Below are 371,305 nucleotides of genomic sequence, written 5' to 3'. Positions count from 1 at the left end.
GAGGTGGAGTCGGTGTTGTGTCGGTGTCCGGGGGTGTCGGGTGCGGTGGTGGGGGTGGTCGATGGTCCGGTGGGGTCGGTGTTGGTGGGGTGGGTTGTTGCCGAGTCTGGGGTGGTGTTGGTGGAGTCGGTGGTGCGTGCGTTCGTGGGGTCGGTGTTGGTGGGGTTCATGGTTCCGCGGGTGGTGGTGTTGGAGCGGTTTCCGTTGTCGGTGTCGGGGAAGGTGGATCGGTCGGGGTTGCCGGTGCCGGTGTTCGGGGTGTCGGGTGTGGGTGGTGTGTCGGGGGTTGTGGGTGTGGTGGTGTCGGTGTTCGAGTCGGTGTTGGGTGTGTCGGGTGTGGGTGTGGGTGATGATTTTTTCGTGGTGGGTGGCGATTCGCTGGCCGCAACACGAGTCGCAGAACAACTTTCGGATCGGCTCGGGAGTCCTGTCCCCGTGCAGTGGGTTTTCCTTTCCCCCACCCCTGCCGGCCTCGCCCGGATGATCGAGGTACCCGACTCGGCCTCGCTCGCCGAGTCGGAACCCGAATCGGAGCCCTCGATCCTCGACGTCTTGGTGTCGCTTCATGCGTCGGCACGCGGAGAGCCACTCTTCTGCATTCATCCCGCGGGTGGGCTGGCACTCGGCTACGCGGGATTGAGTCGCTACCTCCAGTCGGATCGACCTGTCTACGGCCTCCAACTCCCTCTTCTGGGCGGGGGGCCGCGCTACCACTCCGTCGACACGCTTGCCCGCCGATATGCATCGGAGGTACGGAAGGTGAGGCCCTACGGTCCCTACCACCTGCTGGGGTGGTCGTTCGGTGGACTGATCGCGCACGCCGTCGCCGGCCAATTGGCGCCGGCCACGGTGACCGTCACCATGCTCGACAGCTATCCGCCCGGCGACGAAGAGTCCGACCGCGGTGTCGACGAACGTCCCGAAGAATGGCTTCGAGGGCTCGGGCTCGACCTCGACCGCGAATCGGGTGAGACGGACAGTGACCGTCTGGTGTCGTTCGTCCAGCGCGTGTTTCACCTGGGGATCGGTGCGGCGCGATCACTTGTCGGTCGCCTCGGTGAAGGACTGGCCGATTCCAATCTCATGGCCCGTGACTTCGTGCCCGCAGCGTTCGAGGGAGACGTGCTGTTCTTCGCCGCGGAAGGTTCTGCCGGTATACCCGGCGCCGACCCGAACGCCTGGCGTTCGGCGATCACGGGGAACATCGACGTGCATTACGTTCCGGGTGATCATCTGGGCATGACCAGTGCGGAGGCGTTCGCCGTGATCGGACCGGTACTGGATGCATACCTGGATGCCCGGCACCGGAATCGATAGGGCCTCACGCCCCGATCGCACCACCGATGACCGGCCACGAGTCGCGGAGTTCGGTTTCGAACAACCCCCACGAATGTGTTCCCTGGGGCAGGTAGCGGAACGTGGCCGGGATCCCGAGTGACGCCAGTCTGCGCTCGAATGCGTGGGTGCACACGTTCGTGACCATCTCGACGACGCTGCCCCCGATGGTCTGCGGAACGACGAGCGCCGGATTGTGATCGTCGATGGGGCCGGGAATCCCGTTGCCACTGGAGACGAACACAGCAGTTCCACGCAGACGTTCGGCATTGAGCATAGGGTCGTGCTTGCGCCACAGGGGAGCGGTGATCGGACCCCACATGTTGGCGGCGTTCCCGCCGCCTCGGAGTTCCACCATGGACCGCACCATGGCCTGTCCGATGATGCCGCTCGTCTGTGCACAGCCACTGTAGGAGCCGACCGCACGAAACGTTCCAGGCGATTGGATGGCCAGGTCGAGCACCGAACTTCCTGCCATGGAAACGCCGCCGATCGCATTGACACCGGTGGTAGCGAGCTTGCCGTCGATCGCAGCGGGAAGCTCGCGAGTCAGGTACGTCTGCCACTGATTGCGTCCCAGAACCGGATCGTCGGCGATCCAGTCGGTGTACATGCTGTACTCGCCGCCTACCGGCATCACCACGTTGACGTGCTTGTCGTCGAAGAACTCGCGAACGTTCGTGTTGTTGAACCACGAGATGCCGTCCGTACCCCCGCCGATACCGGTGAGCAGATAGAAGGTCGGTGCGGGTCCGCCTCCTGCTGGAGTGATCACGTCGTTGGCGATCCACCGTCCCATCGAGGGCGAATACACATCGATGCGAAGAGTCCGCGAATCCGCGGTGGCCGTGGGCGTCGCCACCAGCGCCCACACGAGCGACAACACCATCAGAGCAGGAATTGTCAGAAATCGAACGTTAGACCGCCCATGACGCATGGTGACCCCTGATTGCTCGGCGTGGTTTCAGCGTAGACCCGGTAACGGCGAGCTCGAAGCACTTTCGGTGTCAGTATGGAAGCGTGACCTCACCGGAGAGGCCGGACGAAAGGTTCACGCTCGCAAGCGAGCGCACCTTCCTGGCGTGGATGCGCAGTTCCCTGGCCCTGCTGGCGGGCGGTATCGCGATGATGCATCTGGTTCCGGAGTTCAGTACCAGTTGGGTCCGCACCGCGCTCGGACTCGCGTTGATTGCGCTCGCAGCCGCTGCGGCGTTGGTCGGGATGCGCCGATGGCGGCAAGTGGAGAAGGCGCTCAACGAGGGCTCGCCGATGCCGCGGCCCCACGAAATGTGGCTCTTCTCGGTGAGTCTGATCGCGGTCGCTGCGGGTGCGGGTATCGCCAGCATCGTCGCTGCGTTCTAGTGTGCAGGCAGTAGACGGGACAGACGGAGAAGGAGCACACGTGTCGCAGGAACTGAAGCTCGGATACAAGGCCTCGGCGGAGCAGTTCGGTCCGCGGGAACTGGTGGAGCTGGGTGTGCTCGCGGAGGCACACGGGATGGATTCGGCCACGGTGTCCGATCATTTCCAGCCGTGGCGCCACGAGGGAGGACACGCGCCGTTCTCGATCGCCTGGATGACGGCTGTCGGTGAGCGTACGGAGCGGCTGCAGTTGGGAACATCGGTGATGACGCCGACCTTCCGTTACAACCCTGCCGTCGTGGCGCAGGCGTTCGCGACGATGGGATGCCTGTACCCGGGCCGCGTGATGGTGGGTGTCGGAACCGGTGAGGCACTCAACGAGATCGCAACAGGGTTCGACGGACCCTGGCCGGAGTTCAAGGAACGCTTCGCCCGGCTGCGTGAATCGGTGCGGCTCATGCGTGAGCTGTGGCTGGGTGACCGGGTCGATTTCGAGGGCGAGTACTACACGACGCGCGGTGCCTCGATCTACGACGTCCCCGAAGGCGGTATTCCCGTGTACATCGCGGCGGGTGGTCCCGTCGTCGCCAGATACGCCGGCCGCGCCGGAGACGGCTTCATCTGCACGTCCGGCAAGGGGATGGAGCTGTACAACGACAAGCTGATGCCCGCCGTCGCCGAGGGAGCGGCCAAGGCAGAGCGGGACGTCGCCGAAGTCGACAAGATGATCGAGATCAAGATCTCCTACGACACCGATCCGGACAAGGCGTTGGAGAACACCAGGTTCTGGGCGCCGCTGTCGCTGACCCCGGAGCAGAAGCACAGCATCGAAGATCCGATCGAGATGGAGAAGGCTGCCGACGCGTTGCCGATCGAGCAGGTCGCGAAGCGGTGGATCGTTGCGTCCGATCCGGATCAGGCCGTCGACATGATCAAGCCGTACCTCGATGCCGGTCTCAACCACCTCGTGTTCCACGCACCCGGCCACGACCAGCGTCGATTCCTCGACCTCTTCGAGCGCGATCTGGGACCGCGGCTCCGCCGCCTGTGAGTGGTTGACGAGCCTGGGGACTCGTCAACCACTCACAGGCGCGAAGCGCATATAGGGTGATGACATGCCCGCCACATCCGTGAACGCAGCCGTGTCGAGTGTGTACATCGCCTCTCCCGAGGGCGATACCGGTAAGTCGACCGTCGCGCTGGGTGTCCTGCAGATGCTGTGCGCATCCGCCGCCCGGGTAGGCGTGTTTCGGCCCATCGCCCGCTCGACGGAGGAACCCGACTACATCCTCGAACTCCTCCTCGAACACACCACCGCAGATCTGACCTACGAACAGTGTGTCGGCGTGACATACGAACGAGTCCACAACGACCCGGAGGGCGCACTCGGCGACATCGTCGCGAAGTATCACGACGTGGCGCACGAGTGCGACGCCGTGGTGATCGTGGGTAGCGACTACACCGACGTCGGAAGCCCCAGCGAACTCGGCTACAACGCGAGGATCGCGGTGAATCTCGGGGCACCGGTCTTGCTCGCTCTGCGCGGCGCACGGCGAACACCGAACGAGGTCGCGCAGCTCGCCCAGATGTGCGCCGCCGAACTGTCCGCTCATCATGCCCATCTGCTGGCCATCGTCGCCAACCGGTGCGAGCCGGACGAACTCGAGAAGGTGACGGCCGCACTGGGCGAGATGCCGGTTCCGGCATGGAGTCTGCCCGAGATCCCGCTGCTCGTTGCGCCCACCATGATGGAGTTGCTCGAGGCCGTCGACGGCTCCCTCTACAGCGGTGACGCCGAGTTGCTCCACCGCGAAGGATTGTCCGTGATGGTCGGCGGTATGACCGTCGAACATATTCTGGAACGGCTCACGGACGGTGTGGTCGTCATCGCTCCTGGTGATCGATCGGACGTGCTTCTGGCGCTGGTCAATGCGCACGAGGCGGAGGGCTTCCCGTCACTGGCGGGCATCATCATGAACGGTGGGCTCGAACCGCATTCTGCGATCGCCGATCTGATGGCCGGCTTGAAACCCCGACTGCCCATTCTCGCCACGAAACTGGGCACGTTCGATACGGCCAGTGCCGCAGCGCAAACCCGTGGCCGGGTCGCGGTCGGTTCGCAGCGGAAGGTCGACACCGCGCTCAGCCTCATGGAGCAACGCGTGGACGGCTCCGAACTGTTGGGCCGGCTCGAGCTCGAGATTCCGTCCGTCGTCACACCCCAGATGTTCGAGTACCAGCTGATCGACCGGGCCCGGGCGGACCGCAAGCACATCGTGTTGCCGGAAGGAGACGACGATCGCATCCTGCGAGCAGCCGGACGTCTCCTGCAACGGCGGGTCGCAGATCTGACTTTGCTCGGTGACGAGGCGAAGATTCGTCGTCGCGCTGCGGAGCTGGGTGTCGATCTGTCTGCGGCTGCGGTACTCGATCCTCGTGAATCGGAGCATGCCGATACGTTCGCGGAGGAGTACGTGAGGCTGCGCAAGCACAAGGGCATGACCGTCGAACGTGCTCGCGAGACGATGCTCGACATCTCCTACTTCGGGACCATGATGGTGCACCTGGGAATTGCCGACGGGATGGTCTCCGGGGCCGCGCACACCACGGCCCATACCATCCGCCCGTCGTTCGAGATCATCAAGACGAAACCGGACGTTTCCACGGTGTCGAGTATCTTCCTGATGTGTCTCGCGGATCGTGTATTGGCGTACGGTGACTGCGCGGTGGTTCCCGATCCGACCGACGAACAACTCGCAGACATCGCCATTTCATCGGCGCAGACTGCCGCCCAGTTCGGCGTCGAACCACGGATCGCGATGCTGTCGTACTCGACGGGAGATTCGGGCAGCGGTGCAGACGTCGACAAGGTTCGGTCGGCAACGGCACTGGTGCGTGATCGCCGATCGGACTTGCTGGTGGATGGTCCCATCCAGTACGACGCCGCGGTGGAGCAGAGCGTTGCCGACAAAAAGATGCCGGACTCGGAAGTGGCCGGTAAGGCAACGGTGTTCGTCTTTCCCGACCTGAACACGGGCAACAACACTTACAAGGCTGTTCAGCGCAGCGCCGGCGCGGTTGCCGTCGGACCGGTTCTGCAGGGGTTGAACAAGCCGGTCAACGACCTCTCGCGTGGGGCATTGGTGCAAGACATCGTGAACACGGTGGCCATCACCGCAATTCAGGCACAGGGAGTGAACCAGGCACGGGGAGTGAAGCAGTGACCGACGCTACCGACGGAACAGTCCTCGTCATCAACTCTGGTTCGTCCTCGATCAAGTTTCAGTTCGTTCGTCCCGGCGACGGGCACACGGCCGGGTCCGGGCTGATCGAGCGAATCGGAGAGCCCGAGGGGCGAATCGTCTTCCACCACAGTGGTGGCGACATCGAGCGCACGTTGACGATCGTCGACCATCGTGCCGGCCTGAAAATGCTGTCGGACATCGTGGCCGAAGTCGGTAGGCCGTTGCGTGAATCGGGCATTATCGCGGTTGGACACCGGATCGTGCACGGCGGCAAGGTGTTCTACGAGCCGACATTGATCGACGACGCGGTGGTGTGCGAGATCGACCGCTTGTCGTCGCTGGCCCCGTTGCACAATCCTCCCAACGTGATCGGGCTCGAGGTTGCTCGGGAAGAACTGCCCGACATCCCTCACGTCGCTGTCTTCGATACTGCGTTCTTCCACTCGCTGCCGGCCGCAGCTGCCACGTACGCCATCGATCGGGAAGTGGCGAAAGAACACGACATCCGGAGGTACGGATTCCACGGCACCTCGCACGAGTACGTGTGCGGGCGTGCTGCCGCATTCCTGGACGGGGATCCTGCCGAGCTGAACCAGATCGTGTTGCACCTGGGCAACGGGGCCTCGGCATCGGCCGTCAAGGGTGGTGCGGCCATCGACACGTCCATGGGGCTTACTCCCTTGGAAGGGTTGGTGATGGGAACCCGGTCCGGCGATATCGACCCCGGCGTCGTGTTTCACCTGCGCCGCAGCGGAGGCCTCGACGTCGATGAGATCGACAATCTCCTCAACCGGCAGTCCGGTCTCCTCGGCCTGTCCGGGGTGAACGATTTCCGGGCATTGTTGAACCTGGTCGACAAGGGCGACGAGGATGCGAAGCTCGCCTACGACGTGTACGTCCATCGGCTGCGTCGCTACATCGGCGCGTACCTGGTGGAACTCGGTGGAGTGGATGTCATCACGTTCACCGGCGGTGTCGGAGAGAACAACGCCGATGTTCGTCGTGACAGCCTGGCCGGTCTCGGAAGGCTGGGAATCGTGGTGGACGAGGCCAGGAACACGGAGAAGAATCGCGACGAGCGCCGCATCTCCTCGGATCGATCGGACGTGGCGGTTCTCGTGATACCGACCGACGAAGAGCTTGCCATCGCCCGGGCGGCCGCAGAGTTCGTGTGACGATCCCGTATGGGGTCACAAGTCAGAGAAGGCTTTTCGGTCGGATAGCGTTCGCGAGATCGACGAGCGTGTAACGGTGAGTGCGCTCGGGTGCGCTGCGGGCCAATGCACGCAGCCCGGACTCGGTGCCTTTGCGGAGTCCACGCTCGGTGAACGGCACACCGAGGATCGGCTCGCGGTCCTCGGATGCGGCATGGCCGGATCGCACCCAGTCCAGTGCCGTTCCGAGGACCAGTGTTCGTATCTGCAGGACCCGACCCTCCTCGGGCGGTAGCGATTCGACCCTGGTGGCTGCGTCGCGCAGCGCGGGTTCGCCGATCTCGTTGATCGCGCGTCCGGACAACAGCGTGAGCACACTCGACATTCGGGCGGTGGTGAAGTGACGAGACGATGTCGGCACCTGATCGAGTGCCGTCAGGGCGTCGCTGATCGTGCCACGTTCGGTGAGCATGCGTGCCAGGCCGAATGCGGCACTGACGTTGTTGCGGTCGGTGCGCCACACCGTCCGGTAGTAGCGTTCGGCAAAGTCGCGCCACTGCTCCGGGTCCGGGCTCTCCCAATGCCGCAGGACCAGTTCCGCAGTGGCGGCCAGCGCAAGCTTCGGTGCCGCCTCGCCGGGCATCGCGGCCAGTACGGCTTCGAAGCTTGTGAAGGCGTTTTCGTATTCCTCGTCGATCAGGCTGGCAAGCCCGGCGTACCAATCGATACGCCAACTCGAGCCGAGTTCGGATTCGAGCTTGTTCAACAGCGCCTTTGCCTCGACCGAATCTCCCAGGTCCAGGTGGGCTTTCACCTCGGCGAGCGTCAACTCGCGGGTAAAGGACGTGTCGATGTTGCCGACGATCCGTTCGATTCCGTTCTCCCGTGCGTGCCGAATGGCATCGAGGGTCTGGTGCGGCGCGCTGTGCACCGTGGCGGCGAGCAACTGCGCATTCGGGTCGGCGGGATCGATGAGCGGGACCGGAAGGGCCGCAACCACAGAGGCGCCGCACAGGTTCGTGTCGCGTTCGAGGCCGTCGACGTAGACGTCGGTTTGCTCCACCGACTCGTCTGTTCCGAAGGTGGTTCTCTGCCTGCTGAATGCGGTGGACAGGCCGGGGTGTTCGGCACCGGTCTGCATGGACAGTATTTCGCGTAGCACCCCGAGGAGTTGCCCGGTCAGTTCCTCGGCGGACTCGAACCGGCACTTCGGGTCCGGGTTCGTCGCGCGCAGCAGCAGTCGGTGGAAGAACTCGTGCTCTGCCAGCAGTGGTGCCTCCTCGGGCTCGGGAAGCCCGTCGCGCAGACGGCCGTTGGTGGTGGCCATGTCCATCGTGAGGACGGCGAGTGTACGACCGACGGTGAAGATGTCGGAGGTCACCGTGGGCCCGGTCTCCATGATTTCCGGTGCCTGGTAACCAGGGGTGCCGTACAGGTACCCGTAGTCCTCGATGCCGGCGACGGCACCCAGATCGATGAGTTCGAGCGAGTCCTCGGTGACCATCACGTTGTCGGGTTTGAGGTCGTTGTACACCAGCCCGGTCGAGTGCAGGTAGCCGAGCGCGGGCAGGATCTCCAGAACGTACGCGATCGCTTGTTCGACGGGAAGTCGTTGCGGAAGTGGATATCCCGCCAGTACGTCCCGCAGTGAGTTACCGCCGACGTACTCCATCACGATGTACCCCATCGGAGTGCCGTCCGGCAGCGGATGCTCCACGAAATTGAAGATCTTCACGATACTCGGATGCGTGACCTCGGCCAGGAACTGGCGTTCGGCCACTACGACCGCTTGCGCTTCCGCGTCCCCGGCGTGCAACAGGCCCTTGAGTACCACCCAACGGTCACTCACGTTGCGGTCGATGGCGAGGTAGATCCAGCCGAGCCCGCCGTGAGCGATGCAACCCTGAACCTCGTACTGCCCACCCACCAGGTCGCCGGGCGACAGTGCCGGACGGAAGTCGAACTCGACGCCACATTTCTCACAGGCGCCGTGGTCGATCCCCTTCGCCGTGGCACCGGTCCGCCCGACCGGATGACTGCACTTCCAGCAGAACCGTTTACGCTCGGCGACGGTGGGGTCGTCCATCACCGCGGAGGCCGGGTCGACCGTCGAGACCATCGGCACCTCGACCAGCCCTCCACCGATCCGCAGGCGTCGACCGGTTCGCGCGACCGACGAACGCGTCGAGCGACCGGAACTTGCGGTGGAAGGATGCGTGGCGTCGGACTTGCGCTGCGCAGCCTGCGTCGTCTCGGGGCGGTGTACTGCTTGTGTCTTCTCCGGGCGGTGTACTGCCTGGGTTGCTTCGGGCCGCTGCGCCGCCTGGGTGGTTTGATCGTCTTCGTTGTCGGCCATGAGTCAGTCCTTGTAGACGGCGGTCGGAGGCCGTTCGGTGTCGCCGAGTACGGACAGCCACCGGTCGTAGAGTCTCTGCCATGTTCCGTCGTGGCGAATGCGTTCGAGTGTTGCGTTGACGAATCGCACGAGGTCGTCGCGGCCTTTGGTGATACCGATACCGTACGGCTCGGTCCCGATGCTTTCGCCGACGATCTCGAGATAGGGATCCTGCGACGCGAGACCGGCGAGGATGGTGTCGTCGGTGCTGACGGCATCGACCTGCCGCTGCTGGAGGACTACGAGACAGTCGGCCCACATGGGCACGGTCACGATGGTGGCCTCCGGCACCAGTTTCTGCAGACGGCTGAGCGAGGTGGTGCCACGTGCGACGCAGATCCGTTTGTCGGCAAGGTCGTCGAGGCCGGCGATCTCGGCGTCCTTCACCACCAGAATCCGTTGGTGTGCTTCGAGGTACTCGGTGGAGAACGCGACCTGTTCGCGGCGGTCACAGGTCATGGACATGGTCTTGACGACGATGTCCACCGTCCCTTTCTTCAGTGCCTCTATGCGGTTCGCGGAGGTGAGGATGCGGATGTCGACGCGGTCGGGGTCGCCGAACAGGTCACGCGCGACCTCCCGGGCGATGTCGACATCGAATCCTGTGACGGTTCCGGTTGCGGGGTCACGAAAACTCATCAGGTTGCTGCCGGTGTCGAGTCCGACGATCAACCGTCCACGCGCCCGGATGTTCTCGACGTTGGGCATGGCGGCGGGGTCGGTGCCCGGTGGGAACGGCCGCAGACTCGCGACGGGGTTGCCACAGTCCGGTTCTGGCGAAGTCGCACCGACCTGCGCGGGGTCGGGCGCGATACTTGCCCCGGACGGCAACGGCGGCTCCGTGTAGGCCAAGTCCGGAGCCTCGACCTGGATCGTCTCGGGTTCGCCGCAGGCGCCGACCAGAAGAGCGAGCGCGGCGATGGCCACGGCCGCGCGCTTGCGTGCCCTGGTCATGCGTGCCCTGGTCATGCGTGCCCTGGTCATGCGTGCCCTGGTCTTGCGTGCCCTGGTCACTGGTACTCCCGAAGTCGCGGCCACAAACCGACGATGATTCCACCGAACGCGATGACGGACAGCACCAGCGCACCAGGTCCGAGTGCCGTGAGTACGTCCGAGGCGCTCGAGAGCCGAGACCGGAGTTCGTTACGGGCCTCGACGATACCCTCGGTGAGTGCGTCGTCGAGTGCGGTGAACTGGGCCGTGGATCTGTCCGGTCCTGGTCCGACGGTGATGTCGGCTGCCGTCTCGAATTCTCCGGCATCGAATGCGGTCTTCATGTCGGCGTGGGAATCGGACCACTGCCTCCACGACGCGATTGCCCGTTCGACTTCGTCCTGGGACACATCGGTGTCGCTGTTCGCGTACTCGCCGAGTGTGAAGGTGAGGTGTTCTGCCTTGTCCCGGTAGGCCTCGTCGTAGTCCCCGACGGAGTCACGACGCACCAGTTTCAGTGTTTCCTCGGCACGAGCTTGCTGAGACAGGATGCGGGCCGTCGTCAGTTCGTGAAGTGGTTCGGTCCCGCCGTGCAGGGCCCGTCGCACGTCCATGGACGAGAGCAGTCCCGTACCGAGCAGCCATACCAACAACACTCCCATGGCGGCCGACCCGAGGATGAGGCCCACGTTGAGTGTTCGACGAGTTCGCCGCGCCATCAGGACCTGAGCGACGACGAGGGCGACCAGTGCCGCGAGGAGTAGCGCGATGGCCGCCCACGGTGGCTGGACGAATTCCCGCTGCGTATCGGCGACGTTCTCGGCCTGACGCGCATACAAGTTCTGTGCCATCGGCAGCAGCCCGGTCTGCATCAGCGTCGAGGCCTCGGTGAGATAGGAGGCGCCGACGGGGTGCCCACTGCGGTTGTTGGCACGTGCCGTCTCGATCAGACCCGTGTACACCGTGAAGTCGGTCGCGATCGACGCCAGGAGTCGGCGGCTGCCGGTGTCGCCGTCGGCAAGTCCGGCTGCCGCATACACCAACTCGGCGGATGCGACGCCCACCGCCTGGGTGTACTTGTCACGCACCGCCTGCGGTTCGATGCCGCCGGAGATGAAGGCAGTCGTGGCTGCGGCGTCGGCGACGGAAAATGCGCCGTAGAGGTTCTGGGCCGAGTCCGCCAGCGGCTCGGTCTCCGCCAGCAAGGTGTCGAGGGTGGACTGTCTGCTGTTCACGGATGCCGAGGTCACGATGCCGGCAGCCAGTGTGAGTACGACGAGAAGCGCCCCCAACGCGGTCAGCCGGGCCGGAGTCGAGAGCAGGAACTGGCGTAATTCCTGTCTGCGGGCCATGCGGGGGTCGGACGACTTCTCAGCGGCAGCATCCCCACCGTGCGGTTCGATGGACGGGGCTTCACGGAGCATCGCAATGTCACCCCCTCTCGTTGGGCCTACTCACCCGAGGAGCATATAAGTAGGGTCGCTCATCGAAGCGAACTATGTCGTTCCCTGCTATGTCGTTCCCTGTCGAGATCGGTCCCTGTCGAGATCCGCGAGGTCGGCTAGGGTGTGGGCACTGCAGGGTGATCGAACCGACAGGGGTAGTCGATGCGCGGTGACGGTGACGGTTGGGCGGTCAGCCCGGACGGAACTCGCCATTGGGGCAAACATGGGGCCGCAGGTCTACTGCTGCGCGCTCCGGCTGCGGACGGTACCCCCACGGTGCTGTTGCAGCATCGGGCGGCGTGGAGTCATCAGGGCGGTACCTGGGCGCTGCCGGGCGGTGCGCGCGACTCTCACGAGAGCACCACCCACGCAGCGGTGCGCGAGGCCGAGGAGGAAGCCGGCATCGAGGGCGATGCGATCGTCGTGCGTGCCGAGGTGGTGACCATGACGGTGGACGGCGGGTGGACCTACACAACCGTGATCGCCGATGCCGACAGTCAACTCGAAACGGTGCCCAACGGTGAGAGCACCGAACTGCGGTGGGTTCGGGAAGATCATGTCACGTCGTTGCCCCTGCATCCCGGGTTCGCCGACGCCTGGGCGCGGTTGCAGCAGGCGATGCTGAGCATTCCACGGGAATCCGGCGTCGATCGCTGATCGCCCCCTGCGTTGGTCAGGTCGGTCGGTTATCCCGTTCGCCTGAGACGCGGAGTCTCTCGCTGAGTGACCTGGCCGCCTCTCGAGGGTCCGATGCCGCGGTGATGGCACGGACCACGACGATGCGGGTGGCGCCGGCGTCGAGGATTTCGGGTAGGCGCGCCTCGTCGATACCGCCGATCGCGAACCACGGACGATTCGGCGCGGCGGCGGAGGTGGAACGTACGAGGTCGAGTCCTGCGGCGCTGCGTCCGGGCTTGGTGGGTGTCGCCCATACGGGGCCGGTGCAGAAGTAGTCGATGCTCTCCTCGATTGCAGCGAGCCCGGCCTGCGCCCGGTTGTGGGTGGACCTGCCGATGATCACGTCGGGTCCGACGATGTCGCGGGCGTACGGAACCGGAAGGTCTCCCTGGCCGAGATGGAGCACGTCGGCACCGGCGGCGTGAGCCATGTCGGCACGATCGTTGACGGCGACGAGTGCGCCGTGCCGATGCGCCGCCTCGGTCAGCACCGACAACGCGATCAACTCGTCCTTCACGTCCATCGGACCGAACTGCTGCTCGCCGGCCGAACCCTTGTCCCGCAGCTGAATGATGTCGACGCCACCGGCCAGTGCGGCTTCGGCGAACTGCGCCAGATCACCCTTCTCGCGGCGGGCATCCGTGCACAGGTACAACCGGGACGCTGCGAGGCGGGCACGGCGGTCGATGTCGTTGCTGCGGTGTGTGGGGGTCACGGCCATGACGGTAACCTTCGAAGAAGAACAGTTGTCACGGGAGTCCCTGGATCGCGGGGCTGAGAGGGGTCGACGCCGGCCCGACCGTCGAACCTGACCCGGATCATGCCGGCGCAGGAAGTCTAGGAGGAATTGTGGCGCGCTCGTTGTCCGTCGTGGGTGGCGGGGTCATCGGCCTGTCCGTTGCATGGCGGGCAGCACGGCAAGGGTGGTCGGTCCGTCTGTACGACGCGGCGAGCGGTTCCGGTGCGTCGTGGGTGGCGGGCGGAATGCTCGCCCCGCTGTCGGAGGGCTGGCCAGGTGAGGAGCATGTGCTCGGTCTCGGCGGCGCTTCGCTGGAGCGGTGGCCCGACTTCGGAGAGGAACTCGAGGCCGGAGCCGACGTATCGCTGTTCACCTCCTCCAGTTCGTTGACTGTTGCGCTCGACGGTGCGGATGCCGAGGATCTGCGCACCATCGCCGATTGGGTGGGCACGCAGGGGTACGACGTGGACATCGTCGATCGGGCGAGAATCCGGGATCTCGAGCCGGTGTTGGGGCCCAAGGTGCGGCTGGGGCTGCTGGCCCGCTCCGAACTGGCGGTCGACAATCGCCTGCTTCTCGTTGCCCTCCGAGAGAACGCTCGGGCGGCCGGCGTGGAATTCACGGAAGAGAACGTCCACGATCTCGACGACCTCACCACGGATCAGGTAGTGCTGGCGGCAGGGTTGGCGGCACCAAGGCTGTGGCCGGGACTGCCCGTGCGGGCGGTGAAGGGGGAGATCCTCAGATTGGGTACCAGGCCGGGTGTGACGCCTGCGCCGACCCGTACGATTCGAGGCACCGTTCACGGCCGTCCCGCATACCTGGTGCCGCGTGCGAACGGGATCGTGTTGGGTGCCACCCAATACGAAACCGGCGAGGACACTCAGGTCACAGTGGGAGGAGTCCGTGACCTCATAGCGGATGCCGAGGCGCTGATGCCGGCGATCGGTGAGTACGAACTGAAAGAAGCGGCAGCAGGTCTACGACCGATGACTCCGGACAACTTGCCACTGATCGGCCGATTGTCCGATCGTGTTGTAGTGGCTGCAGGACACGGACGAAACGGCATCCTGCTGACACCGGTCACCGCTGACGCGGTGGTGGCGTTGTTGGACGGGAGCACACTCGAGGAGGCCGAGTGTGCGAACTCCGAACGATTCCGGAACGTAGTGAGGAAGCGATGAACGAACAGAATGTGGGACGAGTCGGCGGCATGACCATCCCCATCGGGATCAGCGTCAACGGCACGGACCACGAGTTGACCGAGCCCACGACGGTGCTCGAGCTGCTCGAGCGATTGGACCTGCCGACGAAGGGCGTGGCGGTTGCGATCAACGGTGAGGTCTTCTCACGTGCCCGTTGGTCGGAAACCGTCGGTCGTGGCTGGGAGATCGAAGTTCTCACGGCGGTGCAGGGTGGGTGACACCGCGACCGGTGACCCCGGCAAGTTCACGATTGCAGACCGGGTTTTCGACTCCCGGCTCGTCATGGGCACCGGGGGCGCCGTCAATCTTGCCGTCCTCGAGGAAGCGCTCGTTGCTTCCGGCACCGAGCTGACCACTGTGGCGATGCGTCGGGTCGATGCGACCGGTCGAACGGGAGTACTGGATCTGCTGCGGCGCCTCGGCATCGCTCTGCTTCCCAACACGGCGGGATGCCGTGGCGCCGCCGAAGCTGTTCTCACCGCACAGCTCGCACGCGAAGCTCTCGAGACGAACTGGGTGAAACTCGAGGTCATCGCGGACGAGCGGACGCTGCTGCCCGACGCGATCGAGCTCGTCCGCGCGGCCGAACAGCTCGTCGACGATGGGTTCGTGGTGTTGCCGTACACCACCGACGACCCGGTTCTGGCTCGCCGCCTGGAGGACGTCGGGTGCGCGGCGGTCATGCCGCTCGGTTCGCCGATCGGCACCGGCCTGGGCATCTCGAATCCGCACAACATCGAGATGATCGTGGAGGGCGCGGAGGTTCCCGTCATCCTCGATGCGGGGATCGGCACCGCGAGCGATGCGGCTCAGGCGATGGAACTGGGATGCGACGCAGTTCTCCTTGCTACCGCAGTCACTCGTGCCAACGACCCGGAGATGATGGCTTCGGCGATGCGCGGGGCGGTCGCTGCCGGGTACCAGGCTCGTCACGCGGGCCGCATACCCAAGCGGTTCTGGGCGCAGGCCTCGTCCTAGGGGGTTTTCGGGGGATCCTCGGGGGCACTGTTCGGGGTGACTGTGGTACCGCAGGACTACTAGTGAACAGCCCCACGGCCGATGCGCGGGCCCCGCATCCTTGGCATCCTTGTCGGCATGATCGAAGTCAACGGATTGACCAAGACCTTCGGGCAGACGAAGGCCGTGGAAGACCTGACGTTCACCGTGAAGCCAGGCATCGTCACCGGCTTCCTCGGGCCGAACGGTGCGGGTAAATCGACAACCATGCGGATGATTCTGGGGTTGGACAGGCCGACCGCCGGAACCGCACTGATCGACGGTAAGCACTATCGCGAATTGCAACAGCCTCTGCGGACGGTGGGTGCGCTTCTCGATGCCAAGTGGGTTCATCCCAATCGGTCCGCACGCGCTCATCTTCAGTGGATGGCGGCCGCCAACTCGATCCCGAAGAGCCGGGTCGACGAGGTGCTGCATCTCGTCGGGTTGACCGACGTCGCGGGCAAGAAGGCCGGCGGCTTCTCTCTCGGCATGTCCCAGCGTCTCGGTCTTGCCGGTGCTCTGCTCGGTGACCCCAAGGTGCTGCTGTTCGACGAACCGGTCAACGGGCTCGATCCGGAGGGCATCGTCTGGATTCGCAAGTTCATGCAGCGTCTCGCTGCGGAGGGCCGCACGGTTCTCGTGTCCAGCCACCTGCTGTCGGAGATGGCCCTGACCGCCGAGCACCTCGTCGTCATCGGGCGTGGCCACCTCAAGGCGGACACCTCGGTGAAGGAATTCGTCGACATGGCCTCCGAGTCCACGGTCCGGGTACGCAGTCCACAACTCGACGCACTGCGTAGCGCACTCACCTCGCAAGGACTGACCGTTCGCGACGAAGGATCCGGCGACGTACCCGCCCTGCTCGTGCTGAATTCCAGCACCGAGGCGATCGGCGCGATCGCGGGAGCCCAGGGCGTCGTCCTGCACGAGTTGTCGTCGCAGCGGGGGTCGCTCGAGGACGCATTCATGAAGTTGACAGGAGACGACGTGCAGTACCACGCCGAAGGCGTCGAAGATGTGATGAGGGGAGCCCTCTGATGGCTGTTCTGGCTGCAGAACGAATCAAGTTGACCACTACTCGGTCGCCGTGGTGGTGCACCGCCATCATCATCGTGCTGGGGCTCGGTCTCGCTGCGGTGATCGGGTGGTCTGCGAAGCTGGGCCTCGAGTCGTACCAGGAACAGATCGCCGCCGGGGAGGATCCGGGATTCGATCCCTTCCTGCCGACACTCGCGGATGCCGTGGGCGGCGTGTCCGGCTTCGGCGTGCTCGTGCTGATGATCCTTGCCGCACTGGCCGTGACCAGTGAATACCGTTTCGGAGTCATACGGACGACGTTCCAGGCGATCCCCAACCGGGCGTCGGTACTCGTCGCCAAGGCCGGTCTGATCGGTGTGGGTGGCGCGCTCTTGACCCTTGCGCTCACGTTCGGCGCATATGCGATCGCCAAGATGACCGCAGGTGACGAGGCGGGCGCAGCGCTCACCCTGTCCGGTAGCGACGCCTGGCGTGCGATCTACGGTGTACCGATCTTCGCCTTGTTGTGTGTGGTGCTGGCGGTCGGTGTCGGTGCCCTCGTGCGGCAGTCGGCCGCCGCGATCGCGCTGCTGCTGTTGTGGCCACTGCTGATCGAGAGCCTGTTCGGCCTGTTCGGTGAGATCGGCCGGAACGTGCAACCGTTCCTGCCCTTCGCCAACGCGAACCAGTTCCTCGGGGTGCCGCAGGGAATCGACTTCCATTGGGGTCCATGGGGCAGCCTCGTGTACTTCACGGTCTTCGTCGCGGTCGTGTTCGGTGAGGCAATCGTGGCTGTGAACACCCGCGACGCCTGACGAACACGCCCGGGACACCCCGGGCCACTGCAGGCGACTACAGTACTTTCGTCCTCCCGCCCTGTGCAGACGTACGTCGGGAGGTCTGCACAGGGCAGTGCGGGAAGACGAAAGCCGGTGGCCGGTGCGAAAACCATTCGCACCGGCCACCGGTGTCTTGCGTTAGTCTCGGCCGATGCGATTACGGGGAGTCTTCACGGTCGGTGTGGCAGGAGCGCTTGCTCTCGCAGGATGTTCGTCCGGTGACGACGAGACGCCGGTGCCGGTCGACGCACACGTGCTGGCGGAGTCGGTCACGATCGATTCGGTGGTGGACCACCTCGAGAAGCTCGAAGAGATTGCGGCGGACAACGACGGAAACCGGGCAGCCGGCACTTCCGGCTACGCCGCCAGCGTCGACTACGTCGCGCAGACCCTGCGTGAGAGCGGGTTCGATGTCGAGACGCCCGAATTCGAGTACCACTCCTTCGATGTGAAGTCGGAGCAGTTACGCGCTGACGGCCAGGACATCGAGGTGCAGGCACTTGCGTACTCGCCCTCGACAGGCCCGGACGGAATCACCGCACCCGTCGTGGCGGTACCCGCAGACGAGACCCCCGGCTGCGAGGTCACCGACTACGACGGACTGGACGTCACCGGCGCCGTGGTGGTCGTGGATCGTGGCGTGTGTCCATTCGCGGACAAGCAGAAGGCCGCAGCCGAGCGCGGAGCCGCCGCCGCTGTTGTCGTGAACAACGAAGAAGGGCCCTTGGTCGGAGGGACGCTCGGCACCCCCGACGCGGGCGAGATACCCGTCGCCGGCGTGAGCAAGGACGATGGCGCGGACCTCGTCGCTGCCGACGAAGTGACGCTCACGCTCGAAACCGAAACGACGACCTCGACGGGCCGCAACGTCATCGCGCAGACCACCACCGGATCCACCGACGACGTGGTCATGGTGGGCGCCCACCTCGACAGCGTGCCGGACGGCCCCGGCATCAACGACAACGGAACAGGTGTCGCCGCCACGCTCGAGACGGCGTCGCAGCTCGGCGGCAGCCCGAACGTGCACAATGCCGTCCGGTTCGCATTCTGGGGCGCAGAGGAACTGGGACTGCGTGGTTCGACGGCGTATGTCGAAAGTCTGACCCCGGAGCAGAAGTCGGACATCGCCCTGTACCTGAATTTCGACATGCTGGGATCGGAGAACCCTGGCTACCTCGCCTACGACGGTGACGACTCGGATGCGTTCGGTGCGGGCCCGGGACCGAAGGGTTCGGCCGGTATCGAACGCACCTTCGTCGACTACTTCGAGAGTGTGGGCGTCGAAGTCGACGGTACCGACTTCGACGGACGCTCCGATTACGGCCCGTTCATTGCGGCGCAGATCCCGGCAGGTGGCGTGTTCAGTGGGGCAGACGGACAGAAGACCGCCGAACAGGCGCAGGACTGGGGTGGCACCCCGAATGTCGCGTACGACCGGAACTACCACAGCGCGGACGACACTCTCGCCAACATCGATCGGGAAGCGCTGGCCCAGAATTCGGCGGCAGTCGCCTACGCGGTGGGCGTGTATGCGCAGGATCTGGATGGCCCGAATGGCGTGCCTACCGGGACGGAACGCGAGAAGGCCCGCGCTGGACAATGAAGCGCGAACCGCGCGGGGCAATGAAGCGCGAACCGCGCGGGGCAATGAATCGTGTGACGCTGCGTTACGCTCACGCTCGTGAGTGATGATCCGATCGACTCCAGCCAGGCTCCTCGCGCGCATTCGGGTCGCTCGGTTTCGGCGTGGTTGTCGGCGATGAACGGGCACCGGCCATTGGTCGACGGGCTTCGCCGGGTGCGTCGCGTTCTACCCGGAGACCCGGCGTTCGGTGATCCCCTGTCCACAGCGGGGCCGGGGAGTGCACGGGCGTTGGCGCGCATTGCCGATCGGGCGCAGGGCGATCAACCCGGGGCTTCGCGTGAGGTGAGCCTCGGCGCTCTCCAGGTGTGGCAGGCATTGCTGGAACGGGCCGGGCAGGGTCGCGGAACTTCCGAGGTCACCATCGTGTTCACGGACCTCGTCGGATTCTCGAGTTGGGCACTTCCAGCCGGAGACTCCGCCACGCTCGGCCTGTTGCGCCGAGTCTCGTCTGTCGTCGAAACACCGATGTACGACCGCGGTGGGAACGTCGTCAAACGTATGGGTGACGGCATCATGGCCGTCTTTCCGAGCGCCGATCGTGCGGTGGAATCGGTGTTCGTCGCACGTGCCGCCTTGGCGGAGGTCGAGGTCGACGGGTACCGCCCCCGTATGAGGGTGGGACTACACACCGGTTTGCCACGCAGGATAGGCGCCGACTGGCTGGGCGTGGACGTGAACATCGCGGCTCGAATCATGGCGCTCGGCGGTGATGGCAAGGTGATGGCCTCCTCTGCCACGCTCAGTGCGTTGCAGCCGGGAACCCTCGAGACGCTGGGGATCACGACGAAGCCGTGGCGAAGGGCGTTCTTCGCGCCGCAACCTAGCGGAGTCCCCGAAGATCTGGGCATCTGGCGGTTGCGGGCGGAGACCGGAAGCTGATCTGCGGCCGCTTCCTCACTCCTCAGGTTCGGTTCCAGACTCCCAAGGGTGCGGTCAACAGTCCGGCGGGCGATATCACCAGTTGATTCCTTGTTGCGCCGACCCCGATTTCGTAGATGTCCTTGCCGTCGAGGTGATTGCGGACGAAAGTGCCGAGCTCTGCGTTCTCTTCCGCCCAGGGCTGTGCAGTTCGCAGGTCGAGGGCCCCTTCGAGGGTGCGTGGGTGCTCGTCCAATCCGGGGCCGCGGGGGATCAGCCGGAGTGCGTCGGTGGTGTGCATTTCGATGTCGTATGTCCGCCCGCTCGGTGCGGTCAGGACCACGTCGTGAGTTGTCTGCGCCCAGTCGAAGTGCTCGACCAGCGCGGTCCACCCACCAGGCAGTGGGCCCGAGTAGGAGAGCTCGCTGGCCGGTGCCAGCGTCAACGACGACTGATCGGCGGAGGGGTCGGCCTCGGTCAGGATCGGCTGCTTCAGAGGCTGTCCCGTCGGCGTGAATTCCCAGGACGAAGCGCTCAGTCCCTTGTGCCAGTAGCCTGTCCGGCCGTCGCGGCGTCCTTCGACGCGCAGTTCGCGGTCCTCCACTGCCGGTCCGGTGACGTTGATGGAGATGCGGGAGGTGATCTCGCCGGGGATCTTGACCTGGTGCTGCCAGTCCGGTCCGGGGAGTGAGACCCCGGTGAAGCGCGGGTCGAATCGTTCCTGAAGTTGGGTGGGCGCTTGCGGCGCCGGTGTCTGTTCCTGCCAGGTGTAGCGGTGCGGAATGTGGTTGGCGCCGGCCAGGTCCAGGTCGTACTTGCGGGTGTAGATGTCGCCGTAGCGGTTCATCACCATGTTGACCGAGCCGGCGGAGGAGATGGAGTTCGAGATGAATCGCCCGTCCAACGGCCCACCGATTTCGTAGCTGTAATCGGCGGGCAGCCACGGGTCTTGGTAGACGATGCGGGAGCCGTCACCCGTCAGGCTCACCACCTGCACCAATCCTGCCGTCAGTGGGTGCTGGTTTCCCTCGGCGTCGACGAAACTGTCCGAGACCCGGTGGCTGAGGGCCCACTTGCCCGGTTCCTGGGCACCGTCGGGGACTGTCATTCCCGGCCACAGCCAGATCGGCCCCCCGAACGAGCGGGTCCAGTTCCACACCATCGGACCCGAGAGCACGTTGTCGAGGGAGTAGATCCACCCGTTCCCGTCCAAGGCAACGACCATGTTCCCGTCGACCGAAATGGCGGCGATGTGCCCATCGAGGCAGCCGGGGGTGTTCACCGTGCGCCACGGACCGTCGGAACCGCGCGGGCGGGTGTAGAGAGAACCGTCACTGAGCGCGAATTCGGCGTAACTGTTGAATCCCTGCGCGCCATCGCGCAGGTGCATGTCCGCCGGCAGATCGAGCCCGGCGGGTGCAGGAGCGAGGTCCTCGAACTCGGAGAGCCCCTTCACGCTCGGAAGCGGGGTGACCAGACCGGGTAGCGGCGGAATGAGCTGGTTCGTCCCGATCGGGGGAACACAGTCGAGTGGACGCGATTCCGACGCGCCAGCAGGCGCCGCACCTTGGGTGCAGGCGATGCCGATTGCGACGCACACCGCGTACAACGACGTGCGAGTGAACCGGTTGTTCATGCGTTCCATGTCCCCTCCGAGGTTGCTCGGGCAGTAATGTACCTCAACTGGTCAATCCAGTTGATCAGTTTGTTCGAGCCGGTAGTGTCCGGTGCCATGGAAGCCGTCCCCATTGCCCGAGCCACAGTCAGTGACGGCGTCTTCGCGCAGCTCGCAGACGGAATATTGGCGGGGAAGGTCCGCCCTGGTGACCAATTGTCGTCGGAGCGCGACCTAGCGGAATCCTTCCGCGTCAACAGGCACGCCGTCCGCGAGGCACTCAAACGACTACAGCAGTCCGGCCTGGTGCGCGTCGCGCACGGCAGCAAACCCATGGTCCTCGACTGGCGCACCCACGCCGGTATGGACACCCTCTCGATGGTCGCCCGCTCCGGTGCGCTGCCTGCCCCGCACCTGATGCGGGACATCATGGTTATGCGGCGCACGGTTGCCGCAGACGCGGCACGCCTGTGTGCGCTCGAAGCGGACGAATCGCAAATCGAGGAGATCCGCGATGCCGCCGAGCGCTATGCGGCGCCCGACGACAGCACCATCGCGGAGGTGGATCTGGAGTTCTGGCAAGCGGTGTTCGCCGGATCGGGCAACGTGGCCTATCAGCTCGCCCAGAACACACTCGTGACCGGCTACACCGATATCGGGTGGGACACCCTCGCCGAACTCGGCATTCATGCTGCGGAGTACGACGATCCACAAGGCCATATCGACCTCGCGGGGCGAATCGCCGCACGCGACAACACAGGCGCCTACGAACTCGCCCACGAGGTGCTGGGGCGGGCTGTCGCCGCGGTGACCGCCGCAGAAGGGCTGGGCGCTCGATGACCGATTCCGCCGGAGCAGCACTCGAACACTTGCGGGACAGCTCGCAGTTCCAGTGGTACGTGATTCCGCTGCTACTGATGGTGCTGTACGTGTACAGCGTCGAGGTCGAGCGACGGAACTGGAGCCTGGTGCTCGGTGGGCTCGCGTTCTGGGGTATGGACTGGTTCAACGAAATCTGGAACTCTGCGGTGTTCCATGCGACCGGTAGGGCTCCGGTCTGGGGCGCTCCCGGAGACTCCGCGTATCAAATCCTCATCGGGCTGAACATCGAAATCAGCTTCATGTTCGCGATCATGGGCATCGTGGCGATCAAGATATTGCCCGCCGACAAAGACTTGCGCATTCTCGGGGTCAACAACCGAGTCGTGTTCGCATGTGTCGGCGCGGGACTCGCCGTGGGAATCGAGATCCTGCTCAATCAGATGGGCGTCCTGACCTGGGAATGGTCCTGGTGGAGTGCGGGCATGCCGATATTGATCTTCTTGGTCGGCTACCTGCCGTTCTTCGCCGCCGCGTATCTGGTGCACGACATGACCAAGCTGCGCCACCAGATCACCGCCGTGTCGATCATCTTCGGAGTCGACGCGACAGCGCTCGTCGTTCTCGGATCGGTGGGATGGCTCTGACGGCTCAGAAGCGGTCCAGCCCAGCGTTCGTTGGAACAAAGTGGTGCAGCGTTGGAACAAAGTTCAGTGCAGCCGCCAGAACGGTGACACCGGGCCGTGCCCCGCACCGAGGTCGTACGACGACTCGAGACATTTCGTGACCCACTCCTTGCCGAACGCGACGGCGTCCGGCACCGTGTGCCCGTTGGCCAGAGCGCAGGCGATGGCAGCAGCCAGGGTGTCGCCGCCGCCGTGATCGTTTCCGGTGGGGATACGGGGGCTGGTGAACTCGAGGAACGTGTCGCCGTCGAACAGCAGGTCGGTGCTGGTCGACGACGTGCGCAGGTGCCCGCCCTTCACGATCGACCACCGTGCACCCAATGCATGCAGGGCTTCGGCGGCCCGCCGGGCGCTCGCATCGTCGACCACATCTATGCCCGTGATGAGACGCACCTCGTCGAGGTTCGGGGTGACCACCGTGGCGATGGGGATCAGGGTGTTGCGGACTGCGTCGAGAGCTTGCGCATGCAGCAACGGGTCGCCGTGCATGGACGCGCACACCGGATCCACGACGAGAGGCACCGGTTGGTCCCGTCCGATTCCGACCTCGGTGCACACATCGGCGACCGCTTCGATGATGGCCGTGGACGCCAGCATCCCGGTCTTCGCAGCCCCCACCCCGATGTCGCCGACGACACTGCGGACCTGCGCGGCGACCACGTCGGGCGGAACTTCGTGGAAGCCGCTGACGCCGACCGAGTTCTGCACGGTCACCGCCGCTACGGCGACACACGCATGGACGCCGCAGAGGGCCATGGTGCGTGAATCCGCCTGAATACCGGCGCCACCGCCGGAGTCGGTTCCAGCGATGGTGAGAGCCCGTACCGGGGTTTGTCCGTCGGGGGTCAGTGGCAGCACGTTCACAGCGTGAGACCCTACCGACCTCGCCCTTCGCTCCCGTGCGTGGTCTGCGAGTCCCGAGACTCGCAAAGCGCTCACAGGGCCAAGGCCCTGACAATGCAGCGCCCCATCTGTATAAAAGAGTGTTGTGGATCACATTTCGATTACGACGCGCGCAGGAGGTCCGATGCTCGACTCGGCGTACGTCGATGTCACCGACAACCGTGATCAGAACCGGTTCGAACTCCGGCTCAGTGGTGATTTGGTGGGCATCATCGGATACTTCGACATGGGTGACGCCCCCGTTCAGGGGTGCCCGGTGATCTCCTTCATGCACACGGTGATCGTCGAAGATTTCGGGCATCGCGGTTTGGCCGCGGTCTTGGTCGGCCGTGCCCTCGAACTGGCCCGCGAGTACGGATGGAAGGTCAAACCCGTGTGCACCTACGTTCAACGATTCCTTGCGAGTAATCGGGACTATCGAGACGTCGTCGTTCCACTGCCGCGTCCCGCCGGTTCGCGTTGAGGCCCAGTCGGATTTTCGAAGGTGTGACGATTCGGCTGCAAGCTGAAACGTTTCGGTGGCGCGGACGTGGAGATGCTGGTTCCATGAGTGATATGGAACACATTTCGAACAGTGCTGGTCCGTCGGGAAGTCAGGCGGCAACAGAACTTCTCGTTGTCGACAACCCCGCCCACGAGCGCTTCGATCTGTGGCTCGGCGACGAGCTCATCGGCATTCTCGGGTACCGCGACGAGGACGATATCCCTGGGTTCACAGCGAAGCCGGGTGAGGCCGTCGCTTTCATGCACACCGTCGTGAAAGAAGAGCACGGAGGCAGGGGAATGGCCGCGATCCTCGTCCGTGAGGGTCTTGCGGCCGCCCGCGTGAAGGGATGGCGGGTGCGCCCCATCTGTACGTACGTGCAGCGCTACCTCGCCGCGCATCCGGAGGAGAACGACCTGCTCGTCTCCGACTGAAGGTAGCAGGCCATCCCGCTGATCACTCGCCGATATCGACGATGACCGGCGCGTGGTCGCTGGCCCCCTTGCCCTTGCGTTCGTCCCGATCGATCGACGCCTTGTCTACGCGCGCGGCCAGGGCAGGTGACGCCAGCGCGTAGTCGATGCGCATGCCCTGCCTCTTGGGGAACCGGAGCTGCGTGTAGTCCCAGTAGGTGTATACACCGGGCCCCGGGGTGTGAGGACGAACGACGTCTGTGAACCCGGCCTTTTCGAACACCGCGAACGCGTCGCGTTCGGGCTGGGACGTGTGCGTCTTGCCGTCGAAGAACGACGGATCCCACACGTCTTCGTCGGTGGGGGCAACGTTCCAGTCGCCGACGAGCGCGATCTGCGCGTCCGCGTCGCTCTTCAGCCAGCCCTCGGCGTCGTCTCGAAGCCTGGCGAGCCACTCGAGCTTGTATGTGTAGTGCGGGTCGTCGAGAGCACGTCCGTTCGGGACGTACAGACTCCAGATGCGCACCCCGTTGCAGGTGGCACCGATCGCACGGGCCTCACGAATCTGCTCGGCCTCGGGGTCTTTGTGGAACCCGGGTTGGTCGGCGAAGCCGATCTGCACGTCGTCGAGGCCGACACGTGACGCGATGGCGACGCCGTTCCACTGACTGAGGCCCACGTGCGCGACCTCGTAGCCCAACTCGCTGAACCGCTCGAACGGAAACTGCTCGTCTTTGCATTTGGTTTCCTGCATGGCGAGCACATCGGTGTCGGTTTTCTGCAACCAGTCGATGATCCGATCGGTACGGGCACGGACGGAGTTGACGTTCCAAGTAGCAATTCGCACGAATCCAGACTATCCGGCGCCACCGACATTCTCGGTGGCGTACCGGTATCGGTGGTGATCGATGAATCCGAGGGAGCGGTACATCGCTCGGGCGCCTTCGTTTTCTGCGGCAACCTGCAGGTAGGCGTGGGTAGCGCCCTTGTCTCGCCCCCACTTGACGACGTCGCCACAGATCAGCGTCCCGATACCGTGCCGGCGGTGTTCCTCGGCAACTTCCACCGCGGTGAGCCCGACCCAGATCCGGCCGTCGTACGCTGGGGTGATGGAGCCGCGAGCCACCGCGATCAGGGTGGAGTCCTGTGATCCGATGCGTGCGAACGCCACCTTTCCCCCGCGAACGGCAGTGAGAACCTCCACCGCGAAATCGGGCAGTGCATTGCCGCGGTAGCGGTACAACGCCAGCCAATCCGGGTCGGGCCGGGAGTCGATGGCGGCAACCGGGTCGCCCTCGGGAAGCACGAGGTTGTCGATGTCGGCCGCCATCACGATCACGTCGTCGCTGATGTTCCAGCCTTCCGGCACGGCACTCAGACGATCCGGCAGCAGCAGGCGCAATGGCCGGTCCCGGTCCGCGTACCAGGTGCGCAGTCGCTCGACCGTGGGACCGTCGAGCGGGGCGACGGTCCCGGGTTCACCCAGTGGAGTCGCAGAGTTGGCGCGGCCGGTGAAACCGTGGCCGTATCGGCACAGCCAGCCGTCCACCCATTCGAACTCGACCCCCGGCCAGCCGTCGGCGGACACGAGCTCGAGGTGCCTGATCTCGCTGGTGCGGATCGGCCGAGGAGTCAACGCCTTCATGGCCACCACCCGATCCATGGGGATCTCGACAGTGTTGCCGTCGGCCGTACGCACGGACACGGACCTCTCGGTCTTGTCCAGCCATCCGATGACGTCGGTCATCGGATGAGTCGAGCCCGGTGGCAGGCGATACCGGACAACCACCCGGCTGCCCGGTGGAATGTCCGTCGTCATGCTCGCCCGGTGTCAGTCGTCATCTTCGTCGTGACCGAACGGGTCCTCGACGGTTCCCGGCATCCAGCTCAGGCCCGGCACGCCCCAGCCTGCGCGTTTGATCGTCTTCTTCGCGGCGCGGGCATTCCGCCCGATCAGCATGTCGACGTACAGGAAACCGTCTAGATGACCGACCTCGTGCTGGAGCATGCGGGCGAAGAATCCGTGGCCTTCGATCTCGATTGCGCTGCCGTCGGCGTCCGTGCCCGTGACCTTCGCCCAGTCGGCGCGTCCGGTAGGGAACTGCTCGCCGGGGACCGAGAGGCAGCCCTCGATGTCGTCTTCGGGGTCCGGCATCGTCTCGGGCCGTTCGGACGTCTCGAGGACCGGGTTGACCACGACGCCACGCCGCCGGTGGGTGTTGCCGTTCTCGTCGGCATCGGGGCAGTCGTAGACGAACAGCCGTTTCGCCACACCCACCTGGTTGCCGGCGAGGCCGACACCGTTGGCTGCGTCCATGGTTTCGTACATGTCCGCGATCAATTGGGCGAGTTCCGTGGGCGATTCGGTCACAGCTTCGGTGGGGGCGTGCAGGACCGGGTCGCCGACGATCCGAATGGGAAGGATGGCCATGACCGTCGAGGATATCGGCCGCGGCACGCCAGTGCTGTTGTGACCCCTATCCGGCCGCATCGTGGTTGAATGGTTACCGAAGCACATTGGTGTAATTCGTTCCCGGTCGGCCACGCGATCGGGGAGTCGGGGGTACGTGGTTTCGCTGAATGCGAGCGAAAGTTAGCAGTCGAGGAGTGACATGGACGGCGCAACAGCGCGTAGCCAGAACCAGTCAGACAACAACGACGTCGCCGGCAGCAGCGGAAACGCCGCAGGAATGCCCAATGCTGCCGGTATGCACGAGGCTGCCGGTATGCACGAGGCCGGCGTCGACGGACTCACCCGCCGCGAACACGACATCCTCTCCTTCGAGCGCCAGTGGTGGAAGTACGCCGGAGCGAAAGAAGAGGCCATCAAAGAACTCTTCGACATGTCGGCAACACGCTATTACCAAGTGCTCAACGCGCTGGTGGACCGACCGGAGTCCCTCGCAGCGGACCCGATGCTGGTCAAGCGGCTGCGCCGGTTGCGCGCGAGTCGACAGAAAGCCCGCGCGGCACGCCGTCTCGGATTCGAAGTCACGTAGGCGTTGTTCGCCTCTCGAACCGCCTGCTGACCCACGACAGTTAAGGTCGTCCAGGTGAGCACTCAGAAACCCGCATCGTCCGGTCCGCCGCTGCGCGCACTTGCCATGGTGCTGATTGCTCTTGCGATTCTGTTCGCAGGGCTGGGATTCGCATCCATGGGCAAGGCCGATTCCCAGGAGACCGCATCGTCGTCGGTCACCACGTCGGCCGCTGCGGCTCCCACGACCACGAACTACGCGTCGGCGCCGACTCCAGGTTCCGCTGCGAACAATGCGTACGCGAACAACTCGACCACGACCGACGAGACCGCGACCACGACCGAGACGAGCGCGGCCGCCACCACTTCCTTGAGTGAGGCCGACAAGACCGCAGTAGCCGTGCGGGTTCTCAACAACAGCAGTGTCACCGGTCTTGCGGGAGATACTGCCTCCGAGCTCACCAGTTCCGGATGGACCGTGACGGCAACGGGCAATTACGGCGCGACCACGGTCCCGTCGTCCACCGTCTATTACGGCACAGGCGACACCGAGGAACAGGCGGCAAAAGAGATCGCCACCGAACTCGGGATCACTGCGCAGCCCCGGATTCCCGCAATATCCGACTATTCGCCGGGGGTCATCGTCATCATGACGGCAACGGGCTGAGACCGGCGCGGCGCGGCGGTTCGGCCGTCGTTATGATCATGTGTACTTCCTCGCCACCTCAAAGGAGCGGTTTCGATGTCGAGTTCCACTCGTCGCATGTCCTGGCGTGTCGTCACCCCGGTAGTCGCGCTTGCTGCACTGGGTATGACCGCATGCAGCAACAGTGAGGAGCCGAGCGACTTGCCCGGCACCACACCTCCCGTGTGGACGGGTGCCGCAGATCCCGAGGCACACGGCGCGCAGGGCGGACACGGCGCGCAGGGGCAGGAAGCAGAAGGGCACGGCACCGAGGCCGAAACCGAGGGTGCCGGGCTGACTTCCACGCTCGAGGATGCATCCGGTGCCGAGGTCGGCACCGCCACCTTCACCGAGTCCGACGGCGACGTGAGGATCGAGCTCACCGCGCAGGGGCTCACTCCCGGTTTCCACGGATTCCACATTCACTCCGTAGCCAAGTGCGAGCCCAACTCGGTGGCACCGTCGGGCGGCGAACCAGGCGACTTCAAGTCGGCAGGCGGACACTTCCAGGTCGAAGGACACCAGGGGCATCCGGCAAGCGGTGATCTCACCAGTGTCATGGTGACCGGCGACGGATCGGCACACCTTGTGACCACCACGGACGCATTCACACTCGACGATCTCCGCAATGGTGGCGAGGGTACGTCCGTGATGATCCACGAGGGCGCGGACAACTTCGGCAACATCCCGACCCGCTACGCCCCGGCTCCCGACGAGGAGACCTTGAGCACCGGTGACGCCGGCGGCCGCGTCGCCTGCGGTGTCATCGCCGGAAGCTGATCCCAGAGCAACTTGTAGATCGAACCACACCACTTCGTGGTGTGGTTTGATCGGCATGTGGTAGTTCACTTCCCGGGTTCGCCCCGGCCGACACTGGGTGTCGAGTGGGAGATCGCGCTCGTCGATCGGGACACCCGCGATCTGTCCAATACTGCTGCAGAGGTCTTCGATGCGGTGGCGAAGCTCGCGGGCGACGAGACCCCGCGGATCACGAAAGAACTGCTACGCAACACCGTCGAACTCGTCACCGGTATTCATTCCACGGTCGGCGAGGCGATGGGCGATCTCGACGAATCGCTGGGTCTGCTGCGGAGAGCGGCGAATCGGCTCGGCGTCGAGCTGATCTGCGCCGGCACCCACCCCTTCGCACAGTGGTCCAGTCAATTGGTCACGAGAACACCGGATTACGACGAGCTGATCGAGCGCACCCAATGGTGGGGTCGTCAGATGCTGATCTGGGGAGTTCACGTCCACGTGGGTGTGTCGTCGCCGCGCAAGGTGTTTCCCATACTCAACGCGCTGTTGCAGCGCTACCCGCACCTGTTGGCCCTGTCGGCTTCGTCGCCCATGTGGGCCGGGGTCGACACCGGGTATGCCAGCAATCGCGCGCTGATGTTTCAGCAACTCCCCACCGCAGGGTTGCCGTACCAGTTTCCCAATTGGGACCAGTACGAACGATTCATCGCGGATCAATTGAAGACCGGTGTGATCACCAAGGTCGGCGGCATGCACTGGGACATTCGTCCGGCCCCGCAGTGGGGGACCATCGAGGTGCGCGTGTTCGACGGGATCTCTTCACGGACGGAGTTGAGTGCGCTCGTCGCTCTGGTGCATTGCCTGATCGTCGATCTGGATCGGCGGTTCGAGGCGGGCGAGAACCTGCCGAACATGCAGCCGTGGCACGTCAAGGAGAACAAATGGCGGGCCGCGCGGTATGGCCTGGACGCGGAGATCATCCTCGACGAGCATGCCAACGAATGTCTCGTCACCGACGATCTGTCGGATCTGCTCGACCGATTGCATCCCACTGCCGTCCGGCTGGGTTGCGTCGACGAGCTCGCGTCCGTCGCGGACATTCCGCGTCGGGGCGCGTCGTATCAGCGACAACGGAGAGTGGCGGAAGAGAGCGGTGGAGATTTGGCCGCAGTAGTCGATTCACTGGTTCGAGAACTCGGGACGTAATCGAAGAACCCCAGGCGTCCGTGTTATGCGAACGAGACAACAGGCTGCGTTCCGCTGCGCAAATGTTACACATTATGGGGTGTTCAACGGCTCCGAACCGTACCGGTCGGTGCGATCATTCGAATGGTGGTATCGAGCTAAACGTCGAATCGTCAACCAGATGACGGAGTCGCATCGTGAACAGATCGTGTATCCCACTCGCGGCAGGAATGGTTTCGATCTCCCTGCTTTCCGGTGTACTTGTGCCTGCCGTATCAAGAGCGGATCCCCTGCTGCCCGGACTGCCTGCCATTCCGGAATCGCCACAAAGTTTCATAGATTCCCTGGCGCCCCCACCCGAACCCGGAACCGGGTACGAGCCAGTTTCACCGGCGGCAGAGCTACCGCCAGGCAAGGCCAAGGACGCTGGACTCGAAGCGTATTACTCCACAATCCTCCCCTCCGACATCGGCGACCCGTTCTTCGATCATTACCCAGACGATCTGTCTCGACTCGACCCGGGCACCATCATCACTCGCCGCGACATCACGGCAACTGCAGCGCCCTTCGTGGGGGCTGGGGTGGCCCGCGTCGACCAGTTGAAGTTCCGAAGCGAAGACGGCATGGGTCGCCCCACGTTCGGTACCGCGTCGTTGATCGTGCCGTCGACCGAATGGGAAGGCGAAGGTGACCGGCCGGTCGTTGTGAACAACACGCCGATCGACTCGTTGGGCCGTAAGTGCACGCCCGGATACACGATGGCGCACGGCATCTCACTCACGACGAATCCGGTGGATTACATCCCTCCGGTGACCGCGCTCGCCGCGCAACGCGGATACGCGGTGCTGGTTCCGGACCACCAGGGCCCGCGCATGGCATACGCGGCACCGCGGGTCGCCGGCCATATCGTTCTCGACTCGCTGCGCGCGGTCCGGTCTCTGGGCGGCGAGTTCGACACCAGTCCGATAGGGATGACTGGTTATTCGGGTGGTGCCATCGCCACCAATGGTGCAGCAAAATTGATCGACAGCTACGCACCAGAATTGAAAGGGTTCGTGAAGGGCGCGGCGTTGGGAGGCACCCCGCTCGACTACGAGGTGTTGTCCTCGAGTATGTCGGGCGTACTCAATCTTGCGAAGGGGTTGCTGGTTGCCGCGGGATTCGGAGTTGCTCGCGAGAATCCCGATATCCTCACCAAGGTCAACAATCCCACCTTGCAAGTTGCCCCCATATTCAAAGACCTGTGCACCATTCCGCTTGCGATGCTCGGCGGGTTGACGATTCCGGTGGATTTCCTGTCCAACATGGAGAATCCGTTCCAGTCGGAATTCGCGCATGAAATATACGATAGAACCCGTATGGCGGATGTTCCGTACGGGGCGCCGCTCTACGTGTACAACGGTGCACAGGAATTCTGGGTTCCATCGGTGATGGCGACCGATCTCTACGCAGAACAATGCGCACTCGGCACACCGTCGGTGTTGCGCCTGCCGATCGGCGAACATTTCATCGCCGCGTTGAGCGGTTTTCCCGAGGCGATGCAGTGGTTGGATCAACGACTGCAGGGAGTGCCGGCGCCGAACGAGTGCGGATGACGTAGGACACGCTCCGCTCGGGGGTGATCCACTCACCGTTCACCAGGTGTTTACTATTGTCCGGTGCTGATCGACAGGGTGGCCGAACCTCGACCGGGTGGGGGGCGCATCGGGCGTACGGTCCTGCTGGTCGGCGGCGGCGCGATCGTCTTGATTCTGGTCGCTCTACAGGTCTTTGCCACGATTCGTGGCTTCCAAGGACCGCTCGAGAGTCTCCTGCGTGATTACGTCGCCACACCGAAGTCCGCCTCCGTCTCCTGGGCCGGCCTCGCGTTGGCCATGGTGGGATTTCGGGTTCGCGAGCGGGTCGTCGCGTTGTCCGCCGCAGCCGCAATCGACATCGTGGTGGCTGTGGTTCGCTACGGCGCGGGAGGTCCGCTGACGGTCGGAAACGGCGCCACATGGGTGCTCACCGCAGTCGGCGTGTACGCGGCCTGGCAACTGAGTGGCGAGCGGCGCCGCGACGCGCTCATCGGCGTCGGACTCGGTGCCCTGCTCATCATTGCCACCAAGTTCGGCGACGCATGGTTGCAGATCACGATCATGGCCGGCCCGGCCGTGCTGGACGAGTACGTGCAACTCGCGGACCATGCGCTCGGCAATCCGTCCTGGTATTTCGGTCAGTTCGTCGATGCCCTCGGACCGGCGGGGTACGCCGTGCTGCACTGGGTGTACATCGAACTGCCCGTTGCGGCGATCGCGGTCGCCTTCTATCAGTTGCGCAATGGCTGGCCGTCACACCACCTGGTGCGCACCTTCCTGCTGATCGGACTGATCGGCCCCGCGTTCTACATTCTGTTTCCCGTGGTCGGTCCCATCTTTGCGTTCGGTACCGAGGGGCAAGGGTTCCAGATCGGCAACTATTGGCCGACCACCGTCCCGGTCCTCGACTTGTCGCCGAATCCTCTCGACTTCGACGCGGTGAGCCCGCGCAACTGCATGCCGAGTCTGCACACCGCCTGGGCTCTGGCGTTGTTCATTCATTCACGTAGAGCGCACTGGGCAGTACGTGCCGGCGGTACGTTTTGGTTGCTGTGCACCCTCACGGCGACGCTGGGGTTCGGCTACCACTACGGCGTCGATCTCGTCGCCGGTGCGGTACTGACTCTGACACTCGAATCCGCTCTGCGCGATCCCGAACGCGGATGGGGCTGGTTCCGGATCCGACTCGTCGCCGGCGGTGCGCTAGCGATGGCTGCCTTGCTGCTGAGCTACCGGTACCTCGCAGTGCCGATGGCGACGTCCCCCGAGATTGCGGGTCCCCTGACGTTGGGTGTGCTGGCCACCATGGCCCTGGCGTTCTACGCCACCTTCTTCGCCCGGCCGGGCACGCAGTTGGCGCTCTGGGGTGGTCGAGATTCCCCCGCGACGCCCGTCAGCGACGACGTTCGGAGTCTTCCCATTCGCTGATCATGTCGAGCCCGTCCTGACTGCGCTGCTCCCGGTACACCACGCGTCCCACCCGGTGAGCGATGACCGAGGCGGTGAACAGCGTGAAGATGCAGGCGAGAATCAGCATCCAGATGTCGACATTGCCGCGCAGGATCACCACCGCCCCGGCCAATACCAGGAGCAGCCCGATCACCTGGGGTTTGGTCGCGGCGTGCATACGGCGAAGAGTGTCCGGGAACCGGACGATACCCACTGCGGCGGTGAGGGCGAGCAAGGATCCGGACAGCATGAGAACGGATCCGAGGACGTCGAGCATGGTACTCATTTGTCACTCACCCTGAATCGTGCAACAGCCACGGAGCCGATGAAGCTCACGAGGGACAAGGCCACGATCGACGGAACGATCGTGGTGTCACCGCTGTAGGCGGCCCACACCGCCAGACCACACATGGCAACGGCGATCAAGGTGTCGAGCGCGACGAGGCGATCCAACGACCCGGGCCCGTCCAGCAGTCGGTATGTGGTCAATATGGCGGCTACAGCGAGGATGATGCCGGTCACCGCCGCGACGGTTGCTATCACTTCGTCTCCTCCGGCAGTGCGGGGCCCTCGTCCATGGGTTCCGACGAATGCCACGGGCTCGGCTTCCAATCGGCGTCACGCTCGAAGGAGGCGACGAAAAGCCGCTCCAACTGGGCAATCGTCTCGTAGAAGTGGTTGACCGCCTTCTCGGACCCGACGTCGAGGACGTGGATATACGCGATGCGCCGGGGTTGATCGATCTCGAGCACCATGGTTCCGGGAATGAGGTTGATGACATCTACGCACAGGGTCAGGACGAGGTCCGATTTGAAGTTCAGGTGATACCGAAGGACTCCGGTGACCGGTGGTGGACTCGGGCGGATGGCGAGCCAGGCAACCTGCAGGCTCGATTGCGCCGCATACCACATAGCCAGGCCGGTCAGCTGAATCAGTGAGAACAGGTGAATTCGCCCCTCGACCGGAACCTTCGGAAGTGGCAACAAGACCATGATGAGTGTGCCCACGGCGAGGCCACCGACGATGTTGGCGATACTGATGTTTCCCCACAGCAGCACCCACACCGTGGTCAGCCATGCGAGAAGACCCAGTTGACGTAGTGCGCCGCGGTTCATCGGGGACCCTCCGCTACTCCGCCGACTCCGGCGTCCTCACCGAGAACGGCCTCGATGTAGGTCGAACGATCACGGAGATCGTGGGCTGCGCGGTCGCTGATGTCGATGAACGGGCCGGCGAACACCGTCATCGCCAATCCGACCACGACCAACGCCACCGTGGGGACCAGCATGAGTACCGGTATCCGGCCCACGTCTTCGCGGTCGTCGAACGCGATGTCTGCTTCGGACTCGTCGAGCAGTGCGGACGGACCGACGTCGGCCAGGTCGCCCTCGGGGGCATCGGCTCGCGCTCGCCAGAATGCCTTCGTCCACACTCGGGCGACGGCATACAAGGTCAGCAGGCTGGTGACGATACCGCCGGCCACCAGTACCCAGGCGAGCACGCTCGCTTCGGCGGCACCGGCCTGAACGAGCGCAACCTTCCCGATGAACCCGGAGAACGGTGGGATTCCGCCGAGGTTGAGAGCGGGGACGAGGAAGACGATCGCGAGGACGGGACTTGCGGCGGCCAGCCCGCCGAGGCGTCGCAGCGACGCCGAACCGGCCTGACGTTCGATGAGTCCGACGACCAGAAACAGCGTGGTCTGCACCAGAATGTGGTGCGCGACGTAGTAGATCGCGCCGGCCAGGCCGGCCTGAGTGGACAGTGCCACACCGAACACCATGTAGCCGATGTGGCTGACCAGAGTGAAGGACAGCAGACGCTTGATGTCGGTCTGGGCGATGGCGCCGAATATGCCCACCAGCATCGTCAGTAAACCGCATACCATCAGGACGGTGTCGAGTTCGCCACGCGGGAACAGCAGTGTGTGTGCCCGGATGATCGCGTAGATACCGACCTTCGTCAGAAGGCCGGCGAACACCGCGGTGACGGGTGCAGGGGCCGTCGGGTAGGAGTCGGGAAGCCAGGTCGACAGCGGAAACACCGCAGCCTTGATACCGAACGCGACGAGGAGGACACCGAAGATCGCGGTGCGGGTTCCCGACGGGATCGAATCGAGGCGCAGCGCCATGTCCGCGAGGTTCAGGGTTCCGGTCGCGGCGTAGGCGAAGGCGATGCCGGCCAGGAAGATCAGGGACGAGACCATCGACACCATCACGTACGACACGCCTGCTCGGACCCGGTCGGCGCTGGACCCGAGGGTGAGCAACACGAAGCTCGCCGCGAGGAGCACCTCGAACCCGACATAGAGATTGAAGAGGTCACCGGCGAGGAACGCGTACGAGATTCCTGCTGTCAGAGCCAGATACGTGGGCACGAAGATCGAGACGGGCTGGGCCTCACCGCCGTCGTGAATACCCTGACCGACGGCGTATGCCATGACGGCCAGCAGCACGATCGACGACACCACGAGCATGATGGCAGCGAGCCGATCGACGACGATGGTGATACCGATCGGCGACTCCCAACCGCCGACCTGCATCGCGGTCGCGCCGTGCTCGTCGGCCAGTGCGAGCAGCGTCGCCGACACCGCTACGACCGCGAACAGTGCGGCGAGCGTGATGTAGCGCTGAATGCGTGGCTGACGCCCCAGGATCAGTGTGGCGGCGGCTGCAAGCAGCGGGATCAGGACCGGCAGGGGAGCGAGGACCGTGATGAGGTCACTGGACAGTGTCATTTCTTCGGTCCCCCTTTCTCCGTGATCTCGTCCGTGATCTCGTCCGTGTCGTCGTCGAAGTCGCCGTCGTGGAGGTCTTCGTACACCTCGAGGTCTTCGAGGTTCTCCAACTGGTCGATCGGGATCGGATTGCCGTGCTTGTCGAATGCGTCACCGCTGAAACTCGGTGCACCGGTGACGGGGTCGTCGGAACGGTCGCGGTCCGGGGCGTCCGCAGCGGAACGTCGCCGCAGGACCTTGATGTCCTCGGGGTCGTTCTGAACCACGTCTGCGGTGGTGATCTTGAACGAGCGGTAGGCAAGCGCGAGGACGAAGCTCGCGATACCCATGGTGATCACGATGGCCGTGAGGATCATGGCCTGGGCCAGTGGATCGGCCATCTCGTCGTGCACCGAATCACGGCCGACGATCGGCGGGTTTCCGTCCTCGCCGCCGGAGGTGAGAATCAACAGATTGACTCCGTTGCCGAACAGCAGCAGACCCAGCAACATGCGGGTGATGCTGCGTTCGATCAGCAGATAGACGCCTGCCGAGATCAGAACGCCGATCACGATCAATATGCCGAGGTTTGCGCTCATCGCTGCCCCACCTCACTCGCCATCTCGACCTGGGCGTCGAGTCTTGCGCCCAGACTGCGAAGGACGTCGAGTACCAGGCCGACCACGATCAGGTACACACCGAGGTCGAAGAACAACGACGTGACGAGTTTGATGTCGCCCAGCAGTGGCAACGTGACTTCGAGTACCGCGGACGACAGTGCGGGTGCACCCAGGAACAGCGAGACCAGGGCCGTGCCGGCCGCGAAGGTGAGACCGAGTCCGAGGATCTTGCCCGCATCGATGGGGACCGTCTCGCCGAGTTCGTACCGGCCGCCGGCCAGGTAGCGCAGCACCAGCGCCAGACCTGCGGTGAGGCCGCCGGCAAAACCACCGCCGGGGGCATTGTGTCCGGAGAAGAAGAAGTACACCGACAGCACCATGATCACGGGGAACAGGAACCTGGTGGTCACCTCGAGGACCAGTGATCGATGCTGAGGATCGATCAGATCGCCGCCCAGCAGCCAGGTGGTGGTGTCGGAACCGGAGTCGCTGGTGGTGCCGGGGGCATCGGCGACCCGCGGGGCGGTGCCGAACCGACGGGTGCGGAACACCAGGCTGGCGACGCCGGTGGCGGCAACCAGCAGCACCGAGATCTCACCGAGGGTGTCCCAGGCACGAATATCGACGAGGAGCACGTTGACGACGTTCTTGCCGTTTCCGATCTCGTACGCGGCTTCCGGGAGCCGCAGGTGGATGGGCACCGAATTGCGGGCGTTGATCGCGTAGGCGGCGATCGTGGTGATGGTGGTGCCCACGGCGACGGCCAGTGCGGCACGCGGGAGCTTGAATCCGATGGCCTTCGATTCGTCCACCTCTGCGGGCAGCTTGCGAAGAACCAGGACGAACACCACGAGGGTCACGGTCTCGACCAGGAACTGAGTCAGCGCGAGATCCGGCGCACCGTGCAGCGCGAAGAGAACACCGAGGCCGTAACCGGTCAGACCGACCAGGATCACGGCGGCGAGGCGGTTGCGCATCACGGTGGCTGCCAACGCGGTGCACACCATGATGGCGCCGATGGTCAACTGCAGTGACGTGTCCCAGATCCGGATTTCCGGCCGGGTGGTGGTGCCGATAACCAGGAGCACCATCGGGACGATCACAAGGGTCGCAAGAATTGTCGTCTGGGTCAGGGGCAGGGAGCCGCGCTGGGTGGCGCCCGTCAACCGCATCGAGATGGTGTCCATCGCTCGCAACGTGGCGTCGTACATGCGGTCCGCGTTGCCGAGCGGTGATCTCTCGAACTTCAGCCGCGCAACGACGGTCTGTGCGGCGAAGAGCGCGGTACCGGCCGCGAACACCAGCAAGGTCAGCAGAAGGGGTGCGTTGACGCCGTGCCACAGGCCGAGGTGGTAGTCGGAGCCTTCGCCTGCCGGAAGCGTCGTGGTGTACGGGGTGAGCAGTTTCTCGAGTTGCGGTGACGCAATGCCTGCGACCAGTCCGAGAGCAGCCAGGAATGCGGGGGCGGCGAGGAACAGGGCACCGGGCGTCTTCATGCCGGCAACCGCGGGACTGGGGCGCTGAAGTTGTTTGCGGCCGAACGCGCCCCACATGAACCGCACACTGTACGTCAGGGTCAGGATCGAGCCGACCACGATGGCCGCAACCGTGGCGATCGACGCCCAGTCGTCGAGCGGCTGCGCGTGAAGGACGGACTCGAGTGCGGCTTCCTTGCCCACGAAGCCGATCAACGGTGGGATACCCGCCATACTCGCGGCTGCTGTCGCTGCGATGATCGCGAGACCGGGGGCTTTGTGGCGCAGGTGTGCGAGCTTGCGAATGTCGCGGGTTCCCGTGGTCTTGTCGATGACGCCGACCACCATGAACAGTGTCGCCTTGAACATGGCGTGTGCGACGACCATCGTCATCCCGGCGAGTGCCGCGTCTCGGGTACCGATTCCGACGAGCACCATGATGAAGCCGAGCTGACTCACCGTGCCGAAGGCGAGGACCAGTTTGAGGTCGTATGCGCGCAGCGCCCGCCAACCGGACAGAATCATCGTGATCAGTCCGAGCACGATGATCGTGTATCGCCACACGCTCGTATCGGCGAATCCGGGAGCCAGACGTGCGACCAGGTAGACGCCGGCCTTCACCATCGCCGCCGCGTGCAGGTAGGCGCTGACCGGTGTCGGCGCGGCCATGGCGCCGGGCAGCCAGAAGTGCAGTGGGACGATTGCGGATTTGGACAGTGCGCCGACGAGGATCAGGGCTATCGCGACGCCGGTGAGCCATCCGGTCGGGGGAGCCTCGAGCAACTCGGATAGTTGATAGGTGCCGCCGACCTGCCCGAGGATGATGACACCGACCAGCATGGCGAGTCCGCCCGCCGTCGTGACCAGGAGTGCCTGGGTTGCGGCGCGTCGACTCGATGCGCGCTCCGCATAGTGCCCGACCAGCAGGAACGACAGGACGGTGGTCAGTTCCCAGAAGGTGTAGAGAATCAGCAGGTTGTCGCTGACGACCAGGCCGAACATTGCTCCGGCGAATGCGACCATTTCGGCCGCGAAGATGCCGAGGCGGGGTTCGTCGTCTGTGAAGTATCGGGCGCAGTAGACGAGGATGAGCGCGCCGATACCGAGGACCAGGACGGACATGATCGCGGCGAGGGGATCGAACCAGAGGTCGATGTCCATCGACATGCCTGGAACCCAGGTGATGTGTACGGTGACTTCTTCACCCCAGTGCGCGATGACCCATCCGAGACTGACCAGTGGGACGAGCGACAGCGGGTAGAAGGCGTTGCGACCGAATTTGCGCACGACCAGAGGCGCCGAAACAGCGGCTACTGCATGAGCAATCAAGATCGCAAGCAAAGGCACTCCGTCGGAGTTCGGGGCGGCGGGGTGTCGGTACGGATGTACCGAGACGCGTGTAGACCTTTCGCTTGGCTAGCGAGATTGGGCTACGAATCCATAGTACTGGGTAACTATTCGGTACCGAGAACCGCCGCAAACCGGACGAACGTAACGGAACCGTTATATGTGCGCCGGATCACTCGACGATTCCTGCTTCCCTTCTGCTCATAGCTGCGCCGCGCAAGCGGACGCTCTATGTTGAACCGCGTGACCGCCCAGATTCACACCGCCGCGTTCGCGTATATCCGTGACCGGCGGCTCCTGCAGACTCGATCCGCCGGTAAGTCGGCGTTCTACATGGCCGGCGGAAAGATCGACCGGGGCGAATCACCGGAGGATGCACTGCACCGCGAGGTCCGCGAGGAACTGGACGCGGCCATCGTCGCCTCGAGCGTCGCGCAACTCGGCGTGTTCGAGGCTCCCGCGTACGGTCACCCACCGGGGACCGCCCTGCACATGACGTGTTTCACGGGTGAACTCACCAGCGAACCGAAGCCGACCAGTGAGATCGCCGAGTTGAGGTATTTCACTGTCGCCGAATATGCGGACATGCCGGACGTGGCTCCCGGGTCGATGATGGTGTTCCGCCGGTTGCAGACCCTCGGACTGGTGGACTGAGCGTGATCTTCGGCGCGGGCACGCTCGACGCCATCCGGTCCGGTACGGCCGCCCTCGTGTTCGGGCGCTGGAGCACTCGGCCTCACGGAGTCTCTGGAGGTGGGGTATCGGCTGAGTCCTCGGGGTGTGGCTCTGCTGCAGTTGTTGTGACCGGACGTGGCTGGAGTCGTGCCACGACGAGCCCGCACACCAGCACAGTCGCGCACATGGCCGCCCCCGTCAGCCGGGCGGGAGTCGGCGAGGACATTGCAGTCAACTCGAAGGGCATCGAGTCGCTGACGGTGACGACCCGGCTGAGCGGAATTGTCGTTGCTGCCGCGAACACCAGGGAACCGAACGGCAGAGCCAGGCCCAGCGCGGCTGTCGGAGCCCGACGCGGGATACAACCTCCCATGGTCAGGCCCACCCCCAGCCCCAGAACTGCCAGCCGTACCAGCAGGAACAGGCCGTCGTCACCGAATGTGGGTGCGATGGTCGACACGAGCGGTACAGCAGCAACAACCGCAATACCCAGAACGGTCTGTCGTCTCCCGGACAGGTGTGCTCGCGTGGGCAGGAGCATTCCCACAGCCACCGCCACCACGCCGACCGTGAGTGAGATCCACGGATGCATGGTCACGATCGGGTCGCGGAGGTCGTTGATGACGGTGATGGCTCCCGCCGCGATCGCGGTGGTGGCGAGAACGAATACCCCGTCGGTGCCGGGAAGTGAGCGCGCCACGATCACGGTGACGGCGAGGACGACGACCAGTGACACCGCGACCACCGTCGCGATCCGAGACCCCCTACCGAATTCCTGATCCACGATCCAGGCACCGAGGGCACGGTTCGTGAGTGCCAGTGCGAGCGATCCACCGAGTGCTACCAGAATCGTCGCCTGTTCGAGTGGTTGCGTTCGGACGTTCTTGGTCGCGACGACGGCTGCGGCGACGGACGACACAAGCGCGGCCGCGAGGAGAACCCACGACGGTTCGCCGATCGCCGAGGTGCTCATGCTTGCCGGTTCGAGGTACTCGGTGTCGCCCCGCGCCGGGGTCGCGATGCCGGCGAGAACGTATGCCGCCGTCACACCCAGAACCAGTGCGACCTGGCGTGTTCGGAACCCCCAGGCCAGGGCCACCGATGCGCCGAGCAGGATGCCTGCCGTAGCGGTCTTCGCGAAGTGCAGGGCGATCAGGGTGTCGATCGTGTCGATCTCCGACACGATCGCGTGGGCCGCCGCGAGGAGGGCGACACACAGCGCTGCCAGCACCGAGGCCGTGCGACGTGAACCGGAACGCTGCAGCCCTGCTAGTGCGATCACCGCCAACACCACTCCGACCACCACGCCCGTCGGCTGACTCGACAGCCAACGATCGAGTTCACGATCGGACGCATATACCGCCCACGAGCGACTGCGCGGGTTGGTGAGCACGAAGGCGGCGAGTGCGCCCGACAACAGAACCGCCGCTGCCGATAACGTTTCATGCACGGCCAGAGGTCGATAATGGTCGGTGCCGCATGCGTTCACAACACAGAGGTTAGTTGACCTCACCGACGCCAGGAGGTTTCGAATGACTGTGACGAAGGACAAATCGCTGCAGGACAAGGCGAATACGCTGCTCGAGCTGCATCAGCCCGGAAACCCAGTGGTGCTTCCGACGGTATGGGACGGGTGGTCCGCGACACTCGCGGCGGGTGTCGGCTTCGAGGGCCTCACCGTCGGCAGTCACCCGGTGTCCGATTCGATCGGCAAACCGGACAACGAGGGAATCACCTTCGAGGAACTGCTCCGCCGTGTATCGGAGATCACCGCGGCCGTGGACGTACCGGTGTCCGTCGACATCGAAGGCGGGTACGGTCTCGAGCCTGCGCGCCTGATCGAAGGCCTTGTCGGTGTGGGGGCCGTGGGCCTCAACATCGAGGACACGGTCCACAGCGAGAACGGACGCTTGCGGCAGGCGCAGGAACATGCCGACTTCGTGGGCGGTCTACGGCAGGCCGCCGATGCCACCGGCGTACACGTGGTGGTCAATGCGCGCACCGATCTGTTCGTCAAACAGGTTGGCGATCAAGCGGACCGCGTCGACCGTGCCATTGCCCGCCTGAAGCTGGCCGCCGGCGCCGGTGCGGACGTGCTGTACCCGGTGGGCCGTCACGACGACGAAACACTGCGGCGTCTCACCTCGGAGCTGCCGCTTCCGGTCAACGCCATCGCCCTGCCCGACCAGGACGACCCCGCCAGTTTCGGACCACTCGGGGTGGGGCGGATCAGCTTCGGCCCGTTCCTGCAGGGTGTGTTGTCCGCGCGGACCCAGGAGCTGCTGGGGCGCTGGAAGTAGCGGGCACCCCGGGCGGTTCGAGAGTCAGCGACCGTCCGCGTAGGCCTGGAGGTGCGCCACTTGCTCGGGATCGAGCGAGGGGCGCACTGTTTCCCGCGCGGAGGCGACGTCGGCTGCGGTGACGTCGGCTGCGTCGATGCTTCGGCGCATGGCGGCGAGTGCCGCTTCGCGCAGGAGTGCCGAGCAGTCTGCAGCCGAGTAACCGTCGAGTTCGACCGCGAGTTCGGCGAGGTCGACGTCGTCGGCGAGGGGGACGGACTTACCGGACGCGCGCAGTATTTCCCGGCGGGCATCCGCGTCCGGTGGGGGCACGAAGACGAGTCGTTCCAGGCGTCCGGGACGAAGCAGCGCCGGGTCGATGAGGTCCGGGCGGTTGGTGGCGCCGAGTACGACCACATCGCGTAGCGGCTCCACACCGTCCAGCTCCGTCAGCAGAGCCGCCACCACGCGGTCTCCGACGCCGGAATCGGAACTCTGACCCCGGCGTGGTGCCAGTGCGTCGACTTCGTCGAGGAAGATCAGTGAAGGGGCCGAATCACGTGCACGCTGAAACAACTCACGCACGGCCTTCTCGGACGCTCCCACCCACTTGTCCATCAGTTCGGCGCCCTTCACGGCGTGAACGCTGAGCTGGCCGGAACTGGCGAGCGCGCGAACGAGATAGGTCTTACCGCAGCCGGGAGGGCCATAGAGCAACACTCCGCGCGGCGGCTCCACCCCGAGTCTGGCGAAGGAGTCGGGGTGCTGCAACGGCCACAACACGGCCTCGGTCAACGCCTGTTTCACCCCGACCATGTCGCCCACATCGTCGAGTGTCACGCTGCCGATCGCGAGTTCCTCGGTGCCTGACCGTGACAGCGGCCGAATCACATCCAGGGCGCCGACGAGGTCCGCTTGTTCGATGCTCGGATCGGCTGCAGACGTACCGGCGCGGGAGGCGGCACGCAGGGCGGCCTCCCGACACAACGCGGCCAGGTCTGCGACGACGAAACCTGGGGTTCGCGAGGCGATCTCGTCGAGATGAATATCGGTGGTGGGAACTTTGCGCAGGAGTAGGTCGAGCAGCGCGCGTCTGGTCGAGGCGTCGGGCAGCGTGAGAGCGAGTTCGCGGTCGCACAGGTCCTGTCCCCGCAACCGGGTGTCCAGGGATTCCGGGTGCGCCGAGGTGGCGACGAACGCAACGCCCGGTGTGTCGACAGCCTTGCGGAGTTCTTCGGTGATCAATGCGGACACAGGTTCCGTCGCCGCAGGCAGGAGGGCATCGATATCCGTGATCAGCAGTACCCCGCCGCGCCGGACGCGTTCGACGGCACTGGACACCCGTTGCAGCCGGGCGTCGGATTCGAGGGCACCGGCACCGGGGCCGTCGACCTCGACGAGGCTGCGGTCGGCGAGGACGGATCTCGCGAACGTGGCTTTCCCGACGCCTGCGGGTCCCGTCACCAGGACTCCGAGATGCGCGGATGCGCCGAGGGTGGCCAGCAGTTCCGGTTCGTCGAGCGCGAGGCGAAGCCATTCCTTCAGCTTGGCGACGTGGCTTTGCGCTCCGACGAGGTTCTCGGTGGGGATCGAGGGTGTGTCGGGCGTCGACGGTGTGGTGGCCGGCGAAGACGCGGACACCGGCGCTGTAGTGGTGGGTACTGGGGTCGCGGCAGTGGCGGCGCCTGCCCACCCGACGGCCGAATTGGGTTGCACACTGACCGGGCCATCCGCCGGGTCGACAGCGGTGACGGTGAGGAGTTCGGTGGTCCAGGAGACCCCGAACGTGCGGGAGAGAGCCTGTGACGTGGATGCGGTGCTGGTGCCCGGGCCCAGGTCTCGTGGAAGCAGTGACACGGTGTCGCCGATGGTCAACACTTTGCCGAGGAGGGCCTGGCGCAGGGTGCTCTCCGAAATGGATCCCGTTGCCATGGTCGAACCGCGCAGCGTTACGGACCGCGCCCCGTACACGGTCACGGGCAGGGCGACGACGGTGGCGTTCTCGCCGAGTCCGACATTGGACAGCGTCACGTCGTCCAGCAGGATCGTGCCGGTCGGTGTGCCGGTGGGTGCTGCGGCGGCGACGGCGGCGGTGCGGCGTCCGCCGACGAGAGCGACCGCATCCCACTCCCGCAGGCCGAGCGCGGCCAGGGCCTCGGGGTGCAACCGGACAACACCGCGGCGGGTGTCGGAAGCCGACGTGTTGAGACGGACAGTGAGCGCCAGTTCGGGTGTGGTCACGCAGTCGAGACTACGTTTCCGGTGCGTTCCGTGTTTCCTGGTGCGGCCTGTGTTTTCTGCGTGGTCGGGTGCTTTCGGCTGCGCAGACCACTCATGATGTTCAGGGGTTCGCGAGGGCGAGCGACCAATGGTTTGCTCAGCGGGCTGCGCAACAGGATCTCGACGAGGGCGACGGATACGACGAGTACGGCAACCGTCAGGCAGGCGCTTCGGGCAAGTGTCGATTCGGGGAAGGCCGAGTACAGCCAGCGCGGCAGTCCGGCTTTGTGGAGGAGGTCGATCACCAGTGGGTGTATCGCGAACACCCCGAACGCGCGGTGGGACCCCAGATCGACGATCCGTCCGACGACACCCCGCCCGCCCCCACGGCGGTCGTTCCAGGCGGCGGCGATGAGGTAAAGAACGGCGATCGCTCCCAGGTGCCACGGAAGCGATGCCGGACTCAACGGAGAGGCCGCGATGTGCGGAACGTCGTCGGGTCCGGTGATGTAAAGGTAGAAGCCGATGCTGAATGCGGCCCCGAGCGCGCTCACGACGACGATCTGCAGTACGTGAGATCGGACCCAGCCGTCGATCCGGTCGAAGTGGAACGCGAACAGCGCCCCGGCTGCGGCGAAGAACGCGTAGGCGGGAAGCGTCTTCCAGGCGTGATCGTCGATCACGGCCGGCACACCGACCTGAGGATCGGTGAACACGATCGCGCACCACACCGTCGTCTGCAGAACACCAGAGGCGGCGAAGAGTTTGCCGTGGTGACCTTCCGTCTTGCGGACAAGTAGTCGGATCAGTGGAAACAGCAGGTAGATCTGCATGGAGATGAGCAGGAAGTACAGGTGGTACTTCGCATCACCCCGAAGTATGGACAGTGCGCTTTCGCGGGCGAGTTCGCCGATCCCGGGAATGGGGTCGTCCGAAAGCATCCACGCGTTCGCCACGACGTATATGGCGGACCACAGCAGGTAGGGGAGCACGATCGTGCTGAATCTGGCGCGCCAGAAGTTGCGGGGATTCAGGTCGCGCTTGACGTACCCGAGGCACAGAACGAAGAGGGTGACGAACACGAACCCGTAGCGCGTGTAGTGCATCAGCATCGACAGGAACGACATCTGCCGGTGGATGTCGTCTTCGAAGTTGATGGTGCCGACGGTGTGCACCATCACGACGCAGCTGAACAGCAGGACCCGCATGAAATCGATGCTGTAGTTGCGCTTGCGCGCCCCGGCTGCCGCAGCTCGGGGTGCGCTACCGGAGTGTGGTGCCACCGGCACCGGCTGCTCACGCACGGACATGCGACCCTTCCGACCGCACGCAGGCGAGTGCTGGTCTACCTGAACGCCCTGAGACGATACGGCAAATCGGAGGGAAACTCCCAATGTCCCAGCTACTGTGGTTACCGGTACGTAATGCGGGTCTACTTCGCCCGTGGCCTGCGCAAACCGAGACGCGCAGCGGAACGGGCACCCGGTCGGCCACCGGTGTTCGGCTGCCGGCGAATGGCTCGTCGCTCGGCCGGCTTGATGTCCCACGTCTCGGGTCTGGCCGCCACCCATCGCTGTGAACGCACGGCAAACGGGATGTGCAACAGATACATGGCGACGAGGGCGATCAGAAGAATGTACGGGTAGGTCACCAACGCGGCGGCGCACAGGGCGACCAGGACGAGCAGCCCGGCGGCCATTCTGGGCGGCACCGACACCGTCTTCATGGCCAGCGTGGGAATCCTGCTCACGATGAGCATGGCCGAGAAGAGCGTCCACGCGACCACGAGCACATCGTTCTGCCACCAGCCGTCACCCCATTGGGCCGAGGCGGCGAGGGGAAGCAGAGCGACCAGTGCTCCCGCAGGTGCCGGCACACCGACGAAGTATTCGCCGGTGTAACCGGGAGCGTCGTCGTCGTCCATGAGGGTGTTGAACCGTGCCAGGCGCAGGACGATGCTGACCGCGTAGATCAGAGCCACGATCCAGCCGAACTGTTGGCCGTCGAGAAGTGCGACGTACAGCACGAGCGCAGGAGCGACACCGAACGAAATCGCGTCGGCCAACGAGTCCAGTTCGGCGCCGATCTTGCTGGTGGCGTCGAGCATGCGAGCGATCCGCCCGTCGAGCGAGTCGAGGACGGCAGCCGCACCGACCATGGCGAGAGCGACGCCGAAATTACCGTCGAGGGCGAACTTCACGGCGGACAAGCCACTGCACAGCGCCAGGATGGTGATGGCACTCGGCAGCAGTCGGATCGCCTGCGTCCTCGTCTTGCGCGGTTTCACGGTGCCGCTCACGGCAGCGCAGCAATAACGGTTTCGGCGCCGATCGTGCGCTGGCCACGCTCGACGAGCAGCTTCGTGCCGTGCGGGAAGTAGGTGTCGACGCGAGACCCGAAACGAATGAGGCCGTAGGTATCGCCGATGGGCAGTGTGTCGCCGACCTTGGCGTCGCACACGATGCGCCGGGCCAGCAGGCCCGCAATCTGAACGACCGCCACGTACTGGCCGTCCGCGGTCTCGAGCAGCATGCTGTTGCGCTCGTTCTTGTCGCTGGCATCGGGGAGGTCTGCGGACAGGAACTGTCCGGGCTTGTGGATGACGCCGCGTACCGCGCCGCCCACTGGGCTTCGCTGCACGTGCACGTCGAGGACGGACAGGAAGATGCTCACCCGGGGGACCGGCTCCGAACCCAGGTGCAGTTCGGCGGGCGGGACAGCCGAATCGACGAGAGCGACCTCGCCGTCGGCGGGGGCAACTGCCACGCCTTGCCGGTTCGGCGGAACCCGGCGCGGGTGGCGGAAGAACGTCGCGCAGGCGCCGGCTGAAAGGAGTCCGGCGCGGCGAATCCACTTGCGTTTACGACCCGCCGCAGCAACACCGAGGGGGACGAGAACGAACGGCAGACCTGCAGGGTGAAGTGGGGGAATCGCCGCACGAACAAGATCGACGACGTGCCCGACTCCGGTGGTCTGCGGCGTTCCTGCGGATGTGGGCTTACGGGCCACGGGCTCCTCTAACTGTCACGGTGGGTCGAGCGTTCCCGCGATGCGGGTTTCCATAGATTACGCGAGCGATACCCGTGACGGTGAGCCCGGAGTCACGGTGACTGGGCGCCGAGAGTCAGCGAGCGCCTTCGGCCTCGGACTTGATGCGCCGCAGGGTCGAGTTCATCCCCTCGTGGACTTCCTGGTCGAACGCGTCGGTTCCGCCCATCGCCTTGTCGACCAGGATCTGTGAAATCTTGGCAACTCCGTTCGGTGCTTCGCGCCGCTCGGTGACCCGAGTGCCCGAAGCGGTGGGCTCGAGTTCGTACGACCAGATGGTGCGGTTGTCGAGAATGCGGAACGCGATGGACTTGTTCGGCTCGAACCGGATCACCTTGGCTCTGGTGGGCCACACGAGCAGGCCCTTTTTGTTGACGTTGATGGTTTTGCTTCCCATGCGGACTGGTCCGCCGAGTACGCGCATCATGCGGCACTGGGGGCTCCACTCGCCCATGCGCTTCAGGTCGGAGACGATTGTCCAGACGTCGCTCGGTGCGGCGTCGATGTCGATGGTCGCTTCGAGCGTGCGGGCCACGTGGTCCTCCGTGAGGTCGGTGTGATCGTCACAGGTGTACCTGTGACGGGTAGTCACAATAATGTTGGCAGTGTAGCCGATGCTCCGCTAAACGAGTCGGGTCGCTGCTCAACGCAGCGGATCGAAGTGTCTCATCACCGCGGGAACCGGTCCACCGGAGATCGATTGGGCGAGCATTCGTCCGGTCAGGGGTCCGAGGGCGATTCCCCACATTCCGTGACCGCCCGCAACGTGGACGCGTGGTGAGCTGGTCCGGCCGATCAGAGGGAGTCCGTTCGTCGTACAGGGCCGCGAACCGACCCACTCCTCGCGCCGGGCCGCCCAGTCGATTCCACGGAGCATCGGTGCCGTTGCGTCGACGATCGCCGTGATGCGCCGAGGGTCGAGCGGGGCGTCCGGGCTGCGGAATTCCATCATCCCGGCAACACGGAACCGGTCGTGCAAGGGAGTGCACGCAACACGCTGTGCGGGGAAGTAGAGGGGGTTCTTGGGCATCTGCTCGGGGCGCACGGTGAAGCTGTAGCCGCGGCCCGCCTGGACGCGTGCCCGAACTCCGAACGGCCGAGCCAGGGTATTCAGTCGTGCGCCACTGGCGATGACGACGGCGTCGGCGGTCTCGACACGACCGTCGGTGGCGACCACCCGCACGTGATCCGGCGTGCCGTCGTCGATCGTTGCGGCTTCGAAACCCGAGACGATCTCGCCGCCACGGGAGCGCACCGATGCGGCCAGCGATTCCACGAAGCGTGGTGGGTCGATGAACCGCTGGTGGTGAACCCGCAGCCCTGACTGCACCACGTCTCCGAGGGCGGGTTCGAGCGTGTGTACGGCGTCCGCGTCGAGGCGCTCGAACTCCACCGCCGCACCCAGGGCGGTGGAGCTGCGGAACTCGTCGATCAACGTTTCACGCTCCCGGGCGGAGGCGAACGCGGCCAACAGTGGGTCTGCGAGGCGAGTCGGCTCGTGAACCCCACCGTCGGTCAGCTCGTCGTAGGCGCTCAGTGATTCCCGATTGACCTCCGCGAACACCGACATCGCGGCCCGCCATTTCACGGTGGTGCAGTGCCGGGCGAAGCCGACGAGAAATCGGATCAACTTCGGATCAGTGGTGAGCGGAACATAGACCGGTGACGCAGGATCGAACAGCGCCTTGACGCCGTATTTCAGGACCGCCGGGTCGGGCAGTGGCAGGGTCAGTGCCGGTGCCAGCCAGCCCGCGTTGCCCCACGAGGCGTCCGCAGCAACCCCGACACGGTCCACGACCGTGACGTCGACTCCTCGTGCCTGCAGGAACCACGCGGTGGACAAGCCGACCATGCCGGCGCCGACGACCACCACTCGTTCAGGCGGCTGACGAATAGCCATGACTCCATCATCGGCCCGGAAGATGCGGTGCGTCTAGGAATGACCGGATGCGACGTAGTGGTAGTCGTCGAGGGGGAACGAGCCGGCTTCACGAAAGGCGTTGACCGTCGAGGTGGGGCGCAGGATTGCGGCCTCTCCGTGTTGGTTGAAGTAGTAGCTGCGCGAGCTCTGGCAGCTGCCGCGATAGAACACCGAATCGTCCAGCAACTCCGTCACCCGGTCCAGGAATGCGGTGTTCGCACGTTCGGTGACTTCGAAGGTGTCGGCGCTGCGCCGCTGCACTTCACGCAACAGTCGTGTCAGGTGCTTCATCTGCGATTCGATGGTGGTGAAGTACGAGAGTCCGCTGTACGAATACGGGCTCGACAGGGTCAAGAAGTTGGGGAAGTGCGGAACGGCCACGCCCTCGTAGGCCTGGAAACGGTTGTCTCGCCACCATTGGCCCAGGTTTCGTCCTTCCCGGCCGATGATGTCGATCGCCGGGAAGTTCACGTCCCACAGGTTGAATCCGGTGGCGAGTACGAGTGAATCCATTTCGGTTTTGTGGCCGTCGACGGTCACGATTCCGTTCGGCTCGATGCGCTCGATCGTGTGGGTCTCGAGGTGCACGTTCGGGCGGTTGAACACGCGGAAGTAGGCGTTCGAGAAGGTGGGGCGTTTGCATCCGAAGTCGTAGTCGGGGGTGAGTTTGCGGCGCACGTCGCGTGAGCGGACCTGCAATCGCAGAAACGCCCGCGAGGCCAGTGCGGCCGCCCTGTTGAGGAACTTGGCCTGGCGGTAGTGCAGTACCGCGCTGACCATCAACAGCTCGAGGATGCTGGTGTTCACGGCCCGGGCGACACGTTGGGTGAACGGCATCCGGGCGAACAGATGTTGCACCGCGGGCGGAATCGGCAGGTCCAGTTTCGGGACCACCCAGATCGGTGTCCGCTGGTACACGGTGAGTTCGGCCGCACGGTTCGCGAGTTCCGGAACCAGCTGCACCGCGGTGGCGCCGGTGCCGATGATGCCCACCCGACGGCCGTCGGGCCGATAGTCCGGGTCCCAGGCCGTGGTGTGGATGACGTCGCCGGCGAAGGAGTCGATTCCGGGGATGTCGGGCCTCTGTGGCTGCGACAGGAAGCCGGTCGCAGCCAGTAGATATCGGGCGGTGACCGAATCGGAGCCCTCGATGGTGACCACCCAGTGGTGGTTGTCCTCGTCCCAGTGGGCGGCCTTCACGACCGTGTCGAAGCGCATCCGTCTCTGCAGGTCGTACTTGTCGGCTACGTGATGCGCGTAGCGGAACAGCTCCTCACCTGGGGCGAAAAGGCGCGACCAGTGGGGGTTCGGTTCGAAGGAGTACGAGTACGTCACCGACGCAATGTCCACGGCGAGGCCGGGATAGCGGTTGACGTGCCACGTTCCGCCCAGATCGTTCTCGCGTTCGAGCATCACGAAGTTGCTCAGCCCCAAGCGGTCGAGAGCGATTGCGGCACCCATACCGCCGAACCCTGCGCCGACGATCACGGCGTCGTATTGCGGTGACACTCGAAAGCCTCCCGATGGTTTCGCTGTGACGGGGTTTCGCTGTGACGGAATCGTATGTCATAGAATGACACATCATTCCGTTTGTGAAGACCGTATCATCATGTCCGTGACGAATACCCTTTCGCGTGCCGAACGCAAACGCGCAGAACTGCGGCGTGACATCATCGATGCCTCGTTCGCCTGCTTCGCCGAACAGGGCTATCACGGCACCGGCATTGCGGATATCGCGGCACGACTCGGCATCGGTCACGGCACGTTCTACCGCTACTTCCAGAACAAGCGCGACATCATCGACCACGTACTGGACGATCTGGTCGCACGAATCGTGGGCTCGCTCGAGACCGAGAATGCGCCGGACGCCGCAGACACGCTGGACGAGTATCGAGGCCAAGTCGAACGCATCGGGGAGGCGCTGACCGGGATTTTTCTTGACGACCCACGTATTCCGCGTCTGCTGCTGTTCGAAGCGACCGGTATCGACGACGATCTGACCCAGCGTCTCTTCGGGCTGCTCGATATGTCGGCGGGGCTCACTTGCGCCTACCTGCGACACGGTGTCGATCAGGGTTTTCTCCGGTCAGATCTGGACACGGACGGCACGGCGCAGGCGATCAACGGCATGATTCTCGCCGGCGTCGTTCACGGCGTCCGCGGGCATGAGAAAGAGGAGATCGATCGGCTCGGTGCCGCCATCCGGCGACTCATGTTCGACGGGATCCGGTCGGCCGACTGAAGCGCCGGCCCGAGCGGAAGCAGGGTGGGCTGCTAACGCGACTTCACTGCTCGTTCGGCGAACGTCGTGAGGAAATCGCGCAGTTCAGCCGCTTCCTTCTCGGTGTGGGCGTCGTCTCCGAGGAAGAGTCGAGTCAGTTGCGGCATCGCGGTCGACCAGGCGCCTATGCCGATCAGGGTGAGGAGCGTGCGTCCAGCGTCCTTCTCGGTCATCCCGGATTGTTCGGCGAACGTCGTCCTCACGCTGGCATACCACTCTCTTCGGTCCGGGTTGCCGGCCACGAGGCCATCTCGGTGGTGCAGTGCTTCGAACATCAGGAGGCGCAGCAACGACGGGTCGGAGTGGTGGTAGTCGAACACTCTGCCGACGTAGTCCGCGACTTCGCCGTCGGCGGGCTGCACAGCGGCGGCCAATCGGGATATCGCGTCCGTCAATACGGCGTCGAACAGGCCTTCCTTGTTGCCGAAGTGCCCGTAGATGCGTTCTTTGTTGCAGCCCGCACTGGCCGCGATGCGGTCGACGCGGGCCCCGGCGATGCCGTATTCGGCGAATTCCGTATGGGCGGCCTCCAATAGGAGTCGCTTCGTTCGCGCGGAGTCCCTTGCCACGGCAGTCCTTCCAGTGCCTCGTAGTAGGTGTTCACTCTATCGTAATCAATCATCCAACCGGTTGGTTGGACAAACGAGAGTCTTCGTGTCAGTATTCCAACCATGCAGTTGGTAATGGCTCGACGAGAAGGGGAATCGTTGTGACCGAGCAGGTTTCAGCGCCGCCTGTGGTGTCCACGCACGTGCGCGCGTTCATCACCTGGGTGGCGGTATATCCGACGATCACCGTCGCGCTGATCGCACTTCAGCCATGGATCGGTGGGCTCGCAGTACCCCTGCAGACGTTCGTTCTGACCGTGCTCGTCGTGCCCCTTGCAGCGTACGGGCTCGTTCCACCGCTGATGCGGATCGCCGTTGCAGCGCAACCGAGAAGGAAGAGTTGATGAGTACCACTCCGAAAATCGTCATCGCATACACCTCGGGACGCGAGCACACGACTGCCTTGGCTCACGCGGTACGGGACGGTGCCACCGATCGTGGCGCCGATGTCACAGTGATCCGCGTCGACGAAATAACCGATGCGGGGTGGTCAGCGCTCGATGACGCCGACGCAATCGTTTTCGGCTCCCCGACCTACATGGGCACGGCGTCCGGCGCATTCCATGCTTTCGCAGAGTCGACGAGCCCGCGGTGGTTGAAGGCGGTCTGGCGCGACAAACTCGGCGCGGGATTCACCAACGCCGCCTGCAAGGCGGGTGACAAGCACTCCACGCTCGCTTACTTCACGACTCTTGCTGCGCAGCACCAAATGAACTGGATCAATCTCGGTCTCCATCCGGGGTGGCACACCAGTACGGAGAGCGAGAACGACCTCAACCGGCTCGGCTACTTCAACGGTGCGGCCGCGACTACGCCGGCCGACCTTCTCGCTGACCAGGTCCACAAGGCAGACATCGCCACAGCCGAGTTCCTCGGTCGGCGAGTCGCCGAACACACCTCGATCGTCCTGGCGGGCCGCATCGCGCTCGGTCTCTGAACCGTCGAGCATTCTCTCGAAAGGAACATCATGACCATTTCCACCAACGACATCGTCGACGCATTCTTCACCCATTTCGGTGCCGGCGACACCGAGGCGCTGCTGAATCTGTTCGCCGACGAGGTCGATTTCCGCGTCAATGGTGCCGCGAACATCCCCTGGGCGGGAATACGATCCAACAAGACGGAGATCGGCGAGTTCTTCGGGGTCTTTCCCGAGGTCCTCACGGCACCGGACGAGTTCGAACTCACGGGTCGGGTAGTCCAGGACTCGGACGCCGCCGTGTTCGCACGCTGCATCTTCGGTGTGAAGGCCACCGGCAAGAAGTTCGAGAACGCGTACGCACTGCACTTCACGATCGCCGACGACAAGATCGTCCGCTACCACATGTACGAAGACAGCCACGCCATCGCGCAGGCCTTCGCCGAAGCCTGAGCCGAAACCGGCTGGATCGTGGGATGCAGCGGTGCTTCGGTGAAGGCTACAAACATCGGCAACCCAACCGATGTCACCCCGGTTCGCCCGAGTCGAACGGGTGTGACATCGGTCGGGTTGGGCTCGGCGGGTTGACCAGTGCGGAAGTCGACCTGATCGTGGCCGAAGAACTGCACCTGCCCGAACTCTCCAGTTAGGCTCGAACGATGGGGCAGGATGCGCGACCCCCGGTGGACGGTGTGTTGTTCGACATCGACGGTGTTCTGGTCACGTCTTGGCAGCCGATCCCCGGGGCTGCTGCTGCGGTCGAGGATGTCCGTCGACGCGGATTGCGTCGTGCGTTCCTGACCAACACCACGTCCCGCACGTGCGAAGGCATTGCTTCCGGATTGCAGGAGGCAGGGTTCGATGTGGGGGCGGACGAGATCGTCACCGCGACCAGGCTCACCGCCGAATATCTGCAGAGCACCTATCCAGGTGAGAGGGTGTGGGTGCTCGGAAGTGACGACGCATCCGCGGACTTCGCCGGAATCGAACTGGACGAGGAGAACCCGCAGGTGATCGTTCTCGGTGGTGCCGGTCCGGAGTTCACCCACCGTGCACTCAGCCGGGTGGTCGAGTTGATGTTCGACGGGATTCCCGCGGTGGCCATGCACCGCGGTGCCATGTGGGCGACGGCCGACGGGCTGCGGATCGACACCGGCAGCTATCTCCCAGGAATCGAAGAAGTCACCGGAGTGCGGATCGCCTCCGTCGGGAAGCCGGCACTCACCGCGTTCCTCACCGCGGCAGAGCTGGCGGGCAGTGAGCCGGACCGGACGGTGATGGTCGGAGACGATCTCGTCGGTGACGTGATCGCCGCGCAGAGGGTCGGACTGACGGGCGTACTCGTGCGAACCGGCAAGTTTCGCGAACAGGTTCTGGCGTTGTCGGCGGACCGTCCGGACCACGTGTGTGACTCCGTCGCGAACCTCCCGGAACTGTTGGACGGACTTGGCGTGACCTAGATCGCACAACGGTCCGCGAGTGCGGGTACTGTCGCGGCGGAATCCATCAGTTTTCTCTGTTCCAGAAGGAGCGTCCATGCCCTCTGTTCTCCCATCCGCTGCGACTTCGTCCTCGTTGTCCCGTTTGCGATCGATGTCCGGATTGGGTCGCCGACTGATGCGTGCGGGTGCCGCCGCCGCAGTGGGTGTCGGTGTTGCGGCAGGCGTTTCGCTCGCAGGCTCGGGTGTCGCATCGGCCGCCCCCGTGCAGTGTGTCTCGCCCCCGGCCGCCAACGACATCCAGGTTTCGGGCACCGCGAGCTGTGGAGCCAAGGCAACCGAAGCCGGGCTGGCCCGCGCCGGAGCCATGGACAGCGGAACGGCAGTGAGTGTCGCCAAGGGTGCCGGGGTCACCACCACCTACGCCACCGGATTCGGTACCTCGCTCGGTGCGACGGAAGGCAACGGACAGGCATACGCGGTGACCGTCGGCGGCGGCATCGCGCGCGCCGGTGCGGGGGCGGGGCAGACCAACATTGCGATCGCCGGGTACGGCTCCGGGGCGACCTCCGATGCCAACGGCGTCGACTGCATGGGTGCGCTCTCCTTCGCCATCAACCTGAACACCGGTCAGAGTTGCTTCATGCGCTGACGCGTCGTGAGTGGTTGACGAGTCTCTGGGCTCGTCGACCACTCACATGGGCGCAGCCCCATCTCCTTGCACTCACCACCTGTGAGTGCTAAAAATGCAGTTGGCACTCTCGAACCGTGAGTGCCAGGTCGGGACGGTGAGGCTGGGATTCATCGACACCCCTGGTCGTCCGTCGCGGGCACCGAGCTCGGCCACAGGCGTTAATGAGGCGGCCCGGCACGCGGTCGCCTTGTGTGTCACCCCCAATCCGGAGGATCACTTCGCAATGGCCAAGATCATCGCGTTCGACGAAGAGGCCCGTCGCGGCCTCGAGCGTGGCCTGAACAGCCTCGCCGACGCAGTCAAGGTGACGTTGGGCCCCAAGGGTCGCAACGTCGTGCTCGAGAAGAAGTGGGGCGCCCCCACGATCACCAACGATGGTGTATCCATCGCCAAGGAGATCGAACTCGAGGACCCCTACGAGAAGATCGGTGCCGAGCTCGTCAAGGAGGTCGCCAAGAAGACGGACGACGTCGCTGGCGACGGCACCACCACAGCTACCGTCCTCGCTCAGGCACTGGTTCGTGAAGGCCTGCGCAACGTCGCAGCCGGCGCCAACCCGCTCGGCCTGAAGCGCGGCATCGAGAAGGCCGTCGAGGCCGTCACTGCCAGCCTGCTCGACACCGCCAAGGAGATCGACACCAAGGAGCAGATCGCTGCTACCGCCGGTATCTCCGCAGGCGACCTGTCCATCGGTGAGCTCATCGCCGAGGCCATGGACAAGGTCGGCAAGGAAGGTGTCATCACGGTCGAAGAGGCCCAGACATTCGGCCTGAGCCTCGAGCTCACCGAAGGTATGCGCTTCGACAAGGGCTACATCTCGGCGTACTTCGCCACCGACGCCGAGCGTCAGGAGACCGTTCTCGAGGACCCGTACATCCTCCTCGTGAGCTCCAAGATCTCCACGGTCAAGGACCTCCTGCCGCTGCTGGAGAAGGTCATCCAGTCCGGCAAGCCGCTGGCCATCATCGCCGAGGACGTCGAGGGTGAGGCGCTGTCGACCCTGGTCGTCAACAAGCTCAAGGGCACCTTCAAGTCGGTTGCCGTCAAGGCTCCCGGCTTCGGTGACCGTCGCAAGGCTCAGCTCGCCGACATCGCCATCCTCACCGGTGGCGAGGTCATCAGCGAAGAGGTCGGCCTCTCCCTGGAGACCGCCGGACTCGAGCTGCTCGGACAGGCACGCAAGATCGTCATCACCAAGGACGAGACCACCATCGTCGAGGGCGCGGGCGATTCCGACTCCATCGCCGGTCGTGTCAGCCAGATCCGTGCCGAGATCGAGAACAGCGATTCCGACTACGACCGCGAGAAGCTACAGGAGCGCCTGGCCAAGCTGGCCGGTGGCGTTGCAGTCATCAAGGCCGGAGCTGCCACCGAGGTGGAGCTCAAGGAACGCAAGCACCGCATCGAAGACGCTGTGCGCAACGCCAAGGCTGCTGTCGAAGAGGGCATCGTCGCCGGTGGTGGCGTGGCCCTGCTGCAGGCAGCGCCCGCTCTCGAGGCTCTGAAGCTCGAGGGTGACGAGTCGACCGGTGCGGCCATCGTTCGCTTCGCACTCGAGGCGCCGCTCAAGCAGATCGCCTTCAACGCCGGCCTCGAGCCCGGCGTGGTTGCCGAGAAGGTCCGCAACCTGCCTGCTGGTCACGGCCTGAACGCTGCGACCAACGAGTACGGCGACCTCCTCGAAGCCGGCATCAACGACCCGGTCAAGGTCACCCGCTCGGCGCTGCAGAACGCAGCCTCGATCGCGGCTCTGTTCCTCACCACCGAGGCCGTCGTCGCCGACAAGCCGGAGAAGGCCGGAGCGCCCATGGGCGACCCGACCGGCGGCATGGGCGGCATGGACTTCTAGTCCGTCCCGCGAGCTCCACAGATCCGAGAAGCCCGGAACACCGCACAGGTGTTCCGGGCTTCTTCGTGTCGAACGACAGTGTCACCATGACGTCGGTCACGAAGCCCGAGCAGTGATCAGGCAGTTCATTCAAATGCCACCTCGAGCTACCTATCGGTCATCTCGGGGCGGCAACGTTTCGACTCGGCACGCAAGGGCATGCCGCACGAAACATTTGGAGGATTTCATGGGTTCCATCAGCACCATCATCAGCCTTGTCGAGCTCTTCCAGCTCGTTGCTCCGCTCCTCGAAACCGCGAGCTGATCCGGCGAGGTCGATGCCCGAGCCGGCGACTCTCGCAGTCGCGGAATCACCGGCTTCCTGGTTCGCCGAGTCACTCGGGCATCAACATCCAGGCCGCAAGATAGACGAGCGCTGCGGTGCCGGCGGTCGCGAAGGTGGCGATCACCATGCCGATGCGGACGAGATTGACGTCGATGCCGAAGTATTCGGCGATTCCGCCACAGACGCCGGAGATCATTCTCTGATCGCGTGAGCGGACGAACGGGCGTGGGTCTTCCTTCTCGAATGTCATGGAAACAGTCTCGCGGCCGGTGCGCGCGACGTCATCGGGGAAACCCCTGATTTCCAGCCCTGATTCACGTCGAGACGGCGCCGACGGCAAGTGGTGAACAGTTGGCGTCGCGCCCGTTCGTCCCCGTTGAATTCTGTAGTAATTCACAGTGTAATACGGGCGATGCAGTCACGTTTTTTCTCATATCACTACATATCGGTCGAATAACAGCAACAATACGGGGGTGTCCCAACCAGGGGTGCAAGTGAATGAGTAGGGGAGAGGGCAGGTTCGTCAGTAGCGCGGTCGGGGACGCCCAATTGCCGAGGCATGGCGATCACTCTTTCCTGTGTGCGGATAACCGCAGTTCGTGGGTGGATGGGTCCTATTCGCACGGTGAACTCGCGCGAGCTATTCGGCGGCGCGTGAACAGTGATATCTCAATCGAACGAAGGAGAAACCATGTCTGAAGCGTTGCTCGGTATCGTCGAGGTCATCGCCGGCATCATCGAATTCATCTCCGGCTCGCTCGAGTCGGACGCGCCGGTGTAGGTCGGCGGCACGAGGGGCAATTTTTGCTCCCCTTTCGATCCGGGGGCCGGTAGCGCATGACACAATGTGTGCTCCGGTCCCCGGGTCGTCCGTTATGTCTGAGATGTCACTAAGGAGCACGATGGTCCACCGCTTTGCTGTCGGGCGATTCGCCGCAGCCTTTGCCGTTCTGCTGATGGTCAGCGGCGCGGGCGTGTCAGCGGTGGCCACCGCCGCGCCCGCCACGAATGCGACGGGGTCGTACCTCGCCGGTACGAACGAGATCGACGATCGGCAGATGTCGATGGAGGTCTACTCGCCGTCGATGGACAAGAACATCCCGCTGCGCGTCATCACGCCCGCAGACACGAGCGCGCCACGGCCGACGCTGTATCTGCTCAACGGTGCCGGCGGGGGTGAAGATGCAGCCACCTGGCAACGCAAGACGGACATCGTCGACTTCTTCGCGGACAAGAACGTCAACGTCGTGACCCCGATGGAGGGCGCGTTCAGCTACTACACCGACTGGCTGAACCCGGACCCCGAACTCGGCGTCAACATGTGGACAACGTTCCTGACCGAGGAACTTCCCCCGGTCGTCGACTCGGCCCTGGGGACGAACGGTGTCAACGCCATTGCAGGAATTTCGATGGCGGGCGGCTCGGTCCTCTCGCTCGCGGAGTGGGCTCCCGATCTGTACGAGGGTGTCGCCGCATACAGCGGTTGCGCACAGACGAGCACCGATCCGGGCCGCACCTACGTGAGAATGGTCGTCGAATCGCGAGGCGGCGGAGACACGGTCAACATGTGGGGCGAAGAGGGTAATCCGGCGTGGACCGCAAACGATCCCACGCTCAACGCGGAGAAGCTACGCGGTATGGACATCTACGTCAGCAGCGGTACAGGATTCCCCGGTCAGTACGACACATTGGACGGCCCCGGCATCGAGGGTGATGTCGAGACGTTTGCGAATCAGATCATCCTCGGTTCGGTCATCGAGGCCGCAACCAATCAGTGCACCCACGTGCTCGCAGGCGAATTGAAGCGACTCGGCATTCCGGCCACCTTCGACTTCCGTCCGGTCGGGACGCACTCCTGGTCGTACTGGGAGGACGATCTCCACAAGTCGTGGCCGATGTTGGCCGGCTCGCTGGGCATCTAGTCCCGCACTTCCGCACGAAGACGTCGAGCATAGCGACTCGGCGGGCATAGGCTGAGCGGGTGGAAACCGTAACCATCCAGATGCCCGACGGGACGGCTACGCCCGTGCGGTTGTTCGTAGGCCCCGATGCGGCTCCTGCTGTGGTCATATTTCCTGGCCTCGGCATTCCCGCCGGCTACTACGAGTTGTTCGCGCAGGCCCTGTGCACGCAAGGATTCAATGTTGCGATCGGCGAACTACGTGGGCAGGGCGACAGCCGCCCTCGGCCCAGTGCATCGAGTGCGTACGGCTATCACGAACTCGTCTCGGTCGATTTCCCAGCGATATTCGAGGTGGTGCGTGAACGATTCCCCGCGTCCACTCCGTACGTCCTGGGGCACAGCATGGGTGGACAACTGGGAATCATGTACGCCGCCCGGGTGCGTGGCCGGCTCGGTGGCCTGATCCTCGTAGCCTCTGGATCGCCGTATTACCGCGGGTTCTCCGGGATGGGTTCGCCCGGCTTGCTGCTCGGTAGTGCGGCCATGTCGATCACCGCGAACATCGCCGGATTCTGGCCGGGAGACAAACTCGACATCGGAGGTTTCGGCCGCCAGTCGAAGGTCCTGATCTCCGACTGGTCCCGGTTCGCCCGCACCGGCCGAATCGAACCGGAAGGCGCGGACATCGACTACGACGAACGGATTTCCCGGTTGAAGCTGCCGGTGTTGTCCATCTCCGTCGAGGGAGACGAGTTGGCGCCCCGGAGTTCAGCCAAGAGGCTGGTGAGCAAGATGCCGCATGCGGACCTGACCATTTGGCACCAGGAACAGCCGTTGGGACACAACGGGTGGATCCGCAATCCGACCGGCACCATCGATCGCGTCACCGAGTGGTTGCACGACCGTTGATGCGGTGTGGTTGCACGACCGTTGATGCGGTGTGATCACAGCCCCAGTTTCTGCGCGAGGAACGTGTAGGTGAGCGCCGATTTGAACGAGGCCTGCTTGTTGTCCGCGGCACCGCCGTGTCCGCCCTCGATGTTCTCGTAGTACCAGACCTCGTGACCTTGTTCTTCCAGCAGAGCGGTCATCTTTCGGGCATGTCCGGGATGAACGCGGTCGTCGCGGGTCGATGTGGTGATCAGGATCGGCGGGTAGGCGCCCTTCGGATCGGTGTTCTGGTACGGCGAGTACTTGCCGAGAAAATCCCAGTCGTCAGGATTGTCGGGGTCGCCGTATTCGGCGACCCAGGATGCACCCGCCAGCAGTAGGTGATACCGCTTCATGTCGAGTAGCGGCACCGCGCAGACGATCGCACCGAACAGTTCCGGGTAGCGGGTGAGCATGACGCCCATCAGGAGTCCGCCGTTGCTGCCGCCGTGGATTCCGAGTTGCTCGGCAGTGGTGATCCCGCGGGCGACGACGTCTTTCGCTACCGCGGCGAAGTCCTCGTATACCTTGTGGCGATTCTCGCGGATCGCCTTTGTGTGCCATTCGGGGCCGTATTCGCCACCGCCGCGGATGTTGGCGAGCACGTACGCGCCGCCGCGTTCGAGCCAGCCGAGGCCGGTGACGGCGCTGTAACCGGGCACCATCGAGTTCTCGAAGCCGCCGTACCCGTACTGCAAGGTGGGGCACGGGCCCTCGACGTCGTCACGCTTGACCACGAAGTAGGGGATCTTCGTGCCGTCATCCGACACCGCAAAGTACTGGGTGGTCGAGATGCTCTCGGCGTCGAAGAACGAGGGGGCTTGCTTGACCGCTTCGAGCGGCGCGCCGACGGTGCCGTGCAGAAGAGTCGCGGGTGTGGTGAAGCCGCTGGAATTGACGAAGAATTCGTCGCCGTTGCGCGAATCGGTGGAGATGATGCCGCTGCTGGTCAGCGGCGGCACACCCGTGAGCGGTGACTGCTGCCAGCCGTCCGCGCCAGGCGTCAGGACGTGCAGGTCGGTCTGGACATCACGCAGTGTCACCAGCAGAAGATGATTCTGCGTCCACGTTGCCTGTTCGAGGGAAGTGTGGGCATCGGGCGTGAACAGGGCAGTGAGTTCACGTTTGCCGTCCAGGAAGTCCCGGTAGTCGGTGACGAGGAGAGACCCGGCGGGATGCACGGTGCCGTCGACGTCCCAGTCCGAGCGCGGCCGGATCGTCAGCCAGTCGTGGTGGACGCCCATTCCGGCATCGTCGGGGACGTCGATCTTCGTGAGCGAACCGTCGGCGTTCAGTTCGAAGCGCTCGCTGTTGTAGAAGTCGGTGCTGCGGCTGACGAAGTGCCGTTCGTAGCCGGGGCTGTCGGAATAGGACGCGCCCGCCGACACGTCGGAGACCTCGCCTTCGAATACCGTCACGGCGTCCTCGAGGGAGGTGCCGCGCGTCCACCGCTTGGCGATCCGCGGGTAGCCGGATTCGGTCATCGAGCCCTCGCCGAAGTCGGTATCGACGTAGACGGTGTCCTCGTCGATCCAACTCATCCCGCTTTTGGCTTCGGGAAGTTCGAATGCGTCCGGTCCGGTAATGAACGTGCGGGTTTCCATGTCGAACTCGCGGACGACCGTTGCGTCGGCGCCGCCACGGGAGAGTTCGAGCAGTGCGCGGGTCTGCGACGGCCGCAGCACTGTGGCACCGGCCCACACCCAGTTCTCGCCCTCTTCCTCGGCGAGGGCGTCGACGTCGAGCAGCACGTCCCATTCGGGATTCTCGGTGCGATACTGCTCGCGGGTGGTGCGCCGCCAGATACCGCGAACATGCTCGGCGTCGCGCCAGAAGTTGTAGAGATGCTCACCGCGAATCCCGGCGTAGGGGATGCGGGCATCGGTGTCGAGAACCCCGAGAATCCGATCTTCCAGGGCGGCGAACTCCGTGCCTTCCGTGTACTCGCCGACGGTGCGGGCATTGCGTTCGCGCACCCAGTCGAGCGATGCGTCGGCGGTCACGTCTTCGAGCCAGAGGAAGGGGTCGGTCATGGGGCCATTCTTACAGGCCGCGCAAACTCGTTCGGCGGGCAAACTCGTTCGAGGCAAACCAGGCGATCGCACCGACGAGCGGGACGATCCACACGAACAGTGCCCACATCAGCTTCCTGGGGATCGTCTCCGACGATTCGGCAATCGCGAGAGTGATGCCCATCAACACGGACAGCCACAGGATGAGGCCGACAACTGCGAGTCCGGCCAGGAGGAGGAACTGTCCGAATCCGGGCATGCAGTCCATGTCGCTCTTCGCGCAGTCACTGAGGCCGGCTTCGGCGAGTGGAACCCAGTCCATGAATTGAGGGTACCGAGCGGCTACCGATGAGTAGGACGACCAGCTCGAGACAACGATTCCAGACGGGACTACCCTCGATAATCGTGACCTCACACTATGACGTCGTTGTCCTCGGAGCCGGTCCCGGCGGGTACGTCGCTGCTATCCGCGCGGCACAGCTGGGATTGAGCACCGCCATCATCGAGCAGAAGTATTGGGGTGGTGTGTGCCTGAACGTCGGCTGCATCCCCTCCAAGGCACTTCTCCGCAATGCCGAGCTTGCGCATCTCTTCACCAAAGAGGCCAAGCTGTTCGGTATCTCGGGTGAAGCGTCCTTCGACTTCGGCGCAGCCTACGACCGCAGCCGCAAGGTCGCGGACGGGCGCGTCAAAGGCATTCACTTCTTGATGAAGAAGAACAAGATCCCCGAGTACGACGGCAAGGGGACGTTCACCGACGCCAACACCATCGAGGTGGAGCTCAGTAAGGGCGGCACGGAGACGGTCACGTTCGACAACGCGATCATCGCGACCGGCAGCACCACCAAGCTGCTCCCGGGCACGGAGTTGAGCAAGAACGTCGTCACCTACGAAGAGCAGATCATGACTCGGGACCTGCCCGGTTCGATCCTCATCGTCGGCGCCGGTGCCATCGGCATGGAGTTCGGCTACGTCCTGAAGAACTACGGGGTCGATGTCACCATCGTCGAGTTCCTCGATCGCGCGCTTCCGAACGAAGATGCCGATGTCTCGAAGGAAATCGCGAAGCAGTACAAGAAGCTCGGCGTGAAGATCATGACCGGTGCCGCCGTACAGACGATCGACGACGACGGCTCGAAGGTGACCGTCGCGATCAAGAACAACAAGTCGGGTGAGACCGAGACGGTCACCGTCGACAAGGTCATGCAGTCGGTCGGTTTCGCGCCCCGCGTCGAGGGCTACGGCCTCGAGAACACCGGTGTCGAGCTCACCCGCGGCGCCATCGGTATCACCGACACGATGCAGACCAACGTGCCCCACATCTACGCGATCGGTGACGTGACGGCGAAGCTTCAGCTGGCCCACGTGGCCGAGGCGCAGGCCGTCGTCGCCGCCGAGACCATCGGTGGCGCGGAGACTTTGCCGATCGACGACTACCGGATGATGCCGCGGGCGACGTTCTGCCAGCCGCAGGTCGCGAGCTTCGGTCTGACCGAGCAGCAGGCCAAGGACGACGGGCACGACATCAAGGTCGCGACGTTCCCGTTCGCAGCCAACGGCAAAGCACACGGGCTCGGCGACTCCACCGGATTCGTCAAGCTGATCGCGGACACCAAGTACGGTGAGCTGCTCGGTGGGCACCTCATCGGACCGGACGTGTCCGAGCTGCTGCCCGAGCTGACTCTCGCGCAGAAGTGGGACCTCACGGTCAACGAGCTGGCCCGTAACGTCCACACGCATCCCACGCTCAGTGAAGCGTTGCAGGAGGCAATTCACGGACTCGCGGGGCACATGATCAACTTCTGAATCCTCCGCTCGGGACGATCCCCGCTCGGATGTACCGGCTCAGCCCGTGACGACAAGACCGTCGTCACGGGCTGAGGCCGTTTCAGCGCAGGAGTGTCAACATCACGACGGAGTCTGCGTTGGCGACGAGTTTGTGCACGATGCCGGTGTCGACGTGCACGGCGGTACCGGGCACGAGGGAGACGGTTCGCTCGGCCGTGCTGAACGAGACGTCACCGCTGGTGGTTTGCACCAGGATCGGCGCCGGTGCGCGGTGGTCCTTCATGACCTGCCCTGCAGTGAAGCCGATCCGGATCACGGTGGCGCCTGCGCCCGACGCGAGCTTGTCGAGTCGTGGTGCGTCGCCGTCCCGCGCGTACAGGTGTGCGAGCCCCTCGATCACCGTCATCTCGCCGACGGATGTTTCTGCTGCACTCATCAGGCGACCTTCTTCGTCGCGATGATCTCGATCGCGACGAGGTGCTTCTTGTACTTCGTGAACGTCGAACGCATCTGCAGCACTCGTGCTCGTGCATCGGAGTCCCGGATGACGTTGCCGACGAACTTCACTGTGCCGAGCAGGCCTTCGTCGGCGAGAATGCGCTGGGGTTCGAGCAGCGCCATCGGCGCGAATCCCACGGTCTCCACCTCGAAGCCGGCGTCGACGAACAGTTGTCGCCATTCTGCGGCTGTGAGTGGGCGTGCGTTTACCTTGATGGACCGGGCCAGTGACTTGCGGATGTCGGTCTTGACGGCGTCGTCGACGTCGTCGGGATCGATGGCGAGTTCGTGGATGGCGTAGCGGCCGCCGGGCCTCAGTACGCGGAAGGCTTCCTGCAGTATTTCGGCTTTGTGTTTGTCGGTCTGCATGGTGAGCATGGCTTCACCCACGACGACATCCGCGGTCGCGGCGTCGAGTCCGGTCTTCGAGGCCTCACCGCTCACGACCTCGCCCACGCCGTTGATGACCTTGCGGGTCAATTCTGCTGCACTCGCGTCGGATTCGACGCCCACGTAGCTCTTCGGTACGTACTCGAGAATGTTCTGCGCGGTCCGGCCGAGACCGGGTGCGAACTCGACTACGTCGACACCGTTCAGTTTCGCGTCCGAGAGCATCCGCTCGGTCAGTTCCTTACCACCGGGCCGGAGGACGCGCTTGCCGAGACGTGCGAGCAGCCAGTGTCCGGGAAGGTGGGCTGCATCTCGGTCGGCCAATGGCAATGCATCGCCGGTGTCGTGCTTCTCGTTCATGAGCGTGCCCTCTTTCGCTGTGCATCCTATTTAAAGGAATAATGTACGGTAAATTCCCATGGTAGTGAATACGTCGGTGACCTCGTGTGCGGTCATGATCACACCGGCACCCTCGGCGGCCGCCCGGCCCAGCGCGACACCGACCGTTTTCGCGGAGGCCGAATCCAGGTGGGCGAACGGCTCATCGGCAAACACCACCGACGGCCGCGCGAACAGTGCGCGCGCGAGCGCCGCGCGCCGCTGCATCCCACCCGACAAGCGGAAGGGTTGCTGGTGCGCGACATCGGTCAGCCCGACCTCGTCGAGCGCGCGATCGACGTCCGGGTTCGATGCCGACGACCACACCCCCCGGCCCGCGGCACCGAGTTGGACGTTCCTGCCCACCGATATCCACGGGAGTAGCCGCGCTTCCTGGAAGAGCATGCCCTGCCGCTCGATGCGGCGAGTGACAGTGCCCGACGAAGGCTCGAGCAACCCCGCGCCGGCGTGCAGCACTGTGGTTTTACCCAGCCCGGATTCGCCCAGTATCACCAAGATCTCGCCTGCGTCCAGCCGGAGCGAGACATCCTGCACGATCGCCCTGTCACCGCGATACAGGCTCACCCTGTCGAACTCGATCAAAGGATCTCCGTGAATCGTCATCTTCTCCCCTCGAGGGTCAGTCCAATGGTCGTGGCATTGTCGGTAGCGGCCGCTCTTCTCACCGCGTGTAGCACAGCCGAGGACACGACGGCCTGCGGCACCGGCGCCGCCGGCACCGACGCCCGGTCGGGCCTGCCGGAGTCGCTGAACGTCGGTGTCGCCAACAACGTGGCCATGGCGGCGCCGCTGACCGATGTGGCCTCGCTCGGCGTCGAGACCACGGCTACGAGCACCGCAAGTACTCCGGAAGAGTTGCGCACCAACTTCATTGCCGGCCGTTACGACCTCGCGGCCATGCCGATCAACATTGCCGCGAACCTGTGTGCGCAGGGCATCGACCTCGTCCTCGTCGGCACGGTGAGCGGCAACATCGTGTACTTGATGGGGCCGGACGGCACCACGCTCGACGATCTGCGTGGGCAGACCGTGCACATCCCGTTCGAGAACGACATCATCGATCTGGTCACCCGGCAGATACTCGACAATGCCGGAATGACCTATCAGGGCGACGACGCGGACGTCACGCTCGAGTACCACCCCACCCCACTCGACATCGCGACCGGCCTCACCTCCGGATCGATGCGCTACGCGATCCTTCCGGAACACCTCGCGACGGTCGTCGCGGGAGCGGCCGACGGCATCGTCAAGGCCCAGAGCGTGCAGGACGTCTGGACGCATCGGACCGAGGCGTCGACACTTCCGTTCGCAGGGTTCGTGCTGCGTGGCGAAATCGCGCGCCAGTACCCCGATCTCGTCGAGGCATTGCAGGCGAACCTGCTCGGTTCCGTCATCGACGTCGTGTCCGACCCGCAGCGAGGTGCGAGCGAGATCGCCGATGTGGTGCCTATTCCCACCGAGGTTGTCGGTCGGGTCCTGCCAGGTCTGCGCCCGACGTACCTTCCCGCTGCCGAGGGGCGCGCCGACACCGAAGTGCTCTACGAATCGCTCATGAACACGGTGCCCGAATCGATCGGCGGCGAACTGCCTGCCGCCGGCTTCTATGCGGGTGGCCGAGGGTAGTGAACGGATCGCCGCTGCGGGGTCGGTCGCCACGGTACGTCCTCGGCGCCGTCGTGTTCGTACTCGCCTTATTGGGCGCCTGGCACTGGTTGGCATCGGGTCAATCCCCGGCCGTGATGCCCAGCCCGGCACAGACGTTCGCGGCCCTGTGGGAGATCCTGGTCGACGGTTCGCTCGCGACCGAGCTGGCGGTCACGCTCGGGCGCGCGGGCACCGCGACGATGCTCGCGCTCGGTGTCGGAATCCTGTTCGGGTGGGCGGCCACGGTCTCTGCGTTCGTCGACGGGGTGCTTGCACCCTTGCGCGCGATCTTGCAGGGTCTGCCGCCGATCGTGTTGATCGTGTGCCTCGTGCTGTGGATGGGTAGCGACCCGTCCATCACGATCATCGTGTGTGCGACCGTGATGGTGCCGATCATCGCCGCGGCCACGACGTCGGCTCTGCAGTCGATCGATCCGCATCTGATAGAGCTCGGCACCGGCCTGCAGTTGAGCCGCACGCGTCGGTTGGCGTTCATCGTCGCACCGTCGATACTTCCACCGATCGTGGCGGCGACGGGAGCTGTCGCGTGCGGTTCGGTGCGAGTCGCGGTGATGGCCGAGTTGTTGTCGGCGCCGGACGGTGTGGGTGCGGCCATCGCACAGACACGGACTCTGTTGCAGACACCGAAGCTGTTCGCCTGGACGCTCGCGATCATCACGTGCGCGCTGCTTGTGGACCTGGCTATTCGCGTCGTGGTCAAGAGGTGGACCTCCCTGTTCGCACCGAGCGACCGTGCCGCTACCGCACGTACCCGGAAGGACATGCGAATCCGTTGAACGACGCCACATCGCACACACTGCGTGCCGACAGCTTCCATGCTCCGTCGGTGAAGACGAAGGTCAGACGCAGCGGCGTCTCCGGTCCGGGTGCGCCAGCGAAGGTCACCTGCAGGCGACCCGATGCGCTCGTTCCGTCGAAGTCGATCGGATCGACGACGCGAGGCCGGACGACCTGCAGCATGGCCCCTGCGCGGGCGCCGATCTGTTCGAGGACCGCCCCGGCCTCCTGGCCGCGTTCGACGTGCGACTGGCGGAACGAAAGGGAACGGGACGGATCGACCGCCGCGTGCAAGGTGCTGGTCAGCTGCGCCGCGCTCGGCGCCGGGACGGATGGCGCCGACGCAGCGGGGGCCGGCGCGGTGGGTGCCGGAGCCTCCACAGGGGCGCCCGGGCCTGCTGGGGCAGGTGCCTGTGCGGCCGGCGGGGTCCCGCCGGTGGGGGCAGGGGCCTCGGGTTCGATGCCCTCCGGCGCCGCGCCCTCCTCTGCGGGAGGTACCGGTTCCGGGGCGGGAAGTGCTGCCGCGCCGCGGTCGGCGGCGAGGGACTGTAGCGCGGCGAGAATTGCCGCATCCGATGGCGCGGCGGACGCGACCTGGCGGTCCTGTCCGCGCACGTCGATGGCAATGACGACCGCCGCCACGGCGACGACGACGGAGGCGAGCGCGGTTAGAGTGAGAGCAAGGGTGACCACAGTTCCGGGTCCAGTGCGGCCCGGTCGTAACGTGGTCGGTGTATCGGTCGTCTCCATGACGACGACTATAGAGGAGTTTTCTCCTTTTAATAAGGTGACCCTCGCCTAAGGGTCTCACAGCGCGACAGGGGAGTGTGTTGACACGTCGGGTGAAGCAACGGGAACGGATCCGCACATTGCTGCGCGAATCCGCTGGCCCCCTCGACGCACACAGCCTCGCCGAGGCCCTCGACCTGCACGTCACCACGGTCCGATTTCACCTCACCGGGCTGATGGACGAAGGGCTCGTCAGAACCCAGGCGCTCGCCGCCGAGAAGGTGGGTCGCCCGCGACTGGGATACATCGCGGTCAAAGAGCCCTCCTACGCGGACCTCGTCGCACTCTTCGCATCACGCATCGGCGGCAACACCGCCGAACGCGAACTCCGTGCATTCGAGGTCGGTGCCGAGTGGGTGGGCATGCTCACCCTCGCTCCCACATCCACGACGGATGCAGGGGCACTCGTCATCGACGCCCTCGAACAGTTGGGCTTCGAAACGAAATCGGCCACGAACGCATTCGGCACTCATAGCATCACACTGTGCACGTGCCCACTGGCCGCGATCGCCCGCAGCAACCCTGAAGTGGTTCGGGGCATTCAGCGCGGCCTCATTCAACGGGTTCTCGACGACCACGCCGCAGCCCTCGGGGCCGATTATGCGGTCGACGTATTGCCCGACCTCGAAGCCGGGAATTGTCTCGTCGAACTCGTCCTCAATCCGTCGCGGCACCGGGGGGAGGCAGTCACAGCCCGCGTCGACGCCGGCATCACCACAGGCTGATCCGGCTCCCCGACCGATTTCACGTGTGTCGAGGTTCCTGCTTCAGACGAGGGGTCTCGTGAATCATCCGGAGTCAACGGAAGATGCCTCCGGTTCACCGGCGTCCCGGCCCACCGACTCCGACGAAGTGCGCGGCTTCAGTTGCGGTGTCATGATCTCGACACGCTGATGAGTGCGTCCGGACAACCGCTCCCGAAGGAGTGCGACGGCCAGTCGGCCCATTCGATTGCGTGGTTGGTCGATGCTCGTGAGGGTCGGCCGCATCACCGACGCGATGGCGGAGTTGTTGTAGCCGACAAGCGCGAGGTCGCCGGGAACACGGAGTCCGGCATCGATGGCGGCGCCGAGAATGCCGATCGCCGTCTCGTCTGTGGACACGAACAGTGCGGTGGGGCGATGTGATCGCGGCTCGTTCAGCACGGCGTCCACGACGCGCCGGGCGAAGGCCGGATCGAGGCGAACCGACCCGGTCGCCGTCCAGCGGTAGGGGAACCCGAGGTCGGTCATGGTGTCCTCGTATGCGCATCCTCGAGCGCGGACGGCGGCACGAGTCGACGTCGCGACGAACCCGATGCGGCGATGGCCGGCCCGAGCGAGATGCTCGACGGCGAGGCGGCCCCCGAGTTCGTCGTCGTTACGGACGACGTCGACGAGGTCTCCGGCATCGCCAGGCCGCCCCACCACGATCACCGGTCGCTTTCGCGCAGCGGAATCCAGTTGTGCACGCCGAACGCGGGAGGACACCACGATCAGTCCGTCGACACCCAGCCGGAGCATCCGATCCACACCACGTTCGAGCTGCCCGGAATCCCGGCGACCGTGCGCAAGAAGCACTCCGTACCCCGATTCGGCCACTTCGTCCTCCACGCCGGTGACGACGTCGATGTTGTAGGCGCTGGAGACGTCCGTGGCCACGACCCCGATCAACTGGGTGCGTCCACTGACGAGTGAGCGTGCCCAGGTGTTGGAGATGTATCCGAGGTCGTCGGCAACCCGCAGGATCCGGTCGCGGGACGTCTCGCTGACCCCCGGCTTCCCGGACAGGGCCAGCGACACCAGCGATTTCGACACCCCCGCTGCACGGGCGATGTCGACGATGGTCGGGCGGAGGGAACCGGTGTCGGGTGGCGGCACGTCTTCTCTTCTACCACGGTTCGGTGTCCGTTCCGGATCTGCGGCAAGCACCTCGACCGAGCCGTGACTGGAACGTTCCCGATCTTCACATCTGGAACGTTCCAGTCGTTCATCTGTGCGCCACCTCCAGGTCAGAACCAATCCTTACCGTCAGCCGCATCGACACACCCGATCGCCGGAAGGCCCCTGCATTCATGACCCCGATTCTCCCTGCAGCACCTGCTGACACGGCCCCGAAGCCGTCGGCGCTGCTGCACGCGCCGCACGCTCTGCTCCTCGACTTCGGTGGCGTCGTCTTCGAGACCTCGAAGCGTCCCGGAGGCAAACAGGAACTGGCGTGCCTGTACGGGGGCCTACTGGAGCGAGCGGGCTTCGAGATTCCCCACGAGCGGCTACTCGCGTCCGTCGAAGCCGGTTTGACCGCGCTGAAGCACTGGAAAAATGCCTCGAGTCGCCGATTGGAACCCAACGAACTGACTCACCGGCAGGTGATCACCGACTTCATGGTCTCCGACCTGCCGGAAGGACCCCGCGAGTTCCTGGCTTCCCGCGCCCACGAACTGGTCCGGGCGCAGAACCGAATGATCTCGGACCACCACCTACGCCCGGGTGTACCGGAACTTCTGTCCCGGTGCCGACGGCAGGGGATACAGGTGGGCATCGTCTCCAACGCCCATTCGGGTGCCTCACACCGGGAGATCCTGGCCGAACACCGCCTGGCCGATGCGTTCGGTGTGCAGATCTACTCCGACGAGGTCGGTATCCGCAAGCCGCACCCGGACATGCTGACACTCGCCGCGGACGCCCTGGGTGTGGATACAGGTGAGTGCTGGTATGTCGGCGACACACAGGATCGCGACGTCGTGGCGGGGCGCCGCGCCGGAGCCGGAGCCGTCGTCGTCACCCGATGCCATCACACCGACTTCCCGCCGTTCGCCGTACACGACCGGGCCGACGCTGTGCTGGACACACCCGCACAACTGCTGGAGATCCTCGACAATTCCGGTCCCCGAACCGCACGCTCGGGGACCGGGCGTCCACAGCGTGTGACGGCAAATTCGGGCGCTGCGTTGCTGATCGACCACGGCGGCGTGATCTCCCGCGCCGAACCCGACCCCGAAGCACTTGCCGGGTTCATCCACAGGTTGGCCTCCCTCATCGGTCCCGATGTGGGAGAGGAATCCTCCGCCGACGTCGCCGAGCAGATCCTGCGGCGGGCACTCGCGGCGAACCGACGTCGGAAGGCGGACCAGACCGGGTACACGGAGATCGACCCCGTGACGTTCTGGGCCCGGTTCGGCGGTGCGGGGCAGTCGGCACGAACCATTGCACTGCTGCGTTCGGAAGCGTCGGAACTCATGGCGGCGTGGGGATCGGCCAAGTCCCGTCGCACGATGCGCCGCGGCGTCGACGAACTCCTCGAATGGTGTGTCGCGCACCAGCACCGGGTGGTGGTGGTCTCCAATACCGTCTCCGGCGACTCGGTGCGGGCGCAGCTGGACCGTCACGGTCTGACCGACCTGGTGACCGCGGTGGTCGCCTCCGACGAATTCGGCACACGCAAACCCGACCCCGGCATCATCCGGGCCGGACTCGCGATCGCCCGCGCTGACCCCGCGCGCACCTGGTTCCTCGGCGACAAACCGGTCAACGACGCCGCCGGCGCGGCCGCGTGCGGCATCGCGCATCGCGTACTCGTGCGCGGCGGTAGCAGCGACGAACACGCACTGCAACACGCCCTCACCGAGGGGGTGGCCACCGCCGTCGTCACCGAACCGGGTGACGCACTGTCTCTGATCACCGCCCATTCCTGACCGCCATTTCCAGTACCTCGACCAGACAGGAGCAGTCATGTTCACCGACTACCAGCGTGCCGGAACCGTGCGCGGGCCCAGCGGCGTCGGCCGATTCGAGCTGAACCCACCGCAGAAACTCATGATCTTCGTGCTGTCGATGGCCATGTTCGGACTGTCGAACATCCTCCTCGAGATCATCCCCGACGTGACGATCGGCCCCGTGGACTTCTCGGTGGCCTACTTCGTGTTCATCCCTCTGACCCTGGCGGCGCTGCTCAGCCCGTTCTGGGTCGCCCTGGGCGCCCCGCTCGGTGAGATCGTCTTCACCGATCTGCTCATGGGCGACTTCTCCGGGCTGAGCGAGGTCGAGGGATACCTTCAGATGTTCCTGGCGATCTTCATCGCCGGGTCGGTGATCCGCAACCCCAACAACCGGATCCAGATCGCCACGGGAGCGATCCTGCTGGTTTTCATCGACAAACTACTCTCCGCGGTGGTGGACCTCAGCAAGGTCTGGATCGGTGTGGAAGACGCCGAGTTCGTCGAGGGACTACCCGAATCCATGCTGCTTCTCGAAGGAATCGGGTTCGGCACCGACCTGATCATCTCCGGGATCCTGTTCGGGGCGATACCCGCGATGTGGCTCGTCCCGGCCCTGCACGGGCGTATCGAACCGTTGATGGGCCTGCGCCCGCGAGTGCCGGGCGAGCCCTTCCCCGGCCAGGCGCCCCGCTCCGGCCTGTTCGTCGGTGCCGCGATACTCATGTCGATCGCGTCGTTCTTCTTCGCCTTCCTCGAGGCGTGGGATGTGGGCATCGGCTCGTTCGAACCCGACTTCGTCGACCAGTACGGGGTCGGCTTTCTGTGGATCTCGGTGGCGGCACTACTGATTGTCCTCACCCTGGCCATCGTGTTCTTCCGCGCCGCGCAGAAGAAAGCCGCGCACAGCGACGACCACGCCTCCACCACGTCCGGTGGCATCACGGATCCCGGGGCCCGCCCGTGACCGTCGACCCCGTCATCCGTCTCCAGGACGTCTCCTTCCGCTATCCGGGCACCACACAGGACACCTTGCGGAACGTGAACCTGAGCATCGCGGCCGGAGACTTCGTGAGCATCGTCGGTGGCAACGGCTCGGCCAAGACCACCCTGTGCAAGACCTTCAACGGTCTCGTTCCCCACTACTGGTCCGGCGAATTCGCCGGAACGGCCGAGGTCTGCGGAATCGACACCTACACCGCGACCGTCGCCGAATTGTCCAGCCGTGTGGGATACGTCTACCAGGACTTCACGAACCAGCTGGTGCGGCCCACCGTGCGCGACGAGATCTCTTTCGCACCGATCAATTTCGGGCTCGCCGACCACGCCGAACGCACCGCCGAAGCAATGGAGATGCTCCGCGTCACCGAGCTGGCCGACCGGTACGTCTGGCAACTCTCGGGCGGTCAGGCACATCTGACCGCGTTGGCGTCGGTGCTGGCCATGCGCCCGGAGATCATCGTCGTGGACGAACCGGTGGCCGAAGTGGACCCTGCTCGAGCCCTGGAGATCTACCAGCGCCTCGAAGTCCTCAACGAGCAGTACGGCATCACCGTCGTCACCATCGAGCATCACGCCGAGTTCATCGCGCGCTTCGCCCGCTCGGTGATTCTGATGGACCAGGGCAGCCCGGTGTGGCACCTTCCGACTCAGGAGGCCGTCAATCGCTCTGCCGAACTCGCCGAGCACGGAATCCCCGCACCCCAGGTCGTTCAGGCTGCTCAGTCGCTCGGGCACCTCCATGCACCGCGCACGGTCGCCGCCGCAGCGGAACTTCTCGGGCCCGCACCCCACGCCGGCGTGCCTCACCCACCGACACCTGCCCGGCCGGCACCCGAGCCCACCGCGCAGCCCGAGACCACCGCGCAGCCCGACATCGTCGCCCGCACCGACCGGGTTCGGCACAGCTACCGAACCGTGACCGCCGGGCTCCAGACGGTGCTCGACGGAATCGATCTCACCACCAGGCGCAGCGACCGCATCGCCCTCGTCGGCGGCAACGGCTCCGGCAAGACCACCCTGCTGAAGCTGCTGGCCGGGGTCATGGTTCCCCGCGAAGGCACGGTCACGGTCGACGGAATCGATACCCGCACCCGCTCGGCGTCCCGGCTCGCCGACCATGTCGCCTACCTGTGGCAGCACCCCCAGCAGATGTTCCTGCGGGAATCCATCCGCTCCGACATCGCGCTCTTCCCCCGGGGACGCGGCGCCGCGGACTGGGCCGAACTCGTCGACCGGACACTGGACAAAGTCCGTCTCACCGACTTCGCCGACCGCGACGGCCGCACGCTGTCGGGAGGTCAGCAGCGCCGCGCCACCCTGGCCATCGGTCTGGCCATGCGCCCGACGCTACTGCTCCTGGACGAGCCCACCGCGTCCCTCGACATCGCCAGCCGCGACGCGGTGATCGCCATGCTCGACGAACTCTCCGACACGATCGCCGCCTCCGTCGTCGCCACCCACGACATGACCCTGGTCGCCGAATGGGCCAACCGTGTCGTCGTGCTGAGCCACGGCACCGTCGCCGCCGACCTGTCACCTCGAGAACTGTTCGACCGACCCGATCTGCTCACCGACGCCAACCTCGTCCCTCCGCAGATCACCGAGCTGGGACGGGCGGTCGGGATGGCGCCCGCACCCCTGAGCGTCGCGGAGTTCACCGCCCGATTCGCCGCGCCGGCCGGTGCCCTCGTCAACCAAGGAGCCCACTGATGGCACGGAAGCAACGTGACGTCCTCAGCGTGGAGTGGGTCAAACTCGAACTCATCCGCGCCGCCTACGCCACCCGCGGTGGACTCTTTTCCTCCATGGACCCCCGCGCGGTGCTGGGCTGGTATCTGATTCTCGCGATCGCACCCTGGTTCACCCACAACCTCACCGTCCTGGCGATCTTCTTCGTCATGGGCGCGGCCGCTGTCGTCCTCGCCCGAGTCGGGCCGCTTCTCCTGAGCCTGTTCGTGTTCGGGCTGCTCATGGAAACGGTCTACATCGTCTTGGCCGCCCTCATGTTCGGAGGGAACTTCGACACCGTCCTCGCTCTGACCGAGTTCACCCTCAAACTCGGCGCGATCTCCATGGCCTCCATGGCCGCGTTCGTCTCCCTGGACCCCGAGAAGCTCTCCGACGCACTACTGTCGCTGAAAGCCCCACCCCTGCTGGCCTTCGCCGTCAGCTACGGATACCGCATGCTCCCGATCCTCGTCGAGGAGTTCAACACCGTCTTCGACAATTATCGCCTGCGCTCCGCGCCTCCGCGCAACGCCGGCCCGCTGCGTGTCCGGCACCTCACCCACTGGGTGAAGATGGTCGTGTTGTCCTTCTACCCGATTTTTCTCAACACGGCGCAATCCGTGCGCACCACCGTCGAAGCACTCGAAACCCGCGGCTTCACCTACGCGACGATCGATCGGCGAGGCCGCGACATCCGCCTCGCCTACCTGAAGATCACCCCGCGTGATCTCACCGTCATCGTGGTCACCCTCGCCCTCACCGCCGCGGCCTTCTGGGCCGGAAGCACCTGGCCTCTGTACCGGCACGACCTTCTTTCGTGACCGGTCTCGAACACAGGAAGACGGGCGTGCCGACCGGCCCGGGCCCGTCAGAAGTCTCGGTCGAGTCGCAGAGCACCGATGGTCGTGGCCAACCCGTCGTACTGGGTGATCAGGAGAACGATCTCGATCATGCGGCGGTCGTCGTAGTGGGCGGCGAGGGCGCCCCACGCTGCGTCGGTGAGGTCTTTCGTCGTGACCAGTTCGTCCACTGCGGTCAGGAGTGCGCGATGTTTGTCGCTCCAATGCGGAGCGTCGGGGCCTTCGAGAATTCGGTCCAGGACTTCGGCTGTGATGCCGGCGCGCCGACCCAGCCGTTCGTGGTGGTCCATCTCGTACTGGCATTCGCGCAGGTGAGCCACGCGAATGATCACCAGTTCCGCCTCGTACCGGGAGAGTCTCCCACCGGGCATGAGCTTGCCCGAGTAGTGCAACCATCCTCGGAACAGTCCGCCGGTGCGGCCGAGTGTGCTGAAGAGATGAGCGTCGCGTGCTCCCGATGCCTTCGACAACACGCGCCATACGACCCAGTTGACCGGGCCGAGTTCCTTCAATCGTCCGGGCGGTATTCGGGGTGCCTGCGATGGTGTTCGAGATGTCACGGTGCCTCCTGCGTCCAGTACCCATAATCGCGGTACGTGCGCGAGCATACGTAACGTGGGTCACGCCCCGAGTCGCATCGCCGTATAGATTCGTTCGGGGCGTGCACTTCACGCCATGGACCGCGATCACGCCAGGAGTCGGGAATGTCAGCGAACGCAGATGTCATCGTCGTCGGAGCCGGGTTGGCCGGTTTGGTGGCCACCCACGAGTTGGCGAAAGCCGGCAAGCGTGTGCTTGTCGTCGATCAGGAGAACGAGGCCAACCTCGGAGGGCAGGCATTCTGGTCACTCGGCGGGCTGTTCCTCGTGGATTCGCCGGAGCAGCGACGCATGGGCATCAAGGATTCGCACGAACTCGCAATTCAGGACTGGATGGGCTCGGCCGGATTCGACCGTGAGCGTGACGATCATTGGGGAAGGCAGTGGGCGCAGGCGTACGTCGAGTTCGCGGCAGGTGAGAAGCGTTCGTACCTTTCCGAACTCGGTCTGAAGTTGATGCCGAACGTGGGCTGGGCAGAACGTGGTTCCGGTCTGGCCAACGGTCACGGCAACTCTGTGCCCCGTTTCCATATCGCCTGGGGGACAGGCCCCGAGGTGGTGCGGGTGTTCCGGGAACCGGTACTGCGTGCCGTAGCCGATGGTCTCGTGACGTTCGCGTACCGGCATCAGGTGGACGAGCTGATCGTGGAAGACGGTGCAGCAGTGGGTGTTCGCGGGACGGTCCTCGAACCGTCGACCGAGGAGCGTGGAGTTGCCTCGTCACGCACCGCCATCGGTGAGTTCGATCTCCGCGCCCGGGCGGTAGTCGTCACGTCGGGCGGAATCGGTGCGAATCAGGAACTCGTGCGGAAGAACTGGCCTGTCGAACGAATGGGGCCCATGCCCGAAAACATGATCTGCGGCGTGCCCGCGCATGTCGACGGACGCATGCTCGGCATCACCGAGAATGCCGGCGGCAACATCGTCAACCGGGACCGCATGTGGCACTACACCGAGGGCATCAAGAACTGGGATCCGATCTGGCCGAACCACGGCATCCGCATCATCCCAGGCCCGTCGTCGTTGTGGCTCGATGCCACCGGCCGTCGGATGCCGGTGCCTGCGTTCCCCGGATTCGATTCCCTCGGAACACTCGAACACATTGCACGGTCGGGTCACGACTACACGTGGTTCATTCTGACCCAGGCCATCATCGAGAAGGAATTCGCGCTCTCTGGCTCGGAACAGAACCCGGACATGACCGGAAAAGACTTCAAACTGCTACTGCAGCGGGTGAAGAAGGGCGCGACCGGCCCCGTCGAAGCATTCAAGGACAACGGCGAGGACTTCGTGGTGCGCGACAACCTGCGCGACCTCGTGGACGGCATGAACGCCATCGCGCCCGGCCCGCAACTGGACTACGAGCAGGTGGAGAAGGAAGTGGCTGCGCGTGATCGTGAACTCGACAACGCGTACACCAAGGACATGCAGATCATGTCGATTCGCAATGCGCAGAATTTCCTGCCGGACAAAGTGACCCGAGTCGGGAAGCTGCACAAGCTGCAAGACCCGAAATTCGGCCCGATGATTGCCGTGCGTCTGAATTTGTTGACCCGCAAGACGTTGGGCGGTCTCGAGACCAACCTCGATTCACAGGTGATGCGTCCCGACGGCAGTACATTCGACGGTTTGTATGCGGCCGGCGAGGTCGCCGGATTCGGCGGCGGTGGCGTCCACGGCTACAACGCGCTGGAAGGCACCTTCCTCGGTGGGTGCATCTTCTCGGGACGAGCAGCGGGACGGGCACTCGGGCGTTCGCTGTAGCACCCGTCCCTGCCGGTCAGGGGTTCGGCAGTTCCTTGACCGCGGCTTCGTCGATCTCGGGCAGGTCGAGGGGCTCGCCGAACCCCTGATACCGAATGACCTGATTTCCGTCGGACTCCTTGAGGATCCTGCCGGATTCGTCCACCCAATAGTCTTTGGTATCCGGGATCATCGACGCCATCATGTCGATCGCCTGCTCCGTCATCTCGGGAGTAGCGCCCTCGGACCCTTGCCCGGCCGACATGCTCTCCAAGGACCTTTCGGCGAACGCCCGCGTGTCCAACGTCGCGACGAAGTGTGTGGTGTCGACACCGTCCACCTGTTCGGTTCCGGCGTCCTTCACATCCTGTGCGAGGTCGAGGAACGACCGTGCGTACTCGGGATCCATGGTCTGTGTCAGCTTCGGAGCCATCTGCGATTCGCTTGCCGGCATCCGGTACCACTGGTCGCCCTCAGCGAACGGGGTGTCTTCGGCGAATCGGACCAGGATCTCGTCACCGCGCATGAGCATGGTGGATGCCACGCCGGTCATGGGGTTCTTCGGCATCTCGGTGTACATGATGCCGTTCGCATGATCCATCAGTGCAGTGCGCTCGACGCCATCGGTGGTGGTCGTGATCGTCACAGTGCCATCCGCCAAGGTGAATTCCACCGCGGCCGCCAGCCGCTCCGCGGGGGTATCGGCTTCGGCGTAGGCAGAGTTCGTGCCGGTTGCGCTGGTCGAATCGTCGCCGCCGAACACGGCGAACCCGGCGCCCGCAGCAACTACGGCCGCCACGAGGACTCCACCGACGATCAATCGCCCACGCTTGGGCGTCGGTGCTGGTGGCGGGGGCTCGCTCGGGTTTTCTTGGATCGGCGGGTCTTGGGTTGGTTGCATGGGATCGTCCCCCTGTGTCGTCGAACGGGCATCTACCGGATTGGCTGCGCAACGATAGCGGACGCATCGGTCACACAGTCCGGTGACCTTGCTTACAGCGAGTAGTCGGTGCGTGCTATCGAATCACGTAAGGCGACACCGAACTTCGGTGCTCGCTGATGTCGAGATCCTTGCCCAGCGGAGGGAAGGCGCGTTGTGGGCAGTTGAGTCTTTCGCACACCCGGCAGCCTGCACCGATGGGCGTTCCCGGGTTCGACTCGTCGAGGTCGAGACCGTCGCCGTAGACGAGGCGGTGGGCATGGCGGATTTCGCACCCGAGCCCGATGGCGAAGGTCTTGCCCGGCTGGCCGTACCGAGCTGCTCGACGTTCGACGGTGCGCGCGACCCACAGGTAGCGGCGGCCGTCGGGCATCTGCGCGATCTGGTTCATGATCTTGCCCGGGTACGCGAAGGTTTCGTACACATTCCACAGCGGGCAGGTGCCCCCACTGGTGGAGAAGTGGAACCCGGTCGCGGACTGTCGTTTCGACATGTTTCCGGCGCGGTCGACGCGCACGAACATGAACGGTACCCCGCGCAGCTTGGGGCGCTGCAGCGTCGAGAGTCGGTGACACACGGTTTCGTAACTCACCGAGTAGAAGGCAGACAGGCGCTCGATGTCGTAACGGAAGTCTTCGGCGACGTCGTGGAACTGGCCGTAGGGGAGCACCGTCGCCGCGGCGAAGTAGTTGGCCAGGCCGAGTCGCGCGAGTGCCAACGACGAATCGCTCGTGAAGTTGCCTTCCGCAACCAACTTGTCGATCAGCTCACCGTGCTCGAGATACGCCAGTTCGGTGGCGAACTTGAACACCTGCTGTCCCCCCGACAGGTGCGGCGCAATGTCGAGCACTCTCGTCTCGGGGTCGTACCGGTGCAGGACGCCCTCTCCGAGGTCGATGCGGGTCTGGATCTGCACATCGTGGACCGATTGGAGCCGCCGGGCGACTTCGCCGGCCACATCACCGCGGTGGAACCGCATCCGAGCAGTCAACTCTTCGGCTGCCGTGTCCAGTTCGTGCAGGTAGTTCTGCCGCTGATAGAAGTAGTCGCGCACCTCCTCGTGGGGCATGGTGATCGCGCCGCTACCGCTGCCGTCGCTGAAGCGGTCCTCCGTCGCCGCTGCCAACTGCGCCGTGGTGTTTCGGAACCGGCGATGCATGTTGACCATCGCCTTCGCCAGGCCGGGGTGAGTGGACACCATCTCCGCGATTTCCTGGGCGTCGGCCTCGATTCCCATCTCCTGGTCGAGGGCGACCTCTCGCATCTCGGCGATCAGGCGGGTGTCGTCCTGGGACGAGAAGAAGGTGGTGTCGACCCCGAACACCTCGCTGATACGCAGCAACACCGGCACCGTCAGCGGCCGTACGTCGTGCTCGATCTGATTGAGGTAGCTGGCCGAGATCTCCAGCGTCTTCGCGAGAGCGGCCTGGCTCATCCCGCGTTCGGTCCGCAGTTGGCGAAGCCGGGCACCCACGAAGGTCTTCGACATTTCTCCAGGCTACGAGTGGGTTGTGGCATTCGCAACGAATCATTTGCAGGATTAGCCACGGGAAAGCGGGAGTGGCTGCACACAAATCCGGTTTGCGGACGGCATCCCGTATGCGAGATCGATTTGTGTGCACTCAGTCCCGTTGGGAGCGCCGCTACACTGCCGCCATGTCCAAGCTGAGAGTCGCGTGGTGGGCGCTTGCTGCCGGTGCCCTTGCCATCGCGTTGTCGGCCCTTGGTTCGCCCATATCGAACGTATCGTTGTCGTGCGCAAAGATCGGCGAGTTCAGCAACGATGACGCCCCTGCGCGCTTGCAGTGCGATGATCCGCTGATCGAATGGGTGGGCGTGTGGCCGTTCGTCTGGCTCGGGCTGCTGTTGGTGACGCCGCCCGTTGTAGCGGCACTCGCGATGCGGTTGTGGGTGTCCTGGATGACGGTCGCCGCCTTCGCTGCTCTGTCCGTCACTGGGCTCGTGAATTGGGCGGCGGGATTCTGGGGCAAGTTGCTCTTCGCTATGCCGCTGGCGGTCGTTGCATCGGTCATCGCCATGGTGCAGTACGCCCGGACTCGGGCACGCAGATCGGGGGCTCCTGCGACGAGGTGATTGTGCTCACAGAGCGCCGTGCGGGAGGTGTGAGGCCGATCCGATCGAATCGGAATCCGGGCGACGAAAATGATGACTGTTCAAGCAGTGGGTGTGGGTTGCTAACCCCGAGGTAGATAGCCACATGCGGTCGTTGGGCCGGTCCCGAAAGCGCATCCCGAGCATTTGCTTGGTTCGGAAGAACATTTGCAAACTTAGCAAGGTGGATTCAAAAGCTAGCCAAGGTTGGCATTAGCAACAGGTAGACGGCACTTTTTGGTTGTGCCATTCTCAGGAAGTACATCCGAAAGGCCTGGCAACGATGTGAAGCAGTACATCCGTACCGGAGCCAGCAATCTAGAGAGTGGAGTCTTGATGTCGACCACCGGCACCCCTAAGACCGCAGCTGAAATCCAGCAGGATTGGGACACCAACCCGCGCTGGAAGGGCGTTACCCGCAACTACACCGCTGAGCAGGTTGTGAAGCTCCAGGGCAGCGTCGTCGAGGAGGCAACCCTCGCCCGCCGTGGCTCCGAGATCCTCTGGGACCTCGTGAACAACGAGGACTACATCAACTCGCTCGGTGCCCTCACCGGTAACCAGGCCGTCCAGCAGGTCCGCGCGGGCCTCAAGGCCATCTACCTGTCCGGTTGGCAGGTCGCCGGTGACGCCAACCTCTCCGGTCACACCTACCCGGACCAGAGCCTCTACCCGGCAAACTCCGTTCCGCAGGTCGTTCGCCGCATCAACAACGCTCTCCTGCGCGCCGACGAGGTCGCCAAGGTCGAGGGCGACACCTCGGTCGAGAACTGGGTCGCACCGATCGTCGCCGACGGTGAGGCCGGCTTCGGTGGCGCGCTCAACGTCTACGAGCTGCAGAAGGCCATGATCGCTTCCGGTGTCGCCGGTTCGCACTGGGAGGACCAGCTCGCGTCGGAGAAGAAGTGCGGACACCTCGGTGGCAAGGTGCTCATCCCCACGCAGCAGCACATCCGCACCCTGACCTCGGCTCGCCTCGCGGCTGACGTCGCGGACGTGCCGACCGTCGTCATTGCTCGTACCGATGCCGAGGCCGCGACGCTCATCACGTCCGATGTGGACGAGCGCGACCGTGAATTCCTCGACGGCACCCGCACGGCCGAGGGCTTCTACGGAGTCAAGAACGGCATCGAGCCCTGCATTGCGCGCGCCAAGGCCTACGCTCCGTACTCCGACCTCATCTGGATGGAGACCGGCGTGCCGGACCTCGAGGTCGCCAAGAAGTTCGCCGAGTCGGTTCGCAGCGAGTTCCCGGACCAGCTGCTGGCCTACAACTGCTCGCCGTCCTTCAACTGGAAGGCGCACCTGGACGACGCGACCATCGCGAAGTTCCAGCGCGAGCTCGGCGCGATGGGCTTCAAGTTCCAGTTCATCACCCTGGCCGGCTTCCACTCGCTCAACTACGGCATGTTCGATCTGGCACACGGCTACGCTCGCGAGGGCATGACCGCGTTCGTCGACCTGCAGCAGCGTGAGTTCAAGGCTGCCGAGGAGCGTGGCTTCACCGCCATCAAGCACCAGCGTGAAGTTGGCGCCGGCTACTTCGACAGCATCGCCACCACGGTCGACCCCAACACGTCCACCGCGGCGCTGAAGGGCTCCACCGAAGAGGGCCAGTTCCACTAGGAACTCCTGCTTCTCGAGTTCTACCTCGCGGGAGTGGTCCTACCAGGGCCACTCCCGCGGGTCGATGACCCCCCACTCAACGAAAGGCAGCTGACGTGAGCAGTGAAAAGATTCAGCGCGTCGGCGTGATCGGCGCCGGGATCATGGGTGCCGGAATCGCCGAAGTGTGCGCCCGCGCACATGTCGACGTCCTGGTGTTCGAGCAGACCCGTGAGCTCGCCGCAGCCGGACGCTCGCGCATCCTCCGTTCTCTCGATCGTGGTGTGAGCAGTGGCAAGATCACCGAGCGTGAGCGTGAGCAGGCGGCCTGGCGCCTGCGTTTCACCTCCGACCTCGGCGATTTCGCCGACCGGCAGTTCGTTGTCGAGGCGGTCGTCGAGGACGAGAAGATCAAGAGCGAGATCTTCACCGAGCTCGACCAGATCGTCACCGATCCCGACGCCGTGCTGGCTTCCAACACGTCGTCGATCCCGATCATGAAGCTCGGTATCGCCACCAAGCGGCCCGAACGCGTCATCGGCATGCACTTTTTCAACCCGGTGCCGGTCCTGCCGCTCGTCGAGCTCGTCACCACACTCAAGACCAGTGCCACCGTCAACGAGCGCGCCGAGAAGTTCGCCGGCGACGTCCTCGGCAAGCAGGTGGTCCGCTCCGCCGACCGTTCCGGGTTCGTCGTCAACGCTCTCCTCGTGCCGTACCTGCTCTCGGCCATTCGCATGGTCGAGTCGGGCTTCGCGACGAAAGAAGACATCGACAAGGCCACCGTGCTGGGCCTCGCGCACCCGATGGGTCCGCTGGCGCTGACCGACCTCGTCGGACTCGACACCGTCAAGTCCATTGCGGACTCGATGTACGACGAGTTCAAGGAACCCCTGTACTCCGCCCCGCCGCTGCTTCTTCGTATGGTCGAGGCAGGATTGACCGGTAAGAAGTCGGGTGCCGGCTTCTACGAGTACGGAGAGAACGGTCGCGCCACCAAGAAGGCAAGCTAGGTTGATAGATCGCCCTGTGCGCCTTTCGCGGCCCCGGTAGTTCATGCCGGCGGAAGTGGGAGGCGCACAGGTGGTTCTGGGTAGTACCGGCGGTTTTGGGAAATTGAGTGTGAGCGCAGAAAGGTAGACCGGATGTCCAACTCGGCAACATACGGCTCCAGCGTCCTGGGGTATCCGCGAATCGGACCCCACCGAGAGCTCAAGCGTGCGCTCGAGGCCTACTGGCATGGCACCTCCGACAAGGAGTCCCTCCTCGAAGTTGCGAAAGACCTGCAGGAAGAGACGTGGAGCGAACTCGCCGCCACGGGCCTCACCCAGGTGCCCGGCAACACTTTCTCCTTCTACGACCACGTCCTGGACAACGCCTTGCTGTTCGGCGCCGTCCCCGAACGGTTCAAGCCGCTCGAGGATGAACTGGACGAGCTCGACTTCTACTTCACATTGGCGCGTGGGCGCCCCGATTTCCCGCCGCTCGAGCTGGTTCGGTTCTTCGGCACCAACTACCACTACCGGCAGCCCGAACTGGACGAGAACACCACGTTCTCGCTCAGGTCCGAGACGGTGCTCGACGAATTCGAGCGGGCCAAGGCTCGTGGGATCGAGCTGCGACCGGTGGTGCTCGGACCGGTGTCGTTGCTCTTGCTGTCGAAGATCGGGCCGACATCCCAGCACGAGGGCTTCTCGACGCTCGATCTGCTCGACCGTTTGATCCCCGAGTACGAGCGGCTGTTCGAGCAACTCGCGCAGGCCGGCGCCACGTGTGTTCAGCTCGACGAGCCGTCCTTCACCGAGGACCGCAGCCCCGAGGAGCTCGACGCGCTCAGGCGCGCTTACGAGACGCTCTCTCACGCCCCGATGCGCCCCCGCCTACTGGTGACCGGCCCGTACGGGTGGCTCGGTGACGCACTGCCGATCCTTGCTGCCACGAAGGTCGAGGCACTCGGCTTGGACCTGGTCAGCGGCAAGGTCAGCCCGGACGATCTGGCGAAGATCCCCGGTATCAAGCGCAAGCGCCTCTACGCCGGCGTCGTCAACGGCCGCAACGTGTGGCGCGTCGACCGGTACGTGACCCTCACATACCTGAACGCGCTCAAGGACGTGGTGCCGGACCTGGTGGTCTCGACGTCCACGTCCCTGCTGCACGTGCCGTACGACGTGCTGTCCGAGTACGACATTCCCGGCGACGTGGCGGACCGTCTGGCGTTCGCGAAGCAGAAGGTCGGCGAGGTGGTTTCCCTCGCGAAGGCGCTCACCGAGGGCCCGTCCGAGAAGTGGCGCAAGAAGCCGACTTCGGTGCATTTCAAGCTCAAGCACGCCGTGCGCGCGCGGGTCAACGCGGTGCAGCCGTCCGATCGCGAACGCGCCCCTTACGAGGAGCGGCGGGTCGCTCAGCAGGCTCGGCTGAACCTGCCCCCCGTTCCCGCGACGACGCTGGGTTCGTTCCCGCAGACCGACGCGATTCGCCAGGCCCGGTACGAGCTCGGGCAGGGCCGCATGGAGTGGGAGGACTACTACAAGCGGATCCAGGCCGAGATCGAGTCGACGATCCGGTTGCAGGAAGACATCGGGCTCGACGTCCTCGTGCACGGTGAGCACGAGCGCAACGACATGATCCAGTACTTCGCGGAACTGCTCGAGGGCTACGCGTTCACACACAACGGTTGGGTGCAGGCCTACGGTTCGCGCTGCACTCGCCCGCCGATCCTCTATGGTGACGTCGTTCGGCCGAAGCCGATGACGGTCGAGTGGATCACGTATGCGCAGTCGCTGACGGACAAGCCGGTGAAGGCGATGTTGACCGGTCCGGTCACGATGATCGCGCGTTCGTTCGTCCGGCAGGATCAGCCGCTGTACGAGACCGCAGAGCAGTTGGCGCTGGTGGTTCGTGACGAGATCGCGGATCTCGAGGCAGCTGGAATCGCGATCATTCAGGTGGACGAGCCGTCCATCCGTGAGTTGCTGCCTCTGCGTGAGGACGGCCGTGAGGCCTATCTCGGATGGGCGGTCGACGCCTTCCGTCTGGCAACCGGTGGTGCGAAGCCCGAGACGCAGATTCACACACACCTCAACTACTCCGGGCGCTCGTCCGTCGTGGACGCGATCGAGCGACTCGACGCCGACGTCACGGCGATCGTCGCCACGCGATCGATCGATTGGGTGCTCGACGCGATCAAGGAGCGGACACTGACGCACGGTGTCGGCCCGGGCGTGTACGAAAGTCGTTCTGCCCGGATTCCGGACATCGACGAGCTGGATGGGTTGTTGACCGAGGCTGCCAAGTCCGTTCCGTTGGAGAGGCTGTGGGCGAACCCGGACGGTGGTCTGAAAACCCGTCACTACTGGCAGCTCGAGCCGTCGCTGCGAAATCTGGTGGCGGCCGCACGGCGTCTTCGCAGGCGCGCGGCGAAGGAGGCGTAGCCGGACGGGGTACATCCCCCCGCAACCCGGGATCAGGGTTTGTCGAGTTGGTCGCGCAGCAGGGTCAGGGTCTTCGCAAGAAGTCGTGACACGTGCATCTGTGAGATGCCGACCTGCTGCGCGATCTGCGTCTGCGTCATGTTTCCGAAGAATCGGAGCAGTAGAACCGTCCGCTCGCGCGGGGGGAGCGAATCGAGTAGCGGCTTCAACGTCTCGTGATTGTCGACGTCTTCGATGGCGGCGTCGTAGTCGCCGAGTGTGTCCAGCATGGACAGCTCGCCCGGCCGGTCCGGGGCGGTGTTGTCGACCGAAACGGTCTGGTACGCGTTGCCGGCGAGAAGCCCCTGTGCGACGTCTTCCGGGGAAACCTCGAGGGCTGTGGCGAGTTCGCTCACGGTGGGAGCCCGACCGAGGCTCTGCGACAATTCGGCCACGGTGTGACCGAGCGCGAGATGAAGCTCTTTCATTCTCCGGGGTACGCGGACCGCCCAACTGGCATCTCGAAAGTAACGGCGGACCTCGCCCATGATGGTGGGAACCGCAAACGACACGAAGTCGGATCCGCGCGTGATGTCGAACCGGTCGACGGCATTGACCAACCCCAGCCGGGCGACCTGGACGAGGTCGTCGTGGACCTCTCCTCGTCCGTCGAATCGGCGAGCGATGTGTTCTGCGAGGGGGAGACAGCGGGTGACGATTGCGTCGCGCTTCCTGCCGCGACACGGATCGTTCGGATCGAAGGTGGCCAGTTCTTCGAACATCGCCTTGACATCTCGATACTCGTCCGGCCACCGAGTTCGAGCACCGTCACCCCCTGCGGATGTCACGAAGTGGAGCCGTTCGCTCTCACGAACTCGATGGTGGTGACGAACCCGCCGTCGACGCGGGGTTCTCGTGTCATATCGATGGAATCTGTCAGGGCATTGAGCACGTGCCAACCGAAGGAGCTGCCTCGACTGTCGTCGCTCGGGGATGTGGTGGTCGACACTGCGACGTGGAGAGAGTTGTTCAAGTATTGAAGCCGACACATCAGAACGGCCTCGGGTGTCGCACGAACTATGAGATATGTGCACGCTTCGTCCATTGCCAGCTTGACGTCGGCGATGGAATCGAGATCGAAGTCCTCGTGGATGGCGACGGCCGCGGCAAGTGCGCGAAGCACCGACAGCTGATCTGGTGTCGCGCGAATGCGAAGCTCGACAACGGGGTGGGCGTAGTCCTGGTCGGGTTCGATTGTCTTGACGTTTGCCATGAGTGCTCCGGCTCGGTCGGCGTGGTGCTCAGGTGGGCATACCGGGAATCAGGGTAGCGATCCCGCGTGCCAGTCGTGGGCAAAATGACAAGCACGGAATCCGGTTACCCCCTCTTGGGGCGATGCCAAACCTATCGGCGCGACATTCGTTGGTACTGAATTGACTCTGACCTGCATCGAAACAAGACATTTGCTTGTGGCGCAGGTCACAAAAGCGTAGCCTCGACGGCGAGGTTGATCACACGACCGGTCGGGGAAACTGTGCGACGGCCAAGAATGTGCACGGCATTGCTCGGGAGGAGCGATCGCAGCCGTCGAAGCCGTTGATCGAGTCTCGAGATGGGTTGGGCTATGACTGTTGTCCCGGGGTTACCCGAATGTTCGAAGGCGAAATACGCCAATGCCACATTCGGCGCGCAGCAGATCAATTCGCGCGTGGTCGTTCTCGAAGTGGGTGGCGAGATCGACCTCTTCAGTGCACCCGAGTTCGGCGCGTGGGTGCGCCGATCCGGAGCGCCGGCCAGTTGCATGATCATCGACATGTCGCGGGTCGAGTTTTTCGGAACTGCGGGTTTGCCGATCCTGCACGCGGTGAACAGTGAGAAGGTCGCTCTGGGTGACGCGTGGGCCATGATCTGTGGTCGGCCTGTAATACGTTTGCTGCGTGCGGCCGGGCTGGACGAGGTGTTCCCCTGCTATCCGTCCGTGCAGGGCGCGCTCGGTTCGTGGAACATCCGAACCGCCTGAGAACCCTCGCGCCGAAAAGGGAGCCGTGGCGTCGGCAGGTCCTCTCGAACAGATCCACCGTGGTCCAGGCCGATCCGATTCAGGGCATTCCGGCGCGTGTTCAGGGCATTCCGGCGCGTGCGGTGCGTGGGGGTGCGGCGACGCACCAACTGTAGGCGCTCAGCGTGTCCACGGCGACGCGGTCCCACGAGTATCTGGCTCGGGCTCTGTCGGCGCCCGCGACGCCGAAACCCGCTCTGCGCACCTCGTCGTCGAACAGTTGGCGGATGGTGTCGGCAAGGCGCACGGGGTTGCGGGAGGACACCAGATACCCGGTGATCCCGTCGACGACGGTGTCACGCATGCCACCCGTCGCGGCGGCGACCACCGGTGTGCCGCACGCCATTGCCTCGAGCGGGATGAGGCCGATCGGTTCGTACCAGGGGAGACTGACCACGGCGTCTGCAGATCGCAACAGTGCGGGCAGCTTCTCCGGCGATACCTTCCCGATGATGTGCAGTCGGTCTCGGACCCCGAGTTCGTCCGCACGCGCATACAACCGGCGAGCCTGAGCGTGTGCTGCGACGTCCGCGGCCGGCGGTCCGCCGCCGATCACGAGTTCGGTGTGCGGCAGGTGTACCAGTGCATCGATCGCGGTCTCGTAGCCCTCGTTGGGGGTGAGGCTCCCGACCATGACGAGCCTATGTGCCATGGTCCGTTGCTCGGCAGGACCTTCGGGTGTGAACCGGGAGACGTCTACCCCGCACGGTACGACGGAAGTACGCGAACGTGGCAACCCCTGGTGGGCCAGCTCGAACACTTCCTCCGTACTCGTTGCAACGACGCGGGTGGCACCGCGTGCGATCAACTGTTCGAGGTGAATTCGGTTGGCTGAACCCGCGGTCGTACCGACGTTGAAGCGGTGTTCCATAACGCCCAGAGCATGAAACGTCTGCACGGTGGGCACGGCGAGAATCTTGGCCGCCAACTGCGTCGCGATGCCGGACATCCAGAAATGGGCGTGCACGATATCGGGGCGCGCCACTTCCCATTCGGCCTCGAGAAAACTTCCGAAACCGCCCATGAGAGGTAGGGTTTCGTCGGCGGGAAGGTACGACGGCGGTCCGACGGGAACATTGACGACGGTGTAGCCGTCTGCGGACACCAGGCGTTCGGGTGCGTCTTCCCGGTCTCGTCTCGTGTAGACCGTGACGTTGTTACCCGCTCGAGCGAGTGCGGCCGACAGTTCCGCGACGTGGCGGCTCTGTTCGTCGAATCCGCACTCGCCCTCTCGGGTCAGCGGATTCGCATGTTCGGACACCATCGAGATGGTGAGTGGTTTGACGGTGCCAGGGGAAGCGCTTCGCGGCGCGTCGACTCCGCACGTGCTCGATCTCGGCTTGTGTCTCGGCGTCGTCATGCGGTGGGGATTCCCTCGCATCCGGTTTGTAAACCGGTCGACCTCGTGAGCGCCTTCTGGCCGCCGTGCCCCGGTGCCGGTTTCCGTCGACCTTGTCGCGCTGTGAAGGCGGGCGTAGCGTCGTGTCAAAGCTCCATGGAGGCTGTATCCGTGGAGTCCCGCGGAGATCACATCCCCGACGCTCCGCGGAGGTCGCATTGCTGAAAGGTGAGGTGAGTGGCGATGAAGCTCAATCTCTTCATTTCATGGATGGGGTACGGATTGATTCTGGTCGCGGTGGTCTCCCTGGGACTGTTCCTCGTTGCGGCAGGGTCCGGCTACGGCGGTTGGGCCGTGATCGCGGGATCGGTCGGTGTGGTTGCTGCGGCGACCGCGATGGCCACCGTCGGCGGCGTGGCCTACCACGATCACAAGGTTCATCGAGAAACTCCGCACCTTTTCTGACGAACCACCTGCTGCTTACATCACGGTGTCAGGATGCGGCAAGGCGCCGCTTTTCTTTCTCGATGTCGAAGTCGGCAGGAGGCCAGTCGAGGTCGAGTCGCTCGAAGGCGTCGATCAGCAGTTCGGTCACCGCGATTCTGCTGTACCACTTTCGATCGGACGGCACGACATACCACGGTGCGTAATCGGTGTTGGTGCGGTCGAGCATGGCCTGGTACGCGCTCCGGTATTCGGGCCACCGCTTCCTCGCGGTCACGTCACCGGGGCTGTACTTCCAGTACTTGTCCGGGCGGTTCAGTCGCTTCTGCAACCGCCGCTTCTGCTCGTCGAGCGATACGAACATCGCGACCTTGACGATGGTGGTGCCGCGGTTCACCAGCTCTTTTTCGAACGTGTTGATCTCGGTGTAGCGACCCTCCCAAACCTTCTTGGGAACCAGGTCGTCGACTCGGGCAACCAGTACGTCTTCGTAATGCGAGCGGTCGAAGACGCCGAGTTGCCCGGCGCGGGGGAGTGCCTTTTCGATCCGCCACAAGAAGTGGTGGCGCTTCTCGTTCGCGGTGGGAACTCCGAACGCCGTGTGATCGACTCCTTGCGGGTCGACGTGACCGATGACGTGGCGCACCATTCCGCCTTTGCCGGAGGTGTCCATTCCTTGCAGAACAAGCAGAACCGACCGGGTGTCGCCTGATCGTCCGTTGGCGTACAAAAGCTCCTGGAGTTCGGCGAGGGCCGCACCGCGCTCGCCGAGTTGTCTCTTGCCGTCGGCCTTCTTGCCGACGAAACCGGGGGTGCCGTTTCGGTCGAGGTCGGCGATGGGTGAGTCGGGATCGGCACGCAGGAGCTCCCGGGCAGGTGCGGTCCAGAGCTGTTCCGGGTGCTCGTCCATGACGTCAGCCGGGATTCTCGGTGTCCGGGTCGTCCGGGGTGAGGGGATGTGGGAGGGAATGGAACCGGACAGGAGAGGCCTTCACCGACGCGATACCCGAGATGCCACCCCAGATCATCATCGTGAGGTAGCTGATCAGGTCGTCGGATGTCATCGAACGGTTGGATATCCACCAGTGTGTGGCCAGCTGAACGCTGCCGACGATGCCGTACGCCCACGGCACCGATCCGCCGGAGTCCATGTCCATCCGGCGCAGGCGTTCCCCGAGGACGGTCGACAGGAGTTCGGCGATCATCCGTTCGGAGTCGGCGACCACGTCCTGACCGGCCCCCGAGCCGTTTGCCATCACATACAGGTAGAGCTCGGGATCCGCGGACACGGTTTCGACATACGCGCGGATGGTGGCCTCGGCGAGCTCGTACTCGTCGAGATCGCCGCCGATCGCTGCGTAGATCCGTGGGGCGAGAATGGTCTCGACGTAGCGCACCATGGTCGCGTTGGTGAGGTCACTCTTGTCGGCGAAGTAGCGATACAGAACGGTTTTGGAGACACCGATCTCGGAGGCGATCTCGTCCATGCCGATGTCACGTCCGCGTAGCCGGATGGCGGAAATGGTGCCGTCGACCAGTTCTTCGCGCCGCGCGATCTTGTGCTCACGCCATCGCCGCTTGCGGCCGTCGGGCTTTTCCGCTTTGTCCGATTTCTCGGGCTTCGTCATCGACTCGGTCACCTGTAGTCCCACGGTCCTTCTGTTGTCTGTCGGCAGTGCGGGGTGCCCGCCTACGTTCAACCTTGATCTCGTTTCACCCTAATGCGCAAAGTCGATGACGGTGTCATGTCACAGTCACGGCGGGGTCATCGGTTCGTTCGGCAGAATGGTGAGCGTGTCTCAATTGACTCTCTCTGCATTCGACGACGACGTGAAGCGTCGCGACCTTCGCAAGATGAAGACCGTGGCAACGGGTTTTCTCGTGTTCGCGACGGTCGTCTATCTGCTGTGCCGTTGGCAGGAGTCCCGCGGTGCGGGTGAATGGGTCGGCTATGTGCGTGCCGCGTCCGAGGCAGGGATGGTCGGTGCGCTCGCAGATTGGTTCGCGGTCACCGCGCTGTTTCGGCATCCGCTGGGACTGCCGATTCCGCACACCGCCATCATCAAGCGGAAGAAAGACCAGTTGGGCGCGAGCCTCGGCAGCTTTGTCAGCGACAACTTTCTGGCACCCGAGGTCGTTTCGGAAAAGGTGCAGTCGGCACAGATTCCGTTGCGGGTCGGCACCTGGATGGCGCATCCGAACAACGCGGCACGGGTGGCGGCGGAAACGTCGACGATCCTGCGGGGGATCGTGGAGGTGCTACGTGACGAGGACGTGCAGCAGATCATCGACGGCACGCTGGTGCGGCGGCTCGCGGAACCCCAGTGGGGACCACCGATCGGCCACGTCCTGGAGGAGTTGCTGCGTGACAATCGACAGCTACCGATCCTCGACCTGTTGGCTGAGCGCGCGCACCAGTGGGCGTTGGGGAGTCAGGACACGATCGATCGTGTGATCAGTCGCGATTCGCCCACGTGGTCGCCCAAGTTCGTCGATGCGATGCTCGGCGAGAAGATTCATCGTGAACTCGTCGAGTTCACCTGGAAGGTCCGCTCCAATCCGCACCACGAGGTGCGCGAGGCAGCCAACCGGTTCCTGGTCGAGTTCGCCGAGGACCTCCAGAACGATCCCGAGACAATGGCAAAGGCCGAAAAGATCAAGGCCGAGATCATGGGGCGCGAGGAGGTGACCGGGCTCGCCGCCGCCACGTGGAAGGTCGCGAAACGACTCATCCTCGAATCCGTCGACGATCCTGACAGCACGTTGCGTACCAAGGTTGCGGAGAACGCCATGCGCATCGGCGAGCGCTTGCGCGACGACGCAGAGATGCGGGCGAAGGTCGACCGATGGGTGCTCGCCGGGGCCGAATACGTGGTGGTGCATTACGCGGACGAGGTCACCGGGCTCATCTCCGACACGGTCGAGCGCTGGGACGCGGAAGAGGCCAGCCGCAAGATCGAACTTCAGGTGGGGCGGGATCTGCAGTTCATTCGCATCAACGGCACGGTCGTGGGTTCGCTTGCCGGGCTCTTCATCTACACCGTGTCGGACCTGCTGTTCGGCTGACGTTCGCGCACTGTTCGCCGGGTGCTAGCAAGGGTGCTTGCAATTGTTAGCACCCTTGGTTATTCTTGTGTCATCCCACACACTCGGAAGGCTGATGTGACTGACGATCGAAACGGTGCCGGCGATCTCGCTGCGCGAGTTGTCGGATCGGCAGCTCAGGACATCGGCGGATTCATTCGCGCCCAGCGTGAGGCGGCGCAGGTGTCGATGCGGCAACTTGCCGCGCTGGCCGGTGTCAGCAATCCGTACCTCAGTCAGATCGAACGTGGGTTGCGTAAGCCTTCCGCGGAAGTGCTCGCGCAGATCGCCAAGGGTCTCCGGGTGTCCTCGGAGGTCTTGTACGTCCAGGCGGGTTATCTCGAGGAGCGCGCGCACGGACCTGTCCGCGACGCACTGCTTGCGGACACCGCTGTCACCGAGCGGCAGAAGCAGGTGCTGCTCGAGATCTACGAATCGTTCTGTCGTGAGAACGATCCGGCCCGAACAGATGAACCAGAAGATGTGTCACGCGCACAAGGCGGTGCGGTCGACACCTCGACCTCAGACATTCAGATCGAACAGGAGAACACCGATGACTGACCAGAAGACCATCGACAACGTCCGTACCTCTCTTTATGCTGCAGTCGGCGCAGGCGACGCCGTCGTTCAGGCCGTCGCCGACATCGTGGCGCAGGCACGTGAGCGCGCCGAGTCCACCCAGGGTGACGTCAACGAGCGCGTCGACGAGGCTCGTGAGCGTTTCGAGAGCCTCCAGAGTGAGGTTTTCGAGGGCGTCGAGGGTCTGCGTGACCGTCTCTCCGGTCTGCCGTCCGAGCTGCCCGAGGAGCTTGCCGAGTTGCGTGAGAAGTTCACGCCCGAGGAGCTGCGCAAGGTTGCCGAGGCATACCTGAAGGTTGCTTCCGACCTCTACGCCTCGCTGGCCGAGCGCGGCGAAGGTGCCGTCGAACGCATCCGCAAGCAGCCTGCCGTGGAAGAGGGCATCGGCCGCGCGGAGTCTGCTTTCGGTGACGCCGTCGAGCTGACCGAGGACGCACTCGGCACCGTTGCACGTCAGACGCGTTCCGTCGGCGAGCAGGCAGCGAAGTTCGCAGGTCGCGCAGCGGGCCGGATTCAGGACACCGCTGACGAGGTCGGCGAAAGCGTCTCCGAGGCCGGCGACGACGCAGCAAAGGCCGTCACCACGGCCGGTGAGAATGCCGACGCTGCTTCCAAGAGTGCCGCCGCCTCGGTGAGCAACGCTCGCAGCACGGCTGCGAAGAAGGCCCCCGCCAAGGCTCCGGCCAAGAAGGCTCCGGCCAAGAAGGCTCCCGCGAAGAAGGCTCCGGCCAAGAAGGCTTGATTCGTCAGCGAACACCTTTCGCGAATCACGACGGCGGTCCCGCACATCGAGTGTGGGGCCGCCGTCGTCGTTCTCGTAGGATGGCAGTTGTGATTCATGTCGACGGGATCGTTCAAACCATTCTGTTCATCATCCAGGTAGTGGCCCTGGGTGGCGCGGCGTATGCGCTCTTTCATGCGTTCCGTCAGCGCAAGGACGCCTTCACCGCCGTCGACAAGCTGAGCAAGCCGATCTGGTTGTCCATCCTCGGTGTTGCGTTTCTGGTGCTCCTGTTCTTCACCGGGCTGCACCTGCTCGGGATCGCGGCGATCATCGCGGTGTGCGTGTATCTGGTCGACGTGCGCCCTCGGGTGGACGACATTCAGCGCGGTCCTCGCTGGTAGTACTCGACCGGAACGATCGATGGGAGTTTCGGTGCGAAAATGATGACAATGGACATTGTGACAATGCTATTGTGATGGTGAGTCGGACCGAGGAGGTTGCTCGCCATGTCCACAGCTCACGATTCGCGCCTGGCCCGAGTCGGCGATCGTCAGGAAACCGCGACGCGGTTGCTTGCCTCGTCGGCTCGCAAGTCCTACGACCCGCTCGTCGAGATCGACTGGGCAGCGCCCATCCCGAACGAGATGTACGGCATGACTCCCGAATGGAGCAGTCTGTACGGCACCGCGATGTGGGAGTCGATGACGCACGAGCAACGCGTCACACTCACCAAACACGAGGCCGCGAGCATTGCGGGCACCGGAATCTGGTTCGAGATGATCCTCATGCAGATGCTGCTGCGCGACATCTACTCGCACGACCCTTCGACGCCCCACGTCCAGTTCGCGCTCACCGAGATTGCCGACGAATGCCGACACTCCACGATGTTCGCCCGCTCCGCGCAACGATTCGGCATTCCCTCGTACCGGCCGAAAAGGTGGATACGGGAGGCGTCACGAGTCTTCAAGGCAACCGCTACCGGCTCGCTCGCGTACGGTGGCACCCTCTTCGCCGAAGAGATTCTCGACATGATGCAGCGTGATTTCATGCGAGACCACCGGATCCAGCCGCTCACCCGTACGGTCAGCAAGATTCACGTGGTCGAAGAAGCCCGGCACATCAGGTTCGCCCGCGAGGAAACGGTGCGGCGAGTGCGCAACGCGTCGTGGTTCACCAAGGCGCGCGTGCGTTTGGTGCTCGGAGTCACCGCCTATTTCATCGTGACCAGTCTGGTCAACAAGCAGGTCTACGCTGCGGCAGGGCTCGACGTGGATGCGGCGGTGGCGGCCGCGAAATCCAACCAGCACTACCACGACAAGATTCGTGAGGGCTGCGCCAGGACGGTGGCATTCCTGGACGAGGTCGGCCTCGTGGGCGGTCCGTCGACCCGGTTGATGCGACGGGCGCACATCCTCTGATGGCCGAGTACCGAATCGACGATCTCGCACGAGCATCTGGTGTGAGTGTTCGCAACGTTCGTGTCTATCAGGACCGGGGACTCTTGCCGCCACCACGCAAGGTGGGGCGCACCGGCTGGTACGACGAAGCGCATCTGTCGCGTCTCGATCTCATCGGACGGATGCTGGATCGTGGTTACACGTTCGCCACCATCAGCGAACTGCTCACCGCCGCCCACTACGGGCTCGATGTGCGCGACATCCTCGACACCGAGGATCCCAGTGACCGTTGGAGAGCGCATCGGCGCAGGGCACGACTCACGCTGAACGACTTGCGTGACAAGTTCGGCGATCAGACGACCGACGACAACATCGCCCGCAGTGAGGAACTCGGGATGATCGTGCGGGACGGCGACGAGTTCACGGTCCCCAACCCCAAGTTGATGGAGGCTGCGAAGGTCCTGGCCGACGCTCACATTCCATTGGCCGATCTCCTCGAACAGACCGCTGCCGTGCGGCGGGGCCTGTCGGACGTAGCGGCTCGGTTCGTGTCCGTGGTGGCAGACCACTACCTGGCGGGCGAGGGTGAGGAGCTGGACATCGACGAGAGCACCGTGTCGGAGGCGGCCGCTCTCGTGAACAAGATTCGCCCTCTGGCGCACGATGCTGTGAACACACTGTTCGCCGAGGCCATGGAAGTGGAGATCGCGAAAGCACTCGAGAAGGCCGCAGCTCAATTGGCCAGCGGCTCATCAGACTCTCAGGCCAGCTGAGTGTCATGGGAAGAAGAGGTTTCGATGTTCGGTAGTTCGAAGACGTCCAAGCGCCGTGCGGTGTATGCGGCGCTGGGAGTTGGAGCAGTGGCGGGGGCGGCCGGGTTCGCGCTCAGCCGTCGGAACCGGCAGGCGGTGACACTGTCCACGGATCTCGCGCCGAACGCATTGCTCGCCGAACCCACTGCACCGCTCACGACGAGCGAGGTCGTCACCGATGACGGGACCGTCCTGCACGTCCGTACGTACGGCCGCGAGGACGGCGAGCCGATCGTTCTCGTCCACGGCTGGTCGTGCTCGATCGAATACTGGTATCCGCAGATCAACGCCCTGGCCGACAAGTATCGTGTCATCGCGTACGACCTCCGGGGGCATGGTCGCAGCACCGTGGGAACCGAGTCGATGAAGACCGAGTTGCTGGGTAGCGACCTGGACGCAGTCCTTCGCGCCACGGTGCACGACGGTGAGAAGGCCGTGGTGGTGGGGCACAGTATGGGCGGGATGAGCATCATGGCCTGGGCGCAGGCGTATCCCGACCACGTGGAGCGGTTCGCGAAGGCCGTCATGCTCGCAAGTACGGCTACGGACCGCCTGATCCCCGAGGCCACGGTGATCCCGTTGCCGCGTCGTTTTCCGCGGATCCCCGTGCCGGTCGGGCGCGCGCTGATCGGTGCCGCCGTCCCCATCCACGCAACGCCGATCACCACTCGTGCCATCCAATATGCCACGATGTCACCGAACTCCACAGCGGCTGAGGTCGCCTTCTGCGAGAAGATTCTTCGCGAATGTCCTCCCCGTACCCGCGGCGGATGGGGAATCGCGCTCAGCACCTTGGATGTTCAGGACGGGTTGGCAAAACTGACCGTCCCCACAACAGTTTTGGTGGGCTCGGTGGACAAGCTGACACCGCAGAGTCACTCCCGCAAACTCGCGCGCACCCTCGACGACGCCGACAACCTTCAGCGGTTGATCGTGCTGCCGAGCGTGGGTCACATGAGCACCATCGAAGATCCGGACTCGGTGAACGTGGAGATCACGAGACTGGCTTCTCTGTAACACCGAGCGGTTCGCGGCTCTGGATCCGAGCCTGGATCAGCTGAACACGACGGTTTTCCGCCCGTGCACGAGAATGCGGTCCTCGAGGTGCCAGCGGAGCCCACGGGAGAGGACCAGCTTCTCGATGTCGCGTCCCTGTCGAACCATGTCGGTCACCGCATCGGCATGGTCGACACGGATCACGTCCTGCTCGATGATCGGACCCGCGTCGAGTTCTGCGGTCACGTAGTGGCATGTGGCGCCGATCAGTTTCACGCCGCGGGTGAATGCTTGGTGGTATGGACGAGCGCCGACGAACGACGGCAGGAAGCTGTGGTGAATATTGATCGCCCGGCCTGCCCAGTGCTCGCACAACTGTGCAGGGAGCACCTGCATGAAACGGGCGAGAACGACCGCGTGCGGATCGTGGGCGTCGACGAGTTCGCGCACTCGATCGAACGACGGACCGCGTTGTGCGGGGTCTTTCGAGAACGGCACGTGGTGGAAGTCGATGCCGTGCCGCCGGGTGACGTCCTCGAGGTCGGGATGATTGCCGATGACGGCCGCGATCTCGGCGGGGAGCTCGCCACCGGCTGCGCGCCCGAGCAGGTCGTGCAGGCAGTGCCCCTCTTTGCTGACCAGGAGAACCACTCGCTTCGGTTCACGCGTGTCGTGCAGCGACCATTCGGTGTCCGGGCCGAGCTCGGCCGCAACGCCTGCAAATCTCGCGCGCAGTTCGTCGACGCTCATGCTCACGGAGGATGCACGTACGGCCTGCCTGGTGAAGAACCAGCCGCTGTCCGCGTCCGCGTGATAGGCCGCCTCGACGATCCAGCCGCCCACCTCGGTGAGGAAGGCGGAGATGCGGGCGACGATACCGGTTTGGTCGCGGCAGCCCAGGGAGATGACGAATCGGTGATCGTCGGTGGCAGAAGCGGTCATGCACGCATTCTCTCAGTACCCGGAGTCTCGGCGCCCGTACGGTCCACTACTCACCTGATCGAGCACGCCAAGCCGACGTCGCCAGCAACGCCGAGGTCGGCGTCCAGATGGTCCGCTCGGGGAAGGACGGTGAGAGTCCGTTGACGACAGTGGCGCCGCCCATGACACCGACGACACCGGTGAGAAGCCTCCGGCGGGAGCGGCTCGACGATGTGCGAGGTCGTGATCGGGGGCGTTTCAGGAGGGGCTTGGGGTGCCGAATCCCCGCACCACTGCGGTGGCGACGAGGGTACCGGCGTCGATCGTATGGACCGCGCGTTCCGCCAGAAGATCCAGAAATCGGACGCGGATTGCATCGACCTGCGCACTGTCGAGGCCGGTCAGGACCGACCGTAGCGCCCCTCCGAGGACGAGATTCCAGGCGAACTCGGGTGTGGCGGGTACGAGGTTGGACAGCTCGTGTACCTGCACCGCGCCCGTTCCGGCGGTGATCAGCCACTCGCGCAAGCCGTCCGGGGTGTCGATCGCCGCCCGCGCGTCGCGGCTTGCGCTCGCGTCCGTATCCGCGTCGGCGTGTGTCGGGTTATGGACATCGGCCACGGCCGTCATGAACGCATCACGAAACTCGTCCAATGCACCCCTGCGCCACACGGTGACGCCGACGCGTCCGCCGGGCCGGACCAAGCTGACGAGGCGCCCGAAGTCCTCGTCCATGTGGGGGAGGAGAAAGACCCCGTACGAGCAGGCGAGTACGTCGTATCCGCTCTCGTGCACATCCGATGGTGCCTCCCAGGTGGTGGCGTCGGCCTTCACGAAATCGATGTTTTGCAGCCCGCGGTCGGAGGCCACGAGACGACCGCGTTCGAGTAGTTCGTCGGACAGATCGATCGCGTGAACCCGGCCGGACGGGCCCACCGCTGCCGCGGCGGGTAGCGCCGAGGCACCCGATCCGCAGCAGACGTCGAGTATCTTCTCGCCCGGCGCGACATGCAGCTGATGGGTCAAGGCATGCGCGGCAGGAGACCAGATGGTTGCGGTGAGCCGGTCGAATTCCACTCTCGCCTCGTCGAACACCCTGCCTATTCCGCCCGCTTCGTCGCTGTCCATGCTCAGAGGTTAGTCCGGAACCGGGTTCGGTCGCCTCGTTCATGTGCAGCTCGGTCGGTTGTGCGAAGCTGTCCACCATGTCTGACACCGCGCTCACCCGTGCCCAGGTAGCTGCCATGGTCGATCACACCCTGCTCAAGCCCGAAGCCACCCCGACCGACGTCGCTGTTTTGGTGGAAGAAGCTCGATCACTCGGTGTGCTGGCGGTGTGCGTGTCGCCGTCGATGCTGCCCGTCACCGCCGAGGGGCTGGTGACTGCGGCGGTGGTCGGCTTCCCGTCGGGTAAGCATCATTCGCTGGTGAAGGCCAGCGAAGCGCGCCTCGCCGTGCAGCAGGGTGCGCAGGAGATCGACATGGTCATCGATGTCGGTGCCGCGGTGGCGGGCGATTTCAACGCGGTTCTCGCGGACGTCATCACCGTGCGTGAAGCGATCGGGGACGCCACGGTCCTGAAGGTGATCCTCGAGACCGCCGCGCTGTCGGAGGAATCGATCGTCGGAGCATGTCGGGCCGCGGAGCAAGGCGGTGCCCAGTTCGTGAAGACGTCAACCGGGTTCCATCCTGCGGGCGGCGCGACGGTCGACGCTGTGAAGCTGCTGTCCGAGACCGTCGGGGGACGGATCGGAGTCAAGGCAAGCGGTGGCATCCGGACGACGAACTCGGCACTCGACATGATTGCGGCCGGAGCGACCAGGCTCGGGCTTTCCGGCAGCAGGGCCGTGCTCGAAGGGTTGCAATAGCAGGAGCGGGGAGAGGGTTCATGCGTGCAGATTTCCTCGAAAGTTCTGGCCCAACTTTCGGGTGACGCACCCGGTCCCGCACACGACGCCGTCCTCGGTATCGACACCCGTTACCACCTCGGTTTGCGCCGATCCTCGCCCCGGCCGGCATTCGGTTCGCCGGACGGCCGTGCCTTCGGAACCCCGGGCGCAGGCGGTCGACCGGGTTTGCGGACACGACAACGGGCATCGGATTCGGTTGCACCATGAACCGGCTCAGTCTTGCGCTCGAGGACGACATTCGCACTCGGAAGCTCGAGTGAGCGGTGTTCTCGATCTTGGGTTGATCCTCGCTGCGGGAGATCGTCGGGTCTGGCCCACGTTCTCGAGACACGGAATTCTCGAACCTCGGTGCCGCAAACTATACGTCTATCCCGCACTAGACGGTGATGTCTAGTGCGGGATAGACTGGGTTTTCGACGAAGCGGCGAACTCTGATCAGAGTCATCGCCGGAGAGGCAAAGCGTCAGGGCGTCGACCGATGTCATCTACAGGCAGGCCGCGGAGAAGCTGGGGAAGGACGGGTGGAAGTGATGCGCTACACAGCCAATGCAAGCCGAGACGGCCGGTTCTGGCTCGTCCATATCCCTGAGATCGATCAGTGGACTCAGGCGCGGTCCCTGAAAGAGATCCGCGAGATGGCCGTCGATCTCGTTCATCTCATGACCGATGTTTCGGTCCAGTCGATCGAGCTGGACGTACACCTCGAGATGCCCGAAGGGGTGCAGTCGCATCTGCGGCGGTCCGCGGAACTGCGTGAGCAGGCCGCTGCCGCTAACCATGAAGCAGCCGAAGAATCCCGCAAGGCGGCCCGCGAACTCAAAGAGCAGGGCATGTCGGTGCGCGACATCGGTCAACTACTCGAAGTGTCGTTCCAGCGCGCACACCAACTCGTGAGCTCCTAGGAACCGCCGGTCGAGTGCGACGGAGTCGACGTCAGCTCAGACGAGCACGCCGCAGCTTCCCTCCAGCTCCTGCTGCTGACTGGGGTCCTGGGCGGGCATGGTGTAGGAACCACCCTCGAGTGCGATGTCGATGGCCTCGTCTGTGACGGTGACGGAGGTCGGCGCCATCCCCAGCGGGTACGTCTGCAGGCTGTCGGTCAGAGTCCGGACGATCCCGTCGACCAAGTCCGTGGGGAGTCCGAAGCCGAGAATCTCGGCCCCTACGGTTTCGACATTGACGGTTCCGCCTGCCGCGGTCGGCTTGACAGTCATCTCGGCGAGTCCGGCCGGGCCGACGGAGAACGTCAGGGTGCCGGCGTTCGAATCTGCTTCCACGCCGCTGATCAGGCCGCCGAACGCTTGCTCCTGCAACGTGGCGAGTATGCCTTCCGTCGTCCAGTGAACGTCGGCCTGTGAGCTTCCGATGGTGCCACTGCTCTCGGCGGTTCGCTCGAGTCGGATGTCGTCGACGCGGGCGTGGACTTCCATTTGCCGGGCAGGCCCGAACGACGAGTCGTCACTGTCGATGGTGATGTACGGGACCTCGTTGTCGAGGGACTGGAGAAGAACCGGCTTCCACGCCAACCCGACATCGACCTGGGATCCGAGCTGCGTCTCGAACTGTTGGGCCATGCACGACTTCACCTGATGGCGTACGAACAACTCGGCGGCGATCAGCGCCACCACGAGAGCGGCTACGACGATCATCACGATCAGGAGAACTCGATTGCGTCCGGGTGATGTTTTCGTTCGGGCAGACATTCCACGAATTGTTCCTGAGAACTATGAACAAAATCTGTGAATGGGGGATGGGCAGGTAAGTATCTGCACAAAATGTGATGCATGACACAATTGCGTCGTAATGTGGGGACATGACGGGTTGGACGGGCGCACGCGCCGACAGCGGCGATTCTGGTGCGGAACAGTCTTTGCATGAGCTGGCTGCCGCACAAGCCGGCTTCTTCACGGCAGCGCAGGCACTGCAGGTCGGGTACTCCACCGAGATGTTGGGTACTCAGGTCGTCCGCGGGTCCTGGATCAAGGTCGAGCGCGACCTGTTTCGGGCGGCGGATGCTCCGCACACCGATTTCGAGGCATTCGCCAAATGGTGCACATGGTTCGGAACCGCAGCGGCGGTATCCCACCAGAGTGCGGCAGAACTGCACGGACTCGGGCATCTGTACCCGCGGTTCATTCACTTCTCGACCGTGATGGCGCCGCCCACTCCCACCCGGGAGTTGGCGTTGCACCGACGATCGGTGGGGTCACAGGACTGCGAAACGATCGGCCCCCTGCGTATCACCACGCCACAGCGCACAGCGCTCGATCTGGCGGCGGGCGGCATCTCGCAGGAGCTGCTCGACGAGGTTGTGGCCGACGGCGTCGCGATCGGGCGACTCGATGCTCATGCACTTCACGAAGAGAGTTCGACGTGTGGGGCGCCGGTGGCACAGCGCATCGAACGCGCGCTCGCTACATGTAGATGAGATCAGCGGGAGTTCGGTGCCACCACGTTCCACGGCACCGTCAGGAGGCAATCGCGCAACGGCCTGCGCTGAATCCGAACCGGCAGGCCCTGCGATTTCAGCATTTCCAGGGTGGCTCGCCATCGAACGCGCGGTCCGAACGAACCGTGTGGTGCTGCAACTGCCCACGCCCGATCCACATGGGCGAGAAGTTCGTGAATCGGTTCACCGGGCACGTTGCGGTGGATGAGGGCTTTGGGTAAGCGCTCCGCGAGGTCGGATGGACGCTCGGACGCGAACGGGTCCCACGCCAAGGTGAGTGAAAGCGGACGCTGGTCGTCGAGCAACACCCACGTGCAGCGGCGCCCCAATTCGTCGCAGGTGCCTTCCACGATCAGCCCGCCCGGTGCGAGACCGGACTGCAGACGCGCCCAAGCCGGAGCGACAGCCTCCTCGGGATACTGGCGTAGCACGTTGAACGCCCGCACCAGCACCGGTCGCAGCCCCGCCATTTCGAACCCGCCACGCGCGAAGCTGACGCCGTCACGCCCCGGTGCGACGCGAGTCGGATCGATCTCGAGTCCGATCACACGCCGGTCGCTGCGGACGGCCTGCAACCTGGACGCCATTTCGAATGTCGTGTTCGGGCGCGCGCCGTAGCCGAGATCGACCACCAGTGGATCGGCGGCCCGTTGCAGGGCTCTGCGTACGAGGCGATCGTGCACCATCCAACGGTCACATCGTCGAAGCCGGTTGATTCCGGTCGTGCCGCGAGTGATGATGCCGTCGGGTTTGGTGGGGGACCGTTGCGGCCATTGTGGAGACAGTTGCGACCGCTGTGGAGACAGTTGCGACCGCTGTGGAGACAGTGGAGTCCGGGTCGCAACGACCGTGCTCACTGGTTCATGACTGTTCGGAGAGCCATGTGTCCGTGATTTCGGCCTCGGCGCGGAACAGGTCGATGAGGTTCACGAGCATCAACTGCTCGAGTTTGCTGCCGACGAAAGGTAGGTACACCTTCGCCTCCGACGACGTACGGAACGTGCACCCGGTATCGGTGGTGAACAGTTCCATCGTTCCGGTGAGGCTGCCGGGGCCTGCCGGAATCGACGCCTCGTACTTGGCCGTCGTCGGCTCACCGAAAGCGGTGTAGCTCTCCTTGCGAGTGATGACCATGTCCTTCTTGATCACGGTTTGCGCGATCTCCGGCAGTTCGGAGCGCGGCAGGATGTGATGCAGGACGACTTCGATGCCGGCCTCCGACACATCCAACGACTCGACATGGTTCTCGGAGTACTTGCGCATCTCCTCGATCCGCGCGTCCCAGTAATCGCGGTTGCTGAAGGCGCCGTACACCTGTTCGGCGGTGTACTTGTAGCGGGCTGAATAGTCGATACGGCGAGCCATGATCGGCAAGGTTACCGGCTCGGCGCCTCATCGCGAATCCGTGCTGGTGTTTTCAGCGCGCGAGCCAACTCCGGGTGAACTCCCGTTCCCGCTCGATGAGCTCCATTACCTGCTCGGCGATGGCGGATTCGATCTTGCCGCCGACCAATGGAATCTTCACGACGACTTCGGCTGCGACGTCGACTCTGGCGCCCTCGGCGTGAGCAGAAAGCTTCTGCGTACCGCTGATCTTCGCGGGAGCGTCCTGGACCTCGGCAGCGAAGGTTCCGGTCGCTTCGTCGGCATTGAGCCCTGCCCAGGTCTCGGAGCGCTTGATGAAGAGATCGCCCGGACGGATTTTCGTGACCACACCGGGAAGGTGCTCGGCGGCAATGGCCTGCGTCATACGAACCGCCACCGTTCCGTCGCCGACGGTCACCTCGTCGAGAGTCGCACCATCTCCGCCCACCTCGGCAATTCGGTCGCGCCAGTACTGCTCGGACGTGAGTGCGGAGTGCACCTGTGCGGCGGGAAACGGGTAGGTCGCAGAATGCTCGATGCGTCGGGTCACGACGGGCACGTTACCGTTTGCGGTTGTGTGGGATGTGAGCATCAGTAGTCAACTCGTCGATTCGGGCGCTTTCGTGTCCGCGGAGATCGACCTTTCGGGTTTCACCACTCTGCGTCTGGGTGGTCCGGCCACACTCTTCGCCGAATGTCCCACGACGCAGGTCCTGATCGACGTCATGCGCCTGCTGGACGCTGCGCGCATCCCGACGCTCGTCCTTGCCGGTGGGTCGAATCTGGTGATCGGCGATGCGGGGTTCGACGGGGTCGTGGTACGTGTGAGCAACACCATAGTCACGCTGGACGCCGGTACGGTGCGAGTCGAGGCCGGCGCGGTATGGGACGAGGTGGTTGCGCAGACCGTCGCAACGGAACTCGGCGGGCTCGAATGTCTGTCCGGGATTCCCGGGTCGGCCGGTGCGACGCCGGTCCAGAACGTCGGTGCCTACGGTGTCGAGATCGGGTCGATGATCGAGCGCGTTCAGTTGCTCGATCGCGTGACCGGTGAGGTGCGGTGGGTCGATCCGCCGGAACTGGGTTTCGGGTACCGCACCAGTGTCCTCAAACACTCCTCGGATGCGTTGGTGCTGGCAACGGAACTGGCGCTGCATACCGACGGGCTCAGTAGCCCGATCCGGTATCGCGAACTCGCGTCGGCGCTCGGCGTGGACGAGGGCGCTCGGGTGCCGTCCGCGCACGTCCGGGACACCGTGCTCGACCTCCGCAAGGGCAAGGGCATGGTGCTCGATCCCGTCGATCACGACACCTGGAGTGCCGGATCGTTCTTCACCAACCCGGTGCTCTCCGACGAGTCGTTGCCGGCGGTGCTGTCGGCGATCGAAGCGAGGCTCGGTGATGTGGCGGTGCCGCGATACCCGGCCGAGAACGGCAGCAAGCTCTCTGCGGGCTGGCTCATCGAGCGCGCCGGATTCTCGAAGGGGTATCCGGGTCCCGAGGCCCCCGCGCGCTTGTCGACGAAGCACACGCTGGCCGTCACCAACCGCGGGTCTGCGACTGCGGAAGGTTTGCTGACTCTGGCACGAACGGTGCGGGACGGCGTCGAAGGTGCATTCGGTGTCCGACTCGAACCGGAGCCGGTCATGGTCAACTGCTCGATCTGAGTGGTTCGTCAGCACAGGTAACGTGTTGACTGTGCATGAACTGACTGAACGTCATCGTCGATCACGAGTGATCGCGATGGTCACTGCACTGCTTGCCGTGGCGGTGCTGGTGGTCGGCTGCTCGGGTCGATCCGGTTCGGCGCCCACGCCCCCCGCCGAACCTGTGGTGTCGGTGACCACGAACCCGGAATCCGGTGCCACCGATGTGAGCCCGATCGCTCCGATCACCGCCACCGCATCGAAAGGCACGTTCACCGACATCTCACTGGTGAACGAGGCGGGCGACAACGTGGAAGCGACTCTGTCACCGGACCGGACGGTCTTCACCGCAGCGGAACCGCTCGGTTACGGCGCAACCTACACCTGGCACGGAACCGCGGTCGGGGCCGATGGCAAGCCGGTTGTCATCGAGAGCGAATTCACCACCCTCGAGCCCGCCGCGATTCGCGCGGCGCACCTCAACATCGGTGACGGCCAAGAAGTCGGTATCGCGGCTCCGATCATCGTGAAGTTCGACGGGCACGTCGAGAACAAGGCGGCGGCCGAGAAAGCGATGACCGTGACCACCGACCCACCCACGACCGGATCGTGGGCATGGCTGCCCGACGACCACGGCTCCCGCGCACACTGGCGCCCCCGGAACTACTGGGCGCCCGGAACCGGTGTTCACCTCGACGCGAAGCTCTACGGGCTCGAACTCGGTGACGGGGTTTACGGCCGCTCGGATCTGACACTGAACTTCCACATCGGGCGCAGTCAGATCGTGAAGGCTCATGTCCCCAGTCACCGGATGCAGGTGGTGCGCGGTGGCGAAACGGTGATGGACATCCCGGTCAGCTACGGCGAGGGCAACGAGGCACGCAACGTCACCCGCAGCGGCATTCATGTGGTGACGGAGAAGTTCGAGGACATTCTGATGTCCAACCCGCCGTACTACGAGAACGTGCGCGAACGGTTCGCGGTTCGGATTTCCAACAACGGCGAGTTCATCCACGCGAATCCGGCGACGATCGGGGTTCAGGGTGCGTCGAACGTCACGAACGGGTGCATCAACCTGTCACTCGAAGACGCGCAGCAGTACTTCGGTATCGCCATGTACGGCGATCCGGTCGAGGTGAGCGGAACGTCGATCGCACTCTCCGCTGCGGACGGCGACATCTACGACTGGGCGATCGACTGGCCAACCTGGCAGTCGATGTAGGCGCTTCGCGTCGGTGAGTGGTGTTGGTCTGCCGTGGGGGGCCAACCAACCACAGGCGGGGCCGATGGGCGTGGGCCAACGGTGTTTGTGTTGGTGGGGGCTGGGGGGGTGTGTGTGGTTTGCGAGTCCGTGGACTCGCAAACCACTCACCGACGGAGCCTATGGAAGCGTCCGGCCTCGGCCTGATCCCGGGGTTTCACGATGATCTGATCGAGATTCACGTGCGGCGGACGCGACGCGACGAACCCGATGATCTCGGCGACGTCTTCCGCGACGAGCGGGGTGATGCCCTCGTACACCTCGTCGGCACGTTCCTGGTCACCCTCGAAGCGAACGAGCGAGAACTCGGTTTCCACGGCGCCCGGTGCGATTTCCGTGAGTCGCACCGGCTTACCGAGCAACTCGCCACGAAGAGTGCGGTGCAATACGGCCTGCGCGTGCTTGGCGGAGGTGTAGCCGGACCCGTTGTCGTACGCGGAGAACGCAGCCACCGAGGTGACTGTGACGACGAGGCCGTCGCCGGAGTCGATCAGCTTGGGAAGCAGCGCTTTGGTGACCCGGAGCGTGCCCAGCACGTTGGTCTCCCACATCCACCGCCAGTCGTCGAGGTCGGCGTCCATGACGGTCGCAAGTCCCTTGGCGCCGCCGGCGTTGTTGACCAGCAGGTCCACCCTCGGCAGTACGGAGGTGAACGCTTCGACCGAATCCTCGTCCGTGACATCGAGTTCGAGCGCGGTGCCCCCGATGTCCTCGGCGATCTTCTGTAGGCGGTCGACGCGACGCGCACCCAGAATCACGTGATATCCCTGCGCGGCAAGGGTGCGGGCAGTGGCTTCACCGATGCCGGAGCTGGCGCCGGTGACGACGGCAGTGGGGCGGTCCTGCGAGCTGGTCATACCTCGATCCTAAAACCCTCCCCCTGTGCGTGGTTAACGAGTGTCTGGACTCGTCAACCACGCACAGGGGGTGTCACCCAGGTAGCCGGGCCCCAGCCGGCGAGAACCGCCCACCCAACCACAAAACCCCCCCCCCGGGGGGTGTTTAAACCCTCCGCCGGTCCTCCACCCCCCCCCACAGGGGGTGTCACCCAGTTCGCCGGGCCCGAGCCGGCGAGAACCGCACTCCATGCGCCCCGGCCACATTGTCGGAGACTGTGCGGCGTGCGGAACGCAGAACGCCCGCGGTTGTGGCGTTACCCTGAACGGATGAGTGATGCCACGGCAGCGTCTGCGAGAGGCGCTGGAATCGGTTGTGCGGTAGCAGGTTTCTTCGCTTCGGCGTGGTTCGGGTGGGGGATGGCCGAACCGACACCCACAGTGCTGACATGGGTGTTGCAGATCGGTGCAATCCTGGGGCTCACCGTGGCAGTAGGTGGAATGGTGCTGGCCCTTCGGAGTCCGGCCGGCAGCGACCCGATGTCCGACCCGGCGGTGCGCCGCACGTATTGGATCATCGTCGGGCTGGAATTCGGTCTCATTGCGGTCGGCTCGCTTGTTCTCGGAGCCGTCGGTATGGGCGAATGGGCGCCGGTCTGGGTGTGTGCGGCGGTGGGCGTGCACTTCGTACCGCTGGCATCGATACTTCAGGCCGACCCGTTGAAGTTTGTCGGCACGGCGTTGGTCCTCGTTGGCGGTCTGGCACTGATCGTGGGGTTTACCACCGGAGTGGCGCCCAGCACGGTCACCGGTGCAGGAGCGGGTCTGGTGCTGCTCGCGTCGGGCGCGGCGGGACTCGTCGCGGTGATGCCGCAGATCAGGCGCGCCGAGTCTCGAACAAGTTGAGCTTGTAGGTGGTGACCGGCGGCGCCCACCCGAATGCCTTCGTCAGGTAACGGTACTTTCGCGGCCACGTGCGGGCCACCGTGGGTTGTGGCGTCGCGAACGTCCGCGATTCGCGCAATCGAAGGCCGAACTGCTCGAGCGTGCTGGGATCCTCACAGGTCCATTGCATGCGCGCGGACACAGCCTTGAAGACGGGATTGCGGTCCTGGTTGTTCATCATCGCAGGACCACCTGTGTCCACCGCGAACTCGCTGCCTGGGAACGTGTCGGCGAACTGCTGCAATACCGCATGGACGCGTTCTGCCGGAAAATACAGCAGCACCGCCTCGCTCAGCAGGAAGACCGGTCCCGAACGTTCCCGAATCTGTTCGTACCAATCGGTGTCGAAAATGGAACCGGCGATCATCGTGTAACGGTCGTCGTCAGCGAAGAACTTGCGGCGCAGCGCCATGGTGTCGGCAACGTCGAGATCGAACCAACGGACGCAGCCGTTGTCCAGGCGATCGAAACGCGTCGACAACCCGCACCCGAGATCGGCGACCGTGCCGTCTGGATGCCGACGCAGGAATCGGCGTACGTACTCATCGAAGATCGAGGCCCTCAGGACCGAGCCGGGCAATGCCGGTCCGCGGAACTGTCCGAAGTCGTAGTCGATCGCGTCGACCAATTCGATCGCCTTGCGGTCACCGAGAATGGTCCGACGGTGTCGCGCGTCCTGCGCACGCCCGTACAGCGGAATCAGCAGAGTTTCCTGTATGTCGCCCAACGACACCGGTTCGACCATCCCACCAGAGTAACTTAGGTTTGCCTAATGTGTCTGGCTCACAGTGGCAGCGATGTTTCTGCGAACCCGTCCGGGGCGCCGCGCCGCCGGAACCATTCCTGACCGAACATGGCCTGCAACTGTTCTTCCGGCATCTGGAGAAACGGCCCGAAATCCCCGACCTGGGTGGCGTGGGCCTGCATGGCTTCGCGTTTCGCCGTGATGGAGCTGCGCACGTCCACGACGGTGGTGATCTCGGAATCGGGCAACCCGAAGCTGTCGAGCTCGGGCGGAGCTGCGTCGGCCGACCATTCGGGATTCGAGGCCATCAGCCGTTTGATGTGATCGCGGCTCACCGCTGCCTCGTAGACGTGATCGATGCCCGCCAACTCCGCGCCACGCACGCCGACCTGATGAACCTGCACGTGATCAGGGTGGCCGTAGCCGCCGTTGGGGTCGTAGATCGTGATGACGTCCGCGGACTCGTCGATCAGTACCTCCGCGAGGCGGCGCGCGGCATCATCGACGTCAGCGTTGCAGAAGGCGTCCGGGTTCTGGTTCTCGGCGGTACCCGCCATACCCGAATCCGCATAGTGCAGTTGCACTACGCGATGCGCACCGAGGGCGCTGATCGAGGCTTCCAGTTCGCGTCGGCGACGGGACGCCAACGTTTCTCCCTCTGCCAATAGGCCGTCGGGAAACTCGCCGAGTGCGCCGTCGGTGGCCGTCACCACCACCACGCGATGGCCGGAATCGGCAGCCTGACGCATCACCCCGCCCGTGGTGAACACTTCGTCGTCGGGATGGGCGTGGAAGCACACCAGCACACTCATGCCGCAATTTTGGCACGCGCCTCTATCGTGGCGGCATGACTGTTCGCGAAGCCGTCGGCGTCGACGGGACGTCCATTGTCTACTCGGCCCAGGGGCGAGAGGACGCGCGTCCGCTGGTGCTGCTGCACGGCTGGGCGCAGTCGTCGAAATGCTGGGGTGAGCAGGTACTCGCAGACCTCGCAGATCGCTACCGGGTGATCGCCGTGGATCTGCGTGGTCACGGACACTCCGCTGCACCGGCGACCGGATACGCGGATTCGGCGAATTGGGCGGGCGATGTGAACGCCGTGCTAGCGGCGGAGAACATTTCCGGTGGCGCGGTACTGCTCGGCTGGTCGTACGGTGGCCTCGTCATCGCGGACTACCTCGCCGAGTACGGCACCGGAGCCGTCGACGGCATCGTCCTCGTCGGTGCCATCACCAGCATCGGGCGCGGTGAACGGGGCGGCACGGTCGGCAGCGCCATGCGCGCGGCCATTCCCGGTGCCATGGCGGAAGATCCAAGGACCGCAATAAAGGCACTCGGCGCGTTCGGGACAGCTCTCACCGGGCCGGTGGACGGCAGTTTCGTGGAGGGCAGTTTCGTGGAGGGCAGTTTCGTGGAGGGCAAGGGCGTGCAGTCGCAGGCGCTGTTCGGTGCGAGTCTGGCGACCCCGCCACGGGTGCGCGCCGCGCTGTTCGACCGCGTCGCGAGCAACGACGACGTCCTGCGATCCCTAGACATACCCGCACTCGTGCTGCATGGCACCGAGGACACCGTCGTCGACGTTGCGGCCGGCCGTCACGCCGCCGAGTTGATTCCCAAAGCGCAGACATCGTTCTGGGACGGCGCGAACCACGGACTGTTCGTGGAGGACCCCGACAGGTTCGTACGTGAGGTCTGCGGCTTCGTCGACAACCTCGGTTAGAGGAGACTCGAACGGAGGGGGCAGTATGGAGGTGTGACACCCACGCACACCGCCTTACCCAGAAGGGTGGCCGTCCTGTCGGTCCACACCTCGCCCCTGGCTCAGCCGGGCACCGGGGATGCGGGCGGAATGAACGTCTACGTGCTGCAGAGCGCGATCGAAATGGCACGACGCGGAGTCGAGGTCGAGATCTTCACCCGCGCGACATCCTCGTCGGACGCGCCGGTTCGGCAGGCTGCGCCGGGCGTGCTCGTTCGTAACGTCGTCGCGGGTCCGTTCGAGGGTCTCGACAAGCAGGACCTGCCCACGCAACTGTGCGCGTTCGTGGCCGGCGTACTCCGTGAAGAGGCGCGCCACGCACCCGGGTACTACGACCTCGTCCACTCGCATTACTGGCTTTCGGGGCAGGTCGGGTGGCTGGCACGCGATCGTTGGCGGGTGCCGCTCGTGCACACCGCACACACCCTGGCGGCCGTGAAGAATCTGTCACTGGCAGACGGAGACACCCCGGAGCCGGCCGCGCGGCAGATCGGTGAACAGCAAGTGGTCGAGGAAGCGGACCGACTCGTCGCCAATACCGCCGACGAAGCAGACCATCTCGTTCAGCTGTACGGGGCCGATTCACGTCGGGTGGACGTCGTCGCCCCCGGTGCCGATCTCTCCCGCTATCGGCCCGGCGATCGGGCCGCGGCACGCGCAAAACTGGGTCTGGACCCGCGCGAGACGGTGGTGACGTTCGTCGGCCGCATCCAGCCACTCAAGGCGCCCGACGTCCTGTTGCGCGGCGCCGCGCAACTGCTGTCCCGCGACCCGGGGTTGCCGTTGCGGATCCTCGTCGTCGGTGGCCCGTCGGGGACGGGGCTGGCCCGTCCGGACTCGCTCATCGAGCTCGCCTCCACTCTCGGGATCGCGGCTCGGGTGACCTTTCTTCCTCCGCAGGCGCCCGAGCATCTCGTGGACGTGTATCGGGCGTCCGACCTTGTGGCCGTGCCGAGCTACTCGGAGTCGTTCGGATTGGTGGCAATCGAGGCGCAGGCCTGCGGAACCCCGGTGCTGGCGGCGAACGTGGGGGGCCTCGGGGTGGCCGTCCGCGACGACGAGACGGGGCTGTTGGTGGACGGTCACCGGATCGACGACTGGGCGTCCGCCCTGGGTTCGCTGGTCGCGGATCCGGGCCGGTTGACGCAGATGGCCGACCGGGCGCCCCGGCACGCCGCGGATTTCTCGTGGGAGCACACGGCGGACGGTCTGCTCGACAGTTATCGCAAGGCCACGATCGACTACAACAGCAGTAGCCACAACGACGGCGGCGCCTCGAGTGGAGAATTCGCTCAGCGTCGTGGACGCGGACGGTGGACGCTGCGCCGAACGTCAGGAGTGCGGGCATGAGCGAGACAACCGGTGACGCGGCAGCCACGATCGAGGCCGCGCTGACCGAACGGGAACTCGAGTTCACCAGGAAGGATTCGACTCATTTTCTTGTCGAACTGCCCGGTGAGAACAAGCTGAAGACCACGGTGCTGCTCACTTTGGGCAAGCACGGTGTGCGCATCGAGGCGTTCGTCTGCCGGAAGGCGGACGAGAATTTCGAGGGCGTTTACAAGTATCTGCTGCGGCGCAATCGGCGTCTGTACGGGGTGGCCTACACGATCGACAAGATCGGCGACATCTATCTGGTGGGGCGGATGTCGGAGCAGTCGGTGACAGGGGAGGAGCTCGACCGGATCCTCGGGCAGATCCTCGAGGCCGCGGATGGCGATTTCAACACACTCCTCGAATTGGGCTTCGCCAGTTCGATCAAACGTGAGTGGGAATGGCGTGTTTCGCGGGGTGAATCGTTGGCGAATCTGAAGCCGTTCGAGCACATGATCGAAGACTGACTGCCGGGTCGCGTACGGTCGGCGCGGCGCAGGGTTTTCATATTCTGTGGTGACGATCACACCATAGTGTATGTTACTAGTTGTCACACACAGTGTTTCGTGCACAGTGTTGTAGACCCGCCGCCACACCACGAGGAGAAGCCCGTGAGCTTCAAGAGTCCGTACCCGGATGTCGAAATCCCCAACGTCAGTGTCTTCGAGTTCCTGTTCGGGAAGGTCGAGGACGGCGACCTGGAACGGCCGGCTCTCGTCGACGGCGCATCGGGCGCAGTCACCGACTACCGGACACTGATCGCGCAGATCAACGGTGTAGCCGGTGCGCTGGCCGCGCGTGGCATCACGGTCGGTGACGTCGTTGCCCTCCACTCGCCGAACGTGCCCGCGTTCGCGTCCGTCTTCCACGGCATCCTGCGTGCCGGTGCCACTGCCACCACGATCAACGCCCTGTACAACGCAGACGACATCGCCAAGCAGCTGACCGATTCCAAGGCCAAGTTCGTCTTCACCGTGTCCCCGTTGCTGGCGCAGGCCGAGGCAGCGGCGTCCCAGGTCGGGATCGCGGCCGACAACGTGGTGGTGCTCGACGGAGCCGAGGGACACCCCTCGTTGAAGGATCTGCTGGTCCAGGGTGCGTCCGCCCCGGACGTGACGATCGACCCCGCCACGCACTTGGCGGTGCTGCCGTACTCCTCCGGCACGACGGGCCGACCGAAAGGCGTGATGCTCACCCACCGGAATCTGGTCGCGAACGTCTGTCAGATCAATCCACGCATGGGGATCACACCGGACGACGTCCTGCTCGCGGTGCTTCCGTTTTTTCACATCTATGGCATGACAGTGCTCCTCAACGCCGCGCTGGCCAACCGTTCGAGCCTGGTGACGATGCCGAAGTTCGATCTGGTGGAGTTCCTCGGAAACGTTTCGGAGAAGAAGTGCACGTACGTGTTCATCGCACCGCCGGTGGCGGTCGCGCTGGCCAAGCACCCGCTGGTCGCCGAGTACGACCTGTCGAGCGTGCACACCATCTTCTCCGGGGCGGCGCCGCTCGACGCCGAACTGGGGCATGCGGTGGCCAGGCGGATCGGATGCCGGGTGTTGCAGGGCTACGGGATGAGCGAGATGAGCCCGGTCAGCCATGTTATTCCGTTCGATCGTGAAGACATCGCACTCGACTCGGTCGGTCACACCATCGCGAACATGGAATGCAAACTCGTCGATCCGGCCACCGACGAAGAGATCGGCTACCCGGCGGAGGGGGTCAGCGCACAGGGCGAATTGTGGTGCAAGGGCCCGAACGTGATGGCGGGCTACCTCGGAAACGAGCAGGCAACTGCCGACACCCTGAACCCGGACGGGTATCTGCGCACCGGTGACATCGCCACGGTCGATGCCGACGGGGTGGTCACCATCGTGGACAGGCTCAAGGAACTCATCAAGTACAAGGGTTACCAGGTACCGCCCGCCGAACTCGAGGCGCTGCTGCTGACTCATCCGCAGATCACCGACGCCGCCGTCATCGGTGTGCTCGACGACGAGGGCGAAGAAGTGCCCAAGGCGTTCGTCGTGCGCGGGCAAGATGCCGAACTCGACGAGCAGCAGGTGATCGACTTCGTCGCCGAACGGGTCTCGCCGCACAAGAAGGTGCGTAAGGTGGCGTTCATCGACACCGTGCCCAAATCGGCGGCCGGAAAGATCCTCCGCAAGGACTTGCGCGCGCCGCAGACGCAGGGCTGATCGCTCACGGGTTCCGGTGCTCGTGCCAGGATGAACGGCATGAGTACCGGAACCCTTGTGCTGCTCCGTCACGGCGAGAGCGAATGGAATGCGCTGAACCTGTTCACCGGTTGGGTGGACGTGCACCTCACGGACAAGGGCGTCGCAGAAGGCAAGCGGGCGGGCGAGTTGCTCGTCGAACACGACCTGCTGCCCGACGTCCTCTACACTTCACTGCTGCGGCGTGCGATCAGCACCGCAAACATCGCCCTCGACGCTGCGGATCGGCACTGGATCCCGGTGATCCGCGACTGGCGCCTCAACGAGCGTCACTACGGTGCCCTGCAGGGCAAGAACAAGGCGCAGACCAAGGAGCAGTACGGCGACGACCAGTTCATGCTGTGGCGTCGCAGCTACGACACCCCGCCGCCCCCGATCGAGGCCGGCAGCGAATACAGCCAGGACGCGGAACCGCGATACGCGAATCTCGACGAGGTGCCGCTCACCGAATGTCTCCTCGACGTCGTGAAGCGCCTCATCCCGTACTGGGAAGAGACGATCTCCAAGGATCTGCTCGCCGGTAAGACGGTGCTGGTCGCCGCGCACGGCAACTCGTTGCGTGCCCTCGTCAAGCACCTCGACGGCGTCTCCGACGACGAGATCGCCGGTCTCAACATCCCCACCGGCATCCCGCTGCGTTACGACCTGGACGAGAACCTGCGGCCCGTCAACCCGGGCGGTACCTACCTCGACCCCGAAGCAGCGGCCGCAGGCGCCGCCGCGGTCGCGAACCAGGGCGGAAAGTAAGTTGCTCGGGCTCACCCGGGCCGAGTGCCCGGGTGAGTTCGGCGAACAGCAGGTGAACGCACGTCCAACACTGTGCGGTGTGCGCGTGACGTGCACGGAAATTGCGGAACCCTACGTAGGCCACGGGTTTTGTCTACGTACGATTCAAGCGTGAGTGTTGTTCAGGCAGTCCTTCTCGCTGCCACCGTCGGCTTCGCCGGTTATCTGGTCGGCGGCGTTCTCGTGCCGATGATCACCACCCGGTACGAGGAGCGTCGGAAGGCGCAGACCGGCCTCACGATGTCGCAAGTCCTCGACCTCATCATCCTCGCGTCGGAGAGCGGAATCGCCGTCGTCGACCAGCATCACGACGTGGTTCTCGCCAACCCACGCGCCGAGCAGTTGGGTTTGGTTCGCAATCGGCAGATCGAGGAGCGTGCCTGGGCGGCCGCCCAGCGGGTACTCGATACAGGCACCCCCGAAGAGCTGGATCTCACCAGCAAGACACCACAACGCGGCCGCGACAACATCGCTGTCCGCGTGACCGCGCGATTGCTGAGCGAAGAGGATCACAACTTCGTGGTCCTCTTCGCGGACGACGATTCCGAGCAGGTCCGGATGGAGGCGACCCGTCGCGATTTCGTCGCGAACGTAAGCCACGAGCTCAAGACTCCCGTCGGCGCGATGGGGCTCCTCGCCGAGGCGCTCCTCGAGTCCGCGGACGACCCCGACTCGGTTCGTCATTTCGGTGAACGTCTACAGAGCGAATCCGTCCGGCTCGGACGCATGGTGACCGAGTTGATCGCGCTCTCGCGCCTGCAAGGTGCGGAGAAGCTGCCCGCCCTCGACGTCGTCGATGTCGATGATGTGGTCGTCGAGGCGCTGAAACGCTGCAAGGTCAGCGCCGAGGCAGCAAACATCACCATCACCACCGATCATTCGAGTGGGCACCACGTGCTCGGCGACCGAACGCTGCTCGTCACCGCACTGTCCAACCTGATCCAGAACGCCATCGCATACTCGCCGGAAGGCACGCCGGTCACGATCAGCCGGTCCGTGCGAGACGGTGACGTGGCGATCGCCGTCACCGATCGTGGCGAGGGGATCGCGAAGGCGGACCAACAGCGAGTGTTCGAACGATTCTTCCGCGTCGACAAGGCGCGCGCACGAGCCACCGGAGGCACCGGCCTCGGACTCGCGATCGTCAAACACGTCGCGGCAAACCACAACGGGTCCATCGATCTGTGGAGTAAGCCCGGAACGGGTTCGACGTTCACGTTGCGGATCCCCGCACACGTCGAGAAACCGGACATCGATACTCACGGTGTTCGCGCCGTCGGGAAGCGAGAAACTGGCATGGAGGCCAAACGATGACAAGTGTGCTGATCGTGGAGGACGAAGAATCGCTGGCCGACCCGCTGGCGTTTCTGCTGCGCAAGGAAGGCTTCGAAGCGACCATCGTCGGCGACGGGCCGTCCGCACTGGCCGAGTTCGACCGGGTCGGCGCAGACATCGTCTTGCTCGACCTCATGCTGCCTGGCATGAGCGGAACGGATGTTTGCAAGCAGTTGCGCAGCCGCTCGGGGGTGCCGGTGATCATGGTGACCGCGCGTGACAGTGAAATCGACAAGGTTGTCGGCCTCGAACTCGGCGCGGACGATTACGTCACCAAGCCGTACTCGGCGCGCGAACTGATCGCCCGCATCCGTGCCGTATTGCGGCGGGGCATCGACACCGATCTCGACGGGGTGGTCGGCGACGGCGTCCTGGAGGCAGGACACGTGCGTATGGATGTCGAACGCCACGTCGTGCAGGTGGGCGGCGAAGCGGTCACCCTTCCACTCAAGGAGTTCGATCTGCTCGAATACCTGCTCCGCAATTCGGGCCGGGTGCTTACCCGCGGTCAGCTCATCGATCGGGTGTGGGGGGCCGACTACGTCGGTGACACCAAAACCCTCGACGTGCACGTCAAGCGGCTGCGATCGAAAATCGAGGCGGACCCGGCCAAGCCGGAACACCTCGTCACCGTGCGCGGATTGGGGTACAAGCTCGAAGCGTAGGGAGCTCCGCCCCCTGTGAGTGGTTGACGAGTGTGGGGGCTCGTCGGCCGCGCACGGGCCTTGTGCCCCCACCGAGGCGGTCGGTTTACCGAAGGCCGATCGCGGTTACTCGGGTGCGGGAACGTCGTCGATGGATGGCGATGTGACTCGAGTCGAACGCTCACCGGAAAGAAGAGCGGGAAGAGGAGAGTGATGAGCACAGATTTCGTCGGCAACACAGGTCTCGCCGACAACGCCGTGCGTGTCGTGGTTGTCGGCGCTGGTTTCGCTGGGTTCGAAGCGGCCAGGCAGATCACTCGCAAGGCCACCAAGTCGAACACGAACGTGGCGGTCACGATGGTGTCGACCGATGACTTCATGCTGTACACACCGCTGCTCCCCGAAGTGGCCGGTGGGTTGCTCGATGCACGGTTCGTGGCGGTGCCGCTGAATCAGACTCTTCCAGGAATACGCGTGATCGCGGGGCGGGTGGAGTCGGTCGATCTCGCCGGCAAAAGCATCCAGTACGTCGGTCGAGGTGGTGACAGCGCGACTGTGCAGTGGGACCGGTTGGTGCTCACGCCTGGTTCGGTCACCCGGTTGTTCGACATTCCGGGGCTGCGGGAACACGCTCTCGGTCTCAAGTCCACGACCGAAGCCCTGTATCTGCGCGATCACCTCCTGCGCGAACTCGAACTCTCCTCCCAGACGGAGGATGCCGACCTGACTGAGCAGCACCGTACTTTCGTGATCGTCGGGGCTTCATACGCCGGAACCGAACTGGTCTCGCAGATGCGTGCACTGGCCGACGAGGTCGCCGAGAAACGTCACTTCGATCCGTCGTCGGTCCGTTTCGTACTCCTCGATGTTGCGAAGCAGGTGATGCCGGAAGTCGGCGACAAACTCAGCCGCAAAGTGCTCGACGTGCTTCGACAGCGAGGTGTCGGGGTGCGGCTCGAGACGAGCCTCGAATCGGTGGCCGCCGATCATGTCGTGCTCACCGACGGGACGACGGTGCCGACTCGTACGGTGGTCTGGGCCGCTGGGGTCACGGCGAACCCATTGATCGCCACGTTGGGACTGCCCACCGAGAAGGGCCGGTTGACGGTGGGCGCCGATCTCGCGGTCGACGGCCACCCTGATGTCTTCGCCGCCGGCGATGCAGCCGCGGTTCCTGATCTGACCGAACCCGACTCGGTGACCCCGCCGACCGCACAGCATGCGATTCGACAAGGAAAAGCCCTGGCCCGCAACGTACTGGCCAGTGTCGGCAGCGGAACCGCGAAACCGTACAAGCATTCCAACCTGGGTCTCGTCGTCGACCTCGGGCCGGGGTTCGCCGTCGCGAATCCGGTGGGGGTACACCTGTCCGGATTGCCGGCGAAAGCTGTCACCCGCGGGTACCACCTGCTCTCACTGCCGCGCGGTGTGAATCGATGGGCTGTGGCGATGGGATACCTCACCGACGTTTTCGCCGACCGCTCACTCATCTCGCTCGGCACGGTCACGGGCGACGAAGCCAAGTTCTACGCGCAGGGAAGGTAGGTAGATCGGTCGCGAGCCGATTCCGGTGCGCACAGAGGTTCGGGGCTACGTGCTCGACGAGTGTCCAGGAGTAGCACTCTTCAACCGCCGTCGAGTATGAGTTCGGCGGTTTGTTCGGGCAGGTCCCAGTGTGGGAAGTGACCGCACTTGTCGAACCAGTGCAGTTCCGCTTCCGGAAAGCGTTGCAGTGCGCGCATCGCCTGACCCGGCACTGTCACGCGATCTTGCCGACCCCATCCGATGACAACCCTCCCTCGTTGGGCGCCCCGCGTGATGCCCTCTTGATCCGGTCCATGTGCGAGCGCCTCGAAAGCCGGCCAGATGCTGCGTGCCGCCTTGAAGCCTTGGAGTTCGTGGAGAACGAGGTCGGGATCCAGGGACCACGGCGCGGCAGAAAACTGCAATAGCAGGGCTGTTCGTCCCGCCGCCGATGATGTCAACGCGGGTAGCGCTGGTTGGATGTTGCGAACGAGGCCAACCGAGGCGCCCACTGACACGGCGAACACCCGCTTCTGGAATTTGCTCCAGAAGCCGCCGGGATCGAGAGCGATTGCCGTTCCGGTGTGACCGCGCCGGACCATTTCCAGAACCATGCGCGCTCCCATTGAACTGCCGACGACGTCGACGTCGCCGAGGTTGTGGACTGCAATGAAGCTTTCGACGGCGTCGGTGAGAGTCGAGATGTCGATTCTGCCGGGTATCGGTGGGCTTTTTCCGAATCCCGGTAGGTCGATCGCGATCACCTCGCGGTGGACGGCGAGAGCAGGTATCACCGGACTCCAGTTTTCGATGCTGGACCCCAATCCGTGGATCAGCAGCAACGGCTTCCCGCTGCCCGTGCGGAGATGGTTCATCGACTCAGCTTCGACAGCGCTCACGGTCGTCTCCTTTCACGACTACGGTGTGCGCGTACCCATACCGCTGAGGTCGAAACGAGTGTTTCGTCGCCTCTCGGACCCGGTTACGCCACTGTTCGAGAGACCAGGCTGATGTGCCGGCGGACGATTTCTCGGACGAGGATCAGAACTGACCGGTGCGCGTCGGGGTGCGCGAAGTGGATCGGATGCAGTGATTCTTGACACTTCTACTCAATCACGTCTAGTTTCTTGGTCGGCGAACCGCGCCGACCCGAACCCCCCGAACAAGGAGAACCGAGTGTCCGTCAGCCCACACTCTCGTCGGACGCTCGGAAAAGTCGGGACGGCATGGCGCCGCAGCGTCGCCGCACGGCTGAGGCGAGCCACCGCCATCGCCACCGTTGCCTGCGCCGGTGCGGCAACCGTCACAGGGCTGACCGCGGCGCCGGCCTCGGCAGCACCGGTCGACGACTTCTACCTTCCGCCCGCACAATTCGACGAGACCAGGGGCGCGGTGATCAAGTCCGACCCGTTGGATGTTTTCGCACTGCCGCCGACCGGGGACGGCGCATGGCCGGTGCAAGCCCAACGGATCATGTACACCTCCCGCACCCAGGACGGAGTTCCCGTTGCCGTGTCCGGAACCTACGTCGAAACGTCGGCGCCGTGGACCGGTCCGGGTGAGCGTCCGACGGTGATCGTCGCGCCGGGAACGATCGGCCAGGGCGATCAGTGCGCACCCTCGGTGGCGTTCGCGAACGGGTTGTACGCGCAGGTTGCCCCGACACCATCGATGTCGGTCAACCAGGAATCCGCCTCCACGGCATTATGGACCTCGCGGGGCGCCCGTGTGTTCGTGACCGATTACATCGGCCTCGGCACACCCGGAATCCACACCTACGTCAACCGGCGCGAGGAGGCCCACGCTGTTCTCGATGCCGCGCGTGCTGCGAACACGTTGTCCGGCACCGGAACCGACACACCCCTGCTGTTCTGGGGATACTCGCAAGGTGGTGGCGCCACCGCGGCCGCTGCGGAGTTGCAGCCCAGCTACGCACCCGAACTCAACCTGCAGGGCGTGTGGGCGGGAGCGCCGACCGCCGACCTCAACGCCGTCCTCGCCAAGGTCGACGGGACGCTCATCGGCGGCGCCATCGGTTTCGCATTGAACGGGCTCGTGGCCCGCTACCCCGAACTCGAACCCCTGATCGATCAGGTGGCCAGCGAACAGGGGCAAGCCGTTCTGCAAGAACTGAAAACGGCGTGCATCGGCGATGTCATCTTGACGAGACCGTTCCTGCGCACCAACACCCTCACCGTCGACGGGCGCAGCCTGAACGAGTGGCTGGCAGAAATGCCGGAAGCGCGGGCGGCCCTGGACGATCAGCGCATCGGCCGCCTCACCCCGACTGCCCCGGTCGTCATCACCCACGGGATCAACGACGACAGCGTCCCCTACGGGCAGGGACGACAGCTGGCCGAAGACTGGTGCGCCAACGGCGCCTCGGTACGGTTCATCACCAACCACCTGCCCCCGATCGCACCGGGAACGACAATTCCGAATCACTTCGGGCCGCAGATCATCGACGGATATCTCTCCGACACCGTGGCCAACCATCTCGTCGATCAGCTCGGCGACAAGCCCGCAACGGGATGCTCGTTCGCCTGATCGCGCAGCGGTTACGGGGCGACCTCGAGTCCGCGCTGGCCGGCGACCTCGGCAAGTACGGAGTCGAAGGTCGCCAGGGTGGATCGGGTGGTGAGGGCGGTGTCGAGTGCGCAGCAATCGGGAAGTTTCAGTCCCGATTCGGCGCGTAGATTCGCGAGCCGAAGTGACTCGCCTGGTTGGGGATCGGCCACCTGGATACCGATCATCAGAATGTCGTCGAGCATCTCCTGGCTGCGGCCGAGTCTGGCTCCACCGACAAGTACCTCGGCGAGGTTCAGTGAATGGATGACGACTGTGTCGTCGACGGACTTTGTCAGTAGCGCGGTCGCCACATCGTGGTGTGTGTCGCGGGCGGATAGATGTGCAATCAGCACGCTCGCGTCGAGTGTGATCACTCGGGCCAGTCCTGCCGGAGTCGGGCAAGGAAGTTGTCGTCGAAAGCATCGGCGTATTTGCCGGCGCTCGAATCGATTGCGGCCCGTTTGGCCGCTTCACGGTCCGCGGATTCGAGTGCGTCACTGCCGGAGCGGATCAGCCGCAGCAGCAGCTTGGAACGTGGTTCGGTAGGCCACACGCTTGCCGCGACTTTCAGCGCGTGCGCGACCGCGGGAGTCTCGGTGATCTGATAGCGCGGCCGGGCGGTGGGCATGACCGAAGTGTACCACCTGTCCGTAGTGGTGGTACACCGTCGCGATGCGTCATCGCGACGTACTTCGATCGCCGATTCCGAATCCTGTCGGGCGGATTCACCTCGAACTACGAAATCAGTCTCTACCGTCGTCCCAGTTTCTTCGCGATCGCCCGTCGCTGCTGCTCCGCGTACTTGGTCACACCCTTGGTCATCCCCGTCGAATGCGGGGTCGCGATGGTCGACGCCAGCGAGAACCGGAACCCATGCGAGGCGACCGGGCGGTGGTGCGAGAACGTGTCGAAGCCGTGCTTGCCGTGGTAAGAACCCATCCCGGACTGTCCGACGCCGCCGAACGGCAGGTGATGCATCGCGTTGACCAGGCCGAAGTCGTTGCGGTTCACGCTGCCCGACCGGGTGCGGTCGAAGAAGCGGCGAAACTCGTGGTCGTCGTCGCCGTACCAGTAGCTGCTCAGCGGGCTCGGGCGCTGCGCGAGGTAGTCGATCACTTCGGCGATGTCGCGGTAGGCGTGCACTGCCAGGACGGGGCCGAAGATTTCCTCGTCGGCCAGGTCCATGTCGTCGGTGATGCCGGTGACGACGGTCGGGGCGATCTTGCGGGACGACGCATCCGGGAGATCCTCACCCGCAGGCGCGGCGGTCCGGACGGTGGCGCCCTTGGCGGTGGCGTCGTCGAGCAGCGCGAGGATGCGGCGGTACGCCTTGTCGTCGATGACCGAAATGTACTGGTCGTTGCCGGTGATCTGCGGGTAGCGGTCGCGCCAGCTCCCCAACAGCGCATCGACGAACTGCTCGACCGACTCCTCGGGCACGAACACCAGATCCGGGCACAGGCAGGCTTGCCCGCTGTTGACCATGCGGGCCGCGCCGATCCTCTTTGCCGACGTGGCGAGATCGGCGGTGCGGGCCACGATCGCCGGGTTCTTGCCCCCCAACTCGAGTGTGACGGGGGTGAGATTGTCGGCGGCCGCGCGCTGGATCTGCTTGCCGGTCTCGGTGGACCCGGTGAAGAACAATTGGTCGAACGGCAGCGCGGCGAACTCCGCACCGGAGGCCACATCCTTGGTGACGACCACCAATTCGTCGTCGGAGAAGTACTGCGAGGCAAGGTCGGCCAACACCTGCGTCATCCGAGGTGTTGCGGACGACGGCCGCAGCATCACCCGGTTTCCTGCCGCGAGAGCGGCAGCTGCCGGCTGCGCGACAAGCTGCAGCGGGAAGTTCCAGGGACCCATGATCCCGACTACGCCGAGCGGCACCGAATGCGTTTCCATGGTGACGCCGAAGAGCTTCGCCAACGGCTGCGGACGCTCGGGGCGCATCCACTTCTCGAGGTTCTTCCGCATGTAGGCCATTTCGTTCAGGCCACTGATCACGTCTGCGACCAGGGAGAACGAGGCCGGGCGGGTGCCGTAGTCGAGACTGAGGGCCTCGCACAGTTCCTCACGTCCGTCCAGCAGCATTGCCGCGAGCCGCGCGATCCGGTCCCGCCGCGTCGCCGCATCCGGCGGTCCGTCGGCGACGAACGCGTCGCGTTGGCGGGTGAACAACTTTTCCAGATCGTCGGTGCTCATGCGACCAGACTAGAACGTGTTCCCGTTTTGCGCTGCGACTGCATCGGATCACGCCCGCATGCCCATCCCTGACCACTGCGTTTACGGTTCGGCGGTGACGCCACATCTTGCGGTGTCACCCCGCGTCGGTACACTCCCGGAAGCGAGATCAGACGGGGGTGTAATGGACGGCGGAGCTGATCGTTGCGGCATGCTGTTGGGGGAGATCGATGCGTTCTACCAGGGGTTCGGGCAATCATCCGCGCTCACCGAGGCGTTTCGCGAGGCGGTGTTGTTCGTCCCGTTGACGGATGACGAGCGGGTGCCGACCTGTGAGGTCGAGGGTATCGATTGGGTGTGCGCGTTCACCAGTGAGTACGAGTACGCCGAGTATGTGGTGGCGCGCGGTGACCGGGGCGTGCAGCACAGGTTTCACACGGTGTTCGGGTGGCGGATCGTGGATGATCTGATTCCCACACTTTCACGTCCGACGGGGGTGGTGGTGAACATTTGCGGCGCGGCTCCGATGGCATTCCCGCCCGCCGTGGACGAGGGGGCGTGATGGGTGAGCTGGCGGTGGACCCGCAGGTGTTGGTTCAGGCGGCGCAGGGCATTACGGCGGTCATCGATGTCCTGTCCGAATTGGGGATCGGTGAGACGGCATCCTCGGGTCGCGGATTCTCACTGTTGGCGCTCTCCCCGTTGGAGGCGGGTGACCAGGGGGTGCAGAAGAGTCTCGAGGAGTTCGCGGAGCGCTGGTCGTGGGGTGTGCGTCATCTGGTGCAGGCCGGCAACTCGATCGCGGAGACGCTGGATCTGGCTGCGGGCCGCTACTACATCATGGAGCAGGAGACGTCGGATGCGCTCAAGACGGTGTGGACTCATATGGCGGGCAATCCGCATCTGAGTAGTGAGGAGATCGCCGCCCGCACGTGGGAGCAGACCCTGGCCGACAACCCGGTCAACCACGTGCGCAACGCCGATTACAGTGCGGAATCCTTCGCGGAGTCGGCGGAGGCGATACAGGCGAACAACGCTGTCATCGCTGAGGTGGGGCCGCAAGCGTTGGCGAATGTGTCGCCGGTGATCGCCGATGTTGCCGGGGTGGACGCGGAGCGCGGATTCAACACCGGTGCGGCCGAACAGGCCGCGAACATCACTGCCGCGCAGGGGGAACACTGATGGGGTTCGGGTGGGACGATGTGATCGGCGGGCTCGACAAGGCGGGGGAGTTCGTCGAGGACGCCGTCGAGAGCGGTGCCGAGGCTGCCGGGCAGGCAGTCGACTCCGGTCTCGATGCGGCATCGGGTGTGGCACGTGATCTCGGGGCGGACACGGTGGCCGAGGCGCTCGACGACGTCGGCGACGAGGTGGCCAGCTTCACCGGCGGCGCTGTCGACGAACGTGAACTCGGGCAGACCGATCAACCGGACGAGCTGATTCTCGGTGACCCGGCCGTCATCACCGAGGCCACCACCGCGTTGACGGAGCTGTCCACCGGCATTTCCTCGACCGGTGACGCGTTGCGCACGGTCGATGCCGCCGAGTGGTCGGGGGAGGCGGCCGACGGGTTCAACGAGGTCTTCGACAAGCAGCCGGGTCTGTGGCACGACGCCGCGGATGCGATGACCGCGGCGGGGCAGAGTTTGACCACGTGGAGTCACACCGTCGAGGCCGCTCAGGGCAAGGCGGCCGACGCCATCGCCATGTGGCAGCAGGCCGAGCAAGAGGAGGCGTCGAAGAAGGCTGCGTACAACGCGCTCAGCAGTGAACAACGTGGGAATACGACGCTTGTCGACACGTGGACGGCGATGTACGCCGAGGCGCGGGACATTCTGCGTGGTGCACGGATCGAGCGGGACAATGCTGCTGGGCAGGTGGCCGGTGCCCTCGATCAGGCGACCGCGTCGGCGCCCACCGAACCGCCGTTCACCGAGCGTTGGGCGGCCAATCTTTCCGACCTCGACGCCATCGCGGACCATGCCAGTTTGAGTTTCACCACGGGTTTGGTGACCGGGCTGACGGGCATCGTGCAGTTCGCTCGTCAGGTGAACCCGGCGGATGTGTACAACCTAACCCATCCGGCCGAGTATCAGACCGCCATGTCCGACCTCAAGACCGGACTGGTGGTGGCCGCCGCCGATCCGGGCGCGATGGTGTCGGCGATGGTCGACGATGCCCGGAAGAATCCGTTCGAGTTCCTCGGCAGCCTCACCGGTGATGCGGCGCTGACGCTGGCCACCGGTGGTGCGGGTGGTGGTGTCGCGGCGGCCCGTGCGGGGATGCGGGTGGCGGACATGGCCGGAGATTTGGGCGATGTTTCGCGAATGAGCGACACGGTGTCGGACCTGGGGCGAGACCTTCCCACACCCGAGATGCCGAAGGTGGACGCGCCGCGAGTCGACGCACCCACACCCGATGCCCCACGCGTCGACACAACACCGGAATCCGCGCCGAGCACCCAGCCGACCGGTGTCGAGGCGGGCCACCCGCGAACGCCGGAAACGGTGTCGGACACGGCGCCGGGCACCCACCCGACTGCCCCCGAAGCCGACACCGACGGGGCGCAGCAACCGAACCCGGGCAGCGAAGCCCCGAACACCGACGACACGGTTGCTTCACACCCAGACCCAGACCCGGACCCGGACCCGGACCCGGACGCCGAGCAGGATGCCTCGCCGTCCCCTGAGTCGGATTCCGACCCGGCCCCGGACAGTACCGACGGCGATCCAACCGGGCCGGATGTCGACACCCCTGAACCCGGCAGTCCCGATACCGGTGAGAATCCGGGGCAGCAAGAGTGGGCCGACGCCGACTCGGGTGTGCGCGAGGCCGCCGACGAGGCGGGGTGCGATGTCAACCAGACGAGCAACCAGATTTGTGAGGGCGGCGACCCGGTCGACGTCGCGACCGGTGAGTTCCTGCTTCCGGAAACGGATCTGACGCTACCGGGTGTGTTGCCGTTGACGTTCGGGCGTCGGCACCGGTCGGGGTATCGGTTCGGTCGCTGGTTCGGACCGAGTTGGTCGACGACGATCGACATGCGCATCGTGGTCGAGGAGTCGGGGGTGACCCTGCTCGCCGAGGACGGGGTGATGCTCACCTACGCCCACCCACGGGCCGGCACCCCGGTACTCCCGGATTCGGGGCAGGGGTGGCCGCTGGCGCGCACCGACACCGGCGGCTACCGGGTCCACAACCCGGACCGGAACCTCACCTGGCATTTCGCGCCGAAACCCGAACTGGGCGGGCTCGATACGGCGCTGGGAAATCTGTCGATCAGTGCGATCACCGACCGGCACCGCAACCGCATCCGTTTCCATTACGACGCGGACGGGGCGCCGACGGAGATCTCGCATTCGGGTGGGTACCGGGTTTTGCTCGACATCGCGGGAGGGCGCATCACCGGCCTGTCCGTGATGGACGGTGAGCAACGCACCCCGGTCCGCCGATTCGCATACGAGGCCGGGCATCTGGCCGCTGTCACCAACGGGGTGGGCGGTGTCACCCGCTACGCCTACGACGACTCCGGACGCATGCTGTCCTGGCTCGACGACAACGGCAACCAGATGTGCAACACCTACGACGATGACGGTCGTGTCACCGTGCAACGTGGCACCGCCGGGATCATGGACTGCCGGTTCGATTACGAGGCGACCGCGGACGGCGCGGGACGAACCACCATCGTCACCGGTTCGACCGGTGCGTCCACCGCGCACGGCTTCGACAACGACCTGCGACTGCGAGATGTGGTGGACCCGGAGGGTTGCCACACCCACACCGACTACAATTCGCGGCGCGAACCGCTGCGCGTGGTCACCCCCGATGGGGCACTCACCCGATACCTGTACACCGAGGACGGGGACGTCGCGCGGATCATCCGCCCTGATGGCAACGCCATCAGCATCGACTATGCCGGCCCGAATCGTCCTTCGACCATTACCGGCGCGGACGGGACCGTCACCGGTCAGGAATGGGACAAAACCGGCAACCTTGTGGCCGTGACGGATGCTGCCGGTGCCCGCACCCAGTACAGCTACCACCCGAACGGGACGGTGGCGTCGGTGACCGGTCCGACCGGGGCCACCACCTTCATCGAATGCGACGACGCCGGCCTGCCCGTGTCGATCACCGATCCGCGTAGCGCCGTGACCCGCATCGTGCGGGACGGTTTCGGTAGACCGGAAGCGGTGATCGACCCCACCGGCGCGGTCACCGGTTACCGCTGGTCTGCGGACGGGCAGCTCCTTGCCCGCACCCATCCGGACGGGGCCGGCGAGTCATGGGTCTACGACGGGGAAGGAAACCTCCTGACCCACACCGATACCGGCGGCGCTGTCACCAGTTACGAATACGGCGACTTCGACCTGCTGGCTTCACGCACCGACCCGGACGGCAGCGTCACCTCGTATCTGTGGGACACCGAGCGACGATTGATCGCGGTCACCAACCCGCTCGGCGCCACCTGGTCGTACCGGTACGACGGTGCCGGGCGCCTCGTTTCGGAGACCGATTTCAACGGGGCCACCACCACATACGACCACGACAGGGCTGGGCGGGTGGCATCGGTGACCCCGGCCACCGGGGTGACTCGGCACAACACCTACGACATTCTCGGCCGGCTCACCGGCATTCACGCCGATTCCGGTGAACATCTGGAATTCGGTCACGACCTGGCCGGGCGTGTCACGAGTGCGGACACCAGTCACGGTGAGAACCGCATCCACACAGTTGGGTTCGACTACACCGCTACCGGGCAACTCGCCGCCCAGACCGTCGACGACCAACCCGCCATGCGATTCGAACACGATTTCGCGGGCCGCCGCAGCCGACGCCTGTCACCGACCGGCGGGGATACAGCGTGGCAATGGGATCCGGCAGGGCAACTGTCCGCGCTCACCACCGACGGGCACCGGCTCACCTTCGACCACGATCCGCGTGGGGTGTTGAACGGCTGGCGGATCGGCGAGCTCGACGTTCGGCGAAACCACACCACCCGTGGACAGTTGGTCACCCAAACGGTGACCGCGCACCCGGCGTCGTCGCTGAACTTCGACTTCGATACCCCCAGCCGGCCGCCGCAGATCATGCGCGACGATGCGTACGCATACCGGGCGGACGGCTACCTCACCAATCACACGACCACCTCGGATGCGGTCGCCGTCGCTGATCGGGTGCTGCGCCGCGATTACAGCGTCGATCCCGCGGGCCGTATCACCACGGTCTCGCACAACGGCACCCCCACCGAGCGGTTCGGCTACGACCGCCTTGGCAACATCACCAACAGCACCGTCACCGACAATGCTGACGTCTCGGATCGGCGGGAATACCGGGGGAACTTGCTGATCCGTGATGGTCGCACCCGGTTCCACTATGACGAGGCCGGGCGGCTGATTCGCAAAACCACCACCCGGCTCTCCCATGCCCCGGACGTCTGGCATTACCGGTACAACGCGTTCGATCAACTCGTTGACGTCACCACCCCGGACGGGCAGCGCTGGCGCTACACGTACGACGCGCTGGGCCGGCGCACCACCAAAACGCGTGTGGACGAGGGCGGTGATGTTGCCGAGTTGACCCGTTACACCTGGGATGGGACCACACTCGTCGAACAAACAGGCGCCGACACCACCATGCGGTGGAACTACCAACCCGGTTCGCACACCCCGATCACGCAGGCCACCAACCAAGCCGAGATCGACACCGAGTTCTATGCCATCATCACCGACCTCGTCGGCACCCCCGTCCAGCTGATCGAACCGGATGCCGCCGAATCGGCCGGAACCGCCACCACCGACCTGTGGGGGAACACCACCTGGCAGGGCGTGGACACGCCGCTGCGTTTCCCCGGGCAGTACCACGACACCGAAACCGGGCTGCATTACAACCTGCACCGCTACTACAACCCCGCCACCGCCCGCTACACCACCCAAGACCCGCTTGGTCTCGCACCGGCCGCGAACCCGAATACCTACCCCCACAACCCCACCGGCTGGACGGACCCACTTGGGCTCGTACCAGATGCTTGTGAGGAGGTGAGTCGAAATGCTGCCCTCAATCAAGCAAAGCAAGATGCCGGTATTCCGCGGACACAGCACCCATTCTTGACGCAAATGGAGCGAATGACCGACATGAACGGTAGATCCATTCTAGGGCAGGACGGGCAGGCTATATACACGCGTGAATATTATTATCATTCGATAGATTCGGATGTAATTTCTCAAACCGGTAGTGACGTAATCATCATTCAGGATCACGGTGCTGGACACCAATTCGGACAAGGAGGGGTGGGCGACCAAGGGCCACATTTCAATGTTCGGCCGGAATCGAACCCGAGGACTGGGCATGTTCCAGGAACCAGGGATCATTATGAATTCAGGAGATAGTGTGAGCTGGTTAGACATCCTCGATAATCGAGAGCGAATTAAATCAATATACGGACTTAGCGTTCCATCGCTTTCTGGGGTGGGACTCCATGGGATAACACTCAACAGAGAGGCGGCTTCTGCTCGGATTCGATTTGATCTCGCCGGCTTCCCGGAAGATCCCCCAAAAAAATGGTTGCATACTGCGGTGAATACGGTTCAGGTGGAACTGTATATAACGGACATTGACATGATAAAAATCAGCGGTTGGGGCACGACAATGACGGTTGACCTTGCGATTTCGTCGCTGCCCGACGGCAGGGTCAAATTGACGTGTGAATCCGTGCCGTCTGTAATTCTCACTGCGGGTGCGATCTATGTTTCCAAGGTCAGCGCGTATCAAGATGGCAGCATAGATTGAATCGAATCATGGAGAAGTTAACTCGATCCCAACTGATCGAACTCGTGGAAAGAATTTCAAATCCAAACTCGAACGATACCGATAGAAGTCGCGAACGATGGATGCAGAAGCTTCAAGAATCAGTTCCTGACCCCAAGATAAGTGACTATATATTCTGGGATGAAACGGGGATGACTCCCGAAGAGGTTGTGGACAAGGCTCTTTCATGCGCCATTTTTATGTTGTGATTGGATGTTTAATCTCGATTCGGAAATGCTTCGTGGTCGGAAGGATTCGGTATAGTTCGGAAAGTTGAGGGGCAAATGGGCCCTCCTGATCGGAAAGGTCCGGAAAGCTAATGATGGTTAACCTCGAGCGCGACCAACTTGTCGCCCTGGTTGCGCACCTTTTGAATGCCCCGCCTGACGCAACAGACGACGATATTCAGAACTGGGTCCGCCAAGTTGAGACCTCGGTTCCAGACCCAAACGTAAGTGGTTACATATTCTGGGATTACGCTGGCGAAACCCCCGATCAGATCGTCGATAAGGCTCTATCATACCAACCGTTCGCATTGTAATGCGCCGTCTATGTCGGGGTACCGCCGGAGAATCCAGGCCCTGCGTATGTCTAATTTGATGTTCTTTCTTCGTCACTGTGGTCGGCTTGTGAACCCGCATCATGCACTCCCGATCGGGAAGAGCCAGTATCGCCCTTGCTTCGAGATGACCGTGTCGGTGAACTTCAAGCTGGCTCCTCATGTTGCTATCTGAACAGTTTTCGAAGTATCCGCCAGGGAGGTTGGATCGCCCCCTCGCGTCCGGCGCCGTCATTTCGGGGCGAGGCTGCACAGGGCCAGGCCGAGAACACGCGGCAGATCCCCGGCGTCGTAGCCTGTTTCGGATTCACACGCCCTGCTGGAAATCAGGTGGTTGGACATGGCCAGCCCATGCAGGATCACCCAGAGGAGTGGACCGACATCCCGAGCGTCGGCGGCGATGAGGGTTTTCGTTCGTTGCGCCTCGAGGACAAGGTCGTTGAAGTAGGTGGAGAAGTCGGCGGCAGTCTCCTCGAGCACCTGACTCGGTGAGAACGTGTAGTCGCCACCGAACTCGAGTCGGTAGTGGTTCGGGTAGTCCCAAGCGACACGGACATACGCGAGGCAGGCGCGAAACAGCGGCGTGGAGATCGTCGACGGTTCCGCGATTGCACGTTGCATTTCATGTTTCAGGTGCGTCAGATTCTCTGCCGCGACCGCGCTGAGCAGGTCGTCCTTGTCTCGAAAGTGGCGGTACGGGGCGGTCCGTGACACATCGGCCATGGCGCCCACTGCGCGGAGAGTGACGTGTGCTGGCCCGCCCTGCGCCAAGAGTTCGCTGGCCGCAGCGAGTAGGGCGTGGCGAGTGTCCTGGGTTCGCACGGGCATTCACGCAGAATAGGCGAGGTTGACGTAGTCAACAAGCCGCTGCTACGTTGACGGCGTCAACATCGAGATCGGAGGTCTGATGACAACGACAGTATCGGCGCGATTCCTCGACTTGCTGCACTCTGATGTTGCGGCCTGGAACGACATGCGGGCGTCGGGCGACTGGGGGTCGATCGGTCTCGTCGACGTCGATCTGGCCGGAGCGAATCTGTCAGGTGTGAACCTGTCGGGCGTCGATCTCACGGGCGCAGACTTGTCGGGAGCGAACCTCACGGATGCGACCCTGGTGGGCGCTGATCTCACGTCCGCCGAGCTCGTCGGTACCGATCTGGTACGGGCAAACCTCACCGGAGTGGCCGCTCACGATGTCAATCTCACCGGCGCGTACCTCACGCGGGCTTGCCTGCGAGATGGCGACCTGACGATGGCCTATCTGACGTCGACGTTCCTCAGAGGCGCGGATCTCGGCGGAGCGGACCTCTCCGGTGCGTACATGACCGGCGCATACCTCGCCGACGCCGACCTGACTGGGGTTAACCTGACCAGTGCCTACCTGGGCAAAGCCAATCTGACTGGGGCATGCGTCGACACTGCAAACCTGGACGGTGCCGACCTCACCGAGATCATCATGCCGGACGGCACCTCATAATCGGACGACCGCTCATCGATCCTCACTGCTTCGGCGGAGCTGTTCGGCGATCGCGGGAACATCGTCCAGTTCACCGGTCGAGATGGCGATGACCAAGTCGTAGGCCTCGTCGTTGGACAGGGTGAGCCTGCGCCCGTTGACACCGAGGAATGCGAGCGTGGCAGCGAGACAGAGTCGCTTGTTGCCGTCGATGAGAGCATGGTTGCGGGCGAGGGAATGCATCAAGGCGGCTGCCTTCTCCTCGAGGCGGGGGTAGGCGTCGGCGCCGAGCACCGTGGTCTTCGGACGTGCCAACGCTGCTTCCAGCAGACCGTGGTCGCGTACGGGAACCACTCCATCGAGCGTCCGTTCTGCCACGTGGATCAACTCAGGCATGGTCAAGTAGATCACTGACCGAGACGCTCCAGTGCCTCCGCGTAACGAGGCAGCTCCTCATCGAGCACCTGGTCGAGTAACTCGGCTCTGCTGTGGTTCTCCACGTACTCGCGCACCGCTGCTCGCGCAACATCTTGCATCGACCGGTTCTCGCGCTCTGCACGAGCGCGCAACGCCGCTGCTTCGTCGTCGGACAGGCGTAAAGTCATAGGCACACCATCACGGTATCACCAGTGATACCGTGATGGTATCTGCATCCTGTGCATGGATAGTGCCCGCCGGGCGGGCACTATCCAAACAGTTCTCGAATGTCCTCCGCCGACAATGTCGCGTTGAACGCGCCGCCCTCGTCCACCACGGAGGCGAACAGTTCCGATTTGCGGGTTTGCAGCGCCATCACCTTCTCCTCGATGGTGTCCTTGGCGATCAGGCGGTACACCATCACATTCCGGGTTTGCCCGATGCGGTGGGTGCGGTCCACGGCCTGCGCTTCCGACGCCGGGTTCCACCACGGGTCTAGCAGGAAGCAGTAGTCGGCCTCGGTGAGGTTGAGTCCGAACCCGCCCGCCTTGAGGCTGATCAAAAACACCGGGGCATCCCCGGCCTTCCACTGGTCCAGCACCTTCGCCCGGTTGCGGGTGCTGCCGTCGAGGTAGGTGTAGCTGATGCCGTCTGCATCCAGGCGCGTGCGCACCCGGTCCAGGAACCCGGTGAACTGGCTGAACACCAACGCCCGGTGCCCGCCCTCGATGACATCTTCCAACTGCTCGAGCAGTGCGTCGACCTTCGCCGAACCCACGCCCGCGTGCTTGTCGTCGATCAGCGACGCATCCAGGCTCAACCGACGCAGCAGCGTCAACGACTGCAAGATGGTGAACCGGTTCGCGTCCACATCGGCCACCAAGCCGAGGATCTTCTGCCGCTCCCGTTGCAGGTGGGTGTCATAGAGCTTGCGGTGTCGTGGCGCCAACTCCACCTCGAGCACCTGCTCTTGCTTGTCCGGCAGGTCTGTGGCCACCTGTTCCTTGGTGCGCCGCAACACCAACGGCCGAATCCGGCGGCGTAGCTGCCCGAGCAGTTCACTGTCGCCGCCGTTCTCGATCGGCTTGCGGTAGAAGTCCTGAAACTTCGTCGGATTCGGAAACAATCCGGGTGCGGTGATCGACAGCAGCGACCACAACTCCATCAGGTTGTTCTCCATCGGGGTACCGGTGATCGCGACCTTCGTCGGCGCCTCGATCCGCCGCATACACTGGTACGCCTTCGACCGATGATTCTTCACGAACTGAGCCTCGTCGAGCAGCAACATCGACCACGGCCGGCCCCGGTACTCCTCGTCGTCGAGTCGCGCCAGAGTGTACGAGGTGACCACCACATCCGCGCCCTCGATCGACGCCGAAAGCGGCGCACCGCGTTTCGACGAAGTCTGTGACACCGCAACCACGTTCAGGTGCGGGGCGAACCGTGCCGCCTCCGACGCCCAGTTCGCCACCACCGACGTCGGCGCCACGATCAGCACCGGCGGGGCGGACGGTCTCTTGGCGCGCGCCTGGCAGATCAGAGCCAACGACTGCATGGTTTTGCCGAGACCCATATCGTCGGCGAGGATGCCGCCGAGACCGTTCGACCACAGAAAGGTGAGCCAACGAAACCCGTCCAACTGGTACGGGCGCAGCGTGGCCTCGAGCTTCTTGGGTACCCGTGTCTTGGTCATGGTCGAGACGTCCAGCAGCCCCTGCACCTGTTTGCGCCACTGCGCGGCTTGCCGCTCGACGACGCCCAGTGCGGCCAACTCTTCCCAGAGTGATACCTGAAAGCGACTCAGCCGCAAACGGTCCGGATCCTGCTCGTGCAGCCCGCGGGCCTCGGCGATCAGGTCCCGAAGCCGCTGCAACTCCGGCTTGTCCAACGACAGGTACGCACCGTCGTCGAGCATCAGGTGAGAGTCGCCGGCATTCAGGGCCGAGAACACATCCCGGAACGGCACCGGCCGATCCTCCACCCGGAGGTTGACCGACAGGTCGAACCAGTCGCCGTCCTCGGTGGCGTCGGTGCCCACCCCGATCTGTAGGGTGTCACCCGCGTCGCGGTAGTCGGCGGGGGAGCCCTGAACCCGGACCTCGACGTCGACGCGATCATGCAGCAGCGGTACCAGTTCGGTGGTCAGCCGTGCGGTGTCCAGGCCCTCCAGTGTCACCCGGGGCAGCAGTGCGTCGTCCGGTCCGCGTAACCCGTACTTTTCGAGCGGCACGTCCAGCCCGGCAAGCGCCGACCGTTCGCCTTCCATATCGCGGAACGGCTGGTCCGCGCTCGGTGCCAGCTCCACCTCGTACTCGGCGTCGCCGATCGTGTAGCGGAAACGCCAATGCACATCGGCCCGGTGCCTCGGCAGGTAGGCGACGTCCAGCAGCAGGGCTGGGCCGGTGATGATCGGCGCGGTGAACGAATCGGAAACCGAACGGACAGTCGCCGACCGCTGCAGCCGGGGATAGTAGGTGGCCGCAAAACGATCCGCCTCGCCCGCGGGCACGGCGACCGAGGCGTTGCCGACAATGAGGTCCTGCATCGCCGGTGGGGTCTCGCCGGTCAGGCGAGCGATGCGGAACGGCCACCGCGAATCCGTCGCCGCGTTCAGGTCGTCGGGACGCAGGTACATCACCCCGTGCGCGTCCGCGCCGACGAAGCCCAGCACGACCACCGGTATGTCGGAATCGTCGGTGCGGACAGTCGGTGTGACCTCTAGGCCACCGTCGGACTTGTCGATGTCCACACACAGCTCTGCAGTTCCCGGCCGGGGTATGGGCCCGGCCCGATTACCGGGGTAGACCAGCTCGACGCCGGCCTGCCCGATCTCGTCGAGCAGCACCCACAATCTGGGGCTGGCGATCGTGGTCAAGTCGATGTCTTTATCGGATCCGTACATATAGGTACGACGGCTGCTCGCTTGGTGCATCGTGTACAGCTCGCGCAGTAGTTTCCGATGCCGATCGTTCACCTCGGGCATGTAATCGAGGTTGGACCAGTACATGTTGGCGTTGACCCAGCCGACCTTGCCGGGCCGGACCAGGCGGGCTGTCAGCCGCCAGAACTGCGACCGCGTGCCCTGTGTGAGCGTCAGCTGCACAGCCAGCGGAATCCCGTTCGACTGGGTGTCGTCGCGGTGGCCGAGGGCGGCGTCGAGCACGTCCTCCCAAGACGGAGCGGCGGCCGGTTCGGCCGGAGGAAGCTCGAGCAACGTGATCGTCAACGCCACCGTGTGCTTGCAGTTCATTCCTACCGGACAGCTGCACGTGCCGAGATCGAACTCGAGCCGGTCGGTGCCGGGCTTGAACGTCACCTCCGTGTGGTAGATGTCGGTGCCATCGACCAAGCCGACCAGCATCCCCTCGTCCGGAAACCACTCCAACTCGAGTACCGACTCGTTGTGGGCGTAGCGGACGCCGCGGTCGTAGGTGACCCGACCGACCGCCCGGGTCAGAGCGGAGATCGCATGGTTACGGTCGGCGGGCGAGAACATGGCGTACACGGTAGTCGGCGGGTCGGATGCGCGGTCGGCGCCGGTGCATTAGCGTGCGAGCCGATGAGAATCGGCAGAACGACACTCGTGGCGACCTGTACCGTGCTCGTGCTGGCGGGCTGCGCCGACAGCAACACCGACCGCCTGGACGACGAGACACCCTCCGCCGTTCCGCCGGAGACCTCGCAGTCGCCGACCACTTCCACCCAGGAGGCGCCGACGACCGCTGCTCAGGAATCGCCCTTCGGGCCCATCCTCGAGGGAATGCCGCCGATCCCGGATCCGGACAACATCTACGCCGCCCGCGACACGCTCAGTGACGTGGTCGAGGACGACCGGCACCTGGTGTACGTGCCGAACAGCGAAAGCGACACCGTCTCGGTGATCGACCCGCAACAGATGAAGGTGATCGACACCTTCCCGGTCGGCCGAGAACCCCAGCACGTGGTGCCCTCCTACGACCTGAAAACGCTGTACGTGAACTCGGACATGCCGTTGCACGCCGGATCTCTCACCCCTATCGATCCCGACACGGGCCAACCGGGCGAACGAATCCCGGTCAAGGACCCGTACAACCTGTACTTCACCCCGGACGGCAAGTTCGCGATCGTGGTGTCCGAGGCCTTTCGCGAGCTCAACTTCTACGACCCGCACACCTGGGAGTTGCGGAACACACTGAAGGTTCCCGCATGCGAGGGCATCAACCACATGGATTTCACCGCCGACGGAAAACGTGCGCTGGTCAGCTGCGAATTCGAAGGCCGCATGGCTGTGGTGGACATCGCAGAACAATCGTTGATCAAGACCATCGACCTGCCTCGCGGTCGTGACGGTATGCCGCAGGACGTCAAGCTCTCGCCCGACGGGAAGACCTTCTACGTCGCCGACATGATGGCCGACGGCATCTACACCTTCGATGCGCAGAACATGGAGCTGACCGGGTACATCCCTACCGGCAAGGGTGCGCACGGCGTCTACATCAAGCGCGGCGGGCAGCAGATGATCGTCACCAACCGCGGTGAGGGCACCATCTCGATTCTCGACCTGAACACGAAGAAGATTGTCGACACTTGGCAACTGCCGCCCGGTGCCAGCCCGGACATGGGCAACTTCAACGCCGACGGCAGCGTCTTCTGGGTCTCTGCCCGCTACGACGGCGTCGTGTACGCGATCGACACCGACGACGGTTCGACGATTGCCACCATCCCAGTGGGCGCCGGGCCGCACGGGCTCACGGTATGGCCGCAGCCGGGCCGCTACTCCACCGGACACACCGGCGTCATGCGCTGACGTTCGAACGGGGCCGCACACAACAAGATTCTCGTAGGCTGAGGTGTCGAGGACCTCGAGTTCGGGGAGGTGGGCGATGGTCGAGGATCGCGCGGGACTGGTGGTTGCCGGTGCAGGTGCGCGCGGTGCCTACGAGGCCGGTGCACTGTCGGTGCTGCTGCCATGGATGGGCCGTACCGGTGGGATCCCGAAAGTGCTGATCGGCACCAGTGCCGGCGCGCTGAACGTGGTCGGACTCGGGGGCATGGCTCACCTTCCGCCGGATCAGGCGGCCGAAGCGTTGATCGACACCTGGTCTGCTGTGCAGCTGCGGGACGTGTTCGGACTGATCAGCGGGATCGGAACGGGCCTGGGCTATCTCGGTCAGCTCGCAGGGCTGGCCGTTCGTCTGCCGAGCCTGCTCGACACCGAACGGCTACGCAGCAGGCTGACCGAATGGCTGCCGCTACAGACACTGCACGAGAACATCGACGCCGGGCGCGTGGACGCGGTGGCCGTGGCCACCACCTCGACGGTCACCGGTGGGACGGTGGTGTTCGTCGAGAAGAACGAATCGATTCGATTGCCGGCCGACGACGTTGCGCGCAACATCACCTACGTCGAGACCCGATTGACCGTCGAGCACGTGATGGCCTCCGCGGCGGTGCCGCTGCTGTTTCGTCCCATCCGGATCACCGAGCCCGCCCGCTGGAACGGATGGTATGTCGACGGCGGACTGCGGTTGAACACCCCGCTCGCACCGGTGCTGGCATTCGGCTGCACCCGTCTCGGCGTGGTCGCCACGCAACCGATGACCTCGAGCACGTCGCCGCCACCGCGTTCGCACCACCGGTCGGGCCGCGAGCGGACCACCGATGCGGTCGAGCCAGATGTCTATGCGGTGGCTGCGCTCGCCCTGCGAGTGCTCATGGCCGACCGCATGATCGAGGACCTTCACCGCCTCGACGAGCGGAATGCGGCGTGTGCACCGGGAGGCCGAGCCGTCGAGGTGGCCTTCGCTGGACCCACGGCGACCCAGCGCGGAGACATCTCTGCGCTGGCCGAGCGCGAGTTCGAACGCCGTTACGGCGGTGTCGGCGCGCTGCGGAACCCGTCGATGTGGATACTCGAGCGGCTCATCGGCGGCGATCCCGACGATCACGGGAACCTGCTCAGCTACCTGTTCTTCGACCCTGCCTTCACGAAGGCCGTCACCGAACTCGGCCGTACCCACGCCCACGACCGACTTCGGGAGTCAGACGGCGGACTGTGAGGCGGCGGCACGGGCACCGAGGTCGGCAAGCGACAGCTGGTGCCGCGGCGGTCGGTCGAGGATCATCGCGGAGTCGATGTGCCGCCGGTCGCCGACGTGGAGCAGCTCGCCCGAACGCATCGCCCGCCAGTCGACGTCCTCGTCCATGGGCTCACTCGCGACAATCACCGCGCCCTGGCTACACAGTGGGCCCGAGCGCGCACGGATCCGGCCGGAAGGGCTGGCGTGGTCGAGATGGCGGACGCCGTGTGGGCCACCGGCGACGCGAGGAAGTACGAACAATTCGTGGGTGTCGGGATAGCGCAGCGCCCACATCTCGGTGCCGGTGGTGACGATCAGATTCAATGAGAACACTGGAACCGCCTCCGCCACCCAACGCACAGCCGCGGTGATTCCGGCACCGACGTCGCCGCCGCAGGCGTCGATCTGTTTGGTAATCAGCGCGAACAGTCGCTCGGAGTCCGTGTCGCCCTTCACCAACTCCCGGTACGCACCGAGTTCGGCGTCCAGGCGTGGCAAGTCGGCGATCACGCCGTTGTGCGCGAACAGTCGACCCCGTTGTTCGAACGGGTGCGTGTTTCGTGGGTGCACCATGCCGGTGGACGCGTAGCGGATGTGCGCGAGGAAGGTGATCGATTCGCGCTCCTTCGCCTCTTCGGCGAACTCACGGTCGGCGAAGGCGGCCAGCGGTTGCTTCTCGACCAGCGCAGCCCCGTCCGGTGTGTAGGTGCCCAAACCGGTACCGTCCGGCTCCCGGCGACTTTGCTGCGCAATGCTGTCCGGCGCTTCCAACAGCCAGAATGTGGCATGAACTCGCCTGGGAGCAGCCGACAGGCCGAACACTCGACACATGACGCGCACGTCCTTTCCGGTGGACCGGCTGACATTCATTGTGTCTCAGCGGAGCAGCCTTCGGGGTCGACTTGCGCCGGGAGTCATGCGCTGATCAACGCAATTCGGATGCCAGGCTGATGCGATCGGCGATGGAACGAACGTCGTCGAGCTCACCGACGGAAACAGCGACGACGAGGTCGTATGCCTGATCGTCGGAAGAGGTCAGCCTGCGGCCGTTGACACCCAGGAAAGTGATGGTCGCTGTGAGGGCGAGTCGCTCGATGCCATCGACGAGGGAATGTTTCGCGCGAGGGAATGCAGCAATGCTGCAGTCTTCGCCTCGAGACTGGCGTAAGCGTCGGTGTGTCGAACACGGTGGTCTGCGGCCGGGTTGACGCTGCTACCAGCAGTCCGTCGTCACGTACGAGGACTTCACCCCCGAGCATCCGCTCTGCGATGTGGATCAACTCAGGCATGGTCTGGTAGATCGCTGGCCGAGCCGCTCCAAAGCCTCGGCGTAGCGCGGCAACTCCGTGTCGAGAACCTCGTCGAGCATCTCCGCCCCGCTGTGGTTCTCCACGTACTCACGCACTGCCGCTCCGGCAACATCGTGCATCGATCGGTTCTCACGTTTGGGTTCAGCGTGCCGCGCAGGTGAAGCGGACCTCGAGCTTGGCGGTGCGAGTGCCGTCGTCCTCGGTGACCTGCGAGATGATGCGGTAATTGTCGCCGTCGACGGTGATCTGCGCGTCGCGGCGATTCTCGCTGGTGGCCTCCCACTCGGTGCCACCGGTCTCGAGCGTGAGGTCATCGAGTATCGGCGGATCGGTCGTGACGAGTTCCACGTCGAGGTCGCCGCCGGTGGAGTCGCTGCCCGCGTCGAACTCGAGTTGCGGCCGTCCGTCGTCGGTGCCCCACACGCACCGTGTGGGCTCGAATGTGGCGTCGACGGGCTGGTCGTTCAGCTCAACCATTGGCACCGCACCGGCGGCGGCACCGGGCGGCATCTCGGTGTTCATGCTCGTCGTCTCAGTGTTCATGCTCGTCGTCTCGGTGTTCATGCTCGTCGTCTCGGTGTCGGAACCCGGCGTCACGGTTCGCGTGTCGCCATCCGCCGTCGCACTCGTCGTCGGTGTCGCAGAATCATCCGAAGTGGAGCAGGCTGCGGCGCCGAAAATCAGCAGACCCGCCGCGAGGGCGGCGGCGGGGGTCGTCGTGGACTTGCCCATACATCGACTCTACCAACGCAGGGCCACCCGCACGTCGTTATTCATACCGGCGCACGGCTACCGGGAATACGCTGGAAGGGTACAACTTGTCACGCCGCCCTCGAATCGAACGCCATGAGTAGTCGTCCACCCAGCGATGCGACGGTTGCCGGTGGACCGCCCACGGAACTCGGTGCCACCACCGACCGCGCCGGTGGGTCGGCGCCGGAATTCGTGGTCGACAGTGGAACCGACCGACTGCTCGCGCACTGGGAATCCACTGGCTCGCCATCGGAGCTGGCCAACTACCTGCCGGACACCGATGCAATCCGACGGGCCGCTCTCGTCGAATTGATCAAGGTTGACCTCGATTACCGCTGGCTGCACTCCGGGCAGCCGAAGCGCATCGCCGACTACTGCCGTGAGTTCCCGGAACTGCTGGCCGAGGCGTTGCCTTCCGAGTTGGTCTACGAGGAGTACCGGGTACGACGGGAAAGCGGAGAGAACGTCGAACCGGGCGCCTACATGGCGGAGTTCCCGGAGCAGGCCTCCCGGTTCGAAGCTCTACTCGAACAGGACCGGCGCATCTGCGACGGCACACTCACCGACCTCGCTGCCGCCGCGGAATTGGGAGCCGGGCAACGGCTCGACGATTTCGACCTCGCCGACGAAATCGGGCGCGGCGCGTTCGCCCGCGTGTTTCTCGCGCGGCAGAGGTCGATGCAGCGGTGGGTGGCGCTGAAGGTGTCCCGTGACGTGGGGAACGAGCCGCAGACCCTCGCCCAGCTCGACCATCCCTACATCGTGCGCGTGTTCGACCAGCGAATACTGGAGGAGCGGCAACTGCGGGTACTCTTCATGGAATACGTAGCCGGCGGCACCCTGCTCGACGTGGTGCGCCGGGTTCGCGACATCGCCCCCGCGAACAGATCAGGGCGCCTATTGCTCGACGCAGTCGATCAGGCTCTGACCGACGGCAAGATCATGGTCACGACCGATACGGCGCAGCGCGAGGAGATCGCGGCCCTGTCCTGGCCCGAGACCGTCGCCTGGATCGGACTGCGACTTGCCGAGGCATTGCAGTATGCGAGCGATCACGGAGTGCTGCACCGGGACATCAAACCCGCGAACGTTCTGCTCGCCGCCGACGGCACTCCCAAACTGGCCGACTTCAATGTCAGTTCCAGTGACACGGTTCGCGTCCGTGGGGGAGCAGGATTTCTCGGCGGTTCTATCGCATACATGTCGCCCGAACAGCTCGAGGCGGTCGATTCGGACTCGTCGCGAACCGCGGGTGACCTCGATACCCGCAGTGACATCTACGCGCTCGGGGTGATGCTGTGGGAATTGCTGACCGGCAGCCGCCCGTTCGACGACCCGGCCACCACCGACGGATCACCGCCCACCCCGGCGGCATTGCTTGCGGCGCGCAATCGGGGCATCGACCCCGCCCACACGCTGCCGGACTGTCCCGCCGCGCTGCGCCGCATTCTGGTGAAATCGCTCGCACCCGACCGTGCGAAACGCTGGTCGGACGGACGCAAGCTGGCTCGGCAGTTCGCCCTGTGCCTGGACCCGCGGGCACGCGAACTGGTCTACCCACCGTCGGAGCGTTGGCGGTCGCGGATGTGGCGGTGGTCGGTACCCCTCGTGCTCCTGGCGATCGGCGTACCGAACCTGGTGGCGTCCTGGTACAACTACCGCTTCAACAAGATTCTGATCATCTCGCATCTGGACGCCCCAGTACAGCAGCATCTGCAGCAGGTGCACTTGTTGGTCGGAATCGTAGCGTTCACGACGGGGGCTGCCCTGATTCTGTATTGGTGTCGGTTTGCGTTCACGGTTCCGCGAGGTTTGAACAACGGTCGCACCTACGGCGCCGCCTCGCTGCAGAAGGCCCGTAGTGCTGCGCTCGGCCTCGGCAACCGCGCCGTCACCGTCAGCTTCTGCCTCTGGCTGGTCGCCGCCATCGTCTATCCGATTGCGTTGGAGCTCATCGCCGGCGGTGTGCCGGGCGGCACTTTTCCGCGGCTGACCGCATCGCTGGCGGTATGCGGTGCGGTGGCACTCGCGTACCCCTACTTCATTCTCACGTTCTTCTCCGTCCGATGCCTGTTTCCGATCCTGCTGTCGCGAGGCGAGTTGCGTGGCGAGGACGGTCGGCGAATCCGATCCCTGGCCCGCACCCTGACGCGCTATCTCGCCCTCGCCGCCGCCGTACCGCTGGTCGGTATTGCCGGACTCAGCTTCGGAGGTGACGCCACCATCGCCGGGGTTCGGGTGCTGTGTGTGGTCGGGATCGTCGCGTTCGTCGTCATCTACCAGCTGTTCCGGCGCATCGAGGCAGATATGCGCGCTCTCGAACGAGTGGTGCGACTCGAGGTTCCCGGTACACCCGGGACCGACAAAGCTGTCAGAGCGTGAACCGGTCGGCGAGCATTCCCAGCTTCGGGTTCTTGCGATGTTCACCCGGGCTGTCGTAGACGACGAGCAGTTCAGGTTCTTCTGCAGTGCCCAGGAGCGCGATGCCCTCGGCGTGGTCCTCGCCCTTGCCGTAAGGAAGCTCGAGTTCCGCGGTGAGGCGGTCGCCCCGCACGACCTGCTGCTCGTCGGCGGCTGCCGCGTCATGCCACCGGAATACCGTCACCGGCCCATCCAGGTCCATGGTCGGCCCGGCGAGTACCAGAATGTCGTCGCCTTGTTTGCACAGGTCTCGCACCCCCAGACCGCCGAGATCGAAGATGTGTTTGCGATAGCGTGCCCCGTTCTCGAAGCGTCGGGCTTTGAGTCGATCGGGATGTTTCCGCGCGGGGGTCAGGCGCATCTCGATGACGATGGCCCAACCGCGCAGCACCGGACCCCGCAGCCCGACGAAGACACGGTCACCGAACGCGGCGATACCTTCGACGTCGAATCCATTGTCTTTGCTGGGTATCGACAGGAACGGACTCAAGTGGTGATCGCGCTTCAGCAAATCGGTCAGACTGTCGGAGCGGCCACCGAGCATGGCCGCACATTCGATGTTGCCTTCGATTTCTCTCTCGCGCGCCAGCGTGGGAACACCGTCCACGTCGACAACAGGAATGCGCAGCAGCACGTGACGATTCGCCTCGGATTTCACCGTGCCCAGGCGAGCGAATGCCTTCTCGCCGTCATGGCGTTCCTTGACGCGGGAGCGTTTGAGGCTGTGCGAGCCGACTGCCCACAGGTAATGACCGTCCCGTGCCAGCCCCTCCAAGTCGGCCTCCTCGCTGTCCTCGCCGGACGGCAGCGACACCAGGTCGGAGAGACGGAAGGAGGCCTCGTCGTCGTAGGTCAGCCCATGCTCACCCGGCTGGCGGATGAGCCGCTCGATGGTGGTGCTCTCGTCACCGGCCACCCACAGGACGTCCCCGTCGGTGCGGATCGCGGACAGGTTCGTGTGGGTTTCGGTGGCCTTCGTCTCGGTCGAGAAATGAAGGCGGGCATGGCGCTGAGCAGACATGGATCCGAGGATAGGCGCCGTCCGCCGCCTGTGAGTGGTTGACGAGTGTGGGGACTCGTCAACCACTCACATGGATGGTGTCGCCGCTCGGGCAGAAGTGAACCCCTAGTGCCAGTCGAGCTCGGCGTCGGCCAACAACGTCTCCGGAATCTCGGCGCCGCGTGTGCCGGGGGCGACGATCTTCTCGCCGGACTCGATCGCCGCCCGCCGGATCAGATCGACATCGCTCTCGCCCGGAGCATACGAGCGTACTGCGTGAACGATCGGGCGACGATGTTGCCGAAATCGGTCGACGAGTTCCGCCATGGCGTCGAGACGATCCTTGGTCCCAGGTATCGCAGAAGGGCCGAAGGTGTAATCGTTCTGCACATCGATCATCACCAGTGCCGCCCGTTCCCAGTCGGGCGAGGTGTAGTCAGCCACCCTGCGCCTGCGTGGTCGCCGGGTGCACAGCGATCAGCCCGAGACCAGCCCGCCGTTTGCAGAGTTTGGCCAGTTCTTCGTACGCCGGTTTGCCGAGCAGCTCGGTCAGTTCGGGTGCATACGACTGCCATACCTGCTTTTCGCCGACGTGCGCGTCGGGGGAGCCGGAGCAGTACCAGTCCAAGTCTTCGCCGCCTTCACCCCAACCTCGCCGGTCGTACTCGGTGACGGTGGTTCGCAGAATCTGTTCGCCGTCCGGCCGGTCCACCCACTCCTGGGTGCGGCGAATCGGGAGTTGCCAGCACACATCCGGCTTCACCTCGAGTGGTTCGATTCCCCGGTCGAGGGCCATCGAGTGCAATGCGCATCCCACACCGCCTTCGAACCCTGGGCGGTTGAGGAAGATGCAGGCCCCCTTGTAGCGCCTGGTTCGTAGGGCGGGCTCGTCGTCGAGGTCGTCTTCCTCGAGGTAGCCCTTCTTTCCAAGCCCCTTCTCCATGAACTGCCATTTCTCCGGTGTGAGCAGCTTCACGGATTCGTTCAATTTCTCGAGGTCTTCCTCGTCCGAGAGGAATGCGCCGTGCGAGCAGCAGCCGTCGTCGGGGCGATCGCCGATGATGCCCTGACACGCCGGGGTGCCGAATACGCAGGTCCAGTGGGACAACAGCCAGGTCATGTCCGCAGCCACCAGGTGCTCGGGGTTCGCCGGATCCAGAAACTCCACCCATTCTCGAGGGAAATCGAGGGGCACTTCAGGGGTGGGCGTCATCTTGTGAGACCGGTCTGTCCTACCTGCTGTCACAAGGCCCGACGGTAGACCCAGTACCGTGTTCATGTGCGACTTGGGGTACTCGATGTCGGAAGCAACACCGTCCATCTACTCGTTGTGGACGCCCACCGGGGCGGCCACCCCACACCCATGAGTTCGACGAAGGAAACCCTGCGCCTCGCGGAAAACACGAACGACGCAGGTGACATCACCTCGTCAGGTTCGGATCGACTCGTGTCCACCGTGCGCGATTTTTCGGCAATCGCCGAGAAATCCGGCTGCGGTGAGCTCATGGCGTTTGCCACGTCAGCTGTTCGTGATGCCAACAACTCGGAGGACGTACTCGCTCGGGTGCGCAACGAGACAGGCGTGAACCTCGAGGTGCTCTCCGGTGTCGACGAGGCCCGTCTGACGTTCCTGGCGGTGCGCCGCTGGTTCGGCTGGAGTGCGGGCCGCATCCTGAACCTCGACATCGGTGGTGGATCACTCGAGCTGACGTCGGGCGGGGACGAGGACCCGGACGTGGCGTTCTCACTGCAACTCGGTGCCGGCCGACTCACCAGAGATTGGCTCGAGGCCGATCCGCCCGGCAAGCGTCGTGTGGCCGTTCTCCGTGACTGGCTCGAAGCGGAACTGTCCGCGCCTGCCAAGGAAGTTCTTGCTGCCGGGAAATGGGACAGATCTGTCGCCACCTCCAAGACGTTCCGTTCGCTCGCTCGCCTTACCGGTGCCGCGCCTTCCGGCGCAGGTCCGCGCGTGAGACGCACCCTCACCGCTAGCGGTCTTCGGCAACTCATCGCCTTCATATCCAGAATGACCGCGTCGGACCGTGCAGAATTGGAAGGTGTCAGCTCCGATCGATCACAGCAGATCGTGGCCGGGGCGCTGGTGGCAGAAGCCAGCATGCGAGCGCTCAGGGTGGACGAACTCGAAATATGTCCGTGGGCACTTCGTGAAGGGCTGATTCTGCGGAAGCTCGATACCGAAATGGGCGGTGAATTGATGGTGAGGGCCCGATGACCGACAAGCCCGAGGATACGGGGCAGATTTCTGTCGCCGAACTGCTCAAACGAAATGGCGGACAGATGGAGTCCCGCGGCGGACGTCGTCGCCGGGGAGCCAAGGGCGGAATCTCCGTTGCGGAATTGACGGGGGAGATCCCGGTGATTCGGGACGAGAGCGCTAACCGCAATCTGGTCGAGCCACCGGCCCCTACCTCCTCTGCCGCACCCAGTGCTCCGTCGGAACCAGTCACCCCGCCCGCAGCCCCCGTCGAAACACCGTCACCGGTGACGCTTCCGCCGACTCCTGCGGCTCCATCAGTTCCTTCCTCCGCGCCCGTTTCTGCGAGTCGGGACGAGGTACGTTCGCCGGCAGCTGAGTCCGGTCCGGCAACCGAATCCTGGGGTGGGTTCCTGGGCGGTGGATCGCCGGTGTCGTCCAAGTCTTCGTCGTCCGGGCCTGCCTCGTCCCGGCCGGCGGCATCGGTGCCGGCGTACGAGTACGACGACTTCGATGACGAGGACGACGACGAGCCCATTGCGAGTCGTCCTCAGTACCGCAGTGGAGGCGCATCTGCGTCGTCCAGGTCTGCGTCGTCCGGGTCTGCGGCATCGGTGCCGGCGTACGAGTACGACGACTTCGATGACGAGGACGACGACGAGCCCATTGCGAGTCGTCCCCAGTTTCGGGCCCGCACTTCCGGGCGTTCTGCGGGTGCCGCGACACCCGCCTCACGTGACCAGGCGGGCTCGAGGGCGTCCGACTCGGCGCAATCCGACCGTTCTCCGCAGGCCGAGCGCTCCCCTCAGCGTCCAGTACAGCCTGAGCCCTCGCTCCTGTCCGGTTCGGGGCCGGGCCGTGATCTGATCCACCGGGGCCGCGCGTCAGAGCAGCCGTCGAGGGCGACCTCACCGGCGCCGGACGAAACAGATGCGGAGAAGACCGAGATCACCACCGCTTCCGAACGTCATGCGGCGTCTCCTTTCGGCAGGGCAGCGTCCCGGGCGGCGGCGAAGGCCGAGGCTGCTCGCAACAAACTGTCGCTGCGTGATCTCCTGGCAGCGTTGCGGACGAAGTCGGATGAGCAGGACGAGGACGACGAGCCGATGGTGGCTCCGTCGACGACAGTGGTCGGTTCTGCCGCGATGACACGTGCCGCGGGCGCCGACCAGGTCGACGACGAGGACGTTCGCACCACACGCGGCCCAGCGGAAGAAGGGCCGGCGAAAAACACTGCGCCCGACAAGGCCGCCGATCACGCCGAGGACGATCGCGGTGATCGGCAACCGGACGATTCGGAGTACGGCGACTCGGAACAGGACTCGCCCAGTTCCGTTCAGGAATGGGCCGTGCTGATCGGGCAAGGTGTCGTCGCCGTCATTGCCGGTGCACTGATGTTCAAGGGCTTCGAGAAACTGTGGGACTCGCTGCCGTGGGTGGCGCTGATTCTTGCGGTGCTCGTGATCGTCGGTCTGGTCGCGATGGTCCGGATCCTGCGTCGTACCGACGACATCACCAGTTTTGTGATAGCGGTGGTCGTGGGCATGATCGTGACGCTGGGTCCGCTCGCTTTCATGCTTGCATCGGGTTGACCAGCACATGATCGGGGGCAGTGATGCGAACAGCGGGGACGCGAGCCGCGGTGCGGGCATGAGTGCGGGTCGGCCTGCGAAGGTCTTGGTCGGTTTGTCGACAGCCTCGGTGTATCCCGAGAACACCGAGGCGGCGTTCCGGTATGCAGCCGAGGTGGGTTACGACGGTGTCGAGCTCATGGTGTGGGCCGAATCGGTGAGTCAGGACATCGGTGCCGTACGTGCCCTCGTACGGAAGTACGCGGTGCCGGTTCAGGCGGTCCACACACCGTGCCTACTGATCTCGCAGCGAGTGTGGGGTTCGGACCCTACCGCCAAATTGGAGCGTTCGGTACGCACGGCCGAAGCGCTCGGGGCAACCACGGTCGTGGTTCATCCACCGTTCCGGTGGCAGCGGCGGTACGCAGACGGGTTCGCTGATCAGGTCGCCGACGTCGAATCGCGCAGCGACGTGATCGTGGCCGTGGAGAACATGTTCCCGATGCGCGCCGACGGCGTCTTCGGAAGCAAGGAACGGTCTGCTGCGCGGTTGCGGCGACGAGGTGGACCCGGGCCCGCGCTCTCGGCCTTCAGTCCGTCCTACGACCCGACCGACTGCGGACACGACCACTACACGCTCGATCTGTCGCACACGGCTACTGCCGGAATGGATGCGATGAAGCTGGCGAAGCGGATGGGCAGCGGTCTGACACATGTGCATCTTGCGGATGGCCGTGGTGCATCGATGGACGAACACCTCGTGCCGGGTGAAGGAAATCAGCCGTGCGTCGAAGTGTGCCGCCATCTGATGGACTCGGGCTTCGCCGGGCAGGCGGTGGTCGAGATCAACACGCAGAATGCACGGACCCGACGGGAGCGGTCGGCGATGCTCACGCAGGCTCTTGCGTTCGCGAGGGAGAACCTCACAGATCGCCCGTCGTCTCGCGGATGACGTACTCGCCACCCATTGGATAGTATGGCTATCGAGTATTGGTTCGAGGAGGTGTCATGCGGGTTTCCGAATTGGTCGCGCGCAGCGGCGTTCCGTTGGCCACGGTGAAGTACTACCTACGTGAGGGTCTGCTGATGCCGGGCGCGGCCACCAGTGCCACCCAGGCCACGTACGGAGAGGAGCACCTCGATCGGCTCGCATTGATCAAGGCATTCTCCAATGCAGGCCTCGCGATCCCCCGGATACGGACGATCCTGCGCCTGATCGAAAAACCTGACGAGTCTCGCTTCGAGCTGCTCGGAAAAGTGATCGCGCAGTTGCCGCCGTACGTGTCCGACGCAGAGGACGGCGAGCAACGCGACTATCCGCGTGCCCGTCGAGTCCTCGAGCAGTTGGGGCAGGTGTACGACCCCCGTTTCGTTGCAGTCGCTCAACTCGAACGCGCGCTCGAGGCTGCGGAGGCAGCAGGAATCCCGTTGGACGACGAACGTCTGTCCGTCTATGGGGAGCACATTCACGGCATTGCGGAAGCCGACATTCGCATGATGCCGACCGGTGCCGCAGAGCCCCAGGCTCGGTACGCAGTACTCGGAACGGTCCTGTACGAACCGATCATTGCCGCCCTGCGGCGCCTCGCGCACCAGGACCTCACCGCCAAGATCTTCTTCCGGAACACCGAAAACCCCGATCGACAGGATCCACCGTGACGACCAGCCCCTTCCGCGACTTGAATGCCCTCACCGCAGCCGACCCGAACCGCTTTCGAGCGACCATCGACCCCATCTGGACGATCGGGCCGAAGGTGCACGGTGGCTCGATGATGGCGTTGTGCGCTGCAGCGGCCCGGCAGACTTTCCGTGACTCCGACGGCGGCCGCAGCGAAGTCCAGCCGCTCGCCGTGAGCGCCAACTATCTGGCTGCCCCGGACCCGGGCGAGGTGACGCTGTCGACGCAGGTGCGCAAGCTCGGCAAACAGGTGTCGTTCGTCGACGTCGAACTGGCACAGGGTGACCGCGTCGCCGTGCGCGCCGCGGTGACTCTCGGCGTGCCCGACACCGGCGCCCCCGTTCACACGGAAGACCTCGAGCTCGCGGGCCTGCCCGTGGAACCTCCCGCCGACGCGGTCACGCTGACGCCGGACCACCCGATGGGGCAGATCGTCCACGTGGCTCAGGGATGTGACATGCGTGTCGACGCCACGTCCGCACACTTCCTGACCGGCAGTCAGGGCGAGCCCGAGATCCGCATGTGGGCGCGGCCCCGGCCGGAGGACGAGAACGACCCGGACACCGCGGCCCTGTTCGCGATCATGACCGGCGACATCTGCGCACCCGTCACGATGAATCGTGGACTGTTCGGGTGGGCGCCCACGGTGCAGCTCACCACGTACCTGCGCAGGCAACCCGCCCCCGGATGGTTGCGGGTGATGGCGCGTAGCTCGGTGCTCGGCGGAACATGGTTCGAAGAGGACCACACCGTTCTCGATTCGACCGGCTCCGTCGTTGTCCAGAGTCGTCAGCTCGCCATGATCCCCCGCTGAGCGAGCGCAGCGGCCCGTGGCAGGCTGTCCACCATGACGAGAATTGCAGTTATCGGTGGTGGCCGAATCGGTGAAGCACTGATTTCGGGACTGTTGCAGGCAAACCATGCGGTGAGGGACCTGGTGGTTGCCGAACAGCATCCGGGGCGAGCTGACGAACTGGCCGCCGAGTACTCGGTAAGAGTCACCGATACCGCCGACGCCGCCGAAGGCGCCGATGTCATCGTGATAGCAGTCAAGCCCGCCGATGTGGAGTCGGCGCTGGCCGATGTCTCGAAGGCGGATCTCGACGGTGAGCGCGAGCAGATGATCGTGTCGCTGGTCGCGGGCCTGCCCACCGGGTTCTACGAGACTCGGCTGCCTGCGGGATTCCCGGTCGTGCGCGTAATGCCGAATACGCCGATGCTGGTGGGCGAGGGCGTCAGTGTTCTTGCGCCGGGACGCCACGTGAAGTCCGACCATCTCGACGCTGTGCGCGGCATCCTCGGCTCCGTCGGCAAGGTCGTCACTGTCAAGGAATCCCAGATCGACGCCGTCACTGCAGTATCAGGTTCGGGGCCTGCCTACTTCTTCCTGGTCGCCGAGGCGATGATCGACGCCGGAGTCGAGATGGGACTGCCTCGCGCCACCGCCTCGCAGTTGGTCGCACAGACGATGGTGGGCGCCGGAGCCATGCTCGACCGCTCCGGAGAGAGCGCAACCGAACTTCGTGCGGCTGTGACTTCACCGGGTGGGACAACCGCCGCGGCCGTGCGTGCGCTCGAATCGAATGGTCTCCGACGTGCATTTTTCGATGCTCTCGAGGCCGCCAAGCAACGTTCCGAAGAGCTCGGTGCCACATCCGAATGAATATTCGATTGCCCACACCCGTCGCAGTAACCCCATAGGTCCCGCTAAACTCGGGTCAGCACGTGCGTGTCTGTTCCGCCGGAGGGGAAGCCGGCGGCGCGGACGTGCCGGAGGTATGTGGTTGATGACGTCTGCAAAGAAGCCGTCGAAGGGTGCTCTCTCCGACGGACAACCGGCCGTGGCCGGAACACAATTTCTCACGGTCGCCGAAGTGGCGACCCTGATGAGAGTTTCGAAGATGACCGTGTACCGGTTGGTGCACAGTGGCGAACTGCCCGCGGTACGCGTGGGACGCTCGTTCCGTGTGCACGCCAAGGCGGTCCACGACTATCTCGAAACCTCGTACTTCGACGCCGGCTGACACAGCGACGCGAAGTGGCGAACCCTCGGTTTCTCCCGAGTGGGCTCGCACCGGTACGATGGGTGACTGTCGTACCAGCCGGCTGGTGTCGTAAGGCGCCGAGCTTGTTGAAGCGAGCCCGGGCGCCAGCAGTAGGCGCAGGCGTGCGCGAATGGCGTGCGCAGGAACGCTAGAGAAGAACGTGAGGGACACCCGCTATGGGTTCAGTGATCAAGAAGCGCCGCAAGCGCATGTCGAAGAAGAAGCACCGCAAACTGCTTCGTCGTACCCGAGTTCAGCGTAGGAAATTGGGTAAGTGATCCGATTCTCGGATCCCGACGCCGTAATGCCCGTCACCCTTTGTGGTGGCGGGCATTCGTCGTTTACGGGCAACGGAAGCGACGTGTGGGAGGCGTCACAGTCGACCTCGTCGTATGGTTGACGCAACTGACAACGAATTCGGGGGTGTTGCAGGCTGTGGGCGACGAAACTGGTCGGGCGCACGTGGGCGTTCCGCGTGTGGTCATGGTGACGGGAGCGAGTCGATTCCTCGGGGGCTTTCTCGTGACGCGCTTGGCGCAGGATCCGAGGATCGAGCGCGTGATCGGTGTGGACACGACTGCCCCGAGCAAGGACATGTTGCGGCGTATGGGGCGTGCCGAATTCGTTCGCGCAGACATACGGAATCCTCTGCTCGGCAAGGTGATCCGTAACGCCGAAGTCGACACGGTCGTGCACGCGTCGACATTGACGCGCGCACCCAAGTCCGGCAGTCGCGCCACCATGAAGGACATGAACGTGATCGGCGCGATGCAATTGTTCGCGTTGTGCCAGAAGGCACCGAGCGTGCGGAAGGTCGTCCTCCGTTCGACGGCGGGCGTGTACGGCTCCACGTCGAAGGACCCCGCGAAATTCACCGAGGAGATGGGCGCACGTCGTCGGCCGACGGGTGCGTACGCGCGGGACTGCATCGAAATCGAGGGTTACCTGCGAGGTCTGGGCCGTCGGCGCCCCGATGTCGATGTTTCGATATTGCGTCTCGCGCCGGTCGTCGGTGCGGGGCTCAATGCGACGGTGGCCCGGTACATCACCTCGCCTGTCGTGCCGACGATCTTCGGCCGCGACGCCCGGCTGCAGTTCCTTCATGAAGAAGACGCCCTGAGCGCCCTCGAACGGGCGACGGTGGGTGGTCCACCCGGCACCTACAACGTCGCCGGCGACGGCGTGATCATGCTGTCGCAGGCCATTCGTCGCGCCGGGCGTATCGAGGTGCCGATGTCCACCCCACTGTTTCGCAGTGCCGGACGCGCGATGATGGGGCCGGTTGTGCGTTCGTTCGCGGCGGAGCAGCTCGAGTACTTTCAGTTCGGATGTGCGCTCGATACGACGCGAATGAGATCCGAGCTCGGGTTCGAGCCCAGATGGACCACGATGCAGACATTCGACGATTTCTTGAAAGTCTCCGGGATCATGCCGATCATGACACCGGACTGGGTCGACTCTGCCGAGCGCGCGCTGCTTTCTCTTGCCGGAGCACCGCAGAAGGGGGCAAGGTGAACAGAATGGCGAAGGTCATTCCGTTGCATGGGGAACTCGGTCGTGGCGGTGACATGCACGGGCGTCGGGGGAGTGAGAATCGGCATCCTTCGGGGCTCGTAGAACCCCCGCCCGTGGCGGACACGGAACTAGGCGGGACCAGCGCAATATCGAGATTGCCGCAGCCGAGTGTGGAGGAGACGGTCGTCGACTCGGTACGGGCAGGGCTCGCGGATCAGATCACAGATGGTGCCGATTTCGTGCGGAAACGGCTGGCCGGAGACTACTTCGTCGACGACTTCGGGTTCGATCCGCATTTCGCGGAGAACGTGGCACTGCCGATGTTGCGGCCCCTGTTCGAGAAGTGGTTCCGCGTCGACGTGGTGGGGATCGAAAACCTCCCTGTCGACGGAGCTGCCCTCGTTGTGGCCAATCACGCGGGTGTGGTGCCGATCGACGGTCTCATGACGTCGGTCGCCGTCCACGATCGTCATCCGGCGAATCGACACCTACGGATGTTGGCGGCGGACTTGGTGTTCGAGCTACCGGTTGTCTGTGACCTGGCGCGCAAGGCCGGGCACACGTTGGCGTGCACCCCGGATGCGGAGCGGCTGCTGTCGGACGGTGAGCTGGTGGCAGTGTTCCCCGAAGGGTTCAAGGGGATCGGGAAGCCGTTCAGCGAGCGCTACAAGTTGCAGCGTTTCGGACGTGGAGGGTTCGTGTCGGCCGCCATGCGAACCGGCGCGCCCATCATTCCGTGCTCGATCGTCGGGTCGGAGGAGATCTACCCGAAGATCGCAGACCTGACTCCGCTGGCCAGGCTGCTCGGCATGCCCTACTTTCCGATCACCCCACTGTTCCCGCACTTCGGGCCACTCGGCATGATTCCGTTGCCGTCGAAGTGGACGATCGAGTTCGGCACGCCCATCGTCACCGATACCTACGATGCGGCGGCCGCCGAGGACCCGATGGAACTATTCGAGGTCACCGATCACGTGCGCGAGACCATTCAGCAGACGCTGTACCGGACACTGGCGCGCAGGCGCAACGTCTTCCTGGGCTGACGGTTCGCAGGGGAGCAGTGCGGTGATCTCGCGGAGAGCGGGGCGGTGATCTCGCGGCGCGAACTCAGCCTTGGTGCTCGCGGCGCCGTGCCACGGCTGCCGCCAAAGCACCGCCCGCAGCACCCAGTGCGAGCGCGCTCGGTACGCCGATCTTCGCGGCCTTGCGGCCCGTGCGGAAGTCACGGATTTCCCATCCACGATTCTTGGCGACTTCCCGTAGGTCGGCGTCCGGGTTGACCGCGACGGCCGTACCCACGAGCGACAGCATCGGAACATCGTTGTGGCTGTCCGAGTAGGCAGCGCACCTTCTCAGATCGAGGCCTTCACGGACTGCCAGAGCGCGGACTGCGTGCGCCTTACCGAGCCCGTGCAGGATGTCGCCGACAAGTCGCCCGGTGAAGAAGCCGTCCTTGCTCTCGGCGACTGTGCCGAGGGCACCCGTGAATCCCAATCGTTTGGCGATGACCTGGGCCAGTTCGACCGGTGTGGCGGTCACGAGCCACACCTGTTGCCCGGCATCGAGGTGCATTTGAGCGAGAGCACGAGTACCGGGCCAGATCTTGTCGGCGATCACTTCGTCGTAGATTTCCTCGCCGAGACGGGCCAGTTCCTCGGTGGAGCGCCCGGCAACGAACGACAGCGCCTTCTCACGGCCCGATGACACGTCGTTGCTGCTCTCCTTGCCCGTCACGCGGAACTTGACCTGCTTCCAGGCGAAATCCAGAAGGTCGGAGCTCTGTAGGTACTTACGGGCCGCCAGCCCGCGAGCGAAATGGATGATCGACGCACCCTGCACCATCGTGTTGTCGACGTCGAAGAATGCGGCGGCTGTCAGATCGAGCGGGACGTCGGGGGTCTCGCCTTCCTGCAGTTCGACACTCCCGTCGTCCTGCAGTGCGAGCGCTGCGTCCGCACTCGCCTCGCCGGCGAGGTTGGCCCGGACCTCGGCTTCGCTGGGACCGAGCGGATTTCTGAAATGCCGGCGACCCGGAAGGATGATCCCTGCAAGCCCAGCGCCGAACCCCGCTCCGTCCGGTAGTGATCGCGATGGCACTCGCACCTCCCGTTGTTGCGGCCCCGCTTTTCACATAGCAGCCTATCCTCTGGAAACGGGACGCAACCGCTGGACGCCGCGAGCGCTGGGCGTGTGTGACCTTCATCTCGGGCAAAATTGGTTCCCGTGGGCATGCGGACGGCCACCGCACCCGACCGGGGTCGGGTAGAACTGCTCGCCACAGACGAATGGAGTGTGGGTACGGCAATGACCGAGAGCAACCACGAGGTGACCCTCCTCGTCCGGGAAGGATGCGGCGCGTGTGTGTCCGTCCGCGAGCAACTGCAATCGTTGTGTGGCGAGTTCGGGCTGGACGTGACGTGCATCGACGTCGACGAGGCGGCCGGTCGGGACCCGGAGTTGCGCGCCGAATTCGGGGATCGACTGCCTGTCGTTCTGCTCGATGGAAGAGAGCACAGTTACTGGGACGTCGACGAGGAACGACTTCGGAAGGATTTACGCAAGTAAGCCGACCCTAAAACGAGGATCGGGTGATGTTCCGCAGGTGGGAGCACATCTGGCGGGTCCGAAGCAACTTTGTGCATGGGTTCACAAGCAGTTACCGTGGTGTGAACATTGCCCCGGAGCATCGTGAAGATCGGCGTGTGTGCTGATCGGACGAGGAGCCTACGACGTGACCGAACAGCACCCGACGCACGGGCGAACTCTCGCCGGCGTCACCGGCGCTGAGGGGCTGTCGGCGGCCACGCCGGAGTTGCGCGACATCCCCCAGGCTACGGTCACCCGTTTGGCGGCTTACCTGCGGGTCCTGGGTCTGCTCGTGGATCAGGGCACACACATCGTTTCCAGCGAGGAACTGGCGGCCGCTTCCGGGGTGGGATCGGCCAAGCTGCGCAAAGACCTGTCGTTCCTCGGGCCGAACGGGGTGCGTGGGGTCGGATACGACGTCAGCCGCCTCCGCGGACGCATCGAGCAGACGCTCGGTCTCGACCGCGGCCACAAGGTGGTGCTCGTCGGCGCCGGAAACCTGGGTCAGGCCCTCGCCGGATACGGCGGTTTCGGGCGGCGTGGTTTCGAGATGGTCGGCCTGTTCGACGTCGATCCCGCTGTCGCCGGAACGCGGGTGGGCGATCTGGACGTCCGCCACCTCGACGAACTCGACGAGGCGTGCCGTGAACTCGAAGCCACCATCGGTGTGATTGCCACCCCGGACGACGCTGCGCAGGAAGTCTGCGACCGACTCGTCGGCGCCGGGCTCGATTGCATCCTCAGCTTTTCGGCCACGTCCCTCGACGTGCCGGAGCACGTCGAGTCGCGTCGCGTCGATCTCGCTGTCGAGATGCAGGTTCTCTCGTTCAACAGCGCACGCAACACCGGTCATGTCACGGCCGCGTCCCCTTCTCTCGATCAAGCCGAGTCGCGCCCCCCGGTTCGCATCGGTCATGCCGCACACCTCCCGTCCGCCGCAAAAAGAAACGGATCAGTGATTGCCCCGTGAGTGTTCTGCTTGTCGGGATCTCGCACCGCAGCGCCCCCGTACCCGTGCTCGAGCGGGTTGCCGTTGCCGATACCGACCGTCCGAAACTGACGGACAAGCTGATGGCCTCCGAACTCGTCTCCGAGGCGATGATCATCTCCACCTGTAACCGCATCGAAGTTTATGCGGTTGTGGACGCGTTCCACGGCGCACTGTCCGAGATCGGTGAACTCCTAGCCGACCATTCCGGGCTCGACGTTGCCGAACTCCATCGTCATGCGTACGTCCGCTACAGCGAGGCAGCAGTCGAGCACCTGTTCGCCGTGGCGAGCGGCTTGGACTCGATGGTCGTCGGAGAACAGCAGATCCTCGGTCAGATTCGTGCCGCCTATGCCGCTGCGGACACGCAGCAGGCCGCGGGCCGCACCCTCCATGAACTTGCGCAGCAGGCGCTTCGCGTCGGCAAGCGTGTCCATACCGAAACAGGAATCGACTCTGCGGGTTCGTCCGTCGTGTCGGTGGCTCTCGACCGTGCCGGAACGTTGGTCGACGGCCTCGCCGGACGGACCGCGGTGGTGGTCGGAGCAGGCGCGATGGGCGGGCTGGCAGTTGCGCATCTCAGTCGCGCCGGCATTGCGCGAATTCTGGTGGTCAACCGCACCCTCGAGCGTGCCCAGCATCTCGCGGACACGGCGCGCTCGAACGGGGTCGACGCCCAGGCTCACGATCTCGATGCACTGCCCGAGACACTGGCGCAGGCGGACGTGCTGGTCACGTGTACCGGAGCGGTCGGAACCGTCGTCACACTCGCGGACACGCACCGTGCCCTGGCAAAGGCCGATCGCGTTGCCGGCCGCCAACTCGCGATTTGCGACCTCGGCTTGCCGCGCGACGTGGAACCCGCGGTGGCCGGACTCCCGGACGTGACCGTCCTCGACATGGAGTCGCTCCAGCGCGATCCTGCCGCCGGTGCCGCCGCCTCCGACGAGAACGCTGCGCGGGGAATCGTTGCCGACGAACTGTCCGGCTACCTCGCCGGGCAACGTCAGGCCGAGGTCACCCCGACCGTCACCGCACTGCGGCAGCGGGCTGCCGATGTGGTCGAGGCGGAGCTTCTCCGGTTGGACTCACGACTGCCCAACCTGGACAATCCCGAACGTGACGAGGTGGCGCGCACGGTTCGCCGCGTCGTCGACAAACTTCTGCATGCCCCGACGGTTCGGGTGAAGCAGTTGGCCGTGACCCCGGGCGGGGATTCCTATGCCGCAGCCCTGCGTGAGCTGTTCGAACTCAGCCCAGGCACGGCCGAAGCTGTCGCGAAACCGTCCGAGCTGAGCGCGTCGGGTCTGGCCCAGTTCGGTCTCGGCGTCGCCGACGGACTGGTGGCGGGGGAAGATCCCCGCGCACGGCGATTCACGGCCGGCGATGGTGCAGCCGTGCGAAGTGAGACCGGCGGTGCAGCCGTGCGAAGCGAGGCCGACGATGCAGAAAAGGAGTCCCGATGAGCGTAGTGGGAACCCGAACCCTGCGGATCGGTACGCGAGGAAGCATCCTCGCCACCACACAAGCTGCGACGGTGCGTGACGCGTTGATCGCGGCGGGCCACGATGCCGAGTTGACGATCATCTCGACCAAGGGTGACCAGTCAACTGATCCTGTCGAGAAGATCGGTGTCGGTGTTTTCACCGCAGAGCTGCGTGAGGCCCTGCTCGACGGTCGTGTCGACGTGGCCGTGCATTCGTACAAAGATCTGCCCACCGCCCAGGACGAGCGCTTCGTGATTCCGGCGGTTCCGCCGCGGGAAGACCCGCGCGACGCGCTTGTTGCCCGGGACGGGATGGTGCTCGGTGAGTTGCCGCCCGGATCGAAGGTCGGCACCTCGGCGCCCCGGCGGGTGTCGCAGCTGCGTGCTCTGGGGCTCGGCCTCGAGATCCTTCCGCTGCGAGGAAACCTGCAGCGGAGGCTCGGCAAGGTCGATTCCGGTGAGCTCGACGGCGTGATTCTCGCCCGGGCGGGTCTGTCGCGCATCGGCCGCCTCGATCTGGTGACCGAATCGATCGAACCCGTGCAGATGCTGCCCGCTCCCGCGCAGGGTGCGCTGGCCGTCGAATGCCTTTCCGAAGACACTGCCCTCGCGGCCGTCCTCGCGGAGTTCGACGATGCCCCCACCCGTGCCGCCGTCACCGCGGAACGTGCATTGCTCGCCGAGCTCGAGGCCGGGTGCACGGCGCCGGTAGGGGCCATCGCCGAGGTCGTCGAATCACTCGACGACGACGGCCGCGTCTTCGACGAGGTGTCCCTACGCGGCTGCGCTGCTGCCGTCGACGGGTCCGATGTGATTCGTGCGAGCGCTGTCGGATCACCCGACCGCGCCGACGAACTGGGCAGATCCGTTGCCCGTGAACTTCTCGAACGAGGCGCCCGCGACCTGATGAACGTGACCGAGGGTGGTGATGCCGATGTTTGACGAGCGATGTCCGAAGACGAGCGAGCCTGCCGGCCGGCCACCAGGTCGGCCTGCCTACACCCTGTACCGATCTCGACACATGAGCACACTGGAGAATTACCGATGAGCCGAGTCCGCAAGAACGCCCCCGGACGGATCCTGGTCGTAGGATCCGGCCCCGGTGACCCGGCCCTTCTCACGGTGCATGCGCGCAACATCCTCGCCGCAGCGCGTCTGGCCTTCACCGACCCGGACGTCGACAAGGGAGTCACCGCCCTCGTCGGCACCGATCACGGTGTGGACGCCGAGACCGGCGAGTCGATCGCCGAGGTTCGCCCCGCACTGGGCGAGCCGTCCGAGGTCGCCAAGACTCTCGTCACCGAGGCGAAGAACGGCCACAATGTGGTGCGGCTGGTATCGGGGGATCCGCTGACCACCGATTCGGTGATCGCCGAGGTCACCGCCATTGCCCGCACTCAGGTGCAGTTCGAGATCATTCCCGGGCTCCCGTCGTCGTCGGCCGTGCCCTCGTACGCGGGTATGGCACTGGGCTCCGGCCACACGGAAGCGGACGTGCGCGGCGAGGTCGACTGGTCGGCACTCGCGGCAGCGCCGGGACCGCTCGTTCTGCATGCCACGTCCGCCCATTTGGCGGAGACGGCAAGTGCGCTGGTCGAACACGGCTTGGCGCCGCAGACCCCGGCCGCGATCACGGTGAACGGAACCACCCGCCAGCAGCGCACCGTCGAGGCCACGCTCGCCACGCTCAACGACGCAGGCTCGGAACTGGTCGGTTCTCTCGTCGTCACCGTCGGCAAGGTGGTCTCGCACCGCAACAAGATGTCCTGGTGGGAATCGCGCGCACTGTACGGATGGAAGGTCCTGGTGCCGCGCACCAAGGATCAGGCCGGCGACATGAGCGACCGCCTCGTCACTCACGGTGCGATCCCGATGGAAGTTCCGACGATCGCGGTCGAGCCGCCGCGCAGTCCAGCCCAGATGGAGCGGTCCGTGAAGGGACTCGTCGACGGTCGCTACCAGTGGGTGGTGTTCACCTCCACCAACGCGGTGCGGGCAGTCTGGGAGAAGTTCGAGGAGTTCGGTCTCGACGCTCGCGCATTCTCGGGCGTGAAGATCGCCTGCGTCGGCGAAGCAACCGCCGACAAGGTGCGTTCTTTCGGAATCACTCCCGAGTTGGTGCCGGTTGGTGAGCAGTCCAGCCAGGGTCTGCTGGCGGAGTTCGCGCCGTATGACGACGTGTTCGATCCGGTCAACCGCGTCCTGCTGCCGCGCGCCGACATCGCAACCGAAACGCTCGCCGAGGGGCTTCGTGAGCGCGGCTGGGAGATCGACGACGTCACCGCGTACCGCACGGTCCGCGCAGCGCCGCCGCCGGCCGAGACCCGCGAAATGATCAAGACCGGCGGATTCGACGCGGTGTGCTTCACGTCGTCGTCCACCGTCCGGAACCTGGTCGGTATCGCCGGAAAGCCGCATGCGCGCACCCTGATCGCCTGCATCGGTCCGAAGACGGCCGAGACCGCGGCGGAGTTCGGGCTGCGGGTCGACGTTCAGCCGGAGACCGCTCAGGTCGGGCCGCTCGTCGAGGCCCTCGCTGAGCACGCTGCACGACTGCGGGCCGAGGGTGCGCTGCCGCCTCCGCGCAAGAAGTCCCGCGCCCGCCGATAGGCGCCCCGCGCCTGTGAGTGGTTAGCGAGTCCAGAGGCTCGTGGGCCACTCACAGGCCAGACGAAGGAGGGCCTCCCTCGTGTTTCCGACCTACCGACCACGACGGTTGCGGCGCACGCCGGCATTACGACGCCTGGTTGCGGAGACCTCCCTCGAACCACGGCATCTCGTGCTGCCGATGTTCGTTGCCGACGGTATCGATTCACCTCGGGAGATTTCGTCGATGCCGGGCGTGTTCCAGCACACACTGGATTCGCTTCGTGGTGCTGCCACCGACGCTGTAGCAGCCGGGGTCGGTGGTCTGATGCTGTTCGGTGTGCCCCGCCCGGAAGACAAGGATGCCGAAGGTTCCGGGGCCACGGACCCGAACGGAATCCTCAACCGTGGTTTGCGTGCCCTGGCATCCGAACTCGGCGACTCCACCGTGTTGATGGCGGATACCTGCCTCGACGAGTTCACCGACCACGGCCATTGCGGTCTCCTCGACGCGGCCGGCAACGTCGACAACGATTCCACTCTCGCCCGGTATGTGGACATGGCAGTGGCACAGGCGGAGGCGGGAGCCCATTTGCTCGGCCCGAGCGGAATGATGGACGGTCAGGTCGGCGCCATCCGTGACGCGCTGGATTCCACTGGTTTCGAGGACGTCGGGCAGATCGCGTACTCGGCCAAATACGCGTCCGCGTTCTACGGGCCGTTCCGTGAGGCCGTCGGATCGTCGCTGAAGGGGGACCGGCGCACCTATCAGCAGGATGCAGCGAACCGGCGAGAGTCGGTTCGCGAGGTGGAGCTCGACGTGGCCGAGGGTGCAGACCTCGTGATGGTGAAGCCGGCCATGTCGTTCCTCGACGTGCTCCGCGAGACCGCGGACACCTCCCCGGTTCCCGTCGCCGCCTATCAGATCTCGGGGGAGTACTCGATGATCACGGCGGCCGCACAGAACGGATGGATCGACCGGGACGCCGCGATCCTCGAATCGCTGACGAGCATTCGCAGGGCCGGTGCGGACGTCGTGCTCACTTACTGGGCGGCCGAGGTCACCGAATGGCTGTGACGGCGCCCACTCGTCGGTTCCCGCTACGGTTGGCTCCATGAACGACCAGTGGCCTCCGTACGGTCAGCAGCCGCCCCATCAGCAGCCGTATCCGCAGCCGCCGGACGGCCAGTACTCGTTCCCACCCGAGGACGAGCGGCAGCGGCCGGTGCCCCAGGACGTCGGCACCGCGTCACAGTTGTGGTGGGTCGTTGCCGCGCTGGGCTTGCTCCAGTTCTTCGTCTCCATACCCGTCATCTGGGGCGACAAGGATACGTTCATCGATCAGTTGATGAACGATCCGAGCGTTGCGGAATTGGAGGGCGAATTCACCCGGGAGACCGCCGAGACCGTTCTGATGGTCGGGCTCGGTCTGATTGCAGTATTGGTGCTGGTCCTCACCGCGGTCTTCGTGTTGTTCGTCCACTTCATGCGCAAGGGAAAGAACTGGGCGCGTGTGGTACTCACCTTTTTCGGGACGATTCTGGTGGTCCTTACGGTGCCGATTCTGTTCGGCTTCGGTGCCAGAGAGGGTGCGACCGCGGTGGTGCTCGGTGGAGTGCAGGTCCTGCAGGCGGTGATCATCGTCGGCGCGATCGTGTTGATGCAGCGACGAGAATCGAGCAACTATTTCCGGAAGGCGCCCCCAGATGCCGAATGAACCCGCACCTCTTCTGTCGCTAACCGACACAGGAACCCCGGACGCATCGGAAGATCCAGGGGGCAGTATCGTGAACCACGTCACAGTGTAGGTAGTCCGACACCGGAGGTTGTTCGCCGATGCGCGCCGAAGATCGTTTTCATGCAGTTCCCGACGTGGCGCATCGCACTGAGCGTAGGGAGGCGCTTTTCTACCTCGTCATTGCTGCGCTTGTATTGGTGACTTTGGCCCTCGTGATCGTCCCCGGCATGTTGGTCGGCGCCTGATCCGGACTGGCATTCGGCCGCGGCGATGCCTCAGTATGTACGGCGTGCCCGAACCCGCCGCGCCGAAATCCGCCGTACTCACCCCCCTGCCACGGACATCACCCCCGCCACGGACTTCACCGGTAAGCACCAGTGCCCGTCCACGCACGGTGAACGTCGCATTCTGGGTGTGGGCTCTCGCAGCGGCGCTGCTCATCCTCATCGGACTCATCGCCGTCACTACTCCCGCTGCCGGTCTGCGCGAACAATTGACTGGGTACTCGGCGCTCGATTCGGCCGTCCTGACCGTCAGGATCTCGGGTTGGCTCGCGGTGCTCGCCGGTACCGGAATCGGACTCACCGTCTCTGCCGTCCGGGAAGGAAGTAGTCGTGCACGCGCTGTCGCGGCGGTCCTCTCGGTGGCCTATTCGGCGATCCAGATGGTCCTCGTTTTCGTCGGACTCAACACGGTCTTCGCGATGACGGTGCCATTGCTGTTGCTGGTGGCAACCGTTCTCGTGTTCAGGCGCGAAGGCCACGTCTGGTTCGTCCGATGAGCGACGAGGGTAACAACGACACCACACCATTCCTCTTCGAAGAGCCGGGTGCCCGCTGGCGAGTGGTCGCATACGGGCCGGCGTTCTGCGTGCTGGCCTTGATCATCGAATTGTTCACAGGGCCGGTGGTCCACTGGTTCGCACTCTCGCTGTTCGCCGTGATTCTGACGGGTTTCGTGTACCTCCAAGTGGTCGCGGCACGAACCCACGCGAGTGTGTACCTGACCGAGACGACCCTGCAGCAGGGCACGGAGGAAGTGGCGCTCGACGAGGTCGCGGCAGTGCTTCCCGAGGCGGATCCCGACGACTACGACTACGAGGACTGGGAGTCTGCGCGGGCGCTCGGTGAGCTCACGAACGTGCCCCGACGACGGACGGGAATCGGCTTGCGCCTGGTAGGCGGCGGCCTCGTCCGTGCCTGGGCGAAGGATGTGGACACGTTGCGTCACCATCTCGAGCGGCTGGTCGGTGTAGAGGACCGCGATATCGAGGATTTCGAGGTCGAAGAATGCGACGCCGATCTGGATGAGGATGCGGGCTGGGACGACGAGGATTCCCAGCGATGAGGGGGTGGGTACGTCCCGGCACCGAACTGCTGGTCGCGCTGGCGGCGCTCGCACTGGCCGTCGTGTGCTGGAACGCGGGTACCGACACCGCGCCGTACCGCGCCGTGGAGGAAGGTGCCCCACCCTTCGAGGTGACGACGTACTCGGGGTCGTGGATTGCCGGTGCTGCGGCGCTGGTCGCGCTTGCGGGCATCCTGATCGTCGATGCGATTCGTCTCCGGCGCCTCACCCCTGTGAGTGGTTGACGAGTCCAGAGACTCGCTCGCCACTCACAGGCGAAGCCTAACGGGGGACGGTCGCCATTCGTACCGCGTCAGTTCCCGGACCGTCGAGCATGGCCGAACCGAGTAGTCCCTCCGGAATGCCGAAGCCGTCGACGAGTGTCTCTGCGTGTGGACGCAATGAACGGCACCGCTCATTGATGCCGCGCAGCACGGCCTTGGCGCGCTCCACCGACAGGTGACGGTGTTCCATGAACCACGCCTTGTCCTCGTCGATGACCGATAGGGCGTACAAATCGCACAGGTCGTTGAGCAGTTCTTTCGCGGTCTCGTCTTCGCACGAGTCGATACCGGCGACGAATGCCTCGAGAACGACCCGGTCGATGTGGGCCTGCGCAGCGCGCAACACGTGATCCTGAACGAAGTTGAACGCGTCGAACGGGTCGTCCTCGCGCTTCTGTGCCCCCTGCAGGCGACGGGCAGCCGTGGCGAGCAGGTAGTCCTCGCGATCCTCGAACATCTGCACCTGGGTGCCACGGTTGAAGAGGCTGCCGTCCTCTTCGTTGTCCTGACGGGTGTCGACGATGGTCTGCAGAATCTGCTGCGCCGCGGTGCGTTTCTTCACCACGTCCGAGACCGTGGTGGCGGCAAAGCGCATCCAGTCGACGGGGTTCATTCCCTGTACCTCGTCTGCGTACGAGGTGAGCAACTCCTTCGCCACGAGTTGCGTGAGGACGTGATTGTCGCCTTCGAAGGTCGTGAACACATCGGTGTCGGCCTTGAGAGACGTCAACCGGTTCTCGGTCATATAGCCGGCACCGCCGCACGCTTCGCGGGCTTCCTGGATTGCGCGCGTCGCATGCCAGGTGTTGGCGGCCTTGAGACCGGCAGCGCGGCTCTCGAGTTCGCGCTGCTCCTGTGGGTCGGCATCGGGGTCGATCTGGATGTCGTGCATCGTCGACACGAGTTCGTTCTGTGCGAACTGCAGCGCATAGGACCGCGCGATCAGCGGCAACAGGCGACGTTGGTGGACGAGATAGTCCATGAGCAGGACTTCGTCGTCACTCTTCGGTGCGTTGAACTGTCGGCGCTGCAGACCGTATTTGGTGGCGATGGTGATTCCCACCCGTGCAGCAGCGCCGGCCGAACCGCCGACGGTGACGCGCCCGCGTACGAGGGTGCCGAGCATCGTGAAGAATCGCTTGTTCGGGTTCTCTATCGGCGACGAGTACGTGCCGTCCTCGGCCACGTCGGCGTACCGGTTCAGCAGGTCGCCGCGGGGGATACGAACCTGATCGAACATGATGCGCCCGTTGTCCACTCCGGGCAGACCACCTTTGTAGCCACAGTCGGAGGTGCTGACTCCGGGAAGGTCGTTGCCCTCGGCGTCGCGAATGGGGACGACGAAACAGTGGACACCCTTCGACTCCCGTTCTTCGCCGGGTCCTGCGGTGATCAACTGGGCGAACACAGACGCCACCGTGGCGTGCTGTGCGGCACCACCGATGTAGTCCTTGCGGGAGGACGGTGTGGGCGAGTGGATCACGAACTCGCCGGTGGCCGGATCGTAGGTGGCGGTGGTTTCGAGTTCCTGGACGTCGCTGCCGTGCCCCGTTTCGGTCATGGCGAAGCAGCCGAGCAGGTCGAGGTCGATGAGCCGTTTGACGTACGCCTCGTGGTGCGGCTTGGTCCCGAGGTTCTCGACAGCGCCACCGAACAGTCCCCACTGGACTCCCGCCTTCACCATCAGGGACAGGTCGGACATCGCGAGCATCTCGATGCTCACGACGGCGGAACCGGCATCACCTGTGCCACCATGATCTTCGGCGAATCCGTCAGCGGCGTACCCCATGCTCGCCAGGATGCGCATCTGTTCGAGTGCCTTGGCCCGCGCTTCCGCGAGGTCGTGGGTGTAGTGGGGCGCGAAGCGTGGATCGGTCAATTCCGACCGCACGCGTTCGCGTACTTTTTTCCAGCGTCCGTCGAGTGTGTTTCTCAAGTGGTCAGCAGTGGAGGCCATGCCATCGACCATAGCGACAGAAAATCCGGGTTGCCGTCCGAACAAGTCGGAAGTGCAACCATTCGTCTCAGACCGACCGGCGCAACTCGGCTAGTAGGGGCGTCGCCAAATTGCCCCGCCCACCAACGTGAATATCCGTCAACCCTTGCCAGGCGGCTGCCTCGCGCAGTACTGGGACGAGTCGCTCAGCGGTGTCATTCGGTGCACCGGCTTCCTGCCAGGCGGACTGCACTCGCAGGATTCCCTCTTGTCGGCAGCTTTTGAGGTCGACGCGGCCGACCACCTGGTCATCCAGGAGAACCGGCAACGAGTAGTACCCGAACTTCCGCTTGTGAGCGGGCGTGTAGATCTCGATCCGGTAATGGAAGTCGAAGAGGCGCTCGGTGCGGGGCCGGAACCACACCACCGGATCGAACGGGGACAGTAGCGCGGCCGCGTCGATGCGACGAGGCCGCCGCGCCCGGTGATGGACCCAGGCCGGGATGTCCCGTCCGTTCGATTCCCAACCGGGTACGCGAACCGGCCGGAGAATCCCCTCGTCTTCGAGGTCACGGATCGCGCCGCGAACCTGTGCCCGTTTCATGCGGTAGTAGTCGGCCAGATCAGCCTCGGTAGCGATACCCAGCGCCGAGGCGGCATGCGCCACCAGCCGGCGGATCGATTCGTCTTCGGGAAGATCCACCATGCCATCGCCGAAGGCATGCTCGGGTAGCGCATAGACCCGCTCGAAACGAACCCGTTCCGTGCACACGACCTGTCCGGTGCGCCACATCGACTCCAAGGCGAGCTTGACGTCCGACCACCCCCACCAACTGCCGCGCGAACGGTTGGCGTCGTGTTCGATGACACCGGCGCGTAGCGGGCCCTGCTCGCGGAGCGCGGCGAGTAGCCAGTCCGCGAGATCCCGGTGGGTCGACAGCCACGAATCGGGCTGCGCCGATTGATGTAGATAGGCGCGCCGACGGAACCCGAACAGTGGCCAGCTCTCTCGAGGGACGAACGCGGCCTGATGTGCCCAGTACTCGACGAAGCGGCCGTTCCTGCCATGTGCGAGTCGGTCGAGGGCGGTGCGTTCGTAGCTGCCGAGTCGGCTGAGCCCGGGGAGATAGTGGCTGCGTTCGAAGACGTTGACAGAGTCGATCTGCAGCAACCCGATGCGCTTGACCATCGTCCGCAGTGCCCGGGCGCCGGGTGTGGTGTCCGAACGCGGGTTCGTGAAGCCCTGTGCTGCCAGCGCGATACGCCGCGCAAGGGCAGGAGACACGGTGTCGGTCATGATGGTGCGACGCTAACAACCGGCACCGACACCTACGGGGGTGATCGCCGCCGACAGGTGATCCTGGCCACCGACTACACCCTGTAGTTGGCAAATCGAGCAGAACTGGGACACTGGAAGCCGTGACTGTGTCTTCCCGTGACCCCGAAGTGTCCACCGCATCGTCTGCGCAGCTCTTCGAGCGGGCTGAAAGGGTCATTCCCGGCGGCGTCAACTCGCCTGTTCGCGCGTTCGGATCGGTCGGCGGAACACCGCGATTCATCGAGCGGGCCTCCGGCTACACGCTCACGGACGTCGATGGCAACGATTACGTCGACCTCATCTGTTCCTGGGGGCCGATGATCCTCGGCCATTCGCACCCCGCAGTCGTGGAAGCAGTGCGGGAGGCCGCGGCAACAGGGTTGTCGTTCGGCGCACCCACCGCCGGGGAAATCGACCTCGCCGCCGAGATCGTCGGCCGCGTCGCCCCGGTCGAACAGGTTCGCCTCGTCAACTCCGGTACCGAAGCCACCATGAGCGCAGTCCGCCTCGCGCGCGGTTTCACGGGCCGCACCAAAATCATCAAGTTCGCGGGCTGCTACCACGGTCACGTCGACGCACTTCTCGCCGACGCAGGCTCAGGACTTGCGACCTTCGGGCTGCCGACGTCGCCCGGAGTGACCGGTGCCCAGGCAGAGGACACCATAGTCGTCCCCTACAACGATCTCGATGCAGTCACGAAGGTGTTCGAAGCGAACGCCGGCGAGATCGCCTGTGTCATCACCGAGGCCGCTGCCGGAAACATGGGCGCGATCGCCCCGGTGCCCGGGTTCAACGAGGGTCTGCGCACCCTCACCCGTGGGCACGGCGCCCTGCTGATCATGGACGAGGTGATGACCGGATTCCGGGCCAGCTCGTCCGGATGGTTCGGTGTCGACGGCGTAGCCGGAGACCTCTACACCTTCGGCAAGGTGATGAGCGGTGGTCTGCCGGCTGCCGCATTCGGTGGCCGCGCCGACGTCATGAATCACCTCGCGCCCGCAGGCCCGGTCTACCAGGCCGGCACGTTGTCGGGTAATCCCGTCGCGGTCGCGGCGGGGCTAGCGAGCCTGCGCGCCGCAGACCACAGCGTGTACGAGGCCCTCGAGCGCAACGCCGATACCTTGACGGGTCTGCTCACCGACGCACTGACGGCGGAAGGTGTCGCGCATCGGGTGCAGCGCGCGGGCACCCTGCTCAGCGTATTCTTCAGCGACGAACCCGTCACCGATTACGCTGGGGCCAAGAAGGCGGAGACCTTCCGTTTCCCTGCGTTCTTTCATGCACTTCTCGCGCGGGGGGTCTACCCGCCGCCGAGCGCTTTCGAGGCATGGTTCGTCTCGTCCGCGCTCGACGACCGCGCCTTCTCGATCATCGCCGATGCGCTGCCGGCCGCTGCGAAGGCCGCCGCGGCTGCACAGCCCTGACGAACCGGCCGTGACGGGTCTCAACGCCCCGCACCTACCGGCCCCCACCCCCAACGCCCCGCACCTACCGACCCCCACCCGAGGAACCGCACAGTGACCGTCGCCGATCACCCCGACAATTCGAATACGCGCACGATCGTCCATGTGCTCCGGCACGGAGAAGTGCACAACCCTCGGGGCATCCTCTACGGCCGTCTCCCCGGATTCCGTCTCTCGGTCACCGGTGAGGCCCAGGCCCGCGCGGTCGCGGCGACACTGGCCGACCACGACATCACCTGCGTGGTGGCGTCCCCGTTGCAACGCGCCCAGGAGACGGCTGCGCCCCTCGCCGAGCAGCACGGACTCGAGATCGCCACCGACGAGAATCTCATCGAGGCGGGAAACGAGTTCGAGGGCCTGCGGGTGTCGGTGGGCGACGGCGCGCTGTCGCGTCCGCGGCACTGGTGGAAACTGCGTGACCCGTTCACGCCGTCGTGGGGTGAGCCGTACCTGCAGATCGCGCACCGCATGTTGGCTGCGGTCAACAACGCACGGATCGCCGCTGCCGGACACGAGGCCGTCGTCGTGAGCCATCAGCTTCCGGTGTGGACGCTGCGCCGCTTCCTGCAGGGAGAGCGGTTGTGGCACGACCCACGGAACCGTCAGTGCGGGCTGGCCTCCCTGACGTCGCTGGTCTACGAGGGCGACACCCTGGTCGACATCGTCTACTCCGAGCCCGCCGGTGCATCCGATCCGAGGGTGTCAGGAGCATGAGACGAGGTCTCCGGGGATCGAGGCGGGGGCGTTTCGCCGGACTGCTGGCGACCATCTGTGTCGGCGCGCTGACGCTGTCGGCGTGTGCCACCGGTACGGACGCCGTGGCCCAGGGCGGAACCTTCGAATTCGTTTCGCCGGGTGGACAGACCGAGATCTTCTACGACCCGCCCGCCGACCGCGGAAAGGTCGGCAACATCACCGGGCCGGCCCTGATGCGAGAAGGCGAGACCATCTCCCTCGACGATTTCGCGGGCGACGTCGTGGTCCTCAACGTGTGGGGGCAGTGGTGTGGACCGTGTCGCGGCGAGACCGACGACCTCGAAGCGGTGTACGAGAAGACCAAGGACCAGGGCGTCACCTTCCTCGGCCTCAACGTGCGCGATTTCCACCAAGCCGAAGCGCAGGACTTCGTCATAGACAACGGGGTGACATACCCGTCCATCTACGACCCGGCGATGCGAACCTTGATGTCGGTCGGAAAGAACTACCCGACCACGGTGATTCCGACCACCATCGTGTTGGACCGTGAGCACCGGGTGGCCGCTGTCTTCTTGAAGGCGCTCCTCGAGGAAGACCTCCTGCCTGTGGTCGAGCGAGTGGCCGCGGAACAGTCGGACCCACGATGACCGACGTGACATTCCTGGCCGGAGTGGGTGAGACCTTCGCATCCACCGCGTCATCCGGCCCACTGATCCTGGCACTCGGGGCGTGTGTGCTGGCCGGACTCGTGTCGTTCGCCTCGCCGTGCGTCGTTCCTCTGGTGCCCGGGTACCTGTCGTACCTTGCGGGAGTCGTCGGCGCCGACACACCGGCGGTGACCCCGGAGGAGGCGGCGGTTCGGGTGCGAACACGCAATGACGGACGTTTGCGCGTCGCGGGTGCCGCCGCTCTGTTCGTTGCCGGGTTCACAGTGGTGTTCGTCCTTGCCACCGCATCGGTGTTCGGGGCTATTTCGGTGCTCGCGATCAACCGTGAGGTGTTGATGCGGGTCGGCGGTGTGGTCACCATCGCGATGGGCCTCGTGTTCGTCGGATTGGTTCCCGCGCTGCAGAAGGACACCCGTTTCCAGCCGCGCCGGGTGTCGAGCCTCGCCGGAGCCCCCATGCTGGGTGCCGTGTTCGCCCTGGGCTGGACGCCCTGCCTCGGCCCCACGCTGGCGGGAGTCATCGCGCTCGCTGCCGGAACCGAAGGTGCGACCGCAGCCCGCGGGGTGGCCCTGATCGTGGCGTACTGCGTCGGCCTCGGCGTCCCGTTCGTGGTGTTGGCGCTCGGCTCGGCCCGTGCCCTCAACGGTGTCGGATGGTTACGGCGCAATGCTCGAACAATTCAGATCGTCGGCGGCACCATGCTGGTGCTGGTCGGTATCGCGCTGGTCACCGGCGCGTGGGACCAGTTCGTCGGCTGGGTCCGTGATGCATTCGTCTCGGAGGTGACGTTGCCGATATGACCGACACGAAGTCCGACACGGACCGACCCGATTCTTCTTCGCCGGTACCGCGGCAATCGATCTTCGGCCGGGCCTTCGCTCTGGTCCGCAACACGTGGCGTGGACTGACCTCGATGCGTACCGCGTTGGTGCTGCTGTTCTTGCTGGCACTGGCCGCCGTTCCCGGTGCATTGCTGCCACAGCGCAACCTCAACGAGGGTAAGGTCGCCGAGTACATCGAGGCGCGCCCCACGCTCGGTCCGTGGATGGACAGGCTCGAACTGTTCGACGTCTTCGGAAGCTTCTGGTTCACCGCGATCTACGTGTTGCTGTTCATCTCGCTGGTCGGATGCATTCTGCCGCGCTGCGTGGACCACGCGAAGGCGCTACGGACCAGACCCGTGCAGGCGCCGAGGAATCTGGCCAGGCTCCCGCACCATCACGAATCCCAGGTCGACGAGAGCCCCGACGAAGTTGCTGCCCGTGTCCGGGCGCAGTTGAAGGGATGGCGGCTGACCACGCGTACTGCCGTCGACGCGAATCGTCCCGTACACGACGGCGAGATCACGGTCTCCGCAGAGAAGGGGTATCTGCGTGAGGCGGGAAACCTGGTGTTTCACCTGTCGCTCGTGGCCCTCCTGGTGGCCATCGCAGTGGGCAAACTGTTCGGCTACGAGGGAAGCGTGATCATCGTGGCCAACGGCGGACCTGGCATCTGCACCACCTCGCCGGCTGTGTTCGACTCGTTCTCGGCCGGCAACACTCAGGACGGTACGGGCATGGTGCCCATGTGCATTCAGGTGAAGGATTTCGAAGCCGACTATCTGGACAGCGGTCAGGCGGTGATGTTCACGTCGAACATCAGGTACCAGGCCGGAAACGACTTCGAGACGGGCACGTGGCGCGACGAAACTCTGAAGGTCAATCACCCACTGCGTCTGGACGGTGCGCGCGTGTATCTGCAGGGCCACGGGTACGCGCCGACGTTCACCGTCACCTTCCCGAACGGCGAGACCCGTACCGAGACGGTGCAGTGGCGTCCCGATGACGCAACCACGTTCCTGAGCAGTGGCGCAATGCGCATCGATCCTCCGGGTGGCATGTACCCGGACGAGGTCGACCGTCGCAAGAACCAGATCGCCATCGAGGGCTTGTTCGCGCCGACCGCCTCGTTCCACGGGAGTCTGTTGTCGTCCAGCTATCCGGCGATGAACGACCCTGCCGTCGCCATCGACATCTACAAGGGCGACACCGGTTTGGACACCGGCTACCCGCAGTCCTTGTTCTCGCTCAACACAGAGCTCATAAATCAGGGCCGACTCGTGAAGCAGGATCGGGTGAACCTGCGGCCAGGCGAGAGCGCCACCCTCGATGACGGCACGAAGGTGACGTTCGACGGCGCCGAAGAATTCGTCAACCTTCAGGTGTCACACGACCCGGCGCAGCAGTGGGTGCTGGTCAGTGCGTTGACGATGATGGCAGGGCTGCTCGTGTCGCTCATCGTCAAGCGTCGACGGGTGTGGGCGCGTATATACCCCGCGGACGGACCCGACGGCGGACCACGACGTACGGTAGTAGAGCTTGGCGGACTCGCCCGGACCGATCAGGCGGGTTGGGGCGACGAGTTCGACCGACTCACTTCCCGCCTTCTGGGGGACGACCCGAAGCCTGACGCGCAGGAGAGCCAACGATGAACGGTAACGAGACACTCGCGAAGTACAGCGACTGGGCATTCGAATCGGCGTTTGCCGTGCTGGTCCTCGCCCTGGTGCTGCTCATCGTGCAGTACGCCTCGAAGCGGGCGCGGTCCGTCCAGGAAAGGGAACTCGTCACCGCAGGCGGTTCGCCGCCGGCGACCGATGCCTCCGTTCCCGGGCGGGTGATCGATCAGCCGAAGAAGTCACTCGGTGACCGCTTCGGCGGCATGGGTGCCTCGGTTCTCGTCGTCGGTGTCGTATTGATCTTCGTATCGATCGTGCTCCGCGGATTCGCCACCGGTCGGTTCCCGCTCGGGAACATGTACGAGTTCGTCACCATGGCCTGTGGGGCCGCGCTGGTGGTAGCCCTGGTCTTCTTGTGGAAGCCGGCGTACCGATCCATGTGGGCATTCGTGCTCGTGCCTGTTCTGATCCTGATGTTCTTGGCCGGCACGGTGCTGTACGCGGACGCCGCGCCGGTCGTTCCGGCGTTGCGTTCGTACTGGCTGCCGATTCACGTGACGATCGTCAGTGTCGGCTCCGGTGTGTTCTTGGTGGCCGGTGTCGCCAGCCTCCTGTTCCTGTTGCGCATGCGGTACCCGGACGGCGCCGAGGGTAAAGGGGTCTTTGCTCGTATCGCGGAGCGGTTGCCGGACGGCCGGACGTTGGATCGGTTGGCCTACAAGACCACCATCATCGGATTCCCGCTGTTCGGCGCAGGTGTGATTCTGGGGGCGATCTGGGCTGAAGCGGCGTGGGGCAGATTCTGGGGTTGGGACCCCAAGGAAACCGTGTCGTTCATCGCCTGGGTGATCTACGCGGCGTACCTCCACGCCCGCGCGACCTCGGGTTGGCGCGATACGAGGGCCGCTTGGATCAACGTGGCGGGCTTCGTGGCGATGCTGTTCAACCTGTTCATCATCAACATGGTCGTGTCAGGTCTGCATTCGTACGCGGGCCTGAACTGAGGCAGGCTCTGCCGGTTCGGTTCCCGATCAATCGGTCGGGGGCGAATCAGGTCCGTCGGCTTTGCGACGGTGAACTTCGCGGTCGATGCGCCACAGGAACTCCGGGTCGTCGTCGGGGCCCATGCTTCGCTGGGGCAGGGTTGCGGTGCGGCGAGATCCGTAGCTCTTCCAGAGCAGGACCGCAACTATGACGAGACCGATGATGATGAGTAGGTACAGCACCGCGCACCTCCTGGTGGCGCTCGAGGATAGCCGGTATTCCCTCAAGGGTAGCCGCACCTCTGAGGGACACGACTGCGGCGGGCATCCGAGGATGCCCGCCGCAGTCGTGTGAAGCTGTGGCAACAAGCTGAAGCCGTTGTCTCAGCCCCGCCCGGTGGCCTCGGTGGAGAGAGAGTCGAGCAACTTCATGACCTCTGCTTCGCGGAACCTGCGATGTCCGCCCGGCGTGCGTAGCGAACCCAGACGACCGGCATGCGCCCATCGGGTGACGGTCTTGGGGTCCACATGGAACAGGGTGGCAACCTGGCCAGGGGTCATGAGGGGCTCTGCGGCCTCGCTGTAGGTGGGTGCGCTCATCGACGTTCCTCCACTGTTGGGTCCGCGCCGTGTATCGGCACTGATACTGCTGTGAGTGCCATAGTTGCATCCAGACCTCCGGGTACTCGAACGATTACCAGTTGGTAAAGGGGAGGTAATAGACAAATCGGATAAGTCGGGACGTTCGCCGAACCAACGGGTGTGGGTAATCTGGGGTGCGTGAGCGAGTCATCCGAGAAGTCATCAGCCAACAACCCCAGCGACGGATCTGCATCGAACGACGGTGCACCCGTGCGGGTGACCAAGGGGGAGCTGGCACGCGATGTGGTGCTCTACTCGGTGGCCAGGCTGCTGCTCGTTCTCGTGATCGCCGCGATCATCATCGGTGGCGGCAGATTGTTCGACGTCGACGTTCCCTTGCTCGTGGCGGCGATCTTCGCCGTGTTGATCGCCCTGCCTCTGTCGTTGCTGCTGTTCTCGAAGCTGCGGGTCCGCGTGAACAAGGGCATCGCCACATTCGACGAGCAGCGTCGCGCCGACCAGGCGGAGCTTCGCGCAAAACTGCGCGGTGAGGACGGAACCTGATGCCGGACGTCGACATCGACCGTCGCGGCACCCGTGAGTGGGTGGACAATGCGGTCCGGTTGATCGAGGCCGACGCGCAGCGCAGCGCGGACACGCACTTGTTGCGCTACCCCCTGCCCACCTCGTGGAACGTGCAGCTCTACCTCAAGGACGAGTCGACGCACATCACGGGCAGCCTCAAGCACCGCCTGGCACGGTCGTTGTTCCTCTACGCGATCTGCAATGGCTGGGTCACCGAGGGCACCACCGTCATCGAGGCATCGTCCGGCTCCACCGCTGTCAGCGAGGCGTACTTTGCCCATCTGCTCGGCCTGGAGTTCGTGGCGGTCATGCCCGCGAGCACGAGTCCGGCGAAGATCGCGCTGATCGAGGCGCAGGGCGGCAAGTGTCACTTCGTCACCGACCCCTCGTCCATCTACGCGCAGTCGCACCGGTTGGCCGTCGACACCGGCGGCCACTACATGGATCAGTTCACGCACGCCGAGCGGGCCACGGATTGGCGGGGCAACAACAACATCGCCGAATCGATGTTCACTCAATTGCAGCGAGAACTGCACCCGATTCCGGAGTGGGTCGTCGTCGGTGCGGGAACTGGTGGCACCAGCGCCACCATCGGACGGTACCTGCGCTACCAGAAGATGGACACCGGTCTGTGCGTCGTCGATCCGGAAAACTCGGTCTTCTTCGACGGATGGGCGAAGGGTGACCCGCTCGTGAAGGGGCAGCGCGGTTCTCGGATCGAGGGAATCGGCCGTCCCCGTATCGAACCGTCCTTCGTCGGCCAGGTGGTGGACCGCATGATCAAGGTTCCGGACGCGGGCTCCATTGCCGCAGCCCGGCATGCCAGCGCGGTGCTGGGCCGCAAGGTCGGCGGGTCGACGGGGACCAACCTGTGGGGTGCCTTCGGCCTGATCGCCGAGATGTTCGCAGCCGGCCGCAGCGGCAGCGTCGTGACGTTGCTGTGCGACGGCGGCGAGCGGTACTCGAACACCTACTACGACGACGCGTGGGTGGCCGAGGAGGGCATAGACCTCACCGGGCCTGCCGTGGTGCTCGACGAGTTCTCACGCACCGGAGCCTGGACTGCGAGCTAGCCCCGTGCGACGGCTCGGCGCATCGTGACGCGGGGCCAGGCGTCCAGTCCGTATCGGGCTTCGCGTTCCCGAACTCTGGCCAGTCCCGGGGTGATCTCGGAATCGGCAAGGCGCCTGAAGCCGAGGCGCTCGTAGTACGGCGCATTCCACGGAACGTTCGCGAACGTGGTGAGCGTGAGTGCAGGTAGCTGTTGTGCGTTCGCCCAGGTGTCGATTTCGCCGATGAGACGCGCCCCGAGTCCGCGACGAGCGTGGGCTGGGTGTACTGACACCTGTTCGATATGGGCGGCAGCGTCCACCACCTCCATCAGCGCGTACGCGACGGGGTGGTCGTCATCGTCGGTGGCGACCCAGATGTGCGCCGGTGTGAGGTATTTCTCGAGGTCGTCGATGGTCGGTGGGGGATCGTCGGCGATCGCGGACATGCCGATGTCGCGAAAGGGTGCGCCTGCGGCGACTTCGATCTCTTGCAGCCTGGATAGGTCCGTGGAGGTTGCCAGTCGGATCACAGGTCATTCATACCCGGGTTTCGGGCCTGGACCAACAACCTACGGTGCCGTAGGTTGTGTACGTTGGCGAGTAGACGTCGAGGATCGGGGTTGATCATGGACCGGCCTGAGGTGGCGCTGGACAACAGCGATGAGGTGTACGCCTACTACCGCAACCACCAACAGAATCGTGGCCTGGCCAGGGCTGCGTACGCGCTGTTGAGTGCGAAGTATCGGCCGCGGGTCACGTACGCGGAGGGTGCGGAACGTGCCCTGCGTGACGTGCTTCGGTCCGACGCCGTACTCGTCATCGCGGCCAACCATCTCAGCCAGAGCGACCAGTACACCCTGGCCGCCACTGCCTGGCGAACACCGCTCCGTCGGGTCATCGGACGCACCCGTGTGCTGGCGAAGGACGAGGTGTTCGCACCGGATCGTCGCCGCCGCGAAGTCGACATCATGGGCGGTATTCCAGTGTTCCGCAGCAAGAACCACGGCCTACGCGCCGTCGCGGATGCCGGCCGGCGGATGATGGATGTCTCCGCTGAAAGGCTTTGTCGAGGAGACAATCTGGCGATATTCCCGGAAGGGACGTGCAACTACGACGACCCTGCCGTGGTGCAGCATGTGAACAGCGGAATCGGTCACATCGTCAGTCGTGCGACAAAGGGCGGTGCAAAAGTTGCATTGCTGTCCATCGGCATCTCGTACGGACCGAATCCGGCGGCGGGAGAACCTGATGTGAAGTCGGCCAGCGTGTTTCTCCCCGAACCCGTCTTCGATCTACCGCGCAAGCCGATAGAAATCTCGCGCCTCGTGCACACGGATCTCCAGAAGGCCGTAGACGGCGCGCACGCCGCTTACTGAGGCGTTCCCGAGGCCTCCTTGTTGCACGAATGGGGCGTTCGTCCGTTCTGACGGCACGAATGTTCCATTCGTCCCGCGGCGATCTCGGCACGAACACGCAGACCCGGCCCGTGTCAATGTGTGTTGACACGAAATGACCGTCAACGTAGATTGACGGTATGTCCGAAGCAACCACGCTCGCAGCGGCCGCAGGCAGTCCCGATCCCGGTGAGGGCCTGAAAGCCGTTCGGGCACTGCGCCGCCTACTCGAACGGCTCGAGGCGCTCCAGGTGGACAACGCCCGCAAGCAGGGGTGGTCGTGGCAGGCGATCGCCGATTCCCTCGAAGTCAGCCGGCAGGCCGTGCACCAGAAGCACAACAAGAGAGGCAGGTAGCCCCATGTTCGAACGGTTCACGAAAGATTCCCGCGCAGTCGTCGTCGATGCGCAAGCGCAGGCGCGCACCGCGAAGTCGGCGCACATCGGAACCGAGCACCTGGTTCTGGGGATTCTTTCCAGGGCAGGTGGTCCCGCCAAAGACGTGCTGGAAGAGTCAGGTGTCACCGCAGCAGGGGCTGCAAGGCAGATCGCGGAACGTAGCGAGGTGCTCAGCGACGTCGATGCGGAGGCGCTCGGCTCGATCGGCATCGACCTCGACGAGGTTCGACGCACCGTCGAAGAGGCGTTCGGTGAAGGTGCGCTCGATCCGCAGGCACAACCCCGGAAGACGGGATGGCTCGCCCGCAAAACGGGGCACATTCCCTTCACCAAGGACGCGAAGAAGGCCCTCGAACTCGCTCTTCGTGAAGCCGTCGCGCGCAAGGACGACTTCATCGGCACCGAGCACGTACTGCTCGGCATTCTCCGCGCTGCGAACGGCGTTACGCGGGACGTGCTGGAGGTCGAGGTACGGGTCTCGGAAATCCGGCGCCGACTGCTTGTCGAACTCGACAGGGCAGCCTGACCTCAACCTTCGCCAATGTCGTCGCGGTGTGTCAACATTCACGGATGACATTCCTGGTACGTCTGGTCATCAACGCCTTCGCGATCTGGCTCGCAGCTCAGTGGATCAAGGGCATCGACATCTCCAGCTCCGGCAACGGAACCGGCTGGGACATCGTTGTTCTGCTCGGGATCGCGCTGGTGTTCACGGCGGTGAACTTCTTCGTGAAGCCACTGGTGAAGTTGCTGTCGCTGCCATTGCTCATCGTGACGCTGGGTCTGTTCACCCTGGTGATCAACGCACTGATGTTGATGCTGACGGCATGGATCAGCTCGCAGACCGACTACGGCATGACCGTCGACGGATTCTGGACGGCGTTGTGGGGCGGCCTCATCATTGCGATCGTCAACTTCGTACTCAGTATTTTCGTTCCGGATCGCGACTGATCCGGAACAGTTCCGTACGGCCCCGGTCAAGCAAGAGCGAGGGCAACTCCGGTTGCCGCCGCCCACACCAGCATCGCCAAACCTGAATCTCGCAGGGCGGGTATCAGGCCCAATCCGAGTTCGCCCTTGCGGACGGGGGCGTTGGCCCGCACGGCGAACGGGACCGCGAGGAGTGCCAGCAGTGCCCACGGGGTTCTGAGAACGAGGATTGCGGTCATCACGAACGGTGCCGCGAGCAACGCGAGATGCACGGTACGGGTGCGTGCGTCGCCCAACCTCACCGCAAGAGTGAGCTTTCCGGATTCGGTGTCGGTGGGGATGTCGCGCAGGTTGTTCGCCACCAGCACGGCGCTCGAGAACGAGCCGACCGCAACGGCTGCGGCCAGACCCGCCCAGTCGACACTCTCCGCCTGCACGAACTGTGTGCCCAGGACGGCGATCAGGCCGAAGAACACGAACACGGCGATCTCGCCGAATCCGCTGTACCCGTACGGCTTCTTGCCTCCGGTGTAGAACCAGGCTCCGACGATGCAGAAGGCGCCGATCGCCACCAACCACCATGCGGTCACCGCGGCGAGGACCAGGCCGGCAACAGCAGCAACGGTGAAGCATCCGATCGCGGCGTTCTTCACTGTGGCCGGGGGCGCCAGCTTCGACCCGACGAGCCGTAGCGGTCCGACGCGTTCGTCGTCGGTGCCGCGGATGCCGTCGGAATAGTCGTTCGCGAAGTTCACCCCTACGATCAGTGCGAGCGAGACGACCAGCGCCAGCAACGCCTTCCACCAGACTGCCCCGTCCAGCGACGCCGCCGCACCGGTGCCGACCAGTACCGGTGCGATCGCGTTCGGCAGTGTGCGTGGTCGCGCGCCTTCGATCCATTCAGAAACCGTTGCCATGGGTCGATCTTTGCACTGAGAGGGGAATCTGCCTGCATCCGCGCGGACCTGCCATCCGTCCTGGCGCTGAGTCATGCGTCGGCCGACCCTGGCATCGGCAGTTCGTAGGTGATCAGACGAGAGCTGTTGGCGACTACGGCGATTGACGACGCATTGTGCAGGATCGCAGCGAGAACCGGAGACAGCGCGCCAACCGCACTGACCAGCAATCCGATCGCGTTGACCGCAATTGCCATGCTGTAGTTCTGTTGGATCACCGTCACCGTGTGGCCACCGAGATCGCGCACATCCAAAAGTCTGCGCAGGTCGTCGCTGGCAAGGGCTACATCCGCGGTTTCGACGGCGACATCCGTTCCGGCCAAGCCCATGGCGAAGCCGATGTCAGCTGCGGCGAGCGCCGGTGCATCGTTGGTACCATCGCCCACCATGGCAACCGTGTGCCCCTCATTTTGGAGCGCACGGACCACGGCCAGCTTGTCTTCCGGCATGACCTCGGCCTGCCATTCGTCGATGTCCAACTCGGTAGCGACGGCTGCGGCGGTAACAGGATGATCGCCGGTCAGCATCACGATTCGGGCCAGTCCATCGGCCCGAAGGCACGCGAGGACGTCGAGGGCCTCGGGGCGCACCTCGTCGCGGAGACTGATCAAACCCACCAGCGCACCGTCAACGGCGAGCAAGAGGGGGGTTTCGGCGCGGCGTTGCAGTCCGGATACCCACGCAGCTGCCTCCGCTGAAACGGGCACGCTCTCGTCCCGGAGCCAACCCTCGCTGCCCAAGAGCAACGTTCGCCCGTCTGCCCAGGTTCGCATGCCGAGCCCGACGAGCACTTCGCACTGCTCGTGCGGGGGGATGGTGATGTGGCGCTCCTCGGTGGACCGGATGACTGCTTGCGCGAGGGGGTGCCGGGAGTGAATCTCGGAGCTCGCCGCGTAAGCGAGGACCTCCTCGAGGGTCCAGCCCTCGTCGAACGTCACCACATTGGTGACGATGGGACGCCCGACCGTGAGGGTGCCGGTCTTGTCGAACACGATCGCATCGACGCGGCCGGCCTGCTCGAGGTGTGAGCCACCCTTGATCAAGATTCCGCGCCTGGCACCGTTTCCGATGGCCGCGCTGATCGCCGTCGGGGTCGACAAACCGACCGCACACGGGCAAGCGATGAGCAGCATGGTCATGGCGCGCCGGACGTCGCCAGTCAGAAAGAGCGTCAGCGTGGCGAGAGTGAACGAAGCTGGTACGAATCGTCGGGAGAAGTTTTCGCCGACGGTCTGTATGGGGGCACGGTGTTCCTGCGCCTGCTCGACCTGCGAGATGATGCGCCCGATCGTGGTCTCTTTGCCCACCGCCGTGGCCCGGACGACCAATCGTCCGCGGATCAGCGCCGTCCCCGCATGCACGGTGTGGTCGACGGAGGTGGCGACCGGCAGCGTTTCCCCCGTTATGGCGGACTGGTCCACGATCGCCTCGCCGTCGACCACCGTTCCGTCGACCGGAATGGCGACATGATCGTGCACTACTACCTCGTCGCCGACCCTGAGCGAATCGATTTCCGACTGGACCTCGGTACCGTCGGGCAGTCGAATCCATGCCGTGTCCTGTGTCCCCTGAAGAAGATCCGAGATCGCGCGCCTGGTCCTGCGCAGGGTCAGCTCCTGCAGGTACTCGCCGATGTTGAGCAGCCACAGAACGGTCAGAGCTACCACGTTTTCGCGAAGCACGAGACTGGCGACGGTTGCCGTCGACACCAATGCATCCGTACCTGCTGTCCTTCTTCCTGCCATGGACCTGACGGCTCCACGGAGGAAGGGGTACCCGGTGAAGATCGTGGCCCCGGTGGCGAACAGTCGGCTCGTCGGTCCGAGCAGCGGCGCGCGTCTGAGCCCGTAGCGGCGCACACCGAGCAGGAAGAGGGCTGCACCACCAATGGCCATCCGCACGATGTCGGCGTTTCCCACATCTGCAGAGCGGGGCGGCCGGTCGGGCACCGACGCCCACGCTGTCAGCGCACCGGTCTCGATCGCCTGGCGCAGTTCGTTCTTGTCGAACCTGTGCTGTGAATACCAGACCACCACGGACCCGGTCCGGGGATAGGCGTGTACGGCGCGCACACCGGAAAGCGTCGAGACTGCGTCTTCGACGGCCACAGCACGGCCGTCGCTGGCGCGCAGCCACCGAACCCGTATCCGGATGCGTCCTGCCGAATCCGAAACGACGACCAGGTCGCTTGTAGCCGACTCGACGCTCATGTCAGTGTTGGTGACCGTGACCGACATCGGGTTCGGCTGGCGGCGGAACGTCCTCACCGATCCGGCCCCTGGCCTCGGCCACCACGTCGGAGATTTTCAAGCGCGCCGACTCCGCGCCTTCCTCGGCTTTCCGAGTGCCCCGGAGACCCCACGCTGTGACCGTAACCGCTGCGTCGTGGATCGGGGCTTTCGCGACAATTTTGCGGGCGCCGTTGTAGGCGGCAACTCCGACGACGCCGGTGACGACGGTGGAAGCGGCCTTGGCGAGAACTAGGTGAAGGGCCATGTCCCATTTTCGCATCTCCGGGAAGCCCAGCACATCGGAACAGAGAGAGTCGATAGTCGATTGCCCAGTCGCGGTACTCACCGGACTTGTCTGTCGGCCGCCGCACCCCCCGCCTGTCGGAAGCGGGCCGTGAGTGCCCGCCGGTCGACCTTGCCCGGTCCGCGCAGTGGGAGAGCGTCGACGACATGCAGTTCGCGGGGTGCCGCAGTCGCGTCGAGAGCACGGCTCACGAATACACGCAGTTGATCGAGCGTCGGAGGTTCCTCCCCGACGATCACGGCCACCACCCGCTGGCCGAGTCGCTCGTCGGGCACGCCGATCACCGCGCATTCGCGAACGTCGGGATGCTCCGATATCGCCGCTTCCACGACTTGCGGGACGACCGTGAGCCCGCCCGTCGAGATGGCTTCGTCGAGACGACCAGTGATGCGCAGAGTCCCGTCCGTGACGGTTCCGGCATCGTCGGTGCGAAACCACCCGGGCTCGGCGAAAGCCGGGTGGTCCGGGATTCCTCGATATCCGTGAGCGACAACGGGTCCGCCGAGGAGAACGCGGCCGCCCTCGACACGCACCCGTACGCCGTCCAGCGGCACCCCGTCGTACACGCAGCCTCCGCAGGTTTCGCTCATTCCGTAGGTGCGAACGACGGTGATGCCCACTTCTGTGGCTCGGGCGAGAACCGGTACCGGTGTCGCGGCGCCGCCGAGCAGTACCGCGTCCAGCGATGCGAGGGCCGCGGCCGCATCCGGGTGGTCGAGTGCTTTCACGAGCTGGGTAGGCACCAGCGACGTGTACTTCCGTGGCCCGGTCATCGACGCGATCGCGGGTATCAAATCCACAGGGTCGAAGCCGCTGGACACGTCCAGGATCACCGGGTCGGTGCCCGCCAGCATGCTGCGCAGCAACACTTGCAGGCCGGCAATGTGATGCGGCGGCAACGCCAGCAACCACGAACCTGGGCCACCGAGACGTGAATGGGTGGCGTTTCCGCTCGCCCGCAAGGCAGCGGCGGGAAGCATCGCACCCTTCGGTGTCCCGGTGGTTCCGGATGTTGCAACAACGAGTGAGATATCTGGGTCGATGGGCTCGTCCGGTCCGAGTGCATCGGTGAGGCGCAGAGTTTCGCGGTGGTCGTCGCGCGGCACGGGAAGAAACGCGGGTCCGTCGTCCTCGAGCGTCGCTGCCAAGCTGGGCAGGACAGCGGCGGCACCCGGTCCGGCCGGGATGGGGAGCAGGCGTAGCGGGCGCGTCATGAATTCAGGGTTTCACGAGTCGTGGCGGGGATCAGACAGGGGATCAGAGAAGGGGCCAACCACCTCGAGCGAGGCGGGCACTGACACGGCCCACGTCCGTCTCGAGCGGCATCTCGTGGGTGACCTTGGTGATCAGTACTGCGATGTCCGCTTTTTCGATCGGCAGGTCACCCGCCTCGACGAGCACGTCGGCCACGGCGTCGACCTGGTCTTCGGACAGTCGACGGGCGAGCAGCGCAAACAGTGGAATGTAGTCGTGCTCGGGCACACCGTCGGGATAACCGGCTCGCAGCCAGCCGACGATGGAGGCGAGTAACGGAGGAAGACTCAACGCATCACTCCAGTTCGCGCGGCGCTTCCTCGTCGTGGGCAACGGGCCAGCCCCCGGCAGCGAGGCGCTCGGTGACGCGGGCGAGATCCTCGTCGGTCGGCTCCTCGTGGATGACGCCGGAAATGAGATTCCTGATGCGGGTGTAATCGATCTGGCGTTCGGGATGCTCCTGGGAAGTCGCAGCGGACAGTGCGACGACTTCTTCGATTTCCTCCGGCGTGAGGCGGCGACGCAGCACGGCAAGTATGGCGAAATGGTCTTTCGCCGGTATGCCCTCCGGGTACCCGGCACGGAGCCACTCCAGGACGGAACGGAGCGAGTACTTGGACATCAACCGTCCTCTTTCTGCGATGGGGCGGACTTCATGCCGCTCAGAAGACCTTGATTCCGAAGGTGCTGGCCAGGAAGTCTTCGGTGAGTAGCAGTATTCCACTGGCGACAGCGACGACAATGATGGCGAAGCACAAGGTCGCGCCGATCTTGCCGACGAGGGTGGACCCGCCCGGCCCCGAACCTGCGGCCGATGAGCGTAGTCCCAGGGCGAAGAGCGCGGGCAGTCCCGCTCCGAACAGCAGTCCTACGGCAACGACCTGCCACAGGGAATCGAGGGTGTCGGTCAGAAGTGTCATCCCTGGCTCCCGTCGGTGATGGTGGTCGGTGTGTTCTCGGACGTGCGATCGCTCGCGTCCCACTCCGCATTGACGTTGCCGGAATCGACCGGTTGCCTACGCGCCCGGAGGTACATGAAGGTGGCGAGCCCGATGAGTGCGCCGAACACGACCAGGACGCCGGGCAGTCCACCGATGACGTGGGCGACAGCCCAGCAGATTGCGCCTGCGATACCCGCGGACGGCAGTGTGATCAGCCACGCCACTGCCATGCGGCCGGCCACACTCCAGCGAACCTCCGCGCCTTTGCGTCCCAGCCCACTACCGAGGATCGAACCGGTGGCCACATGTGTGGTGGACAGCGGCAGACCGAAGTGGCTCGACGTGAGGATGATTGCTGCGGAGGACGATTCTGCAGCCATGCCTTGCGGGGATGCGATCTCGACGAGTCCCTTGCCGAGGGTGCGGATGATGCGCCAACCCCCCAGGTAGGTGCCCAGTGCGATGGCCACGGCGCAGCTGAGCTTCACCCAGAACGGCATCTCCGTATCGGGGGAGATGCTGCCGTAAGCGACGAGGGCAAGAAAAATGACGCCCATGGTCTTCTGGGCGTCATTGGTGCCGTGCGCGAGGGAGACGAGGGATGCGGAGCCGATCTGGCCGATCCGGAATCCCTTCTGCCGGGACTCCTCGGGGACGTTCGAGGAAAGGCGGTAGACCAGCCAGGTTCCTACGCCGGCGACCAGTGCAGCGACGACCGGAGCGAGGACGGCGGGTACGAGGATGTTCCCGATCACGCCGTCCCACTGGACGCCGCTCACGCCGATCCCCGCGATGGCGGATCCGATGAGGCCACCGAACAGGGCGTGCGAGGAACTGGACGGCAACCCGAAAAGCCAGGTCGCGAGATTCCAGAGGATGCCGCCGACGAGACCGGCGAAAACGATCAGGAGTAGCGCGTCATTACCGACGGAATCGAGGTTGACCACACCTTTCGCTACCGTTGCTGCGACTTCGACGGACAGGAAGGCGCCGACGAGGTTCAATGACGCTGACAGCGCGACCGCCACCTTCGGTCGCAGTGCTCCCGTCGCGATCGACGTCGCCATCGCGTTGCCGGTGTCGTGAAATCCGTTCGTGAAGTCGAATCCGAGTGCCGTGACGACGACGACGAGGAGAACGATGAGCTCAGCGGTCACCCCGTAAATGTACAGCTCGTGTCCAACCGATGAACGAACCGTGCTGCCCGGGGTGCAACCCTCGTTCTACTCGGTTTCCGGTGCCCGCGAATCGAGCCGAATGGGGTGGTCGTAGGGGATCTCGACGAGCACGATCTGCACACCGTCCGGGTCTGTGATCCACATCTCGTGCAGACCCCACGGTTCCTGACGGGCTTCTCTCGCGATCTGAACACCGGCCAGCACCAGTCCGGTCTGAACGGCCGTCAGGTCCCGCACCTGCAGCCACAGTGCACCGTCGAAACTGGTCGAATCGCCGCGGCCGCCGTGTGCTGCGATTTCGATCAGACCCTGCCCAGCGAAGAAGACCGTGCCGCCGGGGTACTCGCGAGCCGTCGCCAATCCGAGAGTTTCCCGGTAGAAGGCCAGGGTTTTCGAGTAGTCCTTCGGCCGCAGAATAGTTCTGCTGCTGAGGATTTCCACGTCTCTCAATCTCCTTCACTCGGTCTGGCTTCGTGGCCGGGCCGCCCGTGGGTGCGCCGAGCCTCCTTCATATCTGCCTCGAACAGGTGGCGCTTGCCCTCGGCGAGTTCGTCGCGCAGTGCCCGTTCGTGGTCGCGGAATTGTGCCCAGTACCCGTCGTCGAACTCCTCGATGATTTGGAACGTCCACCGGCCGTCAACCACGTTTCGTCCCACAAGGTCGTGTTCCAAGCGGTCTGCCTGCGCGTTGTGTCCCGCCGAGCGCAGATGCGCGACCACCGCGTCCAGTTGCAGATCCGCATGCCCGATCAGTTGGTGGAAGGAGTAGAGGTGCCCCCGAGCCCGCTCGACTGTCTCGAGGGCTTCGGACAACCTGCCCAAAGCAAGAACCGTCTGGTCGGACACTCCCTCGGGTCGGCGGTGGCGGGATGCGGGTACCTCACGGTGCCCTTCCGGTACGTGCATCTCAAGTCCTTGGTCGCCGTCGGTTTGTCAGGAAGCCGACCACCCAGCCGAGTACGAATATTGCGAGGAGGACGAACCACAGTGGGGACGTGAGCTTCATCCAGAACAAGTTGATGGAAGTGGAATCGCGGTTCTGAACGACGAACACCACCAGCAAGGTGGTCAGAATCAGCGCAGTCCATTGGCCAGATGACACAAGGGCGAGACGGTGGCGGATCGAATTCTTCGTTGTGCTCATCGTGTTCTCCTCGTTCGGAGTTCTTGGCGTGAGTCTATGTGGGTGAAGGCGGTTCGGGGGCAAAGCGTTCATACAGCGTGGCGATCCCCTTCGCCTGTGAGTGGTTAACGACTCTCCAGACTCGCTAATCGCTCACAGGGGAAGTGGTGATGTGGTCGTGCAACCTGACAACCGCGGATATCGGTCGGTGATGCCCGGACACCAGGCTGATGCTGCGATCGGGTGCATCGACGAGTGGGACGCTCACGAGGTCGGGTTGCGGCGTTTCCGCGTCAGGCAGGAGAGCCACACCCATACCGTGTGCTACCAACGAGCGCAGGGTGTCGAACTCGGTGATCTCGAATGCGACCTTGGGGGTGAACCCGGCCTCGGCGCACCAGGAGTCGGTGACATGCCGTAGGTGGTAGTTGTGCGGATTCGCGACGAACGCCTCGTCGGCCAAGTCGGCGCCCTCTACCGATTTCCTCGACGCCAATCGGTGCTCGCGGGATACCACCAGATGGATGCGTTGTCGTCCGATCACCGTGAACGGAAGGTCGTCGGGCGGGGGAATCATGACGGCCAGGTCCAGGCGTCCCTCCCGGATTTGCCCGGCCAGCGCCTCACCGTGTGCCTGGACGAGTTGTAGCCGCACTCTGGGCGCACGACGGTGGAAGTCGGCGAGCAGGGACGGGACGCTGACCGGTCCCAACGTCAGTGGGAATCCGAAGCGCACGAGACCGCCTTCCGGGTCGGCGTGCTCGCGTGCGGCGGCCACGGCGTGATCCAGGTCCCGCATGGGTCCACGTATGTGATCGAACAGGTCGCGACCCTGCGTGGTGAGCGCGATTCCCCTGCCCACCGGCTGAAACAGAGCGACACCGAGGGTCTTCTCGACGGTTCGCAAGCGTCTGCTCAGCGACGATTGCGGTACTCCGAGCAATTCCGCGGCGCGGGTGACGTGGCCTTCTTCGGCAGCGGCAAGGAAGGCGGCCATCAGGGGCGCGAGCGACGCAGCTTCACGACCATCCAACTCATCCATATTCGGATCGTAATAGCAGCAGTTTCACGTTGGACGGATTGATACGGGCGGGGTGACCATGCAACTCCACAACGAAAGGGGTTGCCGTGGTCGGGAAGAAGGCTTCAGTGCCGGAACAGCCGGAGCATTCAGGTGAGTTGGTCGACGTCGTTCTGGTCGGCGGCGGAATCATGTCGGCGACGTTGGGTGCTCTGCTCGCCAAGCTGCAGCCGGAGTGGTCGATCGCCGTTTACGAACGTCTGGGTGAACCGGCTGCCGAGAGCTCCAATTCGTGGAACAACGCGGGGACCGGTCATTCGGGGTTGTGCGAGCTGAACTACATGCCCGACCCGAGTGATGCGACCAAGGTCGTGGACGTTGCGCGCCGGTTCGACCTTTCGCAGGGGTTTTGGCGCTCGATGGTCCCGCCGAGGGCGCACGCGGAATGCATCTCGTCGACCCCACACATGGATGTCGTGTTCGGCGCCCGCGACGTCGCCTACCTCCGTGAGCGGTTTGCGACCCTGAAGACTCTTTCACCCTTCACAGCGATGGAGTACACCGAAGACCCAGACACGATTGCGAAATGGGCACCGCTGCTGATGCAGGGGCGAACCTCCGGCGAGCCCATTGCCGCGAGTCGGCATCCGGGCGGTACGGACGTCGATTTCGGCGCGTTGTCGCGGCTCCTCATGGAAACGATGACGCAGGCGCGGATTCGGATGCGCCACGAAGTGCGACACCTCGACCGCATCAGCGGCGGACACTGGCAGGTACGTGGCGTCGATCTCGCCACCGGTGACGCATTCGAAGTGCGTGCTCGATTTGTTTTCGTCGGCGCCGGCGGATACGCGTTGAAACTTCTTCAGAAGGCGGGGGTTCCGGAGGTTCGTGGGTACGCGGTCTTTCCGTTCGGCGCACAGTTCTTCCGGACCCGGAATCCACATGTTGTCGCGCAGCACGAATCGAAGGTGTACAGCCAGGCTGCTCTCGGTGCACCGCCGATGTCGGTTCCGCACCTCGACAGAAGAGTGGTGGACGGCCGTGAGTCGTTGATGTTCGGCCCGTACGCGACCTTCAGCACGAAGTTGCTCCGGAAGGGGCGGTGGACAGATCTGTTCACGACTCTTCGGCCTCGGAATGTTCCTGTGCTGCTGGCAGTTGGTATACAGAATCGGTCACTGGTCCGCTATTTGCTCGCGCAGCTTGTGGCTTCGCGCCGGCGCAAGTTCGCCGAACTGCAGCGGTTCTGTCCCACTGCAGATCCGGCGGATTGGGAGCTGATTCAGGCAGGTCAACGTGCACAGCTCGTGAAGCCCGATCGCCGCAGGGTTGGCGTTCTGACACTCGGTACGGAGCTGGTGGTCGGTGGCGAGGGAACCATCGCGGGATTGCTCGGAGCGTCCCCGGGAGCCTCGACCGCACCGTCGATCATGGTCGAGTTGCTTGCGGAGTGTTTTCCCGATCGCATCGACGGATGGACGCCGGAGCTGCGCAGGCTCATGCCCCTGAGCGGTTGACGACCCTCCGGACTCGCAATTCACTCACAGGTGCCGACTGCACGATCCCCGTCCCGACCAGCCTGGTCCGTATCGAGGTGATCCGCCGCGTGGCCGAGTCCCGATGAGGGTGTGAGCTGCGAAGACGTTTCCCTAGAAGTACCAGGGATACGGTCGCCAGTCGGGGGCGCGCTTTTCGAGGAACGAATCGCGGCCCTCGACGGCCTCGTCGGTCATGTAGGCCATGCGGGTGGCCTCGCCGGCGAACAACTGCTGTCCCGTCAGGCCGTCGTCCTGGAGGTTGAATGCGAACTTGAGCATTCGCTGCGCCTGCGGTGACTTGCCGTTGATCTTGGTGCCCCACTCGATGGCGACGTCTTCGAGTTCCGCGTGGTCGACGACCTTGTTGACCGCGCCCATCTGATGCATCTCTTCGGCGGTGTAGGTGTCGCCGAGGAAGAAGATTTCGCGAGCGAACTTCTGTCCGACCATCTTGGCCAGGTAGGCGCTGCCGTACCCGCCGTCGAAGCTGCCCACGTCCGCATCGGTCTGCTTGAACCGGGCGTGTTCCCGGCTTGCCAACGTGAGGTCGCAGACGACGTGCAGGCTGTGTCCGCCGCCCGCAGCCCAGCCGTTGACGAGGCAGATGACCACTTTCGGCATGAATCGGATGAGGCGCTGCACCTCGAGGATGTGCAGGCGACCTGCACGTGCGCGGTCGACGGTGTCCGCGGTTTCTCCGTCCGCGTACTGGTAACCACTACGTCCACGGATTCGCTGGTCGCCCCCCGAGCAGAACGCCCAACCATCGTCCTTGGGGCTGGGGCCGTTGCCGGTGAGCAGCACGGCGCCGACGTCCGACAGCATGCGTGCGTGGTCGAGAACCTCGTACAACTCGTCCACCGTGTGCGGGCGGAACGCATTGCGAACCTCGGGCCTGTCGAAGGCCACGCGCACGATGCCCTCCGTGATGTGTCGGTGGTACGTGATGTCGGTCAGATTCTCGAAACCGGGTACGGGGCGCCAGAGCTCTGCATTGAAGGTCACCCGTCCGAGAATAGGGCCTGAACGAGGTTCGTGAACAACGTCTCGCTCTCGATCCGACCGTCGTGGTTTAGTGCAGGTATGAGTGAGTACACAGCCGACGCGGTGGACGCCAACGGGCAGGGCGATCCGGATTACGAACATCACGGCGGATTCCCCAAGTTCGAAGCGGCAGATCCGGGCCCGGACTGGCCGCGGTTCGTGGAGGCGATGCGAAACCTGCAGGACCTGGCCGTATCCGTCGACCCGCCGAAGGATGTGTTGGCGCACGCGGCCGACCGAGTCGAAGAGTTGGTCGATCTGCTGAAGCCGCACGTGGTGCCCGAAGGCGAGTCACCTTCCGGGCGTGTCATTGCGCTTCCCGGCCGGGGCAGCTTGCTCATGTTGCCGTGGACAGTCGAGGAGTTCGGCCCGGACGGGGTGAAGAGCAGGGGGGTGTTTCGACGGTTCCATCTCGGTGGCAACGGTGCGGCACACGGCGGCACCTTGCCGTTGCTGTTCGACGACCTGATGGGCATGATCGTGCACGCCTACGGGCGCCCGATCAGTCGCACCGCGTATCTACACGTCAACTACCGCGCGGTGACTCCGTTGAATACGGAACTCACGGTCGAGGGGGCCGTGGATCGGGTCGAGGGGCGCAAGACATTCGTCACAGCCCGACTTCTGCAGGGCGACACGTTGCTTGCCGATTGCGAAGCGTTGATGGTGCAGTTACTTCCCGGCCAACAGTGAAGCTGCCCTCGCTCGACGAACTGGTGCAGTCCGCCGTTGTGGTCGGTCTGCCCATGCGCGTGAGATTTCGGGGGATCACGACGCGAGAAGCGTTGCTGCTCCACGGTCCTGCCGGGTGGGGGGAGTTCGCACCGTTTCCGGAGTATGCGGACGACGAGGCCGCGAACTGGCTTGCCGCCGGAATCGAGGCCGCGTGGATGGGACCACCTGCGCCGTTGCGTGACACCGTGCCCATCAACGCGACGGTCCCGGCGATCGACCCCTCGCGCGTACCCGAGGTGCTGGACCGGTTCGACGGCGCCCGCACGGCGAAAGTCAAAGTGGCTGAACGCGGTCAGGGACCGGATGACGACATTGCTCGCGTTGCCGCGGTACGCGAAGCGATCCCGAACGTGCGGGTCGACGCGAACGGTGGCTGGTCTGTGGACGAAGCTGTTCACGTGTTGTCCGCGCTCACCTCGGACGGACCCCTCGAGTACGCGGAGCAGCCGTGCGTGACCGTGGACGAGCTCGTCGAGGTACGTCGCCGCCTGCCGAACGTACGTATTGCCGCCGACGAAAGCATCAGGCGCGCCGAGGATCCGATGAGAGTGGTCCGTGCCGGGGGTGCGGATGTCGCGGTGGTGAAGGTGGCGCCACTCGGCGGTATGCGTGCGCTGCTGACCCTGGCGACCGAACTGTCCGAGCACGGTGTGCCTGTGGTGGTGTCGAGCGCGCTGGACACTGCGGTGGGCATCTCGGCGGGGCTGGCGACAGCGGCGGCACTGCCCGACCTCGAATTCGCTTGCGGCCTTGGGACCGGAGGGCTTTTCGTCACGGATGTTGCCGATCCGCGCGCCTTTCGGGACGGCGAGTTCGTGGTGTCGACCCTGGAGCCGGACGCGGACCGTCTCGGGGAATTGGCGGTGAGCGTCGATCGAGCAAACTGGTGGTTCGAGCGCATGCGGCGGTGCCACGAACTGCTGGGGGCTCGAAGCGGCTCACTTTTCGTATAGTGTCTGCCGCGGAACAGATCGATAGGTCAAACGGAGGCATTGAAAGTGGTTGCAGCTCTGAAAGAATCCCTGCTCGGTGAGGCGCAGGCTCCTGACGTCGTCAAGGACGTGCAGGCTCTGATCGACGCAGAGGTGGGGGACAAGACCGGCGCTTCCGGCTTGGCACTCAAGGGCGGCTACGCGGCTGTGAACAAGGTCGGCCCGTCCGTCGTTCCGGACGCCATCGAAGGCCTTCTGCCCGCGTTCGTCGAGAAGCTCGAGTCGTACTGGCAGGACTTCTCCACCGCCGGTGGTGGATCGTTCTCCGAGTACCTGGTCGCCCGCGGCGAAGACGTGTCCAACTCGCTCCTCGGTGTCACGGATGCGCGTATCGAGGGCAGCGATCGTGCTGCTGTGAAGAAGGTGTATTCGTCGCTGCGCGCGTCTGCGCAGAAGCATGTGATCGAGGCGCTGCCGCGTCTCGGCGACCTGGTGCAGAAGTACGCAGCCTGACGCACAGCTCACGCGAAGGGGCGCCGACGGTCGACTCGTCGGCGCCCCTTCGTCATACATGGGGGATGGTCAGGCGGACGCGCGCCCGAACTTCCAGTACCCGGTGAACGAGATGTGCGACTTCGGGACTTTGCGGTCGTTGACCAGATGTCGCCGGAGGGAGGTGGCCAATTCGCTTTCGCCCGCGACGAACGCGTAGCACGCTCCGGACGGCAGGTCGGCGTTCTTGACGGTGTCGAGTGCCAGGGTGCCCGGCCGGGCGTCGGCATCCTTGCGAATCAGCCAGTGGACGTTGACTCCCTCGCCGATGTCCGAAATCTCCTGCACATCTTCGGGATCGGCTACCTCGAGGAAGACCTCGGCGCGCAGATGCGCAGGAGCCGAGTTCAGGATTCCCACGATCGCGGGTAAGGCGCTCTCCTCGCCGACGAGCAGTTGCCAGTCGGCATCGGCAGCGGGGTTGTAGATGAGTCCCTCGTCCAAGATGGCAACCTCGTCGCCGGCTGCGGCCTTGGTGGCCCACGCGGAAGCCGGGCCTTGGTCACCATGCGCCGCGAAGTCGATGTCGATCTCGGTGCTGTCGCCGAACACTCCCGAGCCTGCCGTACGCAACTCGCGGATGGTGTAGTTGCGCACGTTCGGGCGGGAGTCCTTGGACATCAGCTTCCACTGCGCGTACCAGAAATTGCTGGCACTGGTCGGCAACCTCAGCTCGTCCTGTCCCGGCTGGGGGAAGAACATCCTGAACCACTGGTCGTAACCCATCGGGGCGACCGAATCGAGCTCTTCGCCGGCGATGGTGACGCGGATGAAGTTCGGACTGATTTGTTTGGCAGCAACCACGCGTGCCGACGCGATCTGGCGATTGTCTGGCTTGACGAACTTGCTCATGGCGGCGTGGGCTCCCCTGATCGATTGCGATGGTCAGGTAAGCCTAACCATTTGGCTGCTTTCGTGGTGAGGCGGTTGGGCCGATCTGATGCGGACGACCAGGTCGCTCGGCGGACTCTTCGGCGGATCTGACAGTCTTGGAGATGTGAATCCGTCCACCGCACAAGCCACCGCAGTCGTAGACGAACTCATTCGCGGCGGCGTTCGTGAAGTAGTGCTGTGCCCGGGCTCGCGGAATGCGCCGCTGGCGTTTGCTCTGGAGGCCGCCGACCGCGAAGGCCGGCTTCGTCTGCACATGCGTATCGACGAGCGCACCGCCGGATTCCTCGCAATCGGTCTCGCCGTCGCTGGCCATCGGCCGGTTCCGGTGGTCATGACGTCGGGAACCGCGGTCGCCAACCTCGGCCCGGCAGTACTCGAGGCCAACTATGCGCGCCAGCCCCTGATCGTGCTCAGTGCCAACCGGCCGTACGAGATGCTCGGTACCGGGGCGAACCAGACGGTCGAGCAGCTCGGCCTGTTCGGTACCCAGGTACGCGCCACCATCAGTCTCGGGCTGGCCGAGGACGACGCCGGTCAGAACAGCCAGTGGCGATCGGCGGTGTGCCGCGTCCTCGCGGCGGCGCGGGGCACCCGATCCGGTAATGCCGGCCCCGTTCATTTCGATATTCCGCTGCGCGAGCCCTTGGTGCCGGACGTCCACGCCCAGGGACCGGTGCCGGACGGGCGGCCCAGGGGAGCAGCCTGGACGACCACCCAGCACGCTACCCTGGACGTGCCGGTGGACATCGACATCACCCCCGACACCCTGGTGATTTCCGGCCACGGTTCCGCTTTGCGTCCCGAACTGGCCGGAATGCCGACGGTCGCCGAGCCGACGGCGCCGTTGCACGGCATCCCCGTGCACCCACTTGCCATCGCCCAGCTGAAGCCGCGTCAAGCGATCGTCACGGGACGGCCCACACTGCATCGCCCCGTCTCGAAGCTGCTGGCCGATCCGGCCGTCGACGTATACGCGCTGACCACCGGCCCGCGCTGGCCCGACGTGTCCGGCAACGTGCTCGCCACCGGGACGCGGGCAGTCGTGAGTGGCGTCGCCGACCCCGACTGGGTGGCACGCTGCCGCACGCTGTCCGAACACGCGGACAAGGCCGTTCGGGGACAACTCGCCGCTCACACGGAAGCGACCGGAATGCACGTCGCCGCCGCGGTGACCGACGCGCTCGGCCCCGGTGACCAGCTGTTGCTCGGCGCATCCAACCCGGTGCGCGACGCAGCGCTGGTCAGCTATCCGTCGCCGAAGGTTCGAGTGCTGTCCAACCGTGGTGTCGCAGGGATCGACGGCACGGTGTCGGCTGCCGTCGGCGCGGCCATGGCTTACGAAGACGGGCGCACGGTTGCCCTCCTCGGTGACCTCACCTTCCTGCACGACGCGTCCGGCCTGCTCATCGGTACCGGAGAACCGAGGCCCCGCGACCTGACCATCGTGGTCGCGAACGACGACGGCGGCGGGATCTTCGAACTGCTCGAGCAGGGTGACCCTCAGTACGCGGGCGTCTTCGAGCGGGTGTTCGGAACACCCCACGGCATGAATCTCGCGGCACTGTGCGCTGCCTACCGGATCGAACATCATGCGGTGGACCTGGACGGGCTGACCGAGAAGTTGGCCGAATCCGCTGACGGCATCAGGGTGCTCGAGGTTGCCACGCAACGGTCCGGGCTTCGCGAACTCCACGCGGCAGTGCGGGCGCACCTGTGAGCCCACAGGTGTTCCGCCGGATCGAGCACGGTGTCGCGATCGCGGCCATTCTGATCTCAGTGCTGTCCGTGCTGCTGGTGATCGGCGCATGGCGCAACGATCAGACGATCGAGTCCGACATGGGGACCGCCACCGCCGAAGTGCTCTCCGCCGGTTCCTTGCGATCCGCGATCTCCTTCGTCACACCCGACGGGGTGATGCACAACCCGGAACTCGGCGTTCTGTACCCGACAAAGCTCACCGTGGGGCAGCACATCAACGTCGAGTACGCGCGGAGCGAGCCGGACCTGGTGCGTGTGGCGGGCCGCGATGCCAGCGTGGCCGTGATTCCCGCAGGGTCGGTGATCGCCGTGACCTGGCTACTCGCCGGTCCATTGATCTGGTATCTGCGTCGCCGTGCCGGTGCGGATGCGGAGCCGGAGGTTTCCTCGAAGTTCGCCTCGACGTAACTGCACACTCGCCGCCGTGATTCGCGGCGCTGTCACGCTGAGGGTCGTGAGAGTAGCCATCGTCGCGGAGTCGTTCCTGCCGAACATGAACGGGGTTGCCAACTCGGTGCTCCGGATTCTCGAACACTTGGGCCGCACCGGGCACGACGCGATGCTCGTCGCACCCGACACCGTCGCCGGCCTGCCTCCCGCGCCTCGCGAACACAACGGTGTTCCGATCCACCGTGTGCCCGCCGTCATGGTTCCCAAGGTCAGCTCGTTGCCGGTCGGTCTCCCACAGCCGGGACTCACCGCGCAGCTACGTGCCTTCGCGCCGGACGTCGTGCATCTCGCATCACCGTTCCTGCTCGGTGCGGGCGGGCTCGGCGGCGCCCATCGTCTCGGTCTTCCGACCGTCGCGGTCTACCAGACGGACGTGGCCGGATTCGCCGAAAGCTACGGTCTCGGGCTTACGAGCCGCGCCGCGTGGGCGTGGACCCGCCGGCTGCACAAAGGCTGCACCCGAACGCTGGCGCCGTCGACGTCCGCGGTCGACGCGTTGGCTACGCACGGCATCCCGCGCGTTCACAAATGGGCACGAGGCGTCGAGATCGCGCGTTTCGCTCCGTCGCGTCGAAGCGAGGCGTTGCGTGAGAACTGGCTGCTGCGTGAGAACGGGCAGCAGGGCCACGACAAACTTGTGGTGGGATTCGTCGGCCGGCTTGCGCCCGAGAAGCATGTGGAACGGCTGGCCGTCTTGTCTGCAGACCCCCGGATTCAACTCGTGATCGTCGGTGACGGACCGGACCGAGGTGCACTCCAGGCGTTGATGCCGGGCGCAGTGTTCACCGGCCAACTCGGTGGTATCGAACTGGCGCAGGCCTACGCCAGTCTTGATGTGTTCGTGCATCCCGGCGAGCACGAGACCTTCTGTCAGGCCGTGCAGGAAGCTCTGTCCAGTGGCGTTCCGGTCATCGGTCCGGACGCGGGCGGCCCGCGGGACCTCGTCGCACATTGCCGCAACGGCTACCTGTTGCCGGTCGACCGATTCGCCGAACTACTCCCGAGCGCGGTCGACGCACTCGTCAGCCGGCGGATGCGCGCCCGATTCGGGGAAGCGGCGAGACAATCCGTCCTGCACCGAACCTGGCCCGCCATCTGCGACGAACTCGTGCAGCACTACGTCGACGTCGCCCGAACGCCGGGCCTGCGGGAAGGCCATGCGGCCTGAGCGGCTGTATCGGGCACAGCGGTTGGTAGCGTTTCGGTCGTGGCAACTACACACGGTTCACGGGCTTCCCTCGAGAAGGACCCGCACGAGGTCGCGTCCATGTTCGACGGGGTGGCCGAGCGCTACGACCTCACCAACACCGTTCTGTCGTTCGGGCAGGATCGCAGCTGGCGGAAGGCAACACGGTCCGCATTGGGGTTGAAGCCGGGGGAGCGGGTGCTCGATCTGGCGGCCGGGACCGGGGTATCCACCGTGGAACTCGGGCGTTCCGGTGCCTGGTGTGTGGCCACCGACTTCTCCAAGGGAATGTTGAAGGCCGGTGCGAGCCGCCGAGTGCCGATGGTGGCCGGTGACGCCATGCATCTGCCGTATGCGGACGCCGTGTTCGATGCCGCGACCATCTCGTTCGGATTGCGCAATGTGTCCGACTTCGATGCCGGGCTTCGGGAGATCGCCCGAGTCACCAAGCCTGGTGGACGTCTCGTCGTGAGCGAGTTCTCGACACCCGTGTTCGGGCCGTTCCGCACGGTCTACATGGAGTATCTGATGAAGGCGCTGCCTCGGGTGGCTCGGGCGGTCAGCAGCAACCCCGACGCCTACGTGTATCTCGCCGAGTCGATCCGGGCGTGGCCGACCCAGGAGCAGTTGGCACGCCGGATCGAGGCCGCCGGCTGGAGCAACGTCAAGTGGCGGAATCTCACCGGCGGAATCGTGGCTCTGCACCGCGCCACCCGGTAGGCGGCTTCGCCGCCTGTGCGTGGCCAACGAGTCCAGCGACTCGCAAACCACTCACAGGGCGCGGAGCGGCCTTACCTGAACATCGGCCGGGAATCGACCTTCCGTGACGCGGCCCCCGACGCCCGCCACGCCCGCGCCGTAAGGTCGGTGTCCTCGTCCGTGACGAGATTTCCCATAACCCGGACTGCGATGGACATCAGTGCGCGCGAGCGCATCGCGACGGGACCGGACATCGGCAGCACACGCGGCACCGTCAACAGTCCGGCGAGACGACGGGCCACCGAGAAGGCGCGTCCGTAATGATCACGCAGAATCGTCGGCCACACGTGCGTCAGATCGTCCTCGTCCAGAATGTCCGCCATCAGTCGGCCACCCTCGAGCCCGTAGTCGATGCCCTCGCCGTTGAGTGGATTCACGCATGCGGCAGCGTCGCCTATCACGGCCCAATTGCGTCCGGCCACGTTCGACACCGCGCCGCCCATCGGCAGCAGCGCCGACGCCACGTCGCGCAGTTCCGATTCCCACTGCCAATCGTCGAGGCGTTGGGTGCGATACAGATCCAGCAGCGGACGCAGCGCGCCGGGTGCGGGCCGTTTCGATGTCGCCAACGTGCCGACACCGATGTTTACGTCCCCGGTGCCGAGCGGAAACACCCAACCGTAGCCGGCCTGCAGTGTTCCAGCGCCGTCGCGCAGTTCGAGGTGAGAAGTGATCCACGGGTCCTCGCTACGAGGAGTCGCGATGTACGCGCGGGCAGCAACCCCGTATGCAGTGTCCCGATGCCACTCGCGGCCGAGCTTCTTGCCGAGTGTGGACCGCACCCCGTCGGCGACGATCAACTTTTCGCACCGCACGGTTCGTTCTCCGTCGGCGGTCCGGAATCGAACGCCGTGCACCCGGTCACCGCGGTACTCCACGTCGACGGCCTTCGCGCCCTGGGCCATGTCGGCGCCGGACGAGACGGCGGCGGCTCTGATTCGGTCGTCGAGTTCGGTCCGCGGCACCGCGCTGCCCACCGTTGGAAATGAGCCAGCGGGCCACTCGAGTTCGAGTTCCTGGCCGAAGCCACTCAGCCGTAACCCTCGGTTGGCGACCTTCGAGCGGACCCACCGACCGAGACCGAGACGGTCCAATTCGGCGACGGCGCGCGGAGTGAGTCCGTCACCACACGTCTTGTCGCGCGGAAACACCGCGGCGTCGGCAAGCACGGTCGGCCGACCGGTGCGCGCGGCCCACGCGGCAGCCGACGAACCAGCAGGTCCGGCACCGATCACGAGCACATCGGTCGATTCGGGCAACGGTGCCTGGACAAGGAAGCGATCATCTACGGCCACGTCCATATCCTGTCAGGAGCGCCGAACGCGTGTCGTCCGCTGGGTCGATCGGCGCGCGAGCGGCTAGGTTCACTACGGTATGAACCGAGCCGTCACTGACGACAGGAATGGGTACTGACACCGTGAGCACTGAGGGCACCGAACCGGTGGGCACCGAGGGCACCGAACCGCGCCCGCCGGCGGGCACAGCGCGCCCCACAGCAGGCGTGAGCGCAGACACCGTGGTTGCTGGGATCGAACTGGGGGATCCCCAGCTCGCCGCAGCTGTTCGTGACGGCCTGAAGCAGGTCGAGGACCTACTGATCGGCGAGCTTTCCGACGGTGAAGATTTCCTGACCGAAGCAGCGCTCCACCTGGCCAGGGCCGGCGGTAAGCGGTTCCGTCCGCTCTTCACCCTCCTGACTGCACAGTTGGGCGCGAAGCCGAACGATCCGTCTGTGATCACGGCGGCCACAGTGGTCGAACTCGTTCACCTCGCCACGCTCTACCACGACGACGTGATGGACGAGGCGACCATGCGTCGCGGTGCGCCCAGCGCCAACGCGCGGTGGGGGAACAGTGTGGCGATCCTCGCCGGGGACTACCTGTTCGCGCATGCGTCGCGGCTGGTGTCGACACTCGGCCCGGACGCCGTCGAGATCATCGCCGAAACGTTCGCCGAACTTGTCACCGGCCAGATGCGCGAGACCATCGGGGTCAAGCAGGAACAAGATCCCGTCGAGCACTACCTCCGGGTCGTGTGGGAAAAGACCGGATCGCTCATCGCCGCCTGCGGCCGTTTCGGCGGCACGTTCTCGGGGGCGGACGCAGAGCACGTCGAGCGTCTCGAGCGGCTCGGCGACGCAGTCGGTATCGCCTTCCAGATCTCGGACGACATCATCGACATCTCGTCGGTTGCAGTCCAGTCCGGTAAGACCCCCGGCACCGACCTTCGGGAAGGCGTCCACACTCTTCCCGTGCTGTATGCGTTTCGTGAGGAAGGCGCAGACGCAGACCGGTTGCGTGAACTTCTCGACGGGCCGGTGACGGACGACGCCGAAGTCGCCGAGGCTCTGGCACTCCTCGAACGCTCCGAGGGCATGGCGGCCGCGAAGGCGACGCTGGGCGAGTACGCGGACAGTGCTCGCGCCCAACTCGCGGAACTGCCGGCAGGACCGGCCAACGATGCGCTGTCGAAGCTGGTGGACTACACGATCGCGCGCGTCGGCTGAGTCGAACAGTATTCGACTGCCCGAGCCGTAAAGTTGCTGTCCGAGCCGTAACGTGACGGGTGGGGGAACTCGTTCGCCCAGGTTCTTCGTTTCACAAGGCGGGGGACTAGTAGGAAGGGCAACACGTGCGCGGATACGCAAACGGGGCGAAGACGCTGGTCCTGTTGGTCGGAATGTCGGCGCTGATCGTCTTCATCGGGTCACTGTTCGGCAGGACCGCGTTGCTGCTCTCCGTGGTTCTCGCCGTGGGAATGAACGGTTACGCGTACTTCAACAGCGACAAGTTGGCGCTCAAAGCCATGCACGCTCGACCGATCACGGAAGTGCAGGCCCCTGTCATCTATCGCATCGTGCGTGAACTGGCCACCACTGCCCATCAGCCGATGCCGCGTCTGTACATCAGCCCGACCCAGGCGCCGAACGCGTTCGCAACCGGACGCAACCCACGTAACGCGGCGGTGTGCTGTACCAGTGGAATCCTCGAATTACTCGACGAACGTGAGCTGCGTGCAGTCCTCGGCCACGAACTCTCCCACGTGTACAACCGGGACATACTGATTTCGTCGGTTGCCGGTGCGATGGCCGCCATCGTGTCCGGGCTCGCGAACTTCGCCATGTACGCGAGCATGTTCGGGGGGCGCAACCAGGGCACCAACCCGATCGCGCTGCTCCTCGTGTCGCTTCTCGGGCCTATCGCGGCGGGCATCGTGAAGATGGCGGTGTCTCGTTCGCGGGAGTTTCAGGCGGATCAATCGGGTGCCGAACTCACCGGCGACCCTCTTGCCCTTGCATCGGCGCTCAGGAAACTCGAGCGGGGTACCCAGGCTGCGCCGTTGCCTCCTGAGCCGAAACTCACAGCGCAGTCGCATCTGATGATCGCGAATCCGTTCCGGGTGGGGGAGAAGATGAGCCGTCTGTTCTCCACCCACCCACCTATGAAAGAGCGGATCGAGCGGCTCGAACGCATGGCCGGCCGGTAGGGGCTTCGCCCCTGTGAGTGCTCGGGGAGTCTCTGGACTCGTCAACCACGCACAGGGGCTTGCCTTTACCTGTAGTTGACGAACTGCAGGGCGATGCCGAAGTCCTCACCCTTGAGCAGTGAGATGACGGCCTGGAGGTCGTCACGCTTCTTGCTGCTGACGCGCAGCTCCTCGCCCTGTATTTGCGCCTTTACGCCCTTGGGGCCCTCGTCGCGGATCTTCTTCGAGATCTTCTTGGCGTTCTCCGTGCTGATGCCTTGCACAAGGTTGCCGGACAGTTTGAAGACCTTTCCGGATTGTGCAGGATCGCCCGCGTCGAACGCTTTGAGGGAGATGTCCCGCCGGATCAGCTTTTCTTTGAACACCTCGAGAGCGGCTTTCAGTCGCTCCTCGGTGTCGGCGGTCAAGGTGATCGATTCCTCACCCGACCAGTCGATCGACGCACCTGTGTTGCGGAAGTCGTACCGGGTCGAAAGTTCCTTGCCTGCCTGATGCAGAGCGTTGTCCACCTCCTGCCGATCGACTTTGCTCACGACGTCGAAGGACGAATCAGCCACGTCACACTCCTGGTCTGGTCTCGTTGTTCCCGCCCCGGATCCCCGGTCGGGCGCCCGGCCTTGCACGGTGGGGCACATCGACGCTATCGGGTCGAGGGCCGCCTGTATCCACCCGGTTTGCAAAACGGGGGCACATTCGTTGTATTCTTCTCTTCGCAGCGAGGCGCTGCTTCCACTGGAGGCGCGTCCCGTGCAACGGCAGATTGCCCGAGCGGCCAATGGGAGCGGACTGTAAATCCGTCGGCTTTTGCCTACGTAGGTTCGAATCCTACATCTGCCACACACAGAACCCCGGTGAACTTCGGTTCGCCGGGGTTCTGTCGTACGAGATACGGTTCCGCTGCCTGTGAGTGGGTGACGAGTCCAGAGACTCCTCAACCGCTCACAGGTAGGTTTGGAACGCCACTCACCTGCAGGTTTGGTAGTCGGCGGAAACTCTGTGTAATCTCGTCAAGGCTTCAGCGCGCAGCGATGTGCACATGAAGTACGCCCCCTTAGCTCAGTCGGCAGAGCGTTTCCATGGTAAGGAAAAGGTCAACGGTTCGATTCCGTTAGGGGGCTCGCTGGATTGTGGTGGAGCGCCCAGTGCGCGACACTCGACACCGAGGCGGTGTAGCTCAGTTGGTAGAGCAAACGACTCATAATCGTTGCGTCGCCGGTTCAAGTCCGGTCACCGCTACACAGTATGTATGAACCACCCTGATTGACCGCGATCAGAATTACCCGAAAGAAGGCATCCCGTGGCCTCGACCGACGTTCGGCCCAAGATCACCTTGGCCTGCGAGGTATGCAAGCATCGCAACTACATCACGAAGAAGAATCGGCGTAACGACCCCGATCGTCTCGAGATCAAGAAGTTCTGCCCGAACTGCGGAACTCACCAGTCGCACCGCGAATCCAAGTAACACGAACCTGGGTTTGCGTGGTCGACACGAAGAGGGCGCCGCGCGCACCTCTTCGTGTCGTGCTTCCAGGGGATTGAGAAGGGTTCCATCGCGTGACTGACATCGACGAATCTAAGGCTGTTCCGGACGCGTCGGTAGACCCGGCTGCGCATGCAAAGGCCATGGTCGGCCATCACTACCGGGTCGACGATTTCTACGAGGTCGGACGCGAGAAGGTTCGTGACTACGCTCGTGCGGTCCAGGATTTTCATCCTGCCCACTGGAGCGAAGACGCCGCCAAGGGACTCGGCTACGACGGATTGGTCGCGCCACTGACCTTCATCTCGATGGTCGGCCTCATTGCGCAGCGCAAGCTGTTCGACGACATCGTCACCGGCTACGACCTCAGCCAGATCATGCAGGCCGACCAGATACTCGAGTTCGCCAAGCCTGTCCAGGTGGGCGACCGCCTCGTATGCGACGTGTACCTCGACTCGTTCCGGCAGATGGCCGGTAGCGACCTGATCGTCACCAAGAACATCGTCACCGATCAGAACGACGAACTGGTCATGACCACCTACACCACGCTAGTGGCACGCAGTGGTGGTGCGGTCGACGACAGTTGGATGGACGCCGTCAAGGAGGTGGTCATGCATGGAGTCGCTACGTAAGTTCGCTGACGTGGCGGTCGGGCAGCAGCTACCCGGGCGGACGGTCAAGCTCACTCGTGGAGACCTGGTCAACTATGCCGGTGTGTCGGGTGACGCGAACCCGATCCACTGGAGCGACGAGGTCGTGAAGCTGGCGGGCCTCGACAACGTGGTCGCGCACGGCATGCTGTCCATGGGTCTCGGGGCCGGCTTCGTCACCTCTTGGCTCGGCGATCCTGGCGCGGTGACCACCTACAATGTTCGTTTCACCAGTCCTGTGTACGTCGACGCACACAAGGCTGCAACTGTCGAGTTCACCGGCAAGGTGAAGTCCGTCGACGAAGAAAGCAAGACTGCAGTGGTCGCAATTGTGGCAAAGTCCGAAGGGAAGAAGATCTTCGGTCGCGCCACGGCAACGGTTCGTCTGGCCTGAGCCAGGCGGATTGGGTTAGTTCCGGGGCTTCAAGTACACTGAGATTTCTGGGATTACTCAGCGCTGCGCGCTGCCCTACGGTGCTGTTCGGCCGAGGAGGGTAGCGCGTGTGTTATGTAATCGCAGAGTGGTTGGTCCATCGGGTTCGCGAGAACTGAACGGGCCAGCCGAAGGGGCGTAGCTCAACTGGCAGAGCAGCGGTCTCCAAAACCGCAGGTTGCAGGTTCAAGTCCTGTCGCCCCTGCCCCCGGATGCCAGCGACTGAGAGGAACGATGTGAGCGAGGAGCGCGACAAGCGCGACGGCGACACTTCAGGGTCCACGAGCCCGAGGGGTGCCGGCGACACCGACGCTGCCGCAGACACGCGTTCCACTGCGCCGACGGGGAAGCCCAGCGGTAAGCGCTCGGCTCGTCGAAAGCGTGAAGACGGCGTCGTCGCAACATCCGTGAAAACGTCGCCGAAGCCGGTGAAGGCTTCCGCGAAGGATTCCAAGGATCAGGCGAAGAAGCCGAACATCTTCAAGCGTCTTCGCCGGTTCATCCGCGAGGTCATCGCCGAACTTCGTAAGGTGATCTGGCCGAACCGTAAGCAATTGATCACCTACACCATTGTCGTGTTGGTGTTCGTGACCTTCATGACGGCGTTCATCTTCGGTATCGACTTGGCGGTCGGGCAAGGCGTCACCTGGTTGTTCGGCTGACAAACTCCGCCCGCGGGCGGATTCGCGATGTATGTGAGTGACGAGAGGAAGCGAGTGCCCCAGTGAGCACCCCCGAGAACGACACGAATGAGTCCGTGGCTGACGATGCCTCGGTCGACGAGCGTGTCTCTGCCGAGGCGGCAGCCGACGTGGATGTCGAGGCTGCAGGTGAGGGCACCGAGGCTGCAACCGCGACGACCGAAGCGCCGGCAGAACCTGCCGAGGCATCGAGCGAATCCGAGGAAGCAGTCGACCCCGTCGCCGAGATGAAGGCCGCGCTGCGTCGCGCACCTGGTGACTGGTACGTCATCCACTCCTATGCGGGTTACGAGAACAAGGTGAAGACCAACCTCGAAACTCGTGTTCAGAACCTCGACGTCGGCGACTACATCTTCCAGGTGGAGGTTCCGCTCGAAGAGGTCACCGAGATCAAGAACGGTCAGCGCAAGCAGGTCAACCGCAAGGTGCTGCCCGGCTACATCCTCGTCCGCATGGAGCTCAACGACGAGTCGTGGGGCGCGGTCCGCAACACTCCGGGTGTCACCGGGTTCGTCGGAGCCACCTCGCGTCCTTCGCCCCTGACTCTCAACGAGGTCATCAAGTTCCTGCTTCCGCAGCAGGAGGCCAAGAAGCAGCAGGCTGCTGCTGCCGCGGATTCCGCGTCCACCGAAACCGGTGCCGAAGCTGCGGCCAAGCCGCTCATCGAGGTCGACTTCGAGGTCGGTGAGTCGGTCACAGTGATGGACGGCCCGTTCGCCACGCTCCCCGCGAGCATCAGCGAGGTCAACGCCGAGCAGCAGAAGCTCAAGGTGCTCGTCTCGATCTTCGGTCGTGAGACTCCGGTCGAGCTGTCGTTCACGCAGGTCTCGAAGATTTAGCCGCGAGATTCTGCTCACAAACTTGCAATGCAGTACGCAAGAAACACACCCGCAAGAAACTAGGAACTGAGATGCCCCCCAAGAAGAAGAAGCTCGCCGGGCTCATCAAGCTTCAGATCCAGGCTGGTCAGGCCAACCCTGCACCGCCCGTGGGTCCCGCGCTTGGTCAGCACGGCGTGAACATCATGGAATTCTGCAAGGCCTACAACGCTGCGACCGAGTCGCAGCGAGGCAATGTGGTTCCCGTCGAGATCTCGGTCTACGAGGATCGTTCGTTCGACTTCAAGCTGAAGACCCCTCCGGCCGCCAAGCTGCTGCTCAAGGCTGCAGGCGTGCAGAAGGGCTCCGGCGAGCCGCACAAGAACAAGGTTGCTTCCGTGACCATGGATCAGGTGCGCGAGATCGCGAAGACCAAGGCAGAAGACCTCAACGCGAACGACATCGACCAGGCGGCGAAGATCATCGCCGGCACTGCGCGTTCGATGGGAATCACCGTCGAGGGCTGAGGCCTTTCTCGACACGATCGCGTGGGAGGGCCGGCCAGGCCCGAAACCACAACTGAACCATTCACCCGGTAGCGGGTGAGACGTAAGGACAGAAGACATGGCAAAGCGCAGCAAGGCATACCTCGCCGCCGCTGAGAAGATCGACGCCGACAAGCTCTACAGCCCACTGCAGGCTACGAAGCTGGCGAAGGAAACGTCGTCGAGCAAGATGGATGCGACCGTCGAGGTTGCGGTCCGTCTGGGCGTCGACCCCCGCAAGGCGGACCAGATGGTGCGCGGCACCGTCAACCTCCCGCACGGCACCGGTAAGACGGCTCGCGTCGTCGTGTTCGCCGTGGGCGAGAAGGCTGCCGAAGCGGAGGCTGCCGGAGCGGACGCTGTCGGTTCCGAAGATCTGATCGAGCGCATCAAGGGCGGTTGGACCGACTTCGACGCCGCGATCGCCACCCCTGACCAGATGGCCAAGGTCGGCCGCATCGCCCGCGTCCTCGGACCGCGTGGCCTCATGCCGAACCCGAAGACAGGTACCGTCACCGCGGACGTCACCAAGGCTGTCAACGACATCAAGGGCGGCAAGATCAACTTCCGCGTCGACAAGCAGGCCAACCTGCACTTCGTGATCGGTAAGGCGTCGTTCGACGACGCCAAGCTGGTCGAGAACTACGGCGCAGCCCTGGACGAGATCCTGCGTGCGAAGCCGTCGTCGGCGAAGGGCCGCTACGTGAAGAAGGTCACGGTTTCGACCACCACCGGACCGGGCATCCCGGTGGACCCGAACCGTACCCGCAACCTCACCGAGGATGCAGACGCGTAACCACTACGCTACGGACAGCAAACGGCCGGGACGCACGTCGTCCCGGCCGTTTTGCATGGTTCGCCTGCCCGCGGCAGCTCCCGGCGCAGTGCCAATGGATCAGGATTTGGGCGACGGGTAAGCAGTGCGGTACTCTGTCTTCCGAAGTTCGAGTAGCTATTCGGACTTCACCCCAATTCATGTTCTACCCAAGACCGTTGGTGATCGAGCCCGCAAGGTTCGGTTGAAAGTCCGGGAATGTCCGGCGGCCCACGCAGGAGGACGAGGTAATGGGGGATGCTCGCCGACAGTGGTATGACCGCTTTCGTCAGTTTCCTTTCACGCCCCGTGTGCCCTGCACCGGGGCGTTTTGCATGTCGTGGACTGTGTACTCCGGATTCCCGTAGTGCGCAGCGGTTCCGAAGTGGGATAACGACGCTCATGAGAGGAGGCGAAGTATGGCAAAGCCCGAGAAGGTTTCCGCAGTGGCGGAGATCACCGAGCAGTTCAAGGGTTCGACCGCCGCTGTGATCACGGAATACCGTGGTCTGTCGGTGGGCGACATCTCGACACTGCGACGTGCACTGGGAGAAGGTGCCACCTACTCCGTCGCCAAGAACACCCTCGTCAAGCGTGCCGCCGTAGAGGCGGGCGTCGAGGGCCTTGATGACCTTTTCGTCGGTCCGACCGCCATTGCATTCATCGAGGGCGAGCCGGTCGACGCTGCGAAGGCTCTGAAGAACTTCGCCAAGGACAACAAGGCGCTCGTCATCAAGGGCGGCTACATGGACGGCGCTCCGCTGTCCGTGGACCAGGTCAACAAGATCGCGGACCTCGAGTCCCGCGAGGTCCTGTTGGCCAAGCTCGCCGGCGCGATGAAGGGCAACTTGGCAAAGGCTGCAGGCCTGTTCAATGCTCCCGCTTCGCAGGTGGCCCGTCTGGCCGCTGCGCTGCAGGAGAAGAAGGCCGCCGAGGGTGGAGCAGAAGCTCCCGCCGAGGCTGCCGCAGAAAGCTGATCCGCACCCGCGCATCACTGCTACAACCCCGCCCGGTCGCGGATCAGCGACATGGGACTTACAGGAAGGACCGCCACAATGGCGAAGCTCAGCACCGAAGAGTTGTTGGACCAGTTCAAGGAGCTCACCCTCCTCGAGCTCTCGGAGTTCGTTAAGGCATTCGAGGAGACCTTCGAGGTCACCGCTGCTGCCCCGGTTGCCGTTGCGGCTGCTGGCGCCCCCGCTGCCGGTGGCGAGGCTGCTGTCGAGGAGCAGGACGAGTTCGACGTCGTCCTCGAGTCGGCCGGAGACAAGAAGATCCAGGTCATCAAGGTTGTCCGTGAGGTCGTCTCCGGTCTCGGCCTGAAGGAAGCCAAGGACCTCGTCGAGGGCGCTCCGAAGGCTCTCCTGGAGAAGGTCGACAAGGAAGCTGCCGACGCAGCCAAGGAGAAGCTCGAGGGTGCCGGCGCCAAGGTGTCCGTCAAGTAGGACGGTTCGAGCGCTGCCTGTCGAGGCAAGCAACGAGAAGCGGTCGTTCCCCAGATGGGGGACGACCGCTTCTTTGGTCCCGGCGTGGTGAATTTCGGCTCGAGCTGAACTATCGACCAGGACACTGAGGCGAAAAATGCCAGGTCAGATACCTATTGTCCGGATTGTGGTGACGAGATTGATTTATGTTCTTACTCCCGAGTAGCATTTCCTGTCGTTGGTACCACTCCGATGGGATAGAGTGACCCGACCCACAAGGGTGATCGCATCGGAAGTCGCGGAGGTAGATGGTGGGAGTCGAAGTTGCAGTAGAAGGACTGACCAAGTCCTTCGGCTCGCAGAGAATTTGGCAGGACGTGTCGCTGACACTTCCGGCGGGTGAGGTCAGTGCGCTGCTCGGACCGTCGGGTACGGGTAAGTCGGTGTTCCTGAAGTCGCTGATCGGTCTTCTTCGTCCAGAAGAGGGTTCGATCGTGATCGACGGCACCAACATTCTCGAGTGCTCGAGCAAGGAGCTCTACGAGATTCGGAAGCTGTTCGGCGTTCTGTTCCAGGACGGTGCACTCTTCGGCTCGATGAACCTGTACGACAATGTCGCCTTCCCGCTTCGTGAGCACACGAAGAAGTCCGAGTCGGACATTCGCAAGATCGTGATGGAGAAGCTCGAGCTGACCGGTCTGATCGGTGCAGAAGAAAAGCTCCCCGGTGAGATCTCCGGCGGTATGCGTAAGCGCGCCGGCCTTGCGCGTGCCTTGGTGCTCGATCCCAAGATCATCCTGGTGGACGAGCCCGACTCAGGTCTCGACCCGGTTCGTACCACCTACATTTCGCAGACGTTGATCGATATCAACGCCGAAATCGACGCGACGATTCTGATCGTGTCCCACAACATCAACTTGGCCCGCACGGTGCCGGACAACATCGGCATGCTCTTCCGCCGTGAGCTCGTCATGTTCGGACCTCGCGAGGTTCTGCTCACCAGCGACGAGCCGGTGGTCAAGCAGTTCCTCAACGGCACCATGATCGGCCCCATCGGCATGTCCGAGGAGAAGGACGAGGCCCAGATGGCACAGGAGCAGGCGATGGTCGACGCCGGCCACCACGCAGGTGGTGTCGACGACGTCGAGGGCATCGTCCCGCAGATGAAGGCGACTCCCGGAATGCCGTTCCGGCAGGCCGTGGCTCGTCGGCAGGAACGAGTTCGCCACATCATGCACACGCTTCCCGAGAACGCTCAGATCGCCATCCAGGAGAGCCTGGACGACGAGTCGACCACTCAGGTGATCCCCGTGTACACCGACGAGGGCTACGAGGCCACCTCGTACGAGCGCGGATAACCGGCGCATGGGGGAGACAACCAAAACGTTGCTGAAGCCTGTCAATGGAGCGTTGACGCAGGCTGGGAACATCGTCGATCTGTTTGTCGAGATCGTCCGACAGACGTTCCGGCGCCCGTTCCAGTTCCGGGAGTTCATCGAGCAGGCCTGGTTCATTGCATCCGTCACCATTCTGCCGACGGCGTTGGTGGCCATCCCGTTCGGTGCGGTTGTTTCGCTCCAGACCGGTTCCCTGATCAAGCAACTCGGTGCGGAGTCGTTCACCGGCGCCGCCAGCGTTCTTGCCGTTGTTCAGCAGGGCGCCCCGTTGGTGACGGCACTACTCGTTGCCGGCGCCGCGGGTTCCGCTGTGACTGCCGACCTCGGATCGAGGACCATTCGCGAGGAGATCGACGCGATGGAGGTCCTCGGTATCAACCCGGTCCAACGCCTCGTGGTTCCACGCGTGCTTGCGATGGTGCTCATCGCCGTCCTGCTCAACGGCTTGGTGTCGGTGGTCGGCATCACGGGTGGCTACTTCTTCAACGTGGTTCTTCAAGACGGTACCCCCGGCGCCTATCTCGCTTCGTTCTCTGCGTTCGCTCAGCTTCCCGATATCTGGATCGGTGAGATCAAAGCTGCGGTGTTCGGATTGATCGCTGGTGTGATCGCCGCCTACCAGGGTCTTCACCCAAAGGGGGGACCGAAGGGTGTTGGTGACGCGGTGAATCAAGCTGTCGTCATCACGTTCTTGCTGCTGTTCTTTGCGAACCTGATTTTGACCATGGTGTACCTGCAGGTCGTACCGGCGAAGGGATCATGACCCGATGACAATCGCGAAAGGCCGCGGCGATCGAACGGTCACGACCCTCAAGAAGGTTGGAAAGGCACCTCTCGGTGCACTGGACAACGCCGGAACGCAGATGTCTTTCTACGCCCGCTCCATTGCGTGGATACCGCACACGCTTGTGCACTACCGCAAGGAAGTGCTGCGGCTGCTCGCCGAGGTGACGTTCGGTTCCGGCGCTCTCGCCGTCATCGGCGGCACCATCGGCGTGATCGCAATGATGTCGGGCTTCACCGGTGTCGTCGTCGGCATGCAGGGCTTCGCGGCTCTCGAGCAGCTGGGCACCTCGGTTCTCACCGGGTTCCTGTCGGCGTACATCAACACCCGTGAGATCGCGCCGATCGTGGCAGCGCTCGCTCTGTCTGCAACAGTGGGTTGTGGTTTCACTGCGCAGCTCGGTGCAATGCGTATTTCGGAAGAGATCGACGCGCTCGAAGTCATGGCGGTGCCCAGTGTGCCGTTCCTGGTCACCACACGCATGATCGCCGGCTTCGTCGCCATCATTCCGCTCTACATCGTCGGACTCCTCGCGGCCTACTTGGCTTCTCGGGTGATCAGTACGACGTTCAACGGTCAATCGCCGGGTTCGTACGATCACTATTTCAGTCTGTTCCTACCGCCCGAGGATGTGCTGTATTCGTTCGCGAAAGTGTTGATATTCGCGTTCATTCTCATCCTGATCCACTGCTACTACGGATACCACGCATCGGGTGGTCCGGCAGGTGTCGGTGTTGCCGTGGGTAGGGCAGTGCGTACCGCGATCGTCACGATCGCCGTCCTCGACTTCTTTCTCAGCCTCGCCATCTGGGGCACGACGACGACAGTGAGGGTGGCGGGATGAACGAGACTGCATCGGTTCTGCGTCGCCGACTTCTGGGGATCACCTTCTTCGTCGTGCTCGCGCTGTTTCTGTTCGTGACGATCGGCATGTTCAACAAGATCTTCACGAAGGTGGTGAAGGTCGAACTCATCACCGATTCGGTCGGAAACTCACTGTCGCTCAACGCCGACGTGAAGGTGCGCGGCATGATTGTCGGAGAGGTACGCAACAGCACCCCCCAGGACGGCGCTGTTTCGGTGGAGCTGGCGATCGAACCGGACCAGGCCGAGCTGATTCCGTCGAACGTGACGGCTCGATTGCTTCCGAAGACTCTGTTCGGAGAGCGGTACGTATCGCTGATCATTCCGGAGGGTGAAACCACCGGCGAAGGTCCCGACTCGTTGGAGGCGGGCGACACGATCATGCAGGACCGCAGTGGAAACGCAGTGGAGATCGGTGACGTCCTCGACGGCTTGCTGCCGCTCCTGAAGGCCATTCCGCCACAGGACCTGGCCAATACCCTCGGTGCCTTGTCGCAGGGCCTCAGCGGTCGCGGCGAGGAGTTGGGGCTGACCATCGATCGGTTGGAGCAGATCTTCAGTGGTATCAACACCGAGATGCCGAATCTGCAGGAAGGTATTCGTGGGCTCGCGGACTTCTCGCAGACCTACGCAGATGCCGCACCACAGCTGATCAACGCGCTCGACAATCTGACGATCACCGGAAACACGGTGGTGGAGAAGCAGGATGACCTGTCCGCTCTGTTGACCTCTCTGACCGGCACGTCTGCCACCACGGCTGATCTGCTGGAGGCGAATGCGGACTCGATCATCACCATCGCGGCCGATTCCCGTGAGGCGCTTCAGATCTTGGCGCGCTACTCGCCGACCTTCCCTTGCACGTTCAAGGGGTTCGCAGACGCACTACCTGCGGCAAGTGAAGTCATATCGGCGGACGATCCGTACCCGGGTATTCGCGCGAACGTGCAGTTCACGAACCCGAAGGGTCGATACTTGCCCAACCAGGACGAACCCCGTCTCTTCGACAACCGTGGCCCGGCCTGTTACGGCAAGTACAAGGAGCCGGGTAAACCGTTCCCGCAGTATCCGGGAGGGTCGTCCTACAACGACGGCTCATACCAGGTTCCCACTCGTAATCCCGGCTCGACCGAGCCGCTGGACATCTTCCCGCCGCCGCCGGGCGTTCCCAATGTGGTGCCGCCGTGGGAGGGCATGGACGTCGCTCCGGCGAGTACGTCCTCGGCAAGCGCGGCAGCGCCGGCCAGCTACGCCGGTTCCAAGATCGAGCAGGACACTTTGGACGTCGTGTACGGGGAGGCCAACGGCATCGCTCCGGAGGACGTGCCGAGTTGGACAACAAAGGTGGGCGCACCGGCTTTGAGGGGAGCAGAGGTGAGTTTCAAGTGAGGGGATTGACGGCGCCGCTCGTCAAACTGATCATCTTCGCAGTTGTGACGATCATTGCGACGGCTCTGCTCGCGGCTTCCATCGCCAATCTCGGCGGCGGGGGTGGAACCAGGTTCAATGCGATCTTCTCGGACGTCACGTCGCTCAACGAGGGGGACGACGTCAGGATCGCGGGCGTGCGTGTCGGCCAGGTCGAGAGCATCGAGATCGTCAACGACAGCCAGGCGAAGGTCGGTTTCTCGATTGCCGATCGTGATTGGCTGCCGGGCAGTGCGACCGCGACGATCCGCTTCCGGAACCTGGTGGGTCAGCGCTACATCGCGCTGGAACAGGGAGACGGAAAGCAGGGGGAGAAGCTCGAGGAAGGCGAAACCATTCCGATCGAGCGAACGCAGCCTGCGGTCAACCTCACGACATTGTTCAATGGGTTCCGCCCGCTGTTCCAAACGCTGAGTGCAGAAGACGTCAACAAGCTGTCCTTCCAGATCATCCAGGTGTTCCAGGGGGAGTCGGGCACCATCGACGATCTTGTCCGCACCACGGCGAGTCTGACCAATACGCTTGCCGACAAGGATGCTGTGATCGGGAGCGTGATCGACAACCTCAACTCGGTCCTGGCCACCGTCAACGAGCGTGAGGACAACCTGGACTCGCTGATCACCAACACGCAACAGTTGGTGACCGGGCTGTCCAACGAGCGAGGCGTTATCGGCTCGGCGGTGGAGTCTCTCGCCGGTCTGACCGACGCGACATCGGATCTGCTCGAACCGACGCGTCCGTCGATCCAGGGTTCGATCTCGGCACTGAACGAGGTTGCGGGGACTCTGAACCGGAACCGGGACGTCGTCGACAGCACGCTCGAGACGCTTCCCGTCAAGCTGGAGTCACTGGGTCGTGTGGCGAGTTACGGTTCCTGGTTCCAGTACTACTTGTGCGGTATCGACGTCGTGGCCGGTCCGGGCACGTCGCCCTATCTCAATCTTCCGACGGGTCTTCCGACCGTGAACCAGCCGCTGTACACCAACTCGGCGAAACGGTGCACGCAGGAAGGGATGCAGGAGTTGCAGCAACGATGAGAAAGAAGCGCAGCCCGGCATTCGCGGGCGGACTCGGCATCATGATCGTGCTCCTGGCGACGGTGTCCGCATTCTTCATCGACTCGCTACCCTTCGTGGGCGCGGGGGCGACGTACAGTGCGGAGTTCTCGGAAGCCGCCGGTCTCCAGTCGGACGACGAAGTTCGTATCGCGGGTGTCAAGGTGGGCAAGGTGACCTCCGTCGATCTCGAAGGTGATCGGGTGGTGGCCGAATTTCAGGTCAAGGACGCCTGGGTGGGCGACCACTCCTCTGCTTCCATCCAGATCAAGACCATCCTGGGGCAGAAGTACCTTGCTCTCGAACCGCGTGGCACCGAACCACTCGACCCGGACACCCGGATTCCGCTGGAACGGACCACAGCGCCGTACGACGTGATCGAAGCGTTCTCCAGTGCTGCGAAGACCGTCAACGAGATCGACACGGATCAGTTGGCGCAGAGCATGGAAACGCTGTCGGAGGCGTTCTCGGGAACCCCCGACGACATCCGGGCGTCTTTGGATGGAATCAGCAGGCTGTCGGAAACCATCGCCAGTCGTGATGCGGAGTTGCGCAAGCTGTTCGAAGCCACCGGCAGGACGTCGCAGGTGCTTGCCGATCGACACGAGGAGTTCACGAAGCTGATCAGTGACGCGGGTCTGCTCCTGGAGGAGTTGAACTTTCGTCAGCAAGCGATCTCTCAGTTGCTGACCGGCACACAGCGCTTGTCGCAGCAGTTGACCGGGTTGGTTCACGAGAACGAGGAACAGATCGGCCCTGCCCTCGAACAACTCAACGGCGTTGTCCAGATTCTGCGTGAGAACAACGAGAATCTCGAGAAGGCATCGAAGCTGTACGAGCCCTTCCTTCGTGTCTTCACCAACGTTGTCGGTAACGGACGCTGGTTCGATCAGGTCGTCGTGAACTTGCTGCCTCCGGGTCTGCCCGACATTCCGGGGAACCGGCCGCCGATGCGTACCTTGGGAGGTAACTGATGAGTGCCGCAGAAAGCGGGTCGGGCCGAGCAGCGCGCGGCCGTGTGGCCGTGATTTCCGTCATCGTCGTTCTGGTTCTCGTTGTGGCAGGCGCATTGTGGTGGTTGTTCACGAGCGCTGGAACCACCAAGATCACCGCATACTTCGACAAGTCGGTGGGAATCTACGACGGCTCCGACGTTCGCGTGCTCGGCATCAAGGTTGGCACGGTGGACTCTGTCGAGCCCCAGGGCGACGTCGTGAAAGTCGAAATGAGCGTGGACCGGGGCATCGATATTCCTGCCGATGCCAAGGCAGCGCAGGTCACCCCTTCGGTCGTCTCCGATCGGTACATTCAGTTGGCACCGGCGTACTCGGGTGGGGAGAAGATGGCCGATGGCGCGGTGATCGACGAGAGTCGCACCGCCACACCTGTCGAGGTCGACGAGTTGTACGCCAGCATCGACAAACTCACTGCTGCGTTGGGTCCAGAAGGTGCCAACAAAGAAGGCGCACTCACGGAGTTCGTGAAGACCGGTGCCGAGAATCTCGAAGGCAACGGTGAGGCGCTCGGACGGAGCATCGAGAACCTCTCCGACGCCGCGCGAACCCTCAACGAGAACCGTGGCAACATCTTCGAGACGGTGGATAATCTGGAAGTATTCGTTGGGGCACTGGCCGCCAACGACCAGCAGGTGCGCACGTTCAACACCCAGCTTGCAGATCTGTCCGGATTCCTTGCAGGCGAGCGCGAGAATCTCGGCAAGGCCCTGAACCAGTTGGCGATCGCCCTCGGAGACGTCGCGAGATTCGTTGGCGACAACCGTGAATCGCTTGCGAAGAACATCAACGATCTCGTGCCCATCACCCAGACGTTGGCGGACAATCGAAGGTCCATCATCAACGGACTGACACTGGCACCTCTCGCCCTGAGCAACCTGGCGAACTCATACGACGCGGAGGCTGGCGTGCTGGCATCCAGACTTGCCTTCCCGGATCTGCAGGATCCGGCGGGTGCGGTCTGCAAGCTCCTGGATCTGGGCAACCTCGTTCCCGGTGATCCGCGGTTCGAGCAGTTGGGCGACCAGATGCAACCCTTGCTCGACCAGTGTGGACGTGTGACAACGCAGATCACCGAGGGACTGAAGACACCGACGACGAATCTGCCGTTCGGAATCATGAGCAACGAAAACATCCAGCGCCGTGTGGTGCCGGGGACCGTTCCTGGTAACCCGTCACCACGACTCGACCTCGCTGAAGAGGGGGAATGACGATGAAGAGGTCAATCCTTGTCGCCGCCGGTGCTTGCATTGTCGCCCTGACAGTCACGTCGTGCTCGTCGGACGGGATCTACGGCATTCCGCTGCCGGGCGGTGCAGAACTCGGTGACAACCCGATGCGGCTCACCATCGAGTTCGATGACGTGCTGGACCTCGTTCCGCAATCTGCGGTCAAGGTGGACGGTGTTCCGGTCGGCCGGGTCGAGAAGATCACGGTAGGCCCGGGCGGTTGGAACGCCGACGTGGAGGTTTTGGTCAACTCGTCGGCCGATCTGCCGGCGAATGCGCTTGCCGCAGTGGAACAGACCAACCTGTTGGGTGCGAAGTTCATCCAGCTTTCCGCACCCGAGGGTGACCAGGTCGCCGAACGTCTGGAGAGCGGAGACACGATCCCGCTCGCCCAGACTCGGGAGGCAACCGAAATCGAGCAGGTGCTCGGTGCGATGTCGCTTCTTCTCAACGGTGGCGGTGTCGGCCAGTTGCAGCCGATCATCCATGAATTGAGCACCGCACTCGACGGCCGTGAGGGTCGCGTGCGATCACTGCTCGAGCAAGCGAACACCTTGATCGCGGGGTTGAACGAGCAGCGCGACGACATCACCCGAGCACTCGATGGTCTGGACACGTTGACCCTGCGCGTCAAGGATCAGAACGACAAGGTCGCGAAGGTCCTCGATGAGCTTCCGATCGCGACCGAGGTGCTCAACGAGCAGCGTCCTCAGCTGACGGCGATGCTCGCCCAACTCGACAGGCTCGGCGCGGTGGGCACCAACGTCGTCAACGAGTCCAAGGACGATCTGATCAAGGATCTGATCGCGCTGCGGCCGGTCTTGCAAAACCTTGCGAATTCAGGCGACGACTTTCCGAAGTCGCTTGCGCTACTGCTCACGAACCCTTTCCCCGACGGGGTGGAGCAGGTCGTGCTCGGCGGCTCGGCCAACCTGTTCTTGACGGTCGATATGCAGATCGGTGAGACCCTCGAAGGGTTGGGCGTGGGTCAAGGCGATCCGGTCTACGTTCCACCGAAATACGGCAACCACACGCCGAACGTGGACCCGTCCAACCCGTACTACAACGGAAACGGACCCGCTGCCGGCTGGCCGACTATCTCGTTGCTGCCGCTTCCGCCGATTCGGACCGTGGGGTCGCCGATTCCGGGACTCCCCGAGGTTCCCGGACTGCCCGAAATGCCTGGACTCCCTGAGATTCCTGGCCTTCCAGATCCTGCCAAGCCCCCGTCGAACCCGATCGAGGGCATGATCCAAGACCTCATCCCAGGGGGCGGCGAATGAGATCCAGAGTCGTCAAGTTCCAGCTGGTCGCGTTCGTCGTGGTCGCTGTACTCGGCCTCACGTATGTCGGCGCCAAGTATGTGCGATTGGACAACTTGCTCGGCTTCGGCCAGTACAGTGTCGAGGCGCAGTTCACGGATGGTGGCGGAATCTTCACCAATGCCGAGGTCACGTACCGGGGAGTCCCGGTGGGACGAGTCGGTGAGATGTCACTGACCGCAGATGGTTTGAACGTCGAACTCAAGCTCGACTCCGGTGGTCCGGACATTCCGGCTTCGGCGGAGGCAGTTGTCGCGAATCGTTCGGCGATCGGTGAACAGTACGTCGATCTTCGACCCGACACGGATCAGGGGCCGTTCCTCGAGGACGGTTCGGTCATCACCAACGACCACACGGATATCCCGATACCGGTTAATGAGGTCCTGATGAGCGTGGACGGTCTCGTGAAGTCCGTTCCGGTCGAGGATTTGCGAGTGGTGATCGAGGAACTCGGAACAGCGTTCGACGGCAAGGGGGACAGCCTCAAGCAGCTCGCGGACTCCCTGTCCACGCTCACCCAGTCGGGTGTCGAACACCTTCCGCAGACCTTGTCGCTCATCCGCGACAGTCGGACGGTACTCGACACGCAGTCGGAGCAGTCGTCGGCGATCCGTGAGTTCAGTGCCGGCCTGGAAGCAGTGACCGCTCAGTTGCGGACGAGTGATCCGGACATTCGGTTGTTGATCGACAACGGCAACCCCGCGAGCAATGAACTCGGGCAACTCGTCGCGGACGCCGGCCCGGGTCTGACGACAGATCTGACGAACCTGGCCGCATTCGGAAGGACGTTGGCTCCGCAGGCAATTGCGCTGCAACCGTTCCTCATCTTCCTGCCCGGACTTGCGGCGGGTGCCTCGACGATCGCGCCGGGCGATGGAACGGTGCACCAGGGCATCGTGCTGGAGACCAACCGTCCGCCGCCGTGCACGATCGGATACGAGGGAACGTACGAGATCCTCGAGGAGATGAAGCGCCAGGATCCGAACTTCGACGACACACAGCAGAATTTCCCGTTCAACACGGAAGCGTCGTGTGACGTCCCGCAGGGCAGTGTCACCGGTGTGCGTAGTGCGAGTCGCATCGAGCTGGCGGACCCGGCCATCCCGCAGCCGTGGGACAACAAGCCGAAGGTCGATCCGGACAAGCTGAACTTGAATCCGATCGCCACGCAGTTGGCGCCGCTGCTCGGGGTCACGCCCAAGTAGCAACGTCTACGCAGGTCGATCGCTGCCTCGCGGCGCGATCAGCAGGGCCGAAACGAACAATCAGTAGGGTGTATCGGTGTGACTCGAATTACCAAGACCCCGACTTCGGCTCAGCCGGGATCGGGCACGAGCAAGAAGCTGACCGCCGCCTTCGTCGCCGTACTGGCGTTGGTGGTGGCAGCAGTAGTGGCTGCCGGGTGGTTCGGCTATCACTGGGCGCATGCCCTCGTGGTGGACCGCTCGACTGCACAGATGCGTGATGATGCGCTGTTCGGGGCCGAGCAGGCCGCGATCAACCTCAACACGGCTGACGCGGCCAACCTCGAAGAGTCCCTGGAGAACATGCGTTCGTCCATCACCGGCGAAGCCATGACCAAGAGCCTCGACGACACGATCGCCGGTATCACCGAACAAACGAAGAACACGAAGGCAACTCAGCAAGCGGAGTTGGCTCAGGGAACGCTCCTCGAACTCGACAAGGACAACGAAACCGCGAAGGCATTGGTTGCGCTCGAGGTGCGGTACGAATGGCCCGACAGGTACGAGGTCAACATCGTGACCATGCGTTTGACCGTCGAGAATGTCGACGGTGTGTGGAAGGCCTCTGCTGTGCAGCCGGTCGGTCCGCGCGTTCCGATCGAGCGTGGACCGATGCCGGGCGCGGCTCCCACCCCGGCTCCGGGCGAGGCCCCCGCCGAACCTGCACCGGCGGAGCCTGCCCCTGAAGAACAGCCGGCAGAGCCTGCGCCGGTCCCGGACAACGGCGGTCAGTAGCCGCACAGCGGATTTCAGACCGTTTACGGCGTCCGGCGACCGGATTCGCGACGCTGTGCAACGAAAGAGTGGTGAGAAGTGCCTCCGAAGCGCAAGAACAACGTGCCGAGCGGCACCCCGAAGGGTCGGCGACCGAAGATTGCCGGAACTCGTGGGCGGACGACCGATTCGGTCAAGGCGAATGAGCCGGTCACACCAGGCCATACAGCGTCGGAGTCGACGCCGACGGCGCCCGAGCCGACGAAGGTCGATACTGCAAAGAGCCAGGTTGCACAGTCCGAGCCTGCACAGTCCGAGCCTGCACAGTCCGAGACGGCGGCATCCGATCAGGGCATCCTCGGCCAGGGACCGTCGGCCGAATCGTCGGCCCCGAAACCGGGTCAGGCGGAAGCGGATGCGGGCAAGCCTGCGGGCGAAGCATCGGACAAAGAGACGGCGCCCAAGAAGGTCGCGAACACGCTCCCGCGTCTGGGTGCTCGGCCACAGTCGACAGAAGCGCACTCCGACGCTGCCCAGAAGGACGAACACGGCAGCGGTAAGGACAAGGGTAAGAACGGCCTGACCTGGAAACTGGTCGCGGTTCTCGGTGTGGTGGCCGTCGTCCTCGGCGTGTTCGCGGCCGTTGCCGCCTTCACACCGTTCGCACGGTTCGACAACACGGCGTGGATCGATTCAACGACCACCGCTGAGGTGGCCGCTGCTGCGACCGAGGCCGCCGAGGCCACGTTCAGCTACGGATTCGAGACGATCGAAGAAGACTTCGACCGCGCACGAACGTTCATGAACGACGAGATGCGCGCGGAGTTCGATCAAACGGCGGAGACCACGAAGACCGCCGTAGAGCAGACCAAGACTGCCACCCAGGCAGATATCACCGATATCGGTGTCAGCATGCTCGACGGTGATCGAGCGACCTTGCTCGCGTTCATGAACGTCAGCTCCACCAACGAGGGCACGGCCCAGGGGAGTACCTCCGGTTCGCTCGTGATCGACATGGAGCGAATCGACGGCAAGTGGGTACTCGCCGGGATCAGGGACGCCTGAGCCTTCCACCGTCAGCTTGCCGGCGGTCAGAGTGCGGAGTCAGCTTGCTGCGCGGGTCCTGTCGGCCCGCGCAGCAACCGTGGTATCAGGAAGTTTGAACATCACGTTTGCGACGATGTTCTTTCCCAGAGTGGTCCGCCCCAGAACCTTGGCGCCGAATGCCTCGTAGTACGGGATGTTGCCGTCCTTACAGACACCGATGACGGGTACGGATTCGGCGTCTGCCTTGCTCAGGAAGGATCGGAAGAGAGCTTCACCGACTCCGCGTTTCTGTAGACCGGGTTCACAACCGAGATAGACGATGAACTGATGGGGCACGCCGGGAGCGATTTTCGCGAACTTCGCATCCAGACCGATCCCGGCCGTCACGCGCGTTCGCATCGCCCACAACAGTTCCAGCCCGGAGGCGAATGTGTGCCACGGAGTTCGGCGGTAACGGGGGCCGTGCCACAAGCACACGCCGACCACTTTGCCATCCGCGAGGGCAACCTCCGCGCAGTCCTGAGGGATGAAGCGGCGCTTGATGAGTACGGACATCATGCGCACTTGCCTGCCCTTGGTTCGGTCGTCGGGGAACAGAACGTCCCCCACCGGGTCGTCGTGGCGAAAGGCGCGACCGAGCACCTCTGCCATCGCCGGAATGTCCTGTGGCAGCGCCGGTCGTACTGTGACGTCGAGGTCGGCTGACATGGTGAGCCCCTGTCTGTGATCTGGGTTGGTTTTCGGGCGATATGGTTCAGATCGTGGCAATGACCTCGCGAAGCAGTGCGATCGTGTGCTCGAGTTGCTCGTTGGTGTGGGCAGTGTTGAGGAAGAACCGCAGGCGCTCTTCCCCTTCGGGCACCGACGGGTAGACGATCGCGTTGACATTGATTCCGGCCTGCAACATCTTCGCGGAGCAGGTGATGGCTTTGCTGCCGAGGATGATCGGAACGATCGGTGTGCCCTGAGATATTCCGGTGTCGAAGCCGGCCTCCTGTGCGAGGCGGCTCAGCGTTGCGCCGTTCTCTTGCAAGCTGGTGACACGTTCTGGTTCCTCGTCGAGGATGCGCAACGACTCGAGAGCCGCTGCGATGGCCGATGGCGCTGGACCGGTGGCATACAAGCTGAGTCCGGGTGCTGTGTATTTGAACGCCTGGACGAGGTCGTGGCTGCCCGCGACGAATCCGCCGACACTGCCCATTGCCTTGGACAGGGTGCCCATCCAGACGTCGACCGCATCACCCGGAAGGTCGAACAGTTCACGGACACCCTTGCCGGTCTTTCCGAGTACACCGAACGAGTGCGCCTCGTCGATCATGATCGAACACCGGTGTTTACGTGCCACCTCGATGATGTCGGGTAGGCGTGGAATGTCGCCGTCCATGCTGTAGTGGCCTTCGATGATCACCATCGCGCGACCGAACGAGTGACGTGACATCGAGAGGATCGCGTCGAGCGACGCCGGATCGTTGTGCCGGAAGTTCAGCCGCCGGCATCCTGCCCACTGTGTTCCCGAGAGCACGCTGCTGTGCACCAGCGAATCGCAGACGGCGAGATCGCTGTTGCCGAGCAGGAATCCGACGGTGGCGGCGTTGGTGAGGTACCCGCTTGCCGTGACGATGGCATCGTCCACGCCGTAGAGACCCGCTAGATGGGTTTCGATTTCGCCGTACAGAGGAATCTCACCGGAGACTATTCGGGCCGCAGACACCGAGGTGCCGTACGTGTCGATGGCGGACTTGGCGGCTTCACGCACCCGCGGCTCCACTGCCATACCCAGGTAGCTGAAACTACCGAAGTTCGGTATGTCCTCGTCGAAGTACCGAACCGTGGACCCGTTGGTGTCCTGATGCGGAAGGTAGAACGGGTTCGGGAGATCGACGGCCTCGAACACTGTGTCCAGGTTTCCGAACGTCGATTTCGCTTCGATGACACCGCGGTGTTCGGTGAATGTGGGATCGAAGTCTTCTGCTTCGCCACCGGTACCCGACCCGGCGCCCACCGCCGCGGCAGCGGGCGCGGGCGCGTTCCGAATGCGTCCTGAATCCCGCGCGGTATCGGCTGAATTGTGTTGCCGCGACGAACCGGCCGACCGGGCGAGAAGCCGGCGCGCGATCTCTCTGGAGTCGGTGGTCACGTCACTCCACCGCCTCGGCGAGTGCGGCCGCCTCGTCCGACTCCTCCGCGGCCGCAGGTGTAGGTGCGGGCGCGGGCGGCGTTGCGGGCGCCGCCTGCCGTCCGCGCTCGGACAGCTGGGCAGCGATTTTGGTGCCCACATCGGACAGGCCGAGGCCACGTCCGAGTTCGAGTGCGGAGATGTCCATGCCCAGCGTCTTACCCGCGCGGGCAGCGAACTCGACGGCCATCAGCGAGTCCATCCCGAGGTCGGGTAGCGGCGTCACGATGTCGACCGAATCGGCAGGCACGCCCATCACGACCGCGAGCTGTTCGGCGAGAATGTACGTGAGCACTTCGCCGCGTTGTTCTTCGGGCAGCGCGAGAATCTCGGCCTGGAGCTCGGAGGCGCCCGAAGCTCCGTCACCTGCGGCCAGGACGTGCTCGGCGAACCGCGGGCTTCTCGTGTTGGGTTGATTGGTGACCGTCCACTGCTTCCAGTCGACGTCCATCAGTGCCACGTGCGGAAGCGACAGGGTGAGGCATTCGCGCATGTACAGCGTTGCGGCATCCATGTCGATCGGGGTGAACCCCAGCAGGGCGAGGAACCGCACCACCTCCTCCGATGCCTCGGCCATGCCGCCCCCGGCCATGGAGCCCCAGCTGATGGTGAGCGAGGGTTTGCCCTTTGAGCGGCGCGTCCAGGTGAGCGCGTCGAGGACGGAGTTCGCCGCAGAGTACGCGATCTGCGGTGTACCACCCGTCAGAGCGCTGACCGAGGAGAACAGAACGAACAGCGACAGATCGGCCCCGCTTGCCGCTACTGCCCGATCGAGGTTGAGGGCGCCGGAGACCTTGGGGGCGAACACCTCGTCAAGCGATTCTGCGGTGATCTGGTGGATCGCAAGGTTGTTGACGATGCCCGCGGTGTGGAACACACCTCGCAGCGGATGAGGTCCGTCCTGTGCGCGCTGTACTGCGCCGCGCACCTGCTCGTAGTCGGCAACGTCCACGCGCTCGGTGACGACCTGGACCCCGGCTGCAGTGAACTCCGCAACTTGGGCCTTGGCTTGCTCGGAGGTTGCGCCGCTGCGGCCGACGAGAATCAGGTGTCGAGCTCCTTCGGAAACGAGCCATCGAGCGGTAGCGAGTCCGAATGCGCCGAATCCGCCCGTCACCAGGTAGGACGATTGGGGTTCGATGGCGACGCGAGGGATGGCAGGACGGACCGGAGGGGCCGGGTCGTCCATCGTCAGTACCACTCGGCCGTTCTGTGAACCCCGAACCACGGCCTCGAACGCCTTGTCCAGATCGGCCGGCGAGAACTTTTCGTACGGCAGGCTCGCGTAGGTTCCGTCTGCCAGAGCCTCGTTGACTCCCTTCATCACCGAGCGCACCACGTGTGGACGCTTGGCGAGCATCCGATCCACGTCGACCGCAAAGTACGAGAGGTTGCGGTCGAACGGCTTCAGCTCGAGAATGCCACCGCCGTAGATGTCGGCCTTTCCGACCTCGACGATGCGAGCGAATTCCGCTGCCACGCGAAAGTTCTGTTGAACGATTTCGCCGGGCGCCGAGTTGAGGATCACGTCTACACCCTCACCGGCGGTGAGTTCCAATACTTCCTCCACGAAGTTCAGGGAACGCGAGTTCAGTGCATGATCGGCCCCTGCATCGAGGACCTGCCGCCGGCGAGACTCGGTTCCGGCCGTAGCGATGACCGTGGCCCCGTAGCGTTTGGCGACCTGAACAGCGGCCCGGCCGACACCGCCGGCAGCACCGTGGATGAGCACGGTTTCGCCCTTCTCCAGACGCGCCGAGCGCACCAGCCCGATCTCCGCGGTCATGAACGGCAGCGTCGAACTGCAGTGTTCCGAAACGGAGCCCTTCGGTACCGGCATCGTTGCACCCTCGTCCGCGCCGATGGTGATGTATCGGCCGATCATGTTGCGCGCACATACGGCCACCTGGTCGCCGGGCGAGAGATGATCGACACCGGTACCGATCCGACTGACGATTCCGGCTCCCTCCATTCCGATCGAGGTGTCGAAGTACGTCCCGGCGAGATCCTTTTCGGTGAGCAGGCCCATCACCTTGAGTGGGTCCTTGTAGTTGAGCCCGACGGTCTTCATCTCGACCTCGATCTCGCCGTGCCCGGGTGCAATGCGCTCGGTTGCACGCAGGCCCAGGTCCGAGATCAGCTTCGACTTCGGCACCTCGAGTGCGAACGATTCCTCGGGGTCGGTGACCACGCGGGCCTCGCGTCGGTCGTCGAGGTGATCGGTCAGACTGCGACGCAGTCGCAGCACCCAACGAGCACCTTGCCGGAGGCAGACCTCGTCGAGGACTTCGTCGTTGTAGGCGCCGTCGCCGAAGACTTCCGCCGTGAGTTCGCCGATGGTGGTTTCGGGTTCGGTGTCGACGTACCGCCACTGGGCTGCGGCCTGTTCGTTGAGTAGGGACCGTCGTGCACCGGTGAGAGCGGCGTGCGCCGCAGTAGCGCCGTCTACGTCGCTGGGGAGGCAGAAACCGCGTTCGGCCACGACGACTGCCCGGACTGCGATCCCGGGTTCGGTGGCCGTGTCGGTGTCGTCCTCGCGGTGGATGACGAGATGGATTGCCTTGGCAACGGACACGGCGGCGAGCACGTTCTGCACCGCATCGAAGTCGCGGCCGAGTACGACGACGACGCGGGCGGTGTTCGTCCGGTGCTCCACGTGGGCGTGCTCGATGGTCGACGACAGGCGCCGCGCCAGTTCCGGGTCGGCCGGATCGGTGACAGTGGTCAGCTCCGAACGCGGATGAGCATCCGCGAGTTGGCGAGCCCTCGGTGATGCCTCGGTACCGACCGAGACCACGAGTGCGAACTCGTCGTCGGCGATTTCCGCGGTGGCGAGGTTGTCCCGGAGTTCCCATTCGGGCTCGTAGAAGACGCGGTCCAGGCGCGAATGCAGCGGGGCAGGGGGAGCGATCGGACGGAACTCCACTCCGGACATGTCGACGACGACGTTCCTGTCCTGGTCGATGATGGAGATGTCGGCGATGAACGGGGTGAGGCTGCATCGACGCACGATCACCCGGGCCGCCGCGGGCAGCGGCCCGTGTCGCCTGATCGACGCCACGCTCGCCGGCACCGTCGCCCCCTGTCCGGTGGAGCCGGACGCGATGAGGGCTGCTGCGCATTGGAGTGCCGTGTCCACGACGGCGGGGTGCGCGAGGTGGTTGCCGGTCTCGGCTACGGAGGAGTCGATGTCCGCAACCACGACACCGTCGCCGACCTTGGCCTCCCGGATTCCCCGGAAGGCCGGTCCGTACGCGAGACCCGCTGCGGCGAGCCCGATGTACAGATCTTCACCCGCGATCGTCAGGAATCCCTCGGTGTCGACGGTCTCGGCCGAGACGGGGTCGAGCGTGCCCTGGCGCAGTCGGCCGGTGGCGTGCACCGTCCAGTTGGGCGACGTTGCCTGCCGAGACCGGATCGTGAAGCGACGGGTCGACTCTTCCACGGACAGGCGTACGACCGGAATGTCGTGCTCGTCGAGGACGAGGGGCACCACGAAATCCACGGATTCGAGTGAGACCGTCTGGTTTCCGGTCCGTGCCGCCACGGCACTGAGTGCGGCGTCGATGTAAGCGGCACCGGGGAGGACCACGTGACCGTTGACGACGTGATCGGGCAGCCACCCCAGTCTTCCGGCCGACAACTGTACTTCCCATTCGTCGGCGGCAGAGTCGGTTCGTTCACCGAGCATCGAGTAGGTGCCGGGGACACCCAACCGGTCGCGAGTGATCGCCTCGTCCTCGGTCCAGAGCCGGGTGCGTTGCCACGGGTACGCGGGCAGTGGCACGTGGGCGGTGGGGATATCCGCGGGTCGGCCGGGAGCACGGGACGAATCGAGTGCCCCGTGCGCGTACAGGTTGCCCAGCGCGCGAAGCATCGACGCGTGATCGTCTTCGCCCCGCACCAGCGTTGCGATCGACGTGCCGTTCTCTCCGGCGCGGACGAGGATTTCGCGAATGTTGCCACCGAGGACGGGATGCGGGCCGATCTCCAGGAAGAGTCGGTGACCGCGGTCGATCAGGGAGTGGACGGTGTCGGCGAACCGGACGGGTTCGCGGACGTTGTCGCACCAGTACTGCGGCCCCCAGGACGCATCGGTGACCTGTCCGCCGGTGACTGTCGAGAACAGCGGCAACGCGGGGATGTTGGGCGACAGAGATGCCAGGGAGTCTCGCACCTCGTCGAGAATCGGGTTCATCAGGTGGCTGTGGTACGGAACTTCCACCTTCAGGGTGCGTGCGAAAATACCTGCCGCGGTGAACTGTTCCTGCCAGCGTGCGATTGCAGCATCGTCCCCGGCAAGAGTGACTGCCGTCGGGCTGTTGATCGCCGCGATCGAGATCGAGGCGCCGTCCGGGTCGCCGTCGAGCCACGTGGTGGCGTCTTCGGCGGACAGGCCGACAGCGAGCATGCCGCCGGTGCCGGCGGTGGTGGCCTGCAACCGTGAGCGGTGGAAGCTCACCAGAAGAGCGTCCTGCAACGACAGCGCACCCGAGACGTATGCGGCGGTGACTTCGCCGACACTGTGGCCGAGCACGGTGTGCGGGCGTACTCCGACGGCGTCGAGTTCCGCGACCAGCGCGGCCTGGAGGAGGAAGTTCGCAGGCTGCGCGAACTCGGTGCGCGGAATGCGTGAATCGTCTTCTTCGCGGAGCAGTTCCTCGATGATCGACCATCCGGAGATCCTCACGAATTCGGCGTCTATCTCGCGTGCCGTGTTCGCGAACACGCTCTCGGCGGAGAGCAGTTTCCGACCCATGGCCCACCATTGCGGACCCATGCCACTGAACACGAAGACCGGCTGCGCCGCCTGGTCCGCCATTGCTCGGGTGGTGGCGCTTCCCGCGCCCTCCGCGAACTCGCTCAGCTGGGTGACGAGATCCTCGGCGTCGGTGTAGGGGAATGCGATGCGTGCCGGGTGGTGCGCCCGACGTGACCACGCGGCCGAGACGAACGTATCCAGATTCTCGGTGGGGAATTCGGTGAGGGCTTTCGCGGTGCGCGCAGCCAGCACACGTGCTGCCGCGTCGTTGCGAGCGGACAGCGGGAACAGTGACAGGGCAGGTTCGGTCGGTACTGCACCGGCCGCAACGGCGGGCGCCTCGGTCATGACGACGTGGGCGTTGGTGCCGCCGTACCCGAATCCGTTGACCGCGACTGCGGCACGGGCGCTGTGGTTGGTGATCGGTTCCGATTCGGTCGGTACGCGAAGGTTCAGGTCGTCGAACGGGATCTCCGGGTTGAGGGTGTCCAACCATCCCTGTGGTGCAACCGTGCGGTGGTGCAGGGTCAGAGCAGCCTTGATCACGCTTGCCACGCCGGCAGCGGCCTCTGTGTGGCCGATGGACGCCTTGATCGAGCCGACCACCAGCGGATCACGGCGGCCTTCCACGGCTCCGTACGCGCCACCGAGGGCTGCCAGTTCCAGCGGGTCGCCGATGGAGGTTCCGGTTCCGTGGGCCTCCACATACGACACCTCGTGCGGAGCGACGCCCGCTTCTGCGGCGACACGTTCGGCAAGACTTTGCTGCGATACGGGGTTCGGGACGGTGATGGCGAGGGTGCGGCCGTCCTGGTTGGAGCCGGTGCCACGCACCACCGAATAGATTCGGTCACCGTCGGCCTGCGCAGCGGCGAGCGGCTTCAACAGGACCATGCCTGCGCCTTCACCGCGGCCGTAGCCGTCGGCGGACGCGTCGAAGGTTTTGCTGCGACCGTCAGCTGCGAGGAAGCGGCCCTTGCACATGGAGATGAAGGTTTCCGGCTGCAGCATCGTGTTGACACCGCCGACCAGTGCCATGTCGCATTCGCCCCGTGTGATGGCCTGTGCTGCTTCGTGGAACGCCACCAGCGAGGACGAACACGCGGTGTCGATGGTCATGCTCGGTCCCTGCAGATCGAACGCGTAGGAAATGCGGTTCGACAGCAGAGTGAAGGACGAACTGGTCGGTGTGTGCATGTTGATCGACGCGCGGGCCGGGGCGGCGACGCGCGGATACGCGGAGTCGTTGGTGAACCCGCCGATGTACACGCCAACGCTGCGCCCGCCCACGCGGCCGGCCATACCGGCGTCGTCGAGTGCCTCCCACGCGGTTTCGAGCAACAGCCGTTGCTGCGGGTCCATGATGGACGCTTCACGGGGCGAGATCCCGAAGAATTCGGGATCGAAGTCCCACAACGGATGAGTGAGGAACCCACCCTTGCGCGTGTACATACGGCCTGGCGCGTCCGGGTCGGGGTCGTAGAACTTTTCGAGGCTCCACCGGTCTTCGGGGACTTCGACTATGCCGTCGCCCTTGTTCATCAAGAACTGCCAGAAGCTGGCCGGGTCCTCGATCCCTCCCGGAAAGCGGCAGCCGATACCGACGATTGCAACCTCAACCATGTTTTCCCCTCGGTGATCTTGTTCGACATCTGATCTGGATCGAGAACTGGGTAGTTACCGTGCGTGTACTTTGTCCGGTGCGTCAATGTCGTCGGGTGCTGCCGGACGAGGACGGGCGAATATCGCGGGGGCCCACCAGTTGGCGTCACCCATCAACTTCATGAGTGCGGGCACGAGTGCCATGCGGACGATGGTGGCGTCGATGACGAGGGCGATGATCATTCCGATGCCGACGAAGCGCATCATCGCGAGATCCGAAATCGCGAACGCTCCCGTGACGACGAGAAGCAACAGTGCCGCGGCTGTGATGATGCGTCCGGTCCGGCCCGCGCCCTCCAGGATGGCGGCCTCGTTGGACGCTCCGCGTTCTTTCGCCTCGAGCATCCTCGACATGAGGAATATCTCGTAGTCGGTGGACAACCCGAAGATCAACGCGAGAATGACGATGACCATGGTCGCCAGTAACGGTCCGGGTCCGACCCCGAAGAGACCCGAGCCGTGTCCTTCCTGGAACAGCCAGGTCAGAATCCCGAACGTGGCCGACAGGCTGACCGTCGCCATGAGTACCGCCTTGATGGGCAGCACCACCGACCGGAATGCGACGAACAGAATGACGAGGGTGGCGGCGACCATGATCGCGATCATGAGAGGGATAGTCGCGGCGATGGCGTCCAGGCCGTCCGCGGACAACGCGGTGATTCCGCCGAGCAACAGTTCGGTGCCGTCGGGGGCGGTGAGTTCGCGTAGTCCGTCTACCGCGACGTAGGCACCTTCGGTGCGGTCGGGGCTGTCGAAAATGGCCTTCACGACCGCGAATTCGGGGGTATCGGCCATGACGAATGCCGCTGCGACCCCGTCGACGGCATTGGCTGCTTCCGCGACCGAGGCCGCCTCGGCAGGTGGTGGTGCCACCCCGTCTCGCCCGCGAACCAGGATCGTCGCCCCGTTGTTGGCCAACGGGAAATCGGATTGTGTCTGCTCGACCACCACCCGCGTCGGATTGTCGGCGGGAAGGCCGTTCGCGCTGAGATCGCCCAGCTCGGTGCCGATTGCGGGCACGCTTGCCACCGCGAGGGCGGCGAGAATGAGCGTTGCAGTCACCGCCGGTCTGCGCATCACTCGTCTGGCGACGCCGGTCCAGAGTGCGAAGGATCGCTCTTCTCTGCGGCGGATGCGGTCCGGGTGGCGGCTCCATGAATCGATGCGCGGTCCGAGGATGGCAAGTGCGGCGGGCAGCGCCGTCATGGAGACGATCGCAGCGACCGCAACGGCCCCGATCCCGCCGTAACCGAAGGAACGGACGAATGCTTGTGGGAAGGCCAGTAGTCCGAGAAAACCGCAGACGAGAAGCAGTGACGAATACCGGATGGTACGCCCCGCCGTTGCGACGGTCCGTTCCACCGCACCACGGGTGTCCCGGCCGGCGCGTAGCTCCTCCCGGAATCGGCTGACGATGAACAAGCTGTAGTCCACCGCCATGCCGAGACCGACGAGTGTCGCGATGTTCACGGCGAACGAACTGACCTCGGTGAAGTACGACAGCAGGTGTAGCCAGGCGAGGGCGCCGAATGCCGAGAGTCCGCCGATCACCAACGGCATCGACGCGGCGACGACGCCACCGAAGAAGACCAGCAGCAAGATCATCAGCAGTGGGAACGACAGCGATTCGGCCAGTACGAGGTCCTTTTTCGACTGATCGTTGTAGGCGGCCTCGATGACACTGTATCCGCCGAACTCGGTGTCGATCTCGTCGAAGGTCATGAGTTCCTGCATCTTCGGAACCAGGTCCAGTCGGGCGTTCTCGTCACCGGCGAGTGCGAACACGGCCAGGGCAGCGGACCCGTCGGTGGAACGCAGGACTTGCTGCGCGAAGGTCGGCGCAGTCCAGTAGGTCAGCGGCGGTCCGGCCAGCCACTGCGCGTCCACTCGGTTCAGACGCTGCGAGACCTCACCCTCGATCTCGTCGATGGTCCGGCCATCGGTAGGTCGGAAGGTGACGGTCAGGTCTGCCGAATTGCGCCCGACGGTCTCCTCCATCAAGCGATCGACTTGCGCGGATTCGCTACCGGGGTCGTTGTAACCGCCGAGGCTGAGCCGATCGAACACGCCGAGGCCGAACAGGCCGCTCAGAAACACGGCGATCAGGCTGACGGCGAGCACCGCCCGCCGTCGGGACACGACGAACGAGCCCCATCCGCTCATGTCTTCCTCTCGAATCGTGCGTTCGACAGCGTGATTCATCGCGTCGATCGGTATCGGGCAATCGGATTCAGGTGGTCGGCGCAGTGGGATCCGACAGGTGAAACGGTGGTCGACTGCGGCCGATGATGCGATACCTGTCCCAGACGTCGGGTTCGCCGACGCTGGCGGGTGCAGAGCCTGTGGCCGTGCGGATCGTGGCTGTTGCCTTGCGTCCGTTCAGGTGTTCGGACAACCGAGCGTTCTCGGCTGTGCGCCCGTACCAGCGGTAGATCCCGTCTATCGGTTGTGGATGTCCGTGGAGTGTCACTTCGACATCGATTGTCAAGCAGTCGAATTCGATCGTCGCCGCGCCGTGGTAACCGTCATCGGCATCTGCGGCGAGTTCGTTCACCCGGTTGTTCATACGTCATCCCATGCAAGTTGTTGAAATCTGAATGATGTTCGAGCAAAACGTATTTGGACCGTTCGTGAACGGACCGCGAAGCTTGTGCGTTCGGTCACTTCGGGGAACCGTAGTGGTATACGTTACTGCTGTCCAGTGAATCGGATCTACGGTACCGACAACGTCGGATGAACGAATGAAAACCATTACGCCAGGGGGAGTTTCGTGACAAAGACCGATGGTGAGACGAGTTCCGGCGCATCCGTCACGGCTGCGGTCGGCGGGGTCGCCGACCGTGACAGAGTTGCGGGCCGGCTCCTGAAATCTTCTGCGGAGAAGTTCTTCGATCCGATCGTGGACATCGATTGGGACGCCCCGTTCGAAGAGGGGAAGGTGTGGCTCCCGGAGCATCGAACGTCGTTGTACGGAACGGCCTTGTGGGAGAGGCTGACGGCCGAACAACGAACCGAGCTGGGCAGGCAGGAGCTGGCCAGCATTCTGAGTTTCGCGATCTATGCGGAGTGCTGGGTCGGCCTGATGTTCCTGCGCAGTGTCACCGAGGGTGGGCTCATGGACAAGCGTTCTCAGTACGCGCTCACCGAGACGGCGGAGGAAGCGCGCCACTCCATCATGTTCGCGCGCCTGCTGTCCAAGATGGGTGTGGAGCACTACCGCCAGCCGAAGTGGCGACTGTATCTGCTGCGCTTCATCTCGTTCGTTCCGCTCGGTCCGTTTGCCTACGGTTCGGTGATGCTCATCGAGGAGATCCTCGACCGGGCTCAGCGTGAGTCCATGAACGATCCGGACATCCAGCCGCACGTGCGTCAGATGATGCGGCTTCACGTGATGGAAGAGGCTCGTCACATCGCGTTCGCGCGCGACGAGGTGCGGCGCGGGATGGAATCGCGGGGACGATTTCGACGGGCACCGCACCGCATGTGTCTGGCGTTGTTGGCTTTGCTGGTGTTCCCGTTGCTGGTACCGGGTTCCGTCTACAAGTCGGTCGGGATCGGGCCGCTGCGGGGCATGCGGGCGGCCAGGCGCGGGCCGCACTACAAGACGAACGTTCAGTACTACTGCGAGCCGATGGCCCGCTTCTTCGTCGACGTCGGTATGTACGAAGGATTCCTCACGAAGAAGTTGTGGCGTATGACCAAAGGCATGCCCGATGACCTCGTGTAGGAGTCGTGCCCGATGACCTCGTCCAGACAGTCAGGGGAGAAGAAAGTGATGTCGAATGATTCATCGGCCGCTGTGCGGGAAGGCGCCGCAGGCGTCGCTGTGCGATTCGCGGACGCGTGGCTGGGTGCATGGAACTCGGGCGACCCTGACCGGGTGCTCGATCTGATGACGCCCGATTGTGAGTACACCGACAGTGGCTGGCCGACGGTCATGCGCGATCATGACGAGGCACGGGCCTTCATCGAACACATGTTGGTTGCATTCCCGGATGTGCATTTCGAACGCGATGGTGGCGTGATGGTGGACCCCGACGGCCGGCGTGCGTCGTTCGCGTGGGAGATGACGGCCACACACACCGGCGTGATCGAGCCTCCGGGGCTTGCGCCGACCGGCAAGCGCATCTGCGTTCGCGGATTCGACGTACAGGAGTACGACGGGGTCAAGGTGTCCGCTGTGTGGATCGGATGGGACATGGCCGACCTGCAACGCCAGTTGGGTGTGATGCCGCCGATGCACAGCAGGGCCGAGCGCATGATGGCCAAGATGAGTGGGACCAAGAAGCTGTTCGGACTTCTCGGCCGTTAGGTGCCGTGTGTGATTCGTGCCGTGTGATTCACCGACGAAACGCCGTGCGGAATCTTGACGGCGGGGGCGTTTGGGGTCACTCTGTTCCGTGAACTTGCGCGGACAGGCGCATCGCGGCACCGGGGCAGGCGCTGTTCGGATACCCGACTCGACATCTCTCGAGATTGGGTGTACTTTTGGACGTTGCGCTGGCTGCCTCCTGTCCACCCTTCGTTTGCATAGCTGTGAGATACGTTCTCCTCAGTCTTTGTGGCGAGTTTCGTTCGGGTTGTGACCAGCGAAATTCGAAGCAGATACAGCGGCGGTCGCAACAGCAAGAGCGGCCCGCGTGAGGTGCTGGAAGGACGCATCTTGGCAGTCTCTAGCCAGACCAAGGCAGTTTCCGGAATCCCCGGAGCCCCGAAGAGGGTTTCGTTCGCGAAGATTCGCGAGCCCCTCGAAGTTCCCGGGCTTCTTGATCTACAAACCGATTCGTTCGAGTGGTTGGTCGGTGCGCAGAACTGGCGTGAGCGCGCTGAAGCGCGCGGCGACAGCGCAGTCTCCGGCGGCCTCGAGGACATCCTCACGGAGCTTTCTCCGATCGAGGACTTCTCGGGCTCGATGTCTCTGTCCTTCTCGGACCCGCGTTTCGACGAGGTGAAGGCCTCGACGGACGAGTGCAAAGACAAAGACATGACCTACGCGGCGCCGTTGTTCGTCACCGCAGAGTTCATCAACAACAACACCGGTGAGATCAAGAGCCAGACGGTCTTCATGGGTGACTTCCCGATGATGACCGACAAGGGCACGTTCATCATCAACGGCACCGAGCGTGTCGTGGTCTCGCAACTGGTGCGTTCCCCGGGCGTCTACTTCGACCACTCAGTGGACAAGACCACAGAGAAGGACCTGCACAGCGTCAAGGTCATCCCGGGCCGTGGTGCATGGCTCGAGTTCGACGTCGACAAGCGTGACACAGTTGGTGTGCGCATCGACCGCAAGCGTCGCCAGCCGGTCACCGTGCTGCTGAAGGCGCTCGGCTGGACCACCGAGCAGATCACCGAGCGTTTCGGCTTCTCGGAGATCCTCATGGCCACCTTGGAGAAGGACAACACTGCCGGTACCGACGAGGCACTCCTCGACATCTACCGCAAGCTGCGTCCGGGCGAGCCGCCGACCAAGGAGAGCGCGCAGACCCTCCTGGAGAACCTGTTCTTCAAGGACAAGCGCTACGACCTCGCTCGTGTGGGCCGCTACAAGATCAACAAGAAGCTGGGCCTGAACTCCGGGCAGCCGATCGTCGCATCGACCCTCACCGAGGAAGACATCGTCGCGACCATCGAGTACCTGGTGCGTCTGCACGCCGGTGACACCACGATGACCGTCCCCGGCGGCGAAGAGGTTCCGGTCGAGGTCGACGACATCGACCACTTCGGCAACCGCCGTCTGCGTACCGTCGGCGAGCTCATCCAGAACCAGATCCGCGTGGGTCTGTCCCGCATGGAGCGCGTCGTTCGCGAGCGCATGACCACGCAGGACGTCGAGGCCATCACGCCGCAGACCCTGATCAACATTCGTCCGGTCGTGGCAGCGATCAAGGAGTTCTTCGGAACTTCGCAGCTGTCGCAGTTCATGGACCAGAACAACCCGCTGTCGGGCCTGACGCACAAGCGTCGTCTTTCGGCTCTCGGCCCGGGTGGTCTGTCCCGTGAGCGTGCCGGCCTCGAGGTGCGAGACGTTCACCCGTCGCACTACGGTCGCATGTGCCCGATCGAGACCCCTGAGGGGCCGAACATCGGTCTGATCGGTTCGCTCTCGGTGTACGCGCGGGTCAACCCGTTCGGTTTCATCGAGGCGCCGTACCGCAAGGTCATCGACGGTAAGGCCACCGAGGAGATCGTCTACCTCACCGCCGACGAAGAGGATCGTTACGTCAAGGCGCAGGCCAATGCGGCCGTCGACGCCGACGGGACCTTCATCGAGGACCAGGTGCTCTGCCGTCGTCGTGGTGGCGAGGTCGAGTTGGTTTCGCCCAGCGAGATCGAATACATGGACGTCTCGCCGCGTCAGATGGTGTCGGTCGCGACCGCGATGATTCCGTTCGTCGAGCACGACGACGCCAACCGTGCCCTCATGGGCGCCAACATGCAGCGTCAGGCGGTGCCGCTGGTGCGCAGCGAGGCTCCGCTGGTCGGTACCGGCATGGAGCTGCGTGCCGCCGTGGACGCCGGCGACGTCATCGTCACCGAGAAGAGCGGTGTGGTCGAGGAGATTTCCGCCGACTACGTCACCGTCATGGCAGACGACGGCAGCCGGACCACCTACCGGATGCGTAAGTTTGCGCGTTCCAACCAGGGCACTTGCGCCAACCAGCGTCCGATCGTCGACGAGGGCCAGCGTGTCGAGGCCGGTCAGGTTCTCGCGGACGGTCCTTGCACCGAGAACGGCGAGATGGCGCTCGGCAAGAACCTCCTCGTCGCATTCATGCCGTGGGAAGGCCACAACTACGAGGACGCGATCATCCTGTCGCAGCGTCTCGTGGAAGAGGACGTCCTCACCTCGATCCACATCGAGGAGCACGAGATCGATGCCCGCGACACCAAGCTCGGTGCCGAGGAGATCACTCGTGACATCCCGAATGTCTCTGACGAGGTCCTCGCCGACCTCGACGAGCGTGGCATCATCCGCATCGGTGCCGAGGTCCGTGACGGTGACGTCCTGGTCGGAAAGGTCACGCCGAAGGGCGAGACCGAGCTGACCCCGGAGGAGCGTCTGCTTCGTGCGATCTTCGGTGAGAAGGCGCGCGAGGTTCGCGACACATCCCTCAAGGTGCCGCACGGTGAGACCGGCAAGGTCATCGGTATCCGCGTGTTCTCGCGTGATGACGACGACGATCTGCCTCCCGGTGTCAACGAGTTGGTCCGCGTCTACGTTGCGCAGAAGCGCAAGATCCAGGACGGTGACAAGCTCGCCGGTCGCCACGGCAACAAGGGCGTCATCGGCAGGATCCTCCCGCAGGAGGACATGCCGTTCCTGCCCGACGGCACTCCGATCGACATCATCTTGAACACCCACGGTGTTCCGCGTCGTATGAACATCGGTCAGGTGCTCGAGACTCACCTCGGATGGATCGGTAAGACCGGTTGGAACATTCAGGTCGCCGACGACGGCTCGCGTCCCGATTGGGCTGCGACGCTGCCGGAGGAGATGCTGTCCGCTCCGGCCGACTCGAACATCGCCACCCCGGTGTTCGACGGTGCCAAGGAGGACGAGCTCACGGGTCTGCTGAGCTCGACCCTGCCGAACCGTGACGGCGAGGCGATGGTTCAGCGCGATGGAAAGGCCACGTTGTTCGACGGCCGTTCCGGCGAGCCGTTCCCGTATCCCGTGTCGGTCGGCTACATGTACATCATCAAGCTGCACCACTTGGTCGACGACAAGATCCACGCTCGTTCGACCGGTCCGTACTCGATGATCACCCAGCAGCCGCTCGGCGGTAAGGCCCAGTTCGGTGGCCAGCGCTTCGGTGAGATGGAGTGCTGGGCGATGCAGGCGTACGGCGCGGCTTACACGCTGCAGGAACTGCTCACCATCAAGTCGGACGACGTGGTGGGTCGCGTGAAGGTGTACGAGGCGATCGTCAAGGGCGAGAACATCCCGGAACCGGGTATTCCCGAGTCGTTCAAGGTGCTCCTGAAGGAGCTCCAGTCGCTCTGCTTGAACGTGGAGGTGCTGTCCTCGGACGGTGCGGCCATCGCGATGGCGGACGGTGACGACGAGGACCTGGAGCGGGCCGCAGCGAACCTGGGCATCAACCTGTCCAGGAACGAGGCGGCGACGGTCGACGACCTCGCGAACTAGATTTCGGTCCCCGGGGGGTGGCGACGCCGCCCGGGGGCGTAGTTCACATTTGAATTGGCAGACAGGATTCGGCGGTCCCCGCTGATCCGCAATCCCTCTGGGGAAAGGAAGTTACGTGCTCGACGTCAACTTCTTCGATGAACTCCGCATTGGCCTCGCCAGCGCTGAGGACATCCGCAATTGGTCCTACGGCGAGGTCAAGAAGCCGGAGACGATCAACTACCGCACGCTCAAGCCTGAGAAGGACGGCCTCTTCTGCGAGAAGATCTTCGGCCCCACCAGGGACTGGGAGTGCTACTGCGGTAAGTACAAGCGTGTTCGTTTCAAGGGCATCATCTGTGAGCGCTGCGGCGTCGAGGTGACGCGTGCGAAGGTTCGTCGTGAGCGGATGGGTCACATCGAGCTCGCGGCACCGGTCACGCACATCTGGTACTTCAAGGGTGTGCCCAGCCGTCTCGGCTACCTGCTGGATCTGGCGCCGAAGGATCTCGAGAAGATCATCTACTTCGCCGCGTACGTCATCGTCGGTATCGACGAGGAACTGCGTCACAACGAGCTGTCCACGCTCGAGGCGGAGATGCAGGTCGAGAAGAAGACCGTCGCCGATCAGCGTGACGCCGATCTCGAAGCCCGCGCCCAGAAGCTCGAGGCGGACATCGCCGAGCTCGAGGCCGAGGGTGCGAAGTCGGATGTGCGCCGCAAGGTCAAGGACGGCGGCGAGCGCGAGATGCGTCAGCTCCGTGACCGTGCGCAGCGTGAGCTGGATCGTCTCGAGGAGATCTGGAACACCTTCACCAAGCTGAGCGTGAAGCAGCTCATCGTCGACGAGCTCCTGTACCGCGAGCTGGTCGACCGTTACGGCGAGTACTTCACCGGTGCCATGGGTGCCGAGTCGATCCAGAAGCTTCTGGAGAACTTCGACATCGCCGCCGAGGCAGACAACCTGCGCGAGACCATTCGCAGCGGCAAGGGGCAGAAGAAGCTCCGCGCGCTCAAGCGTCTCAAGGTTGTCGCCGCGTTCCAGGCCAACGAGAACTCGTCGCCGATGGGCATGGTTCTCGGTGCGGTTCCGGTGATTCCGCCGGAGCTGCGTCCGATGGTGCAGCTCGATGGTGGACGTTTCGCGACGTCCGACCTCAACGACCTGTACCGCCGCGTGATCAACCGCAACAACCGCCTCAAGCGACTGATCGACCTCGGTGCGCCCGAGATCATCGTCAACAACGAGAAGCGGATGCTGCAGGAGTCCGTGGACGCGTTGTTCGACAACGGACGCCGGGGCAGGCCTGTTACCGGACCGGGCAACCGGCCGCTGAAGTCCCTGAGCGATCTGCTCAAGGGCAAGCAGGGTCGTTTCCGTCAGAACCTGCTCGGTAAGCGCGTCGACTACTCGGGTCGTTCCGTGATCGTGGTCGGTCCGCAGCTCAAGCTGCACCAGTGCGGTCTGCCGAAGCTGATGGCTCTCGAGCTGTTCAAGCCGTTCGTGATGAAGCGTTTGGTCGATCTGAACCACGCGCAGAACATCAAGTCGGCGAAGCGGATGGTCGAGCGTCAGCGTCCGCAGGTGTGGGACGTCCTCGAAGAGGTCATCGCCGAGCACCCGGTGTTGCTCAACCGTGCGCCTACGCTGCACCGCCTGGGTATTCAGGCATTCGAGCCGCAGCTCGTCGAGGGCAAGGCCATCCAGCTCCACCCGCTCGTGTGTGAGGCGTTCAACGCCGACTTCGACGGTGACCAGATGGCCGTGCACCTTCCGCTGTCCGCGGAGGCGCAGGCCGAGGCTCGTGTGCTGATGTTGTCGTCGAACAACATCCTTTCGCCCGCATCGGGTCGTCCGCTCGCCATGCCGCGTCTGGACATGGTGACCGGTCTGTTCCACCTGACGCGTCTCGACGAGGATGCGCTCGGCCAGCTCGCCGCGCCGACCAAGGACGAGGCGGAGCAGGGTGTCTACTCCTCGCCGGCCGAGGCTCAGATGGCCGTCGACCGTGGTTCGCTCGCCATCCAGGCGCGGATCAAGGTTCGGCTGACCACGCAGCGTCCGCCCAAGGACCTCGAGGCGGAGCTGTTCCCCGAGGGCTGGACCTACGGTGACGGCTGGACTGCGGAGACCACTCTGGGTCGCGTGTTGTTCAACGAGCTGCTTCCGGCGGACTACCCGTACATCAACGAGCAGATGCCGAAGAAGCGTCAGGCGACGATCATCAACGATCTCGCCGAGCGGTACCCGATGATCGTGGTTGCGCAGACCGTCGACAAGCTCAAGGATGCAGGCTTCTACTGGGCCACGCGTTCGGGTGTCACGGTCTCGATTTCCGACGTCCTCGTGCCGCCGGAGAAGGCTCAGATCATGGAGTCCTTCGAGGGCCAGGCAGACCAGATCGAGAAGAAGTACCAGCGCGGTGCTCTCAACAGGGCCGAGCGCAACAGCGCACTGGTCAAAATCTGGTCCGAGGCCACCGACGAGGTCGGTAAGGCCATGGAAGCTCACTTCCCCGACGACAACCCGATCCCGATGATCGTGAAGTCCGGCGCCGCCGGCAACATGACTCAGGTTCGTTCGCTCGCCGGTATGAAGGGCTTGGTGACCAACCCGAAGGGTGAGTTCATTCCGCGTCCGATCAAGTCTTCCTTCAAGGAAGGCCTGACCGTTCTCGAGTACTTCATCAACACGCACGGCGCCCGCAAGGGTCTGGCAGATACCGCGCTCCGCACCGCCGACTCGGGCTACCTGACCCGTCGTCTGGTGGACGTTTCGCAGGACGTCATCGTCCGCGAGGTCGACTGCGGAACCGAGCGTGGCATCGTCACGACGATCGCCGAGAAGCAGGCCGACGGCACGCTGATTCGCGATGCACACGTCGAGACCAGCACCTACGCCCGCACCCTGGCCGCCGACGCGCTCGACGAGAACGGCAACGTCGTCGTCGAGCGTGGTCACGACCTGGGCGACCCGGCAATCGACGCGCTGCTTGCAGCCGGCATCACCAACGTCAAGGTCCGTTCGGTGCTCACCTGCACCACCGGAACCGGCGTCTGCGCAACCTGCTACGGCCGTTCGATGGCCACCGGCAAGCTGGTCGACATCGGTGAGGCCGTCGGTATCGTCGCCGCTCAGTCCATCGGTGAGCCCGGTACCCAGTTGACGATGCGTACCTTCCACCAGGGTGGTGTCGCCGGAGACGACATCACCGGTGGTCTGCCGCGTGTCCAGGAGTTGTTCGAGGCTCGTGTCCCGAAGGGCAAGGCACCGATTGCGGACGTCACCGGCCGGGTACAGCTCGAGGACGGCGATCGCTTCTACAAGATCACCATCATCCCGGACGATGGTGGCGAAGAGGTTGTCTACGACAAGCTCTCGAAGCGGCAGCGTCTGCGTGTCTTCAAGCACGACGACGGCACCGAGCGCCTGCTCGCCGACGGCGACCACGTCGAGGTCGGACAGCAGCTGATGGAAGGTGCCGCCGACCCGCATGAGGTGCTGCGTGTCATGGGCCCCCGTCAGGTGCAGATCCACCTCGTGAACGAGGTCCAGGAGGTGTACCGGAGCCAGGGTGTGTCGATTCACGACAAGCACATCGAGACGATCGTTCGCCAGATGCTGCGTCGCGTGACAATCATCGATTCGGGTGCGACCGAGTTCCTGCCCGGTTCGCTCACCGAGCGTGCCGAGTTCGAGGCGGCCAACCGTCGCGTCGTGGCCGAGGGTGGCGAGCCCGCGGCCGGACGTCCGGTGCTCATGGGTATCACCAAGGCATCGCTGGCAACCGATTCGTGGCTGTCGGCAGCGTCCTTCCAGGAGACCACTCGCGTGCTGACCGATGCGGCTATCAACTGCCGCTCGGACAAGCTGATCGGTCTCAAGGAGAACGTGATCATCGGTAAGCTGATCCCTGCCGGTACCGGTATCAACCGTTACCGCAACATCCAGGTTCAGCCGACCGAAGAGGCACGTGCTGCCGCGTACGCGGTGCCGTCCTACGACGACCAGTACTACAGCCCGGACGGTTTCGGCCAGAACACCGGTGCTGCAGTTCCGCTGGACGACTACGGATTCAGCAACGACTACCGCTGACCGGTAGCCGAACGAAAGCCCCGCACTCGATGACGAGTGCGGGGCTTTCGTGTGTCTCACTACGCTGAGCTGTGTGGTGGCGAGTGCCTCGTACGGGGCTCGGGCCTTCGGCGTTTACCGACTCACTGAGGCCAACTGGATGGCGGTGATGGCGGACCATTCGACGGACGACCTCCGGGGTTCTTCACCAGAACCAAGACCGCCAAGCTTGCCGCTCCCACCACGGACATCGACGAGGCCGAGGAAGCTGCGCTGATGGTTCTCGACCGGTTCGAGCTCGATCGGTCGGTGCGGTTGCTCGGCGTGCGGGTCGAGTTGGTCCCTACCGTCACCGAACAGCTGCCGCGGAGCCGGCAACTCGCACTTCTCGAAAACTGGGACGCAGAGTTGGCCGGGTGGTTAGGTTTAGGGCTCGTTGTGATCATTCCCAGTGTCGAGGAGTCGATTTGCGAAGCCTGCGTGCCAGTTTCATCGTTGCAGCAGTCACCGTCGGATTGTCTTGGGCGCCGGCAACGGCGACGGCTGATCCGATCGAACCCAGCCCTGCTCCGGCCGCCGCCCCGAACACCCTGCGACCGATCGGAAGCCTTCAGACGGGTGAGCCGAGCTACGAAACCTGGATCTCGGACGTTGTTCCCGTTGCCGAGGAGGCGAAGGCATACCTCGAGCAGCGACTGCCCACGACCGGCAAGCCCGCGGTCGTGTTCGACATCGACAACACCACCCTCGAGACGCACTACAATTTCGACCTTGCTCGCATACCGGCGCTGCAGCCCATGTTGGAAGTCGCCGAGCTGGCCGAGGAGCGCGGCGCCGCAATCTTCTTCGTAACCGGACGGTTCGACTTTCTCGAGCCGATCACCCGACCGAATTTGATCTCGGTCGGCTATCCGGTTGATGGGCTCTATCAGACCGACCTCGTCGAGTTCTTCGATCTTCAGGCTTACAAGACGGCAGCGCGCGCCGACATCGAATCGCAGGGATACACCATCGTGGCCAACATCGGTAACAACGCCAGCGACCTCGGCGGCGGGCACGCGGAACGCACCTTCAAGCTGCCGGACTACGACGGTGCCCTGAGCTAGCGAACCGTCACTGCAGACAACTCGTCCCTGTATCGGTCGGACGGCGCGTTCGGTCGCAGTGCGACTACGCTCGGGGACAAGGTGCCGAGCGCGCAGAACCCGACCCATCGAACGGAGACGATATGTCCCAGAACAATCGTGGTGGACTCAATCGCCGCAACGCAGGCACGGCTCTCGAAGTGGTGCGCGAAAACCCCATGATCGCCTTGATCACCGCCGCGCCGGCTCTGATCGTGTTCGGGGTCGTGTGGTGGTTGTTGGGATTCTGGCCCGCCCTGTTGCTCGTACTCGTCATCGGTGGCGGCGCATTCGTGCTGAAGAAGGTCATCTGACAGCTATCTCGGCACGTGGAAGGTGACGAGTGAGGCTGCGCCCGCGGTGAGGTCGGCCCAATCGCCTTCGACCGACAGTACTGCCAGTGCCGAAGTGGGAAACTTTTCGCGGATGGCCCGTGCGTTCGCGCTGTCCGGGTCTGCTGTGAGATCGAGTGCAGTCGTCGGCATTCCAGGTGCGTGCCCCACCACGAGCAGAGTCTGCACCGACTCGTCGACCTCGCTGATGTCTGTGATGATCTCGGGCGGGTACGCGCCGTAGAGCTGGCGCAAGAACTGGGTCGGTGCTTCGATCCCGGCGGCTTCGAGCGTTTGCCGCGTCCGCAGCGCCGTCGAACACAGTACGGTGTCGATCTGGGGAAGGTTGCCGCGCAACCACTCGCCGGACAGTCCGGCCTCGCGCACACCGCGCTCCGCGAGGGGCCGGTCGTGGTCGGCCACACCTTCCGGGTAGCCGGACTTTCCGTGACGCATCAAGACGAGGGTGCGATTCGCGGTCATGGGCAGAGACTAAACCACGCTCCGTCCGGTGTCCGCGCACGCCGTCGGCTACCGGGCGGTAATCACAGCCGGTCGATCAAACGGGGAGCGCTCCGACGTAGGCAACCGCACGTGCCTTGTCGTCGACGAGGAACCAGACGGTGACGCCGCCATCGTCTCGGCGAGTGCGCAGCACGACCTTGTCGGAGGATTGAACGGGCGCCAGATACTCGATCACTGCGCGATGGGGACGAGACCGAAGTTCCGTGCCCAGCACCTCTTCCACTGCCTGCCAATAGACGGCGTTGTTCACGTGGTCGAACGGGTCGAGGTCGGTGGCGCGCAGTGGAAACGGTGTGTCCTCGACGCCTGCGCCCGCGTCCGGTGCGTCCTCGGTGAGTGCGCGCTTCCATTTGAGGCGGTGCTCGTCCGTGGATCCGGCGATTCCCTCGATGAACGTGTCGCTCATACGGGTCGGCATCCCGGTATCCGGGCTGATATTGATCCAGAAGCCCTCGGTTTCGAACAGTGCACCCTTCGAACCCTCGATGCGCACCCGCATGTCGGCCCAGCGGGTGGAGAAGGCGGTGCACCATCGGCTGAGTTCGATTCGTTCCGGCCAGGTGGCGGGACGAACCACGTCGATCACGGTGCGTCGCACGATCCACAGTGGATGACTCTCGAAGACGTCGAGGGCCTCGAGATTGTCGATGCCGATGTCTTGCAGGTAGCGAGCGATGCCGTCGAGACGCAGGCGGCGTCCGGCATCGATGTCCCCGGTGCGAATCTCGCGGGAGGTGCGGAAGACCCGCGCACCGTCCCTGCGCTCTGCCAACGGTCGCTCGAGTTCCACTGATGCTCCTCACGTCGAGGGGTCGGGCCTATCTGGTGTGAGCTGATCTGTTCGTGAACAGTATCCGCAATCACCCAGTCATGCGGCTAGTGTCGAACCCATGCGCGCGATGGTGTTGTCGGAATTGACGGGCCCCAGCGGAATGTCTTTGCAAGACGTTCCTGATCCGGACCCCGCGGGTCGGGTTCTGATCGACGTCAAGGCGTCCGGCGTGTGTTTTCCCGATCTGTTGATCACCTACGGCAAGTACCAGATGCGTCCGGAGTTGCCGTTCGTCCCGGGTTCGGAAGCCGCGGGGGTGGTGTTGTCTGCGCCCGACGGCAGTGGCTTGCAGGCCGGAGACCGTGTCCTCGCCGACACTTTGGTGGGCAGCTTTGCGGAGACGGTCGCAGTTGCGCCGGGACAGGCGTTGCGTATTCCGGACGAACTCGGTTTCGCCGAGGCGGCGTCGATGACGATCAACTATCAGACGATGGAGTTTGCGCTGGCGCGGCGCGCGAAGTTGCGTGCGGGCGAGACGGTCGTGGTCCTCGGTGCGGCGGGAGGTGTCGGCACGGCGGCGATCCAGTTGGCGTCCGCGCACGGCGCCCGTGTGATCGCTGTGGTTCGCCGCACAGGTGCGGAAGAGTTTCTGCGCGGACTCGGGGCCGACGAGGTGGTGCAACTCCAGCAGGGCTGGGGTGAGCGGGTACGCACCGTGACCGGCGGCGGTGCCGAGGTCGTGATCGACCCGGTAGGCGGCGATGCGTTCGACGAGGCTGTGCGAGTGCTCGCCCCGGAAGGGCGTCTCGTGGTGATCGGGTTCGCCGGTGGGGGTATCCCACAGTTGAAGATGAATCGTGTCCTGTTCCGCAACATCACCGTGATGGGGGCGGCGTGGGGAGAGTTCGTCATGCGGAATCCATCGGGGATGGAGGAAATGCACGGGGCACTGGTGCGGCATGTCGAGCGGGGTATGCGCCCGGTGGTGACCGCGCGCTACTCGTTGGACGACGCAGGCCGGGCGCTCGCAGATCTCGAAGAGGGGAAGATCCTCGGGAAGGGCGTGCTCGTTCAGGAATGAGCCGTACCCGGATGTGGGATAGCTAACGTTTCTGCAATAGTTGCGCAAACGGTAGTATTTCGCGGTGCCTGCAGCTACCCCTGAAGACCTTTTCGAGGTCCTCGACGAGTTCTTCGCTCGCTTGATGAGTGCCAGCGAACCGGAGTCGATGGACGTCCTGGTGTCGCTGGACTTGCCGTTTTCGCAGGTAAGAATGCTTTTCGTGCTCTCGTGGGATGGTGACCTCCCGATCAACGAGTTGGCGGAGCGGTTGAGTTTGTCGGTCGCCGCCGCCGGTCGCAACGTCGATCAACTCGTCACACAGGGGCTTGCATGCCGGCGGGAGGACGCGTCCGACCGGCGGATCAAACGGGTTTCCTTGTCGGAGGCGGGACGCACCGTCGCGACGACTCACCTCGAGTGCAAGCGGGATCACCTGCGACGGTTCGCGTCGACGGTGCCCGAATTGGATCGGCAACGTTTGATCGAGGCACTCAACCCCATTCTCGCAGGTGAGAGCCTGCCTGTACTGACACAGGAGAATTCCCGATGACCTCACCGGATGTTGGGGCAAATGCGCCCGACCAGCGCAACGCGGTGCCGGACAAGCTCGACGCCAAAGTTCTGAAGATCGCCTCGGTGGTGGTCCTCGGTGCCATCATGTCGATCCTCGACGTGACCGTGGTCAGCGTTGCTCTGTCCACCTTCTCGACCGAGTTCGAAGCGACCTACGCGACAGTCGCCTGGACGATGACGGGGTACACCCTCGCTCTGGCCACCGTCATTCCGCTGACGGGATGGGCGGCCGATCGATTCGGAACCAAGCGCCTGTACATCACCGCGTTGGTGCTGTTCATCATTGGCTCGGTTCTCTGCAGCATGGCCTGGGACATCACATCGCTGATCGTCTTCCGTGTCCTGCAGGGATTCGGCGGCGGCATGTTGATGCCACTCGGAATGACGATCATGACCCGCGCGGCCGGCCCGGAACGAGTGGGCCGAGTCATGGCAGTTCTCGGTATCCCGATGCTGCTCGGCCCCATCGGCGGCCCGATCCTCGGCGGCTGGCTCATCGAGAGCGCGAGCTGGCACTGGATCTTCCTGATCAACCTGCCGATCGGCATCATCGCCCTTGCTGCGGCGTACTGGATCCTTCCCTCGGACAAGCCCTCGCCCTCGGAATCGTTCGACTTCGTCGGCATGCTGCTGCTCTCGCCCGGCCTCGCACTGTTCTTGTTCGGTGTGTCCTCGATTCCGGAGGTCGGCACGGTCGCCTCGGCGCGGGTCCTGGTGTCGGCCGGTGTCGGATTGGCCTTGATCGCCGCCTTCGTGTTCCACGCACTGAACAAGGCGCATCCGCTCATCGATCTGCGCCTGTTCAAGAACCGCCAACTCACGTTTGCGGTGATCACGACGTCCTTGTTCATCGTTGCGTTCATGGGCGCAGGACTGCTGTTTCCCAGTTACTTCATCCAGGTGCGCGGCAACACCACACTGGCCGCCGGTCTGCTGATGGCTCCGCAGGGTATCGGCGCGATGCTGACGATGCCCATCGCGGGACGTCTCGTCGACAAGATCGGTGCGGGCAAGATCGTGCTCACGGGTCTGCCGTTGATCCTCGTCGGCATCAGTGTGTTCACTCAGGTCGACGCCGACACCCCGGCGTGGCTGCTGATGGCCGGGTTGTTCGTGATGGGTCTCGGTATGGGTTGCACGATGATGCCGCTGATGACGGCCGCCATCGTCACGCTGTCCAACGAGCAGATCGCACGTGGTTCGTCGTTGATGAACATCGTGCAGCAGACCGCTGGTTCGATCGGTACCGCCGTGATGTCGGTTGTGCTCACCAACCAGTTGCTCGACCGTGATCTGGACACCGCGAAGGTGGCTGTGCAGCACATTCCCGAGGTCGCGGCCCAGCAGCCTCCCGGTTTGCGTGAGCAGATCCTGAGTGCGGCCGCCGACGCGTTCGGCAACACCTTCCTGGTGGCTGCGGTGATCATCGTGGTGACTTTGATTCCGGCGTTCTTCCTGCCGCGCAGAAAGTACGTTCGCCCCGAGTCCGACGAGGCAGACGGCACCGTCGCGGCGCCGATCGCGGTGCACTGACCGCACCACACCTGCCCCCCACATCAGGGGCACGAATGGGACGTTCGGCCGTACCGACGCGGCGAACGTCCCATTCGTTTGTTGGAATGGATGGGGTTCGGGGCCGGTTGAGCCAAATGTTCATGCAGATGCATGATGTCGAGCGTTTGGAGTAACGGCCATGCACTTCGGAATCTTCACCGTCGGTGACGTGACCCACGACCCGACCACGGGTCGCGCTCCCACCGAGCACGAGCGGATCAAGGCGATGACCACCATCGCCAAACACGCCGAGGACGTCGGTCTGGACGTGTTCGCGACCGGTGAGCACCACAATCCGCCGTTCGTGCCGTCGTCGCCGACCACCATGCTCGGGTACATCGCGGCGCAGACCGAGAATCTGATTCTGTCGACCTCCACCACCTTGATCACCACCAACGACCCCGTGAAGATCGCCGAGGACTACGCGATGCTTCAGCATCTCGCCGAGGGGCGCGTCGATCTCATGATGGGGCGGGGTAACACCGCACCCGTCTATCCGTGGTTCGGCAAGGACATCAGTGAGGGAATCCCTCTGGCCCTCGAGAACTATCAGTTGCTGCGCAGGCTGTGGGACGAGGAAGTGGTGAACTGGCAGGGCAAGTACCGCACGCCCTTGCAACGGTTCACAGCCACACCACGCCCACTCGACGACATTCCGCCGTTCGTGTGGCACGGCTCCATTCGGAGTCCGGAGATCGCGGAGATCGCCGCCTTCCACGGTGACGGCTTCTTCGCCAACAACATCTTCTGGCCCAAGGAGCACTACATCCAGTTGATCGACCTCTACCGCGAACGCTACGAGCACTACGGTCACGGACGGGCGGATCAGGCGATCGTCGGACTGGGTGGTCAGGTGTTCATGCGGCCGAACTCGCAGGATGCTGTCGACGAGTTCCGTCCCTACTTCGACAACGCCCCGGTGTACGGGCACGGGCCGTCGATGGAAGAGTTCACCGAGCAGACTCCGCTGACGGTGGGCTCGCCGCAGCAGGTGATCGACAAGACGCTGACGTTCGCCGGCTTCTTCGGCGATTACCAGCGCCAGTTGTTCCTGATGGATCACGCCGGTCTGCCGTTGAAGACGGTTCTCGAACAACTCGACCTCCTCGGCGCAGAGGTGGTACCGGTGCTGCGCAAGGAGTTCGCTGCGCGGCGACCGGAAGGTGTTCCGGAGGATCCTCCGACGCATGCCGCGTCGAAGGCTGCGCGTGAGTCGGCTGATGTCGTCGGTTGATCGAACCGCGCTGGCCGCAGATATCTGGGAGGAGGTGACCCAACGTGAGTACGACGTGCTGTTCAATCTCCGGGAGCCGGACGGGTGTCTGCGGTTGCAGGATCTGAACAGGTCGGTCCGGATGGCGCAGCCTTCGTTGAGCCGGATCGTGGAGAGGTTGGAGTCGTCCGGTCTGGTCACCCGGCACGGCGATCCGGCGGACCGGCGTGGCACCGTCGTGGAGCTGACCGCGGAGGGTCGGCGGGTGCAGCGGGTGGTGGGTCGCCGCCACGTGGCGCACATTCGCCGAGCGGTCGGATCGGTGCTCGAACCGGAAGAACTCGAAGTCCTGGCGGGGTTGTGCCGCAAACTGCAGGTTGCCCAGGACGGGTGAGGGGCACCATGGAGTGCGTGAGCAATGTGGAGACCGACCCCGTCGAACAACGATGCGAGAACGAACCGCAGCCCGGGTCGGGCATTCAGGTCCTGACGTCTCGCACGGTGCCACTCGGTGGACCTCGTGCGATGCGGGTGCGGCGGACGCTGCCGCAGCGTGCCCGGTCGCTGATCGGCGCCTGGTGTTTCGCCGACCATTACGGCCCGGACGACGTGTCGGTGAGTGGCGGGATGAACGTGGCCCCGCACCCGCACACCGGGTTGCAGACGGTGAGTTGGCTGTTCACCGGTGAGATCGAGCATCGGGACACGCTGGGCACTCATGCGATGGTGCGTCCGGGGGAGTTGAACTTGATGACCGCTGGCCGTGGGATCGCGCATTCCGAGGTGTCCACACCGGAGACGACGACGTTGCACGGCGCCCAGTTGTGGGTGGCGTTGCCCGATGCGGCGCGTGACACCGATCCGGCTTTCGAGCACTTTCGACCGGACCCGGTCGAGGTCGCCGGCGCCACGATCCGGGTGTTTCTCGGGTGCCTGGCGGGTTCGACGTCGCCCGTGGACACGTTCACCGCGCTGCTGGGCGCGGAGATCTTGCTCGACCCCGGAGCGCTGTTGTCTCTCGACATCGATCCCACTCACGAAATGGGTGTGCTGGTGGACCGAGGTGAGACCACGATGGCCGGCACGCGCGTCGGCTGGGCCGAACTCGGCTATCAGTCACCCGGTCACCGGGTGCTCGAACTGCGTAACGACGGCGACGAGGAAGCCCGCCTGCTGGTGCTGGGCGGTGAACCGCTCGGTGAACAGGTGATCATGTGGTGGAATTTCATGGGCCGCACCCACGAGGAGATCGTGGCGTACCGGGAGCAGTGGCAGGCCGAGATCGGTGAGGGCGAAGCTGTGGACCGCCGGTTCGGTCGCGTCGACGGGTACGACGGGACACCGTTGCCTGCCCCGGCGCTTCCGAACAGCAGGTTGCGTCCGCGTGGCTGATCCTGCCTCGGTTTCACCTATTCCCTGAGACGATGAAGTGGTGCGAATTCCGCGACCGGGTCGTCTGGTGTCACCGCTGCCGAGGTCTCTGCGGCAGGCCACGCCCTCGCGTGTGCAGGTTCGGGAGTTCGAGGATGCCGGGCTTCTCGACGGACTGACCGGCGAGGAGCGTACCGTTCGCGCCGATGTTCTGACCAGGTTGGTCGAATCCGGCGAGTCGGTGGACGAACTGGTTCATGCGACCCGTGCCGGTCATCTCGCTCATCTTCTTCTCGAACACGCGTTGTCGCCGCGAGGCGAGTACGGGCTCGCGGACGTCGTTCGGCTGTCTGGTCTCACCGAGCTGGATGTCCGTCGGTGGTTCCGGGTGCTCGGGCGCGGAATCTCGGCGGACGGCAACTTCTACAACGATGCGGACCTGGTCATGGCCCAGGCATACCAGGTGTATCGCGAGTTGGGGCTCGACGAGAAGGCGATGTTCGCCGCGGCAAGGGTGATGAGCCGGAACATCTGGACGGTGGCCGACGCGTCGGACACCCTGTTACAGGATCGTCTGGAGGCTGCACGTGAGCACCCGGAGCTGGCGCTGCGATATTCGGAAGAAGTCCACAAGTTGGCCGGGTACCAGGCGCAGATGCTCGCGCAGATACTCGCGACCAACATCAGGCACCGCATTCATGCTGACGTGGTCGGTTCGGAGGACGCCGATTTCCACCTCCCCGACGCCGGTCCGATGGGGGTGTGCTTCGCGGACTTGATCGGTTTCACCGTGCTCGGCGAGCGGGGCACGGCCGACGAACTGGGGCAGCTCGCCGAGAACCTGGATCGCTTGGCGTCGGAGGTGATCAGCACGCCGGTTCGGGTGGTGAAGACGATCGGTGATGCGGTGATGATGGTGGCCCCCGACGCAGACTGCCTGGCCGGCGCTGCACTGGATCTGGTGGAGGCAGCCAGGGGAGCGAGTCTGCCACCTCTGCGGGCCGGGATCGCCTGGGGTTCTGCGATGCACAGCGCCGGAGACTGGTTCGGGCGTCCCGTGAACCTGGCCAGTCGGGTGGTGGCGGTGACCCCCGCTCACGAGGTGTTGGTGACGAGGGAGTTCTTCGACCAACTCGACACCGACGGGTTCTGGTGCGAACCAGCGGGATCGCACCATCTCAAAGGTCTCGACCTACCCCAGGAATTGTTTGCGATCGGGCGGCGACAGGTGGCGTGACGGAGCGTCGCAGCAATTGTCGCGCGGAAGCTTTCTGTGTTGTACGGCATGGCGTCCCGGAATTGTCGGCGCCCTCAGTTACCTTGGTCACACTGGCCTCGATCAGGGAGTGAGGCGGATATGGCTGGCAATTCCGGTCCCGCAGCAAACTCGAATCTCGATGCCGACTGGCTGTTCTTCGCAGAAGTCGGCACCTCCGTTCACGGCGGTCATTCGCTCGCCGCCTTCGGCCCTTTGCCTTCTGCCCTCGATGCGTTGGCACTGGCCGTCAACTCGATCAACCACACGGCGTATTCACTGTTCGAGCAGGGGTATGCAGGCAGCTTCAATGCCGACGCTCACTTGGTCGAACGATTACCGATCACCTCGTTCACCATCCGAAGGCATGACCCCGACACTCGTGTTCCCGACAACGGGTGGATGCTCACGGGCAAACGGCACCATCGGGTAAGGCTCGGTGGTCGCGGCGCGGCCTGACCAGCTACTTCAGTTCGATCAATCGCGCCGAACCTTGCGCGGCGGCACAAAATCTCGACTCGCCCGCGGAGTCGACGACGTAGATCTCGCACCGACACAACGCCTGTCGACGGGTGACATCGACCGCTTTCGCTGTGGCCCGCAGGAGTTCGCCCCGGGCGGGTCGCAGGTAGTCGATGGTGAACCCGGTGGTGACGATCGACGGCCCCAACGCGGCTCCTGCAGCGAAGGTCAAGGCATTGTCCGCGGCATACGAGATCACCCCGCCGTGAGCGAACCCGAACTGCTGCAACAGCTCAGGTCGAAGCGGTATCTCGAGGGTGGAGCCGTCTGGTCCGTACTCCGTGATCCGTGTGCCGAGCAGAACGCTGAACGGTTGCGCTGCCAGCACGGCCTTCGCGTCGTCGATGCTGGTCAAGGGTTTCACTGTCCGGTGAACTTCGGAGGGCGGCGATCCAGCATTGCGCCCACGGCTTCGTGGTGGTCTTCGGTGTGATGGGCCAGTGCCTGCATGGCTGCAGACAGCTCGAGAAGGCTTTCCAGCGATTGGTGCTGACCCTCGCGCATGAGCTTCTTCGTCATGCGCAGTACATGAGGTGGGTTGGCGGCGACACGATTCGCCAGTTCGATCGCGGCGGGCAGGAGTTCGGCGGGTTCGGTGAGCCTGGACACCAGGCCCCACTCCAAGGCGGTGGCGGCGTCGACAGCCTCACCGGTGAACGCCATTTCGCTTGCTCGCGCCTGCCCGATTGCGCGGGGGAGCAGCCAGGCGCCGCCGTCGCCGGGGATGAGCCCAACCTTGACGAAGCTCTCGGCGAATGTCGCATGGGTGGAGGCGATTCGCATGTCGCACATGAGCGTCAGATCGCACCCCGCTCCGATCGCCGGGCCGTTCACCGCGGCGATCGTGGGCACTTCGCAGTGGTAGAGCGCTCGCGGAATGCGTTGGATGCCGTGCCGATAGCCCTGACGCAGTTCGGCGGGGGTGCCGCCGAACATGCCTTCGCGGTCACGCATGTGCTTGACGTTCCCGCCGGACGAGAACGCGGTTCCGGCTCCGGTGATGATCGCAGCACGAACACTGCCGTCCGCATTGACGGCGGCCACCGCGTCCTCGAGCGCTTCGATCACGTCCGGTTCCGAGATGGGATTGCGGGCGTCGGGTCGGTTCAGCGTCCAGATGACGACGTCGCCATCACGTTCGGTCAAGACTGCGTCGTTCATCGAGATGCATCCCTTCGGTTGGGGTTCGTCAGATCCCGGAGTCTCGCACCAGCCTGTCGGTGAGGCGTGGGGAGAACAGGTCGATCACCCGCAGCAGCTCGGTGTAGCTGGGCATCATCTCGATCGGGCGAGTCTTGATCGAGGTGACGAACCATTCGGCTGCCTCTTCTGGAGTGAGCGCCGCCATCGAGTCGTAATCTGCTGTGGGCGCAATCATCGGGGTGCGGACCAGCGGGAAATGCAGGGTGCTCACATGCACCCCGGTGTCGTGTAGTTCTGCGCCGAGATCGCGGCCGAACGCTGCAATCGCCGACTTGGATGCGTGGTAGGCGGCGAACTTCGGCATTGCCCCGGCGCGCACACCCCAGGTCGCGACGTTGATGATGTGGCCGGACCGACGGTCGGTCATGGCGGGCAGCAGCGCGCGGATGAGGCGTGCGGAACCGAAGTAGTTGATGGCCATGGTGCGTTCGAGGTCGTGGAACCGGTCCAAGGATTCGGTGACCGGCCTGCGTATGGAGCGGCCGGCGTTGTTGATGAGCACGTCGATGGGGCCGACTTCGCTGGTGATCCGCGCCTGAAGCTCGTTCACCGAGTGGGGATTGGTGAGATCGGCGGGCAGTGCCCAGGCGTCTCCGCCGGAACGGAGAATTTCGTCGCGGACGTGCTCGAGCCGCTCGGCTCCGCGTGCGACGAGAACGATGCCGGCGCCGAGCTCCGAAAGGCGGTGAGCTGCGGCCTCACCGACACCGGACGACGAGCCGGTGATCAGGACCGTTTTGCCTTCGATGTGGTGGCCGGTGCGGAGCAGACGCGATGCGACACCGTCGATGGACGGCAATGGTTCGAGCGCTGCCCGGGCCACGAACTGCGAGATCACCATTCGACTGTACTCATACGCGACGGAACTCACAGAGCGGGACTCGCACTGTGAGTTCTCACTCGCGTAGGGCGGGAACGTCGAAGCCGCCGCAACCTCGCTGGGTTGCGGCGGCTTCGAGTGTCGTGTGCGGGATCAGACTGTGATGCCTGCCCCGTGCAGAACCTGGCCCTGCTCGGCTGCGAAGTCGTTGGTGTTGTCCACGAGCTGCGGAACAACATCGACGAACGAACTCATCTTGTCGACCAGGACAGCGCCGCCGGGCAGCGACTCGACCTGCGAGACCATCTTCTCGAGACTCTCCGGGTCGATCAACGGCGCAGACGGTGCGGCTTCGGCGGGCGCCTCGGGTGCAGCCTCGATTGCGGGCGCCTCGGGTGCGGCGTCGACGGGCGGTGCCGGAGGAGCCGCCTCGACGGCGGGTGCCTCGGGTGCCTCCGCCGACGGTGCTGCCTTCTCCTCGGTATCGCCGGGGGAGGTTTCCAGATCGGGAAGGATCGGCGCAACGCCCTGGTCGTGTTCCACCGTCGGGGCAATCGACTCGTCACCCGCACCGAAGTTGGCACCAGCAGCGCCACCAATCAGTCCGCCGACGGTGCCACCGGCGAGGGCTGCTGGGATACCCACGACCGCCGCACCGATTGCAACCCCACTGGCAGTAGCGGCAAGTCCGGCTGGAACGGTAACCACACCGACCCCAGGGATGATACCTGCGACGAATGCCGGGCTGCCAACGGCCGTTCCGATAGCCCCGCCAGCAACGCCGCCAGCGACAGCCGCGGGGATGCCGGTTACTGCTGCACCTGTCACGGCACCTGTAAGGACACCGGCCGTTGTGGCGGCGGCGATCCGGTCGGACCGGCTGGTCTCAACGCCGATGGAGTTCCAGAACGTGGCGACCTGGGCTTCGACAACAGCCGCGCTGTTGTTGGTCTTCTCCATATCCTGCTCGGACATCCATGCCGGCTTTTCGGTGACGTAGTCACCGATGCGCAGCTTGTCTTCGGGTGCCTCGATGGGGGCGACGGGGTCGACAGCGGTGGGCAGGTGCAGTTCTTGGACCTGGACCGGCTCCGGTGCCACGTACGCTTCTTCTTCGACGTCGTACTCGCTGTACGTCGGAAGTTCACGTGTAGGGACGTTGTTGTACTCGGGCGGCGGTGCGATCCAGTACGACTTGGGCTCCGACTGCTTGGTGCGCTCGATGGTGGGCGCGACCTTGTCGGAATCGGAATCGGACTCGGCGGTGGTGCCCGGCTGTGCGGTGCTGGGGGCCGCCTCGTCGTCCGGATTGACCGAGTCGGTGGTACCCGGCTGAGGTGCTGCAACTGCCACGCTCGAGTAGCTGATCGCGATGGCAATGGGCAGTGCGCCCATCACGGCGGCGCGCTGGCCCTGGCGCCGGTGTCGACCGCGGATCTTCTGCGTCATTCTGGCTGTCCCTTCGACTTCGATGTGGTGCAACGACACGAAACTGCTAGCTGGAGAGCGGCTTTCGCTTGTGTCATCGACACGACGGTGGAATCAACACGACTGCGGAATACGTCTGTGGAGTCAGCACGGCACACCACCGTGTTGATGTCGCGTTGCGAACTCTGTAACGGCCGAGTGCCAGAGACGCGATAGGAGGTACGGCGCCACACCTACGAACCGGGAGCACAGCTCACCGGTACACAGAGAAGTCACGTTCCCCCCGATGGGTCTCTGCATCGCCCGCGTTGGGTGATGCTTTTCCGTGTTGCACCTGGACCCGATTCGTCGGATCCAGAACCCCCCTCTGGGAGTGCGGGCGCAATGCTAGCAGCTGCAAGCGCCGCATCGGGAACCAGACTCGGACTTTTCCTACCGGCTGGTTCGGTTTCTGTATTCGGACAAGTCCGGCGGAACGACGAAGCCGCCGCAACCTTCGAGGTTGCGGCGGCTTCGTGGATAGTGCGTGATCAGGCGTTGGCGCTGACGCCCGGGCTCGGTTCGACCGGCGTGTCCGGGTTGATCTCAGGATTGAGTACCTCGTAGGTCGCTCCACCGACGGCGCCACCAACTCCGCCGATCGCTGCGCCGATGGTGCCACCAACGACGGCGCCCGCGCCACCCGCCGCCGCCGATGCGGCGGCGGTAGCGGCGGCAGCACCGACGCCGCAGCCGACCATAGCGGCAGGGATGCCACCGATTCCGCCAGCTGGGATCGTGACAACGGTGCCGATAGCGCCGACGAGAGCTGTGCCTGCGATGCAGCCCGCGCCGTTCGCCGGAATGCCCGCGACGACTGCCAGCGGAATGCCGACAATACCGGCGCCGATCACGCCACCGGTCGCGGCACCGGCGATCGTCGCGCCGGCAACGACATCGGAGCGGGTGCCGTCGACACCGATCGAATTCCAGAACGTCGCCATCTGGGCCTCGGCCACGGCAGCGGTGTTGTTGGTCTTCTCCAGCTGCTCCTCGGTCATCCACGCGGGCTTCTCGGAGATGTAGTCACCGACGCGCAGCTTGTCCTCGGGTGCCTCGATGGGCGCGACGGGATCGACAGCCGTCGGGAGGTGCAGTTCCTGGATCTGCACCGGCTCCGGTGCCACGTACGCTTCTTCCTCCACGTCGTACTCGCTGTACGTCGGAAGTTCACGTGTGGGGACGTTGTTGTACTCGGGCGGCGGTGCGATCCAGTACGACTTGGGCTCCGACTGCTTGGTGCGCTCGATGGTGGGCGCGACCTTGTCGGAATCGGAATCGGGCTTGGACTCGGCGGTGGTGCCCGGCTGTGCGTCCGGCGCAACCTCGTCGGTGGTGCCCGGCTGCGGAGCTGCCGCAGCCACACCCGAGTAGCCGATCGCGATGGCGAGGGGCAGGGCGCCCATCACGGCGGCGCGCTGGCTCTGGCGCCGGTGGCGTCCGCGGATCTTCTGCGTCATTCTGGCTGTCCCTTCGACTTCGATGTGGTGCAACCGCACGGGGCGATCTGTTGGAGAGGGTCTTTCGGCTGTGGCATCAACTCGCCGCGCCGCGTGTGAACGCTGTAACGGCACGGCGTGCGAACGCTGAAACGGCCGAGTGCCGCAGATGCGATAGGTGGGCAGGTGCCGCACTCCCAGACCGGGAGCCGGGCTCACCGGTGCACAGCAAAATCACGTTCCCCCCCGATTGATCCCTGCATCGCCTGCGTTGGGAGATGCTTCCTCCGATTGCACTTCGGATCCGATTTCGGCAGATCCGAACCCCCTCTGGGAGTGCGGAAGAAACGCTAGCAGCTGCAAGCGGTGTGCCCGGACCACGAAGTGTGAGGTCGCCGAGCGGCCGTTGCGATTCGGTATCCGGACAAGTCAGGCGTCCACCAAATGGGGATATGACGGGCGTCACGAAGCGCTTGTGCGTGATCCTTCGAATCGGCGCTCTACGTTGACATTCAGCGCTCTCGGGCACGCCACTTAAGGACCCTGGTGGTTCATGATTCAAATACAAGCAAGCATGCTTGCTTTTTAAAACGGGACATGTGATCCTGATCGCATGCCGACATTGCAGGACGTCATCACGGATCTGAAGGCGGAGGGCGACGCGCTCGAAGCGTTGGTGGTCACACTGGCGCCGCAGCAGTGGCGCACGCAGACGCCGGCGGCCGGATGGACCATCGCGCATCAGATCGGACACCTGCTGTGGACCGACCGCGCAGCACTCCTGGCGGTGACCGATCCCGAGGCGTTCGAGGCTGGAACGGCCGAGGCGTGGAAGAACCCGACAGGCTTCGTGGACGACGGTGCGGAGGCCGAAGCGCAGAAGGCACCCGGAGAGTTGTACGCGCAGTGGCGTGCCGAACGGATCCGGGTGGCGAACGAGCTGGCTGCCGTACCGCCGGGAACGAAGCTGCCCTGGTACGGGCCGCCGATGAGCGCAATGTCCATGGCAACGGCGCGGCTGATGGAAACGTGGGCACACGGACTCGACGTGGCCGAATCCCTGGGCGTGCGTCCGGTGCCCACGGGTCGGCTCCGCTCCATCGCCCACCTCGGCGTTCGCACCCGCGACTTCGCGTACTCCGTGAACGGTCTCACCCCACCGTCCGAGCAGTTTCGTGTCGAACTGACCGCGCCCGACGATGACGATGACGACACCTGGACATGGGGGCCCGAGGAGGCGGTGCAGCGCATCACCGGCCCGGCACTCGACTTCTGCCTGCTGGTGACCCAACGCGCCCACCGCAACGACCTCGCGCTCGAGGCGGTCGGTGAGGACGCCCGGCACTGGCTCGGTATCGCACAGGCATTCGCCGGTCCGTCCGGCACCGGACGTGAATCGAGCACCAACGCATGAGTGCACCGGTACGCATCGGCAACTGCTCCGGGTTCTACGGCGACCGCCTCTCGGCGATGCGGGAGATGCTCGAAGGCGGCGAACTCGACTACCTCACCGGCGACTATCTGGCCGAGCTGACCATGCTCATCCTCGGTCGCGACCTCATGAAGGACCCGAACCGCGGCTACGCCAAGACCTTTCTGCGTCAGGCGGAAGACTGCCTGGGTCTCGCCCTCGACAAGGGCGTCAAGATCGTCACCAATGCCGGCGGACTCAACCCCACCGGCCTGGCGACCGCGCTCCGCGAGGTCGCTATCACGCTGGGACTGAACGCGAAGATCGCGCACGTCGAAGGCGACGACCTCACGAAGAGGGTCGACGAACTCGGTCTGGGGGCACCGCTCACCGCCAATGCCTACCTCGGCGCCTGGGGAATTGTGGAGTGCCTGAACGCCGACGCAGATGTGGTGGTCACCGGCCGCGTCACCGATGCCTCGGTGATCGTCGGCCCTGCCGCCGCACACTTCGGCTGGGGCGCAGTCGACTTCGACCGGCTGGCCGGCGCAGTGACCGCAGGCCACGTCATCGAATGCGGCACCCAAGCCACCGGCGGCAACTACTCGTTCTTCACCGAGATCGAGAACATGCGGCGCCCAGGCTTTCCCATCGCGGAGATCTTCGACGACGGCTCGTCTGTCATCACCAAACACCCCGGAACCGGCGGCGCCGTCTCGGTCGGGACAGTCACCGCGCAACTGCTGTACGAGGTCACCGGAGGCCGGTACGCGGGCCCCGACGTGACCACCCGCATCGATTCCGTGGAGTTGGCCCAGGACGGGCCGGACCGGGTGCGGATCAGTGGCGCGAAGGGGGAGCCGCCGCCACCGGACCTCAAGGTGTCGTGCAACAGCCTGGCCGGGTTCCGCAACGAGGTGACCATGATCCTCACCGGCCTCGACATCGACGCGAAAGCGGATCTGGCGCGCACGCAACTCGAATCGTGGCTGTCGACGACACCGACGGAAATCGACTGGACGCTGGCGCGCACCGACCATGCGAACGCGGACACCGAGGAAGCAGCCAGTGCGCTGTTGCGCTGTGTGGTGCGCGACCCCGATCCCGAGGTGGTCGGCCGCGCCTTCTCCTCTGCCGCGGTGGAAATCGCACTCGCCAGCTACCCCGGTTTCAGTCTGACCGCCCCGCCCTCGAACGGGCAGCCGTACGGCGTGTTCACCCCCGGATACGTGGACGCGGGGAAGGTCGCGCACACAGCTGTGTTGCCGGACGGTACGCAGGTGTCCATCGACCCCTCGTCCGAGACGCAGGTTCTCGCCGATCCGGCGGACCCCGCCCTGCCGGTCCCATACTCGGGCGGTGCTGCCCGCAGCGTCCCTTTGGGAACCATTGCGGCCGCACGCAGCGGCGACAAGGGCGGAAACGCGAACGTCGGCGTCTGGGTGCGCACCGACGAGCAGTGGCGCTGGCTGGCCCATGCCCTGACCGTCGATCAACTGAAACGGATGCTCCCCGAGGCAGCAGATCTCACCGTCACCCGGTACCTGCTCCCCAAGCTGAAAGCGGTCAACTTCGTGATCGAGGGCATTCTCGGCGCTGGTGTCGCCTCCCAGGCTCGCTTCGATCCGCAGGCCAAAGGACTCGGGGAGTGGTTGCGCAGCAGACACATCGACATCCCGGAGGGACTCGCGTGAGCATGTGGGACACACCGGAACGGAATGCGCTACGCGAGACCGTGCGGAGATTCGTCGACCACGACGTTCTGCCGAACCTCGACGACTGGGAGCGTGGCGGCGAGATTCCGCGCGAGCTGCACGAGAAGGCCGCAGCACTCGGTCTGCTCGGCGCCGGATTCCCCGAGAGCGCCGGCGGTGCGGGCGGTGACCTCGTGGACGCCGTCACCATCTGCGAGGAGATGCACTACGCGGGTGCGTCCGGCGGCTTGTTCGCCTCGCTGTTCACGTCGGGTATCGCTCTTCCACACCTCATTGCGGCCGGGGACGAATCACAGATCGAAAGCTGGGTGCGGCCGACCCTGGCCGGGCAGAAGATCGGGTCACTTGCAATCACCGAACCCGGTGGTGGTTCGGACGTAGGACACTTGCGCACCACCGCGAAGCGGGACGGCGATCACTATGTGGTCAACGGAGCCAAGACGTTCATCACCTCGGGGTGCCGCGCCGACTTCGTGGTCGCTGCGGTCCGCACCGGAGGTGACGGAGCATCAGGGGTATCGCTGCTCGTCGTAGAAAAGGGCACACCCGGATTCGCGGTGACTCGCAAACTCGACAAAATGGGCTGGCTGGCCTCGGACACCGCAGAACTCTCGTTCGTCGACGCGCGGGTGCCCGTGACCAATCTGGTCGGCGCCGAGAACACCGGATTCGCGCAGATCGCACAGGCCTTCCTCACCGAACGAATCGCCCTGGCGGCGCAGGCATACGCCAGCGCCCAGCGGTGTCTCGACCTGACGGTGCAGTGGTGTCGTGACCGGGAGACGTTCGGTCGCCCGCTCATCTCGCGGCAATCCGTACAGCACACGGTCACCGACATGGCCCGTCGCATCGACGTGGCCCGCGTCTACACACGAGCCTTGGCCGAACGGTCGATCGAGTCGGATCAGGACCTCATCGCGGAAGTGTGTTTCGCGAAGAACACCGCCGTCGAGGCCGGTGAATGGGTGGCGCACCAAGCAGTTCAGCTATTCGGCGGTGCCGGCTACATGCGGGAGAGCGAAGTGGAGCGGCAATACCGAGACATGCGGATTCTGGGGATCGGTGGCGGCACCACCGAAATCCTCACCGGACTCGCGGCGAAAAGATTGGGGTACCAGGGATGAGTGTTCTGCGATCCACCCTCGACACCGCGTCGGAGGTGTACACCACCGCGGTCGAGGCGATGGAAACCAAGCTCGACGAAGTGACCGCCGAACACGAGAAGGCGATTGCCGGTGGCGGCGAAAAGTACACGAAGCGCCATCACGATCGCGGCAAACTCCTCGCGCGTGAACGCATCGAACTGCTGATAGACGAGGACTCACCCTTTCTCGAGCTGTGCCCCCTGGCAGCGTGGGGGAGTGACTTTCCCGTGGGTGCCAGCACGGTCGTCGGAATCGGGGTGGTGGAAGGGGTGGAATGCCTCATCGTCGCGAACGACCCCACCGTCCGTGGAGGAACCAGCAACGCCTGGACCTTGCGGAAGGGTTTCCGGGCCAACGACATCGCCGTACAGAACCGGCTTCCGGTGATCTCCCTGGTCGAATCGGGTGGCGCAGACCTTCCCACCCAGAAGGAGGTGTTCATCCCCGGCGGTCGCATGTTCCGTGACCTCACCCGACTCTCTGCCGCCGGAATTCCCACCATCGCCTTGGTCTTCGGCAATTCCACCGCCGGCGGTGCCTACATCCCCGGCATGTCCGATCACGTGGTGATGATCAAGGAACGATCAAAGGTGTTCCTCGCCGGGCCGCCCCTGGTGAAGATGGCCACCGGTGAGGACTCCGACGACGAGGCGCTCGGCGGAGCCGACATGCACTCCCGTACGTCCGGCTTGGCCGACTACTTCGCCGTCGACGAGCAGGATGCGATCCGCATTGGGCGCACCATCGTCAAACGGCTGGGCTGGACGAAGAAGGGGCCCGAGCCGCGTCCCGAGGTGATCGAACCGCTCGCCGATCCCGAAGAACTGCTGGGCATCGTCCCCTCGGACCTGAAGATCCCGTTCGACCCCAGGGAAGTGATCGCCCGGGTCGTCGACGGCTCCGACTTCGACGAGTTCAAGCCGCTGTACGGGTCGTCTCTGGTCACCGGCTGGGCACAGTTGCACGGCTACCCGATCGGCATCCTCGCCAACGCACGCGGTGTGCTGTTCAGTGAGGAATCACAGAAGGCCACCCAGTTCATTCAGCTGGCGAACCGCTCCGACACTCCACTGCTGTTCCTGCACAACACCACCGGCTACATGGTGGGCAAGGAGTACGAGGAGGGCGGCATGATCAAACACGGGGCGATGATGATCAACGCCGTCGCCAACTCGACGGTGCCGCACATCTCGATCCTGCTGGGTGCGTCGTACGGCGCGGGTCATTACGGCATGTGTGGTCGCGCATTCGATCCGCGATTTCTGTTCGCCTGGCCCAGTTCGAAGTCTGCCGTGATGGGCGGTGCCCAGTTGGCGGGTGTCATCTCCATCGTCGGAAGGGCGTCCGCCGAGGCGCGCGGTCAGGCTTTCGACGAGGAAGCGGACGCCGGGATGCGCGCCATGATCGAGAACCAGATCGAGGCCGAGTCACTGCCCATGTTTCTGTCGGGCCGGCTGTACGACGACGGGGTTATCGACCCCCGAGACACCCGCACGGTGGTGGGAATGTGCCTGTCGGCCATCGCCTCCGCCCCGATCGAAGGCACCGACAGCTTCGGTGTCTTCCGAATGTGAGGTCCCGTGCCGACTACGACAGACCTGCGATCCATCGACTCCGTGCTGGTCGCGAACCGCGGTGAAATAGCGCGACGCGTGTTCAGCACCTGCCGTGAATCCGGCATCGGCACCGTCGCCGTGTTCTCCGACGCAGACGCCGACTCCCCGTACGTCTCCGAGGCGGACGTCGCGGCCCGACTACCCGGTAGTGCGCCCGCCGACACCTATCTGCGCGGTGAACTCGTGATCGCAGCCGCACAGGCGGCAGGTGCCGATGCCATCCACCCCGGCTACGGTTTCCTCTCCGAGAACGCCGATTTCGCTCAGCAGGTGCAGGACGCGGGACTCGTGTGGATCGGCCCACCCGTGAAGTCCATCGAACTGATGGGGTCCAAGGTCGAGTCGAAGAAGATCATGGCCGCAGCCGGAGTACCCGTGTTGGCCGAACTGGAACCGTCCGCGGTCACCTCGGCCGATCTGCCGGTTCTGATCAAGGCGTCCTCCGGTGGTGGTGGGCGAGGGATGCGCGTCGTGCGTGAGCTGACGGCTCTGCACAACGAAATCGAGGGCGCGCGGCGCGAAGCGCAATCCGCGTTCGGTGACCCGACGGTGTTCTGCGAGCGCTACCTCGAGACCGGACGGCACATCGAAGTGCAAGTGATGGTCGACCGGCACGGCACGGTCTGGACGGTCGGCGAACGCGAGTGCTCCATTCAGCGTCGCCACCAGAAGGTGGTGGAGGAAGCGCCGTCACCACTCGTCGAACGAGTACCCGGAATGCGTCGACGCCTGTTCGACGCGGCACGGCTCGCCGCCGACGCCATCGGCTACGAGGGCGCAGGCACCGTCGAATTCCTGGCCGACGAGGACGGCAACTTCTTCTTCCTGGAAATGAACACCCGTCTGCAGGTGGAACATCCGGTCACCGAATGCACCACCGGCCTCGACCTGGTGGCTCTGCAGATCTCGGTCGCCAGTGGTGCGCCACTTCCCGCCGAACAACCAGCCCTACGAGGCCATGCCATCGAGGTTCGGCTGTACGCCGAAGACCCCACCGCCGACTGGCAGCCACAGACCGGAACGGTGCGCAGGCTGCGGCTGCCGGGCGAGGTCACCGAATTCGGGGTGCTCGGGCGAAAGGGTGTGCGGCTGGACTCGGGAGTGGTCGACGGGTCCGTAGTCGGGGCGCATTACGACCCGATGCTCGCGAAGGTCATCTCGTTCGCGCAGGATCGGACGCAGGCAGCCAAGCTGCTTGCCGGGACACTCGCCCGTACGGAGCTGCACGGCCTCGTCACCAACCGCGACCTGCTGGTGAACGTGCTACGTCACCCCGCATTTCTTGCGGGCGAGACGGATACCGCGTTCTTCGACACCCATGGACTCGAGACGCTGTCCGAGCCGCTGGCGTCGCCCGACAGCGAAGCGGTGTCGGCGCTGGCGGCAGCCCTTGCCGATTCGGCGGCCAATCGGGCTGGTGCCCGTGTCGGCGGCGGTCTGCCCAGTGGTTGGCGCAATATGCCCTCGCAGCCGCAACTCAAGCGATACACCACCGCGCGTGGTGATCACGCCGTGCGCTACCGGCTGGGCCGAGACGGGCTCTCGGCTCCAGGCTTCGAGAATGGGCCGTTCGAGAATGTGGCTCTCGTGTCGCACACCCCCGAAACCGTGGTGCTCGACATCGACGGACTGCGGCGCAGATTCTCGATCGCGCGCTACCGCTACGACGAGCGGGTGTTCGTCGACTCCGCGCTCGGACCGGTGACGCTGACCGTGGTCCCGAGATTCGTGGACCCGACCGCAGAAGTGGCCGCAGGTTCCTTGCTGGCGGCGATGCCCGGCTCTGTCATTCGAGTGGGCGCCGAGCAGGGCGACACCGTGGTGGCGGGCCAGCCGATCCTGTGGCTCGAAGCCATGAAGATGGAACACACCGTCACTGCGCCGACCGCCGGGGTGCTCACAGAGCTCTCGGTTGCCGTAGGGCAGCAGGTGGAGGTCGGGTCGGTGCTCGCCGTCGTCGAAGCGGCGCCTGTCTCGGAGGCAGAAGGGCCTGTCTCGGAAGCAGAAAGGGAAGCGTGATGAACGGATTCGTCGAAACGGACGAGCAGAAGGAGCTTCGCGCTGCCGTGTCGAGGCTCGGCGCGCGATTCGATTACGTCGACTACGTGCTGCCGCATTCGAGGCAGAATCAGCCGCTCACCGAGTTGTGGAACGAAGCAGGCGAACTCGGATTTCTCGGGGTGAACCTTCCCGAGGAGTACGGCGGCGGCGGAGCCGGAATCTACGAGCTGGCCCTTGTGCAGGAAGAACTCGCCGCGCACGGTGCCGGTCTATTGCTGATCGTGGTGTCGCCCGCGATCTGCGGAACGGTCATCGGCAGGTTCGGAACCGAGGCGCAGAAGCAGACATGGCTGCCGAATCTCGCCGACGGTTCGTCGATCATGGCGTTCGGCATCACCGAGGCCGATGCCGGTTCCAACTCCCACCACATCACGACCACCGCACACCGCGACGGGGACGACTGGATTCTCCGTGGCAGCAAAATCTTCATCTCCGGTGTCGACCAGGCCGACGCGGTTCTCGTCGTGGCACGAACCGAAGACTCGAAGACCGGCAAGCTGAAACCCGCATTGTTCATCGTGCCCACCGATGCCCCGAACTTCTTGAAGCAGCCGATGGAGATGGACATCATCGAGCCGGACACACAGTTTGCTCTCTTCTTCGACGACGTTCGGCTGCCGGCCGAAGCGCTTGTCGGGCAGCCCGACGCGGCCCTGGCCCAGCTGTTCGCCGGCCTCAACCCCGAACGCATTCTCGGTGCGGCGATGGCGGTGGGCATGGGCCGCTATGCGCTCGACGCCGCGACCGCATTCGCGAAAGAACGTGCCGTGTGGAAGACACCGATCGGTGCACATCAGGGTATTTCGCATCCGCTGGCGCAGGTCAAGATCGAACTCGAGCTCGCCAAACTGATGATGCAGAAGGCGGCCGTACTGTATGACAGCGGCGACGATTCCGGTGCCGCCGAGGCAGCCAACATGGCGAAATACGCGGCAGCAGAAGCGAGCATCAAGGCACTCGACCAAGCCATTCAGACGCACGGCGGAGCGGGCCTGACCAAGGAATACGGGCTGGCCGCCATGCTCGGAGCCGCCCGTATCGCCCGCGTGGCACCGGTGAGCCGGGAAATGATCCTCAACTTCGTCGCCCAGCACTCGCTGGACCTCCCACGGTCGTACTGACGGAAGGAAGCGGCATGGACGCCGAAAACTCCAGGGAAGCCGACAATCCGTACGTCCGCTACGAAGTAAGGGTCGGCGTGGCCACCCTCACCCTCGATTCGCCGCACAACCGGAACGCCATCTCGTCGAGGTCGGTGACCGAGCTCGACCGGGGTCTGCGCGACGCAGCCTCGAACGACGACGTGCGGGTTGTGGTGCTCACGCACACCGGAACCACGTTCTGTGCGGGTGCCGACCTGAGCGAAGCGAGCGGCACCGGCGGTGATCCTGCAGAACGTGCGGGGCAACGCACCCGGCAGATGACCGCGTTGCTGCGCGGAATCGTCGAACTTCCCAAGCCGGTGATCTGTCGCCTGAACGGGCACGTCCGCGCCGGCGGTATGGGACTCGTCGGCGCGTGCGATGTTGCGGTCGCCGGACCCGACAGCACGTTCGCGCTCACCGAGGTACGGCTCGGTCTCGCCGCCTCCATCATTTCGCTCACGGTGTTACCCCGATTGGACTCGCGGGCCGCGAGCCGGTATTTCCTCACGGGAGAGAAGTTCGGTTCCCGGATCGCCGAAGACATCGGTCTCGTCACCAGTGCCTCCCTAGACCCTGTCGAGACGGTCGACGAACTGGTCGACCAGTTCATGCAGGCATCGCCTCGAGGTCTCGCCGAATCGAAAGCCCTCACCACGCGGACCGTTCTCGACGGGTTCGACCGCAATGCCGCCGACCTCGAGGCGCAGTCCGCCCGCCTCTTCGGTACCGAGGAAGCCAGGGAAGGCATGATGGCGTTTTCGCAGAAGCGGCCACCACGGTGGGCGCGTTAGGTACATCGCAGGAGGACCGACATGGCACGCGAGCCGAAGCAGGACCGCAGTCGCGCGACGCGTGAGCGCCTGCTCGAGGCCACCGTCGACGCTCTCGCAGAGTTGGGGTGGAGTGCGACAACGGTTGGTGTCGTCGCACAGCGTGCCGGGGTCTCCCGGGGCGCGGCGCAGCACCATTTCCCGACGCGCGAGGACCTGTTCACCGCAGCCCTAGAGATGATGTTCGACGCCAGGATGGCGGAGGCAGCGCGAGAGGCGACCGAACTGCCGGCGGGTGCCGGCCGCACCGAAGCAGTGGTCACGAGGCTTGTCGAGTCGTACACGAGTCCCCTGTTCAAGGCGGCCCTGCAGGTGTGGACGGCCGCAGCCTCGGACCCCGAACTGCGGGCGCGGGTGCTGCCGCTCGAAGAACGCTTCGGTCGTGTCGCGCACCGCACTGCCGTCCAGCAACTGGGTTGCGACGATTCGGACCCGGCCTCGCACCGGATGGTTCAGGCCACGCTCGATCTGGCGCGCGGTCTCGGACTCGCCGACGTACTCACCGACGATTCTCGGCGGCGCGGCGAGGTCGTGCGCCAATGGGCGACACAACTCGATTCCGCGCTGGCCGTCGCTACTGGTTTGTAGTTCGTTTCATGCGATAGTATGGATCGCACGGAACGAACGTGGAGGGTCGGATGAACGGCGAGGCGAGGGCCTTGGAAGAGGCCGCGACTGCGGTGGCATCCGACCTGGAACGAACCCGCCGCAACGTCACCGCACTCGGCACCGCGATCCGCGCCGCACACCTGACGGCTGCGTCGCCCGCATTGGCGCGGGCGGTGCAGGCCCAACAGAACTTGTATGACCGCATCGACGCCGAGTTCGGATTGCTTACCAGTACCCAGGCCGCCGACCAGATGAGTTCTCGTGCCGTCGCCCGCCGGAACGCCGCCACCGCAGCCCGCAGTGAGGGGCGGTTGCTCGCGTTACGTCGCGGAAAGTACTTGCTGTATCCCGCATTTCAGTTCGGCTCAGCCGGAATCCGGCCAGTGATCGCCGAGCTTCGCACGGTTGGTGATCAGCACGGTTGGGACGAGACGAGCCTGGTCGAGTGGCTCATGGCGCCGACGACATACCTGGGCGGTCGACGACCAGTGGACATCATCGACCATGCCGACGAACTCCTGACTCTCGCGACGGAATCCTTCGGAGTGTCTTGGTGAACCCCGCCGGAACGGTGATTTGGTGAATGCTGCCGGGACCCCGCCGGAGCCATTCGACGCTGACGTCGACCACCTTGCCTCCGGGCAACGGCTCTACCGCGTCCACAGCAATACGCGAACTGTCGGCCAGTTCAACCCGGGAATCGGCAGCCGAACCCGATTCGCGTTCTTCGGCGAGCCGACGGTCCCGGTCATCTATGCCGCCGACACCGAAGGCGCAGCGCTCGCCGAATCCTTGCTCCACGACATTCCTGTCAGTGGCGGGATCCTCCCGTACGCCGCCTACGCGGACAAAGTGATGGGGAAGATGGAAATAACCCGTGACCTGCGCCTGGCGAACCTGCGTGGACTCGGTCTGCGCCGCCTCGGCGTGGAGGCCCGACACGTCACCGACACCGATGCCGGTGAATACCCGCGCACCGTCCTGTGGGCGCAGGCCGCCCACGACGCTGGGTTCGACGGCCTCGCCTGGACCGCCCGTAAGTGCAACGACACCCGCGCCGTTGTGCTGTTCGGTGACCGTTGCACGAACGCGGTCACGCAAGACAGTTCTTTTGGCCGCATCTTCCAATCCGGCCCCGGCCACGACTGGCTCATCGAAACGTGCAGCCCGCTCCGCATCGATGTACTGCCCCCGGCCCCCAGATGATCTCAGCGCTCGGATGACAAGGCAGGCGGCTCACGGATCGGTAGAGTCACGACGCATGGGCAGGCAATGGGGAGCGTTCGTGGCCGTGGGTTTGGTTGCGGTCCTGGCCGGATGCGGTGGGGGCGAAGAGCCGCAGGCGGAGACCGGCCCCGCTCTGGTTCGCCCCGAGCCCACCGAACCCGGCCCGTTCATCGGTGAATGTGGATCGGTGACGGACGAGGAAGTCGCCGACGCATTCGGGATGCCCCCGTTCACGGCCGTGACCCGCAATTCCGTCGGCTGCGTGTGGGAAGTCGGCGGTGCGGCGGGGCCCAGTGTCACCTACTCCTGGTACCGCGGCAGTCCTATCGGGCGTGAGCGCGCCGGTTCGGAGCTCATCGGCCGGCCTGCGGCGGACCTCGAGATCGGTGGACAACCCGGATTCATCGCATCGGCATCGGATTATCTGTGCGAGATCGGCATCGCCTTCGGGGGCGACTTCGTTCACTGGTCGATCATGTACGGCGATTCCAGACCTGCCCACGACCCGTGCCAGGTCGGCCGAGCGCTCGCCGAGAAGACTGTGGAGCGCGTGCGATGAGGCGAATCGCAGAAGTGGCCGTGGCGACCGCCGCCGCCCTGATGGTCGCCGGGTGCACAACGACGGTCGTGGGTACACCGCAGCCGGAGGGCGCCTATGACGGGGCGGCCGGCGATCTCGGCGAGTTCACCAAGCTCCTGAAGGAATGCAACGCCCTCACCGACGAAAAGATCGCCGAGGTCATCGGCGCCGACGCCATCGTCCGTGGTTTCTTCGGAGCCATCTGCCGATGGGATGCGGTCGGCGCGACGGGCAGCACGAAAGTCACGTTCAACTGGTTCGAAACGGGCTCCCTCGAGACCGAACGATCCGTTGCCGAAGGACTCGGCTACGAGGTATCGAACACGTCGATCGAGGGGCGCCGGGCCCTACTGGTGCGTCAGTCCGCGGACCCCGGATCGTGCAACGTCACGGCCGGTTCGCCGTCCGGCGGAGTTTTCGGATGGTGGGTGCAGTACGGTGCCGCTGGGGGCGATCCCTGTGCAGCCGCAACCACTCTCGCGGAACTCACACTCGACCTCAGCAGTTGACAAGCGTCGACCCCGCCTTACCACCACGGGCTTCTTTTGACCTTCCGCCGCGCCGCCGGGTATCGTTGTGGGTCGTGTCCGGCCAATCCGGGCCCGACCTGTGTGCCTAGCAAGGTATTGCCGCGCGCGTGCTCGTGCAGATTCGTGTACGAAACGAGCATCCGGCTGCCTGTGTGGGGGTATGCGACACACCCGACCGTGGGGTACGTGAACGTTGCGTATTGCGAGGTCGAGTGAGGGGCAGCAGCTCTCTTGTCCCAACTGCTAGATCCCTAATTTCAGAACAGCCAAGGTTGCTTGTCTCGAGCAGTCTGTGCCAACGAAGAAAGCCGGTTTATGCCAACCATCAATCAGCTGGTCCGCAAGGGCCGCCGCGACAAGGCCGCCAAGGTCAAGACCGCGGCCCTGAAGGGCAGCCCGCAGCGCCGTGGCGTGTGCACCCGCGTGTACACCACCACCCCGAAGAAGCCGAACTCGGCGCTTCGTAAGGTCGCGCGTGTGCGTCTGACCACCTCGGTCGAGGTCACCGCCTACATCCCCGGTGAGGGGCACAATCTGCAGGAGCACTCGATGGTGCTCGTTCGCGGTGGCCGTGTGAAGGACCTCCCGGGTGTGCGCTACAAGATCATCCGCGGCTCCCTCGACACCCAGGGTGTCAAGAACCGCAAGCAGGCACGTAGCCGCTACGGCGCGAAGAAGGAGAAGAGCTAATGCCACGTAAGGGCCCCGCTCCCAAGCGCCCGCTCATCAACGACCCGGTCTACGGATCGCCGCTGGTGACGCAGCTCGTCAACAAGATCCTGCTGGACGGCAAGAAGTCCACTGCAGAGCGCATCGTCTACCAGGCGCTCGAGCAGGCGCGGGAGAAGACCGGCACCGACCCGGTCGTCACTCTCAAGCGCGCACTGGACAACGTCAAGCCCGCCCTCGAGGTGCGCAGCCGCCGTGTCGGTGGCGCCACCTACCAGGTGCCGGTCGAGGTTCGTCCCGGCCGTTCCACCACGCTGGCTCTGCGCTGGCTGGTCACCTTCTCGCGTCAGCGTCGTGAGAAGACGATGGTCGAGCGTCTCGCCAACGAGCTTCTCGATGCCAGCAACGGCCTCGGTGCCGCTGTGAAGCGTCGCGAGGACACGCACAAGATGGCCGAAGCCAACAAGGCGTTCGCCCACTACCGCTGGTGACAACCCACCGGGCCGAGGGCAGCACGAACACCCTCGGCCCGGTGTGGGCGGTCGCAGTGTCGGTTCCGCAGCGGGCCGGCTGACAACACAAATAGACGTGGCCCGATCGGGCCGACACGAATCAACGAGTGGGGAAGAATCCTGTGGCACAGGAAGTGCTGACCGACCTGAAAAAGGTCCGCAACATCGGCATCATGGCGCACATCGATGCCGGCAAGACCACCACCACCGAGCGCATCCTCTACTACACCGGTGTGAACTACAAGATCGGTGAGACCCACGACGGTGCATCGACCACCGACTGGATGGAGCAGGAGAAAGAGCGCGGCATCACGATCACCTCGGCCGCGGTGACCTGCTTCTGGAACGACAACCAGATCAACATCATCGACACCCCCGGCCACGTCGACTTCACGGTCGAGGTCGAGCGTTCGCTGCGCGTCCTCGACGGCGCAGTCGCTGTCTTCGACGGCAAGGAGGGCGTCGAGCCTCAGTCCGAGCAGGTCTGGCGCCAGGCAGCCAAGTACGACGTCCCCCGCATCTGCTTCGTCAACAAGATGGACAAGATGGGCGCGGACTTCTACTTCACCGTGCAGACGATCATCGACCGTCTCGGTGCGAAGCCGCTCGTCCTGCAGCTCCCCATCGGTGCAGAGGACCAGTTCGACGGCGTCGTCGACCTCGTCGAGATGAAGGCCATCACCTGGCGCGGCACCGTGGGCATCGGCGCGGAAGCCACCATCGAGGAGATCCCCGCCGATCTCGCCGACAAGGCCGCCGAGTACCGCGAGAAGCTGCTCGAGACCGTCGCCGAGTCCGACGAAGAGCTCATGGAGAAGTACTTCGGCGGTGAAGAGCTCACGACCGCGGAGATCAAGGGCGCCATCCGCAAGATGACCGTCGCCTCCGAGCTCTACCCGGTGCTGTGTGGTTCCGCGTTCAAGAACAAGGGTGTTCAGCCCATGCTCGACGCGGTCATCGACTACCTGCCGAACCCGCTCGACATCGGTGAGGTTCACGGCCACGTCCTCGGCAACGAGGAAGAAGAGATCACCCGCAAGCCGTCCAAGGACGAGCCCTTCTCGGCTCTGGCCTTCAAGATTGCGGCACACCCCTTCTTCGGCAAGCTCACCTTCGTGCGTGTGTACTCCGGCCGTCTCGAGCCGGGACAGCAGGTGCTCAACGCCACCAAGGGCAAGAAGGAGCGCATCGGCAAGCTCTTCCAGATGCACGCCAACAAGGAGAACCCGGTTCCCGAGGCAGTGGCGGGCCACATCTACGCGATGATCGGTCTCAAGGACACCACCACCGGTGACACCCTCTGTGACCAGGCGAGCCCCGTCGTTCTCGAGTCGATGAGCTTCCCGGACCCGGTCATCCAGGTCTCGATCGAGCCGAAGACCAAGTCCGACCAGGAAAAGCTGGGCGTCGCGATCCAGAAGCTCGCCGAAGAGGACCCGACCTTCTCGGTCGAGCTCGACGACGAGACCGGCCAGACCGTCATCGGCGGTATGGGCGAGCTCCACCTCGACATCCTCGTCGACCGCATGAAGCGCGAGTTCAAGGTCGAGGCCAACGTCGGTAAGCCGCAGGTCGCGTACCGCGAGACCATCACGAAGACCGTCGAGAAGCACGACTTCACCCACAAGAAGCAGACCGGTGGTTCCGGTCAGTTCGCAAAGGTGATCATCGCGCTCGAGCCGTTCTCCGGCGAGGACGGTGCGACCTACGAGTTCGAGAACAAGGTCACCGGTGGCCGCATTCCGCGCGAGTACATTCCGTCGGTCGATGCCGGTGCGCAGGATGCCATGCAGTACGGCGTTCTTGCCGGCTACCCGCTGGTCAACATGAAGCTGACGCTGCTCGACGGCGCTTACCACGACGTCGACTCGTCCGAAATGGCCTTCAAGGTCGCCGGTTCGCAGGCACTCAAGGAAGCTGCCCGCAAGGCCGGACCGGTCATTCTCGAGCCCCTCATGGCAGTCGAGGTCACCACACCCGAGGACTACATGGGTGAAGTGATCGGCGACCTGAACTCCCGCCGTGGCCAGATCCAGGCCATGGAGGAACGCAGTGGTGCCCGTGTCGTGAAGGCGCTGGTTCCGCTCTCGGAGATGTTCGGCTACATCGGAGACCTTCGGTCGAAGACCCAGGGCCGTGCGAACTTCTCCATGGTGTTCGATTCCTACGCTGAGGTTCCTGCGAACGTCTCGAAGGAAATCATCGCCAAGGCGACCGGCGAGTAATCTTTACCTGTTGCCCGTAGCACGACAAAAATAAACACAACCGCACTGCTGCATACCGCAAGCAACAATCAGTCCAGGAGGACACAAAGTGGCGAAGGCGAAGTTCGAGCGGACGAAGCCGCACGTGAACATCGGCACCATCGGTCACGTCGACCACGGCAAGACCACGCTGACGGCGGCCATCACCAAGGTGCTGCACACGGCGTACCCGGATCTCAACGAGGCCTCGGCCTTCGACGAGATCGACAAGGCTCCTGAGGAGAAGGCTCGCGGTATCACGATCAACATCTCGCATGTTGAGTACCAGACGGAAAAGCGCCACTACGCGCACGTCGATGCCCCGGGTCACGCCGACTACATCAAGAACATGATCACCGGTGCTGCCCAGATGGATGGCGCAATCCTCGTGGTTGCCGCCACCGACGGCCCGATGCCCCAGACGCGTGAGCACGTGCTGCTCGCTCGCCAGGTCGGCGTGCCGTACATCCTCGTCGCCCTCAACAAGTCCGACATGGTCGAGGACGAAGAGATCATCGAGCTCGTCGAGATGGAGGTCCGCGAGCTGCTCGCCGGACAGGACTTCGACGAGGACGCACCGGTCATCAAGGTCTCCGCTCTCAAGGCCCTCGAGGGCGACGAGAAGTGGGGCGAGAGCATCCTCGAGCTCATGAAGGCTGTCGACGACTCGATTCCGGACCCGGTTCGCGCAACCGACCAGCCCTTCCTCATGCCCGTCGAGGACGTCTTCACGATCACCGGCCGTGGCACCGTTGTCACCGGTCGTATCGAGCGTGGCGTCATCAACGTCAACGAGGACGTCGAGATCGTCGGCATCAAGGAAGAGAAGACCAAGACCACGGTCACCGGTATCGAGATGTTCCGTAAGCTTCTCGACTCGGGTGAGGCCGGCGACAACGTCGGTCTGCTCGTTCGTGGTATCAAGCGTGAAGACGTCGAGCGTGGACAGGTTGTCGTCAAGCCCGGCACCACCACCACTCACACCGAGTTCGAGGGCCAGGCATACATTCTGTCCAAGGACGAGGGTGGCCGCCACACGCCGTTCTTCAACAACTACCGCCCGCAGTTCTACTTCCGTACCACGGACGTTACGGGCGTCGTGACCCTCCCCGAGGGCACCGAGATGGTCATGCCCGGTGACAACACCGAGATGTCCGTCAAGCTGATCCAGCCCGTCGCCATGGACGAGGGCCTGCGCTTCGCGATTCGCGAGGGTGGCCGTACCGTCGGCGCCGGCAAGGTCACGAAGATCGTTTCCTGATCTGACTTCGGTTCTGCCCTGTGGCGCTCATCCCCTCGGGGGTGGGCGCCACAGGCGTTTTCGCCGGCCTTTGGGATCGTAGGTTCCAAAACTGGAACCTGTTCTCGTATTGTGTGAGGTGACCGACAGCGCCATAGATATGAGGTTTCGACAGTGCAGCGAACAGTGATCGTAGGGGCAGGCCTTGCCGGCTTGCGCACGGCGGAGGAGCTTCGGCGTGCCGGGTTCGATGGCGAACTCGTGTTGGTCGGTGGGGAGTCCCATCTGCCTTACGACCGGCCACCGCTGTCGAAGGAGGTCGTACGAGGCGAGCGCGACGACACGACACTCAAGCCCCGTGAGTACTTCGCTGACGAACGCATCGAGCTGCGCCTCGGATCGGCTGCCTCCGGGCTCGACACTTCGGCACAGGAGGTGACGCTGGCCGACGGCAGTGTTCTCTCCTATGACGAATTGGTCATCGCGACCGGTCTCACGCCACGGCGGATAGGGGGACTTCCCGATCTTGGTGGTGTGCACGTATTGCGTTCCATCGACGAGAGCTTGGCGTTGCGGGCCGACCTGGCGCCCGGAAAACGCGCGCTGATCGTGGGCGCAGGATTCATCGGCTGCGAATTGGCCGCGAGCATGGTGTCGGCGGGCATCGAGGTGGTGCTGGTCGAACCGCAGCCCACCCCGTTGGCCTCCGTACTCGGTGAGCAGGTGGGTGAGCTGGTTGCCCGGCTGCACACAGAGGCCGGTGTCGATCTCCGCGCCGGGATAGGTTTGGCCGAGTTACGTGGCGAGGGACGGGTGTCGCGCGCGGTATTGACCGATGGCAGCGAGCTCGACGTGGACGTGGTGGCGATCGGGATCGGGTCGGTGCCGGTCACCGACTGGCTCGAAGGCTCGGGCGTCGACGTCGAGAACGGTGTGCTGTGCGACGAAGTGGGCAGGACGAGCGCACCGCATGTGTGGGCTGCGGGTGACGTCGCTGCCTGGCAGGTCGAGGTCGGTGGGCGCAAGCGGGTGGAGCACTGGAGTAATGCCGGCGAACAGGCGAAGATTCTGGCTGGAGCACTGACCGGGACCGGTGACGCCGATGCTGCCGCCCAGGTTCCCTACTTCTGGAGCGACCAGTACGGGCTGAAGATCCAGGCTCTCGGCACCATCGCGGCCGGCGACACCGTGCATGTCGTCAAGGACGACGGCCGTAAGTTCCTCGCCTACTACGAGCGTGAGGGTGTGCTCGCGGGCGTGGTCGGTGCCGGGCTCGCCGGCAAGGTGATGAAGATGCGTGGTCAGATCGCCGGGGCTGCACCGATCGCAGACGTGTTGGAGGCTGCGTCGGCGTAGCGGGGACGGTCACGCTAGATTCGTGTGGTGATCGTTGCACTCATGGACTCGGGTCTGGGCTTGTTGCCGACCTCTGCGTGGTTGCGGACGCTTCGCCCGGACCTGGACCTCATCCTCTCGATGGACCCGGACGGCGCACCGTGGGGGCCCAAACCTGGTGAGTGGGTCGTCGAACGTGTGGTGGGGGCTGCGGAACAGGCACTCGATCGCGGTGCCGAGGTGATCGTGCTGCCGTGCAACACGGCGAGCGTCACCGCGCTGAGTGAGCTACGGGACTTCGTCGGCCCCGACATTCCGGTGATCGGTACCGTCCCTGCGATCAAGCCCGCCGCGGCAGCCTGTTCGACAGTCGCGGTGTGGGCCACCGCGGCAACTACGGCCAGTCGGTACCAGGCAGACCTGATCGACCAGTTCGGAAACGGTGCCACGGTAGTTCCCGTCGCGTGCCTCGGACTCGCCGAGGCCATCGACCGCGGCGAGAAGGAACGGGTGTACGACGCCATCGTGTCCGCGGTCGAGCGAACCCCGGCCGATGCCGGCGGGGTGGTGCTGGGGTGCACTCACTACCCACTGGTGGCGGAGCAGATCTCCGCAGCTCTGCCCGACGGAGTGCGGCTCTTCGACAGCGCCGAGGCCGTGGCCGCGCAGACGCTACGTCGGATCGATGCGCTCGGCCGTCCGGCCACAGGCCAGGGCACCGTCCGGGTGTATCTCAGTGGCAGATCGGGTGACCTGCCCGCCAGCGCTGCGAACTTCGAAGCCGGCCGCATTCTCGCTGCCCCGTCGCTGCTGTGAACTTCTGACGGCGCGTGGTCAACCGAGCGTTCGTGACTCGTCCCTGCGCAGGACGAAGAAGTAGGGAGCGCTCGAACCCTTCATGTCCATGGCGCCGAACACAGCGTCGTCGGACAGTCGACGAAAGACGTCGTTGATCGGGAGTTGGTCGTAAACCATGGTTGCGGTGTCGATGCCGCGGTATCGCGTCGTGCGCAGACGCGCTTTCGCCGTCCGGGTGCGGAGAATTGGCCGAAGGGCCGTTATCGGTCCCGCGAGCGATCGGGTGGCGAATGACGGCAGCTTGTCGGTGAGAGCCATCCCGCCGAATGCCTTCGCCGGATCGAGTGCCCACAGCCCAAGTGGGCCGGGGGAGGGGAAGAGGAGCGGGTGGACGGTCTCGGTGTCGACGAACTGCTTACCCCACCAACCGGTGGCCGCGAGCATTCCGTCCATGGGGTGACCGGTCGGGAGTTCGGCACCACGCCAGGTACCGATCATGAAGTCCGGGTCGACGGGGTCGGCTGCATCGAACGCCTCGAGCGCGGAGTCCGTGGTAGTCGGGATCGTCTCGAACGAATCATCGAGTTGCGTGTCGGGATCATCGTCAGCTCGCATCGGCCGTGTCCTTTCATCCAAGTTGAACCATTCCCGCCGCCACCACTCGCGCCACACTGCCCAACTCGTCGCGGCTGTCGCTTCGTGTGGAGAAGGTCGCAGCAACCCAGGCGGTCGCGCACGCTTGCAGTGTGCCTGGTTGGACGGGGTAGGGGACGCTCGCCTGCAAGATCCGGACGGTGGTGTCGCGGACATAGGTACGGAACAGGCGCAGATGGGCGGACACGTCGGGGTGGATGTCCGCCTCGCGCCACAGGATCAGCCGCAACAACGGCGCGTGCCGGTCTCGCCGGTTCAGGAGCGCATCGAAGTCGACGAGGCTTTGCGCCGGATCGCCGGGTGTGATGATGGCGGTGACGTCCGTCAATGGATCGGTGAGCAGGCGCTCGGTCAGCAGCGCACGCAGAATCTCGGACTTTGCCGGAAAGTAGTAGAAGACGAGCCCTTTGGGCACTCCGGCATACTGGGCGATCGAGGATGTGGAGGTCGCGTCGTAACCGTCACCGCCGATGAGTTCTTCGGCCGCGTCGAGAATCAGTTCGCGGGTTCGCCCGTCGCGTGTAGCGCGTCGACGGGTGGGTGAACTGCGAGTGGGTGGTTTGGGCACGGCACGGTGGGCGGGTGGTCTGGACACGGTGTGCGTTCTCCCGACGTGAATGACGGAGCGGGGGTTGCTACCCACGCCCCGTCGGAACTGTATCGATGTGATGTGATGCGGTTGTCAGTGAGGGGCAAGTCCTCCGTGTCGATGCATCCCGTGCCCGTGCATTCGAGAACTCGTCATCGGCAGTCCGGTGACCGCGACGACCACTGCCAGTACACCGACCACCCATGCGGTCCAGGCTGCTCCAGCCATTGCGGAGAAACCCATCACCCAGGGGGAGATGAACAGCAGCACACCCATGATGCCCATCGCGTATTCGGCCCAGCCCATTTCGGGGCGAGCCATGTGGACCAGACCGGACAGTGCGATCAGCGCACCGAGCACGATGAGAGACCACTGAGCGGCGTTGTTGGTGTCGAGCCACATCGGTGAAAGCAATGCGAAGATACCGATCACCACCGCCACAACATCCTGCATACGACTCCACGACTTCATGTCCAGCCTCCTCGAAACGGATTGTGTCCACCTCAAGTACACGCCCGACTGACCGTCCGATCAAGACTTTCGGCCGTTGCATTCGGATAACGTGAGCCGCAGGTCAAACCCTATTCCGTAACCTTTTGGGGTAAGTCGAATGTTGGTCGGGAAAGGTCGAGAAAGTACCGGGCGACAGGCCATCTCTCGTAGCCGACACTCTCGTAACTCGCACGGGAGCTGCGGTGTCCCGGGTCGTCCCCGGTCTCCACCATCGCGATGGTCATTCCGGCCGACCGCATCTTCTCGTGCCCGGCCGCCAACAATGCCTTGGCGATGCCCTGCCCCTGGTGAGCGGGGTCGACGGCGAGAATGTAGATCTCACCCATCGAGTCCTCCTTATGGAGGCGCACACTCACCCATCCACACACCTTCTCGTCGACGAGCGCAATCAGCGTGTGCTCTGCCTCCACGTCCAGCAGGGCTTCTATGTCCTGTCGCTGCCGCTCCCACCAGCCTCGCGGGTAGAACGCGTTGTACACGTAGGGCGGCACGTACTTGTGGAGTTGCGCGAATACCGGTTCCCACGCTCGCTCCGACAGTTCGACGACGGCCGGGCGATGCTCGGGCTGGTACGCGACGACACGAGGGGGCACATCCCCAGCATCACACACGTGCAGATGTGGATCATGATGTTTTATGACCCTCGACGCCGCGCATGTGAAGAGCGAACTCGCCGCTGTCTCGGACCCGAATGACGCGGCGAGTTTGTCGAGGTTCTTCAAGACCGGGTCCGGCGAGTACGGCGAGGGTGATGTGCGCGCCGCGACGATGCCCCCACCACACTCGAGCTCGCGGAGCGTGTCCTCACCGACTGGCGTGACCTCACACAGAAGGTAACGGGGTGGATGCTGCGAGAGGTCGGCAAACGCCTGCGAGCACCTGAGCGCGGAGGAGTGGGCGGCCTACCGTGCAAGGCGTCCCCTGTGTACGGATAGATTCGAGGTATGACAGATCCAGCGCCGGTGCGGCGCCACGCGCGACTCGGACTCGTACTCGTCGCACTGGCGTCGGCACTCGTCGTGGTCGTGGCGGGGGTGTTGTGGTGGGCGCCGTCGCGCTACCTGCCGTGGGACTCGGCGGACTTTCCCGACGTGGACGCGTCGGCGCTGTCACCCCTGCAAGCCGACATCGTCGGGCTGCTCGAGGTCGAGCACGAAAAGCAACGGCCGGGCACCTTCTATTCCGAAGGTGCCGAGCAACCGTGGTGTGCCAACTTCGTCAGCTGGATCATGCGTGAGGCGGGTGAGCCGTTCTCGAATCCGAATTCCGGACACTGGCGAATCCCGGGCGTGTACACGCTGCGCGAGTACTACCGATCGCAGTCGCGATACGAGCCGGTGGGCAGCGGCTATCAGCCGGTGGTGGGCGACGTGGTGCTCTACGACAACGACATGTGGGTAGGGCAGCACACCAATTTCGTCGTGGCTGTGGACGGTGACACCGCGATCACGGTCGGTGGCAACGAACTCGGCAAGATTCGAGTGCACACCCTCGACTGGGCGGACGATTCCGCTGTCATCGGATTCGGCCGCCTCGGGTAGCTCAGAACTCGATCTTGAGGTGATCGGTGACCGGGCGGGCCTGGCAGCCCAGGATGTAGCCGGCTTCGATGTCCTCGGGGTCGAGGATCTCGCTGTTCTCCATTTCGACCTTGCCTTCGAGGACCGTGCAGGCGCAGGACCCGCATTCACCTTCCTGGCAGGAGTACGGAACATCGATGCCCTTGGCGAGCATGATGTCGACGAGCGTCTGCTTGCGTGGCCACGACATGTTGTGGGTTTCCCCGTCGAGTTCGACCTCCACGGTGGCCGCATCGGCCGCTTCTTCTTCGGAGACCTCCACGACGTCCGCGTCGCGGAACGGGTCACCGGCGAGGGAGTTGAACACCTCGGCGTGCACCTGGGTGCGGGGCATTCCGGCATCCGCCAGTGCCTTGTGGATGGTGTCCATGAACGGGGTGGGCCCGCACATGAATGCCTCGTGAGCGAGGTAGGGCGAGACGATGTTGGACAACTGGTCGGCACTCGGCAGCCCTTGCAGCGTCTCGATCCAGTGGATGACGACCAGACGCGACGGGTACTGCTTGGACAGTGCGCGCAGTTCGTCGGCGAAGATCACCGATTTCTCGTCGCGGTTCGCGTAGAAGAGCACGACCTTCCCGGTGCCCTCGGTGAGCGCTGATTTCAGGATCGAGACGACGGGGGTGATCCCGCTTCCCGCTCCGAACAGAAGGAAGTCGTGATCGAGCGACTTCGGGCTGAACACGCCGGACGGCGGGAGCACCTCGACGGAGTCGCCCACGTCCAGGTTGTCGCACAGCCAGTTGGAGCCGTAGCCGTCCGCGGTCCGCTTGACCGTGACCTTGGGTGCGTCATCGGTGAACGGTGAGCTGGCCAACGAGTAGCACCGCGCCACCGATCCGGTGAGATCGCTGGGGATGCGCAGGGTCAGGAACTGGCCGGGCTTGTACTGAAACTTGTCGGCGAGATCGGCCGGGATGTCGAAGACGATGGAGCAGGCATCGGTCGTTTCCTCGATCACCTTCGATACGGTGAGCAGCACCGATCGGGAGCTGTGCGGCACCTCGACTGTCGTCATCGCGGCTATGGTCCTCTCCTGATGCACCGCTCGTAACCAAGCGGTAGAACGTGTTCTAGTTTCAGGGTAGCAGCAGCGAACTCGTGGGTACACCCGTTCCCCGGCCAGTGTCCCACCGGTTCGCGTGAGTAGAACGGGTGCGACATCGGTTCGGATGGGGTGGGTGTCGTCAGCGGTTGCGGCTGGCGCGCCAATCGGTGAGGATGCGCGGCATCTGGTCCGCGATGAAATCGAAGAAGTCGCGAACCTCGGCGATCCGTTCACCGGCAACACTGTGCTCACCCAGCAGCCCCAAGCCTTTTGTGGCTACCTTGGAGAACTCGGCAAGTGCGCTCTGACGCTTCATGAACGATTCCGTCCACATCTCCGCACTGACGCGATAGTGCTGCCGTCGTGAGCCGGGCATGGGCACTCGCTCGATCAAGCCCACCTGGACAAGGTAGCGAAGCGCGCCGGAAATGGCTGCCGGGCTGACGTCCAGGCCGGTGCTCAACTCTCCTGGGGTTGCCGTCTCGGCATCGTCGGCCATCATGGCGGCCCATACGCGCGCGGGCATGGGGGGCACGCCCATCGTGACGAGGACGAGCGAGAGTTGTTCGACGAAATGGCGAAGTTCGTCGGAGTCCGTCGACTGTGGCGGAGTGTGCGGCGTCGATGCGCTCAAGTGTTCCAGTCCTTCAGGTATTCTTGTGAATTTAAAACCTTCACACATTCGTGAAGTAAGTGTAGTCTCCGAATCATGGTAGCTGCAATCGCGGTAGAGAACCTCGTAAAGACCTTCGGATCGACGCGAGCGCTCGACGGCCTCGATCTCGAAGTGACCACAGGCCAGGTGCACGGTTTCCTCGGGCCGAACGGCTCCGGGAAGTCGACCACCATTCGGGTGATACTCGGGCTGCTTCGATCCGACTCCGGTTCGGTGCGATTACTCGGTGGCGATCCCTGGCACGACGCTGTTGGGCTCCACAGGCGACTCGCATACGTCCCCGGCGACGTGAACCTGTGGCCGAACCTGACCGGAGGCGAGGCGATCGACCTGCTCGCCGGCCTGCGCGGCGGACTGGACGAGTCACGTCGACTCGACCTCCTCGAACGCTTCGACCTCGACCCGGCGAAGAAGGCACGCACCTACTCGAAAGGCAACCGGCAGAAGGTGGCCCTCGTGGCCGCGTTCGCCTCCGACGTCGACCTCTACATCCTGGACGAACCGACCTCAGGGCTCGACCCGCTGATGGAATCGGTCTTCCAGGATTGCGTAAAGGAAGCGTCGGACGCGGGCAAGACGGTGTTGCTGTCGAGTCACATCCTGGCCGAGGTGGAGGCTTTGTGTGATCGCGTCAGCATCATCCGGGAAGGGCGAACCGTAGAGTCGGGAAGCCTCGCGGAGTTGCGGCATCTGACCCGCACGTCCGTGACTGCGGAGACGGAACGCCCGGTCACGGGGCTGGCGGACCTCGGTGGGGTGCACGACGTCCGGGTCGACGGACTGCATGCAACCTGCGAGGTGGACACGAGCGAGATCGACGGCGTCCTGCGGCATCTGCTCTCGTTCGGTGTGCGCTCCCTGACGTCCACGCCGCCCACGTTGGAGGAACTGTTCCTTCGGCACTATGGCGACGAGTTGGGACGAGAAGGGAAGGCGCACGCGAGTGCCGAGAATCGGGTGTCGGCGTCATGAGCAGCGCAACGCTGTCTGCCCCTTCGCCGTCGACTGTCGGGCGAGGCGCGAGCCCGTTCACCGGGACGCGACGGCTGATTCGGTTGGTGCTCCGGCGAGATCGCGTCCAGATTCCGGTGTGGCTGATCGCACTGACGCTGCTGATGGCATTCTCGGCGTCGAGTGTGGTGGGGCTGTATTCCACTCAGGCCGAACTGCACGAGTTCGCGGTGACGACCGCGAAGTCGCCGGTGGCCATGGCCACCAGTGGCCTCATCTCCGGTGACAGTGCCGGAGCGATCGTTGCGAACCAGACGGTCATGTTGATGGCCGTGGCCGCTGGTCTGATGAGCGTTCTGATGGTGGTCCGGCATACCCGGCAGAACGAGGAGACCGGTCGGGCGGAGTTGGTGGAGGCGTCGGTGGTGGGGCGTAAGGCGTTGCTCACAGCTGCGCTCGCCGTGGCGGCAGCGGTAAATCTTCTTCTCGCCGTCTTGGTGATGGGTGTGCTTGTTGCCCAGGGGTTCCCGCTCGGCGGGTCGGCATTACTGGGATTGGGAGTCGGCGGAGTCGGTATCGTCTTTGCCGGCATTGCAGCCGTTGCGGCACAAGCGACGGACGGTGCACGCGCTGCGAACGGAATCGGAGGCGCACTTCTCGGACTCGCCTTCCTCTTGCGCGCATTCGGTGACATGTCGGGGGATGTGTCCGCCGACGGAATTCGCGTCGAACCCGGATGGGCGTCGTGGCTGTCTCCTGTCGGCTGGGCCGAGTTGACTCGTTCGTACGACGTGAACGCATGGTGGGTTCTCGGGCTGTTCGTCGTTGCCGCAGCGGCATGCGGGCTCGGTGCATTCGCACTGACCGAAAGACGCGATATCGGAGCCGGGCTGTTCCCCACACAGCCGGGACCCGAGCGGGCATCGCGTTCTATCCCGACCGCACTCGGTTCGGCGTGGCGAATGCAACGGGGCACGCTCCTGTGGTGGGGAGTGGCGATCGGAGCTGTCGGTCTTGCGTACGGAGCCATCGGGGACCAGATCGACGACTTCCTCGGTGATGGTGATCAGGCGGCCGACATGATGGCGAAGCTCGGTGGCGGTACCTCCGACATGGTCGACGCCTACTTCGCGGCGATCTTCGCGATGATGGCCATAGCGGTCGCCGCCTATGCGGTACAAGCGCTCCTGCACATGCGTGGTGAGGAAGCGGCGGGCCGGCTCGACCAGGTTCTTGCTACTTCTGTCGGTAAGCCACGCTGGGCGCTGTCCCACGTCGTCATCGTCGTGGCAGGGGTGTTCGCGTTGCAGATACTGACCGGTGTCGCGACCGGGTTGGCGTACGGATTGGTTGCCGGTGACGTCGCGGGGAAGATTGTCGACCTGTCGGTCGCCGCTCTGGTGTTCGTTCCGGCGATCCTCGTCGTGGTAGGCGTGGCGATCTTGCTGTTCGGCGCATTGCCCGCGCTCGCGACCGGGTTGTCGTGGGCAGTGCTCGCCGTCTGCCTCATTGCGGGCATGCTCGGCCCACTGCTCGGGCTGCCGGATGCGGTGCACGATATTTCGCCGTTCAGTCACATACCTGCGGTTCCGGCCGCGGACGTGACGGCGGGTCCGCTGATCTGGTTGACCGTGGTCGCCATGATCGCCGCGGCGGCGGGGATCGTGCTGTTCCGCCGCCGCGATCTGTCGACCTAGTTTTTGCCGACGATCGCGACAATTATCGCGGCGAGTTCGCTTTCGGCCTCGTCGGGCGAGAGCGTTCCCGCGACTGCCGCGTGTGAGAGTGCCTCCGCAGCACCGAACATTGCCGTCATCGATGGCCGCGAAGGTTCATCGAAGGTGCTGAACGGGGCAAGTATTTCCCGGCATCGTTCCGCGTATGCGTGCTCCGATTCGCGTTTGACCTGCTCGAGTTCGGGCGATCCTTCCAGCGCCGCAAGCACACCCGTCAGTTCTCGTCCCTGCGCCAGGGTGCATCCGACGTACGAGCTGGCGATGGCGTTCGCGCGCCCTTCCAACGTCTGCTCCGCGGCCTCGAGATATTCCTCGAGCATCGCCGTTTGACGGTCGTCGAACTCTTTGAAGAGGGCGGTCAGCAATGCGGCGCGGGAAGCGAAATGGCTGTAGACGACCGGTTTTGCAACGCCGGCACGTTCGGCCAAACGGCCGAGGGTCAGTGCGTCCGCGCATTCGGCTCGCACCAGCGCCCACGACGTCTCCACAAGTTGGTTGTATCTGTCGGCCCGCGACAGTCTCGTGCGTGCCATCGGGCACCTCCTTGCGCTATATACAAATAGTAACCTACTGTTAGTACATAAGCGTCCATCGACTGAAGGAACCGCTCATGACCACGCTCGTCGTAGTGTCCCACTCCGATCCCGACTCGCTGACCCAGCATGTCGCCCGAGCTACTGCAGCCGCCGTCCGTGCAGTGGGCGGTGAAGTCGACATCGCCGACCTGGAAGCCGAGCGCTTCGACCCTCGATTCTCTCGAGCCGATCTGGATCTGTTCCGTGGCAACGGGACTGTGCCCGCCGACGTGGTTGCCGAGCAGAAGCGAATCGACCGTGTAGATCACCTGATCATCGTGTTTCCGGTGTATTGGTGGTCGATGCCTGCACTGCTCAAAGGCTGGATCGATCGCGTTTTCGTGGACGGGTGGGCGTACGAAGTCACCCAGGAGGGTGGATTCGTGAAGAAGCTGGACCGGCTCACCGTCCACCTGATCCCTGTTGCCGCCGACGATGCGGAGAGCTTCGAACGTCATGGCGTGTACGACGCCTTCCGGACCCAGGTCGAGCGCGGCATCATCGAGTACTGCGGTGCCACGCTGGGATCGACCACCTTCGTGCACGAGTCGGACACGAAGAGTCGCGACGCTCTCGCCGCCGAGATCCGTGGCCTCAGTGAGGGTGTTGCAGCCCGCGTCGCCGGCCTGGCACGCGCAGCTGCCTATTGATGGGCATGCTCGGTCGAGATCTGTCGACCTGATCGGCCGGTTGGTCGTTGTCGATCACCAGCCACCCGCCGTGATGGTCGAACACCTCGAAGGGGTGTCCGGTGTTCGCTCCGAGTCGCTCGAGTTCGGCGTGATCGAACGTGCGAACGTGACCGTGGCAGGCTTGTACCTCGCCCTCGTAGGGCACCGCGACGATCACTCGTTCGCAGGCGATGCGCAGTGCCTCCGTGAGGACGGCGGCCCCTGTCGAATCGTCGACGTGCTCGAGCAGATGAACGGCGGTGACGGTGTCCGCGCTGTTCTCGGGGACAGGAACGTGCGCCGCGTTGCACACGATGGTGTTCACGGACAGCCCCAGACGCGGCGCGAGCGTATCGAGGAGTCGCATGGTCCCCGACTCGAGGTCGGTGGCCGTTACGTGAACATCGCTCTGCGCCAGACGCAGCGGTAGAAATCCGAAACAGGACCCGAGGTCGATCACCGACCCCCGCACGAGTTCGGCGGCCTTGTCATGGATCGGTGCGAAGTCGGCCGTTCCGTCGATCAGGTCGCGCAACGAGTTGCGGTAGTAGACCTCCCATGAGTCGAGTGGACCGTCGACCGTGGAGCGAACGAGACCGACCATCGTCGACTCGAACTCGGCTTGCCCGAAGCCGGCGTCTGTGATCGACGCTGTCACTTCGGTGACCAGTCGCTCGCCGAGATCTTCGGGGCGAAGTGCATGTGTGACGAGAAGTTCGTTGCCGGTGCGGGTGAGTTCGATCGGCCCACTCGGAACACGTCGCACGGTGACACGGCCGTGTGACCAGACACCGGGCGGGCACGGTGTCAGCGGATCGAGGGTTTCGGGTGAGGTGGCGGCGTTCATGAGGCGATGCTCGCGTCGAAGCATCTCAGGCCGTTCGACAGCAAGGCCATGCCGGCGGCGAGGAGGTCGGTCAGTTCGAGCGTGTCGTCCTCGAGCCACTGTTCATAGGCGGACATCGCAACGGCGAGCAGTAGGTAGCCGACCGTTCGCGGACCGTGATCGGTCGGTTGCAGTCCGAGACGCGCAGCGACATGCTCGGCCACAACCTTGCGCCAACCCTCGTACATGACCGACGAGTATGCCTGCAGCGTAGGCGTGTTCAGGATGAGTCTCATGCGTTTGCGATGCATTGCGGCCTCGGATTCCGGCACGGTATTGAAGTTCAGCAGCGACGTGGTCAAACCGTCGGCGAGTGAAACATCCTCCGGTAGCGAGGCGAGTTCGACGCGCATCATCGCAAGATGCTCGTCGAAGTCGCCCCACGGAATCGCATTCTTCGACGGGAAGTAGCGAAACAGTGTTCGCCGCGCGATTCCGCACGCAGCAGCGACCTCGTCGACGCTGGTGGTTTCGAAGCCCTGCGTCGTGAACAACTCGATGGCGACCGTGCCGATTCGGTCCTGGGTGGTGGACGGACGCCGACCCACCCGACTAAACGGTTTACGTCGGCTTCTCATGCAAATCTCACCTCCACCCCTGTCATTATGCACTCGATGCCATTATGGTGGTGAAGCAAGTCACAGACCATGTCGAATATGACGCGCATCCTGCGGCGAACGCCGCTACCTACAGGAGGATCCATGTCGGACCGTGAGAACAACACCATCGATACCGAACTGGTCGAGGAGTCCCTGGTAGAAGAGGTCTCGATCGACGGTATGTGCGGCGTGTACTGATCATGTCCGCTCCAACACCTGCTCCGGCAGGCGCCGGCGCGATCGATCTCGACGTCGGATGGAAGATCCATCCGCAGGTGGCGCTGCGCCCCGAACCTTTCGGGGCGCTGCTCTACCACTTCGGCACCAGGAAGCTGTCGTTTCTCAAGAACCGCAAGATCGTCGCTGTTGTGGAAGCACTGCCCGATCACGCTGATGTGCGATCGGCACTGCGGGCCCAGGGGATCGACGATGCGGCAACCCCTCAGTACGCGAGGGCTCTCGCCGCCCTCGCCGACTCGCGCATGATCGTTCCCGCCTGACCTGCGCCCTCATTTCTTACCTGCCTCGGGCTTCGTACGTGCACAACCTCCGTATTAGGGGACCCCCATGACCTCAGTGCTAGAACCCACCGCGAGTCCCGCTCCGGTCGGCCGATTGGTCGACCAGTTCGAACTCGGGCTCGACGCCCCCATCTGTCTGACGTGGGAATTGACCTACGCGTGCAACCTGTCGTGTGTGCACTGCCTGTCTTCGTCCGGGCGGCGTGACCCGAACGAGCTCAGCACCGAACAGTGCAAGTCGATCATCGACGAGCTGCAGCGCATGCAGGTGTTCTACGTGAATATCGGCGGCGGCGAACCCACTGTGCGCTCGGACTTCTGGGAGCTCGTCGACTACGCGACCGACCATCAGGTGGGTGTGAAGTTCTCCACCAACGGGGTGAAGATCGACAAGAAGGTGGCGGCCCGTCTCGCGGCCAGTGACTACGTGGATGTGCAGATCTCTCTGGACGGTGCCACGGCCGAGGTGAACGACGCGGTTCGTGGACCGGGCTCGTTCGACATGGCGACACGGGCGCTCGAGAATCTGGCGGAAGCCGGGTTCGAGGACGCCAAGATCTCCATCGTCGTCACTCGGCACAATGTGAGCCAGCTCGACGACTTCAAGGATCTGGCGGACAAGTACGGCGCAACACTTCGCATCACCCGGCTTCGTCCGTCCGGACGTGGCGCAGATGTGTGGGACGACCTGCATCCCACCCAGGATCAGCAGCGCGAGTTGTACGACTGGCTCGTGGCGCGTGGTGACGGCGTTCTCACCGGTGACTCGTTCTTCCACCTGTCCGCTTACGGAGATGCTCTGCCCGGCCTGAACCTGTGTGGTGCCGGCCGCGTGGTCTGCCTCATCGATCCGGTCGGCGACGTGTACGCCTGCCCGTTCGCCATTCACGATCAATTCCTGGCCGGAAACATCTTGTCGGACGGCGGGTTCCAGGAAGTGTGGCAGCACTCCGACCTGTTTCGGGAGTTGCGCTCACCGCAGACCGGCGGAGCGTGTGCGAAGTGCGACCACTACGACTCGTGCCGTGGCGGATGCATGGCGGCCAAGTTCTTCACCGGGCTCCCGATGGACGGCCCCGACCCCGAATGTGTGCAGGGCTACGGCGAAAACTTGCTCGCGGACTCGCGTGGTGAGATTCCCAAGTCGAGCGTCGACCACTCACGAACCGGCAAGCGCAAGACTCCGCGTGCTCCGGTTCCGCTGACGCTCATGACGCGTCCCCCAGCCAAGATCTGTGACGAGAACCCGCTTGCGGGAATGAAGTAGAGGATTTGCGTGATGGGCAACAACGCCTGGTTCGAAACGGTCGCCGAAGCGCAGCGTCGCGCGAAGAAGCGGCTCCCCAAGTCGGTGTACTCGGCACTGGTGGCCGGATCGGAAGCTGGTCTCACCACCGACGACAACGTCAAGGCGTTCTCGGAGCTCGGATTCGCGCCGCACGTCGCGGGCCTGTCCGACAAGCGAGATCTGGCGACCTCGGTCATGGGTCAGCCTCTGTCGTTTCCGGTGATGATCTCGCCGACCGGTGTGCAAGCAGTTCACCCGGACGGTGAGGTCGCGGTTGCCCGCGCAGCGGCGGCACGCGGAATCGCGATGGGGCTGAGTTCCTTCGCGAGTAAGTCCATCGAGGAAGTGGCGCAAGCGAATCCGCAGACGTTCTTCCAGATGTACTGGGTGGGTGACCGAGAAACACTGGTGCAGCGGATGGAGCGGGCCCGTGCTGCCGGTGCAACCGGGCTCATCATGACACTCGACTGGTCGTTCTCCAACGGACGTGACTGGGGCAGCCCATCCATCCCCGAGAAGATGGACCTCAAGGCGATGATGAAGTTCGCGCCCGAGGGGCTCACGCGTCCCAAGTGGTTGATGGATTTCGCCAAGACGGGCCGGGTGCCCGACCTGACGACCCCGAACCTCACCCCTCCCGGCGGTGAGGCCCCCACCTTCTTCGGCGCCTACGGCGAGTGGATGGGGACACCCTTGCCGACATGGGACGATGTGAAATGGCTGCGTGAACAGTGGGGAGGTCCGTTCATGCTCAAGGGCGTGATGCGCGTGGACGACGCCAAGCGCGCCGTCGACGCCGGTGTCACCGCCATCTCGGTCTCGAACCACGGTGGCAACAATCTCGATGGCACCCCCGCACCCATCCGGGCTCTCCCCGCGATCGTCGACGCCGTCGGCGACCAGATCGAGGTGACACTCGACGGCGGCGTGCGCCGCGGTAGCGATGTGGTCAAGGCCGTGGCACTGGGAGCGAAGGCCGTGATGATCGGTCGCGCCTACCTGTGGGGTCTTTCCGCGAACGGTCAGGCCGGTGTCGAGAACGTCCTCGACATCCTGCGCGGCGGTGTCGATTCGGCACTTCTCGGCTTGGGACGCTCGTCGATTCACGATCTCGGTCCGTCCGACATCGTGATCCCGCCCGGGTTCCGGCGGGACCTGGGCATCGAGTCCTGACTCCCTGGAGATGAGCCCCCGACTCACCGAACAGATAGCCCTGGCTGGGCGCACCGCCGGATCCCGGGTGCTGTTCGGGCCACACGAAACGAACCTGGGTTCGGGCAGGGCGCTGTCGGAACGCCACGTCGCGTACTACCGGCGCAGAGCTCAGGGCGGCGCCGGGATCATCGTGGTAGAGAACGCCTCGGTGCATGCCTCGGACCATCCCTACGAACGTGCACCGCTCGCGCACGAGTGTGCGCCCGGATGGCGCCTGATAGCGAAAGCATGCCGCCCACATGGCAGCGTCGTCCTGGCAGGTCTCACTCATCACGGTCTTCAAGGTTCGAGCGCGCACACCCGAACTGCGCTCCGGGCTCCGTCCCGGGTCGCAGATGTGGAGACTCGGGAGATGCCGATGGTGATGGAGCAGCGTGAGATCGACGAGGTCGTCGCCGGCTTCGCCTCGAGTGCCGCAGCGGCGGTGCGAGCCGGACTCGATGGGGTGGAGATCGATGCGGGTCCGCGGTCGCTGTTGCGGCAGTTCCATTCGGGTCTGACCAACCTGCGGACGGATGAATACGGTGGTGACCGGCTTCGCCTCACCAAGGACGTGTTGTCGACGGTACGCAGTGCGCTGGGCAGTGATTGCGTGCTGGCGTTGCGCCTGAGCTGCGATGAACTCGCTCCGTGGGCCGGGATCACGCCCGAGATCGCGGTCAGGCAGGCACGCGAACTTGCCGAGTGGCTCGACCTTCTGGTCGTGGTGCGTGGCGGCACCTTGTCCGCGAGCGCATACCGACCGGACTTCCACCAGCCCGGCGGATTCAACACGAACCTGTGCGCGGCTGTTCGGGAGGCAGTGGGTGGCAGCGCCAGTGTGGCATTGCAGGGGAGCATGACCGATCCGGAGGCCGCGCAACAGGCGCTCGAGCGTGGTGTGGCGGACATCGTGGAGATGACACGTGCGCAGATCGCCGATCCTGATCTCGTGGAGACCGTACGTCGTGACCGCGTCCACCGCCCCTGCGTGCTGTGCAACCAGGCATGCCTCGTGCGTGATCCGCGAAACCCGCTCGTCTCGTGTGCCGTTCACCCAGACGCCGGCCACGAGGAGGAGACCGCAGAGGACGAGGGCTTCGATCCCGAGGTTACGATCGGTCGCGCGTTCGTCGTCGGAGGGGGACCTGCCGGACTCGAGGCGGCCCGAATGCTGGCGCTGGGCGGCTATGCCGTGACGATCGCAGAACGCAAAGCACACTTCGGCGGAACACTCCGAACAGCCGCGACCGCAACACCGTCCCTGCGCGGGATCACCGATCACTTGGAATCCGAGTGCCGCCGAACCGGAGTGCAGATGCGGACTGCCACGGACATCACGTCCGGCGATGTCGACGACCTGGTGCGAGACGGAGTCACCGTGATCGTGGCTTCGGGCAGTCGCCTGCGACCGCCCGACTTTCCGGTGACCGGTTCGTGCATCGGCGCGGCGGAACTGCTGGACGATTTCGCAACTGGCACGGCGTCGGTCGGTCGGGGACCGATCGTGGTGTTCGATCCGGTCGGTGGACCCGTCGGTATCGCGATCGCCGAGTGGCTCCACGCTCGAGATCGGAAGGTGTCCATCGTCACCCCCGATTCCGTCGTCGGTCGCGACCTGGGCCGAACGGGTGACCTCGTCGGCGCGAACGTTCGAGCGCAACGCAAGGGTATCGTCCGGCATCTGGGCGTCCGCGTCACCGAACTGCGCGGGCAGGAACTCCATATTGTCGACAGATTCACGGGGGAGCAGCGGATCGTGCCATGCGAACTCCTCGTCGACTGCTCACAACGGCTACCCGATCGCGCAGCTGACCGACCGAATCTTGTCTACGTGGGCGATTGCGTTGCACCGCGCACCGCGCTGGAGGCGATTCGGGAGGGTCGTCAGGCAGCCCGGGTCGCCTCCATGTCACACCGACTTCATTACAGAAGATCAACCCTTACGAGTCAGGAGAACTGATGGGACAGCTCGACGGCAAGGTCGCCTTCGTCACGGGAGCGGCACGAGGCCAGGGACGTAACCACGCGATCCGCTTTGCACGCGAGGGAGCGTCGATCATCGCGCTCGACGTGTGCGCTCCGGTGTCGGAATACAACACGTACGACGCGGCGACCCCCGCCGATCTCGACGAGACGGTTCGCCTGGTCGAAACCGAGGGTGGAAAGATCATTGCCCGTCAGGCGGACGTACGAGACGGTGCGCAGGTGAAGGCGGTCGTCGACGAGGGAGTGGCGCAATTCGGCAGACTCGACATCGTGGTCGCCAACGCTGGTATCTGCAACTGGAACCGCTTCTGGGAGATGCCGGACGAGCAGTGGGAGACGCTCATCGACGTCAACCTCACGGGCACGTGGAAGACCCTCAAGGCCGTGACACCCGCAATGATCGATGCCGGGAACGGTGGTTCCATCATCGTGGTGAGTTCGGTCGCCGGTATCAAGGCGCTCCCCGGGCAGGCAAACTACGCGGCATCGAAGTTCGGGCTCGTCGGGCTGACCCAAGTCGCAGCCAAGGAGTTGGGTGAGTACAAGATTCGGGTCAACTCCATTCATCCGTACGGGGTGAAAACACCTATGGGTACCGATCCGGGGAGTCTGAAGATGCTCGAGCAGCATCCGCACTACGCGGCGAGCCTCGCCACGATTCTCACTGAAGCACCTCTCGCCGAAACAGACGACATCACCGAAGCGGTGATGTGGTTGGCGGGCGACGGGTCACGCACCGTCACAGGAAGCCAGGTGGCACTCGATATGGGCAACACCAAGGTGTGACCGAGTATCCGCGCTTGTTCACGCGGTTGCGTGTGGGGCCTCTGCTCCTGCGTAACCGCGTGATCTTCTGTGCACACCTGACGAACTATGCGGAAGCCGGCCGGCCCACCGATCGGCACATCGACTACTACCGTGCGAGGGCAGCCGGCGGTGTCGGGATGATCGTCACGGAAGAGCACACGGTTCATCGGTCGGACCACCCCTACGAGAAGATGATTCACGGCTACGAACCCTCGGTGGTGCCGGCGTACCGGGAGCTCACCGACGCTGTGCATGCCGAGGGTGCGAAGATCCTTGCGCAGCTGAACCACAACGGTAACCAGGCTTCCGGTATGTACAGCCGGGCACCGGTATGGGCACCGAGTGCCGTGCCCGACCCGATGTTCCGCGAAGTCCCCAAAGCGATCGACGGAGCGGAGATTCGAGAACTGATCGACGGGTACGCGCGTACGGCGGCACATTGCCGGGCAGGAGGCTTCGACGGAGTCGAAATCCAGGCATCACAGGCGTCGATCATGCGGGCATTCCTGGCACCGGCCACCAACCGGCGAGTGGACGAGTACGGGGGAAGCCTGGTCGATCGAGCACGGTTTCTGATCGAGACCATCGGCGCAGTGCGGTACGCGTTGGGCCCGGAACATGCTTTGGGCGTGCGACTCTCGGGAGAGGACTTCGTACCCGGGGGAATCGAGTGCGAAGAGGCAGTGGCTGTGGCCCGATTGGTCGCTGCGACCGGCAACGTGGACTACATCAACACGTCGGTCGGCGTGGCCACCGAGACCTTGCACAAGGTGGAACCGTCGATGGCGACCGAACCTGGGTATGCACTGCCGGTATCCGGGTCGATCCGCGCTGCGGTCGATGTTCCGGTTGTCGGCGTCGGCAGATTCGACCATCCGGCCGCTGCCGAGCGGGCGCTGGCCGAACGGCGATGCGACCTGGTGGGAGTGGTGCGCGGGCAGATCGCGGACCCCGAGTTCGCGGCGAAGAGCCACGATGGGGGCTCACGTCGAATTCGAACGTGTCTGGCCTGTAACCAAGAGTGCTCCGGGCGGGTGGGTTTCGGCCTTCCGTTGGGGTGTGTGGTCGATCCACGAGTGGGTGGGGTCGCCGGTCCTGTCGATCTACCTGCCCCTCGCCGGCAGGGTCGGTCGGTGATGGTGGTCGGTGGTGGGCCTGCAGGTCTGCACGCGGCGATGGCTGCTGCAGAATCCGGGAACCGGGTCACCCTCTACGAGCGCAGCGATGTGCTCGGCGGCCAGGTGATCGCTGCGGCGAGGCAGCCCACGAGAGGGAAGTTGATGGCAACGATCACCGAGGCAGTCACCGATTGCGAGCATCTCGGCGTCGAAATCCACAAGGGAACAGGGGTATCCGCCAGAATGGTTGCGGAGTTGTGCCCGGATGTCGTGGTGATCGCAACTGGGGCGAAACCCAGTCCACCTGCGTGGTCCGAGGGCCTGCGAAGAGTGGTCGATGTGCGTCACGTGCTCGAACAGCAGGTGATGCCGAGCGGGCGAGTTCTGGTGGTGGACGAACTGGGATTCCATCAAGGGCCCGGGACGGCGGAGTACCTGGCCGACCTCGGGTGCGCGGTCACGATTTGCACGAGTGCCATGGTCGTCGCTCAGGACCTCGGCATCACCCTCGACATGGAGGACTGGCGGACACGCGCACATCGCAAGAACATCAGGACCAGGACCGACGTCATCGTGTCCGCTGCTACGCAGCGCGGGAACGCGGTCGAGGTGACGTTGATGCACCATCCGACCACCATCTCGGAGACGAAGGTCTACGACCATGTCGTGACTGCACTGCATCCCGAACCCGAGGATCACCTGTGGAAGACATTGTCCAGCAGTGATGTCGATGTTGTCCGCATCGGCGACGCGGTGGCACCGCGACGACTCGACGCCGCGATCCGTGAAGGCCTGGCGACGTTCCCGAAGGCGGTGGCCCATGCCTGACCACCGTGATCTGGCGGGCGCTACGTGGCCCGACATCGACAACCCGACGATCGTCGTGCCCGTCGGATCGCTGGAGCAACACGGGCCGCATCTGCCACTCGACACGGATACGTCCATCGCGACCGCTGTGGCACAAGGGTTGGTGGAGGGCGGTGGGAGTGCTGTGGTGGCGGCTCCGCCGATTGCATACGGCGCCAGCGGCGAGCACGAGGGCTTCGCGGGAACGATCTCCATTGGGCACGACGCGCTCGAACGGGTGTTGGTCGAGTACGGCCGCTCGGCGTGTCGGTGGGCGCGCCGTATCGTCTTCGTCAACGGGCACGGCGGCAACGGACCCGCTTTGGTCAAGTCGGTGTCCTTGCTTCGCTACGAAGACCGGGATGTTGCCTGGCTGCCCTGCGTGTTTCCCGGGGCGGACGCGCACGCAGGCAGAACGGAAACGTCGCTGCTACTCCACCTTTCACCAGGCAGAATGCGTCCGGAGCGGGCGGAACCGGGGAACGTCGCACCGATCGCCGAGCTGATGCCAAGTTTGCGAGAAGGCGGTACTCTCGCCGTGTCGGCCAACGGGGTCCTCGGGGATCCGGCCGGCGCCTCGGCCGAGGAGGGGCTTGTGCTCCTCGAGGGTGCGGTCAGGCGTGCTGGAGATGCTCTCGCCCGGTGGAAGCCGGACGCAGATGGGAGGCTCAGATGACCAGTACGGGCATACTGCCGTCGATTTGTCCTGGGAGTCGGATCGAATGTGACCCGATTTTCGGGCATGTGCTGTTATCTCCCGCCGATCCGCTTACGATCGACTGATGCGTCAAGCTCGACTTCCCGATGGATTCGGGATACGTATCGATCCCAAGGTGCGCGCATACTCAGGGGGCCGCGTTCTGATCGGCGGATCGCCGACTCGCATGCTGAAGCTGGCTCCCAATGCCGCGGCGATGATCGGCGACGGCTACCTCGAAGTGGTCGACCCTCAGTCGGCTGTGGTGGCACGCCGACTCCTCGATTCGGGCGTCGCGAACCCACGCCCGATGAGCACCCCGTCGCCGAGTGACGTCACGGTCGTCATTCCTGTCCGGGACAACACGTCGGGGCTCACGCGTCTCCTCGGTGCTCTGCGTGGGTTGGACGTGATCGTTGTGGACGACGGATCGGATGTCCCGGTCGCGGCGTCCGCGTTGCCGAGCGGGCAGTGCAACCTCACCGTCCTGCGACACGAAACCTCGCGGGGTCCGGCCGCGGCACGAAATACCGGACTGCGTGCTGCGGCAAAGCCTTTGGTCGCGTTTCTGGATTCGGATGTGGTGCCACGAACCGGGTGGATCGAGGTCATGCTCGGACACTTCAGTGATCCGTCTGTTGCGCTCGTGGCACCCCGCATCGTTGCCCTCGAGCCGGAATCGTCCACACTGGCGCGATACGAGCACGCTCGCTCCTCGCTCGACCTGGGGCGAAAGGAATCGGCCGTTCAATCGGGCGGCCCCGTGTCCTATGTGCCGAGTGCCGCCATCATCGCTCGCTGCGAGGTGTTGCAGGAGTTCGGTGGTTTCGACGAGGCCATGCACGTGGCGGAGGACGTCGACCTGTGCTGGCGGCTACAGGAAAGTGGTTGGCGGCTGCGCTACGAACCGGTGGCACACGTGGCCCACGACCACCGTGTGACATTCGCCGACTGGTTCGGCCGGAAGAAGTTCTACGGAACCGGTGCTGCGCCATTGGCGTCGCGGCACAACGGGATGGTTCCGCCCGTCTCGATGTCTCCGTGGACGCTGTTCGCCTGTCTGGCTGCAGCCTCCGGTACCCGGTTCGGGTTGCTGGGTGCGCTGGCCACCCTGGTGACGATGCTGCTGCGCTTGCGCCGGCTGTTCACCGGTCTCGATCAGCCGACGCGCATCGCTGCGGTACTCACAGCGAAAGGGTTCGTTGCGGGACTCTGGCAGTTGGCGTCGGCGCTGTGCCGCCACTACTGGCCGATCACACTCCTTGCCGTTGTTTTCTCCAGCCGCATCCGGCGCGCGGCACTTACGCTGGCCGTTGCCGAAGGGATCGCGGACTGGGTCACTCACCGACAAGATGGTGGGCTCGGCCCGGTGCGGCACACCGCGTTCAAGCGGATCGATGACCTGGCATACGGAACCGGCCTGTGGCAAGGTGCCATCGAGGCACGCGATCTCGAAGCACTGAAGCCGCGACTGAATTCGGACTCGCTGAAGCCTCGATCGAAGTCATAAGTGGGCACACCCGACCTGGTGGCCGACGTCGTCGTCATCGGTGGTGGATCCGGCGGATGTGTAGTCGCCTCTCGGCTCAGTGAAGACGCGGCGCGATCCGTCCTGCTGGTCGAGTCCGGTCCCGGGTATTCATCGGTGGACGACTGCCCGGTGCGGGACTACCGGACCATGCCGGTCGGGCCGAGGAGTCCATGGGCCACCCGATACCCCGCGAACTTGATGTCCGAATTGCCGACGGAGACGATCCGCGGCCGCGTGCTGGGTGGCTCCGGTGCGGTGAACGGGGCGTACTTCGTACGGGCGCGGGCGGACGACTTCGCTTCGTGGCCGACGTCGTGGTCGTATGCCGACGTCCTCCCGTATTTCGTGCGAACCGAACACGACCATGATTTCGACGGACCGGCGCACGGCACCACCGGACCCGTACCGGTACGCCGCCGTACGTCTTCTGCGCTCGCTGATATCAGTTCTGCGTTCGTTGCCGCCGCGACAGAGATTGGTCACCGGGTGGAGGCCGACAAGAACGGCGTCGAACCGTCCGGGATCGGTCCCGTGCCACTGAACGTCTCCGGTACAACACGGATGAACTCGGCAATCGCGTATCTTGTTCCAGCATTGTCTCGTTCGAATCTAGAAGTGCTGTGCAACGCAACTGCAGCACGTGTGGCCTTATCCGGCGGAAGGGTTTCGGGCGTCGAGTTGATCCATGACGGGTCGCATGTCACCGTGCGCACCGAGTGTGTCGTGGCCGCAGCAGGCGCGATAGAAACTCCGACGCTGCTGATGCGTTCAGGAATCGGAGATGCAGAAGAGCTTGCGCAGCAAGGTATCACCGTTGTTTCCGACCTTGCGGGTGTCGGCCGTTCCGCTACCGACCATCCGGAAGTGTTGATCCCTGTTCGTGCGGTCGAACAACTCCGGCGTGGGGGTGATTGCCCGGTTCTCGAGGTTGTTCTGAATCATGATGATGTCGAAATTCGGCCGTACACAGCTGGTTTCAATCAGTTGGTGCCTGGTTCCGATGCTCTCGACATGTATGTCGGTGTGGGGCTGATGAAGTCGGAATCGCGAGGGAGCATCCGTATGCTGTCAGCAGATCCACGCGTCGCGCCCCGGGTCGAGTACCGCTACCTTTCGTCGGGGGTGGACCGACGAAAGGTACGGCAGGGGATCTCCGAGGCGCGGCATCTTCTCGAGTCGGCCAGTATGCGCCGGATCGTCGAGACGGTCGACGTGGAGAGCGCTGACGAGTGGTTGTTCGGCCACCTCGCCACGTCCCAGCACTTGTCGAGTACCTGCCGTATGGGTGACAACGCCGACTGTGATGCGGTCACGGACGAACGGTGCCGCGTCAGAGGCGTCGAGGGCCTGTACATCGCCGATTCCTCGGTGATGCCTCGAGTGCCCGGTCGTGGACCCCACGCGACCACGCTGATGATCGGCGAGCGCGTCGCGGAGTTCATTCGTATGTGACCGCGGTTACAGTGGTGAACAGTGGTGGAGGTCTATTCGATGAACGATGCGCACGGGTCTCAGGCGCGTGGCCGTGAAGGCAACCCATGGGTTGCTGTTCGTCCCGGCGAGGACGTCGACGTTCTGCGTCAGCGCCTCTCCTTCGCGCATCGGTCCTTCGTCGATCGGTCACCGGTCGACGATGCGGGCTTGTCGCCGGATGATCCCGGACAGGTGCGGTCGGTCGTGTTCGATTCGTGGCTGCGTAGCCGGCGGCAGGGGGTGAGTCCGGACTGTGCGGCCCGCTCCGGTGATCTCGGGGCAGACTTGGCCGACTATCGATCGTCGCACCCGATGTCGATCATCGAACCAGTCGTCCGCACGTTGCTCGTCGATGATGCCGAAGAGTCGGGTTTGCTGATCGCGACGTCAGACGATCGGGGTCGTTTACTGCGAGTGGATGGCGACACGTCGGCGATGGACCGGGCCGCAGCGATGAACTTCGTCGAGGGTGCCGACTGGAGTGAAGCCGCGGTCGGCACGAACGCACCGGGCACCGCGCTCGAACTCGACCACTGTGTGCAGCTCTTCGGTGCGGAACATTTCAGCCGTTCTGTTCACGAGTGGAGCTGCGCGGCAGCGCCGGTTCACGATCCCGCCACGGGTCTGATCGTCGGGACGATCGACATCACGGGCGGCCCCAGGGTGGCGGTACCAGAAGTGCTGTCGCTGGTGCGCGCTACGGTTGCGGCGGCCGAGTCGGAACTACGTCTGCATTCCCTCTCGTTTCCAGCCCGGGAGCCGGTGGGGGCGGTGAGGCTCGAGGTGTTGGGTGGTGCGCGTCCTGTGCTCGTGGTGGACGGAGTCCGTCAGACGGTGTCGCGCCGCCACGCCGAGATACTGCTGTTGCTGTCCGAGTATCCGGAGGGCCTTACGTCCGAGCACCTGGCCGTGCTTCTCGACGAGGGCGAACTCGATTCGGTGACGATTCGCGCAGAGGTGTCGCGTCTGCGCAAGGTGTTCGGCGCGGACAACATCGCTTCGCGTCCGTACCGGATCGTCACGGATTTGGATACGGATGTTCGTGACGTGCGTTCCGCCCTCGAGCAAGGGGATGTTGCACGGGCGATGCGTATTTTCGCAGGCCCGGTGCTCCCCGAATCGATTGCACCCGGAGTCGAAGAGTTGCGCGAGGAATTGCGCGCCCGGGTGCAGGCGGGTGTGCTTCGTCGAGGAAGTCGGCAACTTCTCGCGAAGTGGACTACGTCGGTGCACGGCCGGTCGGATCCGGCAGCGTGGGAGGCGTATCTGGCCGGGCTCGATCCCCGTTCTCCGTTGCACTCTCAGGTGCAGGCTCGAATCGAGCTGTTCGACCACCGGCGACGCTGACCCCACCCCGGCGAATGTCACACCTGTTCAGCTCACGCGAACCGGTGCGACAGTCGTCGGGGAGCGATGCAACGTACATGCAACGTGGCGACGTCTAGTGTTGTGGATCACACCCCCTGGTGAGGAGAACCTGCGGGGAGAACCAGATGCGAGGGAGCTATCGATGACTGTGTTTGCACGTCCCGGTTCGGCGGACGCGAAGATGTCGTTCCAGTCCCGTTACGACAACTGGATCGGCGGCGAGTGGGTGGCGCCGGTCAAGGGGCAGTACTTCGAGAATCCGACGCCGGTCACCGGTCAGAACTTCTGCGAGGTTGCTCGGTCGACGTCGGAGGACATCGAGTTGGCATTGGACGCCGCGCACGCAGCGGCGCCGGGATGGGGCAAGACCTCCGTCGCCGAGCGTGCCGTCATCCTGAACAAGATCGCCGACCGGATCGAGGAGAACCTCGAGTCGATCGCGCTCGCCGAGTCCTGGGACAACGGCAAGCCGATTCGCGAGACGCTCAACGCCGACATTCCCCTCGCCGTCGATCACTTCCGCTACTTCGCGGGTGCCATTCGCGCCCAGGAGGGTTCGCTGTCGGAAATCAATTCGGACACGGTGGCCTACCACTTCCACGAACCGCTCGGCGTCGTCGGACAGATCATCCCGTGGAACTTTCCGATTCTCATGGCGGTCTGGAAGCTGGCACCCGCATTGGCCGCCGGTAACGCCGTGGTTCTCAAGCCGGCCGAGCAGACGCCAGCATCGATCCTCCACCTGATTTCGATCATCGGCGACCTGCTGCCCCCCGGCGTCGTGAACATTGTCAACGGCTTCGGTGTCGAGGCGGGCAAGCCGCTCGCATCCAACCCGCGCATCAAGAAGATCGCATTCACCGGCGAAACGACCACCGGCCGGCTGATCATGCAGTACGCCTCGCAGAACCTCATCCCGGTGACCCTCGAGCTCGGCGGCAAGAGTCCCAATGTCTTTTTCTCCGACGTACTTTCGGCGAACGACGATTTTCAGGACAAGGCGCTCGAAGGCTTCACGATGTTCGCTCTCAATCAGGGCGAGGTGTGCACCTGCCCCTCCCGATCACTCATCCAGGAGGACATCTTCGACGAGTTCCTCGCGCTTGCTGCAATCCGCACCAAAGCCGTTCGCCAAGGCGACCCACTCGACACGGACACCATGATCGGTGCTCAGGCCAGCAATGATCAGCTCGAAAAGATTCTCTCCTACATCGAGATCGGCAAGAGCGAGGGCGCCAAGATCGTCACCGGTGGCGAGCGCGCGGAGCTCGGCGGTGACCTCTCCGGCGGCTACTACGTGCAGCCGACGATCTTCACCGGTCGGAACAATATGCGGATCTTCCAAGAGGAGATCTTCGGCCCGGTCGTCTCGGTCACCTCGTTCAAGGACTACGAGCAGGCCATCGAGATCGCCAACGACACGCTGTACGGGCTCGGTGCCGGTGTGTGGTCGCGCGATGGTGGCGTCGCCTACCGCGCCGGACGTGACATTCAGGCGGGCCGCGTCTGGACCAACACGTACCACCAGTACCCGGCGCACTCGGCATTCGGTGGCTACAAGCAGTCCGGCATCGGACGCGAGAACCACCTGATGATGCTGGACCACTATCAGCAGACGAAGAACCTGCTCGTGAGCTACGCGCCGAAGGCCCAGGGCTTCTTCTGATGAACAGCGGCGCAGCACTACCACTGCGCCTGATGGCAACCGTGGGGGCGGCGGACCTTCTCCGACGCCTCCGCGGTGTCCACGGCGCACTGATGATGCACCAGTCCGGCGGCTGCTGTGACGGCTCGGCACCCATGTGTTACCCCGACCGGGAGTTCATAGTCGGGGATCGAGACGTACTTCTCGGGGTAATCGACCTCAGGCTCGACCCCGGCGAGACGGCACCGGATCTGCCCACCGGCGACGACGCGGTGACCGTATGGATATCGGGATCGCAGTTCGAGGCCTGGAAGCACACCTGCCTCGTGCTCGACGTCGTTCCCGGCAGAGGTTCCGGATTCAGTCTCGAGAGCCCCGAGGGCATGCGCTTCCTCAGCCGCGCTCGCGCTTTCACCGCCGAGGAGAACGAGGCTCTGGCCCTGCAACGCCTCGTGACCGGGCTGGGCTGGGAGAGCGGTGAGCGACCGGATCCCCCCGCAGCTGCGCAGATCGTGACGGAAGCGGTCGAGGCGTGTCCGATCCCGAGCACCGAATGACGAAGAGGTTGTCCATGACTGTCGAAGAATCTGCGCGTTCGAAGGCCGGCAAGTCTCCCGAGCACGGCGTCGAAAAGCACAGCGTGGAGTTCCACGCCGAAGACGCCGACTACCTGCAGAAGCGCACACTCAGAAAGGGTTCCGCCGGGTGGGTGCTCCTGGCTGGACTCGGTGTCAGCTACGTCATCTCGGGTGATTACGCCGGCTGGAACAACGGCCTGGCAGAGGGTGGTTTCGGCGGCCTTCTGATCGCCGCTGTGGTCATTGCCGGCATGTATCTGGCAATGGTGCTCGGCATGGCCGAGATGTCGTCCGCTCTCCCCGCCGCGGGTGGCGGCTACACCTTCGCGCGTCGCGCGCTCGGTCCGTGGGGAGGGTTCGCGACGGGAACCGCAATTCTCATCGAGTACGCGATCGCGCCGGCCGCGATCGCCACGTTCATCGGAAGTTATGTCGAGTCGTTGAACCTGTTCGGAATATCGGACGGGTGGTGGGTGTATTTGGCGGTGTACGCCATCTTCATCGGGATACACCTCACCGGCGCCGGTGAGGCTCTCAAGGCGATGTTCGTGATCACTGCGATCGCGCTCGTCGGACTCGTGATATTTGCAGTGTCTGCCATCGGATTGTTCGATATGGGCAACCTGACCGACATCACGCCCACCGATGCAGTCGGTGCCTCGTCGTTCCTTCCGTATGGATTGCTCGGCATCTGGGCAGCAGTCCCTTTCGCCATCTGGTTCTTCCTCGCTGTCGAGGGGGTGCCACTCGCCGCGGAAGAGGCGCGCGAGCCGGAGAAGAACGTCCCGAAGGGCATCATCATCAGCATGCTCGTCCTTGTCGTGACGGGCGCGTCTGTGTTGTTTCTCGCTACCGGTGCGCTGGGCGCGGACGCGTTGTCCGCCTCGGGTAACCCTCTCGTCGAGGCACTCGGTGAGACCACGACCGCCAAGGTCGTCAACTACATCGGTCTCGCGGGTCTGGTGGCCAGCTTCTTCTCCATCATGTACGCCTACTCGCGCCAGACCTTCGCGTTGTCGCGAGCGGGCTATCTGCCCACGAATCTGTCGGTCACCAACTCCCGGAAGGCACCGACGCTGGCATTGATCGTTCCCGGCGTCATCGGTTTCGCCCTGTCTCTGACCGGCGAGGGAGCGATGTTGCTCAACATGGCCGTGTTCGGTGCGGCAGTCAGTTACGTGTTGATGATGGTGAGCCACATCGTGCTGCGCAAGCGTGAACCCGACATGCCGCGCCCGTACCGGACACCCGGCGGTATCGCGACGACGTCGTTCGCACTCGTTGTAGCGGCGGTAGCAGTCGTTGCCACGTTCCTCGTCGACCCGCTGGCGGCGTTCTGGACAGCGGTCGCATTCGGGGCATTCATGGCCTACTTCGGGCTGTACAGCCGTCACCACCTCGTTGCCAACTCGCCGGACGAGGAATTTGCTGTACTGGCGAAGGCGGAGGAAGACCTCGAATGACGATGTTCCACCAGCAGCTCGCCGGATCGACGTACACCTTCGATGGTCTGGTCGAGTTGCTTGCGAAGGCGACGCCCGCTCGCAGCGGTGACGAACTCGCCGGGTGCGCTGCGCATTCGGATGCCGAACGCGCGGCCGCTCAGTGGGCGCTCGCAGACGTAAATCTCACCACTTTCCTCAGCGATCTGGTCGTGCCCTACGAGGACGACGAGGTCACCCGCCTCATCATCGATTCGCACGACCGGTCCGCTTTCGCATCGGTGTCACATCTGACGGTCGGTGGGTTACGCGATTGGCTCTTGGAGGTGGCTGCGGGGCCGGAACCCGCTTCACGGCTGCGGGCGGTCTCGTCGGGGCTGACACCCGAGATGGTCGCAGCCGTCAGCAAGATCATGCGCAACCAGGATCTGATCGCGGTGTCCCGGGCGATCACCGTGACATCCGCGTTCCGCACCACAGTAGGACTGCCCGGGCGCCTCGCAACTCGCCTCCAGCCGAATCACCCGACCGACGATCCACGCGGGATCGCGGCAGCCACATTGGATGGACTGCTACTCGGATGCGGTGACGCGGTGATCGGTATCAACCCTGCGACCGATTCGCCGCAGGCCACCGCCGACTTGTTGCATCTTCTCGACGAGGTCCGTCGGCGGTACGACATTCCCACGCAGTCCTGCGTACTGTCGCACGTCACCACCACTCTCGAACTCATCGAATCGGGTGCACCTGTGGATCTGGTGTTCCAATCGATTGCAGGAACCGAAGGCGCCAATTCCGGTTTCGGGGTGAACATCTCGCTGCTACGCGAAGCCAACGAGGCCGGGCGCTCCCTGAATCGCGGGACGGTCGGCGACAACATCATGTACCTCGAGACCGGGCAGGGTTCGGCTCTCAGCGCCAACGCCCACCTCGGAACGGGGGGTCGCCCCGTAGATCAGCAGACCCTCGAGGCCAGGGCATACGGCCTCGCGCGCACTCTCGAGCCGCTCCTCGTCAACACGGTCGTGGGCTTCATCGGGCCGGAGTATCTGTTCGACGGAAAGCAGATCATCCGAGCCGGCCTCGAAGACCATTTCTGCGGAAAGCTTCTCGGTCTGCCGATGGGTGTCGATGTCTGCTACACCAATCACGCCGAAGCGGATCAGGACGACATGGACACGCTGCTCACGCTTCTCGGTGTTGCCGGCGCGGCATTCGTCATCACGGTTCCGGGTGCGGACGATGTGATGCTCGGCTATCAGAGCCTGTCCTTTCACGATGCGCTCTATGCCCGGCAGGTGCTGGGGCTGCGGCCAGCCCCCGAATTCGAGGACTGGCTGCGCGGCCTCGGCATGGTGAGTTCGAACGGCCGGATCGTCCCGGTGGATGCAGCCGCATCACCGCTACGAGAGCTGACGGTGACCTGAGTGACGGACCATCTTCCCGAAGAGGCGTTCTGGAACGAACTGCGACGAAGCACGCAGTCACGTATCGGCCTGGGCAGGTCCGGTGATTCACTCCCGACCCCGCGGGTTCTGGAATTCACTGCTGCTCACGCTGCTGCGCGGGACGCGGTGCACCAGCCCCTGGACGTGAGTGCGCTCACCGGTCGGGTGGAGGCGGTGGGTCTCGGTGCCCCGGTGGTCACCGTGTCGAGCCGGGCAGCGGATCGTAGCGAGTACTTGCGTCGACCGGACTTGGGACGGTTGCCCGGGAATCTCACGTCCGTGCCGGCGAGCGGTGCGGATGTGGGATTCGTTCTGGCCGACGGGTTGTCACCGAGAGCGTTGGCCGAGCACGGTGCGCCATTGCTGACCGCGCTCGTGGACGAGCTGTCCGATCACTACACGCTCGCGCCGCCGGTTATTGCCACCCAGGCCCGTGTGGCGTTGGGGGACCACATCGCAGAGGCGATGGGAGTTCGCACGCTCCTTGTGCTGATAGGGGAGCGGCCGGGACTGTCGGTTGCAGACAGCCTCGGGATCTATCTGACTCACCTGCCGCGTCCCGGTCGTGCGGATTCGGATCGCAACTGCATCTCCAACATTCATCCGCCGGAAGGCTTGGGCTATCGCCGTGCCGCCCGGGTTTCTGCGAATCTGGTCGGTGGCGCACGACGTCTGGGCAGGTCCGGTGTGGCTCTCAAGGACACATTCCGTGACGATGAACTCTCGGACCGGGCCCACATTCCCGAGCTCTGATGGTGTTCGATGGCTGTGACAGGTTCCGTCGGGTATCACTAGGAGAAGAACAATGGCCTTTGCAGGCAATGTGGACGAGCTCGCGTTGTTGCAGGCGGTGCGTCTGAAAGAGCAGGTCGGTTCGGTCGTGCTCGCAGAACACCTCGGGGTGAGTGCGTCGTCCGGTCAGGCCGCGTACGACGCGCTCGTGACGCAGGGCAAGGCCGAGGAGGTCGCCGACGGAAAGATCACGCTCACGGCCGTGGGGTTGAAGGAGCTCGAGGATCAACTCGACGCCGAGCGCGTCTCCATCGACGAGGACTCCATAGCTGAGGTGTACGAGCGTTTCGAGCCGTTGCACGAGCAGTTCTTGGAGGTGGTGGCAGAAGCCGACGTCGCTGGACTGAAGGTGCTCGATGGCAAGGCAGCCGATGTGTTCGACGACCTTTCTGCCTTCGTGCCGCGTCTGTCGCGCTATCAGGATCTGTTCGCCGACGCACTCGCCAAGGTGGATGCCGGTGACACCAAGTGGATCGCCGAGCCGGTGATCGACTCGTACGGCACGGTGTGGACGGAACTTCGCCTCGAACTGATGGGCGCAGCCGGACGCACGCCTGCCTGATTCCCGCCCCTCGCGCCGACCGATGTCACACCGGTTCTACTCACGCGAACCGGTGTGACATCGGTCGGGTGCAGTGAGCGGTGGTTGGTCCCCCCATCCGGGGGTGGCGACATCGTGACGTGCATCACTATCGTTCTCCTCGACCCAGCGAGGAGAGGACTTCCATCATGAGCGCACCCCCACCCAGCTACGCATTCGGCGTCTGGGATACCGCGATGCTGGGCGACACCATCGGGGAAAATCTCGACCGCACGGTGGCCGCGCACGGCAGTCGTGACGCCCTCGTCGACCAACCGAGTGGACGCCGCTGGACGTACGATGAATTCGCGCAGCAAGTGGATGCGTTGGCGGCCGGTCTGATCGGAATGGGTGTCGCGAAGGGTGATCGAGTCGGCATCTGGGCACCCAACTGCCCGGAGTGGACCTTTGTTCAATACGCAACCGCGAAGCTTGGTGCGATTCTCGTCAACATCAACCCCGCGTATCGCGAACACGAATTGAAGTATGTTCTCGGACAGGCCGGTATCGGGTATCTGGTTTCGGCGCCGAAGTTCAAGACCTCCGATTACACGCAGATGATCCGATCGGTGAAGCCGGATTGTCCTGAACTCCGTTCGGTCGTCCTCCTCGAATCCGATGAATGGGAGGCGTTGTTCGCGAACGGGTCGGCGATGTTGTCGACCGATCCGAACCTGGTACGACGTGCCCAGCAGGCGTTGTCGATGGACGATCCGATCAACATTCAGTACACGTCTGGCACCACGGGTTTCCCCAAGGGTGCCACGTTGAGTCACCACAACATCCTCAACAACGGCTATTTCGTCGGGGAACTGTGCCACTACACCGAGCGCGATCGCATCTGTATCCCGGTGCCTTTCTATCACTGCTTCGGAATGGTGATGGGTAATCTCGCGGCCACCAGTCATGGTGCAGCCATGGTGATTCCGGGCGCGTCATTCGACCCACGTGCCACACTCGAAGCGGTACAAGTCGAGAGTTGTACCTCGCTGTACGGAGTGCCGACGATGTTCATCGCCGAACTTGCGCACCCTGATTTCGGCAGTTTCGACCTGTCCAGCCTGCGGACCGGAATCATGGCCGGTTCGCCGTGTCCGGTCGGGGTGATGAGGCAGGTGATCGACCGGATGGGTATGTCCGAGGTGTCGATTTGTTACGGCATGACCGAAACGTCGCCGGTCTCGCTGCAGACCCGGTCCGACGACACCATCGAGCAGCGCGTCTCAACGGTCGGGCGGGCCGGACCTCACCTCGAGGTCAAGGTCGTCGATCCGGTCACGGGCTTGACGGTGCCGCGCGGGGCACCAGGCGAGTTGTGTACTCGCGGGTACTCGGTCATGTTGGGGTACTGGGAAAACCGGGACAAGACGGCCGAGGCGATCGATGGGGCCCGGTGGATGCACACCGGGGACATCGGGGTGATGGACGACGAGGGCTACGTCGCGATCACCGGACGGATCAAGGACATGATCATCCGCGGTGGCGAGAACGTATATCCCCGGGAGATCGAAGAATTCCTCTACACCCACCCGGACGTACTCGACGCCCAAGTGATCGGTGTTCCCGACACCAAATACGGTGAAGAATTGATGGCATGGATACAGATGAAGGAAGGCGCCACGCCGCTGAATTCCGATGCGGTTCGTGACTTCTGCACGGGACAACTCGCGCACTACAAGATTCCTCGGTACGTACATGTCGTCGACGAATTCCCGATGACGGTGACCGGAAAAGTACGCAAAGTGGAGATGCGGGAGAAGTCGCTGAATTTGATCGGCAGTGCGACCGAAACCGGCTCGTGATGTAAGCGACCGGTGTGTTCGCGGTGAAACGTTCGGCAACGATTCGTACAACCGTCCACCGAATTGGGTCCGGTGGGGCTATCTTCGAACCGAGAGCGGGCGCTCCGTTCGTAGGGCCGAAGGAATAGCGTGGAGAGGAGTGGCCATGATCGGCGAAATCATCGGACTCATCATTTTCGGTGCGGTCATCGGTGTTCTGGCGCGGCTCGTAATTCCCGGTAAGCAGGCGATGGGATGGATCATCACCATCGTGCTGGGTATCGCGGGTGCTCTGATCGGTTACTGGTTGTGGGACCTGCTCGGTGGTACCGACACCGGCGGCATCGACTGGTGGCGCTGGATCATCAGTATTGCGGCGGCAGTCGTTCTGACCCTGGGTTACGTGGCGATCACCGGCAAGAAGAAGGCCTGACTTTCGTCACTCTACGAGGCTTTGGAAGTCGAGAAGAACCCCGTCCGAGTGGCGGGGTTCTTTTCGTCTACCCGGGCATCAGTGCGGCACGGCTCATTTCGCGAAGAATTCGCCGCGTTCGAGTTTGGGTGGACGGCGGTGCACTGTGCGGAGTCGAGTTGATGAGGCCGAATGTCGCATGCGCCTTGGTGCGCGCGTCGGTTTCGTTCAGGTCCGGGTTCACTTCCATCAGGATGCGTACCCAGATCTCGACGTAGCGGCGCTGCATGTGGCGCACCTGCCGTCTTGCGTCGTCGGGAAGCGACTGCAGATCGCGGTCCTGGATGCGAATCAGGTCGGGCTCTCCGAGTGCGAAGTCGAGATGGAACTCGATCAGACCCTCGAGGGCGTGCTCGGCATCGGCCGCTTCCGACACCACGGCACCGCCGCCGGCGAGGAGTCGTCGGCTGATACCCACCAGGAGTTCGACGAGCACCGCATCCTTGTTGGGGAAGTGGCGGTAGACGGCCGGTCCGCTGATTCCGACGGCGGAGCCGAGGTCTTCGAGGCGCACGCCGGCGAAACCGCGCTCGGCGATCAACTCTGCAGCAGCGCGCAGCAGTTGCTTGCGCCGATCGGCCTTCATCCGGTCGCGCCGGGTGGGCGCCTCGGCAGCGTCCGTCAGCTCGTCTGTCACGGCGAACACCTTTCATGAGTCATGTGATCTGGACAACTCAGTTAATCACGGTTATCTTGATTTCAGTTAGTTCATATTAACCAAGTGGCAAGGGTGGCGGTATGACAGTCCGAGAGACGAACCGGGCCGAACACACGCGGCTGGCGACACAACTGCGCGCCAAGTTGAGGGTTGCGGCGCTCGGCGGCAGCGAGAAATCTCGGGAGCGTCACGTGAGCCGGGGGAAACTGCTTCCGCGTGAGCGCGTCGATGCTCTCCTGGACCAGGGCAGTCCGTTCCTGGAAATCGCGCCCCTGGCAGCCAACGGCATGTACGACGACGAATGCCCCGGCGCCGGTGTCATTGCGGGAATCGGCCGGGTATCGGGGCGCGAATGCGTCATCGTCGCCAACGACGCCACCGTCAAGGGCGGCACCTACTACCCGATGACGGTCAAGAAGCACCTGCGCGCCCAGGAGATTGCACTGCAGAATCACCTGCCGTGTCTGTATCTGGTGGACTCGGGCGGCGCATTTCTCCCGCGGCAGGACGAGGTGTTCCCCGACCGCGAGCACTTCGGACGCATCTTCTACAACCAGGCAACCATGAGTGCCAAGGCGATCCCGCAGATCGCCGCGGTCCTGGGTTCGTGCACTGCCGGGGGTGCCTACGTGCCGGCCATGAGCGACGAAGCCGTCATCGTCCGCAACCAGGGCACCATCTTTCTCGGTGGTCCGCCTCTGGTGAAGGCTGCGACGGGAGAGGTCGTCACTGCAGAGGATCTCGGTGGTGGAGATCTGCACTCCAAGGTTTCGGGCGTCACCGACCACCTTGCGGAGGACGACCAGGACGCGTTGCGAATCGTCCGGAACATCGTCGCCACCTTCGGCCCCCGCATGCCGAGGCCGTGGGAGGTGAAGCCGGTCGAGGAGCCTGCAGCTGTGCAGGACGAACTGTACGACGTGGTGCCCACGGACCCACGCACCCCGTACGACGTGCACGAGGTGATCGCGAGGGTGGTCGACGACGTCGGCGGTGCCGACCATGGATCCAGTCGGTTCCAGGAGTTCAAGGCGGAGTACGGCAAGACCCTCGTCACCGGGTTCGCGCACGTTCACGGTCATCCGGTCGGAATCGTCGCCAACAACGGCGTGCTCTTCGCGGAATCTGCCATGAAGGGCGCGCATTTCATCGAACTGTGCGACAAGCGCAGCATCCCGTTGGTGTTCTTGCAGAACATCGCCGGCTTCATGGTCGGCCGTGACTATGAGGCAGGTGGCATCGCCAAGCACGGCGCGAAAATGGTCACGGCCGTGGCCTGTGCGCGGGTACCGAAACTCACCGTCGTGATCGGCGGCTCCTACGGAGCGGGCAATTATTCGATGTGCGGGCGCGCGTATTCGCCCCGGTTCCTGTGGATGTGGCCCAACGCCCGCATCTCGGTGATGGGTGGGGAACAGGCCGCTTCGGTGCTGGCGACCGTGCGCGGCGATCAGGCCGCTGACGGCGAATGGTCGGCCGAGGACGAGGAGAGGTTCAAGGCTCCGATCCGGCAGCAATACGAGGACCAGGGCAATCCCTACTACTCGACTGCCAGGCTGTGGGACGACGGAATCATCGACCCCGCAGACACCAGAACAGTTCTCGGACTGGCGCTCTCGGCGTGCGCGAACGCGCCGATCGAGCCGGTCTCCTACGGCGTTTTTCGGATGTGAGGGACATGACCGACATCGATACCGTCCTCGTCGCCAATCGTGGCGAGATTGCCGTGCGCGTGATCCGCACACTGCGTGAGATGGGGATCCGCTCCGTTGCGGTGTTCAGTGAGGCCGACCGCGGCGCGCGGCACGTACTCGAGGCCGACACTGCTGTGCTGCTCGGTCCGGCCGCAGCCCGGGAAAGCTACCTGGTGATCGACAAGGTGATCGCCGCAGCGCAGGCAACGGGCGCCCAGGCCATCCACCCCGGATACGGCTTCCTTTCGGAAAACGCGAAGTTCGCGGCCGCCTGTGCGGATGCGGGCCTTGCGTTCCTGGGGCCTTCGGCACGGGCGATCGAGGTGATGGGCGACAAGATCACCGCGAAGAACGCGGTCGCGAAATTCGACGTGCCGGTGGTGCCTGGGATCGCGCGGCCCGGATTGTCGGATGACGAATTGATCGGGGCCGCCGACGACATCGGCTACCCCGTTCTGGTTAAGCCTTCGGCGGGCGGTGGCGGCAAGGGGATGCGTCTCGTGGAAGAGCCGTCCGAACTGGCCGGCGCACTGAAGAGTGCGCGTCGCGAGGCCGCCTCCTCGTTCGGCGACGACACCCTCTTCCTCGAGCGGTTCGTGCTCCGACCGCGGCACATCGAGGTTCAGATCCTCGCCGACAACCACGGCAATGTGGTGCACCTCGGTGAGCGCGAGTGCAGTCTGCAGCGGCGTCATCAGAAGGTGATCGAGGAGGCCCCGTCACCGCTGTTGGACGAGGCAACACGCACCAGAATCGGTGAGGCCGCCTGCAACACCGCACACAGCGTCGACTATTCGGGTGCCGGCACGGTGGAGTTCATCGTCTCCGCGGACAAGCCCGACGAGTTCTTCTTCATGGAAATGAACACGCGCCTGCAGGTGGAACATCCCGTCACCGAACTCGTCACCGGGCTGGACCTCGTCGAGTGGCAGGTTCGGGTCGCGGCCGGTGAACCGCTCGGATTCGTCCAGGACGACATCACCCTCACCGGTCACGCCATCGAGGCTCGTGTGTACGCCGAGGACCCGAGCCGTGGATTCCTGCCCACCGGTGGCACCGTCGTAGACGTCGTGGAACCGACCGGACCCGGAGTGCGTGTCGATTCGGGTCTGCGCGCCGGTACGACCGTGGGCAGCGACTACGACCCCATGCTGGCCAAGGTGATTGCGCACGACTCGGATCGCGCGAGGGCACTGCGCAAACTCGATCGTGCTCTGGCCGGGACCGGAGTACTCGGCGTCGTCACCAACATCGAATTCGCCCGATTCCTCCTGTCTGATCCCGACGTTGCCGCAGGGCGACTCGACACCGGGCTGCTCGATCGGCGCCTCGACGACTTCGCCGCAGCGGATGCGCCGGACGATGTGGTGATCGCGGCAGCCGCCTACCGCTGGATCGGCCGGTGGCCGACCGACGCGAGTGTCGCGGACCCCTGGGATGTCCCGAGCGGCTGGCGTACCGGCGATCCCGCACCGACCAGTATTCGGTTGTCCTCATCGACCACGGAGCACGTTCGCATCACCGGCAATCCCACCAGTGCGAAGGCGTGGATCGAAGACGGCGAGCCGCGACGACTCGGAACCGTGCTCGAAGGCAACGAACTGACCGTCGAGATCGACGGTCGTCGTGCAACGTATCGGGTCGCGGTGTCGGACGGGCACCTGTGGCTGTCGGGAGCCGACGGCACCTGGATGCTCCGTGAGCTCGAGGAGGTCAGCGTTCGTGCCGGTGACACTCACGCAGGCGAGGCCGAGATCACCAGTCCCATGCCCGGTTCCGTCATTGCCGTGGGTGCCGAGTCCGGTGAAGAGGTCACGGTCGGTCAGGTCATTGCCGTCGTCGAGGCGATGAAGATGGAACATTCGCTGACTTCACCCGTCGACGGCACCGTCGACCTCCTTGTCGCCGCCGGCGAACAGGTGAGCGTCGACCAATTGCTTGCCCGAATCACACCCCCTGATACGAAAGAGGACGCTTCATGACCGACTACCTCGCCACCGGCCAACTTCCCGACGAGTATCAGCAACTGGCGAAGTCCGTCGCAGACTTCGCGACCAACGTCGTCGCCCCTGTTTCGGCGAAACACGATGCCGACCACACTTTCCCGTACGAGGTTGTGGCCGGGATGGCCGAGATGGGCCTGTTCGGTCTCCCGTTTCCGGAGGAGTACGGCGGCATGGGTGGCGACTATTTCGCCCTGTGCCTTGCGCTCGAGGAACTCGGTAAGGTCGACCAGTCGGTGGCCATCACCTTGGAGGCGGGTGTGTCGCTCGGAGCGATGCCGATCTACCGCTTCGGTACCGCGGCGCAGAAGCAGGAATGGCTGCCCAGGTTGACCTCCGGTAAGGCGCTCGGTGCGTTCGGCCTCACCGAGCCCGGAGCGGGGAGCGATGCGGGCGGCACCAAGACCACTGCGAAGCTCGACGGCGGGGAGTGGGTGATCAACGGCAACAAACAGTTCATCACCAACTCGGGAACCGACATCACAGCTCTTGTCACCGCAACTGCGGTCACCGCAGTGTCGGAGAATGGCAAGAAGGAGATCTCCACGATCATCGTTCCCGCAGACACCGCCGGGTTCACTGCCGAGCCGGCGTACAACAAGGTCGGCTGGAATGCGTCCGACACGCATCCGTTGAGCTTCGTCGACGTTCGTGTGCCGGAAGAGAATCTGCTCGGGCAGCGGGGTCGTGGCTACGCGAACTTCTTGCGCATCCTGGATGAGGGTCGCATCGCCATCGCGGCGTTGAGCGTCGGCGCGGCACAAGGATGTGTGGACGAATCGGTCAAATATGCGAAGGAACGCGAGGCATTCGGGCATCCGATCGGACAGAATCAGGCTGTGGCGTTCAAGATCGCACGTATGGAGGCGAGGGCTCACGGCGCCCGCGCCGCCTACTACGACGCCGCAGCCGCCATGCTTGCCGACAAGCCGTTCAAAAAGCAGGCAGCGATCGCCAAGCTGATCGCTTCCGAGGCTGCGATGGACAACGCACGCGATGCGACACAGATTCACGGTGGCTACGGCTTCATGAACGAGTACGCAGTGGCGCGGCACTACCGCGACAGCAAGATCCTCGAGATCGGGGAGGGCACCACAGAGGTGCAGTTGATGTTGGTCGCACGGGAGTTGGGGCTGTGAGTGACACCTATCGAGTGAGCGGCACCAAGCGCATCACACAGCGCGGTCTGTGGTTCGAGGAGTACGAACTCGGCGCGGTGTACGAGCATCGGCCTGGCCGGACCCTGACGGAGGCCGACAACGTTCTGTTCACCACCCAAACGATGAACACGCAAGCGCTCCACCTCGATGCGGCGTACGGGGCCACGACCGAATTCGGCGAACGTCTGATCAACTCGATGCTGACGCTGTCCACACTCGTCGGGCTGTCCGTCGCGCAGCTGACGCAGGGAACGATCGTGGCGAATCTCGGATTCTCGGAGATTTCGTTTCCGAAGCCGATGCGTCATGGTGACACCCTGTACGCGGAAACCGCGATCACGGGCAAGCGTGAGTCGAAATCGCGTCCGGGCCAGGGGATCGTCACCCTCGAACACACCGGCCGGAATCAGCACGGCGACGTCGTCGCGGTGGCTGTACGCAAGACACTCGTTATGAAGAATCCAGTACCGAAGAATCCAGCACCGAAGGGGGCGCAGTGAGTTGGATCAATCCTGGGCCGGCCTGGCTGTTCTGCCCGGCCGACCGGCCGGAGCGATTCGAGAAGGCCGCCGCCGTCGCCGACGTCGTGATCCTCGACCTCGAGGACGGCGTTGCGCCGGCCGACAAAGAAGCCGCGAGAAACGCCGTGATCGACACACCGTTGGACCCGGAACACACGGTGGTGCGCATCAACCCGGTGGGGACGGACGACTACGAGAAGGACCTGCTCGCGCTCGACGGAACCCGGTACACCCGTCTCATGTTGCCCAAATGCGAGTCTGCGGAGCAGGTGTTGTCGTTGGCGCCACACGAGGTGATCGCACTCGTGGAGTCGCCGTCGGGAGCGTTGGCGGTGGAGGACATTGCGCTGGCAGCCAGCACCATCGGGGTCATGTGGGGTGCTGAGGACCTGGTGGCCTCTCTGGGTGGCAACGCCAGCCGTCACCCGGACGGAACCTATCGAGACGTGGCACGCGACGTTCGGTCCCGGTCGTTGCTGGCATCGAAGGGGTACCACCGGCTGGCCCTCGACTCCGTGTATCTCGACATCAAGGATTTGGATGGACTGAAACATGAAGCGCTGGACAGCGTTGCCGTCGGCTTCGATGTGAAGGTGGCAATTCATCCTAGTCAGATCGCCGTGATCCGCGAAGCCTTCGCACCCACCGAGGACGAGGTCGACTGGGCGAAGCGCGTACTCGCCGCGGTCGAGGCCGAGCGTGGGGTGTTCGCGTTCGAAGGGAAGATGGTGGACGCACCGGTTCTGCGTCACGCAGAGAGGCTGTTGTACCGCGCAGCGAAGGCGGAGCGCTGTCCGAACAGCGCGGACAAGAAGGAAGAAGCGTCAGAATGAGCTCCGAGACCGCATCTCACCACTCCGCATCCCACCACCTCGAACCGCAGTGGGTGCCCGGTGAAGCCGAGGTGAATGATGCCGCGATCACCGATTTCGCGCGGTTCGTATCGCAGCGCCACGGCGTCACGTTCGACGGCTATCGGTCGCTGTGGGAATGGTCCGTCACCGATGTCGGCGATTTCTGGCAGTGCGTGTGGGATTACTTCGATGTGCGGTCGAGCACCGATACCGGCCCGGCGCTGGCCGACGCGACGATGCCGGGAGCGCGATGGTTCCCCGAGGCTCGGATCAACTACGTGGACTACGTGTTTCGTCATGTGCGTGGCGACGCTGCGGCGATCGTCTCCATCGGAGAGGACCGTGCCGACCAGACGATGAGCTGGCAGGAACTGCGTGAACGCGTCGCAGGTTTGGCGAAGACGCTCGGCGAGAAGGGTGTCGGTGTCGGCGACCGAGTCGTCGGGTACGTGCCGAACACCCCCGAGGCCGTGGTGGGGTTTCTGGCAACCGTCAGCCTCGGTGCTGTGTGGGCGGCCTGCGGTCAGGACTATTCGGCGCCGGCCGCACTCGACCGGCTCGGGCAGCTCGAACCCAAGGCGCTGATCACTTCGGACGGGTACCGGTTCGGTGGCAAGTACCACGACCGGTCGGAGGAGATCGCCGCGATCCGTGCGGGCTTGCCGTCGCTCGTGTTCACGGTTCTGGTTTCGGGCGACGGCTCCACGAACGAAGGGGACACGGGTGTGCTCTCGTGGGAGGAGGCGACCTCCCGCAGTGCCGAACTGACGACCATCGCGGTTCCGTTCGATCACCCCCTATGGGTGGTGTTCTCGTCGGGAACCACCGGCCTGCCCAAAGGCATCGTGCACGGCCACGGCGGCGTGCTGCTCGAGCATCTGAAGGCGCTGTCGTTGCAGACCGACGTCGGACGTGACGACACCCTTTTCTGGTACACCAGCCCCAGTTGGATGATGTGGAACTTCCAGACTTCCGGTCTGCTGGTCGGAGCGACGATCGTCTGTTACGACGGCAGCCCGTCGTATCCGGACAGGGACTCGTTGTGGGAAATGGCGGCCAGGTCCGGGGCGACAGTACTCGGAACGAGCCCGGGGTATGTGCTCGCGTGCGACAAGGCCGGCGCAGTTCCCGCCCGTGATCACGATCTGGACGCGTTGCGTGCAGTCGGCGTGACCGGGGCGACGCTGCCGGCAGCCTCTTCGCTGTGGCTGCGCGACAACGTGGGCCAGGACGTGCCCGTCACGTCGATCAGTGGCGGCACCGATGTGGTCTCGGCCTTCGTCGGTGGCGTTCGCACGGTTCCGGTGTGGCCCGGCGAGCTGTCCGCACCGTATCTCGGGGTGGCTCTCGATGCCTTCGACGAGAGCGGACGGCCCGTTCGTGGTGAGGTAGGGGAACTCGTGATCACGGCTCCGATGCCGTCGATGCCCGTGCGGTTCTGGAACGACGCGGACGGCTCGCGGTACGAATCGGCGTACTTCGACACGTATCCAGGAGTGTGGCGGCACGGCGACTGGATCACGATCACCGACCGCGGTTCGGTGCTGATGCACGGCAGGTCCGATTCCACGCTCAACCGGAACGGGATCAGGATGGGGAGCGCAGACATCTATCAGGCGGTCGAGAAGCTGCCCGAGATCGCCGAATCCCTCGTGCTCGGTGTCGAGCGCCGTGACGGCGGCTACTGGATGCCGTTGTACGTCGTCCTCACCGCGGGCAACGAGCTGGACGACGCCCTGCGTGCGCGCATTCGCGACATCATTCGTGAGCAGGCGTCGCCGCGGCACGTGCCCGACGACGTCGTAGTTGCGCCGGGAATCCCACACACGCGAACCGGGAAGAAGTTGGAGGTGCCGCTCAAGCGCATACTCCAGGGGGCCGATCCGTCGCGAGCCGTGGATCGGAGCGCCGTCGATTCGCCGGAGCTGATCGACTGGTACGTGGCTCAGCTTCCCGATCGTCAGAGGTGATCGGCTGGCGGGTAACTGGCCCCGCCATGTGATTCGCCACACAGCCCCTAGCTGGACAAACGTTCGATTGCTCAGGTGTTTGCCCTGTTGCGGAGCCTCGCGCCACGGAGCCCGCAGTTCTCGTTTGAGGCCCACCCCGCAGTTTGGTAAACAATAGGTGCACGCGCATCGGTACGCTCGGTGCGTATGCGGAAACAAGGGGGTGGGAAGTGGCTGTTCTGCTGGAGATCGGCGATTCCGTGACCGGCTTCGATCGGGGTGGTTCACCAGCATCAGAATCGAGTGTGGGGGTCCACGGGTCGCGTAACGCCACTGGGTGCGCCTTCGATAAGGAGAAAGTGCTCGTATTCGACGTTTCGTGGCACCGTTTCGGTGAAAGTTCGCGTTTGCGCTGGTCGAGTGCGTGTACACGTCCGCAACGAACAGGAGGTCCGCGACAGATGGCTACCAATGCGCTCCGGACCCCGTCGTGGGCCATAGAATCGGCCAGTGATCCTGTACGGATGGGATCAACGGGCGAGTCGGCCGGTGATGAAAGAGTCCGAACGGATGGGCGTTTGTTGCATCGATGAGAGAACGGAGCCACATATGAACCTTGTGAACGACACAGTTTCGGGTGTGGTGGGACTCGTCGACCAGCGCGAGAAGATGACGCACCTGGTATCGAAACGACCGATGTCGGACATGTCGAGCCCACGAAGCACTCGAGCGTATGACGCTTCCCGTCGAACACAGACCATGTACACAGGCCAGCAGACGGTGACGCGGTCGGCCGCACGTTCGAGAATGGAGTAACCCTTGGGGTCGGGACTTGTAGCAGATGACGCGGGGGTTCCGAATGGAACCTTCCCCTTGTCGGCTGCACAGCGCGGTATCTGGTTTGCGCAGCACGCCATGGGTGATGTTCCGCTGACGATCGCTCAATACATCGAACTTCGTGGCGACGTGGACCTCGACCTCCTCACCGAGGCGAGCAAGCGCACCGGCCGCGAATTCGGCTCCGGCTACCTCCGTCTGGTCGAGGTCGACGGAGTGCCCCACCAGTACGTGGACAAGGCTCTCGACGACGCCATCACCTACGTCGACCTGCGCCACGAATCCGATCCTGTCGCCACCGCACAGGGGTGGATGCGCAAGACCTACAGCGCGCCCATCGACCTGGTCGACGATCGTCTGGTTGTCGTATACCTACTCCACCTCGGCGAAGACCACTACTACTGGTTCTGCCGTATCCACCACATCGCGCTCGACGGGTTCGGGTCGATGGCGCTTGTGGCAAGGGTCGCCGAGATCTATTCCGCCCTCGTGGAGGGCAGTGAGCCTCCTGCGGGGCGTGCCGAAGACCTCGTCAAGATCGTCGAGGACGAGCAGCGTTACCGGTCGTCCGAGCGGTTCGCCAAAGATCGTGAGTATTGGGCGGAACGTACGGCGCACTTGCCGGATGCTCCCAGCCTCGCGGGTAGGGCGGCCCGAGTCGGTTCGTACGCCCGGGTGTCGTCGCAGGCCTTGCCCGAGCAGACTGCGGATCTGCTCGACGCAGCGGTCGCGGCCCGCAACTCGAGTTCGGCTCCGGTCACCGTCGCCGCTTTCGCGGCATACCTGTCCCGAATGACGGACACCACGGACGTGGTCTTGAGTCTTCCCGTGTCCGCCCGCACCACGGCGTCGCTTCGGCGCTCCGGCGGCATGGTCTCCAACATCGTGCCGTTGCGCCTGCACATCACCCCCGAGATGACGGTGTCCGACCTGGTCACCAGTGCTCAGATGGAACTGACAGGCGCGTTGCGCCGCCAGCGGTACCGGCACGAGGACATCCGGCGCGACGCCGGCGCGGCCCAGGGGCAGCGCGGACTGTTCGGGCCGTCGGTGAACATCATGATGTTCCACAACGAGATCAAACTGGGCTCTGTCGTCGGACACCAGAACGTTCTCACCACAGGTCCGGTCGAAGATCTCTCGCTCAACATCTACCAGGGTGTCGCCGGCAGCAAGATTCACATCGACTTCGAGGCCAACCCGAACCTCTATTCCGGGGACGAGTTGGATCGTCACCACACTCGCTTCTTCGAGTTCTTCTCCCGTTTCCTCTCGGCGGGCGACGACACCCCGGTGGCGGCGCTGCCCGGTATGGGTGAGCAGGAGCGTGAGCAGGTCGTTCAGGGGTGGAACGGCGCCGCCGTCGACGTTACGGTGGAGAATGTCGCGCGGTCCGAGGCAACTGTCGTGGACGCGTTCGAAGCTCAGGTCGCGCGGACTCCGGACGCCACCGCGCTGGTGTGTGGAGACGAACGAATCGACTACACCACGTTCGACTCACGGGTGAATGCGCTTGCCCGCACGCTCATCGGCATGGGAGTCGGCCCCGAGACCAAGGTTGCACTCTCGATCCGGCGGTCCGTCGACCTGATGGTAGCCATGTACGCCACGCTCAAGGCCGGTGGCGCGTACGTGCCCCTCGATCCGGATCATCCCGCCTCACGTACCGAGTACGTACTCGAGAGCGCGAACCCGCTGTGCGTGCTCACCGTTGCCCGTGACGGTTCGACCTTCCCCGCCGGGGCGCGTGTGGTCGAGTTGGATTCACTGGACCTCACCGGGGTGGAGTCCGGCCCGATCCACGACTCCGAACGTGTGGCGCCGCTGCGTCCGGAGAACCCCGCCTACGTCATCTACACCTCGGGTTCGACCGGGCGCCCGAAGGGTGTTGCAGTCAGCCATGAATCGGTACTGAACCAGGTTGCCTGGGTCGCGAGCGAGTACCGCTTGGACAGCGACGACGTCGTGCTGCAGAAGACACCGGTGACGTTCGACGTGTCGGTGTGGGAACTGTTCTCCGCCCTGGCGTCCGGATCGACCCTGGTGATCGCCGCTCCGGACGGGCACCGCGATCCCGAGTACCTCGCAAACATCATAGAACAAGAGCAGGTCACGGCTACGTCGTTCGTACCGTCGATGCTCAGCGTGTTCGTCGCCAGCGCTACGCGGCAGCAGCTCGCAAGCCTGCGTCTTGTGCTTGTGGCGGGAGAGGCGTTCCCCGCTGCGTTGGCGTCGTCGTTCCGTGAGGTGAGCGATGCCGCACTGCACAACCTGTACGGGCCCACCGAGTTCACCGTCCACGCCACAGCCGGCGAGGTGGATCGTACGGACGAAGGTGTTCCTTCCATCGGCTCGCCGGTGTGGAATGCGCAAGCCTACGTCCTGGACGGTCACCTGCAGCCGTCTCCGATCGGTGCCGCAGGTGAGCTCTATCTCGCGGGAACCCAGACCGCACGTGGTTACGAGGGGCGCACCGACCTCACCGCCGATCGATTCGTCGCGAATCCGTTCTCCGCGACGGGTGCGCGGATGTACCGCACCGGCGACCTCGTCAAATGGCGATCCGACGGCAGTATCGAGTACATCGGCCGCACCGACTTCCAGGTGAAGGTGCGGGGTCTGCGTATCGAACTCGGGGAGATCGAGGCAGCCCTGGTGGCCGACCCTGCTGTTCACCAGGCTGTTGCCGTGGTGCACGACAGCGCTCTGGGGCAGCGTCTCGTCGCCTATGTGGTGCCCGAGCACGGGCAGGACGTAGGCGTCTCGGAACTCTCGGCCGCCGTGGGCCGATCGGTTCCCGAGTACATGATCCCCGACGTCATCATGGTCATCGCCGAGATGCCGGTCGGCGCGAGCGGCAAACTGGACCGAAAGTCATTGCCCGCACCGGTGTTCGGGGAGAGCGACGAGGAGTTCATCGCGCCCCGAACGCCGATGGAGGAAACCCTCGCCGGCCTGTTCTGCGAGGTACTCGGCCTCGAAAAGATCAGCGTGGGGGCGTCGTTCTTCGCGATGGGCGGCGACAGCATCGTGTCGATCCAGCTGGTGTCGCGCGCGAAGGAAGCGGGTGTGCTGCTGACCGCCCGTGAGGTCTTCGAACGTAAGACCGTGGCATCGCTCGCGGAGATCGCCGTGTTCAGCGTCGACGCCGACCCGGTGCACGTCCTCGAAGAGCTGCCCGGTGCCGGAATCGGCACCATGCCGCTCACTCCCGTTGTGCACTGGATGACGCAGCAGGGTGACGACTTCCACAGATTCTCGCAGTCGATGCTGCTGTCTCTGCCCGAGGGAGTCGATCACGACGGTCTTCTGCGCACTCTGACCGCCGTGGTCGATCGCCACGACGCGCTGCGGCTGTCGCTCCGCCGTGACGATGCGGGGGAGTGGACTCTCGAGGCCGGTGCGGTCGGCACCGTGGACATTGCGGGGCTCGTCGAGCACGTCGAATTCGAGCCCACCTCTTTCGACGCCGAACTGAATGCCGCGCACGAGCGTGCGGTGGACAGTCTGGACCCGGCCGCGGGAACAGTCGTCCGGTTCGTCTGGTTCACCAACACCGATGCCGCCGCCGACACCCCGGCGCGGCTTCTGGTCGTCGTCCACCACCTCGCCGTGGACGGCGTGTCGTGGCGCATTCTCGTTCCCGACTTCAGTGCCGCGTGGATGCAGGTTGCTGCCGGGCGCAACCCCGCTCTCGAGCAGACCGGCACGTCGTTGCGGCGCTGGTCGCACGGGCTCCTCGACGCAGCAAAGCAGAATGCGCGCCGCAGCGAACTCGACTTCTGGCGCGACACCTCGGCCGGCTCCGATCCGGTGATCGGTCGTCGCCGCCTCGACGAACGCGACGTGGTCGGTGCCAACGCGCAAGCGCGGGTGGAGCTGTCCGCAGACGTTACGGAGGCGCTTCTCACTGCCGTGCCGGGCGCATTTCACGGTGGCGTGAACGACGGTCTTCTCGCCGCGTTGGCTCTCGCACTTGCCGAGTGGCGGTCGGCCGCCGGCACACCGCACGACTGCACGCTCGTGCACCTCGAGGGTCACGGACGTGAGGAATCCGTGCTGCCCGGTGCCGACCTGTCTCGAACGGTCGGCTGGTTCACCAGCATGTACCCGGTCCGTATCCACACCGACGGTGTCGATCTCACGGATGCGTTGGCGGGAGGCGCCGCCGCAGGAACCCTGGTCAAGTCCGTCAAGGAACAGATCGCGGCGATACCGAACCGCGGCATCGGATTCGGTTCGCTTCGATACCTGAATTCGGAGACGGAGGACATCCTTGCCGCTCTGCCCACTCCCCAGGTCAGTTTCAACTACCTCGGGCGTGTGTCCACCGGCGACATTCCGGAGGAGTTGCGTGGCGTCGCCTGGTTGCCAGACATGGACACGATGGAACTCTCCGGCACGCGCAACGATTCGATGCCTATGCGGTTCGCGCTCGACATCAACGCGATGGTCGGCGAAGTCGACGGACAGCAGCGCCTGACGGCCACCGTCGACTATCCAGCGGGCGCTCTCGCCGTGTCCGATGTCGACGAGTTCGTCGCACTGTGGACGCGAGCGCTCGAGGCTGTTGCCGCACACGCGAGCCGGCCGGGTGCGGGTGGCCGTACACCTTCGGATTTCGATCTCGTCTCGCCCAGCCAACGGCAGATCGACGAAATCGAGTCGGCGTACCCAGGATTGGCCGATGCGTACTCATTGGCACCACTCCAGTTCGGCCTGTTGTTCCACGCTTCACTGGCCGGCGCCACCACCGACGTCTACACCACCCAGCTGGTCATGGATCTCGGTGGCTCGATCGACCCTGCCCGGTTGCACCGTGCGGCAGAGGGGCTCGTTGCCCGGCACCCGAACCTGCGCACCGCGTTCCTACTCGACGAGTCGGGTTCGGGGATGCAGATCGTCGTCGACGAGGCGTCCGTGCCTTGGTCCGAAGTGGACCTGCGGTCCCTTTCGGAGACCGAGCGTGACGCGGAGGTCGATCGCCTCGTCGTGAACAACCGCACCGATCGTTTCGACATGACGGCACCACCGTTGCTGCGATTCCTGTTGGTGCGGTTGGGCGAAGACCGGTATCGGCTGGCGATCACCAACCACCACATTCTGCTGGACGGGTGGTCGCTGCCGATCCTCATCCAGGACTTGCTGACGCTGTACGCCACGGCTGGAGATACTCGCGCCCTGCCGCAGCCGCGTCCGTACCGCAGCTACCTCGAGTGGCTCACCACTCTGGACGTGCAGACCTCGGTCGACGCGTGGACCGAGGCGCTCGAGGGTGTGGAAGGCCCGACGCTGCTCGCGGACAGCGTGGAGACACAGGCTGCTCGTGATCCGGAGTCCCACGACAACGAGCCGGGCGACATCACCGTCGATCTCTCCGACGAGCTGCTCGACGCGATGAACGACTGCTCCCGCGAGCTCGGCATCACGGTCAACACGATCGTGCAGGCCGCGTGGGGCATCGTGCTCGGCCGCCTCACCGGTCGTGACGACGTCGTGTTCGGCACCACGGTGTCCGGCAGGCCACCTCAGGTATCCGGTATCGAGGCGATGCTGGGCCTGTTCATCAACACACTTCCTGTCAGGGTGCGTGTCGAGACCACCGACACGATTGCCGTTCTGCTCGAACGCATTCAGACCGAGCAGACCGGACTCCTCGACCACCACTACGTAGGACTGACCGATATCCAGCAGGGGATCGGGCAGGGCACGTTGTTCGACACCCTGATGGTGTACGAGTCCTACCCGCTCGACCGTGAAGCCCTGACGAAGGGCGGTGACATCGAGGGCCTCCGGGTGCTCGACGTCACCTCCAACGACGCCACGCACTACCCGCTGGCAATCGTCGCGATGACCGACCCGCGTCTGCATCTCACGGCGAAGTTCCGCAAGGATCTGTTCACGGACGCCGAGGTGGGGGCCATCATGGCCCGCATCGTGCGTGTGCTCGAGGCGTTCGTCGCGAACCCGCAGGCCCCGGTTGCCGGGATCGACATTCTCGAAGCGACGGAGCGGGACGCGATGACGTCGGTCGTCGGCGTGGAGGATGCGCCCACCGCACTGTTGCCGGAGATTCTTGCCCAGTCCGTGGCGGTCGATCCCGAGCACACGGCGCTCGTCACGAACGGTGTGGAACTGACGTATCGCGAACTCGACGAGCGTTCGAACCAGCTCGCACGCGTTCTGATCGAACGTGGTGTGGGCCCCGAAGTGTTCGTGGCACTGGGTATGAAGCGCTCCCTGTATTCGATCGTCGCGATGTGGGCGATCGCGAAGACGGGCGGCGCGTTCGTGCCCGTCGATCCGCGCTACCCCGCGGACCGCATTGCGCACATGGTCGGCGATTCCCACGCGGTGCTCGGACTGACCGTCGCCGACACGGCGAACGAGCTTCCCGGCGATATCGAGTGGCTCGCCGTCGACGGCGACGAGACCGCCGCGCAGATCGAGGTTCGGTCGACCGCGCCGATCGCCGCGGGAGAGCGCATCGCGGAGCCTTCCATCGACAACACGGCGTACGTCATCTATACGTCCGGCACCACCGGTCTGCCCAAGGGCGTCGTGGTGACCCACACGGGTCTTGCCAACTTCTCCGAAGAACAGCGCACTCATTACGATGTGGAACCCGCGTCGCGAACCTTGCATTTCGCGTCGCCGAGTTTCGACGCGTCGATTCTGGAATATCTGCTGGCGTTCGGTTGTGGCGCAACCATGGTGGTCGCCCCGGCCGACCTGTACGGCGGCGACGAGCTGAGGACGTTCCTGCGGGAGCAGTCTGTCTCGCACGCGTTCGTCACCCCGGCCGCATTGGCGTCGGTGGACCCGGAGGGTCTCGACGAACTCGAGTGCGTCGTTGTCGGCGGTGAGGCGTGCCCACCTGAACTGGTGGAACGTTGGGCGCCGGGCCGTCGCATGTTCAACGGTTACGGCCCCACCGAAGCCACCGTCATGAGCAATGTGAGCAACCCGATGCAGGCGGGCGCTCGAATCGAGATTGGTGGCCCCGTTCGCGGTGTCAGCGTCTACGTGCTCGACGACATGCTCCGTCCTGTCCCGGAAGGCGTGTCGGGCGAGCTGTACATCGCAGGCCCCGGACTCGCCCGCGGATACCACGAGCGGTTGGGTCTCACGTCCGAGCGGTTCGTGGCGAACCCCTTCGCTGACGACGGTAGCCGCATGTACCGCACGGGTGACGTCGTCCGATTCGTGGTCGACCACCACCACACCGCCGGATTCGGTGTTGAATATGTGGGGCGCAGTGACTTCCAGGTGAAGGTGCGTGGTTTCCGTATCGAACTGGGCGAGATCGACGCGGCACTGGTTCGCCACCCGAATCTCGAGTTCGCGGTGACCGTCGGTGCCACGATGCCGTCGGGAGCCACCGCGTTGGTGTCCTATGTGCTCCCGAGTGCCGACACCGACGTGGATGTGGCCGAGCTGCCGGATTTCCTGGGGACGACGCTGCCCTCGCACATGATTCCGAGTGCGATTCTCCTTCTGGACGAGATTCCGCTCACCCGTGTCGGCAAGCTCGATCGCGCGGCGTTGCCGGAACCCGATTTCACCGCGATGCAGGGGCCGATCACGGCACCGCGCACTCGCGACGAAGAACTCGTCGCCGGGGTGTTCGCGGAAGTACTCGGCCTCGAGTCGGTCAGTGTCACGGAATCGTTCTTCGAACTCGGCGGTGACTCGCTGCTCGCAACCAAGGTGATCGCTCGCCTCAACGCTGCGGGCGGCATGCGTTTGGGGGTGCGTGAACTCTTCGAATCGCCCACCGTCCAAGGGTTGGCGCTCGAAGTCGCAGCACGTACCGGCACCGACTCGACCCGTCCGGCTCTCGTGGCGGGTCCGCGTCCCGCGCGGGTGCCGTTGTCGATGGCGCAGCAGAGCATGTGGCTGATGAACCGATTCGACACGGCATCGGCCGCCTACAACATTCCCTTGGCAGTTCGTCTCTCCGGCGAGCTGGACATCGATGCCATGTCGAATGCGGTGTCGGACGTTCTGCGTCGGCACGAGTCGTTGCGCACCGCCTTCCCGGACTCGGAGGACGGCCCGTATCAGGACGTTCTCGAGGCCGATCTGGTGGCGTTCGATCTCAGTCCGGTACGTGTGTCGGAGGATGAACTGCGCGCCCGGCTCGTCGAGTTCGCCACCGAGGGTTTCGATGTCACGGCGGCCCCGCCGCTGCGAATCCGGCTCTTCGCCACCAGCGAGACCGAGTACCTGCTCGTGCTCGTCGTCCATCACATCATCGCCGACGGCGCCTCCCTGGCGCCGCTGGCGCGTGACGTCATGGTGGCGTACAGCGCTCGCAGCGCGGGTACGGCGCCGGCTTGGTCGCCGTTGCCGGTGCAGTACCCGGATTTCGCGCTGTGGCAGCGGGAGGTGCTCGGTGATCCCGTCGATGCAGAATCGCTTTCTGCTCAGCAGGTTTCGTACTGGATGGACAAGCTTGCCGGCCTTCCCGAGCTGCTGGAGTTGCCGACCGACCGGCCGCGCCCTGCTCGTCGATCGATGCGGGGAGACTTCGTCGACTTCGCGATCGACCCGGCTCTCTACGGCCGTCTCGACGAGGTTGCCAAGAAGCACGGCGCGTCGATGTTCATGGTCGCGCACGCCGCGCTCGCCGTGCTGCTGTCGCGCCTGAGTAACTCCGGCGACATCGCGATCGGAACGCCGCTCGCCGCGCGTGGCGATCAGGCGCTGGACGAGTTGGTCGGCATGTTCGTGAACACCCTGGTGCTGCGCACCGAGGTGGATCCCGGCGAGAGATTCGCCGACTTGCTCGGCCGCGTCCGCGAGAGCGATCTTTCGGCATTCGAGAACTCGGACATACCGTTCGAGCGCCTGGTCGAGGCCCGTAATACCCGCAGGTCGTCTGCGTATTCGCCGCTGTTCCAGGTCATGCTGTCGTTTCAGAACAACCGCATCGGTGCACTCGAGCTTCCGGGGTTGACGGTGCAGGTTCTCGAGGACATGGACGAGGGAGCCAAGTACGACCTGACGCTCACCCTGACCGAACAGTTCGACGACTCCGGCCACCCGAACGTGGTGTCGGGCCGAATCACCTATGCGGCCGATCTGTTCGACTCTTCGTCCGTTACCCGGATCGCTGAACGCTTCACCCGAGTCCTCGAGACCGTCGCCGCCGACCCGCAGGTCGCGGCCGGGGATATCGATATTCTCACCGATAGCGAAAGAACGAAGTTGCGTACACCTGAAGTCCGTCGTTCGATGACCGTCCGCGAGTTGCCTGCGCTGCTCGCTGCCGCCGTCCAGGTCGCACCGGAGGCGGTTGCGGTGTCGCACGATGGAATGGCGGTGACCTACCGCGAGTTCGACGAGCGCCTGCGTCTGATGTCGGCACCGATGGCCGAACGCGGAATGAGCCAGGACGCAATCGTTTCCGTGGTGCTGTCCGGCTTGGTGCCCACGATCATGATGGCGCCGCCGTCAGCTGACGGTCAGGACGGATTCGGGGTCATTCTCGACAGGGTCATCGAAGACGCTCACGCTCTCGTGGGCGACATCGACCTGGCGGCATTCGAGCCGGAGGCCCCGGTTGCCGAATCTGCGAACGAGCAGGACGCATCCGCACGACCCCTCGCTCGCGCCGTCACCCTGTGGCAGGAAACGGTCGAAAAGAATCCGAATGCCGCGGTCGTGATCAATGAGGGCGTGACGACCACTCGCCGCGAGCTGAATCGGCGTGCCAACCAGTTGGCCCGAGCGCTCAAGGCTCGAGGAGTCGGGCCGGACGACGTCGTGGCGCTCGTCGTGCCACGTTCCCTCGAGTGGGTCGTGGGCATGCTCGCCACGTGGAAGATCGGCGCGGCGTACAGCCCGTTCGATCAGGCCTGGGCGCTGGACCGAATCACCGGGCTGGTGGACGCGAGCGGGGCTCGCGCCGTGGTGAGTACCAGTGCATGGGGCGATGTCGCCGATGCGCCGTTCGACGTCCTCGTTCTCGACGAACCGAAGACGATCGAGTACCTGGAGTCGTTGGATGCGAACGATTTTGCCGACGATCCGTGGGATGCCCCGGGTGCCGGCGAGCGGTTGGCCTACGTCATCTCCACGTCGGGATCGACCGGCCGGCCGAAGCCGACGATGGTGCCGATGCGGGGCGTGTCCAACACCTTCCAGTGGTACCGCAGCGAACTCGACTTCGCCGAGGGGACAGGTGTCCTCGTTGCCAGCTCTCCGCTGTTCGACCTGACTCAGAAGAACATCTGGGGGTCGATCGCGTACGGCGGAGTGCTGCACCTGGCAACGCCCGGTTTCGATCCGATGCCTATTCTCGAGAAGATCGATACGGGTGACGTTGCCGTCGCGAACATGGCTCCGAGCGCCTTCGAGGTCTTGGCCGACCTCGACGACAAGGGGGTGCTCACCAACCTCGATGTCGTGATCCTCGGTGGTGAGCAGATCCGCCCGGCAGCGTGCGCGCCGCTGATCGGTTCCGAGACCCGCATGCTCAATACGTACGGCCCGACCGAGACGTCGGACACCACATCCTTCCACGAGGTCGATCTGTCGTCCGCCGACGCCGAGCAGGGCCCGATCCCGATCGGCGCAGCTTTCGGTGGCGTCGAGTACGAGGTACTGGACGCTCGTTTGCGTCGGGTGCCGCAGGGCGTCACGGGCGAGTTGTACATCGGCGGAATCGTCGTCGGCCGCGGATACGGCGGTATGACCGGGACGACGGCTTCGCGCTTCGTTGCCAGCCCGTTCGCAGAAGGTGCACGTATCTACCGGACCGGTGACCTCGTCCGGGAACGGGCAGATGGCGAACTGGTCTTTCTGGGTCGCAGCGACTTCCAGGTGAAGATCCGTGGTCTGCGGGTCGAGCTCGGTGAGATCGAGTCCGCGCTGACCGCCGATGCTCGCGTTCTGCAGTCCATCGTCGTCGTGCACGGGGAGAACGAGAAGGCGCGCCTGGCCGCGTACGCGACGGCCGCATCCGACGCCGATCTCGACACGGATGTTCTGCTGTCGAACCTGCGCTCGACGCTCCCGTCGCACATGGTCCCGGACGTGGTGACCGTGCTGGACGAGATGCCGCTGAACGCCAGCGGAAAGATCGACCGCAAGTCGCTGCCCACACCCGTGTTCCCCGAAGACAACGTGGAGTTCGTCGGACCGCGCACACCCCTCGAGGAGATCGTTGCCGGAATCTTCGGCGACGTGATCGGCTCCGAACGGGTCAGTGTCCACTCCTCGTTCTTCGACCTGGGCGGCAACTCGCTCAGTGCCACCCGAGTGGCAGCACGGGTGTCCGCAGCCACCGGTGCGGTGGTCGGCATGCGTGATCTGTTCGAGGCGCCGACGGTGGCCGAACTCGTGACGTTCGTGGAGCGCCTCGGGGGAGAAGGCACGCCACGTCCGCCGCTGGTCCCGCGCACCAGGCCGGCCGAACCCCCGCTGTCGCTCGCCCAGCAGCGAATGTGGTTCCTGAACAGATTCGACCCCACGTCGCCGGCGTACAACATTCCGCTGACGGTGCGGTTGTCCGGCGACCTGGACGTCGATGCACTGGCGGGTGCCCTGTCGGACGTGATCGAGCGCCACGAGGCACTTCGCACCGTGTACCCGGAGGGTAAGGATGGTGCGTACCAGCTGATCCTGCCCGCCTCCTCAGCCGCGATCGACGTCGAGGCAACCGACGTATCCGAAGCGTCCCTGAGACAGGAACTGTTCGCGTTCGCGTCGAACGGTTTCGACGTCACCGACACGATTGCCGTGCGGACGAAGCTCTTCCGGATCAGCCCGACCGAGCATGTCCTCGTGATGGTCATGCACCACATCGCATCCGATGGCGGCTCCACGCTTCCGCTCGCACGCGATGTGATGATGGCGTACACGGCTCGGGTCGAGAAGACGACGCCGCAATGGCCGCAGCTGCCGGTCCAGTACGCGGACTACGCACTCTGGCAGCGCGAGGTCCTCGGCAGCCCCGAGGATGCGGATTCGCTGGCGGCTCGGCAGGTCGGATACTGGAAGGAGACGCTGGCGGGTCTGCCGGACGTCCTGTCGCTTCCCGTCGACCGTCCGCGCCCCACTGTGCGGTCCATGGCCGGTGGATCGGTGACCTTCACGATCGGCGAGTCGTTGCACCGGCAACTCGGTGCACTGGCACGTGATCGCGGTGTGTCGGTGTTCATGGTCCTGCACGGCGCCCTCGCAGTGCTCTTGGCGCGCGTGAGTTCCACAGACGACATCGCGATCGGTACTGCGGTGGCCGGGCGTGGGGACGAGGCCGTCGAGGATCTCGTCGGCATGTTCGTCAACACTCTCGTATTGCGGACGATCGTCGAGTCGTCCACGTCGTTCGGTGACCTGCTCGAGCAGGTTCGCGAAACCGATCTGCAGGCGTTCAGCAACCTCGACATCCCGTTCGAGCAGCTGGTCGAAGAGATCGACCCTGCGCGTTCCACCTCGCACTCACCCCTGTTCCAGGTTGTTCTGTCGCACCAGGTGAACGCTGTCCCGACCCTGGAGTTCTCGGGCCTGGAAGCCACACCCGGCGCAGTGGACGTGGAGCTGAGCAAGTTCGATCTCACCGTGGATCTGAGCGAGACCTGGTCCGACTCGGGCGAGCCGACCGGCGTCGACGGCGTACTCGGTTTCGCCACCGACATCTTCGACGAGAAGACCGTGCAGGGATTCGCCGACCGGTTCGTCCGCATCCTCGAGAGCGTGGCCGAGTCCACCGGTATCGCCGTGGGCGACATCCCGATCCTCGATCCGGAGGAGACTGCTGCGCTCAGCCCGGTTCGTGGAATCGCTGGGGTCGACCCGGTGACACTGCCGACGATTCTGGCGTCCGCCGTGGCTGCGAATCCGGATGGCATCGCGGTCGTCGACGGCGACGCGACGATCACGTACCGGGAACTCGACGAACGCTCGAACCGCATTGCACGCGCCCTCATCGACAGGGGAGTGAGCGCCGAGACGTTCGTTGCCCTGGGCATCACGCGGTCGATCTCGTCGATCCTCGGCATCTGGGCGGTCACCAAGAGTGGCGGCGCCTACGTGCCGATCGACCCGCAGTACCCGAGCGACCGTATCGAGCACATGGTCACCGATTCGGGTGTGGCGCTCGGACTTTCCGTGAGTGGAGAGGTCGGCCGTCTGCCCGGAAGCACATCCGACGGCCAGCAGGTCGAATGGCTCGTTCTCGACAGCGACGACTTCGAGGAGTCGTGCGCCCAGTATCCGGTGACACCCGTTCGGGACGACGAGCGCCGAGCAGCAGTGCAGCCGTCGAACAGTGCCTACGTGATCTACACGTCCGGCACCACGGGTAAGCCGAAGGGCGTGGTGGTCACCCATCGCGGTCTCGCGAACTTCGCGGCCGAGCAGCGTGACCGCTACGACGTGAGCACCGCATCCCGCACCCTGCACTTCGCATCACCGAGTTTCGATGCTTCGGTGCTCGAGTTGCTGCTGGCGTTCGGCGCAGGCGCCACCATGGTGATCGCACCGACCGATGTGTACGGCGGACCGGAGTTCGCCCAGTTCCTGCGGGAAAAGCGCGTCACCCACGGCTTCGTCACTCCGTCTGCGCTGGCCTCGGTGGATCCTACGGGGCTCGAGGACTTTCAGTACGTCGTCGCCGGCGGCGAGGCCGTGCCCGGCGAGCTCGCGGCCCGCTGGGCACCGAACCGCAAGCTGTTCAACGGTTACGGTCCCACCGAGACCACGATCATGACCAACATCAGCGATCCGATGGACGCTGCCGGGCCCGTCACCATCGGTGGGCCGATTCGCGGCACCAGCGCGCTGGTTCTCGACGACCGTCTGCGCCCGGTTCCTGTCGGTATCGCAGGTGAGCTGTATCTTTCGGGCCTCGGTCTGTCCCGCGGATACCATCGCCGTACCGCGTTGACCGCGGACCGTTTCGTCGCCAACCCGCACGGCGACGAGGGCTCGCGCATGTACCGCACCGGCGACGTGGTGCGCTGGCGTAAGGACGAGAGCGGCCAGTTGACGGTCGAATACGTGGGCCGTTCCGATCAGCAGGTGAAGGTCCGCGGCTTCCGTATCGAGCTCGGTGAAATCGACGCCGTTCTCGCCCGGCATCCCGACGTCGACTTCGCCACGACTTCGGTCGTGGACGGGCCGGCGGGCGACTCGGTGCTGGTGTCCTACGTTCTTCCCACCGAGGGCGCCACTTTCGAGGTGAATGCCCTCCTCGACCACGTCGGCGAGTTCGTGCCGAATTACATGGTCCCGGCGACGGTCGTGGCGCTCGACTCGATTCCGCTCACCCCGGTAGGCAAGCTGGATCGGCGTAGGCTGCCCGAACCCGAGTTCGTTTCGCAGGAGCGTGAGTACCGGGCGCCGGAGACCGACACCGAGCGTGTGGTCGCGGCGACGTTCGCCGAGGTTCTCGGAGTCGAGCGCGTCGGCCGTGACGATGCGTTCTTCGATCTCGGTGGCAACTCGCTCGTCGCCACCCGTGTGATCTCACGACTCAACGCTGCGCTGGGAAGCGAGATCGGCGTCCGAGAACTGTTCGAGGCGCCGACCGTGGCAGGTCTTGCGCGCCGTGTCGACGAACTCGGAACCGGCATGGCGGCCCGCCCGGCGTTGGTGGCGCGTCCGCGCCCGGACCGGATTCCGCTCTCGCTGGCGCAGCAGCGTATGTGGTTCGCCAACCGTTTCGACCCGGCATCCGCGTCGTACAACATTCCGTTGGCTCTGCGCCTCGAAGGTGCGTTGGACGTCGCCGCGTTGCAGGCCGCGTTGGCGGACGTGCTGGAACGGCACGAGGTGCTGCGCACCACCTTCCCGAGTTCACCGGACGGCGCATTCCAGGTCGTCCACGGTGTCGAAGAGGCCGGCGTCGACTTGGCCGTCGTACCGGTCGACGGTGAAGAGGAACTGAAGCGTCGAATCTTCGAGTTCGCCACGACCGGTTTCGACGTGACCAAGACCGTGCCGGTGCGTGCCGCGCTGTTCGGTGCGGACCGCACCGACCACGTGCTCGTCATCGTCATTCACCACATCAGCGCCGACGGCGGCTCGATGGCGCCGCTCGCACGCGACCTGATCGTGGCGTACAGCGCCAGGACAGCCGGCGCTGCTCCGGCTTGGGAGCCGTTGCCGGTCCAGTTCGCCGACTTCGCGCTGTGGGAACGAGAGGTGATCGGTTCCGACGAGGATCCCGAGTCGCTGGCGTCTCGTCAGATGGACTACTGGAAGGAGACGCTCGACGGTCTCCCGGATGTCTTGGACCTCCCGCTCGATCGGCAAAGAACACCCGGCCGTGTACCGGACGGCGCGCGGGTCGAGTTCGAGTTGTCGCCGGAGCTGAAGAACTCCCTGAACGCGATCGCACAGGAGAACAACTCGACCCTGTACATGGTTGTCCACGCGGCGTTCGCTGTACTTCTCTCGCGGCTCAGTGGAACCGAAGACATTGCCGTGGGGACACCGGTCGGTGGCCGCGGGGATGCGGCTCTCGACAATCTCGTCGGCATGTTCGTGAACACGCTGGTGCTGCGAACCGGCGTCCCACAGTCGTCGAGCTTCCGCGACCTACTGGCCGGCGCACGCGATACGGACCTGGGCGCATTCGGCAATGCCGATGTGCCGTTCGAGCGCATCGTCGAGGTTGTGGCGCCTTCGCGCTCGACCACGGCGGCACCACTGGTGCAGGTGATGTTCGCATTCCAGAACAACGAGGAAGCGCGCGTCGAACTGCCGGGTCTGGTGGTCACCGCGCTGGACGAGGAGTTCACCCTCGCCAAGTTCGATCTGACGCTGGCGATCGACGAGCAGGGCGCGGCCGAATCGGGGCCCACTCGTGCCGTGTTCACCTACGCGACGGACATTTTCGACGAGACGACGGTCCGTGCCTTCGCCAACCGCTTCCTGCTCATTCTCGAAGCGGTGGTGGCCGACACTTCGGTACCTGTGGGAGACATCGACATCCTCTCCGACACCGAACGAATGGAGCTCGAAGGGAATGCGGCGACGGCACCGGCATCGCTGACATCGCACGCGCGAACCGAGGAGTTGGCGGCCAAGCCGTTGCCAGACCTTCTGGACACTGCTGCTTCTCTCAATCCGGACGGAATTGCGCTTTCGCACAACGGCAACGACGTCACATACCTGCAGCTGCATGAGAAGTCGACCGAGTTGGCGAAGACCCTTGCCGGTGTGGGTGTCGGTCCGGAGGCTGCGATCACCGTCGCGCTGTCGACTCTGCTGCCAGGGCTGCTGGACGGCGGCACGGGTGATGGCTTCGCGGATCAGTTCGCGGAGATGCTGTCCGGCGTCATCGCGGGCGCAAGCTCCACCTCCGGTTCAACCTCGCTGGATCCGGGAACGCTCCGGGTCGATCTTCTGGGGTGCTGGGCCGAGTACGTCGATGGTGAACCTGACGTGCTCGCCCTCGAAGGCGAGGGCATCAGTCTGTCACGAGGTGAACTGGACAGGCGAGCCAATCAGCTGGCCCACGAACTGATCGCCCGCGGCGTGCGTCCCGATGATGTGGTGGCGCTTGTCGTTCCGCGGTCTGTTGCATGGATCGTCGGCATGCTGGCGACCTGGAAGGCCGGGGCCGGATACGCACCGATCGATCCTGAGTACCCGGTCGAGCGCATCGAGGCCATGCTCGAAGACTCTGCTGCGCGGGCAGTGGTGGCCACGAGCAGTTGGACCGGAGCAGCCGAGATCAGCGCTGACGTTCTCGTTGTCGACGAACCGGACACGGCTGATCGAATCGCGGGCCGGGATGATTCACAACCGGACAACCGCTGGGCCGATCCGGGCGCGGGGGCGCGACTGGCGTACGTCATCACCACGTCCGGATCCACCGGACGTCCGAAGCCTGCCTTCGTTCCGATGGCCGGTTTCTCCAACATGATGGCGTGGTACCGGAACGAGATGGAACTCGGTAGTGACTGCCGCGTGCTGGTCTCCTCGGCACCTGGCTTCGACCTCACTCAGAAGAATGTCTGGGGGCCGCTCTCGTGCGGCGCGGCGATCTACCTGACGGTGCCCGGATTCGAGCCCCAGTCGATTCTGCGTCAAGTCGCCGAGCACAAGGTGACCATGATGAACATGGCTCCGGGTGCCTTCGAGATGTTGGCCGAACTCGAGACTGCCGAAGAACTCGCCACAGTACGTACCATCGCCCTCGGCGGTGAGGCAGTCAAGGCCGCCCCGCTGAAGAAGTTCTTGGATCGGGGGGTGCGCTGCTACAACAGTTACGGACCTACCGAAGCGTCGGACATCGTCACGACCTACATGATCGCGCCGGAAGACGCCGTGTCCGATCAGCTGCGACTGCCGATCGGTCCGGCCGTGGCGGACGTGCAGTTGTATGTGCTCGACGCGCGCCTGCGCCGCGTTCCGGACGGCATGACAGGTGAGCTCTACGTCGGTGGTATCGCGGTCGGTCGCGGCTACGGAAACATGTTCGGGGTCACGTCCACCCGGTTCATTGCCGATCCGTTCGGCGAATCGGGAACCCGCATGTACCGCACAGGTGACTTGGTGCGGCGGCGCTCCGACAAGAACTACGACTTCCTCGGGCGCACCGACTTCCAGGTGAAGCTGCGTGGCCTGCGCATCGAACTCGGCGAGATCGAATTCGCGCTGCTCGGGTATTCCGGCATCGCCAAAACGGTGGTGGTGGTGCACGAGGGCGAACGTGGGCAGCATCTCGTCGCCTACGCCGTGCCGGCCGCAGAGGCCGGCGCTGCAGCCGACTTCGACACACAGACGGTGTTCGAATCCCTGCATCGCACGCTGCCGGATTACATGGTGCCGGACCGGATAGTCATGCTCGACGAGATGCCGCTGAACAACAACGGCAAGGTGGACCGTAAGCGTCTGCCCGAGCCCAACTTCGACGAGGCGGCTCACGCATACGTCGCACCGCGTACGCCTGTCGAAGAGATCGTTGCGGGAGTGTTCGCGGAAGTACTGGGCGTCGACCGCGTCGGCGTCGACGACTCGTTCTTCGATCTCGGCGGAAACTCGCTGAACGCCACTCGTGTCGTCGCACGGCTCGACTTGGCGCTGGGTACCGAACTCACGGTACGAAGCGTCTTCGAGAATCCGACCGTCGAGGGCGTTGCCACTCTCGTGGAGCAGTCTGACACCAGCGGTCGCGAGCGCATTCCGCTCGTGGCCGGTGAGCGTCCGGACCGTATCCCGCTGTCATTGGCGCAGTCTCGGATGTGGTTCATCAACCAATTCGACACCGAGTCCGCGGCATACAACCTGCCGATGGCGGTCCGTTTGCGCGGTGAGCTGGACGTCGCCGCCATGCACTCGGCGCTCGCCGACGTGATGGAACGCCACGAATCCTTGCGTACCGTGTTCCCCGAATCGCCGGACGGCCCGTATCAGGACGTGCAGGCGACGTCGGACGTCGTCCCGGACCTGGTTGCAGAGCCGGTTTCGGAGGACGAGTTGTTCAGCAGGGCGTACGGGTTGGCGAACAGCGGCTTCGACGTCAGCGTGAGCGTTCCGATCCGGGTCGCGTTGCTCCGAGCGGGTGCAGACGATCACGTCCTCGTGCTCGTGGTGCATCACATCAGTGCCGACGGTGGATCGATGGCTCCGTTGTTCCGCGACATGATGTCCGCCTACCTCTCTCGTATCGGCGGCGCTGCTCCGCACTGGGAACCGATGTCGGTGCAATACGCAGACTTTGCGATCTGGCAGCGGCAGGTGCTCGGTGACGAGTCCGATCCGGATTCGCTGGCCGCAGAGCAGATCTCCCATTGGAAGCAGGCTCTGGACGGGGTGCCCGAGCTGCTCGAACTGCCGACTGACTTCACAAGGCCTGCGGTGCAGTCCATGCGCGGCGCGACCATCGACTTCGACATCGACGCCGAAACGCACCGTGACCTTGCTGCGGTCGCCCGCCGCAACAACGCCAGCATGTTCATGGTCGTGCACGCTGCGTTCGCTGTGTTGCTCGAGCGCCTGAGCTCGAGTTCCGACGTGACGATCGGTACGCCGATCGCGGGCCGCGGTATGCGCGAGGTCGACGAGATGGTCGGCATGTTCGTCAACACGCTCGTGCTGCGGAGCAAAGTCACGCCGGACGAGTCGTTCACCGATCTTCTCGCGGCCGTCCGCGAGAGCGATCTCGGTGCCTTCGCGCACGGCGAGGTGCCGTTCGAGCGTCTGGTCGAGGTCCTGGACGTTCCGCGGTCGACGGCGCATCAGCCGTTGTTCCAGGTGGCGCTCGCCTTCAACGACACGGGCAGCACCAGCTTGGAGCTGCCGGGTCTCGACGTATCCGTTCTCGAAACACCATTGGATGTCGCGAAATTCGACCTTCAGCTCAGCCTGGGGGAGCGCAGAGAAGACGGCGCTGCGGCCGGAATCTCCGCGTCGTTCAACTACTCCACAGATCTGTTCGCCGAGGACTCGGTCCGCACCTTTGCCGAGCGGTTCGTCCGCATCCTCCGCGCCATCGTCGCGGATCCGACACGCATCGTCGGCGACATCGAGATCCTCGAGGCGTCGGAGAAGTCCGCACTGGCACCGGTCCGCGGCCGCGAATCGGTGGACCCGCAGACGTTGCCGGTGTTGCTGCGTTCGGGCGTCGACATCGAGCCCGAGGCCGTTGCTGTGTCCTTCGAAGGACGTGAGCTCAGCTACCGTGAACTCGATGAGCAGTCGAATCGGTTGGCACGCAAGCTGATCAGTCATGGTGTCGGGCCGGAGAACTACGTCGCTTTGGCGATCACCCGATCCACCGAGTCGATCGTCGGTATCTGGGCGATCGCCAAGTCCGGCGCCGCCTACATGCCGATCGATCCGAAACTGCCGTTCGAGCGCGTCACCGAGATGCTCGAGGACTCCGGAACGGTTCTCGGCCTGACGGTGCCGTCCATCGAATCCAAGATGCCCACCACTGTTCCGTGGTTGGTGCTCGGTGGTGACGACCTCGACGCCGAGGTTGCGAAGCAGGCGTCCACGGAGATCACCGACGACGACCGAGTGGCGACGTTGTCCGTCGATCATCCGGCCTACCTCATCTACACGTCGGGCTCGACGGGCAAGCCCAAGGGTGTCGTCGTGACTCACCGTGGTCTCGCGAATCTGACCGGTGAGGTCCGCGAGCAGTACGTGGCGACGGACCGGTCTCGGTTCCTGCACGTGGCTTCTCCGAGCTTCGACACCTCCGTCGGTGAGTTGCTCGCGGCCTTCAGCGCCGGTGCCACTTTGGTGATCGCGCCGGCGGACGTGTTCGGCGGCGACGAACTGGCTGACCTCATCCGCCGTGAGCGTGTGGAAAACATCGTCATCACGCCCACTGCGCTCATGACCGTCGACCCCGAGGGGCTCGACTCCGTGAAGTCCGTGGTCGTCGGCGGCGACGTCTGCAAGCCGGAACTGGTCGCCAAGTGGGCACCGGGCAGGCAGATGCGCAACGCATACGGCCCGACCGAGACCACTGTGATCGTCACGATCACCGATCCACTCGCAGTGGGTGAGCGCATCACCATCGGTTCGCCGCTGCGTGGTGTCGAGACCCTCGTGCTCGACGCACGCCTGCGTCCGGTACCGAAGGGTGTTCCGGGAGAGCTCTACATCGGCGGTCCCGCGGTCACCCGTGGCTACCACGACCGCCCTGTCGTCACCGCGGAGCGTTTCGTCGCCAACCCGTACGGCGATCCGGGTGCCCGCATGTACCGCACCGGTGACGTGGTCCGCTGGACCGACGGGCACCAGGTCGAGTACGTGGGTCGCTCCGACTTCCAGGTGAAGGTACGTGGTTTCCGTGTCGAGCTCGGCGAGATCGACGCAGCTCTCACGGCACGGCCGGAGGTCGAGTTCGCGGTCACCGTGGGTCTGCCGGACCCGGCAGGCCAGACCGCACTGGTCGCCTACGTGGTGCCGACCACCGGTTCGGTTGTCGACGGGGATGCGCTCACGGACGTGGTGGCGCAGTCGCTGCCGCCGTACATGGTTCCCTCGGTGATCGTCGAGCTGGACGAGATTCCGCTGACGTCCATCGGCAAGCTCGATCGAAAGCGTCTGCCGGAACCCGAGTTCGTCACGGCCACCACCGAATTCCGTGCGGCCTCGTCGAGCACCGAACACGCGATTGCCGGCATCTTCGCCGAGGTTCTCGCAGTGGATTCGGTCAGTGTCGACGACAGCTTCTTCGACCTGGGGGGAAACTCGCTCAGTGCGACCCGTGTGGTGTCTCGCATCGGTCAGATCGTCGGTACCCGCATCGGGGTTCGTGAGCTGTTCGAGGCACCCACCGTCGCCGAAATGGCGCTTCGGGTGGCAGCTCTTACCGGCAGCGCCGACGCGCGCCCGGTGCTGAAGGCAGGTCCGCGGCCGGAGCACATCCCGCTGTCGTTGGCGCAGTCCCGGATGTGGTTCATCAACCGTTTCGACCCCGACTCGGCGGCGTACAACATCCCGCTGGCCGTGCGCCTGACCGGGAAACTGGACCCGGAGGCCTTGCAGGCTGCGGTGTTCGACGTCGTCGAACGCCACGAGACTCTGCGCACCGTGTACCCGGATTCGCCGGAGGGCGCGCACCAGGTGATCCTGCCGATGGACCAGGTGCCGCTCGATGTCACACCCGTACGGGTGGACGAGAACGAGCTTCGTGAGGAACTCGTCGCCATGGCCACGACCGGCTTCGACGTCACGGCAGATGTGCCGCCGGTGCGTCTGCGCCTGTTCGAGGCCGGATCCGACGACTTCGTCCTCGCACTGGTCATTCACCATGTGTCGACGGACGGCGAGTCGCTTGCTCCGTTCGTGCGTGACGTCATGACGGCGTACATGGCCCGGGTTTCCGGGAAGGTTCCGGAATTCGAGCCGTTGGCGGTGCAGTACGCCGATTATGCGATCTGGCAGCGCGAACTGCTCGGCAGCGAGGACGACGAGAACAGCCTGCTCACACAGCAGGTGAACTTCTGGCGCAAGACCCTTGCAGGCGCGCCCGACCTCCTCGAGCTCCCGCTGGATCATCCGCGTCCGCCGCAGCAAACGCTGCGTGGGTCACGGGTCGAATTCACTGTGGCGGGTGAACTTCACGACCGCCTGGCAGCGATTGCGAAGCAGCACAACGCCAGCGTGTTCATGGTCGTGCATGCCGCGTTCGCGACGCTGCTCAGCCGGTTGTCCGGTTCCGACGACATCGCGGTCGGCACCCCGATCGCGGGTCGCGGTGAACGCGAACTCGACGGCGTGGTCGGCATGTTCGTCAACACTCTTGCTCTGCGTGTGCAGGTGGACGGCGAGCGCACCTTCTCGGACGTCGTGGAAGGTGCCCGCGAAAGCGACCTTGCTGCGTTCTCGCACGCGGACGTCCCGTTCGAGCGGCTCGTCGAGGTGCTGAACCCCGCCCGCTCGATGGCGTACCACCCGATATTCCAGGTGGGGTACTCGTTCCAGAACACCACCAAGGCCACGCTCGAATTGCCGGATCTGACGGTCGCACCACTCGAGGTGGGCAACGACACCGCTCAATTCGATCTGCACCTGATCCTCAGTGACAGCGCCGAGGGCGAGGACATGGCCGGCGTGTTCACCTACGCGACGGACCTGTTCGAGGCGAAGACGGTGCAGCGATTCGCGGATTCGTTCGTGCGGGTGCTGTCGGCGGCGACGGCCAACCCGGATCTGCCGGTGGGTGATCTGCCCATCCTGGACCGGTCCGAGCGCCGGCTCGTCGTGAGCTCCCTGAATGCCACCGATCACGAGTTGTCGGCATCCACACTGCCGGATCTGTTCGACACCGCGGTATCGGCCGCGCCGAACGCACCCGCCATCGTGTTCGAAGGTGAGCGTCTTACCTACCGCGAGTTCGATCAGCGTGCCAATCGTCTGGCGCGGCATCTGATGTCGCTGGGTGTGGGACCCGAGTCCATCGTCGGACTCGCGCTCCACCGCTCGGTGAATCTGCTGGTCGCGATGTACGCGGTCGCGAAGTCCGGCGGCGCCTACCTGCCGATCGACCCGGATCATCCGGCGGAGCGAACGGCCTACGTGCTGGCGAGCGCGCAGCCGGTGTGTGTGCTCACCACCTCGGTGATCGCACTCGACCTGCCGGGCGACGCACAGAACGTCGCGCTCGACGAACTCGACCTGGGCGCCGTCGACGACGTGCCTGTCTCGGACAGCGAGCGCATCGCTGCGTTGCACCCGGACAACACGGCGTACGTCATCTACACCTCCGGATCGACCGGGCGGCCCAAGGGGGTCGCGGTGCCGCATTCCGCGATCGCGAATCAGCTGCGCTGGAAGCAGGCGCAGTACCCGCTCGGCGGCGACGACGCAGTGCTCCTCAAGACCCCTGCGACGTTCGACCTTTCGGTGTGGGAGTTCTGGTGGGCGCTCACCGCCGGTGCGCGTCTCGTGGTTGCGGCGCCCGACGGTCACAAGGACCCGGCCTACCTCGCGGATCTGATCGAGACGGAGTCGGTCACCACCTTGCACTTCGTGCCCTCGCTGCTTTCGGCGTTCCTGGCTGTGGCGCGCCCGCAGCAGATCGCGTGTGTGCGCCGCGTCCTGTGCATCGGTGAGGCGTTGCCGGCAGATGTGGTGACCCGATTCCGCGGGGTCAGCGACGCCGAAATCCACAACCTCTACGGTCCGACCGAGGCAGCAGTCAGCGTCACGTACTACGAGTGCGGTGACGAGACGTCCGGTTCGGTGCCCATCGGTCGACCGGAATGGAACACGCAGGTCTACGTTCTCGACACCCGACTGAATCCCGTTCCGGTCGGTGTGACAGGTGAGCTGTATCTCGCGGGCGATCAGCTCGCCCGGGGCTACTTCGGCCGATACGATCTCACCTCGGATCGTTTCGTCGCCAATCCGTTCGGCGGCGGCACCCGTATGTACCGCACCGGTGACCTGGTGCGCTGGAACCGTGACGGCAACCTCGACTACATCGGGCGAAGCGACTTCCAGGTGAAGGTGCGCGGCTTCCGCATCGAGTTGGGCGAAGTCGAACGCGCACTGGTGACGCATCCCTCCGTCGCGCAGGCGGTGGCGGTCGTGCACAGTGACCGCCACACCGGAGACCAGCTGGTTGCGTACGTGGTGGCCGAATCCGGCATGACCCTCGATCTGTTGGACATCTCGAGTTTCGCCGGCAAGTCGGTACCCGGCTACATGGTTCCCGCTGCGTTGATTCCGCTCGACGAACTGCCGCTGTCCATCAACGGCAAGCTTGACCGCAAGGCGCTGCCGGAGCCGGAGCTCGGTTCCACCGGTGAGCACTACCGGGCACCGCGTACGCCCGTCGAGGAGATCGTCGCGTCCATCTTCGAGGACGTCCTCGGCCGCGATCGCATCAGTGTCGACGACAGCTTCTTCGATCTCGGCGGCAACTCGCTGATCGCCACCCGCGTCGTTGCCCGCGTCAACGCGGCGCTCGACGCCACCATCGGTGTACGCGAGCTGTTCGAAGCACCGTCGGTCGCCGCCCTGGCCACCCGTGCAGAACACTCCGCCACCGAGGCGAGCACACGTCCGCCGCTGGTGACGCAGCAGCGACCTGCACGGATCCCGTTGTCACCGGCGCAGTCCCGAATGTGGTTCATCAACCAGTTCGACACCGCGTCGGCTGCGTACAACATTCCGCTGGCGATTCGCCTGAGCGGCGAACTCGACGTGCAAGCAGTACGCAACGCGCTGGCCGACGTCGTGGAACGCCACGAAACGCTGCGCACCAGGTACCCGGACGACGGACAAGGGCCCGTACAGGTCGTTGTGCCTCGTGACGAAGCGCAGGTGGACCTCGTCACCGAGACGGTTGCGGACGAGCAGGAAATGCGCGTGCGCGTGATCGACCTCGTGACACGCGGATTCGACGTCTCCGCCGGCGTACCGGTTCGAGCGAACCTGCTGCGGTTGAACGAGACGGAGCACGTGCTGGCCATCGTGATCCACCACATCTCTGCAGACGGTGCCTCGACCGCGCCGTTGGCTCGGGACGTGGTGATCGCCTACAGCGCTCACGTGGCCGGGACCGAACCGGGCTGGGCGCCACTCGACGTCCAGTACGCGGATTTCTCGCTGTGGCAGCACGAGCTTCTCGGTGACGAGAACGACCCGGAGTCGCTGTCTGCGAAGCAGATCGGTTACTGGCAGGAAGCTCTTGCGGGACTTCCCGACGTGCTGCCGTTGCCTACCGATCGCCCGCGGCCGCAGTCGCAGTCGCTGCGCGGCGCGAACGTCGAATTCGAGATCGATTCCGACCTGCGTGCCCGGCTCACAGGGCTGGCGCGCGAGAACAACGCCTCGTTGTTCATGGTCGCGCACGCAGCACTCGCGGTGCTGCTCGCTCGCCTGAGCGCCACCGACGACATCGCTGTCGGTACCGCGATCGAGGGTCGCGGGGAGTCCGCCCTCGACGACATCGTGGGAATGTTCGTCAACACCCTGGTGCTGCGGACTCAGGTCGATTCGCAGGCACGGTTCGCCGATCTGCTGGCCGCTGTCCGTCACGACGATCTCGGTGCGTTCACGCACAAGGACGTTCCGTTCGAGCGTCTCGTGGAGATCCTGCAGCCGGAGCGTTCGACAGCATTCACCCCGCTCTTCCAGGTGGCGTTGGCGTTCCAGAACATCGAGCAGGCGCACATCGAACTTCCCGGCCTCACCATTCAGGGGCTCGACGGCGGAATGAGTTCGTCGAAGTTCGACCTGCAGCTCACGCTTGCCGACGAGGACGACGCGATGCGAGGCGTGTTCACCTACGCCACGGATCTGTTCGACGAGAGCACCATTCGCGGGTTCGCGGACCGATTCCGGTGGATTCTGGACGCGGTCACCACCGATTCCATGGTGCGAGTCGGCGACATCGACATCCTGGGTGAGACCGAACGCGGTGCGCTGACGCCGGTTCGTGGCAAGGAGTCCGCCGAAGCGCTCACCATGGTGGAGATTCTCGGCGAGGCTGCGTCACAGGACCCTGCTGCCGTGGCCATCGTGTGTGGCGACGAGACGGTCACTTACCAGGAGCTCGACGAGCGGTCCAACCGTTTGGCACGAGTTCTGATCGACCGGGGTGTGGGCGCAGAGGACTTCGTTGCTCTGGCTCTGACCCGTTCCGTCGAATCCGTGCTGTCGGTATGGGCGGTCGCGAAGACCGGCGCCGCGTTCGTTCCGGTGGACCCGAGCTACCCGTACGAGCGCATCCTGCACATGGTCACCGATTCGGCGGCATCCGTCGGGCTCGTCACGACGACGCACGTCGCGGATCTGCCAGGCACCGTCGATTGGCTCGTTCTCGACGACCCGGGATTCGCCGAAGTCTGTGGCGCGGCATCCGCCGCCCCGATCACCGACGATGAGCGCGTGCGGTCGATCAGGATCGCGGACGCGGCATATGTCATCTACACCTCCGGTTCGACAGGGCTGCCCAAGGGTGTCGTCGTGACGCATGCGGGACTGGCGAACGTGACGTCAGACCATCGCGAACATCTGGGTGTCACAGCGCAGTCGCGCGTGTTGCACTTCGCTTCGCCCAGCTTCGACGCGTCGGTGTTCGAGCTGCTGTACCCGGTTGCGGCCGGTGCCACCATGGTGATCGCCCCCGGCGTCATCTACGGCGGCGAGGAGTTGGCGCGGCTGCTCAAGGACCAGCGGGTGACCCATGCGTTCGTCACGCCGGCCGCGCTGACCACCGTGGACCCGGCGGGCCTCGACACCGTCGAGGTCATCTGTGTTGCCGGTGAAGCATGCCCGCCGGAACTGATGGCGCGGTGGGCACCGGGCCGCAAGATGTTCAACCTGTACGGCCCGTCGGAGGCGACCATCTGGAGCACGTCCAGTGAGGCGATGCAGCCAGGGGAGCCGGTCACCATCGGTGGTCCGACCCGTGGTGTGGATCTGGTCGTACTCGACTCACGTCTGGCTCCGGTGCCGGTCGGTGTCCCGGGTGAGCTGTACGTGTCCGGGCCGAGCGTGGCACGCGGATACAACAACAGGTTCGGTCTCACCGCGGAGCGATTCGTCGCGAACCCGTTCGGTGGGCCCGGTGAGCGGCTGTACCGCACCGGTGACGTCGTGCGTTGGGTGCCCTCGGACGACGGCTACGTGCTCGACTATGTCGGCCGCAGCGACTTCCAGGTCAAGGTTCGTGGCTTCCGTATCGAACTGGGTGAGATCGACGCAGAGCTCGGTCGGTATCCGTCGGTCGACTTCGCGATCACGATGGGCCACCACCGCGAGCAGACCGGTCAGACGGTCCTCGTCTCGTATGTGATGCCCGCACCGGGACGCACGATCGACGTGGCAGAACTGTCGTCGTTCGTGTCGGAAACGTTGCCGGGCTACATGGTTCCCTCGTCGATCATGGCGATCTCCGAGGTGCCGTTGACTCCTGCGGGCAAGCTCGACCGCAAGGCGCTTCCGGAACCACAGTTCGTCTCGGTGTCGTCCGACTTCCGCGCGCCGTCGGGCGTCATGGAAGAGACGATTGCGTCGGTCTTCACCGAGGTGCTCGGTGTGGAGCGGGTGAGCGTCGACGATTCGTTCTTCGAACTCGGCGGAGACAGCATCGTGTCCATTCAGTTGACCACCCGAGCCAAGGCCGCAGGCGTGCTCTTCGCCGCCCGTGACGTGTTCGAGCGCAAGACCGTTGCCGGTATAGCCGAAGTCGCGGTGTTCAGTTCCGAGACCGAGGTCGTCACGCTCGAGGAACTGCCCGGTGGCGGTGTGGGTGAGGTCGCTCTGACCCCGATCACACACTGGCTGCTCGACACCGCGGGTAGCTTCGATCGCTTCTCACAGGCGGTATTGCTGAAGTTGCCGGTCGGTGTGACCCGCGAAGACGTGGTCACAACGGTCGACGCTGTGCTGGCTCGGCACGACGTACTGCGCTCGCGGCTGACCGGAACCGGTGCCGACCGCACTTTCGAAACCCTGTCTGTCGACGACGCTTTCGGCGCCGACGAACTGATCGAGCGTCTCGAGATCGCAGCCGCTCCGGGAACGTCCGAGTTCGCCGAGTTCGGCAAGAGTGCGATGAACCGAGCAGCGGACCGGCTCGATCCGGCGGCAGGCCGGATGGTGCAGTTCGTCTGGTTCGATCCGGCTCCTGACCTGGGCGAGACCGGCGGACGACTGCTGGTGCTCGCGCACCACCTGGTGGTCGACGGTGTGTCGTGGCGAATCCTGGTGCCCGACTTCGTTGCCGCAGGTTCACAGGTCGCGCAGGGTGAGCAGCCACAGTTGCCGCCGACGGGTTCGTCCATGCGAGCCTGGGCCAACGGCCTCGTGGAGGAGGCACACTCGCCGCATCGCAGTGCGGAACTCGACTTCTGGCAGCGCACGCTGGCCGGAGACGATCCGCTGCTCGGTGCGCGAGCTCTCGACCCGAAGCGGGACGTGATCTCGTCGACGTCACGCACAAGCATCACGTTCTCGACGGAACTGACCGAGGCACTGCTGACGAAGGTTCCCGAGGCCGTGCAGGGCGGTGTGAACGACGGACTGCTCACCGCACTCGCTCTCGCCGTGTCGTGGTGGCGGGCAGGCCGTGGCATCGCGGACAGTTCGGTCCTCATCAACCTCGAGGGCCACGGCCGCGAGGAGGAGACCGTTCCCGGTGCAGACCTCGCACGGACCGTCGGCTGGTTCACCACCTTGTTCCCGGTGCGTCTGGACATCGGTCGTGCCGACCTCGACGACGCCTTCAGTGGTGGGCCGGGCGCCGGTATCGCGCTGAAGGCCGTCAAGGAACAGCTGCTGGCCGTTCCGGACCACGGCATCGGCTACGGGCTACTTCGGTACCTCAACGAGGAGACCGGGGAAGCTCTGGCAGGCTCGCCGACCCCGCAGATCGGGTTCAACTACCTCGGCAAGGCCGGGGCCGTCGAACTGCCCGAGGAACTGCGCGAACTCGGCTGGATTCCGGATTCGGACAGCGGTGAATTCGGCGGTGCCATGGACGACGACATGGTCGCGCCGGCAGTGCTGAGTATCAATGCCGTGACATCGGAAACCGCGTCGGGGCCGGAGTTGGCGGCGAGCTTCGCCTTCGCCACCGGCATCCTCGATGCGGAGGAAGTGGGCGAACTCGCCTCGCTGTGGCACACGGCCGCAGCAGCACTCGCGGAGTACGCGACGAAGCCGGGCAGCGGTGGACTCACCCCATCCGACGTCCCGCTCGTCTCGATCGGTCAGGGCGAGATCGAGGTCCTGGAACGCAATTACCGGGGCGTTCGCGATGTGTGGCCGTTGGCTCCATTGCAGTCGGGTCTGTACTTCCACTCGGTGCTCGCGGAGGAGACGGTCGACGTCTACACCGCACAGGTCGTACTGGACCTGGCAGGCACGGTCGACGCCGATCGACTCAGGGCTGCGGCGAATGCGCTGATCGCCCGGCATTCGAACCTGCGGACCGCATTCGTGCAGAACGACGCGGGTGCGCCCGTTCAGGTTGTTCTCGACGATGTCGAGATGCCGTGGCGTCAGATCGATCTCCGCTCGTTGTCGGGCTCCGAGCAGGACGACGAGGTCGCACGTCTGGTCACCGAACACCGGTCCGGGCGTTTCGACATGACGCGGCCGCCACTGATGCGGTGCCTGCTGATCCGTACCGGGACGGACACGTACCGCTTCTCGATCAGCAACCACCACATCCTCCTCGACGGATGGTCGATGCCGCTGCTGATGAAGGACCTGCTGGTTCTCTACGCCACACGGGGCGACGCCACGCATCTGCCTCGGGTTCGCGGCTACCGTGACTTCCTGAGCTGGCTGTCGGAACGGGACGCGCAGGTGTCGCGAAACGCATGGGCACACGCCCTCACCGGTCTCGACGCACCGACAGTGGTTGCGCCGGCACCCGCGCACAGCAGTGCAGACCGGCCGGGGCCTGTGAAGTACCCCGTCAAGGTTGGTACGGCGGTCAGTGAAGAGCTCGCCCGTGTCGCCCGTGACCGCGGCGTCACCATGAACACCATCGTGCAGGCCGCCTGGGGTCTGTTGCTGGCTCGGATGACCGGGTCGGAAGACGTCGTGTTCGGGGCCACCGTGTCGGGTCGCCCGCCCGAGGTGTCCGGAGTCGAGTCGATGATCGGCCTGTTCATCAACACGATCCCGATCCGCGTTCGGATCGACCCGAACGAGTCCCTCGTCGGTCTGTTGGAGAGGTTGCAGGCCGAGCAGTCGGCGCTGCTCGATCACCATCACGTCGGTCTGCCGGAGATTCAGCAGATCGCCGGAGTCGGTGGTCTCTTCGACACCTTGACGATCTTCGAGTCGTACCCGGTCGACCGGGCGGGGCTGACTGCGAGCAGCGACATCGACGGGCTGCGGGTGGAAGGTGTGAACATCGCCGACGCCTCGCATTACCCGCTGACCCTGCTGGCACAGTCGGATTCGGAGGTTTCGCTGGTCCTCGAGTACCTGCCGGACGTGTTCGATCGCGAGTCGATCGAGCGACTGGGGGCGAGGCTCGACACGATCCTGCACACGGTCGCCAACCGAAACTCCACTCTCGTCGGCGACATCGATCTCCTCACCGCGCAGGAGCGCGCGCTTGTCGTGGACGGCTGGAACGACACTCGCCATCCGGTGGTCGCGTCATCGGTCGTCGACATGTTCGACGAGCAAGTGGCGCTCACGCCGGAGGCCACGGCCGTCGTTGCAGAGGGTCGGAGACTGACGTACGCGCAGTTCGCGGACCGAGTGAATCGTCTGGCACGGCATCTGATCTCGATCGGTGTCGGACCGGATCTGGTCGTCGGTGTGGCATTGGACCGCTCGCTCGACATGATGGTGAGCCTGTATGCGATCTTGAAGGCGGGTGGCGCATACGTGCCGATCGACCCGCAACACCCGAAGCAGCGCATCGAGTACGTGGTCGCCAGCGCGAAGCCTGCATGCATCGTCACCGCAGGCGGAGAGTTCGCGGCAGGGGATACGCCGGTCGTCCGGATGGACCAGTTCGATCCGGCTGCGTTCGACGGCGGGCCTATCCGTGCAGACGAACGGTTGGCCGAGGTGGGGCCGGAGAACCTGGCTTACACGCTGTACACGTCGGGTTCGACGGGCCGGCCGAAGGGCGTCCAGATTTCCCACCGCGCACTCGCGAACCAGCTGAACTGGCTGCGCGACGAGTACGCGATCGGCGGCGACGACGTGGTGCTGCAGAAGACACCGTTCACGTTCGATGCCTCGGTGTGGGAGCTGTTCCTGCCGCTGGTGGTCGGTGGACGGCTCGTGGTTGCGGGTCCGGACGGACACCGCGACCCCGGATACATGGCTGACGCCGTTGCCGCCGAGAAGGTCACCGTTCTCCAGTTCGTGCCGACGGTGCTCGACATGTTCCTCGACGTTGCCGATGCGCAGCGTTGCGGTTCACTGCGCTATGTCTTCGCCGGTGGTGAGGCACTGCCACAGGCGACGGCGGCACGTGTCGAGTCGCTCGGTGGCGCACGGTTGGTCAACCTGTACGGTCCGACCGAGGCGACCATCAACTCCACTGCGTACACCGTGAACTCGGACGAGGCGCACACCACGGCACCCATCGGTTCGCCCGCGTGGAACACCCAGGCGTACGTGCTCGATGCCCGGTTGATTCCGACGCCGATCGGTGTGGCCGGCGAGCTGTATCTCGCGGGCGCTCAGCTGGCGCGTGGTTACGTCGGTGGGCCGGGCGTCAGCTCGGACCGGTTCGTGGCGAATCCCTTCGCCGGCGACGGATCGCGTATGTACCGCACCGGCGACCTCGTGTCCTGGAACGAACAGGGGGCGATCGAGTTCGTGGGCCGCACCGACTTCCAGGTGAAGATCCGCGGTCTGCGTATCGAGCTCGGTGAGATCGAGAACGCTCTGACACGGCACGAGAACGTCTCCAAAGCAGCCGTCATCGTGCACGAAAGCGAGGTCGGTGCCCGTCTTGCGGCCTACGTCGTGCCGCAATCCGGATGTTCGGTGGACACGGTGGAACTGAACGGTTTCGCCGCACAGTCGTTGCCGGAATACATGGTGCCGGACGCGTTCGTGGTGCTGGACGAGCTCCCGATGGGTACCAGCGGCAAGCTCGATCGCCGTGCTCTCCCGGTCCCCGAGTTCGCGGCAACCGCAGAGTTCCGTGCTCCACGAACGGAGATGGAATCGACGCTCGCGAACCTCTTCGGAGAGCTGCTCGGACGTGACCGGATCGGTATCGACGATTCGTTCTTCGAACTCGGCGGCGACAGCATCGGGTCGATTCAATTGGTCTCGCGTGCTCGCGTGGAGGGCATTCACTTCACCGCTCGTGACGTGTTCGAGTGCCGCACGGTCGCGCAGTTGGCCGCGACGGTGGAATCCGGCGGTGTCGTCACGCTCGAGGAGTACGAGGGTGGTGGCTCCGGCAGGGTACCGCTCACCCCGATCGCCGCGAAGATGGTCGAACGAGGCGGCGACTACAACCAGTTCGTGATGCCGATGACGTTGTCGCTGCCCGAGGGCATCGACCGGCGCCAGGTGGTCGAGACGGTGACGGCCGTTGTCGACGCACACGACGTGCTTCGGTCGAAGCTGGTGGACACCGAGGCGGGCCCGCAGCTCGAAATCGCTCCCGCGGGTGAAACGAATGTCAACGACTGGATTCATTGCGCAGAGTTCGATCCTGCGGAGTCCACTGGGCCGATGTCGCTCGCCGAGGTGCTCGGCGCGGAGTCCGGCGATGCGCTCGACCGCCTCGACCCGAAGGCGGGGGCCATGATCGAACTGGTCTGGTTGGCTCCCATCGATCCGTCGGCACGCGGTGTGCTCGTCATAGTCGCGCATCACCTGGTCGTCGATTCGGTGTCGTGGCGCATTCTGGTTCCCGACTTCGCGATTGCGGGCGCCCAGGTTGCCGAGGGAAGTACGCCGGCGCTGCAACCGGTGGGTACTTCTCTGCGCCGCTGGACGGACGGGCTGATCGACGCGGCACGGCAGCCGGAGCGGGCAGCCGAGCTCGATGTGTGGCGCGACATCGTGGACGGACACGATCCGCTCCTGGGTGCGCGGGCACTGGACCTCGACGTGGACGTGTTCCGAACGGTCACACGAACTCGGGTCGACGTTCCGGTCGCAGTGACCGAGGCACTTCTGGACGCGGCACCGGACGAGTTGGGTGGCGATCTCAGCGATGTTCTCGCCACTGCACTCGCAATGGCAGTTACCGAATGGCGGCGGGCACGCGGGGTGGATCACCCGGCGACACTGGTGACCCTCGAGGGTCACGGTCGTGAGGAGTCCGTGGTGCCAGGTGCCGACCTGTCACGAACGGTCGGCTGGTTCACGACGATGTATCCGGCACGGCTCGATCTGTCCGGCATCGACGTCGCGGATGCGCTCATGGGTGGGTCTTCGGCGGTGGACGCGGTGCACGCGGTTCGTGACCAGTTGGCTGGGATTCCGGAAAAGGGCATCGGTTACGGCATGTTGCGGTATCTCAACGAGGACACCGCCGCGATCATGCGTGAATGGCCCGAACCGCAGATCGTCTTCAACTACATCGGTCGTGTCAGCACAGCCGAGATTCCGGAGGCGGTTCGCGGGTTGGGCTGGCTCCCGGACGCCGACGCCCCTGAGCTCGGTGGTGCGGACAGGAGTGTCCTACCGGCCCAGGCAGTCCTCGACATCCAGTCGGTGGTCACCGACACAGATGACGGTCTGCAGTTGACGGCCTACATGGGATTCCCGTCGGCGATCCTCGCCAAGACCGAGGTGGACGAGTTCGCTGCCCTGTGGATCACGGCACTGACGGCACTCGTGGCGTGCGGGGAAGACATCCGGTAGTCGAAGCGCTGAGGTCGGCGCCGCGGATCAGGTCCAGTCGAATTGGATCCGGTCTGCGGCGCCGACGTGATTGCACAGTTTCCGGATCCCGGTGAAGTCCTGAACGAGATTCCGGTGCTCGCCGTCGTGCGCCGCGTCGTCGATCATCGCGCGGCCACCGGGCACCCGTTCCATTTCGACGATGCGGTGCCACGCAGCGAAATCGTTGCCGGCGAACGCCGTCATGGCGTCGACGAGTCCGGTGAGGTACAGGTCCCGCTCAGTCGCGCTCAAGGTGTCGTAGACGACACCCGCGATGTCGTCTGCGATGGTGGCGTGTGCGCGTTCGTCACGATTGTGCAGGGCGACAGTGGCCCGGTTGACGGGCTGTATTTCCTCGTCCTCGGAGATCAGATCGAGGTAGGCGCTGATCGAGATTTCGGCAACCGTCATGTAGGCCAGCGTGCCGATCGCGCGGCGTCGCGGGTCCGGCTCGGACGAGGTGACCTCGCGACGCCGACGGACCGTGCGCACATCCGGTAGGGCCTTGTTCGGCATCGACCAGCCCCTTCGGCGACGCATGACGGCGCTCGCGTTCAGATGCATCAACGTGTGGTACTGCTCGTCGACCATTGCCTGGTGCACGGCCAAGGCCATAGTTTCGCCGATCCCGGAATCGAGACCGTCGTGGGCAACAAGATCGAAGCCCGGATTGACCACGTACTCCTCGACGTCCATCACGTTCTTGTTGAACGCGATCCACGCCCACGAACGAAGCCGGTCCTGTTGGTCGGTGTCCAAGCTGCGGAAGGTGTCGTGGTCGGCGAACGGGAGCAGCGCGTCCGGGTAGTCACGCTTGCGGAGGTCGAACAGGTCGTCGAGATCGGGTTCGGGCCTTTTCACCGTCGCACGACGGCTCCACGATCGACTGAGGCCGCGGACGACAGCTGATTCCACCCGATCGTGTGGATCCACGAGCGTCATCAGTGTCTCCGTCCCAGTTCGGTGAACACCTCCGCGCAGGTTGTCCGCAACGCGTCGGACTCGGCGCCCAGTGCGGATTCCGCACGTTCCATCATCCTCGCGAACCCGGCTTCGTCACCATTGTCGACCACCTCACTCAGTGCGGTGACGGCATCGGCGAGTTCACGCCGGGCCTGCTTTGCGTACGGGTTACCCGCCTGTACATCCCAGTACACCTCCGGGGTGCCACCGGAGAGTCGCGCCAGCAGGGCAAGCGACAGCAGGTGAGGCGGGGTGCCGATGGCGACGAGGTCGGCAGGGTCGAGGTCTTCGTCGGCCAGCGCAAGCCCGAACGACAGAATGCTCGCGTGAGTCAACGCCTGCGTGAGCGCGGTGAGTCGGTCGTGCCGCTCGGCTTCGAGCCGGACCACCGTGGCTCCCGATCCGGCGAAGGTGGTCAGCACGCGATCCACGCCGGTTCCGGGACGGTACGTGACCGCTGCGACTGGCCGCCCGTTCGGGTCGAGACCGGGCGCGAACATGGGGTTGACGCCCACGGCGGCGCACTCGAGTGCGCTGGTGTGGAAGGCGTCGGCAAAGCGTGATTTCACCGACAGCGTGTCCACCAGAACCGCCTCGGCCGACAGTGATCCGGCAAGTTCGGGCAAGGCATCGAGTGCCACCTGCTCGGATACCGCAAGGACGACGACGCGGGCATCTCGGAGAATCCTCTTCAATGGCGTGCCGGGAGCGGTGATGTCACCGCATACGTAGGTGCCGTCGGCGACGGGCGCCCGCGCAGTCTTGTCGACGACGGTGACGTCCGTACCGGCCTTCCGGAGCACGTCACCGATCATGAACCCGACGGCCCCCGCTCCGCCGACGACGACGGCCGAATCCGGGTGCCCACCGGGCGTCACGACTACGCCTCACCTGGGTGATCCACCGCCACGGATATGGCACGTGACATCGCGGATGCCTTCACGATGGCCTCGTCGAATTCCTCTTCCGGATCGGACAGGGCGGTGATGGCACCGCCGATGCCGAACGTGACCTCGTCCTCGGTTGCCACGATCGTGCGGATCACGATCGACAGGTCTGCGGTGCCGGTGAGGGAAAAGTAGCCGATCGCTCCGGAGTAGACTCCCCGTGGGCCCTCCTCGAGTCGGTCGATGATCTCCATCGTCCGGATTTTCGGCGCTCCGGTCATGGAGCCACCGGGGAAGGCAGCACGCACGCAGTCCATCACAGAATGGTCGGGGCTCAGAGTGCCGCGCACGGTCGACACGAGTTGATGCACCGTCGAATACGTTTCGACGTCGAACAGTGAGGGAACGTGTACTGACCCGGGCACGCATACGTGCGTCAAGTCGTTGCGCGTGAGATCCACGATCATCAGGTTCTCGGCACGGTCCTTCTCGCTGTCGAGCAGATCCTGACGTAGGCGCGCGTCCTGTTCGGGTGTGGCCCCACGCGGTCGGGTGCCCTTGATGGGTTTCGATTCGACGACACGGTCGGCGCCGATCCGCAGGAACCGTTCGGGTGAGGCACTCAGCACCGACAGGCCGGAGAAGCCGAGGAACGCACTGTAGGGCACCGGACTGATACTGCGCAGATGCTCGAACGTAGGCAGTGGATCGATTGTTCGTCCCACCCGCGCCATGTTGGTCAGGCACACCTCGTACGACTCGCCGACACGGATCTCCTCGAGAGCCTGGCCGATTCGTAGCAGGTACTCGTCGTGATCGTGACGCAGTTCGAGTTCCGCGTGTTCCACGTTTCGAATGACAGGGGCGGTCAGTGGTTCGTGGTCCGGTTCCGCCAGCCGGCGCAAGGCCGACTCGGTCTCGGCGAGCCAGCGCCGCATCTCCGGGTCGTCACCGCGATCGCTCAGGCACAACGCGTAGGTGCGGTCGTTGGAGTGATCGATGACCACGGCGCGATCGGCGAACACGAAAGCGGCGTCGGGGGTCCGAGCAGAATGTGTGCGTCGGCCTCCTGTCTCGGCTTTCAGTTCGTAGCCGAGGAAGCCGACATACCCCAGTCCGAACGGCAACCCCGGCATGCCCGGCACGGCGCGGGCGCGCAGTTGACGTTCGAGGTAGTCGAAGATCGAGGTGTGCACCTGTTCCGCCGGCAGACCCTCGCGAACTATCTGCACGATCTGTGCGTCGACGTCGTAGGTGATGTACTCCGCCCGCGGCCCTGACGAGTTCCCCAGAATGCTGAACCGAGATTGCGGTTCGGACGCCGACGTGCCATCGAGCCAGAACGCGTTCGGGCCGTCTGCGAACAGCCTTTCGAACGTGGCGGTCGGGTCGGCTTCGTGCTCGACGCATACTCTCGCCACAACGTAGGGCGCGTGCCGTAGTGGAACTCGGATCGGGTTGGGGCGAGATTCGGTGCCCCGACGTGTAGGCGTCAGATCGCGGAAGTTCGCGAGCAGTTCCCGGCCGTATGAGGTGCTGATCGACTCCGGATGGAACTGCACGCCCCAGAATGGCCGGCGCCGGTGCCGCACTGCCATGGGGATCCTGTCCAAGGTCCAGGCGGTCGGTTCGATGTCGTCCGGCAGTTCGTCGGCGATCAGAGAGTGATAACGCACCACAGGCAACGGCGACGGAATGTTCTCGAACAGCTCGGCACCGTTGTGTTCGACCATCGACACCCGTCCGTGCATGGGTTCCGGGGCCAAACCGACCCGTGCCCCGAACAACTGACAGAGGCCCTGGTGACCGAGGCACACGCCCAACACCGGCAGCTGTGTCTCCTCGAGCACCCGTCTGCTGATGCCGAAGTCACGAAGCCGGTCCGGCCGTCCGGGACCGGGGGAGATGACGACGTTGTCGTAGCGTTCCCAGTCGATCGACTCCCACGGAACGTCGTTGTGCACGACCGTCGGTGGTTCACCGTTCACCTCGACCAACAACGTGAACAGGTTGTAGGTGAACGAGTCGTAATTGTCGATCAGGAGGGTGCGGGTGTTCATTCTGGATCGCTCGCAAAGTCGGCGTTGATGATCTGTTCCTCCAAGCGGCATGTTTCTGCGATCAGAACTTCGTAGAGGATATTGAAGAAATCGGGCGAGAGACCGTGAGTGTTAGCGAAATCGCGGGCGCGGTCGTGCACCAGCCCCATCCGGGCCGGCTGCATCACACTGATATCGGCTTCTTTCTTGAGATATCCGATCCGCAGGCACACCTCGAGGCGTGCGCGCACCGTCTCGAGAAGCGTCGCGTCGACCTCGTCGAGTTCGGCGCGCAGACTCTCGAGCTTCAGCAATGCCGATTCCGCTGGAGTGGCAGGGCCTGAATTGCCGTTTCGGTCGTCATTGCCGTTCGGATCTTCCACGGAAAAGTACATCATCGACCCCACTGTTCGACTTGGCTCGCACTGTGTTCGAAGAGCTTTCCGAACCCTTCCTGTAATCTCGATGTCAGGTTGAGACTTTCTTTCCCGATGGGTGTGCAATGCAGTAGCCTGCTCGTCGGCCCCATGGATTTCCAGGGACGCGAGTTCTCCAAGAATACGAGCAGGGTCTTTCCAAGGATACGAGGGAGATGGGTATGTCGTTGGGCAAAAGAGCCCTGGCAGTTTCGTTGGGTGTTGTCGCTTCACTTGGGTTCGCTGCGCCGGTAGCGGCCGAGTCTGCGCCGAATCCACCGGAGGTCTCCACCCTCGAGGGTGTCAACGATTGGTCCTGCAAACCCACCGCAGAGCACCCACGACCAGTGGTGTTGGTGCACGGCACCTGGGTCGGCATGGTCGAGACATGGAAAGAACTCGCTCCCGAACTCGTTGGCGAGGGCTACTGCGTATTCGCGCTCGAGTACGGCAACAACGCCGATCTGGCAGACGGCAACGTACTGGAGATGCTCGGCGGTGCGGACATCAGAGAATCGTCGGTGCAGCTGGCGGGATTCGTGGACAAGGTCCGGGAGGTAACCGGTTCCCCGCAGGTGGACATCGTTGGGCATTCACAGGGTGGCACCATGGCGCGCCAATACCTCCGTTTCGACGGTGGCGCGAACCTCCTCGATCCGTCTCGGAACAAGGTCAACAGGTTGGTGACTCTCGGCGCCACCAACCATGGAACGAGTTTCGGTGATGTACAGGCACTCGGCGCCCTCGCAGAGGCATTGGGTGTGCCGGTGCAGCCCTTGGCCGATATGGCAGTCGGACCCTCGTATATTCAGCAGATGGTCGGGTCACCGTTCTTGCAGATCCTCAACGCCGGCGGCGACACCGACCGGGGCATCCACTACACGGTGGTCGCCAGCCGCAACGACAAGATATCGACGCCGCCCGAGAACACGTTCCTCACCGCCGGCCCGGACGCGACCGTGGACAACATCTGGGTTCAGGACGGGTGCGAGTCGAACACGACGACACACGCCGAGCTCACGAGCAACCCACGCGCGATGTACATCGTGCAGGCCGCACTCGATCCGACCTATGCGCAACGCGTCGAGGCTCCCTGCGAAGAGGGCTGAGACCGCACTCCTCCAAGTGGCGGGACATCCATGGAGATCGTGATGGATGTCCCGCTGCGTCTCTGGATCAGGGGGGAGTACCGGCAGCGCGGCGGTATCCGCGGATCGCCGGATAGGTGAAGATCAGAAGAGCCGCGCCACACCAGATGAAGGTTTTGACGAGTGGTTCAGCAACGGGACCACCTGCGGACAGTCCCCGCATTGCTTCGATCACGCAGGACATCGGCTGGTTCTCGACCACCGGCTGAAGCCACTTCGGGTACGCCATCGTGGGTACGAATCCCGAATTGAAGAACATCATCAGGGTGCACAGCAGTGACAGCAGTTCCACGAGCGGCGCTTTCGCGGCGTTGACTGCGAGCGCGGTCACCAGCGTGGCGAACGCCATTCCGAACAACAACGGCAGCAAGAGCATCAACAGGCCCGGCAGCAGTCCCTGATCGAAGCGGAAGCCGAGCGCAAAGCCCACCGCGACGATCAACACCGTCGTGACGAGGATTCGCACGCCTTCTGCGAGCAACCGGCTGACCAAGCCGGACGCGCGGTGTACCGGAAGCACCCAGAAGCGGCTCAGGAGTCCGTCGGCCCACTCCTTCTTCAGTGACAGCCCGCTCGCGATCGACCCGAACATCGCACCCACGAGGGTGATCATCGCGACCTGGCCGTAGATGGCTTCGACGTTCGTGCCCTCGGTGATCGTGACGCCGAGAACGATCCAGAACATCACCAGCATGAGTGCCGGATAGATCACGGCCTGCAGCATCGTGAACGGATCGCGGGTCCACCGAAGTAGCAGCCTTCCGGTCTGAAGGAGGCTGTGTGAGTACAAGGCACCGGCCGACTTCTCGGATTGTGATTCCGTTGCCGGCGGGAAGGTGAGAGCCAGGTTCGGGGCTTGCTGTGCTTGCTGTTCTTGGGTCATCCGCGCCTCACGTTCGCCCAGATGGACAGTGGAATGAATACGAGTGCCAGTCCCGCGCACCACAGGAGTGACGGCATGATTCCGTGCAGAGTGATCGTCCCGTCGGTCATGCCCCGCAGCGAGTTGGCGAAGTGCGAGATCGGCTGATTACGTACGAAACCCTGCGCCCACTCCGGAAAGTTGGACACCGGAACGAAGCCGGACGAGAACATGCCCAGAATCAGCTGAGGGATGGTGAGTGCCTGACTGGTGATCGTCGGGCTCTTCGTCAGAGTGCCGAGCGCGTCGGCACCGGCCGTCAATGTGAATCCGACCAACATGGCGAATGCGCAGAACCCGATGGTGAAGTCGACACCCGCCTGGAATCGGAATCCGATCAGATATCCGTAACCGATGGCCGCGATCAGTGACACCGCCGAGTGCACGAAGCAGGAGGTCATTCGCGCAGCGAGGGGGACACCCGCCGCGATCGGCATCGTCTGGAAGCGCGAGTTCATGCCGTTCGACGCCTCGGTCGCGGCGCGGTGAGCCGCGGACACCGCGGTGAAAGCCATGGCCTGCAACACGATGATCGGCATCACGAACTGCGCATAGTCCACGCCCGCCGTCAGCTGCATCACCAGCTTCAGTGGCAGATAGAAGCCGATCGTGAAGATCAGTGGTGCAAGGACGGCGACGAAGAACTGGCCGTACACCCACATCGTGTGCATGTTGCGGCCGGACAGTGCGAGCCACTGTCCGAAGACTGTCGGTTTCGGGCGCGCGTGCCGGCCAGCGATCGACGCGGACCCGGCGCGTGCCGAGGTCCGCGGCTTGGTGGTCGAGGTCACAGCGGCAGTCCCTCTCGTTGCGGTGCGCCGTCGGACACAGCGGCGGCACCGGGGTCGGCGGCGTCGTTGCGGCCCGTGATCGAGAGGAACACATCGTCGAGGGAGGGGCGGCGCAGGGCGATGTCCGCCAGTTCCACCCGGGCCAAGTCGAGTCGGCGCAATGCTTCCGCGAGGGTCTGTGCACCGTACTCCGCCGGAATCGACAGCCGGTCGGAGCCGGTTTCGGACACCTTGTCGGGTGAGGTGAGCGAAGCGAGAATGTCGCGAACGAGCGGGAGGTCGGATAGACGAGCCGGAACGACCTCGCAGTAGTTGCCGCCCGTGCGAGCCTTCAGTTCGTCAGCCGTACCCTCGGCGATCACCGTGCCCTTGTCGATGACGACGATGTTGTCGCTCAGCAAGTCTGCTTCTTCGAGGTACTGGGTGGTGAGCAGGATCGTGATGCCCTGCTCCTTGAGTGCGGACACCAACGACCACACGCTCTGGCGGCTTCGGGGATCGAGACCGGTCGTGGGCTCGTCGAGGAACACGACTTCCGGGCGGGTCACGAGGCCGCACGCGATGTCCACGCGCCGGCGCATACCGCCCGAATACTCGATCACCTTTCGGTCTCCGGCGCCGACGAGGTCGAACTCTTCGAGCAGTTCGGCCGCGCGTGCTTTCGAGGCTCCCTTGCGCAGACCCATCAACCGTCCGAAGAGGACCAGATTCTCCCGACCGGAAAGCGACTCGTCGAGAGCCGCGTACTGACCGGTCATCATCACCGAGCGACGCACGCCGGCCGCATCGGAGACGATGTCGTGTCCGGCGATGACGGCCCGCCCCTTGTCGGGGCGCAGCAAGGTGGACAGCACATTGACCGTGGTGGTCTTACCGGCACCATTGGGACCGAGAATGCCGAGCACGGTCCCGCGGGGGACTTCGAAACTGACACCCCGGAGGGCTTTCACCGATCCGAAGGACTTTTCGATTCCCTCGACCAGAACAGCAGGTTGGGGTGCAGTCATACCCTCGAGTATGTCACGAGCGATCCGACACGAAAGTCGACGGTGGTGCTCCGTCGCCGTACCTCCTGGAACAGCAGTTTGAAGTCTTGGTCGGTGTGCGGCATACTGGTGCGGTTGCCTTGCACGGGACGCGATTGTTTGCGGCCCGAACCCGGCGAGGCGAAGTGAGTCGAAACGAGGTCGTAGACTTCGTTGCGATCATGCAAGACGGAAGCAGTGCCTACCGAGTACCCGAATTCGGGTACGTCCGGTACGAGTTCACCGCCGATGCAGCTGAAAAGTCCAGCGGCGGAGAATGAGCGAAAGGGCGACACGCCCGACCGCGTGTACCGGAGGAACCATGACAGATGAACAGCGGCAGCGGATCGGGGCAGCCCCGATCGCCTAGGCGTTCTGGTTGCGGTCGGCAAGGACTGTGCAGACGAGATGGTTCGGCCCGGCTCGGGTCGAACTGTGAAACGCGGCAAGAAAAGGACACCAAGCGTGGCGGGACAAAAGATCCGCATCAGGCTCAAGGCCTACGACCATGAGGCGATCGATGCGTCAGCGCGCAAGATCGTCGAGACGGTGACCCGTACCGGGGCCCGTGTCGTCGGACCCGTGCCGTTGCCGACAGAAAAGAACGTGTACTGCGTCATCCGCTCGCCGCACAAGTACAAGGACTCGCGCGAGCACTTCGAGATGCGTACTCACAAGCGGCTTATCGACATCCTCGACCCGACGCCCAAGACGGTTGACGCTCTCATGCGCATCGACCTTCCGGCCAGCGTCGATGTCAACATTCAGTGAGCGCGGCGGAGACAAAAACAATGACTGATACCAAGATCAAGGGAATTCTGGGCACCAAGCTCGGCATGACCCAGGTCTTCGACGAGAACAACCGGGTCGTCCCGGTCACCGTCGTCAAGGCCGGTCCGAATGTCGTGACCCAGGTCCGTACCGAAGAGCGTGACGGCTACAGCGCCGTGCAGATCGCGTTCGGCGCCATCGACCCGCGCAAGGTGAACAAGCCGGTTTCCGGCCAGTTCGCCAAGGCCGGTGTCACCCCGCGCCGCCACGTGGTCGAGCTCCGTGTCGCCGACACCTCCGAGTACGAGGTCGGCCAGGAACTCACCGCAGAGGTGTTCGAGGACGGCGCTTACGTCGACGTCACCGGAACCAGCAAGGGCAAGGGCTTCGCCGGAACCATGAAGCGCCACGGCTTCGCCGGTCAGGGCGCCTCGCACGGCGCACAGGCTGTGCACCGTCGCCCCGGTTCCATCGGCGGCTGCGCCACCCCGGGCCGCGTGTTCAAGGGAATGCGCATGTCCGGACGCATGGGTAGCGACCGCATCACCACGCAGAACCTCTCGGTCCACAAGGTGGACGCCGAGAACGGCCTGCTGCTGATCAAGGGCGCGATCCCCGGCCGCAAGGGTGGCCTCGTGATCGTCAAGAGCGCAGTGAAGGGTGGTGCGCACGCATGACCAGCACCGAATCGGCAACCAAGTTGACGCTCGACGTCAAGGCCGCAGGCGGCAAGATCAACGGCACCGTCGATCTCCCCGCCGAGATCTTCGACGCACCGGCCAGCGTTGCGCTCATGCACCAGGTCGTCGTCGCGCAGCTCGCCGCTGCACGTCAGGGCACGCACGCCACCAAGACCCGCGGCGACGTCCGCGGCGGTGGCAAGAAGCCGTACCGCCAGAAGGGCACCGGCCGCGCACGTCAGGGCTCGACTCGTGCACCGCAGTTCGCCGGCGGTGGCACCGTCCACGGCCCGCAGCCGCGCGACTACAGCCAGCGCACGCCCAAGAAGATGAAGGCAGCCGCCCTGCGCGGAGCCCTCACCGACCGGGCACGCAACGAGCGCATCCACGTGATCACCGAACTCGTTGCCGGACAGGCTCCGTCCACGAAGTCGGCCCGCACCTTCCTCGGCGAGCTTTCGGACCGTAAGAAGCTGCTGCTCGTCGTAGGCCGCGAGGACATCGCAGCATGGAAGAGCGTGCAGAACCTGGACGGCGTGCACCCCATCGCACCCGACCAGCTCAACACCTATGACGTGCTGGGAAGCGATGACGTCGTCTTCAGCGTCGAGGCGTTGAACACGTTCATCCACGGGCCCGCCGAGAGCGCCCAGGCACAGGAAAAGGAGGAGGGTAAGTGAGCACCATCGCCGACCCCCGCGACATTTTGCTGGCCCCGGTCATCTCCGAGAAGTCCTACGGACTGATCGAGGAAGGCACCTACACCTTCCTGGTGCACCCGGACTCGAACAAGACGCAGATCAAGATTGCTGTCGAGAAGATCTTCGGCGTGACCGTGACCAGCGTCAATACCGCCAACCGTCAGGGCAAGCGCAAGCGGACCCGCTTCGGTTACGGCAAGCGCAAGGACACCAAGCGCGCGCTCGTGACCCTCTCGGCCGACAGCAAGCCCATCGAGATCTTCGGAGGACCGGTCGCGTAAGCGCCCGGGACTTGACGAGATATAGAGGACGAGAAGACTCATGGCAATCCGTAAGTACAAGCCGACTACCCCGGGCCGTCGTGGCTCGAGTGTCTCGGACTTCGCCGAGATCACTCGGTCGACCCCCGAGAAGTCGCTCATTCGCCCGCTGCACGGACGCGGTGGTCGTAACGCACACGGACGTATCACCACTCGGCACAAGGGTGGCGGACACAAGCGTGCCTACCGACTGATCGATTTCCGTCGCAACGACAAGGACGGCGTGCCGGCCAAGGTCGCTCACATCGAGTACGACCCCAACCGCACCGCACGCATCGCGCTGCTGCACTACGCAGATGGCGAGAAGCGCTACATCATCGCACCCAAGGGCCTGACCCAGGGCGCGCCGATCGAGTCCGGCGTGGGCGCAGACATCAAGCCCGGCAACAACCTGCCGTTGCGCAACATCCCGACCGGTACCACCATCCACGCCGTGGAGCTGCGTCCCGGCGGCGGAGCCAAGATGGCTCGTTCCGCCGGATCCAGCATTCAGCTGCTCGGTAAGGAAGGCGTCTACGCCACGCTGCGTATGCCTTCCGGCGAGATCCGTCGCGTCGACGTGCGCTGCCGCGCAACCGTCGGCGAGGTCGGCAACGCCGAGCAGTCGAACATCAACTGGGGCAAGGCCGGCCGCATGCGCTGGAAAGGCAAGCGCCCGACCGTCCGTGGTGTCGTGATGAACCCGGTCGACCACCCGCACGGTGGTGGTGAGGGCAAGACCTCCGGTGGTCGCCACCCGGTCAGCCCGTGGGGTACGCCCGAGGGCCGTACTCGCAAGAACAAGGCCAGCGACAAGCTGATCGTCCGCCGCCGGCGTACCGGCAAGAAGCGCTAGGAGGGAGTTGTAAATGCCACGCAGCCTCAAGAAAGGCCCGTTCGTCGACGACCACCTCCTCGCGAAGGTGGACGTTCAGAACGAGAAGGGCACCAAGCAGGTCATCAAGACCTGGTCTCGCCGTTCGACGGTCCTTCCGGATTTCATCGGACACACGTTTGCGGTCCACGACGGCCGTAAGCACGTGCCGGTGTTCATCTCGGATTCGATGGTCGGGCACAAGCTCGGCGAATTCGCACCGACCCGCACGTTCAAGGGTCACATCAAGGACGACCGGAAGAGCAAGCGTCGATGAGCACAGCGAAGAGCTCAGCCCAGTTGAGCACAGAAACGAAGAACCCGACAGCAAAGGCTGTTGCGCGCCACGTGCGTGTGACGCCGATGAAGGCACGTCGCGTCGTGGACCTCGTTCGTGGGCGCTCGGTCGAAGATGCCCTGAACATCCTGAAGTTCGCGCCGCAGTCGGCTAGCGAGCCGGTCGCCAAGGTTATCGCCTCGGCAGCCGCCAACGCCGAGAACAACCTCGACTTGGACCCGAGCACGCTCGTCGTGGCTACGGCGTTCGTGGACGAGGGTGCGACCATGAAGCGGTTCCAGCCGCGTGCGCAGGGACGTGCGTTCCGGATCCGCAAGCGGTCCAGCCACATCACCGTGATCGTGGAAAGCCTGCCGAAGGCCGGAACTTCGACCCGTAATCGCCGGAAGGGAAGTGCTCAGTAGTGGGCCAGAAAATCAACCCGCACGGCTTCCGACTCGGCATCACCACCGACTGGAAGTCCCGCTGGTACGCAGACAAGCAGTACTCGGAGTACGTCAAGGAAGACGTCGCGATCCGTCGCCTCCTCGCCACCGGCATGGAGCGCGCAGGTATCGCGAAGGTCGAGATCGAGCGCACCCGTGACCGTGTACGTGTGGACATCCACACCGCACGCCCGGGAATCGTCATCGGTCGTCGTGGCGCCGAGGCAGACCGTATCCGTTCGCAGCTCGAGAAGCTGACCGGCAAGCAGGTCCAGCTCAACATCCTCGAGGTCAAGAACTCCGAGGCCGAGGCACAGCTCGTCGCGCAGGGTGTGGCCGAGCAGCTCTCGAACCGTGTTGCTTTCCGTCGCGCCATGCGCAAGGCCATCCAGTCGGCCATGCGTCAGCCGAACGTGAAGGGAATCCGCGTTCAGTGCTCCGGTCGTCTCGGCGGCGCCGAGATGTCCCGGTCGGAGTTCTACCGCGAAGGCCGTGTTCCGCTGCACACGCTTCGTGCAGACATCGACTACGGCCTCTACGAGGCCAAGACCACCTTCGGCCGCATCGGCGTCAAGGTGTGGATCTACAAGGGCGACATCGTCGGGGGCAAGCGTGAGCTCGCCGCCAACGTGGCCGCACCGGCAGGGGATCGCCCCCGCCGTGAGCGTCCGAGCCGCCCGCGTCGCAGTGGTGCCACCGGTACCACCGCGACCAGCACCGAGGCTGGCCGCGCCGCGACCAGCACCGCCGATGCACCCGCTACGACGCAGCAGAAGGAGGGCTGACGCATGTTGATCCCGAAGCGGGTCAAGCACCGCAAGCAGCACCATCCGAGCCGTTCGGGTGCCGCCAAGGGTGGAACCCAGGTGACATTCGGTGAATGGGGCATCCAGGCTCTCGAGCCCGCCTACATCACCAACCGGCAGATCGAGTCCGCTCGTATTGCCATGACCCGACACATCAAGCGTGGCGGCAAGATCTGGATCAACATCTTCCCGGATCGCCCGCTCACCAAGAAGCCGGCCGAAACCCGCATGGGTTCCGGTAAGGGTTCGCCCGAGTGGTGGGTCGCGAACGTCAAGCCTGGTCGCGTGATGTTCGAGATGACCTACCCCAACGAGGAGATTGCCCGTGAGGCCCTGCGCCGCGCGATGCACAAGCTCCCGTGCAAGTGCCGGATCGTGACAAGGGAGGAGCAGTTCTGATGGCTACTGGAACCCCAGCAGCAGAGCTCCGCGAGCTCGCCGAAGAAGAGCTGGTCAACCGGCTTCGTGAGTCGAAGGAAGAGCTGTTCAACCTTCGTTTCCAGATGGCCACCGGTCAGATGGACAACAACCGCCGACTTCGGACGGTTCGTCACGAGATCGCGCGCATCTACACCGTCCTGCGCGAGCGTGAGCTCGGGCTGGCCGTCGGCCCGGACGCAGGTGACGCGGCATGAGTGAGGAAAAAGCATTGAGCACGCAAGAGCGCAACAGCCGGAAGGTTCGTACCGGGTACGTCGTCTCCGACAAGATGGAGAAGACCATCGTGGTCGAGCTCGAAGACCGGGTCAAGCACCCGCTCTACGGCAAGATCATCCGGCGCACCAGCAAGGTCAAGGCGCACGACGAGAACGGTGTCGCCGGTGTCGGTGACCGCGTTCAGCTGATGGAGACCCGTCCGCTGTCCGCGACCAAGCACTGGCGTCTCGTCGAGGTTCTCGAGAAGGCCAAGTAAGACCGGGCTGAGTACGACCTCGAGCGGCAACGCATCACTCTGCGGCCCGTTCCCTCGTCGGGGGAGCGGGCCGCAGCTGTGTGTAGACACGGATTTGTAGTTGACCTGCGCTTTCGCCTACACTGGTGCGGTTGCTTGTGGGTATATCCCGCAGCTCGGCCGCGAACCCACTGTGATTTCGAGAGTTTTCGCAGGCAGGCGCGCGCCCGCGAACATGTGGAGCCGGGTCATCGACTCGGCTCGGGCAGCAACACGACCACGCTCGTCGGGTCGGTAATCCGGCGTGCACCTTTATCCAGGTCAAGGAGAAGTAAGTGATTCAGCAGGAGTCGCGACTGCGCGTCGCCGACAACACGGGTGCCAAGGAGATTCTCTGCATCCGCGTTCTCGGTGGTTCGTCTCGTCGCTACGCCGGGGTGGGCGACACCATCGTCGCCACCGTCAAGGACGCCATCCCGGGCGGCAACATCAAGAAGGGCGAGGTCGTCAAGGCCGTCATCGTCCGCACCACGAAGGAGCGTCGTCGTCCCGACGGCTCGTACATCAAGTTCGACGAGAACGCCGCAGTTCTCATCAAGCCTGACAACGACCCCCGTGGCACCCGCATCTTCGGCCCCGTCGGCCGCGAGCTGCGTGACAAGAAGTTCATGAGGATCGTCTCGCTCGCCCCGGAGGTGCTGTGATGAAGGTGCACAAGGGTGACACGGTGCTGGTCATCTCCGGCAAGGACAAGGGCGCGAAGGGCAAGGTCATTCAGTCCTACCCCGCGACCGAGAAGGTCCTCGTCGAGGGCGTCAACCGCATCAAGAAGCACACCGCGGTTTCCGCGAACGAGCGTGGCGCCTCCTCCGGCGGCATCGTGACGCAGGAAGCCCCGATCCACGTTTCCAACGTCGCGGTCGTCGACTCGGACGGCAACGCCACTCGTGTCGGTTACCGGACCGACGAGGAGTCCGGCAAGCGCGTTCGGATTTCCCGGAAGAACGGGAAGGACCTCTGACATGACCTCCACCGAAAACAAGACTGCGCCGCGCCTGAAGACTCGCTACCGCGAGGAGATCAAGGACGCGCTGAACTCCGAGTTCGACTACGCCAACGTGATGCAGATCCCCGGCGTCGTCAAAGTTGTCGTCAACATGGGTGTCGGCGACGCTGCCCGTGATGCCAAGCTGATCAACGGTGCCGTCAACGATCTGTCGCTGATCACCGGTCAGAAGCCCGAGATCCGCAAGGCTCGCAAGTCCATCGCGCAGTTCAAGCTCCGCGAAGGAATGCCGATCGGTGCGCGCGTCACGCTGCGCGGCGACCGCATGTGGGAGTTCCTGGACCGTCTGGTGTCCGTGGCGCTGCCGCGTATCCGTGACTTCCGTGGTCTTTCGGGTACGCAGTTCGACGGAAACGGCAACTACACGTTCGGCCTCAACGAGCAGTCGATGTTCCACGAGATCGACGTGGACAAGATCGACCGCCCGCGCGGTATGGATATCACCGTGGTGACCACGGCGACCAACAACGAAGAAGGCCGTGCCCTGCTGAAGCACCTCGGCTTCCCGTTCAAGGAGAACTGAGCATGGCTAAGAAGGCATTGGTCAACAAGGCCAACAAGAAGCCGAAGTTCGCGGTTCGCGCCTACACCCGCTGCCAGCGGTGCGGTCGCCCGCACTCGGTGTTCCGCAAGTTCGGACTCTGCCGTGTGTGCCTGCGCGAGATGGCACACGCCGGCGAGCTTCCCGGTGTGCACAAGAGCTCCTGGTGAGCTGACACCATAAGACGTACGAAGGGCACGGACTCGTCGAGTCCGTGCCCTTCGTGCTTCGTTCCAGTTGCCGTATCGACGCCTATTCCGTCGATTCGCTGCGCACGATCCGTTCTCGGTACAGGCTTGGGAGGGCCGAACGTGAAGGGGTTGCGTGATGAGCACGTCAGAATCCAAAGAGCCGGGGTCGGGATCGAGCCGGACCGACCCCGACGAAACGGAGGCTCCCACCGAACTCACGCGGGTTCTGGGACCCGGACTGCTGCTTCTGTTCATCGTCGGTGACATTCTCGGCGCCGGCATATACGCAGTAACCGGCGACATGATCGAACACGTCGGCGGCATCGCCTGGGTTCCGTTCATCCTGGCCTTCGTCGTCGCCACCCTGACAGCGTTCTCCTACCTCGAGTTGGTGACGAAGTATCCGCAGGCAGCGGGCGCCGCGCTCTATACCCACAAGGCGTTCGGCGTGCATTTCATCACATTCCTGGTGGCGTTCGCCGTGATCTGCTCCGGCATCACCAGTGCCTCGACGTCGTCGAACGTGGTTGCCGGCAACCTGCTGATCGGCCTGAACGAATCGTTCGGCAGCGCCAACGGTCTGGGGTGGTTCTCGATACCCGACGGGAGCGGGGCTCAACTCGTGGTGGCGCTCGGGTTCATGATCTTGCTGGCCGTGATCAACCTGCGCGGCGTGGGGGAGTCGGTGAAGTTCAACGTGGTCCTCACCGTGATCGAGATGGTGGCACTGGCGATCGTCATCGTGATCGGTCTGGTCGCGGCGGGCAGGGGAACCGGTGAGGGAGATCTGTCCAACCTCGTGATGTTCGAGGACCCGAACGAGAAGGGCTGGTTCCTTGCGGTCACGGTCGCCACCACCATTGCCTTCTTCGCGATGGTGGGTTTCGAGGACTCGGTGAACATGGTAGAGGAGACCAAGAACCCTCAACGGGTCTTTCCGAAGGTGATGCTCTCGGGCCTCGGGATCGCGTGCGTGATGTACGTGCTGGTGGTGGTTGCCGTCATCGCGGTACTCCCGCTGAACTACGACTCTGGTAGCGAGGGAATCCTGCTGCACGTGGTGAAGGTCGGCGCACCCTCGGTGCCGATCGACGAGTTGTTCCCCTACATGACCGTGTTCGCGGTAGCCAACACAGCACTGCTCAACATGCTGATGGCGAGTCGGTTGGTGTACGGGCTGGCCCGTCAACGAGTGCTTCCGAGCGCATTGGGCGCCATCCTGCCGGTCAGGCGCTCGCCCTGGACGGCGATCATCTTCTCGACCTCGCTGGCCCTGATCCTTATCGTGGTGGTCAACCAGATGTCGGGCAACGACGTCGTCTCGTCACTGTCCGGCACCACCGGTCTGTTGCTGCTCTGCGTATTCGCAGTGGTGAACGTCGCCTGCCTCGTGCTGAAGCGCAGACCGGGCACGTCGTCGTTTCATGCGCCCGTGTGGATCCCGGTTGCCGGCGCAATCCTGTGCCTGTTCCTCGTCGGCCCGTGGGCTCGGACGTCCGAGCAGATGATCCAGTACAAGATCGCGGTGGCAATGCTCGCCGTCGGTCTTGTGCTGTGGGTGATCACCTACTTCATCAACAAGGCGGAAGGAACGCGCACCCGATTCACGGACATCGACCACCTCGCGGAGGGGGAGGAGCCGAATCCGGCGCACCGGTACGACAAGCGCTAGCAGCCCTGTTCCGTCTGCCACGCATTGTCATTCGATGCCCGCATCGAGCAATGCTTTCTGATCAGCCAGCGCAATGGCGAGCGCACCAGCGGTGGTCGGGTGAAACGCTGCGGGTTCATCGACCCCGTGTACGTACGGTTCGTCGCTGCACAGTGCGTGCCCGGTGAAGTTCGGTTTCACGGACACGAACCCGGTCGCGTCGGCGCCGGCCGCGAGCACCGTGTTGAGTGCGTCGAGGCGGTCCGTCAACCATTCACGTTTCGTGTCCGTCAGGCCTTTGGACGCAACGCAATCCAAGTCCCCGCGGAGAGGGTTGTAGTACTGGTTCACCACCACGGTCGGGGGGTCGGGCAGGGTCCGCAGCTGCGTCAGCAACACGAAGTAGGCCCGGGTGAAGTCGGCGAGCTGTTGCTGGAACCATGCTTCGAGCGCTGCGTTGTCGCACTTCTCGAGGACGGCGCACACGCGCAACAGGCTGGACCATTCCACGTCGTTGGCGCCGATGTTGACGATGATCGCCGCGGGATTGCTCGCTACAGCGGACGGAAGCTGCGGGGTCACGGTTCGTCCTCCGATCGTTTGCGGCCCGAGTAGACCTTCGCGGACAGTGGCACCGCTGCACGCGAGGTTGGCCACCGTCCAGTCCGTGGACAGAGCCAGGGCGTTCGCGAACGAGTCGACGCTGCGTCGACAAGCGACATCGTCCTGACTGGGGTTCGGTAGTGGCGGGTTGCCCAGTCCCGCGGCGATCGAGTCGCCGATGACCACGATGTGGCCGGCATCGGTCGGCTGGTCCGTCGCGGGTAGTGCAGGAGAGGGGGCGGCGCCGACGAGCGCCTGTAGTGATGTGACCTGACGCAGTCGGTCGGGCGCCGTATGAGCGGTAACCATGATGGCGCCCAGATTCACCGCTTCCGTGAACACGAGGCCGACAGCTACGAACGTTGTCGCGGGCCGGGCAGACAGCCGTCGCCATCCGGCGACCGCGCCGAGCAGGAGGACCGCGACCCCGCCGGCAATGACGACTTGCCATGCCACATAGCGGGTCCAGCCGTCCACCAGCGCGTCCCGTAGTTCCGTGGTGGACTGATCGCGATCACGAGACCTGACGTTGCGATCGCCTACGACGTCGGCGAGTTGCTGCGAAAGGGTGATGTGGGTCAGCTGCATCCGCGGCCGTACCGGGCCGACGAAGTCGATGGTGGTGGGCAGCCTCTGTCCGAACAGATCCACCTCCCCCGGGCCGGAAAGCGAGAGAGTGGGCGCCGCAGCTCCTACTCGTATGGTTTGACCCGCCGTGTGGACCGTTTGCATGGGCGTCACCAGCAACGCGGTCGCAATTGCCGCCGCAGCGACCACGGTGATCACGACCGTATATCGCAGGAAACGCCACACTCGTCGAGTCTAGAACCCGGCCAATGTCACTGTGAGTCTGGGGTGGTCCGGTTGATACTGGATGTGTTCGGTGCGGTGGGGTCTGACTCGCAATGTCACTGACGTCGTGAGACTGTCCTGCGCGTGATGTGTCGACCCTGCCGTATCGG

General features: G+C 64.4%; 337 protein-coding genes, 4 tRNA genes, 3 pseudogenes and 1 riboswitch. Of the genes and pseudogenes, 228 read left to right on the top strand and 116 right to left on the bottom strand.

What is annotated here, in order from left to right:
- A partial coding sequence (locus ACZI8Q_RS10730; RefSeq protein ID WP_463373491.1) for a thioesterase domain-containing protein occupies positions 1-1,317 on the top strand: 1,317 nt, incomplete at its 5' end.
- Between the two features lie 4 nt (positions 1,318-1,321).
- Here ACZI8Q_RS10730 and ACZI8Q_RS10725 read toward each other — a convergent pair.
- On the bottom strand, positions 1,322-2,272 hold the full coding sequence (locus ACZI8Q_RS10725; protein ID WP_463373490.1) for an alpha/beta hydrolase: 951 nt from the start codon (positions 2,270-2,272) through the stop codon (positions 1,322-1,324).
- 83 nt (positions 2,273-2,355) lie between these two features.
- Between ACZI8Q_RS10725 and ACZI8Q_RS10720 the strand changes: the two genes are divergently transcribed.
- From ACZI8Q_RS10720 to ACZI8Q_RS10705, 4 genes are all read left to right on the top strand, one after another.
- The gene (locus ACZI8Q_RS10720; RefSeq protein WP_463373489.1) at positions 2,356-2,697 is read left to right on the top strand and encodes a YidH family protein; all 342 of its coding nucleotides are present in this window, start codon (positions 2,356-2,358) and stop codon (positions 2,695-2,697) included.
- A gap of 40 nt (positions 2,698-2,737) precedes the next feature.
- Positions 2,738-3,748 carry a glucose-6-phosphate dehydrogenase (coenzyme-F420) gene (gene fgd, locus ACZI8Q_RS10715; RefSeq protein ID WP_463373488.1) on the top strand — a complete coding sequence of 337 codons (1,011 nt, stop codon included), beginning with the start codon at positions 2,738-2,740 and terminating at the stop codon, positions 3,746-3,748.
- Positions 3,749-3,812: 64 nt separating this feature from the next.
- The gene (pta, locus tag ACZI8Q_RS10710) at positions 3,813-5,921 is read left to right on the top strand and encodes a phosphate acetyltransferase (protein WP_463373487.1); all 2,109 of its coding nucleotides are present in this window, start codon (positions 3,813-3,815) and stop codon (positions 5,919-5,921) included.
- The gene (locus ACZI8Q_RS10705; protein ID WP_463373486.1) at positions 5,918-7,117 is read left to right on the top strand and encodes an acetate/propionate family kinase; all 1,200 of its coding nucleotides are present in this window, start codon (positions 5,918-5,920) and stop codon (positions 7,115-7,117) included. The genes pta and ACZI8Q_RS10705 overlap by 4 nt, the downstream gene beginning before the upstream one ends.
- Before the next feature lie 22 nt (positions 7,118-7,139).
- Here the strand turns inward: ACZI8Q_RS10705 and ACZI8Q_RS10700 are convergent, their stop codons facing one another.
- The 3 genes from ACZI8Q_RS10700 to ACZI8Q_RS10690 are packed head-to-tail and all read right to left on the bottom strand — an operon-like array spanning position 7,140 to position 11,848.
- Positions 7,140-9,452: a serine/threonine-protein kinase gene (locus ACZI8Q_RS10700; protein ID WP_463373485.1), complete on the bottom strand. Its 2,313-nt coding sequence runs from the start codon at positions 9,450-9,452 to the stop codon at positions 7,140-7,142.
- Between the two features lie 3 nt (positions 9,453-9,455).
- Positions 9,456-10,460, bottom strand: coding sequence for a glutamate ABC transporter substrate-binding protein (locus ACZI8Q_RS10695; protein WP_463373516.1), 1,005 nt, complete (start codon positions 10,458-10,460; stop codon positions 9,456-9,458).
- A gap of 41 nt (positions 10,461-10,501) precedes the next feature.
- Positions 10,502-11,848 (bottom strand): hypothetical protein, encoded by a 1,347-nt coding sequence (locus ACZI8Q_RS10690; protein ID WP_463373484.1) that lies wholly within the window; start codon positions 11,846-11,848, stop codon positions 10,502-10,504.
- 183 nt (positions 11,849-12,031) lie between these two features.
- On the opposite strand from ACZI8Q_RS10690, the pseudogene ACZI8Q_RS10685 reads away from it, so the two are divergent.
- Positions 12,032-12,481 (top strand): annotated as a pseudogene (locus ACZI8Q_RS10685) (NUDIX domain-containing protein); the annotation flags it as partial.
- Between the two features lie 61 nt (positions 12,482-12,542).
- On the opposite strand, the gene thiE reads toward ACZI8Q_RS10685, so the two are convergent.
- Positions 12,543-13,262 (bottom strand): thiamine phosphate synthase, encoded by a 720-nt coding sequence (gene thiE / locus ACZI8Q_RS10680; protein ID WP_463373515.1) that lies wholly within the window; start codon positions 13,260-13,262, stop codon positions 12,543-12,545.
- A gap of 26 nt (positions 13,263-13,288) precedes the next feature.
- A riboswitch (TPP riboswitch) is annotated at positions 13,289-13,399 on the top strand.
- Here thiE and thiO point away from each other — a divergent pair.
- From thiO to ACZI8Q_RS10645, 7 genes are all read left to right on the top strand, one after another.
- The gene (thiO, locus tag ACZI8Q_RS10675; RefSeq protein WP_463373483.1) at positions 13,397-14,470 is read left to right on the top strand and encodes a glycine oxidase ThiO; all 1,074 of its coding nucleotides are present in this window, start codon (positions 13,397-13,399) and stop codon (positions 14,468-14,470) included. (Overlaps the previous riboswitch by 3 nt.)
- Positions 14,467-14,709, top strand: a complete 243-nt coding sequence (gene thiS, locus ACZI8Q_RS10670; RefSeq protein ID WP_463373482.1) for a sulfur carrier protein ThiS — start codon at positions 14,467-14,469, stop codon at positions 14,707-14,709. The genes thiO and thiS overlap by 4 nt, the downstream gene beginning before the upstream one ends.
- Positions 14,702-15,469 carry a thiazole synthase gene (gene thiG / locus ACZI8Q_RS10665; protein ID WP_463373481.1) on the top strand — a complete coding sequence of 256 codons (768 nt, stop codon included), beginning with the start codon at positions 14,702-14,704 and terminating at the stop codon, positions 15,467-15,469. Before thiS ends, thiG begins: the two co-directional genes overlap by 8 nt.
- Before the next feature lie 117 nt (positions 15,470-15,586).
- Positions 15,587-16,528, top strand: coding sequence for an ABC transporter ATP-binding protein (locus tag ACZI8Q_RS10660; protein ID WP_463373480.1), 942 nt, complete (start codon positions 15,587-15,589; stop codon positions 16,526-16,528).
- Positions 16,528-17,322, top strand: a complete 795-nt coding sequence (locus ACZI8Q_RS10655) for an ABC transporter permease (RefSeq protein WP_463373479.1) — start codon at positions 16,528-16,530, stop codon at positions 17,320-17,322. The genes ACZI8Q_RS10660 and ACZI8Q_RS10655 overlap by 1 nt, the downstream gene beginning before the upstream one ends.
- Before the next feature lie 175 nt (positions 17,323-17,497).
- Positions 17,498-18,949, top strand: a complete 1,452-nt coding sequence (locus tag ACZI8Q_RS10650) for a M28 family metallopeptidase (RefSeq protein ID WP_463373478.1) — start codon at positions 17,498-17,500, stop codon at positions 18,947-18,949.
- A 78-nt stretch (positions 18,950-19,027) separates the two neighbouring features.
- A complete protein-coding gene (locus ACZI8Q_RS10645; RefSeq protein ID WP_463373477.1) occupies positions 19,028-19,870 on the top strand; it encodes an adenylate/guanylate cyclase domain-containing protein in 843 nt (280 codons plus the stop codon).
- A gap of 22 nt (positions 19,871-19,892) precedes the next feature.
- Here the strand turns inward: ACZI8Q_RS10645 and ACZI8Q_RS10640 are convergent, their stop codons facing one another.
- The gene (locus ACZI8Q_RS10640) at positions 19,893-21,494 is read right to left on the bottom strand and encodes a hypothetical protein (RefSeq protein ID WP_463373476.1); all 1,602 of its coding nucleotides are present in this window, start codon (positions 21,492-21,494) and stop codon (positions 19,893-19,895) included.
- Positions 21,495-21,581: 87 nt separating this feature from the next.
- Between ACZI8Q_RS10640 and ACZI8Q_RS10635 the strand changes: the two genes are divergently transcribed.
- Both ACZI8Q_RS10635 and ACZI8Q_RS10630 read left to right on the top strand, forming a co-directional pair.
- Positions 21,582-22,304: a FadR/GntR family transcriptional regulator gene (locus ACZI8Q_RS10635; protein ID WP_463373475.1), complete on the top strand. Its 723-nt coding sequence runs from the start codon at positions 21,582-21,584 to the stop codon at positions 22,302-22,304.
- Entirely contained in the window at positions 22,301-22,930 is a 630-nt protein-coding gene (locus ACZI8Q_RS10630) for a hypothetical protein (protein ID WP_463373474.1), read from the top strand. The genes ACZI8Q_RS10635 and ACZI8Q_RS10630 overlap by 4 nt, the downstream gene beginning before the upstream one ends.
- A gap of 63 nt (positions 22,931-22,993) precedes the next feature.
- On the opposite strand, the gene thiD is transcribed toward ACZI8Q_RS10630, so the two are convergent.
- Complete coding sequence (gene thiD, locus ACZI8Q_RS10625) at positions 22,994-23,833, bottom strand: bifunctional hydroxymethylpyrimidine kinase/phosphomethylpyrimidine kinase (RefSeq protein ID WP_463373473.1); 840 nt, start codon at positions 23,831-23,833, stop codon at positions 22,994-22,996.
- 163 nt (positions 23,834-23,996) lie between these two features.
- On the opposite strand from thiD, the gene ACZI8Q_RS10620 reads away from it, so the two are divergent.
- Both ACZI8Q_RS10620 and ACZI8Q_RS10615 read left to right on the top strand, forming a co-directional pair.
- Entirely contained in the window at positions 23,997-24,335 is a 339-nt protein-coding gene (locus ACZI8Q_RS10620; RefSeq protein ID WP_463373472.1) for a GNAT family N-acetyltransferase, read from the top strand.
- Positions 24,336-24,427: 92 nt separating this feature from the next.
- A complete protein-coding gene (locus ACZI8Q_RS10615) occupies positions 24,428-24,790 on the top strand; it encodes a GNAT family N-acetyltransferase (protein WP_463373514.1) in 363 nt (120 codons plus the stop codon).
- 22 nt (positions 24,791-24,812) lie between these two features.
- Here ACZI8Q_RS10615 and ACZI8Q_RS10610 read toward each other — a convergent pair whose 3' ends face one another.
- From ACZI8Q_RS10610 to ACZI8Q_RS10600, 3 genes are read right to left on the bottom strand one after another with little or no spacing between them, the layout of a single operon-like run.
- Entirely contained in the window at positions 24,813-25,616 is an 804-nt protein-coding gene (locus ACZI8Q_RS10610) for an exodeoxyribonuclease III (protein WP_463373471.1), read from the bottom strand.
- Between the two features lie 9 nt (positions 25,617-25,625).
- Positions 25,626-26,588 (bottom strand): N-acetylglutamate synthase, CG3035 family, encoded by a 963-nt coding sequence (locus tag ACZI8Q_RS10605; RefSeq protein WP_463373470.1) that lies wholly within the window; start codon positions 26,586-26,588, stop codon positions 25,626-25,628.
- 12 nt (positions 26,589-26,600) lie between these two features.
- Complete coding sequence (locus ACZI8Q_RS10600; protein WP_463373469.1) at positions 26,601-27,200, bottom strand: peptide deformylase; 600 nt, start codon at positions 27,198-27,200, stop codon at positions 26,601-26,603.
- 181 nt (positions 27,201-27,381) lie between these two features.
- Between ACZI8Q_RS10600 and ACZI8Q_RS10595 the strand changes: the two genes are divergently transcribed.
- The 6 genes from ACZI8Q_RS10595 to ACZI8Q_RS10570 all read left to right on the top strand — a co-directional run bounded on the left by ACZI8Q_RS10595 (position 27,382) and on the right by ACZI8Q_RS10570 (position 33,377).
- Complete coding sequence (locus tag ACZI8Q_RS10595; protein ID WP_463373468.1) at positions 27,382-27,768, top strand: DUF3263 domain-containing protein; 387 nt, start codon at positions 27,382-27,384, stop codon at positions 27,766-27,768.
- 54 nt (positions 27,769-27,822) lie between these two features.
- Positions 27,823-28,413 (top strand): LytR C-terminal domain-containing protein, encoded by a 591-nt coding sequence (locus ACZI8Q_RS10590; protein ID WP_463373467.1) that lies wholly within the window; start codon positions 27,823-27,825, stop codon positions 28,411-28,413.
- A 75-nt stretch (positions 28,414-28,488) separates the two neighbouring features.
- On the top strand, positions 28,489-29,211 hold the full coding sequence (gene sodC, locus ACZI8Q_RS10585) for a superoxide dismutase[Cu-Zn] (RefSeq protein WP_463373466.1): 723 nt from the start codon (positions 28,489-28,491) through the stop codon (positions 29,209-29,211).
- A 57-nt stretch (positions 29,212-29,268) separates the two neighbouring features.
- Positions 29,269-30,393: a glutamate--cysteine ligase gene (locus ACZI8Q_RS10580; RefSeq protein ID WP_463373465.1), complete on the top strand. Its 1,125-nt coding sequence runs from the start codon at positions 29,269-29,271 to the stop codon at positions 30,391-30,393.
- A 242-nt stretch (positions 30,394-30,635) separates the two neighbouring features.
- Positions 30,636-31,967 (top strand): lipase family protein, encoded by a 1,332-nt coding sequence (locus tag ACZI8Q_RS10575; RefSeq protein ID WP_463373464.1) that lies wholly within the window; start codon positions 30,636-30,638, stop codon positions 31,965-31,967.
- 63 nt (positions 31,968-32,030) lie between these two features.
- A complete protein-coding gene (locus ACZI8Q_RS10570) occupies positions 32,031-33,377 on the top strand; it encodes a DUF5933 domain-containing protein (RefSeq protein ID WP_463373463.1) in 1,347 nt (448 codons plus the stop codon).
- Here the strand turns inward: ACZI8Q_RS10570 and ACZI8Q_RS10565 are convergent.
- The 6 genes from ACZI8Q_RS10565 to ACZI8Q_RS10540 are packed head-to-tail and all read right to left on the bottom strand — an operon-like array spanning position 33,343 to position 39,550.
- Complete coding sequence (locus ACZI8Q_RS10565) at positions 33,343-33,684, bottom strand: monovalent cation/H(+) antiporter subunit G (RefSeq protein WP_463373462.1); 342 nt, start codon at positions 33,682-33,684, stop codon at positions 33,343-33,345. The two genes, ACZI8Q_RS10570 and ACZI8Q_RS10565, sit on opposite strands and share 35 nt — an antisense overlap.
- Positions 33,681-33,938, bottom strand: a complete 258-nt coding sequence (locus ACZI8Q_RS10560; RefSeq protein ID WP_463373513.1) for a monovalent cation/H+ antiporter complex subunit F — start codon at positions 33,936-33,938, stop codon at positions 33,681-33,683. The genes ACZI8Q_RS10565 and ACZI8Q_RS10560 overlap by 4 nt, the downstream gene beginning before the upstream one ends.
- On the bottom strand, positions 33,938-34,513 hold the full coding sequence (locus ACZI8Q_RS10555; protein ID WP_463373461.1) for a Na+/H+ antiporter subunit E: 576 nt from the start codon (positions 34,511-34,513) through the stop codon (positions 33,938-33,940). Before ACZI8Q_RS10555 ends, ACZI8Q_RS10560 begins: the two co-directional genes overlap by 1 nt.
- A complete protein-coding gene (locus tag ACZI8Q_RS10550; RefSeq protein ID WP_463373460.1) occupies positions 34,510-36,135 on the bottom strand; it encodes a Na+/H+ antiporter subunit D in 1,626 nt (541 codons plus the stop codon). The genes ACZI8Q_RS10555 and ACZI8Q_RS10550 overlap by 4 nt, the downstream gene beginning before the upstream one ends.
- Positions 36,132-36,713, bottom strand: a complete 582-nt coding sequence (locus tag ACZI8Q_RS10545; protein WP_463373459.1) for a Na(+)/H(+) antiporter subunit C — start codon at positions 36,711-36,713, stop codon at positions 36,132-36,134. Before ACZI8Q_RS10545 ends, ACZI8Q_RS10550 begins: the two co-directional genes overlap by 4 nt.
- On the bottom strand, positions 36,710-39,550 hold the full coding sequence (locus ACZI8Q_RS10540; RefSeq protein ID WP_463373458.1) for a Na+/H+ antiporter subunit A: 2,841 nt from the start codon (positions 39,548-39,550) through the stop codon (positions 36,710-36,712). Before ACZI8Q_RS10540 ends, ACZI8Q_RS10545 begins: the two co-directional genes overlap by 4 nt.
- Positions 39,551-39,787: 237 nt before the next feature.
- On the opposite strand from ACZI8Q_RS10540, the gene ACZI8Q_RS10535 reads away from it, so the two are divergent.
- Positions 39,788-40,210 (top strand): NUDIX hydrolase, encoded by a 423-nt coding sequence (locus ACZI8Q_RS10535; RefSeq protein ID WP_463373457.1) that lies wholly within the window; start codon positions 39,788-39,790, stop codon positions 40,208-40,210.
- A gap of 82 nt (positions 40,211-40,292) precedes the next feature.
- Here ACZI8Q_RS10535 and ACZI8Q_RS10530 read toward each other — a convergent pair whose 3' ends face one another.
- Positions 40,293-41,681, bottom strand: coding sequence for a hypothetical protein (locus ACZI8Q_RS10530; RefSeq protein WP_463373456.1), 1,389 nt, complete (start codon positions 41,679-41,681; stop codon positions 40,293-40,295).
- Positions 41,682-41,763: 82 nt separating this feature from the next.
- Between ACZI8Q_RS10530 and ACZI8Q_RS10525 the strand changes: the two genes are divergently transcribed.
- A complete protein-coding gene (locus tag ACZI8Q_RS10525) occupies positions 41,764-42,531 on the top strand; it encodes an isocitrate lyase/PEP mutase family protein (protein ID WP_463373455.1) in 768 nt (255 codons plus the stop codon).
- 24 nt (positions 42,532-42,555) lie between these two features.
- Here the strand turns inward: ACZI8Q_RS10525 and ACZI8Q_RS10520 are convergent, their stop codons facing one another.
- The 7 genes from ACZI8Q_RS10520 to ACZI8Q_RS10490 form a co-directional block, all read right to left on the bottom strand.
- Positions 42,556-44,751, bottom strand: coding sequence for an AAA family ATPase (locus ACZI8Q_RS10520; RefSeq protein ID WP_463373454.1), 2,196 nt, complete (start codon positions 44,749-44,751; stop codon positions 42,556-42,558).
- Positions 44,748-46,040: an acyltransferase gene (locus tag ACZI8Q_RS10515; RefSeq protein ID WP_463373453.1), complete on the bottom strand. Its 1,293-nt coding sequence runs from the start codon at positions 46,038-46,040 to the stop codon at positions 44,748-44,750. Before ACZI8Q_RS10515 ends, ACZI8Q_RS10520 begins: the two co-directional genes overlap by 4 nt.
- 122 nt (positions 46,041-46,162) lie before the next feature.
- A complete protein-coding gene (gene pssA, locus ACZI8Q_RS10510) occupies positions 46,163-47,029 on the bottom strand; it encodes a CDP-diacylglycerol--serine O-phosphatidyltransferase (protein ID WP_463373452.1) in 867 nt (288 codons plus the stop codon).
- Positions 47,026-47,739 carry a phosphatidylserine decarboxylase gene (locus ACZI8Q_RS10505; RefSeq protein WP_463373451.1) on the bottom strand — a complete coding sequence of 238 codons (714 nt, stop codon included), beginning with the start codon at positions 47,737-47,739 and terminating at the stop codon, positions 47,026-47,028. Before ACZI8Q_RS10505 ends, pssA begins: the two co-directional genes overlap by 4 nt.
- 115 nt (positions 47,740-47,854) lie before the next feature.
- Complete coding sequence (locus ACZI8Q_RS10500; protein ID WP_463373450.1) at positions 47,855-48,313, bottom strand: SRPBCC family protein; 459 nt, start codon at positions 48,311-48,313, stop codon at positions 47,855-47,857.
- Positions 48,314-48,421: 108 nt separating this feature from the next.
- Positions 48,422-49,678 (bottom strand): NAD(P)/FAD-dependent oxidoreductase, encoded by a 1,257-nt coding sequence (locus tag ACZI8Q_RS10495; RefSeq protein ID WP_463373449.1) that lies wholly within the window; start codon positions 49,676-49,678, stop codon positions 48,422-48,424.
- 33 nt (positions 49,679-49,711) lie between these two features.
- Complete coding sequence (locus ACZI8Q_RS10490; RefSeq protein WP_463373448.1) at positions 49,712-51,208, bottom strand: flavin-containing monooxygenase; 1,497 nt, start codon at positions 51,206-51,208, stop codon at positions 49,712-49,714.
- 97 nt (positions 51,209-51,305) lie between these two features.
- Here ACZI8Q_RS10490 and ACZI8Q_RS10485 point away from each other — a divergent pair, with 97 nt between their 5' ends.
- Positions 51,306-51,941, top strand: coding sequence for a TetR/AcrR family transcriptional regulator (locus ACZI8Q_RS10485; RefSeq protein ID WP_463373511.1), 636 nt, complete (start codon positions 51,306-51,308; stop codon positions 51,939-51,941).
- 32 nt (positions 51,942-51,973) lie between these two features.
- Here the strand turns inward: ACZI8Q_RS10485 and ACZI8Q_RS10480 are convergent, their stop codons facing one another.
- Positions 51,974-52,549 carry a TetR/AcrR family transcriptional regulator gene (locus tag ACZI8Q_RS10480; RefSeq protein WP_463373447.1) on the bottom strand — a complete coding sequence of 192 codons (576 nt, stop codon included), beginning with the start codon at positions 52,547-52,549 and terminating at the stop codon, positions 51,974-51,976.
- Positions 52,550-52,689: 140 nt separating this feature from the next.
- Between ACZI8Q_RS10480 and ACZI8Q_RS10475 the strand changes: the two genes are divergently transcribed.
- The 6 genes from ACZI8Q_RS10475 (at position 52,690) to groL (ending at position 57,489) form a co-directional block, all read left to right on the top strand.
- A complete protein-coding gene (locus tag ACZI8Q_RS10475) occupies positions 52,690-52,932 on the top strand; it encodes a hypothetical protein (RefSeq protein WP_463373446.1) in 243 nt (80 codons plus the stop codon).
- On the top strand, positions 52,932-53,525 hold the full coding sequence (locus tag ACZI8Q_RS10470; RefSeq protein WP_463373445.1) for a flavodoxin family protein: 594 nt from the start codon (positions 52,932-52,934) through the stop codon (positions 53,523-53,525). The genes ACZI8Q_RS10475 and ACZI8Q_RS10470 overlap by 1 nt, the downstream gene beginning before the upstream one ends.
- A 30-nt stretch (positions 53,526-53,555) precedes the next feature.
- Positions 53,556-53,960 carry a nuclear transport factor 2 family protein gene (locus tag ACZI8Q_RS10465; RefSeq protein ID WP_463373444.1) on the top strand — a complete coding sequence of 135 codons (405 nt, stop codon included), beginning with the start codon at positions 53,556-53,558 and terminating at the stop codon, positions 53,958-53,960.
- 206 nt (positions 53,961-54,166) lie between these two features.
- Positions 54,167-54,967: an HAD-IIA family hydrolase gene (locus ACZI8Q_RS10460; RefSeq protein ID WP_463373443.1), complete on the top strand. Its 801-nt coding sequence runs from the start codon at positions 54,167-54,169 to the stop codon at positions 54,965-54,967.
- Positions 54,968-55,100: 133 nt separating this feature from the next.
- Positions 55,101-55,598 (top strand): DUF6764 family protein, encoded by a 498-nt coding sequence (locus ACZI8Q_RS10455; RefSeq protein WP_463373510.1) that lies wholly within the window; start codon positions 55,101-55,103, stop codon positions 55,596-55,598.
- A 265-nt stretch (positions 55,599-55,863) separates the two neighbouring features.
- Positions 55,864-57,489 carry a chaperonin GroEL gene (groL, locus tag ACZI8Q_RS10450; RefSeq protein WP_463373442.1) on the top strand — a complete coding sequence of 542 codons (1,626 nt, stop codon included), beginning with the start codon at positions 55,864-55,866 and terminating at the stop codon, positions 57,487-57,489.
- A gap of 374 nt (positions 57,490-57,863) precedes the next feature.
- On the opposite strand, the gene ACZI8Q_RS10445 is transcribed toward groL, so the two are convergent.
- Complete coding sequence (locus ACZI8Q_RS10445; RefSeq protein WP_463373441.1) at positions 57,864-58,064, bottom strand: PspC domain-containing protein; 201 nt, start codon at positions 58,062-58,064, stop codon at positions 57,864-57,866.
- A 652-nt stretch (positions 58,065-58,716) separates the two neighbouring features.
- On the opposite strand from ACZI8Q_RS10445, the gene ACZI8Q_RS10440 reads away from it, so the two are divergent.
- Together ACZI8Q_RS10440 and ACZI8Q_RS10435 are read left to right on the top strand one after the other, a co-directional pair.
- Positions 58,717-59,736: an alpha/beta hydrolase gene (locus ACZI8Q_RS10440; RefSeq protein WP_463373440.1), complete on the top strand. Its 1,020-nt coding sequence runs from the start codon at positions 58,717-58,719 to the stop codon at positions 59,734-59,736.
- A 59-nt stretch (positions 59,737-59,795) separates the two neighbouring features.
- Entirely contained in the window at positions 59,796-60,626 is an 831-nt protein-coding gene (locus ACZI8Q_RS10435; protein ID WP_463373439.1) for an alpha/beta hydrolase family protein, read from the top strand.
- Between the two features lie 35 nt (positions 60,627-60,661).
- Here ACZI8Q_RS10435 and ACZI8Q_RS10430 read toward each other — a convergent pair whose 3' ends face one another.
- Both ACZI8Q_RS10430 and ACZI8Q_RS10425 read right to left on the bottom strand, forming a co-directional pair.
- Positions 60,662-62,680, bottom strand: coding sequence for a prolyl oligopeptidase family serine peptidase (locus tag ACZI8Q_RS10430; protein ID WP_463373438.1), 2,019 nt, complete (start codon positions 62,678-62,680; stop codon positions 60,662-60,664).
- 10 nt (positions 62,681-62,690) lie between these two features.
- Complete coding sequence (locus tag ACZI8Q_RS10425) at positions 62,691-62,981, bottom strand: hypothetical protein (protein WP_463373437.1); 291 nt, start codon at positions 62,979-62,981, stop codon at positions 62,691-62,693.
- An 83-nt stretch (positions 62,982-63,064) separates the two neighbouring features.
- Between ACZI8Q_RS10425 and lpdA the strand changes: the two genes are divergently transcribed.
- The gene (lpdA, locus tag ACZI8Q_RS10420) at positions 63,065-64,465 is read left to right on the top strand and encodes a dihydrolipoyl dehydrogenase (RefSeq protein WP_463373436.1); all 1,401 of its coding nucleotides are present in this window, start codon (positions 63,065-63,067) and stop codon (positions 64,463-64,465) included.
- Between the two features lie 82 nt (positions 64,466-64,547).
- On the opposite strand, the gene ACZI8Q_RS10415 is transcribed toward lpdA, so the two are convergent.
- The 3 genes from ACZI8Q_RS10415 to ACZI8Q_RS10405 are packed head-to-tail and all read right to left on the bottom strand — an operon-like array spanning position 64,548 to position 66,337.
- Complete coding sequence (locus ACZI8Q_RS10415) at positions 64,548-64,883, bottom strand: cupin domain-containing protein (RefSeq protein WP_463373435.1); 336 nt, start codon at positions 64,881-64,883, stop codon at positions 64,548-64,550.
- The gene (locus ACZI8Q_RS10410; protein ID WP_463373434.1) at positions 64,883-65,695 is read right to left on the bottom strand and encodes a class I SAM-dependent methyltransferase; all 813 of its coding nucleotides are present in this window, start codon (positions 65,693-65,695) and stop codon (positions 64,883-64,885) included. The genes ACZI8Q_RS10415 and ACZI8Q_RS10410 overlap by 1 nt, the downstream gene beginning before the upstream one ends.
- A 30-nt stretch (positions 65,696-65,725) precedes the next feature.
- Positions 65,726-66,337, bottom strand: coding sequence for an ATP-binding cassette domain-containing protein (locus ACZI8Q_RS10405; RefSeq protein WP_463373433.1), 612 nt, complete (start codon positions 66,335-66,337; stop codon positions 65,726-65,728).
- Positions 66,338-66,361: 24 nt separating this feature from the next.
- Here ACZI8Q_RS10405 and ACZI8Q_RS10400 point away from each other — a divergent pair, with 24 nt between their 5' ends.
- Positions 66,362-67,357, top strand: a complete 996-nt coding sequence (locus tag ACZI8Q_RS10400; protein ID WP_463373432.1) for an ABC transporter substrate-binding protein — start codon at positions 66,362-66,364, stop codon at positions 67,355-67,357.
- Positions 67,357-68,175, top strand: a complete 819-nt coding sequence (locus ACZI8Q_RS10395; RefSeq protein ID WP_463373431.1) for an ABC transporter permease — start codon at positions 67,357-67,359, stop codon at positions 68,173-68,175. Before ACZI8Q_RS10400 ends, ACZI8Q_RS10395 begins: the two co-directional genes overlap by 1 nt.
- On the opposite strand, the gene ACZI8Q_RS10390 is transcribed toward ACZI8Q_RS10395, so the two are convergent.
- Positions 68,138-68,926: a hypothetical protein gene (locus tag ACZI8Q_RS10390; RefSeq protein WP_463373430.1), complete on the bottom strand. Its 789-nt coding sequence runs from the start codon at positions 68,924-68,926 to the stop codon at positions 68,138-68,140. The two genes, ACZI8Q_RS10395 and ACZI8Q_RS10390, sit on opposite strands and share 38 nt — an antisense overlap.
- Before the next feature lie 92 nt (positions 68,927-69,018).
- Between ACZI8Q_RS10390 and ACZI8Q_RS10385 the strand changes: the two genes are divergently transcribed.
- Positions 69,019-69,690, top strand: a complete 672-nt coding sequence (locus tag ACZI8Q_RS10385; RefSeq protein ID WP_463373429.1) for a helix-turn-helix transcriptional regulator — start codon at positions 69,019-69,021, stop codon at positions 69,688-69,690.
- 63 nt (positions 69,691-69,753) lie between these two features.
- On the opposite strand, the gene ACZI8Q_RS10380 is transcribed toward ACZI8Q_RS10385, so the two are convergent.
- Positions 69,754-70,824: a LacI family DNA-binding transcriptional regulator gene (locus ACZI8Q_RS10380; protein WP_463373428.1), complete on the bottom strand. Its 1,071-nt coding sequence runs from the start codon at positions 70,822-70,824 to the stop codon at positions 69,754-69,756.
- Between the two features lie 194 nt (positions 70,825-71,018).
- On the opposite strand from ACZI8Q_RS10380, the gene ACZI8Q_RS10375 reads away from it, so the two are divergent.
- Genes ACZI8Q_RS10375 through ACZI8Q_RS10360 form a run of 4 tightly spaced genes read left to right on the top strand, consistent with a single transcriptional unit; the run spans position 71,019 to position 76,210 of the window.
- The gene (locus ACZI8Q_RS10375; RefSeq protein ID WP_463373427.1) at positions 71,019-72,638 is read left to right on the top strand and encodes an HAD-IA family hydrolase; all 1,620 of its coding nucleotides are present in this window, start codon (positions 71,019-71,021) and stop codon (positions 72,636-72,638) included.
- A 37-nt stretch (positions 72,639-72,675) separates the two neighbouring features.
- Positions 72,676-73,626 (top strand): hypothetical protein, encoded by a 951-nt coding sequence (locus ACZI8Q_RS10370; RefSeq protein WP_463373426.1) that lies wholly within the window; start codon positions 72,676-72,678, stop codon positions 73,624-73,626.
- Positions 73,623-75,371, top strand: coding sequence for an ABC transporter ATP-binding protein (locus ACZI8Q_RS10365; protein ID WP_463373425.1), 1,749 nt, complete (start codon positions 73,623-73,625; stop codon positions 75,369-75,371). The genes ACZI8Q_RS10370 and ACZI8Q_RS10365 overlap by 4 nt, the downstream gene beginning before the upstream one ends.
- Positions 75,371-76,210, top strand: a complete 840-nt coding sequence (locus tag ACZI8Q_RS10360; RefSeq protein ID WP_463373424.1) for an energy-coupling factor transporter transmembrane component T family protein — start codon at positions 75,371-75,373, stop codon at positions 76,208-76,210. The genes ACZI8Q_RS10365 and ACZI8Q_RS10360 overlap by 1 nt, the downstream gene beginning before the upstream one ends.
- 47 nt (positions 76,211-76,257) lie before the next feature.
- Here ACZI8Q_RS10360 and ACZI8Q_RS10355 read toward each other — a convergent pair whose 3' ends face one another.
- Complete coding sequence (locus tag ACZI8Q_RS10355; RefSeq protein WP_463373423.1) at positions 76,258-76,809, bottom strand: carboxymuconolactone decarboxylase family protein; 552 nt, start codon at positions 76,807-76,809, stop codon at positions 76,258-76,260.
- A gap of 144 nt (positions 76,810-76,953) precedes the next feature.
- Between ACZI8Q_RS10355 and ACZI8Q_RS10350 the strand changes: the two genes are divergently transcribed.
- A complete protein-coding gene (locus ACZI8Q_RS10350; RefSeq protein ID WP_463373422.1) occupies positions 76,954-78,612 on the top strand; it encodes an FAD-binding dehydrogenase in 1,659 nt (552 codons plus the stop codon).
- A gap of 16 nt (positions 78,613-78,628) precedes the next feature.
- On the opposite strand, the gene ACZI8Q_RS10345 is transcribed toward ACZI8Q_RS10350, so the two are convergent.
- On the bottom strand, positions 78,629-79,492 hold the full coding sequence (locus tag ACZI8Q_RS10345) for a hypothetical protein (protein WP_463373421.1): 864 nt from the start codon (positions 79,490-79,492) through the stop codon (positions 78,629-78,631).
- Between the two features lie 115 nt (positions 79,493-79,607).
- On the bottom strand, positions 79,608-81,020 hold the full coding sequence (gene ramB, locus ACZI8Q_RS10340; protein ID WP_463373420.1) for an acetate metabolism transcriptional regulator RamB: 1,413 nt from the start codon (positions 81,018-81,020) through the stop codon (positions 79,608-79,610).
- Between the two features lie 167 nt (positions 81,021-81,187).
- Between ramB and ACZI8Q_RS10335 the strand changes: the two genes are divergently transcribed.
- The 4 genes from ACZI8Q_RS10335 (at position 81,188) to metE (ending at position 86,679) form a co-directional block, all read left to right on the top strand.
- Positions 81,188-81,625 (top strand): ABC transporter permease, encoded by a 438-nt coding sequence (locus tag ACZI8Q_RS10335; RefSeq protein ID WP_463373419.1) that lies wholly within the window; start codon positions 81,188-81,190, stop codon positions 81,623-81,625.
- Between the two features lie 354 nt (positions 81,626-81,979).
- Positions 81,980-83,269 (top strand): isocitrate lyase, encoded by a 1,290-nt coding sequence (gene aceA / locus ACZI8Q_RS10330; RefSeq protein WP_463373418.1) that lies wholly within the window; start codon positions 81,980-81,982, stop codon positions 83,267-83,269.
- A gap of 95 nt (positions 83,270-83,364) precedes the next feature.
- The gene (locus ACZI8Q_RS10325; protein ID WP_463373417.1) at positions 83,365-84,261 is read left to right on the top strand and encodes a 3-hydroxybutyryl-CoA dehydrogenase; all 897 of its coding nucleotides are present in this window, start codon (positions 83,365-83,367) and stop codon (positions 84,259-84,261) included.
- Positions 84,262-84,393: 132 nt separating this feature from the next.
- Positions 84,394-86,679 (top strand): 5-methyltetrahydropteroyltriglutamate--homocysteine S-methyltransferase, encoded by a 2,286-nt coding sequence (gene metE, locus ACZI8Q_RS10320; RefSeq protein WP_463373416.1) that lies wholly within the window; start codon positions 84,394-84,396, stop codon positions 86,677-86,679.
- 32 nt (positions 86,680-86,711) lie between these two features.
- Here the strand turns inward: metE and ACZI8Q_RS10315 are convergent, their stop codons facing one another.
- Both ACZI8Q_RS10315 and ACZI8Q_RS10310 read right to left on the bottom strand, forming a co-directional pair.
- On the bottom strand, positions 86,712-87,506 hold the full coding sequence (locus tag ACZI8Q_RS10315) for a SigB/SigF/SigG family RNA polymerase sigma factor (RefSeq protein ID WP_463373415.1): 795 nt from the start codon (positions 87,504-87,506) through the stop codon (positions 86,712-86,714).
- Positions 87,503-87,931, bottom strand: a complete 429-nt coding sequence (locus tag ACZI8Q_RS10310; protein WP_463373414.1) for an ATP-binding protein — start codon at positions 87,929-87,931, stop codon at positions 87,503-87,505. Before ACZI8Q_RS10310 ends, ACZI8Q_RS10315 begins: the two co-directional genes overlap by 4 nt.
- A gap of 351 nt (positions 87,932-88,282) precedes the next feature.
- Here ACZI8Q_RS10310 and ACZI8Q_RS10305 point away from each other — a divergent pair, with 351 nt between their 5' ends.
- Positions 88,283-88,678, top strand: a complete 396-nt coding sequence (locus tag ACZI8Q_RS10305) for an STAS domain-containing protein (RefSeq protein ID WP_463373413.1) — start codon at positions 88,283-88,285, stop codon at positions 88,676-88,678.
- Between the two features lie 100 nt (positions 88,679-88,778).
- Here the strand turns inward: ACZI8Q_RS10305 and ACZI8Q_RS10300 are convergent, their stop codons facing one another.
- The gene (locus ACZI8Q_RS10300) at positions 88,779-89,981 is read right to left on the bottom strand and encodes a glycosyltransferase (protein ID WP_463373509.1); all 1,203 of its coding nucleotides are present in this window, start codon (positions 89,979-89,981) and stop codon (positions 88,779-88,781) included.
- 318 nt (positions 89,982-90,299) lie between these two features.
- Between ACZI8Q_RS10300 and ACZI8Q_RS10295 the strand changes: the two genes are divergently transcribed.
- Positions 90,300-90,521, top strand: coding sequence for a hypothetical protein (locus ACZI8Q_RS10295; RefSeq protein ID WP_463373412.1), 222 nt, complete (start codon positions 90,300-90,302; stop codon positions 90,519-90,521).
- Between the two features lie 28 nt (positions 90,522-90,549).
- Here ACZI8Q_RS10295 and ACZI8Q_RS10290 read toward each other — a convergent pair whose 3' ends face one another.
- Positions 90,550-91,410: a polyphosphate kinase 2 family protein gene (locus tag ACZI8Q_RS10290; protein WP_463373411.1), complete on the bottom strand. Its 861-nt coding sequence runs from the start codon at positions 91,408-91,410 to the stop codon at positions 90,550-90,552.
- A gap of 4 nt (positions 91,411-91,414) precedes the next feature.
- The gene (locus tag ACZI8Q_RS10285) at positions 91,415-92,128 is read right to left on the bottom strand and encodes a TetR/AcrR family transcriptional regulator (protein WP_463373410.1); all 714 of its coding nucleotides are present in this window, start codon (positions 92,126-92,128) and stop codon (positions 91,415-91,417) included.
- Between the two features lie 166 nt (positions 92,129-92,294).
- Between ACZI8Q_RS10285 and ACZI8Q_RS10280 the strand changes: the two genes are divergently transcribed.
- The 7 genes from ACZI8Q_RS10280 (at position 92,295) to ACZI8Q_RS10250 (ending at position 98,113) form a co-directional block, all read left to right on the top strand.
- Positions 92,295-93,566: a DUF445 domain-containing protein gene (locus tag ACZI8Q_RS10280; protein ID WP_463373409.1), complete on the top strand. Its 1,272-nt coding sequence runs from the start codon at positions 92,295-92,297 to the stop codon at positions 93,564-93,566.
- A gap of 96 nt (positions 93,567-93,662) precedes the next feature.
- Entirely contained in the window at positions 93,663-94,145 is a 483-nt protein-coding gene (locus ACZI8Q_RS10275) for a helix-turn-helix domain-containing protein (RefSeq protein WP_463373408.1), read from the top strand.
- On the top strand, positions 94,138-94,905 hold the full coding sequence (locus tag ACZI8Q_RS10270) for a heparin-binding hemagglutinin (RefSeq protein WP_463373407.1): 768 nt from the start codon (positions 94,138-94,140) through the stop codon (positions 94,903-94,905). The genes ACZI8Q_RS10275 and ACZI8Q_RS10270 overlap by 8 nt, the downstream gene beginning before the upstream one ends.
- 89 nt (positions 94,906-94,994) lie before the next feature.
- Positions 94,995-95,288, top strand: a complete 294-nt coding sequence (locus ACZI8Q_RS10265; protein ID WP_463373406.1) for a DUF2516 family protein — start codon at positions 94,995-94,997, stop codon at positions 95,286-95,288.
- A gap of 105 nt (positions 95,289-95,393) precedes the next feature.
- Positions 95,394-96,305: an AurF N-oxygenase family protein gene (locus tag ACZI8Q_RS10260; protein WP_463373405.1), complete on the top strand. Its 912-nt coding sequence runs from the start codon at positions 95,394-95,396 to the stop codon at positions 96,303-96,305.
- Positions 96,305-97,057 (top strand): MerR family transcriptional regulator, encoded by a 753-nt coding sequence (locus ACZI8Q_RS10255; protein ID WP_463373404.1) that lies wholly within the window; start codon positions 96,305-96,307, stop codon positions 97,055-97,057. The genes ACZI8Q_RS10260 and ACZI8Q_RS10255 overlap by 1 nt, the downstream gene beginning before the upstream one ends.
- A 24-nt stretch (positions 97,058-97,081) precedes the next feature.
- Complete coding sequence (locus tag ACZI8Q_RS10250) at positions 97,082-98,113, top strand: alpha/beta fold hydrolase (RefSeq protein ID WP_463373403.1); 1,032 nt, start codon at positions 97,082-97,084, stop codon at positions 98,111-98,113.
- Positions 98,114-98,149: 36 nt separating this feature from the next.
- Here the strand turns inward: ACZI8Q_RS10250 and purU are convergent, their stop codons facing one another.
- Positions 98,150-99,034: a formyltetrahydrofolate deformylase gene (purU, locus tag ACZI8Q_RS10245; protein WP_463373402.1), complete on the bottom strand. Its 885-nt coding sequence runs from the start codon at positions 99,032-99,034 to the stop codon at positions 98,150-98,152.
- Between the two features lie 237 nt (positions 99,035-99,271).
- On the bottom strand, positions 99,272-100,141 hold the full coding sequence (locus ACZI8Q_RS10240) for a class I SAM-dependent methyltransferase (protein WP_463373401.1): 870 nt from the start codon (positions 100,139-100,141) through the stop codon (positions 99,272-99,274).
- Positions 100,142-100,218: 77 nt separating this feature from the next.
- Between ACZI8Q_RS10240 and deoC the strand changes: the two genes are divergently transcribed.
- The 3 genes from deoC (at position 100,219) to ACZI8Q_RS10225 (ending at position 101,825) form a co-directional block, all read left to right on the top strand.
- Positions 100,219-100,881 carry a deoxyribose-phosphate aldolase gene (gene deoC, locus ACZI8Q_RS10235; RefSeq protein ID WP_463373400.1) on the top strand — a complete coding sequence of 221 codons (663 nt, stop codon included), beginning with the start codon at positions 100,219-100,221 and terminating at the stop codon, positions 100,879-100,881.
- Positions 100,882-100,905: 24 nt separating this feature from the next.
- Positions 100,906-101,130 (top strand): hypothetical protein, encoded by a 225-nt coding sequence (locus ACZI8Q_RS10230; RefSeq protein ID WP_463373399.1) that lies wholly within the window; start codon positions 100,906-100,908, stop codon positions 101,128-101,130.
- A 320-nt stretch (positions 101,131-101,450) separates the two neighbouring features.
- A complete protein-coding gene (locus tag ACZI8Q_RS10225) occupies positions 101,451-101,825 on the top strand; it encodes a type II toxin-antitoxin system HicB family antitoxin (protein WP_463373398.1) in 375 nt (124 codons plus the stop codon).
- A gap of 36 nt (positions 101,826-101,861) precedes the next feature.
- On the opposite strand, the gene ACZI8Q_RS10220 is transcribed toward ACZI8Q_RS10225, so the two are convergent.
- The gene (locus ACZI8Q_RS10220; RefSeq protein ID WP_463373397.1) at positions 101,862-102,626 is read right to left on the bottom strand and encodes an LmeA family phospholipid-binding protein; all 765 of its coding nucleotides are present in this window, start codon (positions 102,624-102,626) and stop codon (positions 101,862-101,864) included.
- A gap of 110 nt (positions 102,627-102,736) precedes the next feature.
- Here ACZI8Q_RS10220 and ACZI8Q_RS10215 point away from each other — a divergent pair, with 110 nt between their 5' ends.
- Positions 102,737-103,351, top strand: coding sequence for a type IV toxin-antitoxin system AbiEi family antitoxin domain-containing protein (locus tag ACZI8Q_RS10215; protein ID WP_463373396.1), 615 nt, complete (start codon positions 102,737-102,739; stop codon positions 103,349-103,351).
- Positions 103,352-103,353: 2 nt separating this feature from the next.
- Here ACZI8Q_RS10215 and ACZI8Q_RS10210 read toward each other — a convergent pair whose 3' ends face one another.
- The 3 genes from ACZI8Q_RS10210 to ACZI8Q_RS10200 all read right to left on the bottom strand — a co-directional run bounded on the left by ACZI8Q_RS10210 (position 103,354) and on the right by ACZI8Q_RS10200 (position 105,287).
- Positions 103,354-104,157: a class I SAM-dependent methyltransferase gene (locus ACZI8Q_RS10210; RefSeq protein ID WP_463373508.1), complete on the bottom strand. Its 804-nt coding sequence runs from the start codon at positions 104,155-104,157 to the stop codon at positions 103,354-103,356.
- 76 nt (positions 104,158-104,233) lie between these two features.
- On the bottom strand, positions 104,234-104,737 hold the full coding sequence (locus ACZI8Q_RS10205) for a DUF2505 domain-containing protein (RefSeq protein WP_463373395.1): 504 nt from the start codon (positions 104,735-104,737) through the stop codon (positions 104,234-104,236).
- 52 nt (positions 104,738-104,789) lie between these two features.
- On the bottom strand, positions 104,790-105,287 hold the full coding sequence (locus tag ACZI8Q_RS10200) for a DUF2505 domain-containing protein (RefSeq protein WP_463373394.1): 498 nt from the start codon (positions 105,285-105,287) through the stop codon (positions 104,790-104,792).
- Between the two features lie 25 nt (positions 105,288-105,312).
- Here ACZI8Q_RS10200 and ACZI8Q_RS10195 point away from each other — a divergent pair, with 25 nt between their 5' ends.
- Both ACZI8Q_RS10195 and ACZI8Q_RS10190 read left to right on the top strand, forming a co-directional pair.
- On the top strand, positions 105,313-106,404 hold the full coding sequence (locus ACZI8Q_RS10195; RefSeq protein ID WP_463373393.1) for a UDP-N-acetylmuramate dehydrogenase: 1,092 nt from the start codon (positions 105,313-105,315) through the stop codon (positions 106,402-106,404).
- A 31-nt stretch (positions 106,405-106,435) separates the two neighbouring features.
- Positions 106,436-107,605, top strand: a complete 1,170-nt coding sequence (locus tag ACZI8Q_RS10190; RefSeq protein WP_463373392.1) for a L,D-transpeptidase — start codon at positions 106,436-106,438, stop codon at positions 107,603-107,605.
- Between the two features lie 146 nt (positions 107,606-107,751).
- On the opposite strand, the gene ACZI8Q_RS10185 is transcribed toward ACZI8Q_RS10190, so the two are convergent.
- Positions 107,752-108,501 carry an SDR family NAD(P)-dependent oxidoreductase gene (locus ACZI8Q_RS10185; RefSeq protein WP_463373391.1) on the bottom strand — a complete coding sequence of 250 codons (750 nt, stop codon included), beginning with the start codon at positions 108,499-108,501 and terminating at the stop codon, positions 107,752-107,754.
- Positions 108,502-108,810: 309 nt separating this feature from the next.
- On the opposite strand from ACZI8Q_RS10185, the gene ACZI8Q_RS10180 reads away from it, so the two are divergent.
- Entirely contained in the window at positions 108,811-109,386 is a 576-nt protein-coding gene (locus ACZI8Q_RS10180) for a hypothetical protein (RefSeq protein ID WP_463373390.1), read from the top strand.
- On the opposite strand, the gene ACZI8Q_RS10175 is transcribed toward ACZI8Q_RS10180, so the two are convergent.
- Together ACZI8Q_RS10175 and ACZI8Q_RS10170 are read right to left on the bottom strand one after the other, a co-directional pair.
- On the bottom strand, positions 109,358-110,170 hold the full coding sequence (locus ACZI8Q_RS10175; RefSeq protein WP_463373389.1) for a class I SAM-dependent methyltransferase: 813 nt from the start codon (positions 110,168-110,170) through the stop codon (positions 109,358-109,360). The two genes, ACZI8Q_RS10180 and ACZI8Q_RS10175, sit on opposite strands and share 29 nt — an antisense overlap.
- Positions 110,171-110,208: 38 nt before the next feature.
- Positions 110,209-110,982 carry a PIG-L family deacetylase gene (locus tag ACZI8Q_RS10170; protein WP_463373388.1) on the bottom strand — a complete coding sequence of 258 codons (774 nt, stop codon included), beginning with the start codon at positions 110,980-110,982 and terminating at the stop codon, positions 110,209-110,211.
- Positions 110,983-111,017: 35 nt separating this feature from the next.
- On the opposite strand from ACZI8Q_RS10170, the gene ACZI8Q_RS10165 reads away from it, so the two are divergent.
- The 8 genes from ACZI8Q_RS10165 (at position 111,018) to ACZI8Q_RS10130 (ending at position 119,853) form a co-directional block, all read left to right on the top strand.
- Positions 111,018-111,890 carry an alpha/beta fold hydrolase gene (locus tag ACZI8Q_RS10165; protein WP_463373387.1) on the top strand — a complete coding sequence of 291 codons (873 nt, stop codon included), beginning with the start codon at positions 111,018-111,020 and terminating at the stop codon, positions 111,888-111,890.
- A gap of 33 nt (positions 111,891-111,923) precedes the next feature.
- Positions 111,924-113,279, top strand: coding sequence for a D-inositol-3-phosphate glycosyltransferase (gene mshA, locus ACZI8Q_RS10160; RefSeq protein WP_463373386.1), 1,356 nt, complete (start codon positions 111,924-111,926; stop codon positions 113,277-113,279).
- On the top strand, positions 113,276-113,770 hold the full coding sequence (locus ACZI8Q_RS10155) for a type III secretion system chaperone family protein (protein WP_463373385.1): 495 nt from the start codon (positions 113,276-113,278) through the stop codon (positions 113,768-113,770). Before mshA ends, ACZI8Q_RS10155 begins: the two co-directional genes overlap by 4 nt.
- A gap of 144 nt (positions 113,771-113,914) precedes the next feature.
- Positions 113,915-115,504 (top strand): AMP-binding protein, encoded by a 1,590-nt coding sequence (locus tag ACZI8Q_RS10150; RefSeq protein WP_463373384.1) that lies wholly within the window; start codon positions 113,915-113,917, stop codon positions 115,502-115,504.
- A gap of 30 nt (positions 115,505-115,534) precedes the next feature.
- The gene (locus ACZI8Q_RS10145) at positions 115,535-116,290 is read left to right on the top strand and encodes a phosphoglyceromutase (RefSeq protein WP_463373383.1); all 756 of its coding nucleotides are present in this window, start codon (positions 115,535-115,537) and stop codon (positions 116,288-116,290) included.
- A gap of 150 nt (positions 116,291-116,440) precedes the next feature.
- Entirely contained in the window at positions 116,441-117,643 is a 1,203-nt protein-coding gene (locus tag ACZI8Q_RS10140; RefSeq protein ID WP_463373382.1) for a sensor histidine kinase, read from the top strand.
- Positions 117,640-118,329 carry a winged helix-turn-helix domain-containing protein gene (locus ACZI8Q_RS10135; protein ID WP_463373381.1) on the top strand — a complete coding sequence of 230 codons (690 nt, stop codon included), beginning with the start codon at positions 117,640-117,642 and terminating at the stop codon, positions 118,327-118,329. The genes ACZI8Q_RS10140 and ACZI8Q_RS10135 overlap by 4 nt, the downstream gene beginning before the upstream one ends.
- 192 nt (positions 118,330-118,521) lie before the next feature.
- Positions 118,522-119,853 carry an NAD(P)/FAD-dependent oxidoreductase gene (locus ACZI8Q_RS10130; RefSeq protein ID WP_463373380.1) on the top strand — a complete coding sequence of 444 codons (1,332 nt, stop codon included), beginning with the start codon at positions 118,522-118,524 and terminating at the stop codon, positions 119,851-119,853.
- Between the two features lie 80 nt (positions 119,854-119,933).
- Here ACZI8Q_RS10130 and ACZI8Q_RS10125 read toward each other — a convergent pair whose 3' ends face one another.
- Positions 119,934-120,731 carry an alpha/beta fold hydrolase gene (locus tag ACZI8Q_RS10125; protein WP_463373379.1) on the bottom strand — a complete coding sequence of 266 codons (798 nt, stop codon included), beginning with the start codon at positions 120,729-120,731 and terminating at the stop codon, positions 119,934-119,936.
- 352 nt (positions 120,732-121,083) lie between these two features.
- Here ACZI8Q_RS10125 and ACZI8Q_RS10120 point away from each other — a divergent pair, with 352 nt between their 5' ends.
- Entirely contained in the window at positions 121,084-122,379 is a 1,296-nt protein-coding gene (locus tag ACZI8Q_RS10120) for a lipase family protein (RefSeq protein WP_463373507.1), read from the top strand.
- Positions 122,380-122,390: 11 nt separating this feature from the next.
- Here the strand turns inward: ACZI8Q_RS10120 and ACZI8Q_RS10115 are convergent, their stop codons facing one another.
- The 3 genes from ACZI8Q_RS10115 to ACZI8Q_RS10105 all read right to left on the bottom strand — a co-directional run bounded on the left by ACZI8Q_RS10115 (position 122,391) and on the right by ACZI8Q_RS10105 (position 124,602).
- Positions 122,391-122,774: a type II toxin-antitoxin system VapC family toxin gene (locus ACZI8Q_RS10115; RefSeq protein WP_463373378.1), complete on the bottom strand. Its 384-nt coding sequence runs from the start codon at positions 122,772-122,774 to the stop codon at positions 122,391-122,393.
- A complete protein-coding gene (locus ACZI8Q_RS10110) occupies positions 122,771-123,028 on the bottom strand; it encodes a hypothetical protein (protein WP_463373377.1) in 258 nt (85 codons plus the stop codon). Before ACZI8Q_RS10110 ends, ACZI8Q_RS10115 begins: the two co-directional genes overlap by 4 nt.
- A 122-nt stretch (positions 123,029-123,150) precedes the next feature.
- On the bottom strand, positions 123,151-124,602 hold the full coding sequence (locus ACZI8Q_RS10105) for an aldehyde dehydrogenase family protein (RefSeq protein ID WP_463373376.1): 1,452 nt from the start codon (positions 124,600-124,602) through the stop codon (positions 123,151-123,153).
- Positions 124,603-124,765: 163 nt separating this feature from the next.
- On the opposite strand from ACZI8Q_RS10105, the gene ACZI8Q_RS10100 reads away from it, so the two are divergent.
- Genes ACZI8Q_RS10100 through ACZI8Q_RS10085 form a run of 4 tightly spaced genes read left to right on the top strand, consistent with a single transcriptional unit; the run spans position 124,766 to position 131,367 of the window.
- Positions 124,766-125,143: a hypothetical protein gene (locus ACZI8Q_RS10100; protein ID WP_463373375.1), complete on the top strand. Its 378-nt coding sequence runs from the start codon at positions 124,766-124,768 to the stop codon at positions 125,141-125,143.
- Complete coding sequence (locus tag ACZI8Q_RS10095; protein ID WP_463373374.1) at positions 125,143-125,763, top strand: hypothetical protein; 621 nt, start codon at positions 125,143-125,145, stop codon at positions 125,761-125,763. The genes ACZI8Q_RS10100 and ACZI8Q_RS10095 overlap by 1 nt, the downstream gene beginning before the upstream one ends.
- Positions 125,763-130,967, top strand: coding sequence for a putative T7SS-secreted protein (locus ACZI8Q_RS10090; RefSeq protein ID WP_463373373.1), 5,205 nt, complete (start codon positions 125,763-125,765; stop codon positions 130,965-130,967). The genes ACZI8Q_RS10095 and ACZI8Q_RS10090 overlap by 1 nt, the downstream gene beginning before the upstream one ends.
- A 1-nt stretch (position 130,968) precedes the next feature.
- Complete coding sequence (locus ACZI8Q_RS10085; protein ID WP_463373372.1) at positions 130,969-131,367, top strand: Imm50 family immunity protein; 399 nt, start codon at positions 130,969-130,971, stop codon at positions 131,365-131,367.
- Between the two features lie 808 nt (positions 131,368-132,175).
- Here ACZI8Q_RS10085 and ACZI8Q_RS10080 read toward each other — a convergent pair.
- Positions 132,176-132,772, bottom strand: a complete 597-nt coding sequence (locus ACZI8Q_RS10080) for a TetR/AcrR family transcriptional regulator (protein WP_463373371.1) — start codon at positions 132,770-132,772, stop codon at positions 132,176-132,178.
- Between the two features lie 79 nt (positions 132,773-132,851).
- Between ACZI8Q_RS10080 and ACZI8Q_RS10075 the strand changes: the two genes are divergently transcribed.
- On the top strand, positions 132,852-133,421 hold the full coding sequence (locus tag ACZI8Q_RS10075; RefSeq protein WP_463373370.1) for a pentapeptide repeat-containing protein: 570 nt from the start codon (positions 132,852-132,854) through the stop codon (positions 133,419-133,421).
- A 12-nt stretch (positions 133,422-133,433) separates the two neighbouring features.
- Here ACZI8Q_RS10075 and ACZI8Q_RS10070 read toward each other — a convergent pair whose 3' ends face one another.
- The 3 genes from ACZI8Q_RS10070 to ACZI8Q_RS10060 all read right to left on the bottom strand — a co-directional run bounded on the left by ACZI8Q_RS10070 (position 133,434) and on the right by ACZI8Q_RS10060 (position 137,313).
- Positions 133,434-133,796: a type II toxin-antitoxin system death-on-curing family toxin gene (locus ACZI8Q_RS10070; RefSeq protein ID WP_463373369.1), complete on the bottom strand. Its 363-nt coding sequence runs from the start codon at positions 133,794-133,796 to the stop codon at positions 133,434-133,436.
- 11 nt (positions 133,797-133,807) lie between these two features.
- Complete coding sequence (locus ACZI8Q_RS10065; RefSeq protein ID WP_463373506.1) at positions 133,808-134,005, bottom strand: ribbon-helix-helix protein, CopG family; 198 nt, start codon at positions 134,003-134,005, stop codon at positions 133,808-133,810.
- 80 nt (positions 134,006-134,085) lie between these two features.
- Positions 134,086-137,313 (bottom strand): DEAD/DEAH box helicase, encoded by a 3,228-nt coding sequence (locus tag ACZI8Q_RS10060; RefSeq protein ID WP_463373368.1) that lies wholly within the window; start codon positions 137,311-137,313, stop codon positions 134,086-134,088.
- Positions 137,314-137,376: 63 nt separating this feature from the next.
- Here ACZI8Q_RS10060 and ACZI8Q_RS10055 point away from each other — a divergent pair, with 63 nt between their 5' ends.
- Together ACZI8Q_RS10055 and ACZI8Q_RS10050 are read left to right on the top strand one after the other, a co-directional pair.
- Positions 137,377-138,603, top strand: a complete 1,227-nt coding sequence (locus ACZI8Q_RS10055) for a YVTN family beta-propeller repeat protein (protein WP_463373367.1) — start codon at positions 137,377-137,379, stop codon at positions 138,601-138,603.
- A gap of 76 nt (positions 138,604-138,679) precedes the next feature.
- Positions 138,680-139,855, top strand: coding sequence for a patatin-like phospholipase family protein (locus tag ACZI8Q_RS10050; protein ID WP_463373366.1), 1,176 nt, complete (start codon positions 138,680-138,682; stop codon positions 139,853-139,855).
- On the opposite strand, the gene ACZI8Q_RS10045 is transcribed toward ACZI8Q_RS10050, so the two are convergent.
- The 3 genes from ACZI8Q_RS10045 to ACZI8Q_RS10035 form a co-directional block, all read right to left on the bottom strand.
- Complete coding sequence (locus ACZI8Q_RS10045; protein ID WP_463373505.1) at positions 139,838-140,707, bottom strand: class II glutamine amidotransferase; 870 nt, start codon at positions 140,705-140,707, stop codon at positions 139,838-139,840. The two genes, ACZI8Q_RS10050 and ACZI8Q_RS10045, sit on opposite strands and share 18 nt — an antisense overlap.
- Before the next feature lie 445 nt (positions 140,708-141,152).
- Positions 141,153-141,305: a hypothetical protein gene (locus ACZI8Q_RS10040; protein WP_463373365.1), complete on the bottom strand. Its 153-nt coding sequence runs from the start codon at positions 141,303-141,305 to the stop codon at positions 141,153-141,155.
- Between the two features lie 22 nt (positions 141,306-141,327).
- Positions 141,328-141,918, bottom strand: a complete 591-nt coding sequence (locus tag ACZI8Q_RS10035; RefSeq protein WP_463373364.1) for a lipoprotein LpqH — start codon at positions 141,916-141,918, stop codon at positions 141,328-141,330.
- Positions 141,919-142,032: 114 nt separating this feature from the next.
- Between ACZI8Q_RS10035 and ACZI8Q_RS10030 the strand changes: the two genes are divergently transcribed.
- The gene (locus tag ACZI8Q_RS10030; RefSeq protein ID WP_463373363.1) at positions 142,033-144,321 is read left to right on the top strand and encodes a serine/threonine-protein kinase; all 2,289 of its coding nucleotides are present in this window, start codon (positions 142,033-142,035) and stop codon (positions 144,319-144,321) included.
- On the opposite strand, the gene ACZI8Q_RS10025 is transcribed toward ACZI8Q_RS10030, so the two are convergent.
- The 3 genes from ACZI8Q_RS10025 to ACZI8Q_RS10015 all read right to left on the bottom strand — a co-directional run bounded on the left by ACZI8Q_RS10025 (position 144,311) and on the right by ACZI8Q_RS10015 (position 146,573).
- Entirely contained in the window at positions 144,311-145,381 is a 1,071-nt protein-coding gene (locus ACZI8Q_RS10025; RefSeq protein WP_463373362.1) for a DUF3616 domain-containing protein, read from the bottom strand. The genes ACZI8Q_RS10030 and ACZI8Q_RS10025 overlap by 11 nt on opposite strands.
- Before the next feature lie 105 nt (positions 145,382-145,486).
- Positions 145,487-145,804: an isochorismatase family protein gene (locus ACZI8Q_RS10020; RefSeq protein WP_463373361.1), complete on the bottom strand. Its 318-nt coding sequence runs from the start codon at positions 145,802-145,804 to the stop codon at positions 145,487-145,489.
- Positions 145,797-146,573 carry a hypothetical protein gene (locus ACZI8Q_RS10015; protein ID WP_463373360.1) on the bottom strand — a complete coding sequence of 259 codons (777 nt, stop codon included), beginning with the start codon at positions 146,571-146,573 and terminating at the stop codon, positions 145,797-145,799. Before ACZI8Q_RS10015 ends, ACZI8Q_RS10020 begins: the two co-directional genes overlap by 8 nt.
- A gap of 66 nt (positions 146,574-146,639) precedes the next feature.
- Here ACZI8Q_RS10015 and ACZI8Q_RS10010 point away from each other — a divergent pair, with 66 nt between their 5' ends.
- From ACZI8Q_RS10010 to ACZI8Q_RS09965, 10 genes are all read left to right on the top strand, one after another.
- Entirely contained in the window at positions 146,640-147,593 is a 954-nt protein-coding gene (locus ACZI8Q_RS10010) for a Ppx/GppA family phosphatase (RefSeq protein WP_463373359.1), read from the top strand.
- Positions 147,590-149,167, top strand: coding sequence for a hypothetical protein (locus ACZI8Q_RS10005; protein WP_463373358.1), 1,578 nt, complete (start codon positions 147,590-147,592; stop codon positions 149,165-149,167). Before ACZI8Q_RS10010 ends, ACZI8Q_RS10005 begins: the two co-directional genes overlap by 4 nt.
- A 58-nt stretch (positions 149,168-149,225) precedes the next feature.
- Entirely contained in the window at positions 149,226-150,098 is an 873-nt protein-coding gene (locus ACZI8Q_RS10000) for a sugar phosphate isomerase/epimerase family protein (RefSeq protein WP_463373357.1), read from the top strand.
- Positions 150,099-150,154: 56 nt separating this feature from the next.
- Entirely contained in the window at positions 150,155-150,805 is a 651-nt protein-coding gene (locus tag ACZI8Q_RS09995) for a MerR family transcriptional regulator (RefSeq protein WP_463373356.1), read from the top strand.
- Entirely contained in the window at positions 150,802-151,638 is an 837-nt protein-coding gene (locus ACZI8Q_RS09990) for a thioesterase family protein (RefSeq protein ID WP_463373355.1), read from the top strand. Before ACZI8Q_RS09995 ends, ACZI8Q_RS09990 begins: the two co-directional genes overlap by 4 nt.
- A 33-nt stretch (positions 151,639-151,671) precedes the next feature.
- Positions 151,672-152,487, top strand: coding sequence for a pyrroline-5-carboxylate reductase (gene proC, locus ACZI8Q_RS09985; RefSeq protein WP_463373354.1), 816 nt, complete (start codon positions 151,672-151,674; stop codon positions 152,485-152,487).
- A 124-nt stretch (positions 152,488-152,611) separates the two neighbouring features.
- Positions 152,612-152,848: a helix-turn-helix domain-containing protein gene (locus ACZI8Q_RS09980; protein WP_463373353.1), complete on the top strand. Its 237-nt coding sequence runs from the start codon at positions 152,612-152,614 to the stop codon at positions 152,846-152,848.
- 197 nt (positions 152,849-153,045) lie between these two features.
- On the top strand, positions 153,046-153,147 hold the full coding sequence (locus ACZI8Q_RS09975; RefSeq protein WP_003402602.1) for a 30S ribosomal protein bS22: 102 nt from the start codon (positions 153,046-153,048) through the stop codon (positions 153,145-153,147).
- Positions 153,148-153,274: 127 nt separating this feature from the next.
- On the top strand, positions 153,275-154,384 hold the full coding sequence (locus ACZI8Q_RS09970) for an NAD-dependent epimerase/dehydratase family protein (protein ID WP_463373504.1): 1,110 nt from the start codon (positions 153,275-153,277) through the stop codon (positions 154,382-154,384).
- Positions 154,381-155,427: a lysophospholipid acyltransferase family protein gene (locus tag ACZI8Q_RS09965; protein WP_463373352.1), complete on the top strand. Its 1,047-nt coding sequence runs from the start codon at positions 154,381-154,383 to the stop codon at positions 155,425-155,427. Before ACZI8Q_RS09970 ends, ACZI8Q_RS09965 begins: the two co-directional genes overlap by 4 nt.
- A gap of 64 nt (positions 155,428-155,491) precedes the next feature.
- Here ACZI8Q_RS09965 and ACZI8Q_RS09960 read toward each other — a convergent pair whose 3' ends face one another.
- Positions 155,492-156,481, bottom strand: coding sequence for an HAD family hydrolase (locus ACZI8Q_RS09960; protein ID WP_463373351.1), 990 nt, complete (start codon positions 156,479-156,481; stop codon positions 155,492-155,494).
- Positions 156,482-156,688: 207 nt separating this feature from the next.
- On the opposite strand from ACZI8Q_RS09960, the gene ACZI8Q_RS09955 reads away from it, so the two are divergent.
- The 11 genes from ACZI8Q_RS09955 to ACZI8Q_RS09905 all read left to right on the top strand — a co-directional run bounded on the left by ACZI8Q_RS09955 (position 156,689) and on the right by ACZI8Q_RS09905 (position 165,361).
- The gene (locus tag ACZI8Q_RS09955) at positions 156,689-156,949 is read left to right on the top strand and encodes a glutaredoxin family protein (RefSeq protein WP_463373503.1); all 261 of its coding nucleotides are present in this window, start codon (positions 156,689-156,691) and stop codon (positions 156,947-156,949) included.
- A 166-nt stretch (positions 156,950-157,115) separates the two neighbouring features.
- Positions 157,116-157,940, top strand: coding sequence for a redox-sensing transcriptional repressor Rex (locus tag ACZI8Q_RS09950; RefSeq protein WP_463373350.1), 825 nt, complete (start codon positions 157,116-157,118; stop codon positions 157,938-157,940).
- Positions 157,937-159,424, top strand: a complete 1,488-nt coding sequence (locus tag ACZI8Q_RS09945) for a glutamyl-tRNA reductase (protein WP_463373349.1) — start codon at positions 157,937-157,939, stop codon at positions 159,422-159,424. Before ACZI8Q_RS09950 ends, ACZI8Q_RS09945 begins: the two co-directional genes overlap by 4 nt.
- On the top strand, positions 159,421-160,386 hold the full coding sequence (gene hemC / locus ACZI8Q_RS09940) for a hydroxymethylbilane synthase (protein ID WP_463373348.1): 966 nt from the start codon (positions 159,421-159,423) through the stop codon (positions 160,384-160,386). Before ACZI8Q_RS09945 ends, hemC begins: the two co-directional genes overlap by 4 nt.
- A 102-nt stretch (positions 160,387-160,488) precedes the next feature.
- Positions 160,489-162,054: a bifunctional uroporphyrinogen-III C-methyltransferase/uroporphyrinogen-III synthase gene (locus ACZI8Q_RS09935; RefSeq protein WP_463373347.1), complete on the top strand. Its 1,566-nt coding sequence runs from the start codon at positions 160,489-160,491 to the stop codon at positions 162,052-162,054.
- A gap of 79 nt (positions 162,055-162,133) precedes the next feature.
- Complete coding sequence (gene hemB, locus ACZI8Q_RS09930) at positions 162,134-163,108, top strand: porphobilinogen synthase (RefSeq protein ID WP_463373346.1); 975 nt, start codon at positions 162,134-162,136, stop codon at positions 163,106-163,108.
- A gap of 37 nt (positions 163,109-163,145) precedes the next feature.
- Positions 163,146-163,748 carry a hypothetical protein gene (locus ACZI8Q_RS09925; protein WP_463373345.1) on the top strand — a complete coding sequence of 201 codons (603 nt, stop codon included), beginning with the start codon at positions 163,146-163,148 and terminating at the stop codon, positions 163,746-163,748.
- A gap of 119 nt (positions 163,749-163,867) precedes the next feature.
- A complete protein-coding gene (locus ACZI8Q_RS09920; RefSeq protein WP_463373344.1) occupies positions 163,868-164,014 on the top strand; it encodes a hypothetical protein in 147 nt (48 codons plus the stop codon).
- 44 nt (positions 164,015-164,058) lie between these two features.
- Positions 164,059-164,550, top strand: a complete 492-nt coding sequence (locus ACZI8Q_RS09915) for a hypothetical protein (protein ID WP_463373343.1) — start codon at positions 164,059-164,061, stop codon at positions 164,548-164,550.
- Positions 164,547-165,116, top strand: a complete 570-nt coding sequence (locus ACZI8Q_RS09910; protein WP_463373342.1) for a hypothetical protein — start codon at positions 164,547-164,549, stop codon at positions 165,114-165,116. Before ACZI8Q_RS09915 ends, ACZI8Q_RS09910 begins: the two co-directional genes overlap by 4 nt.
- The gene (locus tag ACZI8Q_RS09905; RefSeq protein ID WP_463373341.1) at positions 165,113-165,361 is read left to right on the top strand and encodes a hypothetical protein; all 249 of its coding nucleotides are present in this window, start codon (positions 165,113-165,115) and stop codon (positions 165,359-165,361) included. The genes ACZI8Q_RS09910 and ACZI8Q_RS09905 overlap by 4 nt, the downstream gene beginning before the upstream one ends.
- Positions 165,362-165,398: 37 nt before the next feature.
- Here ACZI8Q_RS09905 and ACZI8Q_RS09900 read toward each other — a convergent pair whose 3' ends face one another.
- The gene (locus ACZI8Q_RS09900; RefSeq protein WP_463373340.1) at positions 165,399-167,357 is read right to left on the bottom strand and encodes an acyl-CoA dehydrogenase family protein; all 1,959 of its coding nucleotides are present in this window, start codon (positions 167,355-167,357) and stop codon (positions 165,399-165,401) included.
- A 67-nt stretch (positions 167,358-167,424) separates the two neighbouring features.
- Entirely contained in the window at positions 167,425-168,633 is a 1,209-nt protein-coding gene (locus ACZI8Q_RS09895) for a winged helix-turn-helix domain-containing protein (RefSeq protein WP_463373339.1), read from the bottom strand.
- A 122-nt stretch (positions 168,634-168,755) separates the two neighbouring features.
- Between ACZI8Q_RS09895 and hemL the strand changes: the two genes are divergently transcribed.
- The 6 genes from hemL to ccsB all read left to right on the top strand — a co-directional run bounded on the left by hemL (position 168,756) and on the right by ccsB (position 174,925).
- Positions 168,756-170,078 (top strand): glutamate-1-semialdehyde 2,1-aminomutase, encoded by a 1,323-nt coding sequence (gene hemL / locus ACZI8Q_RS09890; protein WP_463373338.1) that lies wholly within the window; start codon positions 168,756-168,758, stop codon positions 170,076-170,078.
- A 93-nt stretch (positions 170,079-170,171) separates the two neighbouring features.
- A complete protein-coding gene (locus tag ACZI8Q_RS09885) occupies positions 170,172-170,831 on the top strand; it encodes a histidine phosphatase family protein (protein WP_463373337.1) in 660 nt (219 codons plus the stop codon).
- Positions 170,828-171,460 carry a TlpA disulfide reductase family protein gene (locus ACZI8Q_RS09880; RefSeq protein WP_463373336.1) on the top strand — a complete coding sequence of 211 codons (633 nt, stop codon included), beginning with the start codon at positions 170,828-170,830 and terminating at the stop codon, positions 171,458-171,460. Before ACZI8Q_RS09885 ends, ACZI8Q_RS09880 begins: the two co-directional genes overlap by 4 nt.
- Positions 171,457-172,281, top strand: coding sequence for a cytochrome c biogenesis CcdA family protein (locus ACZI8Q_RS09875; protein ID WP_463373335.1), 825 nt, complete (start codon positions 171,457-171,459; stop codon positions 172,279-172,281). The genes ACZI8Q_RS09880 and ACZI8Q_RS09875 overlap by 4 nt, the downstream gene beginning before the upstream one ends.
- Positions 172,278-173,954, top strand: a complete 1,677-nt coding sequence (gene resB / locus ACZI8Q_RS09870; protein ID WP_463373334.1) for a cytochrome c biogenesis protein ResB — start codon at positions 172,278-172,280, stop codon at positions 173,952-173,954. Before ACZI8Q_RS09875 ends, resB begins: the two co-directional genes overlap by 4 nt.
- On the top strand, positions 173,951-174,925 hold the full coding sequence (gene ccsB / locus ACZI8Q_RS09865) for a c-type cytochrome biogenesis protein CcsB (protein ID WP_463373333.1): 975 nt from the start codon (positions 173,951-173,953) through the stop codon (positions 174,923-174,925). Before resB ends, ccsB begins: the two co-directional genes overlap by 4 nt.
- Before the next feature lie 27 nt (positions 174,926-174,952).
- Here the strand turns inward: ccsB and ACZI8Q_RS09860 are convergent, their stop codons facing one another.
- Positions 174,953-175,147: a hypothetical protein gene (locus ACZI8Q_RS09860; protein ID WP_463373332.1), complete on the bottom strand. Its 195-nt coding sequence runs from the start codon at positions 175,145-175,147 to the stop codon at positions 174,953-174,955.
- Between the two features lie 141 nt (positions 175,148-175,288).
- Positions 175,289-175,504 (bottom strand): BldC family transcriptional regulator, encoded by a 216-nt coding sequence (locus ACZI8Q_RS09855; RefSeq protein WP_463373331.1) that lies wholly within the window; start codon positions 175,502-175,504, stop codon positions 175,289-175,291.
- 180 nt (positions 175,505-175,684) lie between these two features.
- Between ACZI8Q_RS09855 and ACZI8Q_RS09850 the strand changes: the two genes are divergently transcribed.
- Together ACZI8Q_RS09850 and cds1 are read left to right on the top strand one after the other, a co-directional pair.
- On the top strand, positions 175,685-176,050 hold the full coding sequence (locus ACZI8Q_RS09850; protein WP_463373330.1) for a DUF4229 domain-containing protein: 366 nt from the start codon (positions 175,685-175,687) through the stop codon (positions 176,048-176,050).
- The gene (gene cds1 / locus ACZI8Q_RS09845; RefSeq protein ID WP_463373329.1) at positions 176,050-177,144 is read left to right on the top strand and encodes an L-cysteine desulfhydrase Cds1; all 1,095 of its coding nucleotides are present in this window, start codon (positions 176,050-176,052) and stop codon (positions 177,142-177,144) included. Before ACZI8Q_RS09850 ends, cds1 begins: the two co-directional genes overlap by 1 nt.
- On the opposite strand, the gene ACZI8Q_RS09840 is transcribed toward cds1, so the two are convergent.
- A complete protein-coding gene (locus ACZI8Q_RS09840) occupies positions 177,141-177,653 on the bottom strand; it encodes a GNAT family N-acetyltransferase (protein ID WP_463373328.1) in 513 nt (170 codons plus the stop codon). The genes cds1 and ACZI8Q_RS09840 overlap by 4 nt on opposite strands.
- Before the next feature lie 96 nt (positions 177,654-177,749).
- Between ACZI8Q_RS09840 and ACZI8Q_RS09835 the strand changes: the two genes are divergently transcribed.
- The 4 genes from ACZI8Q_RS09835 (at position 177,750) to ACZI8Q_RS09820 (ending at position 179,866) form a co-directional block, all read left to right on the top strand.
- Positions 177,750-178,499, top strand: a complete 750-nt coding sequence (locus ACZI8Q_RS09835; protein WP_463373327.1) for a lysophospholipid acyltransferase family protein — start codon at positions 177,750-177,752, stop codon at positions 178,497-178,499.
- Between the two features lie 158 nt (positions 178,500-178,657).
- Complete coding sequence (locus tag ACZI8Q_RS09830) at positions 178,658-178,873, top strand: helix-turn-helix domain-containing protein (RefSeq protein ID WP_463373326.1); 216 nt, start codon at positions 178,658-178,660, stop codon at positions 178,871-178,873.
- 4 nt (positions 178,874-178,877) lie between these two features.
- Complete coding sequence (locus ACZI8Q_RS09825) at positions 178,878-179,441, top strand: Clp protease N-terminal domain-containing protein (RefSeq protein ID WP_463373325.1); 564 nt, start codon at positions 178,878-178,880, stop codon at positions 179,439-179,441.
- A 44-nt stretch (positions 179,442-179,485) separates the two neighbouring features.
- Positions 179,486-179,866, top strand: a complete 381-nt coding sequence (locus tag ACZI8Q_RS09820; protein WP_463373324.1) for a phage holin family protein — start codon at positions 179,486-179,488, stop codon at positions 179,864-179,866.
- Between the two features lie 26 nt (positions 179,867-179,892).
- Here the strand turns inward: ACZI8Q_RS09820 and ACZI8Q_RS09815 are convergent, their stop codons facing one another.
- The 12 genes from ACZI8Q_RS09815 to ACZI8Q_RS09760 all read right to left on the bottom strand — a co-directional run bounded on the left by ACZI8Q_RS09815 (position 179,893) and on the right by ACZI8Q_RS09760 (position 188,873).
- Entirely contained in the window at positions 179,893-180,762 is an 870-nt protein-coding gene (locus ACZI8Q_RS09815) for a 1,4-dihydroxy-2-naphthoate polyprenyltransferase (protein ID WP_463373323.1), read from the bottom strand.
- 71 nt (positions 180,763-180,833) lie between these two features.
- Positions 180,834-183,011 (bottom strand): heavy metal translocating P-type ATPase, encoded by a 2,178-nt coding sequence (locus ACZI8Q_RS09810; RefSeq protein WP_463373322.1) that lies wholly within the window; start codon positions 183,009-183,011, stop codon positions 180,834-180,836.
- A 1-nt stretch (position 183,012) separates the two neighbouring features.
- Complete coding sequence (locus tag ACZI8Q_RS09805) at positions 183,013-183,297, bottom strand: DUF1490 family protein (protein WP_463373502.1); 285 nt, start codon at positions 183,295-183,297, stop codon at positions 183,013-183,015.
- A 77-nt stretch (positions 183,298-183,374) separates the two neighbouring features.
- Complete coding sequence (gene menE / locus ACZI8Q_RS09800; protein WP_463373321.1) at positions 183,375-184,550, bottom strand: o-succinylbenzoate--CoA ligase; 1,176 nt, start codon at positions 184,548-184,550, stop codon at positions 183,375-183,377.
- A gap of 43 nt (positions 184,551-184,593) precedes the next feature.
- Positions 184,594-184,881, bottom strand: a complete 288-nt coding sequence (locus tag ACZI8Q_RS09795; protein WP_463373320.1) for a DUF3349 domain-containing protein — start codon at positions 184,879-184,881, stop codon at positions 184,594-184,596.
- A gap of 4 nt (positions 184,882-184,885) precedes the next feature.
- Positions 184,886-185,212: a DUF3349 domain-containing protein gene (locus ACZI8Q_RS09790; protein WP_463373319.1), complete on the bottom strand. Its 327-nt coding sequence runs from the start codon at positions 185,210-185,212 to the stop codon at positions 184,886-184,888.
- Between the two features lie 40 nt (positions 185,213-185,252).
- A complete protein-coding gene (locus ACZI8Q_RS09785) occupies positions 185,253-185,510 on the bottom strand; it encodes a hypothetical protein (protein WP_463373318.1) in 258 nt (85 codons plus the stop codon).
- On the bottom strand, positions 185,507-186,688 hold the full coding sequence (locus tag ACZI8Q_RS09780) for an anion permease (protein WP_463373317.1): 1,182 nt from the start codon (positions 186,686-186,688) through the stop codon (positions 185,507-185,509). Before ACZI8Q_RS09780 ends, ACZI8Q_RS09785 begins: the two co-directional genes overlap by 4 nt.
- A gap of 66 nt (positions 186,689-186,754) precedes the next feature.
- The gene (locus tag ACZI8Q_RS09775) at positions 186,755-187,150 is read right to left on the bottom strand and encodes a VOC family protein (RefSeq protein ID WP_463373316.1); all 396 of its coding nucleotides are present in this window, start codon (positions 187,148-187,150) and stop codon (positions 186,755-186,757) included.
- Positions 187,151-187,155: 5 nt separating this feature from the next.
- Positions 187,156-187,614, bottom strand: coding sequence for a hypothetical protein (locus ACZI8Q_RS09770; RefSeq protein ID WP_463373315.1), 459 nt, complete (start codon positions 187,612-187,614; stop codon positions 187,156-187,158).
- 1 nt (position 187,615) lies between these two features.
- Positions 187,616-187,852 (bottom strand): LapA family protein, encoded by a 237-nt coding sequence (locus tag ACZI8Q_RS09765; RefSeq protein WP_463373314.1) that lies wholly within the window; start codon positions 187,850-187,852, stop codon positions 187,616-187,618.
- Between the two features lie 124 nt (positions 187,853-187,976).
- Entirely contained in the window at positions 187,977-188,873 is an 897-nt protein-coding gene (locus ACZI8Q_RS09760; protein ID WP_463373313.1) for a LysR family transcriptional regulator, read from the bottom strand.
- A gap of 107 nt (positions 188,874-188,980) precedes the next feature.
- Between ACZI8Q_RS09760 and mqo the strand changes: the two genes are divergently transcribed.
- A complete protein-coding gene (gene mqo, locus ACZI8Q_RS09755) occupies positions 188,981-190,372 on the top strand; it encodes a malate dehydrogenase (quinone) (RefSeq protein WP_463373312.1) in 1,392 nt (463 codons plus the stop codon).
- A gap of 132 nt (positions 190,373-190,504) precedes the next feature.
- On the opposite strand, the gene ACZI8Q_RS09750 is transcribed toward mqo, so the two are convergent.
- Positions 190,505-191,398 carry a 1,4-dihydroxy-2-naphthoyl-CoA synthase gene (locus tag ACZI8Q_RS09750; RefSeq protein ID WP_463373311.1) on the bottom strand — a complete coding sequence of 298 codons (894 nt, stop codon included), beginning with the start codon at positions 191,396-191,398 and terminating at the stop codon, positions 190,505-190,507.
- Positions 191,399-191,476: 78 nt separating this feature from the next.
- On the opposite strand from ACZI8Q_RS09750, the gene ACZI8Q_RS09745 reads away from it, so the two are divergent.
- The 3 genes from ACZI8Q_RS09745 to ACZI8Q_RS09735 are packed head-to-tail and all read left to right on the top strand — an operon-like array spanning position 191,477 to position 193,617.
- On the top strand, positions 191,477-192,130 hold the full coding sequence (locus ACZI8Q_RS09745; protein WP_463373310.1) for a PaaI family thioesterase: 654 nt from the start codon (positions 191,477-191,479) through the stop codon (positions 192,128-192,130).
- Positions 192,131-192,183: 53 nt separating this feature from the next.
- Positions 192,184-193,125 (top strand): o-succinylbenzoate synthase, encoded by a 942-nt coding sequence (locus tag ACZI8Q_RS09740; protein WP_463373501.1) that lies wholly within the window; start codon positions 192,184-192,186, stop codon positions 193,123-193,125.
- Between the two features lie 45 nt (positions 193,126-193,170).
- The gene (locus ACZI8Q_RS09735) at positions 193,171-193,617 is read left to right on the top strand and encodes a DUF6918 family protein (protein WP_463373309.1); all 447 of its coding nucleotides are present in this window, start codon (positions 193,171-193,173) and stop codon (positions 193,615-193,617) included.
- A gap of 69 nt (positions 193,618-193,686) precedes the next feature.
- Here the strand turns inward: ACZI8Q_RS09735 and ACZI8Q_RS09730 are convergent, their stop codons facing one another.
- Positions 193,687-194,508: a siderophore-interacting protein gene (locus ACZI8Q_RS09730; protein ID WP_463373308.1), complete on the bottom strand. Its 822-nt coding sequence runs from the start codon at positions 194,506-194,508 to the stop codon at positions 193,687-193,689.
- Positions 194,509-194,653: 145 nt separating this feature from the next.
- Here ACZI8Q_RS09730 and menD point away from each other — a divergent pair, with 145 nt between their 5' ends.
- The 4 genes from menD to ACZI8Q_RS09710 are packed head-to-tail and all read left to right on the top strand — an operon-like array spanning position 194,654 to position 198,664.
- Complete coding sequence (gene menD, locus ACZI8Q_RS09725) at positions 194,654-196,267, top strand: 2-succinyl-5-enolpyruvyl-6-hydroxy-3-cyclohexene-1-carboxylic-acid synthase (protein WP_463373307.1); 1,614 nt, start codon at positions 194,654-194,656, stop codon at positions 196,265-196,267.
- Complete coding sequence (locus ACZI8Q_RS09720; RefSeq protein ID WP_463373306.1) at positions 196,264-196,716, top strand: DUF3592 domain-containing protein; 453 nt, start codon at positions 196,264-196,266, stop codon at positions 196,714-196,716. The genes menD and ACZI8Q_RS09720 overlap by 4 nt, the downstream gene beginning before the upstream one ends.
- 46 nt (positions 196,717-196,762) lie before the next feature.
- On the top strand, positions 196,763-197,926 hold the full coding sequence (locus tag ACZI8Q_RS09715; protein ID WP_463373305.1) for a glycosyltransferase family 4 protein: 1,164 nt from the start codon (positions 196,763-196,765) through the stop codon (positions 197,924-197,926).
- Between the two features lie 39 nt (positions 197,927-197,965).
- Entirely contained in the window at positions 197,966-198,664 is a 699-nt protein-coding gene (locus ACZI8Q_RS09710) for a demethylmenaquinone methyltransferase (RefSeq protein ID WP_463373304.1), read from the top strand.
- 71 nt (positions 198,665-198,735) lie between these two features.
- Here the strand turns inward: ACZI8Q_RS09710 and ACZI8Q_RS09705 are convergent, their stop codons facing one another.
- Entirely contained in the window at positions 198,736-199,998 is a 1,263-nt protein-coding gene (locus tag ACZI8Q_RS09705; RefSeq protein ID WP_463373303.1) for a geranylgeranyl reductase family protein, read from the bottom strand.
- Between the two features lie 206 nt (positions 199,999-200,204).
- Between ACZI8Q_RS09705 and ACZI8Q_RS09700 the strand changes: the two genes are divergently transcribed.
- Together ACZI8Q_RS09700 and htpX are read left to right on the top strand one after the other, a co-directional pair.
- A complete protein-coding gene (locus tag ACZI8Q_RS09700; protein ID WP_463373500.1) occupies positions 200,205-201,209 on the top strand; it encodes a polyprenyl synthetase family protein in 1,005 nt (334 codons plus the stop codon).
- A gap of 125 nt (positions 201,210-201,334) precedes the next feature.
- Complete coding sequence (gene htpX / locus ACZI8Q_RS09695; RefSeq protein WP_463373302.1) at positions 201,335-202,189, top strand: zinc metalloprotease HtpX; 855 nt, start codon at positions 201,335-201,337, stop codon at positions 202,187-202,189.
- A 65-nt stretch (positions 202,190-202,254) separates the two neighbouring features.
- Here the strand turns inward: htpX and ACZI8Q_RS09690 are convergent, their stop codons facing one another.
- The gene (locus ACZI8Q_RS09690) at positions 202,255-202,746 is read right to left on the bottom strand and encodes a YajQ family cyclic di-GMP-binding protein (RefSeq protein ID WP_463373301.1); all 492 of its coding nucleotides are present in this window, start codon (positions 202,744-202,746) and stop codon (positions 202,255-202,257) included.
- Positions 202,747-202,943: 197 nt separating this feature from the next.
- Here ACZI8Q_RS09690 and ACZI8Q_RS09685 point away from each other — a divergent pair.
- From ACZI8Q_RS09685 to ACZI8Q_RS09570, 24 genes are all read left to right on the top strand, one after another.
- Positions 202,944-203,026, top strand: a tRNA-Tyr gene (locus tag ACZI8Q_RS09685).
- A 208-nt stretch (positions 203,027-203,234) separates the two neighbouring features.
- Positions 203,235-203,307, top strand: a tRNA-Thr gene (locus ACZI8Q_RS09680).
- A gap of 45 nt (positions 203,308-203,352) precedes the next feature.
- Positions 203,353-203,425, top strand: a tRNA-Met gene (locus ACZI8Q_RS09675).
- 61 nt (positions 203,426-203,486) lie between these two features.
- A complete protein-coding gene (gene rpmG, locus ACZI8Q_RS09670) occupies positions 203,487-203,651 on the top strand; it encodes a 50S ribosomal protein L33 (protein ID WP_463373300.1) in 165 nt (54 codons plus the stop codon).
- Positions 203,652-203,812: 161 nt separating this feature from the next.
- Positions 203,813-204,301 (top strand): (3R)-hydroxyacyl-ACP dehydratase subunit HadA, encoded by a 489-nt coding sequence (hadA, locus tag ACZI8Q_RS09665; RefSeq protein ID WP_463373499.1) that lies wholly within the window; start codon positions 203,813-203,815, stop codon positions 204,299-204,301.
- A complete protein-coding gene (hadB, locus tag ACZI8Q_RS09660) occupies positions 204,285-204,713 on the top strand; it encodes a (3R)-hydroxyacyl-ACP dehydratase subunit HadB (RefSeq protein WP_463373299.1) in 429 nt (142 codons plus the stop codon). The genes hadA and hadB overlap by 17 nt, the downstream gene beginning before the upstream one ends.
- Positions 204,714-204,884: 171 nt before the next feature.
- Positions 204,885-204,957 (top strand) — tRNA-Trp (locus tag ACZI8Q_RS09655).
- 31 nt (positions 204,958-204,988) lie between these two features.
- Positions 204,989-205,414, top strand: a complete 426-nt coding sequence (gene secE, locus ACZI8Q_RS09650; RefSeq protein ID WP_463373298.1) for a preprotein translocase subunit SecE — start codon at positions 204,989-204,991, stop codon at positions 205,412-205,414.
- A gap of 62 nt (positions 205,415-205,476) precedes the next feature.
- The gene (gene nusG / locus ACZI8Q_RS09645; RefSeq protein WP_463373297.1) at positions 205,477-206,292 is read left to right on the top strand and encodes a transcription termination/antitermination protein NusG; all 816 of its coding nucleotides are present in this window, start codon (positions 205,477-205,479) and stop codon (positions 206,290-206,292) included.
- Between the two features lie 71 nt (positions 206,293-206,363).
- Positions 206,364-206,798: a 50S ribosomal protein L11 gene (gene rplK / locus ACZI8Q_RS09640; RefSeq protein WP_463373296.1), complete on the top strand. Its 435-nt coding sequence runs from the start codon at positions 206,364-206,366 to the stop codon at positions 206,796-206,798.
- Positions 206,799-206,895: 97 nt separating this feature from the next.
- Positions 206,896-207,612, top strand: a complete 717-nt coding sequence (rplA, locus tag ACZI8Q_RS09635; protein WP_463373295.1) for a 50S ribosomal protein L1 — start codon at positions 206,896-206,898, stop codon at positions 207,610-207,612.
- A 437-nt stretch (positions 207,613-208,049) separates the two neighbouring features.
- Complete coding sequence (gene rplJ / locus ACZI8Q_RS09630; protein ID WP_463373294.1) at positions 208,050-208,607, top strand: 50S ribosomal protein L10; 558 nt, start codon at positions 208,050-208,052, stop codon at positions 208,605-208,607.
- Between the two features lie 78 nt (positions 208,608-208,685).
- Entirely contained in the window at positions 208,686-209,075 is a 390-nt protein-coding gene (gene rplL, locus ACZI8Q_RS09625; RefSeq protein WP_463373293.1) for a 50S ribosomal protein L7/L12, read from the top strand.
- A 287-nt stretch (positions 209,076-209,362) separates the two neighbouring features.
- Positions 209,363-210,412 carry an ABC transporter ATP-binding protein gene (locus ACZI8Q_RS09620; protein WP_463373292.1) on the top strand — a complete coding sequence of 350 codons (1,050 nt, stop codon included), beginning with the start codon at positions 209,363-209,365 and terminating at the stop codon, positions 210,410-210,412.
- 7 nt (positions 210,413-210,419) lie between these two features.
- On the top strand, positions 210,420-211,214 hold the full coding sequence (locus tag ACZI8Q_RS09615; protein WP_463373291.1) for an MlaE family ABC transporter permease: 795 nt from the start codon (positions 210,420-210,422) through the stop codon (positions 211,212-211,214).
- Positions 211,215-211,218: 4 nt separating this feature from the next.
- Complete coding sequence (locus ACZI8Q_RS09610) at positions 211,219-212,079, top strand: MlaE family ABC transporter permease (RefSeq protein ID WP_463373290.1); 861 nt, start codon at positions 211,219-211,221, stop codon at positions 212,077-212,079.
- Positions 212,076-213,485, top strand: coding sequence for an MCE family protein (locus tag ACZI8Q_RS09605; RefSeq protein ID WP_463373289.1), 1,410 nt, complete (start codon positions 212,076-212,078; stop codon positions 213,483-213,485). The genes ACZI8Q_RS09610 and ACZI8Q_RS09605 overlap by 4 nt, the downstream gene beginning before the upstream one ends.
- Positions 213,482-214,561, top strand: a complete 1,080-nt coding sequence (locus tag ACZI8Q_RS09600) for an MCE family protein (protein ID WP_463373288.1) — start codon at positions 213,482-213,484, stop codon at positions 214,559-214,561. Before ACZI8Q_RS09605 ends, ACZI8Q_RS09600 begins: the two co-directional genes overlap by 4 nt.
- Entirely contained in the window at positions 214,558-215,553 is a 996-nt protein-coding gene (locus ACZI8Q_RS09595) for an MCE family protein (protein WP_463373287.1), read from the top strand. Before ACZI8Q_RS09600 ends, ACZI8Q_RS09595 begins: the two co-directional genes overlap by 4 nt.
- Positions 215,553-216,803 carry an MCE family protein gene (locus tag ACZI8Q_RS09590; RefSeq protein WP_463373286.1) on the top strand — a complete coding sequence of 417 codons (1,251 nt, stop codon included), beginning with the start codon at positions 215,553-215,555 and terminating at the stop codon, positions 216,801-216,803. Before ACZI8Q_RS09595 ends, ACZI8Q_RS09590 begins: the two co-directional genes overlap by 1 nt.
- Positions 216,804-216,805: 2 nt before the next feature.
- Positions 216,806-218,104: an MCE family protein gene (locus ACZI8Q_RS09585; protein ID WP_463373285.1), complete on the top strand. Its 1,299-nt coding sequence runs from the start codon at positions 216,806-216,808 to the stop codon at positions 218,102-218,104.
- A complete protein-coding gene (locus tag ACZI8Q_RS09580; protein ID WP_463373284.1) occupies positions 218,101-219,348 on the top strand; it encodes an MCE family protein in 1,248 nt (415 codons plus the stop codon). The genes ACZI8Q_RS09585 and ACZI8Q_RS09580 overlap by 4 nt, the downstream gene beginning before the upstream one ends.
- A gap of 78 nt (positions 219,349-219,426) precedes the next feature.
- Complete coding sequence (locus ACZI8Q_RS09575; protein ID WP_463373283.1) at positions 219,427-220,122, top strand: hypothetical protein; 696 nt, start codon at positions 219,427-219,429, stop codon at positions 220,120-220,122.
- A gap of 78 nt (positions 220,123-220,200) precedes the next feature.
- A complete protein-coding gene (locus ACZI8Q_RS09570) occupies positions 220,201-221,166 on the top strand; it encodes a hypothetical protein (protein ID WP_463373282.1) in 966 nt (321 codons plus the stop codon).
- Positions 221,167-221,205: 39 nt separating this feature from the next.
- Here ACZI8Q_RS09570 and ACZI8Q_RS09565 read toward each other — a convergent pair whose 3' ends face one another.
- The 5 genes from ACZI8Q_RS09565 to ACZI8Q_RS09545 form a co-directional block, all read right to left on the bottom strand.
- Positions 221,206-221,856, bottom strand: coding sequence for a GNAT family N-acetyltransferase (locus tag ACZI8Q_RS09565; RefSeq protein WP_463373281.1), 651 nt, complete (start codon positions 221,854-221,856; stop codon positions 221,206-221,208).
- A gap of 46 nt (positions 221,857-221,902) precedes the next feature.
- A complete protein-coding gene (locus ACZI8Q_RS09560) occupies positions 221,903-223,285 on the bottom strand; it encodes an aminotransferase class I/II-fold pyridoxal phosphate-dependent enzyme (RefSeq protein WP_463373280.1) in 1,383 nt (460 codons plus the stop codon).
- 1 nt (position 223,286) lies between these two features.
- Positions 223,287-229,709, bottom strand: coding sequence for a type I polyketide synthase (locus ACZI8Q_RS09555; protein WP_463373279.1), 6,423 nt, complete (start codon positions 229,707-229,709; stop codon positions 223,287-223,289).
- Positions 229,710-229,763: 54 nt separating this feature from the next.
- Entirely contained in the window at positions 229,764-231,911 is a 2,148-nt protein-coding gene (locus ACZI8Q_RS09550) for an MMPL family transporter (protein ID WP_463373278.1), read from the bottom strand.
- Between the two features lie 67 nt (positions 231,912-231,978).
- Complete coding sequence (locus ACZI8Q_RS09545; RefSeq protein WP_463373277.1) at positions 231,979-232,314, bottom strand: DUF4873 domain-containing protein; 336 nt, start codon at positions 232,312-232,314, stop codon at positions 231,979-231,981.
- A gap of 204 nt (positions 232,315-232,518) precedes the next feature.
- Between ACZI8Q_RS09545 and ACZI8Q_RS09540 the strand changes: the two genes are divergently transcribed.
- The 7 genes and pseudogenes from ACZI8Q_RS09540 to ACZI8Q_RS09510 all read left to right on the top strand — a co-directional run bounded on the left by ACZI8Q_RS09540 (position 232,519) and on the right by ACZI8Q_RS09510 (position 243,392).
- Positions 232,519-233,475 carry an AurF N-oxygenase family protein gene (locus ACZI8Q_RS09540; RefSeq protein WP_463373276.1) on the top strand — a complete coding sequence of 319 codons (957 nt, stop codon included), beginning with the start codon at positions 232,519-232,521 and terminating at the stop codon, positions 233,473-233,475.
- Between the two features lie 48 nt (positions 233,476-233,523).
- The gene (locus ACZI8Q_RS09535; protein ID WP_463373275.1) at positions 233,524-234,060 is read left to right on the top strand and encodes an ester cyclase; all 537 of its coding nucleotides are present in this window, start codon (positions 233,524-233,526) and stop codon (positions 234,058-234,060) included.
- 333 nt (positions 234,061-234,393) lie between these two features.
- Positions 234,394-237,900 (top strand): DNA-directed RNA polymerase subunit beta, encoded by a 3,507-nt coding sequence (gene rpoB, locus ACZI8Q_RS09530; RefSeq protein ID WP_463373498.1) that lies wholly within the window; start codon positions 234,394-234,396, stop codon positions 237,898-237,900.
- A 115-nt stretch (positions 237,901-238,015) separates the two neighbouring features.
- On the top strand, positions 238,016-241,975 hold the full coding sequence (locus ACZI8Q_RS09525; RefSeq protein ID WP_463373274.1) for a DNA-directed RNA polymerase subunit beta': 3,960 nt from the start codon (positions 238,016-238,018) through the stop codon (positions 241,973-241,975).
- 168 nt (positions 241,976-242,143) lie between these two features.
- A pseudogene (locus tag ACZI8Q_RS09520) lies at positions 242,144-242,293 on the top strand (DinB/UmuC family translesion DNA polymerase); the annotation flags it as partial.
- Positions 242,294-242,421: 128 nt separating this feature from the next.
- Positions 242,422-243,060 carry an HAD family acid phosphatase gene (locus ACZI8Q_RS09515; RefSeq protein WP_463373273.1) on the top strand — a complete coding sequence of 213 codons (639 nt, stop codon included), beginning with the start codon at positions 242,422-242,424 and terminating at the stop codon, positions 243,058-243,060.
- A 122-nt stretch (positions 243,061-243,182) separates the two neighbouring features.
- Positions 243,183-243,392, top strand: a complete 210-nt coding sequence (locus tag ACZI8Q_RS09510; RefSeq protein WP_463373272.1) for a hypothetical protein — start codon at positions 243,183-243,185, stop codon at positions 243,390-243,392.
- A gap of 3 nt (positions 243,393-243,395) precedes the next feature.
- Here the strand turns inward: ACZI8Q_RS09510 and ACZI8Q_RS09505 are convergent, their stop codons facing one another.
- Both ACZI8Q_RS09505 and ACZI8Q_RS09500 read right to left on the bottom strand, forming a co-directional pair.
- A complete protein-coding gene (locus tag ACZI8Q_RS09505) occupies positions 243,396-243,893 on the bottom strand; it encodes a SixA phosphatase family protein (protein WP_463373271.1) in 498 nt (165 codons plus the stop codon).
- Positions 243,894-243,969: 76 nt separating this feature from the next.
- Positions 243,970-244,725, bottom strand: coding sequence for an acyl-[acyl-carrier-protein] thioesterase (locus ACZI8Q_RS09500; RefSeq protein WP_463373270.1), 756 nt, complete (start codon positions 244,723-244,725; stop codon positions 243,970-243,972).
- Between the two features lie 100 nt (positions 244,726-244,825).
- On the opposite strand from ACZI8Q_RS09500, the gene ACZI8Q_RS09495 reads away from it, so the two are divergent.
- The 8 genes from ACZI8Q_RS09495 (at position 244,826) to ACZI8Q_RS09460 (ending at position 252,195) form a co-directional block, all read left to right on the top strand.
- A complete protein-coding gene (locus tag ACZI8Q_RS09495) occupies positions 244,826-245,788 on the top strand; it encodes an NADPH:quinone oxidoreductase family protein (protein ID WP_463373269.1) in 963 nt (320 codons plus the stop codon).
- 124 nt (positions 245,789-245,912) lie between these two features.
- Positions 245,913-246,320 carry a MarR family winged helix-turn-helix transcriptional regulator gene (locus ACZI8Q_RS09490; protein WP_463373497.1) on the top strand — a complete coding sequence of 136 codons (408 nt, stop codon included), beginning with the start codon at positions 245,913-245,915 and terminating at the stop codon, positions 246,318-246,320.
- Entirely contained in the window at positions 246,317-247,876 is a 1,560-nt protein-coding gene (locus ACZI8Q_RS09485; protein ID WP_463373268.1) for a DHA2 family efflux MFS transporter permease subunit, read from the top strand. Before ACZI8Q_RS09490 ends, ACZI8Q_RS09485 begins: the two co-directional genes overlap by 4 nt.
- A 160-nt stretch (positions 247,877-248,036) precedes the next feature.
- On the top strand, positions 248,037-249,131 hold the full coding sequence (locus ACZI8Q_RS09480) for an LLM class flavin-dependent oxidoreductase (RefSeq protein WP_463373267.1): 1,095 nt from the start codon (positions 248,037-248,039) through the stop codon (positions 249,129-249,131).
- A complete protein-coding gene (locus ACZI8Q_RS09475) occupies positions 249,118-249,504 on the top strand; it encodes a MarR family winged helix-turn-helix transcriptional regulator (protein WP_463373266.1) in 387 nt (128 codons plus the stop codon). Before ACZI8Q_RS09480 ends, ACZI8Q_RS09475 begins: the two co-directional genes overlap by 14 nt.
- A 17-nt stretch (positions 249,505-249,521) precedes the next feature.
- Complete coding sequence (locus ACZI8Q_RS09470) at positions 249,522-250,502, top strand: pirin family protein (protein WP_463373265.1); 981 nt, start codon at positions 249,522-249,524, stop codon at positions 250,500-250,502.
- A gap of 40 nt (positions 250,503-250,542) precedes the next feature.
- Positions 250,543-251,718, top strand: coding sequence for an adenylate/guanylate cyclase domain-containing protein (locus ACZI8Q_RS09465; protein WP_463373264.1), 1,176 nt, complete (start codon positions 250,543-250,545; stop codon positions 251,716-251,718).
- A gap of 120 nt (positions 251,719-251,838) precedes the next feature.
- Positions 251,839-252,195 carry a hypothetical protein gene (locus tag ACZI8Q_RS09460; protein ID WP_463373263.1) on the top strand — a complete coding sequence of 119 codons (357 nt, stop codon included), beginning with the start codon at positions 251,839-251,841 and terminating at the stop codon, positions 252,193-252,195.
- Between the two features lie 4 nt (positions 252,196-252,199).
- Here the strand turns inward: ACZI8Q_RS09460 and ACZI8Q_RS09455 are convergent, their stop codons facing one another.
- The 5 genes from ACZI8Q_RS09455 to ACZI8Q_RS09435 all read right to left on the bottom strand — a co-directional run bounded on the left by ACZI8Q_RS09455 (position 252,200) and on the right by ACZI8Q_RS09435 (position 257,208).
- The gene (locus tag ACZI8Q_RS09455) at positions 252,200-252,604 is read right to left on the bottom strand and encodes a PaaI family thioesterase (protein ID WP_463373496.1); all 405 of its coding nucleotides are present in this window, start codon (positions 252,602-252,604) and stop codon (positions 252,200-252,202) included.
- Positions 252,605-252,618: 14 nt separating this feature from the next.
- Positions 252,619-253,419 carry a crotonase/enoyl-CoA hydratase family protein gene (locus ACZI8Q_RS09450; protein WP_463373262.1) on the bottom strand — a complete coding sequence of 267 codons (801 nt, stop codon included), beginning with the start codon at positions 253,417-253,419 and terminating at the stop codon, positions 252,619-252,621.
- Positions 253,420-253,447: 28 nt separating this feature from the next.
- Positions 253,448-254,302: an SDR family oxidoreductase gene (locus tag ACZI8Q_RS09445; RefSeq protein ID WP_463373261.1), complete on the bottom strand. Its 855-nt coding sequence runs from the start codon at positions 254,300-254,302 to the stop codon at positions 253,448-253,450.
- A gap of 132 nt (positions 254,303-254,434) precedes the next feature.
- A complete protein-coding gene (locus tag ACZI8Q_RS09440) occupies positions 254,435-255,730 on the bottom strand; it encodes an insoluble domain protein (protein ID WP_463373260.1) in 1,296 nt (431 codons plus the stop codon).
- A 509-nt stretch (positions 255,731-256,239) separates the two neighbouring features.
- Positions 256,240-257,208, bottom strand: coding sequence for a hypothetical protein (locus ACZI8Q_RS09435; RefSeq protein WP_463373259.1), 969 nt, complete (start codon positions 257,206-257,208; stop codon positions 256,240-256,242).
- 592 nt (positions 257,209-257,800) lie between these two features.
- Between ACZI8Q_RS09435 and ACZI8Q_RS09430 the strand changes: the two genes are divergently transcribed.
- From ACZI8Q_RS09430 to ACZI8Q_RS09345, 18 genes are all read left to right on the top strand, one after another.
- Positions 257,801-258,601: a TIGR03084 family metal-binding protein gene (locus ACZI8Q_RS09430; protein ID WP_463373258.1), complete on the top strand. Its 801-nt coding sequence runs from the start codon at positions 257,801-257,803 to the stop codon at positions 258,599-258,601.
- Entirely contained in the window at positions 258,598-260,292 is a 1,695-nt protein-coding gene (locus ACZI8Q_RS09425; RefSeq protein ID WP_463373257.1) for an acyclic terpene utilization AtuA family protein, read from the top strand. The genes ACZI8Q_RS09430 and ACZI8Q_RS09425 overlap by 4 nt, the downstream gene beginning before the upstream one ends.
- Positions 260,289-261,437 (top strand): acyl-CoA dehydrogenase family protein, encoded by a 1,149-nt coding sequence (locus tag ACZI8Q_RS09420; RefSeq protein ID WP_463373256.1) that lies wholly within the window; start codon positions 260,289-260,291, stop codon positions 261,435-261,437. Before ACZI8Q_RS09425 ends, ACZI8Q_RS09420 begins: the two co-directional genes overlap by 4 nt.
- Positions 261,434-263,032: an acyl-CoA carboxylase subunit beta gene (locus ACZI8Q_RS09415; RefSeq protein WP_463373255.1), complete on the top strand. Its 1,599-nt coding sequence runs from the start codon at positions 261,434-261,436 to the stop codon at positions 263,030-263,032. Before ACZI8Q_RS09420 ends, ACZI8Q_RS09415 begins: the two co-directional genes overlap by 4 nt.
- Before the next feature lie 6 nt (positions 263,033-263,038).
- Positions 263,039-265,093 (top strand): acetyl/propionyl/methylcrotonyl-CoA carboxylase subunit alpha, encoded by a 2,055-nt coding sequence (locus tag ACZI8Q_RS09410; protein WP_463373254.1) that lies wholly within the window; start codon positions 263,039-263,041, stop codon positions 265,091-265,093.
- Positions 265,093-266,256, top strand: coding sequence for an acyl-CoA dehydrogenase family protein (locus ACZI8Q_RS09405; RefSeq protein ID WP_463373253.1), 1,164 nt, complete (start codon positions 265,093-265,095; stop codon positions 266,254-266,256). Before ACZI8Q_RS09410 ends, ACZI8Q_RS09405 begins: the two co-directional genes overlap by 1 nt.
- A gap of 14 nt (positions 266,257-266,270) precedes the next feature.
- Positions 266,271-267,071 carry an enoyl-CoA hydratase family protein gene (locus ACZI8Q_RS09400; protein ID WP_463373252.1) on the top strand — a complete coding sequence of 267 codons (801 nt, stop codon included), beginning with the start codon at positions 266,271-266,273 and terminating at the stop codon, positions 267,069-267,071.
- Positions 267,072-267,092: 21 nt separating this feature from the next.
- On the top strand, positions 267,093-267,698 hold the full coding sequence (locus tag ACZI8Q_RS09395; protein ID WP_463373251.1) for a TetR/AcrR family transcriptional regulator: 606 nt from the start codon (positions 267,093-267,095) through the stop codon (positions 267,696-267,698).
- 50 nt (positions 267,699-267,748) lie between these two features.
- Positions 267,749-268,276, top strand: coding sequence for a hypothetical protein (locus ACZI8Q_RS09390; protein WP_463373250.1), 528 nt, complete (start codon positions 267,749-267,751; stop codon positions 268,274-268,276).
- Positions 268,277-268,298: 22 nt separating this feature from the next.
- Positions 268,299-268,925, top strand: coding sequence for an RES family NAD+ phosphorylase (locus ACZI8Q_RS09385; protein ID WP_463373249.1), 627 nt, complete (start codon positions 268,299-268,301; stop codon positions 268,923-268,925).
- Positions 268,926-268,980: 55 nt separating this feature from the next.
- Positions 268,981-269,505, top strand: a complete 525-nt coding sequence (locus tag ACZI8Q_RS09380) for a DUF3558 domain-containing protein (RefSeq protein ID WP_463373248.1) — start codon at positions 268,981-268,983, stop codon at positions 269,503-269,505.
- A complete protein-coding gene (locus ACZI8Q_RS09375; RefSeq protein ID WP_463373247.1) occupies positions 269,502-270,035 on the top strand; it encodes a DUF3558 domain-containing protein in 534 nt (177 codons plus the stop codon). Before ACZI8Q_RS09380 ends, ACZI8Q_RS09375 begins: the two co-directional genes overlap by 4 nt.
- A gap of 336 nt (positions 270,036-270,371) precedes the next feature.
- Positions 270,372-270,746, top strand: a complete 375-nt coding sequence (gene rpsL, locus ACZI8Q_RS09370; protein WP_169648024.1) for a 30S ribosomal protein S12 — start codon at positions 270,372-270,374, stop codon at positions 270,744-270,746.
- The gene (gene rpsG, locus ACZI8Q_RS09365) at positions 270,746-271,216 is read left to right on the top strand and encodes a 30S ribosomal protein S7 (protein ID WP_072738343.1); all 471 of its coding nucleotides are present in this window, start codon (positions 270,746-270,748) and stop codon (positions 271,214-271,216) included. Before rpsL ends, rpsG begins: the two co-directional genes overlap by 1 nt.
- Before the next feature lie 143 nt (positions 271,217-271,359).
- Positions 271,360-273,462: an elongation factor G gene (gene fusA, locus ACZI8Q_RS09360; protein ID WP_463373495.1), complete on the top strand. Its 2,103-nt coding sequence runs from the start codon at positions 271,360-271,362 to the stop codon at positions 273,460-273,462.
- 88 nt (positions 273,463-273,550) lie between these two features.
- A complete protein-coding gene (gene tuf / locus ACZI8Q_RS09355; protein ID WP_463373246.1) occupies positions 273,551-274,741 on the top strand; it encodes an elongation factor Tu in 1,191 nt (396 codons plus the stop codon).
- 153 nt (positions 274,742-274,894) lie between these two features.
- On the top strand, positions 274,895-276,076 hold the full coding sequence (locus ACZI8Q_RS09350; protein ID WP_463373245.1) for an NAD(P)/FAD-dependent oxidoreductase: 1,182 nt from the start codon (positions 274,895-274,897) through the stop codon (positions 276,074-276,076).
- Between the two features lie 27 nt (positions 276,077-276,103).
- On the top strand, positions 276,104-276,871 hold the full coding sequence (locus ACZI8Q_RS09345; protein WP_463373244.1) for a glutamate racemase: 768 nt from the start codon (positions 276,104-276,106) through the stop codon (positions 276,869-276,871).
- A gap of 18 nt (positions 276,872-276,889) precedes the next feature.
- On the opposite strand, the gene ACZI8Q_RS09340 is transcribed toward ACZI8Q_RS09345, so the two are convergent.
- From ACZI8Q_RS09340 to ACZI8Q_RS09325, 4 genes are all read right to left on the bottom strand, one after another.
- Positions 276,890-277,468 carry a DUF4334 domain-containing protein gene (locus ACZI8Q_RS09340; RefSeq protein ID WP_463373243.1) on the bottom strand — a complete coding sequence of 193 codons (579 nt, stop codon included), beginning with the start codon at positions 277,466-277,468 and terminating at the stop codon, positions 276,890-276,892.
- A gap of 13 nt (positions 277,469-277,481) precedes the next feature.
- Entirely contained in the window at positions 277,482-278,102 is a 621-nt protein-coding gene (locus ACZI8Q_RS09335; RefSeq protein ID WP_463373242.1) for a TetR/AcrR family transcriptional regulator, read from the bottom strand.
- 87 nt (positions 278,103-278,189) lie between these two features.
- Positions 278,190-278,567, bottom strand: a complete 378-nt coding sequence (locus ACZI8Q_RS09330) for an SPW repeat domain-containing protein (RefSeq protein WP_463373241.1) — start codon at positions 278,565-278,567, stop codon at positions 278,190-278,192.
- Positions 278,568-278,677: 110 nt separating this feature from the next.
- Complete coding sequence (locus ACZI8Q_RS09325; RefSeq protein ID WP_463373240.1) at positions 278,678-279,202, bottom strand: GNAT family N-acetyltransferase; 525 nt, start codon at positions 279,200-279,202, stop codon at positions 278,678-278,680.
- 216 nt (positions 279,203-279,418) lie between these two features.
- On the opposite strand from ACZI8Q_RS09325, the pseudogene ACZI8Q_RS09320 reads away from it, so the two are divergent.
- Positions 279,419-279,544, top strand: a pseudogene (locus ACZI8Q_RS09320) (hypothetical protein); the annotation flags it as partial.
- Between the two features lie 9 nt (positions 279,545-279,553).
- Positions 279,554-280,150, top strand: coding sequence for a CHAP domain-containing protein (locus ACZI8Q_RS09315; RefSeq protein ID WP_463373239.1), 597 nt, complete (start codon positions 279,554-279,556; stop codon positions 280,148-280,150).
- 1 nt (position 280,151) lies between these two features.
- Here the strand turns inward: ACZI8Q_RS09315 and ACZI8Q_RS09310 are convergent, their stop codons facing one another.
- Both ACZI8Q_RS09310 and ACZI8Q_RS09305 read right to left on the bottom strand, forming a co-directional pair.
- The gene (locus ACZI8Q_RS09310; RefSeq protein WP_463373238.1) at positions 280,152-281,207 is read right to left on the bottom strand and encodes a 2Fe-2S iron-sulfur cluster-binding protein; all 1,056 of its coding nucleotides are present in this window, start codon (positions 281,205-281,207) and stop codon (positions 280,152-280,154) included.
- Positions 281,208-281,376: 169 nt separating this feature from the next.
- Positions 281,377-281,871, bottom strand: coding sequence for a GbsR/MarR family transcriptional regulator (locus tag ACZI8Q_RS09305; RefSeq protein WP_463373237.1), 495 nt, complete (start codon positions 281,869-281,871; stop codon positions 281,377-281,379).
- Positions 281,872-281,946: 75 nt separating this feature from the next.
- Between ACZI8Q_RS09305 and ACZI8Q_RS09300 the strand changes: the two genes are divergently transcribed.
- Both ACZI8Q_RS09300 and ACZI8Q_RS09295 read left to right on the top strand, forming a co-directional pair.
- A complete protein-coding gene (locus tag ACZI8Q_RS09300) occupies positions 281,947-282,885 on the top strand; it encodes an ABC transporter ATP-binding protein (protein WP_463373236.1) in 939 nt (312 codons plus the stop codon).
- Complete coding sequence (locus ACZI8Q_RS09295) at positions 282,882-284,561, top strand: ABC transporter permease (protein WP_463373235.1); 1,680 nt, start codon at positions 282,882-282,884, stop codon at positions 284,559-284,561. The genes ACZI8Q_RS09300 and ACZI8Q_RS09295 overlap by 4 nt, the downstream gene beginning before the upstream one ends.
- On the opposite strand, the gene ACZI8Q_RS09290 is transcribed toward ACZI8Q_RS09295, so the two are convergent.
- Entirely contained in the window at positions 284,558-285,133 is a 576-nt protein-coding gene (locus ACZI8Q_RS09290) for a TetR/AcrR family transcriptional regulator (protein ID WP_463373234.1), read from the bottom strand. The genes ACZI8Q_RS09295 and ACZI8Q_RS09290 overlap by 4 nt on opposite strands.
- A gap of 77 nt (positions 285,134-285,210) precedes the next feature.
- On the opposite strand from ACZI8Q_RS09290, the gene ACZI8Q_RS09285 reads away from it, so the two are divergent.
- Positions 285,211-285,825, top strand: coding sequence for an NAD(P)H-dependent oxidoreductase (locus ACZI8Q_RS09285; protein WP_463373233.1), 615 nt, complete (start codon positions 285,211-285,213; stop codon positions 285,823-285,825).
- Here ACZI8Q_RS09285 and mftM read toward each other — a convergent pair.
- Together mftM and mftR are read right to left on the bottom strand one after the other, a co-directional pair.
- Positions 285,770-286,693, bottom strand: a complete 924-nt coding sequence (mftM, locus tag ACZI8Q_RS09280) for a mycofactocin oligosaccharide methyltransferase MftM (RefSeq protein ID WP_463373232.1) — start codon at positions 286,691-286,693, stop codon at positions 285,770-285,772. The two genes, ACZI8Q_RS09285 and mftM, sit on opposite strands and share 56 nt — an antisense overlap.
- The gene (gene mftR, locus ACZI8Q_RS09275) at positions 286,690-287,310 is read right to left on the bottom strand and encodes a mycofactocin system transcriptional regulator (RefSeq protein WP_463373231.1); all 621 of its coding nucleotides are present in this window, start codon (positions 287,308-287,310) and stop codon (positions 286,690-286,692) included. Before mftR ends, mftM begins: the two co-directional genes overlap by 4 nt.
- Before the next feature lie 123 nt (positions 287,311-287,433).
- Here mftR and mftA point away from each other — a divergent pair, with 123 nt between their 5' ends.
- The 19 genes from mftA (at position 287,434) to ACZI8Q_RS09180 (ending at position 308,862) form a co-directional block, all read left to right on the top strand.
- A complete protein-coding gene (gene mftA / locus ACZI8Q_RS09270; protein WP_463373230.1) occupies positions 287,434-287,529 on the top strand; it encodes a mycofactocin precursor MftA in 96 nt (31 codons plus the stop codon).
- A 2-nt stretch (positions 287,530-287,531) separates the two neighbouring features.
- The gene (gene mftB, locus ACZI8Q_RS09265; RefSeq protein WP_463373229.1) at positions 287,532-287,831 is read left to right on the top strand and encodes a mycofactocin biosynthesis chaperone MftB; all 300 of its coding nucleotides are present in this window, start codon (positions 287,532-287,534) and stop codon (positions 287,829-287,831) included.
- 67 nt (positions 287,832-287,898) lie between these two features.
- The gene (gene mftC / locus ACZI8Q_RS09260; protein WP_463373228.1) at positions 287,899-289,119 is read left to right on the top strand and encodes a mycofactocin radical SAM maturase; all 1,221 of its coding nucleotides are present in this window, start codon (positions 287,899-287,901) and stop codon (positions 289,117-289,119) included.
- A 12-nt stretch (positions 289,120-289,131) separates the two neighbouring features.
- On the top strand, positions 289,132-290,313 hold the full coding sequence (gene mftD, locus ACZI8Q_RS09255; protein ID WP_463373227.1) for a pre-mycofactocin synthase MftD: 1,182 nt from the start codon (positions 289,132-289,134) through the stop codon (positions 290,311-290,313).
- Between the two features lie 10 nt (positions 290,314-290,323).
- Positions 290,324-292,297, top strand: a complete 1,974-nt coding sequence (locus ACZI8Q_RS09250; protein WP_463373226.1) for a mycofactocin system FadH/OYE family oxidoreductase 1 — start codon at positions 290,324-290,326, stop codon at positions 292,295-292,297.
- Positions 292,297-293,109 (top strand): mycofactocin-coupled SDR family oxidoreductase, encoded by an 813-nt coding sequence (locus tag ACZI8Q_RS09245; RefSeq protein ID WP_463373225.1) that lies wholly within the window; start codon positions 292,297-292,299, stop codon positions 293,107-293,109. Before ACZI8Q_RS09250 ends, ACZI8Q_RS09245 begins: the two co-directional genes overlap by 1 nt.
- Positions 293,106-295,076: a mycofactocin system FadH/OYE family oxidoreductase 2 gene (locus ACZI8Q_RS09240; protein ID WP_463373224.1), complete on the top strand. Its 1,971-nt coding sequence runs from the start codon at positions 293,106-293,108 to the stop codon at positions 295,074-295,076. Before ACZI8Q_RS09245 ends, ACZI8Q_RS09240 begins: the two co-directional genes overlap by 4 nt.
- Positions 295,069-295,770 carry a mycofactocin biosynthesis peptidyl-dipeptidase MftE gene (gene mftE / locus ACZI8Q_RS09235; protein WP_463373223.1) on the top strand — a complete coding sequence of 234 codons (702 nt, stop codon included), beginning with the start codon at positions 295,069-295,071 and terminating at the stop codon, positions 295,768-295,770. The genes ACZI8Q_RS09240 and mftE overlap by 8 nt, the downstream gene beginning before the upstream one ends.
- 106 nt (positions 295,771-295,876) lie before the next feature.
- On the top strand, positions 295,877-297,301 hold the full coding sequence (gene mftF / locus ACZI8Q_RS09230; RefSeq protein WP_463373222.1) for a mycofactocin biosynthesis glycosyltransferase MftF: 1,425 nt from the start codon (positions 295,877-295,879) through the stop codon (positions 297,299-297,301).
- The gene (gene mftG / locus ACZI8Q_RS09225) at positions 297,302-298,774 is read left to right on the top strand and encodes a mycofactocin dehydrogenase MftG (RefSeq protein WP_463373221.1); all 1,473 of its coding nucleotides are present in this window, start codon (positions 297,302-297,304) and stop codon (positions 298,772-298,774) included.
- A gap of 39 nt (positions 298,775-298,813) precedes the next feature.
- Complete coding sequence (locus tag ACZI8Q_RS09220; RefSeq protein ID WP_463373494.1) at positions 298,814-300,142, top strand: transcriptional regulator; 1,329 nt, start codon at positions 298,814-298,816, stop codon at positions 300,140-300,142.
- A gap of 163 nt (positions 300,143-300,305) precedes the next feature.
- The gene (gene adh / locus ACZI8Q_RS09215) at positions 300,306-301,829 is read left to right on the top strand and encodes an aldehyde dehydrogenase (RefSeq protein ID WP_463373220.1); all 1,524 of its coding nucleotides are present in this window, start codon (positions 300,306-300,308) and stop codon (positions 301,827-301,829) included.
- Positions 301,829-302,365, top strand: coding sequence for a DUF779 domain-containing protein (locus tag ACZI8Q_RS09210; protein WP_463373219.1), 537 nt, complete (start codon positions 301,829-301,831; stop codon positions 302,363-302,365). The genes adh and ACZI8Q_RS09210 overlap by 1 nt, the downstream gene beginning before the upstream one ends.
- Positions 302,366-302,379: 14 nt before the next feature.
- Entirely contained in the window at positions 302,380-303,849 is a 1,470-nt protein-coding gene (gene eat, locus ACZI8Q_RS09205) for an ethanolamine permease (RefSeq protein ID WP_463373218.1), read from the top strand.
- A complete protein-coding gene (locus ACZI8Q_RS09200; RefSeq protein ID WP_463373217.1) occupies positions 303,846-305,255 on the top strand; it encodes an ethanolamine ammonia-lyase subunit EutB in 1,410 nt (469 codons plus the stop codon). The genes eat and ACZI8Q_RS09200 overlap by 4 nt, the downstream gene beginning before the upstream one ends.
- On the top strand, positions 305,256-306,029 hold the full coding sequence (gene eutC / locus ACZI8Q_RS09195; protein WP_463373216.1) for an ethanolamine ammonia-lyase subunit EutC: 774 nt from the start codon (positions 305,256-305,258) through the stop codon (positions 306,027-306,029).
- A 52-nt stretch (positions 306,030-306,081) separates the two neighbouring features.
- Positions 306,082-306,630, top strand: a complete 549-nt coding sequence (locus ACZI8Q_RS09190) for a hypothetical protein (protein ID WP_463373215.1) — start codon at positions 306,082-306,084, stop codon at positions 306,628-306,630.
- 167 nt (positions 306,631-306,797) lie between these two features.
- On the top strand, positions 306,798-308,450 hold the full coding sequence (locus ACZI8Q_RS09185; RefSeq protein ID WP_463373214.1) for an AMP-binding protein: 1,653 nt from the start codon (positions 306,798-306,800) through the stop codon (positions 308,448-308,450).
- Between the two features lie 145 nt (positions 308,451-308,595).
- A complete protein-coding gene (locus ACZI8Q_RS09180; RefSeq protein ID WP_463373213.1) occupies positions 308,596-308,862 on the top strand; it encodes a GlsB/YeaQ/YmgE family stress response membrane protein in 267 nt (88 codons plus the stop codon).
- Between the two features lie 67 nt (positions 308,863-308,929).
- Here the strand turns inward: ACZI8Q_RS09180 and ACZI8Q_RS09175 are convergent, their stop codons facing one another.
- Complete coding sequence (locus tag ACZI8Q_RS09175) at positions 308,930-309,487, bottom strand: SACE_7040 family transcriptional regulator (protein ID WP_463373493.1); 558 nt, start codon at positions 309,485-309,487, stop codon at positions 308,930-308,932.
- A 152-nt stretch (positions 309,488-309,639) separates the two neighbouring features.
- On the opposite strand from ACZI8Q_RS09175, the gene ACZI8Q_RS09170 reads away from it, so the two are divergent.
- From ACZI8Q_RS09170 to ACZI8Q_RS09140, 7 genes are all read left to right on the top strand, one after another.
- The gene (locus ACZI8Q_RS09170; RefSeq protein WP_463373212.1) at positions 309,640-311,232 is read left to right on the top strand and encodes a carboxyl transferase domain-containing protein; all 1,593 of its coding nucleotides are present in this window, start codon (positions 309,640-309,642) and stop codon (positions 311,230-311,232) included.
- A 5-nt stretch (positions 311,233-311,237) separates the two neighbouring features.
- Positions 311,238-313,235 (top strand): acetyl/propionyl/methylcrotonyl-CoA carboxylase subunit alpha, encoded by a 1,998-nt coding sequence (locus ACZI8Q_RS09165; protein WP_463373211.1) that lies wholly within the window; start codon positions 311,238-311,240, stop codon positions 313,233-313,235.
- The gene (locus ACZI8Q_RS09160; RefSeq protein WP_463373210.1) at positions 313,232-314,395 is read left to right on the top strand and encodes an acyl-CoA dehydrogenase family protein; all 1,164 of its coding nucleotides are present in this window, start codon (positions 313,232-313,234) and stop codon (positions 314,393-314,395) included. The genes ACZI8Q_RS09165 and ACZI8Q_RS09160 overlap by 4 nt, the downstream gene beginning before the upstream one ends.
- Positions 314,392-314,916, top strand: coding sequence for a MaoC family dehydratase (locus ACZI8Q_RS09155; protein ID WP_463373209.1), 525 nt, complete (start codon positions 314,392-314,394; stop codon positions 314,914-314,916). Before ACZI8Q_RS09160 ends, ACZI8Q_RS09155 begins: the two co-directional genes overlap by 4 nt.
- Complete coding sequence (locus tag ACZI8Q_RS09150) at positions 314,913-315,770, top strand: HpcH/HpaI aldolase/citrate lyase family protein (protein ID WP_463373208.1); 858 nt, start codon at positions 314,913-314,915, stop codon at positions 315,768-315,770. The genes ACZI8Q_RS09155 and ACZI8Q_RS09150 overlap by 4 nt, the downstream gene beginning before the upstream one ends.
- Entirely contained in the window at positions 315,767-317,761 is a 1,995-nt protein-coding gene (locus tag ACZI8Q_RS09145) for an acetoacetate--CoA ligase (RefSeq protein WP_463373207.1), read from the top strand. The genes ACZI8Q_RS09150 and ACZI8Q_RS09145 overlap by 4 nt, the downstream gene beginning before the upstream one ends.
- A gap of 852 nt (positions 317,762-318,613) precedes the next feature.
- Positions 318,614-352,333, top strand: coding sequence for a non-ribosomal peptide synthase/polyketide synthase (locus tag ACZI8Q_RS09140; protein WP_463373206.1), 33,720 nt, complete (start codon positions 318,614-318,616; stop codon positions 352,331-352,333).
- A 27-nt stretch (positions 352,334-352,360) separates the two neighbouring features.
- Here ACZI8Q_RS09140 and ACZI8Q_RS09135 read toward each other — a convergent pair whose 3' ends face one another.
- From ACZI8Q_RS09135 to ACZI8Q_RS09120, 4 genes are read right to left on the bottom strand one after another with little or no spacing between them, the layout of a single operon-like run.
- Positions 352,361-353,296, bottom strand: coding sequence for a diiron oxygenase (locus ACZI8Q_RS09135; RefSeq protein WP_463373205.1), 936 nt, complete (start codon positions 353,294-353,296; stop codon positions 352,361-352,363).
- Entirely contained in the window at positions 353,296-354,195 is a 900-nt protein-coding gene (locus ACZI8Q_RS09130; RefSeq protein WP_463373204.1) for a prephenate dehydrogenase/arogenate dehydrogenase family protein, read from the bottom strand. The genes ACZI8Q_RS09135 and ACZI8Q_RS09130 overlap by 1 nt, the downstream gene beginning before the upstream one ends.
- A gap of 2 nt (positions 354,196-354,197) precedes the next feature.
- Entirely contained in the window at positions 354,198-356,264 is a 2,067-nt protein-coding gene (gene pabB, locus ACZI8Q_RS09125; RefSeq protein ID WP_463373203.1) for an aminodeoxychorismate synthase component I, read from the bottom strand.
- Positions 356,261-356,626: a chorismate mutase family protein gene (locus ACZI8Q_RS09120; RefSeq protein WP_463373202.1), complete on the bottom strand. Its 366-nt coding sequence runs from the start codon at positions 356,624-356,626 to the stop codon at positions 356,261-356,263. Before ACZI8Q_RS09120 ends, pabB begins: the two co-directional genes overlap by 4 nt.
- A gap of 215 nt (positions 356,627-356,841) precedes the next feature.
- Here ACZI8Q_RS09120 and ACZI8Q_RS09115 point away from each other — a divergent pair, with 215 nt between their 5' ends.
- Entirely contained in the window at positions 356,842-357,768 is a 927-nt protein-coding gene (locus ACZI8Q_RS09115; protein WP_463373492.1) for an esterase/lipase family protein, read from the top strand.
- A gap of 67 nt (positions 357,769-357,835) precedes the next feature.
- Here ACZI8Q_RS09115 and ACZI8Q_RS09110 read toward each other — a convergent pair whose 3' ends face one another.
- Genes ACZI8Q_RS09110 through ACZI8Q_RS09100 form a run of 3 tightly spaced genes read right to left on the bottom strand, consistent with a single transcriptional unit; the run spans position 357,836 to position 360,527 of the window.
- Positions 357,836-358,690: an ABC transporter permease gene (locus ACZI8Q_RS09110; RefSeq protein ID WP_463373201.1), complete on the bottom strand. Its 855-nt coding sequence runs from the start codon at positions 358,688-358,690 to the stop codon at positions 357,836-357,838.
- A complete protein-coding gene (locus ACZI8Q_RS09105; protein WP_463373200.1) occupies positions 358,687-359,520 on the bottom strand; it encodes an ABC transporter permease in 834 nt (277 codons plus the stop codon). Before ACZI8Q_RS09105 ends, ACZI8Q_RS09110 begins: the two co-directional genes overlap by 4 nt.
- Positions 359,517-360,527, bottom strand: coding sequence for an ATP-binding cassette domain-containing protein (locus ACZI8Q_RS09100; protein WP_463373199.1), 1,011 nt, complete (start codon positions 360,525-360,527; stop codon positions 359,517-359,519). Before ACZI8Q_RS09100 ends, ACZI8Q_RS09105 begins: the two co-directional genes overlap by 4 nt.
- A 483-nt stretch (positions 360,528-361,010) precedes the next feature.
- On the opposite strand from ACZI8Q_RS09100, the gene rpsJ reads away from it, so the two are divergent.
- The 16 genes from rpsJ to ACZI8Q_RS09020 all read left to right on the top strand — a co-directional run bounded on the left by rpsJ (position 361,011) and on the right by ACZI8Q_RS09020 (position 369,761).
- Complete coding sequence (gene rpsJ / locus ACZI8Q_RS09095; protein ID WP_003938093.1) at positions 361,011-361,316, top strand: 30S ribosomal protein S10; 306 nt, start codon at positions 361,011-361,013, stop codon at positions 361,314-361,316.
- Between the two features lie 20 nt (positions 361,317-361,336).
- Positions 361,337-361,993, top strand: a complete 657-nt coding sequence (gene rplC, locus ACZI8Q_RS09090) for a 50S ribosomal protein L3 (RefSeq protein WP_463373198.1) — start codon at positions 361,337-361,339, stop codon at positions 361,991-361,993.
- Complete coding sequence (gene rplD, locus ACZI8Q_RS09085) at positions 361,990-362,676, top strand: 50S ribosomal protein L4 (protein ID WP_463373197.1); 687 nt, start codon at positions 361,990-361,992, stop codon at positions 362,674-362,676. Before rplC ends, rplD begins: the two co-directional genes overlap by 4 nt.
- Positions 362,673-362,978: a 50S ribosomal protein L23 gene (gene rplW, locus ACZI8Q_RS09080; protein ID WP_005239632.1), complete on the top strand. Its 306-nt coding sequence runs from the start codon at positions 362,673-362,675 to the stop codon at positions 362,976-362,978. Before rplD ends, rplW begins: the two co-directional genes overlap by 4 nt.
- Positions 362,979-363,018: 40 nt before the next feature.
- A complete protein-coding gene (gene rplB, locus ACZI8Q_RS09075; protein WP_463373196.1) occupies positions 363,019-363,852 on the top strand; it encodes a 50S ribosomal protein L2 in 834 nt (277 codons plus the stop codon).
- 13 nt (positions 363,853-363,865) lie between these two features.
- On the top strand, positions 363,866-364,147 hold the full coding sequence (rpsS, locus tag ACZI8Q_RS09070) for a 30S ribosomal protein S19 (protein ID WP_463373195.1): 282 nt from the start codon (positions 363,866-363,868) through the stop codon (positions 364,145-364,147).
- Complete coding sequence (gene rplV, locus ACZI8Q_RS09065) at positions 364,144-364,572, top strand: 50S ribosomal protein L22 (RefSeq protein ID WP_463373194.1); 429 nt, start codon at positions 364,144-364,146, stop codon at positions 364,570-364,572. The genes rpsS and rplV overlap by 4 nt, the downstream gene beginning before the upstream one ends.
- Positions 364,572-365,378: a 30S ribosomal protein S3 gene (gene rpsC / locus ACZI8Q_RS09060; RefSeq protein ID WP_463373193.1), complete on the top strand. Its 807-nt coding sequence runs from the start codon at positions 364,572-364,574 to the stop codon at positions 365,376-365,378. Before rplV ends, rpsC begins: the two co-directional genes overlap by 1 nt.
- A gap of 3 nt (positions 365,379-365,381) precedes the next feature.
- Entirely contained in the window at positions 365,382-365,798 is a 417-nt protein-coding gene (gene rplP / locus ACZI8Q_RS09055) for a 50S ribosomal protein L16 (RefSeq protein WP_378572935.1), read from the top strand.
- A complete protein-coding gene (gene rpmC, locus ACZI8Q_RS09050) occupies positions 365,798-366,034 on the top strand; it encodes a 50S ribosomal protein L29 (RefSeq protein ID WP_463373192.1) in 237 nt (78 codons plus the stop codon). Before rplP ends, rpmC begins: the two co-directional genes overlap by 1 nt.
- Positions 366,031-366,312 (top strand): 30S ribosomal protein S17, encoded by a 282-nt coding sequence (gene rpsQ / locus ACZI8Q_RS09045; RefSeq protein WP_463373191.1) that lies wholly within the window; start codon positions 366,031-366,033, stop codon positions 366,310-366,312. Before rpmC ends, rpsQ begins: the two co-directional genes overlap by 4 nt.
- Before the next feature lie 314 nt (positions 366,313-366,626).
- A complete protein-coding gene (gene rplN, locus ACZI8Q_RS09040) occupies positions 366,627-366,995 on the top strand; it encodes a 50S ribosomal protein L14 (protein ID WP_463373190.1) in 369 nt (122 codons plus the stop codon).
- Positions 366,995-367,312: a 50S ribosomal protein L24 gene (gene rplX, locus ACZI8Q_RS09035; protein WP_463373189.1), complete on the top strand. Its 318-nt coding sequence runs from the start codon at positions 366,995-366,997 to the stop codon at positions 367,310-367,312. The genes rplN and rplX overlap by 1 nt, the downstream gene beginning before the upstream one ends.
- A 1-nt stretch (position 367,313) precedes the next feature.
- The gene (rplE, locus tag ACZI8Q_RS09030) at positions 367,314-367,880 is read left to right on the top strand and encodes a 50S ribosomal protein L5 (RefSeq protein WP_463373188.1); all 567 of its coding nucleotides are present in this window, start codon (positions 367,314-367,316) and stop codon (positions 367,878-367,880) included.
- Between the two features lie 2 nt (positions 367,881-367,882).
- Entirely contained in the window at positions 367,883-368,068 is a 186-nt protein-coding gene (locus ACZI8Q_RS09025) for a type Z 30S ribosomal protein S14 (RefSeq protein ID WP_463373187.1), read from the top strand.
- A gap of 157 nt (positions 368,069-368,225) precedes the next feature.
- Positions 368,226-369,761 (top strand): APC family permease, encoded by a 1,536-nt coding sequence (locus tag ACZI8Q_RS09020; RefSeq protein WP_463373186.1) that lies wholly within the window; start codon positions 368,226-368,228, stop codon positions 369,759-369,761.
- A 27-nt stretch (positions 369,762-369,788) separates the two neighbouring features.
- Here ACZI8Q_RS09020 and ACZI8Q_RS09015 read toward each other — a convergent pair whose 3' ends face one another.
- Positions 369,789-371,156: a GDSL-type esterase/lipase family protein gene (locus ACZI8Q_RS09015; RefSeq protein WP_463373185.1), complete on the bottom strand. Its 1,368-nt coding sequence runs from the start codon at positions 371,154-371,156 to the stop codon at positions 369,789-369,791.
- Positions 371,157-371,305 lie beyond the last annotated feature (149 nt).

The sequence above is a fragment of the Rhodococcus quanlei genome, from assembly GCF_055231015.1.
This window is presented reverse-complemented; position numbering and strand designations above follow the sequence as displayed.

Bases quoted from the DNA above. Each gene is read 5' to 3' on its own strand.
- ACZI8Q_RS09485 (WP_463373268.1), top strand. From the start codon at position 246,317: ATGACCTCACCGGATGTTGGGGCAAATGCGCCCGACCAGCGCAACGCG.
- ACZI8Q_RS09955 (WP_463373503.1), top strand. From the start codon at position 156,689: ATGACCGAGAGCAACCACGAGGTGACCCTCCTCGTCCGGGAAGGATGC.
- ACZI8Q_RS09210 (WP_463373219.1), top strand. From the start codon at position 301,829: ATGAACAGCGGCGCAGCACTACCACTGCGCCTGATGGCAACCGTGGGG.
- ACZI8Q_RS10445 (WP_463373441.1), bottom strand. From the start codon at position 58,064: ATGACATTCGAGAAGGAAGACCCACGCCCGTTCGTCCGCTCACGCGAT.
- ACZI8Q_RS09310 (WP_463373238.1), bottom strand. From the start codon at position 281,207: ATGACGACAGTCGAGGTGCCGCACAGCTCCCGATCGGTGCTGCTCACC.
- ACZI8Q_RS10410 (WP_463373434.1), bottom strand. From the start codon at position 65,695: ATGAACGAGAAGCACGACACCGGCGATGCATTGCCATTGGCCGACCGA.
- ACZI8Q_RS10605 (WP_463373470.1), bottom strand. From the start codon at position 26,588: ATGACGACGGACATTCCACCGGGCAGCCGGGTGGTTGTCCGGTATCGC.
- ACZI8Q_RS09495 (WP_463373269.1), top strand. From the start codon at position 244,826: ATGCGCGCGATGGTGTTGTCGGAATTGACGGGCCCCAGCGGAATGTCT.
- ACZI8Q_RS09545 (WP_463373277.1), bottom strand. From the start codon at position 232,314: ATGAACAACCGGGTGAACGAACTCGCCGCAGATGCCGATGACGGTTAC.
- ACZI8Q_RS10495 (WP_463373449.1), bottom strand. From the start codon at position 49,678: ATGGCTATTCGTCAGCCGCCTGAACGAGTGGTGGTCGTCGGCGCCGGC.
- ACZI8Q_RS10725 (WP_463373490.1), bottom strand. From the start codon at position 2,272: ATGCGTCATGGGCGGTCTAACGTTCGATTTCTGACAATTCCTGCTCTG.
- adh (WP_463373220.1), top strand. From the start codon at position 300,306: ATGACTGTGTTTGCACGTCCCGGTTCGGCGGACGCGAAGATGTCGTTC.
- ACZI8Q_RS09110 (WP_463373201.1), bottom strand. From the start codon at position 358,690: ATGACCCAAGAACAGCAAGCACAGCAAGCCCCGAACCTGGCTCTCACC.
- ACZI8Q_RS10660 (WP_463373480.1), top strand. From the start codon at position 15,587: ATGATCGAAGTCAACGGATTGACCAAGACCTTCGGGCAGACGAAGGCC.
- mftB (WP_463373229.1), top strand. From the start codon at position 287,532: ATGTCCGCTCCAACACCTGCTCCGGCAGGCGCCGGCGCGATCGATCTC.
- ACZI8Q_RS09200 (WP_463373217.1), top strand. From the start codon at position 303,846: ATGACGATGTTCCACCAGCAGCTCGCCGGATCGACGTACACCTTCGAT.
- metE (WP_463373416.1), top strand. From the start codon at position 84,394: ATGTCCAACTCGGCAACATACGGCTCCAGCGTCCTGGGGTATCCGCGA.
- ACZI8Q_RS10335 (WP_463373419.1), top strand. From the start codon at position 81,188: ATGTCCAAGCTGAGAGTCGCGTGGTGGGCGCTTGCTGCCGGTGCCCTT.
- ACZI8Q_RS10045 (WP_463373505.1), bottom strand. From the start codon at position 140,707: ATGTGTCGAGTGTTCGGCCTGTCGGCTGCTCCCAGGCGAGTTCATGCC.
- rplL (WP_463373293.1), top strand. From the start codon at position 208,686: ATGGCGAAGCTCAGCACCGAAGAGTTGTTGGACCAGTTCAAGGAGCTC.
- ACZI8Q_RS09825 (WP_463373325.1), top strand. From the start codon at position 178,878: ATGTTCGAACGGTTCACGAAAGATTCCCGCGCAGTCGTCGTCGATGCG.
- ACZI8Q_RS09855 (WP_463373331.1), bottom strand. From the start codon at position 175,504: ATGAGCGCACCCACCTACAGCGAGGCCGCAGAGCCCCTCATGACCCCT.
- ACZI8Q_RS10650 (WP_463373478.1), top strand. From the start codon at position 17,498: ATGCGATTACGGGGAGTCTTCACGGTCGGTGTGGCAGGAGCGCTTGCT.
- ACZI8Q_RS10130 (WP_463373380.1), top strand. From the start codon at position 118,522: ATGAGCACAGATTTCGTCGGCAACACAGGTCTCGCCGACAACGCCGTG.
- ACZI8Q_RS09765 (WP_463373314.1), bottom strand. From the start codon at position 187,852: ATGAGCACAACGAAGAATTCGATCCGCCACCGTCTCGCCCTTGTGTCA.
- ACZI8Q_RS09820 (WP_463373324.1), top strand. From the start codon at position 179,486: ATGACATTCCTGGTACGTCTGGTCATCAACGCCTTCGCGATCTGGCTC.
- ACZI8Q_RS10535 (WP_463373457.1), top strand. From the start codon at position 39,788: ATGTTGAACCGCGTGACCGCCCAGATTCACACCGCCGCGTTCGCGTAT.
- ACZI8Q_RS09595 (WP_463373287.1), top strand. From the start codon at position 214,558: ATGAGAAAGAAGCGCAGCCCGGCATTCGCGGGCGGACTCGGCATCATG.
- ACZI8Q_RS10550 (WP_463373460.1), bottom strand. From the start codon at position 36,135: ATGACACTGTCCAGTGACCTCATCACGGTCCTCGCTCCCCTGCCGGTC.
- ACZI8Q_RS10400 (WP_463373432.1), top strand. From the start codon at position 66,362: ATGGTCGTGGCATTGTCGGTAGCGGCCGCTCTTCTCACCGCGTGTAGC.
- ccsB (WP_463373333.1), top strand. From the start codon at position 173,951: ATGAACGGTAACGAGACACTCGCGAAGTACAGCGACTGGGCATTCGAA.
- ACZI8Q_RS10135 (WP_463373381.1), top strand. From the start codon at position 117,640: ATGACAAGTGTGCTGATCGTGGAGGACGAAGAATCGCTGGCCGACCCG.
- ACZI8Q_RS10555 (WP_463373461.1), bottom strand. From the start codon at position 34,513: ATGAACCGCGGCGCACTACGTCAACTGGGTCTTCTCGCATGGCTGACC.
- ACZI8Q_RS09185 (WP_463373214.1), top strand. From the start codon at position 306,798: ATGAGCGCACCCCCACCCAGCTACGCATTCGGCGTCTGGGATACCGCG.
- ACZI8Q_RS09405 (WP_463373253.1), top strand. From the start codon at position 265,093: ATGAACGGATTCGTCGAAACGGACGAGCAGAAGGAGCTTCGCGCTGCC.
- ACZI8Q_RS09615 (WP_463373291.1), top strand. From the start codon at position 210,420: ATGGGGGAGACAACCAAAACGTTGCTGAAGCCTGTCAATGGAGCGTTG.
- ACZI8Q_RS09450 (WP_463373262.1), bottom strand. From the start codon at position 253,419: ATGAACGACGCAGTCTTGACCGAACGTGATGGCGACGTCGTCATCTGG.
- cds1 (WP_463373329.1), top strand. From the start codon at position 176,050: ATGCCGGACGTCGACATCGACCGTCGCGGCACCCGTGAGTGGGTGGAC.
- ACZI8Q_RS10180 (WP_463373390.1), top strand. From the start codon at position 108,811: ATGAGTGATGCCACGGCAGCGTCTGCGAGAGGCGCTGGAATCGGTTGT.
- ACZI8Q_RS09620 (WP_463373292.1), top strand. From the start codon at position 209,363: ATGGTGGGAGTCGAAGTTGCAGTAGAAGGACTGACCAAGTCCTTCGGC.
- rplX (WP_463373189.1), top strand. From the start codon at position 366,995: ATGAAGGTGCACAAGGGTGACACGGTGCTGGTCATCTCCGGCAAGGAC.
- ACZI8Q_RS10055 (WP_463373367.1), top strand. From the start codon at position 137,377: ATGAGAATCGGCAGAACGACACTCGTGGCGACCTGTACCGTGCTCGTG.
- ACZI8Q_RS10040 (WP_463373365.1), bottom strand. From the start codon at position 141,305: ATGCACGATGTTGCCGGAGCGGCAGTGCGTGAGTACGTGGAGAACCAC.
- ACZI8Q_RS10070 (WP_463373369.1), bottom strand. From the start codon at position 133,796: ATGCCTGAGTTGATCCACGTGGCAGAACGGACGCTCGATGGAGTGGTT.
- ACZI8Q_RS09135 (WP_463373205.1), bottom strand. From the start codon at position 353,296: ATGACGCTCGTGGATCCACACGATCGGGTGGAATCAGCTGTCGTCCGC.
- purU (WP_463373402.1), bottom strand. From the start codon at position 99,034: ATGACCGCTTCTGCCACCGACGATCACCGATTCGTCATCTCCCTGGGC.
- mftA (WP_463373230.1), top strand. From the start codon at position 287,434: ATGTCGGACCGTGAGAACAACACCATCGATACCGAACTGGTCGAGGAG.
- ACZI8Q_RS09565 (WP_463373281.1), bottom strand. From the start codon at position 221,856: ATGTCAGCCGACCTCGACGTCACAGTACGACCGGCGCTGCCACAGGAC.
- ACZI8Q_RS10460 (WP_463373443.1), top strand. From the start codon at position 54,167: ATGGGGCAGGATGCGCGACCCCCGGTGGACGGTGTGTTGTTCGACATC.
- ACZI8Q_RS10655 (WP_463373479.1), top strand. From the start codon at position 16,528: ATGGCTGTTCTGGCTGCAGAACGAATCAAGTTGACCACTACTCGGTCG.
- rplK (WP_463373296.1), top strand. From the start codon at position 206,364: ATGCCCCCCAAGAAGAAGAAGCTCGCCGGGCTCATCAAGCTTCAGATC.
- rpsQ (WP_463373191.1), top strand. From the start codon at position 366,031: ATGAGTGAGGAAAAAGCATTGAGCACGCAAGAGCGCAACAGCCGGAAG.
- ACZI8Q_RS09590 (WP_463373286.1), top strand. From the start codon at position 215,553: ATGAGTGCCGCAGAAAGCGGGTCGGGCCGAGCAGCGCGCGGCCGTGTG.
- ACZI8Q_RS09505 (WP_463373271.1), bottom strand. From the start codon at position 243,893: ATGACCGCGAATCGCACCCTCGTCTTGATGCGTCACGGAAAGTCCGGC.
- ACZI8Q_RS10370 (WP_463373426.1), top strand. From the start codon at position 72,676: ATGTTCACCGACTACCAGCGTGCCGGAACCGTGCGCGGGCCCAGCGGC.
- rplV (WP_463373194.1), top strand. From the start codon at position 364,144: ATGAGCACAGCGAAGAGCTCAGCCCAGTTGAGCACAGAAACGAAGAAC.
- sodC (WP_463373466.1), top strand. From the start codon at position 28,489: ATGTCGAGTTCCACTCGTCGCATGTCCTGGCGTGTCGTCACCCCGGTA.
- ACZI8Q_RS10635 (WP_463373475.1), top strand. From the start codon at position 21,582: ATGGAAGCCGTCCCCATTGCCCGAGCCACAGTCAGTGACGGCGTCTTC.
- ACZI8Q_RS10260 (WP_463373405.1), top strand. From the start codon at position 95,394: ATGTCCACAGCTCACGATTCGCGCCTGGCCCGAGTCGGCGATCGTCAG.
- ACZI8Q_RS09760 (WP_463373313.1), bottom strand. From the start codon at position 188,873: ATGGATGAGTTGGATGGTCGTGAAGCTGCGTCGCTCGCGCCCCTGATG.
- ACZI8Q_RS09430 (WP_463373258.1), top strand. From the start codon at position 257,801: ATGCCGACATTGCAGGACGTCATCACGGATCTGAAGGCGGAGGGCGAC.
- ACZI8Q_RS10105 (WP_463373376.1), bottom strand. From the start codon at position 124,602: ATGAGCACCGACGATCTGGAAAAGTTGTTCACCCGCCAACGCGACGCG.
- ACZI8Q_RS09585 (WP_463373285.1), top strand. From the start codon at position 216,806: ATGAAGAGGTCAATCCTTGTCGCCGCCGGTGCTTGCATTGTCGCCCTG.
- ACZI8Q_RS09555 (WP_463373279.1), bottom strand. From the start codon at position 229,709: ATGGTTGAGGTTGCAATCGTCGGTATCGGCTGCCGCTTTCCGGGAGGG.
- ACZI8Q_RS09785 (WP_463373318.1), bottom strand. From the start codon at position 185,510: ATGACACTTCTGACCGACACCCTCGATTCCCTGTGGCAGGTCGTTGCC.
- eat (WP_463373218.1), top strand. From the start codon at position 302,380: ATGACTGTCGAAGAATCTGCGCGTTCGAAGGCCGGCAAGTCTCCCGAG.
- ACZI8Q_RS10015 (WP_463373360.1), bottom strand. From the start codon at position 146,573: ATGACGCCCACCCCTGAAGTGCCCCTCGATTTCCCTCGAGAATGGGTG.
- rplP (WP_378572935.1), top strand. From the start codon at position 365,382: ATGTTGATCCCGAAGCGGGTCAAGCACCGCAAGCAGCACCATCCGAGC.
- ACZI8Q_RS10250 (WP_463373403.1), top strand. From the start codon at position 97,082: ATGTTCGGTAGTTCGAAGACGTCCAAGCGCCGTGCGGTGTATGCGGCG.
- ACZI8Q_RS10270 (WP_463373407.1), top strand. From the start codon at position 94,138: ATGACTGACCAGAAGACCATCGACAACGTCCGTACCTCTCTTTATGCT.
- ACZI8Q_RS10290 (WP_463373411.1), bottom strand. From the start codon at position 91,410: ATGGACGAGCACCCGGAACAGCTCTGGACCGCACCTGCCCGGGAGCTC.
- ACZI8Q_RS10175 (WP_463373389.1), bottom strand. From the start codon at position 110,170: ATGGTCGAACCGGTGTCGTTGGGCGACATACAGGAAACTCTGCTGATT.
- ACZI8Q_RS10565 (WP_463373462.1), bottom strand. From the start codon at position 33,684: ATGAGTACCATGCTCGACGTCCTCGGATCCGTTCTCATGCTGTCCGGA.
- aceA (WP_463373418.1), top strand. From the start codon at position 81,980: ATGTCGACCACCGGCACCCCTAAGACCGCAGCTGAAATCCAGCAGGAT.
- ACZI8Q_RS09895 (WP_463373339.1), bottom strand. From the start codon at position 168,633: ATGACCGACACCGTGTCTCCTGCCCTTGCGCGGCGTATCGCGCTGGCA.
- ACZI8Q_RS10155 (WP_463373385.1), top strand. From the start codon at position 113,276: ATGAGCGAGACAACCGGTGACGCGGCAGCCACGATCGAGGCCGCGCTG.
- ACZI8Q_RS09285 (WP_463373233.1), top strand. From the start codon at position 285,211: ATGACCACGCTCGTCGTAGTGTCCCACTCCGATCCCGACTCGCTGACC.
- ACZI8Q_RS10205 (WP_463373395.1), bottom strand. From the start codon at position 104,737: ATGGCTCGCCGTATCGACTATTCAGCCCGCTACAAGTACACCGCCGAA.
- ACZI8Q_RS10310 (WP_463373414.1), bottom strand. From the start codon at position 87,931: ATGGCAAACGTCAAGACAATCGAACCCGACCAGGACTACGCCCACCCC.
- rpsS (WP_463373195.1), top strand. From the start codon at position 363,866: ATGCCACGCAGCCTCAAGAAAGGCCCGTTCGTCGACGACCACCTCCTC.
- mftE (WP_463373223.1), top strand. From the start codon at position 295,069: ATGCCTGACCACCGTGATCTGGCGGGCGCTACGTGGCCCGACATCGAC.
- ACZI8Q_RS10375 (WP_463373427.1), top strand. From the start codon at position 71,019: ATGACCCCGATTCTCCCTGCAGCACCTGCTGACACGGCCCCGAAGCCG.
- ACZI8Q_RS10700 (WP_463373485.1), bottom strand. From the start codon at position 9,452: ATGGCCGACAACGAAGACGATCAAACCACCCAGGCGGCGCAGCGGCCC.
- ACZI8Q_RS09330 (WP_463373241.1), bottom strand. From the start codon at position 278,567: ATGAAGTCGTGGAGTCGTATGCAGGATGTTGTGGCGGTGGTGATCGGT.
- ACZI8Q_RS09490 (WP_463373497.1), top strand. From the start codon at position 245,913: ATGAGTGCCAGCGAACCGGAGTCGATGGACGTCCTGGTGTCGCTGGAC.
- menE (WP_463373321.1), bottom strand. From the start codon at position 184,550: ATGACGCGCCCGCTACGCCTGCTCCCCATCCCGGCCGGACCGGGTGCC.
- ACZI8Q_RS10145 (WP_463373383.1), top strand. From the start codon at position 115,535: ATGAACGGCATGAGTACCGGAACCCTTGTGCTGCTCCGTCACGGCGAG.
- thiS (WP_463373482.1), top strand. From the start codon at position 14,467: ATGAACGAACAGAATGTGGGACGAGTCGGCGGCATGACCATCCCCATC.
- ACZI8Q_RS10405 (WP_463373433.1), bottom strand. From the start codon at position 66,337: ATGACGATTCACGGAGATCCTTTGATCGAGTTCGACAGGGTGAGCCTG.
- ACZI8Q_RS09805 (WP_463373502.1), bottom strand. From the start codon at position 183,297: ATGGCCCTTCACCTAGTTCTCGCCAAGGCCGCTTCCACCGTCGTCACC.
- rplD (WP_463373197.1), top strand. From the start codon at position 361,990: ATGACCAGCACCGAATCGGCAACCAAGTTGACGCTCGACGTCAAGGCC.
- ACZI8Q_RS09900 (WP_463373340.1), bottom strand. From the start codon at position 167,357: ATGGCCTCCACTGCTGACCACTTGAGAAACACACTCGACGGACGCTGG.
- ACZI8Q_RS10220 (WP_463373397.1), bottom strand. From the start codon at position 102,626: ATGTCTGCCCGAACGAAAACATCACCCGGACGCAATCGAGTTCTCCTG.
- ACZI8Q_RS10255 (WP_463373404.1), top strand. From the start codon at position 96,305: ATGGCCGAGTACCGAATCGACGATCTCGCACGAGCATCTGGTGTGAGT.
- ACZI8Q_RS09190 (WP_463373215.1), top strand. From the start codon at position 306,082: ATGGCCTTTGCAGGCAATGTGGACGAGCTCGCGTTGTTGCAGGCGGTG.
- ACZI8Q_RS10110 (WP_463373377.1), bottom strand. From the start codon at position 123,028: ATGCCCACCGCCCGGCCGCGCTATCAGATCACCGAGACTCCCGCGGTC.
- ACZI8Q_RS09770 (WP_463373315.1), bottom strand. From the start codon at position 187,614: ATGCACGTACCGGAAGGGCACCGTGAGGTACCCGCATCCCGCCACCGC.
- pabB (WP_463373203.1), bottom strand. From the start codon at position 356,264: ATGAACACCCGCACCCTCCTGATCGACAATTACGACTCGTTCACCTAC.
- ACZI8Q_RS10470 (WP_463373445.1), top strand. From the start codon at position 52,932: ATGAGTACCACTCCGAAAATCGTCATCGCATACACCTCGGGACGCGAG.
- ramB (WP_463373420.1), bottom strand. From the start codon at position 81,020: ATGTCGAAGACCTTCGTGGGTGCCCGGCTTCGCCAACTGCGGACCGAA.
- ACZI8Q_RS10050 (WP_463373366.1), top strand. From the start codon at position 138,680: ATGGTCGAGGATCGCGCGGGACTGGTGGTTGCCGGTGCAGGTGCGCGC.
- ACZI8Q_RS09020 (WP_463373186.1), top strand. From the start codon at position 368,226: ATGAGCACGTCAGAATCCAAAGAGCCGGGGTCGGGATCGAGCCGGACC.
- hadA (WP_463373499.1), top strand. From the start codon at position 203,813: ATGGTCGGCCATCACTACCGGGTCGACGATTTCTACGAGGTCGGACGC.
- ACZI8Q_RS09535 (WP_463373275.1), top strand. From the start codon at position 233,524: ATGTCGAATGATTCATCGGCCGCTGTGCGGGAAGGCGCCGCAGGCGTC.
- ACZI8Q_RS10465 (WP_463373444.1), top strand. From the start codon at position 53,556: ATGACCATTTCCACCAACGACATCGTCGACGCATTCTTCACCCATTTC.
- ACZI8Q_RS10360 (WP_463373424.1), top strand. From the start codon at position 75,371: ATGGCACGGAAGCAACGTGACGTCCTCAGCGTGGAGTGGGTCAAACTC.
- ACZI8Q_RS10630 (WP_463373474.1), top strand. From the start codon at position 22,301: ATGACCGATTCCGCCGGAGCAGCACTCGAACACTTGCGGGACAGCTCG.
- ACZI8Q_RS10025 (WP_463373362.1), bottom strand. From the start codon at position 145,381: ATGTCTGCTCAGCGCCATGCCCGCCTTCATTTCTCGACCGAGACGAAG.
- mftD (WP_463373227.1), top strand. From the start codon at position 289,132: ATGGGCAACAACGCCTGGTTCGAAACGGTCGCCGAAGCGCAGCGTCGC.
- ACZI8Q_RS09100 (WP_463373199.1), bottom strand. From the start codon at position 360,527: ATGACTGCACCCCAACCTGCTGTTCTGGTCGAGGGAATCGAAAAGTCC.
- ACZI8Q_RS09995 (WP_463373356.1), top strand. From the start codon at position 150,155: ATGCGGGTTTCCGAATTGGTCGCGCGCAGCGGCGTTCCGTTGGCCACG.
- ACZI8Q_RS09935 (WP_463373347.1), top strand. From the start codon at position 160,489: ATGAGCCGAGTCCGCAAGAACGCCCCCGGACGGATCCTGGTCGTAGGA.
- ACZI8Q_RS09480 (WP_463373267.1), top strand. From the start codon at position 248,037: ATGCACTTCGGAATCTTCACCGTCGGTGACGTGACCCACGACCCGACC.
- ACZI8Q_RS09610 (WP_463373290.1), top strand. From the start codon at position 211,219: ATGACAATCGCGAAAGGCCGCGGCGATCGAACGGTCACGACCCTCAAG.
- groL (WP_463373442.1), top strand. From the start codon at position 55,864: ATGGCCAAGATCATCGCGTTCGACGAAGAGGCCCGTCGCGGCCTCGAG.
- ACZI8Q_RS09745 (WP_463373310.1), top strand. From the start codon at position 191,477: ATGAGTGAGTACACAGCCGACGCGGTGGACGCCAACGGGCAGGGCGAT.
- ACZI8Q_RS09220 (WP_463373494.1), top strand. From the start codon at position 298,814: ATGAACGATGCGCACGGGTCTCAGGCGCGTGGCCGTGAAGGCAACCCA.
- ACZI8Q_RS09740 (WP_463373501.1), top strand. From the start codon at position 192,184: ATGCGCGTGAGATTTCGGGGGATCACGACGCGAGAAGCGTTGCTGCTC.
- ACZI8Q_RS09835 (WP_463373327.1), top strand. From the start codon at position 177,750: ATGGACCGGCCTGAGGTGGCGCTGGACAACAGCGATGAGGTGTACGCC.
- ACZI8Q_RS09550 (WP_463373278.1), bottom strand. From the start codon at position 231,911: ATGAGCGGATGGGGCTCGTTCGTCGTGTCCCGACGGCGGGCGGTGCTC.
- ACZI8Q_RS09510 (WP_463373272.1), top strand. From the start codon at position 243,183: ATGTCCCAGAACAATCGTGGTGGACTCAATCGCCGCAACGCAGGCACG.
- ACZI8Q_RS10430 (WP_463373438.1), bottom strand. From the start codon at position 62,680: ATGACCGACCCCTTCCTCTGGCTCGAAGACGTGACCGCCGACGCATCG.
- rplC (WP_463373198.1), top strand. From the start codon at position 361,337: ATGACTGATACCAAGATCAAGGGAATTCTGGGCACCAAGCTCGGCATG.
- ACZI8Q_RS10090 (WP_463373373.1), top strand. From the start codon at position 125,763: ATGGGGTTCGGGTGGGACGATGTGATCGGCGGGCTCGACAAGGCGGGG.
- ACZI8Q_RS09425 (WP_463373257.1), top strand. From the start codon at position 258,598: ATGAGTGCACCGGTACGCATCGGCAACTGCTCCGGGTTCTACGGCGAC.
- ACZI8Q_RS09925 (WP_463373345.1), top strand. From the start codon at position 163,146: ATGAACGACCAGTGGCCTCCGTACGGTCAGCAGCCGCCCCATCAGCAG.
- deoC (WP_463373400.1), top strand. From the start codon at position 100,219: ATGTCTGACACCGCGCTCACCCGTGCCCAGGTAGCTGCCATGGTCGAT.
- ACZI8Q_RS09025 (WP_463373187.1), top strand. From the start codon at position 367,883: ATGGCTAAGAAGGCATTGGTCAACAAGGCCAACAAGAAGCCGAAGTTC.
- ACZI8Q_RS10695 (WP_463373516.1), bottom strand. From the start codon at position 10,460: ATGACCAGGGCACGCATGACCAGGGCACGCAAGCGCGCGGCCGTGGCC.
- ACZI8Q_RS09605 (WP_463373289.1), top strand. From the start codon at position 212,076: ATGAACGAGACTGCATCGGTTCTGCGTCGCCGACTTCTGGGGATCACC.
- ACZI8Q_RS10690 (WP_463373484.1), bottom strand. From the start codon at position 11,848: ATGCTCCGTGAAGCCCCGTCCATCGAACCGCACGGTGGGGATGCTGCC.
- rpsL (WP_169648024.1), top strand. From the start codon at position 270,372: ATGCCAACCATCAATCAGCTGGTCCGCAAGGGCCGCCGCGACAAGGCC.
- ACZI8Q_RS09250 (WP_463373226.1), top strand. From the start codon at position 290,324: ATGAGCCCCCGACTCACCGAACAGATAGCCCTGGCTGGGCGCACCGCC.
- rpmC (WP_463373192.1), top strand. From the start codon at position 365,798: ATGGCTACTGGAACCCCAGCAGCAGAGCTCCGCGAGCTCGCCGAAGAA.
- ACZI8Q_RS10615 (WP_463373514.1), top strand. From the start codon at position 24,428: ATGGAACACATTTCGAACAGTGCTGGTCCGTCGGGAAGTCAGGCGGCA.
- ACZI8Q_RS09400 (WP_463373252.1), top strand. From the start codon at position 266,271: ATGGACGCCGAAAACTCCAGGGAAGCCGACAATCCGTACGTCCGCTAC.
- resB (WP_463373334.1), top strand. From the start codon at position 172,278: ATGACCGACACGAAGTCCGACACGGACCGACCCGATTCTTCTTCGCCG.
- ACZI8Q_RS09905 (WP_463373341.1), top strand. From the start codon at position 165,113: ATGAGGGGGTGGGTACGTCCCGGCACCGAACTGCTGGTCGCGCTGGCG.
- rplB (WP_463373196.1), top strand. From the start codon at position 363,019: ATGGCAATCCGTAAGTACAAGCCGACTACCCCGGGCCGTCGTGGCTCG.
- ACZI8Q_RS09580 (WP_463373284.1), top strand. From the start codon at position 218,101: ATGAGATCCAGAGTCGTCAAGTTCCAGCTGGTCGCGTTCGTCGTGGTC.
- ACZI8Q_RS09920 (WP_463373344.1), top strand. From the start codon at position 163,868: ATGCGCGCCGAAGATCGTTTTCATGCAGTTCCCGACGTGGCGCATCGC.
- ACZI8Q_RS09415 (WP_463373255.1), top strand. From the start codon at position 261,434: ATGAGTGTTCTGCGATCCACCCTCGACACCGCGTCGGAGGTGTACACC.
- ACZI8Q_RS09460 (WP_463373263.1), top strand. From the start codon at position 251,839: ATGGCTGGCAATTCCGGTCCCGCAGCAAACTCGAATCTCGATGCCGAC.
- ACZI8Q_RS10075 (WP_463373370.1), top strand. From the start codon at position 132,852: ATGACAACGACAGTATCGGCGCGATTCCTCGACTTGCTGCACTCTGAT.
- ACZI8Q_RS10600 (WP_463373469.1), bottom strand. From the start codon at position 27,200: ATGGCCATCCTTCCCATTCGGATCGTCGGCGACCCGGTCCTGCACGCC.
- rplE (WP_463373188.1), top strand. From the start codon at position 367,314: ATGACCTCCACCGAAAACAAGACTGCGCCGCGCCTGAAGACTCGCTAC.
- ACZI8Q_RS09165 (WP_463373211.1), top strand. From the start codon at position 311,238: ATGACCGACATCGATACCGTCCTCGTCGCCAATCGTGGCGAGATTGCC.
- ACZI8Q_RS10165 (WP_463373387.1), top strand. From the start codon at position 111,018: ATGACTGTTCGCGAAGCCGTCGGCGTCGACGGGACGTCCATTGTCTAC.
- ACZI8Q_RS10425 (WP_463373437.1), bottom strand. From the start codon at position 62,981: ATGGACTGGGTTCCACTCGCCGAAGCCGGCCTCAGTGACTGCGCGAAG.
- ACZI8Q_RS09245 (WP_463373225.1), top strand. From the start codon at position 292,297: ATGGGACAGCTCGACGGCAAGGTCGCCTTCGTCACGGGAGCGGCACGA.
- ACZI8Q_RS10545 (WP_463373459.1), bottom strand. From the start codon at position 36,713: ATGAGCGCAAACCTCGGCATATTGATCGTGATCGGCGTTCTGATCTCG.
- ACZI8Q_RS10415 (WP_463373435.1), bottom strand. From the start codon at position 64,883: ATGAGTGCAGCAGAAACATCCGTCGGCGAGATGACGGTGATCGAGGGG.
- ACZI8Q_RS10030 (WP_463373363.1), top strand. From the start codon at position 142,033: ATGAGTAGTCGTCCACCCAGCGATGCGACGGTTGCCGGTGGACCGCCC.
- ACZI8Q_RS09910 (WP_463373342.1), top strand. From the start codon at position 164,547: ATGAGCGACGAGGGTAACAACGACACCACACCATTCCTCTTCGAAGAG.
- ACZI8Q_RS10080 (WP_463373371.1), bottom strand. From the start codon at position 132,772: ATGCCCGTGCGAACCCAGGACACTCGCCACGCCCTACTCGCTGCGGCC.
- ACZI8Q_RS10000 (WP_463373357.1), top strand. From the start codon at position 149,226: ATGAGTGCGGGTCGGCCTGCGAAGGTCTTGGTCGGTTTGTCGACAGCC.
- mftR (WP_463373231.1), bottom strand. From the start codon at position 287,310: ATGAGAAGCCGACGTAAACCGTTTAGTCGGGTGGGTCGGCGTCCGTCC.
- rplJ (WP_463373294.1), top strand. From the start codon at position 208,050: ATGGCAAAGCCCGAGAAGGTTTCCGCAGTGGCGGAGATCACCGAGCAG.
- ACZI8Q_RS09375 (WP_463373247.1), top strand. From the start codon at position 269,502: ATGAGGCGAATCGCAGAAGTGGCCGTGGCGACCGCCGCCGCCCTGATG.
- ACZI8Q_RS09475 (WP_463373266.1), top strand. From the start codon at position 249,118: ATGTCGTCGGTTGATCGAACCGCGCTGGCCGCAGATATCTGGGAGGAG.
- ACZI8Q_RS10065 (WP_463373506.1), bottom strand. From the start codon at position 134,005: ATGACTTTACGCCTGTCCGACGACGAAGCAGCGGCGTTGCGCGCTCGT.
- ACZI8Q_RS10100 (WP_463373375.1), top strand. From the start codon at position 124,766: ATGGACGGCGGAGCTGATCGTTGCGGCATGCTGTTGGGGGAGATCGAT.
- ACZI8Q_RS10305 (WP_463373413.1), top strand. From the start codon at position 88,283: ATGACTGTTGTCCCGGGGTTACCCGAATGTTCGAAGGCGAAATACGCC.
- ACZI8Q_RS09145 (WP_463373207.1), top strand. From the start codon at position 315,767: ATGAGCTCCGAGACCGCATCTCACCACTCCGCATCCCACCACCTCGAA.
- mftF (WP_463373222.1), top strand. From the start codon at position 295,877: ATGCGTCAAGCTCGACTTCCCGATGGATTCGGGATACGTATCGATCCC.
- ACZI8Q_RS10440 (WP_463373440.1), top strand. From the start codon at position 58,717: ATGGTCCACCGCTTTGCTGTCGGGCGATTCGCCGCAGCCTTTGCCGTT.
- ACZI8Q_RS10390 (WP_463373430.1), bottom strand. From the start codon at position 68,926: ATGGAGACGACCGATACACCGACCACGTTACGACCGGGCCGCACTGGA.
- ACZI8Q_RS10300 (WP_463373509.1), bottom strand. From the start codon at position 89,981: ATGGTGTCCGAACATGCGAATCCGCTGACCCGAGAGGGCGAGTGCGGA.
- ACZI8Q_RS09980 (WP_463373353.1), top strand. From the start codon at position 152,612: ATGACGTCTGCAAAGAAGCCGTCGAAGGGTGCTCTCTCCGACGGACAA.
- ACZI8Q_RS09170 (WP_463373212.1), top strand. From the start codon at position 309,640: ATGACAGTCCGAGAGACGAACCGGGCCGAACACACGCGGCTGGCGACA.
- ACZI8Q_RS10595 (WP_463373468.1), top strand. From the start codon at position 27,382: ATGGACGGCGCAACAGCGCGTAGCCAGAACCAGTCAGACAACAACGAC.
- ACZI8Q_RS10215 (WP_463373396.1), top strand. From the start codon at position 102,737: ATGACGGGTTGGACGGGCGCACGCGCCGACAGCGGCGATTCTGGTGCG.
- ACZI8Q_RS09880 (WP_463373336.1), top strand. From the start codon at position 170,828: ATGAGACGAGGTCTCCGGGGATCGAGGCGGGGGCGTTTCGCCGGACTG.
- pta (WP_463373487.1), top strand. From the start codon at position 3,813: ATGCCCGCCACATCCGTGAACGCAGCCGTGTCGAGTGTGTACATCGCC.
- ACZI8Q_RS09445 (WP_463373261.1), bottom strand. From the start codon at position 254,302: ATGGTGATCTCGCAGTTCGTGGCCCGGGCAGCGCTCGAACCATTGCCG.
- rpsG (WP_072738343.1), top strand. From the start codon at position 270,746: ATGCCACGTAAGGGCCCCGCTCCCAAGCGCCCGCTCATCAACGACCCG.
- ACZI8Q_RS09315 (WP_463373239.1), top strand. From the start codon at position 279,554: ATGACAGATCCAGCGCCGGTGCGGCGCCACGCGCGACTCGGACTCGTA.
- mftC (WP_463373228.1), top strand. From the start codon at position 287,899: ATGACCTCAGTGCTAGAACCCACCGCGAGTCCCGCTCCGGTCGGCCGA.
- ACZI8Q_RS10240 (WP_463373401.1), bottom strand. From the start codon at position 100,141: ATGGACAGCGACGAAGCGGGCGGAATAGGCAGGGTGTTCGACGAGGCG.
- ACZI8Q_RS09300 (WP_463373236.1), top strand. From the start codon at position 281,947: ATGGTAGCTGCAATCGCGGTAGAGAACCTCGTAAAGACCTTCGGATCG.
- hadB (WP_463373299.1), top strand. From the start codon at position 204,285: ATGGAGTCGCTACGTAAGTTCGCTGACGTGGCGGTCGGGCAGCAGCTA.
- ACZI8Q_RS10005 (WP_463373358.1), top strand. From the start codon at position 147,590: ATGACCGACAAGCCCGAGGATACGGGGCAGATTTCTGTCGCCGAACTG.
- ACZI8Q_RS10350 (WP_463373422.1), top strand. From the start codon at position 76,954: ATGTCAGCGAACGCAGATGTCATCGTCGTCGGAGCCGGGTTGGCCGGT.
- ACZI8Q_RS09875 (WP_463373335.1), top strand. From the start codon at position 171,457: ATGACCGACGTGACATTCCTGGCCGGAGTGGGTGAGACCTTCGCATCC.
- ACZI8Q_RS09730 (WP_463373308.1), bottom strand. From the start codon at position 194,508: ATGAGCAAGTTCGTCAAGCCAGACAATCGCCAGATCGCGTCGGCACGC.
- ACZI8Q_RS10285 (WP_463373410.1), bottom strand. From the start codon at position 92,128: ATGACGAAGCCCGAGAAATCGGACAAAGCGGAAAAGCCCGACGGCCGC.
- ACZI8Q_RS10060 (WP_463373368.1), bottom strand. From the start codon at position 137,313: ATGTTCTCGCCCGCCGACCGTAACCATGCGATCTCCGCTCTGACCCGG.
- ACZI8Q_RS09395 (WP_463373251.1), top strand. From the start codon at position 267,093: ATGGCACGCGAGCCGAAGCAGGACCGCAGTCGCGCGACGCGTGAGCGC.
- ACZI8Q_RS10620 (WP_463373472.1), top strand. From the start codon at position 23,997: ATGCTCGACTCGGCGTACGTCGATGTCACCGACAACCGTGATCAGAAC.
- ACZI8Q_RS10295 (WP_463373412.1), top strand. From the start codon at position 90,300: ATGAAGCTCAATCTCTTCATTTCATGGATGGGGTACGGATTGATTCTG.
- ACZI8Q_RS09830 (WP_463373326.1), top strand. From the start codon at position 178,658: ATGTCCGAAGCAACCACGCTCGCAGCGGCCGCAGGCAGTCCCGATCCC.
- ACZI8Q_RS09160 (WP_463373210.1), top strand. From the start codon at position 313,232: ATGACCGACTACCTCGCCACCGGCCAACTTCCCGACGAGTATCAGCAA.
- ACZI8Q_RS09380 (WP_463373248.1), top strand. From the start codon at position 268,981: ATGGGCAGGCAATGGGGAGCGTTCGTGGCCGTGGGTTTGGTTGCGGTC.
- ACZI8Q_RS10455 (WP_463373510.1), top strand. From the start codon at position 55,101: ATGTCCGGATTGGGTCGCCGACTGATGCGTGCGGGTGCCGCCGCCGCA.
- ACZI8Q_RS09815 (WP_463373323.1), bottom strand. From the start codon at position 180,762: ATGGCAACGGTTTCTGAATGGATCGAAGGCGCGCGACCACGCACACTG.
- ACZI8Q_RS09975 (WP_003402602.1), top strand. From the start codon at position 153,046: ATGGGTTCAGTGATCAAGAAGCGCCGCAAGCGCATGTCGAAGAAGAAG.
- ACZI8Q_RS09440 (WP_463373260.1), bottom strand. From the start codon at position 255,730: ATGACGCAGAAGATCCGCGGTCGACACCGGCGCCAGGGCCAGCGCGCC.
- ACZI8Q_RS10095 (WP_463373374.1), top strand. From the start codon at position 125,143: ATGGGTGAGCTGGCGGTGGACCCGCAGGTGTTGGTTCAGGCGGCGCAG.
- ACZI8Q_RS10185 (WP_463373391.1), bottom strand. From the start codon at position 108,501: ATGACCAGCTCGCAGGACCGCCCCACTGCCGTCGTCACCGGCGCCAGC.
- ACZI8Q_RS09115 (WP_463373492.1), top strand. From the start codon at position 356,842: ATGTCGTTGGGCAAAAGAGCCCTGGCAGTTTCGTTGGGTGTTGTCGCT.
- ACZI8Q_RS09180 (WP_463373213.1), top strand. From the start codon at position 308,596: ATGATCGGCGAAATCATCGGACTCATCATTTTCGGTGCGGTCATCGGT.
- ACZI8Q_RS09295 (WP_463373235.1), top strand. From the start codon at position 282,882: ATGAGCAGCGCAACGCTGTCTGCCCCTTCGCCGTCGACTGTCGGGCGA.
- rplA (WP_463373295.1), top strand. From the start codon at position 206,896: ATGGCAAAGCGCAGCAAGGCATACCTCGCCGCCGCTGAGAAGATCGAC.
- ACZI8Q_RS10345 (WP_463373421.1), bottom strand. From the start codon at position 79,492: ATGCAACCAACCCAAGACCCGCCGATCCAAGAAAACCCGAGCGAGCCC.
- ACZI8Q_RS09390 (WP_463373250.1), top strand. From the start codon at position 267,749: ATGAACGGCGAGGCGAGGGCCTTGGAAGAGGCCGCGACTGCGGTGGCA.
- ACZI8Q_RS10035 (WP_463373364.1), bottom strand. From the start codon at position 141,918: ATGGGCAAGTCCACGACGACCCCCGCCGCCGCCCTCGCGGCGGGTCTG.
- ACZI8Q_RS10515 (WP_463373453.1), bottom strand. From the start codon at position 46,040: ATGTCCGTGCGTGAGCAGCCGGTGCCGGTGGCACCACACTCCGGTAGC.
- proC (WP_463373354.1), top strand. From the start codon at position 151,672: ATGACGAGAATTGCAGTTATCGGTGGTGGCCGAATCGGTGAAGCACTG.
- ACZI8Q_RS09340 (WP_463373243.1), bottom strand. From the start codon at position 277,468: ATGCGAGCTGACGATGATCCCGACACGCAACTCGATGATTCGTTCGAG.
- hemC (WP_463373348.1), top strand. From the start codon at position 159,421: ATGAGCGTAGTGGGAACCCGAACCCTGCGGATCGGTACGCGAGGAAGC.
- ACZI8Q_RS10170 (WP_463373388.1), bottom strand. From the start codon at position 110,982: ATGAGTGTGCTGGTGTGCTTCCACGCCCATCCCGACGACGAAGTGTTC.
- ACZI8Q_RS09810 (WP_463373322.1), bottom strand. From the start codon at position 183,011: ATGAGCGTCGAGTCGGCTACAAGCGACCTGGTCGTCGTTTCGGATTCG.
- mftM (WP_463373232.1), bottom strand. From the start codon at position 286,693: ATGAACGCCGCCACCTCACCCGAAACCCTCGATCCGCTGACACCGTGC.
- ACZI8Q_RS09435 (WP_463373259.1), bottom strand. From the start codon at position 257,208: ATGACGCAGAAGATCCGCGGACGCCACCGGCGCCAGAGCCAGCGCGCC.
- ACZI8Q_RS09175 (WP_463373493.1), bottom strand. From the start codon at position 309,487: ATGAAGGCCGATCGGCGCAAGCAACTGCTGCGCGCTGCTGCAGAGTTG.
- ACZI8Q_RS09290 (WP_463373234.1), bottom strand. From the start codon at position 285,133: ATGGCACGCACGAGACTGTCGCGGGCCGACAGATACAACCAACTTGTG.
- ACZI8Q_RS10525 (WP_463373455.1), top strand. From the start codon at position 41,764: ATGACTGTGACGAAGGACAAATCGCTGCAGGACAAGGCGAATACGCTG.
- ACZI8Q_RS09790 (WP_463373319.1), bottom strand. From the start codon at position 185,212: ATGTCCAAGTACTCGCTCCGTTCCGTCCTGGAGTGGCTCCGTGCCGGG.
- ACZI8Q_RS10640 (WP_463373476.1), bottom strand. From the start codon at position 21,494: ATGGAACGCATGAACAACCGGTTCACTCGCACGTCGTTGTACGCGGTG.